Raw genomic sequence first — 461373 nt, forward strand, 5'->3', positions numbered from 1 at the left:
AATTAGAGGTGCATTGGGATGTATAGCGGCTTTTTGAAAAAAGGTCTCAAATGTTGCATTTTCTTCTATTAGTTCTTGTAGTTTGGGCGCATCGAAGCCAGTTAACCACTCTATGACTTGGTTGAGTTCTTCTATTGTTCTACCTTTTTTCTCTACTTTCACTATATACAAGGGGTAAACGGAGGCAAAGGTCATTTTAGCGATGCGTTGGTCGTGTGTGTTGGACTTATTCATATCTTGTGTTCGATGAGGGTTAAAAGCTTCCTTTTTACAGTTCCATATTCTATTGATAAACCAAAATTACAAATTAATTTCCCTTCTATGTATCCAGAAAGAGCAAAGTGAGGTTGGGATAATTATGGAAATGGGTTGTCCGTGAGGTAGATGGAGATTCAAAAAAAGTATAAAAACAAAAAACCCGAATATTTCTATTCGGGTTTTAACGGTGGTGCCTCCAGGGATCGAACCAGGGACACATGGATTTTCAGTCCATTGCTCTACCATCTGAGCTAAGGCACCGTGCTGGTTGCGGGTGCAAAGATAGAATCATTTTTCGTTTATCCAAAACATTTTTTAAAAAAAATCAATTCGTATCTTTGCCTTGGTAAATAAATAAATATGATTTTAACTATTGATGTTGGTAATAGTCGTATTAAAGCGGCTGTATTTGAGGGTTATAGTGTTTTGGAGTGTTTCGTTTTTGATAAAGATGAGGTGGAAGAAAAAATTGAAAATATTCTAAAAAAATTTCAAAACTGCACTGATTTGGTTGTTGCATCAGTAGGGAATGTAGAAAAACAATCTTTTTTGACTTTCGAGAATCAGCTTAATGTTCATTTTTTAACACATGAAGATGTTTTTCCCTTCATTAATAAATATGCAACGCCAAAAACTTTAGGGATCGATAGAATGGTTTTGGCAGCGGGAGCTACTTTGCAATTTCCTAAACAAAATAGATTAGTGATCGATGCCGGAACTTGCATTACGTATGATTTTATTGATGAGCATGATCACTACCTAGGAGGAGCGATATCTCCTGGCCTGCGATTGCGCTACGAAGCCTTACATAATTTTACTGCGAAATTGCCTTTATTGGTTTTAGAAGCGCCAGAGCATTATGTAGGAAATTCAACTGCACAGGCTATTCATTCTGGGGTGGTAAATGGATTCGTATATGAAATTGACGGTTTTATCGATGAATATAGAAGAAACTTTTCAAATTTTATAATAATTTTAACGGGAGGTGATGCAGATTTTTTGGCTAAACGATTAAAAAATACCATATTTGCCAATTCAAATTTCCTTTTGGAGAGTTTGAATCAAACATTTCAATATAAAATCAACAATGATTAAAAAAATTATATTAAGCGCTTGCCTGCTTATCTCGTTCGTTTCATTTGCTCAACAAGGTACTGCGTCGCCATATTCGTTTTACGGAATTGGGGATACGAGGTTTAAAGGGACTCTTGAAAATAGATCTATGGGTGGTGTTGCTGTCGAGCAAGATAGTATCCACATGAATATTGAAAATCCTTCTAGTTATGCTAGTTTAAGACAAACTACTTTTACAATCGGAGGGACCTTTGGAACTTCTAAGTTGAAAACTAACGAAGAATCTGCAAAAGCACAAAGAACTACTTTTGATTATTTAGCAGTTGGAATTCCAATGGGGAAATTCGGTGCAGCATTTGGTTTGGTCCCGATGACTTCAGTTGGATATAAAATTTTAAACGACAATTCTACAACTGAAGGAGCGGTGAGTAGTCAGTTTGAAGGAAATGGTGGGGTGAATAAAGTGTTTGCCGGTTTAGGGTATAAATTAAAACCGAACTGGAACATTGGAGCTGATTTGCAATATAATTTTGGTAAAATAACAACGACAAGTTTAGAGGGAATTACGGGTGTTCAAAACACCACTACGGAAACCAATAGTTCTGAATTGTCTGGGGTTAATTTTAATATTGGTACCATGTACCAAACAAAAATTGCTAAAAAATTAAGTTTGTTTACGAGCTTGAATTATACATTCGCAAGTACTTTGAAATCCAATAGTACTAGAGTTATCTCAGTGAGTTCGGATCCAGATCCAGTGATTTCTGATCCAAACGAAACGAATCTAAAATTGCCTAATAAGTTGACTTTTGGAGCGGGTATTGGTGAAGCTAGAAAATGGTTAGTGGGAACTACTATGGCTTTTCAAGGAGATGGTCGATTTGCAAATTATTACAATACTAATGAGAATGTGCATTACGAGAAATACGCAAAATATGCGGTCGGTGGGTATTTTGTGCCAAACTATAGTTCGTTTTCTAACTATTTCAATAGAGTAACCTATAGAGCGGGATTGAAATATGAAAAATTAGGTTTAGTGATTGATAATGAGTCAATAAACGATGTTGGAATGACTTTAGGGGCTGGGTTTCCAATTCCAGGATCTTATTCAAATGTAAATTTCGGAATTGAATTTGGTAAAAGAGGTACAATGAATTCAGGCTTAGTGAAGGAGAATTATATGAACTTTAGTATTAGTTTCTCTTTTAATGATAGATGGTTTGTTAAAACTAAATTCAATTAGATCGAGTTTTTTTTAAGCTTTTTTAAGCACATACAATTTACTACATTTGGCAAATGAATTTACCAAAGAGATATAGGATAACCGTTGTCACAGTTTTTGCTGTGACACTGTTTTTTGGGTGCGAAAGTAATTTTAAAGAGGTTCAGAAAATTAACTTCTCTGAATTTGTGCCTGCAAGTGATGCTGACACAGTCAATATTAGGTATACGGATTCTGGACGGATAACAGGAATGTTGATCAGTTCGAAAATGCTAGATTACTCCAATCTTGAATTTCCTTTTACAGAATTTCCAAAAGGAATTGATGTTACGCTATATGACAAAAAACAAAAGCGTACTTTTATAACTTCAAATTACGCTATTTCATACAAGACTACTGGAATTATTGATTTACAAGGAAAAGTAAAGATTAGATCAGAAGCTGGACAAATGTTGGAGACAGAACAGTTGTACTTCGATCAGAAGAATGAATGGTTTTATACCGAAAGAAAATTTAAACTTACAGATGCTAAAGGGGAGACCTATGGGCAGGGAATAGATTTTAGTAAAGATTTTAAAGTGATTAATTCACAAAGAATAAGCGGCGAATTAGAAGCCGATGAATAAAAAATATATTATGGGTTATTTAAAATATACACATTACGTTTACTTGTTAATTGCAGTTTGTTTTGGTTACGACGGAATAACAAAATTGAATGCTGGGAATGATACTCCTTATTTAAGCTTTTTCATAGCGGGTATGGCAGTCTTTATGTTCTTCTTTAGAAGAAGATTTGTTAAGAAATTTAATGATCGTAACGAAAAACAGTAAAAAATGGAGATAGGTATTATAATACTATGTTTAATACTGTCCGCTTTTTTTTCAGGAATGGAAATTGCTTTTATTTCCTCCAATAAGATTTATCTGGAGATCGAAAAAAAACAAGATAATTTTCCTTCGAAAATACTTACTAAACTTACAGAGAATCCTTCAAAATTTATCGCTGCAATGCTCGTTGGTAACAATGTTGCCTTAGTAGTGTATGGTTTTTTCATGGGAGATCTTATTCTCAAAGGCATTATAGAGCTGGGTTTTCATTTTTCGGAAGTGACCAGTTTGTTTATTCAAACGATACTTTCAACTTTTATAGTTTTAATGACCGCTGAGTTTTTACCGAAAGTTTTCTTTCAGATTTATGCCAACTCACTGATTAAATTTTTCGCAATTCCTGCCTATGTTTTCTATAGGTTGTTTTATTACATTTCCACTTTTTTTATTTGGATTTCGGACTTTATTCTCAGAAGGTTTTTAAGGACCGAAGGGGATCAGGTGCAGCTGTATTTTAGCAAAATTGAATTGGGGAACTACATTACAGAGCAAATGAGTTCTGTTGAAGATAATGAGGAAGTGGATTCGGAAATTCAGATTTTTCAAAATGCATTAGAGTTTTCAGGAGTGAAAGCACGTGATATTATGACTCCGCGTACTGAAATTGTCGATATTGACTTGTTTGAGAGTATTGTTGATCTTAAGGAATTGTTTATAGAAACGGGTTATTCTAAGATTGTGGTGAGTCAAAACTCGTTAGATGATATTGTGGGTTATGTGCATTCGTTTGATTTGTTTAAAAAGCCTAAAACGATTAAATCGGTATTGATGACTGTGGAATTTGTTCCAGAAACTATTTTGATCAAAGATGCACTTAATTTGCTGATCAAAAAGAGAAAAAATGTTGCGGTTGTTTTGGACGAATATGGAGGGACGGCTGGAATTATAACCATAGAAGATATTGTAGAAGAACTTTTTGGAGAGATTGAAGATGAGCACGATTTGGATGAGGAATTAATCGAACAAGAAATAGGCGAGGGTAAGTATTTGTTCTCTACTCGGTTAGATGTTGAGTATTTAAATGAGACCTATAAATTAGGGATTCCTGAAGAGGATTCTTATGGTACTTTAGGTGGATTTATTGTTAATTTCACCAAAGAAATCCCGCAAAAGGGTGACGAAATAGTGATCGATAATTATTATTTTGTGATCGAAGAAGCTACCAATAAGAAGATTGAATTAGTGAAAATGACTATAAAAGAGTGATCTTTTTTTATTAATTGAAAAAATTGTGCAAAATAAAACGCTAGTTGTATTGTTATTAACTAGATAATTGTATTTTCGCAAACTGAATATAAAATTAACGATAATAAAAATGGCAGTTTTAGCAAAAATTAGACAGCGTTCCGCTTTGTTGATAGGAGTTATTGCACTTGCATTATTTGCATTTATAATACAAGACCTATTTTCTAGCGGAAGTTTTGGACAAAGTTCTAAAGATGTGGGAAGCATCGATGGAAAAGATATTTCATTTGAAGACTTTAGAGTTAAAGTTAGTAATGTTGAAAAAAGTGGTCAAGGGATTACTTCGACCGAAGCTGCCAACAGAGTTTGGGATCAAGAAGTCTCAATTGCATTATTGTCATCTCAATTTGACAAATTAGGATTGAGAGTAGGTGAAAAACACCTTTTAGAAGTATTAAAAGCAGATCCTAACATCGGGAAAAACCCAATGTTCTTAAATGCGGTTGGTGCTTTTGATGTTGTAAAATTCAAAGAGTATTTTAAAGCGAATCCAGAAGCAGCACAATACATTGCTGAAAAAGAAAAGGATGCTGAATTAAACGCAAAATTTCAAATCTATAATACATTAGTAAAAGCAGGTCTTTACACTACAACTAGTGAAGGGAAGTTGAAATACGAAATGGAAGCTAACAAAGTGAACTTTGCTTATGTTGGTGCATTGTATTCTTCAATTAAAGATAGTGATGTTAAAATTACAGATTCAGAAATTGTAGATTATATGAAGAAAAATGAGAAGAAATTCAAAGCGGATGAAACTCGTGAAATTCAATATGTTTTAGTTGAAGACAAAGCTTCAAAAGAAGACGAAGCTGAGATTAGAGCAAAAATTACTGGATTGTTATCAGGAAGTGTAGTGTACAATACAAAAACAGGTAAGAATGATACTTTACCAGGTTTTAGAAATGCAACTAATGTTGCAGAATTTGTAAACGCAAACTCTGATGTTCCTTATGATTCAACTTATGTGGCTAAAAATGATTTACCTGCAGTTGATGCTGATAAATTATTTAGTTTAGCTCCTGGTGCAATTTATGGACCTTATGTTTTTGGAAAATACTTATGCATCTCAAAATCTTTAGGTTTTAAAGCAGGAGTTAACGCAAAAGCAAGTCATATTTTAATTGGTTATGAAGGATCTCAAACACCAAACCAAAAAGAAAAAAGATCTAAAGAAGAGGCTAAGGCTAAAGCGGAAGAAATTTTAGCTCAAGTTCAAGCGAATCCAGATAGTTTCATGATGTTGGCTTTTACAAGCTCTGATGATTCATCTGCACAACAAGGTGGTGACCTAGGTTATTTTGGACCAAACCAAATGGTAAAACCATTCAATGATTTTGTATTCAGTAATGGAATTGGAAAAGTTGGTTTAGTAGAAACTCCTTTTGGTTTTCATATTATTAAAATCACAGACAAACAAGACGGAATTCGTTTGGCTACAATTGCTCAAAAAATTGAGCCATCTGAAACTACTTCTGATAAAGTATTTACATTAGCGACTAAATTTGAAATGGACGCTGCTGATAAAGATTTTAACGCTACAGCAAAAGAATTAGGTTTGAAAGTAGCTGCTCCAGTTACTGCTAAGGCTATGGATGAAGCATTTGGACCTTTAGGAAATCAACGTGCTATCGTAAGATGGGCATTTGATAAAGAAACAAATACTGGTGATGTTAAACGTTTTGAACTAGCGAATATTGGACACGTAATTGCACAATATAAAAGTCAAAACAAATCAGGTTTAGTATCAGTTTCAGTGGCGAGACCTTATGTTGAGTCTATCTTGAAAAACAAGAAAAAAGCTGAAATGTTAAAAGCTAAAATGAGTGGTTCAAGCCTTGAAGCTATTGCTAAAAGTGCTGGTGTAGCAGTGAAACAAGCTGATAATGTTACTATGGATAGTCCAGTTTTACCTGGTGGAGTTGGACAAGAGCCAAAAGTTGTTGGAAATGCATTTGCTTTAGCAGCTAATAAAATTTCTGCTCCAATTGAAGGTAACACGGGAGTTTATGTAGTGAAAAATATCAGTACTATAAAAGCACCTGCTATTGCTAATCATGCTGAATATGTAGCTAAGATAAAAGCGCAAAGTGCAGGGGATGGAAATAGAATTTTACCAGCCTTGAAAAACAATGCTAAAATCGAAGACAATAGATTACAATTTAATTACTAGTTTTAGTAAATAAAATAAATAGAGAAACCCAAAACGTTCATTTGAATGTTTTGGGTTTTTTTTATGGGATTTAATGAAGTGTGAAAGTTTGTCTGGGAACAAAAAAAAACACTTCGAACTGAAGTGTTTTTAAATCGAACAAGGTTCTTATAATAAGTTAAGTCAAGATCATTTCGTCGTAGGAGAGGATAGTGTTGTATCCTTTTGCTGTGAAATAAGCAGCGGGGTTTTCTTTTGAAATGGCCATGACAAAATCGCCACCCCAAGCACCAAGACTTTTAATGCTACCGTTAAAATCTGGGAAAGCGATTTCTTTAATGGTTCGCACTTCTAAGATATTGCTTAAATGAATTTCGTGTTGGTCTACCGCGTGAGCAAATTCCTTTGCCGTTTTGGCATTGAGAACCATATCGGTGATTTTGTTATTGTCCCGTATGTTTTGCGCTAGATTCTGATTTTTATTGTTGTAATAGGCGTTTATCGCTGCTTTGCTGTTTTGTTTTTTGTTGAGATAAACGAAGTAGATGTTTTTAGTGAAATCAGGATTGAAATCTGCGGTTTCTACGATCGGTTGATCCAGTTCTAAACGATATAGAATTGGTGTATTGTTTTGGGCGCAAGCAATGTCATAACCACTACCTCCAAAACTGTTTTTAAGTAGTGTAAAGGCATCGACCTGGGTCCATTGGGCAATATTGTTTAATAGGGTTGACGAAGTGCCTAATCCCCAATTTCTCGGGAAACTAAGTTCTGTCGTAATTTTATAACCTTGCCCTTGAGTGATGAACGCTGGATTTAAAAGATAAGCTTGGTGTAATATTTGAATCAGAGTGGTTTTTATCGTTTCGATTTTTGGCTCAACTGTACTAATTATTTCAGAAAATAAAATAGTGTCTTGGTACCAAAGTTGTTTGTCGAAATCGAAACTTTTCCATTGAATTTCTTGGTTGGAACCATTTTCTACTATTAAATTTTGTCCAAATTTTGTGGGTAGTGCAAAAGCTCTGGCACCATCTAAGACTAAATATTCGCCGGTTATTAAAAGTTTTCCGTTACTATAAAAGCGTGTCTTCATTCTTTGTTTTTTAATTCCAATGAACCATAGTTCAGTTGGGAAAGGATACAACAGTAAAAATAGAAGCAACCCTAGGATTAGTTTCTTATTTTGAGCTGCTGAGATATGTTATTTTCTTAGGTTCTCGATAAAGTCCACGACCGCACTGTGTGAAACGGCATTTTTCTTGAAATGAGACTTAATTAGATGACGTTCCTGTTCATTGGCTTCAAATTGGTTGATAATGTTGTTCAGGTGCATTTTCATATGACCTTCCTGGATTCCTGTAGTAGTTAAGGAGCGCAGTGCAGCAAAGTTTTGTGCTAAACCAGCTACGGCAACTATTTGCATAAGCTCTTTTGCTGAAGGTTTTTCTAGCATTTCCAAACATAACTTAACTAATGGATGTAAAGAGGTTAATCCTCCTACTGTTCCTAGTGCTAAAGGAATTTCAAGCCAGAAGGTGAAAATTCCGTTTTCAACCTTCGCATGTGATAAACTAGAATAGTGTCCATTTCTAGAAGCATAGGCATGAACGCCTGCTTCTACGGCTCTAAAATCGTTCCCAGTAGCTAAGATGACAGCATCAACGCCGTTCATGATTCCTTTGTTGTGGGTTACGGCTCTAAAAGGTTCTACTTCGGCAATTTGAACTGCTTGTACAAAACGTGCGGCAAATTCTTCTGGATTGGGGATGTGTTTTTCTGTTAAATCGGCTACTGGACAGGAAACTTCAGCTCTTACTACGCAATTGGGAACGTAATTGGATAAAATACTCATGATGACCTGTAGGGTGTCGCTATCTGAAAAAGCATCGTAATGCTGGGCTTCTTCTTTTAGGGTAGTGGCAAATTGTTCTAAGCAAGAATTGATAAAATTGGCCCCCATACTGTCTTTGGTTTCGAAAGTGGCATGAAGCTGAAAGTAATTGTCGAGCAATTCTCGTTTGTCTTTTAGCTGAATGTCCAGAATTCCGCCCCCACGTTGTTGCATGTTTTTGGTTATGCTTTGGGTATCGGTGAAAAATTTTGGTTTGATTGTATTAAAGAATGTCTTTAATTTTTCAGCGTCTCCACTGAAAGTAAAATGGACTTGACCAATTTTTTCGGTATCCACTACAGTAGCGGTAAAGCCACCGCGTGTCGCCCAATATTTTGCTGATTTTGAAGCCGCAGCAACCACCGAACTTTCTTCGATTGCCATCGGAATCGTTTTATATTTTCCGTTTATTAGGAAATTAGGAGCAACTCCTAGGGGAATATAGAAATTGGTTATAGTGTTCTCTATGAATTCGTCATGGAGTAATTGGAGCTTTTCGTTTGAATTCCAGTAATTTCTTATAACATTTAAGGCTTCTTCTGGGGTTGAAAAATATTCATTGGCAATCCAGTTTATTTTTTCTTTTTTGGATAATTTAGAAAATCCAGCAACAGCGTTGTTCATTCTCAGTATATTAAATAATATTGGTGCGGTAAAGATAGTATTTTATGAGTTTTGTTTATAATGTATTTGAAATTTGAAAAGTACGCAATCGTTATTTTTTTTAACATTTAACACATGGAATGTGTATTATGTTCATTTTTTTTACTAAAATTGGGCTCTTTTTTATATTTAAAATAATTTTGATGAATACAAGTAAAATTACTGTAATGCTTTTGTTTTTAGTTGCTACTGTTTTCGGTCAACAGAAAATTACGATTGAGGACATTTATGGCGGAGCTTTTCGTGCCAAAGGAATGGATGAATTGCAATCGTTAAAAAATACAGATCAATATACTGTTTTAAATGTTGATCAAGCCAGTAGAAGTCTACAAATCGATTTGTACGATTTTGCTACGCTAAAAAAAGTGTCTAATTTAATTGATACTAAAAATCATGGGGCTTTGGCTGACGGAATCGATAGCTATACTTTTGATGCTTCAGAAAAAAAGATTTTAATTGCTTGTAATTCCAAGCAGATTTTTCGTCACTCATTCACAGCTGATTATTACTTATATGATATTGCCGCTAAATCGTTAACCAAACTTTTTGATTTTCAGGTACAAGAACCAACCTTCTCTCCAGACGGAACTAAAATTGCGTATGCTAGAGAAAACAATTTGTATGTCTACGATGTGGCTTCAAAAAAGTCAACTGCAGTGACTACAGATGGAAAGAAAAATGCAATAATTAACGGTATTACGGACTGGGTTTATGAAGAAGAATTTGCCTTTGTTAGGGCTTTTGACTGGAGTAAAGACAGTAAGAAACTTGCCTATATTCGTTTTGACGAAAGCGCGGTTCCTGAATTCTCGATGTCCATCTTTGAGAAAAATTTATATCCTACCGTTGAAACATTTAAATATCCTAAAGCAGGAGAGAAAAATTCTGAGGTCTCTTTACATATTTACGATGCTGCTAGTAACGCCACTAAAAAAGTGGATTTAGGGCATTATAATGATTTCTATATTGCAAGATTACAATGGACTAATGATAACAATACCTTGTCGGCTCAGGTGTTAAATCGCCACCAAAGTAATCTCGATTTGTTATTCGTAGACGGAACTACAGCGCAGTCAAGAGTGGTGTTGAATGAACAAGATAAGGCTTATGTAGATGTTACAGACAATTTGACTTTTTTAAAAGACAATAGTTTTATCTGGACAAGTGAAAAAGACGGTTTTAATCATATTTATGTATATGATAAAAGTGGTAAGTTAAAAAATCAAGTGACAAAAGGAAACTGGGAAGTAACTTCATACTACGGTTTCGATGAAAAGACAAAGACTGTTTTCTATCAATCTACAGAAAATGGTTCTATCAACAGGGATATTTATCGCATCGCTTTGGATGGAAAAAACAAAGTGCGTTTGTCTAAAAATACCGGGACTAATACAGCAACCTTTAGTCCTAATTTCCAATACTTTATCAATACCTTTTCAAGTGCTACTCAGCCGACCACTTATAGCCTAAACGAAGCGAAAGCAGGGAAAGAGATTAAAGTGATCGAAAACAATGAGGCTCTTGCCGCTAAATTGAAAGCATACAATTTGCCAACTAAAGAATTCTTTGTTTTAAAAACGGCTAAAGGAAATGAGTTGAATGCTTGGATTTTGAAGCCTAAAGATTTTGATCCTTCGAAAAAATATCCTGTTTTTATGTACCAATATTCTGGTCCAGGATCGCAACAAGTAAATAATGATTGGAACGGTTCAGATGATTATTGGTTTGTTTCACTTACACAACAAGGTTATATTGTAGCTTGTGTGGACGGAAGAGGAACTGGTTTTAAAGGGGCTGATTTTAAAAAAGTAACACAAAAAGAATTAGGGAAATACGAAGTGGAAGATCAAATTGATGCAGCAAAAGTAATTGGAAATTATCCTTATGTTGACGCTTCAAGAATCGGAATTTTCGGATGGAGTTATGGTGGCTTTATGGCTTCGAATTGTATTTTTCAAGGGAATGATGTTTTTAAAATGGCCATTGCCGTTGCTCCGGTAACCAACTGGAGATTTTATGATAGCGTTTATACGGAAAGATATATGCAGACTCCTCAGGAAAATGCTAGTGGTTACGATCAGAACTCTCCAATCAACCATGTGAGCAAATTAAAAGGGAAGTTTTTATTGATTCACGGTTCAGCTGACGATAATGTTCACGTTCAAAACTCCATGCAAATGATGGAGGCTTTGATTCAGGCCAATAAGCAATTTGACTCTCAAATTTATCCAGATAAAAACCACGGTATTTATGGTGGAAAAACGAGAATTCAGCTTTATAATAAAATGACTAACTTTATCAAAGAAAATTTATAATTTAATACTAATTAACCTTAAATAAATAATGAATAATATGGGAGAAACTCAAGTAAAAACTGCGCATCCAAAAGGACTGTGGGTATTGTTTGGAACGGAGATGTGGGAGCGCTTCAATTTTTACGGAATGCGAGCTTTATTAACTTTATTTCTTGTGAATTCATTAATGATGAAGGAAGAAGAAGCTTCTTTAATTTATGGAGGTTTTCTTGGACTTTGTTACCTAACACCAATGTTGGGAGGTTTTGTAGCTGATCGATTTTTAGGGAACCGAAATTGTATTTTATTAGGTGGTTTGTTAATGGCCATTGGACAGTTGTTGTTGTTTACCAGTGGAAGTATTTTTGAGTCTAACTTAGGTTTGGCAACAACAATTATGTATTCTGCATTAGGAGTGATCGTTTTTGGTAATGGATTCTTTAAACCAAACATCTCTAGTATGGTGGGGAGTTTGTATCCTAAACAGGAAAAAACAAAATTAGATAGTGCTTTTACTATTTTCTATATGGGGATCAATATAGGGGCTTTTTTAGGTCAGTCTATTTGTCCTTTATTGGGAGATGTAAAAGAGGTCGGAGGACTTAGAGACATTCATGCTTTTAGATGGGGATTCATGGCGGCATCTGTTGCTATGCTTTTGGGAACTGTCCTTTTCTACTTCTTAAAAAATAAATACGTGGTTTCTCCTGAAGGAAGACCCTTAGGAGGTTTGCCTTCTAAAAACGAAGCTTCTGATTTTGAAGAAGGAGAAGCACAAAAAGCTAATTTTTCTAATAAGGCTTTGGTAATTGCTGGAGTTGCATTTATAGCTTTAGGCTTCTTTTTTCACTATGTTGTAGGTCAGAATTTGATTTATACTTTGATCTATTCTAGTGGATTGTCATTGGCAGGATTGATTATTTCAGATACCTCTTTAACTAAAATAGAAAGAGATAGAATTATTGTAATTTATATCGTTTCGTTTTTTATTATTTTCTTTTGGGCAGCTTTTGAACAAGCGGGGTCTTCATTGACTTTTATCGCCGATAACCAAACGGATAGAAATTTCTTTGGATGGCAAATGCCTCCCTCTATGGTTCAGATTTTCAATGGACTATTTGTAGTGATCTTGGCAGTGCCATTTAGTGTATTATGGGATACTTTGAGAGCTAATGGTAAAGAACCAATTTCTCCTGTAAAATTAGCAGTAGGATTGGTAGTGATTTCTATTAGTTTCTTTATGATTGCTACTCAGGTTTCTTATATTGGAACTTCGGGATTGTTGTTGGTAAAATGGCTTATTTTATTGTATTTCTTAAATACTTGTGCTGAGTTGTGTTTGTCTCCAATTGGTTTATCATTGGTAGGTAAATTATCGCCAAAACGTTTTGCTTCTTTGTTATATGGAGTATTCTTTTTGTCAAACGCATCAGGATATGCTTTAGGGGGAACTTTAGGTTCTATCTTACCGGCTACTGGTGAAAAGTTTGCAAAAGCAAAAGAGTTGGGTATCGATCTTCAAGCGGTTTTAGATAAAACAATAACACCAACGGCAGAGCAAATTGCACTTTTAGAAAAACATCAAATTAGCGCTGCAAACCACTTTTTTGCTGGATTTGAAATTCATAATTTGTATGAGTTTTTCATGGTATTTGTGGTGTTGACTGGTATCGCGGCAATCTTATTATTTGCCTTAACGCCTTTCTTGAAAAAGATGATGCACGGTGTTAGATAGATAAGAATAAAGAGATATAAAAATTACCTATAGGTTTAGACTTATAGGTAATTTTAATTTTTAAAGAGTTTAGAATTATGTGGAAAAAACATCCAAAAGCGTTGCCTTATTTGTTTTTGTCTGAAATGTGGGAACGTTTTGGTTATTATTTGATGATTGGGATTTTTACTTTGTATCTTAAGGATGTAAAGTCTGGTTTTGCGATGACCGAGAAAGAAGCTTCTGATTTATATGGGACTTTTATTGCATTGGTTTTTCTTACGCCATTTATCGGTGGACTTGTTGCGGATCGCTATTTAGGCTACAGAAAGTCTATCGTTATTGGTGGGATTTTAATGGGTATTGGTTATCTCTTAATGGGGGTACACGATATGACAACCCTGTATGTTGCCATGACTTTTGTGATCGTAGGTAATGGTTTTTTTAAGCCCAATATATCTACGCTATTAGGAAGTTTTTATGCTAAAGAAGAGTATAAGGATAAAAAAGACGAAGGCTATAATATTTTCTATATGGGAATCAATGTTGGAGCTTTTATCTGTAATTTCTTCGGGGCGGCCTTGCAAATCCTTTTAGGGTGGCATTGGGCATTTATGGCTGCTGGTGTAGGAATGTTTATTGGTGTGATTGTATTTTTATTGGGTACAAAACATTATGTAGGCTATGATCAGAAAAAAGGAGTGCAGGAGGGAGATATGCCGTTTTATAAAATTGTCTTGTTTATTTTGTTGCCTTCTTTTGTTTTTGGTGCCATTGGATGGTTGTTAAAAGGAGTAGCCTCGGAAACGAATTTAGATAGTTATATTTTTGGCTCTGATAGTACAGATGCTTTTATTTTTGCCTGTATTCCTATCATTTTCTTTTATGGATCACTTTATTTCAAGGCAAAGGTAGAAGATAAAAGACCCATTGGGGCTTTACTAGCTATCTTTGGTGTTGTGATTTTATTTTGGGCAGTATTCAAACTAAATGGTTCTGCGTTAACTACTTGGGCTGATCGTTATACGGATAGAGAAGTAGTGGGGAACGCTGGTGAGGTAGTGGGCAAACTAAAATTAGCCAAAGAAGTAAGCTATAAAAAGGAATCTACTGAGCTTTATGATGATCAGTTTCGTTTGCAAAAAGTAAATGGAGAGGTGGTAAAAGAAGTAAACTATCCGTTGTATTTTAGAAATGTTGCTCCTGAAAAGTTACCTGCTGAAGGTGCAAAAGTGCATCTATGGGCGACCAATTTGAGTCAGTCTATTAATCCAGCTTGGGTCATAATATTGACTCCTTTGATTGTGGCTTTTTTCTCTTTTTTACGAGCCAGAAAGAAAGAACCGTCAACACCTACTAAAATTGCCTTTGGATTATTGATATCGGCCTTGTCTGTTTTAGTGATGGTAGCGGCTGTTCAAATAGGGAATGATGGAACTGAGAAAGTAAGTGCTTGGTGGTTGGTAGCTAACTATGGTATCATCACTATTGGGGAATTGTTTTTAAGTCCTATGGGACTATCAGTGGTCTCTAAATTGAGCCCTGTGAATATTACCTCGTTAATGATGGGTGGTTGGTTTTTGGCGATTTCAATTGGAAATAAACTAAGTGGGGTTTTAGCCAGTATGTGGGATACCTATGACAATAAAACCAACTTTTTTTGGGTTAATTTTGGCTTGTTAATGTTTGCAACGGTACTGATGTTTGGTCTGGTAAAGCAACTTAATAAAGTAATGAAAGAAAAAGGAATCAATTAATTATTTATAAATAAATGGAACAGAAGATCACTTTAGAGGAGATTCAAAATTTTAAAGGCAAGTACCCAAAGCAATTGTGGTATCTGTTTTTTGTGGAGATGTGGGAGCGTTTTTGTTTTTACGGAATGCGTGGTGTGTTGGTTATCTTTATGGTGGATCAGCTTTTATTGAAAGATGAACATGCTAATTTGCAATATGGAGCTATTCAGGCTTTTGTGTATGCTTTTACTTTTATTGGAGGTATTTTTGCCGATAAAGTATTGGGATTTAAAAAGTCGTTATTTTTTGGTGGTATTGTCATGATTCTTGGAAACCTTCTGATTGCGGTTTCTCCTCATGATTTCTTTTATTATGGAATTGCTTTTTCCATCATAGGAACGGGTTTTTTTAAACCAAATGTTTCATCAATGGTAGGGGAATTGTATCATGAAAATGACGGTCGTAGAGATGCTGGATATGGAATGTTTTATGCAGGAATAAACGTTGGAGGACTTTTTGGAGGTGCCTTATGTGTTTATTTAGGTAAATATTATTCTTGGCAACTTTGCTTTTTGTCGGCAGCGGTGGTGATGTTCTTAGGTTTGATTACTTTTTTGTTTACTAAGAAATATTTAGGTCCAATTGGAGATTCACCTTTGCTGAATTTGGCGCCTGCTAAAAGAAGAATTCGAGAGATAGCCGTATATACTGCATCAATATTGAGCTTGCCATTCATCTTTATAATGGTAAAAAATACGGATTATACAGACTATTTCATGTATACTATTGGTGTATTGGCGGTTTTGTATTTTACGTATGAATTGGTTAAATTAGGAGATGTGAAAATGCAGAAAAAGCTTTTTGCGGCCTTTTTGTTTATCTTTTTCTATCTTTTGTTCAACGCTATTTATGAGCAAAGTGGAGGGTCATTGTCATTGTTTGCCAAAGATAATTTAAATGATAAATTACTGTTTTTTACCATTGACCCCAATATAGTGAACAATAGTTCGAATACCTTTTTTGTGGTGGTCTTAAGTCCATTAATTGGTTTGTTGTGGTTATGGCTGGCTAAACGAAAGTTAGAGCCTAATACCTTGATTAAATTTGGAATTGGCTTTTTGTTTTTAGGAGCGTCTTTTTATATTTTCTATTTGACTAAGTTTTTTGCTAATGTGGATGGTATTGCTTCTTTAAACGTGTTTACTTTGGCTTACTTAGTAACCACTATTGGTGAGCTTTGTTTAGGGCCTATTGGAATGTCTATCATTACCAAATTATCTCCCAAAAGGTTGTTTGGAATGATGATGGGACTGTGGTTCTTAGCGAGTGCATTTGGACAATTGGCTGCGGGAAAATTAGGTGCTGAAATTTCGAAATCCAATACAGGAGATACCCTGGTTTCTAAATTACAGTCCTATACAGAAGGATATTATCAATTGGCTATTTATTCTATCATTGCAGGTGTGGTGCTAATTGTAATTTCGCCATTCATTAAAAAATTAATGCAAGAAGTAAAATAGGCGATATTGATCGATTCTTTTTTTTGCTTAAATTTGTAAAAAATATAAAAAAAACATATAAAACATGAAGAAAATATTTTTGATCACCTTATTTTTAGTGGGTGCGTTTGCTGTGAAAGCACAAGAGTTAAAATGGTATACGGATGTTAAAGAAGCCATTACAGTAAGTAATAAAGTAAACAAACCAATGTTGATGTTTTTTACTGGTAGTGATTGGTGTGGCTGGTGTATTCGTTTGCAAAACGAAGTTTTGAAAACGCCAGAGTTTAAAAAATGGGCAACAGATAATGTTGTTTTGGTAGAATTAGATTATCCAAGAAGAGCACCGCAAACACCTGAATTAAAAAATCAGAATAACGAGTTACAACAGGCTTTTGGGATCCAAGGATTTCCTACGGTTTATTTTACTAGTGCAGAATCAATAGATGGTAAAGTGAATTTTAAAGGGCTAGGGCAAACAGGTTATGTTGCTGGAGGTCCATCAGCTTGGTTAACAGTAGCCAATGAAATTGTTAATCCTAAAAAATCTTAAAAATAAGGTATAGGCACTATTGTCAAATGAAAAACTCTTTACGATTTGTAAGGAGTTTTTTTTGTTTTGTAAGAAAGCAAAAAGGAGTTTTTGTCTGAATTGTTATTTTGATACTTTATTGTAAGAATCAAAGGATATAATGCGTTTTTTGTATTAATAAAAGTTGGAAAATTAAAATATTATGTTAATTTCGTTCCGTTAATCTAACCAAAACCAGTATAAAATGATTAAAAAACTACTTATCGGATTATTCTTATTAGGTTCCTTTTTTTTGCATTCACAAAATTTAATTTGGCGAACTAGTATGGCGTCGGCTATTGAAAAAAGTAACGAATTAAGAAAGCCAATGTTGATTTTGTTTACGGCCACAGGAGTAGCACCTAATCTTCAAAATGAAATATTGAAGAGCCCGGATTTTGCTGCTTGGTCCCGTGATAATGTTATTCTTGTAAAGTTGGACTTATCAGATGCAACTGCTTCAGATAGCGATAAAGAACAAATAGTTAAACTCAAAAATGCTTTTGGGGTTCAAGAGTTGCCAGAGGTGTGTTTTGCTAGTGCTTTTATTAGAAAAAGTAAAACTACTTTTAATGCTCTGGGAAAAATAGCGTATAAACCAGGTGGTGTAAAGGCATGGATTGCTGAATCAGAAGCTATTTTGCATGCCAATGATTAATAAGGTTAAATTAAGTTTTTAGTTTAATTTGTAGAATCCCTTTTCGCTCGTTTTGCGAAAAGGGATATTTTTTTGAGATAAGGTGTTTTGCTGTTGCAGGTGGTTTGTTTTACTGCAAGCGAAACTATTCGATTATTCGATTGATTTGGGCAAAAGATTTTTGATAATAAGCCTCTTTAGTGGAGGAGATGATAACGCCTTTCGAAGTGGAAGAGTGTATGAATTTAATTTCAGTTGAATTGGCTTCAACGATAAGTCCAACATGATTAATTTGCCTACTTCTGTTGGTTCTAAAGAAAATTAAGTCTCCTTTTTGAGCCTCATCAAATTTAATTACAATCCCTCTTTTTGATTGTTCAAAAGAGGTTCTGGGTAAATTTATGTTTTCAGATTCGAAAGCAGTGAAGACTAGGCCCGAACAATCGTAACCATTTTTGGTTGTTCCTCCTGATTTATAACGCACACCAAGGTTATCCGTTGCGTTCTCAATTAAATGAGTGACCACATATTTATTCTCGCGTTTGTTTTCTTTATGGTTTACTGCAGCAGAGCCTGATTTACAAGAAGTAAAAATCACGGTAAAAAGCAGTAGAAGGATTATTTTTTTCAAAACAGTAATTTTTAAACTTGTTTGAGATCAGCGACGATAAGTTTTGCTGTTTTTTTGCTGGCACCAACTCCGCCTAATTTCTGTTCTAGGATGTCGTAATTCTTTAATAGTTTGTCGCGATAATCGGGGGTTAATAATTTTTGCAATTCTTCTTTGATGCGCTTGGTATTGCAGTCGCTCTGGATTAATTCAGTAACGACCTCTTGATCCATAATTAAATTGACAAGCGAAATGTATTTTAAGGTAATAATGCGTTTGGCAATTTGATAGGAAATAGTGCTTCCTTTGTAGCACACAACCTCGGGAACTTTAAAGAGAGCAGTTTCTAAAGTTGCTGTTCCTGAAGTGACTAAAGCAGCAGTTGAAGAACGAAGTAAGTCATAGGTTTTATTAGAGATAAATTTGATGTTTTTATTGCTAATAAACTGCTGGTAAAATTCATAATCCTGACTTGGCGCCCCAGCAATTACAAATTCATAATCTTGAAAATCATTCACAACGCTTAACATTACACTTAGCATTTTAGTGATTTCTTGCTTACGACTTCCGGGTAAAATGGCAATAATGGGTTTGTCTCCTAATTGGTTTTCTTTCCTAAAGATCGTTTCGTTAAAAGGAGGTTGATTTTGGATGGCATCAATTAGGGGATGACCAACAAAATCTACAGGGAAATGATGCTTGTCTTCATAGAAGCTTTTTTCAAAGGGTAAAATGACAAACATTTTATCGATATCGTGTTTGATAGCAGTGATGCGACTTTCTTTCCATGCCCATATTTGTGGTGAAATATAATAATGTGTTTTGTAGTGTAAGGCTTTAGCCCATTTTGCAATACGCATATTAAAACCTGGGTAGTCAATAAAAATTAACACATCAGGCTGAAATGCGCTGATGTCTTTTTTGCAAATTTTGATATTGTTTAAGATGGTTTTTAGATTGAAAAGAACTTCGACAAAACCCATAAAAGCTAGTTCGCGGTAGTGTTTTACCAATGTTCCGCCTGTTTTCTGCATCAGATCACCTCCCCAAAATCTTATGTCCGCTTGAGGGTCTTCCTCGTATAATGCTTTCATTAAGTTTGAACCATGTAGATCGCCAGAAGCTTCGCCAGCTATTATGTAATATTTCATAGGAATGTCTTTAAGGGTGTGTTTTAATTGGTAAACACTGTATTTTTTTGCTAAGCAAAGATAAGATTTAAATAAAGAAAGTGAAAAGGGCAATAACAATCACTGCTAAAACTACTCCTCTAGCCATGAGCTCTTTATTCCTTTTTAGAAGAATAGTGAAGACTACTAAGTCTAAAATGGAGCCTAAAGTGATCACTTTTCCTAAGTACCCATGTTGTTTAATGATTTGAATTCCAGAGGAGAGATCAAATTGGGTAAAGAAAGTTAGAAACAAATAACTTCCGAGTATGGAGGTGAATATCCCTATAAGGAAACCAATAACAAGGTCTTTCTTATTCATTTAAGTTCCAAGTATTAAGTTGCTGTATGCTGTGGTGTGCAGTTAGGTCAAATTGTACGGGTACTATAGATATGTATCCGTTTTCTAAAGCCCATTCATCTGTATCTTCCCCTTTGTCTTCGTTGGTGAATTTACCAGTAAGCCAATAATAATCCTTGCCAAAAGGGGTCTGGCGTTTGTCAAATTTTTGAGCATAATAGGCTTTGGCTTGACGACATATTTTCATCCCTTTTATTTCGTTTTCCTTTAGTTTTGGAAAATTGACATTCAAAACAACTCCTGTAGGTAGTTTGTTGGCAAGCGTTTCTAAAGTGATTTTTTTAATAAAAGATTTAGCAGGCTCAAAATCCGCATTCCAATCAAAATCCAATAAGGAGAATCCAATGGCTGGAATTCCTTCAATTCCTGCTTCAACAGCCGCACTCATCGTTCCGGAGTAAATTACATTTATAGAGGAATTCGAGCCGTGATTGATTCCAGAAACGCAGAGGTCTGGTTTTCTTTTTAAAATTTCGTTGACTGCTAGTTTTACACAATCAACAGGAGTGCCCGAGCAGCTGTATTCAACTACCGTATCCTCTTCTTTTGATATTTTGTCTAAAAACAAGGTATTGTTAATGGTGATGGCATGTCCCATTGCGCTTTGAGGCTTGTCGGGAGCCACTACGATTACTTCGCCTATGGTTTCCATAACGCTTATTAAAGCTCTGATTCCAGGAGCTAAAATGCCGTCGTCATTGGTAACTAATATAAGTGGTTTTTCGTTTTTCATGCTGAGTTTGTTGTTTTTGTAAAGGCCTGTTTTGGACCTTTAAAGCAAATGTAGTGACAGATTTTGGTAGAATACTAACAAATAAAAAAAAAATTGTCAACTAAATTCAGGAAGACTTTAGTACATGAAACATTTTTATATCTTTAACAAAAAATTATAGTGAACTTAGCTTTAGTGGCATAGTTTTTACCGTAACTTAGATTAAAAAATTGATGAATGCTATTATAAAATTTATGAAAAGAAATTATAAAATACTTGTAGCTGTATTGTGCTTATCGCTAACGTTGTTTGCATTTAAGATGAATGCGGATAGGACAATAGATCCAGACCCTAATAGAGATAAAACCCTATTGGAATTACTGGCGTTCGTTATAGAAAAAGGGCATTATAGTCCAGCTGAGATAAATGATGAGTTTTCTAAAGGGATTTTCAAGGATTATATCGATGCACTGGATCCTTCGAAAAGGTTCTTTTTACAGTCAGATATAGAAGAGTTTAAGCAATATGAATTGCAGTTAGACGATCAATTTTTGAATAAAGATTTAACGTTTTTCAATCTTACTTATACCCGATTGATGAAACGTATGGAAGAAAGTAAAAAAAGATATAAAACCATCTTAGCACAGCCGTTTAATTATGAGGTAGATGAGACTTTTAATGCGGATTATGAGCATTTACCTTATGCTAAAAATGCTACTGAGATTAATGAAAGATGGAGAAAGCAAATCAAATTATCGACACTCTCTTCTCTGGTAACCAAACAGAAGATAGAAGAGGATAAAAAGAAAGCGGATGCTGGGTATAAGGAAAAGTCTTTTGATGCTTTAGAAAAAGAAACACGCGATAGTTCATTGAAATCTTTAGATGATAATTTTAGTCTGATTAAAGATCTTAATAAAGAGGATTGGTTTTCTGTATATGTGAACTCAATTATGACGCGTTTTGACCCACATACAAGTTATTTTGCTCCTGAAGATAAAGATCGTTTCGATGTTAATATCAGTGGGAAGTTAGAAGGTATTGGAGCGAAATTGACAAAGAAAAATGATTTCACTCAAATTGATGAGTTGATTTCTGGAGGACCAGCTTGGAAAGGAAAACAGTTGGAGTCTGGAGATATGATTTTGAAAGTAGCACAAGGAAACGACGAACCTGTAGATGTTGTAGGAATGCGTTTGGATGATGTGGTGAAAAAAATTAAAGGACATAAAGGTACTGAGGTAAAACTTACCGTAAAAAAAGTAGACGGAACTATCAAGGTTATTTCTATTATTAGAGATGTGGTTGAAATTGAAGAGACTTATGCTAAATCTAGTGTTGTAGAGAAAAACGGCGTGAAATATGGGGTAATTTATTTGCCGAAATTTTATATCGATTTTGAAAACAAAGATGGTCGCGATGCTGGAAAAGATATTGCTCTTGAAGTGGAGCGATTGAAAAAAGAAGAGGTGAGTGGTATCGTGTTGGATGTGCGTGATGATGGAGGAGGATCTTTATCTACTGTTGTTGATATTGCGGGCTTATTTATTGAAGAAGGACCAATTGTACAAGTTAAATCGGCAGGAAAAAAGAAAGAAGTACTGTATGATAAAGATAAAAAGATCGAATGGGATGGACCTTTAGTAATCATGGTTAATAGTTTTTCAGCTTCAGCATCAGAGATTTTAGCTGCTGCCATTCAGGATTACAAACGAGGGGTTATTATTGGAAGTAAACAAACTTACGGTAAAGGAACTGTTCAAAATGTATTGGATTTAAATCAATTTGTACGTAATGCTAACTATGGTGATTTGGGTGCTTTGAAAATCACGGGACAAAAATTTTATAGAATTAATGGTGGTTCTACTCAGTTAGAGGGAGTTCATAGTGATGTGGTGATGCCGGATCGTTATGCTTATTTGAAAATGGGAGAACGTGATATTGATAATGCTATGCCGTGGGATAAAATCGATCCAGCAAATTATAGTACTTGGAAATCAAATGAAGATTTCACTAAAGCGATTAGCAGTAGTAAAAACAGAATAGCCTCAAATCCTCAGTTTAAATTGATCGAGGACAATGCGAAATGGATTGACGTTAAAAACAAAGAGAATACCTATAGTTTGAATATTGCTAGTTTTAAAGCAACTCAAGCTCAGGTTGAAAACGAAGGAAAGAAATACAAACCGATTTCGGATTACAAAAACAATTTGGTTTTTAAATCATTGCCTTATGAGGAGTTAGAAATGAAGAGTGATGCTACTTTGAAAGAGAAAAGAGACATATGGCATCAGGCATTATCTAAAGATGTTTATGTGGAAGAAGCATTAAATGTGTTGGATGATTTACAAGGAAAAGGTTTCGTTAAAAATGCAGTGGCACCTAAAATGAAAAAGGATAAATTAGTAAAATCATAGTTTTATAGAAATTAATTTCTTAGTAAAACGCTTCAGAAAAATAACTTTTTTGGAGCGTTTTTTTTTGTAAGTTTAACTAACATTAATGAAAAATTAGGGTAGATGAAGGATTATATTGTTTTAGTTTTGATGGGTTTGGTGTTGTTGTCGTGTAAAAAAGAGGTAGGTGTTATTAGTGAAGAACAAGATCGGCAATCGACTTTTGTTTTGGATCAAGACAATACCGGTTTTGGTTACTCAGTGGCCTATTTGCCTACTTCGACAACCAAGCAAATTGTGAAGCATAAATATTATACACTTTCATATGTTGAAAAATTTGAGCAGGCGGAATGGGTAGCCTATGAATTGAAGAAAGAATACTTGAAAAACAGTGATTATAAAAGGCCTTATTTCATTGAAGATCCAAAAGTGACAACGGGCTCTGCTGATTGGAGAAATTATAAAAAATCAGGTTATGATAAAGGACATCTTTGTCCGGCTGGTGATATGGAATTTGATGAGAATGCCTATAGCGACACTTTTTATACGTCTAATATTTCACCTCAAGATCACGGTTTTAATAGTGGAATTTGGAATAGATTAGAGCAAAAAACACGTTATTGGGCAGGTAAATATCATAATATTTATGTGGTCACTGGAGGGATTTTGAAAGATTCGGATAAAAAAATAGGAACAGAAAAAGTTGCTGTTCCTAATTATTTTTATAAAATTATCCTTGCTAAATCAGGAAACGAGCATAAAGCAATTGCTTTTTTGGTTCCTAATGAAGACAGTAATAAGTCACTTTATGATTTTGTAGTTCCTATTGAAACTTTAGAAAAAATGACGGGTATTGATTTCTTTCCGAATTTGAAAAATTTAAAGAGTAGTCAAAACTTTTAAGTCGGCAATAGTTTGTGTTGGGTTTTCTGCTTTAAAAACAAAGCTTCCAGCAACTAAAACATCTGCACCGGCCTCTACTAATTGTTTGGCATTTTTGTTGGTTACACCACCATCAATTTCGATGAGGGTTGAGGCATTTTTGCGCGTAATTAAATCTTTTAGTTTTTTCACTTTGTCGTAAGTGTTTTCAATAAAAGATTGTCCTCCAAAACCTGGATTTACGCTCATGATACAAACTAAGTCAATATCATTAATTACGTCTTCTAGCAAGTCAATATTGGTATGAGGGTTGATTGCTACTCCTGCTTTCATTCCTTCTGCTTTAATAGCTTGTAAGGTTCTGTGAAGATGAGTGCAAGCTTCGTAATGAACGCTCAGGATATTTGCGCCTAAATCAGCAAAAGTTTTGATGTATCGGTCTGGATCAATAATCATTAAATGTACATCAATTGTTTTTTTAGCATGTCTTGAAATGGCTTCTAAAACAGGCATTCCAAATGAGATATTGGGAACAAAAACCCCGTCCATAATATCAATATGAAACCAATCAGCTTGACTGTTGTTGATCATTTCAATATCGCGTTGCAAGTTGGCAAAATCAGCTGCAAGAACAGATGGAGCAATAAGTGTATTCTTCATGGTGTAGTAGTGTTTGTGTAAAGAGCTACGCTTGTATTTCTTTACAGTAGTGTTGTTTTTTTGCAAAGGTAGATTTTAACTGCAAAGTTCGCAAGGGTTTGGTTAAAGTTCTCAAAGAATGTTAGTTCTTGATTGTTGAAATGAATTTTATCCGAAGGACCGTTTATTATTGGGATGCAATAAGGGGTAAATGGATCAGGAAATACGTGTTGAAATAGTCTGTCTAAAAGAGTTTGCATTTAATTTTTGATGAGGGATGAAAATAAAAAACTCCGGTAATCAGCCGGAGTTTCAATCATCAATCAAAAAACGAACAGTCAATCAAACTGTTGTTTGCTTTAAAAGTTCAAGTTTAAAAATTCTAATTCCAAGTTTTGTTTGGAATTGCGGATTAGAAAAAATGAATTTATACGAGTATTAACCTAAATAGGTTTTTAGGATTTTACTTCTAGAAGTGTGTTTTAATCTACGAATTGCTTTTTCTTTAATCTGACGTACACGCTCACGAGTTAAGTCAAAAGTTTCTCCAATTTCTTCTAATGTCATTGGGTGTTGATCTCCTAGTCCAAAATACAAACGAACAACATCAGCTTCTCTTGGAGTCAATGTTTCTAAAGAACGTTCAATTTCAGTACGCAAAGATTCGTGAATTAATTCTCTATCAGGGTTTGGAGATTCTCCAGAACGTAAAACGTCATAAAGATTAGAATCTTCTCCTTCTACAAGAGGTGCATCCATTGATAAGTGACGACCAGAGTTTTTCATAGACTCTTTTACGTCATTTACGGTCATGTCAAGTTCTTTTGCAATTTCTTCAGCAGATGGTGGGCGCTCATTAGATTGCTCTAATAAGGCGTACATTTTGTTGATTTTATTGATAGAACCAATTTTGTTTAAAGGTAAACGAACGATACGTGATTGTTCTGCTAATGCTTGAAGAATGGATTGACGAATCCACCAAACAGCGTAAGAGATAAATTTGAAACCACGAGTTTCATCAAAACGTTGAGCCGCTTTAATTAAACCTAAGTTTCCTTCGTTAATTAAATCTGGAAGAGTTAATCCTTGATTTTGATATTGTTTAGCAACCGATACAACGAAACGTAGGTTGGCTTTTGTTAATTTTTCTAAAGCTCTTTGATCACCAGCCTTTATTTTTTGTGCTAATTCTACCTCTTCGTCAGCGGTAATTAGGTCAACTTTTCCAATTTCTTGTAAATATTTGTCTAATGAAGCAGTTTCACGATTGGTTACCTGCTTGGTGATTTTAAGTTGTCTCATGTTTTTGTCTCCTCAATTTTTAAGTGTACAAATAGTTATACGTGAGGAGTTGCGAAAAAGTTACAAAAAAAGTTTTTTATTTTAAATAAAAACATGTTTTTGTTGTAATGTTTTGAATGGTAGTGTTTTGATTAAAACGAAAAACCCCAATTCAAATGAATGAATTGGGGTTTTCTATGAATAAACCTTTAGTAAACTAAGATCTGATTACTCTTTTTTCTCCTCACGTGGAGGTCTAGCTAAAAGTGCTTTTCTTGACACTTTTTCTTTTCTTGTTTTAGGATCAAGACCAAGGTATTTTACTTGGAATACATCGCCCATATTTACTACGTCAGTAACGTTTTCAGTACGCTCCCAAGCAAGTTCAGATACGTGAAGTAAAACTTCATTTCCTGGTGCAGCTGTATATTCTACTACTGCTCCAAAATCAAGCATTTTGATTACTTTAACTTCGTAAGCTTCTCCCATTTGAGGTTTGAAAGTAATAGATTGAATTTTAGCTAATACTGCTTCAATTCCAGCAGGATCAGTACCTAAGATTTCAATAACACCTTCTTCGTTTACTTCGTTGATTACGATAGTAGTTCCTGTAGCTTTTTGTAATTCTTGGATTACTTTTCCTCCAGGTCCAATTAACGCTCCAATAAAGTTTCCAGGAATAGTTCTGGTAATAATTTTTGGAGAATGTGCTTTAACATCTACATTTGGTTTTGCAAGAGTTTCAAGTAATTTACCTAAAATATGCAAACGTCCATCACGAGCTTGAGCTAAAGCTTGCTCCATGATTTCGTATTTCAATCCGTCAATTTTGATGTCCATTTGACAAGCTGTAATACCTTCTGAAGTTCCTGTTACTTTGAAATCCATATCTCCTAAATGATCTTCATCACCTAAAATATCAGATAGAACTGCAAAACGGTCACCATCAGTAATTAGTCCCATTGCAATTCCAGAAACTGGACGGATCATTTGAATACCAGCATCCATTAACGCTAATGTTCCAGCACAAACTGTAGCCATAGAAGATGAACCGTTTGATTCCAATACTTCAGAAACGATTCTGATAGTGTATGGATTTTCAGCAGGAATCATGTTTTTCAATGCTCTTTGTGCTAAGTTTCCGTGTCCAACTTCTCTTCTTGAAGTTCCTCTTAACGGACGAGCTTCTCCTGTAGAAAATGGAGGGAAATTATAATGTAAGTAGAATTTTTCTTCTCCTTGTTCAGATGGTGAGTCAATTTGATTTGCTTCTCTAGATGTTCCTAAAGTCGCTGTTGCCAAAGCTTGAGTCTCTCCACGCGTAAACAATGCAGAACCGTGAACAGATGGTAAATAATCTACTTCACACCAGATTGGTCTGATTTCTGTAGTTTTTCTTCCGTCAAGACGAGTTCCTAAATCTAAAGTTACATTACGAACAGCTTCTTTGTTGGTTTTGTAGAAGTATTTAGAGACTAAATCTCCATTTTCTGCCAATTCTTCTTCTGTAAATAATGCTTTTACTTCTTCTTTTACAGCATCAAATGCAGCAGTACGTTCGTGTTTAGCTGAACCAACTTTAGCGATGTTGTAAATTTTATCATAAGCTGCTGCTTTTACTTTTGCGTAAATAGCATCATCTGTTTTTTCAGTTTCGTAAGTACGTACTTCTTTTTTTCCAAAAGCAAGTGCTAGTCTTTCTTGAGCAGCAATTTGTACTTTAATATGTTCGTGAGCAAATTTAATTGCTTCTAACATTTCAGCTTCTGAGATTTCTTTCATTTCTCCTTCTACCATTGCGATAGAATCAGTCGAAGCTCCAATCATCATATCGATGTCAGATAATTCCAACTGTGCACGAGATGGATTGATGATGAATTTACCGTCAATTCTTCCAACTCTCGCTTCAGAAATTAAAGTTTCAAAAGGAATGTCAGATAGTGCAAGTGCTGCTGAAGCAGCTAATCCTGCTAGTGCATCAGGCATAACTTCTTCGTCATGAGACATTAATTGAATCATAACTTGAACTTCTGCGTGATAATCACTTGGGAAAAGTGGACGTAAAACACGGTCAACTAATCTCATCGTTAATACTTCGTTATCACTAGGACGAGCTTCTCTTTTGAAGAAACCACCAGGGAAACGACCTGCAGCTGCAAATTTTTCACGATAATCTACCGTTAATGGTAAAAAGTCGATACCAGGACTTGCTTTTCTTGATGATACAACTGTTCCTAAAATAACAGTTTTACCAATTCTTACTACTACAGAACCGTCAGCTTGTTTAGCTAAACGTCCTGTCTCGATTGTGATGCTTCTGCCATCACCTAAATCGATTTTTTCTACAAATAATTGTGGAATCATAAATTTTTGCCTTATTGGTTATACAATGGGTTTTAGTTGTGTTGTTGTAGTTGTTGTGTGTAGTTGTTGTTAATCTAAAACCCAATGAAAAACCAAACTTTTTTTCTTGTAAAAATGCTTGTAATAGTTATAATCTGTAAAAACAAAAAGAGGCACTTTCGCACCTCTTTTCTATATTGATTATTTTCTGATATTCAATACTTTGATAATCTCACGATATCTGTTGATCTCTTTCTTTTTCAAGTAATCTAACAACGATCTTCTTTTACCTACTAAAAGTACTAATGAACGCTCAGTATTATAATCATGACGATTTTTTTTCAAGTGTTCAGTTAAGTGACTAATTCTGAAAGTAAACAATGCGATTTGAGCTTCAGCTTTTCCAGTGTTTGTTGCATCACCGTGTTGTGCGAAAATCTCTTCTTTTTTTTCTTTAGTTAAATACATTCCAATATTATTTAATGATTTTTATGTATGTCATACATCTTTTGTAAGACGGTGCAAATTTACATTTTATTTCTGGAAAAACGAATTTTATTGTCTATTTTTTGCAATTGTAATAGGTATGGAATAAATAGTTCTTACCGGGATACCTCTTTCTTGTCCAGGGATCCATTTGCCAGCGGCTGCTAGTGCAGTTACAGCGTTTAAATCAAGACCGTGGCCAATACCTCTTAAAATTTTAGGTTCGACCAGATTTCCTTCTAAGTCTACCACAAAAGAGATGTAAATTTTTCCAAAGACTTTATTGCGGGCTTCCACTGGAATAATCATATTTTGGGAAACAGATCTATAAAAAGAATTGATGCCATTTTTCGGTACTGGTTTCTCAAATACTACCTTATAAGAGTGCTGTACGTTTAAGGAGTCAATACTTGTTCCAGATTTAAGGAGGCCTTTTTCGTACTGTTCCGTGAAGGAGTATTTATTGGTTAAGTTTTTTCCAGTCCAAATACCTTCTGGCAGCCCGTCTTTTATTTGTCCGCTTCGTTCGAGCTTATCGTTTTTGTCTTCAATGCTGCCGTTGCCATTAGTTACTGTTTGTTGCTTTTGGGGACTCCAATAGTTAAGGACTTTAAACTCGACTGCTCCTTTTTTATTTTGAAAGTATTCCAATTCGGATTTTAGTGATCCGTTTTCGTACCAATTGTATTCTTTGCCTGTTTTGTTTTTATTGATATAGGTCACAGTAAGTTTTTTGTTGCCGTTTTCGTAATAGGTAACAAATGGTCCTTCTTGCTTAATGATATCTCTGTCTGATGATGAACCAATCAACTTGATATTTTTGGATTTGTAGTATTCCTTTATGGTATAGGTTTTTTTATTAGCGGCGTAATATTCTTTGATTACTCTGATGTATTTATAGTTATCAGTTGTGGTTTCTGCCCAAGTGGAATCGAGGTAGATCACTTTGTCTGCAGCAGTTGTGGTTTGTGCGAATAATTTTGAGGAAAGGACAAAGAAAAAGAAAACGCGTAAAATTAGTTTCATGGTATAGAATAAAAGTAAAGTTACGCGAATGTATTATTTTTAGTACAATTTAGCAATTTCTTGATTGACAAACTCTAAAAAACGTTCGTCGGCTTCTGTAAAAGGATCAATAACATGGCTGTCGATATCAATTTGACCAATATTTTGTCCGTTTACAAATAAAGGGACAACGATTTCAGATTTTACCGTGAAGCTACAAGCAATATAATTGTCTTGTGCCGCTACGTCGGGTACTACAAAATTGGCGTTGCTTTCGGCTACTTGTCCGCAGATTCCTTTTCCAAAAGGGATTACTGTATGGTCTGTTTCAGCACCTACATAAGGCCCCAAGTGTAAAGTTTTGTTTTCGTGATTGGCAAAATAAAAACCAACCCAGTTATAGTAGTCTATGTTTTCGTTCAATAATTGGCAAATGGCTAATAGTTTTTCGTCTCTAACTAGTTTTGTGTCTGCTACTATAGTAGTTACTATTGGTTTTAATTGTTCAAATGTCATAAGGCATAATTTTTATACAAAAGTATTTAAAGCAGGATTCAAAAACACGATAATGTTCAAAAAAATATCCTTGGAAAGTAAAGTTAAAGGGCTTTGGTATCTTGCTAGTTTTGGCAGCTGTTTTTTTGTGGACTTTTTATATTTATGAAAATGGTTTTAAAGCGTAATTGTTTTTTAAGACTGGGGGTTTTGTTTATGAACTTTTTGTTGATCGTTGTTTTTTCATTTGGTCTTTAATGATCAGTAATTAAGTTTTAAAATTTTGCCTAGAAGTTGAGAATGTTATGAAGTTTTTGGATAATTTTGCAATTATGAAATTAAAAAAATGTACAGGCTTATTTTTAGCGTTGCTATTGTTGGTTTCCAACATTGGTTTTGCTATCGATGTACATTATTGTGGAGGTAAAATTGCTTCTGTTTCATTAAATAAAACCACTACTGCAACAACTGAAAAGAACTGTTGTGGTGTGTCTGATAAAAAATCTTCTTGTTGTCATAACAAAGTAGTTCATGTTGAGAAAAAGTCAGACAATGCCATTTTTAAGATATTCTTTTTCCAGCTTGGTCTTCCTGCTGTAATTCAAGAATATAGTTCGATTGTCTTTTTGTCAATTCCAGAGGTCAACAGCAATCAAGTCATTTTGTATTATTTTGATGCGAATGCGCCTCCCTTATTTAAATTGTATAGTCAATATATTTTTTACGCCTGATTTTAATGTTTGGAATCAAGTCGATTTTCGACTTATGTGATGTTGTAGTCTAGTTTCTTATTGGATAAGAATGGACTAACGACAGCTTTTCTAATTATTATTAAAATCATTTTATGCAAAAGAATATCATGCTTTTGGTTATGGTTTTGCTTTCTGTATCTGCTTTTTCACAAGAAGATTTACAAGAAGTAAAAGTCACAAAAAAGCAAAAAGGAATTAAAAAATCCTATACGGTTACAGCCAACACCTCTGTTATTACCAGTAAAGAATTATTGAAAGCCGCTTGTTGTAATTTGGCGGAGAGCTTTGAGACAAATCCATCAATCGATGTGAATTTTTCCGATGCCTTGACAGGAACAAAACAAATTAAGATGTTGGGCCTTACAAGTCCGTATCTGATGATTACCGAGGAGAATATCCCATCGGTGCGTGGTGCTTCTCAGGCCTACGGATTATCCTTTACTCCTGGTACCTGGATCGAAAGTGTTCAGATAACCAAAGGAGCTGGAAGTGTAGTAAACGGTTATGAAAGTATTTCAGGACAAATCAATACTGAGCTTTTAAAACCCTTGGATGATGTGCCCTTTTTTTTAAATGTATACGGTTCTACTGATGCGCGTTTTGAATTGAATGCGCATTTCAATAAAAAACTATCCGATAAGTGGGCGACGAGTTTATTTGTACATGGAAATACCCGTGTGTCAAAGAATGATATGAATAAAGACGGATTTTTGGATAATCCGTTAGGCAAACAAATCAATGTTTTGAATCGCTATCAATATTACAATGCTGAGAGTGGTTTGGTTAGTTTTATCAATTTCAGGTATATGAATGATAAGAAACAGATTGGTGAAGTGGCCTTTGATAAAGATAGAGATCGCGGAACAAAGAATCATTGGGGTTCTGAAATCAATACCGAGCGTTTTGATGTTTCAACCAAAGTGGGCTATGTTTTTCCGGATATGCCTTATCAAAGTATCGGATTTCAGAATGCTTTCAATAGTCATAATCAAGAGTCTTATTTTGGATTGAATGGGTACGACATCAAGCAGAATAGTTTTTATTCGAATTTAATTTTTAATTCGATTATCAATAACACCAAGAATAAATTCACGGCAGGTTTGAACTTTTCATACGATCAGTATCAGGAATTTATCAATGTGAATGATTACAGTAGAATCGATAATTCGGTTGGGGCCTTCTTTGAATACACTTATGATAATACAGAGAATTTTAGTTTAATCTTGGGAGGGAGAGTGGATAATCATAATAGGTTAGGTCTTTTTGTAACGCCTCGCTTACACCTACGCTATAATCCTTGGGAATATGGAGTACTTCGTTTTTCTGCTGGTAGGGGAAAACGTACGGCTAATATTTTTGCTGAAAACCAGCAGCTCTTTGCTAGTTCAAGAACTTTTTCAATTTTGGATACTGGCGGAAAAACATATGGTTTGAACCCTGAAATAGCTTGGAATTATGGGCTGAGTTTTTCTCAGAAATTCCGAATTTTCAATAAGAATGCTGAAGTAGGTTTTGACTTCTATCGTACCGATTTCCAAAATCAGGCTGTTGTTGATGTCATGCAAAGTCCACAGGAAGTATTGTTTTACGATTTGAAGGGAAGTTCGTTTGCCAATAGTTTTCAACTGGAGTTTAACTATGAATTGATTCATCAGTTGAATTTAAGAACAGCCTATAAATACTACGACATTCAGGTGGATTATTTGTCTGGTAGTTTTCAGCGTCCCTTGCAGGCTAAACATCGTTTTTTAGGGAATTTGGAATATGAAACGCCTTTGAATGATGAGAAACAGTGGAAGTTTGATTATACCTTTAATTGGTCAGGGAAGCAGCAATTGCCTTATACGGCATCAAACCCTGTAGCGGATCAATTTCCGGAATTTTCACCAGCATATGCGGTTATGAATGTCCAAGTAACTAAAGTTCTTTCGTCTGTTTTTGAAGTGTATATAGGAGGAGAGAATATTGGAAACTATAGACAGGATAGAGCGATTTTGGGTGCTGAAGACCCGTTTGGACCCAATTTTGATGCTTCTGTTGCGTATGCGCCAATCTTTGGACAAATGTACTATGCTGGTTTACGGTTTAAGATAAAGTAAAGAGGAGCAGACCATACTGAGGTCAGGGATAAAAATCAATTTTAAGAATTAACAATAAATAATACTAAACAAAATGAGAAATTTAATTTTAATTGCAGTGTTCGCTATTTTTGGATTTTCAGCTCAGGCTCAAACTCAAACAAAAAAAAATAAGAATTTAAAATATACCACAGAGGTAAAGGGTAATTGCGAACAATGTAAAAAGCGTATTGAGAAAGCTGCTTTTGGTGTACCTGGTGTAAAGACTGCAAATTGGGATATAGCTTCACATCAGCTTACTGTGATTTTAAACGAGGAAAAAGCGACGCCAACTGATTTAAATGCAGCCATTGCAAAGGTAGGTCATGATACCAAAGAGGTGAAAGCAACTCAAGCAGATTATGATAATTTGCACTCTTGTTGCAAGTACGAAAGAGAATAGTGTTTTTCGCGCAAGTCCGCCTTTTACTGGGCTTTTTTTAATAGTTAATTTATCTTTAAAATATCGCATTTAATTGTGGTTAAGCTAAATTATTATTACTTTCACCGATTGATAAATGTAACAACCATTTTATGAATAATTTTGATTGGAGTCAATTAATAAACCCTGAATTTTATATTACACTTAGTATCGGTGGTTTTCAAATTGGTTTGTATATTGTGCTGTTTATAGTTTTTGCTGAAACAGGTCTTTTTGCAGGTTTTTTTCTTCCAGGTGATAGTTTGCTTTTTTTGGCGGGTATTTATAGCCGCGATTTAATGGAGAATGTAATTCATATTCCGAGTGATTTTGTAAATGTATTTTTGCTTTCTACTTTGGTAGCCATAATGGGGGTTCTGGGTAACATGACCGGATATTGGTTTGGCGCTAAAAGTGGCTATTATCTATTTAAAAAAGAGGATACTTTTTGGTTTAAAAAGAAGTATTTGCTGCAATCGCAGGACTTTTTTGAAAAGTATGGAGGTAAAGCAATTATATATGCACGTTTCTTACCAATCTTTAGAACCTTTGCTCCAATTATTGCAGGTATCGTTTCGATGGATAAAAAGAAGTTTGTATTTTATAACGTTTTAAGTTCTTTTTTATGGTCGTTTATATTGATTTTCGCGGGACACTATTTATATGGAGTGTTTTTGAAGCAGGGGATTGATTTAAAGCAACATATTGAATATATTATCATCATCATCGTGATCATTTCTACTTTTCCAGTGTTGGTAAAGCTTCTAAGAAAAAGACCTAGTGAGCATGTATAAAGAATAAGGTCGTATTTACGACAGCATAAAAAAGTCCGAAGTTCTAAACTTCGGACTTTTTTATGCTTAATACTCAGAGAAATAGTATAGCTGATGTAGAAGTAAGCCAGTTGTTAGTGTTGTAAAACGGTTTACTGGACTGTGTGGTTACTTCTTTTTGTTCTTGTTTAGGGCTATCCTTTTCTTGTGCTTTAACTTAATCCCTAATACGCTTGTGTTTTCCATTTTGAGGAAGATGAAAAAAAAGTCCGAAGTTCTGAACGTCGGACTTTTTTTTACTTAATTCTGGAAAAAAATTATATAACTGCTGTGGAAATAAGCCCAACTTTTTGTGTTGTAAAACCAGTTACTGGGCTGTATCGTTAGGTATGTTCTTATTTTATGAAGGCTGCAGGGATCTTTTTCTTGAGTTTTAGCCTACCACTCATTAACCTTGTTTGCATCCATTTTGAGGAAGATAAACAATAAAATTGTAAATCCCCAAAGTCCAGAACCTCCATAGGAGAAGAACGGCAATGGAACTCCAATTGTTGGGAAAATCCCAATAACCATGGCGATGTTTACAAAAAAGTGAGTGAATAGAATTCCGGCAACACAATAGCCATATACGCGACTGAATTTGGTTTTTTGTCTTTCTGCTAAATAGATGACGCGCAAAAATAATCCAGCAAAGAGTCCAATAACCAGTAAAGAACCCGCAAAACCCCATTCTTCACCAACCGTAGTGAAGATGTAATCGGTATGCTGTTCTGGAACAAAGCCTCCTTTGGTTTGTGTTCCTTCTAAGAATCCTTTTCCAATCCAGCCTCCAGATCCGATAGCGATTTCAGATTGATTGGTATTGTATCCGATACCTTTCATGTCGACAGTTTTTCCTAATAAGATATTGAAACGGTCACGATGGTGCTGTTTGAAAATATTATCAAAAACATAATCTACCGATAGAACGAAAGCTGAAATAATGACTAATAAGATACTGCTAAGGATTATGTTTCGGTCAACCGCCCTGCCCTTGAAATGGATAATGATAAGTACTCCCAGTGCAATTAAAATAACGGCATACGGTTCTAGAACCAGTGTTAGTACGAATAATAGGATGGTGATGGCGCCAGTCCAAACATACCAGGATGGCAAGCCCTCTCTATACAATACAATGATGAATATACTATAAATTAAAGCACTTCCGGGATCGGGTTGTGGTAAAATTAATAAGACAGGTAAGAATACGATGGCTAGTGCTTGAATTTGCCTGTTTACATCTTTAAGGTTTACTTGGGTGTCGCTTAGGTATTTAGCTAAAGCCAGCGAAGTGGCGGCTTTGGCAAATTCTGAAGGTTGTAAAGTAAAACTTCCGATGGCATACCAGCATCTTTGTCCAGCAATGGTTTTTCCAAAAACAAATAAACCCAATAGTGATAAAAGAGAAACGCCAAAGATAATACTGGCGTATTTTTCATAAAATTTACCGTCAACAAAAAGCACTATAAAAATCAATGGAATGGTACATCCAATGAAAACAAGTTGCTTTTGGTAGGTTCCATCAGTAGATAATAATGAAGAAGAGTAAATATTAAGCCACCCTAATATTACCAACGAACTGTAGATAAAAACACTTATCCAGTCAATGTTATTTTTTACACTTTGATTTTTCATTTGAAATAATCTTTCTTAGTTCTTTTTGGTGGTGTCTGATATTGCTTTTTTAACTTCTGTTTTAGGAGTTATGGCTTTCGGGGTAACGATTTTAGCTTTTAAAAGAGAATCCTTTGGTGTGCTTTCGATTGCTCTTGCAGCATCCATTCCCCCTAATTTAGAATATTCGCCTACAAGGCTCTTGTTTAAAACTTTAATTTCTAAATCGTTTCGGGTGATTTTCCTTTTTAAGTATTTCTCAATCATTAAACTGGCAATTGGTCCTGCGATCGAAGCTCCAAAACCTCCATTTTCAATCATAATGGCAATAGCGATTTTAGGGTTGTCTTTCGGGGCAAAAGCAACAAAAATGGAGTGATCTTCAAGTTTCACTCTTTTTCCTCCAATTTTAGCATAGTTTTCAGCCGTTCCTGTTTTTCCGCAAATATCTATACCTTCGACTCTAAGTCTGCTCGCAGTTCCTAGGTTGTAAACGTCGAACAAACCACTGATGACAGGAGGGAAGTATTTCTTATCTATGGTTGTTTCGTGTTTGGTAGTGAATTTCGGATCTATTTTTTCACCTTCAATTTTTTTGATAATATGAGGCGTAAAATAATAACCTTGATTGGCTACTGTGGCCATCATATTGGCTAATTGAATTGGTGTCATTAAAACTTCTCCCTGACCAATTGAATTGGAGACAATGGTTGTGCTTCTCCATCCACCATTTGGGTATATTTTTTTGTACGTTTTTGATGTTGGAACGTTTCCTCTTTTACCCGTTGGTAAATCATAACCCATAAACTGACCTAATCCAAAACTTTTTATGTGATCACTCCATACGTCAACTGCTTTTGCTGGATTATTGTATTTGTTGATCGTGAGCATATAGGCTTGTGCAAAATAGGTATTACAAGAATTGTAAATTCCGTTGTGTAATTGATGTGGGCCAGAACCGTGGCATTTCATAAATCGGCCTCTACCATAGCTAAAACCATGGTGACACATAAAAGTCGTTTGTTCATTGATTACACCTTCTTGAAGGGCAACCAATCCCGTTAATATTTTAAATGGAGAACCCGGAGGGTACTCTGCTAAGAGTGCTCTGTCATAAAGGGGGTTTGCAATAGAATCGTGGTATAAAAGTGTGTAGTTTTTAGAGCGTTGTCGACCTACTAGAATCCCAGGATCATAGGAAGGGGCAGTAACTAGAGCTAGAATTTCACCTGTTTTAGGTTCCAAAGCAACAATTCCCCCTCTTTTGTTGATCATTAATTCTTCGCCATATTTTTGAAGTTCAGCATCAATAGTTAAATTAATGTCTTCTCCAGCTACGGCAATAGTGTCGTATTTTCCTTCTTTGTAGGAACCTATTTCTCTGTTGTATTTGTCTTTTTGGATGTATTTCACCCCTTTAATTCCACGTAATATATCTTCGTAGCTTTCCTCTACACCTTGTTTTCCAATTAAATCCCCACTGTTGTAGTAGGGGTTTTTAGCAATCAGCTTTTCGTTGACTTGTGTGATGAATCCAAAGATATTGGCTCCATAATCTACTTCGTAATCACGAAGTGATCTTTTTTGGAAATAAAAACCTTCAAATTTTCTGATTTTTTCTTGAAAAGCGGCAAATTCACTTTTGTTAAGTTGCGGCAAGAATACTGAGGGTAATCTAGGGCTGTATATTTTAGCCTTAGCAATTCTCTTTTCGTAGTCTTCTCTGGTGATGTTTAGTAAGCTACAAAACTCTGTTACATTCAGGTCCTCTCTGATGTCTCTTGGGATCACCATGATATCATAAGAAGCTTGATTGGCTACTAATAATTTACCATTACGATCATAAATATAACCCCTTTCAGGATAATCATATTTCTTTTTTATTGCATTATTTTCTGATTTTAGCTTAAAGCTATCGTCTACAATTTGCAAATAAAATATCCTGATCACTAGCAAAGATGCTGCAATAATAATTAAAGAGGGCAGCAGAACTTTTCTCATCGTTTATTGGGCTTAATAAGATATATTATTATGATTGAAATGATTAGCGTAAATAGGGTACTGAACAAAGATCGAAGCAAAATATCCCAAATAAATTTAAACTGAAAGGCCTCGAGTATGAACAAAACAATATGATGCAATAAAACGGAAACTAAAATGAACGAAAAACGTTCAGGTGTTAACGACTCATTGAGTTTTATGGTTTGATATTCGTAACTCAATCCAAAAGAAAACTTAAAAATATATGGTCTATAGTAGGCGAGTACAAGACAGGCCATGGCGTGTATTCCTCCAGAATTGCAAAACATATCCATTGTCAATCCTAATAAAAAACTAGAGGCGATCAAACTCGTCCTGTTGCTGTTTACGGGGTACAAAATAATGTATAGGATATATGGGAAGGGACTTATGTACCCTAAAAAATTCATATTATTGAAAATAACAATTTGAATTGTTAGTAACATAATAAATCGAAAAATATTGACTAACAAAGCGCTATTCATCTTTTTCCTTTTTTTCTAAATTAATAAGTTCTTCTCTGTCTTTGCTCTTGATAATGTAAACATGTCCTAAGTTTGTCATGTCGTTAAATAGTTTAACGTTTATAACATAGTAACTTGTTTTGGCTTCGGTGTATATTTTGTCAACGGTACCGATGTTAATTCCTTCTGGGAAAATGACAGATTGTCCACCGGTTACGATGGTGTCGCCTTTTCGAACAGAAGCTAATCTAGGAACGTCTCTTAATTGCGCAAAGCCCGTACTTTTCCCATTCCAAGTTAAAGAACCAAAGTGATTGGATTTCTTTAGTTTGGCATTGATTTGTGATTTGATATTTAGGATACTCGCAACAGTTGAATATCTAGGTGAGGTGTCATCGATGATACCGATGATTCCTAAACTGTTTATGACTCCCATGTCTGGTTTTACACCATCATTTGATCCTGAATTTAATGTAATAAAATTTTCATGCGTATTGTATGAGTTGTGAATTACTTTTGAAACAATGATATCTGCAGGTTTTGTCCCTTTTACATGATCCGCCAAAGGAATTTTTGTAGTGTCCTCTTTGTTGAATAAAAGACTTTTTAACCTTGCGTTTTCAAGTACAAGCTCGTCATTTTCAGTTCTTAAATTCAAATATTCGTTGATATGACTGATTCTTTCATAAACACCTCCGCTTAAAAAGTTAGCCGAGCTGATCATTTTGCTTCTGTGATAGGAATGAGATTGAATTGTGAGAGCCAACGAAATACCTAAAAGCAGCAAAAACAGCAATCGATTACTGTTTCTTATGAGGAAATTAAAAATTTGCTGCATTTCTTGTTCTGTTATTTTGTTTCAGGATATGCTTATAGGTTCAAATTTTATTAGAGTTGAATATGAGAATTCAACTCTAATAGAATATATTGGTATTAATAAGTGTCTTATTTAATTAAGATACTTTTGAATTTTGCAATGTTTTTTAAGGCCATTCCAGTTCCACGTACTACAGCTCTTAAAGGATCTTCTGCAATATAAACAGGCAAATCTGTTTTAAGTGAAATACGTTTGTCAAGACCTCTTAGCATAGATCCACCACCGGCTAAATAAATACCAGTATTGTAGATGTCTGCTGCTAATTCAGGTGGAGTTTGTGATAAAGTTTCCATTACCGCATCTTCAATACGCTGAATTGATTTGTCTAATGCTTTAGCAATTTCGCGGTATGATACATCTACCTGTTTTGGTTTCCCAGTAAGTAAATCTCTACCTTGAACTGACATGTCTTCTGGAGGAGTCTCTAAATCTTCGATAGCCGCTCCAATTTGAATTTTTATTTTTTCGGCAGTACTTTCTCCAACAAAAAGATTGTGTTGTGTACGCATATAATATACAATGTCGTTTGTGAAAACATCACCTGCAATTTTTACAGATTTGTCACATACAATTCCACCTAATGCGATAACGGCAATCTCAGTTGTTCCACCACCAATATCTACAATCATGTTTCCTTTTGGTTGCATGATATCGATACCAATACCGATAGCTGCTGCCATTGGTTCATGGATCAAATAAACTTCTTTTCCGTTTACTCTTTCACATGATTCTTTTACTGCTCGCATCTCAACTTCTGTAATACCAGACGGAATACATACTACCATTCTTAAAGCGGGAGTAAACATTCTTTTTTTCAATGCAGGAATACTTTTGATAAACATGTTGATCATTTTCTCAGAAGCATCGAAATCGGCAATTACACCATCCTTCAAAGGCCTTATGGTCTTGATGTTTTCATGCGTTTTACCTTGCATCATATTGGCTTCCTTACCAACAGCAATGATTTTGCCTGATATTCTATCACGTGCAACGATAGATGGACTATCAATAACAACTTTATCATTGTGAATGATTAAAGTGTTCGCGGTACCAAGGTCTATCGCAATATCCTCGGTCATGAAATCAAAGAATCCCATAAGTTTTTTAGGGGTTTAAAATGTTATAAATAATTATTGAACAAAGTTAAACAAATTAATGTTTAAAATGACGTGTTCCAGTAAATACCATTGCAAGATTATTTTCATTGCAGTAATTTATACTTAATTCGTCTTTTATCGAGCCTCCTGGTTGAATTACGGCTGTTATTCCTGCTTTTTTAGCTAATTCTACACAATCCGGAAAAGGGAAAAATGCATCACTTGCCATTGAGGCACCAGTTAAATCAAATCCAAAAGCTTTTGCTTTATCGATAGCTTGCATTAAGGCATCGACTCTTGATGTTTGACCAGTTCCTGAGGAGATTAACGTTCCGTTTTTAGCAAATACAATGGTATTCGATTTGGTGTTTTTGCATATTTTTGAAGCAAAGATTAAATCTTCTACCTCTTCTGCAGTAGGCGCTGTAGTAGTAACGGTTTTTAAATGCTCTTTAGTATCTGTAATATTGTTTCTATCTTGAATTAACAAACCATTAAGACATGTTCTTACTTGTCTTGAAGGTAATGCTACTTCATTTTGAATTAATATGATTCTGTTTTTCTTTTCTTGTAAAACGGCAATTGCTTGGTCATCATAACTTGGTGCAATTACTACTTCACAGAATAATTTGTTGATTTCTTGAGCTGTAGCTAAATCAATTTTAGTATTGGCAATTAAAACACCACCAAAAGCGGATGTAGGATCACAAGCCAAAGCTGCTAGATAAGCTTCGCTGATGGTTTTTCTTGAAGCTAAACCACAAGCATTATTGTGTTTTAAAATGGCAAATGTTGGTCCGTCCGTTTTAAACTCATTTATTAAATTTACTGCTGCGTCAACATCTAGTAAATTATTATAGGATAATTCTTTTCCGTGTACTTTATTGAACATCGCTTCGAAATCTCCAAAGAAGAATCCTTTTTGATGAGGGTTTTCTCCGTATCTTAGAATTTGTCCATTTTCGATACTTTCTTTGTAGATGGTTTCATCGGTGTTGAAATAATTGAAAATAGCACCATCGTAGTGAGAAGAAACATGGAATGCTTTTGTAGCCAATAATCTTCTGTTCTCAAGAGTTGTCGCTCCATTTTGTGTAGTGATCAAATCCAATAGCAAACTGTACTGGTTTACCGAAGCTACAATTACAGTGTCTTTAAAGTTTTTAGCACCTGCACGAATTAATGAAATTCCACCGATATCAATTTTTTCAATAATATCTGCTTCACTTGCACCTGAGGCAACTGTTTTCTCAAACGGGTACAAATCAACAATTACTAAATCAATTTGAGGAATATCAAACTGTTTCATTTGTTGTACGTCACTTTCATTGTCTTGACGGTTCAAAATTCCACCAAAAATTTTCGGGTGTAATGTTTTTACTCTTCCTCCAAGGATTTCAGGAAATGAGGTTATGTCTTCTACTGGAACTACAGGAATTCCAAGATTCTTGATAAAATCTTCAGTTCCTCCAGTGGAGTAAAGTGTTACATTTTGTTCGTGTAATTTTCTAACGATTGGCTCTAGTCCATCTTTTGAAAAAACAGATATTAATGCCGATTGTATTGTTTTAGTTGTACTCATTGTGTAGTTATGATTTTCAGACTGCAAAAGTAGTTTTTTTATATATTATTTTAAAGAAAATTAATGTAACATTATGCTAAAAAAATCTACTGATGAGTAAGTTAAGTTTTGTTAGGTTATTGTTTTTAATTTATTGAATTTTACTTTGATCAAAAAAAAGGTTATATGTTAGTTTATCTCAGGTTACTGAAAGAAAGTTTGAGTTTTGCCATTAACGCATTACGAAATAATAAATTGCGTACACTACTGTCTTTGTTAGGTGTGACTATTGGTATTTTTTCTATTATTGCGGTATTGGCTGCTGTAGATTCTTTAGATCGAAAGATTTCAAAAGATTTGAGTAGTTTGGATAAGAACACCATTTATTTGATGAAGTACTGCTTTGGGCCTTCTGAAATTCCGCAATGGAAAAGAGAGCAGTTTCCAAATGTGAAGTACGATGAGTATATAAGTTTAAAGAATTCGCTCAATAATACCGAGCAGGTCGCTTATCAGCTTTTTGTCAAAAGTGAAAGTTTAAAGTACGATTCCAAAACGGTTAGTGACGTGCATATTGTTCCTTCCTCAAATGAAATGGCGGAAATTAATGGATTGAGTTTTGATAAAGGAAGATTTTATACCGAGTCGGAATCGAATTCAGGGACCGCCGTTGTGGTTTTAGGATACGACATTGCCGATGGGCTGTTTGGTACGAGTGATCCCATTGGAAAGAATATTAGGTTATATGGACAGCGTTTTACTGTTATTGGAGTAATAGCCAAACAAGGAGCTGGTTTTTTTGGAGATAGTAATGATACTAGGGTGTATTTACCCTCTAATTTTTTGCGTCGAATGTATGGAGACAATGATTCGATGACGCCGGTAATTGTTCTGAAACCAGCGAAAGGAATTGATATGGATGCTTATAAAGCGGAAGTAGCTCAGAAATTGCGAGGAATTAGGGGGATGAAAGCGGGTGAGATGGATAACTTTTTTGTTAATGTTCTTTCTGGTTTTACTGATTTTATAGATGGAATTTTAGGACAGATGAATGTAGTGGGTTGGATCATTAGTGGATTCTCTCTTTTGGTTGGTGGTTTTGGAATTGCCAATATTATGTTCGTTTCCGTAAAGGAACGTACTAATTTGATTGGAATTCAAAAATCATTGGGCGCTAAAAATCGATTTATATTGTTTCAATTTTTGTTTGAGGCTGTTATTTTATCGGTGATTGGAGGAATAATAGGCTTGTTAATGGTTTGGGGAATTTCGATGATTTTAACCAAGCTGTTAGACTTCGAATTTGTTTTAAGTTTAGGCAATATCCTGTTGGGAACTGGTTTGGCAGCGCTCATTGGATTGATCTCGGGAATCTTACCTGCAATTTCAGCAGCAAATTTAGATCCTGTAGAAGCTATTAGAACAGGGATGTAGTAGAAGCTTGAAAAAATGATCTTTTTGCAACTTAGAATTTTACTTTGTTGGAAAATTTTGTTGTAATTTTAGTACCCTAAATTAAAAGGAGACAAATATGATACCAGTAAAAGCTTATGCGGCATACGATGCTACAAATCCGTTAAAACCTTATACGTTTGAAAGAAAAGAAGTTGGTGCTAACCAGGTTCAAATAGATATTTTATACAGTGGTGTTTGTCATTCAGATATCCATACTGCGAAAGGAGATTGGGGGCCTGTAAGCTACCCTTTAGTACCAGGACATGAAATTGTAGGTAGAATTATTGCTGTTGGAAGTGAGGTTTCTAAATTTAAAGTAGGTGAACTGGCAGGTGTTGGTTGTTTTGTGGATTCATGTAGGGTTTGCCCAAGTTGTCAGTCAGGCGAGGAGCAATTCTGTGAAGAAGGAATGACAGGGACTTACAATAGTGTGGAAAGAGGAACGGATATTCCAACACGAGGTGGATACTCTACTAGTATTATTGTTGATGAAAGTTATACCCTTCACGTTTCTGAAAAATTAGATATAAAAGGAGTTGCGCCATTGTTATGCGCCGGTATTACTACTTATTCACCATTGCGCTATTTGAAAGTAGGTAAAGGGCATAAAGTTGGTGTTTTAGGACTTGGAGGTTTAGGACACATGGCCGTGAAATTTGCGGTTTCTTTTGGTGCTGAAGTGACTATGTTGAGTCATTCGCCATCCAAAGAAGCGGATGCTAAAAAATTAGGGGCGCATCATTTTGCTTTGACTTCAAATCCAGAAACAATGGAGTCTTTGGCTAATAGTTTCGATTTTATATTGAATACTGTTTCTGCCAAACACGATCATAATGCTTATTTGAATTTGTTAACCACTAACGGAACCATGATTGTAGTTGGTGCTCCGCCTGCGCCTGCTGAAATTCCTGTTTTTACTTTAATCATGAAAAGAAGAAGTATTATGGGAAGTTTAATAGGTGGTATTAAAGAGACACAAGAGATGTTAGATTATTGTGCCGAACATAATATTACTTCAGATGTTGAAATAATTGATATGTCTTACATTAATGAAGCCTACGATCGTATGAACAAAAGTGATGTTAAGTATCGTTTTGTAATTGATATGGCTTCTATGAAGTAGGTTAAGAGGCTTATTTGCACTTTTTGATTGGTTGTATGGCCTTTGAGAAAAAATAAAAATCCCATTTGCAAATCAAAAAGCAAATGGGATTTTTTATGTATTTAAGTAGTTTGAAAACTATCTAATTTCATTATTCTGAATTAAATCAATGTATAAGTTGATCTTATCTTTTAATTCTTTTCGAGGGGTAATAAAGTCTAAGAAACCGTGCTCTAAAAGAAACTCAGCTGTTTGAAAACCTTCTGGTAAATCTTTTCCAGTAGTATCACGAACAACACGAGGTCCTGCGAAACCAATCAAAGCACCTGGCTCAGAAATATTAATATCTCCTAACATGGCGTAAGATGCAGTTGTTCCTCCAGTAGTTGGATCTGTACACAAAGAGATGTATGGTAATCCTGCTTCAGCAAGTTGAGCCAATTTTACAGATGTTTTAGCTAATTGCATTAAAGAATAGGCTGCTTCCATCATACGTGCTCCACCTGATTTAGAAATCATAACGAAAGGTAGTTTGTTTTTGATTGCGTGATTAATTCCTCTCGCAATTTTCTCTCCAACTACAGCTCCCATCGATCCTCCAATGAAGGCAAAATCCATACAGCAAATCACAAGTTCTTTTCCTTTAGATTTTCCCACTCCAGTACGCACAGCGTCTTTTAAGTGAGTTTTCTCCATTACATCTTTCAATCGGTCTGCATATTTTTTTGTATCCACAAAATGCAAAGGATCTTTTGATGTCATGTTTTTATCTAATTCGATAAACTCATTATTGTCAAATAAAATTTCAAAATAGATTGCGCTTCCAATTCGAACATGAAAATCATCTTCAGGACTAACAAATAAGTTTCGGGCTAATTCATCAGCATCAATAATTTTTCCAGTAGGAGATTTGTACCACAATCCTTTCGGAACGTCCATTTTATCTTCGGTAGCGGTTGTAATCCCTTTTTCGTGTCTTTTAAACCAAGCCATTTGTTATAATTTAGAATGTAGATTTTAAAGTTTAGATTTTTCAATCTGAATTAAAATTTAGATTCCAGTCTTTTAGAAGTCCGGAATCTAAATTCAGTAATCTAAAATTTAAAGTGTATTTACGTTATTCAAGTCAGCAAAAGCTTGTTCAAGTCTTGTGTTGAATGTTACTTCGCTTTCACGTACCCATCTTCTTGGGTCGTAATATTTTTTGTTAGGAACATCAGATCCTTCTGGGTTACCAATTTGAGTTTTTAAATAATCAATATTTTTAACCATATAATCGCGGATACCTTCAGTATAAGCAAATTGTAAGTCAGTGTCGATGTTCATTTTGATCACTCCGTATCCAATTGCTTCTCTGATTTCTTCAAGTGTAGAACCTGAACCTCCGTGGAAAACGAAATCTACTGGGTTAGCACCAGTTTTGAATTTGTCTTGTACGAAATCTTGAGAGTTTTTTAAGATTTTTGGAGTCAATTTCACGTTTCCTGGTTTGTAAACACCATGAACGTTTCCAAATGCAGCAGCAATAGTAAATTTAGGGCTTATTTTAGATAATTCTTCGTAAGCGTAAGCTACTTCTTCTGGTTGAGTGTATAATTTTGAGCTATCTACATCAGAGTTGTCAACACCATCTTCTTCACCACCTGTAATTCCAAGTTCGATTTCCAATGTCATTCCCATTTTGCTCATTCTAGCTAAATACTCTTTACAGATTTCGATGTTCTCTTCGATTGGCTCCTCAGACAAATCGATCATATGAGAACTGAATAAAGGTTTTCCTGTTTCTGCGAAATGTTTTTCAGAAGCATCTAATAAACCGTCGATCCAAGGTAATAATTTTTTAGCACAGTGGTCAGTATGTAAAATTACAGTTGCACCGTAAGCTTCTGCTAAAGTATGAATATGTTTTGCTCCAGCGATTCCACCAGCGATTGCTGATTTTTCATTCGCATTAGATAATCCTTTTCCAGCATTAAATTGTGCTCCACCGTTTGAAAATTGAATGATAACTGGCGCGTTCAGTTTTGCTGCAGTTTCAAGAACTCCATTGATTGTGCTTGACCCAGTAACGTTTACTGCTGGTAAAGCAAATCCTTTTTCTTTAGCATAATTAAAAATCTCTTGAACTTGATCTCCTGTCGCTACTCCTGGTTTAATATTGTGTGCCATTGTTTTTTTTTTATAGTTGTTTTTAGTTTTTAGGATGCAAAAATAAGAATTAATTAGCATTAGAAAGGATAATTTATTCCAAAATTTAAAACGGAGTGTCCAAAATTGTATTCTTTGAACCAACGATTTCCGGGTTCATGTGCTGGGTTATAGGTCTTAAAGCCTAAATCTAGACGGATAACAAAGAAACTTAAATCGTATCGTAAACCAAATCCAGAACCTAATGCAATTTCTTTTAAATCGTTTATGCCAGAAAATTTGGCCTTTTCATCGGTGACATTGTCCAGAACATTCCAGATATTTCCAGCGTCTGCAAAAATAGCTCCTTTTACGTCACCAAAAATTTTGAATCGAAATTCAGCACTCATGGCAATTTTCATGTTCGCCTCATTAAAGTCATTGACGGCATCGGTACTTCCTGGTCCCAATGCATAAGGCTGCCACGCACGGTTGTCGTTAGAACCTCCAGAGTAATAACTTCTTGAAAAGGGGATATAATCGGAATTACCAAAAGGAATTGCAATTCCGAAAAAGCTTCTTACGGCTAATACTTTTTCTTTTCCAAAATCCCAGTGTTTAATATAATCAAATTCTGTTTTAATATATTCGGAATATTCTAAGTTGAATATTTCATGATTTCCAGCTGCGTTTTTGGGTAAGTTCGCGACAGAGGAAACTGCTGATAATAAGGTTCCTGCGGATTCTATTTTAGTTTTGAATTGATAAAAAGTGTTGTCCGCTAGATCTTTTTTAGTGGTTTTAGTAAAGGTATAACTTGTCGCTAAGATAAAGTCGTTTTCTGTTAAACGGATTCTTCTTTCTTCAATACCTTCTACGTCCTTATATTGAGGATCAGAGGGGTTTAGTAGGGTGTTTCCGCTTAAAACGTCTTGGGTGAATCCAGTAGTTCCTTCTGTGATTTTAAGGTTTCGGTCTTCTGGACTATTGAAATAGTCTGGATTAGTATTGTACACATTGGCAATATTGTTCAATTCTTTGTAGGAAGAAGTATATACCTTAAAGTAATTATCAGGATTTAAGTTGCGGACAAACTGAGCGTTCAATAGGTCAAATCGTACGCTATTATGTCGTTTAGGAGTCCAATTGTAAGCGATACCTCCAGTAAAATTTTCTTTATCCAGACCAATGTTTCTTTGTTTGGAGAAACCCGCTGCAATTGAAGTGGAAGGGATCATACTTTTTGGAATAATCTTTTCGGTTCCAAACGGCAGTAATATTCTTGGGAAATTAAGCTTTAGATCCACACCGTATTCCGAAACGTTAAAGAAATTGTTGTTCGGATTGGCCATGTCTTTGGAGGAGCCTAAGTTTAAACGTGTAGAGATTTCTAAGGTTTCGGCTCTGTTAAAAACGTTTCTAATGGTTTCTGAGATGCTGGCTCCTATTCCGAAATCCTGAATATTAGAGTGCGTTACGTCAAAATTAGCACCAAAACTATATTTTTTCCTTGGGGTCAAATACACATTGGCAATCAGAGATTGGGCTGTTGGATCGCGTTTATCTACTTCGTATTGAATGGAAGGATAATTGAAAATTTTAAGATTGTTTAAATAACGCGAAGAAAGCGTTGTTCTGAAATCGGCAAAAGTACTTCCTTTAGTAATGAAAATAGCATCTGTAATAGCACGAGGCTTGTATTTTAATTCTTTGTAGCTGTAGAGATTAAAATTATTATAGGTAACGCTATCGTTGATTTTACCTTTGGCATTTGCAGCCGAATAATCGGTATAGATATTAACATCACTTATTTTGTATAATTTGAAAGGTTCTGTTCGAGAAGAATCTTTTTCCTGAATACTATTGTTGTTGATGATTAGATTCACATCGGCTTTGTTTTTTTTGCCAATGGTATCGATGTCAAAAGTGACATAAGTAGGTTGGAAATAATATGCGCCATGATTTCTAAAATACGTCGTAACGCGATTTTTCTCTTGCTCGAAATCATTGATTTTGTATTGATTTCCTGATTTTAAGAAGCTAGGTTCATTGATTTCTTTGTATAATGAGTCTAAGGCTGGTGTTAAAATGGTAGTTTTAATGGTATCTAAAGTGTAAGCGGTACCGGTGGTGATGTTGTAGTTTATTTTGGCTTTCTTTTTGGCTATACTGTCAATAGTATAGTCGGTCATTACGTTAAAATAACCATTGTTGAAATAGTAAAATTTCAAACGCAACAGTGATTTTTTTGTTTTTGTCGTATCAATAATGACAGGCGCTTCTCCTGTATTTTTTAAAAATTCATGAATGCCTTTGTATAGAAAAGATTGTCCTAAGCGGTCTACTTGTTTGGCGGATAATATTTTGGATTGGCGCTCGTATTTACCTGGATGGTTTTTGAATTTTGCCTGATAAGTAGAGTCTGGATTCAGATTGGCTAAATTGTATAAATTCAGACGTAATTTGTAGCCTAATAAAGTACCATTGGGTTTTTGGTACATTTGATTGAATGCCGTTTCATCATTAGTGGGCTTGCCATTTACAAGAATATTGTTTTTTATAAGAAGTTTTTTTCCGTCCGGAACTCTTTTTACAGCATTACAAGCGCAAATAAATATTGCTATTAGAATAAATGCTGCTATTTTTGTGGAATTCTTTTTCAAGTGTTCTTAAATATTTAATTCAAAAGTACATTATTTTATGGTTAGTAAAAACCAAATAAAACTAATATCAAGTTTACATCAAAAAAAGCAACGTTTTGCAAATCAATTATTTTTTGCCGAAGGCGTAAAAGTAATTCAAGAATTGTTGCAATCTAATTTTGAGTTGGAACATTTGTATACAACTCTAAATGATTTTGAACTGGTTCCGTCTTCAAAACGAACCCTAATTGATGAGCAAGAACTTAAAAAAATAAGTGCTTTATCCACTCCAAATTCATGTTTAGCGGTATTCAAAATTCCTGCCGAAAATAAAATAATCGACTCGGGTTTGATCGTAGCATTAGACGATATTCGTGATCCTGGAAATCTAGGAACGATTTTACGTCTTTGTGATTGGTTTGGTATCAAACAAATTATTTGTTCTAAAGAAACCGTTGATATTTATAATCCAAAGGTAGTGCAAGCTACAATGGGGTCTATTGCTAGAGTAAACGTAAATTATGTTGATTTGAAAACGTTTATTGCGCAAACAAAACTAGCTGTTTTTGGAACTTTTATGGACGGCGAAAACATTTATCAATCGACTTTACCCGAAAGCGGAATCATTATTATGGGTAACGAAGCCAATGGTATTTCGGCAGAGATTGAAAAAACAGTTACAAGCCGACTCAGTATTCCTAGATTTGGAGACCTACAAAAAACAGAAAGTTTAAATGTAGCTACCGCAACAGCAATTATCCTTAGTGAGTTTAAACGTAATAGTTAGTTTTTTGTTTTAATGAAACGTGAAATTAATTAAAAGTGCTCTTGATTTCATAGAATCAATGTTGTCTGTCCAAGCACTCGCTCCCTTTTCTGGATTGTCACGAATTAATTCATCACTGATACCAAACATTCCTCGAATAGAAGGAGAGAAGATGAAGTATTCGGTGAAAATATCAATTCCAAAGCCTAATTCATAAGCTGCGGTCCATGGTTTTACTCTAAATTTCCCTTCAAAGTTGTCATCCAGAGATTTTGAGTTGCTGGATAGATTTAGGGTGGTGGATACTCCGCCTACTAAATAGGGACGAACATTTCCGGTACGCAAAGAAGAGAATTTTAATAATAAAGGGAAGTGAATATAGGTGCTGTTTACTTCTCTTAAGTAATCTTTAGGTGTGTTGCCTATTCCTGGAAAGTATAAATCACGTTTGGTGTAATACAAGCCAGGTTCAAAGCGTAAATTAATATATTCTTGTAGACGTAAATCCGCTACAACACCAACATTAAAACCCGTTGTCTTTTTTACTTGAATGTCTTGAGGGGTAACCTCTTTGTAATCAAATTTAAAGTCAAAACTGTTGAATCCTAAGTAGTACCCGAAGTAAAGACGTTGTTGTTGCCAGTTTTCAAGGTTGATAATAGGATCTTTGCTAAACATACTTTTAGCAAATTGCGAATATCCGTTGGTCGTTAAGACTAATAAAAGTAAGACTACAATTTTTTTCATACTATTTTTTAGATGCAGAATAAATGGTTGCTACTCCAAAAGTTTGAGGCATAGCCACAACATCTATAAACCCCGTTTTTCTTAAAATATTGTTGAGCGCTTCTCCATATGGGAAAACGGCAGCAGATTCAGATAAGTAACCATAAGCAGAATTGTCTTTAGAAAACAATTTACCTATAATAGGGAGGATGTTCTTGCTGTAGAATTTATAACCTTGTTTGTAAGGTGTTTTGTCTGGCACTGAAGTTTCTAAAATGACAAATACACCATTTGGTTTTAAAACTCGTAAGATTTCGGCAAAACCTTTTTCCAAATGTTCAAAATTTCGTACGCCAAAACCGACTGTTATAGCATCGAAATAATTGTCCTGGAAAGGCATTTTTTCAGAATCTGCTAAAACTAGTTCAATGATATTTGATAATTTCTTTTCTTCGATTTTCTTTTTTCCAACCTCAAGCATTCCTGCTGAAATGTCTAGGCCAATGATTTTTTCCGCATTGGTTTGGGCCATTAAGATGGCTAAGTCACCAGTTCCAGTTGCAATATCAAGAATGATTTTAGGTTTGGCATCCGAAACTATTTTTAATACTTTTTTTCGCCATTTGGTGTCAATACCAAATGAAATGACACGATTTAAATTGTCATAGTTCCCCGAAATATTATCAAACATTTGGGCAACTTGCTCTTTTTTACCTAAAGAAGAGTTTTTATATGGGGTGATTTTTTCAGACATTATTTTTATTTACGCAAATATAAACAATCTAGCTTAACTGTAATTGCGTTTTTTAAATGTTAAAGTAAATGTGTTGTCAGAGAGTATTAAATGAAGGCTATTGTACCGTATTACAGAGATAGAATAAGTGTTTTTTTGGTTTGTAAACGACCTAAAATAGGGAGTAGTTCATATTAATTTTTCACGAAAACAAGGGGAGTAAAAATAAAAGCTATAAAAACGATTGTTTTTATAGCTTGATATACGTTTCATAGGTATAGTCGTAAAGATGTTTTTCATCTTTAAAATTTTCTTCAGACTCTACAAGCTTCCATTCGCTTTTGCTGATTCTTGGAAAGAAAGCATCTGCGTCAAAAGTATGGTGAACTTTGGTGAGTTCTATAATGTCGGTATAGGGTAAGGCCAAAGTATAAATTTCACCTCCTCCAATGATATAAGAATCTTCGTCTTTTGGGCATAACGCAATGGCTTCCTCGATACTGTTGACCACAATACAGCCTTCTGGTTTATAATCGGTCTGACGGGTAATCACAATGTGTACTCTATTGGGTAGTGGTTTAGGAAAACTCTCAAAAGTTTTTCTACCCATAATAATATGGTGGTTTGTAGTAAGTGATTTGAATCTCTTGAAATCATTTGGTAAGTGCCAAACTAGTTCATTGTTTTTTCCTAGAGCATTGTTTTCGGCAACAGCCGCTATCATTATAATCATGGTCTGTGAAGCTAAATTTTATTTTGGGTCTCCTCCTCAGTTATTTTGGATTCCAATTGATTGATTCTTTTTTGTTGCAAAGCAACAAGTCTATCAATTTGTTCTCTTTCCCATTTTTTATTCATGAATCTATCGGTAATATAGACTTTTATAAAGTGTAGGATAAAGAGGAAGAACCAGATGGTTATGCCCCAAAGGCACCAATTTTGTGCTGTGTTGGCGCCAAAATCAAAAAATCTATCGGCAATAAATAAAAATAAACTTCCTAATAGAAAAAGTACAAAATGAAAATATAGGACCTTCTTTTGTCTAATCCTTCTTCTGGCATATTCGTATTGTTCGTGTACTTCTTTTTCCATAAGATATAAATGAGGTTATAAAGTTAGAATTTATTTTGAAAAGACCCTATTTTGAAGCTACAATATTTAAGTCATAAGGTGGTGTAGATTTGAAATGTAGAAAATTTACTGCTTTAAAATAGTGATGTAATTAAAAAAGAGACGTCTTTTTGATATTATGATAAATCGGATAGTAGTGTGTTGACGGTTTGAATGATTTTGAGTAATTTGGTCTATGAATCTAAAAACGAAATAGTTATGTCTTTAAAGAAGCAATTTATCAAAACCAAACCAGTGTGTAAGGTTACTTTTTCTGTCGATGCAAAAAATGCTAATTCAGCCGCAGTAGTCGGGGATTTTAATAATTGGAATGTGGAAGAAGGGACTTTGAGTAAGTTAAAAAATGGAACTTTTAAAGTTACTTATGACTTGGTTAAAGATAGCATTTATGAGTTTAAGTATATAATCGATGGTTTGTATGTGAATGATCCTGAGGCGGATTCTTATCGATGGAATGATTTTGCTGGAAGTGAAAATAGTGTTTTAGTTGTATGAAAAAATCCGCTTAGCGGATTTTTTTTATTTATTATACAGCAACGCTGCCTTTGATACCAGCATGTGGCTCGTAATCTAAAAGGGTAAAGTCATTGTAGTCAAAATCGAATATGTTTTTAATTTCGGGATTCAAAATCATTTTTGGCAATGGTTTTGGTTCACGTGTTAATTGCAATTCTAATTGCTCAAAATGATTGTTATAGATATGTGCATCGCCAAAAGTATGAATGAATTCGCCTACTTCTAGATCACATACTTGAGCAATCATCATGGTTAACAAAGCATAGGAAGCAATGTTAAAGGGAACTCCTAAAAATATATCAGCACTTCGTTGGTATAATTGACAGGATAATTTTCCTTTTGTTTCTCCTTTTTCAAGGTCAGGACTTGCTACATAAAACTGAAAAAAAGCATGACAAGGCGGTAGTGCTGCTTTGTTATTGGCTACATTCTCTTCAAATGATTTAGTCGTGTCTGGTAAAACAGAAGGGTTCCATGCTGAAACCAGCATTCTACGGCTATTTGGATTTGTCTTTAGTTCGGTAATTAATTCAGTAATTTGATCAATTTCTTCACTATTCCAATTGCGCCATTGGTGGCCGTAAACAGGTCCTAGATTCCCTTGAGGATCTGCCCATGCATCCCAAATTTTAACTCCGTTTTCTTGAAGATATTTGATGTTGGTGTCTCCTTTTAAAAACCAAAGCAATTCGTAAATGATAGATTTTAAGTGTAGTTTTTTGGTGGTTACCATTGGGAAACCTTCACTTAAATCAAAACGCATTTGGTAGCCAAAAACACTTTTTGTTCCTGTCCCAGTACGGTCTCCTTTTTGACAGCCGTTTTCTAAAACATGCTGTACTAAATCTAAGTATTGTTTCATTTATAATGTATTCTTTTACTCGTTTATGGTTTGTTTGATTAAGCAGTTAAACAAAACGACGAGTAAACAATTAAGATTCTCTTTTTGAGATTTCGTCTCTAATTTTTGCTGCCTTTTCATAGTCTTCCTGAGAAACGGCTAGATCTAAAAGCTCGTTTAATTCTTGAAGGCTATGTTTAGCGTATATGTCGCCAGATTGATTGCTCTCTTCTTCATGTCCAAAAGTTTCTGGATTCGAAAGTACATCGTCGATCTCCTGAGACCCTGGGTCTGTTTCGGCTGTATTTGATTTTAAATAAATACCGGCTTTATCTAAAATGTTTTTATAAGTAAAAATCGGAGCATTAAAGCGTAGGGCCAATGCAATAGCATCTGATGTTCTAGCATCAATGATTTCTTCAATTTTATCTCTCTCACAAATTAAACTCGAATAAAAAACGCCATCTACCAATTTGTGAATGATCACTTGTTTTACTACGATGTCAAATCTTTCTGCGAAGTTTTTGAATAAATCGTGTGTTAAAGGGCGAGGAGGTTTGATCTCTTTTTCTAAGGCAATAGCAATGGACTGGGCTTCAAAAGCGCCAATTACTATAGGTAATTTTCGTTCACCATCAACTTCATTCAAAATCAAGGCATAAGCGCCATTTTGAGTTTGGCTGTATGATATTCCTTTTATGGATAATTTTACTAGACTCATATATGTGGGTAAAAAGGGCAATTAATGCCTCATTTTAATACTTTTTTTGATTGAAAAATAAAGGTGCAATTTTAATCAAAAAATATGGAACAAAAAAGCTACCTAAAGCAAAGATACGATTATCTTATTTTTAGGTAGCTATATTTTTAAAGAGAATTTTTAAATTAAGAATGTTGAGCTTTAAAGGCTTTTAATTTCTCAATTAGTTGGGGTACAATTTCAAAGGCATCTCCAACTACTCCGTAGTCCGCTACTTTAAAGAAGGGTGCTTCAGGGTCGTTATTGATTACTAATTTTACTTTTGAAGAGTTGATACCCGCAATGTGTTGAATGGCTCCTGAGATTCCAATGGCAATATATAAATTTGTGGCAACAGGTTTTCCTGTTTGTCCAACGTGTTCGCTATGAGGTCTCCAGCCTAAGTCAGAAACGGGTTTAGAACAAGCAGTAGCTGCTCCTAAAACTGCAGCTAGATCTTCAATCAATCCCCAGTTTTCTGGACCTTTCAATCCACGACCACCAGAAACGACAACATCAGCGTCTGCAATGGAAACTTTTCCAGTTACTTTTTCTACTGATTCTACTTTTACGCCAAAGTCATTATCTCCAATGCTAGGGTTAAAATCTTCTTCAGTTGCTGATCCAGCATTTTCAAAAATTCCATAAGAGTTTTTAGCTAAACCAAGAACTTTTACGTCCGTATTGATTTCAGTAATATTAAACGCCTTGTTAGAGAAAGCATTTCTTTTTACTTGAAAAGGAGAGGTGCTTAGAGGTAAGCCCACCACGTTTGAAGCAAAACCAGCCTCTAGTGCTACTGCAACTAATGAGGAAAGGTAAATACTGTCTGTACTTGAAGATAGTAATACTACTTTTGTGCTTTCTTTTTGTGCTGCTTGTTTGATGACATCGGCATATGCCTTAGCGGTAAAACCAGCTAATTTGTCGTTGGTTACTTTAAGGACTTTGTCAACTCCGTATTTCGACAGTTCGCTAACATCACTTGTATTGATTGTTAATGCGGTAACGGTTGTTCCTAATGATTCGGCAAGTTTTTTAGCGTATGATGCCAATTCAAAAGCTACCTTTTTAAATTTTCCTTCTGCAGATTCTGCGTATATTAATATTGACATGATTTTTTGGTTTAAAAGTTTGAAGTTTGCTTCGCCTGTTTGAGCAAAGCTCTCGGGGCAGGTTTGCAGTTTGGGAACTGAAAACAGCTATTCAATACGGATTATTAGATCACTTTTGCTTCGTTGTGTAATAAATTGATTAACTCATCTAAATTATCGGCAGCGACTAATTTTACTGCTGATTTTGGAGCTGGTTTTTCAAATTTTACTGCTTTAGTATTTACTGGAGCGTCAATTGGCTCCAAAATAGTAAGTACTTTTGTTCTTGCTGTCATAATCCCTCTCATGTTGGGAATACGTAAATCTTTTTCTTCAACAAGTCCTTTTTGCCCCCCAATAATTAAAGGTAAGGTAGTGCTTACTGTTTCTTTTCCACCGTCAATTTCACGAACTGCTTTCACGTTGTTACCGTCAACTGTTATGTTTGTACAAGAGTTTAAAAAGTTAGCACCTAAAATTCCAGAAATCATTCCAGGAACCATTCCTCCATTATAATCTAAAGATTCTTTTCCAGCGATCACTAAGTCATAACCACCGTTTTTAATTACTTCAGCCAATTGTTTGGCAACAAAAAAACCATCTGTTGGGTTAGCATTGATACGAATTGCTTCGTTAGCACCAATAGCCAATGCTTTACGTAAAGTTGGTTCAGTGTCAGGTCCTCCAACGTTTACCACTGTTACTGTAGCGCCTTGTTGCTCTTGAAACCAAATTGCGCGTGTTAGACCAAACTCATCATTAGGATTAATTACATATTGTACACCATTGGTATCAAATTCTGAATCACCATTGGAAAAGTTAATTTTTGAAGTAGTATCAGGTACATGACTGATGCAAACTAATATTTTCATAAGTGGGTTTTTTATGTTGGTTATATACTTTTACAAATTTAGAATTTAATTTGGAATAATTATACTATGCACGCATAATATTTTAAAAGCTATTACGATTTCGCAAAATGTCAAATTTTAGAAATTATTTGTTATATGCGAAAGGGGATTAAGAAAAATCAATGATAATCTTTTACTCAATCATTGGTAATGGTAGTGTTGGTTGGTCCTATTTAAGGGATGTTCATTTAATAAATAATAGATAAAGATATGAAATTGTTTCTTATAGAGGCTTACAGAAAGGGGGAGTAAATGGGGCTTATTTGATACTTGTCTCACTGCTCAGGGTAATTACAAAGCAATTGCACAATATTCTGAAAGATAATTCCTTTAGGTAATATGAAACTGCTCTTCAGCTCAAATCTGATTCGGATTTAGGATGATAATTCACATAGTAAAGGGCCTATATCAATGCAAAAAATCCCCAAGTACAAACCAAAGAAATCGATTTTTTTAACTTTCTATTTGGTACCAAAATTCAGTAGCTTCTTAAAAAAATTTCTGTTATCTTTTTCTGCTGAAAATACAAAATCCACTCAATTCATGGCAGAACCATCTTCATTATATCGATTTCGCCAGCCAAGGGATGTGTTTTGGAAAAGTTAAAACCTTAGTAGGGGGGTAAGTTCTTGTGATTTTAAACCTAATTTATGCATTTAAGTTATTTAAAATATTTATTTTTGCTTTTCAGAAAATTCAACATACAATATAAATATGAGAACAATACAATTTAGAGAGGCCATTTGCGAAGCGATGAGCGAAGAGATGCGTCACGATGAATCCATATATTTAATGGGCGAAGAAGTAGCAGAATATAATGGAGCATATAAAGCTTCAAAAGGAATGCTTGCTGAGTTTGGTGAAAAAAGAGTAATTGATACTCCTATTGCTGAGCTTGGTTTTACAGGAATTGCAGTAGGATCAGCTATGAATGGTTGTCGTCCTATTGTTGAGTATATGACGTTCAACTTCTGTTTAGTAGGTATTGATCAAATTATAAATAATGCTGCTAAAATGCGTCAAATGACAGGTGGACAATTTAATGTGCCTATCGTTTTTCGTGGACCAACTGCTTCTGCAGGTCAATTAGGAGCAACACACTCTCAAGCTTTAGAAAACTGGTTTGCAAATACTCCAGGTCTTAAAGTGGTTGTGCCTTCAACTCCTTATGATGCAAAAGGACTTTTAAAAGCTGCCATTCGTGATAATGATCCTGTAATTTTTATGGAATCTGAGCAAATGTATGGTGATAAAGGTGAAGTGCCAGACGGAGAATACACTATTCCACTAGGAGTTGCTGATATCAAACGTGAAGGAACAGATGTAACTATCGTATCTTTTGGTAAAATTATCAAAGAAGCTTTTATTGCTGCAGATGAATTGGCTAAAGAGGGGATTTCATGTGAAATCATCGATTTAAGAACAGTTCGTCCAATGGATAATGAGGCAATCTTAAAGTCTGTTAAGAAAACAAACCGTTTAGTAATTTTGGAAGAAGCTTGGCCATTCGCTAGTATTTCTTCTGAAATCACCTATATCGTACAAGAACAGGCGTTCGATTTCCTTGATGCGCCAATTCAACGTATTACGACTGCAGATACTCCTGCTCCTTACTCTCCTGTATTGCTTAAAGACTGGTTGCCAAACGCTGGCGATGTAGTAAAAGCAGTTAAGAAAGTAATGTACAAATAGTCAATTTAACCATACTTATAAAACTTCATCAGTCATATTTATTGATGAAGTTTTTTTTTGCTAGATTATGAAAAAGATAATTTTACTCAGCTTGTTTTTTGTATTTGCTCTCGCAAATATGGTTACTGCACAAACTAAAGTGAGCGGAATTGTTTTGGATAAATCGAATCAACCTGTTCCCTTTGCTAATATTGTTTTTAAAGGATCCAATACAGGAATAGTTTCTAATGAAGACGGACGTTTTTATTTAGAATCGCCAATCACCTACACCACTTTACTGGTGAGTTCGGCTGGATTTTCAGACAGAGAAGTGACCTTAGACAAATCCGTTAATTACGATTTTAAAATTGTTTTGAGTGAAGCTGAAGCACTCAATGAAGTGGTAATCTTTACAGGGAAAACATCTAAAAAGAATAATCCTGCACTTGATATATTGAGGAAAATATGGGAGAGGAAACGTAAAAACGGTCTGTACCAATTCAATCAATATCAAATGCAAAAGTACGAGAAAGTTGAGTTTGATATGAACACAATTGACAGTGCTTTTATGAAAAACAAACTCTTCAAAGGAATGGAGTTTGTGTTTCAACATGTGGATACATCAGAGGTTACTGGGAAGACGTATTTGCCTATTTTTATCAGTGAATCATTGTATGATGTTTACGGTGATAATAAATTAAAGAAAACAAAAGAAAATATTACGGGAAATAAAACCTCTGGTTTTAATGGGAATCAACAAATTCTATCATTTGTAAAAGACCTGTATTCAGACTACAATATTTATGATAACCATCTTAAATTTTTTGATAAAAGCTTTACGAGTCCATTATCAAAAACAGGGATTGATGTGTATAATTATGTCCTAAAAGACAGTGCTTATATTGATAAAAAATGGTGTTATAACATTGTTTTTTATCCAAGACGTAAAAACGAATTGACTTTTAAAGGAGATTTTTGGGTAAATGATACCACTTTTGCTATTAAGAAAATAAACATGGCAGTGACCAAAAGTGCCAATATTAACTGGGTAAAAGACATTTATATTGAACAAGAATTCGCGGTAGAAAATGATTCTGTCTTCCTATTGACACGTGATTATATGATGTCCGATTTTGCGTTGAATAAAAAAGAAAGTTCTAAAGGCGTTTATGGAAAACGAACGACCTTATATAGGGATCATAAATTCAATATCAGTAAACCCGAAAGTTTTTACAAAGATGAAGTCAATTATATTGACAACGAAGTGTACAATAAAAGCAATGAATTTTGGGAAGAGAATCGATTTGAGAAACTCAATAAAGACGAACAAGGTGTTTATAAAATGTTGGATACCTTGCAAACGGTTAAAAGATTTAAGCAGCTTTATAGTTTAGTATCGATCTTGGGAAGTGGTTATGTGGAATTCAAGAATTTTGATTTCGGACCCATTTTCTCGACCTTTGGTTATAATGAGGTAGAAGGTTTAAGGCTTAGGGCAGGAGGGCGAACTTATTTTGGACCGAATGATCCATGGCGTATTCAAGCCTATACCGCTTACGGTTTTGATGATAATAAGTTTAAGTACGGTTTCTCTGGAAAATGGATGGTCGATAAGAAAAATCGAGTTATTGTATCAGGAGGAAACAGGCGTGATATAGAACAAATAGGAGCTAGTTTAACCACTACAAATGATATTTTAGGTCGAAGTTTCGCGTCTTCTGCCTTGTTTACTACGGGCAGTAATGGGAAGTTGACCAATATTAATTTGACTAGTGTCTCTGTTGAAATGGAGCCTGTGAAAAACTTTGTGGTTCAAACGGGGATTTCTTATCGAACATTAGAATCAGCCTCAAAGACCTTCAGCTTGGATTATTATACGACTTTGCCAACGACAACTAATTCTACTGGAGTAGTAGCAAGTGCGGTAAAACAATTTGAAGCGAATGTTCAATTCGAATACATGCCCAACCGTAAAACCATTGGATTTGGGGTAGAGCGTAATCTGGTAGACAGTCCTTTTAGTCATTTCTTTGTTAATTTTAGTTATGGTCTTAAAGGTGTTTTAGATAGTGATTTTGCGTATGAAAAGGTACAATTGTTCTACAAGCAACCAATTATAATTGGTGCTCTGGGTAGGTCGAATATCATTTTGGAGACTGGAAAAACTTTTGGTACAATACCTTTAGGGTTAATGAGTGTGATTCCAGGAAATCAGACTTATTTTACCATTGAAAATACCTTTAGTAATCTGAATTTCTACGAGTTTATCACGGATCAGTATACCACCCTGCAATGGAATCATGATTTTGGAGGAAGATTGTTTTCCAGAATCCCCTTTATGAGGAAATTAAATTGGAGAGAGTTTGTGGGAGTAAAAGGGGTTTATGGAACTATTTCAGACGCTAACAGAGCTTTAAATGCTTCAGATCAGGTCTATGTTGCTCCAGAGAATGTGTATTGGGAATACAATGCTGGGATCGGAAATATCTTCAAAGTGTTCCGTATTGATTTTTCTTGGAGAGGAAGTTATTTGAATACGCCTGATGCCAATAAATTTGCTGTAAAAGGATCTTTCGGATTCTATTTCTAAAAGCAACATCATCAGTTTAAGGAAGGTCAAAATTTTTCGATCGTTTCGAATAAACGCCAAGTCATTAAGTTATGTAGCTTAATGAGTTGGTGTTTTTTTTATGCGTAAACTATTTTTTTTGCGTACTTTTAATTATGCTCAAAGGGCTGTCCTGTACAGATGGCTTTTTGAAACTGAAATCAACACCATGCAAGAAGCTATCGATTTTCTGTCTACCCAAAATCCAATATTTCAAGAAATTATCTCGAAATATGGATTGCCTCCAATCCCAAAACGCCCTCAGGGTTTTGAAACGTTGGTGTTGTTAATTCTCGAACAGCAGGTGTCTATAGATTCGGCCAAAGCCACATTTTTGAAAATTAAATCCCATACTGCTTGTAGTCCCGAATGTATGGTGGTTTTGTCAGAGCAGGAGTTTAGACTTCTTGGCGTAAGTCGGCAGAAAGCTACTTATATTAAAATTTTAGCCCAGACAGTCTTAAGTAAAGAATTGGATATTGAAAGTCTAGGTACTAAATCGGCACAGCAAGTTAGGGAAGAACTGCTAAGATTAAAGGGAATCGGAAATTGGACTATCGATATTTATTTGATGTTCTGCCTGCAAGAACCCGATTTAATCCCCCTGGGTGATATTGCCATTGTGAATACAATCAAGGAATTGCTTGATATTCACAGTAAAGAAGAGATGGAACGGTATACCTCTACATGGAGTCCGTATCGATCTTATGCAACATATTTGCTCTGGCATTATTATTTAAACAAACGAAATAGAAAAATCAGCTATTAATTGCCTGTTTTTTAAAAGTTAATGCTCAGATTCATCCGTTTTTTTATTGTAAAAAAGGATTCTTTAGTTACTTTTGCAATCGAAATTATAGAAATAATAAAAAACGAAAATGACGGCAGACAAACTAACGACTTTCGATGTATTGATCGAAATACCAAGAGGAAGCAGAAATAAATATGAGTACGATTTTGAAATCAAAAGAATGCGTTTTGATAGAATGTTGTTCTCTTCAATGATGTATCCAGCTGATTACGGATTTATTCCTGAAACTTTAGCTCTTGATGGTGATCCTCTTGATGTATTGGTTTTAGTAAATGAACCAACTTTTCCTGGATGTGTAATGGAAGTGAAGCCTATTGGAGTTTTCCATATGGCAGATGATAAAGGACCAGACGAAAAAATTATTTGTGTTCCTGTTTCGGATCCAATCTGGAATTCATTAGAAAACCTTTCAGATATTAATCCACACTTATTGAAAGAAATCGAGCATTTCTTCCAAGTGTACAAAGATCTTGAGAACAAACAAGTAGATGTTGAAGGTTGGGGAGATGTAAACGAAGCATTTGCAATCATTGCTGAGTGTACAAAACGCTTTAATGATATCGAAAACAAACCAGAAGGATTATTTAGTATTAAATAATTTTTAGTCCTTATTCTATTATAAAAAAAGCAATACTCCGTCAGGAGTATTGCTTTTTTGTTTAAATTCGTTTTAGTTAGTTTATTGACTATTAACCAAAACCACTAGGATATTATGAATTTATTTATGATTTATTTGCCAATTGTTATGGCAATTATAGGATTACTTTTCATGGGAATAAAAAGGACTTGGGTATTAAAACAAGATGCTGGTGATGGCAAAATGAAAGAGATTTCAGATCACATTTACGAAGGGGCACTTGCCTTTTTAAAAGCAGAATATCGCCTGTTAACTTTTTTTGTAATTGGTGCCAGTTTGGTCTTAGCTGGAGTTTCATTTATTGTCCCTACTACACATATTTTAATCGTTGTAGCCTTTGTTTTTGGGGCTTTTTTCTCTGCTTTAGCGGGGAATATGGGGATGAAGATTGCTACTAAAACAAATGTTAGAACAACTCAAGCAGCAAGAACGAGTTTGCCACAAGCCTTAAAGGTTTCTTTTGGCGGTGGAACGGTAATGGGCTTAGGGGTTGCCGGTTTAGCTGTTTTAGGTCTAACAGGATTCTTTATTGTTTTCTTTCAGGTATTTATGAATGGAGTGTGGACTTCATCTGAAGATATGACCAAAGTGTTGGAAACTTTAGCGGGTTTCTCTCTTGGTGCGGAATCTATTGCTTTGTTTGCCAGAGTGGGTGGGGGTATTTATACAAAAGCCGCCGATGTTGGTGCCGATCTAGTGGGTAAAATAGAAGCTGGGATTCCGGAAGATGATCCTCGTAATCCAGCTACAATTGCGGATAATGTAGGAGATAACGTTGGGGACGTTGCAGGTATGGGAGCTGACTTATTCGGTTCTTATGTAGCGACTGTTTTGGCAGCCATGGTGTTAGGAAACTACGTGATTAAGGATATGGGTGGAAATATTCAAGATGCTTTTGGAGGAATTGGGCCTATTTTATTGCCTATGTCCATTGCTGGTTTTGGAATTCTATTTTCTATTATAGGAACTACTTTGGTGAAAATAACCGATGATAATGCCAGAGAGGCGCAAGTTCAAAAAGCATTGAATATTGGAAACTGGGTTTCGATTGTTTTAACGGCAATCGCTTGTTTCTTTTTAGTACAATATATGTTGCCAGAAACCATGCAAATGAGCTTCTTTGGTGAAGGATCTAAAGCGATTTCCTCCATGCGTGTGTTTTATGCGACTTTGGTAGGATTAGTAGTGGGTGGTGCTATTTCATCTGTTACCGAATATTATACGGGCCTAGGTACAAAACCGGTTATGGCTATCGTACAAAAATCATCAACAGGTGCAGGAACAAATGTCATTGCAGGTTTGGCAACGGGAATGATTTCTACATTTCCAACGGTGTTGCTGTTTGCGGCCGCCATTTGGATTTCGTATGCGCTAGCTGGTTTTTATGGAGTTGCTTTAGCAGCATCAGCGATGATGGCTACAACGGCCATGCAATTGGCTATTGATGCTTTTGGTCCTATATCGGACAATGCCGGTGGAATTGCAGAAATGAGTGAATTGCCAAAAGAGGTTCGTACCAGAACCGATATTTTAGATTCTGTTGGAAATACGACAGCGGCAACAGGAAAAGGTTTTGCCATTGCTTCTGCAGCATTGACCTCATTAGCTTTGTTTGCGGCCTATGTAACTTTTACAGGTATCGATGGAATTAATATTTTTAAAGCTCCGGTTTTAGCGATGTTGTTTGTTGGTGGAATGATTCCGGTGGTGTTTTCCGCTTTAGCGATGAATTCGGTGGGAAAAGCAGCCATGGATATGGTGTATGAAGTACGACGTCAGTTTAAAGAAATTCCAGGTATTATGGAAGGAACTGGAAAACCGGAGTACGGAAAATGTGTAGAAATTTCTACTAAAGCCGCCTTGAGAGAAATGATGCTTCCGGGTATTTTAACCATTGGTTTTCCTATTGCTATAGTGTTGTTAGGGAAATTGGTTTACGGAGATAATAATCAATTAATCGCAGAAATGTTAGGAGGTTATATGGCTGGAGTTACCGTTTCTGGTGTGCTTTGGGCTGTTTTCCAAAACAATGCTGGAGGGGCTTGGGATAATGCCAAGAAATCTTTTGAAGCAGGAGTGATGATTAATGGAGAAATGACCTATAAAGGTTCCGATGCGCACAAGGCAGCAGTGACTGGAGATACGGTAGGAGATCCATTTAAAGATACCTCTGGTCCATCGATGAATATTTTAATTAAATTAACTTGTTTGATTGGTTTGGTGATGGCCCCTATTTTAGGAGATGGGCATTCGGCTTCCGCTATGGCTGGGAAAGAGGCCTGTTGTGCACAAAGTACTATGCATGCCGGAGGATATTCATCTAAAATGGATGTGGCAAAATTGGCTACTATGACCAGAGAAGAATGCGCTCAAATGTGCCTCGAAAAAGGATGTTCAGCTGAGGAGACGGCAAAATGTTTGGCTCATTATGATGCAAAGGATAAATATCTTTATACCAAAACGGATTGTTTTGATACGAGTAAATATAAAATGCAATCGGGTTCTGAACGCGTTGAAATGGTAGAACAGAATGGTAAAGTTGTGGCAAAAGTTACTAAAACCGTAGGTGGAAAAACGACCACAGCGACTTTTAAAGGAACTAAGGCTGAAGTAGAGGCTAAAATTAAAGCTTTTAAGTAAAAGGGTCTGTTATTGATAAATGAAAAATGCCTCTAAATTTAGAGGCATTTTTTATGAATTAGTTTTTAGAATAATCCGTTTAATTCGGCATCTATTCTATTGATGATATTTCCTAAATCTTCTGGGTTGTCTACGAAATTGATGTTGTCAACATCAATAATCATGAGTTTTCCTTTGGTATACGTTTGTACCCAGGCTTCGTATCTTTCGTTCAAGCGACTCAAATAATCGATCGAAATGGAGTTTTCGTAATCACGTCCACGTTTGTGAATTTGACCTACTAAATTGGGGATTGAGCTTCTTAAGTAAATTAATAAGTCAGGTGCTTTTACTAATGATTCCATCAATTCAAATAATGAAGTGTAATTTTCAAAATCACGACTAGTCATGAGTCCCATTGAATATAGGTTGGGAGCGAAAATATAAGCATCTTCATATATGGTCCTGTCCTGAATGATTTTTTTACCACTTTCGCGAATTTGCTGCACTTGACGAAATCTGCTGTTTAAGAAATAAATCTGCAAATTAAAGGACCAGCGCTCCATTTGGTGGTAGAAATCATCTAAATAGGGGTTATCAACAACGTCTTCATAATGGGGTTCCCATTTAAAATGTTTGGCTAATAATTTGGTTAGAGTTGTTTTACCTGCTCCTATATTTCCTGCTATTGCTATGTGCATTACGGTCTTACGATTTTATTATTTGTGATTTCTTTGCTTGTAAAAATAGCTAAAATTTAGTGTTTGTAGTAGAATTTGTCAAACGTTTTTTTTTGAAACTTTAAATTCGGAAAGTATGGCAGAACTTGTATGGGGAAGATCGTTAAAAGACAACAAATTAGCGTGATGAAAAAGAAGTTGTTGATTGGCGAGCTTAATCACAATGGGTTCGAAATCAGGAATCTTTTCATAAGCCGTTGTTTCTGATGGTAAATTTGTAAATTTGAAATACTAAGTTGAAACCTATGAAAAATATAATGATCGTCGTTTTGATCGCTTGGAGTACTGTTGTTTTTTCGCAAGCTGTTAAGAAACCGTTAGTGTCTGCTATTACGGACAAAGATCTTAGAACAGATATGTACGAGATGGCAGGAGATCATTTTAATGGTCGAGAGGCTGGAACTTTAGATGAATTAAAAGTGTCAATGTGGCTGGCCAACAAAGCCAAAGAAGCGGGCATGTCTCCAGCTGGTGATGATGGAACCTTTTTTCAGTTTTTTGATTTGTACAGGCATCAGGTGACTCCAAATACAAAATTTAAAATTGGATCCAAAGAATATAAATTGTGGAAGGATGTTTTGGTAGCGGAAACCACCAATATTAAAGTGGATGCTCCATTGGTGTATCTAGGGGCAGCTACAAAAGAAACGATTGAGAAAGCGGATGTGAAAGGTAAAGCAGTGGTGTTGTTAGCTTCTAAAGAAGGGATTGCAGACGACATTTCTCTTTTTGACAGACGTTATCCTGGTCTTGTTAGAAATAAATATTACGATCTGGTCGTTAAAAAGGGAGCGGTGGCGCTGATCATGGTGGCTGATGCATTAGCGGAAGAAAGCTGGTCTCAAGTAGAGCCTCAAATGACTAGAGGGATATACGGAATTGAGGGTTTACGTGATAAAATTGGAGCTACTATGCCTATTTTTTGGGTGCACAGTGATCAATTAGAATATTTAAGAAACACTACAGATCGTTTGTCTACTGAAGTTATTTCGGAGACCTATAAATATCCCTCTGTTAATGTGGTAGGTAAAATTGAAGGAACGGATCCTCAACTAAAAAAAGAATTTGTTCTTTTTAGTGGGCATCAGGATCATGATGGTGTGAGGCAGAAATACGGTCAGGATTCTATTTATAATGGAGCTGATGATAATGCAAGTACTTGCGTGGCGATGTTGGCCATTGCTAGGGCTTACAAAAAACAACCTGGAAAAAGAACTTCTTTGTTTGTGTTCCATGGTTCAGAAGAAAGAGGTTTGTTGGGATCGAGATGGTATGCGGCGCATCCGACAGTTCCTGAGCAAGCCATAGTAGCGGTTTTAAACGGAGATATGATTGGAAGGAATGATGTTAATCAGGCTGCTTTATTGGGTTCGTCTTCTCCTCATGAAAATTCTTCTGATTTAGTGGCTATTGCCAAAAGGGCAAATCAAGAGGGACCAAAATTTGATTTAGATAAACTTTGGGACAGACCTGAGCATCCAGAATATTTTTATTTTCGTTCGGATCACTTGCCGTATGCGAAAAAAGGAATTCCTTCGGTTTTTTATACCAGCGTTTTGCACAGTCAGTATCACACACCGATGGATGAGTCCGAAAATATTAACTTCGTAAAATTGCATAAAATGACCGAGTGGATCTATCGTACAGGGTGGATTTTGTCCAATGATGCCAGTCGTCCTAAAACATTGCCTGATGTTAAATTGGAAAGATAAAACTACGGTTTTCTGAAATAAAAGAGAGGCTATCTAAAATGTAGATAGCCTCTCTTTGTATATAAATGTTTTTGGATTGTATTACAATCCAAAAGCCGTTTTTACTTGGTCAACAAAATCAAGTTTTTCCCAAGTGAATAATTCTACTGTAACTGTTTTTACATGTCCACCTGGGGCAGAGAAAGTTTTAGTTACCGTTTCTGGCGTACGTCCCATATGTCCGTAAGCAGCAGTTTCACTATAAATTGGATTTCTTAATTTTAAACGTTGTTCGATAAAGTAAGGACGCATATCAAAGATAGCTTCTACTTTTTTAGCGATTTCACCATTAGTTAAATTCACTTTTGAAGTTCCGTAAGTATCAATAAAAATACCCATTGGCTGAGCAACTCCAATTGCGTAAGATACTTGTACTAAAATTTCGTCAGCTACACCAGCTGCAACTAAATTTTTAGCGATATGACGTGTAGCGTAAGCAGCACTTCTATCTACTTTACTTGGATCTTTTCCAGAGAATGCACCACCACCGTGAGCACCTTTTCCACCGTAAGTATCTACGATGATTTTTCTTCCTGTTAAACCAGTATCTCCGTGAGGTCCTCCAATAACAAATTTTCCTGTTGGGTTGATATGGTAATTGATCTTATCATTGAATAAATGAGCGTGAGCTGGATTTTTAGCAATGATTCTTGGAATCAAAATTTCGATAATATCTTTTTTGATTTTAGCCAACATAGTAGCTTCTTCATCAAAATCATCGTGTTGAGTCGAAATTACAATCGCATCAATACGAGTTGGTTTGTTATCGTCACTATATTCTAAAGTTACTTGAGATTTAGCATCTGGACGTAAATAAGTGATTTCCTTATTTTCACGTCTTAAAATGGCTAATTCCTGTAGTAATTTATGAGATAGATCCAGTGCCAATGGCATGTAGTTTTCAGTTTCGTTAGTTGCATAACCAAACATCATTCCTTGGTCACCTGCACCTTGCTCTTCTGGCTTAGCTCTGTCAACACCTTGATTGATATCTGCTGATTGCTCATGAATAGCTGAAAGTATTCCACAAGAATTTGCTTCAAACATATATTCGCTTTTCGTATATCCGATTTTACGGATTACTTCACGCGCAATTTGCTGAACATCTAGATAGGTATTCGATTTTACTTCACCTGCCAAAATTACCTGACCCGTTGTAACAAGAGTTTCACAAGCTACTTTTGAGTCAGCATCAAATGCCAAAAAGTTATCAATTAATGCATCCGAAATTTGATCTGCAACTTTGTCTGGATGCCCTTCACTAACAGATTCTGACGTAAATAAATAAGCCATAATAATTTATTAAATTAAAATTAAGTGAGAAAAAATAATTGCTAAAAAGGGCTAAAGGAGAGTTTCTGCTTTAGCATTTTTTACTACCGAAATCTAATTTTCAGTATTCATAACGAACCATTTCATTATGAAGAGGTTGCAATCAGTTCAAATTTTTCCTCTGTATTCGGCTGCAAAGGTATAAAACCATTTTGATTTGCAAATTAAAGTTCTGTTTTTTTTAATTTTATAAGGATAAATTTAACATATCATACTAATTCGATAGGGTAATGGAAATAATTTTTGTTTTTGTTTGGTAGTTTGGAAAAAAGTTCTCAAATTTGCCAAACAAAACAATAAGAGAAATGAACTTAGTTATTAAAAATATGTGTTGCATGATGCCGGAGTCTTCCGCAGAGCGCACTATTGTTTAGTATCTAAAACTAAAATAGAACAATAAGGCCTCTGCAATTAGCAGGGGCTTTTTTTTTGAGAGAAATCTAACTTATGCTGTTTAAGACTTTTAAGGGGGTTGAGACAATTGAAAGTCTCGTCTTTTGCAGTACTAAATAGGGTAGGGAAATAAGAGAAATAAATAAGATGAATAATTCAATAGTAAATAAAATGATGATGTGTTGTAAGATGATGTGTATGTGCATCCCAATTTGCTATTGCCAAAAGTGAAAGATTTAATCTTTGTTATAGTTAGTTCTATAAGCCCTTTTGGTAGCCATCCGAAAGGGCTTTTTTTATTTCACTACTTAAACTATAATCATGAAAACATCAAATAAAATTTCAACAGCGATTCGAGCACTGTCTAAAACTGATTTAAAAAAAATATTTAGCACTATCCAAAGAAACAAAAAGGGAAGGAAGCTAAAAGGAGAGTTGCATTCCAGTGAATTAAATTCATTATTGTTTCAGATGTACCTACACGAAGAGGAAGATCTTTTTGTTTAAATAAAAAAAATAAAGTCATATCAACACACCATTATATTAATTAATTAAAAAATAAAACCATGAGCACACAAAAATTCGCAACAAACGCACTACACGCAGGACATGATGTAACAAAAAATGGTAGCACTAGAGCTGTACCTATTTATCAAACCTCTTCTTATGTTTTTAATGATTCGGATCATGCCGCCAATTTGTTTGGTCTTGCTGAAGCCGGATTTATTTACACCCGATTAAACAATCCGACCAATGATGTTTTGGAACAACGACTGGCGGCACTTGAAGGTGGAATTGGAGCAGTGGTTACAGCATCTGGAGCAGCGGCAATTAGTACCACTTTGTTAACCTTGTTAAAAGCAGGGGATCATATTGTGGCTTCGAACAGTTTGTATGGAGGGACCTATAACCTGTTAAAAGTAACGCTGCCACGTTTGGGGATTACGACCACTTTTGTTGATCCTTCCCAGCCAGAGAATTTCAAGAAAGCAGCCAAGGAAAATACAAAGGCTATTTTTATTGAGTCTTTGGGGAATCCAAAATTAGATGTGTTGGATCTGAAAGGGATTTCGGTAGTAGCCAAAAGTCTTCAAGTACCCTTTATTGTAGACAATACTGTAGCTACTTCGTATTTATTAAAACCCATAGAGCATGGAGCGAATATTGTGATTCACTCCTTAACCAAATACATCTCAGGAAACGGAACTTCATTAGGAGGGGTGATCGTGGATGCTGGGACCTTTGATTGGGCGAACGGAAAATTTCCTGAATTTACAGAGCCCTCGGCAGGATATCATGGATTGATCTACCATCAAGCTTTAGGAAATGCTGCTTTTATTGCAAAAGCAAGAATTGAGGGATTGCGTGATTTTGGTTCGGCATTAAGTCCATTTAATGCCTTTCAAATCATTCAAGGTTTAGAAACATTGCCTATCCGAATTAGAAAACACAGTGAAAATGCGTTGGCTTTAGCGCAGTGGCTGGAGCAACAAGATGAGGTGGTATGGGTGAATTATCCAGGATTGAAATCTAGTCCATATTATGATTTAGCTCAGGCGTATCTGCCAGAGGGACAAAGTGGTATTGTTACTTTTGGATTAAGAGGAGGTTTTCAAGCGGCTAAAAAAGTGGCCGATGAAACCCAATTATTCTCCTTATTGGCAAACATTGGGGATACAAAATCACTGATTATTCATCCTGCTAGTACAACACATCAGCAATTAACGGATGAAGAGCAAGTTGCTACAGGGGTTTCTAAAGACTTAATCCGACTTTCGGTTGGAATCGAGGATATTAGCGATTTAATTGCCGATTTGAAAGCTGTTTTTATAAGCGTTGCACAATCTCAATACAGTATTAAAAATTAAGTTTTTGTTTGTTTTTTGTTTAAAAATTGCCTTTAGCAATGTGAGTTTGCTAGAGGTGATTTTTTATAAAGAGATTCAGTATAGGAATGGAGGTCATTAAGTATTTTAAGTCCTATAGGTGATAAAAGCGCATGATAAAGCGAAGCTACTTTAGTGGTTTAGGTACTGTTGTGACTTATAGACTTCAATTAATCTAGATGGGATTTTAAAAATTAAATTTATGTCAAAGCTCAAAATAAATATTGTCCTTTTTGGAATCGGAAATATTGGAAGCACTTTAATTAATCAAATCATCGAAAGCCAGGACTTTTTTCTGAAAAGTAACAATGTTGATTTTCATTTTCCGGTGATTACGAATTCGACCGTAGCTTTTTTTGAGAAAGAAGGGTTAGGTTATGCTTGGGAAACCAATTTTAGGCGATTAGCAGTTCCTTTTAAAGTAGAAGATATTGTTGCCTTTGCTAAAGAAAATGAATTTGAGAACTTAATTGCTGTGGATGCTACGGCCAGCGATGAGCTGATTCACCATTATAATACGTTAATTCAAAATGGGTTTAATATAGTGGCGGTGAATAAAAAAGCCAATACACTACCTATAGCGTTGTACAAAGAGATCAGAGAAAATCTAAAGAAGTATGACAAAGAGTTTTTATATGAAACATCAATAGATACAGGATTTCCGGTTTTGCAAACGCTCAGAGATTTGTATTCTTCAGGGGAAAAGATCACCAAGATAAGAGGGGTTTTCTCTGATAATTTGAGTTATGTATTTAATCGATTTTCAGCTGAGGAAACTGCTTTTTCGTCCATTTTAAAAGATGCCAGTCTACTGGGATTAATGCGGTCTACTTTTACGGAAGATTTGTCTGGAAACGATACGGCGAAAAAACTATTGATTTTAACCCGAGAAATTGGGAAGGATTTCGAGCTCTCTGATGTAAAAATTAGTCCCCTTATTAAAGAGGAGCATCTGAAGAAGAACGGCATCCTTAATAAAGAGTCGGTCGATACGTCTTTTAAAATTACTAAAATAACCCAAGCGGATCATCGTGTTTTGCGATTTGTAGGGGAATTCGATCTGGAGGAAAATACTTTAGCGGTTAGATTGGTTTCGGAACCAGTTACTTCAGCTCTCGGACAATTAAAAGGTTCGGATACTATTTTAGAAATTTATACACAATCCTATGGGGATGTTCCTATTGTTATTCAGGGTGCGTCAGCAGGTAAGCAAGCTATTTCGAGAGGAGTAATAGCGGATATTTTGAAAGTAGCGGAGAAAATTAAAATGAAAGAGGCAGTTTGGTTGGTGTAAAAAGCAATAGGTTTAAGTAGTTCTTTGGTATATTGAAAAAAGAAAGTTTTAGACGAGTTATGTAGGTTTTTACTGCAAAACGTTAAATTGTGGTTTTTGTAAGATGTTTTTTAACGTTTAAATGCTGTTTTTTAACGTTTTTTTAAATTAATTTGCTGATTCTCACTTGTGTTATCAAGAAAATATTCGCATATTTGTAAAACCTAAAACTATCGAAAAGATAAGATTTAATAATAACCAATAGTTGAGGTACATCGGATAAGACCGTTGAATGAATTGGTTTCTTGTGAATTGTAAAAGAAGAATAAGAAAAAGGTATTCAATAGTTTCGAGAAGCTTATAAAATTAAACAAATGCAAGAATTTTTTAAAATAGCAAGTAAATCAAAGATGAATAAATCCCTACAGATGAACAAAATGTTTAATGTCGCACATATTTGCGTACACGTCTGTTGATTCCAAAAGTATTTATAAGTTCAAAAAAACTTAAACCCTTTTGGTATCAAAACCCAAAAGGGTTTTTTTATTTCATTTGGTTGCCTTAACAAAATAATAAACAAACAATAATAAAGATTTAAAAACGAGAACTAACTAAAACTTAAATATCATGAGCATAGCAAACTACTTAACGAAAAGATTTTCTACATTGAAAAATTTGAGAGCGAAAAGAAACAATCCGCCACCAACAAATGAATTGATAGATCCTAGATTCGGTATTACCGATATGGGTTTGAAAGCTGAAAAAAAAGCGCCAAATTCATTAACTTTTTTGATGTATTCTAAAGAGAATGAGACCCTTTTTATTTAATTCAAAAAGGATCATAAAATAGGGGAGACCTGCTTAAATTTACTGGGCAATTTGTTCGGTAACTTTTTGCGTATAATAGTTTTAGTTTGAATTATGTTTAAGGAATTGCGGAATCAGTTTCGATAAAATTTGTTTGTTTAAGAAATTAGTAGTTAATTTGCACCTTTAAGTTCAAAAACGTATTGAAATGTTATAAAGAAAGGACGAGGGATTAGACCCGATGAATCCTTAGCAACCCTTCGTTAAATCGAAGAAGGTGCTGCATTCTACCACGCCCAAACGTGGAAAGATAACAATAAGAATTTTTCTAGTTTCTCTCTAGACTTTCTTTCTAATATTTCCACATACAAATCAAGTAATACAAAAGATTTGAAAATTGGAAAATATACCCAACCCTATTAGCATACAAGATTTCACCACCGAAAATGGTGCATTTTATTCTTCCTTACCTTTAAGTTTAGGACTTTTTGGTCTGCCTTTACATAGCGCTCCAATTGTTTTGGTTAATCATGCCTTGACAGGGAATGCTCAAGTAACAGGTGAAAACGGTTGGTGGAATGATTTAATTGGCGAGGGAAAAACAATCGATACTCAGCTGTATACGGTACTGGCATTCAATGTTCCGGGTAACGGAAATGATTCGTTTAGTATCGAAAACCACCAGGATTTTACCACCAGGGATATTGCCCGAATTTTCATTAAAGGATTAGAAACTTTAAAGATAGATGACCTCTATGCTATTATTGGGGGATCTGTAGGTGGCGGAATTGCCTGGGAGATGTTGGCCTTAGCTCCTGAGATAACTCAAAATTTGATTCCAATTGCTACGGATTGGAAAGCAACAGATTGGATGATTGCCAATTGTTTTTTGCAAGAGCAAATCTTAAAAAATTCATCACGACCAATTGAAGATGCCCGAATTCATGCCATGTTGTGCTATCGTTCACCTGAATCATTTAAAGAAAAATTTCAGCGTACCGCTAATGAAAACCTTGCTGTTTTTAATATAGAAAGTTGGTTGGCGCATCATGGTGAAAAGTTACAGAAACGCTACCAATTGTCTTCCTATAAATTGATGAATCAATTGCTTAAAACCATTGATATTACCAGGAATAGAGAAGATTTCGAAAGTATAATGTCCAAAACAACTGCTGCGATTCATATTATTGGAATTAATTCGGATTTGTTTTTCACAGCAAAAGAAAATAAGGAAACCTATCAGGAATTAAAGAAGTTTAAAGACAATGTTTATTATAGCGAAATTGATTCGGTACATGGACATGATGCTTTTTTAATCGAGTACAAACAATTAGATCATTTACTTGCCGATATTTTTAAGGCAGAAACAATAAAAAAATAAGATGAAAATATTAAAATTTGGTGGTAAATCCCTGTCAAACGGAGAAGGACTTAATAAAGTGGTTTCGATTATTACAGAGAAAGTTAATCAAGGTGAAAACATAACTGTTGTTGTTTCAGCGCGTGGAAATGCGACAGACGAATTAGAGGATATTTTAAGAATTGCATCTAAAAATGGAGATTATAAAACCTTACTAGAAGGTTTTAAAACGTATCAAATATCAGATTATCCTCAAGTCGATTTATCTGAAGAGTTCGCTGTTTTAGATAAACTTTTTGAAGGGGTGAGCTTAATTGGAGATTATAGTAATAAGATTAAAGATCAGATTTTATCCAAAGGTGAATTGCTTTCGGCTAAATTGTTGACGGCTATTTTATTGGAAAAAGGAATTCCTGCTAATTTTGTTGACTCAAGAGCTTTGCTAAAAACGGACTCTAAATTTGGTGACGCTCAACCTTTAGAGCAACTTTCTAAGAAAAACGTCATCAATTATTTTAAACAGCATAATGGATCAACGGTTAATATAGTAACGGGATTTATTGGTTCAAACAATAATAATGATACTACTACCTTAGGAAGAAATGGTAGTAATTATACGGCCTCCTTAATTGCTAATTATTTAGATGCCGAAGAACTTCAGAACTTTACGCACGTTGATGGAATTTATACGGCTAATCCAGATTTAGTGGCCGATGCCAAGAAAATCGAATATTTATCGTTTACGGAGGCCAATGAGTTGGCTAATTTTGGCGCGACTATTTTGCATGCGAAAACAATTATTCCACTATTAGAAAAAAACATTCCGCTTCGTATTTTGAATACGTTCAATCATGAAAACAGAGGGACTTTAATCACTTCTGATTCGGCGAAAGAAGGAATCAAAACACTTTCAGTTTTAGAGAACTTATCTTTAGTAAATTTGGAAGGACGAGGATTGCTTGGAAAAGCAGGAGTGGATGCTCGAATTTTTAAAGTTATGGGTGACCATAATATTAGTGTGAGTATTATTTCTCAAGGTTCTTCTGAAAGAGGAATAGGACTTGTTGTGGCAACTGATAAGGCAACAACAGCGATGATCGAATTAGAAAAAGAGTTTGAAAATGATTTTTATTCGAAAGATGTCAATCAGATCACGGTAACGGATAATGTTTCGGTTATTTCGATTATTGGTCAAGATTTAAGTACTTTCCATAAGCCTTATACCGCTTTGATTAAAAATAAGATTGTTCCGATTTTGTTTAACAATACGGTTACGGGTAAAAATGTGAGTTTGGTGGTCAAAAAATCAGAATTGCATAAAGCGTTAAATGTAATCCACGGAGAGATTTTTGGGGTTTCTAAAAAAATCAACATAGCCGTTTTTGGACATGGATTAGTAGGGGGGACGCTGATAAATCAGATATTAGAATCGGCTGCTGCAATTGAAAAACGCAAAGATGTCAAGCTGAATGTTTTTGCTATAGCGAATTCTAAAAAAGTGCTTTTGAATAAAAATGGTGTAAGTGCAGACTGGAAAAATGATATTCAAGACAAAGGGGTTGCCTATACAATAGCGGATATTATTGCGTATGCTAATGATCATCATTTGGAAAATTTAATTGCGATTGATAACACAGCAAGTGCCACTTTTGTAGAGAATTATGTTCCTCTAGTGGAAAGTAGTTTTGATTTAATTTCTTCCAATAAAGTAGCCAATACATTGAGTTATGGTTTTTATAAAGAATTGAGAAAAGCATTGGCAGATAACCAAAAGAATTATTTATACGAAACCAATGTTGGTGCTGGTTTGCCATTAATTGATACGATAAAATTATTGCACCTTTCAGGTGAAAATATTACTAAAATAAAAGGTGTTTTCTCGGGAACATTGAGTTATTTATTCAATAATTTCTCAGCAAAAGAGGCTCCATTTAGCGAAATTTTACAAGAAGCAATCGACAATGGTTATACAGAACCAGATCCTCGTGAGGATTTATGTGGGAATGATGTTGGAAGAAAGTTATTAATCTTGGCTAGAGAGCTGGATCTGCAAAATGAGTTTGAGGAAATTTCCATTCAGAATTTAATTCCGGAACATTTACGCGAAGGGAATGTTACTGAATTCTTGACTAAGCTAAAAGAGTTTGATCCTATTTATGACAAAATAAAAGCCGATCAAAAACCGAATCATGTCTTGAGATACATAGGGGAATTGTCTGGAGATTTACAAAATGACAAAGGCGTTTTGGAAGTGAAATTGGTTTCTGTAGCTTCAGATACAGCTTTGGGTGGATTGAAGGGATCGGATTCTTTCTTTGAAATTTATACGGAATCCTATGGAGATCGTCCAATTGTAATACAAGGAGCTGGAGCAGGTTCTGCCGTAACGGCAAGAGGGGTTTTTGGGGATATTTTAAGATTGTCAGATAAAGGATAATGATTTAAGATTGTAAATTTGCTGCACCGTTTTTTCGCAAGGCGGCTAAGAGTGCTAGTGAAACAACCAAACATATTATGGTTGTATGTCTTAATTGAAAATTTTAAAGGATAAAAATGATTCCATTTAGTGAGCTTATAGGCTTTATTTTAGCGGCATTTCTTTTGGTAATTAGTCCAGGACCAAATATGATTTATTTGATTTCCAGGTCAATTACTCAAGGAAAAAAGGCAGGGGTAATTTCTCTAGCAGGAATAGTTGTGGGGATTTTATTTCATGTGGTTTTAGTGTCATTTGGAATAACGGCACTTTTGTTTGCAGTCCCTTTTGCCTACTCCGTTCTTAAAACACTAGGAGTTGTCTATCTTTTGTATTTGGCTTTTCAAGCAATTAAACCAAATGGGGGAAATATGTTTGAAGTAAATGATCATTTAAGTATTGATAGGCCTCGTAAGCTGTTTGGAATTGGGGTTCTAACCAGTATTTTGAATCCTAAAATCGCTGTGTTTTATTTGTCGTTTTTTCCTCAATTTATAAAACCAGAATACGGTTCAATTATGACACAAAGTTTGCAATTAGGTCTTACCCAGGTAACAATTAGTTTTACTGTCAACTTTATAATTGTATTGGCAGCATCAAAAATTGCACTATTTTTTGCAACAAAACCAACATGGTTAAAAGTTCAGAAATGGTTTATGGCTGGAGTTTTGACTTCAATGGCAATAAAAATGGCTTTTTCGAAAGCAAAATAAAACAAAAAACAAAAAAACATGAAAGTAACCTTAAACAGAGTAAACGACGCGTTTCATTTTAAATTAAAGAATGAACGTGGTCATGTAGTTGATGTTGATAGTAGAGCTGAATTTGGCGGAAGCGATTTAGGTGCAAGTCCAATGGAATTGGTATTGATGGGAGTTGCCGGTTGCAGCGCAATTGATATGATTTCGATTTTGAAAAAACAACGTCAAGAAATAAAGGCATTTAATGCTGAGGTTGAAGGAGAGCGTGTACAAGTTGGCGAGGCAAAACCTTTTAAAGAAATCAATGTGGTTTTTTATTTAGAAGGGGATATTGATCCTGAGAAAGCCAAACGTGCTGCGCAGCTTTCTTTTGAGAAATACTGCTCAGTTAGTAAAACGATAGAGCCAACAGCCACTGTAAATTATAAAGTTGTTTTGAACAACGAATCACTTTAGTTTAATGATAAAGTTTTGGTTTTCTCTGATGAGGTGAACTTGGAACAAGAAAAACATAAAAGAATGAACGAACAAGAATTTGGCTTTGAAACTCAAGCCATTAGAACGCAATTAGAAAGAACGCAGTATTTAGAGCATTCGGTGCCATTATACTTATCATCAAGTTTTGTATTTGAAGATGCAGAAGACATGAGAGCTTCTTTTACAGAAGAAAAAGAAAGAAATATTTATAGTCGTTTTAGCAATCCGAACACTACTGAATTTGTAGATAAAATTTGTAAAATGGAAGGTGCTGAGGCAGGTTATGCTTTTGCAACTGGAATGGCAGCGGTTTATTCTACTTTTGCGGCCTTATTAAATTCGGGTGATCACATTGTATCGGCTAGTAGTGTTTTTGGCTCGACTCACGCCTTATTCAAGACTTATTTTCCTAAGTGGAATATCGAAACTTCTTATTTTGATATCAACAAGCCTGAAACCATTGAGAGTTTCATTCAGCCGAATACAAAAATATTATATGCAGAGTCACCTACAAATCCTGGTTGTGATATAATTGATTTGCAATTGTTGGGAGATATTGCGAAAAAACACAATCTGATTTTAATTATTGACAACTGTTTTGCAACACCATATATTCAGCAGCCTATTAAATTTGGAGCACATTTGGTAGTGCATTCCGCTACTAAATTAATAGATGGTCAAGGTCGTGTTTTAGGAGGAGTTACTGTTGGAAGTGAAGATTTAATCAGACAGATTTATTTATTTTCAAGAAATACAGGACCAGCTTTGTCGCCATTTAATGCTTGGGTGTTATCCAAAAGTTTAGAAACGCTAGCTATTCGTGTGGAGAAACACTGTGAGAACGCCTTAAAAGTGGCTGAGTTTCTAGAAGCGCATCCTAATGTAAATAGCGTGAAGTATCCGTTTTTGAAATCGCATCCACAATATGAAATTGCCAAAAAACAAATGAAACTAGGTGGAAACATCATTGCATTTGAAATAAAAGGCGGAATCGAAGCAGGAAGAAAATTTTTGAATGCCATTAAACTTTGCTCGTTGTCTGCCAATATCGGAGATACCAGATCAATTGTAACGCATCCAGCTTCAACTACACACAGTAAATTATCAGAAGAAGATCAATTGGCAGTGGGTATTACACAAGGTTTAGTGCGTGTTTCTGTTGGTTTAGAAACCATAGAAGATATCATTGCTGATTTAAAGCAAGCACTTTCTTAGGGATTCTTCAAAAGAATAGGTTTTGAATAACGATTTTTGACTGTAGAATTAATACTGTTAAAAATCGTTATTCTGTTTTAGATTTGTTTGGTTAAAAAGTATATTTTTGTTTAAAGCATTACAAATCAAAGTACTTTAACATGAGCAACACTACTTATATTCTGGATCATCAATTATTAGTGTCAAGCGGAAGACGATTTTTAAATTCTATTTTAGATCTTATTTTTTTTGTACTTTTCTTAGTGGGAGCCAGAATGGTAATCGAATTTATTACCTCTGTTTTGGGTCTAGATGCAGTCCGTAGTTGGATGAGTGGTTTGGGTGAGTTGTGGTGGAATTGTATTGGTTTTATAGCATCATTGCTGTATTATATTTTACTAGAAGGTTTTTTCGGACGAACTTTAGGAAAATTTGTTACCGGTACCATAGTGGTTGATGTCAATGGAAAGCAGCCCAGTTTTGGAACCATTTGTAAAAGGACTTTGAGTCGTTTAATTCCTTTTGATAGTTATTCTTTTTTAGGAAATGCAAGAGGCTGGCATGATTCCAATTCAGACACCTATGTGGTGGATAAAAAATCGCTGGAGGAAAGTGTTCAATTGTTTCATGAATTCAATAGTATAGGGCACAAGGAAACGGATGTTTAAATTGATGGATCGGGGATCCTTTTTATTCTTTTGTAATTCTTCATCCAAAAAGCATATTTTTGTTGAAGAATTATACGATGCCATTTCCATAGGTTAGAAATCTAAAATCAACAATTAAAAAATAACGAACGTGCTTTCAAAGAAAACAAAATACGGAATTAAGGCTTTAACCTATTTGGCCAGACGCGAGAATAACGAGCCTGTACAAATTGCTGAAATTGCGAAAAGTGAGCATATTTCCATTAAGTTTCTGGAGAGTATTTTGTTGCTGCTTCGAAATTCTGGTTTTCTAGGGGCTAAAAAAGGAAAAGGTGGTGGTTACTATCTGATTAAAGATCCAAAAGAGATCAGTATGGCCAAAGTATATCGCATCTTGGAAGGGCCTATTGCGTTACTGCCATGTGCGAGTCATAACTTTTATGAAAAATGCGATGATTGTGATGATGAAACCTCTTGTGCTGCTCGACGTTTAATGACCCAAGTGCGTGATAATACACTTAAAATATTGGAGAGTAATTCTCTAGCAGATATTGCATTTTAGATATTGCTACTTTAATACATAAAAAAAATGACCATTTCGATATTTTGAAATGGTCATTTTTTTTATGTGTTGATCTGTATGTTTTAAATAGCGTCAGTCTAAAAAAGTAATTTATAGCCCGCTAGGAATAGCATCACCGCAATAGCATTTCTGAGGAATAAATCGGGTACTCTACCGCTTAATATGCTGCCTAAGAAAATACCAGGAAGTGATCCCAGTAACAACTGAGCCAATAGGGTTAAATCTAGGTTCCCCATGGAGGCATGTCCAATACCAGCCACAAGAGTTAAAGGAACGGCGTGAGCAATTTCGGTTCCTACCAAACGTGGTGTCACTAAAAGGGGGTAAAGAAAAAATAAGGTAACCGTTCCTAAGGCACCAGCACCGATGGAAGTCAGTGTAACGGTCGCTCCTAGTAAAACGCCAATGGCAATGGTTAACATGTTTTGTGTGCGGCTTTCACGGTGAAATCGATCACCAGCATGTTTTTGAGAGAATACCAGTAGTCGCTTTTTGAATAAAATGGCCACTGATGTGAAAAGCAGTGCCCAACCCAAACTATGTTTGATTACGGCATTTATAGTAGTGATATCTGTTTTGATGCTATTGAGAATCCATAAAGTTAATAGGGATGCTGGAACACTTCCCAAAGTAAGCCATCCTGTAATAGACCAATTGATGTTGCCTTTTTTATGGTGTACAAATACACCTCCCATTTTGGTAAAGGCAGCATATAGTAAATCAGTCCCAACGGCTGTTGTTGGAGGAATTCCAAACCATAATAAAATAGGTGTCATTAACGAACCACCACCTACACCAGTTAAGCCGACGATAAAGCCAACAACTAAACCTGCAATTACAAGACCTATTTGGAAATCCATAAAAATTTTTTGGTAAAAATAACAACTATTTTATAATTATCCTATAGATATGGTAGACTTTAGAATTTTATTATCACAAGTAAAGAAAAGTGATCACTTATATACTTGAAATGCAGTTAAATACGTTTTTTAACTTAACGATACAATTTGTTAAATCCTAAAAAGAACCATTTGACGTAACTAGAAGAAAATTAGCGATGTAAAAAATTGAAATATTGTTTTGATATTTAGAAATAAGTAGTACTTTTGCGAAGTAATCTATTAAGCCGATAGGGTAATAGTTTTTAGATTTTAAATTAAGAATAGCATGAGTGTATCGATAGTAGAGTCAATAGTAGATAAAACGAAAGATTTTTCGCTTGAAGAAACATTGGTTTTTTTAGCAGAGGCGTATCCAGGGAAGGTGATCTTCTCCACTTCTTTTGGTCAGGAAGATCAGGTTATTACCGATTTTATTGCGAAAAGTAAAGCAGATATAACGATTTTCACTTTAGATACGGGAAGGTTGTTTCAAGAGACTTATGATGTTTTTCATAAAACATTAAAAAAGTATAAAAAACAAATTGAGGTTTATTTTCCTGAAGCAGCTGCTGTGGAAAGCTTGTTAAAACAAAAAGGACCTAATAGTTTTTATGAGTCGGTGGAGAATAGAAAAGAGTGTTGTTTTATTCGTAAAGTGGTTCCTCTTAGAAAAGCATTGTCTGGAAATGCAGTATGGATAACGGGTTTAAGAGCAGAGCAATCAGAGAATAGAAACGATTTACAATTGTTTGAATATGACGTAAATTTCGAGATAGTTAAATTTAATCCATTGTTAAAATGGTCGTTAGCGGAAGTTGAAAAGTATCTATCAGAAAATAATGTCCCACAAAATGCTTTGCACAAACAAGGGTTCGTCAGTATAGGCTGTGCACCGTGTACAAGAGCAATTTCCCCAGATGAAGATATAAGAGCTGGAAGATGGTGGTGGGAATCTAGTCATAAAGAATGTGGTTTGCATAGTGCAAAAAAAGAACAATAAAAAAGTACAGAGGGTATAAAAACAATAGTGGATAGTTTTAGATGAGGTTGTCAAACCGATGAGACAAAACTTGAAGCTCTTAAATAAGATAACAATGAGTTCAGTATTAAAAACAAACGCTCTTGAGAGCGAAGCAATATACATTTTCAGAGAAGTAATATCACAATTTGATAAACCTGTTTTGCTTTTCTCTGGAGGAAAAGATTCTATAACATTAGTGCGTTTGGCGCAAAAAGCATTTTTCCCAGCAAAAATTCCTTTTCCACTTTTACACGTTGATACAGGACATAATTTTCCTGAAACCATTGCTTTCAGAGATAAATTAGTTGAGGAATTAGGCTTAGAATTGATCGTTCGTAATGTTCAAGATGCGATTGATGAAGGAAAGGTTGTGGAGGAAACTGGAAAATACTCTAGTAGAAACTCTTTACAAACCATTACGCTTTTAGATGCTATTGAAGAATTTAAGTTCGATGCTTGTATTGGTGGTGCACGTCGTGATGAAGAAAAAGCAAGAGCTAAAGAACGTATTTTTTCAGTTCGTGACGATTTTGGTCAATGGGATGAAAAAAATCAGCGTCCTGAGTTATTTGATATTTTGAATGGAAAAATAGAAAATGGACAAAACGTTCGTGTTTTTCCAATTTCAAACTGGACAGAATTAGATGTTTGGAGTTATATCGAAAAAGAACATATCGAGATTCCATCTATCTATTTTTCACATAAAAGAAAAGTTTTTTTGAGAGACGGTTTAATTTGGTCACATTCTCCTTTTGTGTACCAAGAAAAAGACGAACAAATCGAAGAAAGAATTGTTCGTTTTAGAACCGTTGGAGATATGACTTGTACTGCTGCGGTTGATTCGTATGCTGCAACAATTCAGGAAGTAGTAGGTGAAATTAGAACATCAACTATTTCTGAAAGAGGGGCCAGAATTGATGACAAACGTTCTGAGGCAGCAATGGAAAAAAGAAAACAACAAGGATACTTTTAAATCGCAGAAAAGGACATTGTAAAAAGTAAAATTCAAAAAAACATAAGATTTAAACTTTAGAAGAAAGCATTAACGGCTTACTCAGAAATTTTAGATCTGAACAAAATAGACAAGAATGGAAGTTTTAAAAATAGCAACAGCAGGAAGTGTAGATGACGGAAAAAGTACTTTGATTGGAAGATTATTGTACGATACAAAATCATTGACTACAGATAAAATTGAAGCCATAGAAAAAAGCAGTAAGGCAAAAGGATATGATTACTTGGATTTTTCCCTTGCAACAGATGGATTGGTGGCAGAAAGAGAGCAAGGAATTACCATTGACGTAGCACATATTTATTTTTCGACTGCTAAGAAAAGTTACATTATTGCCGATACTCCTGGACACGTAGAATACACGCGTAACATGGTTACAGGAGCTTCGACTTCACAAGTTTCCATCATTTTGATTGATGCTCGAAAAGGGGTAATCGAACAGACCTACCGTCACTTTTTTATCAATAATTTATTGAGAGTAAAAGAGGTGATCGTGGCGATCAACAAAATGGACTTAGTCGATTATTCAGAAGAAGTTTATAATAAAATCAAAGCAGATTTCCAGGCATTAAACGCGAAAAGTACTTTTAAAGAACAAAACGTAAGTTATATTCCTTTAAGTGCAATCAATGGTGGAAATGTTGTGGATAAATCAGAGAACATGACATGGTATGAAGGTCAAACCGTTTTAGAGCATTTAGAAGGACTACATTCTTCAGATGTTTTTGAAACAGGAAAAGCCCGTTTCCCAGTTCAAACAGTGATTCGTCCAAAAACAGAAGAGTACCATGATTTTAGAGGTTATGCTGGAAAATTATATGGGAACTCGATTAAAGTTGGAGATGCCGTAACAGTTTTACCTTCTTTAACGGAATCAAAAGTGGCGAAGATTCATTTCTTTGATAAAACCTATGAGGAAGCTGTTGCCGGTTCTTCTATTACTATTGAATTAGAAAATGATATCAATGTAACCAGAGGAGATATGATTGTAAAATCAGCGGAACTTCCAAAAATAGAAAAAGACATCACGACAACTGTTTGTTGGATGGATGCTAAGAAATTAGTTCCAGGAACTAAATATATTGTACAGCACAATACCAATAGAGTTTTGGCTAAAATTGAAAGTATCAAAAATACCATCGCAACGGATTACTCAGGTACTACTCCAGCAAGCGAATTAGCGATCAATGAAATAGGAGAAGTAAGTATCAAATTAAGTAAAGCATTATATTTTGATGCCTATAACGATAATAAATCAAACGGAGCTTTTATCTTAATTGATACCGCTACCAATACAACCGCAGGAGTAGGATTTATTCGATAAGAGCAATGGGCTTTAAGCAATAAGCCTTAGGTAGAAAAGAACAAAGTTTAAAGGAAGCTTATAGCGTATAGCTTAAAGCCTAAAGCAAAAAAGAAAATGGAAAGTTTTAGAACAGAAATAGAAAATCCGATCGTTCAGAAAGAAATCATCGATTTGGAGAAAAAGATTCATTTATTCCGTGGAGGAAAAATTGATGATGAACGTTTTCGTAGCCTTCGTTTAGCACGTGGGATTTATGGACAACGTCAAGAAGGTGTTCAAATGATTCGTATTAAATTGCCATATGGTAAAGTGACCAGTGAGCAATTGGTGCGTATTACTAAGGTTTCTGATGAATATTCTACAGGACGCTTGCATATCACTACACGTCAAGACATTCAGATTCACTATGTGAGTTTGGATAGAACTCCAGAACTTTGGGCCAATTTAGCCAAAGATGATGTTACTTTACGTGAAGCTTGTGGAAACACCGTTCGTAATATTACCGCTAGCGAATTGGCTGGTGTAGATGTAAATGAGCCATTTGATGTTTCGCCATATGCACATGCGATGTTTCAATATTTATTGAGAAATCCTATTTGTCAAGAAATGGGGCGTAAATTCAAAATTTCGTTTTCCTCTTCTGATGAAGATACCGCTTTGAGTTATTTACACGATTTAGGATTTATTCCTAAAATTGTAGATGGCGTTCGTGGATTTAAAATATTATTAGGTGGGGGATTAGGTTCGCAGCCAGCGCATGCTGAATTGCTTTCAGAATTTGTACCTGCTAACCAAATCATTCCAACGGCTGAAGGCGTAATTCGTATTTTTGACAGATACGGAGAACGTGCTAAAAGAATGAAAGCACGTATGAAATTTTTAATCAAAGAAATCGGAAAAGATGTCTTTTTGGATTTGGTTGAAAAAGAGAAAAAGGCGATCGCCTTTGAAACCTACGAAATTGATACTACTGCTTTTGATGCACCAATTCCAGAGCCGTTATTAACGGTTCCGATGGTAACTATTGAAGATACTAAGGCGTATGAAGCTTGGAAGAAATCCAATGTAATTGCGCAAAAACAAAGCGGGTATTATACCATTGGAATAAAAGTTTTATTAGGAGATTTTTATACTGATAAAGCCAGACTATTAGCTGATTTAATTAAAAATTATGCAGCAAATGAATTGCGTTTTTCATTGCGTCAAAATATTGTCATTCGACACGTCAAAGAAGCTAATTTACCGTTCTTTTATCAAGAATTAAGTAAACTTGGATTTGTGGATCTTGGTTATAATTCTACTGCAGATATTACAGCTTGTCCAGGTACAGATACTTGTAATTTAGGAATTGCAAGCAGTACGGGTATTGCAGACGAATTAGAGAAAGTCTTAAAAGCTGAATATCCTCAGTATTTAAACAATCAGGAAATTGAAATAAAAATTAGTGGTTGTATGAATGCTTGTGGACAACACAATATGTCTGCAATTGGTTTTCAAGGAATGTCGATTAATTCAGGGAAATTAGTGGCTCCAGCTTTACAAGTTTTGTTAGGTGGAGGAAGATTAGGAAATGGAGTTGGTCGTTTTGCTGATAAAGTGATCAAAATCCCTAGTCGTAGAGGGCCAGATGCTTTGCGTACCATCTTAAATGATTTTGATGCCAATGCCAACGGACAAAAATTCCTAAATTATTATGATGCAAAAGGAGAGAAATATTTCTATGAAATTTTAAAACCTTTCGCTGATGTAACCAATTTAACTGAAGCTGATTTTATTGACTGGGGTAATGCCGATAATTATGTAAAAGCAGTTGGAGTTGGAGAATGTGCTGGTGTTGTAATTGATTTAGTAGCTACTTTATTATTAGAGGCAAAAGATAAATTGACTTTTGCACAAGAATCATTCGATGAAAATAAATGGTCAGATGCTATTTATCACGCTTACGCTGGATTTGTAAATGGTGCCAAAGCCTTGTTGCTTTCTGAAAACGAAAAAACAAATAACCACGCAGGAATTGTTGATTTATTTGATACCGTTTTTACAGCAACATCTAAGATTGAATTGGCAACAACATTCAGGGAATTAGTATATCAAATCAATCAAACTGAACCTTCTGAAGCGTTTGCGAAAAAATATATTCAAGAAGGAATTGCATTTTTTGATACCATAGAAAAATATAGAGCTCAAGAATTAGCAAATGCTTAATACCATAAAACCCAAAGTAACTTTAGTTGGAGCAGGTCCTGGAGATCCGGATTTGATTACACTGAAAGCCGTAAAAGCACTAGCTGAAGCGAATGTGGTTTTGTACGATGCATTGGCCAATGATGAAATATTAGCGCACGCTCCTAAAAATGCCATTAAGATTTTCGTTGGAAAAAAAATAGGAGATCACGCTTATACGCAAGATCAAATCAATCAATTGATTGTGGATAATGCATTAACCTATGGAAATGTGGTGCGTTTAAAAGGGGGAGATCCTTTTATTTTTGGACGTGGAAGCGAGGAAATAGAATTTAGTGAAAGTTTCGGCATTCCGACATTTGTTGTTCCAGGGATATCTTCGGCAGTTGCCGTTCCGGCGAGCCAGGGGATTTCGATCACCAAAAGAGGAGTTTCTGAAAGTTTCTGGGTGATTACCGGGACAACTTCCGATAGAAAGATGTCTGCAGATGTAGCCTTGGCTGCGCAGTCATCAGCAACAGTTGTGATTTTGATGGGCATGCATAAGTTGCCTCAAATCATCGAATTGTTTCAAAAACAAGACAAAGGAAACTTACCTGTAGCGATTATTCAAAACGGAACAACAGCAAATGAAAAAGTAGGAATTGGAACAGTAGACTCCATTTTAAATATCGTAGAAGAACAACGATTAAGTTCACCAGCGATTATTGTTCTTGGAGAAGTGGTTCGCCAAAGCAATAAATTAAAAGGATGTTACGAAGAGTTTCTTTCAAAGGAAAGTGTTCGATAAAAAATAAATCATCTAATTTTGGTGGGATGAAAATAGATTAAAATGGAACAAAACGAATTATATCCAATATTTTTAAAACTGCACAATCTAAATGTACTGATTGTTGGTGCAGGAAATGTTGGTTTAGAGAAACTGTCTTTTTTGTTAAAGTCGAGTCCCAATGCTAATGTTGAGGTTGTTGCGCCAAATTTTCATTTAGAAATTAAGGTCTTAGCGGAGCAACATCCTTCGATTACATTAACCGAGTCGAAGTTTAAGAAGAAAATGCTCAAAAGACGCCATATGGTAATTGCTTGTACCGATGATTTAAAAGTGAATGAAAGAGTATATGAGTTATCAAGAAAGCGTTATTTGATTTGTAATATTGCCGATACACCAGATTTATGTGATTATTATTTGGGGGGGATTGTGACCAAAGGAAATGTGAAAATTGCCATTTCCACTAACGGGAAGTCGCCCACAACAGCCAAAAGATTGCGTGAGTTTTTTGAGGACGTCATTCCTGAAGATATCAATAAAATGGTAGAGAATTTAAACCAGTACAGAAAAACACTCAAGGGAGACTTTGAAGAGAAGGTTAAAAAGATGAACGAAATTACCGCTTCATTAAAAAAATAGAGAGTAAAAAAAACTCAAAGAAATGAATGATAAAAATCATTGAAATTCGAAGAAATTATTCGTTCCTTTGTATTATTAAGAATGATTATAAACAACAACATGATGATTAAAACAGATATATTAATAATAGGCGCAGGTCCAACAGGTTTATTTGCTGTATTCGAAGCAGGTTTGTTAAAATTAAAATGCCATATATTAGATGCTTTACCGCAAGCAGGAGGTCAACTCTCGGAGTTATATCCAAAGAAACCTATTTATGATATTCCTGGATTTCCAGAAGTATTAGCAGGTGATTTAGTTGACAACCTACAGGAACAAATTAAGCAATTTGAACCAGGTTATACATTAGGAGAGCGTGCTGAAACGATCGAGAAACAAGAAGACGGAAGTTTTATTGTAACCTCAAACAAAGGGACTAAATTTCATGCACCAGTTATCGCTATTGCTGGAGGTTTAGGGAGTTTTGAACCACGTAAGCCACTTATTGAAGATATCGAGTTTTATGAAGATAAAGGAGTGAAGTACTTCATCAAGAATCCAGAAAAATTCAGAGATAAAAGAGTCGTTATTGCTGGAGGTGGAGATTCTGCTTTAGACTGGAGCATTTTCCTTTCTAATGTGGCTTCAGAGGTCACTTTAATTCACCGTAGAAATGAATTCAGAGGGGCTTTAGATTCTGTAGAAAAAGTACAAGAATTAAAAACGTCTGGAAAAATTAAATTAATCACCCCTGCAGAGGTAATCGGAATCAACGGTGCTGAACATATTGAATCGTTAGATATCGAAGAAAATGGTGCACACCGTAAAATCGAAACGGATTACTTTATTCCACTTTTCGGATTAACGCCGAAATTAGGTCCAATTGGAGACTGGGGATTGGATATTGAAAAAAATGCGATTAAAGTAAATAATGCTTTAGATTATCAAACGAATATTCCAGGGATTTTTGCCATTGGAGACGTAAATACTTATCCTGGGAAATTGAAATTGATTCTTTGTGGTTTTCACGAAGCCACTTTGATGTGTCAAGCAGCATATCAAATTATCAATCCTGGTAAAAAATACGTTTTAAAATACACAACTGTTTCTGGTATCGATGGTTTCGACGGAACTCGTAAAGAAGCGCCAAAAGCGGTTGTTAAAGCAATTATCTAGCTTTTTAAAAGCGAAGAAAGTAGCTTTTTAAGTTAAATAAGACGTTCGAATTTGCTTTTTTTGAGCTAGAACCTTAGTAACTTAACAAGTCTGCACCTTTATAAAAAAATCTAGCGCTAATACTTGCAAGTATTGGCGCTATGTGTTTACTTTGCACTGTTCCTATATTTATTGAAAGTTATCACGAAAGGCGGAGGGAAAGACCCGATGAAACCTTAGCAACCCTTTATCATAAAGAAGGTGCTACATTCTACTTAATACGCATTCTGCAGTATATAAGATAGATAACAAAAATACACAAAGTATTTCTCAAAACTTTTCTTGACAACCTTACAATATAAATTTACTGATTCAGTAGCACTAGCGAATCATTGGCGCTGTTATGCCGTCAATAGTTCTCCTAGCAGACTATACTCTTTTATTCTCAAGGGCAGAACTAAAGGATTCTTGCTTGTGCGGAAGTGTACAGTTACGACTAGTGAATTTTTGGAATTAATATGAATCAAAATATCGTGTTGGATGGCTTGGGGCTTTAAAGTCCGCTGGCCGTTTTAAGTTCGAAATTATAATTAAAAAAAGCAAAGTGCCTTAGCGTTTTGCAAGAAAAGGGAAAACATGTCGATAACAATTCAAGAAGCAATTAAAAAAAATATCCTAATCCTTGACGGAGCAATGGGAACGATGTTGCAACGCTATAATTTCTCAGAAGAAGACTTCAGAGGAGAGCGTTTCAAAGATTTTCCACATCCCCTAAAAGGAAATAACGATTTACTATCCATAACACAACCACATGCTATTCGCGATGTCCACGCCGCTTATTATGAAGCGGGTGCAGACATCGTAGAAACCAACACATTTTCAGGGACTACCATTGGAATGGCGGATTATTTTCTAGAAGATTTGGTTTATGAATTAAACTACGAATCGGCTAAAATTGCCCGACAAGTAGCGGATGAATTTACAGCCAAAAATCCTGAAAAACCACGTTTTGTTGCAGGTTCAATAGGACCAACAAATCGTACAGCAAGCATGTCGCCTGATGTAAATGATCCTGGCTACAGAGCAGTAACCTTCGATGATTTGCGCATCGCTTACAAACAACAAGTTGAAGCTTTAATGGATGGGGGCTGTGATTTACTATTGGTTGAAACCATCTTTGATACCTTAAATGCAAAAGCAGCACTTTTTGCTATCGAAGAAGTTAAAGAGGAACGCAATATGGATATCCCAATCATGGTTTCAGGAACTATTACCGATGCTTCAGGGAGAACACTTTCTGGGCAAACCGTGGAAGCATTCTTGATTTCAGTTTCACATATTCCTTTGTTAAGTGTTGGATTCAATTGTGCTTTAGGAGCTGATTTATTGAAGCCTTATTTAAAAACATTATCACAGCATACACAGTTTAATATATCGGCGCACCCAAATGCAGGTTTGCCAAATGCTTTCGGACAATATGATGAGACACCTGAGGAAATGCAAGCGCTGATCAAAGAATATTTAGAGGATAACTTAATTAATATCATTGGAGGTTGTTGTGGAACAACTCCTGATCATATTCGATTAATTGCTGATATAGCAAAAGACTATAAGCCACGTTTGGCTCCAGTATTGGAATAATGATGTTGTGCAAGGAGGTAAAAGCGTTGCAGGATAAAAGTATAGAATAAAAACTCGGACCCTTAAGATTCTAGGGACTAAGTAACTCAAAAAAAGAAATGGCAGAAAATAGAAGAGACCTTGTATTAGCAGGATTAGAACCGTTAATCATTACGCCTAACAGTGTTTTTGTAAACATTGGAGAGCGTACAAATGTTACTGGTTCAAGAAAATTCCTTCGTCTGATCAAGGAAGAGAAATATGACGAGGCACTTGATATTGCAAGACAACAAGTAGAAGGTGGGGCACAAATCATCGATATCAATATGGATGAAGGTATGCTTGATGGTGTGCACGCCATGACCAAATTCCTAAATTTGATTGCATCGGAACCCGATATTTCGAGAGTGCCCATTATGATCGACAGTTCGAAATGGGAAATTATTGAAGCGGGTCTTAAAGTAGTACAAGGAAAAAGCGTTGTAAACTCGATTTCATTAAAAGAAGGTGAAGAAGCCTTTATTCATCATGCCAAATTAATCAAACGTTATGGAGCAGCAGCTATTATCATGGCTTTTGACGAAGTGGGTCAAGCTGATAATTTTGACCGTAGAGTTGAAATCTGTCAACGTTCGTATGATATTTTAGTACATAAAGTGGGTTTCCCACCTCAGGATATTATTTTCGATTTGAATATTTTCCCTGTTGCAACCGGAATGGATGAGCACCGCTTAAATGCGTTGGACTTCTTTAGAGGTACAAAATGGGTTCGTGAAAATCTACCTCATGCCCATATTAGTGGTGGTGTAAGTAACGTTTCGTTCTCTTTTAGAGGAAACGATACGGTACGTGAAGCGATGCACTCTGTGTTTTTGTATCATGCTATTCAGCATGGAATGACAATGGGAATTGTAAATCCGGAAATGCTTTCGATTTATGATGATATTCCAAAAGATTTATTAGAGCACGTTGAAGATGTAATTCTCAACAGACGTGATGATGCGACTGAACGTTTATTAGATTTTGCTGAGAATGTAAAAGGAGAGGTGAAAAGCGATGAGAAAGCGATTCAGGAATGGCGTTTAGGAACTGTTCAGGAACGTATCACGCATTCACTTGTGAAAGGAGTTGATGCCTTTATCGAGTTAGATGTTGAAGAAGCTCGCTTGGCTGCTACAAAACCAATTGAGGTAATTGAAATCAACTTAATGACCGGAATGAACGTTGTAGGAGATTTATTCGGAAGCGGAAAAATGTTCTTGCCACAAGTAGTGAAATCGGCTCGTGTAATGAAAAAAGCCGTGGCGTATTTGTTGCCTTATATCGAAGCAAGTAAACAAGCTGGTGACAAACAAGGAAACGGAAAAATCCTGATGGCGACTGTAAAAGGTGACGTTCACGATATTGGAAAAAACATTGTTTCAGTCGTTTTGGCTTGTAACAATTACGAGATTGTTGATTTAGGTGTAATGGTGCCTCCAGAAAAAATTATTGCCGCTGCGATTGAACATAATGTTGACATTATTGGATTAAGCGGATTAATTACGCCTTCGCTTGACGAAATGGTGTATTTGGCCAAAGAATTAGACAAACAAGGAATAAAAATTCCGATTATGATTGGTGGAGCAACAACTTCGCGCGCGCATACTGCCGTGAAAATTGCACCACAATATAGAGAAACGGTAATTCACGTAAACGATGCTTCTAGAGCCGTTACGGTTGCTGGAAATTTATTAGATCATAACCGTAAAGTATATGCAAGTGATATTCGCGCAGAATATGATGCTTTTAGAGAAACATTTTTAAATCGTTCAAGAGATAAAAACTTCTTAACCATTGAGCAAGCACGTAAAAACAAATTACAATTGGATTGGAACGAATATACACCAACCAAACCAAAGGTAATTGGAAAGCAGATCGTCGAAGTAGAACTGGATGTTTTGGTTCCGTATATCGACTGGACGCCCTTTTTTAGAACATGGGAATTGTTTGGAAAATATCCGGCAATTTTAACCGATGAAGTAGTGGGAGAACAAGCCACTTCTGTATTTGCGGATGCTCAGGAAATGTTGAAAGTTATACTGGCAGAGAAAAAATTGACGGCAAAAGGTATTTATGGAATTTTCCCAGCGAATCAAATTGATGATGACGATATTGAATTGCGTGATGAAAACGGAAAAGTTTTGGAGAAATTCTTAACGCTTCGTCAACAATCGCAAAAAACCAAAGGGGCACCAAATATCGCTCTGTCTGATTTTATCTTGCCAAAAGATTCAGGAATTACAGATTATATTGGCGCTTTTTGCGTAACAACGGGCTTTGGTGTAGACGAATGGGCTGCTGAATTCGAAAAAGATCTAGACGATTACAATTCGATTATGGTTAAAGCACTTGCAGATCGTTTTGCTGAGGCATTCGCTGAATATTTACATGAAAAAGTACGTCAAGATTTCTGGGGTTATGATCCTGAAGAAGCCTTGTCAACGGAAGATTTGATTGAAGAAAATTACAAAGGAATTCGCCCTGCGCCAGGTTATCCAGCATGCCCGGATCACTTGGAGAAACCAACCATTTGGAAACTCTTAAATGTAGATAAAGAAATTGGAGTGACCCTGACCGAAAGTATGGCCATGTGGCCAGCATCATCCGTTTCTGGATATTATTTCGGAAATCCAAAAAGTAAATATTTTGGACTCGGAAAAATAAAAGAAGATCAGGTAGTGGATTACGCCAAACGACGTAATGTTCCGACTGATTACGCAGCAAAGTGGTTAAATCCGAATATAGCAGACTAAAAAAGTTTCGAATTTCAGGTTTCAGTTTACAACTAAGTTGAAACCTGATGGTGGAAACAACCAAATATTTGATTTACGTTTTTTGATTCAGATTTTTTACACAAACCCATTCAAAACACGAAACTCATAACTCATACATTAAAAAATGAAAGTAACACAGCATATAGAAAACGCCAAAGAAAAGACCTTATTCTCATTTGAAATTATTCCACCTCAAAAGGGAAAAAGCATTCAAGAATTATACGACAATATAGATCCATTGATGGAGTTTGAACCACCTTTTATTGATGTGACGACTTCTCGCGAAGAGTATATTTACATTGATAAGGGTAATGGTCTTTTAGATAAGAAACTAACTCGTATGCGTCCAGGAACGCTAGGAATTTGCGCTTCTATAAAACATAAATACAATGTAGATACAGTTCCGCATTTACTATGTGGTGGATTCACTCAAGAAGAAACGGAGTATATGTTGGTAGATTGTCACTATCTAGGAATTAACAATGTAATGGCACTTCGTGGAGATGCGATGAAAGATGAACAATCTTTTGTAGCTAAAGCGGGTGGAAACAATTTTGCGATCGATTTAGTTCGACAAATTAATCAATTGAATTGCGGTAAGTATTTACATGAGGTTATGGATATCGATAACAAGGCTGATTTTTGTATTGGTGTTGCGGGGTATCCAGAGAAACATTTAGAATCGCCATCGTTACAATCAGACTTGAAAAGATTGAAAGAAAAAGTAGATGCGGGAGCTGATTATGTGGTAACACAGATGTTCTTCGACAATGCAAAATATTTCGAATTTGTAAAAAAAGCAAGAGAAATAGGTATTACAATACCTATTATTCCTGGAATTAAGCCAATTGCTGTACAAAAACACTTGCAGATTTTGCCACAGATTTTCCGTATTGATTTACCTGAAGATCTGATCCATGAAGTCGATAAGTGCAAAAACAATGCTGATATCCGACAAGTGGGTATTGAATGGGCAATTCAGCAATCCTTAGAATTAAAAGCTGCAGGAGTTCCTGTTTTACATTATTATTCAATGGGGAAATCTGAAAACATTCGCCAAATAGCGAGTAAAGTTTTTTAAATTTACTTCTTGAAAGAGTAGCATTTCTCTCAATATTGTCATTTCTCATGACAATATTGAGAAGATGAATAAAACAAGAAGCTATTTCTAGTGGTTGAGGTTGTCTGTTGGTCATTCATGATGTTAGAAAATAGGTATTATTTTCAGTACATCAGCAATCATCATTTCATTTGTCATCAAGGTACGGATTATGAAACAAGAAGAATTGCAAGAAATAGCGGCTCAGTTAAAAATGCCCACAGGAGAGAAAGGAATAGAAATAGCTCATATGATGGAGGAAACAAACCTCAATATGACCCTAAGTTCTTTCCGAAATCTAAATCATTCCCAAGGAGCTGTATTACTAGAACTCGGTCACGGAAATGCAGCGCATTTGGACTATTTAATGCGTGAAAGTACCAACTTAAGGTATTACGGACTTGAAATGTCGGAGCTGATGTTTATAGAAGCTCAAAAAAGAAATCAACAATTCATAGCGAACAAGACAGCTGAATTTGCGTTATACGATGGAAATCAAATCCCGTTTATGACTGCATTTTTTGATAGTATTTTTACCGTAAATACGATTTATTTTTGGCAAGATCCGGTAAAACTACTTTCAGAAATATATAGGATTTTAAAGCCAAATGGAATTTTCTGTCTCACTTTTGCTGAAGAAAGTTTCATGAAACAACTTCCCTTTACCCAATTTGAATTTGAGCTCTACAGCGCTGAAAAAGCAGAGAAATTGATTCGAAAAACAGCCTTCCAAATTAGTAATATAGAGACTTTAACCGAAAAAGTAAAAACCAAAACGGGGGAACTAATGGACAGAGCTTTTACAACTTTAGTTTTAAAAAAATAACAAAAAAATAGCGTATCGATTTTAGAACGCTTTTTTTGAGTAATTTAATTGCTTTTATTTCAAGTTTTTGTTTTCTAATACTTTAAGGGATATGGGTGTCGAAAAAATCAATTTTATTAAAAGTTACAGTAGTGTACTTTTGCTTTTGGGCGGGATCGTTGCAGGAAGTATTCTAGGGGTAGTGTTTGGTGATAATATTAAAATCATAAAACCTCTAGGGGATATTTTCTTGAACTTGCTTTTTACGGCCATTATCCCGTTAATCTTTTTTACGATCACTTCTTCCATTGCCAATTTAGAAAAAACAGAAAAGCTTGGAAGATTATTTGTGGTCATGATTGCCGTTTTTTTAGGAACACTGCTGATTTCGGCTATAGTCATGATTATGGCTGTTTACCTGTTTCCAATTAATGAGCATATTGTAATTTCAAAAGTTCCACTGGAAAATATCGCAGCCACTAATGTTGGAGATCAAATTACACAATTGCTTACCACGAATGACTTTTACGAATTACTATCGCGGAAAAGTATGTTGGCGCTTATCATCTTTTCCTTTTTGATTGGATTCGCAAGTTTGCAATCGGGAGAAAAAGGAAAAAGCTTTAGGAGTTTTCTTGATTCAGGAAACGAAGTAATGAAACAGCTTTTAAATATGATTATGAAATTGGCTCCCATAGGTTTAGGGGCTTATTTTGCTTATCAGGTTAGCTATTATGGACCGCAGCTGTTTGGGACTTATGCCAAACCGTTAGGGATTTATTACGCAGCCTGTGTATTTTATTTTTTTGTTTTTTTCAGTCTGTATGCTTTTGTAGCGGGTGGGAAAAGAGCCTTTATAGTGTTTTGGAGTAACAATGTTGCACCTGCACTCACAGCCATTGGTACCTGCAGTAGTATCGCGACCATACCAGCAAATCTTAAAGCAGCTGAAAAAATGAGAATTCCAGCTCATGTCCGCAATGTGGTTATACCTCTTGGTGCGCCCTTACATAAAGACGGTTCAAGTATGTCCTCTATTTTGAAGATTACCGTATTGTTTGCTATGTTTGGGAAAGATTTTACCCAGCCAAGCACTATACTCTTAGCCTTAGGGATCACCATAATCGTGTCAATTGTCGAAGGAGGGATTCCAAATGGAGGATATATTGGAGAAGTTTTGGCTATAACGGTATATGGTTTGCCCATGGCAGAAGCTTTACCAGTGGCCATGATTTTAGGTACACTTGTGGATCCAATTGCGACTCTACTTAATGCCAATGGTGATGTAATTTCTTCGATGATGATTTCTCGATTTTCTGAAAAAACAAAATGGTAAAACAAGTTTCTCCAGTAGTTTGCCCATAAAATCCTGCTAACAACTGTGATAAATAATAGACTAGATTTAGGTATTCCATTTTTTATCAAAAACAAAGTGTCTGAAAAAAATGCACTTCAGTCAGTCAAGTAACAGGGGATAGCGCACTGGTATAAACGCGATACTATTCCACCTTCAATAGCTCGTTTGCTTCGCAAACGGGCTTTTTTTATGTCTTTTCCTTTGTGTTTTTGTTAATCTAAAGTCTGAAAATTAACTTTTGTTGTGCTTTTCTCAGAGTAATTGTTAAGGTTTACTTAATTATTTGATAAGGAAAGCTATGATTTTTTATCAATTTACAGGTTTAAAAGTTAATAACTATTCTTATTTAGAATAATTAAAAATAGTTTGGAAATAGCCTTTTTTGAAGTTAATTTTGCTTCCAATTTAATTCTTAAACTAAATTAATCAATGCAATTAAATAGGATATTAATCTTGATTACGTTTCTTATAACGTCAATTCAAGGTTTCACGCAAAATAGCAAAGTAAGCATAACGGGGACTGTTTTAACAATTTATGGGAAACCTGCTGAAGGAGTTTCTGTGGCGTTAAAAGGAACCAATTATTCAGCGCTTACCAATGAAAAAGGACTATATGAAATGAATGCCGAGCCTGGTAATTATGTTTTGGCCATAAGTTATGTTGGATTTAAATCAAAGCAAACGAAATTCAATTTAGGTCAATTAAAGAAAATGATGCCAGATATCACAATCGAAGAAGATATGGCTGCTTTGGATGAAGTTCAGGTGAAAGGAAAATCAAAAGTACAGCGTGTTAGAGAACAGGCTTTTAATATCACAACTGTTGATCTAAAGCAATTATACAATACTTCGGCAGATCTGAATCAAGTTTTGAATAAAACAACCGGTGTACGGGTACGTGAATCTGGAGGAATGGGGTCCGCTTTTAATTTTTCTTTAAATGGTTTTTCAGGAGATCAAGTCAAGTTTTTTCTAGATGGAATTCCAATAGATAATTACGGTTCATCTTTTACCTTGAATAATATTCCAGTTAACATGGCCGAACGTATCGATGTTTATAAAGGTGTTGTGCCCATTGAGCTTGGTGGAGATGCATTGGGTGGGGCAGTGAATATAGTCACGAACAAAAATGTAGATCATTATTTAGATGCCTCCTATAGTGCGGGATCATTTAATACACATAAGGCAGCTATTAATACAAGATTTACCAGTAAAAGGGGAGTAGTAGCTAATGTGAATGCTTTTGCTAACTATTCGGATAATAGTTATAAAGTGGATGCTAGTGTTCCCGATGCCTTTTCAGGGGTTTATGGGCCAGTTCAAAAGCTTAAACATTTTCATGACGGCTACAAACAAGGCACAATCATGGCAGAAGTTGGAGTGAAAGATAAAAAGTATGCAGATTATTTGTTGTTTGGTGTTGCTGCAAGTGCTAATAAAAAGGAAATACAACAAGGAACTACGATGTTGAGAGTTGTGGGTGATGCGTTTACAGATAGTCAGAATTTTGTTCCCTCTTTGAAATATAAAAAGTCAAATTTATTTACTAAAAATTTGACAGCAACTTTAGCAGCATCTTATAACATTGCGCAAGAACGTGTAGTGGACACTTCCTCCGCAAGATATGATTGGTCTGGTAACTATGAAATTAAAAGTTATGAAAGTGGTGGTGAAATCAATAGCGTTAAAACGTTGATGGTATTTGATGTAAAATCGCTTCAGAGTAATGCTAATTTTAAATACGATTTAAATGAGAATAATTCATTTGGACTTAATTATACATATTTAGGGTATAAACGTAAGCAGGATAATGAATATACAACTACAGATGTGCCGAGCGAACCTTTTATTAATAAAAATATACTAGGTCTTTCTTATAACTTATCGGCACTTGAAAAAAGATTGTCTTATACCGCTTTTGCTAAAATGTTGGATTTGCATGGTGAAATAATGACTCAGGAAAATGGCGTTATAAAACCTTCATTTAATGACTTAGGTTATGGTACTGCGGCAGCTTATTTTGTAGTTCCTGAAGAGTTTCAGGTCAAGGCATCTTATGAACATGCTTTCCGACTTCCGTCAGCTGTTGAATTATTAGGAGATGGCGGTGTTCGAATAAATCCAAATCCAACACTTCAGCCTGAAGTAAGTGACAATATTAACTTAGGTTTTGCTTATAAAAAAGGTTTTGCGGTACACTCCTTTGGAGTTGAAGGAAATTTGCTTTACCGGAAAGCAAATAACTTTATACAACCTCGTTTGGATGGTAATAAAAGTATAAATGTCAATTTCAAAAACATTCAGGTTACGGGTGTTGATGGAGTACTTCATTACGGATATAAACAATGGTTCACTTTTGACTTAAACGCTACTTATCAAAAGACATTGAATATGGATAATGCGCTTCAACCAGGAACTAGTCAAGTTAATTATTTATATAAGACTCAGGTGCCGAATGTTCCTATTTTTTATGGAAATGCCAACTTGGGATTTTATTTCAAAAATCTACACTATACCGACGATTTATTTACCGTTAATCTATCTACGAATTACTCAGGTAGTTATTATTTAAATCCGCCAACTTTAGGAAAGCAGAACAAAAAGGAAATTCCTGAGCAACTTTACTATTCAGCATCTTTAGCGTATTCACTTAAAAATGGTCGCTATAATGTTGCATTGGAATGCTTCGATATTACCAATGTAAAACTATACGATTACTATAATGTGCAAAAACCAGGAAGAGCATTTACGTTGAAGTTAAGGTATTTCTTTATGTAGTCTGGCCATTAAAATTAGAACACTCTCCATATCAAAAACTGCTATGTATAACAGTTTGTAATTAATTAAAAATCAAATAATATAATATGAAAACAATTAAAAGTCTATTAGCTGTAACGCTATTTTCAGCTGCCCTATTTTCATGCAGCAGTGATGATTCCTCATCAGATGATACTATACCAGGAAGTAAATATGTTTTAGGTTATCAAACCGATACTTGGAATACCAATTATATGTGGAGTTTTAATTCATTAGATGAATTAATGACAGGCACAATTGATATGACGGGAAAAGGAATTGAACAAGGAGGTTCTTATATTCCAATTGCCAATACCATGTTTGCATGTGATAATGAAGTAGAAGGGGCTGCACCATTTTATTTAAATTCGGCAAGCGAACTAGTGGCAGGAAGTCGTGTTTTTATTGAGTCTACTTTTGCTTATGGAGTTACAGATGATCATAAATTATTAATTGTTGGAGCTTCTTGGGGAGGTACATCAACGGATAATGAATTGATTGTCTATGATCCAGTAAAACAAGCTATAACCAGTCGTAAATTTAATGATTTTGGGACGGGTACAGGGCGTTTTGACTTTCCTACAGGAGTAACAGTAAGTGGCGATAAAGTGTTTGTATCTGTTTTTAATAGAGATGCCAGTGATGATTGGGCTATAGAACAAACCAAAGCTTACATTAGAGTTTATGATTATCCATCATTAAATTTTGTAAAAAGAATTGAAGATTCGCGCACTACTTCAGTTGGTATGTATTATACCAATACGGGTATTATTCGTACTGATTCAGGTAATGTGTACACTTTTTCGTCTAATGCTATGGCTGGAGGATATGATACACCATCTACAACAAAAGGTTCCGGAATTCTACGTATCAACAAAGGTACAAGTGAATTTGATTCTTCTTATTTCTTGGATCTTCAAGCCAGTTCAATTAACGGTAAAGTATTAGCAGCCTATCCTTTGGGAGGTGAAAAAGCCTATATAGTTTATTTGCCTACAGCAGATGATACCGTGCTTTGGGGATTTTTAAATCATAGTTCATATAAATTTAAATCAGCCATAATAGATTTGCCTTCTAAAAAAATAACCCAGGTTACAGGATTGCCTCTTCATGCAGGTGATAGTTATTTCGGGGTTGGAAGTTTATTTTATGAAGATGGTTTTGCTTACAAAGCTTTTGTAACGAACGATGAAGTTCGTGTCTACAAAATTAATCTGGAAACTGGTGCAGCGACAGCTGGTGCGAAAGTAACAGGAGGAGGAACTGATATTTCCGCAATTACGAAACTATCACCAAAACAATAATTACATTTTTTACTTTATTAAATAACCATATAATCAATGCTTTTGCAGTATTGATTATGTGGTTTTTTAACTACTGATGTTTTTCATTTTACGATATATAAAAACAGTTTTAATAATGGCAATGATCAAAAGACAAAGTGCTAAAGCAGCCAATAAAGGAAAATCACGTTTTAGTAAAATTAATGCTTGGCTTCATCTATGGTTGGGGCTGGCATCAGGAATAATTGTATTTATTATGGCAATTACGGGTTGTCTCTTGGTTTTTGAACAGGAGATCAAAGCACTAACATCACCCTGGTTAAATGTTGAGGTACAAAGTACGGATCAATTATTACCACCTTCTGAAATTTATGCCGCTGTCCACAAAGTATTGCCTAAAAAAGAAATCCATGGAGTTTGGTATAATGGTTTAAATCAGTCTGTTAAGGTTGATATAGAATCGGATTCATTGATTTATGTAAATCCATATACCGGTAAAATTACAGGAATGGTAGATCATGAAGATTTTTTTCATATTATGGATGAAGGGCATCGTAATCTTTGGCTCGAGCGCGAAATTGGATCGCAAATAACGGCCTGGGCAACTTTTATATTCTTTTTTTTACTTATTAGTGGACTTATAATGTGGTTTCCGAAAAAATGGAATAAGACAACAAAAAACACTAGTTTCAAAATAAAATGGAATGCAAAATTCAAACGCTTAAATTATGATTTGCATAATGTAATGGGGTTTTATGTAATTATTTTGGCTGTCCTTATTTCCTTTACAGGATTATTAATGAGTTTTCATTGGTTGCGTGAAAGTACGTATTGGATAAGCGGTGGTTGGGCAGATGAAAAGGATAAAAAAGAACAAGTGGTTAACGTAAAAAAAGATACTTTATCCCGGAAACAATTGGATAGGTTAGCTGCTGCTGATTTTATCTGGAAGAAAGTAAGAACGGAAATAGCTAAAGAAAATAAAGAAGCAGTAATTATTCATTTTCCAGATGAGCCTGAAGAAGATTTTTACGCTTGCACAGATATGAATCAAGGGGTATGGAGGGATTTATATTTCGATGCCAAAACATTAGAATTACTTCCAAAATCACAAAAATACATTAGCAATGAACGTTTCTCAGATTGGTTAATGCGCGCTAATTATAGTCTTCATATTGGTGCTATAGGAGGATTACCAACTAAGATTATCTATTTCACGGCCAGTTTAATTTGTGCCAGTTTGCCTATCACTGGATTTTATATTTGGTGGGGGAGAAAGAAAAAACAAAAGACCAGAGTCTAGCTTAGGTAAAGTATAGCTGTTTTTTAGTTCGTTTTATTTAAGTTTTTGATGAGAATTACTGTTCGTAAATTTTTTTTTGTTTAAAAACGGCGAAATATACGTGTTGAAAATCCATGAAACAGAAATAGCCTGCTTAGATAAGCAGGCTATTTTCCATCAAAAAAACAAAAACAAAAACAAGGAATCTAAAGATTCGAAACACTAAATTCTGTAGGTAAAGGCTATGGTAGCAATGCGGTTATCAAGATCGTATCTTTTGTCAATAGCAGTTTGACCAATAACCGAATTGATGTGGAAATTATTAGTGTTGAAAATATCAGTAATATTAAACTTGATATTTCCTTTGTTAGAAAGGACTTGTTTCGAAATTCCTATACTGAAATCAAAAAAAGCATCCCTTTGATAAATACCAAGATTTGATTTTGATTGATATTGTGCGTTTGCTTCTGCTTTCCAACTTTCTGTGATGGTAAATGAGTTTTGTATGCTTAGATTCAAAGTGATAATGGGATCAATTTTTTCTGTATTAACAACATTGCCCATGAATTTATTTTCGAAAATATTAAAAAGTGTATTAACTGACCACCATTTGCAGAGATCACTTGTATTGGTGATGTTTGCACCATAATTATAGGACTTGTCTACGTTAATTTGGGTGGTTACCGTTGTGTTGTCTTCCGGATTGTAAACATATACTTCTGTAAAAACATCTTTTGTTCTGTTGAAATATAAAGAGGCCATGAAAGCACTTTTCCAAGCATAACCAATTTCGGTTGAATGCGTGATTTCAGGAACTAAATTCGGATTTCCTTGTGAATAGTTGAATGAATCATCGTAAAAGCGAAAAGGATTCAAATCGAACTGGCTCGGTCTGTTGATTCTTTTACTGTATGAAGCGTGTAGCGAATGATTGCTGTTTACTTCATACTTCATAGAGAAACTCGGAAACCATTTTAAATAATCATCTTTATGTGCTTCGTTGAAAGTTTTTTGTAAAATGTTTACTGCGGTATATTCTGTTCGTAAACCACCTTGAATATTGAGTTTTTCCAATTGATACTTGTAGTTGACATAAGCGGCATAAATTTGTTCCTTATACTCAAAATGATTGGTAGAATTTACATCTACAATCCATTGATCATTTTGATTGTATTGGTATACCGATGGATTATCATTGTTTTTTAGACTGCCTTTAAATCCCCATTCTATCGATTGTTTTTCCTTTAAGGGATTGGTAAAATCAACTTTTCCGATAAAGACCCTTAATTGTGACGGAATAAAACCTTTTCTGTCATTAATGCTGTTTGTACTCGAAGGATCTATATTTTTAGAACTCTGAAACTGATTTGACCTGAATTTTGAAGTTTCATATTCAAAATCAAAAGCCATGTTTTTTCCTTCAGTGTTAAATTTATGAACTCCGGAAAAAGCATAGGTATAATCGTTCCATTTCTCTTTACTGTCATTGTATGTTGAAGCATTGAATTGTACTTGTTGCGTCGCATTAACTAATGTATTATTACCATGAGCAATGTTTTCGTAGCTACCTAATTTTGCATCTACATATACTTCTAAGTTGGTTTTAGGAGAAAGTTCGTAAGTGGTACCTATTTTAAAATTATTTGAGGTCAATGGTTCGTCCGTAATGGAAGATTGATGGTTTTTTGTAGAAATTTCTTGACGAGTGGCATCAGTATACTGATTTTGATTAAATTCTTTTCGCTCTTCTTCTCCTCTAAAAGTGTAGCTATAGTTTCCATAAACGCCAAATTTGTCTTGATTGTAGCTTAAGTTCACACCAGAATTCGTTCTGTTTTTGCGGCCCAAACCATAATTCGTAAAAGCAGTTCCTTTTAATCCTGAGCTGCTAGGTTTTTTTAATATAATATTAATAATTCCTGCCTTTCCAGTAGCGTCATATTTTGATGAGGGATTGGTAATCACTTCTATTTGCTTAATGTTGGATGAGGTTGTCGATTTTAAATAATTGGCAAGTTCCTTTTGCGACAGCTGTGTTAATTTGCCATTAATCATAACAGCAACGCCTTGTTGTCCACGAATAGATAGTGCGCCATCTTGAGACACAACGACCCCCGGAGCGCGACTTAAAACATCTAAGGCAGTTCCGCCTTCAGAAACGATACTGTTTTCCACATTAAAAACCAATCGATCTGATTTTTGAGTATAAAGAACTTTCTTTTTTTTGATGACTAATTCATCCAAAACAGTGATCGATGTTTCAATAATACTATCGCTTTCTGTTTTAGATTGGGCATAGCCAGATATCGAAAACGCAAGCATTATCGATGTTATCATATTTTTCATAGGAGTATAAGATGTATTTTTAAAACGTCAAATATACAACTATTCATATTCAGTCTAAATAAAAATAATATATAATTTATGAGAAAACAATAACCCATTGGTAATTAGTGAATAGCTATTGGAATAAAGGAGGAGGAATCGTCAATAACATTATAATTTGGAGAGAGAAACAAGTGAAAAAGAGCTTATTATTGCCTTAAAGAAGGGAAATCCCTAGACTATATTTCAAAAAAAAACCAATTCATTCGAGAATAGAATGAATTGGTTTTATCTGTTAACTGCGGCTAAAAATTACTTGGTAATTTCTCTGAAGACCGCTTCTAGATTTTTATTTTTTTGATTCAATTGTAATGTCTTTAATCCATTTTCATTGGCAAAATCAAATACGGCTGGACGCATATCTTTATCGGATAAGAATTTTAACTCCCAGGTCATGTCGTGGATGTTTTTGTAAGAGGTAATGTTTGGAAGTTTTGCTAAGAGTTGTTCTTCCACTCGAAAGTCAAATTCTACCTCTATAACTTGCTCAGCATCGGCAGAGATTAATTTATCTAATTTTTTGTCGGCAACGATTTGTCCTTTGTCAATGATAATGACACGATCGCAAATAGCTTCAACTTCTTGCATGATATGAGTCGATAAAAAAACAGTCTTGTCTTTTCCTACGTTTTTTATGACATTTCTGATTTCCATTAACTGATTGGGATCCAGTCCAGTGGTGGGTTCATCTAAAATTAAAACATCTGGATTGTGCAATAAAGCGTTGGCAAGTCCTACACGTTGGCGATATCCTTTCGATAACTGACTTATTTTTTTATGACTTTCAGGGGATAAGCCTGTCAGCTGAATCACTTCTTCAATTCGTGATTTTGGCACCTGGTAAACATCGGCATTAAAAGCCAAGTATTCACGAATATACAAATCCAAATACAATGGATTGTGTTCTGGTAAATACCCGATAGAACGTTGTACTGCTTTGGTATTAGTCATGACATCATGGCTATTGACAAGGGCTGTTCCGCTATCGGCTAGTAAATAGGTAGTCAATATTTTCATTAAAGTTGATTTTCCAGCTCCATTTGGACCTAGGAATCCAACGATTTCTCCTTTTTCAATAGAAAATGAAATAGCGTTCAACGCTTTTTGAGTTCCGTAACTTTTTGATATGTTGTTTACTTCTATCGACATGACTTTTAATTTGCTACAAAAGTAAACAGAAATAGTTTTGATTACTACATTTTGTCTTTCTAAGAGTTTATAAAAATTTCAAATTTTAGTAAGGTTTGCGTCATTGTTATTGTTAATGGAGTATTAAATTATTAAATAGTACAAAATGAAAAAAATGATGGTTATGGCTGCATTAGCTATGTTTAGCTTTGCAAATGCTCAAAAAGGGTCTGTTTTGGTGATGGGAAGTATCTCTTATGATTCTCAAAAAATTTCAAATTCTGGTGTAGAAATGAAAAGTAGCGAATTTGGTTTTGCACCTAAGGTAGGTTATCAGTTTCACCAAAATTGGACTGCTGGTCTTGAGGCTGGAGTTTCAACTTCTAAGGCTGATGTTACTAGCAATACTGAGCGTAAATTCAATGATTTCTCACTAGGAGGTTTTTTGAGATATTCTAAGCCATTAAATCAAACTTTTTCTGCCTACGCTGATTTAGGAGTTGGTTTCCAAAATAGAAAGGACACTTTCACTGACAATAATGGGAATTCAATGACTACAGATAAGGGAGACGGATTTTATGTTGGGGTTACACCAGCAATTTTTATCAATGTTAATAAAGGATTTGGTTTAAACTTCAACATTGGAGGTTTAGGGTACAACACTTTAAATTTTGATGGAAACAACGGTAACGGAGATACTGTTAAGAATTTTAATTTTTCTTTCGGTAAAGCATTTTCTGTTGGAGTTTCAAAGAATTTCTAATTTAGAAGGTATTTTGATTTCAATGAAGCACTCCATTTTGGGGTGCTTTTTTTTGTTCAACATTGTAATAGCTACACCAATGTTAATGTAATTGGGCCAACATAAGTGAAGTCGGAATGGGATCATAACTACAAATTTCCGACTCCACTAGTTGACTTAAAAACAAAAAAATAGTAATAAAAAATAAAATTATACGCTTACCGTCTCTTGGACTGCTATTCTCATTTCCTGAGCCGCAGCGACCATTTCTATTAAGGCTTTTTTAGTTTCATCCCAATGACGAGTTTTTAAACCACAATCTGGATTTACCCATAACTGTTCTACAGGAATAACGGCTGAAGCTTTTTTTAGTAAATGAACCATCTCGGTGCGTGAAGGCACGCGTGGGGAATGAATATCGTAAACTCCAGGACCAATTTCATTGGGGTATTTAAATTCCGCAAAGGCATCTAGTAGTTCCATTTGAGAACGTGAACATTCAATAGTGATAACATCGGCATCCATATCTGCAATATGCTGAATGATGTCGTTGAATTCACTGTAACACATATGGGTGTGAATTTGAGTTTCGTCATGAACACCGCTAGCTGAGATGCGGAAAGCTTTGATTGCCCAATCCAAATAGTTGGCCCATTCCTCTTTTCTTAGTGGTAAGCCCTCGCGAATGGCTGGCTCGTCGATCTGAATAATTTTGATTCCAGCTTTTTCTAAATCGACTACTTCGTCGCGAATGGCCAAAGCAATTTGTGTACAAGTTTCAGAGCGAGGCTGATCGTTGCGAACAAAGGACCATTGTAAAATAGTAACGGGTCCGGTTAACATCCCTTTTACCCATTTTGAAGTTAAAGATTGAGCATATTTGGACCATCTTACGGTCATAGGATTAGGTCTGGACACATCCCCATAAATAACTGGAGGTTTTACACAACGGCTTCCGTAACTTTGAACCCAACCATTTTTTGTAAAGGTAAAACCGGCCAATTGTTCCCCAAAATATTCCACCATATCATTACGCTCAAATTCTCCATGAACCAAAACGTCAATGCCAGTTTCTTGTTGAAAATCGATGGTAGCCTTGGTTTCCTTTTCGATCAAATCATCGTACTGAGCAGCCGTTAACTCTCCTTTTTTGAATTTCGCTCTCCAACTTCTAACTTCTGCCGTTTGAGGGAATGAACCTATGGTTGTAGTGGGGAACAAAGGAAGATTCAATGTTTTATTTTGACTTTCTCTTCTAGTAGTAAAAGTGCTTTTACGTTTGTCATCAGTAGAGCTAATATTGATTACTCGCGATTTTACGTCCTTATTGTGAATTAATTTCGAGGTTTTACGATGTTCGTTTGCTTGAGTGTTTTCTTCAAAGGCATGGCTATTCTGGCTATCAAGTTGTTGGGTAGCAAACTGTTTTAGTAAAACAACCTCATTGATCTTTTGTTTGGCAAAAGCCAACCATTGTTTGATTTCAGGTGTTAATATGGTATCGTTGGTTTCTAAGTCTAAGTCGCAGGGGGAGTGAATTAAAGAGCATGATGGGGCTACTAAAATTCTGCTTTCGCCTAGGGCAGCTGTTGCTTTGTTGATTAAGTCTAAAGAGTTTTTGAAATCATTTTTCCAAATATTTCGTCCGTCTACAATTCCCAAAGAAAGATTTACGTTTGAAGCCAAGAGTTTGGAGTCTAAAATGTCATCTAGTTGAGAAGGGCAACGTACTAGGTCTAAATGCAAAGTGTCAACTGGTAATGCTAAAGCGGTGGCTAAGTTTTCTCCAAAACAATCAAAGTAGTTGGCTAAAATGATTTTGATATTGGGAAAACGTTTGTTGATTTCGTTGTAAACATCTGTATAAGTATTTCTTTCTTTGTCTGTTAAATTCAAGGCTAGAAAAGGTTCGTCTAACTGTATATAGGTTGCTCCTTCAGCCTGTAATTTTTCAAAAATTTCAAAATATACAGGAAGCAATGTATCGATAAGATCAATTCGGTGAAAACCCTCCTCTTTTTCTTTTCCTAAAAGGAGGTAGGTAATAGGGCCGATTAGGACTGGTTTTGTTTTGATTTTTAAGGCACTGGCCTCTTTGAATTCGTTAATTATTTTTTCAGAAAACAAATTGAATTTTTGATTCTTAGTGAATTCAGGAACAATATAATGGTAGTTGGTATCAAACCATTTGGTCATTTCCATTGCCACTACATCTTGTCCGTTTTTTTGCGCACCTCTGGCCATTGCAAAATACAAATCCAGTGATGAGTTTGTTTTGGATAATTCGCTATAACGTGCTGGAATTGCGCCAACAGTCAGTGTTAAGTCAAGTACTTGATCATAAAATGAAAAATCATTGGATGGAATTAGGTTTATCCCAGCTTCTGCCTGTAAAGTCCAATTGCTGCGACGGATGTCTTTTCCTGTTTCAATTAACTCAGCTGCCGAAATTTTTCCAGCCCAATACAATTCACTGGCTTTTTTCAGTTCTCTGTTACTACCAATTCTTGGGTAGCCTAGGTTATTTGTTTTCATGTTTGTTCAGTGTTTTTTACTGAACAAATTTATTGTATTGGATTTAAATACTTATATTTGGTTGTTATTTAAGTAAATAGTCTTTTTTATGTTTGATTTAGAAGATTATTTTACTGTTCGATCATTAAAAATGACACTTAAACCGTAAAAAGTACTATGGAAAATTTAGACAAGACTGATTTATTGATCTTAAAAGAGCTGCAGCAGAACTCAAACATCAACACAAAAGATTTAGCCAGTAAGTTATGCTTAACTGTGACGCCAGTTTATGAGCGTATAAAAAGACTCGAGCGTGACGGATATATTACCAAATATGTAGCCTTATTGGATAAGAAAAAAATGAATCGGAGTATGATTGTTTTTTGCAATGTCCGTTTAAAAGAACATGCAAAAAACGTGGGAAGTAATTTTGTGAAGGATATAGTGGCGCTTCCTGAAATTATCGAGTGTTATAATATCGCTGGCGATTATGATTTTATGCTTAAAATTATGGTTCAGGATATGGCTAGTTATCAGGATTTTGTAATGAATAAATTGTCTACGATCGAAAACATTGGAAATACCAATAGTATTTTTGTAATGGGAGAAATTAAACACAGTACAGCTTTAGCGTTTTAAACACTAATAATAATAGGTAATGAAGTGAGTTTTGTTTGAAGGAAGTCTTAAAATAAAACGTATTTTTGATCCTCTTTAAATCAAAAATTAGAATGAACTGGGAACAACTTTTATCACTCAAGCGCCAAGGCGATACTAGCAAAAGATTACGTGTAGAACAAGATGATACTCGACTAGGTTTTGAGGTTGATTACGACCGAATTATCTTTTCGGCCGCCTTTAGATCTTTACAAGATAAGACACAAGTGATTCCGCTTTCTAAAACAGATTTCGTTCATACACGATTGACACATAGTCTAGAGGTTTCGGTTGTAGGACGGTCTTTGGGGCGTTTGGTAGGAAAAAAAATCATCGAAAAATATCCACATCTAAAAGAAGTTCATGGCTATCATATGAATGATTTTGGTGCTATAGTGGCAGCAGCATCTTTAGCACACGATATTGGGAATCCACCTTTTGGTCACTCGGGTGAAAAGGCCATAGGGGAATATTTTTCTAGAGGAAATGGACAACAATATAAGAATCAATTGACAGCTAAACAATGGCAAGATTTGATTGATTTTGAGGGGAATGCGAATGGGTTTTCTGTGCTTACCGCAAGTCGTCCAGGTATAGAAGGAGGGCTTCGAATCTCTTACGCTACTCTAGGTGCTTTTATGAAGTACCCTAAAGAAAGCTTGCCTAAGAAGCCTACGAAAAATATTGCCGATAAAAAGTATGGTTTCTTTCAAACCGATAAGTCCTTTTTTGAAGAAGTAGCGCATGATATGGGTATGATTGCCAATAAATCAGGTGACGATATTGGTTTTGAAAGGCATCCTTTAGCTTATTTGGTGGAAGCTGCTGATGATATTTGTTATACCATAATCGATTTTGAAGACGGAATTAATTTAGGATTAGTTTCTGAAGATTATGCGTTGGAATATTTGATTAAATTGGTAAAAGATAATATCGGTGTTGCCAAATACAAAACTTTAACGACGAAAGAAGATCGTATTAGTTATTTGAGAGCCCTAGCAATTGGGACCTTAATTAATGATGCGGTGGATGTTTTTATTGAAAATGAAGAAGCTATTCTAGCAGGGAATTTCCCTTTTGCTTTAACCGACAAGAGTAAATACAAAGCACAAATGAATGATATTATCAATTTAAGTGTGGAGAAAATTTACCAAAGCCGTGAAGTAATCGAAAAGGAAATTGTGGGTTACCAAATTATCCAAACTTTACTGGATAAATTTATAACCGCATTTAATAATAAATATGAGGGGACAGCTTCGAATTACGACAAATTGCTCTTGAAAATGTTGCCAGAAAAACACCATTTAGAGAAAACCAATGTGTACGAGCGCCTCTTGCATATTTGCCATTATGTTTCTTTATTAACAGATGGGAATGCATTAGAATTATTCGAAACGATTAACGGTAGAAAGAATAATTAAGTTAAGAGATTATTGAAAAGCATAGACTAAGCCCACGCCTAAGACTTGTCTTAGCTGGGTTCTTGGTCCATCATTGACCTGAGATTTTGCTCCAGTAGTAGGATCAATAACGTCTTTTTTAGTCTTAATGTCGTTATCATAAACCAAGTGAACACCAATGTTTGCTTTTACATAAGCATTCACCACAAGGTCCAAACGGGTATCATAATCCACATCGACATTTCCAAATCGGTTAAGATAATCGGTATATAAATTTAATCTGTTTTCGTAAAAAACATTTTTATAGATTTCGGTTTTCATGTATCCAGTAAAAAGGATACCAAATTCTGCCTTAATTTTTTCTCCTTCTTCAATTAAAATTTTATTATCAGGATCTAAAGGATCTGTGGCATAAACGGCTTTTTTAACACCAAAGGCTCCTTGGTTGGCTAGATATTGGTCAAGAACCAAAGTGGTTTTTAGTGTAATAGGAGAGAAGTAAAATGTTCTATTCTTTTTCTTGTTTGAGTTTTCAGCTCCAGCTCCCAAAAACACATAGGCTGGCGCGAATGGCTTGGAAATAGCAATGTCTCTATTGGGATAATTGTATCCGTTGGTAAATTGAGTACTGAAATTATATTTGGCTGAATAGAACCAATTTGATGTGGTGTCTTTCCTGAATCCGTAAGTTGAATTCAGTATAAGGGCGTCGTCCGTTTTGCGGAGTTCTGTACCATCTTGTTTGTTTAAACCATATTTTACAATAAGTTCGTTGAACCATTTATGGTTTCCTTTGGCATAAGTCCTTGCAAATTCTCCCTTAAATAAACCCGAAATCGAGCTGGTTCCCCCTGCACTCCAATTGACAAATGCCACTTCGGAAATGTCAAATCCTAACTGGTTCTTTTTGCTCCAGTTAGAGGGTGTTTTAGGCAATTGATGCGGGTCTAAAGTAGTTTGTATAATCTGAGCAAAGTTATTTGAAGTATACAAAAGCAATAGAAGCAAAATAGTAGAACGCAATAATTTCATTAGGTTAATTTTAGTATTTTGATGGCGCAAAATAATTATTTTGTGCCGTTAGAAAAAAGATTTGCTAAACTTTTAACGTCAATTTTACATATATATTGTAATTGATCAGTAGTTCCGTGCTCTATGAACAGATCAGGAACTCCTAAGAGAGTGACGTTGTTCTTAAAGTTATTTGCAGCGGCAAATTCCAAAATGGCACTGCCAAAACCACCGTTTATAGTCCCTTCTTCTAGGGTGATAATCGTGCTGAATTCCTTGAAAATAGATTGTAACAGGTTGGTATCTAGTGGTTTGATAAAAGGGAAATCATAATGAGCAATTGCGCTAGGATTGTCGCATAGTTTTAACGCCTCAATAACATTATTTCCGATCGTTCCAGTGGATAAAACAGCTATTGCCGTTCCAGGTTTTAGGCAATTTCCTGCTCCGATGCTAATTTTTTTATAATGTCCGAAATTTTCTACATACCAATTAGGCAAAACACCTCTTCCTCTTGGATATCGGATGGCAATAGGGTGTTCTAGTCCCAATTGAGCGGTGTATAAAATGTCTTGTAAGGCAATTTCATTGATTGGGGCGTAAACAATCATGTTGGGAACCGTTCGTAAATAAGCAATGTCAAAAACACCATGATGTGTTGCGCCATCTTCACCCACCAAACCAGCTCTGTCTAAGCAAAAAATAACGGGTAAATTTTGTAGTGCGACATCATGAATGACTTGATCGTAGGCACGTTGTAAAAAGGTGGAATAAATGTTACAATATACGACCATACCCTGGGTGGCCATGCCGGCGGCAAGGGTTACAGCATGTTGTTCTGCGATTCCAACATCAAATGCGCGTTCTGGAATTTCATCCATCATGAATTTTAAGGAACTGCCAGAAGGCATAGCTGGAGTGATTCCGATTATTTTGGTGTTTTTGCGAGCTAAATCCAAAAGGGTTAAGCCAAAAACATCTTGATATTTTGGTGCTAAATTTTCTTCTGATTTTAAATGGATTTCTCCCGTGGTCGCATCAAATTTCCCTGGAGCGTGATATTTGACTTGGTTTTCTTCAGCTTGCTGCAATCCTTTTCCTTTTGTGGTCACGATGTGCAAGAATTTAGGGCCTTTTATCTTTTTTAAGCGCTTTAATTCGTTAATTAGGGTTGGGAGATCATGACCGTCAATTGGCCCTGAATAATCAAAATTCAAGGACTTAATCATGTTGTTCTTCTTTGGGTTCTTCCCTTCTTTAACAGCGGTAAGGTATTTTTTAAGAGCGCCAACACTCGGGTCGATTCCGATGGCATTGTCATTTAAAATGACCAATAAATTAGCATCGGTGACTCCCGCATGATTTAAGCCTTCAAAGGCCATCCCAGAAGCAATAGAAGCGTCACCAATTACGGCTATGTGCTGTTTTGTGAAATCGCTTTTTAAATGGGATGCAATAGCCATTCCTAGGGCTGCGGAAATAGAAGTGGAGGAATGACCAACACCAAAGGTGTCGTAAATGCTTTCACTTCTTTTAGGGAATCCAGATAAGCCTCCGAGTTGTCGGTTCGTATGAAATGTTTGTCTTCTTTCGGTTAGGATTTTGTGTCCGTAAGCTTGATGACCAACATCCCAAACCAATAAATCGTCAGGGGTATTAAAAACATAATGTAAGGCAATAGTTAATTCAACTACTCCTAAACTAGCACCCAAATGTCCTTCTTTCACCGAAACAATATCAATGATGAATTGGCGTAATTCCTGGGCAACTTGTGGAAGTTGCGCTTGAGAAAGTAAGCGTAAATCAGTTGGATTGTTTATAGTGGAAAGTAAATGTGCTGACATAAAGCAAAGGTACGAATTGAATTCTTATTTTTGCACTTATGGAAAATCCTTTCACCGACGAATATTTTATGAAAAAAGCTTTTCAGGAAGCTGAAATGGCTTTTGATAAAGGCGAAATTCCTGTTGGAGCTGTAATTGTTGTAGCCGATAAAATTATTGCAAGAAGTCATAATTTAACGGAATTGTTAAATGATGTTACAGCTCATGCTGAAATGCAGGCTATTACAGCAGCGGCCAATTATTTGGGAGGTAAATATTTAAAAGATTGTACCTTGTATGTGACATTGGAACCTTGTCAGATGTGTGCTGGAGCCTTGTATTGGAGTCAGATTTCTAAGATCGTCTTTGGAGCAAGAGATGAACAACGTGGTTTTATGACTTTGGGAACAAAATTGCATCCTAAAACAACCGTACTGTCAGGGATTATGGCCGATGAATCTGCTGAATTAATGAAGCGTTTTTTTATAGAAAGACGTAAATGATCTTGTGAAAAAGTCTCATCAGCGCAGTAGAACGAGTATTTTTTTGGGGCTCTGTTGCAGGACGGGACAATAAGGCATAAAAAAACCGCCAATCTTGCGAGAGGCGGTTTTTGTTTTATTCTGAAATAACATTTCCTTTTTTATCGTAGAAATGATATTCTAAGTACGTGTAAGCGTCACGAGGTATGATTTTCACCCATTTCTTATGTTCAAAAAACCATTTTGAACGTAATGATGGAAAACCTTTACTGAGGTATGCAGCCACAAACGGATGTGTGTTTAGTACAACTTTATTGTGGGTTTTTAGTATTCTTTCTAAATCAGAGGTGATTTTATCAATGATTAAAATTGGCGCTTCAATTTCGCCATTTTCATTGTTCGGATCTTCTTCTCTAGTTTTAATGTTAACTTCTGGTCTTACACGTTGTCTGGTAATTTGTACTAAGCCAAATTTACTAGGAGGTAAGATTTTATGCTTTGCTTTATCGTCGCTCATTTCTTCTCGCAAGAAGTCGAACAAAACCTTCCTGTTTTCGGGATTTGACATATCGATAAAATCTACTACGATGATTCCGCCCATATCACGCAAACGCAGTTGTCTGGCAATTTCAGCGGCAGCAATCATATTTACTTCCATGGCTGTGTCTTCCTGATTAGTCGCCTTATTCGAACGGTTTCCACTGTTTACGTCGATGACGTGTAGAGCTTCAGTATGTTCGATAATAAGATAAGCGCCTTTGCTCATGGAAACGGTTCTTCCAAATGAAGTTTTGATTTGTCTCTCTATATTATATTTCTCGAAAATTGGAGTGTCGTTTGATTGATAAAACTTAACAATCGATTGTTTTGAAGGTGCAATCTCTTGCAAATATTCCTTCGTTTGATGGTACAACTCTTCGTCATCTATTTGGATACCACTAAAGGTATCGTTGAATACATCTCTTAGTATTGAAGATGCTCTGTTGAGTTCTCCTAATACTTTTGATGGATGATGAGCAGTTGGTAATTTTTTACACATTGCAGTCCATCTGCCAAGCAGGTTCTGCAAATCTTTTTCTAATTCGGCTACGTTTTTGCCTTCGGCTACTGTGCGAACAATAACACCAAATCCTTTAGGTTTGATAGATAGTACAAGTTTTTTTAGACGATCCTTTTCTTTTTTGTCTTCTATTTTTTGAGAAATAGAAACACGGTCAGAAAAAGGAACGAGAACAATAAATCTTCCTGCCAATGAAAGCTCAGCGCTTATTCTTGGACCTTTGGTCGATATAGGTTCTTTAACAACTTGAACTAAAACAGATTGATTGGCACTTAAAATATCAGTAATGATGCCATCTTTGTCAATCTCTTTTTCAAACTGAAAGGTTTTTAGGGAGAAATCTTTTATTTTACCTGCGCTTACAAGTTTTATGAATTTCAGTTGGGAAGCTAAGTTAGGTCCTAAATCGTGATAGTGTAAAAAGGCGTCTTTTTCGAAGCCTACGTTTACAAAAGCAGCATTAAGTCCAGCAACGGGTTTTCGTATTTTGGCAATAAAAATGTCGCCAACTTGAAAATTGCTTTTCTCTTCTTCTTTGTGTAATTCAATTAGTTTTCCATCTTTTAATAAGGCAAAATCTACGGCTTCAGAACTAGATCTAATGATTAATTCTTTATTCACACTGTAAATTTTTATCCGTACTTTTTAGTTTTCAGTTCACAGTTTACAGTTTACAGTTTTGCAACTCTTAACTCATAACATATTAACTCTTAACTGAATTGTAAGGATGGATTAAACAATATTTTTTAACAGGTATTGAACCCGGGAGGGAAAATTTAAATCTCAATTTAAAAAACCCAAATTCCAATTCTTAAGTTAATATTGATTTCTTAATTGTTGGATTTTGGATTTTCTTTTTTGGAATTTTTGAAATTTCCCAAATTTCAATGAACTTTTACTTTTAAAAAGAAAAAAGTAGTTTAAAACTACTTTTTCTTCTTGTGACGGTTAGCTCTCGCTCTTTTCTTTCTTTTGTGAGTAGCTACCTTATGTCTCTTTCTTTTTTTACCACTTGGCATATCGTGTCGATTTTATGATTAATTAATAGTATTATTTCGCTTCGTTATTCGTTTTTACTCCTTCTACAAAAACTTTTGCAGGTTTAAAGGCAGGAATGTTATGTGCAGGAATTTTGATAGTGGTGTTCTTAGAAATGTTTCTACCTGTTTTTTCAGCTCTAGTTTTTACAATAAAACTACCAAAACCTCTTAAGTAAACATTGTCTCCGGTCTCCAAAGAAGTTTTAACCTCTTCCATAAAAGTTTCTACTGTTGCTTGAACATCTCCTTTTTCAAGACCAAGTTTCTCTGAAATTTTCGCTACGATATCTGCTTTCGTCATTTTCTTTCCTATTTTATTTTATAAATGGTGTACTATTTTTTTGAGTTTGCAAATATAGGAATTAAAAAAATAATTAATCAAGCTAATTCGTTAAATTTTAATTACATAAACATTTACTTTTGTATTCTAAGTATTTTACAATGAATTTTTCTAACGTATTGATAAAATGGTATTTACAAAACAAACGTGATTTGCCATGGCGAAAAACGACCAATCCGTACCTAATTTGGCTCTCAGAAATAATGCTCCAACAGACTCGAGTTGCGCAAGGAACACCTTACTTTTTGTGTTTTACGGAGAAATTTCCTACTGTATTTGATTTGGCAAACGCGAGTGAAGAGCAGGTTTTGAAACTTTGGCAAGGATTAGGGTATTATTCTCGTGCTCGAAATCTTCATAAAACGGCACAATATGTAGCCAATGAATTAAATGGTATTTTTCCAACTAGCTATATTGACTTGTTAAAATTAAAAGGGGTTGGTGAATATACTGCTGCAGCTGTTGCTTCTTTTTCTTATAATGAAGTTGTACCTGTTGTGGATGGAAATGTATTTCGAGTGCTTTCTCGTTACTTTGATCTCGAATCAGATATTGCTTTACCGGCAACTAAGAAGGAGTTTACAGCCCTAGCGCTGGAAGTAATGCCAAAAGATAATCCCGCTATTTTTAATCAAGCTATAATGGAGTTTGGTGCTTTGCAATGTGTGCCTAGAAGTCCAAATTGTGCTATTTGCGTTTTTGAAGCTAGTTGTGCGGCTTTGCAAAAAAAGAAAGTGGATGTGTTGCCTGTGAAGTCAAAGAAGTTAAAGGTGACCAATCGTTTCTTTAATTATTTGATTTTAGAAGATGTTTTGGGGAATACCTTGATTCAAAAAAGAACGGCTAAAGGAATCTGGCATAATTTATATGAATTTCCTCTTTTGGAGATGCCTGAGATTGTTGGACTGGATGTTGTTGTGGCAGCGATTCAAAACGAGGTGCTTGGGGATTATACTATAATAGGAATAGAAGAGTGTAGTGAGGCTACTGTGGTGCATAAACTATCGCATCAGCATTTACATATTCAATTCTGGAAAATAAGAGTGGGAGAGGTGATTCAGAACGGATTAAATCAGGTCGATTTAAAAACGTTTCCTTTTCCTATAGTGATTTATAATTTTATTGAACAGCAAGAAGTAAATTGCTAAAAAGATGTATCTTTGATATAAATACCACCCTTATATTATGAACGGAACATTAAATAAAGTGATGCTGATTGGCCATTTAGGCGATGATGTAAAAATGCATTATTTTGATGGAGGAAACTGCATTGGTCGTTTTCAGTTGGCTACCAACGAAGTGTATATCAACAAAACCACAAATGAAAAAATAACTTCAACAGAGTGGCATAATTTGGTTGTTCGCAATAAAGCGGCTGAAATTTGTGAGAAGTATTTGTCTAAAGGGGATAAGATTTATGTTGAAGGACGTATAAAATCTCGTCAATGGCAGGCGGAAGATGGTGCGACTAAGTATACTACAGAAATTCAAGTTACCGAGTTTACCTTCTTGACTACCAAAAAAGAAACCGGAAACAACAAGCAAAATCCAGATTCAGAGTCCGTAAAAAATACTAACTTTGATGCCAGTAATGAAGGGTTACCTATAAATGACTTGCCTTTCTAAGTGTTTAACTAATTTTTTTTAATTTGGACCCAGAGCCCAGTTTGTTTTTTGCTACAACTTTAGACATCAATTTAATTGTTGTTTTTGTTGGAATCTTTGTTTTGCTGTTTCTATCGGCAATTGTTTCAGGTGCCGAGGTGGCACTTTTTTCTTTGTCTCAAAAGGATATTGACGATGCTTTACAGGAAAATAGTTCAAAAGGAAAAGTGATTTCTGATCTTTTAGATAAACCCAAAAAACTATTAGCTACGTTATTAGTGGCTAATAATTTCTTTAACATTGGGGTTGTTATTTTATTCTCCTTTATAGGGGAGGGTGTTTTTGCTACTATTGGATCGCCTGTATTTAGGTTTATATTAGAAGTAATTTTAGTTGCTTTTTTAATTTTGCTCTTTGCAGAAGTTTTGCCCAAAGTATATGCAAGCCGAAATAATGTGAAATTTGCCAAACGTATAGCGTATCCAATTGCTTTTCTGGATAAATTATTGACTCCAATAAGTTTGCCTATGCGTGAGGTTACCTTGTATTTGCAGAACAAATTAGGGAAACAAAAGAATAGTTTTTCAATAAATCAGCTCTCACAAGCCTTGGAGCTTACCGATTCCGAGGGGACTTCAAGTGAAGAACAGAAAATATTGGAAGGAATTGTTTCTTTTGGGAATACGGATACCAAACAAGTAATGAGTCCTAGAATTGATATTTTTGCCTTAGAAATATCAGAGCCCTTTGCGGCCATTTATCCAAAAATAATTGAAAAAGGTTTTTCCAGAATTCCGGTCTATAGTGATAATATTGATCAGATTGAAGGAGTGTTGTTTGTGAAAGATTTGTTACCTCATATTGATAAAGAAGAATTTAATTGGGCCTCTTTGATTAGAGAAGCCTTTTTTGTTCCGGAGAATAAAAAATTAGATAATCTTTTAAAAGATTTTCAAAGTCTTAAAAGCCATTTGGCGATAGTGGTTGATGAATATGGCGGAACATCAGGACTGGTTTCTTTAGAGGATGTGATCGAGGAAATCGTTGGGGATATCAGTGATGAGTTTGATGATGAGAATTTGAATTTTTCTCAGATAGATGATAAAAACTTTCTTTTTGAGGGGAAGATTAATTTGAAGGATTTTTACAGAATCATTGATGTTGATGAAGATGTTTTTGAATCGCGTAAAGGTGAGGCTGAAACATTGGCGGGTTTTATTTTGGAAATCCTGGGTAATTTCCCGAAAAAGGATCAAAAAATACATTTTGAAAATTGTGTTTTTACCATTGAAACAGTGGATAAAAAACGTGTGAAACAAATTAAAGTAACAATAGAATAAAATGCTAAATAGAATAGTATCCTTAGCAATGGTTTTGCTAGCATTGACAGTTTGGAGTTGTAAAGATGATGTGGTACCTAAACCAGCGAGTTTTTTGCGTTTGGATTATCCTGTTGCCAAATATGTGCAGTTTGAAAATAATTGTCCATTTGCTTTTGAAATGAATGAAGCGGCTGTAATTAAAGGAGAAAAAGATTGCGGATTTGCCATTAGTTATCCCAAGATGAAAGCAACGATTTATTTGACATATAAACCTGTAAATAATGATATTGATCAATTGCTTAGAGATGCTCAAAAGTTAACCTATGAGCATGTTATTAAGGCGGATGATATTGTAGAGCAGCCATATTTGAATCCTCAAAAAAAGGTATTCGGAATGTTTTATCAAGTAGATGGAAATGCCGCTACAAATTCTCAGTTTTATGTAACCGATAGTACAAAGCATTTCTTAACAGGGTCTGTGTATTTTTATGCTAAACCTAATTTTGATTCGGTTATGCCGGCTGCAAGTTATATTAAGAACGACATGCAGCGACTGATGGAAACCTTAAAGTGGAAATAAAAAAAAACAGAAAAGTGTATAAAAAAAGCATCCATTTGGATGCTTTTTTTATATAAAGGAGTTTCGATTATGATTTTATATTCGAAACTTTATATGTTTTTCCATCTCCAGTTTCCTGAACTGTTTTAGTTAGGTTTTCTGGGTTTTGTATTGTTTTGTCGAAAGAGATAGTAGCTGTTTTTTTATCAAAATCAACTGTAGCTTTTTCTACCCCTTCAAGGTTCGATAATTCTTGCTCAATTGTTTTGGCACATCCTACAGCGCAAGTCATTCCTTCAATGGTGAAGCTAGCTGTCTGAAGGTTTTCAGGGGCAATTACTTTGATTGTTTTAATCGCACTAGTCTCTGTTGTTTTTTCTGCTGAAGTTTCTGAACTGTTCTTTTTGCAGCTTACCACTACTAGACTCATGATGGCTAAGGAAGCTATGATTTTTGTGAATTTCATTATGTGTGATTTTAATTGACTATTGATATTTGTTGCAAAATTAGTAAAAAACGGGAGGTCGATTCATAAAAATAATACAAATTTGCAGTAAAATAGACTTTATGGAGGCAAAACAATTAAAATGGTTTTATTTATTCGGGCTTTCGCTTATATGGGGAAGTTCATTTATTTTAATAAAAAGAGGATTGGTTGGTTTGACGGCTATTCAGGTTGGGTCCTTCAGGATTATTTTCGCTGCTTTGTTTTTACTTATGATCGGATTTTCAAGTTTAAAGAAAATCTCGCGTGGTCAATGGAAGTTTATCGTGGTCACTTCTTTTTTTGGCACGTTTGTTCCGGCCTATCTTTTTGCCATAGCCGAAACTCAGGTGGATAGTTCTATTGTGGCTATTTTGAATTCGCTTACGCCTTTGAATACTTTGATCTTGGGGATGCTAGTCTTTGGAGTTCAGTTTCAGAAACGACAAATTTTAGGTGTCTTTATTGGTTTTTTAGGGTGTTTATTGTTGGTTTTTAGTGGAACATCATCCCAAGGAGGTCAAAATTATTATTATGTCATTTTAGTGGTCATTGCTACCATTTGTTATGCAATAAATGTGAATTTGATCAAGAAATATTTGTCTGATTTGAATTCATTAAGTATTACGACAGGAAACTTTACGGTATTGCTTTTGCCAGCGGTATTGATCTTGAGTACAACGGATATGGTGCAGAGGGTCGGTTTTGAGGCTGCACAACATTCTATGTTGTTTGTGATGGTATTAGGAGTTTTAGGGACTGGAATAGCGAATGTTTTGTTCTTTAAATTGATTCAAATGTCTTCACCTGTATTTGCTACTTCGGTTACCTATTTGATTCCGATAGTGGCTTTCTTTTGGGGTTTGTTGGATCATGAAATGCTAACGCCTATTCAGTTTTTAGGTGCCGCCATCGTTTTAATTGGGGTGTACTTATCTGCTAAAAAATAAAAGCTTTGCCAGGGTACTTCCTGGGCAAAGCTTTTAAGAAATTATAAGGTATTCGTTTAAATAAACTATTGAAAATCTGCGTCTGAGACGCCTTCGTTTATTTTGATGTCGGTCATTTTAATGTCCAATTCAAATCCAACATTTTGCACTAAATTGAAGGGGACTTTTACGCCTTTTACATCTCTGTAGTCGTTAAAGTTGGTTATCTGGGTAGTGGATTGTCCACCTTGTTCTCTCGTTTTAGATTCAGCTACTTTTAAACCTGATTTTACATCATAGAAATAAGTGGTTTTGCCGTCTTTGATGGCATAAGCGTCGCTGTTGTTAATAGGTTCTACTCGGTCTACTTTTAAGTCGGTTCTTTTGCTTAATTGTAATTCTTCAAAAGGAGTGGCTTCGGCTTTCATATCGGCAAGATCATTGCCTTCTAGATTTTTACGTTGGCCTTGTTGTTCGATATAAGCGCCTTTTTCGTTTACTACTTGTTTCATTAAGCTAACACTTCCCATTGCCAAAGAAACCATCATTTTCCCTTTTGAATCTAATTTTGAAGTAAAGGTCAGAGGTGAGGGTGCTTGTGGAACGGTGGTCGTTCCGTTCATGGCTAGAGTTTTTACTGCGGAAACTGCTTTTTCTCCTCCAATGGCTTTGATGTAATTTTCCAGAACAGTTTTGGCGTTTAACCCAACAGGAGTTTGTTTTTTAGTGACAGGTTTGTCTATTGGGTTGCCGTACTTATCGAAATAGAAAATCGGAATTTGTAGTTTTTCCAAACCAGTAATCACATCGGAACCTTTTCCAGCGATTACAATTCGCATGTTATCTAATAAGAAATATTTGTTGGCTACACGATAGATATCATCAGCGGTAACATCATTGATGGTTTGAATGTATTTTTCGTAGAAATCCGCTGGTAGATTTTCTGTTTCAATGTTCAAGGCATAACGGGCTACTGCTTGTGGTTTTTCAACTTGCATTACAAATCTTCCTATGTATCCTGCTTTCACATTTTTCAATAAGTCTTCAGAGACTTTTTCGGTTCTGATTCGTTTGATTTCTTTTATGAATTCCACTACGGCACTATCTGTAACGGTATTTCGGACCGCAGATGAGGCTTTAAATTTGGTAGTGTATTTTCCGCTTCCTATGTTGGAGCTTGCTCCGTAGGTCCAGGCGTGTTTTTCACGTAAGTTCATATTTAGGTAACTGTTGAAATCACCGCCTAGTATTTGATTGGCAATTACTGCAGGGAAAAAATCAGGATCGCTCATTTTTAAATTTACGATATTCACCAGGGATATTTCCGATTGAACGGCATTGGGAACGTCTACAAAATCAATTTGAAGTGTCGCAGCATTTTCTGGATTTGGGTAAGTGTTTTTTGGAGCTGTTTGTTTTTTCCAGCCTCCAAAAAGTTTTTCTACTGCTTCCTTTGTCTCTTTGAACTTAATGTCTCCTATGACTACTAAATAGGCGTTTTCAGGAACGAAATAAGCTTCGTAGTTGGTTTGAACATCAGCAAGGCTAACATTTTTCACGGTTTCTTCAGAAAGGTATTCTCCTGAGGGATGATTTCTTCCAAAGGCCAAGACGTCCACGACACGATTGGCGATGGCAGGAACACTTTTTTCTTCGGCTTTAAGGCCTTCGATTAGTTTTGCTTTTTCCTTCTCAAATTCTACCTGAGTAAAATTAGGTTGTAAAGATCCTTCGGCTAAAAGTTCTAAGACACGTCCGGAATATTTGGATAGTGAACTTGCATATGCTCCTTGTGATGAGAAGTTTATGCTTGCTCCGTAAAAATCAATTTCTTCGTTAAAAGCTTCTTTGGGTGTTTTCTTTGTGCCATTTCCAATTAGACTACTAGTGAGTTCGTCAACGCCTTTTTTGTTTCCTTCGGTAAAAGGAGCGTTGTCTAAAGTTAGATTAAAACTTACTCTTGGTAGTTTGTGGTTCTCAACAATTAAAACTTTCATGCCATTTGCCAAAACAAAAGTTTGTGGCTTTTTGATGTTGACTACGGGTGGTTTTCCAGGTTTTGGTTGAGGGCGATTTTGTGCTTGCATAATTCCAGTTAGCAATAAAAGGATTAAAATGGTGTGTATTTTTTTCATGATTCGAGGCTTAGTTTTGAACTTTTGTTGACGGAACGTAATCTAAAATTAAACGCTGATTAGGATTTAGGTACTTTTTAGCAACTGCTCTAATCTCTTCTCTTGTGATGGAGTGGTAGAGATCGATTTCAGTGTTAATAAGGTCCACGTCTCCATAAAGTAAATAGTAAGAAGCTAAGTTCTCTGCTATTCCTTCTACGCTTGCATTAGCGTTTATGAAGTTGTTGTCAAATTTATTTTGTAATTTCTCGTAATCTTTTTCTGAAATTAAATCTGTTTGAATTTTTACAATTTCTTCATCCATTTCTTTTAGGATGTCTGTTGTGGTATTGGGTGCCATTGGTAAGCCATATAGGATGTACATTCCGTAATCTTCTTGACTAAAACCTACAGCGCCAATTTGGAGTGCCATCTTTTTGTCGTCGACTATTTTCTTGTACAGTTTGGAGCTTTTTCCGTCACTTAAATACGATGAAATTAAATCTAAGACTCTCGCATCTCTTGTTTTCATGGAAGGGGTTCTGTAAGAGGCCACAACCATCGGAATTTGGATATTTGGATCTTCGTAAGTTGCTTTTATAGTTTGGGTAATCGGGGTTTCGGTAAAGGTTTGTTTTTTTAGTTCTTCTCCTTTAGGGATTGGGCCAAAATATTGTTGGATCCATGCTTTAGTTTTGGCTTTGTCAAAATCACCAGCCACGACTAAAACGGCATTGTTAGGGGTGTAGAACTTTTTATTAAAAGCTTGGAATTCTTCAAGAGTTGCCGCATCTAGATCTTTCATAGAGCCAATAGTGGTCCAACGATATGGATGTACTTTAAACATGTTCTCTTTTACAACAGGTAAAATATTTCCGTAAGGCTGGTTGTCGTAACGCATTCTTTTCTCTTCTTTTACGACTTCGTTTTGCGTATCTACACCTATTTTGTTAATAACAGGGTGCATTAATCTTTCCGATTCCATCCATAGGCCTAGTTCTAGACTATTGGACGGGAAAACTTCATAATAATAGGTTCTGTCGTCTGTGGTATTGGCGTTGTTTACTCCTCCATTTGCTGTAACGATTTTCATCCACTCACCACGCTTTATGTTTTGTGTTCCTTCAAATAATAAGTGTTCGAAGAAATGAGCAAAACCAGTTCGGTCAGGGCGTTCGTCTTTCGAGCCCACATGGTACATTACAGACGTAATCACTACAGGAGCAGATGGGTCGTTGTGTAGGATAACATGCATGCCATTGTCAAGATTGTATTCTTCAAAAGCTACCTTTTGAGCATGAGCTACTCCTCCGAGCATTAGTGCAGCACTTAACATCATTATTGAATTTTTCATAAAGATTAATAATTTTAATTTACCTAGTATGTAGGTAGCTTAGTGTTGAATATAGTTACATCAAAAATAACTTTTTTTAATTATGATTTAAAGAATAGCTGCTCTTTTGATATTATTTAACAGTCTTTTACTTCTAAATTATTGCTAGGTAGTTGTAAAACAGCTTGAAGAACAGTGTTTAAAGGGAATTGTTTTTTTTTAGAAGAAGAGATTGCGTAGTAAATTATTAATTGTATATTTGCAACCTTAAAAATCAATAAATCAATTTGGTATGTATGCAATCGTAGAGATAGCAGGGCAACAATTTAAAGTAAGCAAAGACTTAAAGGTTTACGTTAACCGTTTGACAAATGAAGAAGGTTCAAAAGTTTCTTTTGACAAAGTTCTTTTATTAGACGATAACGGAAATGTAACTTTAGGCGCCCCAGCTATAGAAGGTGCTTCAGTAGAAGCTAAAGTGTTACAACACTTAAAAGGAGATAAAGTAATCGTTTTCAAAAAGAAAAGAAGAAAAGGTTACAAAAAGAGAAATGGTCACAGACAATATCTTACTCAAATTGTAATTGAAGGTATTACTGCAGCTGGAGGAACTAAAAAAGCAGCAGCTAAAAAAGCAGTTGTAGCAGAAGAAGTAGCTACTGAAGAAGTAGAAGCTCCTAAAGCTAAAAAAGCAGCTCCAAAAGCAAAAAAAGAAGCTACTAAAGAATAATAACAATATTTAAACTCATACGTCATGGCTCACAAGAAAGGTGTCGGTAGTTCGAAGAATGGTAGAGAATCAGAATCAAAACGTTTAGGCGTTAAGATTTTTGGAGGTCAAGCTGCTATTGCTGGGAACATCATCGTTAGACAAAGAGGTTCAAAACATAATCCAGGTGAAAACGTTTACATCAGTAAAGATCACACTCTACACGCAAGAGTAGATGGAGTTGTTAAGTTCCAAAAGAAAAGAGATAACAAATCTTATGTATCTATCCTTCCATTCGAAGCATAATCATTAGATTACTTATTTACAAAACCCGTTTCGAAAGAAGCGGGTTTTTTGCGTTAAGTAAAATACGCAAAGGAAGTGGTACTGTTTGGCGTGTAGGCTCGTTGGTCAAAGGAAAAGGTAACACCGATCCGCTTTTGTCCAATACGCGACTTGCTGTGTGTTAAAATGACTCTAAAGGTTTGGGTAAGCGTTGTGGTTTTGTTTTTGGAGAAGGTGTTTTTTGGATGCTTAGGATTTGTTAGAAATAGGGCGTAAAAAAACCTGTTCGATTAAAAACAGGTTTTGTATTGGTATTTATTCATTGTCTTTCGTTTCTTCAAGATCGTCGGATTTTCTTCCCAGTTTTATTTTTGGATTGTCTTGTGTTCCGCTTACCATTAAAGGGATTCCAAAAATACCTAGAGGAGGTAATCCTAATCTCATTTTTAAATTGAGTTTACCATCTAAACTGGTTGTTCCTTCTATTCTTGGTCTGAATCCGGCAAATTTAAATTTAAAACGTTCCACAGTCATGATGTTATTTTTGATAGTGGTTTTGATGTCTACTTTAGAAAGGTCTGGGTTTTTGATTGCCTCAGTGTTTGTCTCTTTGCTTACAGCGTTAAACATTTTTAAACCTCGAACTTTTACATCTCTGATGGAAAGTACACCTCCGCCTACTAAGGAAGGGTAAACGGGTTCCATTTTGTTGTTTAAACGACCTTTTAATTGGTAATCTAAGGAAACAATACCTTGTGCCTTTTCGGCAGCGCTGGCCATTTTTCGGAATACTTCAATTTCGTTATAAGCTCTTTTGATATCAAAATCAGAAGCTTTAATCGCGTAGTCAAAGTTGGCTTTTTGAGTGGTGACTGCTTGGTAGTTCGCATTCATGGAAACAGTACAACCGATTAGATCGAAGCCTGTGTTTTGCATATTTAGTTTCCCCTTGTTCATGTTTAGGTTACCAGTGGCATTTTGAAGGATCAATTTGTCAAAGTTTACTTTTTGTGCATTGGCTACTAATCGTAAATTTAAGTTAGTCGGAATTACAATGACTCCAGTAGCGACTTGAGACGGAGTGGTTTTGCTTTCAGTAGATGTCGTGGAAGTATTAGGGGTTGTACTGGACATGAACTCATCTAAATTGATGTACTTCGCTGTAACTTTGAAAGCGCCTTTTAAGACGCCGTTATTCGTGGTGACGTAATTGAAGACATTTTGTAGGTACCCATTCATTTTGAAATCAGACTGTCCATAAGAGGCTAAAAAATTATTGAAGGACATTTTGTCTTGGTTGATTTTGAAAAGACCTTCTTTTATGATAAATCGCTTAGGTAAATATTCAGATGTTATCCCGATATTTCTAATTTCAAGTGTTCCTTTGTTGTGTAGTTTTTTGTAATTGCCTTTTTCAGCATCACTTTGTTTGCCTTTTAAAACGAGATCCGCTTTTATGAAGCCATCTAGATCTAGTCCTTTTTGAGAGAAAACGTGGTATATCTTATTAACATCAAGCTCACCTTTTGCTTTAATGTCATACGTTAAATCATCAAAATTGCTTAAATCAGCTTCTACAAAAAAGGGCTTGCCTTCAAAGGTAAACTGCGTCGGTTTTAAGCTAACTTTTAAGTTGTTAAAAGTACCTTTCTGATTGTCTATAGTTGATTTTATAACAATATTGGTAATGGGATTTGGGTAGTATTTTGTTTTTAAATAACCGTTTTCTAAATCAACAAAACCTTTGGTAACGGGAAGTGTTTTGTTTTTAGGGTCAAATGTCCCATCCATTTTTACATCTCCAGTTAAAAAACCTTTCAAGTCTAAATCTGGAATACCAAGCGCTTGATCAAGTTTTTCAAGATCGATTTTAGCTTTAAAATCTGCTTTAATATTGGGGATGTTCATGCCCTTGATATAAAATTTCGATTTAAGGTAATCGGCATTAATGTTTAAAGATAGATTTTGTGCATCAACGATTAAGAGGTCTGGATTTAAAGAGGGAACTTTTGTTTTGATATTTAAATTCAAGTTTGAAACTGGAAAAGCGCTTTTGTTGTAATTGATAAAACCGTTGTCAATTTTTAGATCTAAGTTTAGATCCGGAGCTATTTTTTGTGAAGCGATATATTTTCCTTTTAAGGTTAAAAGTAAATTGGTGTTTCCTTTTAAGTTGGTTTTAGAAAGCCAAGCAATATATTTTGGTGGAAAAGCGGTGAAAACATCATTCAAATGGCTGTTGTCTGATTTGATCACAAAATCCATATTGTAACCGTCTTTCAAAAAGTCGAATTTTCCTTTAAAATCGACTAGAAGTTGGTTGATTTTAAGGTTGTTTTGTTGAAAAAAGAAAGATAATGAGTTGACGTTTACTTTAGTAATCAAGTCTGCATCAATCTTCTTGTTCATTAAATAGGGTTCATTGTCATAAACAATATTTAATTTTTCGATTTTAGCTTTCGAGTATAGATCAAAAACGGCCTTGTTTAAATCTCCTTTTCCTAAATAGTTAAAGCCAAAAGCGTCAAAATGAACTTTGGTAGATTGATCGTCATAAATTATTTTACTATTTAAAATTTCGATTCGTTCTAGTTTTAAGGCTGTTTCGGTGCTGTCCTTTGGGCTTGATTCTCCGGAGGATTTATATACGTTATAATTGGCTTGTCCTTGTTGGTTGACTTTTACGTTAATAAAGGAATTGGATAGGTAGATTTGATCAATTTTTACGGTATTGGTAAAAACTAAACTGGCTATATTAATTCCAAAGGAAACCTCTTTTGCTGTGATAAACTTTTCGGCTTTGTATGGAGCTGATCCATTAAGGCTTAGGTCGTTCAACGTTAGTGTTAGGGATGGGAAATGACGAAAAAAGGAAACGGAAACATCAGAGTAGTTAAGTTCGGCACTTAATTTTTCGTTGGCCGTTTTCTTAATCTGCTCTTTAATCTGATCTTGAAAAACAATTGGCGTTAAAACCAGCAAGGCTAAAATCACTGAAAAAGTAATGGTGAGATATTTGGCTATTTTTAGAAGAACAGATTTGGTTTTATTTGCAGACATAACAAAATGTGGTATATAAGAAGTTTTGAATTGAATTTTGAGGACGGTTTATCCGTGTATAGTTTCGTTTTTCCCGTAATTCGTAATAATGGAACCTTCAAATTCAATCCATTCTTTCCAACGTTTATCAATATCTATATTGTCAGTGTATTTTCTAGCAAAACCTAAAAAAGTGGTGTAATGTCCAGCTTCAGAAATCATCAAATCGCGATAGAATGTAGCCAATTCTTCGTCTTTTATGTTTTCTGAAAGCACTTTAAAACGCTCGCAACTTCTAGCTTCAATCATGGCGGAAAACAACAAACGATCACAAAGGGCATCTTTTCTGCTTCCGTCTTTTTTCATGAATTTGAAAAGTTCATTGACGTAATGATCTTTTCTTTCGCGGCCTAAAGTCAGACCTCTTTTTTTGATCATATCGTGAACCATCTGTAAGTGTTCTAGTTCTTCTCTAGCAATAACAAGCATTTCGGTTACTAATTCCTCTAATTCAGAATTATAAGTAACTAAGCTAATGGCATTCGATGCTGCTTTTTGCTCGCACCACGCATGATCTGTCAAAATTTCTTCTATATTCGACTCGACTATATTTACCCAACGTGGGTCTGTGGCTAATTTTAATCCTAACATAATTTTAAGTGCAAAAGTGTTTGCTGCAAAATTAGTGTTTTATAACCGAAAATCGGTAAATATGGTGTTAATGCGCCTAAAAAAGCATTATTTTGTAGCTTGAAAAAAGGATAATGAATCAGATGAAAAAACTTTTAATTATTGGCTTTGTTTGGCCAGAACCCAATTCGTCTGCGGCTGGTGGTAGAATGATGCAATTGATTTCTATTTTTAAACAGGAAGGGTATGAAATCACTTTTGCAAGTCCTGCACTAGACAGTGATTTTATGGTTGATTTAGAGAAGTTTGGTGTGCAGAAAAAGGCTATTGAGCTGAATAGTTCAAGTTTTGATGATTTTATTATCGAACTCGATCCTGCGGTTGTTTTGTTTGATCGCTTTATGATTGAAGAGCAATTTGGATGGCGTGTTGCCGAGTATTGTCCAAAGGCTATTCGCTTATTAGACACGGAGGATTTACACTGTTTAAGAACGGCACGTCAAAAGGCCTTTAAAGAGAATAGAGTTTTTGAGTTGACAGATTTGTGGTCAGAAGAAGTTGCTAAAAGGGAGATCGCGAGTATATTAAGATGTGATCTGTCTTTTATTATTTCTGAATTTGAGATGAAGATTTTAAACGATGTTTTTAAGATAGATACTCGTCTCTTGCATTATTTGCCTTTCATGGTGGAGGAAATGCATGACAGTGAGCTTGAGGTGTTGTTGTCTTTTAAAGAAAGACAGCATTTTGTTTTTATAGGGAATTTTCTGCATGAACCCAATTGGAATACGGTTCAGTACTTAAAGGAGACCATTTGGCCACTCATAAAAAAACAGTTTCCAGAAGCAGTTTTAGAGGTTTATGGCGCATATCCTTCCCAGAAAGTATTGCAATTACATCAGCCTAAAAATGGTTTTTTTATCATGGGACGTGCTGCATTGGCTAATGAAGTTGTTAAAAAGGCGAGAATTGTTTTGGCACCAATTCGTTTTGGGGCTGGTTTGAAAGGGAAGTTATTGGAGGCTATGCAATGTGGGACACCAAGTATTACCACTACAATTGGTGCGGAAGCGATGCATGGTGATCTGGCCTGGAATGGTTATATAACCGATGATGTGCAGCAATTCGCGGAGCAAGCTATACAGTTGTATCAAGACGAAACGCTTTGGATGAAGGCACAAAGAAATGGAGTAGCAATAATTAATAAGTGTTATCAAAGAGATGCTTATGCAAGAGGGGTAATCGAGGTGATTGATTCTCTATTAAGTGATTATGAAAATCATCGTTTGCATAATTTTATGGGCAGTTTGTTGCAGCATCATACCTTGAAAAGCACAAAATACATGGCCAAATGGATTGAGGCTAAGAATAAAAAGTAAGTATTTTTACTCTAGTGATATAAAAGTAAAATCCCTGATTATAGTTGTTAATCAGGGATTTTGTGTTTTGTTTATAGGTGTACTATTTCAATAAGCCTTCGGTGTCTTGAATAGTGGTTTGGTGGTATCCTGATTTTGCTTTATCAAAGATTTTCTTAGCCCAAGCTTTTCCTTCAGGAGTTTTGATCATTTCTTTATAAAGTGTTAGTAGGGATCCGGTTCTGCTGGTGGCGATCATAAATTGTTCGACAGCTGGATAGGCTGCTTGGTATTGATGGCGAATGGCTTGTACAAACCATTGGCGTTTGATGACAAAATTACCCGCTTTAGTGAAGTTAAATTCCGCGTCAATTTCTGCCATTTCTGTAGTGGTCATGTCTTTTGGGAGGTAGTCTATAAAGTGTTGCTTTTCTGTAGTTGATTTTATTTTTGCACTAAGTCCTTTCACGCCCGTTTTTCTCCAGTTTTTTTGAATACTGTCTATGGCAGTAAAATCATCAGATTTTACACTAGTGATGTTGGTCGGTATTCCTGGTTTGTAAATCCAATCTTCTGCTTTTATTTTATTGGCAAGCGCTTGGTCTCCTTTTATTAGGTTTTCATTAAAATAAGCAATGAAATCTTCGGTAGTGATCGATTGAAAAGCATGAGCGTCAAAGTAATTTTTAATGAAGATGTCGAATTTTTCACGTCCCACTGCCTGTTCAATAACTTTTAAAAACTCATATCCCTTTACATATGGGATTTCGGATAGTCCATCATCAGGATTTCTTCCAGTTGTGTTTACTTTTAAACGGGTATCAGGGTTGGTGTTTCCAAATTCAGCAACGTTGTCATGGAGGTCTTTTCGGCTTAAAACATCTTGCATTTCCGCTTCTTTTTTGCCGAAAATAGCTTCACCAATTCGGTGTTCTACATAGGTGGTGAAACCTTCGTTTAACCAGATGTCGTCCCAAGTTGCATTGGTGACTAAATTGCCGCTCCAGCTATGTCCTAGTTCATGTGCTAATAAACTAGTTAAAGAACGATCACCTGCAATAACGCCAGGAGTTAGGAAGGTTAAGTTTGGATTTTCCATGCCGCCATAAGGGAAACTAGGAGGTAAGACTAAAACATCATAGCATCCCCAACGATAAGGTCCGTATAGTTTTTCTGCTGCTTCCACCATTTTTCCTAATTCAGCAAATTCCCAAGCTGCTTTTTTAATTAGAGAAGGTTCTGCATAAACTCCGGTTCTTTTGTCTATGGCTTTAAATTCGATATCCCCAACGGCAATGGCCATTAAGTACGATGGAATGGCTTTGTCTTGTTTGAAGGTATAGATTCCAGTCATATTTTTTTGTTGCGGATTCACAGCGCTCATTACCGCCATTAAATCTTTTGGAACCGTAACTTTTGCATTGTACGTAAAGCGAATGCTTGGGGAATCCTGACAGGGAATCCAAGTGCGTGACCAAATGCTTTCGCCTTGTGAAAAAAGAAATGGTTTCTTTTTATCTGCTGTTTGTGCTGGGTTTAGCCATTGTAGGGCTATGGCATCTTTGGTAGTGTTGTAATAAATATTGACCTTAGTGGTGTTGGGTTCGATGGTGATACGAAGAGCTTTTCCGTGGAATTCAACTGCTGGACCTAGTTCAAAGCGTGTTTCTTTTTCATCATCGCCTAAGGTTACTTTGGTGATGTTTAGTGTATTTTGGTCAAAGATGATTTCTTTCCCTTTGCTAATATTATCAATCTGCCAAGAAGCTTTTCCTGAAATCGTTTGACTGTCAAAATCAACTTTGATGTCAAGATCTAAATGTTTGACTACAGCTAGCTCGGGTTGCGAAAAAGTATGCTGATCTTTGACAACTGTTGGTTTTTCCGTTTGATCTTTTTTCTGACAGGCAATTACTGAGAAGAATAAAGTGACAAGGATTAGTTTTTTCATATTGTGAAGTATTGAAATTTGAGGATGAAAATTAAACAAAAAATCCCGTTTTGATAAACAAAACGGGATTTAAATATAAAATTAACCTTCGATTGCACTCAGGTTGACAAAATTATGCCAACATAGTAACAGGGCTTTCGATGTATTGTTTTAATGTTTGTAAAAATTGAGCGCCAGTTGCACCGTCGATTGTTCTGTGGTCACAAGCCAATGATAACATCATGGTGTTTCCTACTACAATTTGACCATTTTTAACTACTGGTTTTTCAACAATTGCACCTACTGAAAGGATAGCAGAGTTTGGTTGGTTGATAATAGAATTGAATTCCGTAATACCAAACATTCCAAGGTTAGAAACAGTAAACGTACTTCCTTCCATTTCTGCAGGTCCTAGTTTTTTGTTTTTCGCTCTTCCAGCAAGATCTCTTACGCTAGCACCGATTTGAGATAAACTCATAGCGTCTGTAAATTTCAATACAGGAACTACTAATCCATCTTCAACTGCTACAGCAACACCGATGTTAACATGGTGGTTGATGATGATAACATCTTCTTTCCACTGAGAGTTGATTTTTGGGTGTTTTTTCAATGCTAAAGCACAAGCTTTAATCACCATATCGTTGAAAGATACTTTCGTATCTGGCACTGAATTGATGGTTGCTCTTGATTGCATAGCATCATCCATGCTTACTTCAATCACTAAGTTGTAGTGAGGGGCAGTAAACAATGATTCAGCCAAACGTTTTGCGATAATTTTACGCATTTGAGAATTTTTGATCTCTTCTGTGAAAACTTCACCGGCAGGAACAAATACTTTTGGTGCAGCAGTAGCAGCAGCTTCTTGTGGTTTAGCAGTAGAAGTTGCAGGAGCTTGTGCAGTTGGAGTGAAGTTTTCAATATCGCTTTTTACGATACGTCCGTTTTCTCCAGAACCTTTAACCTGAGTTAATTGGATTCCTTTGTCAGAAGCAATTTTCTTAGCTAATGGCGAAGCTAAAATTCTTCCTCCGTTTGAAGTTTCAGTAACAGCAGCTGTTGCTTGTTCAGCAGCAGGGGCCGTTTTTGTCTCTTCAGTTGCAGGAGCACTTGCAGTTGCAGTTCCTCCAGCAGTATAATTTTCCGCAATTCCAGAAATGTCAGTTCCAGCAGGTCCGATGATGGCTAATAAGCTGTCAACAGGAGCGGTGTTTCCTTCTTGGATTCCGATGTATAATAAAGTTCCTTCGTTGAAAGACTCAAACTCCATAGTAGCTTTGTCTGTTTCGATTTCAGCTAAGATATCGCCTTCAGCAACAGCATCACCTACTTTTTTCAACCAGGTAGCAACTGTTCCTTCTGTCATTGTATCACTTAAACGAGGCATTGTTACAACAATAACTCCTTTAGGTAATGCTGCTGCAGTTTTAGCAGGAGCTGCAGTTTCAGTCTTTGCTTCAGCAGCAGGAGCCGCTTCCGCTTTTGGAGCTTCAGGTGCAGTACCACCAGCTAAAAGAGCTGAGATGTCTTCACCTTCATTTCCGATAATAGCTAATAAGCTATCAACTGGAGCAGTTTCTCCTTCTGGAATTCCAATATATAAAAGAGTCCCTTCGTTGAAAGATTCGAACTCCATTGTTGCTTTGTCTGTTTCAATTTCAGCTAAGATATCTCCTTCGCTAATTTTGTCGCCTACTTTTTTTAACCAAGTCGCTACCGTTCCTTCCGTCATAGTATCGCTCAAACGAGGCATTGTTACTTTTATCGCCATAATATATTATAGTTTATGAGGTGTGAATGGATAGTCTTCTTGTGCGTATACTACGTCGTATAATTGTTGTAAGTCTGGATATGGAGATTCTTCAGCGAATTTCACACATTCTTCTACTAAGTCTTTAACTCTTTGGTCAATAACTTCAATTTCTTCTTCTGTAGCATATTTTTGATCCATAATTACATCTAAAACTTGAGTAATAGGGTCAATTTTTTTATACTCTTCCACCTCTTCTTTTGAACGGTATAGTTGTGCATCTGACATAGAGTGTCCTCTGTAACGATACGTTTTCATTTCAAGGAAAGTAGGTCCGTCTCCACGACGAGCTCTATCGATAGCTTCAGTCATTGCCTCAGCCACTTTTACAGGATTCATTCCGTCAACTGGTCCACAAGGCATTTCATATCCTAAACCAAGTTTCCAGATATCAGTATGATTTGCTGTTCTTTCCACTGAAGTTCCCATAGCATAACCGTTGTTTTCAACGATAAATACTACTGGAAGTTTCCATAGCATTGCCATGTTGAATGCTTCGTGTAATGAACCTTGTCTAGCAGCCCCGTCACCAAAGTAAGTCATGGTAACTCCGCCAGTTTCAAAATATTTATCTGCAAAAGCTAAACCAGCTCCAACAGGAATTTGTCCACCAACAATTCCGTGACCTCCGTAAAAACGGTGTTCTTTAGAGAAAATGTGCATAGAACCTCCCATACCTTTAGAAGTTCCTGTTGCTTTTCCTAAAAGTTCAGCCATTACACGTCTAGGGTCAACCCCCATACCAATTGGTTGAACGTGATTTCTGTAAGCAGTAATCATTTTGTCTTTGGTCAAATCCATAGCGTGCAAAGCACCAGCTAAAACGGCCTCTTGACCATTATATAAGTGTAGAAAACCTCTAACTTTTTGTTGAATGTATAATGCTGCAAGTTTGTCTTCAAACTTTCTCCAAAGTAGCATGTCTTCGTACCACTTTAAATATACTTCTTTTGTAACTTCTTTCATCTCTATTCTTTCTTTTGCTAAAGTTGTTTGTGTTATCAATTGTTGCCTATAACGCAAAATAGTTTCCTCCCACAAATTTGCGCCCGAAAGGTCGGGATGCAAAAATAAGACATTCCGTTTAAGAAGTAAAATTTAAAAGCCACTTTTTGGTTTTTTTTATAAGAACTTTTTATCGAACATAAAAGGAAGTAGATTTTTTAGGGATGCTGACTGATAAATCTCACCAATTTCACCCATAAAATAGATTTCTATAGGGGTGTCTTGTTTGATCTCGTATTCTGCAATGGATTGGCGGCAAGAACCACAAGGTGGAATTGGGGCTTTGGTTTGGTTGTTGTCTGAAGCAGCGGTAATGGCCATTTTTAAAATTTTAGCTTCAGGGTATACACTTCCGGCATGGAAAATAGCCACGCGTTCGGCGCATAATCCTGATGGATAGGCTGCATTTTCTTGATTTGATCCTAAAACTACTTTGCCATTATCTAAAAGTAAGGCAGCGCCAACTCTAAATTGAGAGTAAGGTGCGTAGGCATTTTTTCTAATTTCAACGGCTTGGTGCATTAAGTTTTCGATCTCTTTTGGTAATTGTTGTAGGTTTTCGAAAACTAAAAAGGAGGTAGTGTGATTGATTTCTTTCATTGTTATGAGGGGAAAAAAAATCCAAATTTCTAAAAAAGAGAAATTTGGATTGTTATTATTTTTTTATTGTTTGCTGTTTAATTTTGAGTGTATTTTTCACCAAAGTTAAAGGTTAATGAAAAACGGAGGGTGTTTTCTAAGGGATTTTTAACTTTTGATGCTGAAAATAAATAGGAAACGTCAACTTTTACGACATTGTATTTGAATCCAGCTCCGAAAGAAAAGAATCTTCGAGCTCCTTTTTCAGGACTTTCGTGAAAATAACCTAAGCGCAGGGCAAATGCATCTTGATACATATATTCTGCTCCAATACTATAGGTGATTTCTTTTAATTCTTCGCTAAAGCCATCTGGGGCATCGTTAAAAGATTTAAAAATCCCTGGAACCCAACCAATATTCTTATAGCGGTTATAGTTAGCAGCGTCAGCTTGTTCTTGTGATACGTCTCCTGGGTCAGTAAAGTCGCCATTTCCGTTAGCATCAAAAGCGGTGCCAGGTCCTGGGGGTGTAGGTACTAAGAGTTTGGTGAACTCCAGACTAAGTGCTACTTTATTTTGATCGTCTAGGATGAAATCAAATCCGCCTCCTAATCTTAGGTTTGCTGGTAAGAAGTTAGAACTGATATCATCATTGTCATAGCTTATTTTGGGGCCTAAATTTTGAAGGTTAAAACCTGCTCTCCATCTTCCGTTAAACCTAGAGTAGGCAATTTCTTCTGATTGATAAAATCCTGCCACATCTACAGCAAAGGATCCTGAGGCTGTAGCATCGATGTCCTCAGAAGCTACTTTTAAGTTAGAACGTATATAGCGTCCTGCGATCGCCATTGAGAATTTGTCGCTTAATTTTAAGGAATAAGATCCGTCTAAAGTGAATTCGTTTGGTGATACAATTCTAACGGCTTCGTTGGGGTCTCCTGTTGTGCGTAGTTCAATATCTCCAAAACCAAAATAACGAAGACTTCCTGCGAAGGCGCTTCGCTCATTGATTTTGCTATAATAAGTCAATTGACCAAGAGAGATGTCATTGGCTAAGTCAGTTAAATAGGGGGTGTAGCTTATTGAAAAACCTTGTTTGTCTACCGAGAAGGCATACTTAGCAGGATTCCATTGCTGTGAAAAGACATCAGAAGATGTGGCGACACCCTGGTCTGCTAATCCTGCTGCTCTAGCATCTGCCGCAACTAATAAAAAAGATACCCCTGTGTTAATTGGGCGAACAAGATCTTGAGCTTTTGCGTGTGAAATAATTAAAAAACAAATTGATAAAAGTGATAATTTTTTCATTTATGAGATTAATGTATTTGTAATGCAAATATATGTATTATTGTAGAGTGACAAGCTTTTGTGTTTTCTGCTTTTTTTATGTGATCAATTCGTTGGGGTCTTTCGATTGGAAATGAGGTCTTTTTGGTAATTAAATTTTGCAAAGAACTGACTATTAAGGCTATTTTCGACTGTGGTTTTTATAGCGTACATTCTTGTTGGTTCTTTTTTTATGGGGGTATATCGTTTTTGGTCTGTGTAATCTTTGTGTTTTATGGGATAATAGTGATTTAAAACATAAGAATTGAGGATGTGTTTGACTAGAACTGTTTTAATGTCCTGCTTGCTGAGTTACTGTTGTTTTGTCTTCAAAAGGGGCCTAGAAGTACTAGTTGTTTGTTTTTGTTAAAGCAAAAGTTTTGCCGTACCTATAATAACTTGATTTTCGCATTAATATTGTGTTAAGAGGTGTTTTTCGTGACCCGGCAACTTGTAAATTGGTTCTTGTGTTAAAGGTTGTTTTTTTGTGCTATATATATAGGTCTGTATTCTTGTGAATTTGTGGGTGGATAGTCGTGTTGTTTATGAGGTTATTTTGGGGATTACTGTCGGCTTAATTTGGTTGTAGTTGGGTTTGAATTAAAATTCTGAATGGTTTTGTAAGTGATTTTTTTAGGTGGTTTATCTGTGGTGATAGTTATCAAACGTGCTTACTTTTGCTTTTACTTTTTTGTTGGCCGGGTCTGTCTTGAGATGTAATTGCTTTTTGTGGCTAAATGGGTAAGCAGGAGTAGGGAATTTATTTTTTTGCTCTTGAATGACGCAGTTTTAACTTGCTGTTTGGTCTTTTAGAGCTGTTTTTTTTTAAATAGGATTTCGTAATTTGGGCGTTCCAATTGATTCGTGAATTAGGGTTGTGATCTGAACCATGGTAATTTGGAGGTGTCAAATTGATTTAATGGGTATTAGAGTAGTGTTTTTTTTGTAAGATCAAGCTGATAGTATTTTCTAAAGAGCAAGGATTGTTCGTTTTAAATCCGGTAAAATATTACTCTTTTTTATGTTTTAAGTGATCAATTTTTTGTTTCTTTCTGTTTGATAGTAAGGGGTGTAGGTTTGAGAAAGGCTGTGCCCTTGTCACAGGTAACCTAAGTAGGGGAAATAAAAAAAGTTCTCAAGTGTTTAGGGACATAAAAATATAGTCTTTCGTGTTACAGTAAATAATAAAAAGTATATTTTTGCGTTCGTAACTATAGGTTATTTTCTGGTAAAAACAGCTAAACAAAATTATTAGAACAGATGTTGCTAATTAAATGTTAATTATTATATTGCAGCACCTAAATTTATCACCTAAGAATGAGTATGAAAGTAAACAAAATTGTAGTCTTGCAATTAATAATGTCAATGATATTGATGTTAGGCACGGCTAGTTGTAGCAAAAAATCGAGTTCCAGTCACGCTTCCAGAGCTACGGGTTGGGATGTAGATAGTCAGAATGGAACGGCTGCTAGAAATGCAGGAAAAAAACAGCAGGCAGGTCCTGGTTTGGTTTTTGTTGAAGGAGGTACTTTTACTATGGGTATGGTACAGGATGATGTTATGCACGATTGGAATAACACACCGACTCAGCAACACGTTCAGTCATTTTATATGGATGAAACGGAAGTTACCAATGGTATGTACTTAGAATACCTAGAATGGTTAAAGAAAGTTTTTCCTCCAACAGAAGAAAATTACAAAAATATTTACGAAGGTGCATCACCAGATACTTTAGTATGGAGAAATCGTTTGGGATACAATGAAACGATGACCAATAACTACTTGAGACATCCTGCCTATGCAGATTATCCTGTTGTAGGTGTTAACTGGATTCAAGCAGTTGAATTTAGTAAGTGGAGAACTAACCGTGTTAATGAGGCGGTTTTAGAGAAAAGCGGATACCTTAAAAAAGGAGCAAAAACACAAGATGTTAGTGCAGAAAGTTTATTCAACACTGAAGCTTATCTTGCTTCTCCATCCACTACTTATGGTGGTAATGAAGAATTAGTTTTGAAGAAAAATCCTAATGGTAAAAGAACTAAAGCAGGAAAAGATGGTGTAGTTCCAGAAGAGAAAAATGTTTACGCACAACGTTCTTCGGGAGTTATTTTACCAGAATACAGACTTCCTACGGAAGCAGAATGGGAATATGCTGCAGCTGCAGATGTTGGACAAAGAGAATACAATATCTATAAAGGACAAAAGAAATACCCTTGGTCTGGAGATTACACACGTTCTTCTAAACGTAAAAATAGAGGAGATCAATTGGCTAACTTTAAACAAGGAAACGGTGATTACGGTGGAATTGCAGGTTGGTCTGATGATGGAGCTGATATTACCAATAAAGTAAAAAGCTACCCAGCTAATGATTTTGGTTTGTACGATATGGCAGGTAACGTTGCAGAATGGGTTGCCGATGTTTACAGACCTATTATAGACAATGAAGCAAACGATTTCAACTACTTTAGAGGAAATCAATATGCTAAGAATAAAATTGGTAAGGACGGTAAGTTAGAAATTGTTACTAAAGACAATATTCAATACAAAACCTTAAGTAATGGTAAAAAAGTGGCAGTTAATTTGCCAGGAGAAATTGCTCAGGTTCCAGTGGATGAAAATGAAACTTACTTGAGACAAAATTTCACCACCAGTGACAATATCAATTATAGAGATGGAGATAAACAATCTTCAAGATATTTTGACTTTGGAGATTCTGAAGGAGGAACTAAAGCGGATCAAGAAATGTACAACTCTCCTAAACATAATGTAACGACAGATAGTTTGGGTCAGATGGTTAGAAAATATGACAACTCAAGTAAACGTACTACATTGATCGATGATAATGTAAGAGTTTACAAAGGAGGTTCTTGGAGAGATAGAGCGTATTGGTTGGATCCAGCGCAAAGAAGATATTTTCCACAAGATATGGCAACTGATTACATCGGATTTAGATGTGCGATGTCTAGAGTAGGTGCTAAATCTGAAAAAAGAAAATCACCAAGGAATTAAGTTTTAGAGATTCCAATAAAAAATTCCAAATTCCATTCTGAACTATTCAGTTTTGGAGTTTGGAATTTTTTTATTGTTTTTTTTCTATTTTTACGATCTAAAAAAAAATTAAATGAATATTCAAGACATTCATAACTTGTTTTTACAATGTAAATCTGTCTCAATTGATACTAGAAAAATTGAGAAAGATTCTATGTTTTTTGCTATTAAAGGCGAAAATTTTGATGCGAATACTTTTGCTGTAACAGCATTGGAATTTGGTGCTTTATTTGTGATTATTGACAATGCATCCTATTATATCAATGAAAAGACTATTCTAGTAGAGGATAGCTTGGTGGCCTTGCAAGAGTTAGCGAAGTTTCATCGTGCCTATTTAAAGCTTCCTATAGTGGCTTTAACGGGGAGCAATGGGAAAACAACTACGAAAGAGCTCATCAATGTAGTGTTGTCTAAAAAATACAAAACAAAAGCTACTGTTGGGAATTTAAACAACCATATAGGGGTTCCGTTAACTTTGTTGTCTTTCACCAAGGAGACAGAGATTGGTATCGTGGAAATGGGGGCTAATCATAAAAAAGAAATTGAGTTTTTATGCGAAATAGCCCAACCAGACTACGGCTATATTACCAATTTTGGAAAAGCGCATTTAGAAGGTTTTGGAGGTGTGCAAGGTGTGATTGAAGGTAAAAGTGAAATGTATCAGTACTTAGCTAAAAGTGATAAAATGACTTTTGTGAATTTAGAGGATCCAATTCAGTTTGAGAAATCTAGAGCATTAAAAACGTTCAGTTTTGGACTTAATAATGAAAAAGCCGATATAGAGATCAACCGTATTGAGGCGAATCCTTTTGTGGTCATTGATTATAAAAATTTTACTGTGCAATCGCATTTAATAGGGCTTTATAATGCCAATAATATCAATGCGGCAGTTGCTATGGGGTATTATTTTAAAGTTCCGGAAAAGGACATTAAAGAGGCTATTGAAAACTATATACCGGAGAATAATAGATCTCAATTGTTGAAAAAAGGATCTAACGAAATTATTTTGGATGCTTACAATGCTAATCCGAGTAGTATGGCCGTTGCGATTACGAATTTCTTGCAATTGAAAAGCAAAAATAAGGTAATGATTTTGGGTGATATGTTTGAACTGGGAGACGAAGGTGTGCAAGAGCATAAGATCATTGTTGATTCCTTGGCGATTCAAAGCCAATCGGTTTGTTATTTGATTGGAAAGTCATTTTATGAGCATAAAATGGTCAATGATCATCTTCTGTTTTTTGAAACCTTTGAAGATTTTGTGAAAAAACTCAAAACTAGTCAATTTAGTGACGCAATGATTTTGATAAAGGGGTCTAGAGGAATGGCTTTAGAGCGATCTTTAATGTATATTTTATAAACAAAAGCCATCTTTTTAGATGGCTTTTGTTGTTTAAAGCGTTTTTAAAAGGATGATTAGAAAGGGAAGGAAGTACAGTGACTTCTCTGGTTTTGTATTTGTGGGATGGCGTTTAAGATTAGGTGTTTGATGTTTATTTTGTAATGGTTCTAAAAGTCAAATTAACGCGCGGCTTTGAAGTGGTTTTAGTGGGTGGCAAGCGATGTAACCAGTGTGTTTGTGTAGTGTCTTTCATGATGAGTAAACTACCATGCTCTAATACTAAAGAAACAGTTTCTTTGGTGTTTTTGTGTTTGAAAGCGAATTTACGTTCTGCTCCAAAACTAAGTGAGGCAATGGCGCCATTTTTCTTTAAATCTTTTTCAGCATCACTGTGCCAAGCCATTCCTTCATCGCCGGAATGGTATAAATTGAGTAAGCAGGAATTAAAGGTTTCTCCTGTTCTGTCTTCTATAAAACTTTTTAATTCGAGTAATTCTGTGGACCAAGGAAGTGCTTTTTTTGTGGTATTGGAGTAGGTGTATTCAAAAGGGGAGTCACCGTACCAAGCCACTTTTCTTTTGGTCAGGATGAGTTTGCCAAAGATGATGGCCTGATCATTTTTCCATTCAATGCTACGAAGTAAAACCTCTAGGTAATGGTTGGCTTTTTCTCGGCTAAACAATTTTCCATAGTAATGTACAGTCCCATCTTGGGGTAGTAAATTAGTTGTTTCGTTTGTGTCGGGATTAAATAAGTCCATGTTTATGTTTTAGACCCAGTAGATTGGGCTGTGAGGTTTGAGTTTTGCAACGCAACAAATTTAGAAATTTTTGAACAGCTTTAACCTGAGATGTCTACGGTTGTATGCGATCTATTTTCCATTGGAGCCAGGCTCAGTATTGATTTTTGCACCTTCCCATCCAATTATAGCCGTTTTACGGGTATTGCCCCACATATAGCCACCAAATACTCCAGATGATTGAATCACGCGATGACAGGGGATTAAGAAGGCAACAGGGTTGCTGCCAATTGCGGAGCCTACCGCTCTTGCTGCCTTTGGATTTTCAATTTGTTGCGCGATAGTACCATAAGTAGACAGTTGTCCCATAGGGATTTTAAGTAGCGTTTCCCAAACTTTTAATTGAAAAGCGGTACCTTTTAAGTGCAGTTTTATTTGAGCGAGCTTGCTCCAGTCATTTTGGAAAATGAATAAAGCATTTTGCTGAATGAGGTCGAGTTTACGGGCGTATGTTGCTAGGGGGAATTTGGTTGTTAAATCCTCTAATCCTGAGGGTTCACTTTCAGCAAAAGCCATATGGCAAACTCCTTTTGGAGTGGAGGCGACAATAATGTTGCCAAAGGGACTTTCGGCGAAGCTGTAATTAATACTTAGGTTTTGACCACCATTTTTAAATTCGGCAGGAGTCATCCCTTCGATCTTTGTAAAAAGATCGTGTAAACGGCTCGTCCCAGAGAGTCCTGTGGAGAAAGCGGCATCAAATAGGGTGGCCTGTTGGTTTTCTTTTAAAATTTTCTTGGCATGTTCGATACTGATGTATTGTAAAAACTTCTTCGGGCTTGTTCCTGCCCAATTAGTAAACAAACGTTGAAAGTGGAAGGGGCTTAGATGTGCTTTTTCGGCCAGCTCATCTAAGGAAGGTTGCTCCTTGAAGTTCGCTTTGATATAGGCTATTGTATCAGCAATACGATGGTAGTCTAGGTTTTCTTGTGTCTCCATTTCATTTGTATTTTATAGAACAAATATCGCACAGTTTTGACGATCCTAAAATCCGAAACTTGCGGTGTTTTTTACTGCTGATTTTTCTTAAGGCGGTCGGTATGGTCTTCGGTTTGTTTTAGATTTTTTTCCATTTTGTAATTGATTAGTTCAACTCCCAAGCGAAGGTTGCGCTGTTCGGTTTTTACTAAGAATCCTCTTTTTTCGAAAAAAGGCTTAGCCGTTATGCTGACGTCGGCCGTTAGGGTAATGGTCTGTCGTTTTTGCGCTTCAAGTTCTAGGACTGTTAGAATTTTGTGGGCAATACCTTGTCGTTGCAGGTCTTTATGAATGTACAGTAAGTCAATATAATGGGCTTCTTTGAGGGTGCCAAAACCTGCTATTTTTTCTTGTTGGATGGCTAATAAGACAATTTGGGTATGGATGATTTCTATCCAACGTTCGGTATTGTTCGCACCTGAGATCCAAGCCTTGATAGCAGCAGGGGCATAATCGTTTTGACAAACCGCTTGAATGGTTTCGGTATATAATTCTTGCATTTCTTTTAGGTCTGCAATAGTGGCTTTTCTGAGGCTTATTTTCATGCTGTTTTAATTAGTGTGCGGTAGTGGTAGAAAAAACATTAATGACCACAACTCCAATGAGGATAAAAGCCAATCCAATAATAGCAGGTAAATCGGGTATTTGTTTAAAAAAAACAGCTCCAATGATGGTAATTAATACGATTCCAACTCCAGACCAAATGGCGTAGGCAATTCCAACGGGGATGGTTCTAATAGCAAAACTTAAAAAGTAAAAGGCAGCGAAATAACCTGCTATGGTAATAATACTAGGGATAAGTTGCGTGAACTGTTCTGATTTTTTTAAGGCTGAAGTGGCAATGATTTCGAAGAGGATGGCAATGCCTAAAAAGATAAAATTTTTCATATACACGTTTTTTACAAAGTTAAGCTTTGTTCGGACTGTATAGTAGAATTTGTGGGTTTTGTCTTTAGAAAACAAAACCCGATAGCTTTTTGAAAGGCTATCGGGTTTGTGTATAATAGAAGTCTAAAAAGGACTAGTATCTGTAGTATTCTGGTTTGAATGGACCTTCAACTGGAACACCAATATAAGCAGCTTGATCGTCACGTAAAGTTTCCAATTCAACTCCTAATTTAGCTAAGTGTAAAGCAGCAACTTTTTCATCTAAATGTTTTGGTAACATATAAACGTCATTGTTGTAAGCAGCACTGTTTTTCCATAATTCGATTTGAGCCAAAGTTTGGTTTGTAAATGAGTTACTCATTACAAAACTTGGGTGACCTGTAGCACATCCAAGGTTTACCAAACGACCTTCAGCTAAAATGATGATGTCTTTTCCAGCAATAGTGTATTTGTCAACTTGTGGTTTGATTTCGATTTTAGATGCACCGTGGTTTTTGTTCAACCAAGCCATATCAATTTCGTTATCAAAGTGTCCGATGTTACAAACAACAGTTTTGTCTTTCATTTGCTCGAAGTGCTCTCCAAGTACGATATCTTTATTTCCTGTAGTGGTAATGATGATATCAGCATTAGCAATTACAGTGTTTAATTTTTTAACTTCATAACCGTCCATTGCCGCTTGTAAAGCACAAATTGGGTCAATTTCAGTAACTGTTACAATAGATCCAGCACCTCTGAAAGAAGCAGCAGTTCCTTTTCCAACATCACCGTATCCACAAACGATAACTCTTTTTCCAGCTAACATTAAATCAGTTGCACGACGAACAGCATCAACAGCTGATTCTTTACAACCATATTTGTTATCGAATTTAGATTTAGTTACCGAGTCATTAATATTAATAGCAGGCATTGGTAAAGTTCCAGCTTTTACTCTTTCGTAAAGTCTGTGAACACCAGTTGTTGTTTCTTCAGATAAACCTTTAATTCCAGGAACTAATTCTGGGAAACGGTCAATAACCATGTTAGTTAAATCACCACCATCATCAAGAATCATGTTCAATGGTTTTCTGTCTTCACCAAAGAATAAAGTTTGCTCAATACACCAGTCAAATGATTGCTCATCTAAACCTTTCCAAGCATAAACTTGAATTCCAGCAGCAGCAATAGCAGCAGCAGCTTGATCTTGAGTAGAGAAAATGTTACAAGAACTCCAAGTAACTTCAGCACCAAGAGCAATTAAAGTTTCGATTAAAACAGCTGTTTGAATCGTCATGTGTAAACATCCTGCAATACGAGCACCTTTAAGAGGTTGCTCATCTTTATATTCAGCACGAAGCGCCATTAAACCTGGCATTTCAGCTTCAGCTAGTTCAATTTCTTTTCTTCCCCAAGCCGCTAGAGAAATGTCTTTTACTTTGAAAGCCACAAAAGGCGTAGTTGTAGTACTCATTTATAGTATATTTGTAATTGTAAATTTTTTGCAAATTTACGTAATAACTTTATAATTTAACTATTTTCTAAAAGATTTGTGAAATGTTTAATTGCTTAATCTTTTGATCATTAGCTAAATAATTTTATTCGAAGCTATTTCCTGCTGTCTACGATCTATTTTGACCGAGCTCATGCTAAATCGATGCTGTTGCCAATCATAAGAGAAAGAGCGGCGTCGTAATAAAATGAGCCTTATCCTAAATATAAGTTGATCTAATGGCTCAAGGGGAGTTTGGTTCAAAGAAATTATATTTTTTATTGTGTTTTTAGAAAGTATATACTAACTTTTGGTGTTCGTAGTACATTGCTTGATTTTAATGAATAACACCTAATTTACAAATTAAAAAAGATGCCTTTACATCAAATCATATCCTTTAGCCCAACAACGCGAATTTTAGTGTGGAAGATCACGGAGTCTTTTGAAGCGTTATTTGATAAAGTAGTTTTAAAAGAAAAAACACAGCTTCGGTTAAATGGAATGAAATCCGATTTGCATAAACGTGGTTTTCTAAGTGTACGTATGCTTTTGCAGGAAGCGGGTTTTAGCGATCTTGATTTGCATTACGACGAGTTCGGAAAACCGTATTTAAGCTGTCATCATTACATCTCCATTACCCATTCACATCATTTCGCCGCTATCATTATAAGCGAAGAAACGGTTGGAATTGATATCGAACTTCAACGAGAAAAAATCCTCAGAATCGCCGATAAGTTTGTCGATAAAGAGTTTGCTTATTTAGACCCAGCAGCATCCGAAGATTATATAAAAAAGCTCACGGTGATTTGGGGAGCCAAAGAAGCTATTTTTAAAATTCGCAACGAAAAGGGAATCAGTTTTAAAGATCACATTCGTGTAAATTCATTCTCCTTGGAAGCAAGCCAAACCCTAGCCAGCTTGCATTTTGATGATTTGGTAAAAGACTTTGTCGTGTATTATCAAGAAATCGAAAACTTTACTTTAGTTTACGCACTTGAAAAATAGAGGTTGATTTTTTAATCAAACAAAGCCAATAGTTAGTGTGAAAAAGGAAAGAACTTATTTTAGGGACGACTTTCCTAAGCTTTTGAGCGGTTTTCAAACATATTCAAATAAAGAAACGTGCTCATTTTTCGCGCTCTTCGTTTAAGGATACTGACCTGTTCCCCTTCAAAAAGTTCGTCCAGAGTTTCAAACCACAGATTCAGCCAAATTCCAAATTCATGAGAGGTAATTTGATGGTTGGAATGCGTATCCACTTTATTGTGTGCGGCAATGGGATCGCCCTTGTACTTCTTGCCACCAAACAAATTTGTCTCCCAAAAATCAGTTAGTTTTTCTAGGTGTTCTGCCCAATCTGTAATCATGTTATTGAAATAAAAGCCAATTTCAGTATCGGCTCTTATCTTGGTATAAAAGGTGTTTACCAAAAGGGATAGATCTTCTCTATTTTCGATTTGTTTTTTCATAACTAAAGGTTGTTGATAATGATAAACAAGATACTAAAAAAGACCGTTGTTAGGATAAGGTTGAAAACTGTTTTGTGACGCAATTGAGCCAAAATCGAAGTATTGGCTAAAATGTTCGTTAACACGATTATGGCAAGCTGAATCATTTGTGTTGGTGAGGTTCCGTTAGCGAGGATAAACATGGCGGCTATAGCACCAAGGCAGCTTTGTCCAATTATAGCCATCGTGGCCATACCAATGTAACTGTTGTTGAAATTTTCGAATGTGGAGTGGTAAAGTGTCATGATATATTGTTTTAGAGCAACAAAGTTAATGCCCACAACGACTTTGACTTTATGACTCAAATCATAAAGGAATGATTAACGATATACTTTTCTGTTGATGATTTTTAAGGCTCCTTTTTTTTCCAATGATTTTATGGCTCGTATAACTGTTTCAACCCGAAGCCCCGATAAATCACCAATTTGTTGTCTGGTGAAATTGATGAGATAGCCGTTGGCGTCTTTCTTAAAGTTGAAATTGGAAATGGCATAATCGATTAGTCTCAAAACACGATGTTCCGGTTCCTGTGTCGATATCTCGGCGGCCATTACGGATTTGTAATACAATCGTTGTGCTAGATTTTCTATGATTTGGAGGCTTACGGATGGATTTTCGTTTAACAACTTTAGGAAGTTTTCTTTGGAAACACAAAGTATTTCTGCGTCTTCCACAGCAACCGCGCTTGCGGGATATTTTTGATTTAGGAATAAGGGAGGCTCGCCAAAGGATTGGTTTTGGTAAAAGATACCTTGAATAAATTCTCTGCCATCGTCATTGTAATTATTCATCTTTACTTCACCCGAAACAATTTGATAATAGTGGGTAGGCCATTTGCCTTCTTTGAAAATTGAGCTTGTTTTAGGGAATGACTTTTGTACAGCTTGGTATTTTTCAAGTAATTCTATCGCAATCATAATTTTGTTTCTTTCGTTGTTCCAAGTGAATACACAAATATAATTGATTCAAAATAGTTCGCTTGCATGAAAAAACTTTTACTTTTACGCTCGTTATGGAATAAAAGACAAAAGCAGGGGCCGATATATACCGTCATTGATCAATTGGTTATTTGACATGAGCTAAACCCGATACTATATAATGAAAATAAACAAACGATATGATTGATTTTTTTCTTGACGCCTATAAGAATGTTCCGCTTTGGCATATCGGTTTAGAGTTTCTTGTTTTTGTTTTCGGGATTTTAAGCGTCTGGTTTGCAAAAAAAGAAAACATTTGGGTATACCCTACGGGACTAATTGCCACGGTAATCTCGGTTTATTTACTCTATGTCGCAGGGTATTTGGGAGATATGATGATCAATGGCTATTTTTCGATCATGAGTGTTTATGGATGGTATAATTGGGCAAAAGGAACAAGTCAAGAAGATAATTTACCCATTACACGTACTGATAATAAAGAAAAAGTAATAGGTATTGGTTTGTTCTTTATTACGATTTTTGTAGTTTTCGGTATTTATAAGTTTTTTGATTACGAAATACATCACGATAATTATATAGATATCCTTGCCTCAGGCATATTCTTTACCGGTATGTGGTATATGGCAAAGAAAAAAATAGAGAATTGGACCCTTTGGATTATTGGCGACATTATTGTAGTGCCTTTATATGCTTATCGAGGATTAGGAATGTTGGCGTTCCAATATTTAATTTTTACAATTTTAGCTATTTCAGCTTATTTAGAATGGAAGAGAATCTTAAACAAGAAGATACAAGAATATTAAAATTTGCTTTGTTCGGTCCTGAGAGTACGGGGAAAACAACTTTAGCTAAGCAACTTGCTTCGTATTATCAAACGGAGTGGGTGCCTGAATTTGCGCGCGATTATTTGCAGGAGAAATGGGAAGAGAATGGACATATCTGTGTAGAGGGAGATATGATGCCTATTGCGTACGGACAAACCAATTTAGAAAATGAAAAATTAGCTTTAGCCAATACGTACTTGTTTTGCGATACGAATCTAATGGTGACCAAGGTGTTTTCAGAAATGTATTATGGTTTTTGTGACCCCTTATTAGATCATGCAGCACAAGAGCACCAATATGATTTGTTTTTCCTTACGGATATAGATGTGCCTTGGGAGAAAGATGATATTCGCGATAGTCCAAATGAAAGAGAATCGGTCTTTTCTGTTTTCAAAGAGGCGTTAATTGGGGCTGGAAAGCCGTATATAACTTTGTCAGGAAATAAAGAGCTACGCTTGGCCAAAGCGGTAGAAATAATCAATAAGCTCAGTCTAGCTAAAACTTTAGGTTTTTCTTCGGCAGATTTTGTTCAAATTTATGAGCATGGAATTCCTTTTGAAAATATCCAACAGCAGTTATCGATTCTGAAAAAGGGCATCAATAAAAGTCATTTAATAAGTCCAGCCACAGTTTCAAACGGAATTTTGAGTTTGTCTGCAGCCGATTTTCAGGCAAAAGCAACTTTGTTTGAAGATCATAAATCGGAGTTGAAATTGAAAAAGTTTGTTCCAGCTTCGGGTGCGGCTAGTAGGATGTTCAAGTTCTTGAATGAATTCCTGAATGAATTTGATATTGAGAAGGAGAGCATTAATGCTTATATCAATAGAAAAAAAGAAAACCAATTGTCTCTCTTTATTATTGGGATGGATAAGTTTCCTTTTTTTAAAGCTGTGGACCAGAAACTAAAGCAGCTGTATTCTGATTTTGATTCTTTGAATAGCGATTATAAAAATTACTATTTCATAAAAATGATATTGGCTTCAGATTATTTTGACTTTGCCAATAAACCCAAAGCGGTTTTGCCTTTTCATCAGTATAAGGCACATATTGCAAATCCTATTGAGGAACATTTGCATGAATGTGCTTATTATGCTAGCTCCAATTCAGTATCGAATTTGCATTTTACCGTAACAGAAAACCATCAGAGTCAATTTGAACAGTGTGTTGCAGCGGTGAAGGAGAAATTCGAGCAAGAGTCGGGAACAAAAATTAATATTAGTTACTCTTATCAAAGTAAAAGTACCGATTCAATTAGTCTTGATCTAGAGAATAAACCCGTTCGAACAGCAGCTGGAAAATTGGTTTTTAGGCCTGGAGGACATGGTGCTTTGATTGAAAATCTAGGGAATCTGGATGCGGATGTGTTATTTATCAAGAATATAGATAATGTTATTCAGAATCATATCGAAGAAATTGCGTTGTATAAAAAAGCATTAGCGGGTATTTTAATCGAAATACAAAATACTGTTTTTGCTTATCTTAACGATATTGAACAGCAACGGTTAACATCAGAGAAGATGGTGGAGGCTGTTTTGTTTGTGAAAGAAAGTTTAAATGTCCCTATAGAAAGTGATTTGGAGGGATTGACTTTTGAAGATAAAATGAATCGATTAAAAGAAGTACTCGATAGGCCAATTCGGGTTTGTGGAATGGTGAAAAATGAAGGAGAACCAGGGGGAGGACCATTTTGGGTACAGGATGAAAATGGAACTATTTCACTTCAGATTGTCGAAAGCTCTCAAGTAGATTCAGGGGATAAGATTCAGGCAACTATTCTGGCCAATGCCACGCATTTTAATCCAGTTGATTTAGTTTGTGGGATTAAAAATTATAAAAATGAAAAGTTTGATTTGGCAAAATTTGTCAATCATAAGAGTGGTTTTATTGTAGAGAAGAGTGCCAATGGTCAGGTTGTGAAGAGTTATGAATTGCCAGGCTTATGGAATGGTGCTATGGCCAATTGGTTAACTGTTTTTGTAGAGGTGCCCATTATTACTTTCAATCCTGTAAAAACCGTAAACGATTTATTAAAACCAGCACATCAACCACAGTAATGGATATAGAGAAAATAATCACAGAACTTAACTATAAAGCCGTTCGCAGCAGTGGTGCTGGAGGACAGAATGTAAACAAAGTATCTTCGAAGGTAGTTTTGAGTTTTGATTTGCGAAATTCACAAGCTTTATCAGAAGAGGAAAAGCTGCTTTTGGAAACAAAATTGGCGACAAGATTAACGGCAGACGCTATTCTGATTCTGAATTGTGATGAAGATAGAAGTCAGTTGAAAAATAAAAGTATCGTAACCAAACGGTTTTTGGAAATGATTAAAAATGGTTTAATCATCCAGAAGCCCCGAAAGGCGACAAAGGTTCCCAAGTCAGTGATTAAAAAGAGAATCAAGGACAAAAAGAATATATCAGAACTCAAGCAGTCTCGAAAGCGACCTAATTTCGAGTAAATTAGCCTTGTTTTTTTTAGCATTTGGAATTTCGCTTTTTAAGAGTACATTTGCACTGTCTCAAAGGGGTGCTCTAAATAACGAGCTGAGATCATACCCAAAGAACCTGAGCGAGTAATGTCGCTAAGGGAAAAAACGACAATTTTAGCGTGTACGCTCTATTTTGTTGTGAAACATTTATTAATTTAACAAAAGAATAATTCCCCCTTTTATTTGTAATTTTTTTACAGATGGAAACTATTTTTACTGGTACTGAGGTACTAAACAGCAACAGATCTAAGTTGCAAAAGAAGGTCACTTATAAGCCTTTTTTCTTTACGTTATTGTCTTTTTTCTTTACCCTTTTTTCTTTTTCTCAAGTCAAAGACACTACCAAAGTCAATCAACTTGACAATGTATTGGTTTCGGCTGTTCGTGTAACTACAAAAACGCCAGTTTCATTTAGTAATTTAGATAAAAAAGATATTAAATTCAGAAACCTAGGTCAGGATATTCCGATTCTAATGAATTATTTGCCATCGGTGGTGACTACTTCAGATGCGGGGAATGGTTTGGGGTATACGGGTATACGCGTACGTGGTAGCGATGCAACCAGAGTGAATGTGACCATCAACGGAATTCCATATAATGATGCGGAGAGTCAAGGTACTTTCTGGGTCAATATGCCTGATTTTGCTTCTTCAGTAGAGAGTTTACAATTGCAACGTGGTGTTGGAACTTCTACCAATGGATCGGGCGCTTTTGGAGCCAGTTTGAATATGCTCACCGATAGTTATGCTTCGAAAGCCAATGGAGAAATCTCAAGTTCTTACGGGAGTTTTAATTCTCGAAAAAATACAGTGAAGTTTAGTACAGGTTTGTTAAACGACCATTTTGAATTAGCAGGACGTTTATCGACCATTAAATCGGATGGTTACGTGGATAGAGCGAGTTCAGATTTGAAATCGTATTTTTTACAAGGAACCTATGTAGGTAAAACGACTTTAATCAAAGCCTTGGTTTTTGGTGGAACCGAAAAGACCTACCAATCCTGGAATGGAATTGATGCAGAAACTTTAAATGCAAATCGAACCTTCAACTCAGCAGGTATGTATACCGATGAAGCAGGAAATATTCGTTTTTACGATAATGAGACGGATAATTACAAACAAGACCATTATCAATTGCATTGGAGTGAATCTTTGTCCGACAAATGGAGTTCTAGTCTAGCACTTCACTATACCAAAGGAAAAGGGTACTACGAAAATTATAAAGAGGATGCTGATATGGCCAGTTATGGTTTGTTACCAGTGGGTGGGGTAACCACAACTGATTTAGTGCGTCAGAAATGGTTGGATAATGATTTTTACGGGACAACTTTCTCTATGAAGTATAAAGATGAAAAACTAGACGTTATTTTTGGTGGAGGCTGGAATAAATACGAAGGCGATCATTTCGGAAAAGTAATCTGGGCGAGATATGCTTCTCAAGCAGAGCCTGGAGATCATTATTATGATGACTTCTCAGCGAAAACCGATGGGAATATCTTCGCAAAAGCGAACTATCAATTTACAGAAAAGTTAAGCTTTTATGGTGATTTGCAGTATAGAAATGTAACCTATAAGGCTAATAGTAAAGAAACAGGATTGGTTGATGATGATTTCAATTTCTTCAATCCCAAAGCAGGATTAAACTATGAGATGAATCAAAAGAATACGTTTTATTTTTCTTATGCTAGAGCCAATCGTGAGCCGAACAGAACCGATTATGAAGGGGGAAATGTGAAGCCTGAAAAATTAAATGATTTTGAACTAGGTTGGAGATTTAACTCAGATCGCGTCCAATTGACTTCAAATCTGTATTATATGGGGTATAGAGATCAATTGATCTTAACCGGGAGATTAGATGATGTAGGGAGTCCAATTCGTTCCAATAGCGAAAAAAGTTATCGTTTAGGATGGGAAGTGGATGCGACTATAAAACTTTCAGAACAGTTTCTTCTTAGACCCAATTTTACTTTAAGTAGTAATAAAAATATTGATTTAGCGGTTGAAGGTCAAAAATACGGAACAACAAATATCGCTTATTCACCATCAGTTATAGCTGGAAACATTATCGTGTATAGTCCAATGGAACGTTTGCATATTTCCTTATTGCAAAAATTTGTTGGGGAGCAATACATGAATAATATTGAATTGCCTGCGGCAAAACTAGCGGATTACTTTGTGAACGATTTGAATGTTTCTTACGAGATAAAACCAAGATCAATTTTTAAATCAATATTGATTACTGGTTTGGTAAATAATATTTTGGATAAAACATATGTGTCAAATGGTGCGATGTGGGATATCTATCCCTACTACTATCCTCAGGCAGGAATTAATTTCCTAGCGGGATTGACTTTGAAGTTCTAAAGAAGTAAAAGAGATGTTATATAATAAAGCCTGAAAATTAAAAACTTTCAGGCTTTATTGTTTTAATTGTATACGTGAATGGCGGTGCCGATCACTTCAACTCGATATTGTTTTAAGGGGTATTGTTTGCCTCCAAGTCCAGTAAATAAACTGTAAGATGTTTTGTCGCAAGAACAAACGGCATTGATGCCCTCAATGGTCATCGCAGTACAGGAAGTTATGGCTTGATTAGGACAGGCTGCATCGAAAGCATTATAACCGCTTCCGGCATTAAAAATGATAATTCCTTTGGCTCCAAAATTAGGGACAATAACACCATTACTTACGAATTTAAGATTGGAATAGGCCGGTAGATTCATATCTACAGACAAATTCACGGAATAATTAGGGATATAAGGGTTTTTGTTAGTGGTTTTATTATCACTACAAGAGAACAGTAAAGTTACAAAAACCGTAAAGAGCCAGAATTTTTTCATTATTTGAATAGGAATTAGTGAAACAAAAATAAATTATTTAGATTTGAATTTTATATGATTAACATATAATTATGTACTATTAAAAATAATAGTATATTTGTAATAAGAAATCCCGTCCTGATGGGATTTTTTGTATTTATATAAACGATGAAGTTATGAGTAAAGTATCTTATTATACAGCAGAAGGATTAAAAAAATTAAAAGATGAGTTGGAGCATTTAAAAAGTGTAATGCGTCCAAAAGCATCTCAAGATATAGCAGAAGCAAGAGATAAAGGTGATTTGTCTGAAAACGCCGAATATGATGCAGCAAAAGAAGCGCAAGGTTTATTAGAAATGAGAATTTCTAAAATGGAAGAGGTGTATTCAAATGCCAGATTAATAGATGAATCTCAACTTGACGTTTCAAAAGCATTGGTGCTTTCTAATGTAAAAATTAAGAACCAAAGCAATGGGATGGAAATGAAGTATACTTTAGTTGCTGAGAGTGAAGCTGATTTGAAAACTGGAAAAATTTCTGTGACCTCTCCTATCGGAAAAGGTTTGTTAGGGAAGTCAGTTGGAGAAGTAGCAGAAATTACAGTGCCAAATGGCGTTTTAAAATTTGAAATTCTTGAAATTTCTAGAGATTAATTGTAACAGTCTAAAGAGATGAGCACCATATTTACAAAAATAGTACAAGGAGAAATACCAGCCTATAAAATTGCTGAAGACGAAAACTATCTGGCTTTTTTAGATGTCAACCCAAATGCAAAAGGGCACACGCTCTGTATTCCGAAGCAAGAAATCGATAAGATTTTTGATATGGATGACGAGTTGTATTTAGGTCTAATGAAATTTGCTAAGAAAATCGCAATCGCTTTAGAAAAAACGGTTCCTTGCAAAAGAGTAGGGATGGCAGTTGTGGGGTTAGAAGTTCCTCATGCGCACGTTCATTTAATTCCGTTAAACGAAATGGATGAAATGCGTTTTCAGAATAAAGTATCGCTTTCTAAAGAGGAGTTTGAAGCATTAGCTAAAAGCATCCAGGAGAATTTATAATATTCGAAAAGGGGGCATTTTAAAAAAAAAAATTAATGTCAATAGGAGTGAAGGCGAAAGTCTTGTGTTGAAAATCGCTCGACTTGATGGGAAATAAAAATGAACTAAAGTGTAGTAAAGTAATTTTTCTACACTTTTTTATTTAAGGAAATCTGGAAGGTAGTTCCTTTTCCTATTTCAGAATGCAACACTTTGATCATGCCATTATGGTATTCCTCAACGATTCTTTTCGTTAAAGAAAGACCTAATCCCCAGCCACGTTTTTTTGTGGTAAAACCAGGCTCAAAAATGGTTTTGTACTGTTTTTTTAAAATTCCGGTTCCCGAATCTTTTATGTTTATTTTTACATGCTGCGCGTCCTGCTCAATTTGAAGATCTAAAGTACCTTTGCCTTTCATGGCGTCAATGGCGTTTTTTACCAGGTTTTCAATTGTCCAGCTATGAAGAGTCGGATTGATTAGGGCAAATATGGGTTCCTTTGGTGCCTGATATAAAAAGGTAACTTGTTTTGAAAAACGAGATTGTAAATAGGTATAAGTCTGTAGAGTCTCCGCAACAATATCTTGTTTCTCTAAAACAGGAACCGATCCGATTTTTGAAAAACGATCGGTTATGGTTTGTAAGCGCTCCACATCTTTTTCGATTTCTACTGTGATCGATTGATCGATTTCTTCTGTTTTTAATATTTCGACCCAACCAATTAAGGAGGATAAAGGTGTTCCGATTTGATGTGCGGTTTCTTTTGCCATTCCTGCCCAGAGCTTATTTTGAGTCGCCATCTTAGTGCTTCTGTAGAAATTGTAAATAAGGGCGCCAAACAAGAAAATAATTAGCACTAAAGCAATGGGATAATATTTGAGTTTGTTCAGTAAGGCAGAATTTCCATAATAGACTTTCTGAAATTTCCCAGGGGCATATTCAATGATGATAGGTTCGTTTTCGTTTTTTAAATTTTTAAGATAGGCATTTGATTTTTTAGGGTCCGCCAGAATTTCTTCGGGTACATTTAGCGAGCTAATGACTTTGTCATACATCGTTAACATAACCGGGACTGAAGTATTGTTGTTTAAAATGTTAAGGGGTAGGTCTAAGTCTGTGTTCTCATCGGCATTGACCAGCGTCTTTTGTGCATTGGCCCAGAGATTCATTTTTAGTCTTTCTTCATTCTTGAAAATTTGAAAAAAAGTATAGGTATTCCATAGAATCAGAGAGATGATTAAAAAGGAGATGCTTATAATTATCCAACGGGTTGTATTTTTTCTTTCCGAAAAAGACATAACTTTAGTTTTGGGTATAAATATAACGAAATATACACATTTAATATTTTCTGAGCCGCTAAAGATTTTTTGTTTTTATCTCGAAAACTATTTCTTGAACTTAAACCATTTCTATACTTTTGTAGTTGCCGAAACGAGATTCGGTTAAAAAGAAAAAAATATGATTAGCATCGATCCAAAAGAGATTCCAACGGCTAAATTACAAGGGTATTTGCAAAGCGCTATAGGACCAAGGCCCATTGCTTTTGCGAGTACAATAAGTGCAAAGGGAATTCCTAATTTGTCGCCTTTTAGTTTCTTTAATTTGTTTAGTGCTAATCCGCCAATCTTAGTTTTTTCGCCATCGCGACGTGTGAGGGACAATACGATTAAACATACTTTAATCAATGCAGAAGCGACCCGAGAAGTCGTGATTAATGTGGTAAATTATGATCTAGTGCAGCAAACCTCTTTAGCTAGTACGGAATATGCAGAGGGTGTAAACGAATTTATAAAGGCAGGATTAACTCAAATCCCTTCCGATTTAGTAAAACCGTTCCGGGTAAAAGAGTCCCCAGTGCAGTTTGAGTGTAAAGTAACGCAGATAATTCCGTTGGGCGAAGAAGGAGGAGCGGGGAATTTGATTCTTTGTGAAGTAGTCAAGATGCATATTCACGAATCGATTTTGGATGAAAATGGGGCTATCGATCAACATAAAATTGATTTGGTCTCAAGGTTAGGAAGTAATTGGTATTCAAGATCAAATCAAGGACTTTTTGAAGTGCAAAAGCCGCTGACAACCTTAGGGGTCGGAGTAGATGCCATTCCCTATACGGTCAAAGAAAGTGGTGTTTTTAATGGAAATGATCTTGGAAAATTAGGGAATATTGAGGCCTTGCCTACAACGGAAGAAGTTAGTATATTTGTGAAAGAAAATTTTTCTGTAAAAGGAGTTTTAAGCTCAGATGATCAGGAAAAAATACATTTAGAAGCAAAAAAATATCTTGATAAAGAGGATGTTTTATCAGCTTGGAAAGTGCTTTTAGCGAGGAAATAAGAAAAGAAACAATAATTAATATAGAAGAAGATGGAAGTTACAGGAAAAGTAAAAGTGGTGAACCCAGAGCAACAAGTTAGTGCTGCATTCAAAAAAAGAGAGTTGGTTGTTACCACAGATGAGCAGTATCCACAGCATATTTTGATCGAATTTACACAAGATAAATGCGATTTATTAAGTAGCTACAAACAAGGTGAGGCAGTAAAAGTTTCTATCAATTTAAGAGGAAGAGAATGGGTTAATCCACAAGGAGAAACTAGATATTTCAATAGTATTCAAGGTTGGAGAATTGAGAGAGTTGCTCCAGAAGGTCCTGGACAAACTGCTCCAATGCCAGCTGCAGAAGCTTTCGCTCCAGCAACTAATTTAAATGAAGATGAACCAGACGATTTACCTTTCTAAGAAGTAAATTGTAAGGGATAAAACTCAAAAATAAGATTCCAAATTCCAAATCGTTAGCGTATTTGGAATTTGGAATTTTTTGTAACTATGTATTACGTATCTAAAGAATTGTATTTTCCTCCAGTTTCAGAGGCTGATGAAGAAGGAATCTTGGCCATAGGCGGTGATTTAAATCCACAGCGATTGCAACTGGCGTATCAGTCAGGAATTTTTCCATGGTTTAATGAAGGAGAACCTATATTATGGTGGTCACCTGATCCAAGAATGGTTTTGTTTTTGGACGAATTGGTGGTGTCCAAAAGTATGCGAAACGTGCTGAATCGCAATCATTTTAAGGTCACTTTCAACCAGGATTTTAGAGCTGTAATTTCGAATTGTCAAGAAATAAAACGCGATGGACAAAATGGAACCTGGATTTCGGATGAAATGATCGAAGCGTACTGTCAATTGAATGAGCAAGGAATTGCAAAGTCGGTTGAAGTTTGGCGAGATGAGGTTTTAGTTGGGGGTCTGTATGGTATTGATTTGGGTCATGTTTTTTGTGGAGAAAGTATGTTTTCCAAAGAATCCAATGCCTCCAAAGTGGCTTTTATTGCTTTAGTGAATAAATTAGTAAAAGAGAATTATAAACTCTTGGATTGTCAAGTTTATAATCCTCATCTAGAAAGTTTAGGTTGCAGGGAAATTCAGCGTGAGCTTTTTATGCAAATAATAAAGGGTAGTGAATTTTAGAAAGTCAATTTGGTAAATTGCCAATTTATCGTATCAAACAGCACTAATTCGTTCTTTAAGGTGGGTAAGTCTAGAATTAGTTTTAAAGTTTCATGCGCCATCATCGTGCCGATGATCCCCGGTAATGTTCCCAAAACACCATTTAGATTGCAATTAGGAACCTCTTTTGGATCGGGCATTTCAGGGAATAAATCACGCAAGTTTTTACTATTGTTTTTGTTAAAAACAGCCACTTGGCCTTCAAATTTTAGAATGCTGCCATAGACTAAGGGTTTGTTTAAAAGTACGCAAGTGTCGTTCACTAAATAACGCGTTGTAAAATTATCAGAACCGTCCACTACTATATCAAATTGCGTTATAATTGAAGAGGCATTTTCTGAGCTTAGTTTTTCTTCAAAAGCCATAACCGTAATTAATGGATTTAGCTTTTCTACGACGATTTTTGCTGCTGAGGTTTTGGCCTGACCGATCATATCCTCGGTATAAAGAATTTGGCGGTGAAGATTATGAATTTCTATGGTGTCAAAATCTACTATACCTATAGTACCCACCCCTGCGGTAGCTATATATTGTAAAATAGGGCAACCCAAACCACCTGCACCAATGACTAATACTTTAGCTTGTTTTATTTTTTCCTGTCCAATATCACCAATTTCAGGTAACATTACTTGACGGTTATAGCGTAAAAATTCTTGTATGATACTCATTTGAATAGAATTGAATTTTAAAGTTGAAAAAGGGGAATAGAAAAGTGTTTTTAGTAGAATACATTTAATTGTAGGTACTATCCCAATCTTTCCAAACGGGTTCATATCCGCGATCGCTAATGACTTTTGCTATTTCTTGAGCTGTACGCTCATCACTAATTTCGAATTGTTCCAAGGATTGTGGATCTACCACATAACCACCAGGATTCGTTTTCGAGCCGGCACTCATGCTGGTAGTCCCTATTGGGATAATGTGATTGCGAAATTTTTCATTCTCACGAGTCGATACCGAAATTTCTAGATCTTCATTCCATAAGCGGTATGCACAAATAAGTTGTGTCAAATCCTTGTCATCCATTATGAAATTGGGCTCTATAATGCCTTCTGCTGGACGTAATCTAGGGAAGGAGACCGAATACTTTGTTTGCCAATAGGTTCTTTGGAGATAGTCAATATGAAGGGCATTAAAAAAACTATCGGTACGCCAATCTTCCAACCCTAAAAGAACACCTAATCCAATTTTGTGAATACCTGCGGTCCCAATTCGGTCAGGAGTTTCTAATCTAAAATCAAAATTTGATTTTTTACCTTTGGTGTGGTATTTTTGATACACTTCCTGGTGGTAGGTTTCTTGATATACGAGAACCGCATATACACCCGCCTCATGTAAACGCTCGTATTCTTCCGTGGAAAGCGGTTGAACTTCAACAGAAATAATCGAAAAATGTTTTTTTATTTGACTAATTGCTTTTAGAAAATAACCAATGTTTACCGTATAATTGGCTTCTCCTGTAACGAGTAAAACATGGTCAAATCCTGCCTCTTTTAACGCTAGAACTTCTTGTCTGATTTCTGAATCCGAAAGTGTTTTTCGTTTGATTTTATTATCTAAACTAAATCCACAGTAGGTGCAGATGTTTTGACACTCATTGCTGAGATAGAGCGGTGCATACATTTGAATTGTTTTTCCAAAACGCTTCTTGGTCAATTCATGACATTCTTGGGCCATCTGCTCTAAATAAGGTAAGGCTGCAGGAGAAATTAAGGCTAGAAAATCATCAAGATTTCGTTTGTTTTTACGCAATGCAAGGGCTACCTCCATATCGGTAGTTTGGTATATTTTGGATTGAATAGTGTTCCAATCGTATTGATCAAAAACAGATTTGAATGTGTTCATTGTTCTTTTTTTTCAGCAAGGTTCACGGAGTCTTAGGCAAGATTACTTTAGCTTCATGAAGTTTCTTAGTGTGTTGCGGTTAAACAGGAAAAGTTATTCATATAAAAAGGAAGTCAAAGGACTCGAAGCGATGGCTTGATGGTGTTGTTTCCCTAGTTTTGCCTCGTAGGCTTTTCTACCGGCAAATACGGCTTCTTTAAAAGCCTCAGCCATTAGTACTGGATTTCTGGCGACGGCAATGGCCGTATTGACTAAGACAGCATCGGCACCGAGTTCCATGGCTTTTGCTGCATCTGAGGGTGCTCCAATTCCGGCATCGATAATCACAGGGACTTTACTTTGCTCAATGATAATCTCTAAAAAATCTATTGTTTTTAATCCTTTATTACTACCAATAGGAGAGCCTAAAGGCATTACAGCTGCAGTTCCAGCCTCTTCTAGGCGTTTACATAAAACGGGATCAGCATGAATGTAAGGAAGAATAATAAAACCCAGTTTGGCTAATGCTTCGGTGGCTTTTAGAGTTTCTATGGCATCGGGCATTAAATATTTGGGATCTGGATGGATCTCGAGTTTTAACCAATTTGTTTCAAGCGCTTCACGGGCTAGTTGGGCAGCGAATATGGCTTCTTTAGCATTTCTAGCACCTGAAGTGTTGGGTAATAGATTGATTCTGGGATGTTTTAAATGGGATAAAATAGCATCTGTTTCGGTTTCTAAATCAATGCGTTTTAAAGCGACGGTAATGAGCTCACTTCCTGATGCTAAAATGGCTTTTTCCATTTCTAGGTTGGAGCCAAATTTCCCTGTTCCCATAAACAAACGAGATTCGAATGACTTATCGGCTATTTTAAATAGAGACCTTTCCATGTAGTTTTTTTTTAAGTTGTTTGATGAGTTGTCCTTTTTCTGAACTATTGGTTATGATTCCAGAGACCGCAATGCCGTAAATTCCAGTTTCCATTAATGGATCTACATTGTCTAGGGTGATGCCACCGATAGCATAAATAGGGATCTGGATTTGGTTGGTTTTGATTTGGTGCATAATATCGCGATAGCCTTCCAAACCTAAAATTGGACTTAATTTTTCTTTTGTTGTGGTAAACTGATAAGGACCAAGGCCAATATAATCACAACCATTTTTAATATGATTTAGAATGTCTTCCATGGTATTGGCAGTGGCTCCTATTATTTTGGTAGGACCTAATAGGTTTCGAGCTTCCTCTATTTTGGTATCGGAAAGGCCTAAATGCACACCATCGGCGGCAATTTGTTGGCACAGATAAACATTGTCATTTATAATGAAGTTGGCGAGATATTCTTCGCATAATATTTTCACAGCTTCCCCTAAAGTAAAAGCATCTTTTATCGATTGGTTTTTGAAACGCAGCTGAACCCATTTACAACCATTATCCAAAGCTTGATGGATATTGTGTAATTGTGATTCAATGGTGTTTCCCTGAGAGATATATTGTAGTTTTTTATACATGATGATGACCCATTAAGGTTAAAGATGAACTCAAATATTTTTCGATATAAATTTTGGCATTAGTACAAGCTGATTGTAGATCTTGACCCAAAGCCAACTGGGCGGCAATAGCGGCTGATAATACACAACCTGAACCATGTTTAGGGCTGCAGTTAGAGCGGGTTGGGTAAAGCTTAAAAATGTCATTTTGATGGTATAAATAATCCGTCCCCAGGTTTTGGGTATTGTGCCCCCCTTTTAGTAAAATAGCTGTAGGGATAGCTTTATTGGGCTGTTTTTGATCTAAATTAAAATCAGGAAATAGTCTTTTTATTTCGGTGTAATTTGGTGTAATCAAGTCTATATGTGAAAGTATTTCCTGTAAGGCAGATTTGTTTTCGACATTCATAAAATCAAATTCAGTAGTGGATTTTAAAACCGTATCCCAAATGATCCGACAAGTAGGAGCCTGCTCTTTGATACAAAGAACGATTTCTTGTAAGTAGGCAAGTGAGGGAACAATTCCGATTTTTACGACCTTTATGTCATAGTGATCAAAAAGCACCTTTATCGACCTCAATACAAAATCAAGTGAGGTCCATTCTATAGCAAAGAATTCGTTTTCTGTTTGAATGGTGTTGGCAGTATGGATCGCAAGACCGCGCACTTTGTGCTGCTCGAAAGTTTTGCAATCGGCCAAAATACCAGCCGAACCAGAAGGATCTAAGCCTGCTATTGTTAAAACGAAAGGACGATTTTCTGACATGATTTAAAGTTTTTAATTGGGTTTTCAGCCTTCCAAATTCCACCTAATAAGGCTACAGTATCAAAGCCTTTTTCCAATGTATTGAGTATGTTTTCTGTGCTTATTCCTCCCAAAGCAACGAGTTTAGTGTTTGTATTGTTTCTATGTTTTATACTTGCAAAAAGGTCTATTTGTGGAGCATAATGTGGTTTGGAAATGCTCGGGTATAGCGGACTCAAAAAAGCATATTCAAATACTGGATCTAAGTCATTAAAATCAGCGATTGAATGTGTTGATGTTGATAAGTGCATGTCCTTGTGTCCGTAGTCCTGTACAGTAATGTCATTTCTCTTTTGCTCTGGAAAATGAATTCGGTTGATCTGAAATTTTTCGGTCAATTGATGATGGCTGTGCAGGACCAATTGAGGATGAAATTCAGCATCTATCTGGGTGAGTAACAAAGTCATTTCCTGCAGAGAATAAGCCGGTTTACGAACATGAAACAAGGTTAATCCCTCCTCAAAAAGAGAATGGATTAACTTAATTTCATTGGATATTGCGGTGGGGTTTGAGATTACAAGCATCTATTTATTTCGTTTTTTCCTCTTTCGTCGGAATTGTACTCTTAGATATAAATTTCTTTCCCTTGTTCGATAAACTCTTCTGATTTTTCTTGCATTCCTTTTTCTGCCGCAGCAACATCACGTATTTCTTGTGAAATTTTCATGGAGCAGAATTTAGGTCCGCACATCGAACAGAAATGAGCCACTTTCGCTCCCTCGGCAGGTAGTGTTTCGTCGTGGAATTCTCTGGCGGTATCTGGATCTAAGGATAAATTGAATTGATCTTCCCAACGAAATTCAAAACGTGCTTTACTCAAGGCATTGTCGCGGTATTGTGCTCCTGGATGTCCTTTGGCTAAATCGGCAGCATGTGCAGCTATTTTATAAGTGATGACGCCATCTTTTACATCTTTTTTATTGGGTAGTCCCAGATGCTCTTTGGGTGTGACATAACATAGCATGGCACAACCGTACCATCCAATCATGGCGGCTCCAATAGCCGAAGTGATATGATCATAACCAGGTGCAATATCTGTAGTTAAGGGTCCAAGCGTGTAAAAAGGTGCTTCGTTGCAATGTTCTAGTTGTTTGTCCATGTTTTCTTTAATCATATGCATCGGTACGTGCCCTGGGCCTTCTATGAATACTTGAACATCATGTTTCCAGGCAATTTTAGCGAGTTCACCCAATGTTTCCAATTCTGCAAATTGGGCAGCATCATTGGCGTCGGCTATAGAACCTGGTCGTAAACCATCTCCTAGGGAAAAGGCAACATCATATTGTTTCATGATTTCGCAAATTTCCTCGAAATGAGTGTACAAGAAGTTTTCTTTGTGATGAAATAAACACCATTTGGCCATTATAGAACCACCACGAGATACGATACCTGTAACGCGCTCAGCGGTCAGATGGATGTAGCGCAACAAAACACCGGCATGGATAGTAAAATAAGAAACTCCCTGTTCGGCTTGCTCAATAAGAGTATCACGGAAAACTTCCCAAGTTAAATCTTCAGCAATTCCTTTTACTTTCTCTAAAGCTTGATAAATAGGTACGGTTCCAATAGGTACTGGTGAATTACGAATGATCCATTCTCGGGTTTCATGAATGTTTTTTCCTGTGGATAAATCCATGATGGTGTCGGCTCCCCAACGACAAGCCCAAACGGCTTTTTCGACTTCCTCTTCGATGGTGGAAGTCACAGCACTATTACCAATATTGGCATTGATTTTTACTAAGAAATTACGACCTACGATCATAGGTTCGCTTTCGGGATGGTTGATATTGTTCGGGATAATGGCACGGCCAATGGCCACTTCGCTGCGTACAAATTCTGGAGTGATCTTGGTCTTCGGGGTATTGGCACCGAAACTATGTCCCGCATGTTGGCATTGCATCGCTTTGGTTTGCTGTTCTAAAAGCTCTATGCGTTGGTTTTCACGAATGGCAATATATTCCATTTCAGGGGTAATGATTCCTTGTTTTGCATAATAAAGCTGGGTTACGTTAGCTCCTTTTTTGGCGCGTTTTGGCTGGTGTAAGTATTCGAAGCGCAAGTGATTTAGGTTGGAATCGTTTAATCTCATCTGGCCGTAATCCGAACTAATTTTGTCCAGTATTTCTACATCGTTGCGTTTTAAGATCCACTCTTCTCTTAAGCGAGGTAATCCTTTTCGGATGTCGATTTCGAAATGAGGGTCAGTGTAAGGTCCTGAGGTGTCGTAAATGGTGACCGGACTATTTTTTTCTATACCACCATTGGAGAGTTTGGTGTCGGATAATGTTACCTCACGCATGGCTACTTTTATAGGGTGTAGTACTCCGTCTACATATATTTTATGGGAGTTAGGGAATGGTGTTCTAGAGATTTTTTCTTCGTTAGTCATAGGATTGATATAAAGTTTTTTGGATTTCAAGGTTGCTCTTGAGGTTGGATTGAAATAGTAATAGGGTAAAAAGGACGTGTACAAGGGCTCGGTGAGGAGCGTGGCAATGTGTCTTTTTGTATAGATCTATAAATAGTATTTGGATTTAATCCAAAAGGAGAAGATTATCCGCCTTGAGTTGCTGAGATAATGAGAATTTCGTCAGTTTTTGACAAAAGATGTTGGTTCCAATTTATTTTTGGAACAACAGTATTGTTGACGGCAACGGCAATGCCATTGTGTTTGTTGGGAATTTCGAGGTCGAGCAATGCCTGAAGCGTCAGCGTTTCAGCATTGAATTTTTTGATTTGTTGGTTGATTTTTAGTTCCATTCCTATAAAATTTTAGTTTATCATAGAGATTCATGGTGTTGAATCTTTACCTTAGGAATGGCTACAATTACGCATAAAAATGCGCACGGAAGTCATCTTACTTTTCCCTACGCTAGTATGAACTAGATCAGGTTCAGAGGGTAAAATCTCAGCCTACTTAATTGTAGACACCCCTAAAGTGTGCAGCAAATGTAATAAAAAAAAGATCTAAAAGTTTCCCCTTTAAAATTTAAAGTTGATTTTTAAGAAACTTCAACGAAAAAAAACAGGGGATTATTGGGCTCTTGTCCAGCAATCTTCGATGTGATCATTAACCATTCCGGTGGCTTGCATATGGGCGTAGATCACAGTTGATCCCACAAATTTAAATCCTCTTTTTTTTAAATCGGCACTAATTTTATCAGAAAGGGGAGTGGTTGCCGGAACATCTTTTAGTGTTTTTGGTTTGTTATTGATGGGTTTTCCATCTATAAATTCCCAAATATAGTCGGAGAAACTTCCAAATTCGTTTTGAATTTTTATAAAGGCCTGTGCGTTGGTGACAGCCGAACGGACTTTAAGTTTATTGCGAATTATTCCCGTATCGAGCAATAGGGATTCTATTTTGTCTTCAGTGTATAGTGCTATTTTAGTATAGTCGAACTGATCAAAAGCCTTTCTAAAATTCTCTCTTTTGTTTAAGATGGTGATCCAGCTTAAGCCCGCTTGAAAGGTTTCTAGAATTAAAAACTCAAATAATGTAGCATCGTCATAAACAGGAACTCCCCATTCTTGGTCATGGTATTTTTTGTAGAGATCACTTGCTGAGCACCAGCCACATCTTATAGGTTCCATGTTTTTTGTTTCAAATGTATAAAAAAAGCTCAAATCTTGTGAATTTGAGGTTTGTAAAATTGAGTAAGTAGGTTATTTTCTTTTGTACACGGCAACGAATTGACCTATAATTTCACCATCTGTATTAGTTTCGGTAAATTTGATTTTAAGAGTTGAGTTGCTTAATTCTACGATTTCGGCAATTTCTGATGAATCTTCAAAGTTATATTGGATCGTTAATTGATTAGCTTTTTTTGTCCAAACTCCAGGTGCCGAATAGGTATGACATTTGGATTCGGAATATTCAGTATAAAAATGAGAAAAAATGCCCCCTTTAGAAAAAGTAATAGTAGAGGTAGCACAATTTCCTTCATTGCTTACAGGAATTAAAGTTTCTTTCGCAGTAGTAAGATCAATCTCTCCTTCGTGAGTGATTTCCCATGTTGCTTCAATGGACTCATTATCGTTATTATCACTGCTACAAGAAGAAACAGCTAACCCTAGAACAACCACAAATAAGAATAAAATGTAAGTTTTTTTCATTTTAGTAGGTTTTATCGGTTAAAAAATAATTAACAAAAATAACCTTTTAATTAAGAAATCAAAGTAAACAGGTGTATTTTGTCTGTTATTTCTTGATAAAAGACAAAATAAACTAATTATTGATATCTACTGATTTGTTTTGTAGTGCTGGATTTTAAAGGTTAGCTATCCCTTTTTTGTGCGGACTCAATAGATGTAAAGTGGGCGATTTATAGTTTAAAATGGCTTTAATTTTCGTTAGGTGAATGATCTCCTTTTAAGTACTTTTTGATCCAATGATGTCCTGCATAAATCATGGGAGTTAGTAAAACGGCAACGGATAGTTTAAAAACATAACCAGTTAAAGCGGAAGAAATAAAAGTTTCAAAATTAATTTTTCCCGGTAGCCAAAAGGCAATTCCCAGTACAATAAAGGAGTCAAATAGCTGTGAAATTACAGTTGATCCTGTGGTTCTGAGCCATATTTTTCTTTCTCCTGTTCGTCTTTTGAAGAACCAAAAGATCCAAACGTCAATTAACTGAGAGGTTATGAAAGCAATTAAGCTACCTACAATGATCCACATACTTTGTCCAAACACGGCTTGAAATTGTTCGTCGTTTACCGGGCTAATGCCTTTGGCTGCTGGTATGACAATGGCCATGAATAGAATTAAAAAGGCATAGGCAATTAAACATGCTGTGATAAAAGAAAGTTTTTTCACTCCTTTTTCACCAAAGTATTCGTTGATTAGATCAGTGGTTAAAAACACCACTGGCCAAGGCAAAATCCCAATACTCATGACAAAGGGGCCGATTTCAATTAATTTTCCGCCAATAAGCTCAGCTACAACAGCATTTGTTATAAAAATACCTGCTAGGATTACAAAAACAATTTCTTTTCTGGTTTTAAACATTATAGTTTGGTAAAATGATGGTTCAAATTTAGGTTATTTCTCTATAACTTATAGCGGGTAATTTTAAATTAAAAGAGCATAGTGATGCGGATTCGAAAGTTAAATTTTTATTCCAATTAGTGAATTTTGGTTACATTTGAAACAATAATACGTTTTGTTTATTTTAAATCAAATTAATGATAATGAAAAAATTAATTACAATTTTTCTCATGGGAACAACTTTTCTTGCGGCTGATGCCCAAACCAAATCGGATAATCCTTTGCTTCAAAAATGGAGCGGTCCTTACGGAGGAGTCCCTGCTTTTAACCAATACAAGGTCTCCAATTTTGAACCAGCAATTCAATTTGCTATTCAAGAGAAGCTTAGTGAAATCGATGCTATTGTAAACAACCCAAAAGCACCGACTTTTGACAATACCATTGCGGCTTTAGAACGATCAGGTAAAGCGATGGCTAGAATTTATACCGCCTACGGTATTTATGGGTCTAACCTAAGTACTCCTGAATTTGATGAAGTGGAAACAAAAATGTCTCCTAAGTTATCAGAGCTAAATGATAAGGTATTTCAGAATAAGAAATTATTTAGTAGAATTGAAACCTTGTATAATGCAAAAGAAAGTAAAAAACTCAACAGTGAGCAGCAACGTTTAATTTGGCTTTATTATACTGATTTTGTACGTGAAGGTGCTCGATTGGATAATGTGAAGAAAGAAAAAGTAGCTAAAATAAACCAAGAATTAGCTACGCTTTTTACGCGTTTTAGCCAAAATCTATTAGCAGAAGAGAACAATCAATACGTTGCTTTGAAAACAGAAGCAGACTTTGATGGTTTGCCGCCTGAAGTTAAAAATGCGGCTATGGCCGAGGCAAAAGACAGGAAGTTAGATGTGATGGGTTGTGTAGCCAATACACGTTCGTCTATTGAGCCGTTTTTAACCTTTTCAAACCGTAGAGAGTTAAGAGAAAAAGCCTTTGATATTTTTGTCAAACGAGGTGATAATGGCAATGCAAACGACAATAATACAACACTGGTATCTATTTTGCAATTGCGTACAGAGAAAGCCAAATTGTTAGGTTTTCCTTCTTTCGCTCATTGGAGTCTGTCTAATAAGATGGCCAAAGATCCTAATAAAACTTTAGTATTAATGGAGTCCGTTTGGAAGCCTGCTGTAGAGAAGGTACATCAAGATGTGGCTGAAATGCAAAAAATAGTAGATGCTGAGGGTGGTAACTTTAAGATTCAACCTTGGGATTATCGCTATTATGCTGAAAAAGTAAGAAAGGCTAAATATGACTTAGATCAAAATGAGGTGAAGCCTTATTTGCAATTGGAAAACTTACGCGAAGGTATGTTTTGGGTAGCCGGTGAGTTGTTTGATTTAAGCTTCAAGCAAGTGACCAATGTTCCTGTGTACCATGCCGATGTGCGTGTTTGGGAAGTAAGTAATAAAAGTACTGGAAAGGTAGTGGGATTATGGTATTTTGATCCGTATGCACGTGCTGGAAAACGTTCAGGTGCTTGGATGAATGCGTATCGTGATCAGCAAAAACTAGATGGAAATGTTTTGACTATAGTGTCGAATAACTGCAACTTTATTAAAGGAACGGCAAATGAGCCTGTTTTGATTTCATGGGAAGATGCTACTACTTTGTTTCATGAATTTGGTCATGCCTTACACGGTTTGTGTTCAAATGTAACCTATCCGAGTTTGTCAGGAACAAATGTCGCTAGAGATTATGTAGAGTTTCCATCTCAATTGTTAGAGCATTGGTTAGCGACTCCAGAGGTATTGAATAAATTTGCTTTGCACTATAAGACCAATCAACCATTGCCACAATCCTTAGTGGAGCGAATTGAGAAAGCAGCTAATTTTGGCGAAGGTTTTGCTACGGTTGAGACTATTTCTAGTTCTTTGATAGATATGAAGCTTCATTTGGCTACAGAGACTATTGATCCTCATCAATTTGAAAAACAAACCTTAGATGCACTTCATATGCCGTCTGAAATTGTAATGCGTCACCGTATTCCGCAATTTGGACATATATTCTCCAGTGATGGATATGCAGCTGGATATTATAGTTATTTGTGGGCAGATGTGATCAATGCGGACGCTTACGAAGCCTTTTTAGAAGGAAAAGGACCTTATGACAAAAAAGTAGCCAAACGTCTTTACGATACTATTTTTAGTGTAGGAAATACTGTAGATCAGGAAAAAGCCTATGAGAATTTTAGAGGGAGAGCGCCTCAATCGGATGCTTTAATGCGTGCTAGGAATTTTCCAATAGAAAAGAAAAACTAAGCAATAGTATAAAATGAAAAAAGCCCGAATTTTTAAATTCGGGCTTTTTTATATTGAAAAAATAATATATTAACCTAAAGTAACTCTTTTGAAACCTGTAATTTCAACGTTGAATCCTTTAACATAATCACCAACTTTTTTACTGTCATCTTTGATGAAGTTTTGGTCTAGTAATGCTTTTTCTTGATCTAAAGTAGTATTGTCAGAGATGAAACGTTGAACTTTTCCTGGAATAATTTTGTCCCAAATTTGTTCTGGTTTACCTTCCGCTTTTAATTCAGCTTTAGCATCTTCTTCAGCTTGTTTTATAACTTCTTCAGTTAATTGAGAGAAAGAAATATATTTAGGAACATTTTTTAAAGTTTTTCCTAAACGTTTTGCTTCTTCATTATCTTTTTCGATTACAGCAATACGAGCAGCAAGTTCAGATTCAACGAAAGCAGGATCAAAATCTTTGTAAGATAATGTATCAGCTCCCATAGAAGCAACTTGCATAGAAACATCTTTAGTTAAAACGTCAGCATTAGGAATTGCAGCAGAAATTGCAGTTAATGCAGCAATTTTGTTAACGTGAACATAAGATCCAACGAAAGCGCCTTCTAAGATTTCAAAACCACCGATTTCGATTTTTTCACCGATAACACCAGTTTGCTCGATTAATTTTTCAGCAACAGTCATTCCGTTGAAATCTGAAGCTAAAAATTCTTCTTTAGAAGAGAAGTTAATAGCTCTTTCTACTAATTCTTTAGCTAAAGTTACGAAAGCTTCATTTTTACCTACGAAATCTGTTTCGCAGTTTAAAGTGATGATAGCTCCTTTAGTTTTGTCAGCATTAATAAAAGAAACAGCAGCTCCTTCAGAAGACTCACGGTCAGAACGGTTAGCAGCAACTTTTTGTCCTTTTTCTCTAAGGTTTTGTATAGCTTTATCGAAATCTCCTTCAGCTTCAACTAAAGCTTTTTTACAGTCCATCATTCCGGCACCTGTAGTTTGTCTTAATTTATTTACGTCTGCAGCAGTAATTGTTGCCATAATATTTTGAATTTTAATGTTAAAAGTAAAAATTCCAAGCCTTAAATTCCAAATTCCAAGTTTATTAAATTAACAACATAATGTTTTTAATTATTTTTTGGATTTTGGAATTTAAACTTGGAATTTAAATGTTTATTTATTCTTCAGTTGCAGGTGCAGCAGGTGCAGCAGCTTCTACAGCAGGTGCAGCAGCTTCAACAGCAGGAGCAGCTTCTACAGCAGTAGCTTCAGTTTCCTTTTCAGAACCTCTGTCAGAAAGACCTTCGATTACAGCAGCAGTTACTAAAGATAAAATTTTGTCAATTGATTTAGAAGCATCATCATTTGCAGGAATAACGTAATCAACCTCTCTTGGGTCAGAATTCGTATCAACCATTGCGAAAACTGGAATGTTTAATTTTTGTGCTTCTTTTATTGCGATGTGTTCAGCTTTGATATCTACTACGAACAATGCTGCAGGTAGTCTAGACATATCCGCAATTGAACCTAAGTTTTTCTCTAATTTCGCACGTAGACGATCAACTTGCAAACGCTCTTTTTTAGATAACGTCATGAAAGTACCATCTTTCTTCATTTTATCAATAGAAGACATTTTTTTAACTGCCTTTCTGATAGTAACAAAGTTAGTTAGCATTCCACCAGGCCATCTTTCAGTGATGTAAGGCATGTTTGCAGCTTTTGCTTTTTCAGCAACGATGTCTTTTGCTTGTTTTTTGGTAGCTACGAATAAAATTTTTCTACCTGATGCTGCAATTTTTTTCATGGCTTCACTAGCCTCTTCAATTTTTGCTGCAGTTTTATATAGATTGATAATGTGAATACCATTACGCTCCATATAAATGTAAGGAGCCATGTTTGGGTCCCATTTTCTAGTCATGTGTCCAAAGTGAACACCTGCTTCTAGTAAGTCTTTTACTTCTATTTTGTTTGCCATTTTTGTACTAGTTTACGTTCTGTTGATTAGCAATGTATAAATGGCGGTTTCCCTGGCTTTATACATTTAGATGCTAAACTATTTCCTACCTCGGTAGGAGAGCAACAACAACTGTGTTTTTTAATTTCAATAAATAATTGAGTATGCCTTGTCCAAATTGAACAAGACAGGTAATATTAACGTTTAGAGAATTGGAATCTCTTACGAGCTTTCTTCTGACCGAATTTCTTACGTTCAACCATTCTTGGATCTCTTGTTAATAAACCTTCTGGTTTCAAGATAGCTCTGTTTTCAGCATTTACTTCACACATAACACGTGCTAATGCCATTCTTACAGCTTCTGCTTGACCAGTTGAACCACCTCCGTAAACGTTTACTTTAACATCAAAGTTAGTTACATTTTCTGTCATAGACATTGGTTGTAAAACTTTGTATTGTAAAGTTGCAGTTGGAAAGTAAGTTGCGAATTCTTTTTTGTTTACAGTGATTTTACCTGTTCCTTCAGAAACATATACACGTGCAACAGCGGTTTTTCTTCTACCGATTTTGTGAATAACTCCCATTACTTAAGATCGTTTAGGTTAACAGTTCTAGGTTTTTGAGCTCCTTGTTTGTGCTCAGATCCTACAACAACATTTAGATTTCTAAAAAGTTCAGCTCCTAATTTGTTTTTAGGTAACATTCCTTTTACAGCTTTTTCTACTAATAATGCAGGGTTTTTAGATTGCAATACTTTAGCAGTTAAAGTTCTTTGTCCTCCTGGGTAACCTGTATGACGCATGTAAATTTTGTCATTCATTTTTGTACCTGTAAGGTTAATTTTTTCTGAGTTGATAACAATTACGTTATCTCCACAGTCAACGTGCGGTGTGTAACTTGGTTTGTACTTACCTCTTAAGATCATAGCAACCTTTGAAGCAAGACGACCTAAGTTATGACCTTCAGCGTCTACTACAATCCACTCTTTAGTAATAGTGGTTTTGTTAGCTGAAACTGTTTTGTAGCTTAATGCGTCCATAATATTATTTTAATTAAACATTCCATCCCCAATAAAGGGGATGCAAAAGTACAATTAATTATTTTAAAACCAAATACCTGAAAAGATTATTTTATATGCTGAAAATCAGGGGGTCCCTTTTTTATTTAAAAGAATAAAAAAAATCCCCATCACAATAACGCGAAGGGGACTCTCTTTTGGCTGTTGTTTTGTTAAACAATAAACAAATTAGCGATGTCTACAACTTGTTGTGTGTTTAATGGTTCGTCATAAGCTTCTGATCCAGCGGCAGCTCCAAATAAGCTGGAAGTGTTGTATCCGGCTTGCATGGTGACACCCTCACCATCGTAGACGGCTTGTGTTGCGGCGGGCATTCCGGCACCTCTTTCGTTATTAGAAATCCATCCTTTTAGTCCGCGAAGTCTTCTTACCTCAGAAGCATGACGTGCTTCTACAGAATGAATTTGTAGCGCAGCGGTCAATAAGTCGGGTGTGCTCATTAAGTTTGCTGCCTGACCCTTGTAAGCTCTAACACCTGTATCTTCGAAGGCTTGTGCTAGTGCTAAAAAGGTGGGATAGTCGTTAAAAGGATCAAATGCACCTCCCACAGTAAAGTCAAAAGTGGGTTTGGGAACAAAGTTAGCGCTCATGGTACCGCCTAAGCCTGCTATTAAAAAAGTAACGTGATCGGCTTCGTGTGCTGCTATTTGTTGAAAAACTTTTAAATCACGGCCGCCATTCTCTAAGGCCGGAATGACCCCAGAATCTAAAGCCATGGCGTAAAATTCTTTTTCAAGGTATTCTAAGGTCAAGGCAAATTGCAAAGCGCCTATAGGTGTGGCTGGTGTAGCGGTGATGTCTTTGGCTAATGCTTTGTTGGCAAAGGTGGATAGTCCAAAAGGAATGGAGGCTAGGGCTAAATTTTTCCCAATGTTTCCAAACTGATTAAAACTTTCTCTTCGAGAACCGGTGCTTCTCATTAGGCTATCATCGGTAAAGGTTTCTATAAATTTTAAAATATTCATAATTTCTAAGTTTTAACTGGTTAGGATTAAGGTAAGTATTGGGCAGTGAATTTGGTGGTGATAAAGCCTCCAGCGACAGCTAGAATTTTTGAGGGGTCTTTGGCGACATCTAATCCGGTGGATGCGCTTACAATATCATCGCCCGCAAAGTCACTTGAATTGGGGTTAATTAAGCTCCTAATAGCGGAAGCGTGTCTGGCTTCTACGGACACAATTTTCCCAGCTAATAATAAGTAGTCTGGGCTTTTAAGTAATTTTCCAGCGCCATTATATGCCGCCACTCCGGTGTCCTCTAATGCTTTTGAAGTAGCCAAAACTTCGTTGCGGCTATTGAAATTCATAGCGCCATAGTTAAAAGCTAAGGAGGGTAGTAGTTGTGAGTTGGGGTCAGGAAGTGCTCCGGTTAAGGCCGCTTTGAAAAAATCTCTGTGAATGACTTCGTGATGATATAAGTCAGTTAAAACCTGACGTTCGATATCGTTAAAAATAGCATTAAAGTTGGATGCATTAACCACTTTAGTGTAAAAGTCTGCTTCTAATTGTTCCAGGGCGTATGCATAGGTGAGTACGCCAAAATCTCCAGATCCTAAGTCGAATACACCATTTCGGATTCCAGGTAAGCTATTGTCTGGCATATCATCGTCATTATCATTATCACTGCAACCAGCCATAACCAAACCAGCTGTTACCAATGTTAAACCGCTGAGCTTAAGAAAGCTCCTTCTGTTATTCAATGAAGGATCAACTTCATGAATTTTAACTTCGTTTTTCATAATCTAGTTCTTTATAAAGGTTAATAACATGTATTAAGGTATTAACGAAATTTTAGGACTTACGGTTTTAAAAAATGGTGTCTTTTATTTGTATTTTAAAAATTGGGTTGTAATTTGAAATAGGATTGCGTGTTTTTTGTTTTAATTTCAGTAATTCTAGTATATTTGTATTAATTACATAAATTATTTTTAAATGAAAGCTAAAGCAACTCTAAAACAAATTGCGAAAGAACTAGGTGTTTCTGTATCGACAGTTTCGAAGGCATTGAATGATAGCCCTGAAATTAGTGAGCAAACGAAGGTGAAGATTAAGGAGTATGCCAAACTCAAAAATTATAAACCAAACGTTATTGGTCTGAATCTGAAGAATCGTAAAACCAAAACAATTGGAGTAATTATACCGAATATATTAAATTCCTTTTTTGCTAAGGTTTTTAGTGGTATCGAAAAAGTAGCCGATAAAAAAGGATATAATGTAATTACGTGTATTTCTAATGAATCTTTAGAGAAAGAAATTCATACCCTTGAAATGTTGAGCAATGGAACCATTGACGGATTTATTCTTTCGGTTTCTGAAGAAGCGCAGCAATTACAAGATTATAGCCATTTTTCTGCTATTATTAATGACGGAACGCCAATTGTCATGTTTGATCGTATTGCGGATGAAGTGGAATGTGATAAAGTAGTAGTAGATGATTTTGATTCGGCTTTAAACTCCACACAGCATTTGATCAATTTAGGATGCAAGCACATAGCTTTGATTTCTTCAGTAGATAATTTAAGTGTTGGGAAATTAAGAGCGGATGGTTATTTAAAAGCGTTGGCAGATAATAATATTGTTGTAAATGAGAATATTATTCTTCGTACGAATTCTGAAGCGGAAATGAAGAAAAAAATCGAAGGAATTTTTGATCATAAGATTGATGCTATTTTTGCCTTGGATGAAAATGATTCAGTAGCCGCTTTACGAGCTAGTTTGAAAAATGGATATAAAGTACCAGAAGATATTTCGATTATTGGTTTTGCCGATGGAATTTTAGCCTCTAGACGTTTGTCACCAAGTTTGACCACAGTGAGTCAACACGGAATAGAAATTGGAGAAGTGGCAGCAAAACGTTTGATCAAACGATTAGAAGAAAAAGAGGGAGAAACCTCCGATTATGAAACCATCGTTATCAAAACAAAATTGAAAGAACGAGAGTCTACCAGAAAATCTAAATAACAAAAAAAGTCTATTCATGCGAATAGACTTTTTTTTTACTTCTTTTTTTGTAAGACACCCTTGCGGGTGTTCTTTGTATTCTTTAAGAAAATGGTGGTTAGTATTAATGCGCTTCCAACCAATTTTGACCCATACCTAATTCTACATCCAAAGGAACAGCCATTATAAAGGCATTCTCCATTTCGTGTTTGATCATCGGTTGAATTTTCTCTAGCTCATCGTTGTGTACATCAAACACAAGCTCATCATGAACTTGAAGCAGCATTTTTGATTTCCAGTTTTCTTCTTTTAATTTTTTATGGATGTTGATCATGGCAATTTTAATCACATCGGCAGCACTTCCTTGAATAGGGGCGTTTACAGCATTTCGCTCGGCCGCACTACGTACCACAGCATTGGCGGAGTTGATGTCTTTTAAATAACGACGACGACCTAAAATCGTTTGCACATAACCTTTTTCGCGTGCGAATTCTATTTGTTCTTGTATAAATGATTTAAGTCTTGGATACGTTTTGTAATAGGCTTCAATCAAAGCAGCACTTTCGCTACGAGATAAAGAGGTTTGATTACTTAATCCAAAAGCGGATACACCGTATATAATTCCAAAGTTTACTGTTTTGGCGTTACTTCTCTGTTCGCGTGTGACTTCTTCTAAAGGAACATCAAAAACTTTAGCGGCTGTTGCTTTGTGAATGTCTTCTTTGTTTTGGAAAGCTTTAATCATATTTTCTTCCCCACTTAAAGCGGCAATTATTCTCAATTCAATTTGAGAGTAATCCGCAGAAATCAGGGTGTGATTTTCATCGCGAGCTACAAATGCTTTACGAATCTGGCGACCTCTTTCGGTACGAATGGGAATGTTCTGTAAATTGGGATTGTTCGAGCTCAAACGACCAGTGGCAGCAACAGTTTGCATATAATCGGTATGAACACGCAGGGTCTTTTTGTCTACTTGTTCTGGTAAGGCTAGAATATAAGTACTTTGAAGCTTAACCATTTGACGCCAATCCAGGATTTCTTTTACGATGGGATTATCATTGGCCAAATAGGTCAGTACTTCTTCTCCAGTAGCGTATTGTCCTGTTTTGGTTTTCTTTTGTTTGGCTCCGCCAATTTTCATTTTGTCAAATAAGATGTCACCTAGTTGTTTTGGAGAGGCTAAATTGAACTTCTCTCCAGCAGTCTCGTATATTTTTTGTTCTAAGGCTTTAATCTCAATATCCATTTCTTTAGACATGGTATTTAGAAAGTCCACATCTAAACGGATTCCTTCTGTTTCCATGGCTGCTAAAACGCTCACAAGCGGGATTTCGATTTCATCAAACAACTTTTTCGTTTCGGTTTTGTCTAATTCCGTGGTGAAAATTTCTTTTAATTGTAAAGTTACATCAGCATCTTCGACGGCGTATTCTTTGATTTCCTCAAGGGCTACATCACGCATCGTGATTTGATTCTTTCCTTTTTTACCAATCAAATCTTCAATAGGTTTTGGCGCATATTTTAAATAGGTTTCCGATAAGATATCCATATTGTGACGCATATCTGGATTGATCAAATAATGCGCAATCATGGTATCGAAAAGTTTTCCTTTTACAGTAACGCCATAGTTGGCAAGAATCTTCAAATCGTATTTTAAATTCTGACCGACTTTTTCAATGTTTTCATTCTCAAAAAAGGGAATGAATTTAGTCATTAGCAATTGCGCTTCTTCTTGATTTTCTGGGAAGGGTACAAAGAAACCTTTTCCTTTTTCATAAGAAAAGGCAATACCTACTAATTCAGCATGCAAAGCATCTAAACCGGTGGTTTCCGTGTCAAAACAAACAGAAGTTTGCTTTTGTAAATTTCCCAAAAGCAGTTTTATTCCTAAGTCACCTTGAATGGCTTGGTAGGAGTGAGGCGTGTTTTCAAGTGCACTATAGAAAGACGTTTTGGTTGCTTCTGGATTTTCATCGCTGCTTCCACCTCCAAAAAGATCAAATTGATCATCGTTTTTGGGTTGCGGTTTTTTGTACAATTTGGCATCCGATGCTGTTGAAGCAGCTGGAGTGCTATCGGTTTTAAATAAATTATCAAACTGTTCTGCCATTCTTCTGAATTCTAATTCATTAAAAATAGCATCGGTTTTTTCGATATCAGGACGAGTTAATTCATAATCCGTTTCGTTAAAGGTTACTGGGCAGTCCAAAAGAATGGTTGCTAAGGTTTTAGAGAGTAATCCTTTTTCTTTATTGGCTTCGATATTCTCTTTCATTTTTCCTTTTAGCTTATCGGTATTGGCTAAAAGATTTTCCATGCTGCCATATTCTTTTAAAAGTTTTTTGGCGGTTACTTCTCCAACTCCAGGAAGTCCAGGGATATTATCGGCTGCATCCCCCATCATACCCAGAAAATCAATTACTTGTTCTGGGCGTTCAATTTCAAATTTAGCCAATACCTCAGGAACTCCCCAAATTTCGATTCCGTTACCCATACGAGCAGGTTTGTACATGAAGATGTTTTCTGAGACCAATTGGGCAAAATCCTTATCAGGAGTGACCATGAAAACCTGGTAGTTTTCTTTCTCAGCTTGTTTGGCAATGGTACCTATTAAATCATCGGCTTCAAAGCCCGAGACTTCTATAATAGGAATGTGCATGGCCTTTAATAATTCTTGTATATAAGGTACAGCTATTTTGATGGCTTCTGGTGTTACATCGCGATTGGCTTTGTATTCAGGAAATATGTCGTTGCGCAGTTGGCTGCCGCCTTTATCAAAAGCAACGGCTAAATGATCTGGTTTTTCACGTTTAATAACATCTAATAGCGAATTCATAAAACCCATGATGGCTGATGTATCCATTCCTTTAGAGTTGATTCTAGGGTTTTTTATGAAGGCATAATAACCACGAAAAATTAAGGCATATGCATCGAGAAGAAAAAGACGTTTTTGAGTTGACATAAAAAAAATATTAGTCTGTAAAAATAATCAATTGGGTTTTAAAAATGATTCGGTTCTCAAAAATAAACGCAAATTTAAAGTGAGCTGTTTTTTTAGTAGGGAAGTAAAATAAGTTCATTGAAGTAGAGTAGTGAGAGTGTGCCTCTTTGTTGGGCCTTGAGATAAGATGAGCTATAATGATGGGAGGGTTTAGTGTTTTTTATGTAAGTCGTAAAGAGCCTTTTAGGGGGTTATTGTTAAGGAGGAGTTAAATTTTTGGAACAGGGGAGTATCTTCATCTTGTCTTCATATTACAGGGGTACATTTGATCTATAAAATAAGAGGTATTAATTAAAATAGTAGAAATCATGAGAAATTTGTTAATGTTATTAGTAGCAGTTTTGGGAACTACAGCAATGGTAAATGCCCAAACCACTCCAACTTCAGCCACTGCGGTAAAAGAAGTAAAAGCAACCAAACACCCGAAACACAAAATGGTTAAAAAAATGAAAGCAGAAAAAAATGTAGCTCCGAAAGCGGAAGCTGCTCCAATGAAATAGTTAGAAAATAGGATATAAATAAAAGGTTATTAATTTAAATTATCAAGTCATGAAAAATGTAGTAATGTTACTAGTAGCAGTTTTAGGGACAAGTGTAATGGTAAGTGCAGCTCCAGTTCCCGTAAAAGCAACCCCTGCAAAAGAACTTAGAGTAAAACATCCGAGACACAAAGCGGTTAAAAAAGCCAAAGAAGAAAAAAGTGCCACTTCTAAAACAGAGGCAGCTAATGTGAAAAAATAAAAATTATTTTTGTTTTGTTTTTTGACGTAATGGAAAACAAGAATGGTTATTATGCAAATGTTGACAAAGGAAAGCTGGTAAAGAAATTTATCAGCTTTTTTTGATTTGTTAATTTTTTTAGTAATCGCTAACGTGACTTTTTATAATTGCTTAAATTTAGGAGCACTAAAATCCTGAGGTATGAACATTTTGATTGTGGAAGATAATAAAGAACTCGCTGTAGAAGTTTTTGATTTTTTGTGTAATGCGGGGTATGTATGTAAAATAGCGCATAATTGCAACGATGCTCTTGAAGAAGTCAGTAGTAATGATTATGATGCAATGTTGTTGGATCTTGGCTTGCCGGACGGAGATGGTTTTGAAGTATTGAAAGCGGTTCGTAAAACAAAATCGAAAATGGCTGTGATCATCATTACAGCTCGTGGGGAATTAGACGATAGAATAAATGGTTTGGATTTAGGAGCGGATGATTATTTGACAAAACCTTTTGCTTTAACAGAACTTAGTGCGCGATTGTTTGCTGTCATTCGAAGAATGCACGGATTTACAGTAAATGATTTAGTGGTTCATGGGTTTATATTACAATTGCAAGACTACAAAGTGCATTATAATGAGATTCCGATTAATTTAACCAAGAAAGAGTTTGATATTTTTCAGTATTTGGTACTGAATAAAAACCGAGTCATTACCCGATTGCAATTGACCGAGCATATTTGGGGAGATATTCTTGAGGTGAATTCAGATTCGAATTTTATTGATGTGCACGTTCGCAATCTTCGAAAAAAACTAGATAAACATACTGATATTAGTTGGTTTGAAACGGTTCGGAATGTGGGTTATCGTATTAATGAATAAATAAAAGCAGCGTGAAGATAAAGCATCAATTGGCTATTTTTAATGCACTGACACGATTGTTGGTGATTTTAATTTTGTGGTTGATGTTGCCTATTTTGGTTCAAAATGTGGTGTACAGGCACATTAATAATGGACTGCTGGAAAAAAAGAAAAAATTCATCGATCACTTGGATCGAAAGGAAATCAATGAATTTATTGAAAATTCAGCTGATTCTACGGAGACCTATTCACAATTTTCCTCATTGCACAGTGAGTTTTTAGTGCTTTCAAGAGCGGCCATTAGACCCCAACAAAAAAAAGCAGTATTTAGTAATGAGTTGCGTAATATCGAGGGGGAAGAAAATGAGTATCGGATTTTGGAGTATTATTTTACTTTTGAAAATCAAGGTTATCAACTAGAAATAGGCAGTAGTCTGAGCGAGGTAAATGATCTGACCTTTATTATTCGATTTTTTATTATCATCGTTTTTGTGGTCATACTGTTGATCACTTTTTTAGCCGATACGGTGTATATAGAATATTTACTCAAACCTTTTTATAAAATTATCGATACTAAAATTCGGCGTGTCAATGAGCCAGAGGCTTTTGATCACACACCGATTAAGGCTTGGTCACAGGATTTTAGAGAGCTTGATTTTGTATTGAATCAGATGATGGATCGAATTGCGGAGCTTTTTAAAAAAGAAAAGCAGTTCATATCGAACGTTTCACACGAACTACTGACCCCCATTGCCCTACTGAAAAATAAATTTGAAAATTTACTACAGAACGATTCTTTGAACGATAGTGCAGTGGATAAAATTGCCAGTTCGCTTAAGACTTTAGATATGCTCAAGAAAATCATCAATAACCTATTGTTGATTTCTAGAATTGAAAACAATCAGTATCAGGCTAATGAGGATGTCGATTTTCGAGAAATCGTGACGGATCTGCAAGTGGATCTCCAAGATCGAATCGACGACAAAGAAATTCAGTTGATCAATCAAATGCAGCATGATTTGATTTTCAAAGGGAATAAAACACTGCTTCATATATTGATTTATAATTTGGTGATCAACGCCATAAAATACAACAAGCAAAAAGGGGAGATTATGGTTGCGGATGGGTTTATGGAGGAACATTATTTTATCTCCATAACCGATTCGGGTATCGGTATGGACGCCTGGCAACTAGAACGTATATTTAGTAGATTCGCTAGAATTAGTTCGGATCAGGATGGTCAAGGCCTGGGGCTTGCTATAGCCAAGAGCATTGCTTCTTTTCATCATATTGAAATCAGTGTGACTTCGCAGATCCATCAAGGGACTAGCTTTACACTTTTGTTGCCTGGGTTTGTAAAAAACAATTAATTGTTAATTTCATTTCAGTGGTTCGTTCTTCATTTGATCTTCATTTAGCCCCTATATCTTTGAGGTGAAATAAAGAAAATAGTAACAATCATAAAAAGAACAATCATGAAAAAATTAGTTATGTTGGCAGTAGCCGTTTTAGGAACTACAGCTATGGTAAATGCACAAAACACTCCAGCTCAGTCTACTCCAGTTAAAGAAGCCAAAGTGGCAAAAAAAGACAAAAAAACAGATAAAGCAGCTAAGAAAGTAGCCATGGTGAAACCAGAGGTTGCCAAGGTTAAAAAATAAGACAACAGCAGTTTTTTTATAAACTATATAGTTGGTTATAAAGGATTTTGAAAAATTGGATAGTGAAAAAAGCTGAGAGAGAAATCGATCAGCTTTTTGTGCTTATTTGAGTTAAATTTTTGATAATAAAAAGCTTTAGAATTTTCATTCTTTGTTACTTTGCCTAAAACTATACGTAATGATCATCCGTTTTGTAATTCTTTGTGCTCTTTTTTTATTTATTGAGTTCTATTCCTATCAAGCCATTCGTGCCTTAATTAAAATGAGATGGGCTTTGATCAGTTATCAACTCATTAGCTTATTGCTTCTGGTTTTTATTGTATACTCTTTTACGCTTTTTGATCGTTCAGTGGGACAGACCAAGCAAACCATGTTTACGATGGGCTTGATGTTGCTGGTGTATGTGCCAAAAATTGTGATTACTCTTGTTTTACTCGGGGAAGATGTATTTAGGTTAGGAGCTGGGGCGGTGAATTATTTTATAGATAATGCCAATACTACCTCTGTGATTCCTTCCAGAAGAAAATTTGTTAGCCAGCTCGGTTTAGGTTTGGCGGCTGTACCTTTTTTATCTTTGATTTATGGTATTTTTGAAGGAAAATATAACTTTAAAGTGATCAAGCAAACGGTGTTTTTTCCTGATTTGCCAGAGGCCTTTGACGGCTTTAAAATTACGCAAATCTCCGATGTTCACAGTGGGAGTTTTGATAATCATGAAAAGATAAACTATGCCATTGATCTGATTAATGAACAAGAGTCCGATATGATTTTGTTTACAGGGGATATTGTCAATACGCACGCTAAAGAGATGCATCCTTGGTTGGAAACATTCAATAGAATGAAAGACTACAAATACGGGAAATTTTCAGTGCTAGGAAATCACGATTATGGGGAGTATGTTACTTGGCCATCGGAACAAGAAAAAGAGGAAAATTTCCAAGGGATCAAAAATCTTTACGGTCAAATAGGGTTTAAATTGCTATTAAATGAGCATATTTACATTCAAAAGGGAGAAGATAAGATTGCCTTAATTGGAGTTGAAAATTGGGGTAATAACTTTAAAAAAGCGGGAGACTTAAATAAGGCATCACAACACGTCGATCAGAAGGACTTTAAAGTTTTAATGAGTCATGATCCTAGTCATTGGGAGTATGAAATAAAAAACCATCCTAAAAACTTTCACTTAACCTTATGTGGACATACGCATGGTATGCAGTTCGGAATTGAAATTCCGGGTTATTTTAAGTGGAGTTTGGCACAATATGTGTACAAACAATGGGCTGGATTGTATGAAAATGTGGGCCGCTATGTTTATGTTAACCGTGGCTTTGGTTTTCATGCTTATCCTGGGAGAGTAGGTATTATGCCTGAAATAACAGTCATTGAACTAAAAAAAGGTAAGCATGTGGCTTAATTCGTTAAAAATGCTACATTTGTAGAATATTTATCTCTTTTTAGTAGATTTAAAAATTTAATTTTTTGGTTTTATGTCAAAATTTGGAGAACTAATAAATGCTCAAGTTCCTGTGTTAATTGATTTTTACACAGATTGGAACGAATCGTCAATTTCTATGCATCCTGTTATTAAGGATGTTGCTGCTGCGCTTGGTGATAAAGCCAAAGTCATCAAAATTGATGTGGATAAAAATCAAGAACTAGCAGAAGCCTTACGTATAAAAGGACTTCCTACGTTGATGATTTATAAAGAGGGACAAATGATTTGGAGACAATCAGGTGAACTGGACGCCAATACCATTATTGGAATCGTTCAGGAGCAATTTGGTCTTTAATATATAACAATGCTCCTGTTTTTTGATGTTATTTCGTGATGATATCAAAAGTAAATCCATTTTCTTTTAAAAAGCGAAGGGTCTTAGGTAACGCAAACTTTAAGTTTTGCGATGCTTTCACGCTGTCATGAAATACAATTACACTTCCTGATTTTACATTTTTAGTGACGTTTTCAAGACATTTCTCAGGCGTAATATTCTGATCAAAGTCTGCGCTTAAAACATCCCACATTATTATTTTATAACCTAAATTTCTCAGAATTTTGGATTGCTCCTTTTTAATTTTTCCGTAAGGAGGACGAAATAATAAGATGTCCGATATTTTTTCTTCTGCTAGTATAGCAGCACAGCTTTTTACATTTTCAATATAATCCGTGGTTTGGCTTTTCCATCCATTGACATGGTTCATGGTATGATTTCCTATGGAGTGTCCTTCGGTTATGAGCTTTTCGAATAATGATAAATTGGCCTTAATGTTTTTTCCAATGCAAAAAAAGGTTGCTTTGGCATCAAATTTTTTCAATTCAGTTAAAACCCAATCCGTAATTTCTGGAGTAGGGCCATCATCAAACGTGAGGTATATTTTCTTTTCGTTGTTGGGGATGTCCCAGCAATATTTAGAAAACACCGTTTTAATGAAGGAATTCGTTTTTACCCAATAAAAGCTCATCTGGATGATTCTTTAGTGATAGGTAAAATTAAAAAATGCAGCGCTATTTATCAAATAGGGCTGCATTTTTTTAATAACTATATTTTTCGTATATTATTCTTTCTCTCTTCCGAAACGCTCGAAAACATTAACGTAAGTGTTGAAGGTCACTTTGTGATTGTTGTAAAAGCTTTGATCGTGCATTTGCATCACTTTTAATAGACTTCTGTAGCGTTCGATATCGGTAATAATATCCATAGCCAAGTCTGTTTGATCTGCCGGGGTTAAAGTAGCGTAATAGTTAAGTTCTTCTTTGTATTTTTGAACCAACTTATTGAGTAATTCACGCGCTTTTGCTGGCTCTCCAACTTTATAATAGCCATCGGTAAAAGGTTCTACTAGTGAATAGTAACCATACTTGTCCAATGGCATTTTGGTGATCGCTAAATTGATGACATTTTTAGCTTTGGCTATTTTGCCTTCAGCGATTAGCTGATTCATCAAACGAGATAGGTTAGTACGGTATGTAATACTGTTTCTTCTGGTTTCAGGATCGTGATAAATATTTCCGTTACTATTACCCCAATCCCAGGCCATCACGATGCTGTACATTTTGTCTGCATCAATTTGTCCCATATCCATTGGTCCGCCATCTTTCGAAGGAGTGTTTCTAATGGGTACTAATTTGTAAACCATTCCATCTAATTGCAAGTAATCTTTTAACCACAAATAGTCTTCGTCATCAAAAGCACCTCCGCTAAAGTACATAGGTCTTTTCCAATTGTTGTTGGCTAAGATGTCCAGCATCATCAAACGATTTTTGTAAATGGCGTTTCCTTTAATGTCAATGTCCATATAAGGTACTATAGAGTCATTGTATTTTGGATTGACTACTTTGTTTTGGATAATGGTGTTTTTGTCAATAGGAATCCTGATTTTGTTAGTTGGATAAAAATGAATGGTTTGTCCATTGTTCATTTCCACTGTTGATTTTGGATTTTTGATAAAACTAAGAAGATCTTTAATGTCCCAGCGTGTTTTTATTTTTGGGATGTATGCTACATAGTCGAGTTTATCCCCCACATATTCGTCGTGTGTAAAAGAAATGGGTAGCGGATCAGATTCATAAGCCTTAGACTTCATTTGGTCAATATACCAATCGGTCATGAACAAGCTAGTGTTGACGATTTTAACGTCAGTTCTGATGTTTTCAATCTCTTGTGCATACCATAATGGGAAGGTATCGTTGTCCCCAATGGTAAATAAAATAGCATTTTTGTCACAAGAATTCAAATAAGCTTTAGCCATTGCTACGGCTGTGTATTTGTCAGATCGGTCGTGGTCGTCCCAGTTTTGAGAAGCCATTAATACAGGAGCAGCCAATAGAGATGCCGCTATGACAATAGGTCCGGCAAGTTTAGGGGTAATGTATTTTTGGATGCTTTCGTATATAGAGTACACTCCAAAGCCGATCCAAATGGCAAAGACATAGAAGGATCCTACAAGGGCGTAATCTCTTTCACGAGGTTCAAAAGGTCTTTCGTTTAGGTATATTTTCAGGGCTATTCCTGTAAAAAGGAACAGTGCTAAAAGGACATAAAAGCTTTTAAGGTCTTTGTTGGCATGGTACATTATTCCAATAAGTCCTAAGATGAAAGGTAAGAAATAATAAGCATTTCTACCTTTGTTGTTTAGAACATCTGAAGGTAAGTTGTCTTGAGAACCTAGGTGTAAAGAGTCAAGGGCTTTGATTCCGCTGATCCAGTTTCCGTCTAAATTGTCATATTTTCCTTGAACATCATTTTGGCGACCCACAAAATTCCACATCAAATATCTCCAATACATATAACCGAATTGGAATTGGAACATATAGCTGAAATTGTCAACAGTGCTTGGTTTTTCGATGATTAAATAATCACCATAACTCTTTAGGAATTTTACGTAACCTTCGTTGTCGATTTGTTTTTGAGCGTAGGCTTTTTTGAATTCAGAAATGGTTTTTTCCACCTCGTTGCGCAATTGTGCAGTGGCTCTATTGTATTCGTCTTCGCTTAATTGACTAGGGTCAATGCCGTATTTTCCTAAGTCTTGCTCGTAATCGTAATTTGGGTTTATTCTGAAATGTGGAGGGTTTGTAAAACTAATGTAGTTTTGAATGTGTCCAGTTTCGGTACTCCACATTCTAGGTAAAAACGCTTTTTGATTGTCGTCTGAGTTTTGACTAGCGTTTTTATAGTTGTTGGTAATGATGTATTTACCTGTTTTATAATCTCTTTCGTAGTTTGGTTTTTTGTCTAAATAGGGTGTTTTTGAATCCAATCCTGCGAAAACTTCAGTGTATTGAGGACCGTAAAACAATGGGTTTACACCATACTGTTCACGATTATAATAAGCGAGAACTTCAATAGCATCGGAAGGTTTGTTTTCGTTGATTACTGTATTAGCGTTAGCACGAACAGGTAGCATCATCCAAGTTGAGAAACCAATGAAGATAAATAAGATACAAAGAATAATTGTGTTGTAGAAAATTAATCCTTTTTGTTTGGTGTATTTTAATCCAAAATAAAAGAAAGCAATCAGTACTAAAGCCACAAATATGGTTCCTGAATTAAAAGGAAGTCCCATGCTGTTTACCATAAATATTTCCGTTTTACCAAAGAAAGCCATGGTTAATGGTAATAGTAAGATGAAAATAAATAACAAAACTCCAATTACGACCAAATTGGCGATAATAAAGTTTTTGATGGTAACGGTTTGGTAGTGTTTAAAGTAATATAGAAAGCCTATAGAGGGGATGGTCAATAGTGCCATGAAGTGAACTCCAAAAGAAAGTCCTACTACTAGGGAGATGATTAATAACCATTTGTTTCCTTTTGGTTGGTCCATGTCTTGTTCCCAACGTAGTCCAAGCCAGAAAAGCAAGGCGATCAAAAGGGAGGCCATGGCGTAAACTTCTGCTTCAACAGCATTAAACCAAAAACTATCAGAGAAGGTATAAGCGAGAGCTCCTACAAAAGAACTTCCTAGAATAGCCACTGAATTGTTTTGATCAATTGGAGCAAAACGTGCTACTATTTTTTTTAAGATCATCGAAGAAGACCAAAACATAAATAAAATAGTAAAGGCGCTTGAGAAAACAGACATCATATTAACCATTAAAGCTACATGCTGGTTGTCTGTGGCAAACATGGCAAAGAAGGCGCCCATCATTTGGTATAAAGGTGCTCCTGGTGGGTGTCCGACTTCTAGTTTAGCCGCTGTAGCGATATACTCGCCACAATCCCAAAAGCTCATAGTAGGTTCGACGGTTAAGGTGTAGGTGATTAAAGCGATTGCAAATGCAAACCAACCAATAATTGTATTCCATTTATTGAAATTGAATTGTGCCATATTTAGGTGTTAAAATTTTGATTGTTTTCTATCCTACAAAGAAAATGTTTTTTTGTTTAAAGAAACGAGCATTAACAAAAAATTCTGCAAAAGTATTAGTACAAACTAACGCATTGTTTTTTAGGATCTTGCGGTTTTATTGGCGGTACAGAAGAAAAAAAATGAAAAAAAATCGATTTTTTTCTGGGAAAAAGTTTGCGTAAACTAAAAAAAGCTTTAAATTTGCACTCGCTTAACCGCTGTATTGGTCTATGGTGTAATGGTAACACAACTGTTTTTGGTGCAGTCTTTCAAGGTTCGAGTCCTTGTAGACCAACGGAAAAGCCTCTCAATTGAGAGGCTTTTTTTATGAAATTAGTTTATGAAAAAAAATAAGCTATTGATTGAAATAAAAAAAAACCAAGAGTTTGCATAAACTAAAAAAAAGTTTTAAGTTTGCACTCGCTTAGCGGCATTTAGTGGTCTATGGTGTAATGGTAACACAACTGTTTTTGGTGCAGTCTTTCAAGGTTCGAGTCCTTGTAGACCAACGGAAAAAGCCTCTCAATTGAGAGGCTTTTTTTATGGGATAAATTGAGCAAAATAAGAGGTGTTGCTTAGATTTTGAAAGTCATCAAAGGTCTAACGGTGTGGTTGGCTAGGTCTTCGCTAATGCTTCCGTTGAAGAAATGCGCAAAACCAGTTCTTCCGTGTGTGCACAGTGCGATAATGTCGGCATTGACGCTATTGGAGAAGTTAATGATTCCTTTTTCAATATTGGTATCGTTATAAATTTGTGTAGTGTAATTGGTGAGGTTGAATTCAGAGATGAAATTCTTCATTGTTTTTTCGGCTGCATAGGTTGTTTTGAAACTGTTGAGGGTGCAAATCATTACTAAATGCAGTTTCGAGTCAAATAATTGAGCAAATTGTATAAGTTTTTGAAAGGGTTTTTTGGTTTCTTCAGAGAAATCTGAGGCGAAAGCAATACTAGAAGTGTTGAAGTCAATGATGTTTTTTTTGATGACTAAAACGGGGATTTCTGAATTGCGAACTACTTTTTCGGTATTGGATCCAATGAGTAATTCTTGCATTCCGGAAGAGCCATGTGAGCCCATGATTATTAAATCGATGTTGTTCTCTTTGCTTACTTCTGAAATGCCCTGAACAGTATGGTCTATTTTGGCGATTTCGGTAACGGGAATTCCTTTTAAATAGTCTCTTTCTGCGATTTCATCCAACATTTGGTTGGCTTTTTTTATGAAAAGCATGGTTTCAGGAATGCTTACGCCACCCAATATGGCATCGTTCATTTGGCTCGGCAATTCGAGGATATGGAGGATGATAATTTCTGAATTATTTTTGCGGGCAATCTGTGCGGCGACTTTCAAGGCGGCTTCAGCGTGCTGAGAGAAGTCGGTTGGAACGAGAATTCTTTTCATAATTTAAGTTTAAATAATATGAATAATCCGTTATTTTAAGGCTATTATAAAGATAAGAAATATTTTTAGAGCAATCTATTTATTTTGGTTTATAAAAAAAACACTATATTTGCACCGTTATTTATTAAAATCTAAATAATGAGGGGACTAAGTGTCCCCTCTTTTTATAAAATTATGACATTTAAAGAAAAAGTAAACACATTAATTGCAGAGGCTCTAATTGATAAGCCGTCAATCTTTTTGATTGATTTGGCTATATCGGACTCTTTCAAAATTAGCGTAGGTTTAGATGGAGATAGTGGTGTGGCACTTCAGGATTGTATTGACGTTAGTCGTGCAGTCGAGAATAATCTGGATCGTGAAGAGCAGGATTTTTCGCTTGAAGTAGCATCTGTTGGAGTAGGATCGCCTTTGAAATTGACAAGACAATACATAAAAAACGTTGGTAGAACGTTGATTGTGACGACTAATAATGAAAAAATTGAAGCAGAATTGGTGGAAGCTAACGATGTTTTTATAATTTTGTCTTGGAAAGCCAGAGAACCGAAAAAAGTAGGAAAAGGAAAAGAAACAGTTCAAAAAGAGCAACAAATACCTTATACAGAAATTAAAGAGGCAATTGTTACAGTAACATTTTAATTAAAGAATTCGCATGGAAAATTTAGCATTAATCGATTCATTCTCAGAGTTTAAAGATAATAAACTTATTGATCGTGTAACGCTTATGGCAATTTTAGAGGACGTGTTTAGAAATGCATTGAAGAAAAAATACGGCTCTGATGATAACTTCGACATCATTATAAATCCTGATAAAGGAGATATGGAGATTTGGAGAAGAAGAGTTATTGTTGCTGATGAAGATCTAGATTTCGAAAACGAAGAAATTACCTTGACCGAAGCTAGAATGATCGAAGCGGATTTTGAAATTGGTGAAGAAGTTTCTGAGGAAGTTAAATTGATTGATTTAGGAAGAAGAGCTATTTTGGCTTTACGTCAAAACTTAATATCTAAAATTCACGAGCACGATAATACCAATCTTTACAAGCAATTTAAAGATATTATCGGTGATATTTATACTGCTGAAGTGCACCACGTTCGTCCTAGAGTAGTGATCTTAGTAGATGACGAAGGAAACGAAATTGTACTTCCGAAAGAAAAACAAATTCCATCTGACTTTTTCCGTAAAGGAGATAACGTTCGTGGAATTATAGAAAGCGTTGAATTAAAAGGAAATAAACCTCAAATTATCATGTCTAGAACTTCTGAGAAGTTCTTAGAGAAATTATTTGAACAAGAAATTCCTGAAGTATTCGACGGTTTAATTACGGTTAAAAATGTAGTGCGTATTCCTGGTGAAAAAGCGAAAGTAGCTGTTGATTCATACGATGATCGAATTGATCCAGTTGGAGCTTGTGTGGGTATGAAAGGATCTCGTATTCACGGAATTGTTCGTGAGTTAGGAAACGAAAATATCGATGTAATCAATTATACAAGTAACATTCAATTGTTTATTACAAGAGCATTAAGCCCTGCAAAAGTTTCTTCTATCAAAATTGATGAAGAAAACAAAAGAGCTGAAGTTTTCTTGAAATTGGAAGAAGTTTCAAAAGCAATTGGTAGAGGAGGTCATAATATAAAATTAGCAGGTCAGTTAACAGGATACGAATTAGATGTTATCAGAGAAGGTGATGTTGCTAGTGGCGAAGATGATGACGTTGAATTAACAGAGTTTTCAGATGAAATTGAAGGCTGGGTTATCGAAGAGTTTGCAAAGATTGGTTTAGATACGGCTAGAAGTATCTTAAAGCAAGAGGTAGAAGATTTAGTAAGAAGAACTGATTTAGAAGAGGAAACGATTCTTGATGTTATGAAAATACTAAAAGAAGAGTTTGATAGCTAGTTATCTGCTCTAACAACACAACGAAAAAGGTAATAATAAAAAGGTTATATGTCTGAAGAGAGAGTAATAAGAATAAACAAGGTTTTAAGGGAATTAAATATTTCGTTAGAAAGAGCTGTTGATTATCTAAAAGATAAGGGAATTGCTATTGATGCAAACCCAAATGCGAAAATTTCTGACAGCGAATTTAATATCCTACAAAGCCAATTTGCGGGCGACAAGGGGAATAAGGAAGCTTCTAAGGAGGTAGGAGAAGAGAAAAGAAAAGAGAAAGAAGCATTACGTGTTGAACGTGAGAAAGAAATCGAAGACAAACGCAGACAAGACGAAGAGCGCCAAAAGCAGCAGGAAATTATTAAAGCGAAAGCTGTAGTAACAGCACCTGTGCAAGTAGGTAAAATTGATTTGAATCCAACTAAGAAACCTGCAGTTGTTTCTACTCCTGCTGAGGAACCAGTTAAAGCTGAAGAGCCTAAAGTAGTTGTTGCTCCATCTCAACCAGAAAAGCCTGCTCAAAAAGAAATTGTACAGCCTGAGCCAGTAGTGGTTCCTGTAGTTTCTGAAGAGAAAAAGGTAGAAAAGCCTATTATTACAGAGAAAAAAGAAGTAAAAGTGGAAGCTCCAAAAGTTTCGCAAGAGCCAGTTGTTTCAACTGACCCTGCTACTGCTGAGGAGACGATCACTACACAATATCAAAAATTATCTGGAACTACTCTTACAGGTCAAACAATTGATTTATCTCAATTTAATAAACCTAAGAAAAAGAAAGAAGATCCAAAGATAACACCTAATAAGCCAGGTGCTCCAGGAGCTGCAAACAACGCTAACAAAAATAAGCGTAAAAGAATAGCTCCTAAGCCAGGTGCTCCAGGTGCGCCAAAACCTGCAACTCATGCTCCAGGGACGCCAAATCCTAATAAAATCACGCCTAACACAGGTGGTGGTGGATTTAATGCGAACAGAAGTGCAAGACCAGGATTTGTAAAAGGAAACCGTCCAGCCATTGTAGCTAAAGTTGAGCCTACTGAAGAGGAAGTAAAAAACCAAATTAGAGAGACTCTTGAGAAGCTTCAAGGTAAAGGTGGTAAATCTAAAGCTGCAAAATACAGAAGAGATAAAAGAGATACGCACCGTCAGAAATCGGATGAAGAGCAAAGAGCAATTGATGAAGGAAGTAAAACCATTAAGGTTACGGAATTCGTTACAGTTGGTGAAATTGCCATCATGATGGATGTGCCGATTACTAAGGTAATTGGAACGTGTATGTCTTTGGGTATCATGGTAACCATGAACCAACGTTTAGATGCTGAAACGTTAACTATTGTAGCCGATGAGTTTGGTTATGAAGTTGAGTTTATTACAGTAGATATCGAAGAAGCAATTGAAGTAGTTGCCGATAGAGAAGAAGATTTAGTGGTAAGAGCACCGATTGTTACGGTAATGGGTCACGTCGATCACGGTAAAACATCTTTACTGGATTATATCCGTAAAGAGAATGTTATCGCTGGTGAGTCTGGAGGTATTACACAGCATATTGGAGCTTACGGAGTAACTTTAGATAATGGTCAAAAAATCGCATTCTTAGATACACCAGGTCACGAGGCGTTTACTGCCATGCGTGCACGTGGAGCTCAAGTTACGGATATCGCTATTATTGTAGTAGCTGCGGATGATGATATCATGCCACAAACAAAAGAAGCAATTTCTCACGCACAAGCTGCGGGAGTGCCAATTATATTTGCAATCAATAAAATTGATAAACCAAATGCTAATGTTGAGAAAATCAAGGAGCGTTTGGCTAGTATGAATTTACTTGTTGAAGATTGGGGTGGAAAAATTCAATCACATGATATTTCTGCTAAAGTTGGAACAGGTGTAAAAGAATTATTAGAAAAAGTTTTATTAGAAGCGGAAATTTTAGATTTAAAATCTAATCCAAACAAAGCAGCTCAAGGAACTGTGGTTGAGGCATTCTTGGATAAAGGAAAAGGATATGTGTCAACAATTTTAGTTCAACACGGAACTTTAAAAGTTGGAGATTATATGTTGGCTGGTAAACACCACGGAAAAATCAAAGCGATGCATGATGAAAGAGGACATATTGTTTTAGAAGCAGGTCCTTCAACTCCAGTATCAGTTTTAGGTTTAGACGGTGCTGCAACGGCAGGTGATAAGTTCAATGTATTTGAAGATGAAAAAGAAGCAAAACAAATTGCCTCTAAACGTTCTCAATTAATGCGTGAGCAATCTGTACGTACACAAAGACATATTACCCTTGATGAGATTGGTCGTCGTATTGCTCTTGGTCAGTTTAAAGAATTGAACGTAATTCTTAAAGGAGACGTTGATGGATCTGTTGAAGCATTATCAGATTCGTTCTCTAAACTTTCTACAGAAGAAATTCAGATTAATATTATACATAAAGGTGTTGGAGCAATTACTGAAACTGACGTTATGTTGGCTTCTGCTTCTGACGCGATCATTATTGGATTTAATGTTCGTCCTGCTGGAAATGCGAGACAACTTGCTGATAAAGAAGAAATCGATATCCGTTACTATTCTATTATCTATGCAGCTATCGATGACTTGAAAGATGCAATGGAAGGAATGTTAGCTCCTGAGATGAAAGAAGAAATTTTAGGAACTGCTGAAATCCGTGAGATTTTCAAAATTTCTAAAGTAGGTTCTATTGCAGGATGTATGGTTATGGATGGTAAGATCATGAGAACTTCTAAAATTAGAGTTATTAGAGATGGAGTAGTAGTGCATACAGGTGAGCTTGTGGCCTTGAAACGTTTCAAAGACGATGTTAGAGAAGTTTCTAAAGGTTACGATTGTGGTATTCAAATTAAAGGATACAATGACATTGAAGAAAGAGATGTTATTGAAGCATACCATGAAGTAGCGATCAAGAAAAAATTGAAATAGAATTGAACTATTTTATATATAAAGAAAATCCCGAGCAATCGGGATTTTTTTTTGCTCTTATTTTAAGGAAATGAAGTTGCTTTTTATGGCCGGTTTGGTTTCGGCCTGCTTTACTGAAGTTTAAGTGGAGGGTATTTTTGTTGGTTTTTGTATAAAAAATATAGAAAGCTTGGTGTGGATTAAAGTAGTTTTTGAGGGGAGTTTTTTTTGCTAAACTTTAAAGCCTAATTGTTTTTATCGGAATTCAGGAGTCTAAGGATGTATTTTGGACTAGGTCGGTTTTGGTTCGTTTTGGATTATGGATGGAACGTGATGGGTTTACTGTGTATTGTTGGTAGAAGCACTGGAGTTTTATGGGATAGGAGATAAAAGGGTTTGGGGGGTTAGGTAAGTTTTTGAGAAGTGGAAGGAAGCAGTGGTAGATTGGTGGACTTGGAAAAAGGGTGTCGGATCTTGCTGAGAATAGTGGCTTGTTTTTGATGTCTTGGGTTTTGGAGTGGTATAGTTTAAAAAAAAACAGGACTGGAGGAATGAAAAAGGAGATGGACACGTTGTTTTTATGGAGGGTGATAGGGGGTGTAAAGTAGGATCGAGATGCAATGCGACGGGTAAGGTAGTGCTGACCCAGGTAAGTTGTAAATTGGATCTAGAATCTCGGAGAGTTGTGACGGCTTAGATTATTTTGGAGTTGAGCAAATGGTGAGTCAAAGATCTGGTACTTGTTCTAAGTGCAGGTTTTTATCGGTTTGGTTTTGCTGAGGCAGTGGTTTGAGTTGGGGGCATGCTGTAAAGAGGGTGTAAGAGTGAATTTGTAGAACTTGTTCTTTGAGTTATCCAGAAGAAGTGGAGGGCGTGTTAAGGTAACTAGGACTTGGTGTGTGTAGGTAGTTCACAAGTTAAGACAAAGTAGTTGTTTTGTGGTTTTTCAATTGTGAGGGAAGAAAAATTTTGAGTTTTGAGATGGATAAGAGGTAGGTGTTTTGAGGTGTTTAGAGGTGTTTGTAGAGGGTAAGAGTAGAAGGTTGTTGTTTGGTATGGAGATTGATTTTGGCATTGATTTGACCTTCTTGTTGGGTTTGTTTGTGAGGTAGTTCTTTTAGGGAAGGAAGGTTAATGTTGATTTTATGGAGATGAAGCAAGAGGGTACTGTTGTTTTTTTTTACGAGAGGATGTGGGGGAGTGGTAGATTAGGATTTTGCTATTGTTTTAAGATATAGGAGATGGGGTGTATAAGTAGGGTGAGCGAGGGTGATGTGCATAAAAAAAGCAACTCAAAGAGAGTTGCTTTTTTTATGCTATCCATTTAGGCAGGGCTTATCTACCTGGTTTTATTAAGAAAACACTTTTGTATTTTTTCTTGATTTCAGCTAGGTTTCGTTCCGCTTCTATTCTGGTTTTGAAATTCCCTACCATTACTTTGTAGTTAGGGGTGTTGAAAATTATTGTACCGTCAACAGTGCTGAATTCTCTTTTAAAATCGGCTAAAATTTTCTTGGCTTCTTCACTTTTTCCACTAAAGATTTGAATTCGATAAGTGTCGTTTGTTGTTAGTGATGAGTTGATTTTACGTTTTTCGTTCAGTAATTGGTCGAATTTAGGGTCTTGATTTAGTGTTAAATTTTGGTCTTGAGCATTAATATTATAAGCTAAAGAGATCATTGTTAGTGTTAAGAAAACTCGTTTCGATGGGGTTAAAATTCTCATAATGTGATGGTTTTTATGCAAAAATAGTATTTAAAGTTTGTATCAAAAATTTTAATATTATTTAGAATTGATATAAATTGATATTTAAGAGTATTTTAAGGTTTTGAGAATAGTACATAAGTCGTATTTTTGTGCAAGTTTTAAAAGAAGGTATTCGGTTTTTACTGATGTTATACAGAAAAAATCATACCAAAAATTAGTAGATAATTTTATACTATATGAAAAAGGTGGGTAACCATAATTCGATCTCAAGAAAATTATTACTTAGCTTATCGCTAACGTTGATTTTCTCCCTAACTTCATTTGCTCAAGATGCTGCTGCTTCTGCAGCGCCTGAAGCTGCTGCTCCGGCTGCTGCTGCAGGTGGTGATCCAGTAAAAGGGAAAGAACTATTTAATGCAAATTGTGCTGCGTGTCACAAACTAGATGCTAAATCGACCGGGCCTGCTCTTAGAGGCGTGGCGGAAAAACATGAAAAAGCTTGGCTTTACAAGTGGATTCATAATAGCTCTGAAATGATCAAATCAGGTGATGCTGCTGCAGTTAAGCTTTTTGAAGAAAATAATAAGTCTGTAATGACTTCTTTTCCACAATTAGCAGTAGCAGATATCGATAATATTATTGCATATACTTCTGAAGTTAAAAAAGAGGTTCCTGCTGTTGCTGGAGCTTTACCAACAGGTGACGTTAAAGAAGGAACTGGAATTTCTAATAATATTATATTAGGTGCTCTTGCTCTTGTAATGGCTATTTTGGTAGTGATGTTATTTATGGTGAACAAAGTGTTGACTAAAGTAGCAAATGCTAACGGAATAACGGTTGCTCCGAAAGAAGCTAGAACTCCAATTTGGAAAGCTTTTGCGAGAAATCAATTTTTAGTATTGGTTACATCTATCTTCTTGCTTTTGGCTAGTGGGTTCTTTGTATACGGATATTTGATGCAGGTAGGTGTTGATCAAAATTATGCGCCAATTCAGCCAATTCACTATTCTCACAAGATTCACGCTGGTGATAATGAAATCAATTGTAAATATTGTCACTCTGCTGCTCGTGTAAGTAAAACAGCTGGTATTCCATCTTTGAATGTTTGTATGAACTGTCATAAGAATATTTCTGAAGTTGCTGAAACTACTGCTACTCCTGAGTACAGCAAAGCGTTTTACGATGGTGAAATTCAAAAATTATACGACGCTGTTGGTTGGGATAAAGCGACACAAGCTTATACTGGAAAAACCAAACCTGTGAAATGGGTTCGTATTCATAATTTACCTGATTTTGTATACTTCAACCACTCTCAGCACGTAAATGTTGCTGGTGTTGAATGTCAAACTTGTCACGGTCCAGTGCAAGAATTTGAAATCATGAAGCAATATTCTAAATTAACAATGGGATGGTGTATTGATTGCCATAGAAAAACTGATGTTAAGATGGAAGGAAATGCATATTATGATAAAATTCATGCTGAACTTTCTAAAAAATACGGTGTAGAGAAATTGACTGCAGCGCAAATGGGAGGTTTAGAATGCGGTAAATGCCACTATTAATCGAATTATTAAGATTTTAATATTTATATACAATGTCATCAAACAAAAAATACTGGAAAAGTGTTGAAGAACTAGAAAACAGTTCTATTGTTGAGGCGCTTAGAAATAACGAATTTGTTGAAGAAATTCCTACTGATGAATTTTTAGGAAATGCAGATGCTTTAGCGACATCTGGAACTTCACGTCGTGACTTTTTAAAGTACGTAGGATTTAGTACTGCAGCGGTTACTCTTGCTGCTTGCGAAGGTCCTGTTCACAAGTCTATCCCTTATGTGTTACAACCAGAACAAATCATTCCTGGTGTTGCTGATTATTATGCAACTACTGTTTTTGATGGTTTTGATTTTGCTAATCTATTGGTGAAAACTCGTGAGGGTCGTCCAATTAAAATTGATAACAATACTATTTCTGGAGCTAAATTTTCGGCGAATGCTAGAATTCACGCGTCAATCTTATCATTATATGATAGTATGCGTTTGAAAGAGCCTAAGTCGAATGGAAAAACTAGCAGCTGGTCTGCGGTTGATTTAGAAATCAAATCTAGTCTAGCTGACGCGAAAGCAAAAGGTGGACAGGTAGTGTTGTTGACAAATACTCTAGCGAGTCCTTCTACAGAAAGATTAATTAGTGAATTTATCGCTAAGAATCCAAATGCGAAACATGTTGTTTATGATGCGGTTTCGTCTTCAAGTGCACTTGATGCATTTGAAACAGTTTACGGAGAAAGAGCTTTAGTGGATTATGATTTTTCAAAAGCCGCTGTAATTGTTTCTGTTGGAGCTGATTTATTAGGAGACTGGCAAGGTGGAGGATATGATGCAGGATATGCAAAAGGTAGAATTCCAGCAGGAGCTACTGGAGCTAAAAAAATGTCTCGTCATTTCCAATTCGAATCAAACATGACATTGTCTGGAGCTGCTGCAGATAAGCGTATCGCAATGACGGTAGCGGATCAAAAGCAAGCTTTAGTTCAAATATATAATATCGTTACAGGATCTTCTGTTGGGGTTACTTTAGATAGTAAGTTTAAAGCAGAAGTTACTAAAGCTGCGCAACAACTTAAAATGGTTGGTGCACAAGGAGTTTTAGTGTCTGGAATCGAAGACAAAAATGCTCAATTATTAGTTTTGGCTATTAATCAAGCATTAGCTAGTGAAGCTTTTAGTACAGTAGGTACAAGACAAATGAGAAAAGGTTCTGATGCTATTGTAGCTCAGTTGATTAAAGACATGAATGCAGGTAGCGTTCATACCTTAATCATGAGTGGTGTTAATCCAGTGTATACCTTAGCGGATTCAGCTGCTTTTGTTGCTGGATTGAAAAAAGTAAAAAAATCAGTTGCTTTCTCTTTGAAAGAAGATGAAACTGCTGCTATTACTACAATTGCTGCTCCAGTTCCTCATTACTTAGAGGCTTGGGGAGATGTTATGATTACAAAAGGAACGTATAGTTTGACTCAACCAACTATTCGTCCTATCTTCAATACAAAACAATTTCAAGACGTTTTATTATCATTAAACGGTATTGCAGGAACATATTACGATTATATCAAAGCTGCTTCAGCTGGTATTGCTGTAGGATCTTCTTGGAATAAAGTTTTACATGATGGTGTTTTTGTATCAGGTTCTACTGCTTTGTCTGCAGGATCTGTTGATTACAACACTGCAGCTGCTCAAGTGGCAAAAGCGAAAACAGCTGGGGAATTTGAATTAGTATTGTATACTAAGACTGGTTTAGGGGATGGACAACAAGCAAACAATCCTTGGTTGCAAGAGTTACCTGATCCAATTACTAGAGTTTCTTGGGATAACTACGTTACTGTTTCTAATGCAGATGCAAAGAAATTAGGTTTAACGAATCAAATCGTTGCTAACGGTGGTTTGAACGGAAGTTATGCTACTATTACTACTGCAGATGGTGCTAAAATGGAGAATGTTCCTGTAATTGTTCAGCCAGGTCAAGCGGTTGGAACAGTTGGTTTAGCTCTTGGTTACGGTCGTAAAGCAGCATTGAAAGAAGAAATGGTTGTAGGTTTAAACGCTTACGCTTTATATAAAAATTTCAATAATGTTCAATCTGTTTCTATTGCTAAAGCAAATGGAGAGCACGAGTTTGCTTGTGTTCAAGGACAGAAAACATTAATGGGTAGAGGGGATATCATTAAAGAAACTACTTTAGAGATCTTCAATACTAAAGATGCAGAGCATTGGAATGAACAACCGAAGGTATCATTGGATCACCAAGAGGTTGAGGCTACAACAGTTGATTTATGGGAGTCATTTGATCGTTCAACAGGACATCACTTTAACTTGTCAATTGACTTAAACGCTTGTACTGGATGTGGAGCATGTGTTATTGCTTGTCACGCTGAGAACAACGTTCCTGTTGTAGGTAAGGCAGAGGTAAGAAGAAGTCGTGATATGCACTGGTTGCGTATCGATAGATATTATTCTTCTGAAAGCACTTTTGCTGGTGATAACGAAAGAAAAGAGAATATTGCAGGTTTATCTAGTTCATTATCTACATTTAATGAAATGGAAAAAGCAGGTGATAACCCACAAGTTTCTTTCCAACCAGTAATGTGTCAACACTGTAATCACGCACCATGTGAGACAGTTTGTCCAGTTGCTGCTACTTCTCACGGTCGTGAAGGTCAAAACCATATGGCGTATAACAGATGTGTTGGTACTCGTTATTGTGCGAACAACTGTCCGTATAAAGTACGTCGTTTTAACTGGTTCTTGTACAACAAAAACAGTGAGTTTGACTATCACATGAATGATGATTTAGGTCGTATGGTATTGAATCCAGACGTAAACGTTCGTTCTCGTGGAGTTATGGAAAAATGTTCTATGTGTATTCAAATGACACAAGCAACTAAATTGAAAGCTAAAAATGAAGGTCGTGCAGTAGTGGATGGAGAATTCCAAACCGCTTGTTCAAATGCTTGTTCTTCTGGAGCTATGATGTTTGGTGATGTTAATGATAAAGAAAGTAAAATTGCTAAATTAGCAGCTGATGAAAGATCTTATCATTTATTAGAGCATGTTGGAACAAAACCTAATGTGGTTTACCATGTTAAAGTTAGAAATACGTAGTACAAAAAATTATTAATTAAGAAACAATATAAAGGATTATGTCGTCTCATTACGAAGCACCCATTAGAAAACCTTTAGTTATAGGTGATAAATCTTATCACGATGTAACAGTAGATGTAGCTGCACCTGTTGAAGGTAAAGCAAACAAACATTGGTGGATTGTATTTTCAATCGCATTAACAGCCTTCATTTGGGGGTTGGGTTGTATAACTTACACCATATCTACCGGTATCGGAACATGGGGATTAAATAAAACAGTTGGTTGGGCTTGGGATATCACGAACTTTGTTTGGTGGGTTGGTATTGGTCACGCAGGAACGTTAATTTCTGCGGTATTATTACTTTTCCGTCAGCGTTGGAGAATGGCGATTAACCGTTCTGCTGAAGCCATGACTATTTTCTCAGTAGTTCAAGCAGGTTTATTTCCAATTATTCACATGGGTCGTCCATGGTTAGCGTATTGGGTTTTACCTATTCCAAATCAATTTGGATCTTTATGGGTAAACTTTAACTCGCCTCTACTTTGGGACGTATTTGCAATTTCAACATACCTTTCGGTATCATTGGTTTTCTGGTGGACTGGATTGTTACCTGATTTTGCGATGCTACGTGATAGAGCGGTAACGCCTTTTACAAAAAGAGTATATTCTATCCTAAGTTTTGGATGGAGTGGTAGAGCAAAAGACTGGCAACGTTTCGAAGAAGTATCTTTGGTACTAGCAGGTTTGGCAACTCCACTTGTACTTTCTGTGCATACGATTGTATCTATGGACTTTGCTACTTCGGTAATTCCAGGATGGCATACTACAATTTTCCCTCCATACTTCGTTGCTGGAGCGGTTTTCTCTGGATTCGCAATGGTAAATACCTTGTTGATCATTATGAGAAAAGTTTCTAATCTTGAAGCTTATATCACAGTACAACATATTGAGTTGATGAATATCGTAATCATGATTACGGGATCTATTGTAGGTGTAGCTTATATTACTGAGTTATTTGTAGCTTGGTATTCAGGAGTAGAATACGAACAATATGCATTCTTAAACAGAGCTACTGGACCTTACTGGTGGGCATATTGGTCAATGATGACTTGTAACGTTTTCTCTCCACAATTCATGTGGTTCAAGAAATTAAGAACAAGTATCATGTTTTCATTTATTATTTCGATAGTGGTAAATATCGGTATGTGGTTTGAAAGATTCGTAATTATCGTTACTTCTTTACATAGAGATTACCTTCCATCTTCTTGGACAATGTTTTCACCAACATTTGTTGATATTGGAATTTTCATCGGAACGATTGGTTTCTTCTTCGTGTTGTTTTTATTATACTCTAGAACATTCCCAGTTATTGCTCAGGCAGAGGTAAAAACAATTTTGAAAGGAACAGGAGATAATTACATTAGAGAAAGAGCAAATAAAGATTCACATCATGAGTAATAAAGTAATATACGCCATTTATAATGACGATGATATTTTGATGGATGCAGTTAAGAAAACTAGAGCAGCTCATCATCATATTGAAGAAGTTTTTACTCCATTCCCTGTTCACGGGTTGGATAAAGCTATGGGTTTAGCACCTACAAGATTAGCAATTTGTTCTTTCTTATACGGATGTGTTGGTATTTCTTTTGCTACCTTCATGATGAGTTATATTATGATTCATGACTGGCCACAGGATATCGGTGGAAAACCAAGTTTTAGTTTCATTCAAAACATGCCTGCATTCGTGCCAATTATGTTTGAAATGACTGTATTTTTTGCTGCCCACTTAATGGTTATTACTTTTTATATGAGAAGTAGATTATGGCCATTTAAAGAAGCTGAAAATCCAGATGTAAGAACAACAGATGACCATTTTTTAATGGAAGTTGCTGTAAACGATAATGAAGCTGAATTAGTTTCATTCTTCGAAGGTACAGGAGCTGTTGAAGTTAAAGTAATTGAAAAGAATTAATTGTAGCTATGAAAAGGATATATAAAATAACACTTTTAGTTGGTATAACTATTTTAGTTTCATCATGCCACAATACTTCGGCACCAAACTATCAGTATTTCCCTAATATGTATGAGGCGGTAAGTTATGAAACTTACGGAGAGTCTAAAGTATTTAAAGGAGGAAAAGAAGGACAACTTCCAGTGGAAGGAACGATCAATAGAGGTTTTGAGCCTTATGAATATGAAAACTCAACGGCTGGTTATGACTTGGCGAAAGCAAATTTAAAATCACCTTTGGATTCTATCGCAAGAAATTCTGGAAAAGGAAAAGAACTTTATGATATTTACTGTATTAGTTGCCATGGTGCATCTGGTAATGGTAAAGGTAAATTGGTTGAAAGAGAAAAATTTCTTGGAGTACCTAGTTATAAAGACAGAGAAATTACTGAAGGAAGTATCTTTCACGTAGAGACTTATGGTTTAAATGCAATGGGTTCACATGCCAATCAATTAAGTGCCCACGAACGTTGGTTAGTTGCTGACTATGTTCTAAAACTAAAAAGCCAATTATAATTGTTGAACAAACTGATCGTAATAGATATGTATACATTTTCAAGTAAATTAAAAACTTTTTCTATCATCCTAATGGCCGTTGGTATATTAGGTATTGGGTATGGTTTTTTAAGTGCGCCTAAAGATATTCAAGAAGTTGAAAAAATACTAGCTGCAGATGCTCATGGTTCTCATGGTGCTGCGCATGAAGAAGCTGCAGAGCCTTCTCATGAAGAAGCTGGACATCACGAAGCTGCTGAAGCTTCGCATGAAGCGCCGAAAGGTGGCGAGCATGCAAAAGTTAATGCTGCAGATGAGCATGAAAAACATTTAGAGCATGTGTTGCACCAGTTGCAAAACAAACCATGGTCAGCATTATATGTTGCCTGTATTTTCTTCTTACTACTTTCAATGGGAGTTTTAGCATTTTATGCTATTCAACAAGTGGCTCAAGCTGGTTGGTCTCCTGTATTGTTTAGAGTAATGCAAGGGATTAGTTCTTACTTACCTGTAGGATCTTTAATTTTCTTTATCATTTTGATTCTTTGTGGTTTGCATTTTAATCATATGTTTGTTTGGTTAGGAGAAGGCGTTACGGATCCTAATAGTGCTAATTATGATAAAATTATTGCTAATAAAGCAGGATACTTAAACTTTCCTTTCTGGATTGTTAGAGCGGCTATCTTTTTAATAGGATGGAATGTGTATCATTACTTTTCTAGAAAAAACTGTTTGGCACAAGATGAGGCTAATGATGATTTAAACTACAAAAAGAATTTTAAAATATCTGCTGGATTTTTAGTGTTCTTCATTGTATCTGAGTCTATCATGTCTTGGGATTGGATTATGTCAATTGACCCACACTGGTTCAGTACATTGTTCGGATGGTATGTATTTGCTTCTTTCTTCGTAAGTGGTATTACTACAATTGCATTGGTTACAATATACTTAAAATCTAAAGGATATTTAGAGTTCGTAAATACAAGTCATATTCATGATTTAGCTAAATTCATGTTTGGTATTAGTATTTTCTGGACGTACTTATGGTTCTCTCAATTCATGTTAATTTGGTACGCCAATATTCCTGAGGAGGTAACTTATTTTATCACAAGAATTCAATTGTATAACTTACCTTTCTTCGGAGCTGTTGTTATGAACTTTGTTTTCCCATTGTTGATATTAATCGGTACAGATTTCAAACGTATTAATTGGGTTATTGTAATGGCTGGTGTTGTTATTTTATTAGGTCACTATATTGATTTCTTTAATATGATTATGCCTGGTACAGTAGGAGACAAATGGTTCATTGGAGTTTCTGAAATTGCATCTATACTTTTCTTCTTAGGTTTATTTATTTTTGTTGTATTCACAGCATTAACTAAAGCTCCTTTGTTAGCTAAAAGAAATCCTTTCATAGAAGAAAGTAAACATTTTCATTATTAATATTTAAAGAAGTAAACAGATGACAAGTTTGTTGGTAATTATAGTTGTAGTTTTATTAGCAGTTGCATTATGGCAATTGACCAAGATATTTGATCTTACTCAAGTAGGATCTTCTTCGGACGATTCACAAGTTGCATCAGATAATGATAATAATATTCAAGGATATCTTATGTTTGGCTTTTTAGCTTTCATTTATATCTTTACGATTTACGGTTTACTAAAATGGGGGCATTTAGCACTTCATACTCCTGCTTCTGAGCACGGATTGTTAGTAGACAGTTTAATGAATATTACTTGGGTTTTGATCTTTACAGTTCAACTAATCACACAAGGTTTATTGTATTGGTTTTCTTTTAAATATAAAGGAAATAAAGATAAAAAAGCAAAGTTCTTTGCTGATAGTAACAAATTAGAGGCGCTTTGGAGTATTATTCCATCTGTAGTTTTGGCTTGTTTGATTCTTTACGGATTGTACGCTTGGAACAACATTATGTTTGTTGATAAAGACGAAGATGTAATTGAAATTGAATTATACGCACAACAGTTTAAATGGACTGCTAGATATGCTGGTGCAGATAATACTTTAGGAAAAGCGAACGTAAGATTGATTGAAGGGATTAACACTTTAGGTGTTGATATGTCTGATAAAAATTCTCAAGACGATATCGTAGTTTCTGAATTACACATACCAAAAGGTAAAAAAGTGCATTTCAAAATGCGTTCTCAAGATGTTTTGCACTCTGCTTATATGCCTCACTTTAGAGCACAAATGAACTGTGTTCCAGGTATGGTTACTGAGTTTGCATTTATTCCAACTTACACAACTGCTGAATACAGAGAGTTGCCATTTATGGTGGAGAAAGTATCAAATATCAACAAACTTAGAGCTCAAAAGAGTGTGGAGTTAGTTGCTAAAGGAGGTACTGCTTTAGATCCTTATACTTTTGATTATTTATTATTATGTAATAAAATTTGTGGAGCTTCTCACTACAACATGCAAATGAAAATTGTTGTGGATACTCCAGAAGAATATAAAAAATGGTTAAGCGAAAAAACGACTTTAGCTCAGGATATTAAGGCAGCGGAAGCGGCTAAGAAACCAGCAGAAGGAGTAGAGGCTACAGATAGTACTGCTACGGATACTGTTAAAGCGGTTATCGACACTGTTAAGGCAGTTGTAGCTAAAGTTACTATGAAATAATATTATTAAGAAAATTTAAAGTACACATATATGTCAGCAGAAGCACACGATCACGGACACGATCACGAGCATGAACATCATCATAAAGACACTTTCATTACTAAATATATCTTTAGTATTGATCACAAAATGATTGCCAAGCAATACTTGATTACAGGTATTATTATGGGAGTTATTGGTATTGCAATGTCGTTGCTTTTTAGAATGCAATTAGCATGGCCGGAAGAATCTTTTAAGATCTTTAATGTTTTATTAGGAGATAAATTTGCACCTGATGGTGTAATGGCTAATGATATTTATCTAGCTTTAGTTACGATTCACGGTACCATCATGGTATTCTTTGTACTAACGGCTGGTTTGAGTGGAACCTTTAGTAATTTATTGATTCCGCTTCAAATTGGAGCAAGAGATATGGCTTCTGGATTTATGAATATGATATCCTACTGGTTGTTTTTCTTATCTGCTGTAGTGATGTTAAGTTCTTTGTTTGTTGAGGCTGGACCAGCTTCTGCTGGATGGACAATTTATCCTCCATTGAGTGCTTTACCACAAGCGATTCCAGGTTCTGGAACAGGTATGACTTTATGGTTAGTATCTATGGCGATCTTTATTGCATCTTCTTTAATGGGATCTTTAAATTATATCGTAACGGTAATTAACTTAAGAACTAAAGGAATGTCTATGACTAGACTTCCGCTTACGATCTGGACTTTTTTCGTAACGGCTATCATTGGTGTTGTTTCGTTCCCAGTTTTGTTATCTGCTGCTTTATTGTTGATCTTCGATAGAAGTTTTGGTACATCATTCTTCTTATCTGATATTTATATTGCTGGAGAAGTTTTACATTACCAAGGTGGATCTCCAGTATTGTTCGAACACTTATTCTGGTTCTTAGGACACCCTGAAGTATATATTGTAATTTTACCTGCAATGGGACTTGTTTCTGAAATTATGGCTACGAACTCTCGTAAACCAATTTTCGGATACAGAGCGATGATTATGTCAGTTTTAGCAATTGCATTCTTATCTACTATTGTTTGGGGGCACCATATGTTTATCTCAGGAATGAATCCTTTCTTAGGATCTGTATTTACTTTTACTACTTTATTGATTGCAATTCCATCTGCTGTAAAAGCGTTCAACTGGATTACAACTTTATGGAAAGGTAACTTGCAATTCAACCCTGCAATGTTATTCTCAATCGGAATGGTTTCTACTTTCATCACTGGAGGTTTAACTGGAATTATCTTAGGAGACAGTACATTAGATATTAACGTTCACGATACATACTTCGTAATTGCTCACTTTCACTTAGTAATGGGTATCTCTGCACTTTACGGAATGTTTGCTGGTATTTACCACTGGTTCCCAAAAATGTACGGAAGAATGTTGAATAAAAACTTAGGTTATATTCACTTTTGGGTAACTGCAGTTTGTGCTTATGGAGTATTTTTCCCAATGCACTTTATCGGATTAGCAGGTTTACCAAGACGTTATTATACGAATACTAGTTTCCCATTGTTTGATGATTTACAAAACGTGAATGTTTTAATCACGATGTTTGCCTTAATCGGAGGAGCTTTCCAATTGGTTTTCTTATACAACTTCTTTGCTAGTATTTTCTACGGTAAGAAAGCAGTTCAAAATCCATGGAAATCTACAACTTTAGAGTGGACTACTCCTGTTGAACATATCCACGGTAACTGGCCAGGTGAAATTCCTCACGTATACCGTTGGCCTTATGACTACAGTAACCCAAATCACGACGTAGATTTTGTTCCTCAAAATGTGCCGATGAAAGAAGGTGAAGAGATTTTACATCACTAAAAATATTTATAGAAAGACCGTCCTAACCGACGGTCTTTTTTTTGCTTTAGTACAGAATCAACCGCTATTTTTCTGTTTTACAAACTGATTAGTTTGTCTATCTTTGTAACATGAATGAAAACCTAGATCCTACCACAAAAGGATACAACCCAGAAGAGTTAGATCTTGAAAAAAGATTGCGTCCCCTATCCTTTGATGATTTTGCGGGACAAGATCAAGTTTTGGAGAATTTAAAAGTTTTTGTGGCTGCCGCGAATCAACGTGGAGAAGCGCTTGATCATACCTTGTTTCATGGACCTCCTGGATTAGGAAAAACAACTTTGGCTAATATTTTGGCCAATGAACTTCAAGTAGGAATTAAAATTACCTCAGGTCCTGTTTTGGATAAACCTGGTGATTTGGCTGGATTGTTAACCAATCTGGACGAAAGAGATGTGTTATTTATAGATGAGATTCATCGTTTGAGTCCTATAGTGGAAGAATATTTGTATTCGGCCATGGAGGATTTTAAGATCGACATTATGATTGAATCAGGTCCTAATGCCAGAACGGTACAAATTAATTTAAATCCTTTCACCTTAATAGGGGCGACGACTAGATCGGGATTATTAACCGCACCGATGCGTGCTCGTTTTGGAATATCTTCCCGTTTACAATATTATACTACAGAACTTTTAACCACCATTGTGGAACGAAGTGCTTCGATATTGAAAATGCCTATTTCTTTAGAGGCGGCTATTGAAATTGCTGGTAGAAGCCGAGGCACTCCTCGTATTGCTAATGCTTTGTTGCGTAGAGTACGTGATTTTGCACAGATAAAAGGAAATGGTACTATCGATATTGAGATTGCGCGTTATGCTTTAAAAGCACTTCATGTGGATGCGCATGGATTAGATGAAATGGATAATAAAATTTTGCTCACGATCATCAATAAATTTAAAGGAGGTCCAGTTGGACTTTCGACTTTGGCTACGGCTGTTTCAGAAAGTAGCGAGACGGTGGAAGAAGTGTATGAGCCTTTTTTAATTCAAGAAGGTTTTATTATGCGTACACCTCGTGGTCGTGAAGTGACTGATAAAGCGTACAAACATTTAGGTAAAATAAACACCAATATTCAAGGCGGATTGTTTTAGCATATAGCTGTTATGGATACAGCAGTTGTAATTCAATTTTTATTAGTCTAAACAAACGTGACGAAAGAAGCTAACTTTGGCTATAAAACGTTTCGTGTTATATTATAGTTGCCGTGATCAATTCAAAGGAGACCTATTCACAATTTATTAAATCCGAGGCTAAGCGCCTTGGTTTTTTATCTTGTGGTATATCGAAGGCTGGTTTTTTAGAGCAAGAAGCGCCACGACTGGAGCAATGGTTGAAAAACCAGCATAACGGTAAAATGGCCTATATGGAAAACCATTTTGATAAACGTTTAGATCCTACTTTATTGGTTGATGATGCTAAAAGTGTGGTCTCACTTTTACTCAATTATTACCCGCAAGAAACACAAAATCCAGAAAGTTTCAAAATTTCAAAATATGCTTATGGACAAGATTATCATTTTGTCATCAAAGAAAAGCTTAAGGAATTACTAGAATCCATACAAACCGAAATTGGAGCTGTTTCCGGTCGTGCTTTTGTAGATTCTGCACCCGTTTTAGATAAAGCTTGGGCTGCCAAAAGTGGTTTGGGCTGGATCGGTAAAAACAGCAACCTACTCACTCAAAAAGTAGGCTCTTTTTATTTTATAGCGGAACTTATTCTAGATCTAGATTTAGAGTATGATAGTCGTACGACGGATCATTGTGGTTCCTGTACGGCTTGTTTGGATGCTTGTCCAACACAAGCCATTGTTGCACCTTATGTAGTCGATGGCAGTAAATGTATTTCTTATTTCACAATCGAACTCAAAGAGAACATACCCCAAGAAATGAGGGGTAAGTTTGATGATTGGGCCTTTGGTTGTGATACCTGCCAGGACGTATGTCCTTGGAACCGCTTCTCTAAAGCGCATGCAGAGCCCTTGTTCAATCCCAACCCAGAAATGCTGGCTATGTCTAAAAAAGACTGGCTTGAAATCACCGAAGAAACCTTTCGTGTAGTATTCAAAAACTCCCCCCTAAAAAGAGCAAAATTTGACGGACTGAAAAGAAACGTTAATTTTTTGAAGTAGCTTTTTTACGTCAGTTTTTGCATATGTAAGTTAATTTTCTTATGGAGTAGATGATCTGTTCTATTTTGAGAGGATTTGGAATTAAATTACCTGAATTTGTTAGTAAAAGGAATTAAGGCTAATTTCAAATTATATCCTATTTATGCATTATTATCTATGAATTCAATAGTTTAGGAATTTTACTATAAAATATACCTTAATAAACATACTTCTGTTGTTGAATTACAAACGTTTTTATTACAAGTTGTTAATTATTTTGGCGAAATATGCTAGGTTTTTTCCTATCAAGGATGTAGTTCAGCGTTTAAGTAGGTAGTTCATCGGTTCGTGTAGTTGTTTTTTTAACTCTTTATATACTTTCGCACCGCCAAACTACCTATTTATAAATTTAATAACGACTTGTAGTCGTCACTGATTTGATTATGAAGCCTAATTTATTACACTCGTGAGAAATTTCATTCGATCTTTTTCTAAGTCTAGTGTCAACTATCCAAATTATACTTATTCCTATTTTCTGAATTGCTTTTGTGGCGATTCGGACTTTTCTAATATACCCCAAACCCAAACTGTCTATGCATAACTTTACTCTTAAAAGTCTTAAGTTCTTTAAGCAAATTTCTTTTAACGTAGTTTTTCTTTTGTTGTCAATTCATTCATTTTTTCAACAAATGTGTGAAAGGGTGGGTGTGGATGGTCCAAGTGTTATATCTACTTCTGTAAATATTTATCGCTAACTGAATCACAGAAACATTTTTTTGAATTGGTTTTCACAAATAAAAACTCCGGTTTTTTTTCAAGTATTTTTATTAATATAGTTATGAATAAAAGAATATTATCTACTTCAAAGTTACTTAAGTATTTACTTGCATTATTATTTTTAGTAATAGGGACGTTACAGTCACATGCTCAAGCAGGAAAGGCTACTACAGGTACAGGCTTGTATAAGGATAGAATTTTTTGGCTTAATTGGGATTTGAATAGTAATGGATCGGGGGGGGATGCCATTGTAAATGGAACAACTAGATCCTTTACTTCACCTTCTGGGGTTATTTATACAGCCACAGTATCTGGTGTGTCCGGATCTCCCCAATCTAGTAGTAGTTACAGTTGGTCAGGAAATAATTTTCCATATGGCTATGGTAATATTGGAGGCGACAATGGCGCAGGCAATATCATAGGTATAAATAATGGAACAGACGGTCGTACAGCGAGTCTTAAATTAACAATTGTTGCGAACTATCCTGGCGGCGGAACAGGAAATGTTGTGGCCTTTGTAATTGCGGGTACAGAATCATTAAATGGTAATGGCGAATATTACCAAATAACCACTCCTACTGGAGTTGTTAAGTATATGGATAAATATATCTATAATGATAATTGGGGAAATACAAAGACACAACTTCAGGTTTCTAATAATGGAAAAATAGTGAAGGTTACGAATTCGGTTTCAGGGGATTCTAAAGGAGATGCGTTGTTGGTAGCGGAAAATGTACCTTCTATTGATGTGGAAGTAAAAGGTGGTGGGGGACAACATTTTGCTATTGGGTTTATCGAAAATGTTGATTATTCTGATGCTCCAGATACCTACGGTAAAGCAGTACATATAGTTACTAGTTCAATTACAGGAGGGACATTAGCAACAGGTGCCAATAAAAATCTATCGTCAAGTACGAATGTAGCTGATATGGATAAGGGTACTTTTGCAGATCCACTAATATTGCTAGGTACTATTGTGGACACTGATACCGGTTACTCTCCAGTTACACCGGGATTTAATCCTGATGGAGACGATCGAACAGATCGGGATGATGAGGATGCTATTGTAGGTGCTATCTCTTGGTCAGATTGTGAGGCTACCATAAAAGTAAAAAACTTGACAGGAAACCTAGCTTATCTAAGTTTATGGATAGATGCTAATAGGAACGGTATTTTTGAAACAAATGAAAAAGCAAGTCGTACAGTGGTGACGGGTACTAATGGAGAGGTGAAATTACCGCTTTCAGCTATTGTAGGTTTAAAGTCAGGTAGCGATTATTATACACGAATACGATTCTCTACAGTAAACAATTTGCTTCCTACAGGATATGCTTCTGACGGTGAAGTAGAAGATCATTGGGTGAATATAAACGCTACAGTTGTAACATCAACACCAACACCTTTAATTATTTGTCAAGGACAAACGGCTTCCTTTGTTGGAGCTAGTGGAGTTGGAAATTCGTGGAGTTGGAAGGGGCCGAATAATTTCTCATCCACTTCACAAAGTCCGTTGATTACTAATGCACAGCCTAGCCATAATGGGATATATACATTAACGGTTACTTATAATACGGGTTGTATTATTTCTACAGATGTGACTCTAACAGTAACACCAACTGTTGCAATTGCTGCATTTAGCCCAACAACTTCTGTTCGTTGTCAAGGAGCAGGAACAGTTACGACAACTACTACGGCTACAAATTCAACAGGAATTACTTATAGTTTGGATGCAACTACTGCTGCCTTTGCAGGTAACAGTATCGATGCAACAACAGGAGCGGTAACTTATTCGGCAGGATGGTCAGGGACTACAACCATCACGGCAAGTGCCGCAGGATGTAATGGACCAAAGACAACTACTCATGTTGTAACAGTAACACCAACTGTTGCAATTGCTGCATTTAGCCCAACAACTTCTGTTCGTTGTCAAGGAGCAGGAACAGTTACGACAACTACTACGGCTACAAATTCAACAGGAATTACTTATAGTTTGGATGCAACTACTGCTGCCTTTGCAGGTAACAGTATCGATGCAACAACAGGAGCGGTAACTTATTCGGCAGGATGGTCAGGGACTACAACCATCACGGCAAGTGCCGCAGGATGTAATGGACCAAAGACAACTACTCATGTTGTAACAGTAACACCAACTGTTGCAATTGCTGCATTTAGCCCAACAACTTCTGTTCGTTGTCAAGGAGCAGGAACAGTTACGATAACTACTACGGCTACAAATTCAACAGCAATTACTTATAGTTTGGATGCAACTACAGCTGCCTTTGCAGGTAACAGTATCGATGCAACAACAGGAGCGGTAACTTATTCGGCAGGATGGTCAGGGACTACAACCATCACGGCAAGTGCCGCAGGATGTAATGGACCAAAGACAACTACTCATGTTGTAACAGTAACACCAACTGTTGCAATTGCTGCATTTAGCCCAACAACTTCTGTTCGTTGTCAAGGAGCAGGAACAGTTACGACAACTACTACGGCTACAAATTCAACAGGAATTACTTATAGTTTGGATGCAACTACTGCTGCCTTTGCTGGTAACAGTATCGAAGCAACAACAGGAGCGGTAACTTATTCGGCAGGATGGTCAGGGACAACAACCATCACGGCAAGTGCTGCAGGATGTAATGGACCAAAGACAACTACTCATGTTGTAACAGTAACACCAACTGTTGCAATTGCTGCATTTAGCCCAACAACTTCTGTTCGTTGTCAAGGAGCAGGAACAGTTACGACAACTACTACGGCTACAAATTCAACAGGAATTACTTATAGTTTGGATGCAACTACTGCTGCCTTTGCAGGTAACAGTATCGATGCAACAACAGGAGCGGTAACTTATTCGGCAGGATGGTCAGGGACAACAACCATCACGGCAAGTGCCGCAGGATGTAATGGACCAAAGACGACTACTCACGTAGTTATGATAAATGCATTTGCAGGAGTGGCTAACAATACAACCACTACTACAGCAATTTGTGAGACAGCGACCAAGACCTTATCGGCTACACCAGCAGGAGGAACTTGGAGTGTTATCACAGGAGGCGGAAACATCGCAGCAGGAGTTTACACCCCAGCTGATGTAACAGCAGATACGGCTGTAACAATTCAATATACAGTTGCTGCTAATGGTAGTTGTGCTGCTACAACTTCAGATGTTACTTTCACAGTAAATGCATTTGCAGGAGTGGCTAACAATACAACCACTACTACAGCAATTTGTGAGACAGCAACCAAGACCTTATCGGCTACACCAGCAGGAGGAACTTGGAGTATTATCACAGGAGGCGGAAACATCGCAGCAGGAGTTTACACCCCAGCTGATGTAACAGCAGATACGGCTGTAACAATTCAATATACAGTTGCTGCTAATGGTAGTTGTGTTGCTACAACTTCAGATGTTACTTTCACAGTAAATGCATTTGCAGGAGTGGCTAACAATACAACCACTACTACAGCAATTTGTGAGACAGCGACCAAGACCTTATCGGCTACACCAGCAGGAGGAACTTGGAGTATTATCACAGGAGGCGGAAACATCGCAGCAGGAGTTTACACCCCAGCTGATGTAACAGCAGATACGGCTGTAACAATTCAATATACAGTTGCTGCTAATGGTAGTTGTGCTGCTACAACTTCAGATGTTACTTTCACAGTAAATGCATTTGCAGGAGTGGCTAACAATACAACCACTACTACAGCAATTTGTGAGACAGCGACCAAGACCTTATCGGCTACACCAGCAGGAGGAACTTGGAGTGTTATCACAGGAGGCGGAAACATCGCAGCAGGAGTTTACACCCCAGCTGATGTAACAGCAGATACGGCTGTAACAATTCAATATACAGTTGCTGCTAATGGTAGTTGTGCTGCTACAACTTCAGATGTTACTTTCACAGTAAATGCATTTGCAGGAGTGGCTAACAATACAACCACTACTACAGCAATTTGTGAGACAGCAACCAAGACCTTATCGGCTACACCAGCAGGAGGAACTTGGAGTATTATCACAGGAGGCGGAAACATCGCAGCAGGAGTTTACACCCCAGCTGATGTAACAGCAGACACGGCTGTAACAATTCAATATACAGTTGCTGCTAATGGTAGTTGTGCTGCTACAACTTCAGATGTTACTTTCACAGTAAATGCATTTGCAGGAGTGGCTAACAATACAACCACTACTACAGCAATTTGTGAGACAGCAACCAAGACCTTATCGGCTACACCAGCAGGAGGAACTTGGAGTATTATCACAGGAGGTGGAAACATCGCAGCAGGAGTTTACACCCCAGCTGATGTAACAGCAGACACGGCTGTAACAATTCAATATACAGTTGCTGCTAATGGTAGTTGTGTTGCTACAACTTCAGATGTTACTTTCACAGTAAATGCATTTGCAGGAGTGGCTAACAATACAACCACTACTACAGCAATTTGTGAGACAGCAACCAAGACCTTATCGGCTACACCAGCAGGAGGAACTTGGAGTATTATCACAGGAGGTGGAAACATCGCAGCAGGAGTTTACACCCCAGCTGATGTAACAGCAGATACGGCTGTAACAATTCAATATACAGTTGCTGCTAATGGTAGTTGTGCTGCTACAACTTCAGATGTTACTTTCACAGTAAATGCATTTGCAGGAGTGGCTAACAATACAACCACTACTACAGCAATTTGTGAGACAGCGACCAAGACCTTATCGGCTACACCAGCAGGAGGAACTTGGAGTGTTATCACAGGAGGCGGAAACATCGCAGCAGGAGTTTACACCCCAGCTGATGTAACAGCAGATACGGCTGTAACAATTCAATATACAGTTGCTGCTAATGGTAGTTGTGCTGCTACAACTTCAGATGTTACTTTCACAGTAAATGCATTTGCAGGAGTGGCTAACAATACAACCACTACTACAGCAATTTGTGAGACAGCGACCAAGACCTTATCGGCTACACCAGCAGGAGGAACTTGGAGTGTTATCACAGGAGGCGGAAACATCGCAGCAGGAGTTTACACCCCAGCTGATGTAACAGCAGATACGGCTGTAACAATTCAATATACAGTTGCTGCTAATGGTAGTTGTGCTGCTACAACTTCAGATGTTACTTTCACAGTAAATGCATTTGCAGGAGTGGCTAACAATACAACCACTACTACAGCAATTTGTGAGACAGCAACCAAGACCTTATCGGCTACACCAGCAGGAGGAACTTGGAGTATTATCACAGGAGGCGGAAACATCGCAGCAGGAGTTTACACCCCAGCTGATGTAACAGCAGACACGGCTGTAACAATTCAATATACAGTTGCTGCTAATGGTAGTTGTGCTGCTACAACTTCAGATGTTACTTTCACAGTAAATGCATTTGCAGGAGTGGCTAACAATACAACCACTACTACAGCAATTTGTGAGACAGCAACCAAGACCTTATCGGCTACACCAGCAGGAGGAACTTGGAGTATTATCACAGGAGGTGGAAACATCGCAGCAGGAGTTTACACCCCAGCTGATGTAACAGCAGACACGGCTGTAACAATTCAATATACAGTTGCTGCTAATGGTAGTTGTGTTGCTACAACTTCAGATGTTACTTTCACAGTAAATGCATTTGCAGGAGTGGCTAACAATACAACCACTACTACAGCAATTTGTGAGACAGCAACCAAGACCTTATCGGCTACACCAGCAGGAGGAACTTGGAGTATTATCACAGGAGGTGGAAACATCGCAGCAGGAGTTTACACCCCAGCTGATGTAACAGCAGATACGGCTGTAACAATTCAATATACAGTTGCTGCTAATGGTAGTTGTGCTGCTACAACTTCAGATGTTACTTTCACAGTAAATGCATTTGCAGGAGTGGCTAACAATACAACCACTACTACAGCAATTTGTGAGACAGCAACCAAGACCTTATCGGCTACACCAGCAGGAGGAACTTGGAGTATTATCACAGGAGGCGGAAACATCGCAGCAGGAGTTTACACCCCAGCTGATGTAACAGCAGATACGGCTGTAACAATTCAATATACAGTTGCTGCTAATGGTAGTTGTGCTGCTACAACTTCAGATGTTACTTTCACAGTAAATGCATTTGCAGGAGTGGCTAACAATACAACCACTACTACAGCAATTTGTGAGACAGCGACCAAGACCTTATCGGCTACACCAGCAGGAGGAACTTGGAGTATTATCACAGGAGGCGGAAACATCGCAGCAGGAGTTTACACCCCAGCTGATGTAACAGCAGACACGGCTGTAACAATTCAATATACAGTTGCTGCTAATGGTAGTTGTGCTGCTACAACTTCAGATGTTACTTTCACAGTAAATGCATTTGCAGGAGTGGCTAACAATACAACCACTACTACAGCAATTTGTGAGACAGCAACCAAGACCTTATCGGCTACACCAGCAGGAGGAACTTGGAGTATTATCACAGGAGGTGGAAACATCGCAGCAGGAGTTTACACCCCAGCTGATGTAACAGCAGACACGGCTGTAACAATTCAATATACAGTTGCTGCTAATGGTAGTTGTGTTGCTACAACTTCAGATGTTACTTTCACAGTAAATGCATTTGCAGGAGTGGCTAACAATACAACCACTACTACAGCAATTTGTGAGACAGCAACCAAGACCTTATCGGCTACACCAGCAGGAGGAACTTGGAGTATTATCACAGGAGGCGGAAACATCGCAGCAGGAGTTTACACCCCAGCTGATGTAACAGCAGATACGGCTGTAACAATTCAATATACAGTTGCTGCTAATGGTAGTTGTGCTGCTACAACTTCAGATGTTACTTTCACAGTAAATGCATTTGCAGGAGTGGCTAACAATACAACCACTACTACAGCAATTTGTGAGACAGCAACCAAGACCTTATCGGCTACACCAGCAGGAGGAACTTGGAGTATTATCACAGGAGGTGGAAACATCGCAGCAGGAGTTTACACCCCAGCTGATGTAACAGCAGACACGGCTGTAACAATTCAATATACAGTTGCTGCTAATGGTAGTTGTGCTGCTACAACTTCAGATGTTACTTTCACAGTAAATGCATTTGCAGGAGTGGCTAACAATACAACCACTACTACAGCAATTTGTGAGACAGCAACCAAGACCTTATCGGCTACACCAGCAGGAGGAACTTGGAGTGTTATCACAGGAGGCGGAAACATCGCAGCAGGAGTTTACACCCCAGCTGATGTAACAGCAGATACGGCTGTAACAATTCAATATACAGTTGCTGCTAATGGTAGTTGTGCTGCTACAACTTCAGATGTTACTTTCACAGTAAATGCATTTGCAGGAGTGGCTAACAATACAACCACTACTACAGCAATTTGTGAGACAGCGACCAAGACCTTATCGGCTACACCAGCAGGAGGAACTTGGAGTGTTATCACAGGAGGCGGAAACATCGCAGCAGGAGTTTACACCCCAGCTGATGTAACAGCAGATACGGCTGTAACAATTCAATATACAGTTGCTGCTAATGGTAGTTGTGCTGCTACAACTTCAGATGTTACTTTCACAGTAAATGCATTTGCAGGAGTGGCTAACAATACAACCACTACTACAGCAATTTGTGAGACAGCAACCAAGACCTTATCGGCTACACCAGCAGGAGGAACTTGGAGTATTATCACAGGAGGCGGAAACATCGCAGCAGGAGTTTACACCCCAGCTGATGTAACAGCAGATACGGCTGTAACAATTCAATATACAGTTGCTGCTAATGGTAGTTGTGCTGCTACAACTTCAGATGTTACTTTCACAGTAAATGCATTTGCAGGAGTGGCTAACAATACAACCACTACTACAGCAATTTGTGAGACAGCGACCAAGACCTTATCGGCTACACCAGCAGGAGGAACTTGGAGTATTATCACAGGAGGCGGAAACATCGCAGCAGGAGTTTACACCCCAGCTGATGTAACAGCAGATACGGCTGTAACAATTCAATATACAGTTGCTGCTAATGGTAGTTGTGCTGCTACAACTTCAGATGTTACTTTCACAGTAAATGCATTTGCAGGAGTGGCTAACAATACAACCACTACTACAGCAATTTGTGAGACAGCGACCAAGACCTTATCGGCTACACCAGCAGGAGGAACTTGGAGTGTTATCACAGGAGGCGGAAACATCGCAGCAGGAGTTTACACCCCAGCTGATGTAACAGCAGATACGGCTGTAACAATTCAATATACAGTTGCTGCTAATGGTAGTTGTGCTGCTACAACTTCAGATGTTACTTTCACAGTAAATGCATTTGCAGGAGTGGCTAACAATACAACCACTACTACAGCAATTTGTGAGACAGCGACCAAGACCTTATCGGCTACACCAGCAGGAGGAACTTGGAGTGTTATCACAGGAGGCGGAAACATCGCAGCAGGAGTTTACACCCCAGCTGATGTAACAGCAGATACGGCTGTAACAATTCAATATACAGTTGCTGCTAATGGTAGTTGTGCTGCTACAACTTCAGATGTTACTTTCACAGTAAATGCATTTGCAGGAGTGGCTAACAATACAACCACTACTACAGCAATTTGTGAGACAGCAACCAAGACCTTATCGGCTACACCAGCAGGAGGAACTTGGAGTATTATCACAGGAGGCGGAAACATCGCAGCAGGAGTTTACACCCCAGCTGATGTAACAGCAGACACGGCTGTAACAATTCAATATACAGTTGCTGCTAATGGTAGTTGTGCTGCTACAACTTCAGATGTTACTTTCACAGTAAATGCATTTGCAGGAGTGGCTAACAATACAACCACTACTACAGCAATTTGTGAGACAGCAACCAAGACCTTATCGGCTACACCAGCAGGAGGAACTTGGAGTATTATCACAGGAGGTGGAAACATCGCAGCAGGAGTTTACACCCCAGCTGATGTAACAGCAGACACGGCTGTAACAATTCAATATACAGTTGCTGCTAATGGTAGTTGTGTTGCTACAACTTCAGATGTTACTTTCACAGTAAATGCATTTGCAGGAGTGGCTAACAATACAACCACTACTACAGCAATTTGTGAGACAGCAACCAAGACCTTATCGGCTACACCAGCAGGAGGAACTTGGAGTATTATCACAGGAGGTGGAAACATCGCAGCAGGAGTTTACACCCCAGCTGATGTAACAGCAGATACGGCTGTAACAATTCAATATACAGTTGCTGCTAATGGTAGTTGTGCTGCTACAACTTCAGATGTTACTTTCACAGTAAATGCATTTGCAGGAGTGGCTAACAATACAACCACTACTACAGCAATTTGTGAGACAGCGACCAAGACCTTATCGGCTACACCAGCAGGAGGAACTTGGAGTGTTATCACAGGAGGCGGAAACATCGCAGCAGGAGTTTACACCCCAGCTGATGTAACAGCAGATACGGCTGTAACAATTCAATATACAGTTGCTGCTAATGGTAGTTGTGCTGCTACAACTTCAGATGTTACTTTCACAGTAAATGCATTTGCAGGAGTGGCTAACAATACAACCACTACTACAGCAATTTGTGAGACAGCGACCAAGACCTTATCGGCTACACCAGCAGGAGGAACTTGGAGTGTTATCACAGGAGGCGGAAACATCGCAGCAGGAGTTTACACCCCAGCTGATGTAACAGCAGATACGGCTGTAACAATTCAATATACAGTTGCTGCTAATGGTAGTTGTGCTGCTACAACTTCAGATGTTACTTTCACAGTAAATGCATTTGCAGGAGTGGCTAACAATACAACCACTACTACAGCAATTTGTGAGACAGCAACCAAGACCTTATCGGCTACACCAGCAGGAGGAACTTGGAGTATTATCACAGGAGGCGGAAACATCGCAGCAGGAGTTTACACCCCAGCTGATGTAACAGCAGACACGGCTGTAACAATTCAATATACAGTTGCTGCTAATGGTAGTTGTGCTGCTACAACTTCAGATGTTACTTTCACAGTAAATGCATTTGCAGGAGTGGCTAACAATACAACCACTACTACAGCAATTTGTGAGACAGCAACCAAGACCTTATCGGCTACACCAGCAGGAGGAACTTGGAGTATTATCACAGGAGGTGGAAACATCGCAGCAGGAGTTTACACCCCAGCTGATGTAACAGCAGACACGGCTGTAACAATTCAATATACAGTTGCTGCTAATGGTAGTTGTGTTGCTACAACTTCAGATGTTACTTTCACAGTAAATGCATTTGCAGGAGTGGCTAACAATACAACCACTACTACAGCAATTTGTGAGACAGCAACCAAGACCTTATCGGCTACACCAGCAGGAGGAACTTGGAGTATTATCACAGGAGGTGGAAACATCGCAGCAGGAGTTTACACCCCAGCTGATGTAACAGCAGATACGGCTGTAACAATTCAATATACAGTTGCTGCTAATGGTAGTTGTGCTGCTACAACTTCAGATGTTACTTTCACAGTAAATGCATTTGCAGGAGTGGCTAACAATACAACCACTACTACAGCAATTTGTGAGACAGCAACCAAGACCTTATCGGCTACACCAGCAGGAGGAACTTGGAGTATTATCACAGGAGGCGGAAACATCGCAGCAGGAGTTTACACCCCAGCTGATGTAACAGCAGATACGGCTGTAACAATTCAATATACAGTTGCTGCTAATGGTAGTTGTGCTGCTACAACTTCAGATGTTACTTTCACAGTAAATGCATTTGCAGGAGTGGCTAACAATACAACCACTACTACAGCAATTTGTGAGACAGCGACCAAGACCTTATCGGCTACACCAGCAGGAGGAACTTGGAGTGTTATCACAGGAGGCGGAAACATCGCAGCAGGAGTTTACACCCCAGCTGATGTAACAGCAGATACGGCTGTAACAATTCAATATACAGTTGCTGCTAATGGTAGTTGTGCTGCTACAACTTCAGATGTTACTTTCACAGTAAATGCATTTGCAGGAGTGGCTAACAATACAACCACTACTACAGCAATTTGTGAGACAGCGACCAAGACCTTATCGGCTACACCAGCAGGAGGAACTTGGAGTGTTATCACAGGAGGCGGAAACATCGCAGCAGGAGTTTACACCCCAGCTGATGTAACAGCAGATACGGCTGTAACAATTCAATATACAGTTGCTGCTAATGGTAGTTGTGCTGCTACAACTTCAGATGTTACTTTCACAGTAAATGCATTTGCAGGAGTGGCTAACAATACAACCACTACTACAGCAATTTGTGAGACAGCGACCAAGACCTTATCGGCTACACCAGCAGGAGGAACTTGGAGTATTATCACAGGAGGCGGAAACATCGCAGCAGGAGTTTACACCCCAGCTGATGTAACAGCAGACACGGCTGTAACAATTCAATATACAGTTGCTGCTAATGGTAGTTGTGCTGCTACAACTTCAGATGTTACTTTCACAGTAAATGCATTTGCAGGAGTGGCTAACAATACAACCACTACTACAGCAATTTGTGAGACAGCAACCAAGACCTTATCGGCTACACCAGCAGGAGGAACTTGGAGTATTATCACAGGAGGTGGAAACATCGCAGCAGGAGTTTACACCCCAGCTGATGTAACAGCAGACACGGCTGTAACAATTCAATATACAGTTGCTGCTAATGGTAGTTGTGCTGCTACAACTTCAGATGTTACTTTCACAGTAAATGCATTTGCAGGAGTGGCTAACAATACAACCACTACTACAGCAATTTGTGAGACAGCAACCAAGACCTTATCGGCTACACCAGCAGGAGGAACTTGGAGTATTATCACAGGAGGTGGAAACATCGCAGCAGGAGTTTACACCCCAGCTGATGTAACAGCAGATACGGCTGTAACAATTCAATATACAGTTGCTGCTAATGGTAGTTGTGCTGCTACAACTTCAGATGTTACTTTCACAGTAAATGCATTTGCAGGAGTGGCTAACAATACAACCACTACTACAGCAATTTGTGAGACAGCAACCAAGACCTTATCGGCTACACCAGCAGGAGGAACTTGGAGTATTATCACAGGAGGTGGAAACATCGCAGCAGGAGTTTACACCCCAGCTGATGTAACAGCAGACACGGCTGTAACAATTCAATATACAGTTGCTGCTAATGGTAGTTGTGCTGCTACAACTTCAGATGTTACTTTCACAGTAAATGCATTTGCAGGAGTGGCTAACAATACAACCACTACTACAGCAATTTGTGAGACAGCAACCAAGACCTTATCGGCTACACCAGCAGGAGGAACTTGGAGTGTTATCACAGGAGGCGGAAACATCGCAGCAGGAGTTTACACCCCAGCTGATGTAACAGCAGATACGGCTGTAACAATTCAATATACAGTTGCTGCTAATGGTAGTTGTGCTGCTACAACTTCAGATGTTACTTTCACAGTAAATGCATTTGCAGGAGTGGCTAACAATACAACCACTACTACAGCAATTTGTGAGACAGCGACCAAGACCTTATCGGCTACACCAGCAGGAGGAACTTGGAGTGTTATCACAGGAGGCGGAAACATCGCAGCAGGAGTTTACACCCCAGCTGATGTAACAGCAGATACGGCTGTAACAATTCAATATACAGTTGCTGCTAATGGTAGTTGTGCTGCTACAACTTCAGATGTTACTTTCACAGTAAATGCATTTGCAGGAGTGGCTAACAATACAACCACTACTACAGCAATTTGTGAGACAGCGACCAAGACCTTATCGGCTACACCAGCAGGAGGAACTTGGAGTGTTATCACAGGAGGCGGAAACATCGCAGCAGGAGTTTACACCCCAGCTGATGTAACAGCAGATACGGCTGTAACAATTCAATATACAGTTGCTGCTAATGGTAGTTGTGCTGCTACAACTTCAGATGTTACTTTCACAGTAAATGCATTTGCAGGAGTGGCTAACAATACAACCACTACTACAGCAATTTGTGAGACAGCGACCAAGACCTTATCGGCTACACCAGCAGGAGGAACTTGGAGTGTTATCACAGGAGGCGGAAACATCGCAGCAGGAGTTTACACCCCAGCTGATGTAACAGCAGATACGGCTGTAACAATTCAATATACAGTTGCTGCTAATGGTAGTTGTGCTGCTACAACTTCAGATGTTACTTTCACAGTAAATGCATTTGCAGGAGTGGCTAACAATACAACCACTACTACAGCAATTTGTGAGACAGCAACCAAGACCTTATCGGCTACACCAGCAGGAGGAACTTGGAGTATTATCACAGGAGGCGGAAACATCGCAGCAGGAGTTTACACCCCAGCTGATGTAACAGCAGACACGGCTGTAACAATTCAATATACAGTTGCTGCTAATGGTAGTTGTGCTGCTACAACTTCAGATGTTACTTTCACAGTAAATGCATTTGCAGGAGTGGCTAACAATACAACCACTACTACAGCAATTTGTGAGACAGCAACCAAGACCTTATCGGCTACACCAGCAGGAGGAACTTGGAGTATTATCACAGGAGGTGGAAACATCGCAGCAGGAGTTTACACCCCAGCTGATGTAACAGCAGACACGGCTGTAACAATTCAATATACAGTTGCTGCTAATGGTAGTTGTGTTGCTACAACTTCAGATGTTACTTTCACAGTAAATGCATTTGCAGGAGTGGCTAACAATACAACCACTACTACAGCAATTTGTGAGACAGCAACCAAGACCTTATCGGCTACACCAGCAGGAGGAACTTGGAGTATTATCACAGGAGGTGGAAACATCGCAGCAGGAGTTTACACCCCAGCTGATGTAACAGCAGATACGGCTGTAACAATTCAATATACAGTTGCTGCTAATGGTAGTTGTGCTGCTACAACTTCAGATGTTACTTTCACAGTAAATGCATTTGCAGGAGTGGCTAACAATACAACCACTACTACAGCAATTTGTGAGACAGCAACCAAGACCTTATCGGCTACACCAGCAGGAGGAACTTGGAGTATTATCACAGGAGGCGGAAACATCGCAGCAGGAGTTTACACCCCAGCTGATGTAACAGCAGATACGGCTGTAACAATTCAATATACAGTTGCTGCTAATGGTAGTTGTGCTGCTACAACTTCAGATGTTACTTTCACAGTAAATGCATTTGCAGGAGTGGCTAACAATACAACCACTACTACAGCAATTTGTGAGACAGCGACCAAGACCTTATCGGCTACACCAGCAGGAGGAACTTGGAGTGTTATCACAGGAGGCGGAAACATCGCAGCAGGAGTTTACACCCCAGCTGATGTAACAGCAGATACGGCTGTAACAATTCAATATACAGTTGCTGCTAATGGTAGTTGTGCTGCTACAACTTCAGATGTTACTTTCACAGTAAATGCATTTGCAGGAGTGGCTAACAATACAACCACTACTACAGCAATTTGTGAGACAGCGACCAAGACCTTATCGGCTACACCAGCAGGAGGAACTTGGAGTGTTATCACAGGAGGCGGAAACATCGCAGCAGGAGTTTACACCCCAGCTGATGTAACAGCAGATACGGCTGTAACAATTCAATATACAGTTGCTGCTAATGGTAGTTGTGCTGCTACAACTTCAGATGTTACTTTCACAGTAAATGCATTTGCAGGAGTGGCTAACAATACAACCACTACTACAGCAATTTGTGAGACAGCGACCAAGACCTTATCGGCTACACCAGCAGGAGGAACTTGGAGTATTATCACAGGAGGCGGAAACATCGCAGCAGGAGTTTACACCCCAGCTGATGTAACAGCAGACACGGCTGTAACAATTCAATATACAGTTGCTGCTAATGGTAGTTGTGCTGCTACAACTTCAGATGTTACTTTCACAGTAAATGCATTTGCAGGAGTGGCTAACAATACAACCACTACTACAGCAATTTGTGAGACAGCAACCAAGACCTTATCGGCTACACCAGCAGGAGGAACTTGGAGTATTATCACAGGAGGTGGAAACATCGCAGCAGGAGTTTACACCCCAGCTGATGTAACAGCAGACACGGCTGTAACAATTCAATATACAGTTGCTGCTAATGGTAGTTGTGTTGCTACAACTTCAGATGTTACTTTCACAGTAAATGCATTTGCAGGAGTGGCTAACAATACAACCACTACTACAGCAATTTGTGAGACAGCAACCAAGACCTTATCGGCTACACCAGCAGGAGGAACTTGGAGTATTATCACAGGAGGTGGAAACATCGCAGCAGGAGTTTACACCCCAGCTGATGTAACAGCAGATACGGCTGTAACAATTCAATATACAGTTGCTGCTAATGGTAGTTGTGCTGCTACAACTTCAGATGTTACTTTCACAGTAAATGCATTTGCAGGAGTGGCTAACAATACAACCACTACTACAGCAATTTGTGAGACAGCAACCAAGACCTTATCGGCTACACCAGCAGGAGGAACTTGGAGTATTATCACAGGAGGTGGAAACATCGCAGCAGGAGTTTACACCCCAGCTGATGTAACAGCAGACACGGCTGTAACAATTCAATATACAGTTGCTGCTAATGGTAGTTGTGCTGCTACAACTTCAGATGTTACTTTCACAGTAAATGCATTTGCAGGAGTGGCTAACAATACAACCACTACTACAGCAATTTGTGAGACAGCAACCAAGACCTTATCGGCTACACCAGCAGGAGGAACTTGGAGTGTTATCACAGGAGGCGGAAACATCGCAGCAGGAGTTTACACCCCAGCTGATGTAACAGCAGATACGGCTGTAACAATTCAATATACAGTTGCTGCTAATGGTAGTTGTGCTGCTACAACTTCAGATGTTACTTTCACAGTAAATGCATTTGCAGGAGTGGCTAACAATACAACCACTACTACAGCAATTTGTGAGACAGCGACCAAGACCTTATCGGCTACACCAGCAGGAGGAACTTGGAGTGTTATCACAGGAGGCGGAAACATCGCAGCAGGAGTTTACACCCCAGCTGATGTAACAGCAGATACGGCTGTAACAATTCAATATACAGTTGCTGCTAATGGTAGTTGTGCTGCTACAACTTCAGATGTTACTTTCACAGTAAATGCATTTGCAGGAGTGGCTAACAATACAACCACTACTACAGCAATTTGTGAGACAGCGACCAAGACCTTATCGGCTACACCAGCAGGAGGAACTTGGAGTGTTATCACAGGAGGCGGAAACATCGCAGCAGGAGTTTACACCCCAGCTGATGTAACAGCAGATACGGCTGTAACAATTCAATATACAGTTGCTGCTAATGGTAGTTGTGCTGCTACAACTTCAGATGTTACTTTCACAGTAAATGCATTTGCAGGAGTGGCTAACAATACAACCACTACTACAGCAATTTGTGAGACAGCGACCAAGACCTTATCGGCTACACCAGCAGGAGGAACTTGGAGTATTATCACAGGAGGCGGAAACATCGCAGCAGGAGTTTACACCCCAGCTGATGTAACAGCAGATACGGCTGTAACAATTCAATATACAGTTGCTGCTAATGGTAGTTGTGCTGCTACAACTTCAGATGTTACTTTCACAGTAAATGCATTTGCAGGAGTGGCTAACAATACAACCACTACTACAGCAATTTGTGAGACAGCGACCAAGACCTTATCGGCTACACCAGCAGGAGGAACTTGGAGTGTTATCACAGGAGGCGGAAACATCGCAGCAGGAGTTTACACCCCAGCTGATGTAACAGCAGATACGGCTGTAACAATTCAATATACAGTTGCTGCTAATGGTAGTTGTGCTGCTACAACTTCAGATGTTACTTTCACAGTAAATGCATTTGCAGGAGTGGCTAACAATACAACCACTACTACAGCAATTTGTGAGACAGCGACCAAGACCTTATCGGCTACACCAGCAGGAGGAACTTGGAGTGTTATCACAGGAGGCGGAAACATCGCAGCAGGAGTTTACACCCCAGCTGATGTAACAGCAGATACGGCTGTAACAATTCAATATACAGTTGCTGCTAATGGTAGTTGTGCTGCTACAACTTCAGATGTTACTTTCACAGTAAATGCATTTGCAGGAGTGGCTAACAATACAACCACTACTACAGCAATTTGTGAGACAGCAACCAAGACCTTATCGGCTACACCAGCAGGAGGAACTTGGAGTATTATCACAGGAGGCGGAAACATCGCAGCAGGAGTTTACACCCCAGCTGATGTAACAGCAGACACGGCTGTAACAATTCAATATACAGTTGCTGCTAATGGTAGTTGTGCTGCTACAACTTCAGATGTTACTTTCACAGTAAATGCATTTGCAGGAGTGGCTAACAATACAACCACTACTACAGCAATTTGTGAGACAGCAACCAAGACCTTATCGGCTACACCAGCAGGAGGAACTTGGAGTATTATCACAGGAGGTGGAAACATCGCAGCAGGAGTTTACACCCCAGCTGATGTAACAGCAGATACGGCTGTAACAATTCAATATACAGTTGCTGCTAATGGTAGTTGTGCTGCTACAACTTCAGATGTTACTTTCACAGTAAATGCATTTGCAGGAGTGGCTAACAATACAACCACTACTACAGCAATTTGTGAGACAGCGACCAAGACCTTATCGGCTACACCAGCAGGAGGAACTTGGAGTGTTATCACAGGAGGCGGAAACATCGCAGCAGGAGTTTACACCCCAGCTGATGTAACAGCAGATACGGCTGTAACAATTCAATATACAGTTGCTGCTAATGGTAGTTGTGCTGCTACAACTTCAGATGTTACTTTCACAGTAAATGCTACACAAGTAGCACCAATTGTAGCATCACTAGCACAACCAATATGTTCAATTCCGACAGGAAGCGTAGTGTTGAGTGGCTTACCATCAGGTAACTGGATAATTAATCCAGGTAATATTACAGGAAATACCCCTAGCAAAACAATCACAGGATTGTTGCCAGGTACAACTTATAATTTTACGGTAACTACTGCGACAGGTTGTACTTCAGCTTCAGTAGTTGTTACAATATCGAATGTTTTATGTGCTGTAGCGGAAACTACTCCATCAATCAATGGAAATACTGGAGGTAAAACGCAATCATTACTATCGAATGATACCTTAAACGGAAATTCAGTGGTTATTGGAACAAATTCAGGTCAGGTGAAATTGACAGGGATAACAGTGCCAACAGGATTGACATTAAATACTGACGGGACAATAACAGTAGCGCCAAATACACCAGAAGGAAATCATAGTGTAACCTACCGTATTTGTGAGGTAAGCAATCCATCAAATTGTAGTGAAGTTACTTCAATTATTGTGGTTGGAAAATCTTCATTGAATCTTGTAGAAGATGATTTTGCTATGGTAGCAATTAACGGTATTACCGGAGGTACCACAGAAACAGTTTTGGGGAATGATACACTAAATGGAATTCCTGTCAAAAGCTCAGATGTTGATCTACAAGTACTAGGTGTAACGGCAAAAGGGTTTACTCTAAATGCAAATGGAACCATAACAGTGGCACCAAAAACTAAAGGTGGAAAGTATACTTTGATCTATCAAATTTGCGAGAGATTAAATGGATCGAATTGTAGTACAGCTAAGGTTACTGTTTTTGTTGAAACACCGTCTATTGCAATTATTAAGACTGCAGTAGCTAATGATGAAAACGGAAACGGTAATGCTAATGCCGGTGAAACGATCAGTTATAAATTCAAAGTGAGCAATACTGGAAATGTGCCTTTGTATAATGTTACGATTACGGATCCATTGACAGGTATTGTGATGTCCGGAAGTCCAATTAATCTAAATGTATATGAGTTCGACGAAGTTAGTTTTACCGCAGAATATGTTATTACACAAGGCGATATTAATAATGGAAGCGTGAGTAATCAAGCTACCGCTTATGGAACGACACAGAGTGGAATAACTGTATCGGATAAGTCAGATGACTTAAGTAATACAGGTGATAATCCAACAGTCTTAGCATTGGAAGGTTGTAAAATAACAATATTCAATGCAGTCTCTCCAAATGGAGATCGTAAGAACGAGCGATTCTATATACAAGGATTAGAATGTTATCCAAACAATACCGTTGAGATATTCAATCGTTGGGGAGTTCTGGTTTTCGAGCGCGAGCATTACAACAACGAAGACCGTGCTTTTAGAGGAATGTCAGAAGGTCGCGCAACAGTAAAATCAGGGGATAAGTTGCCAGTAGGAACGTATTATTATGTTGTGAAATACAAAGACAGCGCATCCCAGCCACACCAGGAAGCAGGATATTTATATATCAATTAAAATAGTAGTTAAAACAAATTGAAACGGCTTAGTCCTAGAAAGCTAAGCCATTCTAAAAAGAAAAATAGATGAGAAGATTAGTTTTAGTTTTTATGTTTTTTTCCGCTGTAGGATTTGCGCAACAGGATACGCAGTTCACACAGTATATGTACAATACCGTTAACATCAACCCCGCTTATGCCGGTTCGAGAGGTGTTATGAGTATTTTTGGACTTTATCGTACCCAATGGGTTGGATTAGATGGAGCTCCAGAGACCAGTAGTTTTTCGGTACATACACCGATAGATTTTACCGACTTGGGAGTAGGAGTTTCACTGGTCAATGATAAAATTGGACCCACAAATGAAAATACTTTATCAGGGGATTTGTCTTATACCATTCCAACCTCAGAGGAATTTAGTCTTTCGTTTGGTTTGAAAGTGACGGCCAATTTGTTTAATCTGGATATTACTAAATTGAGACAAGAGGACCAAGGGGATCCACAGTTTCAAGACCTAAATAATAAATTTTCACCTAATGTTGGAGCCGGTGTCTACTGGCATTCGGATAGGGCTTATTTAGGGTTTTCGGTACCTAGTTTCATTCAGACCGATCGTTATAGCGATGAGGATGTATCTATTTATAAGGATAAAATTACCTATTATTTTATGGGAGGTTACGTATTTGATGTAGATCCGTATATCAAATTCAAACCTGCAATACTGACTAAAGTGGTCAATGGATCACCTTTGCAAGTAGATCTTTCTGCGAACTTTATGTTCGATGATAAGTTTATGGCGGGTGTAGCTTATAGGTGGAGTGCAGCGGTGAGTGCAATGGTCGGATTTCAAGTGACAGAAGGGATGTATATTGGATATGCCTATGATAAGGAAACTACTAAATTGAGCAACTATAACTCAGGCTCGCATGAGATATTCTTGCGATATGAATTGTTCAACAGGTACAGTCGCGTGGTTTCACCAAGATTTTTCTAATTATTCAATGATGAAGATAAAAGATATCCTTTATATTGTTTTTTTAGTGCTGATAACACTAAAAGGGAATGGGCAAACGGCAAGTCAGATCAAGGCTGAAAAAGAGTATGCCCAATACGCTTACGTTGATGTTATTGCGATCTATGAAAGAGTGGCTGAAAAGGGATACAAAGACGAGAAAATGTTTCAGAGGCTAGGGAATGCTTATTATTTTAATGGTGAACTAACCCAAGCAGCAAAATGGTACACCGCTCTTTTCGAAATGAATACAGAGCAAGAACCAGAATACTATTATCGTTACGCACAAACCCTAAAAGCAAAGGAGGATTACGTAAAAGCGGATAAAACTCTGGAAAACTTCAATAAAAAGATAAAAACGGATAAAAGGGGAGTTTTGTTTGAAAACAATAGGAATTACCTTGAACAGATTAAAGCCAATTCAGGGCGATTTGAAATTACCAATCTGTTGATTAATTCAAAGTACACCGATTATGGAAGTGCTTTTTTAGTGAATAAACTGGTATTTGCCTCCGCTAGAGATACAGGAGGTATTGCTAAAAAAACATTTAGATGGACCAATAAAGCCTTTACTAATTTATATACGGCTGAATTGAAAGCAGATGGAACATTAGGGGAACCGGAGCGATTTGAAAATAAAATCAATTCCAAGTTTAATGAATCTACACCTGTTTTTACAAAAGATGGTAAGACCATGTACTTTACACGTAATAACTATCTCAATGGTAAAAGAGGGCAAGATGATCAGGAAATTACCTTACTGAAATTATACAAAGCGGATTTTATCAATGGTAAGTGGAGCAATGTGACAGAATTACCTTTTAATAGCAACCAATACAGTACAGCACATCCTGCACTAAGCCATGATGAGACGAAACTGTTTTTTGCATCCGATAGGCCAGGGACGTTGGGACAATCTGATTTGTATAGTGTAACGATTAAACCAGATGGAAGTTTCGGTATACCTGAGAATTTAGGAGAAACTATCAATACAGAAGGAAGAGAAACTTTTCCTTTTATATCGGACAAGAATGAATTGTATTTTGCCAGTGATGGACAACCAGGATTGGGTGGACTCGATGTGTTTGTTTCTAGGATAAATTCCGATGGAACATTTACAGCGGTGCAAAACGTAGGGGCGCCCATAAATAGTAATCAAGACGATTTTGCCTTTGTTGTTAAAGGTAAAAACGGTACTGGATTTTTCTCCTCTAATAGAGCTGGTGGAAATGGTAACGATGATATTTATCGTTTTACTGAAATCAGAAAACTATTTTGTGAGCAGCAATTAAAAGGAACTGTTGCCGATTTAGATAACAGCCAAAGACTAGAGCATGTCAAGGTTATTTTACTAGACGAGCAATTTAAGAGTATAACTGAAATGGAAACAGGAGTAGATGGCGCTTACAGTTTTGACATTGCTTGTGGTAAAAGTTATCATATAAGGGCTGTGAAGAATGAGTACGAGACCAAAGAAATTCCAATTCAAATTCCCCAAGTATCGGGTGAGACAAATCTAGAAGTTCAACTAGAAAAAAGAATCAAACCAATCGCTATCGGAACTGATTTAGCTAAAACATTATCGATTCCGATTGTGTACTTTGATTTGGATAAGTCATTCATTAGTAAAGAGGCTTCCTTTGAGTTAGCGAAAATCTTAGCGGTATTGCAAGAATATCCAAAGATGAAGATTGATGTTCGCTCCCATACCGATAGTCGACAAACAGCAAAATACAACGTCGCGCTATCCAATAAAAGAGCCAAGTCCACTATGGAGTGGTTGGTGAAAAACGGTATCGCTCGAAAGAGACTAACCGGAAAAGGATACGGTGAAGGACAGTTAGTTAATAAATGTTCAGATGACGTTTCTTGTACCGAAGCAGAGCATCAACTCAATAGACGAAGTGAATTCATTATTATTTCGATGGAATAATAGTTTTACATAAGTGGTAAACAAAACCGCTCTATACAACGCCCTTTCTTGATTTAGAAAGGGCGTTGTCTGTTTGATCACAATCGGTCTTTTAGGGTTTGTAAATCTTTATGAATAATAGGGTTTGTTGGCCTACCTCGTTAATTGACTGTTTTATGAGTTAAAAAGAAAAATTAATGTGATTTGTACCTTGTTTTTTTTTAAATTTATAGTTCTAAAAATATCTGATATGACTGTTAATCAAATGCTAAGCACGAAAGGGAAAGAAGTTTTTTCTGTACTTTCATCGACCACCGTTTATGAAGCTTTAAAAGTGATGGGTGATAAAAATATTGGTGCCATCTTAATTATAGATGGGACAGAGCTAAAAGGGATACTTTCGGAAAGAGATTATGCACGCAAAATTGTTTTGAAAGACAAATCCTCTAAAGAGACTTTTGTCCATGAAATCATGGAAAGTAATGTCATTACGATCAGCTTATCTGATAATTTAGATTCCTGTATGGAATTGATGAACAGCAAAAGAGTCAGACATCTTCCTGTAGTGGATAATGGTATAGTGGTAGGAATTGTTTCTATAAGTGACGTTGTGAAATCCATAATAGATGTTCAAAAAGACACCATTAATCACCTGAATTCATATATATCACAGTAAAAAAACACAGTAAAATCATAAACAAAAGTAGCCTGATTCATTTCGGGTTATTTTTTTGGAATCAATAGTCGGGATCATTTTTTAATAAAAGAGGAGTAAAAGCTTCCTTTTTAAGCCAAGTCTTATATCTTTGTAAGCTAGAATAAAAGCTAAAAATAATGAACAAAGAGAGTAAAAGAAGAGAAGCGTTACTGTATCATTCAGAACCAACTCCAGGAAAAATTCAGGTAGTTCCAACAAAAAAATACGCAACCCAAAGAGACTTATCTTTGGCTTATTCGCCAGGTGTTGCTGAGCCTTGCTTAGAAATTGCAGCAAATATAGATGACGTTTATAAATATACAGCAAAAGGAAATTTAGTTGCCGTTATTTCAAATGGTACAGCTGTTTTAGGACTTGGAGACATTGGTCCGGAAGCTTCTAAACCCGTAATGGAAGGTAAAGGTTTGTTGTTTAAAATATTCTCTGATATTGATGTTTTTGACATTGAAATCGGAACGAAAGATATAGAAGAGTTTATTCAAACCGTAAAAAATATTGCACCTACTTTTGGAGGTATCAATTTAGAAGATATCAAAGCGCCAGAATCTTTTGAAATCGAAAGAAGATTGGTGGAAGAGTTGGATATTCCCGTAATGCACGATGATCAGCATGGTACAGCCATTATCTCTTCAGCAGCTTTGATTAATGCCCTTGAATTGGCAGGAAAAAAAGCAGGAGATGTAAAGATGGTCGTTTCTGGAGCAGGATCTGCTGCCATAGCATGTACTGATTTATATGTATTATTAGGGGTGAAAGTAGATAACATCAAGATGTTCAATAGTAAAGGACTTTTAACCAAAGACAATCCTTCGCTATCCGAATTACAATTGAAATATGCTGTAGACGGTCCTAAAATTGAATTAGCAGAAGCCGTAAAAGGAGCCGATGTTTTCATAGGATTATCTTCAGGGGATATTTTGAAACCTGAGATGTTGTTGAGTATGAACAATGATCCGATCGTTTTTGCTATGGCAAATCCAAATCCGGAGATTGATTATAATTTAGCTGTAGAAACACGAAAAGACGTGATTATGGCTACAGGACGTTCGGATTTTCCTAATCAGGTAAATAATGTTTTAGGTTTTCCTTATATTTTTAGAGGTGCCCTAGACGTTAGAGCGACTAAAATTAATGAAGCGATGAAAATGGCAGCTGTAAAAGCGTTGGCTATTTTAGCAAAAGAACCCGTTCCAGAAGCGGTTAATGTAGCTTACGGAGCGACTAAATTAGGTTTTGGTCAAGAATATATTATTCCTAAACCATTTGATCCTCGTTTGATTACGATTGTAGCACCTGCTGTTGCAAAAGCAGCAATGGATTCTGGAGTAGCTAAAAATCCTATTACGGATTGGGCAGCTTATGAAGATGTGCTTCGTGAACGTATGGGGAATGATAACAAAATGGTGCGTTTGATGACCAATCGTGCTAAATTAGATCCTAAACGAGTTGTTTTTGCTGAAGCAGATCAATTAAATGTGTTAAAAGCCGCTCAAATTGTTCATGAGGATGGAATTGGAGTGCCTATTTTATTAGGGAATAAAGAAGTGATTTTGGAGTTAAAAGCCGAACTTGGTTTTGATGCTGATCTTGAAATCATTGATCCTAAAACTGCTGAAGAAGAGGCCAGACGTAATCGATTTGCTAATTCTTATTGGGAAACAAGAGAGCGTAGAGGAGTTTCTTTATTGGATGCTCAGAAATACATGCGTGAGAGAAACTATTTCGCTGCTATGATGGTCAATGAAGGAGAAGCAGATGCTTTGGTAACAGGGCATACAAGAAGTTATCCAACAGTTGTAAAACCAATGTTGCAGTTGATTGAAAAAGCACCTGGTGCATCACTTGTAGCTACGGCAAACATGATGTTGACTTCTCGTGGACCCATGTTTTTGTCTGATACAGCAATTAACATCAACCCATCAGCTGAAGATTTGATTAATATTGCGATCATGACGGCAAAAACAGCAAAAATGTTTGGTATTGAACCTGTTATTGCGATGGTGTCTTATTCTAATTTTGGATCTTCAACAAGTCAAAGCGCTTCAAAAGTAAGAGAGGCAGTAGCTTATTTGCATAAAAATCATCCTGAAATGATTGTGGATGGAGAAATTCAAGCCGATTTTGCTTTGAATTCAGAATTGCTTAAAGAGAAATTTCCTTTCTCTAAATTAGCGGGTAAAAAGGTAAATACATTGATTTTTCCTAACTTGGAGTCAGCCAATATTACCTATAAATTATTGAAAGAATTGTATAAGGTGAACTCTATTGGTCCGATTATGATGGGTATGGGTAAGCCAGTGCACATTTTCCAATTAGGAGCTAGTGTTGAAGAGATGGTCAATATGGCGGCAATCGCTGTCATTGATGCTCAAGAGAAAGAAAGTAAAAAGAATAAATTGGCCAAATAGGTTGAGCTCAAGATCAAAGAAAATTGTGGTAAATTACTGCTTTTTTGTTATATTTGATTTATAAAGAACTATTATGATAGCACATTTGCAAGGGAAATTAGTCGAAAAAAATCCAACTGAAGTAGTGATTGATTGCGGAGGGGTTGGGTATCAGGTAAACATATCTTTGCATACCTTTTCGTTGATTCCTAATGCTGATTTTATAAAATTGTATACGCATCTTCAAATTAAAGAAGATGCGCATACATTATTTGGTTTTGTTGAAAAATCAGAACGTGAAATATTTAGAATGTTATTGTCTGTTTCGGGTATTGGTGCTAATATCGCCAGAACCATGTTGTCTTCCATTGAACCTAGACAGATTATCAATGCCATTGCCTCTGGTGATGTAGGGGTTATTCAGTCCATAAAAGGGATTGGTAACAAAACAGCACAACGGGTTATCCTTGATTTAAAAGAAAAAGTGTTAAAATTGTACGATTTAGACGAGGTTTCTGTAGTTCAAAACAATACAAATCGCGATGAAGCGTTATCTGCTTTAGAAGTTTTAGGTTTTGTTCGAAAAACTTCTGAAAAAGTTGTCGAAAAGATTGTAAAAGAAGATCCAGAAGCTACGGTAGAAACCATTATCAAAAAGGCTTTAAAAAGCTTGTAACTCAATTTATACAGCAAATTGTATGCGTAAAATTTGTATTTTTTTACTGGTTTTATTTTGCAGTAATGTTTTGCGTGCGCAAGTAAATCAAGCAATTCAAGATACAACTAAAACTCAATTTTCGGTCGGGAAAGTACAGTTACAAGATCCACCCAGTATACTTTCGGCTTATAAATATGATCCCTTCACGGATCGGTATATATACACCAACTCAGTTGATGGTTTCTCCATCAATTATCCTATTATTTTAACACCTAAAGAATACGAAGATTTAGTTTTAAAAGAATCCAGAAGGAATTACTTTAAAAAGAAATCCGATGCCATTGATGGTAAAAAAAGGGGAAGCGAGGATGCTAAAAAGGATTTGTTGCCAAGGTATTATGTCAACTCTAGTCTTTTTGAAAGTGTTTTTGGAAGTAATACCATTGATGTGAAACCTACGGGTTCTGTGGAGATGGATATGGGGATGCGTTATACCAAACAAGACAACCCTTCTTTTTCTCCAAGAAATAGATCAAGTCTAACTTTTGATTTTGATCAGCGTATTAGTATGAGTTTAATGGGGAAAGTGGGTACCCGATTAGAGGTCAACGCGAATTACGATACCCAATCTACATTTGCCTTTCAGAATTTATTTAAGTTAGCCTATACCCCTTCAGAAGATGATATTATTCAAAAGGTAGAGGTAGGTAATGTGAGTATGCCCTTAAATAGTACGTTAATTCGTGGGGCGCAAAGTTTGTTTGGAGTAAAAACCCAATTGCAATTTGGTAAGACGACTGTTACGGGTGTTTTTTCCGAACAAAAGTCCAAAACAAAAAGTCTGGTAGCCGAAGGAGGTGGTACTGTTCAGAACTTTGATCTCTATGCCTTAGACTATGATAGTGACCGGCACTTTTTCTTATCACAATACTTTAGAAATAAATACGATGCCTCATTGAAGAATTATCCTTTTATTGATAGCCGTGTTCAGATTACCAGATTGGAAGTTTGGGTGACCAATAAGAATAATAGAGTCAATACCACCAATAACAATTTACGAAATATTATTGCGCTTCAGGATTTAGGAGAGGGGCAAGTAACAGGAGTGCCTGATAATGAAGTAGTGGTGATTAGCTCTACAACAGGTTTTTTTAATAAAACGCCTGACTCACCAACTGACAACAATAATAATAAATACGATCCCAAGCTTATTGGACAGCCCGGCTATTTCTTAAATCAAAACATTAGAGAAATTGTTACGGCAAAGACCGGATTTAACAATACCAATGTGAGCGAAGGTACCGATTATTCAGTACTGGAAAACGCTCGAAAATTAACGGCAAACGAATATACCTTTAATTCACAATTAGGATACATCTCTTTGCAGCAACGTTTGGCCAATGATGAGATTCTAGCCGTTGCCTTTGAGTATACGGTTGGGGATAAAGTATATCAAGTCGGAGAATTTGGAAGTGATGGAGTGGATGCCACCATTGTAACGGGTAATAATAATTCCAATCAGGCCATTATCACCCAAAGTTTGATTTTGAAAATGTTGAAAAGTAATTTGACCAACGTTAAAAATCCAGTTTGGAATCTGATGATGAAAAACGTGTATCAAATTCCACAAGCTTATCAGATTAAACAAGATGATTTTAGGTTGAATATACTGTATACCGATCCTTCACCAATCAATTATATTAGTCCAGTTTTAGGAACCAGTTTTCCTGCCAATCCAACGCCAGGCAATAAGGTGGATCAAACACCTTTGTTGAATGTCTTTAACTTGGATCGATTGAACTACAATAATGATCCACAAGTCGGGGGAGATGGTTTCTTTGATTACGTCCCAGGAGTAACGGTTGATGTGCAAAACGGACGAATTATCTTTACCACTAAAGAGCCTTTTGGAGAGCTTATCTTTAAAAAGTTGAGCGATAATACTGCTGCTCAGCGTTATGATGATCCCACTACCTACAATGATAATCAGAAAAAGTATGTTTTCAGAAACATGTATCGCAATACCCAATCGGGAGCCTTACAAGATAGTGATAAGAATAAGTTTTTATTAAGAGGAAAATATAAATCTTCAGCAAGTAATGGTATTCCTATTGGTGCCTTCAATGTTCCGCAAGGTTCCGTTGTGGTAACAGCAGCAGGAAGAGTCTTGGTAGAAGGGGTTGATTATAGTGTCGATTATCAATTGGGAAGGGTGCAAATTTTAGATCCATCACTTCAAGCTTCTAATACGCCGATAGAGGTATCGTTGGAAAACAATTCCATCTTCGGGCAGCAAACCAGAAGATTTATGGGCTTCAATATCGAACATAAAATTTCAGATAATTTTGTGGTCGGAGGAACCTATTTAAAAATGACCGAGAGACCGTTTACTCAAAAATCGAGTTATGGACAAGAATCGGTAAACAATACTATTTTTGGTTTTAATGGAAACTATTCCACAGAGGTTCCTTTCTTTACCAGGCTGGTGAACAAATTGCCAAATATTGATACCGATGTTCCTTCTAATCTTTCGATTCGAGGTGAAGTGGCTTTTTTAAGACCAGATGCGCCTAAGGCCAGTGATTTTGAGGGAGAAGCAACCATCTATGTGGATGATTTTGAGGGCTCACAGTCTACTATTGATATGCGATCCGCTTATGCTTGGAGTTTGGCTTCTACCCCCTTTGTAAATTCCATAAATGACAATACGTTTAATGCCAATTCTAGTACCTTAGAATATGGATATAAAAGATCCAAACTAGCGTGGTATACGATCGATCCTATTTTTTATTCTTCAAAACCCTCAGGTATTTCCAATGATGATTTATCCTTGAACACTACCAGAAGAATTTATAGTAAAGAGTTGTATCCGAATACGGATATTGCTCAAGGACAAATACAAGTGATCAATACACTTGACTTATCGTATTTCCCTTCTGAACGAGGACCGTATAATAACAATCCAAATTTTAATGTAGATGCTGCTACTTCCAATTTTGGGGGGATTATGCGCTCTTTGAATTCCACCAATTTTGAACAAGGAAATGTGGAGTATATTCAGTTTTGGGTATTGGATCCTTATGTTGGAAATGCAGAAGCGCCATCGAATAATACGGGAAAAATTTATTTCAACTTAGGGGAGATTTCGGAAGATGTCTTAAAAGATGGAAGAAAACAATATGAAAACGGCCTAGGTCCAGATCAGGTATTGGTGAATCCACAGCCACTTTGGGGAGATGTGCCAGCTTCGCAGTCCTTAATTTATGCCTTTGATAACAACGCAGACAACCGCAAGAATCAAGATGTTGGTTTGGACGGTTTGTCTAATGCAAAAGAAGCGGCTGTCTATGGAAATTATGCTGGTGAAAGTGATCCAGCAGCGGATGATTATACCTATTATTTAAATACCGATGGGGGTGTTTTAAATCGCTATAAAAAATACAATGGTGTGGAAGGAAACTCGGCGGTCAGTATCGATGATCCGAATCGTGGTGCCACCACTTTACCCGATGTGGAAGATATTAATCGGGACAATACGATGAATACCATTAATGCCTATTACCAATACAGTATTGATGTGAAACCGGGCATGCAAGTGGGACAGAACTATATTACCGATATACGTGAAGTAACCAATGTGGAATTGCCAAACGGCGGCACAACTACGGCGCGTTGGATTCAGTTTAAAATACCAGTTTCTCAACCACAAAATACGATAGGAAATATTTCTGATTTTAGATCTATTCGATTCATGCGTATGTTTATGACAGGCTTTAACGATCAAATGACCGTTCGTTTTGGTGCTTTAGATTTGGTAAGAGGAGAATGGAGAAGGTATACCGGTACACTGGATGCAAACGATACAAATCCAGCAGATGATAATACAGATTTTGATGTATTGGCGGTTAATATTCAGGAAAATGGAACTAAATGCCCAGTGAATTATGTGATTCCACCTGGAGTGCAAAGAGAGCAATTGTATAATAACAATACGATTATTAATCAAAATGAGCAATCATTAGCCCTACGTGTTTCTGGAGGTGGTTTGCAATACCAAGATTCAAGAGCGGTATTTAAAAATGTTAGTGTGGATATGCGTCAGTATAAAAAACTAAAAATGTTTTTGCACGCTGAATCGTTACCTAACGAAAATCCGTTGTTGGATGATGAAATGTATGGGTTCATTCGTTTTGGAAATGATTTTACACAAAACTTCTATCAAGTAGAGGTTCCTTTGAAAGTAACCAGAACAGGAGGATCGTGTACGATAAGTCCTGACGAAGTGTGGCTGGAGCAAAACAATATTGATTTGGCACTAGAGTTATTGACCAGAATGAAGATCAAGGCGATGAGTATCGATATTAACTCTGATAAACGCGATATTAATGGAGTCTACTATCCGGATGATGATTTGAGTTTAAATGGAGGAGATGGCGATAATAAATTAAGAATTGGTATCAAAGGAAATCCTAATTTTGGATTGGTTCGAAATTTAATGGTCGGGGTAAAAAGTAAAGCAGACCATAAGGATATCAAAGGAGAAGTTTGGTTTAACGAACTTCGTATGGCTGATTTAGATAATAAAGGTGGTATGGCTGCGGTATTGAATATAGATACCAATATGGCAGATTTTGCCACTGTATCTGCTACAGGAAGAAAAAGCACTATTGGTTTTGGATCCTTAGAGCAAGGGGCCAATGAAAGAGACCGAGAGGATATTCAGCAATTTAATATCGTGACCAATTTGAATTTAGGGAAGTTACTGCCTGCGAAATGGGGAATCAACTTACCTTTTAATTATGCGATCGGTGAGGAGATTATTACACCAGAATACGACCCATTTAATCAGGATATAAAATTGAATCAATTGTTGAAAGAAACTGCTGATTCAGCAGAAAAAGATAATATTAGAACACGTGCCATTGATTATACCAAGCGAAGAAGTATCAATTTTATTGGGGTAAGAAAAGACAGAGCGCCAGAACAAAAACCGCATGTTTATGATGTGGAAAATTTAACTTTTTCCCAATCTTACAATGAGGTAGAGCGACATGACTATGAGGTGGAAGCATATGAAGATCAGCAATCCAATACGGCCGTAAATTACGCTTATACTTTTCAACCAAAAGAAGTAGTGCCTTTTAAAGGGACTAAATTCATGAGCAAAAGTGATTACTGGAAGCTGCTGCGTGATTTTAACTTCAATTATTTGCCGTCTAATATTTCTTTTAATACCAATGTTTTAAGACAAAGTAATCGTCAGCAATTTAGACAAGTCGAAGTGGAAGGAATTGGCTTGGATCCGCTTTATAGACGTAATTTTGCCTTTAATTATCAGTATGGATTTGGGTTTAATCTGACCAAATCACTAAAACTAAATTATACAGCGGCATCGAATAATATTGTAAAGAATTATTTGAACGAAGACAATTCGCCTAAGGAAGATTTTAATATTTGGGACAATTATTTTGATATAGGAACGCCAAATCAGCACGTACAACAGTTGGTACTGAATTACGAGATTCCGATCAATAAAATACCACTTTTTAGTTTCGTAAAAGCCAATTATTCCTATACGGCTGATTATAGCTGGCAACGCTCTTCTTCTGCTTTTGCAGATATCGTGATTGAAGATACGGCGTACAATTTGGGGAATACGATTCAAAATGCCAATTCCAATACATTGACAACAGCTTTTAATATGAATATGTTGTATAAGTATTTAGGGTTAACTCCTGGAGGAAAAGCACCAAAGGCTAAAGCAATGGCGCCACCAAAACCTGGAGAGAAAATTGTTAACACGCCCAAACAAGCCAATAGCACTAGACCGTTTTATGATGGACTAATTGGAGTATTAACGAGCGTGAAAAACATACAAGTTAATTATACGAAAAACAGTGGTACAGTTTTACCTGGTTATACGCCAAGTGTCGGTTTCTTAGGAACCTCAAGACCTACGCTTGGGTTTGTTTTTGGTAGTCAAGATGATGTGCGTTATGAGGCAGCTAAAAATGGATGGCTAACCAATTATCAGGATTTTAATCAAAACTTTACACAGGTCACCAATAAGCTTTTGAAAATTACAGCTAACCTTGATCTATTGCCTGATTTAAAGGTGGATTTAGCGATGGATAGAGCCTATTCGGAGAATAACTCAGAACAGTATAGTGTGGATGATTCCGGTTTGTATATACCAGCTTCTCCATATAGTTATGGTATGTTTTCTATTTCAACAGTATTGATCAAGACTTCTTTTTCGAGAAGTGACGAAACGCAATCAGCAGCATTTGAAGATTTTAGAAACAATCGTTTGATCGTGGCTAATCGTTTGGCCGAGGAACATTATGGATCTGGGGCTGAGATTCCTAGATATGGCGATGCTGCGAATCCGATTCCAGCTGAAACCGATGCTAATTATGCCTTGTATGTTTCCAATCAAGGTTATCCGATAGGGTATGGAAAAGGGAATCAGGCGGTTTTGTTGCCTTCTTTCCTAGCAGCTTATTCAGGGGGAAATGCCTCAAGTGCTTCAACGGATATTTTTAGAAGTTTCCCGATTCCAAACTGGAGTGTGAAGTATAATGGTTTGATGCGTTACAAAATGTTTAAAGATAGATTCAAACGTTTTTCATTGCAGCACAACTACAGAGCTTCTTATACGATCAATCAGTTTAGGTCAAACTTTGATTATAATGAAAATCCAAATGGGCAAGATGTGAATACCAATTTCTTTAATAAAACCATCATGTCCAATGTCAATTTGGTGGAGCAATTTAATCCGCTTATTCGAATGGATTTTGAATTAAAAAGCTCACTTCGTGTGTTGACTGAGATCAAAAAAGACAGAGCTTTGTCGATGAGTTTTGATAATAATTTATTAACGGAAGTCAAAGGTATCGAGTATGTAGTCGGTTTAGGGTACCGTTTTAAAGATGTTATTTTTTCATCCAGACTTGCGGATAATCCAACCGGAATCATCAAAAGTGATATCAATATAAAGTGTGATTTCTCTTACCGAAACAACGAGACATTGGTTCGTTATTTGGATTATGATAACAATCAATTAGCAGCAGGTCAAAATATTTGGTCGTTGAAGCTTACGGCGGATTATGCCTTTAGTAAAAATCTTACGGCTATATTCTATTACGATCATTCGTTTTCGAAAGCGGTTATTTCAACTTCATTTCCGCTGACAAATATTCGATCTGGATTTACACTTCGTTATAATTTTGGAAATTAAATTTTAGTTTCTAAACGAGATTTCATTAGAAGATTATTACATTTGTCGCACAAAATAAAATAAATATCAATTTTCAAATATAGTATTATGAGCGTACCAGCAAATTTAAAGTATACAAAAGATCACGAATGGGTTAGTATCGAAGGAGATGTAGCAACTGTAGGAATTACTCACTTTGCTCAAAAAGAGTTAGGGGATATCGTGTATGTTGAAGTAGAAACTTTAGATCAAACACTTGAAAAAGACGAGGTTTTTGGAACAGTTGAAGCTGTGAAAACAGTTTCTGATTTGTTTTTGCCTTTAGCAGGAGAGATCATTGCTTTTAACGACAGTTTAGAAAGCGCACCAGAAACAGTTAATTCTGATCCTTATGGAGCTGGATGGATGATCAAAATAAAAATTGCTAACGTTTCAGAAGTAGATTCTTTATTGTCTGACGCAGCTTATAAAGAACTTATCGGTGCCTAAACAACTGCTCTTAATCTGGGCAATTCTATGTTCAGGGGTCATTACTTATTTTTGTTTGACAAATTCAAGTAATATTCCTGCCATAAATATTCCAAGTATTGATAAAATTGTACATTTTTGCTTTCATTTTGGTTTTACAGTGTCTTGGATACTGTTTTTCAAAAAAGAACTTAAAGGGAAAGAGGCGAACGATTATAAGGCTTATTTGATTTCGTTTATTTTTTCTGTTTTTTTTGGGATTACCATAGAAATCTTGCAAGGTGTTTTAACCAATACGAGAACTCCAGATGTGACGGATATTTTAGCCAATACCATTGGAGCAACAGTAGGAGTTTTTTCGGCCATTGCTTTCAGAAAGCAAATCGATAAAATATAAGAATTCAAAAACCCACTTCGGTGGGTTTTTTTTTGCCTAAAAACTAAGGGTTGTAAAAGGTCATTTTTTTTGAATTTAGCTGTACTTTTGTTAGGGTACCTTGTAATTTGAAAATCATGAATATAAAACAATATTTAGATTCTACTTATTTGAAAACGGCAGCTCAAGCCGGACTTACTGAGGCGCAAAATAAAGTGGTGGTGAAAAACAGCATTGCTGAAGCCATTAAAGAAGGTTTTAAGTTGATCATGATTCGGCCTGAAGAGGTGTCCTTGGCTAGGGAAATGATTTCGAAAGCAAATTCCCCTTTACTAGTGGGTACTGTTATCGATTTTCCTGAAGGTAAAGCACATTTAGAAATTAAAATTAGGGAAGCAAACCAGGCGATTAAAGATGGAGCGGATGATTTGGATTTTGTCTGCAATTATGAAGCTTTTAAAAATGGAGAGCTTTCTTTGGTTAAAGAGGAAATTTTAATCTGTACCCAAATTGGCCTGGCTAATAATAAAACAGTAAAGTGGATCATCGAGGTGGCTGCTTTGAATGAAAAAGAAATTATGCAACTTTCAGCTTTGATTAAAAATGTGGTGTTATCCCATTTTAAAGAAGAGCACTACGCTTGTGTTTTTGTGAAATCCTCTACAGGATTTTTTAAAACTCAAAACGAGCTGCCTAATGGGGCGACTATTCCTGCTATTATCATGATGTTAGAGAATGCTTCGCCTTTGCCTGTAAAAGCAGCAGGCGGTGTTCGGTCTTATGAGGAGGCTCTAGAGATGATTCGTTTGGGTGTCAAACGTATCGGGACATCTGCAGCCAAAGCTATTGTAAGGGGTGAAAACACAGCAAATGAATATTGAGTAAAGGAGAGGGTTTGTGTGAGAGAAAGAGGCTTGAATGGATTTTGTAGTCTTTTGTTTTAACCAATCTGTCTTTGTTTGCGGTTGGGGTGAGGATGGTTTTTAATAAGATTTTTCGAAATAATACTGTTAAAGGTATGCAAGTCCTTATTCTGTAGTGGCTTTATTGAAAAAAATCTAATTTTATAGGTCTAGATTCTACAATCTAATTTGTACATTTGCACCACTTAAGAAAAACATACAAACAAGAACTGTATTGAACGCTACTAAAAATCCCATTTCATTAAAATCAATATTTATAGATTTCAAACAGATCACTAAGGCTGGTTTGGCTATTAGTGTGTTGTTTTCCTCAATTGCGGGATATTTGTTAGGTTTTAATAAGGAACAACCATTTCAATGGAGTGTTTTGCTTGTTTTGATTATTGGGGGTTACTGTATGGTTGGAGCTTCAAATGCTTTTAATCAAGTAATCGAAAAGGATATCGATGCCTTAATGGATCGAACTAAAAATCGTCCAGTTCCTTCAGGACGTATGTCCGTAAATATGGCTTTGTTTATTGCTATTTTATTGACCATTATCGGTATTGGATTGTTGTATACCATCAATGCGCAATCCGCTATGTTTGCTGCCATCTCTATTTTTTTGTATACCAGTGTATATACGCCTTTAAAAACAGTAACTTCGTTATCGGTTTTTGTAGGGGCATTTCCAGGAGCTATTCCGTTTATGTTAGGTTGGGTAGCCGCTACTGGGCACTTTGGTATAGAGGCAGGTACTTTGTTTTTGATTCAATTTTTCTGGCAATTCCCTCATTTTTGGGCAATTGGATGGTTTTTGTATGATGATTATGCTAAAGCGGGAATTTTTATGTTACCTACCGGTAAAAAAGATAAAGGCACAGCTTTACAGATTATCTTGTATACCGTTTGGTTGATTATAGCGTCATTATTGCCTGTTTTAGGTTTTACGGGGCAATTGTTTATGTCACCTATTGCGGCCATTTTAGTGTTTTTATTAGGTTTATGGATGTTGTTTTTTGCAGTACGTTTGTACAAGAGACAAACAGCAAAAGCCGCCAGAACATTAATGTTGGTGAGTGTGGTGTATATTTCGTTGCTACAGATTGTGTTTATAGTAGATAAATTTTTAAGATAGTTATGGAAATGACAATGACAAGAGGCGAGGAACAACTAAGGAAGGCGAAATCAGCAAAACTGATTTTGTTATTCGCAATGGTCAGTATGACCATGATGTTTGCTGGGCTTACAAGTGCTTTTGTGGTAAGTAAATCACGAGCAGACTGGTTGAAGAATTTTGAATTACCCTCTGCGTTTTATTACAGCACGGCGGTAATTATCGGTTGTAGTATCGCTTTTCATTTAGCGAAGAAAGCAATCCAAAAAGACAATAGAAGTGCAACGACGGGTTTCCTTTTAGGTACTTTGGCGTTGGGTATTTTATTTGTTGTTTTGCAATTTGTAGGTTTTGGACAAATTGTAAAAAGTGGTTATTATTTTACTGGAGAAGGTAGTTCAATTACTACAACTTTTCTATACGTAGTGACCGTTACTCACTTATTACACCTAGCTGGAGGGCTGATTTCACTTTTAATTGTTATTTATAATCATTTTAAACAAAAATACAATGCGACTCAAACTCTTGGTATAGAACTAGGTGCGATGTATTGGCACTTTTTGGATTTATTATGGGTGTATTTATTTTTATTTTTATATTTCTTTAAATAAGAAAAAAACGTAAATTTGGGAACTTTTTAACGAATATCTTTTATGGAAGCGACAGTTACTACTGCAAATAACGACGAAAAAACTTGGGGAGGTGGCAATGAGCCATTAAGAGCAAGTTATGGTAAAATGATGATGTGGTTTTTCATCGTATCGGATGCCTTAACGTTCTCTGGATTTCTAGCGGCTTATGGTTTTTCTAGGTTTAAATTTATTGAAACTTGGCCTTTGGCTGATGAAGTGTTTACTCACTTCCCATTTATGCATGGTGTTACGGCTCCAATGTATTATGTGGCTTTAATGACCTTTATTTTAATTTTCTCATCTGTAACAATGGTTTTGGCTGTTGATGCAGGACATCAAATGAAAAAAAGTAAGGTGGCAATCTACATGTTTTTAACTATTATTGGAGGTTTAATTTTCGTTGGTTCTCAAGCTTGGGAATGGAAAAACTTCATTAAAGGGGAATACGGTGCAGTGGAAACTGTAGGTGGAAGTTTGTTGCAATTTGTAGATAAAGACGGTAAGAGAGTAGCTCTTGCAGACTTCGCGGTAAAATTACCAGAACAAAGAGAGGCTTTGACAAGAAGCAAAACGACTTGGTTCATGGAAGATGCTGAGACTTTACCTACTTACTCAGTTGCTGAAGTTCAGGCTGGATTTAAAGCACATCCTGAATTGTTAGTGAGAACGGAGCAATTGACTGAGAAAAAGAAAAAAACAATCTTAACTAGAGCGGAATCTGAAGCTCATTTAAGTAGTGCAAAATATGTTGTTGAAGGAGCGAACTTAACTAGAAACGAGTACGGAAGTAAATTGTTTGCTGATTTCTTTTTCTTCATCACTGGATTCCACGGATTCCACGTATTGTCAGGAGTAATCATTAACATCATTATTTTCTTTAATGTGTTGTTAGGTACTTACGAGAAAAGAAAAAGCTATGAAATGGTAGAGAAAGTTGGTTTATACTGGCACTTTGTCGATTTAGTTTGGGTATTTGTATTTACAGTTTTCTACTTAGTTTAATTTTAGATTTTAATTATTATGTCACACGAACACGTATCAAATACAAAAAGAATCTGGTTTGTTTTTGCGCTATTATCAGTAGTAACTACAGTAGAAGTTATACTAGGTATTTATAAGCCTGGAGTTTTAGAATTTAATCATTTTGTAGGTTTGAATTTATTGAACTGGATATTTTATATCCTAACAGTATTCAAAGCATATTATATAGTATGGGCATTTATGCACATGGAAGGTGAAACGAGCAGCCTTAGATGGTCTGTTGTGTCACCAGTTATTTTCCTAGTTTTATATTTATTGTTTATTCTACTTACAGAAGGACATTATATTTATGGGGTTTTTAAAGATTCTACTATTAAATGGAATTTTTAACATGATATTAATTCGAAAAGAGGCTCCGTTTAACGGAGCTTTTTTTATTTTTGTACATTAATAACTTTTGCACTTACAATGAAAAAAAATATAGTTCTTTTTGTACTTTTTGTTTTGCCAATTGTAGCCTATTTGTTCTTTGCTTCTGGCGTCAATGGTTTTACTACTCTTCCGACGATCACACCGAAGATCGCTGATTTAGGCAATTGGAAATCCCTTAAAGGAGAAAAGGTAAGCTTAGATAATAAGATTACCATACTAGGGTTCTCAGGTTCAGAAATGGTCAAGAATAGAGGGAACTTTTTTAATCTAAACGAAAAAATTTACCAGCGTTATAACGGTTTTAAAGATTTGCAATTTGTGGTGATCTGTCCAATAGGCACAGAAAAGGATGCAGAGAAAGTCGTAGAGGCCTTAGGGGCTTTTACAGATGTTTCGGGTTGGCATTTTGTTTTTGCGTCTCCTGAAGAGATTAAGGCTTATTACGATCAACTGCATTTGAAACAGAAACTGGATGATAAGGTGGGTACTCCTAATGTATATATCGTAGACAAGGAAAGAAATTTACGTGGACGAAAGGACAAAGAGGATTACAAAGAAGGTTACAATACTTTTCATCCTTCAGAGTTGAGCAATGAAATGTTAGATGATTTTAAAATCATCCTTTATGAATATCGTGCCGCTCGTAAAAAGAATCATAACGCAACCAAGCAACTTTAATTTTTTAGACATGTTTAAAAATAAATCATATATCGGAATTTCGTTCATTATTTTGATCTTCGGAATTTATGCGGTGCCTAAAATTGTGGATCGAATCAAAAATGGGGATATAGTAAAAGGGAACCGTTTAGATAACGTAGGTCTCAAGACTTCGAAATCGGATGAGAAGTTGATTAAAATTGGTCCAGCTCCTAAATTTGAATTAACAAATCAGGATAATGTAAAAGTATCCAATGAGACTTACAAAGGGAAAGTTTATATATTGGAGTTCTTCTTCACTACTTGTCCTTCTATTTGCCCGAAGATGAATTTAAGTATGTTGGAAATTGAGAAGACCTTTTTTGGAAATCCTAATTTTGGGATCGTTTCGATTACCATCGATCCTGCTCACGATACACCTCAAGTTCTAAAAGATCATGCTAAGTTGTTAGGGGTAAAATCGTCTAACTGGAATTTTCTAACTGGAGATAAAGCCGCTATTATGGATTTGTCTAACAAAGGATTCAATTTGTATGCAGGGGAAAATGCCAAAGTAAGTGGTGGTTTTGAACACTCTGGCTTATTTGCTTTAATCGACAAAGATGGAAATATTCGTTGTCGTAAAGATGATTTTGGAAATCCGATCTTGTATTATGATGGATTGGACAAAAAAGGGGTTAGAGATATTCAACAAGACATTAAAATATTATTAGAAGAGTAGAGATGGAAGATAATTCATTAGAAAAAAGATTTAGTAAGTTCATAGTGGCCGTTTCCATTATTATACCGGTGGTGGTGGCTGTTCTATTTAGTGTTAAATTGAAAGATTTCGGAATCGCAGTAGAGCCGCTTTCGTTTTTGCCACCAATTTATGCGACAATAAATGGTATTACAGCTATAGTCTTAGTTTTGGCGGTAGTGGCCATTAAAAAAGGAAACCGCAAGCTTCATGAGTGTTTAATGACGGGTGCTATTTGTCTTTCTGTCGCCTTTTTAGTGATGTATGTGGCTTATCATATGACCGCTGATTCTACTAAATTTGGTGGAGAAGGTGTTATTCGTTATGTGTACTTCTTTATTTTACTAACCCATATTTTATTGTCTATAGTTATTATTCCATTGGTTTTAATTACTTATGTCAGAGCGCTTGCAAAGCGATTTGATAGACATAAAAAAATAGCTAAAATTACTTTTCCGCTTTGGTTGTATGTGGCCATAACAGGTGTTGTAGTTTACTTAATGATTGCTCCTTATTATGCACACTAAAAATAAAATACAAATAGCAAGATCTAAATTTCAAAAAATAGTTTTTGGGATTTTGTTTTTCTTCATGGGCGTTGCAATGAATGCCCAATGTGCCATGTGCCGAGCGGCTCTTGGTGGAGAATCTAATATTAAAAAAGCGGAGGCAGTAAATAATGGGATTGTCTATTTGATGGTCATTCCGTATCTGCTTGTTCTGGTAATCGGTGTACTCATTTATAGAATGTATCGATCCAAAAAGAAAAAAGCTGCATAAGCTGACATTAATAAAAATGCCCTCAAAAAGTTTAGACTATTTGGGGGTATTTTGGTTTAAAGCAAGAAACTATAAGTAAGGTATTCTGTTAGGATGAAGAAAAAGGAGGAGCCGAATTAACAATATGCATTTTTTGCATATTGATTTTTTTCTTCAGCTCAGCTTTGCCAAAAGCATATCTTGGATCTTCTTTTCCAACTACCGAGGAAAACTCGGCAGTTGCCATTCGAGCCAGTTCATTTGTGGATAAAGCGGTTTTAAATGGTATATTAATTAGCACATTGCATAGTGTATATATTTCTACTTCTGTAGAAATATATTAATATGTGTGACTATGGCTGATTTCAACATCACTCCGAAGTAAGGTAGCAATACCTTTCTCATCAAAAACGTAAGGTAAATTGGTCCTTCCCCGATAGTTTAAACTTGAGGTCACAATTTGTGACCTCAAGTTTAAAGTTTCAAATTTCTCTTATCTTAATTGAAAGCGAAAATTTTCGAGGAAGTGATCGGGATTCCGATTTACTGGCTTGATTGAAGGCCTTGCTTTCTACGTGATAAATCTTTACCAGGGGGATGTCGAGCATCACTTGCTTACTTTATTGTTGATCAAATTTATTATAACTTTTACCATCATATCTTTGTCGTTTGATTTGGACTCGGCGACCATTAGTGTTAATGCCACCAAAGCATTATCGTCTATTACTTTTTTTCCGTCATGATATAGCAATGCATTTCGTTCTAAAAACCAGACAAATAGAAAGGCGGCAATTCTTTTATTACCATCTGAAAAAGAATGGTTTTTCGTGACAAAATATAATAAATGCCCTGCTTTTTCCTGTACAGAGGGATATAAATCGATACTGTCAAAGGTTTGGTAAATTGTTTCGAGCGAACCTTTAAAAGAATCATCTTTTTCATTGCCAAACCATTGGGAGCCGCCAAATTTAGTTTTCAATCCTTCAATTGCTTGCTTTGCTTCAGTATAAGAAATTTTGAATACTTCCTCAGTATCCGTTTTTTCTATTTTTAAAGTTTGGTGGTCATACTGGTCTAAAATATCTAAAGCAAAAGCATAATCACTCAGTACTTTAAGTAAGCCTTGTGCTTCATCACCAGTTACTTCTTTCGTTTTTACAATATTATCCAATAAACTGACCGCCTGTTTTAGTTCCTGAAATTTGGTTTCAGTTTCTTTTAATCGTTGTTCGTTAATGGCGTAGCCTTTGATTAAATAGTCTTTTAAGCGTTGGGTTGCCCATTTGCGGAATTGGGTGCCGCGCTTTGAATTAACACGATAACCTACAGAAATTATCACATCTAAATTATAATAGTCGATATTTCTTATCACCTCTCTTCCTGCTTCATTTTGAACTGTTGCATTTTTTGCAACAGTTGCGTCAAGTGTTAATTCGTTCTCATTGTAGATGTTTTTTAAATGTTTTGATATTACGGATTTATCTCTGCCAAAAAGTTCAGAAATTTGATTTAGAGATAGCCGTACCGTTTCGTTTTCAAATGGAACTTTGATTTGTGTTTGATTACCATTGGAAGTAAATATTATAAGATCTTATATTGTGAAATGGATCTAATAGTCCGATCGTTGATTTTAAAGGTTGTGTCGGATTATACTTTGATGAAATGGGAGTCTCGTTTTGATTTCAGACGTGACCAAAAGAAATGTTTACACTGATGTTAGTAGTTTAGCTGACTGGTTTAAAAAGCAATATGCATTTTTTTACATTGCTTTTTTTGGTCTGATTAACCTCATAAAAAAAACATTGATCTCGGATTGGATGTAACTGTAGAAATTGCTGCTGATAATTCATAGTTTGGTTTTTTGATTGTTATATGTGTGAAAATTTGTATTTTTGATAAACATGCAGCAAGTACGTAACAGATTGCACCGTACCGAACCAATTGCGCCTGTATCTTACCAATGCGCACTTGTATTTTACCAAACTGAAAATTTTTCAAGAATTTTAAATACCTTTGAATTATGAGCACAGTAACAAAACCAAAACATATTGGAAGAAATATTAGCAGAATCAGAGAGCTAAAGGGAATGAAACAAGAAGCGTTAGCTATTGCTATTGGTGTTAGCCAACAGTCTGTTTCTCATATTGAAGCAAGTGAAGCGATAGAGGAAGAGAAATTAATTGAGGTGGCGAAAGCGCTAGGCGTAACTGCAGAAGCAATAAAAAACTTTTCGGAAGAGGCAGTTTTAAATATTATTGGTAATACTTATCATGATAATGGTATCGTTAATGCCGGAACTAATAATAATTGTACTTTCAATCCATTAGATAAAATGATGGAGGTTATTGACGAAAACAGAAAGCTTTATGAAAGACTACTTCAAGCCGAAAAAGATAAAGTGGAGTATTTGGAGAAACTACTAAAAGCGAAATAGCCTTATTTTAAATAGATATTAATTTCAAAAAGTATATTAAACTGCTATTTTGACGTCAGTGTTTTAATTGCGTAGAAGGAAAAGGGCAGGCTAGATTTTGAGATATAAAAGACAAGCGATTGTAAATAGAGGTGATTCTATTCGCAATCGCTTTTTTTTGTAAAAAGAAGTGTGATTCTAGATATTCTTTATTTTAATCCATTTACTGAAACATTGACAGTTCCATTAATTTTGATAAAGGCTATAATGGCTTGATTGGTTAATTGGATTTTGTCAAACTGTATATCATCCATTTTTCCATTCACAAATACACCAGGCATAGGGGAATAATTTTTAAGGTAGCCAGCCATATTTTTTTTGCCTTCTTCTAAATTGGGTTGGATAGAGTAGCGACAGCTTTGTTCCATCTTTCTTACTATAAATCCTTGTGCAAGCCAACTAGCCGTACGTGTTAATTTACTTTTCGTATCTAAAACGTAATCTAGTTTATCGAAGTAAATCTCCTTGGTCTGTGGGTTGTATTGTGGAAATCCATTAAGATATAAGGTGCCGTTTACGGTTCCTAGTACATCAAGAGCAATCACCATTTTACCGTTTTTATGCCAAATGTTCACATTCTTCACGGTCACTTTTTTACTTCCAGATCCAAATTCTTGTCCGGCAAAATTTCTGGTCATGATTTTTGATGCATCAGCATAGCTTGAAATAGCAGCAATGTTGGCTGAAATTTGGTTCGGGATTTTGGCTACTGGTTTTAAAACAATTTTATTGACACTGAATTTAGATTCAGGTTGTTTGCCTACAATGGTTTCCATATTACACTTCATTCCCATATCAAGTAGAAAGGAATCGTTTTTTAGTTTTGCTGTGGTCGAATAAATTTCAATCGGAACGATGCGCAACCAACTTTCATAAGTGTCACTCATTTGAAAAGGGGTACAGATTTTTTCTACTGCCGATAGCACATTAGGTTTAAAGTCCATTGACTTTTCAATGGCATCGTCTATTTTCTTTTCAAGCTTCGATTTGAAAAGGCTAATGGCAGGATTGATTAAATAGGTGATGGGTACACTTTTTCCAAACAACATCATGGTCGGGCTTTCATTCCATTGCAAGGATTTAAACTCAGTTTTAGTGTTTAATTTCCAGTTGGATAAGGCTACTTCACTCGATAAGGTAATGACGCCATTGAGGTTAAATTCACGTATATCATAAAGGGCTATACCTAATTTTTTGGTACCCACTCGATATTTAATCGTGGCTTTTAAAGGCAAGATGGTTTTGATTTTTTTGTTGGGATTTTGAGGGTCATTTTGAATTTGGATGGGTGCTTGTTTCCAGATTTTCATTTCGATATCGTCATCCTCGATAGTGTTGTCTTCGTAAATTAATCCATTTAAAAGAGAATTGGTTTGATTTTCAATATCGCTCAGTTTGACTGTGATGGGTAAATTGATAAAGGATGGAGCTGCATCATAAAGCAGTGGACTTGCATCGTCTGGTTCAGGTTTTAGGGTAGCTAATTTCCCGGTGGTCGTACAGCTGCTAAATACGGTAAGTACTGTAAATAAAGAGAGAATTGAAAAAAACTTCATCGTTGCGATTTTTTTAAGTGTTACAAAATTAAGAAAACAATTATATTATCTTTAAAAAGTGTAACATTTGCTAAAGAATGTAGTCTTATTCAAATAAGTTAGCGAAATTATTAACGTTTTCTTACCATAAATTACGTAATAAAAATATTACTATTGTTTTAAAATTTAACAATATCATGATCGAAATCAAAGATTTGCATAAATCCTATAAAATGGGGAATTCGGAGTTACATGTGTTAAAAGGGATCAACTTTAATATTGAAGAGGGAGAACTAGTGGCCATTATGGGATCGTCTGGTTCTGGGAAATCCACATTGCTGAATATTCTTGGGATTCTGGACGAGGCAGATTCAGGTAGTTATGTTTTAGATAAAACACCCATTAAGAATTTAAACGAAACTATCGCTTCGCGATATAGAAATAAATTTTTAGGATTTGTATTTCAATCCTTTAATCTGATTAATTATAAAACGGCACTTGATAATGTGGCTATGCCTTTGTATTATCAAGGAATAAAAAGAAAAGAGCGTTACGACATCGCGCTTAAATACCTTGAAAAAGTAGGTTTAAGTTCACATTCTCATCATTTACCCAATGAGTTGTCAGGAGGTCAAAAACAACGTGTGGCCATCGCAAGAGCCTTAGCCTCAAATCCAAAAGTTTTATTGGCAGATGAGCCTACAGGAGCGCTTGATACTAAAACTTCTTATGAAGTGATGGAACTTATTCAAGGAATTAATGACGAGGGTAAAACCATTTTGATTGTGACGCACGAACCGGATATTGCCGCTATGTGCAAAAGGAATGTACTGCTAAAAGATGGAGTAATTATAGACGATAAAAAGGTAGAACAAGTTAGAGCTTCATCCTATGTTTAATATTGAACGATGGCAAGAAATATTTGAGGCGATTGCTAAAAATAAATTAAGGACTTTCCTTACTGGGGTTTCTGTGGCCTCAGGTATTTTTATTTTAGTGATTTTACTAGGTGCTGGAAAAGGACTTCAGAACGGTATTGAGAAACAATTCGAAAATGATGCCAAGGGGATCATTGAAGTGTGGTCCAATGTGACCACTAAACAATACAAAGGATTGAATCCAGGAAGGGTAATTCAATTGCGAAATAGCGATTATGAGTTGCCTGTCAAAAAATATGACCATCAAATTAGTAAGAAGACGGCTTTGGTAGTATCCTGGGGAGGAACGGTAACTTATGGTAGGGAATCCGGAGTTTATCAGTTTAAAGGCTGTACACCAGATTATTTGGCTATTGAGAATGCGACTATCATAGAAGGGCGTTTTTTAAATAGTAATGATTTAAAGCATAATGAAAAAGTTGCGGCAATTGGTTTGAAAGTCAAACAAGATTTGTTTAAAGAAGGGGAGGCATTAGGTAAGATGATTTTAGTTAATGGTATTAATTTTAAAGTTGTAGGTATTTTTACTGATCCTTCCGGCGAAAGAGAAGAGTCAAGGGTGTATATGCCTATGACCACCTATCAACGTGCTTATGGAGTTGGTGATAAAATTGAAGGCATGAGCTTTGTTTTAAATAGTAAAGATAATTATGATGAGGCCTTGGCTCAATCGCAAAACTTTACCAATGGAATAAAAGAACTCTTGAAAAGTAAAAATATTATTGCTCCAGATGACGAAAGCGCTATAGGGGTGTATAATTCGGTGGAACAAGTGAAAAAGTTTTATGATTTAAATCTTTACATTCGATTGTTCTTTTGGTGGGTAGGTATTTGTACCATTATCGCTGGTGTAGTTGGGGTGAGTAATATCATGCTGATCATTGTAAAAGAAAGAACCAAAGAAATTGGTATTCGAAAAGCATTAGGAGCATCGCCCTTTTCGATCATTTCCATGATTCTTCATGAATCCATTTTCATTACCACTATTGCCGGTTTTGTTGGTTTATTGGGTAGTTTGTTATTGTTGGAATTTGTGGGGCCTATGGTCCAAAGCGAATATTTTAGAAATCCCGAAGTAGATCTTGATGTGGCCATATCTACACTTATTTTACTTGTAGTAGCAGGGGCAATTGCGGGCTTTTTTCCAGCCTACAGAGCAGCAAAAATTAGACCTATTGTAGCACTTAGAGACGAATAACTATGTTTAAGAAAGATAATTGGGATGAGATTTTACAGGCCTTAACAGCCAATGTTTTCAGAACCGTCTTAACGGCTTTTGGGGTATTTTGGGGGATCTTTATTTTGGTGATATTATTGGCCGCTGGAAAAGGTTTAGAAAACGGTGTAAAAAAAGGTTTTGACGGAATTGCAACCAATACCATGTTCATGTGGACTCAATCCACGTCCAAAGCCTATAAGGGATTACCAAAAGTACGTCGTTTTGAATTTAAGAACAGTGATGTAATGGCTTTAAAAGAAGCTTTCCCCGATTTGTTATATGTTTCACCAAGAAATCAATTAGGGAATTACAGTGGTACTAATAACGTAGTTCGAGGAACAAAAACAGGAGCTTTTAGTATTTATGGTGATTACCCGGAGTTAATCAAGCAGCAACCAATGGATATCATTAAAGGGAGATTTGTCAATCATCAAGATATTTTGGAAAGAAGAAAGGTCGCTGTTATTGGAAAGGGAGTCATGACACAACTGTATCCGAATGGAGAAAATCCAGTGGGGACTTATATTAAAGCAAGTGGGGTAAATTTTTTGGTCATTGGCGTTTACAATTCCAAGCGTACGGGAGGAAACGCTGAGGAAGATCAGAAAAATATATTTGTGCCTTTTACTACTTTTCAACAAGCTTATAATTATGGAGATAGAGTGGGGTGGATGGCTCTAACGGCCAAAGATGAAGTGTCTATTACTGATTTGAAACCTTTGATTTTGGACCAAATTAAAGTATTACATTCCATCAATCCAGAGGACGACCGCGCGGTGGGTAACTTTGACTTGTATGAAGAGTTTAATAAAATACAGAGTCTGTTTAATATCTTAAAAGTTATTGCTTATTTTGTAGGAAGTCTAGTTTTGATTTCAGGGGTCATTGGTATCTCGAATATCATGCTAATCGTTGTGAAAGAGCGTACTAAAGAAATTGGAATTCGCAGAGCGTTAGGGGCGACACCAGGAGCCATTAGAGGACAAATTTTATCTGAGGCCATTTTTTTAACTATCATCTCAGGGATGTTTGGGATTGCTGTAGCCACGGGACTAATTGCAGTTCTCAATATGGTCCTAGATTCGATGCCGCCAGAAAGTAACACGATGTTTGCCAATCCAAGTGTCGATCTAGGAGTAGTATTTGTGGCCTTATTGATCTTAATAGGATCAGGTTTGTTGGCAGGATTTATTCCGGCCCAAACCGCCATCAATGTTAAACCTGTTGATGCTTTACGAACAGAATAAATGATCAATCAAAATATAATCGATTAAACCAAAAACAAAAATGAAAAAAGGAGTAACTGTAACTGTTTTAATTTTTATCGCTCTAGTTTTTTTTGGCGCACTATATTACTTGTATGCTAAAAATCAAGAAGCGCCAATTGTTTTTCAAACGGAGAAGGCAGAGATTAAAACGATTGTAAAAAACACGATTGCCACAGGAAATATTCAACCCAATGAAGAGGTCTTAATCAAACCTAATATTTCAGGGATTATCGAAGAAGTGTATATTAAAGCAGGCGAGAAAATTAAGGCTGGAGATAAGATAGCCAAAATTAGAGTGGTGGCTAATGTATCGAGTGTGAGTAGTACTCAAAATCAGGTGCAAAGCGCAAAAATTGCTTTAGATAACCAAGAGAAAATTTATCAAAGACAAAAAACCTTGTTTAGTAAAGAGGTGATCTCTGCCAACGATTTTGATGCTGCACAATTGGCTTACAAACAAGCCAAGCAAAATTATTTAGCGGCCAAACAAAGTTTAGATATCGTGAAAACGGGAACCACAACTTCGTTGGGAAGTTATGCCAATACCTTAATTCGTTCTACAGTAAACGGAATGGTTTTAGCCGTCCCAGTAAAAGTAGGTAATCAGGTGATTGAAAGTAATAACTTTAATGAAGGAACGACTATTGCCAGTGTTGCTGATGTGGGAAGAATGATTTTCATTGGAAAAATAGATGAATCTGAAGTAGGGAAAATTAAAGAAAAGATGCCAATTGAAATCACCATTGGGGCGATTGAAAATAAAAAGTTTGATGCTGCTTTAACGGATATTGCACCAAAAGGGGTAGTTGAAAATGGAGCTATCCAATTCGAGATTAAGGCAACTTTAGAAAATAAGGATGCTACTTTTATTAGAGCAGGTTTAAGTGCTAATGCTTCTATTATTTTAGAGAAAGCAGACAAGGTAATGGCTATCAAAGAATCATTAGTACAGTTTGATAAAAAAACACTAAAACCATACGTTGAAGTGGAAACTGCACCTCAGAAATTTCAAAGAAAAGATGTAGTCTTAGGGGTTAGTGATGGGATCTATGTTCAGGTGAAAAGCGGAATCAAGAATACAGATAAAATTAAGATCTGGAATCAGGGTTTGATAGGTGAAGCAGAGAAGAAATAAGCTATAAGTAGAAAGTTTTTAGGGGTTTAAAAAATGTTAAATTAGCGTAGTAGGAGTATTGCGCTTTCATTCGAAATATATGAAAATAAATAAATATAACAGTCTTGTTTTCGCTTTGCTCTTTGGGTTTGGATGGTCCGCTCAGGCACAAACTAAAAAATGGACATTAGAGGAGTGCGTGCGTTATGCCATGGATAATAATATTACCATTAAGCTAACGGAGTTGGATATTAAAAATGCTGCTATTGATAAAAAAAGTGCAGTGGGTAATTTTTTGCCATCGGTTAATGCCAATGCCTCACATTCTTGGAATATAGGTTTGAATCAGAATATTACAACAGGTTTACTGGAGAATCAAACCACACAATATTCATCTGTTGGCGCAGGTGTTGGGGTGGATATTTATAAAGGATTACAAAATCAAAATACCCTTAGAAAGGCTAATCTTTCCATGGTAGCATCCAAATATCAATTGCTGAAAATGCAAGAGGATATTGGACTCAATGTAGCCAATGCTTTTTTGCAAATTCTTTTTAATAAGGAAAATTTAAAAGTAAGGACAGAACAATTGGCTATAGATGAAAAGCGTTTGACTCGTTCAGAAGAAATGGTCAATGCTGGGACTATTCCACGTGGGGATTTATATGATTTAAAAGCCACTGTTGCTACCGATAAACAAGCCATTATTGTGGCTGAAAATAGTTTGTTAATCTCTAAATTGAGTTTGGCTCAGCTTTTACAGTTAAAAGAATTTGCGGACTTTGATGTGGTTGATGATACTAGTGTCAAAGATGAAAACAATATCATGGCCCAAACTCCAGCTGATATTTATAATAAAGCAAAAGAAACCAGAACGGAATTAAAAATAGCCCAAACGAATTTAGAGATTGCAGAAAAAAATGTGGCTATTGCAAAAGGGGCCTATCAGCCTACTTTGAGCGCTTTTTATAATTTCAACACCAGAGCGAGTTACTCGGATGTAGTGAAGGGATCTGTTTTAAATACAGACAATCCTAGTTCTCAAATTGGTTATGTTCAAGGAACCAATCAGGCAGTTTTGCGTGATAATTTTTCACCTGTTTTAGGAAGTGCAGCGCCTATACTAGATCAGTTTAAAGATAATAAAGGACAATCGTTTGGACTTCAGGTTTCGGTGCCTATTTTTAATGGGTTCTCTGTACGCAACAATGTAGAGCGCAACAAGGTAAATTTGGAGAAATCTAAAATAGATTTAGAGCAAAAAAGTTTAGATTTGCAACGTAATGTTTTTACGGCCTTTACAGATGCTAAAGGGGCTCTGAATACCTATGAGTCTGCTACAGTAACCTTAGAGGCGAGACAACAAGCGTATAACTATGCAAAAGAAAAGTATGATGTTGGTTTAATGAATTCATTTGATTTTACACAGGCACAAACCTTGTTGACCAATGCACAATCAGATGTTATCAGAACAAAATACGATTATATGTTTAAAATAAAAATACTGGAATTCTACTTCGGTATTCCAATTATTCCAATGATTACAAAATAATTTATTATGTCAAAAAAAACAATTTATTTCTTAGTTGGTGGCGCATTGGTGATTATTGCTGCTTTGGTGGGTCTTTCGAAATCGGGAGTAATAGGAAATAAGGATGAAGGAAAAGAAGTAGAGGTTACCAAAGTAATGGCTTCTACCATAGTAGAAACGGTTTCGGCTACGGGTAAAATTCAGCCTGAAATTGAAGTGAAGCTTTCCTCTATGGTTTCTGGTGAAATCATAGCATTAAATGTAAAAGAAGGTCAGGTTGTAAAAAAAGGAGATCTTTTAGTGAAGATTAACCCAGATTTGTATACTTCGGGCTTGGATCGATCTGTGGCTAATTTATCTGGTGTTAAAGCCAGTTTAACGCAGTCAGAGGCGAATTATAAGGAAGCTAAGGCTAGTTATGAGCGTAATAAAATATTGTATGATAAAGGCGTTATTTCAAAATCGGACTGGGATAAATCCATTGCGGCTTTTGAAGTGGCCAAAGCGACCAAACAAAGTTCATACTATAATGTACAGAGTGCCTCTGCTTCAGTAACCGAAGCAAAAGACAATTTAGGACGTACTCTAATTTATGCACCTGCAGACGGAACCATTTCTGTTTTAAATGTGGAATTAGGAGAGCGTGTTTTAGGAACCCAACAAATGGCGGGAACCGAACTGATGAGAGTAGCCAACCTAAACAATATGGAAGTCGAAGTCGACGTGAATGAAAATGATATTGTAAAGGTGAAAATTGGGGATGAGGCTAATGTAGAGGTGGATGCTTATTTGAAAAAGAAATTTAAAGGAGTGGTCACTAGTATTTCAAACTCGGCAAGCAGTACTTTGACTTCTGATCAAGTGACTAACTTTAAGGTGAAAATTAGAATTTTAAAAGAGTCTTATCAAGATTTATTGGAAGGTAAGCCTGATACCTATTCTCCTTTCAGACCAGGGATGACCGCTACAGTGGATATTATTACAAAAACCAAAGCGAATGTTTTGGCGGTGCCTATTAGTTCGGTTGTGGTAAAATCAGACACGACAGCGGTGAAGGAATTTAAAGTAGAGGATCCTAATGAAGACAAAAAAGAAGCACCAAAAAGCGATAAAAAATTTGAATGTGTTTTTGTCAAATCAGGAGATAAAGCAAAAATTAAAGTCATCAAAACGGGAATTCAAGACGATACCAATATAGAAGTGATCACGGGCTTGAAAGCTGGAGATGTTGTCATTACAGGGCCTTATACGACCGTTTCCAAAGATTTAAATTCTGGCGATAAAGTAAAACTAAAAAATGCCGAGGGAGCTAAGAAATAGTTTCCTTCGAAACAGTAAAGGACTGTTTCTTCGAAAAGGTATTTTGGTTTGGATTTTATTTTTACTGTTTAGGGTACTTTTTTAGGATTCTTGTAATACTTTTGTACCCCTTGTCTATAAGCTTAAAATGTCAAGCGTTTGTTGGTTGTGCTCTTGGAAGCATAATCGAAGTCTGAAGATTTTGGATTTTCGAGCATTAGCAAACAGTGCTTTTTTTGTTATATTTCGGATTGGAGTAGGTTCAAATGCACCTATTTTTTAAATAATTACTTAACTTTTAAACTTAAATACTTTGTCTTTTATTCTCAATATCGAAACAGCCACAAAGAATTGTTCAGTATCCATTGCTAAAAATGGAGAAACAATCGTATGTAAAGAAATTGCTGAAGAAGGCTATTCACATGCGGAGAAACTACATGTTTTTATTGAAGAGGTATTAGCTGAAGCTGATGTTAATGTGCAGGATTTGGTTGCTATTGCCGTGAGTCAAGGGCCAGGTTCTTATACGGGTTTGCGAATCGGAGTTTCTGCTGCAAAAGGATTGTGTTTTGCCTTAGGGATTCCCTTAATTGCCGTAGATACTTTAGAAAGTTTAGCTTCTCAAGCTAAGGTAACTCAAGGGAAAATCGTTCCGATGTTAGATGCCAGAAGAATGGAAGTATATAGTGCTATTTTTGATGCGGAATTAGGTCTTGAACGACCAATTCAAGCGGAAATTCTAGACGAAAAATCGTTTGAAGATCTTCAAGGGACTGTTTACTTTGTTGGGGACTGCGCTGATAAAGCCAAGACTGTTTTAACCAAAGAAAATTTTGTGTTTTTAGAAGAAGTAAAATATCCGTCTGCAGCTACCATGAGTAAAATTAGTTACGATAAATACCAAAAAAGCGACACTGTAGATGTCGCTTATTTTGAGCCTTATTACTTAAAGGATTTTATGGTAACTGCTCCCAAAAAGAAGGAGTAAGATTATTTTATTTTTGAAGGGTATACGGTTGAATTGCAATTCCGCCCTCATCTAAAGCTGTTTTGCAATTCTCTAAAGTCTCAGAAAAAACAGCGCCATAATTAACATTTTTAGCCCATGGTCTTACTGAAAACTCAACAGCGCTAGCGGTTAGGTTTTTCACAAAAACCTCAGGAGCTGGCTTTTTAAGTACTTTAGGGTTTTTAATTAAAACATCTAAAAGAATCTCTTTGGTCTTTTTGATATCAGAATCGTAAGAAACCGCAAAGGTTAAATCGGCTCTTCTTTCTCCCTGCATTGAATAATTGATGATGGTTCCGTTGGATAAAGCCCCATTGGGTACAAAAACGGTTTGGTTGTTGGCTGTGTGTAATTTGGTAACAAAAATCTGAATTTCACTTACTGTTGCTATTACACCTTGCGCTTCAATGGTATCGCCTACTTTGAATGGCTTGAAAACGATAATTAACATCCCGCCCGCAAAATTAGAAAGCGAACCTTGCAATGACAAACCTACCGCAAGTCCCATGGCACCTAGGATAGCTACAAATGAGGAAGTTTCAACACCAAGTTTTCCGATGAAGGCTACAAACAATAAAATTCGTAACGCCCACAATAAGATATCAGATAGAAAATTACTCAGGGTGGGGTCTAGATTTCTTTGGACCATGACTTTGGTAATGATTCTTTTGATAATTCTAATGGCGTATATTCCAACAAATAGAATTAGGAAGGCCGAGATTAGTTTTGGGGTATAATCAACTAAGGCGTCAATAAATCTAGTGGCGTAATGACTAAATTGTTCTGGATCTAATTTCATGATTTTTAAAATAAAAAAACCTTCTCAATAGAGAAGGTGTGTTAATGTTGCAAAGATAAAAATATTTATTTTTGAACCTATGAAGCAGCGCTTATTCTTTAGGTGGCGTTTCGTCCGTAATTTCGTCAGTGGCCGTTTTTACTTTTTCGCTCACATCAGCTACTGTCTCTTGTGCAATTGTTTTGGTGTCGTTGGTTAAATCGCTTGCTTTTTCTTTTACCGTCTCCACTACTTCGTGGATAGAATCCGTTGCTTTTTCGACATATTCACCCATGATGTCTTTGGCTTGGTGCGCATAGTCAGCAGCAGTGTCTAGTAATGGCTCTGAAGCTTCTTTGGCTTTTGCAATGGTTTCTTCCGCAAAATTTTCTGCTTTATCAAGATAAGGAGCAGCGGCTTCTTTAGCCTGTTCAAAAGTGCTTTCGGCTTGATTGGCCAAATCTGTCGCAGAATCTTTGGCTGCGCCAAATAGATTCTTAAAAAATGAAGATAATCCCATAGTTTTGATATTGATTAGTTAAGAATACAATATTAACGATTTTTGAGGAATTATGAGGCTATTACTGTAATAATTTACTGATAGCGAATAGGATAGGTGAGTGCTAAAAAAAAGCGTCTCAAAGGAGACGCTCTATATTCTTTTCTGAACAAGGTATTATCCATTTACAGCTTCCACTTTAATCGCTTCATCGTTCAACATACTTTTTAGCATATTTTCAATTCCACTTTTTAGTGTAAAGGTAGAAGATGGACAACCACTACAAGCTCCTTGTAGAATTACTTTTACCGTTTTGTCTTCTTCATTATAAGATTCAAAAGCAATATTTCCTCCATCGGCAGCAACCGCAGGTTTAACATATTCCTCTAAGATATTAATGATTTGCTGTGAGGTTACATCTAATTTATCAAAAGCTTCATCTTTAGTGATGTCATTTTTAGTAGCCACTTCAACTAGAGTTTCATCTAAAACAGTTCCACCATTTTCAATATATTGTTTGATGAAAGTTCTAAGTTCCAACGTGATTTCATCCCACTCGTTGATCTCATATTTGGTTACCGAAATGTAATTCTCATCAATGAAAATTTCTTTTACATAAGGAAATTTGAACAATTCTTTGGCTAATGGTGAAGAAGCCGTTTGATCAATGTTTTTATATTCAATAGCATTTTTAGTCAACATTCTGCTCACTACAAATTTTAAGGCTGCTGGATTTGGAGTGGTTTCACCATACACCGTAATAGGTTGTTTTTTTGTTTTGCTTTCGTCTATGTTGATAATAACACCACCTTTGGCTACATAATCTTCAATTTGTTCTGCTACAGCATCTTTTACATCGTCCCATTCTACTATACTGTATCTTTCAATAGCGATAAAGTTTCCGGAGATATAAACTGTTTTTACAAAGGGAAGGTAAAACAACTGCTGTGCTAATGGTGAGGCTTGTGCTTCGTCAATGTTTTTAAATTCGAAATTTTGATTTTGGGTAATGAAATCCTCAAATTCGAACTTTAAGATAGTAGGATTTTGAGTTTCTCTTATGGTGATCTTTGTCATGATGTGTAATTTTTTACAAATTTAGTAAAGTTATTTTCTACTAATAGCTATATTTGATTTTTTAATAAAATAATTAAGACTCTTTTTAGTTTAATCTCTTTAAATAAGTAAAAGAGCCAATATATTTAAATAAAAATGCCTTTATGAAATTTAGAATCAAGGTTTTATTTATTTTTTTAATCACATCGTTGTATTCCTATTCACAAGAAGGAATACCGGTTTATTCCGATTATTTATCTGATAATTATTATCTAATTCACCCCTCAATGGCCGGTGCTGCAAATTGCGCGAAGATAAGATTAACCGCGAGAAAACAGTGGTTTGGGCAAGATGATGCACCTTCACTTCAAACCTTGAGTTTTAATGGCAGAGTAGGGGAAAGATCAGGAGCCGGAATTATTGTTTTTAATGATAAGAATGGCTATCATTCGCAAAAGGGAGTCAAACTTACTTATGCACATCATATATTGTTTTCTAGAGACGAGATTGATTTGAATCAACTTTCTTTTGGTATTAGCGGAGGCATAATTCAAAGTCAATTAGACGAGACTCAATTTGGAGGAAGTTTTGATCCCATTGTTTTTGGTTCCATTCAAAAAGATTCGTACTTCAATATGGATGTGGGAGCTTCTTATAATTTCTTAAATTTTTATGCCCACCTTACTGTTCAAGGTCTTTTGGAAACGAGAAGGGAATTGTATACAGAATACGAAAGCAATAATTTAAGAAAGTTTTTATTTAGCACGGGATATGTATTTGGTAAACGAGACAATATTAGTTGGGAGCCCTCTGTGCTGTTTCAATTATTTGATAAAACCAAAGAAAAGTCAATTGATTTGAACTTAAAAGCCTATAAAAACATGGACTTTGGAAGTCTATGGGCTGCCTTGTCGTATAGAAGAAGCTTTGATGGCGCACAATACAATTCTGGAAATGGCGTGGCCGCTCAGAAATTGCAATATTTTACACCTATCGTAGGAGTAAATTTTAAAAACTTTATGTTTGCTTATACCTATTCCAATGTGGTAGGCGATGTGAAATTTGATACTGGTGGTTATCACCAGATCACCCTTGGTATTAATTTATTTTGTAAAAAGGAGCGTTACGATTGTAGTTGCCCCGCTATTAATTAAACAGTTATGGCCTTAATTAAATCGGTTAATGGAAAATCCCCTGTAATTCCAGAAGATTGTTATGTTGCTGAAAATGCTACCATCGTTGGCGATGTGTCTTTTGGCGCTTCTTGTAGTGTGTGGTTTAATACAGTAATTCGTGGTGATGTAAATTTCATTACTATTGGAAATAAAGTAAATATTCAAGACGGTGCCATTATCCATTGCACTTATCAAAAACACCCCACTATTATAGGGAATAATGTTTCAATTGGTCACAATGCTATTGTACACGGTTGTACGATTCATGACAATGTGTTGATTGGAATGGGATCCATCGTCATGGACAATTGTGTGGTGGAAAGCAATTCAATTATCGCTGCTGGTGCTGTGGTTACACAAAACACCGTGGTGACTTCAGGTAGTATTTATGCTGGTGTTCCGGCAAAAAAGGTAAAAGATATTGATCAGTCTGACTTCGCGGGAGAAATTGAACGTATCTCAAACAATTATGTGATGTATTCGGGTTGGTTTAAGAACGAACCTTAGTGAAGTATTTTGTTCTTTTGGGTAAAGAATATGCCAGTTTTTGGTTCATATAATTTTTTGTTTACTTCGAGGGTTCTTTTTTAGAGCTCTTTGCTAGACTCTAAAGGGATCTATATAATTGAAATAGTATCGGTTTTACGTGCTAAAAGTCCTTTTCGATCACAGTGTACTGATGATTCAAAATCTCTTCTAGAACGGCTGGATTTGAATTGACATAAAAAGTAGGTTCGTTTGTGGCTGTATTCGCCAAACCTACCGTTTCACGTAATATGTTTAGTGTTTGTCTTGCTACAGCTTCACCAGAATCTATGATTTGGATATGTTCTGGTAGTATTTTCTTAATTTGAGGAATCAGGTACGGATAATGACTACAACCTAGTACAAGATAATCGATATTGGCTTCGATCATAGGGCGTAAATAGGATTCTAGTAATTGCGTCATTTCAGGAGAATTTAAATTTCCCTCTTCGATGAGTTGCACCAATCCATAACCTACTTGCTCGACTATTTTAGTATGCTGAAACATTTCGGCTGTTTTGTTGAACAATTCACTGTTCAGTGTGCCTTTAGTGGCTAAAATACCAATGACTTGTGTTTTGGAATTAGTAGCAGCTGGTTTAATAGCAGGCTCAATACCAATAATGGGAATGTCGTAATCTGCACGCAGTTCTCGAATGGCATTAGTAGTGGCGGTGTTACAAGCAACAACAATCAATTTACAATTCATCTCCAGTAAAAGATCGACATTTTTTTTGCTCAAAGCCACAATTTCCTCTTTGGTTTTTTGACCATAAGGAGCATTTTTGCTATCGGCTAAATAAATGGTTTTTTCGTTAGGAAGTAGATCGTGAATGGCGTTCCAAATGGAGGTTCCTCCAATACCGGAATCAAATACGCCTATAGGATTGTTATTCGTCATAGTACAAATTTACTAATTTTTGAAATAATTTGATATTCCTCTTGAAGTGAAATTGGGGAATATTATTATTTTTTAATCTTTATTTAATGTAAAAAAAAACTGCTCCAACTTTTAAAAAGAATAGAGCAGTTTATATGGGTAAGAAATTCGTTTCTTAGAATCCTAAATCTTTTTTTACGTCAACAGTGATGTTTGGACCGTCAGCTAACAATAAAGTAGAACCGTCTAATACATATTGGTAACCTTTTGCTTTTCCAACTTTTTGGATAGCAGCTCTTACTTTTTCCATTAATGGTTTAACGATATCCGTTTCTTTTTGTTGTAGTTCTTTTTGTGCATTGTCTCTGTAATCAACAATTCTTTTTTGCATGTCTTGAACTTCTTTAGAACGCTCTCCGTTGATCACTTCAGTTACAGTTGCAGCTTCAGCCTCATACTTTTTGATTTTTGTTTGGTATTCGTCAACCATTTTTTTGTATTCTGCATCATATGTACCACTTAATTTTTGTAGTTGATTTTGAGCATCTAGCATTGCAGGCATTTTCGACATGATCTCGCTAACATCAACATGAGCTACCTTAGCTTGTGCGTTCATTGTGTTATTTGCTCCTAAAATTAATAAGGCAGCAATTAGTAAAGTTTTGATTTGTTTCATCATTTTTAAAATATTAATTAATTATTGGTCGTATTCGTTTTCTGTGTTTCAGCTTCTTTTGCTTTTTTAGCTGCTGCTCGTTCTTCTAAAATTTTCTTTTTTCTTTCTTCTAATTCTTTCTTGCGTTGCTCGTAAAGTTTTAGTCTTTCTTCTTCTTTATTAACAGCAGGCGTAGTGCTTGTTGTTTTTTCAGTTGTTGCAGCTTCCCCTGTTTGAGGTGTGGCTGTTTTGGCTGTTTCAGAAACCGTGCCATTTTTTTTAGCTTCTCGTTCCGCTTGTATCGCTTTTCTTCTGTCTTCGTATTCTTTTTTCTTGGCTTCGTATTCTAATCTTCGATCTTCAATTAGTTTTTCTCTAGCCGCTTTTCTATCGTCTTGTAATTTTTTCCTGTCTTGTAAAGCTGGATTTTCATCAAGAGCATTTTCTATGCTTTCTTTAGCTTCCTGCTCTTTGAGTTGTTTTTTTGACAACTGCTCTCGTTTATCTGTGCGGTTTAAAACACGTAAAACCTGATCGCTAATATCAAATCTTTTGTTGCTAAAAAGCATGGTAAGATCGGATGATTTATCAAAAACAAAATCATAATTTTTGGCCTCAGCTATATCCTGAACAGCGGTAAAAACTTGGTCTTGAATAGGCTTTGCTAAGCCTGCCTTTTGTCGGATTAAATTCCCGTCAGCTCCAAATTGCTTTTGCTGATAGTCGAGCATTTCATCTTCTAAAAATTTAATTTCAGCTTCTCTTTCGTCAATAAGCTCTTTTGTAAGTAAAGCTTTTTCAGCTTTAAGACTTTCTTTGAGTGTATTGATGGCTAATTTCTTAGCTTCGATCTCTTGCTTCCACTTTTGCGCTTTCAATTCTAATTGGGCTTTTGCTTCTTTATAATCAGCAACGTTCTCCAATATGTACTCCATGTCAATATAGCCTATTCGGGTCGTTTTACCCTGTGCCTGACTTGTATGTGCTACAATCAAGGCTAAAAATATAAATAATAATGGTCTTCTCATAGCATTAATTTATTGAAAATTTTTAACCAAATAGTATTACTCTAGAATTGTTGCCCAATAAGGAAGTGGGTTTCAAAACCATTCGCTTTCGTTTGACCTGGTAAAGCATCGAAACCATAACCGTAATCGATTCCTAACAATCCAAATGCAGGCATAAATACACGTAAACCTACACCAGCTGAACGATATAAATCAAATGGGTTATATGATTTGAACGTTGGGTATGATGAACCCGCTTCTATGAATGTCAAAGCATAAATAGAGGCAGACGATTTTAAGGTAATTGGGTAACGTAGCTCCATAGAGAATTTGTTATAAATAGTCGCTCCAATTTGATCTCCTACCGCATTTACAGGTGTTAGAGAGTTGTTAGGGTATCCTCTTAATGCAATGGTTTCTCTTCCATCCATAGAGTAATTTGCCATTCCGTCTCCTCCTAAGTAAAAACGCTCAAAAGGTACAACACCTCTTGATTGATCGTAAGCGCCTAAGAAACCAAACTCTGTTAATGTTCTTAAAACTAATTTACCATATACTTTAGTATACCAGTCTGCTTTAAATTTAACTTTATAGTATTCTAACCAATTGTATTTCTTTTGATCGACTTTACCGATATCAGTATCTGCATTGCCAAAATTAGATCCAACACTTACATAACCAGTTTGTCCGTTAACCGTTTCTGTTTTAACAAAATCACCATTGTTAAGTGGTTGACCGTCTACACCTGAAGTCGATGCTCCTGTATATTTTGTTTTGTATTCTTTTTGGTTTTGTAGATCTCCATAATCTACTCCATTCATCATGGAATAAGGAGGTGTAACTTTTGCTGTAATACTAAATTCTGAACCATAGGTTGGGAATATTGGGTTAACCCCTTTATTACTTCTTGATAGTCCGATTGTATACGCTAAGTTTCTAGAAGCTCCATTACCAAAGGTAAACAAACCTGTGTTATAATTGTTCAAATCATAATGTTGGTAACTTACCGATTGAGATAGTACAAAATAATCATCTGGCACAGTAAGACGTTTTGCTAATCCAACTTGTAAGGTTAAGATATTAAAACTTTTGCTTTTATCCACATCTCTAGTCACATAATTGTTCAAGAATTGTTTACTGTAGGATATAGAAGAACTAAACTGTACTGGTTTTTTTCCTCCAAACCAAGGCTCTGAGAACGATAAACTGTAGGTTTGGAAATAAGTACTTCCTTGTAAACGCAAAGATACTTTTTGACCATCTCCCATTGGTAGGGGTTTGTAAGCCTCTTTTTTGAATATATTTCGAGCAGAGAAGTTATTGAAAGATAATCCTAAAGTTCCAATGAAACCACCTCCACCGTAACCTCCTTGAAGTTCGACCTGGCTAGATCCTTTTTCAACAAGATTGTATTCGATATCTACCGTTCCTGCACCAGCATCAACGTTTTTAAATTTTGGGTCAATCGCTTCTGGATCAAAAAATCCTAATTGTCCAATTTCACGAATGGTTCTAACCAACTCTTGTTTACTGTACATATTACCTGGCTTGGTTCTTAGTTCACGGTAAATAACGTGGTCGTTTGTTTTGTCGTTTCCTACTACTGAGATTTTGTTGAAATAGGCAATAGGTCCTTCGGTTACTCTGATTTCGAAATCAATCGTATCGTTGGCAGTTTTTACCTCTACAGCGTTGATATTAGAGAACAAATATCCGTTATTTTGGTACAAGTTGGTGATGTCTTCAGCATCAGGTTTTGTTTTGTCTGCAATCCTTTTTTCCAGTAAAACACCATTATACGTTTCTCCTTTTTTGATACCTAAATATTGCGCCAGTACGCGATCTGGATAAACCGTATTTCCTAAAAATTTAATATCTCCGAAGTAGTATTTGTTTCCTTCTTCCATGTTAATTTTAATGGCTAACATGTTTTTCTTTTTGTCGAATACCACAGAATCAGAAATAATACGGGCATCACGATATCCTTTTTCTTTATAGAGAGAAACTACCTTTTCTAAGTCACTTTTGTATTTTTCAGGAACAAATTTAGAGGCTTTTAAAACACGTAAAAAGTTTTTCTGTTTAGTGTCTTTCATGGCTCCTTTCAACTGTTTGTCTGTGAGTTGTTTGTTGCCTGTGAAATCAATACTGCTGATTTTTAATTTATCGCCTTTGTCTACACGTACCAACATGTTTACCTGATGACCGTTAATGGTGTCAGGTGTATTGGTAATGGTAACTTTGGTGTTGTAAAAACCGTCTTTTTTGTATTTGTTTTCGATGTAGTTTTTAGTAGTGGTAATTAAATTTTCGTTGACAATTTTGTTTTTAGTTAAACTGTTGTCTTTAATTAATCCTTCGACTTTACTTTTCTTAATACCTACGAATTTTACTTCGTTTAGTTTAGGAAGTTCTACAATATTCAAGTCTAGATAAATACTGTCGTTTTCGACTTTATTGACATAAAATGAAATTTCGTCAAAGAGACCTAGCTTGCCTAATTTTTTAATAGCGCCGCTAATTTCTTCTCCTGGTACGGTTATTTCTTGACCTTTTTGAAGGCCAGAAAACGTCACAACAGTTTGCTCATTGAAGCTTATTTTACCAACAACAGAAACTTTAGCAAGAATGTATTTTTTTCCTTGGTCAAAAGGAACTCTTTCTTGTGCTTTTATTTGTGAAAAACTACCCAAAAGAAGTAGGGTAAGGACTAGTTGTATTCTTTTTTGTAACACTAAAAAATTATTTAATTTGTTCACTGGTTTTTCCAAATCTACGTTCTCTTTTTTGATAACTAATAATAGCCCCATATAAATCTTGATCTTTAAAGTCTGGCCACAAGACGTCAGTAAAATATAATTCAGCATAGGCAATTTGCCATAACAAAAAGTTACTTATTCTATGTTCTCCACTTGTTCGTATTAACAAATCTACATCGGGTAAATTTTGCGTGTAAAGATGCTCATTTATAATTGAATCGTCAATAGAGTCTATTGAAATTATATTATTTTTAACTTTATTACTGATGATTTTGATGGTATTTACCAATTCTTCTCTTGATCCGTAACTTAAAGCAAGAGTAAGGGTTAGACGGGTATTGTCTTTTGTTTTGTCAATAACATCTAGCAGTTCTTTCTGTGCCGATTTAGGTAGTTTGTCAAGGTTTCCAATAGCATTCAATTTGATATTGTTTTCTTGTAAAGTGCCTAGTTCTTTTTTTAAGGAATTGATTAAAATTCGCATCAAAGCTTCCACTTCTAATTTCGGGCGATTCCAGTTTTCGGTAGAAAAAGCATAAAGGGTTAAATACTCTATGCCCAATTTAGCACAGGTAGTAATGGTTTTTTTTACAGATTTTGTTCCATTTTCGTGGCCAAAAGCTCTTAAAAAACCTTGTTGTTTAGCCCAACGACCATTTCCATCCATGATAATGGCTAGGTGTTTAGGCAAGTTTGTTTGATCTATAGAGTCTAGTAAATTCATTTTATTATTCTGCGCAATAGCAAGGTTTTTGTCCAAAGGTATACGTTAATGTGATTCCTGAAAAGACATACCAGTCATTATTATTTAAATTTCCAAAATGGTATTGGTCTTTGTCGCTTGGGTAGCTTCCGTCTATATTGTCCACAAAGGTATAGCGGGCACCAACTTCTGCGGCTAACACAAAGCGTCTACTTATATTTGATTTTATTCCTAATATAATAGGTATGGCAATGGAGCTATCGTAAACTCCTTCTCTTAATTGTCTCGTTGTGGGATCGCGATAAAATTCATGGTAACTAAAATAAGATAAACCGGAGAATAAATAAGGCGTGATTTTGGTTACATTTTTATGCAAATTAAAATCAAAGAAATTGTATTCAAGTCCCGCTGAAAATTCTTTTAGGCTATTCTCAAAGGCATAACCTCTGTTGTGGCGTGAACTTTCTTTGGAATTGATGTCATTGGCAGAAACAGTGGATTGCATATAGGAAAAGCGATACGAATGACGTGGGCTTTTATTCCATTTATACAAAACACCAAAAGCTAATTTTTCGGGGGCTATGTACGTGGTGCTTCCAACATCACCTACAAAGTTGCTTCCACCAAGAAAAACCCCAATCTCATTGATTTGAGCCTGGAGAGTTACGAAAGGTAAAAAGCATAACAAAAAATTAAAAATGTTCTTCATTTAATTCAAAATTGCGTGCAAATATAATAATTATCACTACGTTTCAACGTTCCTTTACTAAAATGTGCTTTTTTTTCAATTTACGACATGGTTTTGCCGTATTCAGTGAGGATTCGTTACATGCAGAACGGAAAAAAATGTTGTTATCGTATAGTCGGGTGTCAGAAAATAGCCTAATTTCTTTTGTCTTCTCCCCAGAGTAGTTTTTTTCTTAAGGTTTTTAAGAAAGTTTCGCCTGGAATTTCGACCATTTTTATTTTGAAATTGGTTTTTTTAATGGTTAAAACAGATTCGTTTTTGATGGAAGAAATTCTAGAATCTAAAGAAACTAAATATTGATCTTCACGACCAGAAACACGAAGTTTGATCTCAGTGTCGTCCGGGATCACTAGCGGCCTGGCGTTTAAATTATGAGGGGCTATGGGTGTGATGACCAAGCTTTCTACACTAGGAGTCAGTATGGGGCCACCACAGCTTAAGGAATAGCCTGTGGAACCTGTTGGTGTGGCAATGATTAATCCATCTGCCCAATACGAGTTTAAGTATTCATTATTTAAATAGGTGTCTACAGTAATCATCGAGGTTGTGTCTTTCCTGCTCACGGTAACCTCATTCATGGCGAAATTCAAATCTCCTTCAATAGCTTCATTGGCAGGTTCACAAGTTAAACTCAGTAGTGTTCTTTCTGAGATCGTGTAGTTTTTGTCGATGACAAACTGTAAGAAGCTATCAATATTCTCCTTTTGTACGGTAGCTAAGAAACCCAGTCTTCCTGCATTGATCCCTAAAATGGGAACGCCAGAGTTGCGAACTAATGTAGCAGCTCTCAAAATGGTTCCGTCTCCACCAATACTAATTAACATTTCAAAGCTATGATCTAAGGAAGTAGAGGCAGAAAAGGTTTTGTATTCCCTTTTAACGAGCTGTTTTTCGTAGAGCATTTTTAAGAAATTCTCTTCAATTACCATTTCGACATTATTGGTATTGAAAAAAATAAAAATGTCTTTGATGATGGGTTCGGTACTATTTTGATAATACTGTCCGTAGATGGCTACTTTCATTCTTTTGAATTAGATAATGAGAAAAATTAGATAAGGTGCCAATTAAAGCATTAAGAATTTACTTTGTGACTAGTGCCCTTAAAGGCATATTAGCTCAGACTTTAATTTAGATATTAAGGTATTTGTCTAGGTAATCAGAACGTTCTTTTAAACTATTGATATAGGTGTCTTCTTGGTGTTCAGAAATAATTTCATAATTGTACCTTCTAAAGGTCTGAATGATTTCATTCATCGCTCCTAAGTTTATTTTGACGGTAATCTGAACATCTTCTAAACTAGCTTCAGAGACAAAACAGCCCAGTATTTTTCCATTATTGCTTTCTACAATTTGTGTTACTTCACTCATGGAATAATCCAAAATTCCTTTTTGAACGATAATAATGCCGCCTTGCTCTTTTAAAAAAGGAGTTTCCTGAAAAATTTTCATGATATCCACCATTTCATAATATCCTATATACCCATTGTTGTCATCTAGGACAGGAATAATGGTAGTGTGGTTTTTGGTAAAAACTTCCAATAGATCCAACCAAATCATGGACTTTCTAGCAAAAAAGCGTTCAAAAGTATATTTGTAGTCGATGGCTTTTTTGTCTGTGTCAAATGTTTCAATGTCTTCAGTGGCAATACTTCCAATAAAGACGCCGTCCTCCAGCACTGGGAAGTGCGAAAAATCGGAATCAGCAAAAAAATCTTGAATCGATGCTATCGTTTCTTGACTATCAATCGCTTTGAAATCATTGGTAATATAGTTCGTAATTTCTGTCATAAATCAGTTGAAGATATTTGATGCAAAATAATCAAAAAATACCAAAAAACGCTACGTTTTACTTTGTATTTTTGTCGTAACAAATATAGTGTTACTAGAATTAATTATCTATTTATATGACAAAGTTAAGTGTAAATATCAATAAAATTGCAACCCTGCGAAATGCACGTGGTGGAAATGTTCCTGATTTATTAAAAGTGGCTACTGATATTCAGAATTTCGGTGGGCAAGGGATTACTATTCATCCTAGGCCAGATGAGCGTCATATTCGCTATCAAGACGCTCGCGACTTAAAAGCGATAGTGCATACGGAATATAATATTGAAGGAAATCCTCAACATAATTTCATCGATTTGGTACTAGAGTGTAAGCCTACACAAGTGACCTTAGTTCCAGATGCTATTGGAGCGATTACATCCTCTGCGGGCTGGGATACGATTGCCAATCAATCGTATTTGACTGAAGTGATTCAAGAATTTCAACGCAATGGGATCAGAACTTCCATTTTTGTTGATCCAGTATTGGAAGTGATTGAGGGAGCGAAAAAAACAGGAACGGACCGAATTGAGTTGTATACGGAGGCTTTTGCTCATCAGTACAGCTTAGGGAACCAAAGTGGAATTGATCCTTATATAGCAGCAGCAAAATTAGCCAATGAATTGGAATTGGGTATTAATGCAGGTCACGACTTGAGTTTGGATAATATAGCATTTTTTAAACAACATATTCCTGGCTTACTTGAAGTTTCTATTGGACATGCTTTGATTTCAGAAGCTTTGTATTTAGGATTGGAAAATGTCGTAAATATGTATTTAAATAAATTGAAATAATTTTTAAGGATTCAAAATTGTAATTATGCTTTACTCAAAAATAGAAGGAGAAGGAAAACCATTTGTCATCATGCACGGATTTTTAGGGATGTCGGATAACTGGAAAACTCTTGCTTTGCAATACGTCGATGCTGGATTTCAGGTTCATATTTTAGATTTGCGTAATCACGGGCGTAGTTTTCATTCCGATCAGTGGTCTTACGAAGTGATGGTGCAAGATGTGTTTGAATATTGTCAAGCCAATCAGTTGAATAAAATTGACATTTTAGGACATTCCATGGGTGGAAAGGTAGCGATGCTTTTTGCAACCACTTATCCTGAAATGGTGGATAAATTAATTGTAGCCGATATTGGTCCTAAATTTTATAAACAGCATCATCAAGATATTTTAGCGGGCTTAAATGCAGTTGATTTTACGGTGAAGCCAAGTCGAAATGAGGTGGAGGCCGTTTTGGCTCAATATGTCACTGATTTTGGAACACGTCAGTTCTTGATGAAAAATTTATATTGGCAGGAACCAGGGCAATTAGCATTTCGATTTAATCTATCCGTTTTTAATAAAGATATGGATGTGATCGGTAAAGCTTTAGCTGATGATTTAGTTTTCGAAAAACCTACTTTATTTATTAGAGGAGGGGAATCGGGTTATATTTTAGATCGAGATTTTGAAGACATTCGCCAACATTTTCCCAAGGCATCATTTGAAACGATCCCTGGTGCGGGACATTGGCTTCACGCTGAAAACCCTAAATTGTTTTTTGAACTAACCACTGCCTTTCTAAAAGACTAACTGTTTTAATGAAAATTTTATTACTTTTATTAAAATTTAAAATCAAAAAAATATGAAACTATTACTTAGACTCCTTGTGACTGCAGGCTTGGTATTATTAATTGCTAATTTTCTGTCGGGTGTGCATGTGGCTAGTTTTACCACTGCGATCATTGTTGCTTTTGTTTTAGGATTGTTGAATCTTTTTATAAAACCAATATTAGTGATCTTAACATTGCCGGTAACCATTATTACTTTAGGATTGTTTTTGTTAGTGATTAATGCGATCATTATTTTATTGTGTACAAATATAGTAGGCGGCTTTGCAGTGGATTCCTTCTGGACTGCTTTATTGTTCAGTATTATATTGTCTATTCTTCAGTCTATTACTTATAAAGTAGTCGGTGACGATAAATAAATCAAAATAGTAAGGGTGTTAAAATACTCTTGAAATACAATAGATTAAAAACTTGGTTGGGTTGCAAAAATTTTATAATTTTGCAACCCAATTTTATTATGTAAATTAAAGAAGAAGATGGATATTAAAAGAGTAGCAATAGATGCTGTGAACGAAACGATTGTAATGACAGTTGTTCACATGGATTATAAAGGTCAAGTAGCAAAAAGAATTAACGAAAAAATGCCATTGGCTACCGTTAAAGGTTTTAGAAAAGGACAAGTACCTAAAGACCTAGTTGAAAAACAATACGGAAAATCAATTAAACAAGAAGAAGTTCAAAAAGTAGTTGATTTGGCTTTAGAGCGTTTCGTGCAATCTGAAAGATTAAATCTTTTAGGAACTCCTTTGGCTAAAGAAAACGAAAGCTTTGATTGGGATGCTGAAGAACTAACTTTCGAATATGAAATTGGTTTAGTACCTAACTTTGAAATTAATTTAGAAGCTAAAAATGATATCGTAAAATACATCGTTACGGCTGATGATAAATTAATCGATGGTCAAGTAGAGCGTATCCAAAAACAATTTGGAAAAGCAATTCCACAAGAAGTGGTAACTGCTGATTCTGATTTAACTGGAACTTTCTCAAACGAAGAAAAAGGAATCAACAATACAACTACTATTTCTGTTTCTACATTCGCTAAAGCTGCTGCTGATCAATTCATCGGTAAAAAAGTTGGTGATGTTGTTACAGTAAGCACTAAAGGTTTATTCGAAGATGATCACCAATTAATGGACTACCTTAAAGTAGGTCATGATGATGTTCACGGTTTAGATGTTGAAGTAAACTTCACTATCGAAGCTAGTAACGGAGCTGAATTAGCTGAATTGAACCAAGATTTGTTCGACAAACTTTTCGGAGAAGGTAAAGTAGCTTCACTAGAAGATTTGAAAGCTAAAATTAAAGAAGATGCTGAAGCTCAATTCGCACAGCAAGCAGATCAAAAATTATTGTTAGATGTTCAAGATTTCTTGATCGAAAACACAAAATTTGATTTACCAGCTGAATTCCTTAAAAAATGGTTGCAAACTGTTGGAGAGAAAAAACTTTCTGCAGAAGAGGCTGAAGTGGAATATGCAAGATCTGAAAAAGGATTGCGTTTCCAATTAATTGAAGGAAAAGCAATGGCTCAAAGTAATATCCAAATTACATTCGAAGATTTGAAAGCTTTTACAACAAATGCAATCAAACAACAAATGGCTCAATTTGGACAAACAAATCCAACTGACGAAGAAGTTCAAGGAATCGTGGCTAGAGTTTTATCTAACCAAGACGAAGTGAAAAAACTTTCTGAGCAAGTGGTAGCTGAGAAATTGTTACAGGTGTTTAAAGAAAAAGCAAACCCTACAACAAAAGAAGTAACTTATGACGAATTTATCGCTGCTTCATACGGAGAATAATTTCTAAAAAAATAAGTATATTTGAGCGTCAATAGATTTTTTTCTTTGACGCTCTTTTTTTGTTTTCGGTTTGGAATCCGGAGAATTGGAAGCTTAAAACTTGTGTGGCGCCAAAAGAAGACATATTGACATCATTTGTAAAGAGGTACGACCTTTGATAATAGGAATGTACAGATAATAACGTAAAACTTAGAACACTTAAAATATGAACTACGGTAAAGAATTTAAAAAATTTGCGACAAAGCACCAAGGAGTAAATGCTATGTACTACGACAAAATCGTAGCCGCAATGAATCCAACTAATATGACTCCATATATTATTGAAGAGCGTCAGTTGAATATTTCTCAATTAGATGTGTTTTCAAGATTAATGATGGATAGAATTATCTTTTTAGGAACGGGTATCGACGATCAAATCGCCAATATCGTTCAGGCTCAGTTATTATTTTTAGAAAGTGCTGATGCTTCAAAAGACATTCAAATTTATCTAAATTCTCCTGGAGGAAGTGTTTATGCAGGATTAGGAATTTACGATACTATGCAATATATCAAACCGGACGTAGCTACGATATGTACAGGAATGGCAGCCTCTATGGGAGCTGTTTTATTATGTGCAGGAGCAGCAGGAAAACGTTCTGCTTTACCACATTCAAGAGTAATGATTCACCAACCATCAGGAGGAGCACAAGGTGTTGCGACTGATATGGAGATCAACTTACGTGAAATGTTGAAGCTGAAAGATGAATTGTATAATATCATCTCTCAACATTCAGGACAGACTTTTGATAAAGTACACAAGGATAGTGAGCGTGATTATTGGATGATCGCTGACGAGGCTAAGGAGTACGGAATGATTGACGAAGTATTAAGAAGAGGTTAATTTTTAGCATTCAAAGTTGCAAATACACTAAGGTTCAGGGTGTTTTAACTTGCGGTTTTGAGGTTTTAAAATGAAAAGATATAAAATTTAAAAAGTTAATAGGTTGCTAAGTTTTTGAGGTTTTAGCAAAAAATCTTTAAAACTTAGTAACTTTGCAGCTTAGTAACTAAGAAAGAATGGCTAAAGTAGTATTAGAATGTTCGTTTTGTGGAAGGAAAAAGCCAGAAACCAATTTATTAATTGCAGGTATTAATGCACATATTTGCGACAAGTGTATTGAACAAGCACACGGAATTGTATTAGAAGAATTAAAATCAAGCGGAAGTGCCAAACTAGTTGGTGATTTAATTTTAAAGAAACCAAAAGAAATTAGAGCGTTCTTAGATCAATATGTTATTGGTCAAGATCAAACTAAAAAAGTAATGTCGGTTGCGGTTTACAATCACTACAAACGTTTAATGCAGCAACAGCTGGATGACGAAGTAGAGATCGAAAAAAGTAATATCATTATGGTAGGGCAAACCGGAACAGGAAAAACATTAGTGGCTAAAACCATTGCTAAAATGTTAGATGTTCCTTTGGCTATCGTGGATGCGACAGTACTTACAGAAGCAGGTTATGTAGGAGAAGATGTGGAAAGTATTTTGACACGTTTGCTACAAGCGGCTGATTATGATGTAGCCAAAGCCGAAAGAGGAATCGTATTTATTGATGAAATTGATAAAATCGCCCGTAAGAGTGATAATCCATCTATAACTCGTGATGTTTCTGGTGAAGGTGTTCAACAGGCCTTATTGAAATTGTTAGAAGGAACGGTTGTAAACGTACCACCAAAAGGAGGTCGTAAACACCCGGATCAAAAATTTGTTGAGGTGAATACTCAAAACATCTTGTTTATCGCAGGAGGGGCTTTTGATGGAGTAGAGCGTATTATTTCTAAACGTTTGAACCGTCAAGCAGTAGGGTACTCTACTTCTAAAAATGTAGACAATATTGATAAAGACAATTTGTTGCAATACATTATCCCAAAAGACATTAAAGATTTTGGATTGATCCCAGAGATTATTGGTCGTTTGCCAGTTTTAACTCATATGGATCCTTTGGATAGAGAAACGTTGCGTGCTATTTTGACACAGCCTAAAAATGCCTTAATCAAACAATATCAAAAGTTGTTCTTGATGGATGATGTTGAATTCAATATTACCGATGAAGCATTAGATTTTATTGTGGATAAAGCTTTAGAATACAAATTAGGAGCACGTGGATTGCGTTCTTTATGCGAGGCTATCTTAACAGATGCGATGTATGAATTGCCAAGTTCAGATGATAAGGTTTTGACTATCGATCAAGATTATGCAAAACATACCTTAAATAAGAATTTATTGAAAAGAATGGAAATTGCTTCTTAAGTAGCAATTGATTTTTATAAAGCAAACCTGTTCATTTAGTTGGACAGGTTTTTTTATGTCTTTTAGAGACTGATGCTACTGTACTTTGAATTTTTCTCGATATTCAATTGGTTTCATACCCACCATTTTGTAGAATACTTTTCTAAAGGCCTTGGGATCATTGTAACCTGTTTTTTCGATGATTTCTGAAATGGAAAGTTGGGTCTGCACTAAGTATTTCTTAGAGCTTTCTACGCGTATGTTTTGCAAATACTCTATGGGTGGAATACCGACCACTTGTTTAAATCGACGGGTCATATTACGGGTGCTTGTCGGAATATCTTTGGTGACTTCTTCTAGTTTTTCGATGGTACTGTATTGGTTTTCTATTTTGTGCTGTAATTGTGCAACCAAAGAATCATTATGAAGGTGGTTGGGTCGAAAAGTGCTAAAATAACTTTGTTTGTGTCGGTTCAAATCAATGGCGAAAATTTTGGCAATTTGAACGGCTATCTCATTTCCGCAGTATTTTTGGATCAAAAGAATCAGTAAGTGAAAAGAGGAGGTGGATCCGCCACTGGTGTACAGTGTTCCGTCCGCAGTTAAGGTTTCTTCTGGTTTTAAATTTACTAGGGGAAAGGATTGGTTAAAAGCACTACAAGCATCCACATGGGTGGTGGCTAGTTTTTCGTCTAATAACCCTGAGGCCCCAAGTAAAAAAGCGCCTGTACAGAAACTGGCAATTTCTGCTCCAAATTCATGTTGTTTTTTCAGCCAAGGAATGAAAGAACTGTTTTTTAAAAGCATACCTCTCATGTCGTCTGTTGTAAAGGCCGGCACTAAAACGAGTTCCAGTTTCTGATCGGAGGTTTGTATGGCGTTAACGGTATAATTAAAAAGCTTTTCCTGTTCTATTTGTTCAGTGGATTGAAATAGAAAGATCTCAAAAGGTTTTTCACCCTCAACATGCAGTTTGTTTGCGGTTTCGAAAACTTCAAGAATAGCGGCTATACTTAGTAATTTGTAATCGTGCGGAACGATTAATCCAACTTTTTTGCTCATGACTTGTTCTTTTTTTAAGGATCGGTGCCGATACAAAAGTACACGTTTTGTCTTAAATGACCCCAAATTTGACTTCTAAAGTAGTCAAGGACAGCTGTTAATGCTTTATATTTGTTTGTAGTAATTTGTAATTTTATATCAAAATGGAAGCAAAAATTTTCTTAAATCTTGCTGTAAAAGATTTAAATCGGTCAAAGGCATTTTTTACCCACTTAGGTTTTTCATTCAATCCTCAATTTACAAATGATAAGGGAGCTTGCTTGATTATAGCTAAGAACATTAGTGTTATGTTATTATTGGAGGAGTTTTATAAAACTTTTACCTCTAAAGAATTATGCAATGCTGCCACTACGAATGAAGTAATCGTTTCAGTTCAAATCGAAAGTCGAGAAAAAGTAAATGAAATTATTGAAAAGGCCATACAAAATGGAGCAACTCAATACGGAGAGGCCAAAGATTATGGTTGGATGTATTACCGCTCTTTTTTTGATTTAGAGGGGCATCACTGGGAGTTTTCTTTTATAGACGAAACCCAAATACCCAAACAACTTTAATTTTAATATAGCACTAATAGGATATGATAACAGTACAAAATACAATTAAGGCATCGCTGGATAAAGTGTGGGACTTTTGGACATTACCTGAACATATTACAAAATGGAGCTTTGCTTCTCCAGATTGGCATACGCCTTACGCTGATAATGATCTAAGAGAAGGTGGTAAATTCAAATCGACTATGGCGGCCAAAGATGGCAGCATGAGTTTTGATTTTGAAGGGGAATATACTTTGGTAAAAAAAAACAAAGCCATTGAATATGTCATGGGAGATGGTAGAAAGGTTGAAATTAGTTTTGCTCAAACACCAAATGGAATTGAAATAATTGAAAAGTTTGATCCTGAAACACAAAATCCAGAAGAGATGCAACGTGGAGGTTGGCAGGCCATTATGGATAATTTTAAAAACTACGTAGAGCAAAATTAGAATAGCATAAGGAGCAACGGTTTTGTGCTTTTTTTCTTTAAAGAAGGAATATAGTTTAGGTTAACGAGGATCGCCGCTAGGCTTTAATAATAGTAAAAACATCAAAAAAATGACCAAACAAATATGGCTGAATTTGCCGGTAAAAGAGGTGGCAAAATCAAAAGCTTTTTTCTCAAAAATAGGATTCTCTTTTAATGATGAACACGACACACCAAGCTCGACTTGTATGGTGGTGGGCGAAGGAAATTTTGTGGTAATGCTTTTTGAGGAATCGCTTTTTGCAAGTTTCTCTCAGAACCCACTAACCGATACGCAAACAAGCTCAGAGGTTTTGATTTCCATTGATGCGGAAAGCGCTGCAGAGGTTGACCAGTTAGCCATGAAGGTAAAAGAAGCGGGCGGAACTATTTTCGCTCCACCTGCTGAAAGCCAAGGCTGGATGTACGGCTGTGGTTTTGCTGATTTAGATGGGCATCGTTGGAATGTATTGTTTATGGATTTCAGTAAATTATCGTAAGGAAAATAGGTATGGAAACATTAGATTTTAAAATAAAGATTAAAGCACCACGTGAAAAAGTTTGGGATGTTTTATGGGAAGACGAAACCTATAGAAAATGGACAGCTGCTTTTTGCGAAGGGACTTATGTGGAGACCAATTGGGAGGAAGGAGGTAAAATTCATTTTCTGAATCCAAACGGGGAAGGAATGAATAGTATTATTGAAACCAAAATACCCAACGAGTATATGGCATTCAAACATATTAGTGGATTGAAAGATTTTAAAGAAATGCCCATTGATGCTGAGACTGCGCAGTGGACAGGTTCAATGGAGACTTATCGATTGACCCAAGAGGATGGTTTTACTGTGCTCGAGGCGAAAGTGGATACGCTTGAAAAATATAGTGATTATTTTAAAACCACTTTTCCTAGCGGATTAGAAGTGGTAAAACAGCTTTCGGAGGTAAAGTAATCCCAAAATATAGTTCTAACAACAAACAATTAAAAATTAGTATCATGACAGCAGTAAACCCTTATTTAATTTTTAATGGAAATTGCGAAGAAGCATTTCTATTTTATCAATCAGTTTTTGGAGGAGAATTTCCGTATATCGGAAAGTTTAAAGATATGCCAGCAGACGAAAATGGAGGCTGCGGCGAGATAGCAGAGGAAGATGCCAATAGAATCATGCATGTTTCATTGCCAATAGGGAATACCATTTTAATGGGTAGTGATAGTAACAAGCAATCAGGTGATGTGGCTTTTGGCGGTAATTTTTCAATCTCAATCAATGTAGAAAGTACAGCTGAAGCAGATAGAATTTTCAACGGGCTCTCCGCTGGAGGAAATGCTTTTATGCCAATGAGTAAAACCTTTTGGGGTGCTTATTTTGGGATGTTTACCGATAAATTTGGCATTGGCTGGATGGTCAACTTTGATGAGAACATACCGGGTACTTAATTGAAATAAGTACTATCGAATTATTTTAGAGGAGATTATGTAGATCATTTAAGGACAAGGCTTGCTTGTTTTGTTAATGGTTCAGCATAATCTCTTTTTCTTTTGCAGTAGCATTTGATGCTGTATTTTACTGGCAAAAGCCAAAGCTTGGGATATTTAAATAAATCCTGCGGATTTGTGTTTTTTCTATAGAAGAAAACAAAGTATATTCTTTTTTATCAACAATAGATTGCCGATTTTTGTGGCTTCCAAAACAACACAGATAAAATGGCAGCAGAAGATAAAGAGATTATTTTATTAAAAGTTTCAGGGCATGATAAGCCTGGAGTAACAGCGGGTTTAACAGCAGTATTGGCTACGTACGATGCGGTTATTTTAGATATAGGACAGGCCGATATTCACGATACGCTTTCTTTAGGGATTTTGTTTGAGGTTGAAGCAGGTTCTAGTTCTGGGCCAGTTTTAAAAGATTTGTTGTTTAAAGCCTATGAATTAGAAGTGAAGGTGAAGTTTATACCCATTTCTATAGAGGACTATGAAAAGTGGGTAAAAACGCAATCTAAGCAACGTTATATTGTTAATATTTTAGGGGAGAAATTAGCCGCTTCACAATTGGCAGCCGTGGCTAAGCTATTGTCTGATCAGAATTTAAATATTGTCTCTATTATACGATTGACTGGTAGAACTTCTGTTGTTGAAACAGAGGAATATCCTCGTTCTTGTATACAGTTATCGTTAACGGGAGATGTGGTCAATAAGATCGCGATGACGGCTAGTTTCATGGAGATTTCAAGAACTTTAGATGTTGATATTTCATTTCAAGAGGATAATATTTACAGAAGAAACAGACGTTTGGTGTGCTTCGATATGGATTCTACTTTAATTCAAACGGAAGTAATCGATGAATTAGCAGAACTCAATGGAGTAGGGGAGCAAGTAAGAGCCATTACGGAATCTGCTATGAACGGTGAAATCGACTTTAACGAAAGTTTTAAGCAGCGTATGGCCTTGTTAGAAGGTTTAAGTGAAGATGTTTTACAATCTGTTGCTGAAAAACTACCGATTACAAAAGGGGCACATCGTTTGATGAAAGCTTTAAAATATTATGGTTATAAAACCGCTATTTTATCAGGTGGGTTCACCTATTTTGGAGAATATCTGCAAAAAGAATTGGGGATCGATTATGTTCATGCCAATCAATTGGAGATCAAAGATGGTAAATTAACCGGTAAATATTTAGGGGATATAGTAGACGGACAAAAGAAAGCCGAATACCTTACCGCTATTGCAGAGAAAGAAGGAATCCACATCAATCAGACTATTGCAGTTGGAGACGGAGCCAACGATTTGCCAATGCTTAATTTAGCAGGTTTAGGAATCGCCTTTCACGCAAAACCTAAAGTAAAAGAAAATGCCTCTACCTCAATTTCTAGTTTGGGTCTTGATGGTGTTTTATATCTTTTAGGATATCACGATAGGTATATTGATATGATGTAGTAGTCGATACATTAGAAATGATAAATCTCCATAAAGCAGTCCTTAATAAGGTGTTTTATGGAGATTTATTTTATGGTTAATGTTGAGGTGAAGGTGCAGATAAAAACTACATCTCCTTCAACTGCTCTAAATAATCGCGTTGATTCGAAAGTCTAGGGATTTTGTGTTGTCCCCCTAACTTATCTCTTTCTTTAAGCCAGTCGTAAAACAAGTTTTCGCGGGCAACATTGATTACCAAAGGGTTTAAGGTCATGTTGTTGTGGCGTTTGGCCTCGTAATCAGAGTTTAAAGATTGTAATGTTTCATCCAAAACTTTTTGAAAAAGTCCAACATCAGCAGGTTTTTTCTTGAATTCAATCATCCACTCATGTGCACCTTTTTCTTTGCCTTCCATAAAAATAGGAGCCACTGTGTAATCGATCACTTCGGTTTGGGTAAGTTGGCAGGCTTTGGCAATCGCTTGATCGGTATTCTCGACCATAAGCTCTTCTCCAAAAACATTAATATGATGTTTGGTTCTTCCTGTAATTCGAATTCTATACGGATTTAGGGAAGTAAAACGAACTGTATCACCAATCAAATAGCGCCATAATCCAGAATTGGTCGTAATGACAATGGCATAGTTTTTATTTAATTCAACATCAGCTAAACGAACCACTTTTTGGTTGGGAGTTCCAAAGCTGTCCATTGAAATAAATTCATAGAAAATGCCATAATCCAACATTAACAATAAGTCGCTGGAATTGTTTAAATCCTGAATGGCAAAAAAGCCTTCAGAAGCGTTGTATATTTCGTAATATTTGAAATCTTTACTAGGTAGGATTTTCTTGTATTGTTCTTTGTATGGAGAGAAGCTGACCCCTCCGTGAAAGTAAACTTCTAGATTAGGCCAGATGTCTAGTAAACTTTCTTTACCAGTATTTTCTAAAACCTTATTCATCAAAACCAACATCCAAGAAGGAACTCCAGCAAAACTGGTTACGTTTTCATTTTTGGTTTCGTTTATAATAGCGGCAATTTTTGTTTCCCATTCGCTCATAAGCGAAGTTTTACTGCTTGGTGTGCTACTGAATTCCGCCCATATTGGCATGTTTTCAATTAATATAGCCGATAAATCACCGAAGAAAGTATTGTTGTTTTCATAGATCTGTGAGCTTCCGCCTAAGCGGAGACTTTTGCCTAAAAACAATTCAGAATCTTCATTATTGTTCAGATACAAACAAAGTAAATCTTTACTGCCCTTGTAATGACAATCTTCAAGAGCTTCATTACTTACGGGGATAAACTTACTTTTGGCATTCGTAGTGCCACTTGATTTAGCAAACCACTTTATAGGAGTTTCCCAAAACACACCTTGCTCTCCTTGACGAGTGCGTTCAATTAAAGGCTGCAATTCTTCGTAAGTGGCAATAGGCACTCTTTCGATAAAAGTGGAGTAGGATTTTATCGATGCAAATTCATATTGTCTCCCAATCACCGTGTTTTCTGCAGACTGCAGTAAATTTAACAACAGTTCTTCTTGAACTTCATTTGGATATTTTAGAAAAAGTTCTATTTGATGTATCCTTTGTTTGAGGACCCAAGAGGCAAACGAGTTGATGATAGATAAGGGCATGTATGATTTTAGATTTTAGATTTCGGAATTTTGCCATTAGCGCAAAACTCATAAATATAAGATTTGAATATCGATCGACAAATACTAACTTTGTCGTTGTATCAAAAATAGTGTTTTTTTATAAAAAACAATTTTATTTCCGGTAAAGATTCCAATTCTGAAAACGAATTTTAAAGCTTAAAATTCTGAATTTTAAGAAGAAAATCTAGAACCTAATCACTTAAATAAGCAATCTAAAAGACAATGACATATCAAGGCGTACTTACAAAAATGCAAACTGAAATTGGGGATCCTATTCAATACTATTTGGTTTTTGAAGATAGTTTTATCCATGTAAACCAGCTGTTAAATAAAGAAATTGAAATTAATTTTGTGGGGTATCAATGTTTGAATTGTGGTAAAAAGAAAAAAATATACCGACAAGGTTTTTGTTATGAGTGTTTTTATTCTAGTGCAGCTGTTGGGGATTGGATTATGAAACCGGAGTTGAGTACAGCACATTTAGGAATCGAAGATCGAGATTTGGCCTACGAGCAGCAAGCGCAATTACAACCTCATATCGTGTATTTGGCTTTGTCTAGTGAAGTTAAAGTAGGGGTGACGCGTAAAACACAGGTGCCAACTCGTTGGATTGATCAAGGAGCGACACAAGCGATCGCTATTGTTGAGGTGCCTAATCGCTATTTGGCGGGTATTACCGAAGTAGCACTAAAAGACCATTATGCGGATAAAACTAATTGGAGAAAAATGCTTCAAAATACGGCAGAATCATTCGATTTAATTGCTGAAAAAGCAAAGGTTGAAAGTTTGATTCCGGCAGAAGTGCAAGAGTATTTTTATGCCCAGAAGAATGATTTGTATGAGTTGCACTATCCCGTTTTAAGTTATCCAGCTAAGGTTAATAGTTTGAATTTAGATAAATCACCTTCTTTTAAAGGTAAATTGACAGGGATTAAAGGGCAATATTTACTATTCGAAAATGGTACCGTTTTTAATGTTCGTGGCTCTGAAGGTTATGTGGTCGACATCGTAGTGTAGTTCATAGAAAGAATTGGCGAATTATTAAGGCTTTGATTTACAATAAAATAGTATATTTGTGCAGTTGTTTTTGAACTAATTGTACTTTGAATTGTGAAACATTTGATTACAATTTTATAATGATTATTTATTAGAAGATTTTAATTTTAGATAAGAGGAGAACTTAGTTTTGTTGAAAAATAAAAACTTAGTTTTTTTTGAATTTAAAAAGGAGAACACCAATCAATAAATTATTTATAAAATGGGAATTTTAAAAAGCATAAATGGTTTTCGCCGTCGCTTTATGCGCAGTATCACTAAGAATATTGGAAAGGCAAAGTCAGGGCAAAATATTGTTTTGGTGGATAAAACCGAGATCAAAAGGGTATTAATTTGCAGACCTAATGCAAGGTTAGGAAACTTATTATTAATCACACCTCTTGTTCAGGAAGTCAGTGAAATGTTTCCCAATTGTAAGATAGACTTATTTGTTAAGGGGACTTTAGCTCCTATTGTTTTCCAGCAGTACGATACCATCGAGAACATTATTTATTTGCCCAGAAAACCATTCAAAAGTATAGTGCAATACGCTAAAGTGTGGATCTCTATAAAAAGGCGAAAATATGATATGGTGATCAATGTTGATCAAAATTCTTCATCAGGACGTTTGGCTGTTCAATTTTCTAATGCTAAGTACAAGTTTTTTGGAGATTTAGTACAGGGAGTTCAAACGGTAAAAGAGGATGCGGAGCATATCGCAAAGTATCCAGTTTACAACCTACGGTATTATTTGAGTCAACTAGGGTTTGCTCAAAGTAATAAAGTAATTAAACCTTTAGATCTTAGGTTAACTACATCCGAAATTGCCAAGGGAAAGAAAATTTTAAACGACTTGGTTCCTAATGACCAAAGGACGATCTGTTTGTTTACGTATGCCACGGGAGCAAAATGTTTGTCGGAAACTTGGTGGGAAGATTTTTATACCCAGCTCAAAACGGAATATAAAAATTGTAATATTATTGAAATACTACCGATAGAAAATGTCTCTCAAATTGGATTTTTAGCCCCTACATTTTATAGTAAAGATATTCGCGAAATGGGTTCGGTTATGGCGAATGTCGATTTGTTTATTGGAGCTGATAGTGGCATTATGCATTTGGCAAGTGCGGTTCAGACGCCAACAATTGGATTGTTTTCAGTTTCAAACTTAAAGAAATATGAGCCCTATGACAATTGCAGTATAGGGGTTGATGTTCATTCCTATACTAAAGACGATTATTTTAAAGCCATAAACGCCATCTTGAATAGTGCAAAAGGCACCGTCTTTTCAAAGGCGATATAAAAAAGGCAATTTATAAATGAAATGCCCCCAAAATGTTAGACACAATTTGGGGGCATTTTTATGTAGATTATTTTTTCTTTTTAAATAAGCCATTCAATAAATCACTTGCTTTTTTGGTGACTTCTTGAGTGTTTTTTTCTTTTTCTGTAGCAGCTGCCTTGGTAGTGTCCTTTGCTTTAGTGTTTTTATTAATGAGATCCGTTAGTGCTGAAGTTCCTTTTTGGGTCAGTTTTTCTTTTTGCTGATTAGCCACTTGCGAGGCTAGATTAGAAATAGCGCTTTTCATATCAGTGGATACTTTTGGATTTGAAAAGTTACCTGAAATTATAGCATTTATCGGAATATTTTGAAGTTTTGCTGCATCAGCTGGAGACATTTTAGCTAGAAAAGCATTGGCTTCCGTTCCTAAATACTTCGCTGGAACATCTAGTTTAAGGGTATAATTCATCGTTTGGTCAAAACCGTGAGTTCCGCCAACTGTAACTTTAATGTCTTGGTATTTGATATCAAATGGCTTAACATTTACTTTTCCGTTCTCAAAACTCAAAGCCATTTTTAAGTCGTTTAAATTCAATTTATTGACGTCGATGAATTTAAGGTTAGCACCTAATGCATTTAGTAAAGTTGAATTTTTTGCATTTAGTGTCGAGGAGAGTAATTGGCCTAATAAGTCTCCTGAAATGGATTTTAGGTCAGGGGTTAGTTCGGTGGCATTTAAATTACCGTTCAATTTTACGTTAGAATTCAATTTACCGTTGATGATTCCCGCTAATGGAGCAATCTTTTTCATCATGTCCAATTGGGTAAAAGTTTGGGCAATATCTACTTGAGTAAAGCCTAGATTCATGTCAAAGGTAGGGACTTTTGTTTTTGTAGAAACTGCACCATTTAGGGCGATCGTTCCACCAAAAATAGCTGTTTTGAAATTCTCTAGAGTAGCCTTTTCATCTTTTACAATCAATTTACCAGATACGTCTTTTAGTTTTAAATTGTCATATAAAACAGTAGTGGCTTTGGCGTTTAGCGTGCAATTTAGAAAAGCGGGTATTTTCATGGCTTCCGTTGGTTTCGCTTTGGCGCTTGTCGTTGCTCCTGCGCCAGCGGTCATGAAATCATCTACAGCTAATTGATTGGAACTCATGTTGAAGTTTCCTCTCAGTTCTTGTTTTTTAAACATAAATCCGTAGAAATTCTCCAGAACCCCGTTAATGCTTAAATCACTTTTTCCTGTGGTCGCATTAAATTGTTTTAAGTTAATGGTACTTGGATTGAACTCTACCAAAGCAGTGCTGATATTCATTGATTTGTTGTTTTCATCTGTATACTTAAATCCAGATAAACTCATTGTTCCAGCATTTTTGATGTTTTGATATTGGCTTTTTTCAACTGAAGCCATATCAAACTGTGTACTAACATCCGCTTTTAAAATTCCGGTTAAAGGTTTGTCTATCTTAATTGGATACGCTTTCGAAAGATTAGCTAAATTGATTGTTCCTTTTAGGGCAGCATTCACAAACGGATTTTCGGTAATGTTTTTAATGTTTGCTTTGGCAGTGAAAACATCCTGGTCGATTCTAAAAGATAATTTGTCTAAATTCACATAAGTGTCATTTAAAATCCCAGTTTCGTTGATGATTTTGGTGTCGATGACAATATTCTGAACGGATTTCGGTAAGTTAGGGTATTGAAAAGAAGCATTATTTGATGCAATCTCAATATTGAATTTTGGCACGGTAGTGTCTGTCAGTTGTCCTTTTGCAAAACCCACTACAGTAAAATCACCAGTTGTTTTTACGTCCTTTAAACTAGCGGCATATACAGATGGAATTAAGCCTAAGAAATTGGTAAAGGATGAGGTTGGCGTTTTGAATTTCAAATCGTAATTCTGTCCTGCGTCAACCATCTGAATAAAACCATCAAATTCTAATGGCAATTGATTAATTAAGGCCTTGTTTTCTTTAAAGGTATATTTGCTCTGTTCTAAATCGATTCCCAATACGGCATCTAAAGTCAGTTTTACATTTTTCATGTAATTGATTTTATCGATATCGAAAGAAACATTGGCAGTTGATTTTGTAGCTAAGTCTAATTTTGAATTGGTAAAATCACCAGTTCCTTCATGATTTAAACTATCCACAACCATTTTGATTTTTGAGCGTTGATCTAGGTATCGGAAAGTAAAATTTTCGACTTTGTAATTTTGAATTTTCAAAGAAAGAGGCTTGCTCTTATCGTCTTTGGCGGTTTTGTCTTGGTCTTTTAAGGCGATGTCGAAGTTTCCAACACCATCTTCATTAAATATAATATTGATTAAACCATTTTGAGAACTAATTCCTTGAATGTTTAGAGGTTCTTCTTTTCCTTTGAAAAGTTCTTTGATGCTCATTTTTAAATTGAGTTCGCCAAGCGATACTAAAGTGTCTCCTTCAAAGGGCGCTTTGTTTATAATGACCAATTTCTCGATGGCAACAGTAGCATTGGGGAAGTTTTTAAACAGGCTTAAGTCGGCCTCGGTAAAACTTACTTTAGCATCGACACTTTTATTGATGGCTTCTGCTATTTTTGCTTTGATTTGATCTTTGAAAAAATAGGGGATAGCAAAAAGGCTAGCAACAAGGACCACAAGAACAATTGCTGATATTTTTAAAATTTTCTTCAACATAACGAATGCAGATTTGAGAGGTTAAAACGAAGGTTTAGATGTACTATTCTTGCAAAAATAGACTTTTATCGTGTAGTTTTTGCGTAAAGTTTTCATAAAAAATAGCCTGCCGTTAATCGGATTTCGATTGTGGGCAAGCTATTCCAAAAAAAAAATAAATAATTCGTGTGGCGTGAAACCATTGTTTTATAGCGTAGTGGAGCTTGTTATGGGGCTCCAGAAAGTGTTTTTCTTTCTTAATGTTACAGAGCGTTTCCGTATCCTGGTAAGGATCGTTTCCAACTCCTAAAGACTGTTTCTTTTTCAGTTAGAACCATCATTTTACAGTTCGACTACAACAGCAGAGCATGGAGCGGCTATTTTAAAGCTTCATTTGCGACAGCTGATGTTTGTAATGAAAGGTATCTTCACTTGTTTGCTGCCGGCAAAAAGTACCGCGGCAAGAACAGAGAAGAAGAGGATATTTGAGGGCTCAATTTTGTGTTTATTTTTTTGCTAAAATAAATACGATAGCCTGTAAAAAGTGTTATTTAAAAATTAAGCTTGAGTTAATTTTAAGTCGATTCTTTAATGTAAAAAGAGTGTTATGCTAAGAAAAGGGTTTCTTAAATAAAAAATCCGCTTGAGTGATAATTCAAGCGGACTCCTATTCGATGATTTTATTTTTTTTGAATAAAGGAAACAATTTTTGAGGTCATTGTTTCAGAGAGGGGTAAGGTCTCATTGTTGTAACTCTCCATATTGGCCTGCTGATCGCCCTCAATAATTTTCATAATATGATTCATTTTGTCCACGATCAATAATTCAGCGTTTGAATTGGACTGGGATAAATTTTTAGCATCCTTTACGCTTACTTGTACATCCTTGTTTCCTTGTACGACAAGAATAGGGATGTTTAATTTTTTAATTTCTGTTTGGGGATTGTATTTAAACCATGAAATCAAATAAGGTTGAATGCTAGGTCTGAAAAGAGCGTTTAGCATGGGATCTACTTTTTTAACTGTGTTCCCACTTTTTAGACTATCAATGATGGGGAAAGTTAAGTCCTCAATTTGTTTGTTAGACTTCGATGCTATTTGTGCTTTTAGAATTTGATCTGCCGAGTCACCTGCTCCTGCAATAGATATGAATTTATCTGCTTTTGCTCCAGCCATCATGCCAATTAGTGATCCTTCACTATGTCCGATAATGATTAATTGCGAAAAGCGCTTGTCTTGTTTGAGTAGGTTGACCCAACTTTTGGCATCCTCAGTATAGTTTTCAAATACTAAACTGTGCTCAGTAGTGGCAGCGGCTTTACTCTCGCCAATCCCTCGTTTGTCATATCGCAATGACGCAATTCCGTTTTTAGCCAACACTTCTGCCAGCATTTTTAAGGAATTGTTTTTCATCATCGGATTATTTCCGTTGCGATCAGTAGGGCCTGAACCCGAAATTAGTAGGGCAACTGGACACTTTTTTTGACTATCTGGAAGTGTAAGCGTACCAAAGAGCTGGTCGATATTGATTTTTAAGATCACGTTAGATTCCTCAAAACCAATTTGTTTTTTAGCTTGTGCCTGGCTGACTGTTGCAAAGAACAGGCTGATCAAGATCAATACGTTTTTCATTTTGCTAAATTGAATTATTTGATATTGATCCCGAAAGGCATTATGGCTTGAACTCCTTGTTGTTTTTGCAATTTTTTTACTTGTTCAATTAAAAGATAGTTTTCTTCGCCAATTTCTTCTTTTATAAAGGCTTCTTTGGATTGTGCAAAAGGTAATTTATGTAAAATATCATTGAATGTTTTGTCGTATTCTGGATAATTTTGTGTGCTATAGGTTTTTACTTTGGCTATTTTGGCTGCTTCAGCAATGGCATCATTTAGGCCTCCAATTTTATCGACTAAGCCAATTTGTAAGGCTTGAGTTCCAGACCAAACTCTTCCTTGTGCGATGGCGTCTACTTGTGCAAAAGTCATTTTTCTTCCTTGGGCAACATGGGTTACAAAAGTGTTGTAAATCTGTTCAACTCCTTCTAATGTAAAGGCTTTAAATTTTTCGTCTATCGGTATGAAAGGGCTGTAATTGGCTGCATTTTCATGTGTTTTTACTCGCTCAGTATTAATTCCTAATTTAGTAGCTAATGGACTAAAGTTAGGTAGGATTCCAAAAACGCCAATTGATCCTGTAATGGTGTTGCTTTCAGCAAAAATTTTGTTAGCGTTGCACGCAATATAATACCCACCAGAAGCAGCATAGTTCCCCATAGAGACCACAATAGGTTTTGTTTTTTTAGTAATTTCGATTTCTCTCCAAATTAAATCCGAAGTTAAAGCGTTTCCACCTGGGCTGTCAATTCTAAGTACAATAGCTTTTACATCTTCATTTTTTCTAGCCTCTTGTAAAGAGCGACGGATAGAACCTTCCCCAATGACCGTTACATCTCCTTCACCACTTTCAATTTCACCTTGGGCATATATAATGGCAATTTGATCGGCAGCAGTTTCTGTTAAGGCGGTAGTGATATTATTTTGTGTATAATCTGAAATCGAAATTTTATTGTAATCCTCGTCGTCTGTTACTTTCAATGCTTTTTTAATGGCATTGTGGTAAACATCTTCGTAGGCTACTATATCAACTAAATGTTCTGTTTTAGCCATTTCTGGAGTTCTGGCTAAGAGTCCGTTTGCGATTTGGTTTAATCTAGCAACGGGAATATTTCTGCTTTTTGAAATGTCGGTAGAAACGGTGGTCCAAATAGAGTTTAAAAGAGCCGTCATTTGTTCTCTATTGGCATCGCTCATTTTGTTTTCTAAAAAGGGTTCAACGGCACTTTTGTATTTTCCATGGCGAATTACTTCCATATGAATACCTGATTTATCTTGGAAATCTTTATAAAACATAATTTCAGAGGAAAGTCCCTTGAAATCTAAGTCTCCAGCAGGATTTAAATAAATGGTATTGGCTACAGAGTTTAAGTAGTATTCCTTTTGAGAGTAGGTATTGGCATAGGCCAGAACAAATTTACCTGACTTTTTAAAGCTTTCCAGCGCATTTCTTAGGTCTTTATATTGCGCTAAGCCCAGTGAAGATTGATCATTTAATATGGAGATTCCTTTGATGTTGTCATCTTTTTTTGCTGCTTCAATAGCATTGAGGACATCCACTAAGCCAATTCCTTTTTGCTCTGAAAAAATAGTCACCCAAGGATCTTTGTATTTCCCAGCATAATCATTTTTAATTTCTTTCAGATTTAATTCGATAACCGAATCCGATTTTACGGAAACCGTTTCGTCGCCGCCAAAAATAGCTCCGATGAGTATGGCTCCAAAAAAGAATACCATAATAAATACAAAAATACCGATGACAGTGGATAGAATGTTTCCTAGAAATTTCATAAATACATTTTTTTAATAAGTAGCGAAAATGGCTGGTTTGTTACAAATATAATCTAAAAAGAAATGAATATCGATGCGCGATTTGATCAATAGATATAATTTTTGCCTTTTATAACGTTCAGAATAAAGATAGGATATTTTGTAAGATAAGTATTGTTTTAGAGCTTAATATTTTATATTTGACCCATATAACGGCTGATAAGATGCAAGTAAAAAATGTTTTTTTAATGATGGTTTGCCTTTTGCCATTTATTGCTGGAGCGCAAAATAGGTTGGTCAAAAAAGTGGTCGCTGATCAAGTAACCAAACAGGTCTTGGACAAAGTTAACGTCTACAATGAAAAAGATAATTCGTTAACCAATCAAGAAGGCGTGTTTTCTTTTATTTCAAATGAAGATGAAATAAATTTTAGCTTAATTGGGTATCAGGATAAAAAAATCAGTTTTGAAAGTGTGAAAAATGTGGATACTATTTTTCTGCAAAGCAACAGTATAACACTAGATGAAGTGGTCATTGGACAGGAAGTGGCTATTCTAAAGAAAGCCTATTCGAAAATGAAGGATAACTATGCTTTAGAGCCCTATAGTGAGCGCTTTTTTTTGAGGTGTACTTTAAAACGAAACGATGAAATTTCTAGACTTCAGGATATCTATGGGAAGGTTTCTCGAAAAGCTATTTTTAAAACCAAGAGCCAGCCGGATAATAAGTGCACGGTCGAAGTTTTGAATATGAGAAAAGTAGGGATTACAGAGAAAACGGACTTTGTTTATTTTCAATTTCAAAGTTTCGAAAAGTTATTTGACTTGAATGCGTTGATTCATCTAAATCTTGAAGAATTTGAATTTACTCAAGAGAAAAATGTAACAGGGGACTATTTTAAAATCAACTTTGTTAAAAAAGAGCCCAATGTGATGAAGCAAAAAACAAGTGGATATTTTATAATCAATAAAGCGGATTATGCGATTGTAGAAACCTATTTTGATTTTTATGATGATGCAGATCAAGTACCCTTTCAAAAAGAGGGCAAGGTGGAGTATAGGACAATCAGTTTTAAAAGAACATCAAATTACAAAAAAAGTACGGGTGGGAACAAATACTATTTGAGTCACGCCAACTCCAATGTAAAAGTGGAATTGCTTGGAAAGGAAAATGGACTAAAAGCGTCGTATGATTATGCGACCAATTTCTTTGTAACTAACAGTTTTGTGACTGAAAAAGCAGATTCAAATTTGTCCATGGACAGGGATATTTTTAAAGTGAAATTTCCTTACGCAGCCCAATTTTGGGCCAGTCAAAATCAGCTGCCACTCACTAGCGAATTAACGTTTTTTTTAAACCGTGTCGCCCAGAACAAAGATAAAAAAGAGACCTTTGAGGTAATTGGAAACTTCTAAGTCTTCGTGTAAATAATGTAGGTATTTCTGAAATAGTTTTAGTTAATTTGCATTTATTATGAAATCACAGCATCAAGTCGTTTTATCTATAGGCAGTAACCAAGGAGATCGGTTAGCCAACATCGAAAGTTGTATCGAGAGAATACATCAGGAAGTGGGGACCGTAATTAAGGTTTCAAAACTATATGAGACTCCTGCTTGGGGGTTTGAAAGCGATGCGTTTTATAATTGTGCCTTGTTGCTGCACAGTAATTTATCTGCTCAAAAAATACTGACTCAGGTTTTAAAAATAGAAAAACTTTTAGGACGAATTCGATCGAATCAAGAAGGGTATCAATCTCGGATTATCGATATTGATGTGATTCTTTTTGATGAGGAAATTATTGATTCGGATAAGCTTAAAGTGCCGCACCCTTTAATGCAAAATCGAAATTTTGTATTACTTCCGATTCAAGATCTAAAGTTGGATTGGAAACATCCGCTGTTTCAAAAATCGATAGGGGAATTAATTGCCACTAGTGAGGATGATAGCGTTTGTACTGTAGTACAGGATTTAAAGCAGCCACTAGGGGAGATTCCATTAGAGCAATTCAATTATATTGCTTTTGAAGGAAATATTGGTGCCGGAAAAACGACTTTAGTACATAAAATTGCGGAAGATTTTAATGCTAAAACGGTTTTGGAGCGGTTTGCAGACAATCCGTTTTTACCCAAGTTTTATAAAGATCAGAATCGCTATGCTTTTCCTTTAGAGATGTCTTTTCTAGCGGATCGTTATCAGCAGTTATCGGATGATTTGGCACAATTTGATTTGTTTAAAGATTTCATTGTGGCAGATTATCATATTTTCAAATCACTTATTTTTGCTAAGATTACACTTGCAGAAGACGAATATCGCTTGTATCGAAACTTGTTTGATATTATTTACAAAGAAATGCCAAAGCCTGATTTGTATGTCTATTTGTATCAAAATACGGCACGACTGTTACAGAATATAAAAAAGCGCGGAAGAAATTACGAGCAGAACATCTCGGCTGATTATCTGGATAAAATCAATAATGGTTATTTAGAATATATAAAATCGCAAACTGATTTGAATGTTTTGATTATTGATGTCTCAGATCGTGATTTTGTAAAGAAGCATGAAGATTATCTTTTTATTCTGAGTGAAATTCAGAAAAAAATAAGGTAAGAGCAGCTTTAAAAATTAGCGTATTCCGAGCTGCTTTCTTAGTTTAATAGTGAGTTTTTCCTGAACTAGTTGATAGGATTGTTGAAGGTGTTTTTCCCATGTTGTTTTTTTTAGTCTCGAAATATCGTCGATCAAAACCCAGTGGTATCTAGCTGTATAGGGGGCGGGTTTAAAACCAACTTGGTTGCTAATTTCTTCAAATTGCTCCTCTGGAACTTTAAATGAGACTGAAGTTGGTGTCTGGTCAAGTCCAACAACACAAAACATTTTAGTACCTACTGAAAATACCAGATCATGCTCCCATTTGATATCCTCTGTTGTAGCAGTCAGTTGATGACAAATTTCCCGAATCGTTTCGATGTTCATTTGCTGTTGTCTTTTAATGAAAAAGAACCTTTTTAAAGGTTTTTTGGCCAGTTTAATTTTTGAAACAAATCCCAAACAACAATTCCAGCGCTTACTGCAATGTTTAAGGAGTGTTTGGTGCCTAATTGAGGAATTTCAATGCAGCCATCACAAATCGCTACCGCCTCTTGAGCAACACCATAAACTTCATTTCCAAAAACTAAGGCGTATTTTTGATTTTCTGTTACTTTGAAATCTTGAAGGAAAATGGAACTCTCCACTTGTTCAATGGCAAGTGTTAGTACGTTTTCGTTTTTAAGATTCTCAATAACTTCCAATACATTTTCGTGGTGTTCCCAAGTCACAGTTTCGGTTGCGCCAAGCGCTGTTTTGTGAATTTCTTTATTGGGAGGTGTGGCCGTGATACCGCATAGAATTATTTTTTCAATCAAAAAAGCATCGGCAGTTCTGAAGACAGAACCAATATTGTGCAAGCTGCGAATGTCGTCTAATACTAAAATTAGAGGTGTTTTGTCTGATTTTTTAAAATCTTCAATTGATTTTCGGTCTAGCTCGCTATTTTCAAGTTTTCTCATTTGTGTTGCATTCAAGTCATAAAAAAAGCTTCCAAAGATAAGGAAGCTTTTTCATTTATTTCATTTTGTTTTCAGATTAGCTTTTAGCAGCATCTGGTAAAACGGTACCTTTAATAGTAAGTACTTTTGTTGGTTGTCCTGCAGCATTTGAAGTAACAGTTACCGTTTTTGTAAATGCACCTACTCTGTCAGTAGCATATTTTACACCAATAATACCTTTTGCACCTGGAGCAATTGGCTCTCTTGGAGTTGTTGGTACAGTACATCCGCAAGATCCTTGTGCATTAGTAATGATTAATGGTTTGTTTCCGTTGTTTACAAATACAAATTCACGTTTTCCGTCTGCATTGTGTGCGATAGTTCCGTAATCGATAGTTTCTGTTTCGAAAGCCATTCCAGCTCCTTCAACTTTTGCAATTTTTGCAGCTTTAGTAGCAGCTTTTTTAGTAGTTTGAGCATTTGAAGCTGTAATCCCTACTATCGCTAACATAGCGAATAAAATTATTTTTTTCATCGTTTTAGAATCTTTGTGTTTTATGATAACAAATCTATGTAAAAATCTTAAATCTTAACTTAAAAATAGCTTAAAATATTTTAATTTTTGAGGCCTTCGTTATTCCTTTAAAATATTCTAAATTCGCTGTCATAATTTTTCATTTAAAAACATTGTAATTTGGCAACGAAAGAGAAAGTGGTGAAGGAAACACCTTTAATGAAACAGTACAACGAAATCAAGAGAAAATATCCTGATGCATGTCTGCTTTTCAGAGTAGGAGATTTTTATGAAACCTTTGGTGAAGATGCTATTAGAGCTTCAAAAATTCTAGGTATAACATTAACCAAAAGAGGTGCGGGTTCTGAGACGGAGACTGCCCTGGCAGGTTTTCCTCATCATTCTGTTAATACGTATTTGCCAAAATTGGTTAAAGCTGGGCTTCGTGTCGCTATTTGCGATCAGCTTGAAGATCCAAAAATGACCAAAACAATCGTAAAACGAGGTGTTACTGAACTGGTAACTCCTGGGGTTTCTTTAAACGATGAAGTGCTACAGTCTAAAACGAATAACTTTTTGGCAGCGGTTTCTTTTGCTAATAAAAATATAGGGATTTCCTTTTTGGATGTATCTACTGGTGAGTTTTTAACGGCTCAGGGAAATGCAGAGTACGTGGATAAATTATTGCAGAATTTTAGTCCAAGTGAAGTATTGGTGCCTAAGAATAATAAAGGCGATTTTAAAGCAGCTTTTGGAGAAAGATTCCATACTTTTTATTTAGAAGATTGGATTTATAAGGAGGATTATGCTGTAGAGACCTTGACCAAACATTTCCAAACGGTTTCCTTAAAAGGTTTTGGTATTGAAGAGTTGAAAGAGGGAATTATTGCTTCTGGAGCTATTTTGTATTATTTATCAGAAACACAACATAATAAAGTACAACATATAACAACCATTCAGCGTATTGCAGAAGATGCTTATGTTTGGATGGATCGTTTTACCATTAGGAATCTAGAGTTGTATCATAGTTATAATCCAAATGCTGTAACGCTTTTGGATGTTATTGATAGAACGCTATCGCCAATGGGAGGGCGTTTGCTGAAACGTTGGTTGGCTTTGCCATTAAAGAATAGTGATAAAATTAAAAGCCGACATGATGTTGTCTCTTATTTAAAAGCAAACACGGAAGTTTTACAGAGTATTCAATATCAAATCAAGCAAATTTCTGATTTAGAGCGCTTGATATCTAAAATTGCTACTGGAAAGGTTTCGCCTCGTGAAATAGTGTATTTAAAGGAGTCTTTGGATGCTATTATTCCAATTAAAACCTTGGCACTTGAAAGTCCGCAGGTAGCTGTAAAAGTGATTGGGGATAGTTTGCACAGTTGTGATTTGTTGAGAGAAAAGATAAAGGTAACCTTGAATCAAGATGCGCCTGTAGCTATTGCTAAAGGGAATGCTATCGCCAAGGGGATTAGTGAAGAGTTGGATGATTTGCGTGCTATTTCTACCTCTGGAAAAGAATATCTAGAAGGAATTGAAAAAAGAGAGTCTGAGCGAACGGGTATTTCTTCTTTGAAGATCTCCTTCAATAATGTCTTTGGTTATTTTATTGAAGTTCGAAATACTCATAAAGACAAGGTGCCTGCGGAGTGGATTCGTAAGCAGACTTTAGTCAATGCAGAACGTTATATTACCGAAGAGTTAAAAGAGTATGAAACGAAGATTTTAGGAGCTGAAGAGAAAATTCATAAAATTGAATCGGAACTTTTTGAGCAATTGATTATGTGGATTGCGACCTATATTAAGCCGGTTCAAATGAATGCTAATTTGGTGGCTCAGTTGGATTGTTTGTGTTCCTTTACACAGTTGGCTATCGAGAATCAATATGTTTGCCCAGAAATAGATGAGACTTTTGAGTTAGAGATTAAAAACGGAAGGCATCCTGTAATTGAAAAGCAATTGCCAGTGGGGACTCCTTATATTGCTAATGATGTTTTCTTAGATAGGGAAACACAGCAAATCATTATGATTACAGGACCCAATATGTCGGGTAAGTCAGCTATTTTGAGACAAACGGCTTTAATTGTGCTATTGGCTCAAATGGGAAGCTTTGTTCCGGCGGATAGTGTTAGAATGGGAATCGTAGATAAGATATTTACCCGAGTAGGGGCTTCCGATAATATTTCGATGGGAGAGTCTACTTTTATGGTGGAAATGAATGAGACGGCTTCGATTTTGAATAATATATCAGACAGAAGCTTGGTGTTGCTAGATGAAATCGGAAGAGGGACCAGTACATATGATGGAATTTCTATTGCTTGGGCTATAGCAGAATTTTTGCATGAACACCCATCAAAGCCAAAAACCTTATTTGCGACGCATTATCACGAATTGAATGAAATGACGGATTCGTTGCCGAGGATACAGAATTATAATGTAGCGGTAAAAGAATTAAAGGATACTGTTCTTTTTATTCGTAAGCTGGTAAAGGGGGGGAGTGCACATAGTTTTGGAATTCATGTGGCGAAAATGGCTGGAATGCCACAGACCGTAATTTTGAAAGCACAGAAGTTGTTGAAGAAACTGGAGAAGAATCATTCCAGTGATGCTCTCAATGGAGTAAAGGCTGCTAGTGATGAAATGCAAATGAGTTTCTTTAATTTGGATGATCCTTTGTTAGAGGAGATAAAAGAAGAGATTTTGAGTCTTGATATCAATGCGATTACTCCTGTTGAAGCACTGATGAAGCTCAATGAGATTAAAAGGATGTTAGTGAGAAAATAATTTTTATATTTAACAATTAGGTTATCAGAAGATTAGAAAATAAACGGAAAAAAATTTCAAAAAACACTTGTATAACTGGATAAATGTCTTAAATTTGCACTCGCAATACAGAACAAGTCAAGTATTGTAGTTCTTACAAGAAATTGAAACGCGAAAATAGCTCAGTTGGTAGAGCGCGACCTTGCCAAGGTCGAGGTCGCGGGTTCGAGCCCCGTTTTTCGCTCACTGTCATATAACGCTCGGATGGTGAAATTGGTAGACACGCTGGACTTAAAATCCAGTGAACAGCAATGTTCGTGCGGGTTCAAGTCCCGCTCTGAGTACTAAAGCCTCTTCTTTTGAAGAGGCTTTTTTTATGGAGTAAACTCATGGTTTGCTGCGCTGCGCTGAGGTGTGTGGTTTAAGTGGGGCAGCTTTGGTCTGGAATTAACAATCTAAAAAAAATCTAAAAATTTAAATGGGGGCTTTTGTAATTAGTAAAAGGTTTAATGATGAGTATAAATTTGTATTTACATCTAGAAAGGGTAAGGTGATATTTACTAGTTTGAGTTATGAATTGAAGTTTGAATGCGAAGAGGATATAGAGCAGTTTAAGCAGAAGATTGACTTAGCTAGGTTTTTGAAATTTAAAGGCTCTGGAGGTAAGTATTTTTTTAAATTGATGTTGGGAGAGCTTCATTTTGCAACGAGTCGTAAGTACACTACTGAGTTGCTTTTGCAGAAAGGGATTAAAGAGATAGTGACCTATGGTGTGAAATCGGAAACATTAGACTTCTCGTCAAGTGAATCGATTTTTGAAGATGAGGAAGAGGAAGTGATGGAAGAGGAGGCTGTGGAATTATAGTACAGGAAAAAAAAGAGGTGATAATAAAAAAAAGCGTTTTGAATTTCAAAACGCTTTTTTTGTTTGTTCTCATTTATGCTTTAGTTTAATTTTAAGCATAAAAAAAACCATCACAATGGATGGTTTTAAAATCTTTAGAATTGAGTTCTAATTATTTTTTTACTTCTTTAGCAGCTTCTTCTACTTTAGCAGCAGCAGAGTCAATTTTAGTTGCAGCAGAGTCGATAGTTGCAGCAGCAGAATCAACAGCAGTAGCAGCAGAATCAACAGCAACAGCAGTAGAATCTACAGCTTCAGTAGCTGCAGCGTCAGCTTTTTTACAAGATACAACAGTTAAAACAGCAACAACAGCTAAACTTAAAAATACTTTTTTCATCTTACTTTATTATAAAAGGTTAATTATTAATTCGTGGCAAAGATATAAATTTTTTAATATGTAAAATATTTTTTTATTTTTTTTTTAAAATATTTTCATCGCTCACGATTATCTTAATTATCAAAGAATATGCCAGAATGATAAAAGTTTGTTATATTGTTGTATTTTGAGTGAAAATTATTTTTTGTTGCATATTTTATAAGAGAATTGGCTGTTTTGTTTCTCTTGTTTGCGGTTTGTTTTGTTTTTGAATGATTATTGTTTAGCCAGCAATAGGTAAAATGAGTGGCTTGAAGGTTTTTTTTAATCAAGAAAGTTCTTGAAATAAGGTATTATGATTTTATGATGCTTTAGAAACGATTTTCATGATGCTAGTTGTGGCTCCTTTGTTGTTTTGGATGTATGACTTGCAGATTTGGCTTTTTTCCTTTAGAATGTTTTCATTGGTTAATAAGCGATCGAAATTTTGTTTGAGTTCATCGCTATTCGAAATGACGATACAACCGCCTAATTCTACTAAAAGAACGGCTTCGGCAAAATTAGTGTAATTAGGGCCAATTAGAATAGGGATTCCAAAGGTGGCTGGTTCTAGGATATTGTGGATGCCTGGGTTTCCAAAACCACCTCCCACGTAGGCAATAGTTCCGTAGCTGTAAATTTTAGTAAGCAAGCCTACGGTGTCAATTATAAAGACCTTATAATGGGATAGATCGACCGTGTCTTTTTGAGAGTATAGTATGGTTGGTTTTGTTAGTTGTGCTTGTAGGCTTGAAATTTGATCTGCCTTTATGTTGTGGGGAGCAATAATAAATTTTACATTTTCTGCTGCCTGATTTATATAGTCGGCTAATAAGGCCTCGTCTTTTGGCCAAGAGCTACCTATTACTATGGTAGGCGTATCGTTTTTGAATTTTTCAATAAAATCAAGGCTGTTGTCTCTTTCTAAAATAGCGGCTACACGATCAAAGCGAGTGTCTCCGGAGACGATAACATTGGTAAAACCTATGGCATTGATTTTTTCTTTTGATTTTTCATTTTGAACAAAAAAATAAGTGAAAGCCTTTAGAGCGTTTCGGTAAAAGCCACCATACCATTTAAAGAACATTTGATTGTCTCTAAAGATTCCTGAAATTAGATAGGTGGGTGTTTTAGTTGTTTCTAGTTCTTTTAAGTAATTCAGCCAAAATTCATACTTGATGAAAAAGGCCAATTCAGGATGGGCTAATTTTAAAAATTGCTTGGCATTGCTCTTTGTGTCAAGTGGTAAGTATAAGGTAACATCAGCAACGGTATTGTTTTTGCGAACTTCATAACCTGAAGGTGAGAAAAAAGTAACGATGATTTTATGTGAAGGGTATTTTTCTTTAATTTTTTCAATTACAGGAAGTCCTTGTTCGTATTCTCCTAAGGAGGCTGAGTGAAACCAGATGGTTTTGTCTGTTGGTTTTATTTTTTCTTGTAAAAGGGTAAAAACATTTTTTCGTCCTTCAACAAAAAGCTTAATTTTTGGACTAAAAATGGCGACAATTTTTAGAATAAAACCGGCAATAGATAGGACTAAATTGTATAGAAAAAGCATGTGTTTGATTTTGTGGCTAAAATACGTTTCTTTCGATTATTTTCATTGGTTTGAAGGTATTAAATAACTATTTTTGTTCTTCGTTTTAAAGATTGGGTTTAAAAATCAAATCTTTAGTTTTAAATAAATAATGCAAATGAAAAAAATTCAAATGGTTGACTTAAAGAGTCAATACGAGAAAATAAAAGCGACTGTTGATGCTTCGATTCAAGAGGTTTTAGATACAAATACTTATATAAATGGGCCATTGGTTCATCAGTTTCAGAAAGGTCTTGAAGATTATTTAGGAGCCAAACATGTGATTCCATGTGCAAATGGAACAGATGCGTTGCAGATTGCGATGATGGGTTTAGGTTTAAAGCCAGGAGATGAGGTTATTACTGCTGATTTTACTTTTGCTGCTACAGTAGAAGTGATTGCGTTGTTGCAACTAACGCCTGTTTTGGTTGATGTTGATATGGTTAATATGAACATTGACATTGAAGCCATTAAAAAAGCCATTACACCAAAAACAAAAGCTATTGTTCCGGTTCATTTATTTGGTCGTGCGGCCAATATGGATGCGATTATGGAAATAGCAGCTGAGCATAATTTATATGTTATCGAAGATAATGCTCAAGCAATAGGAGCGGATTATATTTCTAAATCTGGAACAAAAAGTAAAGTAGGGGTAATTGGTCATGTTGCGGCAACTTCATTTTTCCCGTCTAAAAACTTAGGTTGTTACGGTGATGGTGGAGCGATTTTTACTAACGATGATCAATTGGCGCATATCATACGCGGAGTTGTAAATCATGGAATGTACGAACGTTATCATCATGATGTAGTAGGAGTGAATTCTCGTTTGGATAGTATTCAAGCTGGGGTTTTAAATGCAAAATTACCTTTATTAGATACTTATAATGCGGCGCGTCGTTCAGCAGCTACTAAATACAATGCAGCTTTTGAAGGAAATGCACATATTATTACGCCAAATTTTGATGCAAGTCAAAATGATCACGTTTTTCATCAGTATGTACTGAGAATTATAAATGCGGACAGAGATGCTTTAATGCAGCATTTGTTGAATAAAGCAATTCCTTGTGCTATTTATTATCCAATTCCATTGCATTTACAAAAAGCATATGTAGATTCTCGCTATAAAGAAGAGCAATTTCCAGTTACAAATCAATTAGTAAAAGAAGTAATTGCTTTGCCAATGCATACCGAATTAGATGACGAGCAAATTAAATTTATTACAGATTCAGTTCTTGAATTTTTAAATAAATAGTGATAAATTAACCAAATAAACAACACAAAACAACCACAGAATGAAAGTATTAGTAACAGGAGGATTAGGATTTATTGGTTCACACACTGTAGTCGAATTGCAAAATGAAGGCTTTGAAGTCGTGATAATTGATAATCTTTCGAATTCTACAGAAGACGTTTTAAAAGGGATTACAGCCATTACAGGAAAAACACCTTTGTTTGAAAAATTAGATTTAAGAGAGAAAGCTGCAGTTCAGAATTTCTTTAATAAACATAATGATGTATCGGGCGTAATTCATTTTGCAGCTTCTAAAGCGGTTGGTGAAAGTGTAGAGAATCCATTGTTGTATTATGAAAACAATATTGGTAGCTTAGTTTATCTTTTACAGGAATTACAGCAAAAGCCTGAGGCAAGTTTTATTTTTAGTTCGTCTTGTACCGTTTACGGTCAAGCTGAAAAAATGCCAATTACAGAAGATGCTCCTGTACAACAGCCGATGTCTCCATACGGAAATACTAAGAAAATCGGAGAAGAAATCATTATTGACACTGCAAAAGTGACTAATATTAGTGCAATTTTATTGCGTTATTTTAATCCAGTTGGAGCGCATTCGACAAATGAAATTGGAGAATTACCAATAGGGGTTCCTCAGAACTTGGTGCCATTTATTACGCAAACAGGAGTAGGATTACGCAAAGAATTGTCGGTTTTTGGAGATGATTATCCAACTCCTGATGGAACGGCCGTTCGTGATTATATCCATGTGGTTGATTTGGCTAAAGCCCACGTGATTGCCTTACAACGTCTTTTAAATAAAAAGAATCTACAAAAAGTAGAAACATTTAATTTAGGAACTGGAAAAGGAAGCTCAGTTTTAGAGGTAATTAATAGTTTTGAAAAAGTAAGTGATAAAAAATTACCGTATAAAATTATGCCTCGTCGTGAAGGTGATATTACAGAGGCTTATGCTAATACAGATAAGGCAAACAATGTTTTAGGTTGGAAAGCGGAGTTGAGCTTAGACGAAGCAATGGCTAGTGCTTGGAAATGGGAACAAAAAATTCGTTCTTAATTTTCTAGTTGTAGTCGAAGTCTTGAGTAGAGAAGGCCAATAGCGTCTTGTGTAATAAGAATGATAATCCCAGATGATCTTTATGATTATTTGGGATTTTTTATTTGAATTGGTAATCTTGAAAATTGAGAAATTGTGGATTCAAAGAGGAGAAATAGCAAATGGAACAAAGCTGAAAAGCAACTAACGGAGTATGACGTTTAAAAATCAAAATTTAAAAGGGGGTAGATCGCGATACTTTTGATTTTAATGTTGAATTTGCAAAAGGATTGACTCCTGAGAAATTTAAACTGAGAGGTCTAAAAGAATAACAAGATATTCATTAAGTTAATTAGTGGCGATCAAAAGTAGGTGGGATTTTTTGTGAATGACTCTCTTTGTCAAATGTCCAGGATATAATCCACCATCTTTTTTCATCAAAATAGAGTTGGATACTGTTGATTCCTCTTCGGACAACGGGACCATTCTTTAGCAATCTAGTTTCGTAGGTACTCCATACATGAGCAATGTTTCCAAATATTTGCACTTCTCTATTGATTTCATTCTCGTAAAAAGCGGTTTCTAATACCATGTCGTCCGTTAGTTTATGGAAATCATTAATGGACATAATGGTCTGTTTTATTTTGCCTTCTGAATCTGCAGTTGGAAAACAATAAATTGCATTTGAATTGTGAAGTGAAAGATCTCTTTTCCATTGCCTTTTTTCTCCCATATTTCCAGAAACAACTTCGTACGAAGCTTTTATGATGCCATCAATTGATATGATGTCTTTTTTGAAGGGATATTGACTGTCCTGTGCGCTCGATAGGTTTGTATTTATACTCATAATTAATGTGATTTTTAAAATTGATCTAAGCATTGTGGATTTTTTAAGTTCACACAAATAGAATCATCTTAAAGAGCACATGAAACTTTTTTATACAGAGTTGAGTAAATAATATACGCAGGCATTCTTTTTTTATGTTGACAACTATAGGGTGAATTTAAAGATTGCCTTTGTTAGGCAATCTTTGTAAGTTTTGCCAATTGTTATTTTATTTTGCCCTATTATAATATGATTGTTTTCAATGCTGTCAATATTAGTAAGATTGACAATAAAAGAGTTGTGGACTCTCATGAATTCATCAGGGAGATTATCAATTAGCTCTTTTAATGATTTGTAATAGGTGTGTTTTATGTTTTCAGTTGTTATAATCTGAACATAATTGCCTAAGCCTTTAATTACTGCTATAGAATCAAAAGGAAGTTTTATGATTTTTTTGTCCGTTTTTATGAATGTAAATTTTTCATCTTTCATAACTGTTACTCTTATTTTTTTTAGGAGAATTGAGATTCTTAAGTAAATTTAAGTAGTTGTAATGAAAAATCCTCATAAACGATATAATCTGTTCATGAGGATTTTTGTTTGAGAAGATTCTCAGTCGAAAAAAAACGAGTTCGACTGAAGACTAAAAATTATGCATTCGCTGTAACAGCTTCTTTGTTGATTTTATTGATTAAACCAGCTAATACTTTTCCTGGTCCCACTTCAGTAAACAAAGTAGCACCGTCAGTGATCATTTGTTGTACAGATTGAGTCCATTTTACTGGAGCAGTCAATTGAATAATTAAGTTCTTTTTGATTTCGTTTGCATCAGAAACGGCAGTTGCGGTTACATTTTGATAAACTGGGCAGATAGGAGTAGAGAAAGTAGTTGCTTCAATAGCTGCTGCTAACTCTTCTCTAGCAGGCTCCATCATTGGTGAGTGAAAAGCGCCACCAACTGGTAAAATTAGCGCACGTTTTGCTCCTGCGGCCTTCATCGCTTCACAAGCTTTTTCAACTGCAGTCGTTTCTCCTGAGATTACTAATTGTCCTGGGCAGTTGTAGTTTGCAGCTACAACAACTCCGTCAATTGAAGCACAAACTTCTTCCACTATATTGTCTGCTAGACCTAAAACGGCAGCCATTGTTGAAGGTGTGATTTCGCATGCTTTTTGCATAGCTAAAGCACGTTGGGAAACTAATTTTAATCCGTCTTCAAAAGATAAAGATCCGTTAGCAACTAATGCTGAAAATTCGCCTAAAGAGTGTCCTGCAACCATTTCTGGCTTAAAGTCTTCGCCTAAAGTTTTGGCTAAGATAACGGAATGTAAAAAAACAGCTGGTTGTGTTACTTTAGTTTCTTTTAGTTCCTCAGCAGTGCCTTCAAACATAATATCGGTAATTCTGAAACCTAAAATTTCATTAGCTTTTTCGAATAATTCTTTGGCTAAAGCCGAACTTTCATATAAGTCTTTGCCCATTCCTGTGAACTGTGCACCTTGACCTGGAAATACGTATGCTTTCATTTGTCTAATTTAAAGATTGAATTTTTTTGAATTGAAAATTAGTTTCAATTGAAAGGCAAAAATAGTACTTTTTTAGCTCGAATAATTCTTAAACATATAAATCCATAATAATCTTGAAAATCTTAGATTGAAAAAAGACAAGGAAATTATGACAACAGCTATAATGGGAATGATTCTTAAATCAAATGTTTGTTCAAAGAAAAATTGTGCAATACAATAGGTGGCAATACCTTGAGCTACAGTTAGTCCATAATTTACATACATGGCGCCAAAGAAATAACCAGGTTCTTTTTCAAATTTATTATGGCAATGACTGCAATACTGATTCATTTTTGGGAAACCGAAATTCAGGAATATGTTTTTATCTTTAAACACTTTTCCTTTATGACAATTAGGACATTCGTTTTTCAAAATATGGACTAGTGTATTGGACATGATGTTGTTGTTTTTTATTTATACAAAGGTATTTTAGATTCAATTAAATCTATTTTTATATCTTCGCTAGTTGTAGCACAATAAAGACATTTGTTATGAAAAAGTATCCTGTTTATAGTGTTCAGAGTTTTAGTTGTAATGATATTCATCGGGATTTTTATGTCAATACGTTTAAAGAACATTTAAAAAGCCACAGTTTTGTTGAAGAACCACATCGTCATGATTCGTATTTAATGGTTTTTTTTACAAATGGTTCTGGAATTCATGAAGTTGATTTTGATCGATTCGAGATCAAGAGAGGGAGTTTGTTTGTTTTGCAACCCGGACAGATGCATCATTGGAGTTTGTCTGAAGATGTAGAGGGTTATGTGATTATTTTTTCTCAAGAGCTTTACAATTTATATTTTGGGCAAAAGAAAATTAACGATTATAACTTTTATCATTCTATTCATAATCGGCCTGAAATAGTTTTTGAAACTGAAGAACTGCCTATGATTTTGCCTTATTTTAAATTGCTTATTCAAGAGAATGGATTTCCTAATAAAATGCAATTGGATAAAATGCTAAATTTATTAGATTGTCTTCATATCGAGATTGCGCGAAAATATAGTCTGACCTATTCCCATCAGACGCATTCTTATAATGTGAAGATTAGTGCTTTTGAGATGCTGTTAGAGAAATTTTTTAAAAAAGAGAAAGCACCCTCGTTTTATGCTCAAGAGTTACATATTACGTTAAAGCATTTGAATCGAATTTGCAAAGAGATTTTAGAAAAAACGGCTACAGAAGTGATTATGGATCGTGTAATCCTGGAAATTAAGCGAATGTTGATGGACAAGCAACTGGCGGTAAGTGAAATAGCTTTCGCTGTTGGCTATGACGATTACTCTTATTTTTCTAGGGTTTTTAAAAGGCAAACTGGATTTTCACCAACAGAGTTTCGAACGAGTAGTGTTCATTAATGGATTTGTTTTTTATTTTCTTGATTAAGAGCTTGTTTAGCGCTAAAAAAAGAAAACCCTATACTTTGTTTACAAAGTACAGGGTTTGTCCTCAACCAAATTAAATAAGGAAGGATGAGATTAAGCTTGTTTTGAAAACTGTAATTCAATGTTCAAACGAACTTCCTCTCCAACTAAAACACCGCCAGTTTCTAGAGCTGAGTTCCAGTTTAATCCCCAATCTTTACGATTGATTTTACCTTCTATGCTTAAGCCTACTTTTGTGTTTCCCCAAGGATCAGTCATGATTCCGCTAAATTCTACTGGAAATTTTACTGCTTTTGAAACGCCTTTAATGTTTAAATCTCCAGCTAATTCGTAACCACTATCATCAATTTTTTGAAAAGAAGACGCCTTAAAAGTTAATTTCGGATTGTTGTCAGCATCAAAAAAATCAGCACTTTTTAAGTGATTATCTCGATCTGCATTTGCGGTATCAATAGAAGCAATATCTCCTGAAAATTCGATAGCTGCATTTTCGAAATCATTTCCTTCTGTAGTGATGCTAGCATCGTAAGCTCCAAATTTTCCTGAAACATTTGTAAACATCATGTGTTTAACTTTGAAACCAATTTCTGAGTGTGTTGGGTCGATAGACCATTTTGTAGTTGCCATAATTTTATTTTTTTTTATAATAATAATTTCATTTTGATAGGACAAAGTTACGTTGGTACCAGTGGAAACACACTTAACCTAGATTAAGAAAAAAGTGGATAAGGTATTGGTATTCATGTTTGTATTATTTTTTGGTTGTTGTCTAGTAGGGAGTTAATTAAATTATTTCTCATTGTCCCTATAGTAAGTCAAGGCTCCTGAGGGGCAATTTTTTACTGCTTCAATGATTTTATCTGTTGTTGAGGCTTCGGGTACAATCCAAGGTTTCTCCTTTGGCTGAAATACATCGGGATTGCTCCTTACGCAGTTGGCCGAATGAATACATTTTCCAGATTGCCATACAATGGTTACTTCACCATTTGTATATTCTTTGGTAAGATCGTTTGGATCCATGGCTGAGAATTTTAGCTATTTTATTTGAAAGGCGAATCGTTTTTCTGATATAAATTTAATGTTTCTTTTTAAGTTTTGTGTAGGTTAAAAAACAAACAAAATGAGCGATAAGAATCTGATAATCAGTATTTTCATCGCTCATTTGAGAAGGGGGTATTGTTGGATTAATAATTCATCGGAATTTCCATTAAAAGAAATTCTGAATCAGTATTAGCCTTGATGTTCAAGGTTTCAAAATCTGAGATTCCCATCGCATCACGTGTATTTAATTCCTGTCCGTTAATGGTTAGGTTTCCTTTTAAAACAAAAGCATAAACTCCGTTACCTTCTTTCTTTAATGGGTAGGTTGTGGCAGTTCCAGCGTCAAAATTCCCCATATGAAACCAAGCGTCTTGATGAATCCAAACTCCTTCATCGTCTGCATTTGGAGATAAAACTTGTGCGAGTTTATTGTGTCTGTCTGCAACGTCTAAAGTAATTTGTTGGTAACGAGGTGTTACGTTTCTTTTGTTTGGGAATAACCAGATTTGCAATAATTTAGTTTGTTGATCTGCATTTGGATTGAATTCACTGTGTTGAATACCGGTTCCAGCACTCATGACTTGGATATCACCATTTTTAATGATTTCCGTATTTCCCATGCTGTCTTTGTGCGCTAAATCGCCTTCTAAGGGGATGGTGATGATTTCCATATTATCATGAGGGTGGGTACCAAATCCCATTCCACCTGCTACAGTATCATCGTTTAAAACACGAAGTGCTCCAAACTGAATTCTGTCTGGATTATACCAGCTCGCAAAACTAAAACTATGATAAGCGTTAAGCCATCCGTGATTTGCATTTCCTCTTGTTTCTGCTTTGTGTACTATTATATTTTCCATAATGATTGCTGTGTTATTATTTTTATAGTACAAATTTACAACGATCATCAAGCATATGTGCTTAATGTAGATTAAGAAAAAGGGAATGCTTCATTTCTAGTCGAATTTTTGTAAAGGTTAACTATATTGTGTGATGAATTGCTGAACAACGGCATCGGTATGCTCGTGATTTTTTTTCTTTTCTAAGGTTATAGGAGGTGAAGCTCTCTCTAAACAATCTTTTACGGCGCAGGTTTCGCAGGTGACTCCAACAATTCTTTTTACAAGAGGTTTTCCTTCAATGAATTTGAATTTCTTTTTCATGGTGGGTGTAATCAAAATTCCCACTGATATACTTCTGACGCAATTTTGTACAAAAGGATCTTTAGTGGCGGATGAAAAAACCAAATATTCATTCCCACTGTTGGCATAATTCGAAATCTGAGCATCAAAAAAATGAGATTTCTTTTGCTTGATAGCTTCGTCAATGGTTTTAATGGAGACCCATCTTCTGCAATAATGTTCGTTGGTTTCGTTTGCGTGCGGTTCTTGCTGATTGGTAATGTGCAATTCTTTTTTAATCTGATAAACATCTGAGCCAATTTGATGAGATAATCGCAAAAAGAATAAATTCTTTAGATGAAAATCTTTGGGTAGTAAATTGGTTAGCCTTTGATAAAAGGATTCTGGAGAAACGTCAAAACTTTCGATTAAGGCTACAAATTCTTCAGGATTTGGTTTGTCATTGTTCAGGAAGAGGTTGATTTTATCTACGACCAATTGTCTTGGTAGTAATAAGGCTCCTGCAAAATAGGAGGCATAAAAATTATGTAAAACCTGATCAAAATTGTCAAATTTAATCCAGCTAAAGGTGAGTAGTCTGTCTGATAAATCTAGATAGTTATAGGCTATTTCCTTGGCTAAAATAAAGGCGCGTTGTGGTTGATCAATTTCTGTTGAAAGTAGTAACGTTTTACTCTTTGGAACGTATATTGAACGTAAATCACCTAAAGCTTCTTGATCTGTAAAAGCGATTTCTTTGATGGTATAGTCGTATTCTTCTTTTAAAATGGCTTCCAATTCTTCAATACTGATCTTAGCATCTAAATTGATTTGAAAGGACTTTGAAAAAGCAATGACTTTATCTTCTAAGTCTTCAAAGTAGTTGCTGTGAGCTTCCTGATAAGAACGCAATGCCGCTAAGAAAAAGCTTTCTCTGCTTAAGTTGTAGTGCTGTGCTATTTCGATAATGGTACTGATGAAAGCATTGACTTTGGCTGGCGCATTGGCGATAATGTCAATTAGATCGGCTTCTTGGATACCAAATAGCTCTAGTGGAATCTCTTTTAAAATCCCTGATTTTAAAATTTCACCAATAGGAGCAAGGTTGTTATCGAGTTTTAAAGAGACCATTTGGTCATAACTGGTTTCCAAATGTTCGCATAAAAGCAATATTTTATCTGTTTTAGGATATTTTTTTCCTTTTTCAATTTCGTTTAAATACGATTTTGAAAGATTGGTCAATTTGGCTAGACCAAAAAGAGAAAGGTTTTTTTGTGTTCTAACTTGTTTGAGTTTTAGCCCAAATATCAGCTTTATATAGTCTTTTTCGATATCCATGATTCAAATGTAATCATTATAAAAATAATCGCCAAAAAATTATTTTTAATATTTAGCGAACGTTCGCTTGTTTTGTAAAAAACTTTTTTATAACATTGTACTGTCGTAACAGGTTAGTTATCAAGTCGCTATTGATTAAGTGTCTTATAGAGACAGTAATGATAAAAAAGCGATTGCGTATCTGGCCAATTAAAAATAAAATCTGCAGCTATGAAAAATCAATTAGAGATTACCGAGACGGCCATGGAATTTTTAGCCGAAAAGAAGCTTTCTTATCCCACTATTTGGACTGATGAAGCAAGTGCTTTTATAAGTGAATTGCATAGAAAATTCGAATCGCAACGAAAATTATTGCTATTGCAACGTGAGCAAAAGCAAGTCATGTTTGATCAAGGTGTCATGCCAACATTTCCTTTAGAAACGAAAACGATTAGAGAACGTAATTGGGTAGCAGGTGAAATTCCAGAGGATTTACTTGATCGTAGAGTGGAGATTACTGGGCCAGTTGATCGTAAAATGATTATCAATGCTTTGAATTCAGGAGCCAAAACATTTATGGCAGATTTTGAAGACAGTACCTCTCCAACCTGGCAAAATTTGATGGAAGGACAGGTCAATTTAATTGATGCTGTAAATAAAAGTATTTCATTTATAGATGTCGTTAAAAATAAAAGTTATCATTTAAATGAACAAATTGCTACACTGATTGTTCGTCCAAGAGGTTTGCATTTAGTTGAAAAGCATCTTTTAGTAGAAAGTAGTCCAGTTTCAGGTTCTTTAGTAGATTTTGGATTGTATGTTTTTCACAATCATCTAAAGTTGACGCAAAATAATTCTGGGCCTTATTTCTATATTCCAAAATTAGAGCATTATCTCGAAGCGCGTTGGTGGAACAATGTAATTGATTTTACCGAAGACTATTTGAAATTAGAGCCAGGAACGATTAAGGTTACTGTTTTGATAGAAACGATAACAGCGAGTTTTCAGTTGGATGAAATTATATACGAATTGAGGGATCATATTGTAGGCTTGAATTGTGGTCGATGGGATTATATTTTTTCCTACATCAAGAAGTTTCGTAAAAATGCAAAGTTTATCGTTCCTGATCGCGATCAAGTAAATATGACTTCACCTTTTATGGATGCTTACTCTAATTTGGTTATTCAAAGGTGTCATAAAAGAGGTATTCATGCCATTGGTGGAATGGCTGCTCAAATTCCGATTAAAAATAATGAGGAAGCTAATGCTGCTGCTTTTGCTAAGGTAAAAGCGGACAAAGAACGAGAAGTACGCAATGGACATGACGGAACCTGGGTGGCACATCCCGATTTGGTGGCTTTGGCGAAATCTGTTTTTGATATGGGAATGCCTGCTCCAAATCAAATTCATGTAGAAAGAGAACAGCGTAAAATAACGGAAGAAGATTTGATACAACCACCAGTAGGAAGTATAACAGAAAATGGTGTTAGGAAAAACATCAACGTGGGCGTGTTGTATTTGGCTTCATGGTTGAACGGTCAAGGCGCTGCGGCTTTGCATAATTTGATGGAAGATGCTGCAACAGCTGAGATTTCAAGATCACAATTATGGCAATGGCTACAAAATAAAGTGGTTTTGGATAACGGACGAAAACTAGATTTGGCGTATTATCACGAATTGGCTTTGGATGAATTTCGAAAAATTAAAGACGAACTAGGAGAGGGAAATTACGAAAAAAGACAATTTCCTTTGGCTGAAAAAGTGATGGAAAGATTGGTTGTAAATCCTGATTTCGTTGACTTTTTGACCATCCCCTGTTACAAATATTTATAAATGCTTTACTAACCAAACTAACTATATTGCTTATGAAAACTAGAGAAGACAGAATTCAGGAATTGATTAACGATTGGATCACTAACCCAAGATGGAAAGGTGTTGAACGCCCTTATACTGCTACTGAAGTGGTAACACTTCAGGGATCCTATCAAATTGAGCATTCTATTGCTAAAATGGGAGCGCAAAAATTATGGAGAAAGTTAAAAAGTCAGGACTATGTAGCAGGCTTAGGGGCTTTAACAGGAAACCAAGCAATTCAAGAAGTTGATGCAGGTCTAGAGGCGATTTATTTAAGTGGATGGCAAGTGGCTGCTGATGCGAATTTGGCGGGTGAAATGTATCCGGATCAGTCTCTTTATCCTGTGAATAGTGTGCCAATGGTAGTAAAGAAGATTAATAGTGCCTTGTTAAGAGCGGATCAGATTCAGGTTGTTAATGAGGTTGAAGATAAAAAGGATTATTTGGTTCCGATTGTGGCAGATGCCGAAGCCGGCTTTGGAGGGAATTTAAATGCCTTCGAATTGATGAAATCAATGATTGAAGCTGGAGCTTCTGGAGTTCATTTTGAGGATCAATTGAGTTCTGCTAAAAAGTGTGGACATTTAGGAGGTAAAGTTTTGGTACCCACGCAGGAGGCTATTAATAAACTAATTGCTGCTCGATTGGCTGCTGATGTTATGGGAGTGTCAACCCTTATTGTAGCAAGAACGGATGCCGATGCAGCAAATTTGTTAACGAGTGATGCTGATCCTAGAGATGCAAAATTTATTACGGGAGAAAAAACAAATGAGGGATTTTTCTATGTAAATAGCGGTATTGAGCAAGGGATAGCAAGAGGGTTAAGTTATGCACCCTATGCCGATTTGATTTGGATGGAAACTAGCAATCCTGATTTGGTGTATGCTAAAAAGTTTGCTGATGCGATGAAAAAGGAATTTCCAGATAAAATGTTAGCGTATAACTGTTCGCCTTCTTTTAACTGGGCCGCCAAATTATCAATTGCAGAAATGGAAACCTTTAGAGAGGATCTCGCTGCGATGGGGTATAAGTTTCAGTTTATTACTTTGGCAGGATTCCATGCTTTAAACACGAGTATGTTTGAATTGTCTAAGGCGTATAAAGAACGTGGTATGGCTGGTTATTCTGAATTACAAGAAAGAGAATTTGCTTTGCAGAAAAGCGGATTCAGAGCGGTAAAACATCAAGCTTTTGTAGGGACTTCTTATTTTGATGCGGTTCAAAATACCGTAACTATTGGAAGATCGTCAACCACTGCAATGAAACATTCTACCGAGGTTGAGCAGTTTTAATTCAATTTTAAAAAAAAACACGGTTCTTGATTGAACCGTGTTTTTTGCTTTTTTTACTTTTCAAAGCGCTTTATGACTGGTTAGACAGTATTATTTCTTCAGAAGTCTAGCTTTCATTTTACTAAAAAATTCAGGTGTAACGCCAATAAAAGAAGCAATTTGCTTTTGAGGTACTTTATACACTAATGTCGGGTATTTGGCACAGAACTTTTCAAAACGTTCTTCAGCTGATAAGCTCAAATTATCCATCAATCTTTCCTGATTGGCCACTAAAGAATTCTCCGTTAAAATTCTGAAAAAACGTTCTAGTTTTGGAATTTCATGATACAATTGTTCCTGGTTTTCTTTCGACAGCAAAACAACTTCGGCATCCTCTAATACTTCTATAAAAAGCTGTCCTGGTTTTTGCGTTAATAAACTATACAAATCACTTATCCACCAACCTTGACAAGAGAAACTCAGTACATGTTCGACTATATTGTCATTGATATTAAAGTTTCGTAAGATTCCAGAGTTTACAAAATACGAATGTTGGCAAACATCACCAGCATTTAATAAAATGGTTTTGGCTTTATAGGAGCGTGTTTCTGTTTTGGAGAGAAAAAGTTCTTGTTCTTCCGGGCTTAGAGCAACGTGTTTGGCGATATTGTCAAGAATTAAGGGCATTATTTCTCTTTTATTAACTTGTAAGAAGTCACTTTGAAACGGTTGTTTTCAATTTTTCCAATTACAGAAGCTTTACGAATTTTGTTGCAAAAGCCATCTTTAGCATGTGCGTCTCCATGTTCATCGATAGTAGTGCCATCAACAAAATAAGATTTTCCATCAATACGAACGGCTAAATCGCAGCTTTTGCCTTCCATTCCAAATTGACATTCGCCACAAGCTGTTTCGACAATCTGAGGTTTTTCGGTTGTTTTTTTATCTTGAGCATGGATAGTGATGCTTAGAAATAGAAAGGCTAAAAAGGCTAGTTTTTTCATTTTTTTATGAATTTACGGTTATAAATTGGGCAGTTGTTTTTGCCCTTTGGGTGACTTCTTCAATCGGTGTGTCTAAGGTATCATTTGTTAAAACAACACCCATACGACGATAGGGTCTAGAAGTGGGTTTTCCAAAAATACGGAAATCGGTTTTCGCTAAGGCGGCCACTTTTTCTATTCCCGTAAAAGTGGGGTTGTTGGAGTCTTCAGATGCTAGAATTACGGCGCTTGCTCCAGCTTTTTCGAGCGTAATTTCGAAAATAGGTAAACTTAGAATGGTACGCAGGTGCAATTCAAATTGATTAAAATTCTGAGTTCCTGCCAAAGTAACCATTCCAGTATCGTGCGGTCTTGGTGAAAGTTCTGAGAAATACACCCCTTCATTGGTCAAGAAAAACTCTACGCCAAAGAGACCTGCTCCTCCTAGGGCTTCTGTAATTTTTTCAGCCATGTCTTGGGCTTGGTATAAATCGGCTTCAGAGACTTTTGCTGGTTGCCAGCTTTCCTGATAATCACCACGTTCTTGACGGTGGCCAATCGGGGAGCAAAAAAGAGTTGGGTTGTTATTTTGAGTAATGGTCAATAAGGTAATTTCCGAATGGAAATCTACAAAAGCCTCTACAATTACTTCGATAACATCACCGCGAGAACCTGCCACAGCATATTCCCATGCTTTCTCGATATCCGTTTGCGTTTTTATGGTCGATTGTCCTTTTCCAGAAGAAGACATCAATGGTTTTACCACGCAGGGCATTCCGACTTCTTGTACTGCTTTTTGTAATTCGACCGCTGAAGTGGCGTATTGGTATTTGGCTGTTTTAAGTCCAAGTTCTTTGGCGGCTAAATCACGAATAGCTTTACGATTCATGGTAAAGTTGGCTGCTTTTGCCGAAGGGACAACCGTTATGCCTTGTTTTTCATAATCATAAAAGCGTTCGGTACGAATTGCTTCAATTTCAGGGACGATAAAGTCAGGTTTATGTTTGTCAACAATACGATCCAATGCTTCTCCATCGAGCATGTTGATTACTTCAAAATCATGGGCGACTTGCATCGCCGGTGCATTGGGATAACTATCAACAGCAATTATAGTCTGGCCAATTCGTTGTGCGGCAATGGTAAATTCTTTGCCTAATTCGCCAGAGCCTAGAAGTAATATTTTCATGTAAGAAATTTTGAGATTTTTAGCATCAAATGCGGTTAGTAAAAGTAAAGAAAATTGTTTTTTATTTGGAGGTTGTTTTTTGATATTTTGCTATTTTTTTTGACTGTTGGCAACGAAGTATAATTCAAGTAAAATAGGCTGTTTGTAGGGAGGAACGATGATTTTGTGGTCTCCTAGTAGAAGACGTTTCTATCAAGCGTTACTTTTTAGGCTGCTTGGTGTGGGAGCATAAAAAAACCGATACTTTATATAGTACCGGTTTGTTGTTTTTAGTGGAAGTGATCTTCTTCAATTTCAAATTCTGCATCTTTTTCCCAGATTTCCATTTCACACGGTTTACAGTTGAATTTTAGTTTGTATTCCAGCTCACCTTGTTTTAAAACCAATGGCTCTTTTACTTTAACACCCATTATATCTTTTTGATGTATTGGACATTTTTTTAATTCGTATTTGATGCAATATTTAGTTGTCATCACGCGTGATTTTCCTGGATCCCATTGCAATTCAAAAGCTTTTTCAATTTCGGTAACACCGTGTCGCTCGTAGAATTTACGAGCGGTTTTATTGGAAACATTGTACATGAAATCCAATTTAGTTTCAGGATACGGATGTGATGTTTTAACCAATTGATGCTCTTCACGTTTGTAGTTGGCCAAACGAATCTCTGATAATTGATCGTAAACTGTTCTTCTCATTTCATTGATTTTTGAAATAGGAAGGAACCAGTTGTCGGTGAACATTACATTAATTTCATCGGCAGTATAGGGTGTGAAACCTGTTTTGGCCAATTGGATTTTAATGTTTTCCTCGATTGATTCTCCAGTTTTAGTTTGCTCTTTCGAATGTTCTAAAGTAACCGTACTTACGTTTGCGTCTTCATCGGTTGCGATTAATTCAAAACCGTTTGCATTTTCAGTAAGTAATAAAGTGGTGCTGATTTTTCGAACTGCGCTATCTTCTCTTTCTACAATTTTGATAAAAGCAGCATCATTATTACGGTAAATAAAGGTGCCCTCTTTTATTTCTTTTAAAACGTTTGGATATATTTTGCCATTTTCAGCTTTGTTTACATAAATTCCGTCCGCTTCATTGTTTTCGTTAATGAAACAAAGTCCGTCGCCATTGTTTAGTAATTCACCGTTTTCGATTTCGTAGGCACTTCCAACAGTTCGGATTAATTTACCGATATATTGTCCTTTTGATTTTGGGCTTTCCCAAGAACCAATACTATTATTTCTATCGTTTACAAAATAATCAGTATACCCACGGTTGAAAGTTCTGTTTAAAGAAGAATCAAAAGTGAAGGTACATTTTCCAGAAGAAGCTTTTTTGTATTTATCGCTTCCTTCTCCTTCTAAGTAACTGTCTAATTTTTGACGTAAATAAGAGACGTTGTTTTTGACGTAAACAATATCTTTCAATCGTCCCTCGATTTTAAAAGAAACGATACCTGCTTCGATTAGATTGGGGATTTGATCTGAAATGTCTAAATCTTTAATGGAAAGTAAGTGGCTGTTTTTGATTAAAGTGTCTCCGTTTCCGTCAATTAGGTTATAAGGCAAACGACAGTTTTGCGCGCAAGAACCACGATTGGCACTACGTTCTCCGTTGGCTACACTCATATAACAGTTTCCGCTGAAGGATACACACAAAGCGCCTGTTACGAAGAACTCTAATTCTACATCTGCATAGTCGTAGATTTCTTTAATTTGATGCAAGTTTAATTCACGCGCTAAAACCACACGTTTAATTCCGGCATCTTTTAGGAATTTAATTTTATCAGCATCACGATTGTTGGCTTGCGTGCTTGCATGAAGCACAATAGGAGGAAGGTCCATTTCCATAATGGCCATGTCCTGAATAATCAAGGCATCAACACCGATCTGGTATAAATCCCAAATCATTTGACGACAGGTCTCGAGTTCGTTATCGTATAGAATAGTATTCATTACCACAAAAACTTGAGCATTGAATAAGTGTGCGTATTTTACAAGTGCAGCAACATCTTCAATGGAATTGGTGGCGTTTGAACGTGCACCAAATTGGGGTGCTCCAATATAAAGGGCGTCTGCTCCACTGTTTATGGCTGCCATTCCCTGAATTAAATCTTTAGCAGGAGCTAGTATCTCTATTTTTTTCTTCATCGAGTTGATGATAAATTATTTATTTCTAAAACTGTACTTTTTTGGGCTTTCGGCCAAAAAAGTTTACAAAGTTCTTATAAATAATTCGAGTTTACTAATGCTGGAGGGACTTTTTTTTTTGAAGTAAAAAAAAACAGCTCAAAGTATAAAGTGATGAAACTTTACAACTTGAGCCATTTTAGTAAAATAGATTTATATTTTTATAGAGTCAAAGCTTCTTTGATTCTGCGTAAAGCTTCTTTTAAAATATCGTCGCTCGTAGCGTAAGAGAAACGAATACAATTTGGATTTCCAAAAGCATCACCTGTTACAGTAGCTACATTAGCTTCACCTAAAAGGTACATGGAAACATCGTTCGCATCTTTGATCTCAGTTCCTTTTAATGTTTTTCCAAAGAAAGAAGAAACGTCTGGGAATACATAGAAAGCTCCTTCTGGAACGTTGATTTTTACTCCTGGGATTTCTTTTAACAATCCAACAACTAAATCTCTACGAGTATGGAAAGCCTGAACCATATGATTCAATACGCTTGGATCAGCATCTACAGCAGTAATTGTAGCGCGTTGTGCCACAGAGTTTGCACCTGAAGTTACTTGTCCTTGAATTTTTGTACACGCTTTTGCAATGAATTCTGGAGCTCCAATGTAACCAATTCTGTATCCTGTCATAGCAAATGCTTTTGCTACTCCATTTACAGTAATGGTTCTTTCTAGCATTCCTGGGATGGATGCAATACTGCAGAAAGTTCCAGAGAAATTGATGTGCTCGTAGATTTCATCTGCCACTACATAAATGTTTGGGTGTTTCTCTAAAACTTTGGCTAGAGCTGTTAGTTCTTCTCTGCTATAAACAGATCCAGAAGGATTACAAGGAGAACTGAACCATATCATTTTTGTTTTTGGTGTGATAGCTGCTTCTAGTTGTTCCGGTGTCATTTTGAAATCCGTATCTACAGAAGTAGGAACTTCTACAGGAATTCCTCCAGAAAGTTTTACAATTTCGAAATAAGAAACCCAGTAAGGTGCAGGTAAAATTACTTCGTCACCATCGTTCAACATTACTTGTGCAATGTTGTATAAAGATTGTTTTGCTCCTGTTGAAACTACAATTTGTGATGGTTTATATTCTAGATTATTGTCTCTTTTGAATTTTCTGCAAATAGCTTCTCTCAGTTCTAAATAACCTTCTACTGGAGAATAAGTACTGTAATTTTCATCTACTGCTTGTTTAACAGCTTCTTTAATGAAGTCAGGTGTATTAAAGTCAGGTTCACCTAAACTTAGACTGATAATATCTTTTCCTTGTGCTTTTAATTCGCGTGCTAAAGCAGCCATTGCTAAAGTTTGTGATGTCGATAAATTGTTGATTCTGTCTGAAAGAATGTGATTCATTATAAAAATTTTGAATATCCTTAATTTCAACTTAATTAAGAACGGTTAATTATTAATAGATTTTTGTTTTATGCTAATTCAGGTTTCATTCCAAGATCTTTTAAATGCTTGTAATGAGCAATAACAGCACCTCTCATGGTTTTGAATTCATGGTAAGGTAAGTTGCACTCGCTTGCTGTTTGTTTGACAATTTCAGCAATTTTCCCATAATGAACGTGACTAATATTGGGGAAAATATGGTGTTCAATTTGATGATTTAATCCTCCGGTAAACCAATTGACTATCTTGTTTTTTGGCGCAAAATTAGCCGTGGTGTACAATTGATGAATAGCCCAAGTGTTTTCGATTTCTCCCTCCTCATTTGGAACGGGATTTGACGTTTCTTCCACAACGTGTGCCAATTGGAATACGATACTTAAAATTAATCCAGCAGTGTAATGCATGACGAAAAATCCAATGACTACTTTCCACCAGGTAACACCTAATATCATAGGTAAAGCCATCCAGATTAAGACATAAATTATTTTTGTGATCACCAAAACCGTCCATAATTTTGCTGGACTTTGTGGCGCTCCGTATGATAATTTTCTTTTTAAGTAATTTTTCATTTGCTTAAAATCGGTCGTTAATGCCCAGTTAAAAGTCAATAAACCATATAAGAAAAAAGAATAATAATGTTGGAATTTATGAAAACGGTGCCATTCAGCGTTTTGTGTAAAACGAATAATTCTTCCTGCATCTAGATCTTCATCATGACCGTGAATATTCGTGTAGGTATGGTGTAAAACGTTATGTTGCACTTGCCAGTTATGTACATTTCCTGCTAAAACATAAATGCTTCCGCCCATAACTTTGTTGATCCATGATTTGGAAGAGTAGGATCCATGATTTCCATCGTGCATCACATTCATTCCAATTCCAGCCATTCCTACTCCCATAAGAATGTTGAGTAACAATTGTGCCCAAAATGGCATATTGAGTGTTAGTATCAAAAAATAAGGCGTAAGGAAAATTGCAAACAGAATAACGGCTTTTAAATGCAGCTTCCAGTTTCCAGTTTTCTGAATGTTATTCTCCTTGAAGTAATTGTTTACTCGAGAGTTAAGTGTTCTGAAGAACTTCAGATTGTCTTGCTTAGCAAATGTAGGCGCAATGTTATTCATAATTAATTTAAATAGTTTTCAAAGGTAATTATTATAAATTTTCAATTTGCAAATTTGAGTTAAATATTTCAACTCTAAAGTAGTACTTTTGTTAAAAAATTAAAGCAATGGATGAGATATTGAAATATTTTCCTGATTTGACCGATCTTCAAATCGAACAGTTTCAAAAATTAGATTTTTTATACCACGATTGGAATGAAAAAATAAATGTTATTTCGCGCAAAGACATTGATGCATTATATACTAAACACATTTTGCATTCATTAGGAATTGCAAAAATTATGAAGTTCGAACCAGGTGCAACAGTATTGGATGTTGGAACTGGTGGTGGATTCCCTGGGATTCCACTAGCGATTCTTTTTCCTGAAACGCGTTTTTATTTAATTGATGTTATCGCAAAGAAGATTAAAGTAGTGCAAGGTGTTGTTGATGCGTTAGAATTGAAGAATGTAAAAGCAGAGCAGAAGCGAGCAGAATTGGTTAAAGGTGATTTTGACTTTATTGTGAGTCGTGCGGTGACCAACATGCCGGATTTCGTGAGTTGGGTAAAAGACAAAATCAAGAAACAGCATAAACATACCTTAAGAAACGGGATACTGTATCTTAAAGGGGGGGATTTAACCGAAGAATTGAAAGATTTTCCAAAAGCAACCTTGTATGATTTGACTACTATTTTTGAAGATGAATTCTTTGAAACTAAAAAAGTGGTGCATTTACCCTTGAAGTTTCAAGCTTAGTGAAGTTTGATTCAGCTTCGTTTAAAAGAGGAATAATAAAGAAAACGCCGTAAATTTCAATTGAAATTTACGGCGTTTTTATATCCACTAAATCAGATTAGATTATCCTAAAAAAGGGTATCTGTAATCTTCAGGAGTAACAAAAGTTTCTTTGATTGTTCTAGGAGAAGCCCAACGCAATAAGTTTAAAGCAGAACCTGCTTTGTCGTTAGTTCCGGAAGCTCTTGCTCCACCAAAAGGTTGCATTCCTACAACAGCTCCTGTTGGTTTGTCATTGATGTAGAAGTTACCTGCAGCATTTTGCAATTTCGTTGTAGCTACTTCAATAGCGTAACGATCTTGGCTAAATACAGCTCCAGTTAAAGCGTACTCAGAAGTAGTATCTACTAATTCTAAAGTTTCTTCCCACTTCGCATCTTCATAAACATAGATAGTAATGACTGGTCCGAATAATTCGGTTTCCATCGTTGTGTATTTTGGGTTAGTCGTTACAATAACGGTTGGCTCAATAAAGTATCCAACTGATTTATCGTAATTTCCACCGATGATAATTTCAGCATCTGCATCTTTTTTAGCTTGGTCAATAAAACCAGCTAATTTGTCAAAAGATCCTTCGTGAATTACTGCTGTAATAAAGTTTCCGAAATCTTCTGGTGAACCCATTTTCATAGATTTAACATCTGTGATTAATTGTTCTTTGACAGCTGGCCATAAACTTTGCGGGATATAAGCTCTTGAAGCAGCAGAACATTTTTGTCCTTGAAATTCAAAAGCACCACGCATAATTCCCGTTGCCACTTGTTTAGTGTTAGCGCTTGGGTGAGCAATGATAAAATCTTTACCACCAGTTTCTCCAACGATTCTTGGGTAAGTTTTATAGTTATGAATGTTGGCACCAATTTTAGCCCAAATATCTTTAAATACATGAGTTGATCCTGTAAAGTGAACTCCAGCAAAATCGCGACTTGCTAAAACGGTATCGGTGATCATTAAGGCGTCTCCGAAAACTACGTTGATGACACCATCAGGAACTCCAGCTTCTTTGAAAACATCAATGATGATTTTTGCAGAAAATACTTGGCTGTCACTTGGTTTCCAAATAACAACATTACCCATCATAGCAGCACTTGCAGGAAGATTTGCAGCAATAGCCGTAAAGTTAAAAGGAGTAATAGCATATACGAAACCTTCAAGAGGTCTGTATTCTAAACGGTTCCAGGTAGTAGAATCTGATTTTGGTTGGTCTCCGTAAATTTGAGTCATGAATTCTACGTTATAACGTAAGAAGTCAATTAATTCACAAGACGCATCAATTTCAGCTTGGTGAATGTTTTTTGATTGACCAATCATTGTAGCGGCGTTAATACGAGCTCTGTATGGTCCTGCGATAAGTTCAGCAGCTTTTAAAAATATAGCAGCACGTTGTTCCCATGCCATATTTGCCCATGCTTTTCTTGATTCAAGAGCATTAGCAATTGCTTTTTCAATATGTTGTTTTTCTGCTAAATGATAGGTTCCTACGATATGTTTGTGGTCGTGTGGAGCAGACATTGTTTTAGTGTTCCCAGTTCTGATTTCTTCGCTTCCGATGTATAACGGAACGTCAATCTTAGAATTCCACATAGTGGTATAAGCTGCTTGAACTGCTGCTTTTTCTGGTGAGTTAGGTGCGTAACCTTTTACTGGCTCGTTTACCGCTTTTGGTACATGAAAGAATCCTTTAAGCATATTATTTAAAATTAGATAATTAGACAATTTAAGGCTAGATGATTTGATTGCTACGAATAATCTAACATTGTACAAAAGTACAAAGGATAAATTAATAATTTGATAAAATTGTTATTAAGATGATCATAAAAAAGTTAGATTTAAAGACTCTTTGTCTTAGATGGTGTAGCGGTTTTTATTCTGGAAATCTGTGTGATATATGTTAAAGCTGCTCTATGGTGTTTTTAAAAGAAATAGGAACTATTTAAAGATTAATTTAAGCTTTTGTTTTTAGAGTATATTTTGGATTACACTTTTATATATGTTTTGTTTATGTGCATGTACCAAAGTATGAAATAAAGCAGTCCGAAGCCTGCTAGATCGCAAAAGGCATCATAATACGCTCCGGTAAATTGTTCAAGACCAAAGAAAATCTGTTTGGCGATTGAAGAGAAATTCAGCACATGTGATCCTACATAAGCGGCTATGGCATTAAGTCCTATGACCTGTAACGGATAAGTCCATTTGTGATAACCTTTTACATCTATAAGCCAATAGAATAAGGCCAATAAAACAAAACTAATTCCTGATGATAACAGCACAAAGGAACTGGTCCATATTCTTTTAATAATAGGATGCCATATTCCAATAACGATTGCAAGGACGATCCCGATTACGCCAATAAAAAAAAGCGACTGAGCTATTTTTTGCCTAGGTAAAGAGGACAAAAGCAATTCACCAGCAAATAGTCCTGACATTGTTGTGGCGGTAAATCCTAAGCCGCTTATTAACCAAGCATATTGAGTTTGATCATAAAAACGACCTAAAAGGTGTTGGTCTATATAGATGGCCAGATTTTTATTAGGGAGTAACTCAAAATCCTGACCAAAGAAACTTGGAACAGATAACAATAGGGCGTAGAGTGTAAGGCAGGTTGCAAAGAATAGATATCTTCCTTTTTGGCTAAGATTAAGATAGGCTATGCAGGAAAATAAATAACCTACAGCAATGGCTTGAAGGGTATTGCTAAAGATTTGAAATTGCGAAATATCCAGAGACAGTAGATTCCCCTGAACAATCCATCCTAAAACAAACAGGATTACAAAGCGTTTTACAATATGAAGATACAGTTTACGGTCTGATCTTGAGGCTGTGCTTCTTTTGCCTAGTGAAAAAGGAATAACCACTCCTACAACAAATAAGAACAAAGGCATGATAATATCATAGAAACGAAAACCAATCCACTCTGCATGTTCAAATTGGTTGACCAGAGTTTTGGTTAAATTGGTTTTGGCCGCTGTATTTAAGTTGTAAACAAAACGATCTGCAACAATGATCATTAGTAAATCAAATCCACGCAGTACATCCACAGACATTAAACGGTTATTGGCTATTGTTTTATTCATTTAGCTAGTGGTTTTTTTATGCAGTGAAAGACTATTTGCTATGGTTGGAATAGTGAGACAACTCGATAGGAATGTCTTTAGATTTAAAAAACGGAATGATTTCATCTCTGTGTATTTGATTTTGCAATTTCCCCAGATTATGTCTGGTTTGTGTTTGTTTTTTTACCACTATACTATGACTGTTGTTTTTTTTGCCAGGAAGTAACCTGAGTATTTGGATCTATTATTTCATTCGGTGTTAGTTGTTTGATTATATAGTGTTTAAAACTTGTTTTGATTTTGTTTCTAGCGAAACTAAAAAATATTTAGTAATAATCAATGCCAAAATTGAAAAAATGTGCTCGAGCACATAAAAATAAATTTTTGCATCCATTTGTCTCGGAAGTAAGACTGTAGAGGTTGTAATGATTTTCGAAATAAAAGTAGGCAATAGAGGGATGATGCAAAATAAAGGAAGAGATCCTTTAAATTAAGGAGGGAGCAGCTGCTTGCTTGACTTTACAATGTGGATAAAATTACATTGTTTTTGCATAAGTGCAGCGGAATAAGTCATCGTTAGGTTGGTTTTCTCAAACGGCTTCCTAGGAGTTTTAATGACTAATTTTTTCAAGGGTATTCTTCTGTGAAGAAAAACAATAATAAAAGAATTTAAAAAGAGATTGAGCTGAAAGGAACGTAGGATTTTATCACCTATATTAGGTAGTGTTTAAGGATATTGGGATACTGCTTTGATTACACTGTTGGGCTGTTTTGCCCTAAGATTTAGTTTAAAGCAAAAGGGGCACACATTCTAAAAGTAGGAACAATTACTTTGAATGTTTTGGTCGTGGTGAAATTGATCATATTGAAATGACCTTTCATGGCACCATATGGTGATGACAATAAACAGCCTGAACTGTAGGTGTGGTTTTCACCTGGCTTTAAAACTGGTTTTTTTCCTATAACGCCTTCTCCGTCAACTGTTTCTAAGTCGTTTAGAGAGTCAAAAATTTCCCAATGACGTGAGGTTAATTGTACAGAATCTTTGCTGTGGTTTTCGATTGTTACTACATAACTAAAGGCAAAGTGAATCTTGTAGTTCTTGAAGTAGGTACCTTCAAAACTAGTTAAAACAGATATTTTTATGCCTCTTGTTATCTGAGAAACCATACTAAAGTAGTATATATGTGTGCGTTATAGTGGCGAATTTACAAAAAAAAATGATTCGATTGAAATCCTTTAACAATGTTTTAATTTGTGATGTTGATGGAGTTTGCATTTCCCTTACCAATTACTCTTTGGTAACGATCTGTGCTCTCTTTATAGTATACTAAAATAGTATACTCATTTTCTGTTTGATAAAAGTTTCCGTCAATAGCATTTTCGTAATCAATAATCCCTTTTTTATCGGCAATTTTGTACTGAAAATTAGTGAAGCCTTGTTTAATCATTACGGCTTTTTCATAGAGGCCTTTGGTCTCGTTATAGTCCATTTTGTAGGCAGTTGATAGGCTGTAATTGTTGAACATTCCTGTAATATAGATGTCTTTGTTTAATCTAAAGGTGGGAGCTGAAAGGCTAAAGTATACCCAAGCATAGTCGGCTTCTATGTCATTGTTAGAAGCATTTATGTTTTTGACCACAAAATTTCCGTTTACATCTTGGTTCAAGGTATAAATCTGGTTGGCTCTTGCTTGATTGGTATATAAGTAAGAACTGTAAATATCATTGTTGGACCCAACTCTTCCTACATTGTTACTGGCTGTACGGATGTCTTTATTCTCAAAATACAAAAACTCATTTCCAGCCCAAAATTGGGTTTCTTTATCGTATTTGTATACCATTTGATTGCCAATGGTATACTGAGGAGCTACGTCTTTAATGCCTGTACTAAAGTCACCATTTTGCAATAGTAGCACTTTTATACTTTGTAGTGGGGTTTGAAAAACAATATCGTTTGAGGCAATTGTAAAATCTAGATTTTGCTTATGGTCTATATTGCTTAGGTTTCGGCTGCGCTTTACTTGGGCAGCAACTGTAGCGCTGTTTTCATATAAAATAAATTTTCTTGATAGAACCACTTCTTTGTCTTCATTGAGAATTTTCAGTATATAGTTTCCTGATATTCTTAATTGGGAAGTAAATTGATTGGGAAAGCTCAGTTTGTAATGCGAATACACTTGAAGCGTATTAAAAGAGTTCTGATAATCCGTAATTCTTTGATTATCCATACCGCTTATATAGTCGGTTTTGGGAATATCAGTTGGTTTCCAATTGTAATCACAATGGGTAATATCAAAATAGTAATTGGCTTCATTGCCAAATAAATCATCAAATTCAAATTGAAAGGAAGAGCCTAATTCGAGTATAGGGACTACATTATTTCCATTTTGAACAAAGGAAACGGTCTTGATGTTGTAGGGAGGGTCTATTTCAGTTTGTGCCTCCTGGGCTGTCGCCGAAACAAAAAAGAAAAGCAGCAGCAGATTTTGAAACAAAAATTTTGACATTGTATTGGATTGTAAGATGGTAAATATAACAATTTATATAACGTAACAGAGTGTCATTTATTGGTTTAAAAACAATTTGCTAGGATTCCAATAGGTAGGCTAAATTGGCTTCAATTTCGTTACTGATATAACTTTCTTCTAGAAGGGAATCGGATAAAAGTTTTTTGTTCTCCTGCAGTTTGATTATTTTTTCTTCTACTGTGTTTTTCGAAATGAACCGAATAACATTTACTTTATTCAATTGCCCTATTCGGTGTGCTCTACCGACTCCTTGTTTTTCTGCAAAAGGATTCCACCAGGGATCTAGGAACAAAACATAAGAAGCTTTGGTGATATTCAAGCCAACTCCTCCTGCTTTGAGTGAAATAAAAAACAATAAAGGATTTTCATTTTCCTGAAAGCGCTGTACTTGATGTTCTCTATTCTTGGCAGGAGTTTCACCTGTAATTTCACAATAGGCTATTTTGTTTTCCTTACACCAAGCTGTGTAAAAACTCAAATTAGTCACAAAGGAGCTGAAAATGATCGTTTTCTGTTTTCCTTTTACTAAATTTTCGAGATATTGGGTTACCGCTATGTATTTTCCTGAATCAATTTCCAGATCCTGATCGATCATTTTGGGATGGTTACTAAGCTGTCTTAACTTCATCAACGTATTGATAATGCTAATTTTGTCAGGGCTGGATCCATCTGTTTTTAATAAAAAATTACGCGCTTTTGATTTTTCTTTTTCATATAACTTTTCCTGTTCAGGATCCATATTGCAGTAATAAATCTGTTCGGATAATTCGGGTAAGTCTTTTAGTACTTGTCCTTTGGTTCTTCTTAAAATATAGGGTTGAATGAGGTTTTTTAATTCAGACAAAGTATTCTCGTCTTGTTTTTTCTCAATTGGGATTTTAAAATTTTCTGCAAAAAAAGCATAAGTGCCCAAAATGTCCGGATTTATAAATTGCATTTGCGACCATAGATCGTCCAATGAGTTTTCTATAGGTGTACCGCTTAGAGCAATTTTATGAGCCGTATTTATTTTATTGATGGCTTTGAAGATTTTGGAGTTTTTATTTTTAATGTATTGACTTTCGTCTAAAATTAAATAGCGGAAATTGTATTTCTCTAAAATTGAAATATCGCGATGAACGATGTTGTAGCTTGTAAAAATCAGATCAGCAGTGGCTAAGCGATGGACCAACTGTTTTCTATCGTTACCAACATACTGCATTTTTGAAAAGTGAGGCGTGAATTTCGCGGCTTCATTATACCAATTGAAAATCAATGAAGAGGGTAAAACAATCAAGGTTTTTAAAGGTTCTCTTTCAATGACCGTTTCGTTTTGAAACAAATCAAAATTCGTGGTTTTGGTTTGGTATCCTAATTGTTCTTGTACTGCAACCAAGACCGCTAGGGTTTGTAATGTTTTTCCAAGTCCCATATCGTCCGCCAAACAAGCCCCTAAATTGGCGTTAAAGTGACCTAAAAGCCATTTTACCCCATCAATTTGATAAGGTCTCAAAGTAGCTTTTAACGAATCCGAAGCGGTATACTCGGCTTTGTAAATTGGTTCTGCATCGTTTTTGATTTCGGCAATAGCATCTAAAGCCGTAAAATTACTCTTGCGTAAGAGTACTGTACCATTTTCGGTTTTAGCCAATTTGGCCAAGGCACCGTATTTGCTAAGCCATTCTAAAGGAATCAGAAAATAGTTTCCGTCAGGGAGTAAAAACAACCTTTCTTTGCTTTTTATGTTGGGGATAATTTCGCTAAAATTGATCGTAAAGTCTCCAATACTAATGATCATTTTGATATCGAACCAGTCTTCTTTTGTTTCCTCTTTTGCTGCTAAAATGTTATGACTCGCTGTGATAATTTCTTTGCTTTCCAATTTTAAATTTTGGATGGAAAAGCCAAAATTTTCTAGTTCTTCTTTATGATCAATAACGAATTGAATGTGAACATAAGGATCCTGAATGTCCCCTTGCGATTCGCAACCAAATAATTCGTTTTTGATTTTGACTAAACCTATTTCCAATAATCTGTTTGTATATGAAATTTCAGTGGGGCTTCGTTTGAACTGGATTATTTTGGGTTCATTGGCAATACTGAAATCAACAAACGAATGTGTTTTTTTAGTTTTACTAGCGTCGAATGAGTAGCCATTGTAATCAAAATACAGATTGAGATAATAACAGTTTTTGAAAAAATCATAAACAGGTTGAATCGTAGTGGAAATAAGGGTATCGCGATGCTCAATTTCAAATCCAGTTGCCTCAATATCTATTTTTTTGGCGATTTGAGGAATGAAATTTTTAAAGTAATCATCTACTAATTTAGAGGGTACCTCGATCGATTTCTTTTTTATAAAAGGTAGTAGTTTTTTAGCGTTAAGGTCCTTTAGTTGAGCTAATTTTCTATCGATAATTAACCAGCTTGGCTCGTCCAAAAGAATTTCCACACTACGATCCATAGGCGAAAATGTAGTTTCGTCTTCTTTTAAAGAAAGGGTATAGGTGATGCCTTCTGGGTGTTTGTTAAATTGAATTTGAGGTTCATAATGGAGCGGATTGGTATTTAATCTGGAACGATAAAAATCCTTTTCAATTCCCATATTGTGAGATAAGGGAAATTGTTCTTGTACAACTAGGCTGTAAAAGGAAGTTAAATTGATTTTTAAATGCTGGCGAATGGCAAATTCAATTTTGGAGTCTTTTTGTAAATCCGCAATGGTTTTTGCAGATTTTATTTTGGTGCCAAATTTTTTGAAAATGAAGTCGGTCTTTAAAGATTCACAGATCGTTAGTATTTTTTGGGTATTGGAATGTAAATGTTCAAACACAATGCCATAGCTTTCCAGTACATCTGTGCTTGCTTTTTTGTTTAAATATTTAATTTCATCGGTGTTCTCAATGATGTAAGCAGTGGGTATATGACTCTTTAGGTTTTTTTCAAAACTGAGGTCAAAACAAAACTGAAATGATTGTGAAAGATCCAAAATTTGGGGTTTGTTATTGGTGGAAATGGTAAAGTTAGTGAACTTCTAAAAAAGCGAAAATAAAAAAAAACAGCTGAATACAGCTGTTTTTCTAGAAATGAATGTTTTTTAAACAGTTTGTAAACGAATTTACATCCCGTAGAGGTGATGAAAAAAAAGCTAGAGGCTTAGTTTTCTGTTTTGAAACAAAGCGGAATAATTTCGCCTGGTGCTAAACAATATTTTTCTACCAATGCTGGCGAGATTTTATGGGTATAATCTTCTTCAATTACGATAAAACCAATGCTTCTTAATTTGTCAAAATAATCACGACCGTAAATGCGTACATGATCGTATTGTCCAAATATTTTAGCGCGTTCTTTTTGATCGGTTATGCTGTCATCAGCAAAAGTAACCTCTCGAGATAAATCTTGTGGAATTTGAAGAATCGCCATTCCTCCTGGTTTTAACACGCGAAATAATTCCTGCATAGCTTTAGTATCATCTGGAATGTGTTCTAAAACATGGTTGCATAAAATGACATCGTATTGGTTGTCTTTAAAAGGCAGATTACAAATGTCTGCTTTTACATCCGCCAAAGGCGAAAACAAATCTGTCGTGGTGTAGTCAAGGTTCTTTTGCTTGCGAAATAATTTATAAAAAGCTTGTTCCGGAGCAAAGTGCAGTACTTTTTTTGGTGCTGTAAAAAAATCGGTTTGATCGTTCAAATACAACCAGAGTAAACGGTGTCTTTCTAAGGAAAGGGTACTTGGTGAAAGAACGTTGTTACGTTGTTTTCCATATCCATAAGGTAAAAACATTCTAAAACTTTTCCCGTCAATTGGATCAGTAAATTTGTTTCCTTTTAGAGAAAATGCTAAAATAGGTCGAGCTACATAGCTCAAACGAATTAGTAAGGGTCTTGGAATGGTATTGAGTACGAGTTTGAAAAGTTTTTTCACAGGATTTTATTTGGGCTGTATTTAAAATTTATAGTACTAAAGGCACTTTTCTAAATTCATCTTCTTCATTGCTTTCGATTCCTAAGGCTTTATAGATGTAAGCGAAAGTCGATAGGATTTCTGGTTTTCCATCAATCAAAGCAACATCATGCTCAAAATGAGCACTAGCTTTTCCATCAGCTGTGGTAATTGTCCAGCCGTCTTTATGTTGTTTGATGTTTCTTGTTCCAAGGTTAATCATCGGTTCGATGGCCACAACCATTCCTTCAACGAATAGTTTTCCTCTACCTTTTTTTCCGTAGTTTGGCATTTCTGGGTCTTCGTGCATTTTTTGACCTAAACCATGGCCAACTAATTCACGAACCACTCCATAACCATGAGATTCGGTATATTTTTGAATAGCACTTCCAACATCTTCAACGCGGTTTCCAGCTTTGAATTCTCTGATTCCCACGTAAAGCGATTCTTTAGTGACTTGCAAAAGTTTTTTTACTTCAGGGGCTACTTCTCCAATTTCAAAACTATAAGCGTGATCACCGTGATAGCCGTTTTTGTATGCACCGCAATCTACGGAGATAACATCACCGCTTTTTAGAGGTGTGTTATTAGGTATTCCGTGTACAACTTGTGAATTTGGGCTCATGCATAGTGAATTTGGAAAGTCGTATAAACCAAGAAAACTTGGTACTGCGCCATGATCACGAATGAATTCTTCGGCTAATTTGTCCAAATATAATGTGGTAACTCCTTCTTTAATTTCAGAAGCAATCATTCCTAATGTTTTAGATACAATTAAGGCACTTTCGCGCATTAATTCAATTTCTTCACGTGATTTTACAATAATCATAATTTCGGATTTTCAGTTGGCAAAAGTACGATTTTAATATTATTTTTTTTAGCTTGATTTTGAATTTAATTCGAAACAATAATTTTAAATGCCATTGAATATCAAGGCTTCTGTGAAAACTCTCTTGGTCTTTCAAATTTATATGTGATAAAAAAGAGGTAAATTAGCTTATTAAACAATTCATTTTAATTATGGAATCTGCTATAAACCAAGAGTATAGTTCGAAAGTAGAAGCGTTAAAAAAGATGAAAAGGAGTGCGTTAGCGCTTTTAGGAGCGGCTGTAATTCTTTTTGGAGTGGCTATTTATTTTAAGATTCCGATACTTCAAGCCTTTAGTGAGGCTGCGATGGTTGGAGGAATTGCGGATTGGTTTGCGGTTGTGGCCCTGTTTAAGCATCCTTTAGGGATTCCAATTCCGCACACCGCATTGATTCCTAGTAATAAAGATGCCATTGGTGAGAATCTTGGCAATTTTGTTTCTGAGGAATTCTTAAACCGTGAAAAGTTGGAATTGAAGTTAGATGAATTTAATTTGGCGACAAAAGCTTCGGATTGGTTGTCGCAGGAGGAACATGCAGCTAATGTGGCCAATTTAATTGTGGTGAATGTGATTCCAGGTGTTTTAAAAACAATTAATGATGAAGATATAAGACGGTTTATCCTGGTACAATTTAAAGCCAAATTGGAGGCTGTAAATTTTGGAGACTGGATAGCAATGGGATTGGAGCCTTTACAAAGAGGCCCTTTAAAAGACCAACTGTTGAACGATGTGCTGGATGTTTTACTGGAGGAATTGGTGAGTAATAAAGATCTGATTCGTAAAAAAGTTAAAGAGGCGACACCTCTTTTGAGTTTTGGATTAGCGGACAAAAGTATATCCGATGGGGTTTTTAATGGACTTTATGAGTTCTTGCATGACGCTAAGGATCCTGAAAGTATGATTAGAGTAAAGATTGATGATTATATCTATGATTTTCTCGACAAAGTAAAAAACGGGGAGGAGATGCGAATTAAAATCAATAAGTTGATTTTGGATTTTGCCGGAAAAAAAGAAGTTCAAGATTATATTAATGGGATTTGGGCTGAAATAAAATTATCCATCACGGGGGATTTAGATAAAGGAGAAGATTCTAAGATAAAAAACAGCATAGCTAATTTGATTCAAACCTTTGGAAAAGGGATACAAGAAGATCCAGTTATGATTGATAAGATTAATAGTTTTATCAAGAATGATTTGTTAGCGGTAGTTTTGAACAATAAAAAAATGATTGGAGATCTGATCGCTTCAACAGTGAAAAGTTGGGATAAAAACGAGGTGGCCGAAAAGTTAGAATTAGAAATAGGAAAAGATCTTCAATACATCAGAATCAACGGAACTTTAGTGGGCGGATTAATTGGGTTATTGATTTATGCGATAGAGTGGGCTTGTCAGTCTGTATTGTAAAGCAGTGCAGTGGTTAATGGATACAGTGGGCTTCATATGTTGTAATATAAGGCGGACTGATTTTTAGAGTCTAATGTAGGGTTTTATATAGATTGATTGGTCACAAAAAAAGCCGCTCTACATTAGAGCGACTTTTTGAAGGGTACCAAGAATGGTTTCTTTTACAATAAAGAATGACAGCTCATTGCCTCAGGTTGGGCAACTCCCATCAGTTCTAATATAGTAGGGGCGATGTCACCTAAAACACCGTCTTTGATTGTTTTTAATTCTTTGTCAACCAAAATGATCGGCACTGGGTTTGTTGTGTGTGCTGTATTTGGGCTTCCGTCAGGATTGATCATTGTCTCGCAATTTCCGTGATCGGCAATTACAATAGTAGTGTAATTATTAGCAAGAGCCGCTTCAATTACTTCTTTTACGCAAGCATCAACTGCTTCACAGGCTTGAATGGCAGCGCTCATGATTCCAGTGTGACCTACCATGTCTCCATTGGCAAAATTCAGACAAACAAAATCTACTTCGCCTTTGTTTAACTCCGGAACAAGAGCGTCCTTTAATTCGAAAGCGCTCATTTCAGGTTGTAGATCGTACGTAGCTACTTTTGGAGAATTTCTTAAAATACGAGATTCGCCTTCAAAAGGAGTTTCTCTTCCTCCTGAAAAGAAGAAGGTAACGTGCGGGTATTTTTCTGTTTCAGCAATACGAATTTGTTTTTTGCCTGCTTTTTCTAAAACCTCACCAAGGGTTTCGGTAATATTATCTTTGTTGTAAACTACTTTTACGTTTTGGTAGGTTTCGTCGTAGTTGGTAAGCGTTACATAGTACAAGTTTAACTTGTGCATGTTTTGCTCGTGAAAGTCTTGTTGCGAAAGCGCTTCTGTAAGTTCACGTCCTCTGTCTGTTCTGAAATTAAAGAAGATAACGACATCGTCTTCCGTAATCGTAGCCAAAGGTTTCTCGTCTGCGTCCACCATTACAATAGGTGCAATAAATTCATCGGTTACCTCTTTTGCATAGCTGTCAAGGATACTTGTAACGGCATTTTTTGATGGAGTTCCAGTTCCATTTACGATCAAATCATAGGCTAGTTTTACACGTTCCCAACGTTTATCACGGTCCATTGCATAATATCGACCAATAATAGAAGCGATTTTTACAGGCGTGTTTTGAATGTGATTTTCTAAGTCCGCAATGTATTTGGCTCCTGATTTAGGGTCAACATCACGTCCGTCTGTAAAAGCGTGAATATAAACATTTTCTAAACCATATTCTTGTGAAGCGTCGATTAAGCCACGTAGATGTGAAGTATGTGAGTGTACTCCTCCATCAGAGACTAATCCTAAAAAGTGAACTTTTTTATTATTTTCTTTAGCATAAGTAAAAGCATCAATAAGTACTTGTTCTTTTGCTAGTGTTTTGTGGGCTACAGCTAAATTGATTTTGGCTAAATCTTGGTATACAATTCTTCCTGCTCCAAGGTTCATGTGGCCTACTTCACTGTTACCCATTTGACCTTCTGGTAGGCCTACATTTAGTCCATCAGTACGAAGTTGAGCGCTTGGGTAATTTTTATAGAGGCTGTTTATAAAAGGAACATTTGCATTGTCTATTGCAGATACTTTAGGGTCGGGAGATTTTCCCCAACCGTCTAAAATCATAAGGATTACTTTCTTGTTCATTACTTTTTATTTTTTACAAAGATAAACCATTTATAAAATGTGCAAGAAAGCATAGGTACAATTATGGTTTATAAAACGAAGCGTAACAAAAAATAGTAATTTGGTTAAAGAATACGGTGTTTTTTATAATTAATTCACGCTTGAGGCTGTTTCTAATATTGTTTTTAGAGGTATTAATAGGGGGTAAGCTATTTTGTGTTTATTTTAAAAACAGGTTTTGAGTAGTCATTATGTATAAAAGAAAGGTGTTTTTGTTTTAAGATGGAAGTGTTTTTCAATAGAAAACATAAAACGCATTTCCTTGTGTTTCAAACCCATGCAACGAATTGCTGTTTTGGGCTTGTAAAAAATATTGTAAATATCCTACAAAGGGGTGTTTTTGTGGTTTAAATGCTAATTTTTTACTTGCATTTTGTTAAAGTTTAAATAAAAAGGCCTTGATTTTCAGGCTTTTATTTTGACAACTATAAATTTTTTATATTTTTGCCAAACCCAAATTTTAATGTACAACCTAAAGTAATTCAATGATTTATAAAATTTATCCACTGCTAGTGTTTTTGTTATTGTCTTTTGGAAAAGAGACTAAAAGCACTCCCGAACTTAAAAAAGTAACGACAAAGAGTATCGCTAAGGTTGAGAAAGTTAGCCTCGATAGTCGAATTGAAAACGTTTACCATACTTTAAATGCTAACCATTTTTCCTTACCGGAACTTAAGACTTTTTCAGAAGCATTAAAAGGTTTTTATTTGTTGAAAGAAAAGGGGGCTATTCAAAAAGATATTTTAACGCTAATTGATTTTAGTTTGTCATCAAATACCAAACGTCTTTGGGTAATTGATTTGGCAACCAATACCGTTTTATTCAATTCTTTAGTAGCTCACGGAAAAAATACTGGAGATGAATTTGCAACGACATTTTCAAATAACAATTCGTCTTTCAAAAGTAGCTTAGGATTTTATGCTACAGGTGAAATTTACAGAGGGAAGCATGGCGCTTCACTGCGTTTAGATGGATTGGAAAAGGGCGTAAATGATCAAGCTCGTAGTAGAGCGGTTGTGATGCATGGGGCTGATTACGTCTCTGACTCTTTTATTAGAAATAACAAACGATTAGGTAGAAGCTTAGGTTGTCCTGCAATTCCGGTTGAGTTGACAAATGAAATAATTGAGACTATAAAAAATAAATCGTGTTTGTATATTTACCATCCTTCAAGAAGTTTTACGATGGAAGAAAAGCTAATCTCTTAATTTAGCATACAAATCCGAATCTAAATTATAAATATCAGCTCTGAAAATGAGCTGATTTTTTTCGCTCCAAGCGGTCCAATACCACTGATATAAAGCGTATTTTTTTGTTATTCTGGTATTGATGGTTTTTTTGGTCGCAATAACAGAGTCAATTTTTTCTTTTGACCAATTATCCGAGTCATCTAGTATATGCTGGGCCAATTCCAAAGGGTTTTCAACACGAACACAGCCTGAACTTAATGAACGGTTGTTTCTTCCAAAATAATTGCGATGATTGGTGTCGTGTAAATATACACTATGGTTGTTGGGGAACAAGATTTTCATTAATCCTAATGAGTTGTCCTCGCCTGGACTTTGTACATAGCGATAATTATGAGGTTTGTTTGGGTTCCATGCATAAGGATTGACCACATTTCCTGCGGTATCATATATCGTAATGCTTTTATTGGCTAAATAGTTTCGATTGCGTCTCATTGCGGGCACGATATCTTCTTTTAAAATGGTAGGAGGGACGGTCCAAGTAGGATTAAAAACAACTGTTTTTAATGTTGAGGTAATGATTGGTGTTTTTCTTTTACTGGTTCCCACGACTATATTTCGAACCAAAGTGGTGTCTTGGTTCTCGACCACATTTAAGCTGTAATTAGGTATGTTGATCATAAAGTAATTTTCAGCTAAGTCGTTATTGTACCATCTCCAACGCTCTAGGTTGGCAATGATTTGTTGTTTTCTTCGGTTTTTCGAATAGTTTAGAGCACTGAGGGTTCCTGGTCCAATAACGCCATCAGGGGCTAAGCCATGTCTAGTTTGAAATTTTTTGATAGATTCAAAGGTTTTGTTGTCGTAAATTATAGTTAAGCTATCTTTTGCAGGCATATCTTTCCAAAACATAAGTCTTTTTTTTATGTTGAGTAGGGCAGCATTGGTATCGTTTAATGTTATTTTTTCCAAAGATTCTATTGTTTTAATATCGTCATCTGGGAAAGTGTTGATGATTTTAAGTGCTTTTAATAGTTGCTTGTAAGTATGTGATTTTGATTGATTGTTTTCTACTATACTGTCTAAATTGTTATTGTTAAAGGCTTTTATTAAAGCGTTGTTTACATCAAAAGTTTTTTCATCTAAGTCCCAATCGTTATATAGTTTTTTAGGATTTAATTTTCCTTTATATAAATGGATTAAGTATTGTTCAAAATTATAAGTCAATAGGATGTCGTAGACAGCTAGCTCGGTATCGTTTAATTTGTTTAGTTTGCTTTCTAGGTTTTTGAGTTTTGATGCTTTGTAATCTTCAGGATTCAAGCCTAATTCCGCTGCATTTTTTAATTGCGATAAAACGTAGGTTCTTTTTTTGAGATCACCCCAAACGGTTTTGTTTTCTGAGGAATGGTAAAATTGCTTAAGTGTTTCGCTTTTAAAAGTGTTGATTAAGCTAGTGTCAATGGTTACTTTTCTTTCGTCAGTCAATATGATTGTGGGAGCCACGACCGTTTTTTTTGCCGCTAGAGGAGTTACGATTTTAGCACTGTCCTTTTTACAGCTGATAAGGAGGCATAGTATTATGAGAAGGTATAATTGCTTCATATTATATTTTTTTAACAGTACTGAATACTCGGAGCTGCTTTGAAAGATAAAGGTTCCTCGCAGTTTGATTGTTCTCTTTTAGCAGTTTACTATTGTTGCTCTGGGCAGGCCAAATCAAATTCACTTCTGTTATTTTGTTGTGGTTTTCCGGTATTTTGCTAGTAGAACTCTAAATCCTTATCTTCTGATGTATTTTTAAAACAGCCATCCTTGAGTCGCTACCAGTTTTCCCCGTAAAGATAATGTTGATTTTTGAATACAGGAATATAATTCTTGTTAAATTAGTTTTATTATTCAGTCGAAGGGCTGCTGGTTAACGAAATCATCTCTTTCAAAGATACAATTTTCTGCTGATTTTTTTATGTTAAGAATTACTTGATTTGTAGCTTAAATTTATTTTTGTAGTATTTGTTTTACTGTATTTAAGATTTTAGAAAAACAGTCGGATTGATAACTTTTTAATTTTAAATCATTTAGGAATAATTGCTGTTTTTAATTGAAATTTTTGAAGAAAAAGCTTGTTTTGCACTTTATTTATTCTCTAAATTTGCACCACGGTAATGCGAAAGTAGCTCAGTTGGTAGAGCTCCAGCCTTCCAAGCTGGTTGTCGCGAGTTCGAGCCTCGTCTTTCGCTCTAAAAAACCGAAACTTAATGGTTTCGGTTTTTTTATCAAAATTGAATAATTATTGAATTTTGTTTTTTAAAATGATATAATTGTTTATATTTGCAGCCTAATTAATGCGAAAGTAGCTCAGTTGGTAGAGCTCCAGCCTTCCAAGCTGGTTGTCGCGAGTTCGAGCCTCGTCTTTCGCTCTAGAAACCGAAACATAATTGTTTTGGTTTTTTTTAGCAGAATTGGATAATTATTGAATTTGATTTTAAGAAGATTTAATTGTCCGTATTGCAACCTTATTAATGCGAAAGTAGCTCAGTTGGTAGAGCTCCAGCCTTCCAAGCTGGTTGTCGCGAGTTCGAGCCTCGTCTTTCGCTCTTAAAAAAAGCCTCAAACATTTAGTTTGAGGCTTTTTTCGTTGGCGTTTATTTTAAATAACTTAGGTCAGATTCTGTTGCTAATTCTTCTGGGGATTGATTTTGTAAAAACAAACGAGCGCTAAGGTTTCCTTTTAAGGTGATTTGGTCTCCTTTTACTTCCAGCCAACTACCTTCTCTTAACCCTAAAACGGGAATTGTATTGAAGGCATGAAATTCTTTAATTCTTGTTTCGCGAGTTTCTCCCATGTGTTTGGATGATAAATCAGGGTCTAAATAATGGGGGTTTAGATTAAAAGGAATCAGTCCTAAGGTTTGAAAACTAGGAGGATATATGATAGGCATGTCGTTGCTGGTTTGCATGGATAAGCCGCAGATGTTGCTTCCTGCACTTGTTCCTAAGTAAGGCGTTCCGTTTTTTACTGTCTGAGCAAGGGTTTGCATAATGTTTTGCTGGTATAATTGTGTAACCAATAAAAAAGTATTTCCTCCTCCAGTAAAGATACCTTCGGCTTCTTTGATTGCTTTTTCGGCATTGTCAAATTCGTGAATTCCTTTTACGTTAATATTTATGGAAGAAAAGGCTTGTGCTACTTTCGAGGTGTATTCGTCGTGAGTGATCCCGCTAGGCCGTGCAAAAGGAATGAATACAATGCTTTTACAGTTTTTAAAATGGGATTGTAAGGTAGGTAGTAGGTATTCTAGATAACTGCCTTCGTGTAGTGTTGAAGTACTGGCTATGATGATGCTTTTCATGAAATTTAAAATCAAATTGTTTAGGTTAAAGGTATTAAATCTCTTTTTTTAGAGGTGGTCAATCGGGTTTAATTAACATATTTTTACCAAGCCATTAGTATTAAATTTGGAATACATTGAGATATTTTTACATCTTTAAGAGTAATTTTAAATTTTTCTCATTTTGATTGGTAAAGTAGTAGTTTTTTTAGTTATCGTTTTGACTCCAAGGGTTTGGTCTCAAAGCCAAGACCAATCGATGTTTAATGGTAAGGTGACTTCAACTGTAGATAATTTGGAAGGCGTTTATGTGATTAATGCCCAAACGGAAGCTACGGTAACTACAGCTGCAGATGGTTCTTTTTCAATTGCAGCTAAGACAGGTGAAACACTTGTTTTTTCTTCTATACAATTTAAAGAAAATAGAGTGCTACTTAGGGAGCAGGATTTCTCAAACTTGAATTTTTCCGTCCCCTTAAAAATGATTATGTACCAGTTGCAGGAGGTAATAGTGAAAAGGTACGATAATATTAACTCAGTAGCGCTAGGGATTGTTCCAAGTGGACAAAAGCACTATACGGAAGCGGAAAGAAAGTTGCGTACAGCAACGGCATTAAATGCAGCGGCGGGCGGCGGAGGCATGGCAGGAGGTGCTGTTTCAGCAGATCCTTTGCTGAATTTTTTTTCAGGGCGCACTGCAATGCTTAAAAAAGAAGTTGCGGTGGAGAAAAAAGAGATGTTCATGAAACTTTTAGAGCGCATGTTTGATTTAGATTATTTTGTTAATCGTTTGAAAGTACCGCTAGAGTATGTGAAAGGATTTGAGTATTATGCGGTTGAAAACGAAAAGTTTACGGTTATTCTGAGTTCTAAAAATAAAACTTCTACGGAGTTTTTATTGGGCGAATTAGCCGTAAAATACAAGGAAATGATAGCCGGTGAAAAGTAATAATCGTTTATGGGTACTGCTTTTCTTGATTTTTCAAATTACTTTTGGATCAAATGATCGTCAAGGAAAAGGAGTGATGTAGGTGATCTGGCGTGTGAAAAGGTTAATAGTGTTATTAAAAATTGGAATAACACAATGAAATTATAGTAAGTGAAAAACAAGTATACTTTTTTGGTTTTGGTTTTGTTTCTTTTTCAATTTTGTATGGGACAGACCAATACAGCGAAAGAGATTTTAGGGCAAATTGTAGCGCAATCTACTTCTGTAGTTGGGGTTAATGTTATTAATAATACTACTCAGGTTTCGACTGTTTCAGATGAAAGTGGTCGATTTGCTATTGTAGTGAAGCAAGGAGATGTTTTGGTTTTTTCGGCAGTGAATTTAGAAGGACTTCGCTATCGAATTACGGCGGAGGACATGGATTTAAAATCAATTCATATCAAGCTGGCTGCTAAAGAAGTGGAGTTGAAGGAGGTGATTGTCAATGAAAATTCGGGGATTAATGCTGAAAGTATGGGGATCATTCCCTATGGACAAAAAAAATACACTGCGGCTGAAAGAAAGGTCTATGGGGCAACTTCTGGTCCGGTAGACATATTATTGAATACGATCTCAGGTAGAACCCAAATGCTGAAAAAAGAGGTAGATGTAGAAAAAAAAGAGGTTTTATTTCGAAAAATGGAATATCTTTTTAATGAAGATTATTATACAGAACGTCTGAAAATTCCTCTAGAAGATATCAAAGGATTTCAGCTTTATTGTGTAGAAGATACTGAATTTGCCGTATCTTTGAATACTAAGAACAAGACAATGAGTATGTTTTTAATTACTGACTTAGCCCGAAAATATTTAATAATTCTTCAAAATGAAAAATAAATTAGGAATACTGCTTGCGTGTTTACTTTGTCAAATAGCCATTGGACAAAACGATTCAAGGAAATCATTACATGGACAAGTTTTTAATAGCGCCCTAGCTATAGAAGGTGGTTATGTGATGAATATAAATGCGAAAACCAGAACTTTTATAGGTGCAGAAGGATTGTTCGATATTATGGCTAGACCTAAGGATACTTTATTGTTTTCGGGTTTAACATTTCAATCTAGAAAGGTTGTTTTGAGTGAGAAAGATTGTGCAGAAGTGCTTTTTATAGTGCGATTGGATTTGGTGAATAATCAGTTGAAAGAAGTTTTGATTCCTAAAGAGTTAAAAGTAAAGGCATTGCAAGGTGGTTCGCAAGGGATTGTTGATCTGCAATTTGAAGACGACAAACAATCTACAGCAAAAAATAATGCGATGTACTCGGATCAAACCATTAAGTATGGAACTGATTTTGTTCGAATTTTCAAAGATGTCAAAAAACTGCTAAGGAAAAAAGAAGACGTTAAGCCAGAGGTTATTGATGATATTGCTTTTGTGCAGTATTCTAAAGCAAACTTCACGGCTGATTTCTATACCAAAACACTTGGTTTGAAATCAGACGAAATAGATTTGTTTTTAATGTATTGTTCTAACGATCCAGAGTCAAAAAGGCATCTAAAGCCAGAGGCAAAGTTCGAATTGATGGATTTTATGGTTACTAAAAATGAGGAATTTAAGAAAGCGAATGTTACGCAGAAATAAACTGATTTTTCCTTTAATAGGAGTACTGTTTGTGTTATTTTCTGGTTTTTCTTTTCATAAGTTCTATATGGGTGTTTTTCAGGTGAATTACGCGGCTGAAAAAAAAATGATTCAGATAACGTCCCGAATTTTTATCGACGATTTAAATAAAGGGATGGAAAAGAAATACCATCGGAAAACTTATGTAGGCACCGATAAAGAAACGCCAGCGGATGTTGATTTATTGAAAAAATACCTTGCAGAAAATTTCGTCATCAAAATCAATGGGCAGTCAAAGGCAATTACTTTTTTATCTAAGGAGGTAGAGGCTGATGATGTTTTGGTTTGTTATTCCCGGATTAAAGATGTTGATAAATTCAAGACCATTGAGATTTTAAACACTATTTTATTGGATTGGAATAATGAGCAACAAAACATTACACATATTGTGGCCTTTGGTGTAAAAAAGAGTGTACTTTTTACCGAATCTTCAAGGAAAGAAGTGTTAAAATATTGAGAGAAGTGTAAAATTATCATTTTAATTGGTATTTTCACAGCCTGACAAAATTCTCGAAAAGTATTTATGAAAAAACTTTCATTATTATTAATTTTTCCTGCTATGTTAATAGCTCAGGAGAAAGCAACCAATGCTGTTGCGCCAAAACAACAAGGTAAGTACGATACTAATAAATTCAGCCAAATGTATGATTTGTTAGCGACGCCTAATATGTTTCGTACAGCTTCTGGAGCACCTGGTCCCGCCTATTACCAACAACAAGCAGATTATAAGATTGATATTGAGTTAGATGATAAGAACTCAAAATTAAGTGGTGCTGAGACCATTACCTATTCTAATAATTCACCAGATAGCTTAGAATATTTATGGTTGCAACTGGATCAAAATCAAGCCAAGCCCAATACGCAATCTTCTTTGGCAGAAGGGGAAAAAATCAATCAGGTTTTTGCGCTTGATGGATTTTCAAATAAATACTTAAAAGAAGAATTGGCGCGTGGTTTTAATATTGAATTTGTTAAAGATTCAAAAGGAAGTCCGATGTCCTATACTGTCAACGAAACGATGATGCGTATTAATCTAGCTACTCCATTAAAACCAGGTGAGAAAATTTCGTTCTCACTTAAATGGTGGTACAATATCAATAATTATAGAAAAGATGGTGGACGTTCGGGTTACGAATTGTTCGAGAAAGATGGAAATAAGATCTATGTAATCGCCCAGTTTTACCCAAGAATGGCTGTTTATAACGATGTGGAAGGATGGCAAAACATGCAATTTTGGGGAGGTGGAGAGTTTGCTTTGCCTTTTGGGAATTTTGATGTAAATATTACAGTTCCTGCGGATCACGTTATTGATGCGACAGGAGAATTGATCAATAGAAGCGAAGTTTTTACGGCAGAACAAGTAAAACGTTACGAACAAGCTCAGAAATCATTTGACAAACCGGTGGTGATTGTAACACAGGCCGAGGCTGAAGTTACTGAAAAAGGGTTTTCGGAAAAGAAAAAAACATGGAAATTCAGTGCTAAGAATGTTCGTGATTTTGGAATAGCCTCATCAAGAAAGTTTATTTATGATGCAATGGCTGTAAAATTGAATAATAAAATTGTGATGGCCGAATCGGTTTATCCTAAAGAAGCAAATCCACTTTGGGGAGAAACGTCAACAATGACCGTTGCGCATACCTTAAAAAGCTACTCTTCTCATACATTTGACTATCCTTATCCAAAAGCGGTTTCTGTTTCGGCGGAAGATCAAGGAATGGAGTATCCGATGATTTGTTGGAATTATGGACGTCCTGATGAAAATGGGGTGACCAGTAAAGAAGTTAAAAACGGAATGGTTGGTGTGGTGATCCATGAAGTGGGGCATAACTTTTTCCCTATGATTGTCAATTCAGATGAGCGTCAATGGACTTGGATGGATGAAGGGTTAAATTCCTTTATGCAATATATGGCGGAGCAAGAATTAGATCCAAATTTCCCTTCAAGACGAGGACCGGCTAAAAACATAGTTCCCTATATGAGTGGAGATCAAAAGTTTTTAGAGCCTATAATGTCGAATTCTGAAACGATTGTTCAGTTTGGAAATAATGCGTACGGAAAACCAGCTACTGGTCTTAATATTTTAAGAGAAGTGGTAATGGGGAGAGAATTATTTGATTATGCTTTTAAAACATATGCCAACAGATGGAAGTTCAAACACCCAACACCAGAAGACTTTTTCAGGACGATGGAAGATGCTTCAGCAGTAGATTTGGATTGGTTCTTTAGAGGTTGGTTTTATTCGACTGATTTTGTTGATATCGGAATTAAGGAAGTAAAACAATATTATGTATCGGAAAACCCAACTGCAGATCTTAAAAATGTAAAAGTGAAGAAAGGACGTTTTGGATTCGAGAAAGGACCATTTGTCTATTTGGTGGCTGGTGATAATGCTGAAGTAAGTGCGGCCAATAAAAAAGCATTAAAACTTGAGGATGTTAAAACACTGTCGGCTTATGTAGATGAAACTTTTACAGCAGAGGAAAAAGCCAAAATTAAGGCTCCTAAGTATTTCTATGAAGTGGAGTTTAACAAGCCAGGAGGAATGATTATGCCAATTGTTGTAGAGCTTACTTTTGAAGATGGTTCAAAACAAAACTTCCAATATCCAGCACAAATCTGGAGAAAGAACAATGATACCGCTAAGAAAGTTTATGCGACAGAAAAAGCAATTAAAAGTATTCAGATCGATCCGAAATTACTCACGGCGGATATTGATGTAACCAATAACGCTTGGCCAAAAGTTGAAGAAAAATCAAAATTTGATTAAAAAATAGAAAAAAAAGACTCTGAGATATGAGTCTTTTTTTTTTAAGTAAATTTTAAAACTGTCAGCTACAAAATTTAATATCTTTGTAGCACATAAAAATAATAGATATGTTTGGTATAGGAGGAGGAGAATTAGTTTTCATACTGTTTATAGTACTTATGCTTTTTGGTTCAGATAAGGTGCCAGAAATCGCACGTACAATGGGAAAAGCTATGGCGCAATTAAAAAATGCTACCAATGATATTAAAAGTGAAATTCAAAAAGGAGCTGAGGCCAATGGTCTTGACGCTAAATCTTTGACGGATATCACCGGGAATATTAATGCCGAGATTAGCAATGCCAAAACCAATTTATTAGGGGATACTGCAGCGCAAATTGATCAAGTAAAAGAAGGTATAGATTCGATTTCAGGACCTGTAAAGCGCCAAATATAATGCTTGAAAAAATACAAGAATTAGATACCAATTTATTTGTATATCTTAACGGTTTAGGCTCTGAAACTTTTGATAAGCTTTGGCTTGTTATTACCGATCAATTGAATTGGACACCTTTTTTCTTATTGCTTTTTTATCTTATATATAAAAAAATAGGAGGGAAGCAAACCTTGTATTTATTGCTTTTTATTGCTGTTTTAATTGCTTTTACAGATCAAACAACCAATTTGTTCAAGTATACTTTTCAGCGACTACGACCGTGTAACAATCCCGAAATCAATTCGTTTATTCGTATTGTTCAAGTTCGTAAATCATACAGTTTTTTCTCAGGACATGCTGCCAATACGATGGCTGTTGCTACTTTCTTGTACCTGGTTCTAAAACGTCACTTTAAGTATTTAGGCCTGCTTTTTTTATGGCCGTTAATTTTTGCCTATAGCCGCATTTATTTGGGTCTGCACTATCCAGGTGATATTTTAACTGGCTATTTTTTCGGAGCGCTCTTCGGATCTTTGATTTATTTGGTTTATAGAAAGCTGAAAAAGCTCTATTTTCCAGAATAAAAGGGAAGCGCTATATGTTGCTTGCTTAAAGTATTCTACTTACGGTCAAACCATCGCGGATCGGAAGCAAAACGGTTTCTACGCGAGGATCATTTTTCAGTAGTAAATTATACTCTAAAAGAACTTTGGTGCTTACATCGTTTGGATGTACAGGTTCTAGAATTTTTCCACTCCACAACACATTATCGGATAGGATAATACCGCCTTTATTCATTTTTGGGACAATCATTTCCCAATAATTTAGGTAATTTTCTTTGTCGGCATCAATAAAAACCAAGTCAAATTTCACATCCAAAGTTGGGATGATATTTACCGCTTCACCTAGATGCTGATAAATTTGTTGTCCCCAAGGGGATGCGTCAAAATACTTTCTCTGAAAGTCAACTAATTCTTCTTTAATATCGATGGTGTGTAGTTGTCCGTTTTCTTGCATTCCTTCACATAGGCATAAGGCGGCATAGCCAGTATAGGTACCAATTTCTAGAATGTTTACTGGACGAATCAATTTGGATAACATGCTCAAGACACGACCTTGGAAGTGACCGCTTAACATACGAGGTAGTAGTATTTTTTGGTAAGTTTCCTTGTTTAAACGAGCCAAAAGTTCTGGTTCGTTCTGGGAATGTTGTTCAATATAGTCTTCTAAGTCTTGTGAAATAAAATGCATGTTGTGGTATGTTCTAAATTGGAATGCAAAAATACAAAAAATAAAGACTAGTTTTTTGTATAAAAAAAACCATTCGTCGTAACGAATGGTTGTCCTTTTGTATTGAAAATAAAATTATTTTTTTAAGGCAGCATCAACTTCTTTGGCAGTTTTTACAGTTCCATCTTTAACAGCTTTAGCAGCATTTTCTACTTTTTTAGCTCCTTTTTCAGTAGCAGCTTTCACATCTTCTGCCGCTTTTTTAGTCGCTTCTTTTGCGTCTTTAGCAGCATCTTCTGTTTTGGCGACAACGCTGTCTTTTGCTTGTTCAACGTCTGTGGCTAATGAATCTACTTTGTTTCCAATAGTTAATTCTTCTCCAGTTTGTTTTGCATCTTTATTTCCGCAAGATTGTACAGCGAATGCTAGTACAGCAACAACAGCTAAGCTTAAAATTTGTTTTCTCATAATTAATTGGTTTTTAGGTTGATGAAAAATTAAAGGTTATAAAGTTGAAAAAATAAATATACAAATTTTAATAGTATAAAGCCCTTTGTAGGATTATTTTTCTTTTAGTAGAAATGCAATACTTGTGCCAAGTTTTATGATTTTAAAATGATAAAGTATTTTTTTTTGAAATTAGGTCATTTGAGTTTATAGCTCCTTTAAAAAGCCTAAAGCGCTTAGTTCGTTTTCTCTGTAAAGGATAAGTTGAGTTGCATTGGAAACAAATATTGCAGACATATGAAACGGTTTCCATAAATACTTAGTAACTTTGCGCCATGCAAATGGAGAAAAAAGACATAAGAGCCTTATCAAAAGATCAGTTACGAGAATTTTTTGTTGAAAATAATGACAAAGCTTTTCGTGGAAATCAAGTTTATGAATGGTTATGGAGTAAAGGAGCGCATAGTTTTGACCATATGACTAATGTGGCCAAAGGGACGCGCTTGATGCTGGAGGAAAATTTTGTGATCAATCATATTAAAGTGGACACCATGCAGCGAAGCAGTGACGGAACGGTAAAAAATGCTGTTCGGTTACATGATGGTTTGGTAGTAGAGTCTGTTTTGATTCCAACTGATACCAGAACAACTGCTTGTGTATCTAGTCAGGTAGGTTGTAGTTTGGATTGTAATTTTTGTGCGACTTCGCGTTTAAAGCGTATGAGGAATCTAGAGCCTGGTGAGATTTATGATCAGGTTATTGCCATAGATAAAGAAAGTCGTTTGTATCACAATCACCCCCTTTCTAATATAGTGTTTATGGGAATGGGAGAGCCTTTGATGAATTACAATAATGTAATCAAGGCAATTGATATGATTACCTCTCCAGAAGGATTAGGGATGTCACCAAAACGTATTATGGTTTCGACTTCGGGAATTCCAAAGATGATTAAAAAAATGGCCGATGACGATGTCAAGTTCAAACTTGCCGTTTCCTTACATTCGGCGATTGATGAAATCCGTGCCCGAATCATGCCTTTTAGTAAAAATTTCCCTTTAGCGGATTTGCGAGAATCCTTAGAATACTGGTACCGAAAAACCAAAAACAAAATCTCTTACGAATATGTTGTTTGGAAAGGGATTAATGATGACAAGGCTTCCATTGATGCTTTGGTTAAGTTTTGTAAATATGTGCCTTGTAAGGTGAATTTAATCGAATATAATCCAATTGATGATGGTGAGTTTCAACAAGCTTCAGAAGAGTCTATTTTAGCTTATATAAAGGCATTAGAAAATATTGGCATTGTTGTAAAAGTACGACGTAGTCGTGGGAAAGATATTGATGCTGCCTGTGGACAATTAGCCAATAAAGAGAGCTAATCAACCAGGCTATACTAGTGAGCTGATTTACAGTGGAAAAGCATTGTTGGTCAAAAAAACGCTATAGGAACGAACACTACTACTGTTGTAAAAAAACAAGAAGATAAGTAAAAACAAAAAGCATTAGAAACAAGAGTTATTCTTATTTCTAATGCTTTTTTTGGGCAAAAGGGTTTATTTTTTCAAATCGATTTCTTCAGTAACGCCGTCTTTTGTTACTGTTGCTAATGAGTCACATGTTCCATTTCCATAATCGATAATAGCAGTAGCGCCATTTTTCGTAATCGACATGACTCCTTTAACAGGGAATGGACTGTGGCAAGACATATGAAATTCTAGCGGAGTGGTAATTTCGGTACTTAAAGTATCGCCATTTGGGAAGGTCGTAGTACCGTTTCCAGTAACTACAAAAACATTATCGTCCCAATCAAACCAAGTGTCAAATCCTGCTATCATTTCCTTGGTAAAAGTACCTTTTCGAGAGTAGATTGTACCATCTTCGAAAGTGACGGTCATGTCAACTGTAGAGGTGGAAACGGGATGAGCTGTAGCAAGTAATTCGGTGCTTTTTTTGGATAGCGTTATCGTTCTGTTTCCTTGTAATTTTTTACCATTGTGATAAAATCCGTCAAAAGTATAACTAATGGTGGTGGTAGCTGCCGTGAAATCATTAGAAAATGAAATAATGATTTTTCCTTTTAGCATATTTCCGTTGCCTAATGTGCAACCTTCAGCGCCAAAATCGACAGTTCTTGTCCAGGTGTTATCGGTTAATACTGTTGTAATAGTAGCGCAACTAGGTAAAAAGTTTTTTACCGTACCACTAGGTTTACTGGTGGTATTTTGTTGTGCGGTGAATTGATCTTCAGCAATATTGGTAACGTCTTCAATTGAGGCATCAATTTTAGAAGTTGTTTTGATTTGATCGGTTGTAATTGCTGCAGTTGTGTTGTCGTTTGGTTTGTCATCGGAATTACAACTAATGGCAAACGTTAAAGCGGCTAATGTTCCAATTAATAAAAGTTTTGTTTTCATAATAAATAGTTTACATGGTTTAACTTTTTAGTTAATGAATTACAATTAGGCTTTAAATAGTAACTGTTTTGGTCGTTTTTTAGCATGCAGATAAAATATTCATATACTAACCTAAATACACAACGTTTTTTTATTAAAAATAGTATATTTGGAATCGAAATGAATATTACTTCTCAAATAAAACAACCCATCTTTAACGAGATGGAACTTTTTGAAAAAAAGTTCCATGAATCGATGACCTCAAAGGTGGCATTGTTGAACCGTATCACGTATTATATTGTCAATAGAAAAGGAAAACAAATGCGTCCGATGTTTGTTTTTTTAACAGCTAAAATGGTTTCAGGAGGTCTTGTAAATGAGAGGACTTATCGAGGGGCTTCTGTAATTGAGTTGATTCATACGGCAACTTTGGTACATGATGATGTGGTAGATGATAGTAATCGCCGCCGTGGATTTTTCTCTATAAATGCACTTTGGAAAAATAAAATTGCCGTTTTAGTAGGGGATTATCTGCTATCAAAAGGATTGTTGTTATCCATAGATAACGGTGATTTTGATCTGCTTCGAATTATTTCGGTGGCCGTTCGAGAAATGAGTGAAGGTGAACTACTTCAGATAGAAAAAGCACGAAGACTTGATATTACAGAAGAGGTTTATTATGAAATCATTCGAAAAAAAACAGCTACACTTATTGCTGCTTGTTGTGCTCTTGGTGCTAAATCGGTGATAGAAGATGATGTTCAGGTTGAAAACATGCGTAAGTTTGGTGAACTAATTGGAATGGCTTTTCAAATTAAAGATGATTTATTCGATTATAGTGAAGAAGCGATTGGCAAACCAACTGGAATTGATATAAAAGAGCAAAAAATGACATTGCCTTTAATTCATGTGTTGAATAACTGTACGTCAAAAGATAAAAAGTGGTTGATAAACTCCATCAAAAACCACAACAAAGACAAAACACGGGTTAAAGAAGTGATTGCTTTTGTGAAAGACCATAATGGTTTGACTTATGCAGAAAATAAAATGGTTCAATTTCAGCAAGAGGCACTTTCTTTATTAGAAAACTATCCAGATTCTGAATTTAAAGCGGCACTTACCTTGATGGTGAACTACGTTATTGAAAGAAAAAAATAATTTACGATACGTAATACTTGTTGCTTATTTAGTTCTTTATCCTAAATTCGATACTATTCTTCTCTTTACTGAATTAGAGCTTCAGAACATAGCTTAAATGGCCTTATTTGACCTAGGTACTGATTGTGCTTATGGTGATATGCTTTTTATGAAGTTGTTTGTGTTTTTTCTTGGATGGGTAAAGATAAATCTAAAAAAAAACAATAAAATTTAAATACACTTAAAGCCTTGTTTTTGTGAGGTTTTGTTCGTTTTTTAATATTTATAATTGGATATTTTTATTCCTCGTGCAACCATTTTAAGACTTAAGTCGTCTATGCTAATAGAAGACTGTTGCTAAACCAAAAACCGAAAGCGTATTAATGAAAATTATTCATTTACATCAAGAAGAAACTGAAATCATAAAGTTGGCCGTCGAAAATAATCGACAGGCTCAGCAACAAATTTACGGTCGGTTTTCTTCAAAAATGTTGAGTGTTTGTCGACAATATATAAAAGACATTCAATTGGCAGAAGATGTAATGATAACCGCTTTTATGAAAGTTTTTACCAACTTAAACAAATTTGAGCATAAAGGAAGTTTTGAAGGTTGGATTCGCCGGATCATGGTGAACGAATGTATTTCCTATTTAAGAGTTCAAAAGAAAATCAGATTTGCTGAAGATGAAATTTATGTTGAAGAAAGTTTTAATGCCATGGATAGTCAATTTTCAACAGCTCAGATTCAGTTTTTAATAGATGCTTTACCGGACGGCTATAAAATGGTTTTTAATTTATATGCTATAGAGGGATACAAGCACAATGAGATCGCTCAGATGTTGGGGATTCAGGAAGGGACTTCAAAATCGCAATTATCGCATGCTCGAAAAATGTTGCAAACACAAATTAATGCACTTAAAAAACAAGATAATGGAACCGAATAAGTTTGAGGAGGATTTCCGTAAAAAACTAAATCAGCGTGAGATTAAACCAAGCGATAGAGCCTGGGATCGATTGGATGCTATGTTGAGTGTTGCGGAAAAGAAACAACCTAAGAAGAAAAATAAAATATGGTATATCGCGGCCAGTCTTGTTGGTTTTCTCTTAGTAGGTACTTTCTTTTTGAATCAGAAGCAAAGTGATGCGGGAGTGCCTAAAGGACTTCCTGTTGTGGAAGGAGATGCAAAGCAGGAATCCGTTGTGCATCCTGATGTAAAAGAGGTTGGGCCTGTAAAGGAGCCAATGATTATTTCTGAAAAAGAAAGAGATCATGAAATAGTTAAGTCACAAAATGGCGTAAATCAGCATGTAGAGAAAAAAATCAAAAATAAATCAAATCAAGTCGCGGAGTCTTCAATCATCAAGAAAAACAATCAAGAAAAACAATCCAGCAACAATCAAACAGAAAATGGTCCAATTTCAAAAAATGAAAATGTAGATCAGTTGCTGGAATCGGCTGAAAAATCGGTTGTTGCTGAGAACTCTCCCAAAGCGAAATCAAAAATTAAGATCAATGCCAGCGATTTATTGAATCAGGTCGATGGAGAATTAGAGCTTTCGTTTAGAGAAAGAGTAATTACTAAAGTAAATAAAAATTACCAAACGGTTAAAGTGGCTTTGGCCAATCGAAATCAACAAGAATAAGAAGAAAAGAAGTTTTAGTCAATTAATCAATCAATCATCAATCAATCATCAATCAATTTAAAAATCAATCATGAAAAATTTAACCATTTATCTCGTTATCCTAGTTTTTTTATTTGTGAGCAAAGTGCTAGGTCAAGAAACTTTTGAGTCCAGGGCAAAAAAAATAGCCAATAAAATTGAGAAAATTACCAAGGAAGAAAAAGGAGCTTTGAAGGAAGAAGTTGAAGCTGTAAACGTTCAGTTAACGGAAGGTAAAATGACGCAGGAACAGGCTGATAAACGCAAAAAAGAGCTCGCTGAAGCTAGAGCTGTTCGTATTGAAGAAAGAGTGACCGAGGCGCAAAATGAATTGAATGATTTGGTTCAGCAAAAAGTAGATGGCAAAATCAAAGCGCAAGATTCTACACATACTTATGTGATCCGTTGGGATCCTAAAAAAGACAAGGATTCGATTCATGGAGAAAAAAGAACCACCTCGCAATTTGTGTTTGCTGCAGGTTTAAACAATATGATGGTCGATGGTAAATTGCAAGATTCTAAGTATGGTTTTATAGGTTCGCATTTTTATGAATGGGGTTTTACCTATAATACAAGGTTAATGAAAAATGCTAATTTATTGCATGCTAAATACGGACTTTCAGTAATGTATAACAATATTCGACCAACAGACAATCGCAGTTTTGTGGTAAATGGAGATCAAACCGTGTTGCAAACCAATGCGATAAATCTGGACGAGTCTCGTTTTAGAAACGTGTATATAGTGGCGCCAGTACATTTGGAATTTGATTTTTCTAGATCTAAAATGAAGGATGGAAAAACTTATTTTAAAACGCATCAGAGTTTTCGTTTTGGAATTGGAGGTTACGCTGGAATTAATGTAAAATCAAAACAAATTATAAAATACGATCAGGACGATTTGGATTATAAAACGACCATTAAAGGCGACTATAATGTGAATAATTTTATATACGGACTGAGTTCTTATATCGGTTACAAAGAATTGAGTTTGTATATGAAGTATGATTTGAATCCTTTATTTCAAAACAATTTAGTGAAAGAAAATAATATTTCCTTAGGATTACGTTTCGATTTTAATTAGAAATACAATGGGTTAGTTAGTGAAAGCGCTTCGAGAGAAGCGTTTTTTTTTAGGTAAAATCGACGAATTTGAAGATGGATTTATGTACTTTTACTGACTTCAAATTTTTTAAATATTTTACGTTTTGATTTCACAAAATACGATTAATACTGTTTTTGAAACCGCTCGAGTAGAGGAGGTTATTGGTGATTTTGTTAATTTAAAACGAGCAGGAAGTAACTTTAAAGGCTTGAGTCCGTTCTCAGATGAGCGCTCTCCGTCGTTTATGGTATCCCCTGCAAAAGGAATCTGGAAAGATTTTAGTACAGGAAAGGGAGGGAATTCGGTTAAATTCCTAATGGAGCACTCGCAATTCACCTATCCAGAGGCCATTCGATATTTAGCTAATAAATACAATATAGAAATTGAGGAAACCGAACAGACCGATGCTGAAAAAGCCATAACGGATGTCCGTGAAAGCATGTATTTAGTTTCTGAATTTGCAAAAGAATATTTTCATAAAACACTTTTAAATTCTGAAGAGGGGAAAGCCATTGGGCTTTCGTATTTTAAGGAAAGAGGTTTTACGCCCGATACAATCAAAAAGTTTAGTTTAGGTTATTCGCCTGAAACTTGGGATGCGTTAACCAAAGAGGCTTTGGGGAAAGGTTACAAGCTGGAGTTTCTGGAAAGTACCGGTTTAACCATTGCTAGGGAGGATCGTCCTTTTGACCGTTTTAAGTCGCGAGTAATGTTTCCTATACAAAGTATGTCGGGACGTGTATTGGGATTTGGAGGTCGTATTTTAACAAACGATAAAAAAGCAGCTAAATACCTAAACTCGCCAGAGAGTGATATCTATCATAAAAGTAAAGTACTGTACGGTATTTTTCAAGCCAAGCAATCGATTGCCAAGTTAAACAATTGTTATTTGGTGGAGGGGTATACCGATGTGATTCAATTCAATCAAGCTGGAATAGAGAATGTAGTAGCTTCTTCAGGTACGGCTTTAACACCAGATCAAATTCGATTGGTGAATCGTCTGACTAAAAATATTACTGTGCTTTTCGATGGTGATGCCGCGGGATTGCGAGCTTCTTTGCGCGGAATCGATTTGATTCTTGAAGAAGGGATGAATGTGAGAGTGTGTACTTTTCCTGATGGTGAAGATCCAGATAGTTTTGCACGCAAAAATTCTCATGCTGATTTAGTGGCTTATTTAGAAGGGAATAGTAAAGATTTTATACAGTTTAAGGCATCGCTCTTAATGAAAGATGCTCATAATGATCCTATCAAGAAAGCGGATTTAATTCGAGATATGGTCAATAGTATTTCCAAAATTCCGGATCGTATTCAACGTGAAATTTATACGCAGGAATGTGCCAGAATTATGGATATTTCTGAACAGGTATTGGTAAGTACTTTGGCTCAGTTGATTCAAAAAGATATTAATGAAGTAGCTAAAAAGCAAAAGCAGGAACAAAAACCTTTTGAAGTTTTTAGAAACCAAGGTCCAAAACCTACTGGGTTTTCAGGAGGAGATCCAGAGGATCCAAGATTTGGGCCACCAGAGGATTATCCAGGAGAGCCAGGCTATCCGGTAGAGCAACAAGCGGAAAAGGTTGATATCTTGTATCGTTTAGAACGAAAAGTAATTGAGATTTTATTGCTTTACGGGGATAAAACTGAGGAGTTTGAGGATGTGAATTTAAAGACCAATGAAGAAGGTGAGGTCGTAATGGTTTCGGAGAAGCGAGAATATAAGGTTTATCAAAGAATCTATTTGAGTTTGCAGGAAGATGAGGTTGAGCTTACCAATAATTTATTCCGCGATATTTTTACCGATATAATGGAATTCTATCATCAAAACGAAAAATTTAGTCTTGAGCAGTATTTAATGCGTTTGCAGCCTGATTTTGCTCAGGAGGTAACCGATATTTTAATGGAAGATGAAAAAGTATCGTTGCATGATTGGGAAGGACAGAATATTTTTGCAAAAGAAAAAAACGAGACTATTGCACAATATGTTACGGAAACGATAATGTCTATGCGTTGGTTTTTGGTGGATGCTATTATCCAAGAATTAAAAAGCTCTATAAAACCTGATAATTCAGATAATACAGAGCTTTTGTCTATGGTTGTTGATTATTCAAAACTAGTTAATGCGTTTTCGAAAAAACTAGGAAGAGTAATGTCCCGATACCATTAATTAGATAATTTCTAAAGTCTTCGCTTTGTTTACTAAGTCAACTAAATTGGTAACGTTTAGTTTAGTTAATAGTCTTAGTTTGTAAGTACTGATCGTTTTTTCGTTCAGATTCAAGATTTTAGAGATTTCATTGTTTTTCTTACCATCACTTAAATAACGTAAAACTTCAATCTCACGATTAGAAAGTTTTCTGTATAAACGTTCGCTTTTGCTTTGTTTAGCAATAAGAGCCATGTTTTTACGTACCGTTTCGTTAATGATGATTTTACCTTCGTGTACTTTAATAATAGAAAGACCTAAAGTTTCAAGTTTTTCTGTTTTATGTACATAACCTGATACTCCTGCTTTGATAGCATTTGGAGCATACATCTGTTCAGCGAGGTCACTGAAAATTACAATTTTTGTTTTTGGGAAGTTTTTCAAGATAGATTTAACTTCAAAAATACTAGAAAGTCCTTCTAATTCTAAATCTAAAATTAGAATGTCGATCTCCTTTGTTTGAAGAATATCTCTAACCATTGAAAAATTGCCTACATTGGCAACAATTGAAATTTGATCGTGGTCTTTAAAATAAGACTTAACGCCAAAGTGAGTCACAGGATGATTGTCTGCAAGACATACTTTAATCATAATTTTTACCTTTTTTAGAATTGTTCATGTTTTTGGAACGGTAAAATTAATAAATAAATTCTGTAATTAATTGCAGATCATGTTAAAAAGTTTTATTTTAACGTTTTTGGGATCAAGCAAACGGGTATGGCATCCATTTTGTGCTTGTTGCTGGTGTTTAAACGTTTATAGATTTCAAAGACAGTTTTTTCTCTCTCATTAAAGTCAGCTACCGTGTTTCCTGCTTCCACAGCAAGCATTGCCCATTCGAGCTCATCATAACTAGCGCCTAATTGATCTTCATCGGTACGATTGTCTCCAAATAAGCCATCAGTTGGTGCTGCGGTCAAAATTGAGGTCGGAATGTTTAAAAATTCTCCGAGTGCATATACATCGGATTTCATCAAGTCGGCAATAGGGCTCAAATCAACTCCGCCGTCTCCGTATTTGGTATAAAAGCCCACACCAAAATCTTCTACTTTGTTGCCTGTACCAGCCACTAAGAGGCCATGTATTCCTGCTAAATAATATAAAGAGGTCATTCGTAGGCGTGCTCGTGTATTGGCTAGTGCTAAGCTTAGTTTGGCTTGGTCATTGGTTTGGGGTACTGCATTTTTAAAAGCTTCAAAAGTCGCTGTCAAATCGGTTTGGGTATTGGAAACGTTTGGGAAGCGTTTTTTTAATTGCTCAATATGTTCTCTTCCTCTTGAGACTTGACTTTCAGCTTGATAAATGGGCATTTCTACACATAAAACCTGCAAGCCAGTTTGTGCACAGAGTGTAGATGTTACAGCTGAGTCGACTCCTCCAGAAATTCCAATTACAAAACCATTTACTTTTGCGTTGATCGCGTAATTTTTTAGCCACTCTACGATGTAGGTATTTACTTTTTCTGTCTGAATCGTGCTTTTTTTAGCCATAATAGGTCTGGTTTTAAGATACAGGGATGTATATTTGCAGAATTGTTTTTAAGTATTGTTTACTAAAATTATAATAACACAAATCTAATTAAAATAAAATGAAAATTTATCGCTTTGTAGTGGTTCTGTGCTTGTTTTTTTTGTCCTGTGATAAAAAGAGTAAAGTAGAAAAAGCTGTCGAAGAAATTCCAGTTGATATTAAGGTGGAGCGTTTTGACAAGGTGTTTTTTGAAACCAAACCTGAAGATTTAGCTAAGGTAAAGAAGCAGTATCCTTTCTTTTTTCCTATTGGGAATGATGATAATATTTGGTTGAGAAAAATGCAAGATCCTCTTTGGAGAGAGGTGTATAGTGAGGTTCAGAAGAAATATGCGGATATAGAACCAATACGCCAAGAGTTTAATTCGCTTTTTCAGCATATAAAGTATTACTTTCCTCAAACAAAGATTCCTAAAGTAATTACGATAATTTCAGAAATGGATTATAATGCTAAGGCTATTTATGCAGATAGTTTAGTAGTGGTTTCTTTAGAATTGTATTTGGGAAAGGAGCATAAGTTTTATGAGTTTCCTAATTATCTAAAAGAAAATTTTGAAGAAAGACAAATCATGCCCGATGTGGTTTCTAGTTTTGCTTTTAGAAAAATCCCTGCATCACCCGATAGCGCTTTGCTTTCGCAAATGATTTTCCAAGGGAAAGAATTGTATGCTAAAGATTTGCTTTTGCCGGCATTTAGTGATGCGGAAAAAATGGGTTACACACCAGAGCAAATAAAATGGTGTCAAGAGAATGAAGGCTATATGTGGCGCTATTTCATAGAGAATGAAATGCTATATAGCGAAGATTCAAAATTGGTTACTCGATTTATGGTACCCGCTCCATTTTCTAAGTTTTACTTGGAGATAGATAATGATTCTCCTGGCCGAGTAGGCGCTTGGATTGGTTGGCAAATCGTTCGTTCTTATATGAAGAATAATGATGTCAGCTTGGCTGAATTATTAAAAAAAGATACAAAAGAAATTTTCGAAAAGTCTAAATATAAACCTAAGAAATAATGTCAGATACACTAAACTCAGAAATTAAATTTAATATAGAATTGGATCACAATCGTGTTCCGGAAAAATTATCTTGGAGCGCTAAAGATGGTGGTGTAGAAGCAGAAGAAGCAAAAGCTATTATGTTGTCTATTTGGGATAGTAAAGCTAAAGAAACCATGCGAATTGATTTATGGACAAAAGACATGCCGGTTGATGAAATGAAAATTTTCTTTCACCAGACTTTGGTAGCTATGTCGGATACTTTTAAGCGCGCGACAGACGATGAAAAGATGGCTGATACCATGAAGGATTTTTGTGATTACTTTGCAGAAAAACTAGAGCTTACCAAGTAATTGGTTTCTATATAAGGAAAATCCCAAACTCGATCTTAATTGATGAGTTTGGGATTTTTTTATGTTGTGATCCAAGTGAAGTTGAAAGGACAATAGGTTGTTTAGAATTCGCTATTGTTTTTGAAAACTTCTTGGTTTACCTCGTCAATATAAGACAAAACTTCTTCTTTGCCGGTTGATTCTGTAGCGGAAGTCACGAAATAATGTGGCATTTCTTCCCAGTTATTGGCGAACATTTGTTTTCTGTATGCGGCAATATGAGAGTCAATTTTTGTCTTGCTGATTTTGTCTGCTTTGGTGAAAACGATACAAAACGGGATTTCACTTTCTCCCATGTATGACATAAATTCAATGTCTATGTTTTGGGCTTCGTGACGAATATCAATCAGTACAAAAGCGCAAACCAACTGTTCTCTAGTTTCAAAATAATCGGTAATGAATTGCTGAAAAACCGATTTGGTTTTTTTAGATACTTTAGCATAGCCGTAACCTGGTAAATCGACTAAAAACCAGTTATTGTTGATTTTAAAGTGATTGATTAATTGTGTTTTCCCTGGTCGTCCAGAGGTTTTTGCTAAATTTTTATGGTTGGTAAGCATGTTTATTAACGATGACTTACCGACATTTGAGCGTCCTATAAAAGCATATTCTGGCAAGAAGTCTTTTGGACATTTTGCTACTTCTGAATTACTAATTATAAATTCGGCGGTATTAATTTTCATGTTTTTTGGGTTTAAGACCTCCTTAAAGTCGAAAGTTAGGTGCTATAAATTCGTTTTGGTGAGCCATTCTTCAAGAATTGCATTGAATTCTTGAGGATGTTCCATCATAGCAGCGTGTCCACATTTGTCTATCCAATATAAAGTTGAATTAGGCAATAATTTATCAAATTCTTCTGCCACATTTGGCGGAGTTACAGCATCGTTTTTACCCCAAATGATACAGGTTTCTACTGTCATTTTTGGTAAATCTTTTGCCATATTGTGACGAATGGCACTTTTGGCAATTGTTAGGGTTTTGATTAGTTTGATGCGATCGTTAACCGTTGCATATACTTCATCTATTAATTCTGGAGTTGCTATTTTAGGGTCGTAAAATACATCTTCCGCTTTCTTTCTAATGTATTCGTAATCGCCTCTTTTTGGGTAACTGTCACCCATGGCGCTTTCGTAAAGTCCTGAGCTTCCTGTAATTACAAGTCCTGCCACTTTTTCAGGGTATAGTTTGGTATGGTAAAGTGCAATATGTCCTCCTAGTGAGTTACCTAGCAATATTACTTTATCAAAGCCTTTAAAAGTGATGAAGTCTTTTACGTATTTAGCAAAACTTTTTACATTAGTTTTTAAGATGCTTTGAGTGTATATCGGCAAATCTGGGATTACAATTTTGTATCCTTTCGTTGGAAAATATTCAGCTACAGCATCAAAGTTACTAAGGCCTCCCATTAAGCCATGTAAGATAACGATAGGAGTTCCTTCTCCAGCTTCATAATAGCTGTATTTGCCTTCTTTTTTGTAGTTTTTGTCCATCTAATTTAATGCCAATTTCAATTTGGACAAATATAGGGTTTAATAAATAAAAATGGTTTTTTGCTACCCTTTTTTAACGACATAATTTTGGATGATTTACTAAGTGTTTAAAAATCAGTTCTTAGAGTATAAAACGCTTGAATGGCTAATTGTTAAAAAAGCAGTATAATGTTTAATTTTTTAAGAAAAATAGCGCGCTTTTTTTTTGATCTAGAATCATTATTATCAATTAACTAATTAATGGTTAAAATGTTGATTGTCTATAAATTAAGGCTTTGAGGTGGAAAGTGGTTAAACTTATTAACAAAGTGGTATATAGTGGTAAAATGTGGTAATATTTTTTATATTTTTGCTGTATAACATATTAATGATTTTTCCTTGAACACAATAGTAGGGACATACGAGTGTAAAGTCGATGCTAAAGGGAGGCTTTTGATGCCTGCTCCCTTGAAAAAGCAACTGGCTTCTTCTCTTCAAAACGGTTTTGTTTTGAAGCGCTCTGTTTTTCAACCCTGTTTAGAATTGTATCCGATGGAGGAATGGGACTTGATGATGCAGAAAATCAATAAGCTGAATCGTTTTGTAAAAAAGAACAATGATTTCATCAGAAGATTTACAGCTGGTGTTAAAGTGGTAGAGATTGATGCATTGGGGAGATTGTTGGTGCCAAAGGATTTGGTGGCTTTTTCAAGTATTTCTAAAGATGTTGTTTTTTCATCTGCGGTTAATATTGTGGAAATATGGGATAAGGATTTATATGAAAAATCAATAAGTGGCGAAGATATGGATTTTGCAGATTTAGCCGAAGAAGTAATGGGAAATATTAATGACGACGACAATGGAATATCATAATCCGGTTTTGCTTCATCCTACAGTTGATGGTTTAAATATTAAACCTGATGGCGTTTATGTAGATGTTACGTTTGGGGGCGGTGGTCACTCAAAAGAAATTTTGAGACGACTAGGTCCAAATGGAAGGTTATTTGCTTTTGATCAGGATGAGGATGCATTAGCAAATGCATTACCAGATGAGAGGTTTACCTTAATTAATGAGAACTTTAGATTTATAAAAAGGTTTTTGCGTTTTCATGGTGTTAAAGGAGTAGATGGGATTTTGGCTGATTTAGGGGTTTCCTCTCATCAGTTTGATGTTCCTGAAAGAGGCTTCTCTACACGTTTTGACGCGGAGTTAGATATGCGAATGAGTCAGAAAAATGATTTAAATGCTTATCGAGTAGTCAACGAATATGAAGAGCAGGATTTACGTCGTGTTTTTTATGATTATGGTGAATTGAAAAATGCACCCGCTTTGGCAAGAACAATTGTAGAGGCTAGAGAGTTTCAGCCGATCAAAACTACGGATGAATTGAAGGATGTTTTGGCGAAATATTTGCCCGAGAGAGTCCGAAACAAAATACTAGCTCAGATTTACCAAGCGATTCGTATTGAGGTAAATCAGGAAATGGATGTTTTGAAAGAGTTTATCGAGCAATCGTTGGAGATTTTAAATCCGGGTGGAAGATTTTCCGTTATCTCTTATCATTCTCTAGAAGATAGGTTGGTGAAGAGATTTATTAAAAATGGAATGTTTGAAGGGGAACCAGAACGCGATTTTTTCGGAAATTTTTCGGTTCCATTTAAAACTATTGGAAAATTGATTGTTCCAGATGATGCGGAGATCAAAATCAACAATAGAGCAAGAAGTGCAAAATTGAGGATTGCGGAGAAGATATAATATATAAGGTAGAGAAAATGAAAAGCGGAGGAGTGTTTGGAATATTAAAAGCGAGATTTCTTTTAAATGACGATGCAGTAAAGAACTGGCGGTTTATTGTTTTTATCATTCTATTGGCTATTCTCATGATTGCAAATACGCAGCGATACGAGCAAAAGGTTTTTGAGATTGCAAAAATAGGAAACGAAGTAAAAGAATTGCGATCAGAATTTGTGGATCGACGTTCGGAATTAATGAAGTTGAAAATGGAGTCCACGATATCGGATAAAATGCTAGAAAAGCAAATTTTCCCATCAACGGTCCCTCCAGTGAAAATAGAAGTACAAAAAGAAGAAGAAAAAAGTTTCTTTAAAAGAATATGGCAGTAGACGATAAAAATATATCCTACAGAATTTACCTCGTAGCAGTTTTCATCTTTTTGATGGCAATTGCTATTGTTGTTAAATTGACTAATATTCAATGGGTTGAAGGAGATTATTATAGAAAGCTGGCAAAACAGCGAACAGTTAGGAATTTTGTAATTCCAGCTAATAAAGGAAATATTTATTCAGCCGATGGAAGTTTGTTGGCAACATCAATACCTAATTATGAAATTAGATTTGATGCTAAAACACCAAAAACGGAAACTTTTGAAAAACATGTTAAGGGATTAGCGGATTCTTTGGCCACTGTTTTAGGGAAATCGGGTAGTTATTTTGAGAAAGAATTACGAAAAGCTAGAGCTAATAAAAACCGTTATTATTTGATAGGTCGTAAATTGAGTTATACCGATCATGCTAAAATTAAAAGCTTTCCCCTGTTTAACCTTGGACCTTTCAAAGGAGGAATCATCGTTGAACAAGAAACCGTTAGGAAACACCCCATAGGGGCCATTGCAGAAAGAACCATTGGGTACGATAAAATTGATCCTGCCACAGGTATAGAAGTAGGTAAAGGAATTGAATGGGCGTTTAAAAACTATTTAAATGGTAAAGACGGTAAAATCTTGAAGCAGAAAATTGCCAAAGGGCAATGGAAACCTATTCGAGATGTTAACGAAGTGGATCCTCAAGATGGCTATGATGTTATTTCGACTATAGATGTTTTTATTCAAGATATAGCGCATCATGCTTTGTTAAAACAGTTGGAAGATTATCAAGCAGATCACGGTTGTGTGGTGGTGATGGAAACCGAAACAGGTCATGTAAAGGCGATTTCGAATTTGGGAAGAGGTGCAGATGGATCTTATTATGAAACCACTAATTATGCTGTTGCAGAATCTCATGAGCCGGGTTCCACTTTTAAATTGGTCGATTTAGTGGCTATTTTAGAGGATAAGGTGGCTGACACCAGTACGGTCTTTGATAGTAAGGGTGGTGAAGTGAGGTATTATGGACGTGCGGTTCGTGACTCCCATAGAGGTGGTTATGGTAAGATTTCGTTGGCTCGAGGATTCGAGCTTTCTTCCAATACCGTAATGGTTCAGGCAGTATACGAGAACTATAAAAATAATCCCTCAAAGTTTGTAAATCATATCAAGAATTTTGGATTTGACAAAACATTGGGATTGCATTTTAAAGGGGAAGGTAAAGCTATCGTTCCTAAGCCGGGTGATAAAAATTGGTCAGGGGTTACCTTACCATGGATGGCATTTGGATATAGCGTTTCGGTAACGCCGATGCAAACACTCGCCTTTTATAATTCAATAGCGAATAATGGTGTATTGGTCAAACCACAGTTTGTTTCTGAAATTAAGGAATGGAACAAGACCATAAAAAAGTTTGATGTAGAAGTGATTAATCCAAAGGTATGTTCGCAAGCAACCGTTAATAAGGTAAAAGCAGTACTGGAAAATGTGGTGAAAAGAGGAACTGGTTCTAAATTGTATTCGAAAGATTTTTCGATGGCAGGTAAAACAGGAACAGCTCAAGTAAATTATGGAAATATTGGAAAAGAAGGGATGTATTACGCTTCTTCTTTTGTGGGGTATTTTCCAGCGGATCATCCTAAATATTCTTGTATCGTGGTAGTGCATAAGCCGAATACGTCTAAAAACAATTATTATGGTGCTGATGTTGCGGGACCTGTTTTTAAAAGAATTGCGCAAAAGATCTTTACCGATGTACCTTCTACTAATAAAATAAAAAAGTTAGATTCTCGTGTTCCAAAACAAGAAAACAGCTATAATGATTATTACGTAAAAGCAGAAAAAAAATCAAAATTAATTCCTGATTTAAAAGGGATGCCAGGGATGGATGCCATTGCTTTGCTGGAGAATTTAGGATTGAAAGTAAAAGTAAGTGGAGTAGGAAAAGTGAAGAAACAGTCTTTACAGGCTGGAGGAAATATTAGTAAAAACGCAACAATAGTATTAGAATTATCGTGAAAATACTCAAAGACATATTATATAAAGTAGCTATTGAATCGGTAACAGGTTCGACAGAAGTTGCTATAGAGAAAATCGATTTTGATTCAAGAAAAATGGAGCAAAATGACGTTTTTGTGGCGATTCGTGGATCGCTTTCTGATGGTCATGATTATATTGAAAAAGCGATTCAATTAGGAGCAATTGCGATTATTTGCGATGCTTTGCCTGAAAAGCTTGAAAAGGGAATTACCTACGTAAAGGTAAAAGATACCAATACGGCATTGGCTTTTATGGCGGCTAATTATTTTGGTGATCCTTCGGAGAAATTAAAATTGGTTGGCGTTACCGGTACTAACGGAAAAACGACTATCGCATCATTATTGTTCCAATTGTTTCAAAAGGCTGGTTTTAAAGTGGGTTTATTATCTACCGTAAAAATCATGGTCGATCAAACAGAATATAATGCAACGCATACCACTCCGGATTCCATTACGATCAATCATTATTTAAACGAAATGATTGAAGCGGGTGTGACACATTGTTTTATGGAGGTAAGCTCCCATGGGATTCATCAAAAGCGCACGGAAGCTTTGCATTTTGTAGGGGGAGTTTTTACGAATTTATCGCACGATCATTTAGATTACCATCCAACTTTTGCAGAATATAGAGATGTGAAAAAATCATTTTTTGATTCCTTGCCTAAAACCGCTTTCGCTTTATCCAATATTGATGATAAAAACGGGCCGGTGATGTTGCAAAACACTGTGGCTAGAAAACTGACCTATGCTTTAAAAACCTATGCAGACTTTAAAGCCGTGATTTTAGAAAATCAATTATCAGGATTGTTATTAAAAGTGAATGATAATGAAGTTTGGGTAAAGTTGATAGGGACTTTTAATGCGTATAACGTTTTGGCTATCTACGGAACAGCTTTGGAATTAGGAATGGATAGTCTAGAAGCGTTGCGTTTACTCTCTGATTTAGAGAGTGTTTCGGGTCGTTTTCAGTATATAGTATCGGAAGGTAATATTACAGCAATCGTGGATTATGCGCACACGCCAGACGCTTTAGAGAATGTGTTAAAAACAATAGGGGATATCCGTACTCAAAATGAGCAATTGATTACCGTTGTAGGCTGTGGAGGAAATAGAGATAAAACAAAACGACCAATGATGGCTAAAATCGCTGCAGATCTTAGCGATAAAATCATTTTGACATCCGACAATCCAAGGAACGAAGATCCAGAGGTGATTTTAGATGAAATGGAAAAGGGAGTTGAAGCACACAATTATAAAAAAATGTTGAGAATTACCGATAGAAAACAGGCTATAAAAACGGCTTGTCAATTGGCTCAACCTAACGATATTATTTTAATTGCGGGTAAAGGTCATGAAACGTATCAAGAAATAAACGGTGTTCGTCATCACTTTGATGATATGGAAACGGTAAAAGAAATTTTAGGTCAATTAAATAAATAATAATAATCCAGTTTTGAGTTCTTAGAACCACAAGGAACTAGAGCTTGAAAATAAAAATTGCAATTTAAAATAAAGAGATATGTTATACTATTTATTTGAATACTTGAGAAAAACATTAGATATGCCAGGGGCTGGGGTTTTCCAGTACATCACTTTTAGATCAGCTTTAGCCTTTATGCTTTCGTTGCTTCTTTCTACGATTTACGGGAAACGAATAATCAACTTTTTGCGCAATCAACAAGTAGGTGAGACGGTTCGTGAACTTGGTCTTGCTGGTCAGAATGAAAAGGCAGGTACACCAACGATGGGAGGCTTGATTATTATTTTCGCTACTCTTGTACCTGTACTACTGTTTGCTCGTTTACATAATATTTATATCGTATTGCTTATTGTAACCACTCTTTGGATGGGGGCAATCGGTTTTGTTGATGATTATATCAAAATATTCAAAAAGGATAAACAAGGACTTAAGGGAATTTTCAAAGTGATTGGTCAGGTAGGTTTAGGACTTATCGTAGGACTAGTACTTTATTTTAGTCCAGCCGTTACAGTAAGGACTGATACTGGTTATGTGGGTGGGGTTAAAAATGCCAACACATCCCTTGTAGCATCAGTGCCTCTCGAGGAGAAGTCTACCGCAACAACAATTCCTTTTGTGAAAAATAATGAATTTGATTATGCTGAATTACTAGCTTGGACTGGTGAGGATTATGAGAAATGGGCTTGGTTAATTTTTATTCCAGTGGTTATTTTTATTATCACAGCAGTCTCTAATGGAGCTAACTTAACAGATGGAATTGATGGGCTTGCTGCAGGTACCTCTGCAATATCGGTACTGGCACTGGGTATTTTTACCTTTGTTTCGGGTAATATTATTTTCTCGAATTATCTGAATATTATGTACATCCCCAATTCGGGTGAAATGACTGTTTTTATATCCGCTTTTGTGGGGGCTTTAATTGGATTTCTTTGGTACAACTCATACCCTGCTTCTGTCTTTATGGGGGATACAGGAAGTTTAACCATTGGAGGAATTATTGCTGTTTTAGCTATTGCGGTACGTAAAGAGATATTGATCGTTTTGTTTTGTGGGATTTTCTTAGCGGAAAGTGCTTCGGTTATTATTCAAGTGGCTTATTTTAAATATACAAAAAAACGTTTTGGTGAAGGTCGTCGAATTTTTCTGATGTCACCATTGCATCATCACTATCAAAAGAAGGGGTATCATGAAAGTAAGATTGTAACCCGATTTTGGATTGTGGCCATCATGTTAGCTATATTATCAATCGTTACTTTAAAATTAAGATAGATGAGATTGGTAGTTTTAGGAGGTGGAGAAAGTGGTGTAGGTACTGCTATTCTAGGTAAGAAAAAAGGATATGAAGTTTTTGTATCTGATTTTGGAAAGATCAAAGAGAGTTATAAAGAAGTTCTTATCATTAACGGAATTGCTTGGGAAGAAGAGCGGCATACCGAAGAGTTGATTTTGAATGCCGATGTGGTGATGAAAAGCCCTGGTATTCCTGAGAAGTCTCCCATAGTGCAAAAGCTATTGGCAGCGGGAATCAAAGTGATCTCAGAAATAGAATTTGCAACGCCTTTTACAGAGGCGCTGACTGTTGGAATTACTGGTAGCAACGGAAAGACCACCACTACAATGTTAACCTATCATTTATTAAAATCGGCAGGTCTCAATGTAGGCTTAGGTGGAAACATTGGAAAAAGCTTTGCCTGGCAGGTTGCTGAGAATAAATTTGATGCCTATGTGTTGGAGTTAAGTAGTTTTCAGCTCGACGGGATTGTCGATTACAGGCCGGATATCGCCATTATTACCAATATTAGTCCAGATCATTTAGATCGATACGAATATAAATATCAAAAATATATTGATTCAAAGTTCAGGATAACCATGAATCAGACCCCAAGTGATTATCTCATTTACGATGCAGACGATGAGGCGATAACAGAATGGCTAAAGAACAATACAACAAAAGCAAAATTAATTCCTTTCTCATTGTCTAAAGAATTCAGTGAAGGGGCTTCTATAAAAAACAACAAAATGGAAATAAAGATTAACCAAGAAGAGTTTACAATGGAAACAGAACACATTGCGTTAGAAGGAAAACATAATATGAAAAACGCAATGGCAGCAAGCTCTGTAGCAAAGTTGATGCAAATTAGAAATGCAACAATTCGCGAAAGTTTATCTAATTTTCAAGGTGTGGAGCACCGTTTGGAGAAAGTATTAAAAATTCAGAATGTTCAATATATCAACGATTCAAAAGCAACAAATGTAAATGCTACTTTTTTTGCTTTAGATAGTATGAATGTTCCAACCGTGTGGATTGTAGGTGGTGTGGATAAAGGAAATGATTATAACGAATTGATGTCATTGGTTCGTGAGAAAGTAAAAGCCATTATCTGTTTAGGAGTTGACAATCGCAAAATAATAGAGGCCTTTGGTAATGTTGTGGATGTGATGGTTGAAGTGAATAATATGAGTGATGCTGTGAAGACAGCGCAACGCATGACAGAAAAAGGAGATGCTGTTTTATTATCTCCAGCTTGTGCGAGTTTCGATTTATTTGAAAACTACGAAGATAGAGGAAGGCAATTTAAACAAGCCGTACACAATCTTTAAACGTTTTCCATTTCAGGTTTCAGGCACGTTAACGTAAAACCTGAAACTGGATATAGAAGAAATAAAGAAAAGATAAAACAGGAAATAAAAATTGAGATTATGAAAGAGCTGGTGAACAAATTAAAAGGAGATAGAGTAATATGGTCGTTTGTGGCCTTATTGGCGCTATTTTCATTTATGCCTGTTTTTAGTGCGAGTAGTAATTTGGCTTATATCGGTCATGGAACGGGAAATACCTTGGGTTATTTGGTGAAACATTTGGCGCATATTTGTATTGGTTTCTTGATTATTTATTGGGTGCATAAAGTGCCATATCATTATTTTAGAGCCATCTCAAAAGTGGCTTTACCTGTAGTTTGGATTTTGTTGGCGTATACGCTATTAAAGGGAACTGTAATTGCAGGGGCGAATGCAAGTCGTTGGATTCAGGTGCCTTTTATCGGGATCACTTTTCAAACATCAACTTTGGCTGCTATAGTGTTGTTTATATTTGTAGCACGCTATTTGTCCAAAACCAAAGAGGAAAATGAGCCTTTTCAGACTTCGTTAATACAGCTTTGGTTGCCCGTTTTTATTACGTTAGCGCTTATTCTACCGGCTAACTTTTCGACAACGGCTTTGATTTTTGCAATGGTAATTATGCTGACTTTTATTGGTAAATATCCTTTAAAGTATATTGGTTTTATTATAGGTTCGGGTATTGCAATGTTGGCTTTCTTTCTTTTAGTAGCTAAAGCTTTTCCGGATTCAAGATTCTTTAGTAGGGTTGGAACTTGGGGAAGTCGTATTGAAAACTTTACCACAGATAAACCTGATGAAGATGATTATCAGATTGAAAAGGCAAAAATCGCCATTGCATCTGGTAAATTAGGAGGTTTAGGACCAGGGAAAAGTGTTCAGAAGAATTTTTTACCACAGTCTTCTTCCGATTTTATTTATGCCATTATTGTTGAAGAGTATGGACTTGTAGGAGGAGTAGCTATATTGGTTTTGTACTTATTGCTGTTATTTCGATTTGTGATAGCTTCTCATAAAGCCAATACGATATTTGGAAAGCTTCTCGTCGTCGGACTCGGATTTCCCATGATTTTTCAGGCAATGATTAATATGGCTGTAGCGGTTGAATTGTTGCCAGTAACCGGACAAACCCTGCCGCTGATTAGTAGTGGAGGTAGTTCAATCTGGATGACGTGTTTCTCTCTTGGAATCATCATCAGTGTGACCAAAAAAGAAGAAGAGATTGCAGAGGAAAAAGAGGAGGCAGAAAGAAGAAAAGAAGCGCTTCAGCGATTAATTGATAAAGAAATGGCTGAAGAAGAAGGAACTCATGATCAGCTTGAACAGGATAAAGGGTATTCAATTGAGGATAATTCTCGAAATCCAATGGATGCAGTATTAAATAAATAAAGGGGTAAAAAAATATTATTTAAAGCGGTATAACTTTTATAAGTATGGCAAAGTATAAATTCATATTAAGTGGTGGTGGGACTGGAGGACATATTTATCCTGCAATTGCTATTGCTAATGAGTTAAAAATGCAATTTCCCGATGCTGAATTTCTTTTTGTTGGAGCTAAGGATAAAATGGAGATGCAAAAAGTCCCTCAGGCAGGCTACCCAATAAAAGGACTTTGGATTGCTGGTTTACAGCGAAAGTTGACCTTACAGAATATGATGTTTCCCTTGAAATTGGTTTCAAGTTTATGGGAATCTAGAAAAATAATAAAAGATTTTAAGCCTAATGTTGTGATAGGAACAGGTGGTTTTGCCAGTGGTCCTTTATTGCAGGCGGCTGGATCAGCTGGAATTCCAACGGTTATTCAGGAGCAAAATTCTTTTCCTGGGATTACCAATAAGTTGCTCAGTAAAAAAGCCAACGCTATTTGTGTAGCTTATCAAAATTTGGAGCGTTTTTTTCCAAAAGAAAAAATTGTTTTAACGGGGAATCCAGTGCGTCAAGATTTAATCGATATTGACAGTAAGCGTGAGGAAGCTATTGCTTTTTATGGTTTGGATTCGACTAAAAAAACGCTTTTAGTTTTAGGTGGAAGTTTAGGAGCTAGAAGGATTAATCAGTTAATCGAAAAAGAATTATCCAGTATACTTTCGCAGAATGTTCAGATCATCTGGCAATGTGGGAAGTTGTATTTGGAAGATTATAAAAAATACAATCAACCGAACGTAAGAGTAGTCGATTTTATTGAGAGAATGGATTTTGTTTATGCTGCGGCAGATATTGTTATATCTCGTGCAGGAGCCTCTTCTGTTTCGGAATTATGCATAGTGGGAAAACCGGTTGTTTTTATTCCGTCTCCTAACGTAGCAGAAGATCATCAGACCAAAAATGCACAAGCAATTGTGGATGCTAAAGGAGCTATTTTATTGAAAGAGGCAGTGTTGGAAAATGAATTTAGTATTGTTTTTGAAGCTTTGTTAAAAGATCAAGGAAAACAAAAACAGTTAAGTGATAATATAAAGCGATTGGCTATGCCAAAAGCAACCCAAGCGATAGTGGCAGAGATCGTTAAATTAATCAAATAGAAAAGCAGTTTTATTTTAAAAGAAAAAAATGAATTTAAATCAAATACAAAACGTTTACTTTATTGGCATTGGAGGCATCGGAATGAGTGCCCTGGCTCGCTATTTTAAAAATATCGGGAAACAGGTTTCGGGTTACGATAAAACGCCATCAATGTTGACAAATGAGTTGATTGAAGGTGGTATTGATATTCATTTTGAGGATAATATTAATTTGATTCCATCGGACTTTTTTGTGGAAAACACCTTGGTGATTATTACGCCAGCCGTGCCTAAAACACATTCAGAATGGAATTATTTTGTTGAGAGAGATTATGTTGTTAAAAAACGTGCAGAAGTTTTAGGAATCATTACTAAAGATACTTTTTGTTTTGCCGTTGCAGGGACTCATGGAAAAACGACAACTTCAAGTATTTTAGGACATATTTTGCACGAAAGTGGAGCAGATGTGACAGCTTTTGTAGGTGGAATTGTGGAGAATTACAATTCTAATTTAATTGGTAACGGTAAAACGGTTACCGTTGTAGAGGCAGATGAGTTTGATCGCTCATTTTTGCACTTACACCCGAATATTGCTTGTATCACATCAATGGATGCGGATCACTTGGATATTTACGGAACTAGTGAAGCTATTGAGGCTTCGTTTGTGGAGTTTGCATCAAAAGTAGAGGATAAAAATAATTTATTTATAACCAAAGAATTACCTCTTGAAGGAGTACAATGTGCTGTGAACGAGGATGCTGTATATAAGGCGTTTAATGTGCGTATTGAAGATGCGAGTTATGTTTTTGATGTGCAGACGCCGTCCGAAATCATGAAAGATTTACATTTTGGATTACCAGGTAAACACAATTTAATGAATGGGTTAATGGCTATTGCGATGGCGAAGACTTTCGGCACCCCGACCGACTTGATCGCAAAAGCCATTGCTTCATTCAGGGGAATAAGAAGGCGTTTTTCTTATCAGATTAAAACAGAAAAGTTGGTGTATATAGATGATTATGCACATCATCCTACGGAAATAAACGCGGTACATCAAGCTGTTAGAGAGCTGTATCCTAATCGTAAAGTGTTGGCCATTTTTCAGCCACATTTGTTTAGCAGAACAAGAGATTTTGCTGAGGGATTTGCTGCAAGTTTGTCTGCATTTGACGAAGTGTTGTTAATGGATATTTATCCTGCTCGGGAATTACCGATGGAAGGAATAACATCAGAATGGTTATTAGGAAAAATGACAAATTCTAACAAAAAAATTGTTGCAAAAAGTGATTTATTAGCGCAAATCAAATCCAGTGATGCGCCGATAATTGTAACAATAGGAGCTGGTGATCTTGGAGAAATGGTTCCATCGATTAAAAAAATGCTAAATGAAAATATTTAATTTGACAAATATTCGATTAATACTCATTTTAGGAGTCGTACTTTTTTTATATTCTTTCGCTCAGCATCGAAATGGAGATAGAAAATTGAAGAAATCTATGGTAGTTTTTGTAGGAGAAAACACTCTTTTTGTTAGACCGGAAACGGTTAATAAATTGTTGATAGAAAATAAAAAAGACGCTTCCAGTATCCGAAAAGTTGAGTTAGATTTGAATAAGATAGAAAAAACCCTTGATACGCAAGAGATGATTGAAAAATCGGATGTGTTTGTGAGTATTGATGGCGTTTTAAAAGCGAGGGTAAAACAGAAGACACCAATAGCAAGGGTTTATGATGGTGGTAGGTCATTTTACATTGACTATGAGGGTAATAAAATGCCTTTATCGGATAATTTTACAGCTCGAGTTCCTCTTGTTTCGGGGGCAATAAAGGATAAAAATAACGAAGATTTAGCTGCTTTATTTCGCACAATTTATGACGATGCGTTTTTGAGAAAAAACATCATTGCAATAGAGATTATGCCTAATGGTAGCTTAAAAATGTTTAATCGAAATTATAATTACTTCATCGATTTTGGCAGAACGATGAATGTTGATAAGAAATTTAGAAACTATAAAGCTTTTTTTCAAAAAGCAGTTTTAGATAGTTCGTTATATAAATACAATAAAATTGACCTTAGGTTTACGGAACAAGTAGTTTGCACAAAATAATAGAAAATGGAAAAAGATAACATTGCAGTAGGTCTAGATATTGGAACAACCAAAATAGTTGCCATGATAGGCAAGAAAAATGAGTATGGTAAGTTAGAAATTTTGGGTATTGGTAAATCCAAAAGTTTGGGAGTGGCGAGAGGTGTTGTAAACAATATTACGCAAACTATTCAATCGATTCAACAAGCCATCTTAGAAGCAGAGAATAATTCAGGTTATAAAATTAAAGATGTGGTTGTTGGTATAGCAGGACAACACATCAGAAGTATACAGCATACAGATTACATTAGTCGTCATAATCCAGAGGAGGTCATTGGAGAAAATGATATTCAACTTTTGATTGATCAGGTCAATAAATTGGCCATGTTACCAGGAGAAGAAATTATTCACGTATTGCCACAAGAGTTTAAAATTGACGGTCAATCGGAAATTAAGGAACCGATCGGAATGTACGGTGGAAGATTAGAATCAAGTTTTCACGTTGTAGTGGGACAGGCTTCCTCTATTAGAAACGTAGGGAGATGTATTCAAAGTTCAGGAATTGAATTATCAGGATTAACTTTAGAGCCTTTAGCTTCTGCAGATGCAGTTTTAAGTCAGGAAGAAAAAGAAGCGGGAGTAGCCATTATCGATATTGGTGGTGGAACAACAGATTTGGCCATCTTTAAGGATGGTATTATTCGTCATACAGCAGTGATTCCTTTTGGAGGAAATGTAATTACAGATGATATTAAAGAAGGTTGTTCAATTATCGAAAAACAAGCGGAACTTTTAAAAATTAAGTTCGGATCGGCTTGGCCAGGAGAAAACAAAGACAATGAAATTGTTTCAATCCCAGGTTTAAGAGGAAGAGAACCAAAAGAAATTTCGCTTAAAAACTTGTCTAAAATTATTCATGCTCGTGTAGTAGAAATAGTGGAACAAGTTTTTGCTGAAATTAAAGCATATGGACATGAAGATCCTCGTAAGAAATTAATTGCTGGAATTGTTTTAACAGGAGGCGGAGCTCAACTAAAACATATTAAACAGTTAGTGGAGTACATTACGGGTATGGATACTAGAATTGGATACCCAAATGAGCACTTAGCAGGAAACTCTAGTGAAGAAATATCGAGCCCATTATACGCAACTGCGGTTGGTTTAGTAATGAATAGTATCGAAAATAGTTCGCAAAGTGCTGTTAGAATGGAATTGGTTAACGAACAAGCCAAAGTGGTTTATAGAAATGGACCTCCTCCAGTACAGCAACGATACGAAGTTGAGGAAAACTACGTTGAAAGAGAAACAGTAGAAGAGTTTAGAGAAGCTAGAAATAACATGGTTAAAGAGGAGTCTACTGAAACTAAGATTAGAAGATCATTTTTTGATCGATATGTCGATAAAATCAAAGATTTTTTAGACAACGCAGAATAGAGTAAGAAAAGAATTTACTTATGGCCCCAAGTCAAGAAGTAAAAAATGTATTAAATAAGAATTTCAAAAACCAAAAAGATGATGAGCAACTCAGAATTTGGAAGTATTTCATTTGATTTACCAAAAAACCAATCAAATGTTATCAAAGTAATAGGTGTAGGTGGAGGTGGTAGTAATGCAATCAACCACATGTTTAAACAAGGTATTAAAGGCGTAGATTTTATCGTCTGTAATACCGATTCACAAGCACTACAAAGTAGTTCGGTACCTTGCAAAATCCAATTAGGTGTAAACCTAACAGAGGGTCTTGGAGCAGGAGCAAATCCTGACGTAGGACAACAATCTGCTATTGAAAGTATTGCGGATATCGAGAAAGTATTAGACCGTGGTACAAAGATGGTATTTATTACCGCTGGTATGGGTGGTGGAACCGGTACAGGTGCTGCTCCCGTAATTGCACAATTGGCCAAAGAAAGAGAAATCTTGACTGTTGGTATCGTGACGATTCCTTTTCAATTTGAAGGAAAGGTGCGTCAAGAACAAGCACTTTTAGGAATCGAAAAATTGCGTAAGCAAGTCGATTCATTAATTGTGATCAATAATAATAAGTTAAGAGAAGTATACGGAAATCTTGGTTTTAAAGCTGGATTCTCGAAAGCGGATGAAGTTTTAGCAACTGCCTCAAGAGGTATTGCTGAAGTTATTACACATCACTATACTCAAAATATCGATTTACGTGATGCTAAAACCGTACTGTCAAACAGTGGAACAGCGATCATGGGATCTTCTGTTGCTGAAGGGGAAAACCGTGCGAAAGATGCGATTATTTCAGCATTAGACTCTCCATTATTAAATGACAATAAAATTACAGGAGCCAAAAACGTATTGTTGCTTATCGTTTCTGGAGCTAACGAAATTACATTGGATGAGATTGGAGAAATCAATGATCATATTCAGGTAGAAGCAGGTCATAATGCTAATATTATCATGGGAGTTGGTGAAGACGAAACTCTTGGTGATGCTATTGCTGTTACTATTATTGCGACAGGTTTCGATGTTGAACAACAAAACGAAATTGTAAATACTGAGCCTAAAAAAATTATTCATACGTTAGAGGATGAGCAAAGAAGTGTTCATAATTTAACAAACAAACCACTTACTTCATTTGATGTAAATGCAGAAACACCTACTGCAAAAACAGAAGAAAAGATTGTTTTTGATTTGATGGAAGATACGGTTGCTCCCGTAATGCCTACTCCAGTTGCCCCAGTAGCGGTTGCTCCAGTGATGCCAGCTCCAATTGCTCCAGTAGCAGTTGCGCCAGTGATGCCTGCTCCGGTAGCGGTAGCTCCTGTGATGCCTACTCCAGTTGCTCCAGTAGCAGTTGCTCCAGTAGCGGTTGCTCCAGTGATGGCTGCTCCAGTTGCTCCAGTGGCTGTAGCTCCGGCTATTAATCAGGATGAGTTAGTAGTAATGTCAGAGTTTATTAAAAACCTTGATGTGACTTTTGAAATCGTTTCGCCAATTACGGACATCGATTTTACTATTTCAGCTCCTGAAGTACAAGCTTTTCAAGAAGTGAAGCCTGTTCAACAAAGAACTTTCGAAAGAGAAGAACAAACGACTTTCTCTTTTGACTTACCTCTTTTTAGATCAGAACCAGAAGTAAAAAGAGAGCCAGTTGTTGAGCAAGAGAGTAAAATTTTATTCGAATTGTCAAACGAAACTCGTAACATAAAAGTTAATGATCCTGTTCAATTTGTTCCTGTAACGGAACTTTCTGATAACGGAATCATTAAGTATTCTTTAGAGGAGTACATGGAGGTTGAGAATGATTTGATGGCTTCAAAACCTGTTGAGAAAGTAGTAGAAGAAGTAATTCCTGCAGAATTAAATATTACCATGAAACCAAAAGTTGACTTTGCTATGGAGGCAGCTTTTACTACTACGGATAATATTTCTCCGATGGAGTTAACAATCGAAGAAACTTTACGCTTAAGAGCAGAAGAGAGAAGAAAGAAATTGAAGGAATTCAATTATAAATTCCATAATAATGTTGCTAGAATTGACGAATTAGAAAAGGAGCCTGCTTATAAAAGATTAGGTATCGATCTTTCGAATTCACAATCAAACAACACCAATTCTAGAATATCAGTTGGTACAGATAGTAATAATGATTTACAATTGCGTTCTAACAATTCATTTTTGCACGATAATGTAGATTAATTATTTCATCACAATTATAGATAGCCCGAAAATTGGATTTAATTTTCGGGTTATTTTTTTTATCTTCGCACAGAATTTAAAAACTTGACTTCTTTATTTAGCTTTTTAAGTTAATCTTTAGGGTAAGTTCAGAATAAAATTTAAATATTTTATAAATCGATAAGCCTGGCTTATTTAAATAAAACAAAGATGAGTTTACAAACAATAATCATGGACGAAATTAAAACCGCCATGAGAGCAAAAGATACAGTTGCATTAGAAGCATTGAGAGCTATTAAATCAGAAATGTTATTAGCAGCTACTTCAACAGGGTCTAAAGAAGAATTAACTGAAGATGATGAGATTAAATTACTTCAGAGATTGGTTAAAACTCGTAAAGAAAGTGCTAGAATTTTCACCGAACAAAATCGTCCTGACTTAGCAGAACCAGAATTGGCTCAGGTTGCAGTAATAGAGAAGTTTTTACCTGCTCAATTAAGCGAAGAGGAAGTAGAAGCTGTAATTGCTAAAATTATCGCTGAAACTGGAGCTTCAGGAATTGCTTCGATGGGTAAAGTTATGGGATTAGCTTCTACACAATTAGGCGGAACTGCTGAAGGTAAAACGATCTCAGCGATCGTAAAAAAATTACTTGCATAATAAATTAGATTGCAGTTTTAAAATTCTAAGTGGAAATTTGGAGTTTTAAAACTGGAGTTTTAAAAGCATATTGACCACGTAGTTCAACTGGATAGAATATCAGATTTCGGCTCTGAGGGTTGGGGGTTCGAACCCCTCCGTGGTCACAAGAAAAAAGCAAAAGCCTGTAAAGTACTTATTTTACGGGCTTTTTTCGTTTGAATAAGTATGTCAGTCTTAGCTGTCGATTTTAGAGCACAATATTAGTTTGGACATTCAGTCAAGATTAATGATTATATGTAGGTTATGGACAACAGAAAGTTTATTTTAAGTTTAAAAAAAGGCAATGAAGATTCTTTCAAGGAAGCTTACCTTAATTACTATGATAAACTTATAAACATAGCCAAACGATTCAATTTTACAGTTCTTAACCCTGAAGACTTTGTTCAGGAAACTTTCCTAAGGCTTTACAATAAAAAAGAATTACTTAACGAAGAGGTTTTATTTGATAAACAATTGTTTACGATATGCAAAAATATCATTATCAATCATCTTAATAGAGAAAATAAAATAATTCAACTGGATCCTCTACAGTCCGAAGCTGTGCAAGAGGAAACTGATACAGGAATATTTGAAGAAAGAAGAGAAAAACTACATGCTGTCATAAATCAGCTTCCTGAACAGCAGCAAAAAATATTTACGTTACATAAACTGGAAAACCTTAGCTATAAGGAGATTGCGGAAATAACAAATCTTTCTGAAAAGACCATTGCCAATCATATTTACCTTGCCAGTAAATTTATTCGTAAAAAAATAGAAAACGATTAGGAAGTTTTATGTTCTCGTTTGTTATAGATATAAACGAGAACATAAAGATGAATATTGAAGTTTATAAAACAGATGTTACAGCTAAAGAAGACGCAAGATTTATTGTTACGCTTCTTCAATTTGTTATTTCTGATTGTATAATGAATTTTGATTTAGAAGATTCTAATCACGTCCTAAGAATTGAAACCAACCGAGACATTAAAGAAATGGTTTATGGTGTTTTTACTAAACAAGGATTTTATTGTCAAAAACTTTAATACTCAAAAGACATGGATGAAAATAAATTAGATGAAAAACTGAAAAAGATATGGAGTGAAAGCCCTATCGCACATTCTGATAGTGAAAAAGAAGCTTCATGGGAAGTATTCCAATCTAAAGTGTTTCCTTCAAAAAAGAAGAGATTTAAAATTTGGAGTTATGCTGCAGCGGCCGCAGTTATACTTTTTATAGGTATTGGAACTGGAATTTATTTCATGAGTGGTTCCGCAGAACAAACTTCAATATTGGCTTCTAACGTAATTGAAAATACGACTGCAAAAATAAAAACTATATTCTTACCGGATAGTTCGAAGGTTGAATTAGGTCTGAATTCTAAACTTAAATACGCTAATAATTTTGAAACCAATAGAAGGATTGAAATTGAGGGTGAAGGATATTTTAAAGTAAAAAAAGATAAAAAACATCCTTTTCAGGTTGTTTGTAATCAGACGACAACAACAGTATTAGGAACTTCTTTTAGTGTAATGGGCCAAGATGAAGATGGAGTAATAGTTAAGCTTTTTGAAGGAAGTGTTGAGATGAGTATAAAAGATCAGGAGAAAAAATGGATACTGGTACCAGGCGAAACCTTTAGTTATGGCAATAATATAGCTTCAGTTACTGAATTTAATAGGTTTACTGATTTTGACAATGAGAAGTTGACAACTGTAAGTGTATACATTGAGGAAACTTATGGTTACAAAGTGATAATTCCGGAGGACTATTTGAACCAGAGAATTACCGTACGGATCAATAAAAAAGAAGATTTAAAAACGATTATCCAACTAATATCAGAAATGTATAACCTAAACTTTGAAGTGAATGAAGAATTAAAACAGATTACTTTTCAATAGAAAAGAAAAGGATGCCCTAGCCGCGAAACTAAACATCCTTCCCATTGTCAGGATAGAAAAACTATCCCATTTAATAATATTCAAAAATACAAAATTTCATGAAGCATATAATTTCAGCATGCTTTTTTTTGTTCAGTTTGTCTGTGTTTTCCCAAAAAGTGAGGGTAACGGTAGATAAAACGATAACGCTAAAAGAATTGTTTAAACAAATTGAAAATCAAACAGACTTTAAATTTGCCTTTACAGATCAGATAGATACATCTCAAAAGTATTTTACTCAAAAGAATACGTATAATAATGTCGAAATTAAACAACTTATTAGTGAATTGAATAAGAGTAAGTTAATTCAGTTTTCGATTGTTGGAGATAATATTTTTGTAAAGCAAAAAGTTTCTAAAACACCTAAAAGAAAAAGCAAGCTAACGGGTCAGGTTCTTGACGATAGTAATGAGCCTATAATTGGCGCCAATGTTTATGTCAAAGAAGTTAAAACAGCTGTTGCAACGGATATAAATGGAATGTTTTCGTTAGATCTAGACAAAGGAACTTATACAGTTGCAATTAATTATATTGGGCTAAAGAATAAAGAAAGAGAGGTAGAAATTACCGATGATGTAAGGATCAATTTTATCATGGATTCTGACAGTCAGGTACTAGAGCAGGTAATTATCACCACAAGTAAGGCAGTTGATGTCAGGAATACTCAAATGAGCGTTAATAGGCTTTCAATGGCCGAGATTAAAAGATTGCCGACTGCAATGGGTGAGCCCGATCCTTTAAAATCATTATTGACTTTGCCGGGTGTTACTAATGCTGGAGAAGCCTCAGCTGGTTTTAATGTTCGTGGAGGTGCTGCAGATCAGAATTTGATTTTATTAGATGGCGCTCCAGTATATGGTGACTCGCATATGTTTGGGTTTTTCTCGATTTTTAATGCTGATGTCGTTAGCGGATTAGATTTATACAAAGGAGGAATTCCGTCTAAATTTGGAGGACGTATTTCTTCAGTTCTTGACGTAAGTCAGCAAACGGGGGATCTTACAGATTATAAAGTAAGTGGAGGTATTGGTCTTATATCGAGCCGACTTTTAGTACAGGGTCCTCTAAAAAAAGATGTTGGTTCGTTTATTATTGCTGGACGTGCTTCTTATGCACATTTATTTTTAAAGCTTACTGATATTAAGAGTACTGCAATGTTTTATGATATCAATTCTAAGTTTAATTATCGTTTGGGAGCAAATAATACAATTGCTTTTTCTGGATACATGGGAAATGATGTATTTGATATTAATAATCTTTTTGCCAGTACATTCGGAAATACTATGGCAACGCTAAGTTGGAAACATAAATTTTCAGATAATTTAAATACGAATCTTTCTGTTTTTTACAGTGATTATAAATTCAATCTGCAAATTCAATTTCAAAACTTTCAATGGGATAGTAAAATTACTAACTATGGGATTAAATATAACTGGAATCACATTATAACTGAAAAGTTTAAACTTAACTATGGTATTGATGGGTTATATTATGATTTTAATCCGGGAACGATACAGCCAAAGGGTCTTAATTCTCAATATAATTATAATCAATTAGATAAAAAATACGCTTTAGAAACTGCTGCATATCTTGATTTCGAACATCAAATTACAGAAAAGCTGAATCTTCGCTATGGACTTCGTTATAGTACGTTTTATCGTTTAGGCGACGAAAATATCAATACTTACCAAAACGGAGAAGCTGTAGTATACAATCCGTTATTTCATATTTATGAAAAAGGGACCCCAACAGGAAGTATTTCTTATGGAAAAGGAAAAACCATTAGTAATTATAATAATCCAGAGCCAAGATTAGCTTTATCATATGCTCTTAATGATGATAATTCTGTAAAGGCAAGTTACAACCGTATGGCACAATACATTCATATGTTGTCTAATACAAGGGCTCCGCTGCCAATGACAATCTGGACACCAAGTGGCCCTTTTACAAAACCACAACTGCTGGATCAATATGCGGTAGGGTATTTCAAAAATTTTAAAGAACGTGAGTATTCTTTTGAGGGAGAATTGTTTTATAAAAACATAAAAAATCGTATCGATTATATAGATGGCGCAGATCTATTAGGGAACAACAATATTGAACAGGTTATTCTGAATGGAAAAGCTAGATCATATGGTATGGAATTGTTGTTTAGAAAAAATACCGGTCGTTTTACCGGATGGGTATCTTATACTTTGTCAAAAGCAGAACAAAAAACGCCAGGTAGAACAGCCGAAGAACCGGGTATTGCAAATGGAGAATGGTATTTATCTGGATATGATAAATTACATAATTTGAATATTACTGGAAACTATGAACTCAATCCTAAATGGTCTTTTAATGCTAATTTTTCCTTACAGTCAGGACAGCCTGTAACATACCCAAATGGTTATTATGAATTTGGAGGAAAAAATGTGCCTAATTATACGTTGCGAAATGCAAATAGACTTCCAGCATATCATCATTTGGATATTGGTGCAACCTATACACCCAAACCGGACAAAAAGAAAGGATGGCAGAGCTATTGGGTATTTAGTATTTATAATATTTATAATAGGCAAAATGCAGCATCAATGATGTTTTCAACAAATGATAATACAGGAGTGAATGAATCTAGGCAGCTGTCTATTTACGGATTAGTACCAGGTGTTTCTTATAATTTTAAATTTTAATAATATGCGTAGATTAAGAACATATAATTTTAAACGGAAAAAAAATACTTTATTGAGTCTTCTTTTTGTTTTACTTTTTATATCCTGTGACAAGGTTGTTGATCTTGACTTAGAAACAGCAGATCCTAAAATAGTAATCGATGCTGAAATAATTTGGGAAAAAGGAACTAGTGGTAGCGAACAATCGATAAAAATTAGCAGAATAGCTCCCTATTACAGTGGTGATACACCAAAAGTTTCAGGGGCAAAAGTAAGAATTGAGAATGGTTCGGGAGCTATTTTTACATTCAATGAATCTGCACCGGGTTTATATGTCTGTAGTAATTTTGTTCCTGTAGTAAATATGGAATACAAATTATTTGTACAAGTTGACGGGCAAAGTTTAACGGCTAGTGAAAAATTAATTGCTGTGCCGCCAATTGACAGAGTAGAACAAGAACGTATGCCTGATATAACTGGACCGGATCTAAATGTTGTCGCTTTTTATTACAAAGACCCAATTAACGAGGCAAATTATTATCTGACAGATTATAGAAGTGATTTTCTGCTTTTTCCAGAATACGTATCAACTAATGATGAATTTATTAATGGGAATGAAATAAATGAAAAATTCGCAGATCCAGATTTGCAGCCTGGAAAAATTCTTGCTATAACACATCGGGGTATTTCTAAGAACTTTTTTCATTATATGAATTTAATTTTAGAAGTATCAAGTTCAAACCCTTTTGGAGCAACACCAGGTAATATCAGAGGTAATATTGTAAATACGACGGATGCTAATAATTTTGCTTTGGGCTATTTCAGGCTCTGCGAAGCAAATCGTATTTCGTATACAGTAAAGTAAGCGTTTAAATTGAGAGGCAGATTTGTAAGTGGATACAATATTTGTAATAGCAAAACAATAGGTTGTATATTCATAGCGCGTATCATGATATGTGATATGAACATACTAATGTAAATGGAATTGTGATTAGACCGGTTTTGTTGACTTTCGTGATATTATCACAAGTAATAATGAATCCCGACAAATTGAAGAGTTTTTTGTCGGGATACTTTTACTGTGACAAAAAAAGTCTAAGAACAAATTTCAAAATAGTAGATCCATCGTAGCTATTTATAAAATAGGTCTTTTGGAAAATCAGCCCAACCAATCATTCCGAATTAACGGCTTCTTGATGGGGCTGATTTTGCTCTCTGTTTCTTAATTATTCTTTGACAAGAATAATGACTCAATGATCGGGCCTTTTGTTTTAGGTGTGTTTTTACAAACCTGAAAAAGCCTTTGTACCTAAATATATTTTAAAATCTTTAATACGTCCATTGACATTGTCCTGGCGAGGTAAATATTTGATACCGCTGCAGTTTACAGATTCACCTAAATCAATCACCAGTTGATGAGGGTGTTTTGGTGATTTGTCTTTCCACTGCGTATGCCATATAGAGGTACTTTGTAGATCAAAAACATTATCTGCTTTTCCATCATCGCCATCGAGTTCTTCACTGTCAGCATATAGTACTTTCCATTTACTGCGAGGTAGTTCTTTACCGTTTTCGTCTATAAGATACAATTCGGCTATAGTGGCGTAAGGATCGTCTGCTTTTTGTGAACTTAAGCTTTCGATACAGAAATAGCGACCTTTAGTACTGTTGAATTTAACTGTTTGCCATTCAATTCCATTTGCGAAAGTACCGTTAGCTACAGGAACATTGTCTTTTAATTGAAGCGTTTGGTTTTCTTTTCTATGTTTTGCCGTGACGTGCTGTTTTGCTAATTCATCTAATTTAGGTAATGCCAATCCTGCTAAACTATTTTTTGTTGGGCCAATATAGTCTAGAATAATGATCTCATTGGCGCCTTTTTTCAACCAAGGAGCAGGAACGTACATGGTTTGAGTAGGACCAATATTCCAAAATCTGCCTATACAATGTCCGTTGATCCAAACAAGACCCTTACCCCAAGTGCTAACGTCTAAGAAAGTGTCTCCAACTTCTTTTACCATAAAGCTGCCTTTGTGATAAGCAGGCATCGTCGTTTTGCCAGACCTAAATTTCAAATATTTGGGTGCGCCATCATTGCTTAACGCAATAGGGGAGATTTTCCAATTTAGTAATTCAGTTGTTTTTCCACTTGCATCGCTAGTAAAGACACCTTCGGTTATTCCTTTTCGATCGTGCATCGCTTCTCCGTAATTCACACGCCCCATAGCTTCTACCAAAATATCTAAAACATCACCTTCTTTTGTGGCAGGTAATGCGCAACTATTTTCATTTTTTCTTCTATCAAGTGTGGCAATTTTTTGTCCATTTAAATAGACCAAAGCAAAGTCATGTACTTGTTTGATGTTTAAAGTTCTGGCCGTCGCTGCTGATAATTTTGTACGGTACAATATACTTCCGTATCCATAATCGTACTCTTCCATATTCCTCGGTTTTTCATCAGAAATAAAAGCGGGTAAGTTGGAGAATAGAGGAGCAATTGCAGTGGTGGAAAAAGCTGGGATTTTTATAACTGTTTTTCTGGCTGGTACCTCTGGTAAGGTTTCACCTTCTTGTAAGTACCCAGAGAAAAGTGTGCGTAAGGCATGGAATTTTGCAGTATCCCATCCTGCTTCGCTAATAGGTGCATCATAATCATAACTAGAAGTTTGTGGTAAATAAGGCGGACTATTGGCACCTGTCCACTGTCCAAAGGTGGTTCCCCCGTGAGCCATATAGATACTAAAGGATGCTTTATGATCTAGCATATAGCCAATTTCTTTTACAACATGATCAACAGTACCAGTATGATGCTTGGTTCCCCAAGAGTCAAACCAACCAGGATAATATTCTCCACACATTAAAGGTCCTTTAGGACGAATTTCACGTAGGGCTTTAAAACCAGCTTCAGGGTTACCTCCGAAATTGACCACACTAAAGATATCATCGCGTACGTCATTTTTTAATTGAGATGGTCCGTCACACGTAAAAAGAGGAACGTTGAAACCGGCCTCAACCAAATAATCTCTAACCTTACCGATATATTCTTTATCATTTCCATAAGAGCCATATTCATTCTCTACTTGGGTCATAATAATTGGTCCTCCATTGGTAACTTGTAGAGGGGCTAATACTCTTCCAACCTCCTTTAAGTAGATACGACAACGCTCTAAGTAGTACGCATCTTGAGTACGCAATTTGATATCTTTCTTTTTAAGTAACCACCACGGAAATCCTCCAAATTCCCATTCAGCACAGGCGTAAGGTCCAGGGCGTAAGATTACGAATAGACCTTCTTTTTGAGCCAATTTGCAAAATTCTGCTGCGTCGGCCATTCCTGACCAATTGAATTGTCCAGGTGTAGGTTCATGTAGGTTCCAAAATAAATAAGCACATACGGTATTTAACCCCATTGCTTTGGCCATTTTCAGGCGATGTACCCAATATTCTTTTGGGATACGTGCAAAATGCATTTCACCACATCTGATCACATAGGGTTTTCCGTTAACAAGAAAATCTTGCTCTCCAATTTTGAAATTTGTCGAAGGTATTATAGAGGAATTGGTAGCGACTGAGTTCTGTGCTAGTGCCTTTCCGACGACGAAAAGCAAGAGGAAAAGGGTAATGGTTTTTTTCATGGTTTTTATTTAAGTCTTGTTTAGTTTAATAGTAAAAGTGTTTACGAATAGCTTTATTTTCTTTAGAAGAAAATAAAAACCGAAAATTAGAGTATTTTAGTCAAAGTACATAACAGTACCTACCAGTTTGTTGTAGAGTCAAACTTGTTTAAAACTGTAAAAGTGAAAGTGATTACAAGAAAGGATAATTGAGTGTTTAATAGGATGATGGCATTGATCAAGTGTACTTACCGTGAGGGTTAAGAAAGGTAAAAAAGAAGAAGAAAGGAGGATTTTATTCTTCGTGAATTTTTTCGGTATCAATAGGATTGTTTTCGTGATACAATTTTTGTCCAATTATACCTTGGTCTCCCAAAGCACGACCTTTAATGAGCCAGGCAATGCCGAAAGCAAAAAGAGATAATGCCTCAAATAACAAAGTCGAGTAAGGGAATAATTTCAGTTGTCCCGCAATGGGAACCATAATAATAAAAAGTAAAATAGAATAGCCACAAAGCCTGTAGATGTTATTTTCGTTTAGTATACTGATAGGAGTTTTGGTTTGGGTTTGCTGACCAATTGTAAAAACATTTATGGCTAATAAAGCCAAGATCAAAAAGAATAGAGTAGCAAAACCATAGTGAAACCAACCCAGCCATTTTTCGGGATAGGGAATAAGGGTATAGATTTTAGCTGAAAAAGAATTGGGATTGGTCGGAATCAAGGCTGTACCCAAAGCCGTAATTCCGGCGATATTAGTCAGTAAATTGTCGTTTTTCCATATAGAGGTATTGCCGTAGCCTTTGTATCGGATTAGAAATAAGCCCACAGCACAAAGTGTTCCGGTAAAAATTTCTCTTAGATTAGTGTAGTAGTAATGACTTATAGAGGCTTGTACTTGAGTTTTGAAAAAGGCAATCAATGATAAACCTACTAAGAGAATCGGCAGGCTTATTCCTAAGTAGCCAATAGTGCGTCTGATTCTTCGATAAGTAAAAATATCATAGGGCACTGGTTTATTCTCTTTGCTGTCTCTTTTCGTAGCCATTTGGCATTATTTTTTAGAAAACAAATTTTCCACAACCCAAGCAGGGCCAATCATTAAAAACTGTAGATCTTTCAGAAAAGAAGGTTTTTTGCCCTCGATATTGTGTCCGTAGAATTGCCCAATCCAGGCCAGTATAAAAACACCGATGGAGAAAATCCATAAAGGCAGCACTTGTCCGATATAATAGTTGATCACCAAACAAAGGACCGAAAAAACAGCAATCTTAAAGGCCATAGTGACTGAAAGGCGGATGTAGAAAAAGAGTACAAAAAGTAATACAATAGCAGCCCAATTTTCGATAATTGGCATATTAAGATTTAGCATGTTGCTTATGAAAGTACTGGGAATACTCATTAATAATCCCACTATTGAAAAATAGATCGCTGGGACGCATACATAATGTATGGCTTTGTTTTTTGGGTTCTGATGACTTACTGCATATTCTTCAAACCACTGCTCTAAGGTTCTCATTTTTTTGGATTTAGGTTAACGTAAATCTAATGAAAATTCCTTTAGCTTGATCGATATCGAAAAAGATTAAATGTGTTAAGTGTCAAGTCTATAGTAGTTTATGTAATTGTGGCTTTGTCCGATTTTAAATTCAATAGACCATGGATTTCAAAATACTATTTTTGATTATAAGCAAAGACATTGTCCCATTGCTCGTCAATTTGGATTAGGGCCTTTTCTAATGAAATGACTTCCCATTTTTCATTAGTTTCTATACCAAGGCCAATGTTTTGTAATTTCAGTAAGGCATCTTTCACATCAAAATCAAGATTCGTATTGAGGTTTGTTGCAAACCAAGATTCAATTTGAGTGTCAAGTTCTTCGGCAGTTAATGGATTTTTACTTTTGTGTAAAAAGCTATACACTAGTATGGTTTCTTTTAAGATTTCTTCTTCAGAAGAGTTCAATAAGGAATAAAAGGCACCACTGTTATTTCCTAGATTTTTAAAGTATAGACTATCGGCTAGTATTTTAGCGTATTTAATTTTCTTGTTGATAAAGTTGCTGTATTGACGAAACAAGTAAAGCGATAAAATACCAAGGGCAATCAAACCTTGATTGAGAGAGGTTTTACTGTTTAACAAATCAATAGTTTCACCTGTTTGATAGGCATTATACATGCTGATTAATGCGGGAATCACCTTTGTACTAAGCAAGGAAACTCCACCAAAGATACCAGGCACCCAAAAGAATAGTTTGTCTGTAGAGGACATCCTGGGAATGGCATTTGGGAAGATGGTTTCGATATCATTTTTAGGGACACGCTTAAAGATTTTTAAAACTACAGTTCCGGGTTCAACAGGCATGGTCCCCAACTTTACTTTCTTTTCTTTTAGGAAATTAGTGTCGTTATAGTGCAGGTAGATTAGTACGCGATCGTAGTATTCTATTTCAACTTCTTTTTTCCAAAAGAAAAATTTAGTTACTTTTTCCTTGGCCTTTTGATGTCCACGAACGTAGAGTTCATAGTCTTTAAAAGCATTAAAGTCAATGGAGAGTTTTAAACCAATTAAATCAGAATCCTCAAAGGCTTTATGCAAGGTTTCGGGATCAATACGGCTGTAGTTACCTTGTCCTAAAACTTTAAGTAACGTTTTTTTGAAGACAGAGAAATCACTTTTGCCCATAAAACCCTCTCGCTCTTTCGAACTTAAATCAGGATCGAATAGGGCGTAATTTTGTTTTAGATTTCGGTTGAGATTAAAAGCTTCGTAGTGGAAATAATGTTCGATAATATCGAATAACTTTTTAAAGTCATCAACCTTTTTTTGGTCTTCAGAGAAAGTAGCTATTTGTTGTTCGAGTAAGAATTCCTTATTAAAGGGAATATAATGTTCTCGTGTCATTGAGTTTGGGGATTTTTTTCAAAGGTTTACAGCAGCAAAGTTACAACGGTTTTTGCTAAGGTTCAAGGATCTTTTGGAGGTGTTGGTATTTAGTAAGGAAGGGTTTTTGTTTTTCATGTCTTGAGCGATGTACGGTTCGAATCTGAAAACTGAAATTTGATATACCCAAAGTATTCACAATAAAAGTGAAGTTGTAGCATGAACCATTTCTGTTCACCTACCTTACCAAAAAAAGGATGACAATAGAACACAAAGTTCAGCAGGTGGAAGCATTATTTGATCGTCTTGAAATTGAAATTGCTACTTTTCAATCCCAGACAGCCCTATCTTGTAAGGCTGGTTGTGGTAAATGCTGTTCTACTCCAAGTATAGAAGCATCTCCTTTAGAGTTTTTGCCTTGGGCATTTCACTTATTTTTGAATGGCAAAGCCGAAGAAACCTTAGAGGAGCTAAGTAAAGTGACAACGACGAATTGTTTATTGTATCGACCGATCTCTGTTGTAGAACATTTTAGAGGGAGTTGTAGCAATTATCGTTACCGAGGACTAATCTGCCGCCTTTTTGGTTATGCTGCCAATACGGATAAATTGGGTAAACTGCGATTGGCCACTTGTAAAATTATAAAAGAGGAACAAGCGGAAAAGTTTCATGCCGCAGAAGTAGTAATCAATAAAGGTAACTATGTTCCTGTTTTTACGGATTACTATATGCAATTAGCGCAAATTGACCTTAGAATGGGCGTTATTTTGGTCCCCATCAATGAAGCGTTAAAAGTGGCTATCGAAGAAGTGTTGCATTATTATGCGTATCGACCATTTCCGGGTGGATTGGAGGATATTGCTTAAATTAATTCAGTTCCGCTTTTTTTAACTCAATTACTTTTTCATTGTACTGAATGAGATTGGCTCTTTCTAACGAAAACAAAGCGTTTTCCTCTTCGGTACTTAGATATAGGTCGGCTATACTCACAGCATCCATTTTGTTATGTACATAGTGATGTTCGGCATATTGCATTAAGTTGTCTAAAAAAACATCGCGATTTCTTCCTTTTTCAAGTGTTTCTTCATGACCTTCTTTTATTTTTTCCATTTCAGATTCTGGTAAATCGATAGTAAGGTAGGTATAGTCTACAGGAACCTTTGAAAGCATTTCTTTTGTAACTCTCCCAGAGCCGAAGCAATAGGCACAGGGTGCAGGTACCCATTTTAAAAGTTTGTTTAAACGTCGTATATCCTCTATATCAACAAAGGTTTTTCCTTGACATCTCGGACATTCTATGGTTAATTTTTTAAAGAGTGATTTAAAAATGGTCATTTTTCTAACAATTTATTTTGGCGATTAGTGGCTTGCTAATATAATTATTTATGTAAGAAAAATTGGTTTGTCAGGTGCTTTTTTTAAAGAAAAGTAATTGGACACTAGAAGGGTGGAGTTTAAGAAAGAAGTAAATTGTAGTTGGTAGTTTTTTTACTTTAGTATTTGTTTTTAGTTGTCTCCTTAGTAGGATGGCGAACGCATAATGAAGAAAGGTTTAATTCCGTTTACTAGCAATTATTTTTTAAATTTGTGACCTTATGAAAAAAGTGTACGCTCTCTTTGACTTTTCACAAAAGGTGAATTATAAAAATGAAATTTTAGCGGGTTTAACCGTAGCCATGACGATGATTCCAGAATCATTGTCTTTTGCTATTTTGGCTGGATTCCCTCCTCTGGTAGGTTTATATGCAGCCTTTATAGCAGGTTTAATTACCGCTATTTTTGGTGGTAGACCTGGAATGATTTCTGGTGGAGCAGGAGCAACCGTTATTGTTTTGATTGCCTTAATGAAATCGCATGGTATCGAATATGTTTTTGCTGCAGTAGCTCTCGGAGGTGTAGTACAAATAGCTATAGGGCTTTTTAAACTCGGGAAATTCATCAGATTGGTTCCCCAGCCCGTTATGTTTGGTTTTGTAAACGGATTAGCAGTTGTTATTTTCATGTCCCAGTTAGAACAGTTTAAAACGGTGGTGAATGGAGAAAGTGCATGGCTGCAAGGGAATCCATTATATATTATGTTGGGCTTAGTTTTACTGACCATCAGTATTGTTTTATTTTTTCCTAAAATTACAAAAGCAGTTCCAGCTTCTTTAGTTGCGATAATAGTGGTATTTGCCATTGTTTTGTTGTTCAATATTGAAACTAAAACAGTTCAGGACATTGCCTCGGTACAGGGTGGATTTCCTCCTTTTCATATTCCCAATATTCCTATTTCTTTTGAGACTTTAAAAGTGATTTTTCCGTATTCGATTATTGTTGCGGCTGTTGGTTTGACAGAAGGGTTGCTGACGCTAAATCTGGTCGATGAAATAACAGGAACAAGAGGGAATAGTAATAGAGAATGTATCGCTCAAGGAAGTTCCAATATTGTCAACGGTTTCTTTTTTGGAATGGGAGGTTGCCCAATGATCGCCCAAACTTTAGTGAATCTTTCAGCGGGTTCCAGAGCTCGACTGTCTGGAATAATTGCCTCGTTGACCATTTTATTGATCATACTTTTTGGAGCGCCTATTATTGGTCAATTACCTATGGCGGCCTTGGTGGGTGTGATGATGATGGTGGCTATAACTACTTTTGAATGGACTAGTTTTAAGATCATCAACAAGATGCCTAAGCATGATATTTTCGTCGGAATTTTGGTCGCTCTTATTACGATAGTATTACACAATTTAGCTTTAGCAGTACTCATTGGGGTGATTATTTCCGCTCTTGTTTTTGCGTGGGAAAGTGCCAAACGAATCCGCGCTAGGCATTTTATCGATGAAGCAGGTATCAAGCATTATGAGATTTATGGGCCATTATTTTTTGGTGCCATCAGTACTTTTATGGAGAAGTTTGATTGGCAAAATGACCCCGCTCATGTGATTATAGATTTTAAAGAAAGCCGTATAGCCGATATGTCAGCTATTGAAGCGCTACATAATTTGACTAAAAAATACAGTCAATTAAATAAAAGAATAGAGCTGCAGCATTTAAGTCCAGATTGCCGTTTACTACTTAAAAATGCGGATGCCGTGATTACAGTAAACATACTTGAAGATCCTACCTACAAAGTAGTACATTAATTTGAAGGTAGGTCAAGCATATAGATGGATAGCGTAGGTATCAGGATGCGCTAATGGATGGAGTAGTAAATGGGTTGGATTAATTAAGCATGTTTTTTACTTCACTTAGTTTTCCGTCCACGGGCTCAATTTGTAAACCTAATATATGAGCAATTAGTGGGTAAACCGAAACATTTTGAAAGGATCTCACTTCTTTGTCTACTTTAAAGGCTGGGCCTTTAGCATAAAAGATAGCTTGCATGTCTTTTCGTCTATTGTCATAACCGTGAGTGCCACCTTTTATAGTTTGAGATTTTTTGCTCACCAAACTGTAGCCTTTTTTAGCTTCAATAACGAAATCATGGACTCTGGGATTGCTACCATAATGCAATCGTTTAGGAACTTGGTTGGACTTCCAGAATTTAATATGCGGTACTTTTTTTAAAGCAAGGGCTATGGAATCGTGGTAACCTGCTTTGGCTTGTAGACTCATAATGGGGTTGATAACGGCTTTATAATCCAACCATTCCGGTTTAAGATAATCCAGAATGGCTACTTTTTTATCATTGCTAATGGCTGCCATTCCGTGATCCGAAACTATAATTAAATTGATTTTTTTTCCAATGGCTAATTGATCTAGTTTGGTAGCTAATTGGCCCATAATGGTATCCATTTTTTGGATTATTTTTTTGTTTTCATCAGAAAGTGGACCAAAACCATGACCAGTATGATCTGGTTCATCAAAATATAAAGTGATCAAATGTGGGCGTTCTTTTTCAGGAAGTTGCAGCCATTTTAGCACCGTGTCAATTCGGGTTTCGTAGGGGATTTTAGCATCGTAATTTTTGTAATAGCTAGGCCTTCTTTTATCAAGATCAGATCCTGGCCAGTAAAAAGAGGCTGTTTTTATTCCTTGTTGTTCGGCCACATTCCAAATAGGATTTCCCCCATAGAAGCGGGAATCATTTTTCGCAGTTGTAGACAATGAAAAAGATTCGTTTAAAGTAGCATCATAAAAAACATTGTTGATTATACCATGATGATCCGGATAGAGACCAGTGACGATCGAGTAATGATTTGGAAAAGTTTTAGTAGGGTAGGAAGGGCGCATTGCTTTGGCGTGAACTCCTTCTTTGGCAATTTGATTGAGATTTTTCAATTTAAAATGTTTGGCGTAATCCCAACGAAATCCATCCATGGAAACTAATACAACATAGGTGTCTTTGCCAGATTGAGCATATAAAATGGAGCTAAGGAGATAGCAACTTACCGCTATTAATTGAATAAAATGTTTTCTCATTTTGTAGTTTTAATATAGGGTAAAGGTATTGATAAGCGGGCTTAATAGGAAAAAGAGAATGTTAAACTACGGTCTTTTTTAGGTAAAAAGAGCAATGGGATAACAAAAAAAACGCCAGATAGAATGTTCTATCTGGCGCTATAATGTAAGAAGGTAAGAACGATTACATCATTCCTGGCATACCGCCACCCATTGGCATACCGCCGCCGTTATCTTCTTTAATATCAATTAAGGCACACTCAGTAGTTAAGATCATTCCAGCTACAGAAGCTGCATTTTCTAAGGCTACACGAGTTACTTTTTTAGGATCAATAATACCAGCTTTAAGCATGTCTACATATTCATCTGTTTTGGCATTGTATCCAAAATCACCTGAACCTTCAGCTACTTTAGCGACTACTACAGAACCTTCAAGACCTGCATTCTCAACAATTGTTCTCAATGGAGATTCAATAGCACGAGATACAATCTGAATTCCAGTTGCTTCATCTGCATTGTCTGCTTTAATACCTGCTAGAGCTGCTTTTGCTCTAAGCAAAGCAACACCACCACCAGCAACAATTCCTTCTTCAACAGCAGCACGCGTAGCATGTAATGCATCGTCAACTCTGTCTTTTTTCTCTTTCATTTCAACTTCAGAGGCTGCACCAACGTAAAGAACAGCAACACCACCAGCTAATTTAGCCAAACGTTCTTGCAATTTTTCTTTATCGTAATCAGAAGTTGTCGTTTCCATCTGACCTTTAATTTGGTTTACACGATTTTTGATCATGTCAGCATCACCAGCTCCACTTACAAGAGTTGTATTGTCTTTATCGATAGAAACTCTTTTTGCAGTTCCTAACATTTCAATTGTAGTGTTTTCTAACGTATATCCTCTTTCTTCTGAGATAACAGTTCCACCAGTTAAAATAGCGATATCTTCCAACATTGCTTTTCTTCTGTCACCAAAACCAGGTGCTTTTACAGCAGCGATTTTCAAGGCTCCACGTAATTTGTTTACCACTAAAGTAGATAAAGCTTCACCATCAACATCTTCAGCAATAATCAATAATGGTTTTCCTGATTGAGCTACAGGCTCTAAAACAGGTAACAATTCTTTTAAAGAAGATACTTTTTTGTCGTACAATAAGATATATGGACTGTCTAATTCAACTTCCATTTTCTCTGGATTGGTTACAAAGTAAGGAGAAAGATATCCTCTGTCAAATTGCATACCTTCAACAACATCTACGAAAGTATCTGTTCCTTTAGCTTCTTCAACAGTAATTACTCCTTCTTTTCCAACTTTAGCAAAAGCCGTAGCGATTAGTTCTCCAATCACTTCGTCGTTATTGGCAGAGATAGAGGCAATTTGTTTGATTTTATCAGAATCGCTTCCTACTACTTTGGCTTGTTTAGCTAAGTCAGCAACGATCGCTTCAACAGCTTTATCGATACCACGTTTCAAATCCATTGGGTTGGCTCCAGCAGCTACGTTTTTCAAACCTTCTTTTACGATTGCTTGAGCTAAAACGGTAGCAGTTGTAGTTCCATCACCAGCTAAATCGTTAGTTTTTGAAGCTACTTCTTTAACCATTTGAGCACCCATGTTTTCTAATGGGTCTTTTAATTCGATTTCTTTTGCAACAGAAACTCCATCTTTAGTAACAGTTGGTCCACCAAATGATTTTCCAATAATTACATTACGACCTTTAGGTCCTAGAGTTACTTTTACAGCATTTGCTAATGCATCAACACCACGTTTTAATCCGTCACGTGCTTCAATATCAAATTTTATATCTTTTGCCATTTCTTTTAATTTTGTTTAAAGTTTTATTTGTTTCAAGTTACCGCAGTTAGAACACGCAGCACTTAAGACTTATTATTTTTAGATGATTGCTAAGATGTCATCTTCGCGCATAATCAAATAATCAGTTCCTTCAAGTTTCAATTCTGTTCCAGCATATTTACCATAAAGGACAGTATCACCTACTTTTACGGTCATTGTGTGATCTTTAGATCCATTTCCTACTGCTACAACAGTTCCTTTTTGTGGTTTCTCTTTGGCAGTATCTGGAATAAAAATCCCTGACGCAGTTTTAGTCTCAGCTGCAACAGGCTCAATAAGTACGCGGTCTGAAAGCGGTTTAATGTTTAAAGTCATGATTTTATATTATTATAGGTTATACTTTTTAATGTGCAAAGTAACTTTCAGAAATTATGCCATGCTCTTAAAACTGACATTATTTCTTAAAAAAAATGCCAGCTTTGACAGGCTGGCATCTTAATCTTATATCAAAAATTATTATTTTGCTGCAGGAGCAGGTGTTTGTTGTACAGGAGCTGCTGGCGTAGTAGCAGGAGCTGTTGTTTTTTCAATAATTTTAGAGTCAGTATCACTTAATGATCCTGTAAAACTTAAACTAGAAAGCAACACTAAAGCAATCAAAATAGTAGCTAACGTCCAAGTACTTTTGTCAAGGAAGTCTGTTGTTTTTTGTACTCCACCTAACATTTGAGTTCCGCTAATTGTAGAAGATAATCCTCCTCCTTTAGGGTTTTGTACCATGATTACTACGATCAATAGAAAGCAAACTATTGTGATTAAAACTAAGAAAATTGAAAATGTGCTCATTGTTTAATTATTATTGTTATTTTGTTGTAAAATCTTTATATCCGATATGCGGTCTGCAAAGAAACTAATTTTTTCTGGATATTTCAAAATTAATATCTCATATGCTTGTATTGCTTTTGTATATTTTTTTTGTTCTAAATATACTCTTGCCAAAGTCTCGGTCATTAAGTAAGAATTCTCTTCTTTGTTTGATTCAAATTGCACTGCAGGAGTACTTGAGACTTGTTTTACCGGAGAAATTTTAGGGTTTGTTTCAATGAATTTATCAATTAATTCTGCCTTTTTCTTTTTCTCAGGGTCCACTATTTCTTTTTCAATTGTAGTGGTAGCGACCGTTTTTATGCTGATTTCAGGAGTTCTTTCTACCGCTGTTGTCTCGTCTGTATCTTCTTCAGTTCGGTCAATTGGCTCGGTTCTCGCGAGCTGTAACCATTCTTGAAACGAATGTTTTTCATTAACGGAAAAGTCAAGCGGTTTTCCAATTTCTAGGTTTTCTTCCGCAATTTTTACCGGTTCCTCAGGAGCTTTTATAGGCTCTTCGAAACGTACTGTTGCAGCTTCTTTGATCGAATTAAGTATGGATTGTTCGATAGGATCAACGCGAACCTCGGGAACTTCATCTACTATTTCTTCAAAAAAGGTTCGAGTGGCTTCTTTTGGTGGACTGGTAACCAATGTCTCGATGATTGGGTCCGTTTGAGTCGGCTCAATTTTTGCAGGCTCTTCAAAAGAAACGGTTGATGTTTCTTTGATAGAAGTTAAAAGGGATTGCTCAATAATAGGATCAATTGGTTGCTCTTCTATTTTCGCAGGCTTCTCAAATGTAACCGTTGTGGCTTCTTTGATAGAAGTTAAAAGGGATTGCTCAATAATAGGATCAATTGGTCGCTCTTCTATTTTCGCAGGCTTCTCAAATGTAACCGTTGTGGCTTCTTTAATAGAGTCCAAAATAGATTGCTCAATTGGATCAATGCGGACCTCAGTTGCTTTTTTGATCTCCTCAAACGAAACAATCTCACTGTCGAAGACTTTAATCTCTAAAAGGTCCCTAAGTTTTCGATCGTAAAAATCATTTTGTATAGAAGTAAAAGTTTCAGAGGTAATAAAATCAAATAAAACAGTACGATCCGTTGTATGTGCAGCTGTAACTTTTAAGGCATAATTATACTTAAAACTGTTTTGATTGTAAAGCCCTTTTAATCGCAATGCTCGTGCACTTTGAAAATACGGAAATTCATTCAAAACACTTCCTAAAGCGTCCACTTGCTTTTCTGTGATAGCATCGGGTTTGTTTATTAGGTAGGTATAATCAGTTACATTCATTTTTTATTCTTGTTTAATCATTTTGTTTTAATTGTTTAACCATTTGTAAAATCGACTAAACGATTACATAAAACAATATTTTTACCATTTCGCTAATGACTCATTGAAGATGTCTTGGGTAATCCTGTCGTAAATTTCTTTAATTGCAGCATTTAATGCTGAACCTACAAGTTGATCTCGCGCTGGATAGTCTTTGTAGAATTCAAATGTTCTTTCGAAGTCGTCAGATTCTTTCTTTTTATTGGTAAATCTCACATTGATACGAATAGTCAGGCGGTTTTGTGCGGCTTGTTGATCAGCTGTTGCAGTCATTGGTGTGGTTCTGTAATCAACGATCTCTCCTTCATACACTAAATCACCACCAGTAGTTACTAAGTTTAGGTTGGTTTGATTCTGGATCAAATCTTGTAAAGCTAAGGTGAAATCTCTGTCGATCCCTGGCTCGATCAAATCAGCATTGTTTTGAAAAAAGTTGACTTGAAAAGTTTTGGCATCGATCTTTCCTGTTCCTGTAAAGTTATAAACAGAACAACCGCTTAACATAAAGAGGCTTAAGAGTGTTAGTATTGAATATATTTTTTTCATAAAGGGCTGTAGTATGCTTGTTGTTTTAAATTGTAATTTCAACTGCTTAAAATGTGATCTTCAAAAGTGAAAGCCTATTTTTTTTCAAATATAGTAATTCGTATTTTTTTTTGGTCAATTAAGAGTTAGCTTGAAATTTGTAATCTGTTTTTTTAAAGGTCAAATTGCTTGATTTTTCGGTATAACGTTCGTTCTGAAATACCTAGTTCGTCTGCGGCTGCTTTTCTTTTTCCTTTGTTTTTCTCTAATGATTTTTTGATCATTTCGATTTCTTTTTGTTCTAAACGTAAGACCTCTTCTTCTTCAATTGTTTCAGCGAACAAATAATTATCGTCTTGTATTTGATAATTATCCTCACGAGCTGCAGGAGTCATTACGGCTGTTCTAGGTTCTTCTTCAAAATCAATTTCACTATCGTTTTCCGGAGAGCCGTATATTTTTTTGATTAAATGTTTATTGGCTTCCTGAACATTAGCACTGCCATTTTGAATGAGCTCTAGTGTTAGTTTTTTAAGATCGTGCAAATCACTTTTCATATCGAAAAGTACTTTATATAAGATCTCTCTTTCGGTATTAAAGTCGCTGTCGTTCTTCTTGTCTTTAATTACCGATGGTAAATTTGTTCCTTCAGTAGGCAAGTAGGACTGTAAGGTCGCCAGCGTAATATCGCGATTGGTCTCTAAGACCGAAATTTGCTCGGCTACATTTCGCAATTGACGAATGTTTCCGTTCCATCTAAACTTTTGTAACAGCTGAACAGCGTCATCATCTAGTTTAAGTGGGGGCATTTTGTATTTATGTGCAAAATCCGATACAAATTTTCTAAACAATAAATGGATATCCTCTTTTCTTTCGCGTAATGGAGGTAAAGTGATCTCAACAGTGCTCAAACGATAATACAAATCTTCACGAAACTTCCCTTTCTCGATAGCATTGAATAAGTTGACATTGGTTGCCGCTACAATTCGTACGTTTGTTTTTTGAACCTGTGAAGAACCCACTTTTATAAATTCACCATTTTCAAGCACACGAAGTAAACGTACCTGTGTGGTTAAAGGCAGTTCGCCCACTTCATCTAGGAAAATAGTTCCGCCATCGGCTACTTCAAAATAGCCTTCACGCGTACTGGTTGCACCTGTAAAAGCCCCTTTTTCGTGGCCAAAAAGTTCACTGTCAATAGTTCCTTCTGGGATAGCACCACAGTTTACGGCAATATATTTACCATGCTTTCTGTGGGAAAGCGAATGTATGATTTTTGGAATGCTTTCTTTACCAACACCACTCTCACCAGTAACCATTACCGAAATATCAGTAGGAGCAACCTGAATCGCTTTTTCTATGGCGCGATTTAGTTTTGGATCATTTCCAATAATTTCAAATCGTTGTTTTATTGCTTGAACTGTTTCCATGTATAATTTTGTTTCAAGTTTTTAGTAGTTTTAAGTTTTAGATTAAAACTTAAAGCGTAGCCTTTTTAAACTCAGTGCATGTATTTTTTTGTTTCCCGTTTTTTGTTTCAAGTTACCAATAGCACTTGACATAACAAAATGGGAAAACCGAAACAAATTTTCTTAATTCATTTCCGAATATCCTACCGCTTCACCTTTTAGTGTTCCACTGGTACAGCTCACAATTTTTACGTTTACGAAATCTCCAATTTTATAATTTTCTTTTGGAAAAACTACCGTGATACTTTGTGAGTTTCTTCCGGAGAATTCCTCAGTTGATTTTTTAGAAACTTTCTCCACTAAAACCTCTACGGTTTGACCGATGAATTCTTCGCTTCTCAGCCAAGCGTGTTTCTGTTGTAAATCGACTATTTCCTGAAGTCTTCTGGCTTTGGTTTCATCGGTAACGTCATCTTCCATTTTTCTTCCAGCGAGAGTTCCTGGGCGTTCTGAATAGGAATACATATAGCCAAAATTGTATTTTACATACTCCATTAGACTCATGGTGTCTTGGTGATCTTCTTCTGTTTCTGTAGGGAAACCAGCGATCATATCTTGCGAAATAGAAGCATTTGGAATGATGGCTCTAATTTTATCAATTAGGGTCATATATTCCTCGCGACTATGCAAGCGATTCATTTCTTTTAAGATTCTATTACTTCCCGATTGAACCGGTAAGTGAATGTGTTTACATATATTCGGATGTTTCGCGATAACATGTAGTACACTTTCATGCATATCCTGAGGATTAGAAGTCGAAAATCGAATACGCATTTTAGGAAAGCCTATGGCTACCATCTCGAGCAATTGATCAAAATCTACAGCCGTGGCTTTTTGCATTTCAGAGGCGTTCTCAAAATCCTTTTTCAATCCGCCACCGTACCAAAGGTAACTGTCGACGTTTTGTCCCAATAGGGTTATTTCTTTAAAACCTTTGTCCCATAGATCTTGGATTTCTCCCATGATACTTTGTGGTTCACGACTGCGCTCACGTCCACGAGTAAAAGGGACAACACAAAACGTACACATATTGTCGCAACCACGAGTGATGGAAACGAGCGCCGTAATTCCGTTGCTCATTAAACGAACAGGTGAAATATCTCCGTAGGTTTCTTCTTTGGATAAAATTACATTAATGGCGTCACGACCTTCTTCCACCTCTGCCAATAAATTAGGCAAATCTTTATAAGCATCAGGACCGACCACGAGGTCGACTATTTTCTCTTCTTCCAAAAACTGACTTTTCAAACGTTCGGCCATACAACCTAAAACGCCCACTTTCATTTTTGGATTGATGCGTTTCACGGCATTGTATTTCTCTAGACGCTTGCGAATAGTTTGTTCCGCCTTATCTCGAATCGAGCAAGTGTTAACCAAAACTAAGTCCGCATCTTCTAGGTTTTGAGTTGTATTGTATCCGTTTCCAGATAAAATGGAAGCTACGATTTCACTGTCCGAGAAATTCATTGCGCAACCATAACTCTCTATAAAAAGTTTTTTAGTATTCTCAGGTTTGTTTTCTAAAACAAGACTTTCGCCTTGTTTGCTTTCTTCAATAATCTTTTCCATAGGTCACTTTCAAAAGTGTGTTTTAATAAGATGGCAAAGATACAATTATTTGAATGATTATGACAAGATGTCAGATTAAGAATTAACATTGTTTTTGGTATTTTAAATACGCTATAAAAAAAAAGCTATTTTGAATTTTTGGTACGAAAGGGTATCATTTACAGGGTTGTTTTTTTTAATATAACCTTTAGTGGTATACTAGGCATCGTAGTAAATAACAGTAGGTTGATCTTTACCATGCTCTTAGCGTAAAGCCAGATGCAAGAATGCTGCCAGAGAGGCTCCTATTATCGGGCCTAAAATAGGTATCCATGCATAATGCCAATCGCTGCTTCCTTTTAAAAGAAAGCTATGGATAATACGAGGCCCTAAGTCTCTTGCAGGATTAATAGCATAACCGGTAGTACCTCCCAAAGATAGTCCTATCACCCAAACTAAAATGGTAACCGGTAGTGCGCCGATGGAACCAAGCCCAATTTTTGCGTCGACGGTTGTACTGATGTTAAGTTCTGGTCCTGCGATGTAAAAAATAACAAAAAGTAGTACGAAAGTCCCGATAATTTCACTGATCAAATTCGAAGAGGTATTTCGTATGGCGGGCATGGTGCTAAAACAGGCCAGTTTCGCGGTTTCGTCTTCGGTAAGGGCGAAATGATCTTTATGGAACAGCCAAACGAGAAAGGCACCCAACATGGCTCCAATGAGCTGAGCCACGACATAGGAAGCGACTTGACTCCAAGCAAATTTGCCTATAAGTGCTAGCCCAATGGTAACGGCAGGATTAAGGTGTGCACCACTAATAGGTCCTGCAACGGTTACAGCTACAAAGACGGCAAATGCCCAGGCTGTAGTGATGACAATCCATCCTGAATTATTCCCTTTTGTTCCTTTAAGAACTACGTTGGCAACCACGCCATTGCCTAACAAGATAAGGAGGGTTGTGCCGATAATTTCTGCTATAAATGGTGACATCTTTTTCGTTTTAAAGGTTGCTGTTTTAATCTTCAATCCAGTTGGTCGTGCGGCCCACTGCTTTATCCCAGTTTTTTACTAATTTGTCTACTTTTGCTTTTGGCATTTCAGGTGAAAATACTTTGTCGATAGACCATTGTTGTTGTAAATCAGCTATGCTTTTCCAGTAACCTACGGCTAGACCTGCTAAATAGGCTGCTCCCAAGGCGGTTGTTTCTAGTGTTTTGGGTCTAATGACATTAAAACCAAAGAGATCGGATTGAAATTGCATCAATAAATTATTGATAGCCGCTCCGCCATCTACTCTTAATTCTTTTCCTTTTCTTCCAAAATCAGCCTCCATTGATTTTGCTAAGTCTAATACTTGATAAGCGATCCCTTCTAAGGTAGCACGAGCTATATGCGCATTTGTAGTGCCTCGAGTAATTCCTAAAATGGCTCCTCTGGCATATTGATCCCAATGTGGTGCACCTAAACCAGTTAAGGCAGGGACAAAATAAACACCGCCATTGTCTGGGACACTGGCGGCTAAAGCTTCAATATCATTGGAGGAACGGATCATTTTAGCTCCGTCTCTTAACCATTGCACAGCTGCTCCGCCTACAAAAACACTGCCCTCTAATGCATAGGTTGTTTTACCATTGATTTTCCAGGCCACAGTAGTGAGTAAATTATTCTTAGAATAAACAGGTCTGTTACCGGTATTCATTAACATAAAGCAACCCGTTCCATAAGTATTTTTGACCATTCCAGGGGATGTGCATAATTGTCCAAAAAGAGCAGCTTGCTGATCACCAGCTACCCCGGCAATCGGGATTTTTGTAGAAAATAGGGTAGTGCAGGTTTCACCGTAAATTTCGCTGCTTTGTTTTACTTCGGGTAACATGGCGCGTGGGATAGTGAATAATTCTAGTAATTCAGGATCCCATTCTAAGGTATGGATGTTTAATAATAAAGTTCTGCTGGCGTTAGATACATCGGTCATAAACATTTTGCCTCGAGTAAGTTTCCAGATAAGCCAAGTGTCTATAGTTCCGAAACATAATTTGCCTTGTTCTGCTTTTTCGCGTGCCCCTTCGACATTGTCCAAAATCCATTTGATTTTAGTTCCTGAGAAATAAGCATCTAAAATTAGGCCTGTCTTTTTTTGAATCATATCCGCATGGCCTTTTGCTTTTAATTCATCACAATATTTAGCGGTCCGACGATCTTGCCAAACAATAGCATTGTATAAAGGTTCGCTTGTCTCTCTGTCCCAGACAATGGTAGTTTCGCGCTGATTGGTAATGCCAATTGCGGCTATTTCCTTTCCAGAGATGCCTACTTTTGCAATGACTTCGGCAGCGACGCTAATTTGTGAAGACCAAATTTCGTTAGGGTTGTGTTCAACCCATCCTGGTTTTGGAAAGATTTGCTTAAAAGGTTTTTGGGAAATGCTGACAATTTCTCCGTCGTGGTTAAAGAGGATCGCTCTAGAGGAGGTGGTGCCTTGATCAAGTGTTAGGATTATTTTTTTTTGCATAAGTCCGGATCTTGGTTAGTGATGTTTTCTTTGAAATTCGGATAGAAGGAATCCATTGGCAATGGTGTTAAAATGCGATATTTGGGTTTGGGCCCAAGTGGAATCATGCCCAAGTTCTTTAGCTAGAAATCTCCCCACTTTTTCACAACAAGCGATGGCGGCACGAGCATCTAGAAATAAAAGTCTGACTCTTCTGGCCAGGATATCATCTATGGTTCTGGCCATTTCATAACGAATTGCCCAAGCGACTTCTGCCATAGTATAGTCGTAATCGGGATGTAGTTTTTCTTTTAACTCAGGTTCTTGATCTTGTAATGCTAGTATTTTTGGGATATCAGTTCCATAGATATAAAGGTGGTTTTCTCGAGCTTCAGCATTTGTGGCTATGCTACCGTGAATAGCAATATGTTCGGTTTGGCATTTCTTTTTAGGGAGATGATGTACCACGATGGCTTTGTCAATGATATCTTCGGCAATTTTTCTATACGTGGTCCATTTTCCTCCAGTTATGGTGATGAGTCCGGTTTGGGAAACAATTATTTTATGACTCCTAGAAACTTCTTTGGTGCTTTTTCCTTCTTTTTCTGGTGCCGCCAAGGGTCTTAATCCGGCAAATACAGAGAGAACGTCAGCGCGTGTTGGTTTTTTGGCTAAGTAGCGTTGTGCTGTTTCTAAGACAAAGGCAATTTCGGTTTCTAATGCTATGGGCTCCAAACTGTGTTTTCGGATTAAAGTGTCAGTAGTACCTATTACTACTTTGCCATGCCAGGGTACGGCAAATAAAACTCTTCCGTCACTTGTTTTGGGAATCATCAAGGCATGATCGCTTGGTAAGAAAGATTTGTCAAAGACCAAATGAATGCCTTGACTTGGTACGATGTATTTTTTGTATACGGTATCGTTAAGTTTCATTATGGCATTGGTAAAAACGCCTGTGGCATTAATGACTGCTTTGCCTCTTACGTCATATCTCTGGCCGGATTCATGATCTACGACTTGAACACCGATAACTTGATCTTTATCGTTTTTTAATAGATTCAAAACCTTGGTGTAGTTGAGAATGCACGCGCCATTTTCTACTGCGGTTTGTGCAATGTTTATAGCTAAGCGAGAGTCGTCAAATTGGCCATCTTGGTAGATCACACCACTTACTAAGCCTTTGGGTTCGACAGTAGGGAGTAACTCGGTGGTTGTTTTCTTTGAAATATATTTAGATCGGCCTAAACTTAGTCTGCCCGATAAAAGGTCGTATAGTTTAAGACCTATAGTGTAGAAGTAGCCTCCCCACCAGTTGTAGTTGGGTATGATGAAAGATTGATTTTTGACTAAATGAGCTGCGTTTTGGGACATTAGGCCTCTTTCTTTTAAGGCTTCTGTTACTAAGGCAATATTGCCTTGTTCTAAGTATCGAACGCCACCATGAACTAATTTTGTGCTTCTGCTAGAGGTGCCTTTTGCAAAATCTATAGCTTCAAACAAAACAGTCTTGTACCCTCTGCTTGCAGCATCGAGAGCTGTACCGAGTCCACTAGCACCACCACCAATAACGATTACATCCCACTGGGGAGTTTGTTTTAATTTTGCTAATTGTTCTATTCGATTCATGCTGCGTTTTGTTTGGGGTGTTTTGGAACTGCGGGTTTTCACTTAATAAATATAACAAAATAAAACGAAGCGAAATAAAATGGGATTAAAACTAGACACCCAATGATATTTTTTTATCTCGCTTGTCTCTTTAATCAGGGTTATTTGGGATGTTTGGCAGATAAGATGATGGTCATTAACAGGGGGCATCAAGATGGTGTAGATCTTATTGGTAAAGGGAAATCTTTCTTTTGTGTAGGCGTTTTTTAAATCATTATAATGGATGCTGATTATAGGGTATATTTCGATGTTTATATTCAGGTAAAACAGTGAAGGTTTTGTCTGGATGGGGATACATATTAAGTATGAAAAATATTTTTAAAATTTACTAAAGCACAATATTTAAAAAAAATAGATACTTTTGTTGCAGAAAAATAGAGCAATGGCAAAGAATTTAGTAATAGTTGAGTCACCTGCAAAGGCGAAAACAATAGAGAAATTTCTAGGGAGTGATTTTCAAGTTGAGTCAAGTTATGGACACATAGCAGACTTACCATCAAAGGAAATAGGAGTAGATGTTGAGAATGGTTTTAAACCAAAATATGAAGTTTCTTCTGAGAAAAAAGCTTTAGTAAGTAAGCTGAAAACACTAGCTAAGAATGCCGAAATGGTTTGGCTAGCAAGTGATGAGGACCGCGAAGGAGAAGCTATTTCTTGGCATCTTGCGGAAGAACTAAAACTAGATGTAAAAAAAACAAAGCGAATTGTTTTTCATGAAATTACCAAATCTGCGATTCTTAAAGCAATTGAGAATCCTAGAGAGATCGATTACAATTTGGTTAATGCGCAGCAAGCCCGTCGTGTATTAGATCGATTGGTAGGTTATGAATTATCTCCGGTTTTATGGAGAAAAATCAAAGGAGGTTTGTCTGCAGGAAGGGTACAGTCCGTTTCAGTGCGTTTGATTGTAGAAAGAGAACGTGAAATTCAGAACTTTAATGCGGTGGCCACTTATTCTGTTGTTGCTGAATTTGTTAATGAAGCAGGGAAAGTATTCAAAGCCAAATTGCCTAAAAATTTTAATACTAAAAAAGAAGCCGAGGATTTTTTAAATAAAAATATCGGATCACAATATAAGGTAGCAGATTTAGAAACTAAACCTACCAAAAAATCTCCAACAGCCCCTTTTACAACCTCTACACTTCAACAAGAAGCTGCTAGAAAATTGTATTTACCAGTGGGAATCACCATGCAGCTAGCGCAACGTTTATATGAAGCGGGACTTATTACTTATATGAGAACCGATAGTGTAAATCTTTCGAAAGATGCGATGAATGCTGCTGAAGCTGAAATTATAAAATCATACGGGAAAGAGTTTTCTAAACCGCGCACTTTTGCCAATAAAAGCAAAGGAGCACAGGAGGCGCACGAAGCTATTCGTCCAACAGACATGTCACGTCACACAGTGAATATTGATCGTGATCAAGCTCGTTTGTATGATTTGATCTGGAAAAGAACATTGGCTTCTCAAATGAGTGATGCCCAGTTAGAAAGAACAAACGTGAAAATTGAAGCCCATAACCACAGTGAAATTTTCACTGCTTCAGGTGAAGTATTGCTTTTTGAAGGTTTTCTAAAAGTGTATTTGGAAGGGCATGATGATGATGAGGAAGAGCAAGAAGGGATGTTGCCAGCGATGAAAGTCAATGAAAAACTGGGGAATAATTACATTACAGCTACGGAACGTTATTCAAGACCTCCTGCACGTTATACAGAGGCTTCTTTGGTGAAGAAATTAGAAGAATTAGGTATTGGTCGTCCTTCTACCTATGCGCCAACTATTTCTACCATTATCAACAGAAACTATGTTGAAAAAGGAACACTAGAAGGTCAGGAACGTAATTACACTCAACTTACTTTACAAGGTGCTAAAGTAGGAGAGAAGTTATTGAAAGAAAATACAGGTTCAGATAAAGGAAAATTAGTTCCCACTGATATTGGAACCATTGTTACCGATTTCTTAGTGAAAAATTTCGGAAACATTTTAGATTATAATTTCACGGCAAAAGTAGAGCAAGATTTTGATGAAATAGCCGAAGGAAATATTGATTGGGCTGTTATGATGAAGGAATTCTACAGTAAGTTTCATCCAAATGTAAAAGAGGTTGAAGCCAATGCTGAACGTGAAAGCGGAGAAAGAATTCTAGGTAAAGATGCTGATGGAAGACAGGTCTCTGTTCGTTTAGGAAAGTTTGGACCTATGGCTCAAATTGGAGAAGCGGATGATGAAGATAAAAAATTTGCTAGTTTAATGGCAGATCAAAATATTGGAAATATTACTTTGGAAGATGCCTTGAATTTATTTTTGTTGCCTAAAAATTTGGGGGAATACAAAGGAGAGGAAGTTGAGGTAAGTAATGGTCGTTATGGTCCCTATGTAAGACACGGAAGTGTTTTTATTTCCTTGCCAAGAGGGGAAGATCCTTTAGGAGTTTCTAAGGAAAGAGCGCAGGAATTAATTGATGAAAAGGCAATTGCTGATGCACCAATCGCTATCTATAAAGGAGAGGGTGTTCAGAAAGGTGTTGGACGTTTTGGACCGTTTATCAAATGGAATGGAATATTTATTAATGTAAGTAAAAAATACAATTTTGATAATTTATCACAGCAAGAGGTTGAAGAATTGATTGAAGATAAATTGCAGAAAAACATTGATAAAGTACTTCACAATTGGGAAGAGGAAGGTATTTTGGTTGAGAAAGCCCGTTGGGGACGTTCCGTAATTACAAAAGGTAAAATCAAAATTGAATTAAGTAAAGATGTTGATGCTACCAAGTTGACCCTTGCTGAGGTTCAGGAGATGATTGCTAAAAAGACTCCGGCTAAAAAAACACCAGCAAAAAAAGCCACAACCGCTAAAAAAACTCCAGCTAAAAAACCAGCTGCTAAAAAGAAATAAAAAATGGAATTTGATTTTCTAGAACCAGTAAACGAAGGGATTTTAAAATTCATTAGTTCAGTGTCTTCACAAGAATTGGGTAGTAAAGTTGTTTTACATACCCAAGATCAGTTTCCAGATATTACTAAAATAAACATTGCCATAATTGGTGTTTTGGAAGATCGCCGAAACATCGATATGGTCAATGAGGTGAATCTAAATGCCGTTCGTAAAAAGTTATATAGTATGTTTCCAGGGAACTGGGATGCCTCTATAGCTGATTTAGGAGATATATTGGCAGGGGACGCAGTAGAGGATACTTATTTTGCCCTTAAAAAGGTAACTTCTACTTTAATTAAGAATAAAGTGATTCCTATAGTCCTAGGAGGTTCTCAGGATTTGACCTATGCTTTATATCGCGCTTATGATGATTTAGAGCAAATGGTGAACTTGGTTTCGGTGGATAATCGATTTGATTTTGGTAAGGAAGATGAGACTGTTTCGGCTAATTCATATTTGACAAAAATCATTATTGATGAACCGAATAATCTTTTTAACTACTGTAATATAGGGTATCAGACCTATTATAACTCGCAGGAAGAGATCGATTTGATTGAAAAGTTGTTTTTTGATGCGTACCGATTAGGGGAAATTTCAAATAAGATTGCTTTGGCAGAGCCCGTATTTAGAGATGCGGATTTGGTGAGTATCGATTTAAACTCCGTGAAATCATCCGCTTCGGGAAATACGATTTCATATGAGCCTAATGGCTTTAATGGAAAAGAAATTTGTTCGTTGGCTCGATATGCAGGTATCAGTGATAAGGTTACTTCTTTCGGAATATTTAATCACAATAGTACTGTTCAAGAAGCGGGTATTATTGCTCAGATGGTTTGGTATTTTATTGAAGGTTACCATTATCGCTCGAAAGAATATCCTTTTGGAAGTAGGGCTAGTTATTTGAAATATATTGTACCCTTGGAGGACGAGGAGCTCGTTTTTTATAAAAGCGATAAAACAGATCGCTGGTGGATTGAAATTCCTTTTGTGTCTAATGGGAACAATAAATTAAAGAGGAATACGTTATTACCTTGTTCTTATGATGAATACTTATGTGCTTGTAACCAGGAATTACCCGAACGCTGGTGGAAAGCGCAGCGCAAAAACGCCCTGTAAAGGGAAAATTGCGTTACTATATTACTTTTAGTAGCATTGAAAATTTATCAAGCTAAATTAGTAAGTCAAAACCTACAACGGTTAAAAATTAACGGTTTACGTCGATTTTTTGATGCAGTTTATCGATAAAATATTTTTTTTTTATTTTATTTAACATTATTTTTGAACGATAAAATAAATTTCGCAAACTAGTATTGTTTTTTAGATAAATAATAAATAGGTTTACGAACTATAATAATGAATAGATAATCCAAATTTATATGAAGAAGTTTATTGCATTTGCGGCAATGTTAACACTAGTGATTGGCTGTGGTAAGTCAAGCGACAAAGGTGAGTTAGTTGGTGTTACAGGAGGGAAATGGCATCCTGAAAAGCCATATGGAATGACTTTGGTTCCTGGAGGATCTTTCATTATGGGTAAGTCTGACGATGATCAGGCAAACGTAGAAGATGCGCCTACCAAAACCGTAACGGTTCGTTCATTTTATATGGATGAAACGGAAATCACCAATAGTGAATATCGTCAGTTTGTAGAGTGGGTAAAAGACTCTACGATGCGAGTTCGTTTGGCTATTTTGGCGGATGAAATGGGTCAAAAAAGTACAGGAGAGAAAGGTAAAAAAGGCGGCAGCATTGGAGATTATGCATTTAACGATTCTGAGCCAGATAAAATGACGGCTTATGATAAATACATGTATGATAACTATTATAGTATCGGTACAGCAGACGATCAATACGCTGGAAGAAAATTAAATAAAAAAGTAAAATTAATCAAGGATACTAAGGCTTATCCAGATGAGTATTACACCGAAGTAATGGACTCTATGTATTTGCCAATAGACGAATCCTATAATGGATTGAGAACAATTGATGTGAATAAGTTGAAGTTCCGTTATTCTTGGATGGATATTCAAGCTGCAGCTAAAGCAAAAGTTGGAAAAAGAAAAGATTTTGTAAAGACCGAACAAGTTAGTGTTTATCCAGATACGACAGTTTGGATCAAAGATTTTGCTTACTCGTACAATGAGCCAATGCACAATGATTATTTCTGGCATAAAGCCTATGGAGATTATCCAGTTGTGGGGGTTACTTGGAAGCAAGCTAAAGCATTCTGTGCTTGGAGAACTTTGAATAAAAATAGCTACATAAAATCTAAGAAAAAAGGACGTGATCTTGTAAACTCTTTCAGATTGCCAACAGAAGCAGAATGGGAGTATGCTGCGAGAGGTGGTTTAGAATCGGCTACTTATCCTTGGGGAGGTCCTTATACGAAAAGTGATAGAGGATGTTTCTTAGCGAACTTTAAGCCAAATAGAGGAGATTATGCAGCGGATGAGGCATTGTACACTGTAGAGGCTAAATCATACGATCCTAATGGATATGGTTTATACAATATGGCAGGAAATGTTTCAGAGTGGACAGATTCAGCTTATAATCCAAATGCATACGAATATGTATCAACGATGAATCCAAACGTAATTGATGGAAACAATCAAAGAAAAGTAGTTCGTGGAGGTTCTTGGAAAGATGTTTCTTATTTCTTGCAAGTAAGTACTCGTGATCATGAATACGCAGATTCTGCAAGAAGTTATATTGGTTTTAGAACTGTTCAAGATTATATGGGAACTCAAGTAACAGGAGGCCAAAAGAAGAAGTAAATTTAAGTAAATTCAATAAATCCAAATCAAATCTAATCTAAATTTAAACCTAAAAAAAAAGTATTATGGCATTATTAAGTAAAAAAGCAATGAATTTCGCTTATGGTATGGGAGCGGCAATAGTAATTATTGGAGCGTTATTCAAAATTGCTCACTTCGAGTTCGGACCAATAACGGGAACATTAATGCTTACAATTGGACTTGTAACTGAGGCGTTGATTTTTGCGCTTTCAGCTTTCGAACCAGTTGAAGAGGACTTGGATTGGACTCTTGTTTACCCAGAATTAGCAAACGGACAAGCTAGAAAAAAAGCTGATAAAGTTGAAACACCATCTGATGCCCAAGGATTGTTGTCTCAAAAATTAGATGCTATGTTGAAAGAAGCTAAAATTGATGGTGAATTAATGTCAAGTTTAGGAAATTCTATCAAAAATTTCGAAGGCGCTGCAAAAGCGATTTCTCCAACTGTAGACTCTATGGCAGGACAAAAGAAATATGCTGAAGAAATGTCTATGGCTGCTGCACAAATGGAATCATTAAACAGTTTATATAAAGTACAATTAGAGAGTGCTACAAGAAACGCACAAGCAAATAGCGAAATCGCTGATAATGCTTCTAAATTAAAAGAACAAATGCAATCAATGACTGCAAACATTGCGTCTTTAAACAATGTTTATGGTGGTATGCTTTCTGCAATGAGTAACAAAGGATAATTAGTTTTTAACTATTTGTATTAAAATTATTAATAAGAACTAATTAGAAAAAAATGGCAGGAGGAAAATTAACCCCTAGACAGAAGATGATTAACCTAATGTATCTGGTTTTCATCGCAATGTTAGCAATGAATATGTCCAAAGAAGTATTATCTGCTTTTGGATTAATGAATGAAAAATTTGAAAGTGCAAATACTTCTTCAGTACAGACCAACGAAGGTTTGTTGATGTCTTTAGATCAAAAGGCGGCTGAAGCAAAAGGAGAATTCGCAGCTGCTGCAGTTACAGCACATAAAGTAGAGACGGCTTCTAAGGAGTTTTACGCCTACATCGGTTCTTTAAAAGGAGATGTTTTAAAAGGTTTTGAAACAGATAAAGAAACTGGGAAGTTGCCTTATGAGAATATGGACAAGGGGGATAATATCGACAACTGGTTTACAGGAGAAGGATATACCACAAAAGGAAATGAAATTATTGCTCAAATTGAAAAATACAAAGCAACTATGAAAGCTGCCTTGTCTGATAAAAAATATGCAGCAATTTTAGCAGAGGTAGAGAAGAAATTCGACGTTTCTGATGTAAAAAATAAAGACGGAGCAAAAGATAAATACTTAGCTTACCACTTCAAAGGATTTCCAGCGGTTGCTTCATTAGCTAAGCTTTCAGCTTGGCAAAATGACGTTCAAAAAGCGGAAGCTGATGTGTACAGTGCTGCATTAGGAAAAGCGGCTGTTGCTGCTGCTTCGTACAGTAATTATCAAGCTATTGTTGTTTTAGATAAAAATGCTTATTTCCAAGGAGAAAAAGTAACAGGTAAAGTAGTTTTAGGTCGTTATGACGAAAACACTAAACCACAAAGTGTTACTGGAGCTGTTTTAGATCCTGCTACTGGACAAGCAAAAATTAATTTAACTGCAGGTAGTGTTGGAGAACAAAATATCGGTGGTCAATTTAATTTTATTGAAGATGGTAAAACAATTAAATTGCCATTTAAAGGAACTTATGTGGTAGTACCAAGACCAAATTCAGCAACTATTTCTGCTGATAAGATGAATGTAGTATATAGAGGTGTGGTGAACCCGATCTCTGTATCATTCGCTGGTGTAGATGCTAATAAAATTTCGGCTAGTGCTCCGGGATTAGCTTCAGCTGGTAAACCAGGTAAGTATAATATGAGTCCAGGTCAAGGTACAGAGGCTACGATTTCTGTAACAGGAACATTGCCAAATGGTGATAAAGTGACGGATAAGAAAACATTCAGAATTAAAGGTATTCCTGGTCCGACAGGTACAATTAGAGGAGAAATGGGTATCGTAAAAGGACCTAAATCGAACTTAGAAATTGCCACTATTGGAGCTAAGTTACTTGATTTTGATTTTGAAGTTGGTTTAGATGTTGTTGGGTTTAATTTAAAGATTTCAGGACAACCTACTGTAGTAGTTTCAGGAAATAGATTAAATGCACAATGTAAATCTGTTCTTGCAAGAGCAGGTAAAGGTGACCAGGTTACTATTTCTGAAATTAAAACTAGACTTGTTGGAGCTGGTAGTTATTTATTGCCAAGAACTGCTCCGGTAATTTTCGAAATTCAATAATAAAAGTAGGTAAACCTACGTTCAATATCTTATAATGATATCATGATGAAAGTAAGAATTTTTTTAATAGCTATTGTTTCTATCGCTGGAGGTTTCGCCTCTAATGCGCAATCGAATTTGCTTAACGCAAAAACACCTGCACAGATAGGGCTTAAGACTCCTGCGCAACTTATCTCGGATAATGATAAGCCTTTGGCTTATGGTTATGTGGATGATAGAGATATCTTAATGGGAAAAACTACTTGGGAGATCATTGATTTGAATGAAAAAATCAATTTTCCATTGTACTTTCCAGTAGATACAGCTAATATTGGTTCGGATAGACGTTCACTTTATGATGTCTTGACGAAAGCGGTTAAAAACGGCAAAATAACTGAAGTGTATACTGATAGTTATTTCAATACAAAAAAATCGATGAAAGACATCGGAGGATCATTGTCTCGTATTGATACAACGGATGCTGGTAGAGAGCTTATCAATCAATATCCTGATGATTACAAAACACGTGTTGTAAAGAAAAAAGTAGTTACAGGGACTGGTAAAAAGAAAGTGGTGACTTATGTTGATGAGACAGTAGGGCCTACGAGATCAATTCCTGCTGAATATATCTTGAAACAAGATCTTACAGCTGCAGATGTTACACAGTACAAAATAAAGGGATACTGGTATTTTGATAAACGTCAAAGTGAATTGAAGTATCGTTTACTTGGAATTTGTCCTGTAACACCTGATGTGTATACCATGAACAGTGACGAGAAGGATTATATTGAATTGTTTTGGGTTTTCTTCCCTAATGCGAGAGAAGCTTTACATGAAGCCAAAGCGTTTAACGACAACAATTCAGCACTTCCGATTTCGTTTGATCAGATTTTAAATTCTAGACGTTTTAATGCAGTAATCTATAAAGAAGAAAACCTTTACGGGGATCGTGAGATTAAAGATTATATGAAAGACAATGCACAAAATCAGTTGTTAGAATCTGAAAGAGTGAAAGAGAAGATTCGTAATTTCGAACAAGACATGTGGAACTACTAAGTAGTTAAAATTACTATATAACTAAAAACTCTTACTACATTTGTAGTAAGAGTTTTTTTTATTTTATTTACAAATGATAGATTATTTAATTATTGGATCCGGTTTGGCTGGAATTTCGTATGCTGAAGTTGCCCTTAAAAACAAAAAATCTATTGTTGTAATAGATAATAAATCTCAAAATTCTTCTCGGATTGCTGGCGGTTTGTATAACCCCGTTATTTTGAAGCGGTTCAGTGAAGTCTGGAAGGCTGAAGAGCAGTTGGCTCTAATGGAAGGTTTTTACAGGGATCTAGAAGCGAAATTGAATGTAAAGTTTAATTTTAAGCTTCCTATTTTAAGAAAGTTTTTTTCCATCGAAGAGCAGAACAATTGGTTTGCTGCCTCGGATAAACCCTTGTTGGCTCCGTTTCTTTCCACTAAACTAATCTATACAAAGTACCATGGAATTGATTCTCCTTATGATTATGGAGAAGTGCTTCATACGGGATATGTGGATACTGCACTATTATTAGATCAGTACCAAGAGTATTTAAAGCAGAATGGATTATTGCTTCAGGAGTCGTTTGATTATGCGCAAGTAATTTTTAATGAAGATTTCGTGCAATACAAAGGGTATCAGGCACGTCATATCATTTTCGCAGAAGGTTTTGGAATGCATGCCAACCCATTCTTTGGGGATTTACCACTGGATGGTACAAAAGGAGAGTTGTTTATCATAAAAGCTCCAGATCTTAATTTAGATGTTATTGTCAATACGAGCGTCTTTATATTGCCATTGGGTAATAGTTTATTCAAAGTGGGGGCTACCTACAATTGGAAAGACAAAACGGATTTGCCTACCGAAGAAGGAAAAGCAGAATTGTTAGAGCGTATAGAAGAAATTATCAATTGTGATTTCGAAATTGTTTCACACTTTGGAGGGGTGAGACCTACAGTTAGGGACAGAAGGCCAATGATAGGAACTCATGATGTTTATAAATCACTGCATTTGCTTAATGGTTTAGGGACACGAGGGGTTATGCTTGGTCCCGCAATGGCCAAGGAATTATTTGATTTTATCGAAAATGAAATTCCGCTAGATCCTACTATAGATATTAACAGATTCTATAAGAAAAGGAGATAGTTTGTTTATTGTTTAGCGGCTTCTGGATCATAAGAAACAAACATATTGATGTAAATGTTTCTTGACCATCTTAAAACAAATGGAAACAGTACAACTAAAGTGATGACAATGGTCAAAAAGGAAGTTTCAATACTGGTTTCAAAAAAAACAAATGATACAATAAAAGCGGCGATACCGACGGCTACATTTAGGCCATAACTGACGTACATGGCGCCATAAAAAAACGAGGGTTCAAGTAAATATTTTAATCCACAATGACTGCATTTTTCGTTCATTTTGAGAACTTTAGTCAAATGAAGTGGGTTTTTATCAAAATACATGCTTTCATTTTGGCATTTTGGACAACTTCCTGTTAAAATACTATTTAGTTTGGATCCTTTTTTTAACATTTTCTTGAAATATAATATCTTTAATTGTTGGTAAATCGGTAAAGTGTGTTTTGGTTTGTGAATTGAGGTTGAGTTTACTATTGAATTAGTTCTCTTTTTATGCAGTGGGATATTTGTCTATTCCCAGAGATGTAAATGTACTGATTTTTAACATGAGAAGAAAATCTAAAATTCTCAGTTCGAGTAGGTGCATTTATTTGTATTATAAAATAGGACGACAAGGTGAATTGCAATAAAAAATCCTTGTTGAAATATTTAGCAAAGTCAACTCGCCTAATCTTTTGATTTGTGCTAACTACTTTGGTTATTGAGTTTTGTGAAATGGGAACCAATGCGATACCGCAAATTTCATTATCAATTTCTTTCCTAAATCGGTCAAATCTTAAATTAATAGTCATACTTTTGCACTTTGAAAATTAGAAGGAAAAAAGTAGATAAATTACTACCGAATTTACTGTTGGATCTACATTAAATCAATAAAAAATCAGGGCTTACAGTTCAGTTGCTGTTTATTTTTTTTTGATTTGTAACTAGTTATTTATTAGTTAATTATGTTTTTTGATAGCGATATTATTCCAACATTTGCAAAAATAAAAATTAAAATACCCATTGATTTGGGAGTGTAACTTTACACAATCACTTAGTTATAAAATAACATTACATGCTTAATATACATAATTTATCGGTTTCTTTTGGTGGTTCATATTTATTCGAAGAAGTAACTTTTCGTTTAGGTGCAGGAGACCGAGTTGGACTTGTTGGGAAAAATGGTGCAGGAAAATCAACTATGCTTAAAATCCTCGCAGGGGATTTTAAACCAGATTCAGGACAAATCGCTACCGAAAAAGAAGTGAGAATGGGTTTTTTGCGTCAGGATATTGATTTTGAAGCAGGAAGGACCGTTTTGGAAGAAGCGTATGAAGCGTTTACAGATATTAAAGTTGTTGAGAAAAAGCTAGAACATATCAATCATCAATTGGTGACTAGAACCGATTATGAAAGTGAGGAATATAGCAAAATTATTGAAGACTTATCCGATTATACGCATCGTTTTGATCTTCTAGGAGGATACAATTATGTTGGAGATACGGAGAAAATTCTTTTGGGACTTGGTTTTAAAAGAGACGTTTTTAATAATCAAACCGAAACCTTTTCAGGAGGTTGGAGAATGCGTATCGAGTTAGCGAAATTATTATTGCAGTCTAATGATATTTTGCTGTTGGATGAGCCTACCAATCACTTGGATATTGAGAGTATCATTTGGTTGGAAAGTTTCTTGCGTAACTATCCTGGTGTGGTAGTGATTGTATCGCACGATAAGATGTTCTTGGATAATGTGACCAATCGTACGATCGAGATTTCATTAGGTAAGGCTTATGATTTCAATAAACCGTATTCTGAATATTTAGAATTGCGTCATGAAATTCGTGAGAAGCAGTTGGCTACGCAAAAGAATCAAGCTAAAAAAATTGAAGAGACTGAAAAATTAATTGAGAAATTCCGTGCAAAAGCTTCTAAAGCTTCTATGGCGCAATCGTTGATTAAAAAATTAGATAAGGTTGAAAGAATTGAAGTGGATGAAGACGATAATTCGGTCATGAATATCTCTTTTCCAGTTTCAAAAGAACCAGGAAGAGTGGTGGTTGAAGCGGAGAATGTAACGAAAAGTTATGGTGATAAAACGATTTTGAAAGAAATCAATTTATTGGTAGAACGTGGAAGTAAAATTGCGTTTGTTGGTCAGAATGGTCAAGGGAAATCTACTTTTATCAAAGCTATTGTAGATGAATTTGAGTATAAAGGAAGTATCAAATTAGGACACAATGTGCAATTGGGATACTTTGCTCAAAATCAAGCAGAATATCTAGATGGTGAAATTACCTTATTACAAACCATGGAAGATGCTGCAATGGATACCAATCGTTCTAAGGTTCGTGATATGTTGGGGTCGTTTTTGTTTCGTGGAGATGATGTGGAGAAAAAGGTAAAAGTACTTTCAGGAGGAGAGCGTAATCGTTTGGCACTTTGTAAGTTATTGTTGCAGCCGATCAACGTTTTACTGATGGATGAGCCTACGAATCACTTGGATATCAAATCGAAGAACGTTTTAAAAGCTGCACTTCAAAAATTTGGCGGAACCCTATTATTGGTTTCTCACGATAGGGATTTCTTGCAGGGGATGTCTAATATCGTATACGAATTCAAGGATCAAAAAATAAAAGAATATTTAGGTGATATCAATTATTTCTTAGAGCAACGCAATCTAGAAAATATGCGTGAAGTTGAGAAAAAAGATGTTGAAAAGGCAGCTGCTCCAAAAGAAAGTAATAAAACTTCATACGAAGATCAGAAAAAAGGAAAAGCCTTGCAAAACCGATTAAGCAAGATAGAAAGTCAGATCAAACAATTAGAAAAAGACATTCAACATGATGATAAATTGTTGCTTTCTAATTATGACAAACATATTGAAGATGCTTCGTTTTTTACAGCCTACAATAAAAAGAAAAAGGATTTAGACCAGTTGCTTTTAGACTGGGAAGTTGTTCAAGAAGAGATTGATAATTTTACTGCATAAAATAAGAATCACAACTTATTAGTTGTTTTGTTTCTGTCCTTATAAAAAAAGCATTTCTATTGTTGGAAAAGACCTCTTTTGGTTTTTCATTCGACAAGAAGTGCTTTTTTTTTGTCCTGTTTTTTTCTGATCAGACAGCTCTATGAAGAATCAGGAAACCTCTTGTTGGTTGTTTTTCCTTTTCTTTTAGAAGCGAATCACTTTATAATCCCAATATGCTTGGAGTGTATAATAGCTTCACTACTATCTTTAAAATAACAAACCGAAACATCTAAATTTTCTAAGTTTTTTAAAATGGCTTTGGTAGAATTTTTGGGGTATTTTCCAGTTTGTCTAATGTAAACTGCTTTTACAGTAACGGGAAATATTTTGCAAATACGCTCATATAAATAAGGGTCATGTTGCGAGTCATCACCTAGTAATACATATTTCAGGTTAGGGTAAAATTCTAAAACATGTTTTATTTTTTCAAATTTATGATCGTGATTGCCTCTTCCGCTAAGGAAAAAGTCCGTAATCCCTCTTTTGATATCCCTTAGGAGGATAACGGCTCTTGGTAGGTGATGTATTTTAGTAAATTTGGCAATGAACCGATACAGATTCCATTCACTGCTGGAGATATAAAAAAAAGCATTTTGCTCCTCTTTGTTATGTCGCAGGGCTGAACTTAAGGCCTGGTAATGAGGAACCACATCTTTGAAAACTTTGCGATCGTTCACGTTTTTAAACAAAAGAATGTATATTTTTCTAAAGAAATTGTGGGTGTGAGAAATCAAAAAAGTATCATCAATATCAGAAATGATGCCTAAGTTTCCTTCATGTGGTCTGATAAAACTGCCGTGTTCGATGATAAGCTCCCCTTTATATTTAATGCTTACTTGGTAGGGCATCCAACCAAAATTAGGTTCATTAATAAGTGGAATACAAAATTTAAAATAACCATCGTCCAAGGTTTTGGAGTGGATCTCTTGGTCGCCATATTTAAGATACACATCAAAATTTGAAAGTGTTTTTATCCTAAATAAATTAACAATTTTAGTGGCGTTTTTAAAGTTTGTCTTTTGAAAATCATAATCATACAATGTTTTAAATACATGTCCCATTACAATTAATTCTTGTTCGTTGGCATAACCTCTATATAATTGTAAAATTGGTTTCATTAATTATGTACTTTTATAGATGCTGTAAATTAATTATTTAAATTGATTTAAAAACTAAAATGGTGAAAAAGAATATCGTATTTGTTGTGAATCCAATATCTGGTGATCTAGATAAGTCTGATTTAATTGAAGCTGTACAGGAGTTTGCGGTTATGCACCATTTTAATCTGACGGTATACCAAACCACAGGAAAAGAAGATACTAAAGCGATTCAACTGATTTACAATGATTTTTCACCAGAGCGAATTGTCGTAGCTGGTGGAGATGGCACCATAAAGATGGTGGCAGAAGCGATGGAGCATTATGATGTTATATTGGGAATCTTACCAGCAGGTTCTGCAAATGGTTTGTCAGTCGACTTGAATTTACCTACGCCGCTGGAAGAAAATTTAAAGATTGCTTTTTTGAACAATTTCATGGAAATGGATATGATTTGTATCAATGGCAAAAAAAGTATTCACTTAAGCGATATTGGTTTGAATGCTAGCTTGATCAAAAATTATGAGGAAAGTAATTTACGTGGTTTCTGGGGATATGCGTTGCAAGCTTTTTCAGTATTAAAAGATGAAGATGAGCCTTTTGTAGCGACTATTTCTGCGAATAATGATGTAGTGGAACATAGCGCTAGGATGATTGTTATTGCTAATTCTCAAAAATACGGTACGGGTGTTGTGATCAATCCAAGTGGTACTATGAATGATGGAAAATTTGAGTTGGTGGTTCTTAAAAATTTGGATTTATTAATATTGGGAAAAATCATCACGGGAAATATGCCTATTGACTCCGATGATATCGTGATTATTTCAACAGATAAAGCCACAATAGAAACAGATTTTCCAGTAAACTTTCAAATAGATGGTGAGTACTGTGGCGCTCAAAGCTGCTTAGAAATTCATATTTTACATAAGCAAATGAAAATTGCTATTCCTTAAAGTGGAAAAGCAGGTGTTGGGCGTTTTAAATTTTGGGCTTGCTATTATTTAAAAGGATTCCGCTGTTGCCAATGGGTTTTAGGTTCGAGATAATTAAATAATGTAGCCATATTTTGATTGATTAGAGTATTGCTATGGGTAATCAATCCATACATTTGTTTGGGTTTGGCGCCAACAGAACTTTTTATCTCAAGTGCGGTTCGTGCAAAAACGATTTCCGTAAAACCTTGATTGATGGAGTAGGCTATCATGTCATACAGCATGTTCAAATAGAGCATTTTCTCGCGCTGAATGGTGTCATCATAACCTAAAAAGTACGTATCCATTACCGCCCCATTTTTGATTAAAGTATTGAATCCAACGAGTTTATTGTCTATAAAGTAACCATAAAACAAGAAATTGTCTTTCATGATTTCTTTGAAGCAGCGAAAGTGATTTTTGGCTAGAAAAAAAGTATTAAAAGGGGCATTTTCGGCCACATGATAATAGAGACTGTAAATAGTGTCCTCGTGTTTAATGATTTCTGCTAAAGACATTTTTCGTTTTTCAATACCCTCGGCTTTTTTTCGTGCCCGTTTGTATTGATCGCGATATTTTTTTGATAATGCCTCAATATAGTCTTGCTCAGTTTTCCAATCTTTATTGATTTCAAAAACCATATTTGGTTGGGTTGAAAACGTATAATTGTTTTTAAACTCAACTTTCAAAGGATCAATTTCACTTTCGGTGAAATCTTTTATACTAGTAATGTGAACTTTTTTGCCTTTTGATTTGAAATCTTTTTTAAGCGCTGTTATGGCTTTATGGAGTGCTTTTAGTGCTTTGCTTTGGTTGGCGGTTGGTGCTAAGGCGTAAGCATTCTGCCCTGTAAGCATATTGTTGCCTATGAATAATACATGAGAGGCAAATTTCTTAAAAGCGAAATTGCGTACGGAAGTTTTTAAGCATTGGTCACGTTCTCCGAAAGAGGCTAGCTTTTCTGAGAATAAAAATTGAGTAAGCGCAATTCCCACGAGTGTTTCGTCTTGGAAAATTCCAATAAAATGACAGATCATGTTTACTGGAGAAGATTTTTCAAGCACTTCAAGGTATTCGCGTCTCAAAAAAATATTTTCAGTAGTTAGCGAATTCCATTCTAAAGGTAGTACGGAAGCGCAATTGTATATTTGGAAAGAATAGGTTGTATTCAAAAGTGTAAACTAATTTTGTCAAAATTAGGTAATAATTGTAATAACTAACTTGGTTTTGGTTATTATTAAGAGAAACCCGTTTGAGTGCTTATTTCAAACGGGTTTTATGATGATAAGTTTAGGCAAACGCACAAACAATTCCGCCCATAAGTGTTAGGCATACCGCCCAAAATCCGACGTGAACGAATATATATTTCCAGGATTTCCTTTCAAATAAACCATTTATTCCAATGATAGGTAGAGCGAAAAACAAGGCTGACATAAAGCCATGAAGAGCTCCGTGCTTAAAAGTACGGTAAGCCGTTCCGTAATCATCCATAAAGGCTTTGAAAGAAGGTTTAGCACTTTCTAGTAAAGGGGGACCTCCAACCATGCCAAAGGCTCCCGTTTGATGAATGGTGAGTGACATTAGTATTACGGTGATCATTAGGGAGAAAAGATAGGTAAGTCCAAAGATTTTGAGCATGTTTCCCTTTTGGAGTTCTTCTTGGGTTAAATTGTTTTCTTTCATCCAGATGGTTCCAAAAACAGAGGGATGGTACCAGATAAAACCGACTACAAGTGTTACAGCTGCTGCTAGAAGTAATGCAATAAAGTTAATTTCCATAATATGAGGTTTTTAGGATTAGTTGTTCAAATTTAGTAAAAAAAGTACAACTCTTTATCTCGTATTAATAAGTAGGCTAAGTCGTGTTAAATTTATTTTAATTGACACTTTATCGATATTTTATGCTTTATATCTATTAAATGCGTAATTTAGTGCAGTAAACTAAAGGCAAATAAAGTTATGAAAAATTTAATTCCTCTTTTTTTAGCGCTTGTTTTTTCAGTTAATGTTTTTGCCGATACGGTATCAGATAAAGAGAAAGATGCTCTTATAAAGTTGTATGAGGCTACCAACGGATCGCAATGGAAAATAAAATGGGATTTATCATTGTCTGTAGCGACCTGGTATGGAGTGCAAACTGAAAATGGGAAAGTCGTTGGGCTTTCTTTGGCAGATAACAATTTACAAGGCCAATTGCCAGATGTTCTTTATGATTTAGTGTATTTAACGGAGTTGGATTTGCATAAAAATAAGCTTGAGGGGCAATTATTGCCGGCGATTCTTAATTTTAAAGAATTGGAATCTTTAGATGTTTCTGCGAATCAACTGGTAGGAAGTATTCCGGAAGCGATTTGTGAATTGAAAAAGTTGAAAACCTTGTCGCTTTTTAGAAATAAAATTTCAGGGGTATTGCCTGCTGATATTGGAAAGTTAAATCAATTGGAAGTTTTAAGTCTATTTGAAAATGAAATTCAAGGACAGTTGCCAAGTTCGCTATACAAGATTGTGAACTTAAAAGTATTGCTTTTGAATAATAACAAATTGTCGGGTAATTTGAGTGCGGAAGTTGAAAATTTGAGTGCTTTAGAGAATCTGAGTTTGTTTGATAACAGTTTTGGTGGTGAGATTCCTAGAGAGGTTGAAAAATTGAGCCATTTGTCGGAGATGAATCTTTCGTATAATAAATTTATAGGCAGCGTATCTAAAAATTTAGCCATACAAGATTCTCTGAATATGACCATGTTGGATGAAAGTGGAAACCCGTTTTTGTTGGAAATTAATATAGAAAAAGAATTACAATAGTTGCCCAAATTAATCGTGCTTAGGAATGGATCTTACAATCTTTGAAAAAAGTAGATTAAATATATTTAGTTAATTGTAGAAACCGTAATTCGTTACGGTTTTTTTTATGTCTGAAAATGAAATGGTCTTTTGGTGTTCACTAAAAAAATAACATTTAATTTAGAATGTATTTTTTTTGTAGAACTGCTTTTTTTCATAACTTTAATTTTTCAAATTAAACGAATAAGTAATTTTAAAAAAATATAGAACCTTTTTAATAAAAAATTATGGTAGTACAATATCAAGGTGAACAACACGGAAAAGAAACGACATTTACGATAAGAATCATTGGGAACAACCTTTCTAAAAGCAGTTCAAATTATCAAATAGACCTGTTAGAGGGGGATAAGCAGTTGCCAATTTTTACAACGACAATTCATCAAAGTTTGTCTAATTGTCTAAAAGAGATTTATTTATTCAGGAAGCATAACGGTATTCATTTTAATCCTTCCTCGGAAAAAATCGGAGAAAAATTAGTGCCATATGATTTGGTACTGTATAATTATAATAAACATGCTTTATTTGCAGCTTAAGGCTGTTTAAAGGCTTAAAATATAAAAAGATTGTCTAGAGATAGGTGATCTTTTTTTATGGACAAAAATCAAAGTTTTCACAGAAAAGCTTTTTTATCAAAAGAACTATACTTATTTTAGCAGAACAGAACGGAACAGAACAGTATGATGAACGAGAATAGAGAAGAGTTTGTGTTTGTGATTAATCACGATAGTGATATACCAAAATACCAACAATTAGTAAACGGAATAAATAATGCTATCGCGGAGAATATTTTACAGAGAGGTGATTTACTTCCATCTGTAAATAGTATTTGTAAAAAAAATCAGTTGTCAAGAGATACTGTTTTTAAAGCCTATACTATTTTGAAAGACCAAAATGTGATTGATTCAGTGCCAAACAAAGGCTATTACGTTTCTGGGGAAACCAGGAAAGTACTTTTGGTATTGGATACTTTTAAAGCCTATAAAGAGGTTTTGTATGATTCGTTTGTGAATAATTTGCCAGATAATATCATTACTGATGTTCAATTTCATCATTATAATATAGATGTTTTTAAAGCGATAATTAATAATAGTGTTGGGAAATATTACAAATATGTGGTTATGAATTTTGACCATAGTGATATAGTGCCCACCTTATCGGCATTATCCCGTGATAAATTACTACTGATCGACTGGAATATTCATGCAGAAAAAAAGAATAACTACGTTTTTCAAGATTTTGGAAAAGCGTTTTATGATGCTTTGACCGGAGCGGTAGAATCGTTTCGTAGATATAAAAGCCTACAGTTTATTTATCCAAATTACACCCAGCATCCTAAAGAAGTTTTAGACTTTTTTAAGAAATTTTGTGCAGATTTTAATTTTGAATTTCAAATTATCACCGATCCTAAAAGGTTTGATATTGAAGAAGGAATTGCTTATATAAGTGTGAGTGATCGGATTTTAGGTCGTTTTTTAGATCAGTGCAAGGTAAAGAAATTGGAGCCTGGGAATCAGGTTGGTTTTTTGTCTTATAACGAAACGCCAATGAAGAAATTTATTTACAAAGGAATCTCAGTTGTCTCGACTGATTTTGAAGAATTAGGTACAAAAGCGGCTGCATTTATCACCCATGATGAAGTGATGCAGTGTTATATAACAACAAGTTTAATTTTAAGAGAATCGTTATAAGTTATGTATTATATAGGATATGATATTGGGAGTTCTTCGGTCAAGGTTGCCTTGGTAGAAGCGGCAACAGGTAAAAAAGTAATTGTTTTGCATGAACCACAAAACGAAATGGAAATCGTGTCATTGCATGCTGATTGGGCTGAACAAGATCCTGATATGTGGTGGGCCTATATCTGCATGGCGACCAAAAGAGCTCTGCGAGAGGCAAATATTGATGCTTCAAAAATCCAAGGTATTGGAATTTCGTATCAAATGCATGGATTGGTTATCGTTGATCAAAAGGGGATTCCTTTGCGCAACGCTATTATTTGGTGTGATAGTAGGGCAGTTCAAATTGGAGATAAAGCTTTTGAAGAGCTGGGGAAGGATAAATGCGCGAGTCAGCTGTTGAATTCACCAGGTAATTTTACCGCATCTAAACTGAAGTGGGTAAAAGAAAACGAGCCTGAGATATATCAGAACATTTATAAGTATATGTTGCCAGGGGATTACATCGCTTACAGACTTACGGGTGTTTTTACCACCACTAAAAACGGTCTGTCAGAGGGAATGTTTTGGGATTATAAAGAGAATAAAGTAGCAGATTGGTTGCTGGATTATTACGGAATCGATCAGGCTCTGACTCCTACTATAGTGGAGAATTTCACCAATCAAGGACTGTTGAGTGAGCAAGGCTCTAAAGAATCTGGACTTCCTCTTGGAATTCCGGTAGTTTATAGAGCAGGAGATCAACCTAATAATGCATTGGCTTTAAATGTGTTAAATCCAGGAGAAGTTGCCGCTACAGGAGGTACATCTGGAGTATTTTATGCCGTTAGTGATATTTCAGAGGGAAACAACAGTACCAGAGTAAATAACTTTGTTCATGTGAACTACGATCAAAAAAAACCAAGAATAGGAAAGTTACTTAATATAAACGGAGCGGGAATTCAGTACCGTTGGCTGAAAAACAATATGGGGGATGAATCCTATGAAACGATGAATGAAAAGGCTTCGAAGATCGCCATAGGATCTGAAGGTGTTGTAGTCATTCCGTTTGGTAATGGAGCAGAGCGTATGTTTAACAATAAAAATATTGGAACACACTTTTTGAATCTGAATTTAAACATACATAACAGTGCCCATTTGTTTAGAGCTTCTTTAGAAGGTATTGCTTTTTCTTTTGTCTATGGGATGGAATGTTTAAAAGATGATAATGCAACTATAAACGTGATTAGAGCGGGTAATGATAATCTATTTCGTTCTGAGATTTTTTCGAACACAGTGGCTACGCTTATAGGTCATGAAATAGAAATTTATAATACTACAGGAGCAGTTGGAGCCGCAAGAGCGGTAGGTTTGATAGATGGTGATTTTGAAAAATTTGGTTCGAGTATTACAACTAATGATCATGTGATGACTTTTTTTCCTTTAAAAGACAGAGAGTTATATAATAAGGCATATCAAAAATGGAAGCAGGAATTAGAATTTATATTAACGTTAAAAAATAAATAAATGGTAGTTTTAGGAAATAAAGAATACTACAAAGGAATTGGTCAAATTAAATTTGAAGGAAAAGAATCGGATAATCCCTTAGCATTTAAATACTATAATCCAGAGCAGGTTGTAGCTGGTAAAACAATGCGTGAGCATTTCAAATTTGCCATTGCCTACTGGCATACGTTCTGCGGACAAGGAAGCGATCCATTTGGACCGGGAACACAAAGTTTTGCTTGGGATCAATCATCAGATCCATTACAAGCAGCCAAAGATAAAGCGGATGCTGCTTTTGAGTTTATCAGCAAAATGGGTTTTGATTATTTCTGTTTCCATGACTATGATTTGATTGCTGAGGGACCAACTTTTGCAGAATCTGAAAGACGTTTGGCTGCTATTACCGAATATTTAAAGCAGAAAAAAGCGGAATCTGGAATTAAGTTGCTTTGGGGGACTTCAAATTGTTTCTCTAATCCAAGATTCATGAATGGAGCAGCTACAAATCCTGATTTTAATGTAGTAGCAAGAGCTGGGGGACAAGTAAAATTAGCCTTAGATGCTACCATTGCCTTAGACGGGGAAAACTACGTATTCTGGGGAGGACGTGAAGGTTATATGTCTCTACTGAATACAGATATGGGAAGGGAATTGGATCATATGGCTCAGTTTTTAACGATGTCTAGAGATTACGCGAGGGCGCAAGGCTTTAAAGGAACTTTCTTTATTGAGCCAAAACCAATGGAGCCTTCAAAACATCAATATGATTTTGACTCGGCTACAGCAATTGGATTTTTGAAAGAATATGGATTGGATAAAGATTTTAAAATCAATATAGAAGTAAACCACGCAACATTGGCGCAACATACTTTTCAACATGAGTTAGCTGTGGCAGCAAAAGCTGGAATGTTGGGTAGTATTGACGCAAATAGAGGAGATTACCAAAACGGTTGGGATACAGATCAATTTCCCAATAATATTCAAGAAACTACAGAGGCAATGCTTGTGTTTTTAAAAGCAGGGGGATTGCAAGGTGGAGGTGTGAATTTTGATGCTAAAGTCAGACGAAATTCTACCGATTTAGAAGATGTATTTCATGCTCATATTGGAGGTGCAGATACTTTTGCAAGAGCATTGTTAATTGCGGACAAAATTATTACTTCATCCCCTTATGAAAGATTACGAACTGAAAGATATGGTTCATTTGATTCTGGAAAAGGAAAAGATTTTGCTGATGGAAAATTAAATCTGAAAGATTTGTATGCAATAGCAAATGAAAATGGAGAATTAAAATTACAAAGTGGTAAGCAAGAGTTGTTTGAGAATATTATAAATCAATATATATAATTTTTTTTTTGTTTTTGTTATAGAGGTTGCCTTTGGTAACCTCTATTTTTTAGCTTTTACTATAGCATAAAGAGGAGTCTTAATTGTTGATGTTATTTACTGTGAATTTTCTTCTTCTTCCAATAGTGCGATAGCTCTTTTAGCAGCTGCAAGTCTCATTTTCTTGTTTTTGGCTATCATTTTCTCTTGCATCCAATGCTCAATTTTGTGATGCAATGGAATTAGGATCGAGGCGATCAGTACCATAATCAGCAAGGTATACATGGGAGAATGATGGGTTACTTTGGAGATATAAGGGTGAAAAAAAAGGTTAAGGAATTCAAAGAAAAGCAATAGTCCTAACACGCCCAAAAAGCGAATCCATTTTTCAGAAACGATTACCGTGTGGCTAAGTAGTAAAAAAAGAGCAATAAAACTCACGATAGAAAGGGCAATGATACCAAATTGTATGTTATCGCTCCGATGTTTTTCTTCCGTAATTTTGGCCAATGCAATTTCTTGTTGACGTATGGTCTCTTCAAAAGTTAGATTTTGGATCTCTCGTTGCTTTTCTTGGCTGAACAAATTGTCTTTAGCCATAATAGTGGCGCTTTGATACACGAAGGCACTATCGATATTGTGTATTGAAATATAATAATCCGTAAGGAACTTACTGGCGTTCATTACTCTTCCTGTAAAACCAGCTTTTTTTCCGTAGGCCAAAGAGCGTTTTGCATAGAACAATGAAGAGTCTGCTTTGCCTGCTCTTCGTGAGAGTGTTGCCATTCCAAGGTATAGTTCACATAAGGCATCGAAATTGTCTGTCTGTAATAAATAGGGTATAGCTAAATTATAGTTGGCTTCAGCAATGGCATTCTGTCTCATTTTTGAATAGATATTGCCTAGATTATTTAAAGCAATTCCTGTTGCAGATGGATCCTTTTGCTGCAGAGCTAAGTCATAAGCCTGGTTGGTGTAGATTCTAGCGGAATCCAATATATTTAATTTTTCATAACTATCCCCAAGATCAGAAAGACTATTGGTAATAGCCCTTTTGTCATTGAGCTTTTTGGCTATGCTTAGGGCTTTGAATGTGTAGGGAATAGAGTGGAAGTAATTACCTAGGTAAGCGTAGTCTGTTGCTATGTTTGCATTGGCAATTCGTATTATGTTTAGGTCTTTTACAGCTTCTGCCATTTTCAAAGAGGCTAAATGCAGTTCTAAGGCTTTGGGATAATTCCCTGTGTAAGTAAAGGTGTTGGCAATTCCGTTCAAGCTCATTGCTTCACCTTTTGCATATTCAATTTTCTTTGCTAGAGCAAAGCCCTTTTGGCTTAGTGCTAAAGCAGTATCAGGCATATTGAATAGATAAAGTCTGGAGAGCTGACTCATCAACAGTACACGGCTCGAATCTTGCTTTTCCTTTTTCAGTAGTTGTTTCAGGCTATCGATAGGTGCTGTTTGGGCAAATACCGCTGTAATTTGCATGAAGAATACCAAAGAGAGGAGGGGAATATTTTTTCTCATAAATACTTATGTATAGAATAACTCATTAGACGTAGTCATTTGAAATTAAAAACAATGGTTTTGTGTTTTTAATTTATTGAAATTTAGTCTTTTAGATAAGGGGGAGAAACGTTATATCAAATGTAATAAAAAAACAGAGAAGTCTTATTTAAGTAGAAAGATGGAAAAAACGAACCAAAAAGATTAAAACTTGGTGCTGTTCAAACCGTAATCAGCGTTCTTATTTTTAGCAATTATTAGTAGCAGGCTTTTACTAGAGACTTCAGATTAGCTTAGGATGATACTAAAATAGTAAGTAAATCTTTAGTACGAATTTTTCGCAAAGTAGGTCCGTTGTTTTGTTTGTAATCCGTTAATAGCTTTTAAGTCCTTGCTTGGGAAAGTGTTTTCATGAAAAGCAGGATCAAATGTCACTTGACTTCGTACCAGTAATTCAAGTTAGATGAATGAAATATCAGTAAAAAAATATTTAACTTTAATGAATTTTAAGCGAATCATTTATATTTCAACGTTCTAACGTAAACAAATATGGAAACAAAATTTGAAGGAGGAATTAATATTGCCATTAAGATTCCCAAGATTAAGTATGAGAAGACCGTTGCTTTTTACAGGGATATTCTCAAACTTGAAGTAGAAGAAAAGCCCATTACAAATCCAACTGTTTCAAAAACTCATAAGGTAAAATTTGGTGCAACTATTATTTGGTTGGATTGTGTTGATAATTATACCCATTCAGAAACTTGGTTGGAATTAAATGTTGCAGATGTTGACCAAGCAACAAAATATTTGAATTCAAACGGTGTAGAAACATGTGATGAAATTGAGGAAATACCAAAAAATATGCATTGGATTACAGATCCTGCAGGAAATGTTTTTATTGTGAAGAAGAAGTAAGGGGGCACACGTGTTGATTTGAAAAAAATTGAAGCCCAGTTTTCATAGTTTTCTTATGGAAAGCGGGGAATGTCTCAGACTATTTGCATTTTTTTTAGTTTAATAAATTCAATATTTTGTATATTTAGGTTTTATTTATTTGATTTTTAGCGGTTTATTATTTTTTTTAAAAGAGTATGAAAAAAAGTAAAAATACCTTACCAAATGAATCCGACGATGTGTTCTTAACGGATGGCGGACTCGAAACAACATTAATTTTCCTTGAAGGATTTGAGCTTCCTCATTTCGCGGCTTTTGATTTATTGCGACATCAGGAGGGGTACATGGCTGTTAAAAATTATTATACTCGATATTTAAAAATTGCAAAAAAATATAAGACAAATTTTATTTTAGAAAGTCCCACTTGGCGGGCAAATCCAGATTGGATTGAGAAAATAGGGTATTCCAGAAATAAACTATCCGAGTTAAATGAAAAAGCTGTCACTCTTTTGACAGATTTAAAAAAAGAATTTGAAAATGATTTAGATTCTATTCTCATAAGTGGTTGTATAGGGCCACGTGGTGACGGATATACACCAAATAACTGTATGACTATAGAAGAAGCAAAACGATATCATTCAGAGCAAATTGGGGTGTTAAGTCGAACTTCAGTTGATTTTATTTCTGGTTTAACGATGAATTACGTAGAAGAAGCAATTGGCATCGTAAAAGCAGCCGAAGCTTTTAAGATACCGGTGATTATTTCTTATACTGTAGAGACCGATGGGAAGTTACCAACGGGTATGAGTTTAAAAGAGGCAATTGAAAAAGTAGATGAAAGCGCGGCCGTTCCGCCATTATATTTTATGATAAATTGTGCACATCCAACTCATTTTCTAAACGAACTAAAGGAAAAGGAAAATGAAAAAGAAAAATGGATAAAAAGAATAAAAGGCATCAGAGCAAATGCATCTTGTAAAAGTCATACGGAATTGGACGAGGCTACCGTATTAGACAGAGGGAATCCTAAGGAATTAGGTAAAAAGTATAAAGAATTAAACGTTTTTTTTCCTCACCTAAATGTATTTGGTGGTTGCTGCGGAACAGATGAAGAGCATATAGAAGAAATTATGATTCAAATAATGAGATGACAAAAAAGTTTCAGATTTCTCTAAAGTCTTGTCTTAGTGGGATAGAATAATCTCGAAAAGCCCTATCAGTTTTTGGAAGAATATTATAAAATAATATGTCACTTAAGGTAATTTCTTACTTCAATTTGTCACTTGAAGAATTTGAAGTTTGTATTTTCGAAACACGATCCTAATAAAAAGGGAATGCCACTTTTTGTAGTAGTAGATTGTGTTTCTGTATTTAAATTTTCTGAACTATTTTGTACCGTTTCAATTGAGCAATTGCCATTTTCTCTATACTTTAAAAGATTCATCATTCTTTTTTCGATAGAGAATCATAAGAAATAAGTACCAATTGAGGAACGCTTTTGGTTCCTGTTTAGTAGTATATTCTCCAACAGGAAATCTTAAAAATAATTAATAACATGCAATCTTATATTAATAAATTTTAAAATAGACGTGTCCAAATTGTAAAATTTGATTTCTTTTATATAGATTTGAAAACAAATAACCAACCATAAACCACTTTGTATTAGATGACTATAAAAGAATATAAAAACCTTTTTGATGAGTTTTATGTGTCTCTGTGTTTGCTTTCAAATAAATACTTAGAAGATTTAGATGTTGCAAAAGATGTAGTTCAGGACGTTTTTCTCAAAATATGGGAAGATAAAATTGAATTCCAAAACATTAACAATACAAAGGCATATCTCTACACCTCAGTAAAAAACAAATCGTTAGATTACTTACGAAGCAAACGATATAAATCAACAGATTTTTTATCAGCTAAGAAGTTAGAAAAGATGGAAACGGAATCATTTTTTTTTCGTGAAGTGGTTGTTCTTGAAGCGTCATGTATTATTGAAAAAGCAATAAATGAGCTTCCAGATAAATGCGCATACATTATCAGGTTAAGTATGAAAGAATTTACAGTTTCAGAAATAGCTGATGAGTTAGGTTTGTCTGTCAATACAGTTAAAACTCAAAAAAAAATAGCGTATAAAAGGTTAAGGCCTTTGCTGGAAGAATATTACTTTTTATTGTTTTTCTTACTTAAGTTTTTTAAGTAGCTTTCTTTACCGTTTTGTAATGCTAAAATTTTCTTAAAATTTTAGCATTTTTTTTTCACCCTATTCAATCATTCTATCGTCTTAATAATATAATCAGATCTCCTATGTCCAATTTTGAACAAATAATTAACTTATCGAAGAGCTTAGCCGCTTCATTTTTAAACAAAAAAAAGAAGACTGAGATGTCAGAATCTCAGTTGTTTAATAGTGAAGATACGAATTACATCATTAAAAATATTAATGATGATTCTCTAATGAAAAAGCGACAAAATTTAGTGAATCAAATAAATAAGGAAGCCGATTGGAAAAAATTGGTACAAAGAATCGAAGTGACTAATCAGAAGTTCTACTGGAGATTATCAGCAGCGGCAATTATATCGGGGCTGTTAATTACGAGTTATTTCTTCAGGGATACGTTTTTTAGTTCACCTATAGAAAAATTGCCTATTGTATTAACCGTTGAGCCTGGAAAAGAAAAGGCAATACTTACGTTAGAAGATGGATCCAATATTACGCTAGGGAAAGGTAAAAGTTATGTGTCCAATAGTGTGAAAAGTAACGGGGAAAAACTGGTTTATAGTTCCGGCGTAAATTCAAACTCGAGAAAAGGCTTTAATTGTTTGACTATTCCTAGAGGAGGGCAATATTTTGTCAAATTATCTGATGGAACGAAGGTTTGGTTGAATTCAGGATCAAAATTAAAATATCCTGTTGCATTTGCGGAAGGTGAAATGCGACAAGTAGAGTTGGTTTATGGAGAAGCTTATTTTGATGTGTCTCCAAGCACTAACCACAAAGGGGCTAAATTTAAAGTATTGAATAAGAATCAAGAAGTTGAAGTGTTGGGTACGGAATTCAATATAAAAGCCTATGGAGATGAGTATAATGTATATACGACCCTAGTGGAAGGTAAGGTTACAGTAAATCTTGACGGGAAAAAACAATTTTTGAAACCTAGTCAACGATCCGTTTTAGATACCAATAATAAAATGATGACAGTGTCAACTATTGATGTTTATAGTGAAATATCATGGAAAGAAGGAGTTTTCAGTTTTGAAGACTTAACCCTAATAGAAATGACGAAGGTATTATCGAGATGGTATGATGTTGATTTTGTTTTTTTGAACAAATCGCTTGAAAATCAGAAGTTTGTTGGTGTTTTAGATAAAAATCAAAACTTACAAGATATATTATCAACGATCAAAAGCTTTGGGATTATTCGAGAATATAGAATAAATGGAAAAACGATTGTATTGAGATAGACATAAAAAAAAATAAAAAAGGGAACGAAGTTTATCAACATTTGGCGGTGTTTGAACTTCGTCCCTCCTAATTGAGTATTAATCATTGTATAACTAACACCAAGCAAATTTATGAAAATTAAATTAACCACTGCTCTTTCTTATTTTAAAGAGCGGCTATTTTTAACCATTATGAAAACTTTCATCTTTTTATTTTGTACCACCGTTTTTAGTTTTACCACTAGAAATGCGATAGCACAAGAAAAGATAAAGATAGACCATGACCAATTGGTTACGGTAGATCAGGTCTTTAAAATTATTAAAAAGCAAACCGATTATCGTTTCATTTACCCTAAAGAGCTATTTAACGAAGCTCCTAAGGTGTATTTAAAAAAGGGCGAGATCTTTGTAACTAAACTATTAGAGCAAAGTTTAACAAATAATAAATTTTATTTTGAGGTTTCTAATGGCAGTACCATAGTGATCAAGGAAAATTTAAAACATGCAATGGTCCGCAAAGAAATGCAAGGTATTGAGATTTCTGGAAAAGTGGTTGATGGATCAGGACAGCCATTGACAGGAGCCAACGTTTTGGAAAAAGGGACAACAAATGGGACTCAGGCTGATTTTGATGGTAACTTTAAATTAACCGTGAAAGATAGAAATGCTGTACTTGTTATTTCTTATACTGGTTTTTTAATAAAAGAAGTTTCTTTAAAACAAGCCTCGACTACTCTTACCATTGTGTTACAAGATGATGCTACTTCATTAGATGATGTTGTTGTAGTTGGATTTGGAAAGCAAAAAAAGGAAAGCGTAGTGAGCTCAATTAGCACTATAAAAGGAGAAGAGCTAAAATTGCCAAGTAGGAGTTTAAGTAATAATTTGGCAGGTCGAATCGCTGGTGTTATAGCTGTTCAACGTTCGGGAGAACCGGGTTATGATAATTCTGAATTTTGGATCAGAGGTATTAGTTCCTTTAAGGGAGGTACAACACCACTGGTTTTAGTGGATGGAATACCTAGGAGCATGAACGATATAGAACCAGATGAGATAGAGACTTTTTCCGTATTAAAAGATGCTGCATCCACCGCCATATACGGAGCTGAGGGAGCCAATGGAGTAGTGTTAATTACTTCGAAAAGAGGTAAAGTACAGAAAACATTGATTAGCTACCGTGGAGAGTATAGCTTTTTACAACCTACTCGTTTACCAGAGTTTTTAGGTGCGGTTGATTTTATGAAACTCTACAATGAGGGTTTGAGTAACGAAGGACTACAACCTAAATATTCCCCAGAAGCAATAGCAAGAACTCAATCAGGTTTAGATCCTGATTTATATCCAGATGTAAATTGGCTCAGTTTATTGAAAAATACCACAAATAATCAAAGACATACATTGAATTTTAGAGGAGGAGGAGACAAAGCACGTTTCTTTATTTCTGGAGCTTATTTTGGAGAAACGGGTATTTTTAAATCGAACCCGAATGTAAATTACGAAAATAATATTGGATTAAAGCGTTATAATCTACGCTCAAATGTGGACTTTGATGTGACTAATAGTACTTTACTAAGAGTTGATTTAAGTGGTCAGTATTTGGAAACAAATTATCCAGGCGTAGGAACTGCAGCATTGTTTAGAAATATGACTATAGCACCTCCGAACTTATATCCAATGCTTTTTTCTGATGGAAAATTTGCCTCACATCCATCTCCTAGTGCCAACCGTTCCAATCCCTATAATTCACTTATGGAATCTGGTTATGCAAAAGAATGGAGAAGTAGCTTACAATCAAAAGTGGCGATAGAGCAAAAACTAGATATAGTTACGGATGGATTGATGATAAAAGGGGTGGTTAGTTATGATTCCGACTCGAAATATATTTCTACAAGGACCAAAACACCTGCGCAGTTTATTGCAAATGGAAGAGATATTAATGGAAATTTAATTTATAGTCAAACGGTTAATGAATTGCCTTTTGGAGAACCTTCTGAAACAAATAGTGGAAATAAAAACATATATCTTGAGACTTCTCTGAATTATGATAAAACCTTTAACAATAAGCATGTTGTAGGGGGAATGATCTTGTTTTATCAAAAGGAAACTCAATATAGTAACGAAGCACTTGCCTTTCGAAAACAAGCCTATATAGGTAGAGCTACCTATATGTTTGATCGTAGATATTCTATTGAAGCAAATTTTGGAGTTACAGGAAGTGAAGCTTTTTCTAAGGGCAATCGATATGGATTTTTCCCTGCAATAGGTATCGCATGGAATGCAAGTAATGAGAATTTCTTTAAAGGCGTAAAAGATGTAATTAACGATTTAAAAATTAGAGCCTCTATTGGAAGAACTGGAAATGATAACACTGGAGGTGATAGGTTTTTATATAGAGGAACTTTTGTTGATGCAACGGGTTACCCAATTGGTATTGGAGGAAGTGGTTCATTAAATGGTATTGGTGGTTATGCAGAGGGAAGGTTTGCGGCGCCAACTTTGTCTTGGGAGATTGAAGATAAACGAAATATAGGAATTGATCTAGGTCTTTTTAATAATAATGTAACGTTGCAAATTGATTATTTTAACAATTCCAGGTATAATATCTTGTTGCAAAGAAATACTGTTTCGGCATCAACAGGATTTAGACAAGCACCATGGCAGAATTTTGGGAGGGTAACCAATAAAGGGCTTGATTTTAGTTTTAATGCAAAAAAACGTTTTGGAGAAGTTTTGGTAAGTGTTAGGGAAACTTTCACTTTTGCCAGAAATAAAATAGCGGAATATGATGAGGTTAAGCAGCCTTATTCATGGATGAACATTACAGGCACCAGCTTGAACTCTCCTAATTTATATATTGCAGAACGTCTTTATACTGAAGACGATTTTAATGTATCGCAAGTAAATGGAACGAAAGTTTATGCTTTAAAAAATGGGTTGGCTGTTTCCACACTAAACTCTAATAATTTGCCGGGTGATATTAAATACTCGGATCTGAATGGAGATGGGAAAATTGATCAATTTGATCAAACTAGAGCCACTATAGCGAAGCCTACCGTACCGGAAATAGTTTACGGTCTTGGTTTTAATGTTGAGTACAAGAATTTTTATTTGAACGGATTTTTCCAAGGTGCAGGTAATGTATCTACTGTACTTGGAGAAAAAAATCCTGAAGGCTTCTTTCCTTTTACCTATGGAGTTGAAGAAAGTTCTGTAAGAAAAGAAGGGTTAGACAGGTGGACTGTAGAGAACCCCTCTCAAAATGTATTGTACCCACGTCTAAGATCGACAACTTATTTTCATAATAGGGTAGCTAGTACTTGGTGGTTAAGAGATGCTAGCTATATACGTCTAAAAAATGTTGAGATAGGGTATAATTTAGATAAAAGTTTATTAGGCAAATTAGGATTGACTACCGGAAGAATATACGTAATGGGAAACAATCTTTATGTATGGGATAAGATTAAAATGTGGGATCCGGAAATAGGAAATGAAAATGCGGGTATGAATTATCCGATACCTAGGACAATAACTTTCGGGCTTGAACTAACACTTTAAAAAAATTACAGATGAAATTAAAAAATAAAATACATATAGCCATTTTATTCTTGTTTGTTGCTATATCTATAAGTTGCAGTAAAGATTATTTAGATGTATCAGACGAATTGGCTGGTGAAATGACTATGGAGAAGGTATTTAGTATGCCTTCTAATACGAGGATGTTTCATAGAAATATTTTTACGGGAATTCCCAATAGTTCTTGTATGATATTTGGAACAGATTATGTGCTGGATGGTTTAGATAATCCATGGACTGGCGCAACAGATGAACTGAAAATGGCTCAAGGGACCCTAAGGAATCTAACATCTAACGGGTATAATGCAGGGAATGCACCATTTCATAGATGGAATATGTTATACCGCCAAATTAGACAGGCAAATTTATTTTTGGAAAATGCAAAAGTAATTCCGCAAAGTGGTTCAGCAGATTATATTGATGAGGCTGAGCTTGCTAAAATGAAAGCGCAAGCTAGATTTTTAAGAGCATATTATCATTATTTGTTGTTCGAATTGTATGGGCCAATTCCTATAATGAAAACTTCAGCCGACCCTAATTCACCAGATTTAGATTTTTCTAGAAATTCGGTAGATGAAGTAGTAAGTTTTATAGATACTGAACTAACTGAAGTGGCAGGTCAACTTAATGATAAAGAAACAGCTGATGCATTTTTAGCACTTCCAACAAAAGGGGTGGCACTGGCTGTAAAAGCTAAGCTATGGATCTATGCGGCCAGTCCGCTTTTAAATGGAGGTTATGCAGAAGCTCTAGCGATAAAGAATCCTGAAGATGGTAAAAAGATTTTTCCAGAATTTGATAAAACGAAATGGCAAAAAGCATTGAATGCACTACAAGACTTTATAACTTTTGCAGAATCGGGAAATTACCAACTGTATAAAGTGAATAATGCCCAGGGAGTTTATGATCCAAATAAATCTCTGTACGAACTATTTGACAAGTATAATAGTGAAATCATTTGGGCTAATCCTAATAATGATTGGGGATCTGTAGGGGAGGATGGTACGTATAGAAGATTGACTCCAAGATCTGAACGAGCAGGATTTGCTTCTATAGCAGTGACTCAAGAGTTAGTAGATGACTTTTTTATGTTAGATGGTTTGTCAATCAAAGAATCGACTAAATATAGTGAAAATGGATTTTCTGCAACTGGAGAGGATCTAAGTGGACAAACCAATGTAGGAACTTACAAAATGTGGATTAATAGAGAACCTCGATTTTATCAAACAGTGATGTTTCATGGACGTAAGTGGCATACTGGAACTAATATAATTAAATTTAATAAAGGGAGCGGAAATGATAATTCATCTGAAAATTATCCTTGGTCTGGTTATCTATTATATAAACAATTAGATAGAACCGTTAGAGACGAAGGTTCTTTTCCAAGAACGAAGTACCGACCTTCTATCATATTTAGACTTGCCGAATTTTACTTATTATATGCTGAAGCTTTAAATGAAGTTAATCCGAATGATGCTAGAATATTGCAATATGTAGATAAGGTAAGAGAACGTGCAGGAATACCGTTACTGACTGTTATTAAGCCACAAATAATGGGGAATCAGCAAGCACAAAGGTTAGCGATAAGAAAAGAAATGCGAGTTGAATTAGCTACTGAAGGCCAACGTTATTTTGATGTTAGAAGATGGATGATTGGTGATCAACCGGAGGGACATCAAGGAGGAGCTTTTTATGGAATGAATATGAATGGGGCAACTGAAGCTTCATTTTTCCAACGTACTCCTTATGAGACTAGAGTTTGGGATAAGAAAATGTATTTATATCCAATTCCATTAGTTGAAATGCAGAAGAGCAATAAATTAGTTCAGAACCCATTATGGTAATCATTGGGTATTATAGAATGTAACTTTAATGAGTTTAGAAAATAAAAAAAATGAAAAAAATGAAAAAAATAATTTATTTTACATCTCTCTTTTGTGTTATTGCATTGTTTAAATTTTTGACAGGATGCAGTAATAATGAAGATACAAATAAAGAAGGTAGTAATGCTATTTTTATAGTCCCATCGGGTAAAGTAGCTACAGAAAGTAAAGTTTTACTGTCGTTTGTTACCACTCCATATAAATTTCCAGTGGCAGTGGCTGTCATAGCCCCCTTAGCGGCAAATGCGGATGTAACAATTGCTTTAGATAATAGCCTAGTTGCTACATATAACAGCGCAAATAATACCAAATACGCTATAATGCCAGAGGGGAGTTACGCATTGGAAGCCACCAGCTTAACAATCCCCACGGATGGTGTTGCCTCTCAGCAAACAAACCTAGTAGTAAAAGCAGGTATGCTTAATCTGGATACAGATTATTTATTACCGGTAAAAGTTACATCAGTTTCTACAAGTGATATTACTTTAAATTCTGCAATGGCTACCAAGTATTATATTTTCAGGGCGCCGACTCCGAATAAAGGTGTTTTGTCAGTGGGCAAGCCATCTTCTTGGAGAAATCCTTCTGCGTCATTTAATGCGCCAAGGGGAAATGATGGTAATACCAATGGAGATTGGGGTGGTGGTTCTGTATGTGAATCTGGTGCGGCAGCTGAACAATATTGGCAGGTAGATTTACAAGCTATTTCTCCATTAATTGAAACAGTGGATATTTATAATAGAACTGACTGCTGTGATGATCGTACGATAAATTTTTATGTATTTATTTCCGATGTGCCTTTCACAGGAACCAGCGTAGCGGAGTCATTAGCACAACCAGGTGTTAAGAGTTTTTACACCCCTGGTAAAGCTGGCAGGCCTACAAAAATAGCAACCAATGTATCAGGACGTTACATAAGGCTTCAAAATACTGGTGGGCAAAGCCTTACTTTGGCTGAATTAACAGCAACAGGAATCAAGCCTTAAGAACTTAATTTTTTATTGAAAAAATAGTGGCTAAAGCAGTCAAATAGGATACGGCAGTAACAATGCTGCCGTATGTTTATTTTTTTTTCAATGTCGAAAAAATCTTGCTTTATCAATTAGTAAGAGTAATCTATGTGGTCAAATTCAAATAAAAATCATGAAAAAAAATAAATTATTTAAAGCAGTCTTTTTTGTGTTTGCAGTTATGTTTTCGATAACTGCAATGTTGAGCTGTTCTAGTTCAGAAGCTCCATTGTCTAATGACCCACCTGTTGTAGTCACTCCTCCAGTTGTGGCTCCCCAAGCTGCAATTAAACGGGACAGTAATTTTGTAGTGCTAAATTCAAGCCGAGTTGTGGAAGGATATTTAACCTTGTCTAAATGGTATGGTTATTCTTATAATGATATTGACTATTCAAATGTAACGCATATTGATTTTGGGTTTATAGTGCCCAAGTCAGCAACTGATCCAACGCTAGTCTATGAAAATTTAGCTGATGAAGCTACTATTATGTCTTATTATTCAGATCTAACGGATAAAACGTTTTTAGGTTATGGCGACAAACTAATAACCAAGGCGCATGCCGCAAATGTAAAAGTTTTACTTGCATTATCAGGTGCTCCAAATCTCAAATCATTGTTGGCTGATAACATTCTTCGCGAACGGTATGTGTTAAATATTGTACAACTATTGGAGCAAAAGGGATATGATGGTGTAGCCTTAGATTATGAATACCCTTCCAGTAGTAGTGAGGGGGCAAATATACTTTTGTTGATGCAAGACTTAAGGATTGCTTGTATTAAATCAAGTGTTTTGGCTTCTAAAAAAATGATTTTTACTATGGCGTTGCCAGTAGGTGATTGGGCAGGTAAATATTACGATATGGCCGCTTTGTCTAAATGCGTGGATTGGTTTTCACCAATGACTTATGAGTACAGTTCTAGTACCATTGCCAATATCAATTCTCCTTTGTATAAAAATACAGCAGCCGGAAATTCAGCTGGTATTGATGATGCCGTTAATTATTATGTAAATACAAGAAAAGTAAATCCCTTACAATTGACCATCGGCGTTCCTTTTTACGGTACTCAATATACTCTTTATTCGGCATTGGGAGCCTCAGCAACAGGGGCCGACAGAGCAACCAAGGACATGTACAAAGATTTTATAAGTAAAGGAGGATTCACTGAAATGTGGGATAGTGTCACCCAACATTCATATTATGTAAACAGCAGTACTAATATGATGATCGTTTATGATAATGAAAAAGATATGAATACAAAAGGTGCATACCTGAGGTCGAAAGGGCTAAAAGGTGCTATGATTTGGGAATTGTCAAGAGGTTTTTATGATACGGGTTCAACTAAAAATCCGTGGTTACAGGCCTTGGGTAATGCGGTATTACGATAGAATGGTTTGGTAGTTATTTTATTCGTTTTTTAGGTTTGGTTTTAGGTTTGGTTTTATTTTATTTCAACGGAAAAAGCTTCAGAGAAATCTGAAGCTTTTCTTATTAGCCTAACGGGATAATTCTCGAACCGTTTTGTGGATGATTTAAAAATATTGGACTGTCAAAATGATTAATTCAAAATTTTTAGATTTTCCAAGAAAGGATGTGTTAATACACTCATGATACAGCTTGCAAAACGTTTTTATAGAATTATTAAGTTTAAAAAAAAGAAATAATCAACAGATAATTGAAATACTCCGTTTTTATTCTTAGCAGAAGAGTTCTCTAAATTATTAATATCAGTTAGTACCAGATTATATCTTGCTCCGTTTTTGTTTTTTAAAAGAAATATAAACGAAAAAAGCTCCAGATTTCTCTGAAGCTTTGTCTTAGTAGCGGGAACAGGACTCGAACCTGTGACCTTCGGGTTATGAGCCCGACGAGCTGCCTACTGCTCTATCCCGCGTTGTTTCGGGTGCAAAGATACGTAGTATATACGGTTATGCAAAGGATTAGCGGAACTATTTTCTTAAAAGAATGGTAAATTTCAATATAAATTGACTTTTTGAATGTAATCATCTGTTTTGTAGTTGATTAATTATGTGTTGAAATTTGATGAAAACAGATGAAAAACTTCAATATAAATCATGGATTTAGTCTTTGTTTACTTGATGTAGTCTTTTTCTTCGATAATCTCGTTTTTTATTCTTTTTCTAATATCGGTTTTAGCACCCGTGAATACAAAAATGGTTGTTTTAAATTCGCGAGCATATTTATTTGTTATTTGTCCCGCTATAAAAGAATGTTGAAAATAAGGACTTGTCTTTTCAAATTCAGTATTGTTTTCTTCGTATTCTTTAATTCTGATTAGATTGTTGTAGGGTATGTCAAGATTGAACCAATTCACATAGTCAGCACTAAAAGAAACGGCAGTAATCCCTTTTTTAGAATAGTAATTGATGGCTCCGGCTTGCCCGTAATTGTCGCAAAGGATAAGTGTTTTTTCGGGTGCTGGAATTGTAGCATAAATGGAATCCGTTTTTCTAGCAAGTTCTTTCCAGCCGAGCATGTCGGCGAAATCTTGAGGTAAATCATGGTCTTTTCCATCTTCCCAGCGTAGCATGCCCAGTTTTTTATATTTTTCGGGATGGTTCACAATGTACTGTGGTGTTTTATTGGGGAAAGACAGGTTGTACATTGGGATAAAAAATAATAGTGGGAGCGCAATGAAAACTGGTCGTAAATAACGTTTTTTGCCTGTATTTAAAAGCTTAGAAAGGTAAACGGCTCCAAAGGCAATATAAATGGGGTATAAGCCAATGGCGTAATAGGCTTTTGCTTTGAAGTACAAGAAGATAAGAAGTGTAAAAATAATAGAGGCAAAAAAGAATTTATATTTTTTGAAAGGCTTGTGAAATAGTAGCGCATATAAGGCCGAAATGATCACAAAAAAAGAGCCTATAAAAAATAAAACTTGCTCTTTTAAAAAGTGTAAGCGATCTACATTGGCTAATTGAGTTTTAGACAATTCTTTCATGTGATGTACAATAGGGAATTGGTTGTTGTATTGCCATAGTAAATTAGGTAGTATCAAAAGTAGTCCTAAGATCAAGGCTAAATAGAGGTATTTGTCTAGTAATATTTGTCTTTGTTTCGTTAGTACAAGGGCAGGTAAGAGACCAAGAAGCAGAAAAAGGATATTGTATTTGTTTAAAAAGCCAAAAGAAAATACGATGGCTCCAATATACAGCCATTTTGTTTTTTCAGTTGTAATGTACTGAATAAGGATGTAGTAGAATAGGGTCCAACTTAATATGTCAAAAGAGTTGGGTTGGTATAATATATTGATACGTAATAAGGTAGAAAACACTATGCAGGTCGCGCCTAAAATTAAGGCATAAAGATCTCCTTTTAGGAATTCAATCGTTTTCCAGATAACGACAAGGGTTAAAGCGCCGAAAAAGGCAGGAAAAAATTTGATCCAGAAAACAGAATTTCCAAGTAACCATATAAGATAAGAAATCCAGGAAGTAAGAGGGGGAACTGACAGATATCCCCAAGCCAAATGATGTGCCTGGTCAAGATGAAGATATTCGTCTCGTTGTAAATCGTATTCAGGGTTTATCAAGGTGTATTGTAAAACAAATTTCAGTATGATAAAGCCGATTAAAATTAGGGTCTTTTTACTCATATAGATTGGCAGTTTCTTATGGTTTTTGGTTGGTTGTTGATTGTAAGCTGTTTTTATTCAGTGGTTAAAGTCAAAGCTAATGTAATATTTATTTTTGAATTTAGGTTTGGGTAAGTTGTTTGCCAAACACTATAAAAAACAAAAAAAGCCTCAGATTTCTCTGAAGCTTTTAGTGTTGTATTCGTATGTGATCAAGTGTTTATTCCTCTAATGCGGTTTCAAATTCCATATGATCAACTGTTTCTGCCTGTATTTGAGCAGGTTTAGAAGCTTTAAGTGCGTTGAATCTTTCTAATTGTTCGCTTTCGCCTTCTTCTCCACTAAAATAAGGGAAAACATCCATTATTGGGGATTCTGAAACGGCTGGAATTGAATATTCACCCATTGTATTTTTCATTACATGGATGGTATTGTCATAAGCTTCTTTTACGTCATTTGCTTGTACCAACATATACATATTGGTCTTTCTTTCTTTACCACTTTCTTCGTCATAAGCCAATAAAGAAACTTTTGATTTGAACCAGCGGTCTGTGTTCTCGAAAGGATGTATTTCTGCGTAATTAGCGACTTTTATATTCGTGATTTTAAATTCTTCACTGATGTACTGGGCCATCTCTTCATTGATTCTTTTTTCTGCTTCTGTATAAGACAAAGCATCGACCAAATAGGGTTCTGTCAAAACCTTTTGACCTCCAGTTTCATCTGTTTTTCTATATTTTACCTTGCATTCGTACCAAATTGCGCTCATCTTCTTTTTATTTTAAGGATGTCAAAGATAGATTTTACAGGAAATTAAATCCTAGAATTTTTAAATAGATATTCACAATTTATAATCGATTGAGGTAAGGTATTGGAATTGTGTGTGTTGCTTTTTTTTGTTTGAGAGAAAATTAAAAAAAGCTTGGGTTGGAGGAGCAGGGGTAGAAAATGATAAGCAAAAAAAATGTCTTGAGGTTGTTTGTTTTTTGATTGACGTTTTCTTTAGGATAGTAAGAGAAATGAGTTGATAAAAAAGATGAAAATAAATGGGATACTGCTATAACGAACAAAATCCCTCGATGAGGGATTTTGTTTGATGTATTGATTAGAATTCTAAATATAGAGTAGCTAAAGTTATTTAGTTACTTTTTTAAATCTCATCATTGGGATGTCTTTTATCAATAGGTTTAGCTTGCCTTCTTTGTCGATTGAGTAACTATCAATTTTTTGAATCGTTTGTAAAAAAGTTTGTTCTCCTCCACCTTCGCAGTACATCATGGTAGTTGGGCCTTGGTCTCCAAAATCAATTGATTTTCCTTTTAAAGTATAAGGAGCCATAAAACCGTTACAACCAGCGTTTCCAGCTACTTCGTTTGTTTCTTTATTGAATTTTATAAAAGGCTTTTTATCAGGAAACAATCCTTCAAAAGCAATACGTGGGCCAGAAATGTATTCAAGTTCCCAAGTAGTGTCGTAAAGATCGGCAGTTTTTGTAGTGTCTTTCATTGTTGTGCAAGAGTTAAAAGATAGCGCTAGGACAGAAACGAATAATAGTACGTAGTTTTTCATAAAAATAAGATTTTAGGGTATAAAATTAAATATTTTCAGCTTAAATAAGCAGATTTTTTTTATAAAATAGACAAAAACTACTTAGAGTAACTTTGAAGATTTCTTGTCGGAGTGCAATAATGGTGCCAATGGTACGAAGGATAGTTCTTGTATTTGGTGTATGTTGTTTTTACTACGGTACAGGTTTAATTTTTATAGGCCTAATAAATAAAGCTTCAGATTTCTCTGAAGCTTTATTTTAAAAGTTCTGATGGGGGTAATTTTTGAATCATTTTAGAGAAGATTTGTTGATCTTGATTATTGAGGTAATGCAGTTCAAATCTCAAAATGATTTTCATTATGACCTAGTTCTGTGATTTAAAAAACGAATAGGATTTATAAGTAATGTAAAGTGAATACTTAAAAATTAGTATTCACTTTTTTAGAGCGATCTGCAATGTATGAGATAAGCCAGGTTGTTTGTCCCTCTTTTGCAAAGTATATTTTTTTTGTTTTTAAATTTGGAAAGCCTTCAAGGCAGGCCACTAGTATGTTATTTGCTGAAATAAGGTATTTTTGGTCATAGGTGCTCAAAACTCTAGCAGCTTCCTTATTGGTTTTGGAGAGGTTATTAAACTTGTTGAAATTATTCTTCAGGATTGCATCGTAATTGATAACGTCTTCTAGGTTTAAAGGAACATAGTGTTCTTTAATGTTTTCATTGTAATATAGCGTTGCAAAGGCCCAGACTGCTCCTCCTGATAAGTAGATTTTTTCTTTTTTCAATAAAAGAGGATTGGTGTCAAACATTTCTTTTATCTTCTTTCGTAGAACGGGGTTATAGTCAAAAGATTTTTCCTGATATACAGACATATTATTAGCTTGGTTTTGATTCGCAACCGTTTTTTTTATGGCATCGGTAAGGGTCATGGTGCCAAAATCAAGCTCCAGAGGGATGAATTCTAATTTGTTATCGGCAAGTTCGTCGATGTATCCACCTTTGGTATTTAAGGCTCCAATATCGAGCAGAAAAGCGTCAGAATAATCAACAGGTGGTATAGCGCCCTTAACTAGCATTTTTGCTTCTTCCTCAATATTAATTATGTCAAAACTCTTGTCGGTTAGGGCTGTAATTTTGTTTCTTAAAGTTCCAATGTTGTGCGTAGATGCAAAAACGGGAGCGGCAACTATAAAGATATTTTCTTCTTGAATTTTAAATTCCTCTCTTATTTTCTTTAATTGGTCATAAATTATGATACCAGTTTTGTTGATGTCATCTTGAGGAAGCTCGTTGCAAGTAGTAATATGCTGGGCAAGATTAAGTCTTTCGGTCCAGAAGTAGACAATCTTATAGTCTGCTTTTTTGATATTATTGACTTCTAGGACTGAAACTTTTATTGCTCTTCGTCCGATTTCAATTCCAGCGTAAAGATTTTTTTGAGAAAAAGAATCGATGGAAAAAAATAAATTTAAAAGAATAAAAAATAGAATTTGGGATTTGTTTTTTTTAAACATTTGATTTAATTATGGTTATGTGAAATTTGAGGTACTAGTGAAGACTCTTACTTAAATGAAAGATGAAATTAAAGTCAGGAGTGAATTTTGGATACAAAAAAAGCCTCAGATTTCTCTGAAGCTTTGTCTTAGTAGCGGGAACAGGACTCGAACCTGTGACCTTCGGGTTATGAGCCCGACGAGCTGCCTACTGCTCTATCCCGCGTTGTTTCGGGTGCAAAGATACACACATTTTCTAGAAATCCAACGAAAACTTTAAAAAATGTTTTATTTTCTGTATTGAGTTGATATGACTACCTTTGCACAATAAATAGAACACAAATGTCACATAAAGCAGGTTTTGTAAACATCATCGGGAATCCAAACGTTGGAAAATCAACATTGATGAACGCCTTTGTTGGAGAAAGGTTATCGATCATTACATCAAAAGCACAAACAACTCGTCATCGTATTCTTGGAATCGTGAATGGCGAAGATTTTCAACTTATATTATCGGATACACCCGGAATCATCAAACCCGCTTATGAAATGCAGGAGTCGATGATGAACTTTGTAAAATCGGCTTTTGAAGATGCTGATATTTTGGTGTATATGGTAGAAATTGGGGAGCAAGACTTAAAAGACGAAGCTTTCTTCAATAAAATCGTTCATGCTAAGATTCCAGTTTTGTTATTATTGAATAAAATTGATAATTCAAATCAGGAGCAATTAGAAGAGCAAGTGGCGTTTTGGACTGCTAAAGTGCCGAACGCTGAGATTTTCCCTATTTCAGCTTTACAGAATTTTAATGTACCAGAAGTTTTTGGAAGGATTATTGAATTGCTTCCAGAATCACCAGCCTATTATCCAAAAGATCAATTAACAGATAAACCAGAACGCTTTTTTGTAAACGAGACCATTCGTGAAAAAATCTTGCTGAATTATAGCAAAGAGATTCCGTATGCTGTTGAAATTGTTACAGAAGAGTTTTTTGAGGATGAAAATATTATTAGAATCCGTTCGGTTATTATGGTGGAACGCGAAACTCAAAAAGGAATTATCATTGGACATAAAGGTGCCGCCTTGAAAAAGGTTGGTATGGATTCTCGTGCTGACTTAGAGAAATTCTTCGGGAAACAAATTCATATTGAACTATATGTGAAGGTGAATAAAAACTGGAGAAGTAATGCCAATATGTTGAAACGATTTGGTTATAATCAATAAACATTGCGTTGGTTTCGAATAGATGCTGAGGTGGTTTTTTCCGTTGTTTACCGTTTGAATCAATTATCAATACTGACGTAAAGTTTTGGTTCAGAAGAGGGAATGCTTTTTTAAAGACTTTTTTAGGAAAAAGACAAAGAAAGCAAGGCTGAAAAATAGTGCTTTATGATTCTTTTGAAATAACAAGAAAAATAATAAAAAACTTAGGTATTTAGAAACATGGTGACTTAGCCACTTTTTTAACTACCTTTGCAAAAAATTAAAATACTGTATTTTGGATTTATAAGTGATAGAATTTTAGGAAACTAAAGTCTAAAATCTAAAGTCTAAAATCTAAAATTTACAAAAATGAATAACATTGTTGCGATAGTAGGAAGACCTAATGTAGGGAAATCAACCCTTTTTAATAGGCTGATACAAAGAAGAGAAGCTATTGTAGATTCAGTGTCTGGAGTTACCAGAGATAGAAACTACGGTAAAAGCGAGTGGAACGGAAAAGAGTTTTCGGTAATTGATACGGGTGGATACATTCGTGGTTCTGATGACGTTTTTGAAGGGGAAATTCGTAAACAAGTAGAATTAGCTATCGACGAGGCTGATGTTATTATTTTTGTGGTGGATGTTGAAGAAGGTATCACACCAATGGATGATGTTGTTGCACGTTTGTTGCGTAAAGTGACAAAACCAGTTTTATTGGCTGTGAACAAGGTAGACAACGCTATGCGTGAAAAAGATGCTATTGAGTTTTACAACCTAGGTTTAGGGGAGTATTATACGTTTGCCAGTATTTCTGGAAGTGGAACTGGAGATTTATTAGATGCTTTAATTGAATCTTTTCCAGTGAAGCCAGAACCTGTTAAAGAAGAAGTAGTATTACCTCGTTTTGCTGTTGTAGGACGTCCTAATGCAGGTAAATCTAGTTTTATTAACGCGCTTATTGGTAAAGAACGTTTTATGGTTACTGATATTGCGGGAACAACTCGTGATGCTATTGATACAAAATTTGACCGTTTTGGTTTTGAATTTAACTTAGTGGATACTGCGGGAATCCGTCGTAAAGCCAAAGTGAAGGAAGATCTAGAATTTTACTCCGTAATGCGTTCAGTTCGTGCTATTGAGTATGCAGATATTTGTATTTTGGTTATTGACGCTACTCGTGGATTTGAAGGCCAGGATCAAAGTATTTTTTGGTTGGCAGAGAAGAACCGTAAAGGTGTTGTGATCTTAGTTAACAAATGGGATTTAGTAGAAAAAGATACCATGTCGACTCGTGACTACGAAGAGAAAATCAAAAAAGAATTGATGCCATTTACAGATGTGCCGATCTTATTTGTTTCTGCTTTAACAAAACAGCGTTTACTTAAGGCTTTGGAAGCTACAGTTCAAGTTTATGAAAATAGACAACAAAGAATTCCAACTTCTAAGTTCAATGAATTTATGTTGAAGGTAATCGAAGCGTATCCGCCACCTGCTACAAAAGGTAAATATGTAAAAATTAAATATTGTATGCAGTTGCCAACTCAAACGCCTCAGTTTGTATTTTTTGCCAACATGCCACAATACGTTAAAGAACCATATAAAAGATATCTGGAAAATAAAATTAGAGAAAATTGGGACTTTTCAGGAGTGCCAATCGATATTTATATCAGAGAAAAATAACATACAAAAACAAGCGAATATTAAATATATAGAAACCCCTGTAAACAATAGATTTACAGGGGTTTTTTGTTGTTTTGTGTTATTGTTGTTTTGGTTTGTTATATATTTGTTTTGATAATATTTGTACCGTATTTGTACCGCGATAAAACCTCGTCAATGGCAATAAAAGTAACACTTCGAAAAAGAACTATTTCAGGAAAACGACAAAGTTTATACTTAGACTTCTATCCAGCAATCAAAAGTTCCGATAATGGAAAGGAAACCCGTAGAGAATCATTAGGAATGTACGTGTATGATAATACAAGGAATCCTCTTGATAAAATACACAATACGAACACCCTACAACTAGCCGAACAGATTAGACAAAGAAGAGAAAGCGACTTGAATAAGCCTGAGATATATAATGCATTAGAACAGGAGCAAATTAGGAAGAATAAAAAACAGGATGGGGATTTTATCGCATATTTCAAAAAACTTGCAGAAAAGAAAAATCATTCTAATCGTTTTATATGGTTGGGAAGTTGTGATTTTTTAAAATTACATAGAGGAAGCACTTTGAAATTTTCAGATATTGACCTCGAGTTATGCATTGGATTTATAGAGTTTTTACAAACGACCAAAAGTAAAAAGAGTGATAAAGTTCAATTGTCTGAAAATTCGATTAAAACATACTATGACAAATTTCGTTCAGCTTTAAAGCAAGCATATAAAGATGGTTATTTGTCTGAAAATATAGCGGACAAAACGGATGCCGTTAAAAAAGCCGAAACGCAAAGAAACTACTTAACACTTGAAGAACTTAATACACTCGTTAAAATGGACTGTAGAAGTGTTGAAATTAAAACACAGGCTTTATTTTCAGCTCTTACAGGTTTAAGGCGTTCTGATATTCAAAAACTAATTTGGGGAGAGGTACATCACGAAGAAGGTAGTGGTTATCTAATTAGATTTATGCAAAAGAAAACAGGAGGTTCAGAAACTTTGCCAATAACGGAACAAGCTTTTAATTTATTAGGAAAAAGGAAACAAGCCACGGATAATGTATTTACTTTAATACAAGAAACTAACCAAAGGGAAAACAGATATTTAGCCAAATGGGTTTTGGATGCTGGAATAACCAAAAAAATAACATTTCATTGTTTCAGACATACATTTGCAACTTTGCAATTATCAATGGGAACGGATATTTATACAGTCTCAAAAATGTTAGGGCATAAAGATTTGAATACTACTCAGATTTATGCAAAAATAGTTGACGAAACCAAAAGGGCTGCTTCTAATAGAATTAAACTTGAAATGTAAAAATTATGAAACCAGATTTATCACATTTGACAGGTTCGCAGCTGTTTGACTTTTACACCTCTCAAAATAGCGAGTATAAACAAGTGTTATTTACCGCTCACTTACAAATAGGAGGCGAATTGTTTTCGATGCTTGAAAGAGCTGAAAAAGAGGGTAAAAAGATTGTGCTGCATGATAGTTTAGAAGACGTAGACGATCCACCAATTACTATTTATATTGAATAGCAAGGTTGGTCAATAAAGTCAGCTGAAATGAAATTAAGTAAAAGATACGGTGAATTAAAATAACTTTCAAAAGTTCAATTTAAAAAGATAGTGATCTACTCAAGTATATGACTTTTTGACCATATTCAAGGAAGTTTTACTAAGATCAAAGATGATCAAATAGATGAAGAAAATCTAAATAACAATTAAGAAGAAGTTGTTAATGAGGATGAATCTGCAGAAATAGAAAACCCATCTGAAATGATTAGATAGTTTTAAATTATGTAATAATATGAGAAATATTTAATTTATGCCTTATTGTAATCTGTTAAGCATTAGGTATACAAGGAGTTATCATCGTATCGTATCTGTTGTAAATGTGTTGTGTTATCATGTTTAAATGAATTTAAATTTAAGTCATTTTGATTATTTACTCTAAAGACATCCTAAATAATCTTAATTATGGCATAATTTTCAATGCTTTGATACAAAATGCTAAGCAATTATTGTTTTTACAAATGTAATTGTATTACATTTGTAAAAACATTTAGCCCTTATACATGTATAATTATATGTAGAAAGGGCTCTTTATATGCATATCTTAAAGATATAAAGATTGTTAAATAATTTTATATTAGAAAAAATCCAAAATAAAAAATATTTAAATTTAATAAATTTTAAATCAAAACAAGATGAGTCAAGAAGCAAACATAGACATAGTAAGAAAAGATGGTAGATTATCGTCAGTTTCTGTTGTTATGCCTATTTGGGACAAACAAGGAGAAGATGATATTTTTACAATTGAAATTCCTTTATTAGGAATGAAAACTTTTGCTAAAGATGAATTTGATGCCGAAATAGCAATACAAGAATCTCTTGAGTTATTTTGTCTTAATGCAGAAAAATTCGGTAAAGGTTTAGAGGTAGAACTAAAAGTTTTAGGTTGGGGTTTTAACAATAAAAATGGAGATTCCACATCAATGTCATTCAGTACTAATAATTTTGTATATGACCAAGTAATGAAAACAGGCGAACAAGTTGCTCACAAATTAGAATTAGAGTCATTATAGTTTATGTCAAAAAATAATTACCCTACAGTAGATACAAAATTTATTATTGACAAAATTTTAGACAGCGGAAAAGTTAACACTGATAGTCAATTAAATGTTGGAAGTTCAACCACTTTTACACTAAAAGGCACAAAAGCACTACACAAAAGACTAATCAAATTGAGAGAAATTGACGGTACAATTAATTTTTTGCAAGCAACAAGTTTTGCAATAGTTTGTGGTTTTATGGGAGATTTACTTTCTTGGTATGAGTTGAATAGAAATTGGAAAGAGGGAGGATATTTTGTTCCTCAACCTGTAGCTGTCGAAATAGAAGAAAATGAAGAAGAATAAAACAGAAGTTATATAATATATATTATAAGATTAAATAGAAAATCCTGCTCAATGAGCAGGATTTTCTATTTAATCTTGAATTTAAAAAGATTTAGGAATTATTTAGAATGTTTTAAACGGTTTTCAATGATCAATTACTGGAATTTTTTAAATATATCTAAAAACTAGGTGGTATAGTGAGTATACCATTATTTTATAAAAAACACAGGAAAATCAATGGATTTAACAGAGAGAACACAAAGCATTAGTAAAATACCAAAAATTCCAATGTCGCTCCATGAGTTTAAAGAGCGTTACAGCGAACTATTAGATTCTCATTTAAACGATTATTTCGAACATGACGAAATATCTTTTATTAAAAAGTGGTTAACTATATATTCAAATGGATGTAATTTGTTAGCAAAAAGAACTGACAGTAACTTAACTTTAATAGAAAAAAGGGGGTTAGATGCACTCGGAACAAAGCAGTGTTATACAAACTTAGAGTTTAGTTTTGGTAGAATATGTGACTTTTTAAAACAAAAGGAGCAGGAATTTAATACAGCGCTTCAAGAACCTAAGACAAGTAAACTCGTTGAGGTTATCACGCCTGAATCGAAAATTCATTTTTCTGCAATGAATAAGGCAATGTTAAGTGTACAATTGGCATTAGTAGATGATAAGAGAGCAATTCAACAACTCGAAGCAAATCCTATTGATTTATCCAGCTCCATAGATCAGAAACCAGTATACGAGTCTAAACCTTGTTTTAAACCTGAATCAATAGACGGTATTATTATAACCTTAAAAGATTTTTTTGATATCACTGAGCACGGTGAATTAAGACGAATAATTGAGACAGGAAGTAATGCCAATGCCAAATTATTATTCAGGGATAATGGAAACAGATTTACCGACTATCTTAAACGATTATTTGAAGAGGATATAATAATAAGTTGCGATAAAGCAGATTTGATAAATTGGATCGTTAAGAATTTCAAAAATATTAATGGGGATTACATTTATAAAACAGTTGAAAAAACTATTTCAGGAAACTTACAGCCCTGCAAAAATCCAATAACATAAAAAAAAATGGATAAAAACGTTAAAGTTTAATGTGGTTTTAATGTGGTTATAATCTACCACATTGATACCCACCAAACAAACTTTTTACACTTGCACTATCATTTAAACAAATAGTGCCTTATGGAAAATTCACAACAGATTACACTTGAAACGTTACCCAAAGCGTTTATGTACCTCCTTGATGAGGTAAAAGAACTTAAAACACTTTTAATTCAAAAAAACCAACAACCACAACCAACGACTGAACAGTGGTTTGATTTGGTAGAACTTTGCAATTATCACCCTGATAAACCAAAGCCCGCTACTGTTTATGGATGGGTATTTGCTGGCAAAATTCCAGTTAATAAAGGAGGTAAGAAGTTGAGATTTTTAAAGTCTGAAATAGACGAATGGTTGAAACAAGGGAGAAAGGCTACTGTTTTAGAATCCTCTCTACAAGCCGAACAATATCTTAAAAACAAATAGGAGAATTCCCAAGACCTAAAAAGATATCCAAATGCTGGACTGGCTCAAATTAGAAACTTATAATATTCCACAAATTGATTACTTCAAAAATCATATTTTGCTGGACTGGGTAAGTGATTTCGACAAAATAAACAATTATGACAAGGAGGTTATAACATCCAAAAAAGTAAAACAGTACAAAGGGGTTTTGTTTTGTTTTTATGCAAATAAATTAGAGATACATTTTAAACCACATTACTATTTTAATAATGGTTTACACAACGCAAACGACTTTAGGGTAATAGATTGCATTAATGTTTTAATTGAGGTTAGAAACGTATTAAAAATAGATCTAAAGGCTTTTAAAGTTGTAAATATAGAATACGGATTAAACGGCATATCACCTATTGATGTAGAAGACCTTATTACATATTTAGCCTATCATGAACGAAATGAGTTTAAAAACGACATAGGGCTGGCCTACAGTAAAAAAAGTTATTCTGTACATGCAAACGGTACGGAAAACCAATACAAAATTATTAAAGCTTATGCCAAAGGATTGCAGTTTCCTAACTATGCCGATATAAACACATTCAGATTTGAAGTAAAAAGTAAAAAGAGTAGATTCATTAACAAATTAGGAGTTTATACCGCAGATGATCTATTAAACCCATACGTTTATTTAGCAATGGAAGAAAGTTTAATAAATGAGTTTGAAAAGGTTTTGATCTTGGATTGGGCAACCAATTTTAAAACCTTATCACAGAAAGAACAAACCAAAATAGTAAAGTATAACAATACCATGGAATGGTACAAGATAATGAGGGCATCAAACCGCAATAGTTTTAGTAAGAATAAAACCGCCTATTACAACTTAATAAACAAAGTACCTTCCAATTTAAAAAATCAATTAAGACAAGTCATTTATGATAAACTCAAATTCTTAAAAAAGGGTGCAGATTCACCACCTAATGAAACAATTAAAAAGGGTGCAGATTCACAGTTATATAATAGGGGAATATGCACCCTACAAGAAATAGAAAGACAAAATGAATGTCGCAAGCAAAACCATTCAGTTTGTAAAGTAACTGGAATAGATATTTCCATGCAAAAAGAAAACAGTATTTTATTAAGTCATACAGGATTAAAATATTACTACCAAACAGATAGAAAAGTCTTTGAACAACTCAGAAGGAAGTACCTTTCTAAAAAGTGGCATAAGTCAGATTTTGAAACTCAGATAAAAGAAATTGCGCACAATATTCGAAGCGCTGATAGCAACCAAAGAAGTAAACAAAACAGATTGTACCAACCTCAACAGATAAATTTATTTTCTCAATTAGGAATAACTTAATAAATAACCTCCAACTCAAAAAAAACTGTAGTTATTCAACAATTTAAGAATATGAAATCGGAGTTTTCGGAGTTCTTATAAAAAGAAAATCAGAGTTTATATTGTTATAAAAAAAGAATAAAAATAGAGCTTTCAGAGTGTATATAAAAGGTATTGGGACGTTTCGGACTCTATAATAAAAGTGAAAAACTGACTTTTCTGACTCAATAGGAAAGGAATCATTCAGAGTTTTTGGAGTATTATAAAAGAAAAGAAACCGACATTTCCGACTCTATTAAAAGAAACTTCATAAAATGCAGACCCACTAAAGGGAGATTAAATGCTAATCAATAAAATAAATCGTGCCGATAATTTTCCCGCTGACATAATGCAAAGATTATTAATGATGTAATAATGTTTGATTACGGAAAACCATAATAATTTAGAATCTTAATAGTCTACATTTGAACCTTATTAATTTAATTTACAAATATGAAAAAAATATTACTATGTGTTTTCTTAGTATGTAATTCATTTGTGTTCGCTCAAAGCAAAAAAGAAATGTTAGCGGAAATGGATGGAAAATATAATGTCGATGACAATAATAATGTTACCATAACAAAGATAATTGAAATCGATGGTTTAAAAAAAGAAGAAATTTACCCAAGAGTTTTAGCGTATTTTACTTATAATTATGGAAATGGAGAATCTGTAATTCAAGTTCAAGAAAAAGAAAACGGCTTGATTATAGGTAAAGGAATTTATGATAATGTACAT

382 protein-coding genes, 11 tRNA genes and 3 riboswitches (2 of these 396 running past the window's edge) are annotated in these 461373 nt (G+C 35.8%); of the genes, 229 read left to right on the forward strand and 164 right to left on the reverse strand.

Going from position 1 to position 461373, the window contains the following annotated elements; all coding sequences use genetic code 11:
* Both AC51AA_RS14690 and AC51AA_RS14695 read right to left on the reverse strand, forming a co-directional pair.
* Positions 1-234, reverse strand: the 5' portion of a protein-coding gene (locus tag AC51AA_RS14690) for a DUF2200 domain-containing protein (protein ID WP_500702976.1). It extends 132 nt beyond the left edge of the window; 234 of the gene's 366 nt are visible here — the first part of the coding sequence; its start codon is at positions 232-234; the stop codon falls past the left edge of the window.
* A 212-nt stretch (positions 235-446) separates the two neighbouring features.
* A tRNA-Phe gene (locus AC51AA_RS14695) sits at positions 447-519 on the reverse strand.
* Between the two features lie 99 nt (positions 520-618).
* Between AC51AA_RS14695 and AC51AA_RS14700 the strand changes: the two genes are divergently transcribed.
* The 5 genes from AC51AA_RS14700 to AC51AA_RS14720 all read left to right on the forward strand — a co-directional run bounded on the left by AC51AA_RS14700 (position 619) and on the right by AC51AA_RS14720 (position 6857).
* The gene (locus AC51AA_RS14700; protein WP_500702977.1) at positions 619-1353 is read left to right on the forward strand and encodes a type III pantothenate kinase; all 735 of its coding nucleotides are present in this window, start codon (positions 619-621) and stop codon (positions 1351-1353) included.
* On the forward strand, positions 1346-2575 hold the full coding sequence (gene bamG / locus AC51AA_RS14705) for a BamG family beta-barrel-assembly machinery protein (RefSeq protein WP_500702978.1): 1230 nt from the start codon (positions 1346-1348) through the stop codon (positions 2573-2575). Before AC51AA_RS14700 ends, bamG begins: the two co-directional genes overlap by 8 nt.
* Before the next feature lie 53 nt (positions 2576-2628).
* A complete protein-coding gene (lptC, locus tag AC51AA_RS14710; protein WP_500702979.1) occupies positions 2629-3180 on the forward strand; it encodes an LPS export ABC transporter periplasmic protein LptC in 552 nt (183 codons plus the stop codon).
* A gap of 208 nt (positions 3181-3388) precedes the next feature.
* The gene (locus tag AC51AA_RS14715; protein ID WP_500702980.1) at positions 3389-4648 is read left to right on the forward strand and encodes a hemolysin family protein; all 1260 of its coding nucleotides are present in this window, start codon (positions 3389-3391) and stop codon (positions 4646-4648) included.
* A 109-nt stretch (positions 4649-4757) separates the two neighbouring features.
* Complete coding sequence (locus tag AC51AA_RS14720; protein WP_500702981.1) at positions 4758-6857, forward strand: peptidylprolyl isomerase; 2100 nt, start codon at positions 4758-4760, stop codon at positions 6855-6857.
* Positions 6858-7014: 157 nt separating this feature from the next.
* Here the strand turns inward: AC51AA_RS14720 and AC51AA_RS14725 are convergent, their stop codons facing one another.
* Both AC51AA_RS14725 and AC51AA_RS14730 read right to left on the reverse strand, forming a co-directional pair.
* A complete protein-coding gene (locus AC51AA_RS14725) occupies positions 7015-7932 on the reverse strand; it encodes a GYDIA family GHMP kinase (RefSeq protein ID WP_500702982.1) in 918 nt (305 codons plus the stop codon).
* Positions 7933-8040: 108 nt separating this feature from the next.
* Positions 8041-9354, reverse strand: coding sequence for a hydroxymethylglutaryl-CoA reductase, degradative (locus AC51AA_RS14730; protein ID WP_500702983.1), 1314 nt, complete (start codon positions 9352-9354; stop codon positions 8041-8043).
* Between the two features lie 182 nt (positions 9355-9536).
* On the opposite strand from AC51AA_RS14730, the gene AC51AA_RS14735 reads away from it, so the two are divergent.
* The 6 genes from AC51AA_RS14735 to AC51AA_RS14760 all read left to right on the forward strand — a co-directional run bounded on the left by AC51AA_RS14735 (position 9537) and on the right by AC51AA_RS14760 (position 17865).
* Complete coding sequence (locus AC51AA_RS14735; RefSeq protein WP_500702984.1) at positions 9537-11708, forward strand: S9 family peptidase; 2172 nt, start codon at positions 9537-9539, stop codon at positions 11706-11708.
* Positions 11709-11745: 37 nt separating this feature from the next.
* The gene (locus AC51AA_RS14740; protein WP_500705644.1) at positions 11746-13422 is read left to right on the forward strand and encodes a peptide MFS transporter; all 1677 of its coding nucleotides are present in this window, start codon (positions 11746-11748) and stop codon (positions 13420-13422) included.
* Between the two features lie 77 nt (positions 13423-13499).
* On the forward strand, positions 13500-15158 hold the full coding sequence (locus AC51AA_RS14745; protein ID WP_500702985.1) for a peptide MFS transporter: 1659 nt from the start codon (positions 13500-13502) through the stop codon (positions 15156-15158).
* A gap of 14 nt (positions 15159-15172) precedes the next feature.
* A complete protein-coding gene (locus tag AC51AA_RS14750) occupies positions 15173-16657 on the forward strand; it encodes a peptide MFS transporter (RefSeq protein ID WP_500702986.1) in 1485 nt (494 codons plus the stop codon).
* Positions 16658-16721: 64 nt separating this feature from the next.
* Positions 16722-17189 (forward strand): thioredoxin family protein, encoded by a 468-nt coding sequence (locus tag AC51AA_RS14755; protein WP_500702987.1) that lies wholly within the window; start codon positions 16722-16724, stop codon positions 17187-17189.
* A 223-nt stretch (positions 17190-17412) separates the two neighbouring features.
* Positions 17413-17865 carry a thioredoxin family protein gene (locus AC51AA_RS14760; protein ID WP_500702988.1) on the forward strand — a complete coding sequence of 151 codons (453 nt, stop codon included), beginning with the start codon at positions 17413-17415 and terminating at the stop codon, positions 17863-17865.
* Positions 17866-17989: 124 nt separating this feature from the next.
* On the opposite strand, the gene AC51AA_RS14765 is transcribed toward AC51AA_RS14760, so the two are convergent.
* The 4 genes from AC51AA_RS14765 to surE all read right to left on the reverse strand — a co-directional run bounded on the left by AC51AA_RS14765 (position 17990) and on the right by surE (position 20717).
* Positions 17990-18475 (reverse strand): C40 family peptidase, encoded by a 486-nt coding sequence (locus tag AC51AA_RS14765; protein WP_500702989.1) that lies wholly within the window; start codon positions 18473-18475, stop codon positions 17990-17992.
* A gap of 11 nt (positions 18476-18486) precedes the next feature.
* Positions 18487-19605, reverse strand: coding sequence for a lipid-A-disaccharide synthase (gene lpxB / locus AC51AA_RS14770; RefSeq protein ID WP_500702990.1), 1119 nt, complete (start codon positions 19603-19605; stop codon positions 18487-18489).
* Positions 19606-19672: 67 nt separating this feature from the next.
* Complete coding sequence (locus AC51AA_RS14775; protein ID WP_500702991.1) at positions 19673-19945, reverse strand: hypothetical protein; 273 nt, start codon at positions 19943-19945, stop codon at positions 19673-19675.
* A complete protein-coding gene (gene surE / locus AC51AA_RS14780) occupies positions 19938-20717 on the reverse strand; it encodes a 5'/3'-nucleotidase SurE (protein ID WP_500702992.1) in 780 nt (259 codons plus the stop codon). Before surE ends, AC51AA_RS14775 begins: the two co-directional genes overlap by 8 nt.
* A 212-nt stretch (positions 20718-20929) precedes the next feature.
* On the opposite strand from surE, the gene AC51AA_RS14785 reads away from it, so the two are divergent.
* Both AC51AA_RS14785 and AC51AA_RS14790 read left to right on the forward strand, forming a co-directional pair.
* Complete coding sequence (locus AC51AA_RS14785) at positions 20930-23113, forward strand: carboxy terminal-processing peptidase (protein ID WP_500702993.1); 2184 nt, start codon at positions 20930-20932, stop codon at positions 23111-23113.
* 102 nt (positions 23114-23215) lie between these two features.
* Entirely contained in the window at positions 23216-23995 is a 780-nt protein-coding gene (locus AC51AA_RS14790) for a DNA/RNA non-specific endonuclease (RefSeq protein ID WP_500702994.1), read from the forward strand.
* Here the strand turns inward: AC51AA_RS14790 and rpe are convergent.
* From rpe to AC51AA_RS14820, 6 genes are all read right to left on the reverse strand, one after another.
* Positions 23972-24634 (reverse strand): ribulose-phosphate 3-epimerase, encoded by a 663-nt coding sequence (gene rpe / locus AC51AA_RS14795; RefSeq protein WP_500702995.1) that lies wholly within the window; start codon positions 24632-24634, stop codon positions 23972-23974. The genes AC51AA_RS14790 and rpe overlap by 24 nt on opposite strands.
* Before the next feature lie 417 nt (positions 24635-25051).
* Positions 25052-25915, reverse strand: a complete 864-nt coding sequence (locus AC51AA_RS14800) for a sigma-70 family RNA polymerase sigma factor (protein ID WP_026707723.1) — start codon at positions 25913-25915, stop codon at positions 25052-25054.
* 207 nt (positions 25916-26122) lie between these two features.
* A complete protein-coding gene (locus AC51AA_RS14805) occupies positions 26123-28258 on the reverse strand; it encodes a polyribonucleotide nucleotidyltransferase (protein ID WP_500702996.1) in 2136 nt (711 codons plus the stop codon).
* Positions 28259-28438: 180 nt separating this feature from the next.
* On the reverse strand, positions 28439-28705 hold the full coding sequence (gene rpsO, locus AC51AA_RS14810; RefSeq protein ID WP_500702998.1) for a 30S ribosomal protein S15: 267 nt from the start codon (positions 28703-28705) through the stop codon (positions 28439-28441).
* An 87-nt stretch (positions 28706-28792) separates the two neighbouring features.
* Positions 28793-29749 (reverse strand): energy transducer TonB, encoded by a 957-nt coding sequence (locus AC51AA_RS14815; RefSeq protein ID WP_500702999.1) that lies wholly within the window; start codon positions 29747-29749, stop codon positions 28793-28795.
* Between the two features lie 39 nt (positions 29750-29788).
* Positions 29789-30244, reverse strand: a complete 456-nt coding sequence (locus AC51AA_RS14820; protein WP_500703000.1) for an XrtF-associated fRMsr-like GAF protein — start codon at positions 30242-30244, stop codon at positions 29789-29791.
* A 311-nt stretch (positions 30245-30555) separates the two neighbouring features.
* Here AC51AA_RS14820 and AC51AA_RS14825 point away from each other — a divergent pair, with 311 nt between their 5' ends.
* From AC51AA_RS14825 to AC51AA_RS14840, 4 genes are all read left to right on the forward strand, one after another.
* Positions 30556-30954, forward strand: coding sequence for an HYC_CC_PP family protein (locus AC51AA_RS14825; protein ID WP_500703001.1), 399 nt, complete (start codon positions 30556-30558; stop codon positions 30952-30954).
* Between the two features lie 113 nt (positions 30955-31067).
* Positions 31068-33074 (forward strand): TonB-dependent receptor plug domain-containing protein, encoded by a 2007-nt coding sequence (locus tag AC51AA_RS14830; protein WP_500703002.1) that lies wholly within the window; start codon positions 31068-31070, stop codon positions 33072-33074.
* A 73-nt stretch (positions 33075-33147) separates the two neighbouring features.
* Positions 33148-33495, forward strand: a complete 348-nt coding sequence (locus tag AC51AA_RS14835; protein WP_500703003.1) for a heavy-metal-associated domain-containing protein — start codon at positions 33148-33150, stop codon at positions 33493-33495.
* Between the two features lie 131 nt (positions 33496-33626).
* Entirely contained in the window at positions 33627-34307 is a 681-nt protein-coding gene (locus tag AC51AA_RS14840; protein ID WP_500703004.1) for a DedA family protein, read from the forward strand.
* A 417-nt stretch (positions 34308-34724) separates the two neighbouring features.
* Here AC51AA_RS14840 and rodA read toward each other — a convergent pair whose 3' ends face one another.
* The 6 genes from rodA to purH all read right to left on the reverse strand — a co-directional run bounded on the left by rodA (position 34725) and on the right by purH (position 41978).
* Positions 34725-35960 carry a rod shape-determining protein RodA gene (gene rodA / locus AC51AA_RS14845; RefSeq protein ID WP_500703005.1) on the reverse strand — a complete coding sequence of 412 codons (1236 nt, stop codon included), beginning with the start codon at positions 35958-35960 and terminating at the stop codon, positions 34725-34727.
* Between the two features lie 15 nt (positions 35961-35975).
* Positions 35976-37940, reverse strand: a complete 1965-nt coding sequence (gene mrdA, locus AC51AA_RS14850; protein WP_500703006.1) for a penicillin-binding protein 2 — start codon at positions 37938-37940, stop codon at positions 35976-35978.
* Positions 37937-38443, reverse strand: a complete 507-nt coding sequence (locus AC51AA_RS14855) for a rod shape-determining protein MreD (RefSeq protein ID WP_500703007.1) — start codon at positions 38441-38443, stop codon at positions 37937-37939. The genes mrdA and AC51AA_RS14855 overlap by 4 nt, the downstream gene beginning before the upstream one ends.
* Entirely contained in the window at positions 38436-39260 is an 825-nt protein-coding gene (gene mreC, locus AC51AA_RS14860) for a rod shape-determining protein MreC (protein ID WP_500703008.1), read from the reverse strand. The genes AC51AA_RS14855 and mreC overlap by 8 nt, the downstream gene beginning before the upstream one ends.
* 107 nt (positions 39261-39367) lie before the next feature.
* Positions 39368-40396, reverse strand: a complete 1029-nt coding sequence (locus AC51AA_RS14865) for a rod shape-determining protein (RefSeq protein WP_500703009.1) — start codon at positions 40394-40396, stop codon at positions 39368-39370.
* Between the two features lie 55 nt (positions 40397-40451).
* A complete protein-coding gene (gene purH, locus AC51AA_RS14870) occupies positions 40452-41978 on the reverse strand; it encodes a bifunctional phosphoribosylaminoimidazolecarboxamide formyltransferase/IMP cyclohydrolase (RefSeq protein ID WP_500703010.1) in 1527 nt (508 codons plus the stop codon).
* 165 nt (positions 41979-42143) lie between these two features.
* On the opposite strand from purH, the gene AC51AA_RS14875 reads away from it, so the two are divergent.
* On the forward strand, positions 42144-43391 hold the full coding sequence (locus AC51AA_RS14875; RefSeq protein WP_500703011.1) for an ABC transporter permease: 1248 nt from the start codon (positions 42144-42146) through the stop codon (positions 43389-43391).
* Positions 43392-43488: 97 nt separating this feature from the next.
* Positions 43489-44535 carry an NAD(P)-dependent alcohol dehydrogenase gene (locus AC51AA_RS14880; RefSeq protein WP_500703012.1) on the forward strand — a complete coding sequence of 349 codons (1047 nt, stop codon included), beginning with the start codon at positions 43489-43491 and terminating at the stop codon, positions 44533-44535.
* Between the two features lie 117 nt (positions 44536-44652).
* Here the strand turns inward: AC51AA_RS14880 and accD are convergent, their stop codons facing one another.
* From accD to tamL, 3 genes are all read right to left on the reverse strand, one after another.
* Entirely contained in the window at positions 44653-45507 is an 855-nt protein-coding gene (gene accD / locus AC51AA_RS14885; protein ID WP_500703013.1) for an acetyl-CoA carboxylase, carboxyltransferase subunit beta, read from the reverse strand.
* Positions 45508-45615: 108 nt separating this feature from the next.
* Complete coding sequence (fbaA, locus tag AC51AA_RS14890) at positions 45616-46683, reverse strand: class II fructose-bisphosphate aldolase (protein ID WP_500703014.1); 1068 nt, start codon at positions 46681-46683, stop codon at positions 45616-45618.
* A 59-nt stretch (positions 46684-46742) separates the two neighbouring features.
* Entirely contained in the window at positions 46743-49304 is a 2562-nt protein-coding gene (gene tamL / locus AC51AA_RS14895; protein ID WP_500703015.1) for a translocation and assembly module lipoprotein TamL, read from the reverse strand.
* A gap of 37 nt (positions 49305-49341) precedes the next feature.
* On the opposite strand from tamL, the gene AC51AA_RS14900 reads away from it, so the two are divergent.
* Complete coding sequence (locus AC51AA_RS14900) at positions 49342-50070, forward strand: TrmH family RNA methyltransferase (RefSeq protein ID WP_500703016.1); 729 nt, start codon at positions 49342-49344, stop codon at positions 50068-50070.
* A gap of 9 nt (positions 50071-50079) precedes the next feature.
* Here the strand turns inward: AC51AA_RS14900 and porT are convergent, their stop codons facing one another.
* The 4 genes from porT to AC51AA_RS14920 form a co-directional block, all read right to left on the reverse strand.
* Positions 50080-50796 (reverse strand): type IX secretion/gliding motility protein PorT/SprT, encoded by a 717-nt coding sequence (gene porT / locus AC51AA_RS14905; protein ID WP_500703017.1) that lies wholly within the window; start codon positions 50794-50796, stop codon positions 50080-50082.
* A gap of 1 nt (position 50797) precedes the next feature.
* Positions 50798-51529 carry a bifunctional demethylmenaquinone methyltransferase/2-methoxy-6-polyprenyl-1,4-benzoquinol methylase UbiE gene (ubiE, locus tag AC51AA_RS14910; RefSeq protein WP_500703018.1) on the reverse strand — a complete coding sequence of 244 codons (732 nt, stop codon included), beginning with the start codon at positions 51527-51529 and terminating at the stop codon, positions 50798-50800.
* Positions 51530-51758: 229 nt separating this feature from the next.
* Entirely contained in the window at positions 51759-52241 is a 483-nt protein-coding gene (locus AC51AA_RS14915; RefSeq protein WP_500703019.1) for a dihydrofolate reductase, read from the reverse strand.
* An 11-nt stretch (positions 52242-52252) separates the two neighbouring features.
* Complete coding sequence (locus tag AC51AA_RS14920) at positions 52253-52600, reverse strand: 2TM domain-containing protein (protein ID WP_500703020.1); 348 nt, start codon at positions 52598-52600, stop codon at positions 52253-52255.
* A gap of 237 nt (positions 52601-52837) precedes the next feature.
* Here AC51AA_RS14920 and AC51AA_RS14925 point away from each other — a divergent pair, with 237 nt between their 5' ends.
* Entirely contained in the window at positions 52838-53134 is a 297-nt protein-coding gene (locus tag AC51AA_RS14925) for an isoamylase early set domain-containing protein (protein WP_500703021.1), read from the forward strand.
* 31 nt (positions 53135-53165) lie between these two features.
* Here the strand turns inward: AC51AA_RS14925 and AC51AA_RS14930 are convergent, their stop codons facing one another.
* The 4 genes from AC51AA_RS14930 to AC51AA_RS14945 form a co-directional block, all read right to left on the reverse strand.
* Positions 53166-54017: a thymidylate synthase gene (locus AC51AA_RS14930; RefSeq protein WP_500703022.1), complete on the reverse strand. Its 852-nt coding sequence runs from the start codon at positions 54015-54017 to the stop codon at positions 53166-53168.
* 70 nt (positions 54018-54087) lie between these two features.
* Positions 54088-54717 carry a bifunctional nuclease family protein gene (locus AC51AA_RS14935; RefSeq protein WP_500703023.1) on the reverse strand — a complete coding sequence of 210 codons (630 nt, stop codon included), beginning with the start codon at positions 54715-54717 and terminating at the stop codon, positions 54088-54090.
* 164 nt (positions 54718-54881) lie between these two features.
* Positions 54882-55850: an electron transfer flavoprotein subunit alpha/FixB family protein gene (locus AC51AA_RS14940; protein ID WP_500703024.1), complete on the reverse strand. Its 969-nt coding sequence runs from the start codon at positions 55848-55850 to the stop codon at positions 54882-54884.
* Positions 55851-55954: 104 nt separating this feature from the next.
* On the reverse strand, positions 55955-56701 hold the full coding sequence (locus AC51AA_RS14945) for an electron transfer flavoprotein subunit beta/FixA family protein (protein WP_500703025.1): 747 nt from the start codon (positions 56699-56701) through the stop codon (positions 55955-55957).
* A 753-nt stretch (positions 56702-57454) separates the two neighbouring features.
* Here AC51AA_RS14945 and AC51AA_RS14950 point away from each other — a divergent pair.
* From AC51AA_RS14950 to AC51AA_RS14970, 5 genes are all read left to right on the forward strand, one after another.
* The gene (locus tag AC51AA_RS14950) at positions 57455-58432 is read left to right on the forward strand and encodes a pyruvate dehydrogenase complex E1 component subunit beta (protein ID WP_500703026.1); all 978 of its coding nucleotides are present in this window, start codon (positions 57455-57457) and stop codon (positions 58430-58432) included.
* A 67-nt stretch (positions 58433-58499) separates the two neighbouring features.
* On the forward strand, positions 58500-61001 hold the full coding sequence (locus AC51AA_RS14955) for a DUF5686 and carboxypeptidase-like regulatory domain-containing protein (protein WP_500703027.1): 2502 nt from the start codon (positions 58500-58502) through the stop codon (positions 60999-61001).
* 187 nt (positions 61002-61188) lie between these two features.
* Positions 61189-61788, forward strand: a complete 600-nt coding sequence (locus tag AC51AA_RS14960) for a DNA-3-methyladenine glycosylase family protein (RefSeq protein WP_500705645.1) — start codon at positions 61189-61191, stop codon at positions 61786-61788.
* 109 nt (positions 61789-61897) lie between these two features.
* Positions 61898-62428, forward strand: a complete 531-nt coding sequence (locus AC51AA_RS14965; protein WP_500703028.1) for an inorganic diphosphatase — start codon at positions 61898-61900, stop codon at positions 62426-62428.
* Between the two features lie 114 nt (positions 62429-62542).
* Positions 62543-65107 carry a sodium-translocating pyrophosphatase gene (locus AC51AA_RS14970; RefSeq protein ID WP_500703029.1) on the forward strand — a complete coding sequence of 855 codons (2565 nt, stop codon included), beginning with the start codon at positions 62543-62545 and terminating at the stop codon, positions 65105-65107.
* 65 nt (positions 65108-65172) lie between these two features.
* On the opposite strand, the gene AC51AA_RS14975 is transcribed toward AC51AA_RS14970, so the two are convergent.
* Positions 65173-65787: a deoxynucleoside kinase gene (locus AC51AA_RS14975; protein WP_500703030.1), complete on the reverse strand. Its 615-nt coding sequence runs from the start codon at positions 65785-65787 to the stop codon at positions 65173-65175.
* Positions 65788-66071: 284 nt separating this feature from the next.
* Between AC51AA_RS14975 and AC51AA_RS14980 the strand changes: the two genes are divergently transcribed.
* Complete coding sequence (locus AC51AA_RS14980) at positions 66072-67538, forward strand: M28 family metallopeptidase (RefSeq protein WP_500703031.1); 1467 nt, start codon at positions 66072-66074, stop codon at positions 67536-67538.
* A gap of 81 nt (positions 67539-67619) precedes the next feature.
* On the opposite strand, the gene metK is transcribed toward AC51AA_RS14980, so the two are convergent.
* Entirely contained in the window at positions 67620-68870 is a 1251-nt protein-coding gene (gene metK / locus AC51AA_RS14985) for a methionine adenosyltransferase (protein WP_500703032.1), read from the reverse strand.
* A 753-nt stretch (positions 68871-69623) separates the two neighbouring features.
* Here metK and AC51AA_RS14990 point away from each other — a divergent pair.
* From AC51AA_RS14990 to AC51AA_RS15040, 11 genes are all read left to right on the forward strand, one after another.
* Complete coding sequence (locus tag AC51AA_RS14990) at positions 69624-69809, forward strand: hypothetical protein (protein ID WP_500703033.1); 186 nt, start codon at positions 69624-69626, stop codon at positions 69807-69809.
* A gap of 59 nt (positions 69810-69868) precedes the next feature.
* On the forward strand, positions 69869-71170 hold the full coding sequence (locus tag AC51AA_RS14995; protein ID WP_500703034.1) for an O-acetylhomoserine aminocarboxypropyltransferase/cysteine synthase family protein: 1302 nt from the start codon (positions 69869-69871) through the stop codon (positions 71168-71170).
* A gap of 220 nt (positions 71171-71390) precedes the next feature.
* The gene (locus tag AC51AA_RS15000; RefSeq protein WP_500703035.1) at positions 71391-72482 is read left to right on the forward strand and encodes a homoserine dehydrogenase family protein; all 1092 of its coding nucleotides are present in this window, start codon (positions 71391-71393) and stop codon (positions 72480-72482) included.
* A gap of 606 nt (positions 72483-73088) precedes the next feature.
* A complete protein-coding gene (locus AC51AA_RS15005) occupies positions 73089-73289 on the forward strand; it encodes a hypothetical protein (RefSeq protein WP_500703036.1) in 201 nt (66 codons plus the stop codon).
* Positions 73290-73476: 187 nt separating this feature from the next.
* A riboswitch (SAM riboswitch) is annotated at positions 73477-73585 on the forward strand.
* A gap of 80 nt (positions 73586-73665) precedes the next feature.
* Positions 73666-74649 (forward strand): alpha/beta fold hydrolase, encoded by a 984-nt coding sequence (locus AC51AA_RS15010; RefSeq protein WP_500703037.1) that lies wholly within the window; start codon positions 73666-73668, stop codon positions 74647-74649.
* 1 nt (position 74650) lies between these two features.
* Entirely contained in the window at positions 74651-77065 is a 2415-nt protein-coding gene (gene thrA / locus AC51AA_RS15015) for a bifunctional aspartate kinase/homoserine dehydrogenase I (RefSeq protein WP_500703038.1), read from the forward strand.
* Positions 77066-77181: 116 nt separating this feature from the next.
* On the forward strand, positions 77182-77817 hold the full coding sequence (locus AC51AA_RS15020) for a LysE family translocator (RefSeq protein WP_500703039.1): 636 nt from the start codon (positions 77182-77184) through the stop codon (positions 77815-77817).
* Between the two features lie 18 nt (positions 77818-77835).
* On the forward strand, positions 77836-78261 hold the full coding sequence (locus tag AC51AA_RS15025) for an OsmC family protein (protein WP_500703040.1): 426 nt from the start codon (positions 77836-77838) through the stop codon (positions 78259-78261).
* A 63-nt stretch (positions 78262-78324) separates the two neighbouring features.
* On the forward strand, positions 78325-79497 hold the full coding sequence (locus AC51AA_RS15030) for a trans-sulfuration enzyme family protein (RefSeq protein WP_500703041.1): 1173 nt from the start codon (positions 78325-78327) through the stop codon (positions 79495-79497).
* Positions 79498-79637: 140 nt separating this feature from the next.
* Entirely contained in the window at positions 79638-80144 is a 507-nt protein-coding gene (locus AC51AA_RS15035; RefSeq protein ID WP_500703042.1) for an RDD family protein, read from the forward strand.
* A 130-nt stretch (positions 80145-80274) separates the two neighbouring features.
* A complete protein-coding gene (locus tag AC51AA_RS15040) occupies positions 80275-80685 on the forward strand; it encodes an RrF2 family transcriptional regulator (protein WP_500703043.1) in 411 nt (136 codons plus the stop codon).
* A gap of 98 nt (positions 80686-80783) precedes the next feature.
* Here the strand turns inward: AC51AA_RS15040 and AC51AA_RS15045 are convergent, their stop codons facing one another.
* A complete protein-coding gene (locus tag AC51AA_RS15045; protein WP_500703044.1) occupies positions 80784-81566 on the reverse strand; it encodes a sulfite exporter TauE/SafE family protein in 783 nt (260 codons plus the stop codon).
* A 307-nt stretch (positions 81567-81873) separates the two neighbouring features.
* On the opposite strand from AC51AA_RS15045, the gene AC51AA_RS15050 reads away from it, so the two are divergent.
* From AC51AA_RS15050 to AC51AA_RS15120, 15 genes are all read left to right on the forward strand, one after another.
* On the forward strand, positions 81874-82587 hold the full coding sequence (locus AC51AA_RS15050) for a phosphoadenylyl-sulfate reductase (RefSeq protein ID WP_500703045.1): 714 nt from the start codon (positions 81874-81876) through the stop codon (positions 82585-82587).
* A 94-nt stretch (positions 82588-82681) separates the two neighbouring features.
* A complete protein-coding gene (gene cysD, locus AC51AA_RS15055) occupies positions 82682-83581 on the forward strand; it encodes a sulfate adenylyltransferase subunit CysD (RefSeq protein WP_500703046.1) in 900 nt (299 codons plus the stop codon).
* A 115-nt stretch (positions 83582-83696) separates the two neighbouring features.
* A complete protein-coding gene (locus AC51AA_RS15060) occupies positions 83697-84941 on the forward strand; it encodes a sulfate adenylyltransferase subunit 1 (protein WP_500703047.1) in 1245 nt (414 codons plus the stop codon).
* Between the two features lie 96 nt (positions 84942-85037).
* Positions 85038-87128, forward strand: coding sequence for a ferredoxin-like domain-containing protein (locus AC51AA_RS15065; RefSeq protein ID WP_500703048.1), 2091 nt, complete (start codon positions 85038-85040; stop codon positions 87126-87128).
* Positions 87121-87897 (forward strand): uroporphyrinogen-III C-methyltransferase, encoded by a 777-nt coding sequence (gene cobA / locus AC51AA_RS15070; RefSeq protein WP_500703049.1) that lies wholly within the window; start codon positions 87121-87123, stop codon positions 87895-87897. Before AC51AA_RS15065 ends, cobA begins: the two co-directional genes overlap by 8 nt.
* Positions 87898-87939: 42 nt before the next feature.
* Positions 87940-88515: a precorrin-2 dehydrogenase/sirohydrochlorin ferrochelatase family protein gene (locus AC51AA_RS15075; protein WP_500703050.1), complete on the forward strand. Its 576-nt coding sequence runs from the start codon at positions 87940-87942 to the stop codon at positions 88513-88515.
* 102 nt (positions 88516-88617) lie between these two features.
* Positions 88618-89670: an NAD(P)/FAD-dependent oxidoreductase gene (locus tag AC51AA_RS15080; protein ID WP_500705646.1), complete on the forward strand. Its 1053-nt coding sequence runs from the start codon at positions 88618-88620 to the stop codon at positions 89668-89670.
* A 175-nt stretch (positions 89671-89845) separates the two neighbouring features.
* Positions 89846-89961: riboswitch (SAM riboswitch) on the forward strand.
* A gap of 324 nt (positions 89962-90285) precedes the next feature.
* The gene (locus tag AC51AA_RS15085; protein WP_500703051.1) at positions 90286-91290 is read left to right on the forward strand and encodes a homocysteine S-methyltransferase family protein; all 1005 of its coding nucleotides are present in this window, start codon (positions 90286-90288) and stop codon (positions 91288-91290) included.
* A 98-nt stretch (positions 91291-91388) separates the two neighbouring features.
* On the forward strand, positions 91389-94064 hold the full coding sequence (gene metH, locus AC51AA_RS15090; RefSeq protein WP_500703052.1) for a methionine synthase: 2676 nt from the start codon (positions 91389-91391) through the stop codon (positions 94062-94064).
* A gap of 145 nt (positions 94065-94209) precedes the next feature.
* The gene (gene metF / locus AC51AA_RS15095) at positions 94210-95166 is read left to right on the forward strand and encodes a methylenetetrahydrofolate reductase [NAD(P)H] (protein WP_500703053.1); all 957 of its coding nucleotides are present in this window, start codon (positions 94210-94212) and stop codon (positions 95164-95166) included.
* 190 nt (positions 95167-95356) lie between these two features.
* The gene (locus AC51AA_RS15100; RefSeq protein ID WP_500703054.1) at positions 95357-96010 is read left to right on the forward strand and encodes a class I SAM-dependent methyltransferase; all 654 of its coding nucleotides are present in this window, start codon (positions 95357-95359) and stop codon (positions 96008-96010) included.
* 91 nt (positions 96011-96101) lie between these two features.
* Positions 96102-97325 carry a dicarboxylate/amino acid:cation symporter gene (locus AC51AA_RS15105; RefSeq protein WP_500703055.1) on the forward strand — a complete coding sequence of 408 codons (1224 nt, stop codon included), beginning with the start codon at positions 96102-96104 and terminating at the stop codon, positions 97323-97325.
* Positions 97326-97775: 450 nt separating this feature from the next.
* Positions 97776-100124, forward strand: a complete 2349-nt coding sequence (locus tag AC51AA_RS15110) for a TonB-dependent receptor (protein ID WP_500703056.1) — start codon at positions 97776-97778, stop codon at positions 100122-100124.
* 86 nt (positions 100125-100210) lie between these two features.
* Positions 100211-101446: a DUF4374 domain-containing protein gene (locus tag AC51AA_RS15115; RefSeq protein ID WP_500703057.1), complete on the forward strand. Its 1236-nt coding sequence runs from the start codon at positions 100211-100213 to the stop codon at positions 101444-101446.
* A gap of 115 nt (positions 101447-101561) precedes the next feature.
* Complete coding sequence (locus AC51AA_RS15120; RefSeq protein WP_500703058.1) at positions 101562-102728, forward strand: PepSY-associated TM helix domain-containing protein; 1167 nt, start codon at positions 101562-101564, stop codon at positions 102726-102728.
* A gap of 201 nt (positions 102729-102929) precedes the next feature.
* Here the strand turns inward: AC51AA_RS15120 and AC51AA_RS15125 are convergent, their stop codons facing one another.
* Positions 102930-105044 carry a TonB-dependent receptor domain-containing protein gene (locus AC51AA_RS15125; RefSeq protein ID WP_500703059.1) on the reverse strand — a complete coding sequence of 705 codons (2115 nt, stop codon included), beginning with the start codon at positions 105042-105044 and terminating at the stop codon, positions 102930-102932.
* Between the two features lie 300 nt (positions 105045-105344).
* Entirely contained in the window at positions 105345-106241 is an 897-nt protein-coding gene (gene gldA, locus AC51AA_RS15130) for a gliding motility-associated ABC transporter ATP-binding subunit GldA (protein WP_500703060.1), read from the reverse strand.
* A gap of 145 nt (positions 106242-106386) precedes the next feature.
* Here gldA and AC51AA_RS15135 point away from each other — a divergent pair, with 145 nt between their 5' ends.
* Positions 106387-106983, forward strand: a complete 597-nt coding sequence (locus AC51AA_RS15135) for an outer membrane beta-barrel protein (RefSeq protein WP_500703061.1) — start codon at positions 106387-106389, stop codon at positions 106981-106983.
* A gap of 189 nt (positions 106984-107172) precedes the next feature.
* On the opposite strand, the gene metE is transcribed toward AC51AA_RS15135, so the two are convergent.
* Positions 107173-109497 carry a 5-methyltetrahydropteroyltriglutamate--homocysteine S-methyltransferase gene (gene metE, locus AC51AA_RS15140; protein ID WP_500703062.1) on the reverse strand — a complete coding sequence of 775 codons (2325 nt, stop codon included), beginning with the start codon at positions 109495-109497 and terminating at the stop codon, positions 107173-107175.
* Positions 109498-109653: 156 nt separating this feature from the next.
* Here metE and AC51AA_RS15145 point away from each other — a divergent pair, with 156 nt between their 5' ends.
* A complete protein-coding gene (locus AC51AA_RS15145) occupies positions 109654-110115 on the forward strand; it encodes an Lrp/AsnC family transcriptional regulator (RefSeq protein ID WP_500703063.1) in 462 nt (153 codons plus the stop codon).
* Between the two features lie 92 nt (positions 110116-110207).
* A complete protein-coding gene (locus AC51AA_RS15150) occupies positions 110208-111554 on the forward strand; it encodes a deoxyguanosinetriphosphate triphosphohydrolase (RefSeq protein WP_500703064.1) in 1347 nt (448 codons plus the stop codon).
* A 9-nt stretch (positions 111555-111563) separates the two neighbouring features.
* On the opposite strand, the gene AC51AA_RS15155 is transcribed toward AC51AA_RS15150, so the two are convergent.
* Positions 111564-112565: a DUF3078 domain-containing protein gene (locus AC51AA_RS15155; RefSeq protein ID WP_500703065.1), complete on the reverse strand. Its 1002-nt coding sequence runs from the start codon at positions 112563-112565 to the stop codon at positions 111564-111566.
* 35 nt (positions 112566-112600) lie between these two features.
* A complete protein-coding gene (locus tag AC51AA_RS15160; protein ID WP_500703066.1) occupies positions 112601-114388 on the reverse strand; it encodes a 1-deoxy-D-xylulose-5-phosphate synthase in 1788 nt (595 codons plus the stop codon).
* Positions 114389-114426: 38 nt separating this feature from the next.
* Here AC51AA_RS15160 and AC51AA_RS15165 point away from each other — a divergent pair, with 38 nt between their 5' ends.
* A complete protein-coding gene (locus AC51AA_RS15165; RefSeq protein WP_500703067.1) occupies positions 114427-114870 on the forward strand; it encodes a nucleoside deaminase in 444 nt (147 codons plus the stop codon).
* 115 nt (positions 114871-114985) lie between these two features.
* On the opposite strand, the gene AC51AA_RS15170 is transcribed toward AC51AA_RS15165, so the two are convergent.
* Positions 114986-116530, reverse strand: coding sequence for an Rne/Rng family ribonuclease (locus tag AC51AA_RS15170; RefSeq protein ID WP_500703068.1), 1545 nt, complete (start codon positions 116528-116530; stop codon positions 114986-114988).
* Positions 116531-116959: 429 nt separating this feature from the next.
* Complete coding sequence (locus tag AC51AA_RS15175; protein WP_007805026.1) at positions 116960-117250, reverse strand: HU family DNA-binding protein; 291 nt, start codon at positions 117248-117250, stop codon at positions 116960-116962.
* A 140-nt stretch (positions 117251-117390) separates the two neighbouring features.
* Between AC51AA_RS15175 and mutY the strand changes: the two genes are divergently transcribed.
* From mutY to gldD, 4 genes are read left to right on the forward strand one after another with little or no spacing between them, the layout of a single operon-like run.
* A complete protein-coding gene (mutY, locus tag AC51AA_RS15180) occupies positions 117391-118437 on the forward strand; it encodes an A/G-specific adenine glycosylase (RefSeq protein ID WP_500703069.1) in 1047 nt (348 codons plus the stop codon).
* Positions 118438-118474: 37 nt separating this feature from the next.
* A complete protein-coding gene (locus tag AC51AA_RS15185; protein ID WP_500703070.1) occupies positions 118475-118915 on the forward strand; it encodes a single-stranded DNA-binding protein in 441 nt (146 codons plus the stop codon).
* Positions 118916-118938: 23 nt separating this feature from the next.
* Positions 118939-120234: a gliding motility-associated protein GldE gene (locus tag AC51AA_RS15190; RefSeq protein ID WP_500703071.1), complete on the forward strand. Its 1296-nt coding sequence runs from the start codon at positions 118939-118941 to the stop codon at positions 120232-120234.
* Between the two features lies 1 nt (position 120235).
* Positions 120236-120796, forward strand: a complete 561-nt coding sequence (gldD, locus tag AC51AA_RS15195; protein WP_500703072.1) for a gliding motility lipoprotein GldD — start codon at positions 120236-120238, stop codon at positions 120794-120796.
* 67 nt (positions 120797-120863) lie between these two features.
* Here gldD and AC51AA_RS15200 read toward each other — a convergent pair whose 3' ends face one another.
* Complete coding sequence (locus AC51AA_RS15200; protein WP_500703073.1) at positions 120864-121241, reverse strand: heavy-metal-associated domain-containing protein; 378 nt, start codon at positions 121239-121241, stop codon at positions 120864-120866.
* 101 nt (positions 121242-121342) lie between these two features.
* On the opposite strand from AC51AA_RS15200, the gene AC51AA_RS15205 reads away from it, so the two are divergent.
* Positions 121343-122209, forward strand: a complete 867-nt coding sequence (locus tag AC51AA_RS15205; RefSeq protein ID WP_500703074.1) for a DMT family transporter — start codon at positions 121343-121345, stop codon at positions 122207-122209.
* Between the two features lie 65 nt (positions 122210-122274).
* On the opposite strand, the gene AC51AA_RS15210 is transcribed toward AC51AA_RS15205, so the two are convergent.
* Both AC51AA_RS15210 and AC51AA_RS15215 read right to left on the reverse strand, forming a co-directional pair.
* Positions 122275-124323: a M16 family metallopeptidase gene (locus AC51AA_RS15210; RefSeq protein WP_500703075.1), complete on the reverse strand. Its 2049-nt coding sequence runs from the start codon at positions 124321-124323 to the stop codon at positions 122275-122277.
* 10 nt (positions 124324-124333) lie between these two features.
* The gene (locus AC51AA_RS15215; RefSeq protein ID WP_500703076.1) at positions 124334-125656 is read right to left on the reverse strand and encodes a M16 family metallopeptidase; all 1323 of its coding nucleotides are present in this window, start codon (positions 125654-125656) and stop codon (positions 124334-124336) included.
* A 271-nt stretch (positions 125657-125927) separates the two neighbouring features.
* On the opposite strand from AC51AA_RS15215, the gene rplU reads away from it, so the two are divergent.
* Positions 125928-126365: a 50S ribosomal protein L21 gene (rplU, locus tag AC51AA_RS15220; RefSeq protein ID WP_194658520.1), complete on the forward strand. Its 438-nt coding sequence runs from the start codon at positions 125928-125930 to the stop codon at positions 126363-126365.
* Positions 126366-126389: 24 nt separating this feature from the next.
* The gene (gene rpmA, locus AC51AA_RS15225; RefSeq protein ID WP_007805051.1) at positions 126390-126650 is read left to right on the forward strand and encodes a 50S ribosomal protein L27; all 261 of its coding nucleotides are present in this window, start codon (positions 126390-126392) and stop codon (positions 126648-126650) included.
* Between the two features lie 294 nt (positions 126651-126944).
* On the opposite strand, the gene AC51AA_RS15230 is transcribed toward rpmA, so the two are convergent.
* Together AC51AA_RS15230 and AC51AA_RS15235 are read right to left on the reverse strand one after the other, a co-directional pair.
* A complete protein-coding gene (locus tag AC51AA_RS15230) occupies positions 126945-129689 on the reverse strand; it encodes an AsmA family protein (RefSeq protein ID WP_500703077.1) in 2745 nt (914 codons plus the stop codon).
* A gap of 48 nt (positions 129690-129737) precedes the next feature.
* Positions 129738-130319, reverse strand: a complete 582-nt coding sequence (locus AC51AA_RS15235; RefSeq protein WP_500703078.1) for a MiaE family protein — start codon at positions 130317-130319, stop codon at positions 129738-129740.
* 113 nt (positions 130320-130432) lie between these two features.
* On the opposite strand from AC51AA_RS15235, the gene AC51AA_RS15240 reads away from it, so the two are divergent.
* Entirely contained in the window at positions 130433-131677 is a 1245-nt protein-coding gene (locus AC51AA_RS15240; protein WP_500703079.1) for a glycosyltransferase, read from the forward strand.
* A gap of 82 nt (positions 131678-131759) precedes the next feature.
* Here the strand turns inward: AC51AA_RS15240 and AC51AA_RS15245 are convergent, their stop codons facing one another.
* The 5 genes from AC51AA_RS15245 to porV all read right to left on the reverse strand — a co-directional run bounded on the left by AC51AA_RS15245 (position 131760) and on the right by porV (position 138284).
* Positions 131760-133607 (reverse strand): hydrolase/aminopeptidase, encoded by a 1848-nt coding sequence (locus AC51AA_RS15245; protein ID WP_500703080.1) that lies wholly within the window; start codon positions 133605-133607, stop codon positions 131760-131762.
* 112 nt (positions 133608-133719) lie between these two features.
* Positions 133720-135354: a dihydrolipoyl dehydrogenase family protein gene (locus AC51AA_RS15250; protein ID WP_500703081.1), complete on the reverse strand. Its 1635-nt coding sequence runs from the start codon at positions 135352-135354 to the stop codon at positions 133720-133722.
* A gap of 6 nt (positions 135355-135360) precedes the next feature.
* Complete coding sequence (gene pdhA, locus AC51AA_RS15255; protein WP_489237817.1) at positions 135361-136359, reverse strand: pyruvate dehydrogenase (acetyl-transferring) E1 component subunit alpha; 999 nt, start codon at positions 136357-136359, stop codon at positions 135361-135363.
* A gap of 156 nt (positions 136360-136515) precedes the next feature.
* Positions 136516-136998, reverse strand: a complete 483-nt coding sequence (gene cdd / locus AC51AA_RS15260; RefSeq protein ID WP_500703082.1) for a cytidine deaminase — start codon at positions 136996-136998, stop codon at positions 136516-136518.
* Positions 136999-137075: 77 nt separating this feature from the next.
* A complete protein-coding gene (gene porV, locus AC51AA_RS15265) occupies positions 137076-138284 on the reverse strand; it encodes a type IX secretion system outer membrane channel protein PorV (RefSeq protein ID WP_500703083.1) in 1209 nt (402 codons plus the stop codon).
* Positions 138285-139625: 1341 nt separating this feature from the next.
* Here porV and gldJ point away from each other — a divergent pair.
* Positions 139626-141311 (forward strand): gliding motility lipoprotein GldJ, encoded by a 1686-nt coding sequence (gene gldJ / locus AC51AA_RS15270; RefSeq protein ID WP_500705647.1) that lies wholly within the window; start codon positions 139626-139628, stop codon positions 141309-141311.
* 112 nt (positions 141312-141423) lie between these two features.
* Positions 141424-142710, forward strand: a complete 1287-nt coding sequence (locus tag AC51AA_RS15275) for a UDP-N-acetylmuramoyl-tripeptide--D-alanyl-D-alanine ligase (RefSeq protein ID WP_500703084.1) — start codon at positions 141424-141426, stop codon at positions 142708-142710.
* 133 nt (positions 142711-142843) lie between these two features.
* Here the strand turns inward: AC51AA_RS15275 and AC51AA_RS15280 are convergent, their stop codons facing one another.
* From AC51AA_RS15280 to ahcY, 5 genes are all read right to left on the reverse strand, one after another.
* A complete protein-coding gene (locus AC51AA_RS15280; RefSeq protein WP_500703085.1) occupies positions 142844-143452 on the reverse strand; it encodes an alpha-ketoglutarate-dependent dioxygenase AlkB family protein in 609 nt (202 codons plus the stop codon).
* Between the two features lie 111 nt (positions 143453-143563).
* The gene (locus tag AC51AA_RS15285) at positions 143564-144430 is read right to left on the reverse strand and encodes a methylated-DNA--[protein]-cysteine S-methyltransferase (RefSeq protein ID WP_500703086.1); all 867 of its coding nucleotides are present in this window, start codon (positions 144428-144430) and stop codon (positions 143564-143566) included.
* 71 nt (positions 144431-144501) lie between these two features.
* Positions 144502-145014: a GNAT family N-acetyltransferase gene (locus tag AC51AA_RS15290; RefSeq protein WP_500703087.1), complete on the reverse strand. Its 513-nt coding sequence runs from the start codon at positions 145012-145014 to the stop codon at positions 144502-144504.
* A 10-nt stretch (positions 145015-145024) separates the two neighbouring features.
* On the reverse strand, positions 145025-145357 hold the full coding sequence (locus AC51AA_RS15295) for a DMT family transporter (RefSeq protein WP_500703088.1): 333 nt from the start codon (positions 145355-145357) through the stop codon (positions 145025-145027).
* Between the two features lie 133 nt (positions 145358-145490).
* Positions 145491-146807 (reverse strand): adenosylhomocysteinase, encoded by a 1317-nt coding sequence (gene ahcY, locus AC51AA_RS15300; RefSeq protein ID WP_229989859.1) that lies wholly within the window; start codon positions 146805-146807, stop codon positions 145491-145493.
* A 390-nt stretch (positions 146808-147197) separates the two neighbouring features.
* Here ahcY and AC51AA_RS15305 point away from each other — a divergent pair, with 390 nt between their 5' ends.
* On the forward strand, positions 147198-147830 hold the full coding sequence (locus AC51AA_RS15305) for a 4'-phosphopantetheinyl transferase family protein (protein WP_500703089.1): 633 nt from the start codon (positions 147198-147200) through the stop codon (positions 147828-147830).
* Between the two features lie 74 nt (positions 147831-147904).
* Here the strand turns inward: AC51AA_RS15305 and AC51AA_RS15310 are convergent, their stop codons facing one another.
* The 3 genes from AC51AA_RS15310 to AC51AA_RS15320 all read right to left on the reverse strand — a co-directional run bounded on the left by AC51AA_RS15310 (position 147905) and on the right by AC51AA_RS15320 (position 149250).
* Positions 147905-148294: a group III truncated hemoglobin gene (locus tag AC51AA_RS15310; protein ID WP_500703090.1), complete on the reverse strand. Its 390-nt coding sequence runs from the start codon at positions 148292-148294 to the stop codon at positions 147905-147907.
* A 2-nt stretch (positions 148295-148296) separates the two neighbouring features.
* Positions 148297-148578: a hypothetical protein gene (locus AC51AA_RS15315; protein WP_500703091.1), complete on the reverse strand. Its 282-nt coding sequence runs from the start codon at positions 148576-148578 to the stop codon at positions 148297-148299.
* Positions 148579-148653: 75 nt separating this feature from the next.
* Positions 148654-149250, reverse strand: coding sequence for a Crp/Fnr family transcriptional regulator (locus AC51AA_RS15320; RefSeq protein WP_500703092.1), 597 nt, complete (start codon positions 149248-149250; stop codon positions 148654-148656).
* A gap of 200 nt (positions 149251-149450) precedes the next feature.
* On the opposite strand from AC51AA_RS15320, the gene pnuC reads away from it, so the two are divergent.
* The 4 genes from pnuC to AC51AA_RS15340 all read left to right on the forward strand — a co-directional run bounded on the left by pnuC (position 149451) and on the right by AC51AA_RS15340 (position 154946).
* The gene (gene pnuC, locus AC51AA_RS15325; RefSeq protein ID WP_500703093.1) at positions 149451-150074 is read left to right on the forward strand and encodes a nicotinamide riboside transporter PnuC; all 624 of its coding nucleotides are present in this window, start codon (positions 149451-149453) and stop codon (positions 150072-150074) included.
* A complete protein-coding gene (locus AC51AA_RS15330) occupies positions 150035-152149 on the forward strand; it encodes a DUF4301 family protein (RefSeq protein ID WP_500703094.1) in 2115 nt (704 codons plus the stop codon). The genes pnuC and AC51AA_RS15330 overlap by 40 nt, the downstream gene beginning before the upstream one ends.
* Positions 152149-152553 (forward strand): alternative ribosome rescue aminoacyl-tRNA hydrolase ArfB, encoded by a 405-nt coding sequence (gene arfB / locus AC51AA_RS15335; protein ID WP_500703095.1) that lies wholly within the window; start codon positions 152149-152151, stop codon positions 152551-152553. Before AC51AA_RS15330 ends, arfB begins: the two co-directional genes overlap by 1 nt.
* A gap of 230 nt (positions 152554-152783) precedes the next feature.
* A complete protein-coding gene (locus AC51AA_RS15340) occupies positions 152784-154946 on the forward strand; it encodes a TonB-dependent receptor (RefSeq protein WP_500703096.1) in 2163 nt (720 codons plus the stop codon).
* Between the two features lie 62 nt (positions 154947-155008).
* Here the strand turns inward: AC51AA_RS15340 and AC51AA_RS15345 are convergent, their stop codons facing one another.
* Positions 155009-155422, reverse strand: a complete 414-nt coding sequence (locus tag AC51AA_RS15345) for a Rieske (2Fe-2S) protein (protein WP_500703097.1) — start codon at positions 155420-155422, stop codon at positions 155009-155011.
* Between the two features lie 155 nt (positions 155423-155577).
* Between AC51AA_RS15345 and greA the strand changes: the two genes are divergently transcribed.
* On the forward strand, positions 155578-156054 hold the full coding sequence (gene greA, locus AC51AA_RS15350; RefSeq protein WP_059117808.1) for a transcription elongation factor GreA: 477 nt from the start codon (positions 155578-155580) through the stop codon (positions 156052-156054).
* An 18-nt stretch (positions 156055-156072) separates the two neighbouring features.
* Positions 156073-156462 carry an HIT family protein gene (locus AC51AA_RS15355; RefSeq protein ID WP_500703098.1) on the forward strand — a complete coding sequence of 130 codons (390 nt, stop codon included), beginning with the start codon at positions 156073-156075 and terminating at the stop codon, positions 156460-156462.
* 128 nt (positions 156463-156590) lie between these two features.
* Here the strand turns inward: AC51AA_RS15355 and AC51AA_RS15360 are convergent, their stop codons facing one another.
* On the reverse strand, positions 156591-157739 hold the full coding sequence (locus AC51AA_RS15360; RefSeq protein WP_500703099.1) for a sensor histidine kinase: 1149 nt from the start codon (positions 157737-157739) through the stop codon (positions 156591-156593).
* Positions 157740-157899: 160 nt separating this feature from the next.
* Between AC51AA_RS15360 and AC51AA_RS15365 the strand changes: the two genes are divergently transcribed.
* The 3 genes from AC51AA_RS15365 to aat all read left to right on the forward strand — a co-directional run bounded on the left by AC51AA_RS15365 (position 157900) and on the right by aat (position 159909).
* Positions 157900-158775 (forward strand): flavin reductase family protein, encoded by an 876-nt coding sequence (locus AC51AA_RS15365; protein WP_500703100.1) that lies wholly within the window; start codon positions 157900-157902, stop codon positions 158773-158775.
* Positions 158776-158805: 30 nt separating this feature from the next.
* Entirely contained in the window at positions 158806-159177 is a 372-nt protein-coding gene (locus tag AC51AA_RS15370) for a DUF3127 domain-containing protein (protein ID WP_500703101.1), read from the forward strand.
* A gap of 87 nt (positions 159178-159264) precedes the next feature.
* Positions 159265-159909: a leucyl/phenylalanyl-tRNA--protein transferase gene (gene aat, locus AC51AA_RS15375; RefSeq protein WP_500703102.1), complete on the forward strand. Its 645-nt coding sequence runs from the start codon at positions 159265-159267 to the stop codon at positions 159907-159909.
* Here the strand turns inward: aat and AC51AA_RS15380 are convergent.
* The 11 genes from AC51AA_RS15380 to AC51AA_RS15430 all read right to left on the reverse strand — a co-directional run bounded on the left by AC51AA_RS15380 (position 159906) and on the right by AC51AA_RS15430 (position 169075).
* A complete protein-coding gene (locus AC51AA_RS15380) occupies positions 159906-160616 on the reverse strand; it encodes a HesA/MoeB/ThiF family protein (RefSeq protein ID WP_500703103.1) in 711 nt (236 codons plus the stop codon). The genes aat and AC51AA_RS15380 overlap by 4 nt on opposite strands.
* Before the next feature lie 64 nt (positions 160617-160680).
* Complete coding sequence (gene thiH, locus AC51AA_RS15385; protein ID WP_500703104.1) at positions 160681-161793, reverse strand: 2-iminoacetate synthase ThiH; 1113 nt, start codon at positions 161791-161793, stop codon at positions 160681-160683.
* A 93-nt stretch (positions 161794-161886) separates the two neighbouring features.
* Positions 161887-162663 carry a thiazole synthase gene (locus AC51AA_RS15390; protein WP_500703105.1) on the reverse strand — a complete coding sequence of 259 codons (777 nt, stop codon included), beginning with the start codon at positions 162661-162663 and terminating at the stop codon, positions 161887-161889.
* Positions 162644-163282, reverse strand: coding sequence for a thiamine phosphate synthase (locus tag AC51AA_RS15395; protein WP_500703106.1), 639 nt, complete (start codon positions 163280-163282; stop codon positions 162644-162646). Before AC51AA_RS15395 ends, AC51AA_RS15390 begins: the two co-directional genes overlap by 20 nt.
* The gene (locus AC51AA_RS15400) at positions 163275-164027 is read right to left on the reverse strand and encodes a hydroxymethylpyrimidine/phosphomethylpyrimidine kinase (protein ID WP_500703107.1); all 753 of its coding nucleotides are present in this window, start codon (positions 164025-164027) and stop codon (positions 163275-163277) included. Before AC51AA_RS15400 ends, AC51AA_RS15395 begins: the two co-directional genes overlap by 8 nt.
* Positions 164000-164590: a thiamine phosphate synthase gene (locus AC51AA_RS15405; RefSeq protein ID WP_500703108.1), complete on the reverse strand. Its 591-nt coding sequence runs from the start codon at positions 164588-164590 to the stop codon at positions 164000-164002. The genes AC51AA_RS15400 and AC51AA_RS15405 overlap by 28 nt, the downstream gene beginning before the upstream one ends.
* A 41-nt stretch (positions 164591-164631) precedes the next feature.
* A complete protein-coding gene (gene thiC / locus AC51AA_RS15410) occupies positions 164632-166455 on the reverse strand; it encodes a phosphomethylpyrimidine synthase ThiC (RefSeq protein ID WP_500703109.1) in 1824 nt (607 codons plus the stop codon).
* A gap of 164 nt (positions 166456-166619) precedes the next feature.
* Positions 166620-166826 carry a sulfur carrier protein ThiS gene (thiS, locus tag AC51AA_RS15415; RefSeq protein ID WP_500703110.1) on the reverse strand — a complete coding sequence of 69 codons (207 nt, stop codon included), beginning with the start codon at positions 166824-166826 and terminating at the stop codon, positions 166620-166622.
* A gap of 87 nt (positions 166827-166913) precedes the next feature.
* A riboswitch (TPP riboswitch) is annotated at positions 166914-167011 on the reverse strand.
* An 88-nt stretch (positions 167012-167099) separates the two neighbouring features.
* On the reverse strand, positions 167100-167660 hold the full coding sequence (locus AC51AA_RS15420; RefSeq protein WP_500703111.1) for a DNA-3-methyladenine glycosylase I: 561 nt from the start codon (positions 167658-167660) through the stop codon (positions 167100-167102).
* 72 nt (positions 167661-167732) lie between these two features.
* A complete protein-coding gene (locus tag AC51AA_RS15425; protein WP_500703112.1) occupies positions 167733-168182 on the reverse strand; it encodes a lipocalin-like domain-containing protein in 450 nt (149 codons plus the stop codon).
* Positions 168183-168409: 227 nt separating this feature from the next.
* Positions 168410-169075: a queuosine precursor transporter gene (locus AC51AA_RS15430; protein ID WP_500703113.1), complete on the reverse strand. Its 666-nt coding sequence runs from the start codon at positions 169073-169075 to the stop codon at positions 168410-168412.
* Between the two features lie 182 nt (positions 169076-169257).
* On the opposite strand from AC51AA_RS15430, the gene AC51AA_RS15435 reads away from it, so the two are divergent.
* Entirely contained in the window at positions 169258-171375 is a 2118-nt protein-coding gene (locus AC51AA_RS15435) for a M3 family metallopeptidase (protein WP_500703114.1), read from the forward strand.
* A 69-nt stretch (positions 171376-171444) separates the two neighbouring features.
* Here the strand turns inward: AC51AA_RS15435 and tsf are convergent, their stop codons facing one another.
* From tsf to AC51AA_RS15465, 6 genes are all read right to left on the reverse strand, one after another.
* Positions 171445-172407, reverse strand: coding sequence for a translation elongation factor Ts (tsf, locus tag AC51AA_RS15440; protein WP_500703115.1), 963 nt, complete (start codon positions 172405-172407; stop codon positions 171445-171447).
* 136 nt (positions 172408-172543) lie between these two features.
* Entirely contained in the window at positions 172544-173341 is a 798-nt protein-coding gene (gene rpsB / locus AC51AA_RS15445) for a 30S ribosomal protein S2 (RefSeq protein WP_500703116.1), read from the reverse strand.
* Between the two features lie 176 nt (positions 173342-173517).
* Entirely contained in the window at positions 173518-173904 is a 387-nt protein-coding gene (gene rpsI, locus AC51AA_RS15450; RefSeq protein WP_428230164.1) for a 30S ribosomal protein S9, read from the reverse strand.
* Positions 173904-174359 carry a 50S ribosomal protein L13 gene (gene rplM / locus AC51AA_RS15455; RefSeq protein WP_500703117.1) on the reverse strand — a complete coding sequence of 152 codons (456 nt, stop codon included), beginning with the start codon at positions 174357-174359 and terminating at the stop codon, positions 173904-173906. The genes rpsI and rplM overlap by 1 nt, the downstream gene beginning before the upstream one ends.
* Before the next feature lie 191 nt (positions 174360-174550).
* Positions 174551-175363: a ferritin-like domain-containing protein gene (locus AC51AA_RS15460; protein WP_500703118.1), complete on the reverse strand. Its 813-nt coding sequence runs from the start codon at positions 175361-175363 to the stop codon at positions 174551-174553.
* A 26-nt stretch (positions 175364-175389) separates the two neighbouring features.
* Positions 175390-176136 (reverse strand): ferritin-like domain-containing protein, encoded by a 747-nt coding sequence (locus tag AC51AA_RS15465; RefSeq protein ID WP_500703119.1) that lies wholly within the window; start codon positions 176134-176136, stop codon positions 175390-175392.
* A gap of 193 nt (positions 176137-176329) precedes the next feature.
* On the opposite strand from AC51AA_RS15465, the gene AC51AA_RS15470 reads away from it, so the two are divergent.
* A complete protein-coding gene (locus AC51AA_RS15470) occupies positions 176330-177358 on the forward strand; it encodes a LacI family DNA-binding transcriptional regulator (RefSeq protein ID WP_500703120.1) in 1029 nt (342 codons plus the stop codon).
* A gap of 103 nt (positions 177359-177461) precedes the next feature.
* Here the strand turns inward: AC51AA_RS15470 and polA are convergent, their stop codons facing one another.
* Positions 177462-180299: a DNA polymerase I gene (gene polA / locus AC51AA_RS15475; RefSeq protein WP_500703121.1), complete on the reverse strand. Its 2838-nt coding sequence runs from the start codon at positions 180297-180299 to the stop codon at positions 177462-177464.
* A gap of 347 nt (positions 180300-180646) precedes the next feature.
* On the opposite strand from polA, the gene AC51AA_RS15480 reads away from it, so the two are divergent.
* The 7 genes from AC51AA_RS15480 (at position 180647) to AC51AA_RS15510 (ending at position 185364) form a co-directional block, all read left to right on the forward strand.
* A complete protein-coding gene (locus AC51AA_RS15480; RefSeq protein ID WP_500703122.1) occupies positions 180647-180838 on the forward strand; it encodes a hypothetical protein in 192 nt (63 codons plus the stop codon).
* A gap of 49 nt (positions 180839-180887) precedes the next feature.
* Positions 180888-181079, forward strand: a complete 192-nt coding sequence (locus AC51AA_RS15485; RefSeq protein WP_500703123.1) for a hypothetical protein — start codon at positions 180888-180890, stop codon at positions 181077-181079.
* A 180-nt stretch (positions 181080-181259) separates the two neighbouring features.
* A complete protein-coding gene (locus tag AC51AA_RS15490; protein WP_500703124.1) occupies positions 181260-181934 on the forward strand; it encodes a response regulator transcription factor in 675 nt (224 codons plus the stop codon).
* A gap of 11 nt (positions 181935-181945) precedes the next feature.
* Positions 181946-183283, forward strand: coding sequence for a sensor histidine kinase (locus AC51AA_RS15495; protein WP_500703125.1), 1338 nt, complete (start codon positions 181946-181948; stop codon positions 183281-183283).
* Between the two features lie 105 nt (positions 183284-183388).
* The gene (locus tag AC51AA_RS15500; RefSeq protein WP_500703126.1) at positions 183389-183574 is read left to right on the forward strand and encodes a hypothetical protein; all 186 of its coding nucleotides are present in this window, start codon (positions 183389-183391) and stop codon (positions 183572-183574) included.
* 178 nt (positions 183575-183752) lie between these two features.
* Entirely contained in the window at positions 183753-184988 is a 1236-nt protein-coding gene (locus tag AC51AA_RS15505) for a metallophosphoesterase (RefSeq protein WP_500703127.1), read from the forward strand.
* Between the two features lie 73 nt (positions 184989-185061).
* The gene (locus tag AC51AA_RS15510) at positions 185062-185364 is read left to right on the forward strand and encodes a thioredoxin family protein (protein ID WP_500703128.1); all 303 of its coding nucleotides are present in this window, start codon (positions 185062-185064) and stop codon (positions 185362-185364) included.
* A 28-nt stretch (positions 185365-185392) separates the two neighbouring features.
* Here the strand turns inward: AC51AA_RS15510 and AC51AA_RS15515 are convergent, their stop codons facing one another.
* Positions 185393-186034, reverse strand: coding sequence for a polysaccharide deacetylase family protein (locus AC51AA_RS15515; protein ID WP_500703129.1), 642 nt, complete (start codon positions 186032-186034; stop codon positions 185393-185395).
* A gap of 93 nt (positions 186035-186127) precedes the next feature.
* Positions 186128-189403, reverse strand: a complete 3276-nt coding sequence (locus AC51AA_RS15520; protein ID WP_500703130.1) for a glycosyltransferase family 117 protein — start codon at positions 189401-189403, stop codon at positions 186128-186130.
* A gap of 245 nt (positions 189404-189648) precedes the next feature.
* Here AC51AA_RS15520 and AC51AA_RS15525 point away from each other — a divergent pair.
* Positions 189649-189719: transfer RNA gene (locus AC51AA_RS15525), tRNA-Gln, on the forward strand.
* Between the two features lie 143 nt (positions 189720-189862).
* Positions 189863-189933 (forward strand) — tRNA-Gln (locus tag AC51AA_RS15530).
* A 66-nt stretch (positions 189934-189999) separates the two neighbouring features.
* Here AC51AA_RS15530 and AC51AA_RS15535 read toward each other — a convergent pair.
* Positions 190000-190824 carry a universal stress protein gene (locus AC51AA_RS15535; RefSeq protein ID WP_500703131.1) on the reverse strand — a complete coding sequence of 275 codons (825 nt, stop codon included), beginning with the start codon at positions 190822-190824 and terminating at the stop codon, positions 190000-190002.
* Between the two features lie 174 nt (positions 190825-190998).
* Between AC51AA_RS15535 and rimP the strand changes: the two genes are divergently transcribed.
* From rimP to infB, 3 genes are read left to right on the forward strand one after another with little or no spacing between them, the layout of a single operon-like run.
* Positions 190999-191463: a ribosome assembly cofactor RimP gene (rimP, locus tag AC51AA_RS15540; RefSeq protein WP_500703132.1), complete on the forward strand. Its 465-nt coding sequence runs from the start codon at positions 190999-191001 to the stop codon at positions 191461-191463.
* A 13-nt stretch (positions 191464-191476) separates the two neighbouring features.
* Positions 191477-192724, forward strand: a complete 1248-nt coding sequence (gene nusA / locus AC51AA_RS15545; RefSeq protein ID WP_041516381.1) for a transcription termination factor NusA — start codon at positions 191477-191479, stop codon at positions 192722-192724.
* A gap of 48 nt (positions 192725-192772) precedes the next feature.
* Positions 192773-195652, forward strand: coding sequence for a translation initiation factor IF-2 (gene infB, locus AC51AA_RS15550; RefSeq protein WP_500703133.1), 2880 nt, complete (start codon positions 192773-192775; stop codon positions 195650-195652).
* 1314 nt (positions 195653-196966) lie between these two features.
* Here the strand turns inward: infB and AC51AA_RS15555 are convergent.
* Positions 196967-197356, reverse strand: coding sequence for an SPOR domain-containing protein (locus AC51AA_RS15555; protein ID WP_500703134.1), 390 nt, complete (start codon positions 197354-197356; stop codon positions 196967-196969).
* A gap of 218 nt (positions 197357-197574) precedes the next feature.
* Here AC51AA_RS15555 and AC51AA_RS15560 point away from each other — a divergent pair, with 218 nt between their 5' ends.
* The 28 genes from AC51AA_RS15560 (at position 197575) to AC51AA_RS15695 (ending at position 252130) form a co-directional block, all read left to right on the forward strand.
* Positions 197575-198900 (forward strand): c-type cytochrome, encoded by a 1326-nt coding sequence (locus tag AC51AA_RS15560; RefSeq protein ID WP_500703135.1) that lies wholly within the window; start codon positions 197575-197577, stop codon positions 198898-198900.
* Positions 198901-198932: 32 nt separating this feature from the next.
* Positions 198933-201998, forward strand: a complete 3066-nt coding sequence (locus AC51AA_RS15565; RefSeq protein ID WP_500703136.1) for a TAT-variant-translocated molybdopterin oxidoreductase — start codon at positions 198933-198935, stop codon at positions 201996-201998.
* A 38-nt stretch (positions 201999-202036) separates the two neighbouring features.
* Entirely contained in the window at positions 202037-203437 is a 1401-nt protein-coding gene (gene nrfD, locus AC51AA_RS15570; RefSeq protein WP_500703137.1) for an NrfD/PsrC family molybdoenzyme membrane anchor subunit, read from the forward strand.
* Positions 203430-203954, forward strand: a complete 525-nt coding sequence (locus AC51AA_RS15575; RefSeq protein ID WP_500703138.1) for a DUF3341 domain-containing protein — start codon at positions 203430-203432, stop codon at positions 203952-203954. The genes nrfD and AC51AA_RS15575 overlap by 8 nt, the downstream gene beginning before the upstream one ends.
* An 8-nt stretch (positions 203955-203962) precedes the next feature.
* Complete coding sequence (locus AC51AA_RS15580) at positions 203963-204508, forward strand: c-type cytochrome (protein WP_500703139.1); 546 nt, start codon at positions 203963-203965, stop codon at positions 204506-204508.
* A gap of 27 nt (positions 204509-204535) precedes the next feature.
* On the forward strand, positions 204536-205930 hold the full coding sequence (locus tag AC51AA_RS15585) for a quinol:cytochrome C oxidoreductase (protein WP_500703140.1): 1395 nt from the start codon (positions 204536-204538) through the stop codon (positions 205928-205930).
* Between the two features lie 19 nt (positions 205931-205949).
* Entirely contained in the window at positions 205950-207131 is a 1182-nt protein-coding gene (locus AC51AA_RS15590) for a cytochrome c oxidase subunit II (protein WP_500703141.1), read from the forward strand.
* Between the two features lie 30 nt (positions 207132-207161).
* Positions 207162-208958 carry a cytochrome c oxidase subunit I gene (locus AC51AA_RS15595; RefSeq protein WP_500703142.1) on the forward strand — a complete coding sequence of 599 codons (1797 nt, stop codon included), beginning with the start codon at positions 207162-207164 and terminating at the stop codon, positions 208956-208958.
* Positions 208959-209068: 110 nt separating this feature from the next.
* Entirely contained in the window at positions 209069-210091 is a 1023-nt protein-coding gene (gene ruvB, locus AC51AA_RS15600) for a Holliday junction branch migration DNA helicase RuvB (RefSeq protein ID WP_500703143.1), read from the forward strand.
* Positions 210092-210204: 113 nt separating this feature from the next.
* Complete coding sequence (queG, locus tag AC51AA_RS15605) at positions 210205-211128, forward strand: tRNA epoxyqueuosine(34) reductase QueG (RefSeq protein ID WP_500703144.1); 924 nt, start codon at positions 210205-210207, stop codon at positions 211126-211128.
* Between the two features lie 817 nt (positions 211129-211945).
* A complete protein-coding gene (locus AC51AA_RS15610) occupies positions 211946-231160 on the forward strand; it encodes a T9SS type B sorting domain-containing protein (protein WP_500703145.1) in 19215 nt (6404 codons plus the stop codon).
* Between the two features lie 68 nt (positions 231161-231228).
* Positions 231229-232134 (forward strand): PorP/SprF family type IX secretion system membrane protein, encoded by a 906-nt coding sequence (locus AC51AA_RS15615; protein WP_500703146.1) that lies wholly within the window; start codon positions 231229-231231, stop codon positions 232132-232134.
* A 10-nt stretch (positions 232135-232144) separates the two neighbouring features.
* The gene (locus AC51AA_RS15620) at positions 232145-234085 is read left to right on the forward strand and encodes an OmpA family protein (RefSeq protein ID WP_500705648.1); all 1941 of its coding nucleotides are present in this window, start codon (positions 232145-232147) and stop codon (positions 234083-234085) included.
* 229 nt (positions 234086-234314) lie between these two features.
* Complete coding sequence (locus AC51AA_RS15625; RefSeq protein ID WP_500703147.1) at positions 234315-234740, forward strand: CBS domain-containing protein; 426 nt, start codon at positions 234315-234317, stop codon at positions 234738-234740.
* A 158-nt stretch (positions 234741-234898) separates the two neighbouring features.
* Entirely contained in the window at positions 234899-237190 is a 2292-nt protein-coding gene (locus tag AC51AA_RS15630; RefSeq protein ID WP_500703148.1) for an NADP-dependent malic enzyme, read from the forward strand.
* 73 nt (positions 237191-237263) lie between these two features.
* A complete protein-coding gene (ruvA, locus tag AC51AA_RS15635) occupies positions 237264-237845 on the forward strand; it encodes a Holliday junction branch migration protein RuvA (protein ID WP_500703149.1) in 582 nt (193 codons plus the stop codon).
* A 22-nt stretch (positions 237846-237867) separates the two neighbouring features.
* On the forward strand, positions 237868-245067 hold the full coding sequence (sov, locus tag AC51AA_RS15640; RefSeq protein ID WP_500703150.1) for a T9SS outer membrane translocon Sov/SprA: 7200 nt from the start codon (positions 237868-237870) through the stop codon (positions 245065-245067).
* A gap of 87 nt (positions 245068-245154) precedes the next feature.
* Positions 245155-245535: a glycine cleavage system protein GcvH gene (gene gcvH, locus AC51AA_RS15645; RefSeq protein WP_500703151.1), complete on the forward strand. Its 381-nt coding sequence runs from the start codon at positions 245155-245157 to the stop codon at positions 245533-245535.
* A gap of 55 nt (positions 245536-245590) precedes the next feature.
* Entirely contained in the window at positions 245591-245911 is a 321-nt protein-coding gene (locus AC51AA_RS15650; RefSeq protein ID WP_500703152.1) for a VanZ family protein, read from the forward strand.
* Between the two features lie 116 nt (positions 245912-246027).
* The gene (gene deoC, locus AC51AA_RS15655; protein ID WP_500703153.1) at positions 246028-246771 is read left to right on the forward strand and encodes a deoxyribose-phosphate aldolase; all 744 of its coding nucleotides are present in this window, start codon (positions 246028-246030) and stop codon (positions 246769-246771) included.
* 256 nt (positions 246772-247027) lie between these two features.
* On the forward strand, positions 247028-247930 hold the full coding sequence (gene cyoE, locus AC51AA_RS15660) for a heme o synthase (RefSeq protein ID WP_500703154.1): 903 nt from the start codon (positions 247028-247030) through the stop codon (positions 247928-247930).
* A 2-nt stretch (positions 247931-247932) separates the two neighbouring features.
* Entirely contained in the window at positions 247933-248520 is a 588-nt protein-coding gene (locus AC51AA_RS15665) for a cytochrome c oxidase subunit 3 (protein ID WP_500703155.1), read from the forward strand.
* Positions 248521-248562: 42 nt separating this feature from the next.
* Entirely contained in the window at positions 248563-249543 is a 981-nt protein-coding gene (locus tag AC51AA_RS15670) for a cytochrome c oxidase subunit 3 (protein WP_500703156.1), read from the forward strand.
* A gap of 18 nt (positions 249544-249561) precedes the next feature.
* Positions 249562-249912 (forward strand): cytochrome C oxidase subunit IV family protein, encoded by a 351-nt coding sequence (locus tag AC51AA_RS15675; protein ID WP_500703157.1) that lies wholly within the window; start codon positions 249562-249564, stop codon positions 249910-249912.
* 78 nt (positions 249913-249990) lie between these two features.
* Complete coding sequence (locus AC51AA_RS15680; RefSeq protein WP_500703158.1) at positions 249991-250632, forward strand: hypothetical protein; 642 nt, start codon at positions 249991-249993, stop codon at positions 250630-250632.
* Between the two features lie 10 nt (positions 250633-250642).
* A complete protein-coding gene (locus AC51AA_RS15685) occupies positions 250643-251332 on the forward strand; it encodes an SCO family protein (RefSeq protein WP_500703159.1) in 690 nt (229 codons plus the stop codon).
* 2 nt (positions 251333-251334) lie between these two features.
* Entirely contained in the window at positions 251335-251877 is a 543-nt protein-coding gene (locus AC51AA_RS15690; protein ID WP_500703160.1) for a DUF420 domain-containing protein, read from the forward strand.
* Positions 251867-252130, forward strand: a complete 264-nt coding sequence (locus tag AC51AA_RS15695) for a hypothetical protein (RefSeq protein WP_500703161.1) — start codon at positions 251867-251869, stop codon at positions 252128-252130. Before AC51AA_RS15690 ends, AC51AA_RS15695 begins: the two co-directional genes overlap by 11 nt.
* A gap of 586 nt (positions 252131-252716) precedes the next feature.
* Here the strand turns inward: AC51AA_RS15695 and AC51AA_RS15700 are convergent.
* On the reverse strand, positions 252717-253481 hold the full coding sequence (locus tag AC51AA_RS15700) for a type II toxin-antitoxin system death-on-curing family toxin (protein WP_500703162.1): 765 nt from the start codon (positions 253479-253481) through the stop codon (positions 252717-252719).
* Positions 253482-254129: 648 nt separating this feature from the next.
* Here AC51AA_RS15700 and AC51AA_RS15705 point away from each other — a divergent pair.
* The gene (locus AC51AA_RS15705; RefSeq protein WP_500703163.1) at positions 254130-254543 is read left to right on the forward strand and encodes a helix-turn-helix domain-containing protein; all 414 of its coding nucleotides are present in this window, start codon (positions 254130-254132) and stop codon (positions 254541-254543) included.
* Positions 254544-254731: 188 nt separating this feature from the next.
* On the opposite strand, the gene AC51AA_RS15710 is transcribed toward AC51AA_RS15705, so the two are convergent.
* The gene (locus AC51AA_RS15710; protein ID WP_500703164.1) at positions 254732-256138 is read right to left on the reverse strand and encodes a DUF4403 family protein; all 1407 of its coding nucleotides are present in this window, start codon (positions 256136-256138) and stop codon (positions 254732-254734) included.
* 176 nt (positions 256139-256314) lie between these two features.
* On the opposite strand from AC51AA_RS15710, the gene AC51AA_RS15715 reads away from it, so the two are divergent.
* From AC51AA_RS15715 to tsaB, 7 genes are all read left to right on the forward strand, one after another.
* A complete protein-coding gene (locus tag AC51AA_RS15715) occupies positions 256315-257016 on the forward strand; it encodes an ABC transporter ATP-binding protein (protein ID WP_500703165.1) in 702 nt (233 codons plus the stop codon).
* Positions 257009-258253 carry an ABC transporter permease gene (locus AC51AA_RS15720; RefSeq protein WP_500703166.1) on the forward strand — a complete coding sequence of 415 codons (1245 nt, stop codon included), beginning with the start codon at positions 257009-257011 and terminating at the stop codon, positions 258251-258253. Before AC51AA_RS15715 ends, AC51AA_RS15720 begins: the two co-directional genes overlap by 8 nt.
* 2 nt (positions 258254-258255) lie before the next feature.
* On the forward strand, positions 258256-259521 hold the full coding sequence (locus tag AC51AA_RS15725; RefSeq protein WP_500703167.1) for an ABC transporter permease: 1266 nt from the start codon (positions 258256-258258) through the stop codon (positions 259519-259521).
* A 40-nt stretch (positions 259522-259561) separates the two neighbouring features.
* Entirely contained in the window at positions 259562-260677 is a 1116-nt protein-coding gene (locus AC51AA_RS15730) for an efflux RND transporter periplasmic adaptor subunit (protein ID WP_500703168.1), read from the forward strand.
* 79 nt (positions 260678-260756) lie between these two features.
* Positions 260757-262208, forward strand: coding sequence for a TolC family protein (locus tag AC51AA_RS15735; protein WP_500703169.1), 1452 nt, complete (start codon positions 260757-260759; stop codon positions 262206-262208).
* A gap of 6 nt (positions 262209-262214) precedes the next feature.
* A complete protein-coding gene (locus AC51AA_RS15740; RefSeq protein ID WP_500703170.1) occupies positions 262215-263507 on the forward strand; it encodes an efflux RND transporter periplasmic adaptor subunit in 1293 nt (430 codons plus the stop codon).
* Positions 263508-263799: 292 nt separating this feature from the next.
* On the forward strand, positions 263800-264474 hold the full coding sequence (gene tsaB / locus AC51AA_RS15745; RefSeq protein WP_500703171.1) for a tRNA (adenosine(37)-N6)-threonylcarbamoyltransferase complex dimerization subunit type 1 TsaB: 675 nt from the start codon (positions 263800-263802) through the stop codon (positions 264472-264474).
* 7 nt (positions 264475-264481) lie between these two features.
* Here tsaB and AC51AA_RS15750 read toward each other — a convergent pair whose 3' ends face one another.
* From AC51AA_RS15750 to AC51AA_RS15760, 3 genes are all read right to left on the reverse strand, one after another.
* Complete coding sequence (locus AC51AA_RS15750) at positions 264482-265294, reverse strand: mechanosensitive ion channel family protein (RefSeq protein WP_500703172.1); 813 nt, start codon at positions 265292-265294, stop codon at positions 264482-264484.
* 91 nt (positions 265295-265385) lie between these two features.
* Positions 265386-265793 carry a YtxH domain-containing protein gene (locus tag AC51AA_RS15755; RefSeq protein ID WP_500703173.1) on the reverse strand — a complete coding sequence of 136 codons (408 nt, stop codon included), beginning with the start codon at positions 265791-265793 and terminating at the stop codon, positions 265386-265388.
* Between the two features lie 156 nt (positions 265794-265949).
* Positions 265950-266849 (reverse strand): NifU family protein, encoded by a 900-nt coding sequence (locus tag AC51AA_RS15760; protein WP_500703174.1) that lies wholly within the window; start codon positions 266847-266849, stop codon positions 265950-265952.
* A gap of 143 nt (positions 266850-266992) precedes the next feature.
* Here AC51AA_RS15760 and AC51AA_RS15765 point away from each other — a divergent pair, with 143 nt between their 5' ends.
* Together AC51AA_RS15765 and AC51AA_RS15770 are read left to right on the forward strand one after the other, a co-directional pair.
* Positions 266993-267982: a PorP/SprF family type IX secretion system membrane protein gene (locus AC51AA_RS15765; protein ID WP_500703175.1), complete on the forward strand. Its 990-nt coding sequence runs from the start codon at positions 266993-266995 to the stop codon at positions 267980-267982.
* 6 nt (positions 267983-267988) lie between these two features.
* The gene (locus AC51AA_RS15770) at positions 267989-268510 is read left to right on the forward strand and encodes a gamma carbonic anhydrase family protein (RefSeq protein WP_500703176.1); all 522 of its coding nucleotides are present in this window, start codon (positions 267989-267991) and stop codon (positions 268508-268510) included.
* A 142-nt stretch (positions 268511-268652) separates the two neighbouring features.
* Here the strand turns inward: AC51AA_RS15770 and murI are convergent, their stop codons facing one another.
* The 8 genes from murI to AC51AA_RS15810 all read right to left on the reverse strand — a co-directional run bounded on the left by murI (position 268653) and on the right by AC51AA_RS15810 (position 277068).
* Positions 268653-269429, reverse strand: coding sequence for a glutamate racemase (gene murI / locus AC51AA_RS15775; protein ID WP_500703177.1), 777 nt, complete (start codon positions 269427-269429; stop codon positions 268653-268655).
* Between the two features lie 154 nt (positions 269430-269583).
* The gene (locus tag AC51AA_RS15780) at positions 269584-270087 is read right to left on the reverse strand and encodes an OmpH/Skp family outer membrane protein (protein WP_500703178.1); all 504 of its coding nucleotides are present in this window, start codon (positions 270085-270087) and stop codon (positions 269584-269586) included.
* Positions 270088-270101: 14 nt separating this feature from the next.
* Positions 270102-271091, reverse strand: coding sequence for an OmpH/Skp family outer membrane protein (locus AC51AA_RS15785; protein ID WP_500703179.1), 990 nt, complete (start codon positions 271089-271091; stop codon positions 270102-270104).
* A 41-nt stretch (positions 271092-271132) separates the two neighbouring features.
* Positions 271133-273880: a BamA/OMP85 family outer membrane protein gene (locus AC51AA_RS15790; protein WP_500703180.1), complete on the reverse strand. Its 2748-nt coding sequence runs from the start codon at positions 273878-273880 to the stop codon at positions 271133-271135.
* Positions 273813-274553 (reverse strand): undecaprenyl pyrophosphate synthase, encoded by a 741-nt coding sequence (gene uppS, locus AC51AA_RS15795; protein WP_500705649.1) that lies wholly within the window; start codon positions 274551-274553, stop codon positions 273813-273815. Before uppS ends, AC51AA_RS15790 begins: the two co-directional genes overlap by 68 nt.
* A 4-nt stretch (positions 274554-274557) precedes the next feature.
* A complete protein-coding gene (gene porG, locus AC51AA_RS15800; protein ID WP_500703181.1) occupies positions 274558-275241 on the reverse strand; it encodes a type IX secretion system protein PorG in 684 nt (227 codons plus the stop codon).
* A 173-nt stretch (positions 275242-275414) separates the two neighbouring features.
* A complete protein-coding gene (locus AC51AA_RS15805; protein WP_500703182.1) occupies positions 275415-276302 on the reverse strand; it encodes an NAD kinase in 888 nt (295 codons plus the stop codon).
* Positions 276303-276408: 106 nt separating this feature from the next.
* On the reverse strand, positions 276409-277068 hold the full coding sequence (locus tag AC51AA_RS15810; RefSeq protein WP_500703183.1) for a CBS domain-containing protein: 660 nt from the start codon (positions 277066-277068) through the stop codon (positions 276409-276411).
* 116 nt (positions 277069-277184) lie between these two features.
* On the opposite strand from AC51AA_RS15810, the gene AC51AA_RS15815 reads away from it, so the two are divergent.
* From AC51AA_RS15815 to clpX, 6 genes are all read left to right on the forward strand, one after another.
* A complete protein-coding gene (locus AC51AA_RS15815) occupies positions 277185-277898 on the forward strand; it encodes a pyridoxine 5'-phosphate synthase (RefSeq protein WP_500703184.1) in 714 nt (237 codons plus the stop codon).
* A gap of 25 nt (positions 277899-277923) precedes the next feature.
* Entirely contained in the window at positions 277924-278688 is a 765-nt protein-coding gene (locus AC51AA_RS15820) for an alpha/beta fold hydrolase (protein ID WP_500703185.1), read from the forward strand.
* A 52-nt stretch (positions 278689-278740) separates the two neighbouring features.
* Positions 278741-279085, forward strand: a complete 345-nt coding sequence (locus AC51AA_RS15825) for a phage holin family protein (RefSeq protein WP_500703186.1) — start codon at positions 278741-278743, stop codon at positions 279083-279085.
* Between the two features lie 117 nt (positions 279086-279202).
* On the forward strand, positions 279203-280525 hold the full coding sequence (locus AC51AA_RS15830) for a trigger factor (RefSeq protein ID WP_500703187.1): 1323 nt from the start codon (positions 279203-279205) through the stop codon (positions 280523-280525).
* 205 nt (positions 280526-280730) lie between these two features.
* Positions 280731-281405 (forward strand): ATP-dependent Clp endopeptidase proteolytic subunit ClpP, encoded by a 675-nt coding sequence (gene clpP, locus AC51AA_RS15835; protein ID WP_047773182.1) that lies wholly within the window; start codon positions 280731-280733, stop codon positions 281403-281405.
* 176 nt (positions 281406-281581) lie between these two features.
* Positions 281582-282814: an ATP-dependent Clp protease ATP-binding subunit ClpX gene (gene clpX, locus AC51AA_RS15840; protein WP_500703188.1), complete on the forward strand. Its 1233-nt coding sequence runs from the start codon at positions 281582-281584 to the stop codon at positions 282812-282814.
* Between the two features lie 75 nt (positions 282815-282889).
* On the opposite strand, the gene AC51AA_RS15845 is transcribed toward clpX, so the two are convergent.
* Positions 282890-283855 carry a GlxA family transcriptional regulator gene (locus AC51AA_RS15845; RefSeq protein ID WP_500703189.1) on the reverse strand — a complete coding sequence of 322 codons (966 nt, stop codon included), beginning with the start codon at positions 283853-283855 and terminating at the stop codon, positions 282890-282892.
* A 143-nt stretch (positions 283856-283998) separates the two neighbouring features.
* Here AC51AA_RS15845 and AC51AA_RS15850 point away from each other — a divergent pair, with 143 nt between their 5' ends.
* The 6 genes from AC51AA_RS15850 to serB all read left to right on the forward strand — a co-directional run bounded on the left by AC51AA_RS15850 (position 283999) and on the right by serB (position 287791).
* Complete coding sequence (locus AC51AA_RS15850; protein ID WP_500703190.1) at positions 283999-284409, forward strand: VOC family protein; 411 nt, start codon at positions 283999-284001, stop codon at positions 284407-284409.
* Positions 284410-284432: 23 nt separating this feature from the next.
* Entirely contained in the window at positions 284433-284837 is a 405-nt protein-coding gene (locus AC51AA_RS15855; RefSeq protein WP_500703191.1) for an SRPBCC family protein, read from the forward strand.
* Between the two features lie 109 nt (positions 284838-284946).
* Positions 284947-285354 (forward strand): VOC family protein, encoded by a 408-nt coding sequence (locus AC51AA_RS15860; protein ID WP_500703192.1) that lies wholly within the window; start codon positions 284947-284949, stop codon positions 285352-285354.
* An 11-nt stretch (positions 285355-285365) separates the two neighbouring features.
* On the forward strand, positions 285366-285806 hold the full coding sequence (locus AC51AA_RS15865) for an SRPBCC family protein (protein ID WP_500703193.1): 441 nt from the start codon (positions 285366-285368) through the stop codon (positions 285804-285806).
* Between the two features lie 44 nt (positions 285807-285850).
* A complete protein-coding gene (locus AC51AA_RS15870) occupies positions 285851-286294 on the forward strand; it encodes a VOC family protein (RefSeq protein ID WP_500703194.1) in 444 nt (147 codons plus the stop codon).
* Between the two features lie 267 nt (positions 286295-286561).
* Positions 286562-287791: a phosphoserine phosphatase SerB gene (serB, locus tag AC51AA_RS15875; RefSeq protein ID WP_500703195.1), complete on the forward strand. Its 1230-nt coding sequence runs from the start codon at positions 286562-286564 to the stop codon at positions 287789-287791.
* Positions 287792-287897: 106 nt separating this feature from the next.
* Here the strand turns inward: serB and AC51AA_RS15880 are convergent, their stop codons facing one another.
* Positions 287898-289406, reverse strand: a complete 1509-nt coding sequence (locus AC51AA_RS15880) for a GH3 auxin-responsive promoter family protein (protein ID WP_500703196.1) — start codon at positions 289404-289406, stop codon at positions 287898-287900.
* 243 nt (positions 289407-289649) lie between these two features.
* Here AC51AA_RS15880 and AC51AA_RS15885 point away from each other — a divergent pair, with 243 nt between their 5' ends.
* Together AC51AA_RS15885 and AC51AA_RS15890 are read left to right on the forward strand one after the other, a co-directional pair.
* Positions 289650-290444 (forward strand): DUF2797 domain-containing protein, encoded by a 795-nt coding sequence (locus tag AC51AA_RS15885; RefSeq protein WP_500703197.1) that lies wholly within the window; start codon positions 289650-289652, stop codon positions 290442-290444.
* 241 nt (positions 290445-290685) lie between these two features.
* Positions 290686-291765, forward strand: coding sequence for a glycosyltransferase family 9 protein (locus AC51AA_RS15890; RefSeq protein WP_500703198.1), 1080 nt, complete (start codon positions 290686-290688; stop codon positions 291763-291765).
* A 67-nt stretch (positions 291766-291832) separates the two neighbouring features.
* On the opposite strand, the gene AC51AA_RS15895 is transcribed toward AC51AA_RS15890, so the two are convergent.
* The 3 genes from AC51AA_RS15895 to sppA all read right to left on the reverse strand — a co-directional run bounded on the left by AC51AA_RS15895 (position 291833) and on the right by sppA (position 297809).
* The gene (locus AC51AA_RS15895) at positions 291833-294427 is read right to left on the reverse strand and encodes an AsmA family protein (protein WP_500703199.1); all 2595 of its coding nucleotides are present in this window, start codon (positions 294425-294427) and stop codon (positions 291833-291835) included.
* 659 nt (positions 294428-295086) lie between these two features.
* Complete coding sequence (locus tag AC51AA_RS15900; RefSeq protein WP_500703200.1) at positions 295087-296037, reverse strand: alpha/beta hydrolase; 951 nt, start codon at positions 296035-296037, stop codon at positions 295087-295089.
* 14 nt (positions 296038-296051) lie between these two features.
* The gene (gene sppA, locus AC51AA_RS15905) at positions 296052-297809 is read right to left on the reverse strand and encodes a signal peptide peptidase SppA (protein WP_500703201.1); all 1758 of its coding nucleotides are present in this window, start codon (positions 297807-297809) and stop codon (positions 296052-296054) included.
* A 203-nt stretch (positions 297810-298012) separates the two neighbouring features.
* Between sppA and AC51AA_RS15910 the strand changes: the two genes are divergently transcribed.
* Positions 298013-299203 carry a peptidase associated/transthyretin-like domain-containing protein gene (locus AC51AA_RS15910; RefSeq protein ID WP_500703202.1) on the forward strand — a complete coding sequence of 397 codons (1191 nt, stop codon included), beginning with the start codon at positions 298013-298015 and terminating at the stop codon, positions 299201-299203.
* Positions 299204-299261: 58 nt separating this feature from the next.
* Complete coding sequence (folK, locus tag AC51AA_RS15915; RefSeq protein ID WP_500703203.1) at positions 299262-300395, forward strand: 2-amino-4-hydroxy-6-hydroxymethyldihydropteridine diphosphokinase; 1134 nt, start codon at positions 299262-299264, stop codon at positions 300393-300395.
* Positions 300396-300410: 15 nt separating this feature from the next.
* Here folK and AC51AA_RS15920 read toward each other — a convergent pair whose 3' ends face one another.
* The 3 genes from AC51AA_RS15920 to AC51AA_RS15930 all read right to left on the reverse strand — a co-directional run bounded on the left by AC51AA_RS15920 (position 300411) and on the right by AC51AA_RS15930 (position 301850).
* The gene (locus AC51AA_RS15920; RefSeq protein WP_500703204.1) at positions 300411-300761 is read right to left on the reverse strand and encodes an MmcQ/YjbR family DNA-binding protein; all 351 of its coding nucleotides are present in this window, start codon (positions 300759-300761) and stop codon (positions 300411-300413) included.
* Positions 300762-300793: 32 nt separating this feature from the next.
* On the reverse strand, positions 300794-301336 hold the full coding sequence (locus tag AC51AA_RS15925) for an RNA methyltransferase (protein WP_500703205.1): 543 nt from the start codon (positions 301334-301336) through the stop codon (positions 300794-300796).
* A gap of 76 nt (positions 301337-301412) precedes the next feature.
* A complete protein-coding gene (locus AC51AA_RS15930; RefSeq protein ID WP_500703206.1) occupies positions 301413-301850 on the reverse strand; it encodes a DUF1573 domain-containing protein in 438 nt (145 codons plus the stop codon).
* Between the two features lie 159 nt (positions 301851-302009).
* Here AC51AA_RS15930 and mutS point away from each other — a divergent pair, with 159 nt between their 5' ends.
* The 4 genes from mutS to AC51AA_RS15950 all read left to right on the forward strand — a co-directional run bounded on the left by mutS (position 302010) and on the right by AC51AA_RS15950 (position 305460).
* On the forward strand, positions 302010-304616 hold the full coding sequence (gene mutS / locus AC51AA_RS15935) for a DNA mismatch repair protein MutS (RefSeq protein ID WP_500703207.1): 2607 nt from the start codon (positions 302010-302012) through the stop codon (positions 304614-304616).
* Positions 304617-304766: 150 nt separating this feature from the next.
* Positions 304767-304839 (forward strand) — tRNA-Gly (locus AC51AA_RS15940).
* Positions 304840-304853: 14 nt separating this feature from the next.
* Positions 304854-304939: transfer RNA gene (locus tag AC51AA_RS15945), tRNA-Leu, on the forward strand.
* Positions 304940-305073: 134 nt separating this feature from the next.
* Positions 305074-305460 (forward strand): DUF1508 domain-containing protein, encoded by a 387-nt coding sequence (locus AC51AA_RS15950; protein WP_500703208.1) that lies wholly within the window; start codon positions 305074-305076, stop codon positions 305458-305460.
* Positions 305461-305611: 151 nt separating this feature from the next.
* Here AC51AA_RS15950 and AC51AA_RS15955 read toward each other — a convergent pair whose 3' ends face one another.
* Positions 305612-305836 carry a PG1828 family lipoprotein gene (locus AC51AA_RS15955; protein WP_500703209.1) on the reverse strand — a complete coding sequence of 75 codons (225 nt, stop codon included), beginning with the start codon at positions 305834-305836 and terminating at the stop codon, positions 305612-305614.
* Positions 305837-306176: 340 nt separating this feature from the next.
* Positions 306177-307415 carry a 3-deoxy-D-manno-octulosonic acid transferase gene (locus AC51AA_RS15960; protein WP_500703210.1) on the reverse strand — a complete coding sequence of 413 codons (1239 nt, stop codon included), beginning with the start codon at positions 307413-307415 and terminating at the stop codon, positions 306177-306179.
* A gap of 136 nt (positions 307416-307551) precedes the next feature.
* Here AC51AA_RS15960 and AC51AA_RS15965 point away from each other — a divergent pair, with 136 nt between their 5' ends.
* Positions 307552-308685, forward strand: coding sequence for a DegT/DnrJ/EryC1/StrS family aminotransferase (locus AC51AA_RS15965; protein WP_500703211.1), 1134 nt, complete (start codon positions 307552-307554; stop codon positions 308683-308685).
* Between the two features lie 40 nt (positions 308686-308725).
* Complete coding sequence (gene galE / locus AC51AA_RS15970) at positions 308726-309739, forward strand: UDP-glucose 4-epimerase GalE (RefSeq protein ID WP_500703212.1); 1014 nt, start codon at positions 308726-308728, stop codon at positions 309737-309739.
* Positions 309740-310070: 331 nt separating this feature from the next.
* Here galE and AC51AA_RS15975 read toward each other — a convergent pair whose 3' ends face one another.
* The 4 genes from AC51AA_RS15975 to AC51AA_RS15990 form a co-directional block, all read right to left on the reverse strand.
* Positions 310071-310565: a hypothetical protein gene (locus AC51AA_RS15975; RefSeq protein WP_500703213.1), complete on the reverse strand. Its 495-nt coding sequence runs from the start codon at positions 310563-310565 to the stop codon at positions 310071-310073.
* 144 nt (positions 310566-310709) lie between these two features.
* Positions 310710-311036 (reverse strand): LytR/AlgR family response regulator transcription factor, encoded by a 327-nt coding sequence (locus AC51AA_RS15980; RefSeq protein ID WP_500703214.1) that lies wholly within the window; start codon positions 311034-311036, stop codon positions 310710-310712.
* A gap of 158 nt (positions 311037-311194) precedes the next feature.
* Entirely contained in the window at positions 311195-312070 is an 876-nt protein-coding gene (gene fabD, locus AC51AA_RS15985) for an ACP S-malonyltransferase (protein ID WP_500703215.1), read from the reverse strand.
* Between the two features lie 72 nt (positions 312071-312142).
* Positions 312143-312505: a DUF983 domain-containing protein gene (locus tag AC51AA_RS15990; protein ID WP_500703216.1), complete on the reverse strand. Its 363-nt coding sequence runs from the start codon at positions 312503-312505 to the stop codon at positions 312143-312145.
* Between the two features lie 95 nt (positions 312506-312600).
* On the opposite strand from AC51AA_RS15990, the gene AC51AA_RS15995 reads away from it, so the two are divergent.
* Positions 312601-313467: a helix-turn-helix domain-containing protein gene (locus AC51AA_RS15995; RefSeq protein ID WP_500703217.1), complete on the forward strand. Its 867-nt coding sequence runs from the start codon at positions 312601-312603 to the stop codon at positions 313465-313467.
* 120 nt (positions 313468-313587) lie between these two features.
* On the opposite strand, the gene AC51AA_RS16000 is transcribed toward AC51AA_RS15995, so the two are convergent.
* The 4 genes from AC51AA_RS16000 to AC51AA_RS16015 all read right to left on the reverse strand — a co-directional run bounded on the left by AC51AA_RS16000 (position 313588) and on the right by AC51AA_RS16015 (position 316994).
* Positions 313588-314121 (reverse strand): YceI family protein, encoded by a 534-nt coding sequence (locus AC51AA_RS16000; RefSeq protein ID WP_500703218.1) that lies wholly within the window; start codon positions 314119-314121, stop codon positions 313588-313590.
* Between the two features lie 162 nt (positions 314122-314283).
* Positions 314284-314514, reverse strand: a complete 231-nt coding sequence (locus AC51AA_RS16005) for a (4Fe-4S)-binding protein (protein WP_500703219.1) — start codon at positions 314512-314514, stop codon at positions 314284-314286.
* A gap of 164 nt (positions 314515-314678) precedes the next feature.
* A complete protein-coding gene (locus AC51AA_RS16010; RefSeq protein ID WP_500703220.1) occupies positions 314679-315395 on the reverse strand; it encodes a pirin family protein in 717 nt (238 codons plus the stop codon).
* 117 nt (positions 315396-315512) lie between these two features.
* Positions 315513-316994, reverse strand: a complete 1482-nt coding sequence (locus AC51AA_RS16015) for a helix-turn-helix domain-containing protein (protein WP_500703221.1) — start codon at positions 316992-316994, stop codon at positions 315513-315515.
* A gap of 210 nt (positions 316995-317204) precedes the next feature.
* On the opposite strand from AC51AA_RS16015, the gene aceB reads away from it, so the two are divergent.
* Positions 317205-318806, forward strand: coding sequence for a malate synthase A (aceB, locus tag AC51AA_RS16020; RefSeq protein WP_500703222.1), 1602 nt, complete (start codon positions 317205-317207; stop codon positions 318804-318806).
* A gap of 32 nt (positions 318807-318838) precedes the next feature.
* Positions 318839-320119, forward strand: coding sequence for an isocitrate lyase (gene aceA, locus AC51AA_RS16025; RefSeq protein WP_500703223.1), 1281 nt, complete (start codon positions 318839-318841; stop codon positions 320117-320119).
* A 90-nt stretch (positions 320120-320209) separates the two neighbouring features.
* On the opposite strand, the gene AC51AA_RS16030 is transcribed toward aceA, so the two are convergent.
* From AC51AA_RS16030 to AC51AA_RS16055, 6 genes are all read right to left on the reverse strand, one after another.
* Positions 320210-320785 carry a Crp/Fnr family transcriptional regulator gene (locus tag AC51AA_RS16030; RefSeq protein ID WP_500703224.1) on the reverse strand — a complete coding sequence of 192 codons (576 nt, stop codon included), beginning with the start codon at positions 320783-320785 and terminating at the stop codon, positions 320210-320212.
* The gene (locus AC51AA_RS16035; protein ID WP_500703225.1) at positions 320785-321102 is read right to left on the reverse strand and encodes a DUF6370 family protein; all 318 of its coding nucleotides are present in this window, start codon (positions 321100-321102) and stop codon (positions 320785-320787) included. The genes AC51AA_RS16030 and AC51AA_RS16035 overlap by 1 nt, the downstream gene beginning before the upstream one ends.
* A 4-nt stretch (positions 321103-321106) precedes the next feature.
* A complete protein-coding gene (gene purT, locus AC51AA_RS16040) occupies positions 321107-322267 on the reverse strand; it encodes a formate-dependent phosphoribosylglycinamide formyltransferase (RefSeq protein WP_500703226.1) in 1161 nt (386 codons plus the stop codon).
* 269 nt (positions 322268-322536) lie between these two features.
* Positions 322537-324411 carry a peptidase U32 family protein gene (locus AC51AA_RS16045; RefSeq protein ID WP_500703227.1) on the reverse strand — a complete coding sequence of 625 codons (1875 nt, stop codon included), beginning with the start codon at positions 324409-324411 and terminating at the stop codon, positions 322537-322539.
* A gap of 200 nt (positions 324412-324611) precedes the next feature.
* Positions 324612-325802, reverse strand: coding sequence for a pyridoxal phosphate-dependent aminotransferase (locus AC51AA_RS16050; protein ID WP_500703228.1), 1191 nt, complete (start codon positions 325800-325802; stop codon positions 324612-324614).
* A 68-nt stretch (positions 325803-325870) separates the two neighbouring features.
* Positions 325871-326965: a fatty acid desaturase family protein gene (locus AC51AA_RS16055; protein WP_500703229.1), complete on the reverse strand. Its 1095-nt coding sequence runs from the start codon at positions 326963-326965 to the stop codon at positions 325871-325873.
* Positions 326966-327072: 107 nt separating this feature from the next.
* Here AC51AA_RS16055 and rsmG point away from each other — a divergent pair, with 107 nt between their 5' ends.
* Positions 327073-327702, forward strand: coding sequence for a 16S rRNA (guanine(527)-N(7))-methyltransferase RsmG (gene rsmG, locus AC51AA_RS16060; RefSeq protein ID WP_500703230.1), 630 nt, complete (start codon positions 327073-327075; stop codon positions 327700-327702).
* Positions 327703-327804: 102 nt separating this feature from the next.
* On the opposite strand, the gene pruA is transcribed toward rsmG, so the two are convergent.
* From pruA to map, 7 genes are all read right to left on the reverse strand, one after another.
* Complete coding sequence (gene pruA / locus AC51AA_RS16065) at positions 327805-329430, reverse strand: L-glutamate gamma-semialdehyde dehydrogenase (protein WP_500703231.1); 1626 nt, start codon at positions 329428-329430, stop codon at positions 327805-327807.
* 287 nt (positions 329431-329717) lie between these two features.
* Positions 329718-330815, reverse strand: a complete 1098-nt coding sequence (locus tag AC51AA_RS16070) for an acyltransferase family protein (RefSeq protein ID WP_500703232.1) — start codon at positions 330813-330815, stop codon at positions 329718-329720.
* Between the two features lie 762 nt (positions 330816-331577).
* Entirely contained in the window at positions 331578-331964 is a 387-nt protein-coding gene (apaG, locus tag AC51AA_RS16075; protein WP_500703233.1) for a Co2+/Mg2+ efflux facilitator ApaG/CorD, read from the reverse strand.
* A gap of 80 nt (positions 331965-332044) precedes the next feature.
* The gene (locus AC51AA_RS16080; protein ID WP_500703234.1) at positions 332045-333304 is read right to left on the reverse strand and encodes a type IX secretion system plug protein; all 1260 of its coding nucleotides are present in this window, start codon (positions 333302-333304) and stop codon (positions 332045-332047) included.
* Positions 333305-333383: 79 nt separating this feature from the next.
* Positions 333384-336293 carry a DEAD/DEAH box helicase gene (locus tag AC51AA_RS16085; RefSeq protein ID WP_500703235.1) on the reverse strand — a complete coding sequence of 970 codons (2910 nt, stop codon included), beginning with the start codon at positions 336291-336293 and terminating at the stop codon, positions 333384-333386.
* A 167-nt stretch (positions 336294-336460) separates the two neighbouring features.
* Entirely contained in the window at positions 336461-337234 is a 774-nt protein-coding gene (locus AC51AA_RS16090) for a class I SAM-dependent methyltransferase (protein ID WP_500703236.1), read from the reverse strand.
* A gap of 28 nt (positions 337235-337262) precedes the next feature.
* The gene (map, locus tag AC51AA_RS16095) at positions 337263-338081 is read right to left on the reverse strand and encodes a type I methionyl aminopeptidase (protein WP_500703237.1); all 819 of its coding nucleotides are present in this window, start codon (positions 338079-338081) and stop codon (positions 337263-337265) included.
* 245 nt (positions 338082-338326) lie between these two features.
* Here map and AC51AA_RS16100 point away from each other — a divergent pair, with 245 nt between their 5' ends.
* Positions 338327-339526, forward strand: a complete 1200-nt coding sequence (locus AC51AA_RS16100; RefSeq protein WP_500703238.1) for a DUF445 domain-containing protein — start codon at positions 338327-338329, stop codon at positions 339524-339526.
* A 161-nt stretch (positions 339527-339687) separates the two neighbouring features.
* Here AC51AA_RS16100 and gpmI read toward each other — a convergent pair whose 3' ends face one another.
* Positions 339688-341205, reverse strand: a complete 1518-nt coding sequence (gene gpmI / locus AC51AA_RS16105; protein WP_500703239.1) for a 2,3-bisphosphoglycerate-independent phosphoglycerate mutase — start codon at positions 341203-341205, stop codon at positions 339688-339690.
* Positions 341206-341729: 524 nt separating this feature from the next.
* On the opposite strand from gpmI, the gene AC51AA_RS16110 reads away from it, so the two are divergent.
* Positions 341730-342452: a murein L,D-transpeptidase catalytic domain family protein gene (locus AC51AA_RS16110; protein ID WP_500703240.1), complete on the forward strand. Its 723-nt coding sequence runs from the start codon at positions 341730-341732 to the stop codon at positions 342450-342452.
* On the opposite strand, the gene AC51AA_RS16115 is transcribed toward AC51AA_RS16110, so the two are convergent.
* Positions 342441-344036, reverse strand: a complete 1596-nt coding sequence (locus tag AC51AA_RS16115) for a L,D-transpeptidase family protein (RefSeq protein ID WP_500703241.1) — start codon at positions 344034-344036, stop codon at positions 342441-342443. The genes AC51AA_RS16110 and AC51AA_RS16115 overlap by 12 nt on opposite strands.
* 562 nt (positions 344037-344598) lie before the next feature.
* Between AC51AA_RS16115 and AC51AA_RS16120 the strand changes: the two genes are divergently transcribed.
* The 3 genes from AC51AA_RS16120 (at position 344599) to AC51AA_RS16130 (ending at position 345028) form a co-directional block, all read left to right on the forward strand.
* Positions 344599-344671, forward strand: a tRNA-Gly gene (locus AC51AA_RS16120).
* A gap of 107 nt (positions 344672-344778) precedes the next feature.
* Positions 344779-344851, forward strand: a tRNA-Gly gene (locus AC51AA_RS16125).
* A 104-nt stretch (positions 344852-344955) separates the two neighbouring features.
* Positions 344956-345028: transfer RNA gene (locus AC51AA_RS16130), tRNA-Gly, on the forward strand.
* 48 nt (positions 345029-345076) lie between these two features.
* Here AC51AA_RS16130 and pepE read toward each other — a convergent pair.
* Positions 345077-345784, reverse strand: coding sequence for a dipeptidase PepE (pepE, locus tag AC51AA_RS16135; protein WP_500703242.1), 708 nt, complete (start codon positions 345782-345784; stop codon positions 345077-345079).
* 163 nt (positions 345785-345947) lie between these two features.
* On the opposite strand from pepE, the gene AC51AA_RS16140 reads away from it, so the two are divergent.
* The 7 genes from AC51AA_RS16140 to AC51AA_RS16170 all read left to right on the forward strand — a co-directional run bounded on the left by AC51AA_RS16140 (position 345948) and on the right by AC51AA_RS16170 (position 352139).
* Positions 345948-346712 (forward strand): hypothetical protein, encoded by a 765-nt coding sequence (locus AC51AA_RS16140; protein WP_500703243.1) that lies wholly within the window; start codon positions 345948-345950, stop codon positions 346710-346712.
* A 150-nt stretch (positions 346713-346862) separates the two neighbouring features.
* Positions 346863-347588, forward strand: coding sequence for a carboxypeptidase-like regulatory domain-containing protein (locus AC51AA_RS16145; RefSeq protein ID WP_500703244.1), 726 nt, complete (start codon positions 346863-346865; stop codon positions 347586-347588).
* Positions 347578-348333, forward strand: coding sequence for a BamP family beta-barrel-assembly machinery protein (bamP, locus tag AC51AA_RS16150; RefSeq protein WP_500703245.1), 756 nt, complete (start codon positions 347578-347580; stop codon positions 348331-348333). Before AC51AA_RS16145 ends, bamP begins: the two co-directional genes overlap by 11 nt.
* On the forward strand, positions 348296-348829 hold the full coding sequence (locus AC51AA_RS16155; RefSeq protein WP_500703246.1) for a DUF6702 family protein: 534 nt from the start codon (positions 348296-348298) through the stop codon (positions 348827-348829). The genes bamP and AC51AA_RS16155 overlap by 38 nt, the downstream gene beginning before the upstream one ends.
* 66 nt (positions 348830-348895) lie before the next feature.
* Positions 348896-351142: a M1 family metallopeptidase gene (locus AC51AA_RS16160; protein WP_500703247.1), complete on the forward strand. Its 2247-nt coding sequence runs from the start codon at positions 348896-348898 to the stop codon at positions 351140-351142.
* Positions 351143-351249: 107 nt separating this feature from the next.
* A complete protein-coding gene (locus AC51AA_RS16165; RefSeq protein WP_500703248.1) occupies positions 351250-351576 on the forward strand; it encodes a Sec-independent protein translocase subunit TatA/TatB in 327 nt (108 codons plus the stop codon).
* Positions 351576-352139: a phosphatase PAP2 family protein gene (locus AC51AA_RS16170; RefSeq protein ID WP_500703249.1), complete on the forward strand. Its 564-nt coding sequence runs from the start codon at positions 351576-351578 to the stop codon at positions 352137-352139. The genes AC51AA_RS16165 and AC51AA_RS16170 overlap by 1 nt, the downstream gene beginning before the upstream one ends.
* A gap of 25 nt (positions 352140-352164) precedes the next feature.
* Here AC51AA_RS16170 and AC51AA_RS16175 read toward each other — a convergent pair whose 3' ends face one another.
* Both AC51AA_RS16175 and AC51AA_RS16180 read right to left on the reverse strand, forming a co-directional pair.
* Entirely contained in the window at positions 352165-352806 is a 642-nt protein-coding gene (locus AC51AA_RS16175; RefSeq protein ID WP_500703250.1) for an O-methyltransferase, read from the reverse strand.
* A gap of 114 nt (positions 352807-352920) precedes the next feature.
* Complete coding sequence (locus AC51AA_RS16180) at positions 352921-353253, reverse strand: hypothetical protein (protein WP_500703251.1); 333 nt, start codon at positions 353251-353253, stop codon at positions 352921-352923.
* 314 nt (positions 353254-353567) lie between these two features.
* Between AC51AA_RS16180 and rlmN the strand changes: the two genes are divergently transcribed.
* Positions 353568-354611, forward strand: coding sequence for a dual-specificity RNA methyltransferase RlmN (gene rlmN, locus AC51AA_RS16185; RefSeq protein ID WP_500703252.1), 1044 nt, complete (start codon positions 353568-353570; stop codon positions 354609-354611).
* 174 nt (positions 354612-354785) lie between these two features.
* Here the strand turns inward: rlmN and AC51AA_RS16190 are convergent, their stop codons facing one another.
* Positions 354786-355646 carry a hypothetical protein gene (locus tag AC51AA_RS16190; protein WP_500703253.1) on the reverse strand — a complete coding sequence of 287 codons (861 nt, stop codon included), beginning with the start codon at positions 355644-355646 and terminating at the stop codon, positions 354786-354788.
* Positions 355647-355805: 159 nt separating this feature from the next.
* On the opposite strand from AC51AA_RS16190, the gene AC51AA_RS16195 reads away from it, so the two are divergent.
* The 5 genes from AC51AA_RS16195 (at position 355806) to dnaG (ending at position 361693) form a co-directional block, all read left to right on the forward strand.
* On the forward strand, positions 355806-356783 hold the full coding sequence (locus AC51AA_RS16195) for a polyprenyl synthetase family protein (protein ID WP_500703254.1): 978 nt from the start codon (positions 355806-355808) through the stop codon (positions 356781-356783).
* 362 nt (positions 356784-357145) lie between these two features.
* A complete protein-coding gene (locus tag AC51AA_RS16200; protein WP_500703255.1) occupies positions 357146-357706 on the forward strand; it encodes an RNA polymerase sigma factor in 561 nt (186 codons plus the stop codon).
* Positions 357693-358406: a hypothetical protein gene (locus AC51AA_RS16205; protein ID WP_500703256.1), complete on the forward strand. Its 714-nt coding sequence runs from the start codon at positions 357693-357695 to the stop codon at positions 358404-358406. Before AC51AA_RS16200 ends, AC51AA_RS16205 begins: the two co-directional genes overlap by 14 nt.
* Positions 358407-358476: 70 nt before the next feature.
* On the forward strand, positions 358477-359505 hold the full coding sequence (locus tag AC51AA_RS16210) for a F0F1 ATP synthase subunit B family protein (RefSeq protein WP_500703257.1): 1029 nt from the start codon (positions 358477-358479) through the stop codon (positions 359503-359505).
* Positions 359506-359629: 124 nt separating this feature from the next.
* Complete coding sequence (gene dnaG / locus AC51AA_RS16215) at positions 359630-361693, forward strand: DNA primase (protein WP_500703258.1); 2064 nt, start codon at positions 359630-359632, stop codon at positions 361691-361693.
* Here the strand turns inward: dnaG and AC51AA_RS16220 are convergent, their stop codons facing one another.
* Together AC51AA_RS16220 and nadE are read right to left on the reverse strand one after the other, a co-directional pair.
* The gene (locus AC51AA_RS16220; protein ID WP_026730588.1) at positions 361694-362323 is read right to left on the reverse strand and encodes a response regulator transcription factor; all 630 of its coding nucleotides are present in this window, start codon (positions 362321-362323) and stop codon (positions 361694-361696) included. It abuts the gene before it with no gap.
* Positions 362324-362415: 92 nt separating this feature from the next.
* On the reverse strand, positions 362416-363222 hold the full coding sequence (nadE, locus tag AC51AA_RS16225) for an NAD(+) synthase (RefSeq protein ID WP_500703259.1): 807 nt from the start codon (positions 363220-363222) through the stop codon (positions 362416-362418).
* Between the two features lie 98 nt (positions 363223-363320).
* Between nadE and gldB the strand changes: the two genes are divergently transcribed.
* Positions 363321-364277: a gliding motility lipoprotein GldB gene (gene gldB / locus AC51AA_RS16230; RefSeq protein ID WP_500703260.1), complete on the forward strand. Its 957-nt coding sequence runs from the start codon at positions 363321-363323 to the stop codon at positions 364275-364277.
* Positions 364277-364612 (forward strand): gliding motility protein GldC, encoded by a 336-nt coding sequence (gene gldC / locus AC51AA_RS16235; RefSeq protein ID WP_500703261.1) that lies wholly within the window; start codon positions 364277-364279, stop codon positions 364610-364612. The genes gldB and gldC overlap by 1 nt, the downstream gene beginning before the upstream one ends.
* 101 nt (positions 364613-364713) lie before the next feature.
* Here gldC and yihA read toward each other — a convergent pair whose 3' ends face one another.
* Both yihA and AC51AA_RS16245 read right to left on the reverse strand, forming a co-directional pair.
* Positions 364714-365334 (reverse strand): ribosome biogenesis GTP-binding protein YihA/YsxC, encoded by a 621-nt coding sequence (gene yihA / locus AC51AA_RS16240; protein ID WP_500703262.1) that lies wholly within the window; start codon positions 365332-365334, stop codon positions 364714-364716.
* A gap of 42 nt (positions 365335-365376) precedes the next feature.
* The gene (locus AC51AA_RS16245) at positions 365377-366141 is read right to left on the reverse strand and encodes an alpha/beta fold hydrolase (RefSeq protein WP_500703263.1); all 765 of its coding nucleotides are present in this window, start codon (positions 366139-366141) and stop codon (positions 365377-365379) included.
* Between the two features lie 378 nt (positions 366142-366519).
* Here AC51AA_RS16245 and AC51AA_RS16250 point away from each other — a divergent pair, with 378 nt between their 5' ends.
* The 20 genes from AC51AA_RS16250 to AC51AA_RS16345 all read left to right on the forward strand — a co-directional run bounded on the left by AC51AA_RS16250 (position 366520) and on the right by AC51AA_RS16345 (position 388721).
* On the forward strand, positions 366520-366993 hold the full coding sequence (locus tag AC51AA_RS16250) for a division/cell wall cluster transcriptional repressor MraZ (protein WP_500703264.1): 474 nt from the start codon (positions 366520-366522) through the stop codon (positions 366991-366993).
* Positions 366968-367876, forward strand: a complete 909-nt coding sequence (gene rsmH / locus AC51AA_RS16255; RefSeq protein ID WP_500703265.1) for a 16S rRNA (cytosine(1402)-N(4))-methyltransferase RsmH — start codon at positions 366968-366970, stop codon at positions 367874-367876. Before AC51AA_RS16250 ends, rsmH begins: the two co-directional genes overlap by 26 nt.
* 17 nt (positions 367877-367893) lie before the next feature.
* The gene (locus AC51AA_RS16260; RefSeq protein ID WP_500703266.1) at positions 367894-368244 is read left to right on the forward strand and encodes an FtsL-like putative cell division protein; all 351 of its coding nucleotides are present in this window, start codon (positions 367894-367896) and stop codon (positions 368242-368244) included.
* Complete coding sequence (locus tag AC51AA_RS16265) at positions 368235-370241, forward strand: penicillin-binding protein (RefSeq protein WP_500703267.1); 2007 nt, start codon at positions 368235-368237, stop codon at positions 370239-370241. The genes AC51AA_RS16260 and AC51AA_RS16265 overlap by 10 nt, the downstream gene beginning before the upstream one ends.
* Positions 370238-371701: a UDP-N-acetylmuramoyl-L-alanyl-D-glutamate--2,6-diaminopimelate ligase gene (locus tag AC51AA_RS16270; protein WP_500703268.1), complete on the forward strand. Its 1464-nt coding sequence runs from the start codon at positions 370238-370240 to the stop codon at positions 371699-371701. Before AC51AA_RS16265 ends, AC51AA_RS16270 begins: the two co-directional genes overlap by 4 nt.
* 79 nt (positions 371702-371780) lie before the next feature.
* Positions 371781-373010 (forward strand): phospho-N-acetylmuramoyl-pentapeptide-transferase, encoded by a 1230-nt coding sequence (mraY, locus tag AC51AA_RS16275; protein ID WP_500703269.1) that lies wholly within the window; start codon positions 371781-371783, stop codon positions 373008-373010.
* Positions 373011-374342, forward strand: coding sequence for a UDP-N-acetylmuramoyl-L-alanine--D-glutamate ligase (gene murD / locus AC51AA_RS16280; protein WP_500703270.1), 1332 nt, complete (start codon positions 373011-373013; stop codon positions 374340-374342).
* A 99-nt stretch (positions 374343-374441) separates the two neighbouring features.
* Entirely contained in the window at positions 374442-375749 is a 1308-nt protein-coding gene (locus AC51AA_RS16285) for an FtsW/RodA/SpoVE family cell cycle protein (RefSeq protein ID WP_500703271.1), read from the forward strand.
* Between the two features lie 44 nt (positions 375750-375793).
* Positions 375794-376882 carry an undecaprenyldiphospho-muramoylpentapeptide beta-N-acetylglucosaminyltransferase gene (gene murG, locus AC51AA_RS16290; protein ID WP_500703272.1) on the forward strand — a complete coding sequence of 363 codons (1089 nt, stop codon included), beginning with the start codon at positions 375794-375796 and terminating at the stop codon, positions 376880-376882.
* A gap of 28 nt (positions 376883-376910) precedes the next feature.
* Positions 376911-378260 carry a UDP-N-acetylmuramate--L-alanine ligase gene (gene murC, locus AC51AA_RS16295; RefSeq protein WP_500703273.1) on the forward strand — a complete coding sequence of 450 codons (1350 nt, stop codon included), beginning with the start codon at positions 376911-376913 and terminating at the stop codon, positions 378258-378260.
* Positions 378247-378969 (forward strand): cell division protein FtsQ/DivIB, encoded by a 723-nt coding sequence (locus AC51AA_RS16300; RefSeq protein WP_500703274.1) that lies wholly within the window; start codon positions 378247-378249, stop codon positions 378967-378969. Before murC ends, AC51AA_RS16300 begins: the two co-directional genes overlap by 14 nt.
* 6 nt (positions 378970-378975) lie before the next feature.
* Entirely contained in the window at positions 378976-380382 is a 1407-nt protein-coding gene (ftsA, locus tag AC51AA_RS16305; protein ID WP_500703275.1) for a cell division protein FtsA, read from the forward strand.
* Positions 380383-380460: 78 nt separating this feature from the next.
* Positions 380461-382608: a cell division protein FtsZ gene (gene ftsZ / locus AC51AA_RS16310; RefSeq protein WP_500703276.1), complete on the forward strand. Its 2148-nt coding sequence runs from the start codon at positions 380461-380463 to the stop codon at positions 382606-382608.
* A gap of 189 nt (positions 382609-382797) precedes the next feature.
* Positions 382798-383247 (forward strand): GatB/YqeY domain-containing protein, encoded by a 450-nt coding sequence (locus AC51AA_RS16315; RefSeq protein WP_500703277.1) that lies wholly within the window; start codon positions 382798-382800, stop codon positions 383245-383247.
* 72 nt (positions 383248-383319) lie between these two features.
* Positions 383320-383393: transfer RNA gene (locus AC51AA_RS16320), tRNA-Arg, on the forward strand.
* A gap of 139 nt (positions 383394-383532) precedes the next feature.
* Positions 383533-384054 (forward strand): RNA polymerase sigma factor, encoded by a 522-nt coding sequence (locus AC51AA_RS16325; protein ID WP_500703278.1) that lies wholly within the window; start codon positions 383533-383535, stop codon positions 384052-384054.
* A 47-nt stretch (positions 384055-384101) separates the two neighbouring features.
* Positions 384102-384311, forward strand: a complete 210-nt coding sequence (locus AC51AA_RS16330) for a hypothetical protein (protein WP_500703279.1) — start codon at positions 384102-384104, stop codon at positions 384309-384311.
* 12 nt (positions 384312-384323) lie between these two features.
* Positions 384324-385166 (forward strand): FecR family protein, encoded by an 843-nt coding sequence (locus AC51AA_RS16335; protein ID WP_500703280.1) that lies wholly within the window; start codon positions 384324-384326, stop codon positions 385164-385166.
* Positions 385167-385264: 98 nt separating this feature from the next.
* The gene (locus tag AC51AA_RS16340; RefSeq protein ID WP_500703281.1) at positions 385265-387877 is read left to right on the forward strand and encodes a TonB-dependent receptor; all 2613 of its coding nucleotides are present in this window, start codon (positions 385265-385267) and stop codon (positions 387875-387877) included.
* Between the two features lie 4 nt (positions 387878-387881).
* Positions 387882-388721 carry a DUF4249 domain-containing protein gene (locus tag AC51AA_RS16345; RefSeq protein ID WP_500703282.1) on the forward strand — a complete coding sequence of 280 codons (840 nt, stop codon included), beginning with the start codon at positions 387882-387884 and terminating at the stop codon, positions 388719-388721.
* A gap of 418 nt (positions 388722-389139) precedes the next feature.
* Here AC51AA_RS16345 and AC51AA_RS16350 read toward each other — a convergent pair whose 3' ends face one another.
* From AC51AA_RS16350 to AC51AA_RS16365, 4 genes are all read right to left on the reverse strand, one after another.
* On the reverse strand, positions 389140-391491 hold the full coding sequence (locus AC51AA_RS16350; RefSeq protein ID WP_500703283.1) for a beta-galactosidase: 2352 nt from the start codon (positions 391489-391491) through the stop codon (positions 389140-389142).
* 274 nt (positions 391492-391765) lie between these two features.
* Complete coding sequence (locus AC51AA_RS16355) at positions 391766-392518, reverse strand: hypothetical protein (protein WP_500703284.1); 753 nt, start codon at positions 392516-392518, stop codon at positions 391766-391768.
* 6 nt (positions 392519-392524) lie between these two features.
* The gene (locus AC51AA_RS16360) at positions 392525-392989 is read right to left on the reverse strand and encodes an Mpo1 family 2-hydroxy fatty acid dioxygenase (RefSeq protein WP_500703285.1); all 465 of its coding nucleotides are present in this window, start codon (positions 392987-392989) and stop codon (positions 392525-392527) included.
* 155 nt (positions 392990-393144) lie between these two features.
* Positions 393145-394374: a TMEM143 family protein gene (locus tag AC51AA_RS16365; protein ID WP_500703286.1), complete on the reverse strand. Its 1230-nt coding sequence runs from the start codon at positions 394372-394374 to the stop codon at positions 393145-393147.
* 236 nt (positions 394375-394610) lie between these two features.
* Between AC51AA_RS16365 and AC51AA_RS16370 the strand changes: the two genes are divergently transcribed.
* Complete coding sequence (locus AC51AA_RS16370; RefSeq protein WP_500703287.1) at positions 394611-395219, forward strand: YkgJ family cysteine cluster protein; 609 nt, start codon at positions 394611-394613, stop codon at positions 395217-395219.
* 1 nt (position 395220) lies between these two features.
* Here the strand turns inward: AC51AA_RS16370 and AC51AA_RS16375 are convergent, their stop codons facing one another.
* Positions 395221-395688, reverse strand: coding sequence for a hypothetical protein (locus AC51AA_RS16375; protein WP_500703288.1), 468 nt, complete (start codon positions 395686-395688; stop codon positions 395221-395223).
* 260 nt (positions 395689-395948) lie between these two features.
* On the opposite strand from AC51AA_RS16375, the gene AC51AA_RS16380 reads away from it, so the two are divergent.
* A complete protein-coding gene (locus AC51AA_RS16380) occupies positions 395949-397478 on the forward strand; it encodes a SulP family inorganic anion transporter (protein ID WP_500703289.1) in 1530 nt (509 codons plus the stop codon).
* A 79-nt stretch (positions 397479-397557) separates the two neighbouring features.
* Here the strand turns inward: AC51AA_RS16380 and AC51AA_RS16385 are convergent, their stop codons facing one another.
* The 11 genes from AC51AA_RS16385 to AC51AA_RS16435 all read right to left on the reverse strand — a co-directional run bounded on the left by AC51AA_RS16385 (position 397558) and on the right by AC51AA_RS16435 (position 410398).
* The gene (locus AC51AA_RS16385; RefSeq protein WP_500703290.1) at positions 397558-398757 is read right to left on the reverse strand and encodes an alkaline phosphatase family protein; all 1200 of its coding nucleotides are present in this window, start codon (positions 398755-398757) and stop codon (positions 397558-397560) included.
* Between the two features lie 163 nt (positions 398758-398920).
* Positions 398921-400549: a chaperonin GroEL gene (gene groL / locus AC51AA_RS16390; RefSeq protein WP_500703291.1), complete on the reverse strand. Its 1629-nt coding sequence runs from the start codon at positions 400547-400549 to the stop codon at positions 398921-398923.
* Positions 400550-400627: 78 nt separating this feature from the next.
* Positions 400628-400903 carry a co-chaperone GroES gene (locus AC51AA_RS16395; RefSeq protein WP_007806577.1) on the reverse strand — a complete coding sequence of 92 codons (276 nt, stop codon included), beginning with the start codon at positions 400901-400903 and terminating at the stop codon, positions 400628-400630.
* A gap of 141 nt (positions 400904-401044) precedes the next feature.
* Entirely contained in the window at positions 401045-401374 is a 330-nt protein-coding gene (gene secG / locus AC51AA_RS16400) for a preprotein translocase subunit SecG (RefSeq protein ID WP_500703292.1), read from the reverse strand.
* A gap of 3 nt (positions 401375-401377) precedes the next feature.
* Complete coding sequence (locus AC51AA_RS16405) at positions 401378-402697, reverse strand: tetratricopeptide repeat protein (protein ID WP_500703293.1); 1320 nt, start codon at positions 402695-402697, stop codon at positions 401378-401380.
* 81 nt (positions 402698-402778) lie between these two features.
* Positions 402779-403282 carry an LptE family protein gene (locus AC51AA_RS16410; protein WP_500703294.1) on the reverse strand — a complete coding sequence of 168 codons (504 nt, stop codon included), beginning with the start codon at positions 403280-403282 and terminating at the stop codon, positions 402779-402781.
* A 152-nt stretch (positions 403283-403434) separates the two neighbouring features.
* Positions 403435-404691, reverse strand: coding sequence for a sigma-54 interaction domain-containing protein (locus AC51AA_RS16415; RefSeq protein ID WP_500703295.1), 1257 nt, complete (start codon positions 404689-404691; stop codon positions 403435-403437).
* A 162-nt stretch (positions 404692-404853) separates the two neighbouring features.
* Complete coding sequence (gene miaB / locus AC51AA_RS16420; protein WP_500703296.1) at positions 404854-406299, reverse strand: tRNA (N6-isopentenyl adenosine(37)-C2)-methylthiotransferase MiaB; 1446 nt, start codon at positions 406297-406299, stop codon at positions 404854-404856.
* Between the two features lie 243 nt (positions 406300-406542).
* Positions 406543-407271: an MIP/aquaporin family protein gene (locus AC51AA_RS16425; RefSeq protein WP_500703297.1), complete on the reverse strand. Its 729-nt coding sequence runs from the start codon at positions 407269-407271 to the stop codon at positions 406543-406545.
* A gap of 25 nt (positions 407272-407296) precedes the next feature.
* Positions 407297-408793, reverse strand: coding sequence for a glycerol kinase GlpK (gene glpK, locus AC51AA_RS16430; protein ID WP_500703298.1), 1497 nt, complete (start codon positions 408791-408793; stop codon positions 407297-407299).
* A 15-nt stretch (positions 408794-408808) separates the two neighbouring features.
* Positions 408809-410398 carry a glycerol-3-phosphate dehydrogenase/oxidase gene (locus AC51AA_RS16435; protein WP_500703299.1) on the reverse strand — a complete coding sequence of 530 codons (1590 nt, stop codon included), beginning with the start codon at positions 410396-410398 and terminating at the stop codon, positions 408809-408811.
* Between the two features lie 421 nt (positions 410399-410819).
* On the opposite strand from AC51AA_RS16435, the gene topA reads away from it, so the two are divergent.
* The 7 genes from topA (at position 410820) to AC51AA_RS16470 (ending at position 420615) form a co-directional block, all read left to right on the forward strand.
* Positions 410820-413336 carry a type I DNA topoisomerase gene (gene topA / locus AC51AA_RS16440; RefSeq protein WP_500703300.1) on the forward strand — a complete coding sequence of 839 codons (2517 nt, stop codon included), beginning with the start codon at positions 410820-410822 and terminating at the stop codon, positions 413334-413336.
* Between the two features lie 3 nt (positions 413337-413339).
* Complete coding sequence (locus AC51AA_RS16445) at positions 413340-414491, forward strand: formimidoylglutamase (protein ID WP_500703301.1); 1152 nt, start codon at positions 413340-413342, stop codon at positions 414489-414491.
* A gap of 260 nt (positions 414492-414751) precedes the next feature.
* On the forward strand, positions 414752-416149 hold the full coding sequence (porK, locus tag AC51AA_RS16450; protein WP_500703302.1) for a T9SS ring complex lipoprotein PorK/GldK: 1398 nt from the start codon (positions 414752-414754) through the stop codon (positions 416147-416149).
* A gap of 65 nt (positions 416150-416214) precedes the next feature.
* Positions 416215-416862 carry a type IX secretion system motor protein PorL/GldL gene (porL, locus tag AC51AA_RS16455; protein ID WP_500703303.1) on the forward strand — a complete coding sequence of 216 codons (648 nt, stop codon included), beginning with the start codon at positions 416215-416217 and terminating at the stop codon, positions 416860-416862.
* 53 nt (positions 416863-416915) lie between these two features.
* Positions 416916-418457: a type IX secretion system motor protein PorM/GldM gene (gene porM / locus AC51AA_RS16460; RefSeq protein ID WP_500703304.1), complete on the forward strand. Its 1542-nt coding sequence runs from the start codon at positions 416916-416918 to the stop codon at positions 418455-418457.
* A gap of 45 nt (positions 418458-418502) precedes the next feature.
* Positions 418503-419492 carry a type IX secretion system ring subunit PorN/GldN gene (porN, locus tag AC51AA_RS16465; RefSeq protein WP_500705650.1) on the forward strand — a complete coding sequence of 330 codons (990 nt, stop codon included), beginning with the start codon at positions 418503-418505 and terminating at the stop codon, positions 419490-419492.
* 73 nt (positions 419493-419565) lie between these two features.
* Positions 419566-420615, forward strand: a complete 1050-nt coding sequence (locus AC51AA_RS16470) for an NAD(P)/FAD-dependent oxidoreductase (protein WP_500703305.1) — start codon at positions 419566-419568, stop codon at positions 420613-420615.
* Between the two features lie 5 nt (positions 420616-420620).
* On the opposite strand, the gene AC51AA_RS16475 is transcribed toward AC51AA_RS16470, so the two are convergent.
* The gene (locus AC51AA_RS16475; protein WP_500703306.1) at positions 420621-421004 is read right to left on the reverse strand and encodes a DUF983 domain-containing protein; all 384 of its coding nucleotides are present in this window, start codon (positions 421002-421004) and stop codon (positions 420621-420623) included.
* 661 nt (positions 421005-421665) lie between these two features.
* Here AC51AA_RS16475 and AC51AA_RS16480 point away from each other — a divergent pair.
* On the forward strand, positions 421666-423579 hold the full coding sequence (locus AC51AA_RS16480; RefSeq protein WP_500703307.1) for an ABC-F family ATP-binding cassette domain-containing protein: 1914 nt from the start codon (positions 421666-421668) through the stop codon (positions 423577-423579).
* A gap of 197 nt (positions 423580-423776) precedes the next feature.
* Here AC51AA_RS16480 and AC51AA_RS16485 read toward each other — a convergent pair whose 3' ends face one another.
* Positions 423777-424739 carry an App1 family protein phosphatidate phosphatase gene (locus tag AC51AA_RS16485; protein ID WP_500703308.1) on the reverse strand — a complete coding sequence of 321 codons (963 nt, stop codon included), beginning with the start codon at positions 424737-424739 and terminating at the stop codon, positions 423777-423779.
* Positions 424740-424801: 62 nt separating this feature from the next.
* Between AC51AA_RS16485 and AC51AA_RS16490 the strand changes: the two genes are divergently transcribed.
* Positions 424802-425671, forward strand: a complete 870-nt coding sequence (locus AC51AA_RS16490; RefSeq protein ID WP_500705651.1) for a diacylglycerol/lipid kinase family protein — start codon at positions 424802-424804, stop codon at positions 425669-425671.
* 44 nt (positions 425672-425715) lie between these two features.
* Here the strand turns inward: AC51AA_RS16490 and AC51AA_RS16495 are convergent, their stop codons facing one another.
* A complete protein-coding gene (locus tag AC51AA_RS16495; RefSeq protein ID WP_500703309.1) occupies positions 425716-426861 on the reverse strand; it encodes a peptidogalycan biosysnthesis protein in 1146 nt (381 codons plus the stop codon).
* 118 nt (positions 426862-426979) lie between these two features.
* Positions 426980-427468, reverse strand: coding sequence for a DUF1761 domain-containing protein (locus tag AC51AA_RS16500; protein ID WP_500703310.1), 489 nt, complete (start codon positions 427466-427468; stop codon positions 426980-426982).
* Between the two features lie 180 nt (positions 427469-427648).
* On the opposite strand from AC51AA_RS16500, the gene AC51AA_RS16505 reads away from it, so the two are divergent.
* The 5 genes from AC51AA_RS16505 to xylA all read left to right on the forward strand — a co-directional run bounded on the left by AC51AA_RS16505 (position 427649) and on the right by xylA (position 433038).
* Positions 427649-428491: a leucine-rich repeat domain-containing protein gene (locus AC51AA_RS16505; protein ID WP_500703311.1), complete on the forward strand. Its 843-nt coding sequence runs from the start codon at positions 427649-427651 to the stop codon at positions 428489-428491.
* Between the two features lie 266 nt (positions 428492-428757).
* Entirely contained in the window at positions 428758-429063 is a 306-nt protein-coding gene (locus AC51AA_RS16510; protein WP_500703313.1) for a hypothetical protein, read from the forward strand.
* Between the two features lie 144 nt (positions 429064-429207).
* On the forward strand, positions 429208-430218 hold the full coding sequence (locus tag AC51AA_RS16515; protein WP_500703314.1) for a GntR family transcriptional regulator: 1011 nt from the start codon (positions 429208-429210) through the stop codon (positions 430216-430218).
* A gap of 3 nt (positions 430219-430221) precedes the next feature.
* Complete coding sequence (locus tag AC51AA_RS16520; protein WP_500703315.1) at positions 430222-431712, forward strand: xylulokinase; 1491 nt, start codon at positions 430222-430224, stop codon at positions 431710-431712.
* Entirely contained in the window at positions 431713-433038 is a 1326-nt protein-coding gene (gene xylA / locus AC51AA_RS16525) for a xylose isomerase (protein ID WP_500703316.1), read from the forward strand.
* Between the two features lie 96 nt (positions 433039-433134).
* Here xylA and AC51AA_RS16530 read toward each other — a convergent pair whose 3' ends face one another.
* On the reverse strand, positions 433135-434544 hold the full coding sequence (locus AC51AA_RS16530) for a tetratricopeptide repeat protein (protein ID WP_500703317.1): 1410 nt from the start codon (positions 434542-434544) through the stop codon (positions 433135-433137).
* A gap of 528 nt (positions 434545-435072) precedes the next feature.
* On the opposite strand from AC51AA_RS16530, the gene AC51AA_RS16535 reads away from it, so the two are divergent.
* The 8 genes from AC51AA_RS16535 (at position 435073) to AC51AA_RS16570 (ending at position 446711) form a co-directional block, all read left to right on the forward strand.
* A complete protein-coding gene (locus AC51AA_RS16535) occupies positions 435073-435438 on the forward strand; it encodes a VOC family protein (RefSeq protein WP_500703318.1) in 366 nt (121 codons plus the stop codon).
* A gap of 176 nt (positions 435439-435614) precedes the next feature.
* The gene (locus AC51AA_RS16540) at positions 435615-436568 is read left to right on the forward strand and encodes a homocysteine S-methyltransferase family protein (protein ID WP_500703319.1); all 954 of its coding nucleotides are present in this window, start codon (positions 435615-435617) and stop codon (positions 436566-436568) included.
* 515 nt (positions 436569-437083) lie between these two features.
* Positions 437084-437617: an RNA polymerase sigma-70 factor gene (locus tag AC51AA_RS16545; RefSeq protein ID WP_500703320.1), complete on the forward strand. Its 534-nt coding sequence runs from the start codon at positions 437084-437086 to the stop codon at positions 437615-437617.
* Positions 437618-437799: 182 nt separating this feature from the next.
* On the forward strand, positions 437800-438879 hold the full coding sequence (locus AC51AA_RS16550; RefSeq protein WP_500703321.1) for a FecR family protein: 1080 nt from the start codon (positions 437800-437802) through the stop codon (positions 438877-438879).
* 111 nt (positions 438880-438990) lie between these two features.
* Complete coding sequence (locus tag AC51AA_RS16555) at positions 438991-442413, forward strand: SusC/RagA family TonB-linked outer membrane protein (RefSeq protein WP_500703322.1); 3423 nt, start codon at positions 438991-438993, stop codon at positions 442411-442413.
* Between the two features lie 11 nt (positions 442414-442424).
* A complete protein-coding gene (locus tag AC51AA_RS16560) occupies positions 442425-444275 on the forward strand; it encodes a RagB/SusD family nutrient uptake outer membrane protein (protein WP_500703323.1) in 1851 nt (616 codons plus the stop codon).
* A 59-nt stretch (positions 444276-444334) separates the two neighbouring features.
* Positions 444335-445300 carry a BT_3987 domain-containing protein gene (locus AC51AA_RS16565; RefSeq protein WP_500703324.1) on the forward strand — a complete coding sequence of 322 codons (966 nt, stop codon included), beginning with the start codon at positions 444335-444337 and terminating at the stop codon, positions 445298-445300.
* A gap of 157 nt (positions 445301-445457) precedes the next feature.
* On the forward strand, positions 445458-446711 hold the full coding sequence (locus AC51AA_RS16570) for a glycoside hydrolase family 18 protein (RefSeq protein ID WP_500703325.1): 1254 nt from the start codon (positions 445458-445460) through the stop codon (positions 446709-446711).
* A 433-nt stretch (positions 446712-447144) separates the two neighbouring features.
* Here AC51AA_RS16570 and AC51AA_RS16575 read toward each other — a convergent pair.
* The 6 genes from AC51AA_RS16575 to AC51AA_RS16600 all read right to left on the reverse strand — a co-directional run bounded on the left by AC51AA_RS16575 (position 447145) and on the right by AC51AA_RS16600 (position 452189).
* Positions 447145-447217, reverse strand: a tRNA-Met gene (locus AC51AA_RS16575).
* Between the two features lie 198 nt (positions 447218-447415).
* A complete protein-coding gene (locus tag AC51AA_RS16580) occupies positions 447416-448942 on the reverse strand; it encodes an ArnT family glycosyltransferase (RefSeq protein WP_500703326.1) in 1527 nt (508 codons plus the stop codon).
* Between the two features lie 199 nt (positions 448943-449141).
* Positions 449142-449690, reverse strand: coding sequence for a DUF4494 domain-containing protein (locus tag AC51AA_RS16585; RefSeq protein WP_500703327.1), 549 nt, complete (start codon positions 449688-449690; stop codon positions 449142-449144).
* A gap of 365 nt (positions 449691-450055) precedes the next feature.
* Positions 450056-450490, reverse strand: coding sequence for an META domain-containing protein (locus AC51AA_RS16590; RefSeq protein WP_500703328.1), 435 nt, complete (start codon positions 450488-450490; stop codon positions 450056-450058).
* Positions 450491-450889: 399 nt separating this feature from the next.
* On the reverse strand, positions 450890-451984 hold the full coding sequence (locus tag AC51AA_RS16595) for an exopolyphosphatase (RefSeq protein WP_500703329.1): 1095 nt from the start codon (positions 451982-451984) through the stop codon (positions 450890-450892).
* A gap of 132 nt (positions 451985-452116) precedes the next feature.
* Positions 452117-452189, reverse strand: a tRNA-Met gene (locus AC51AA_RS16600).
* A 116-nt stretch (positions 452190-452305) separates the two neighbouring features.
* On the opposite strand from AC51AA_RS16600, the gene era reads away from it, so the two are divergent.
* The 10 genes from era to AC51AA_RS16650 all read left to right on the forward strand — a co-directional run.
* On the forward strand, positions 452306-453187 hold the full coding sequence (gene era, locus AC51AA_RS16605) for a GTPase Era (RefSeq protein ID WP_500703330.1): 882 nt from the start codon (positions 452306-452308) through the stop codon (positions 453185-453187).
* 348 nt (positions 453188-453535) lie between these two features.
* Positions 453536-454846: a ribosome biogenesis GTPase Der gene (gene der, locus AC51AA_RS16610; RefSeq protein ID WP_500703331.1), complete on the forward strand. Its 1311-nt coding sequence runs from the start codon at positions 453536-453538 to the stop codon at positions 454844-454846.
* 156 nt (positions 454847-455002) lie between these two features.
* Complete coding sequence (locus tag AC51AA_RS16615) at positions 455003-456148, forward strand: tyrosine-type recombinase/integrase (protein ID WP_500703332.1); 1146 nt, start codon at positions 455003-455005, stop codon at positions 456146-456148.
* Between the two features lie 5 nt (positions 456149-456153).
* Positions 456154-456372, forward strand: coding sequence for a hypothetical protein (locus AC51AA_RS16620; protein WP_500703333.1), 219 nt, complete (start codon positions 456154-456156; stop codon positions 456370-456372).
* Positions 456373-457043: 671 nt separating this feature from the next.
* Complete coding sequence (locus tag AC51AA_RS16625; protein WP_500703334.1) at positions 457044-457421, forward strand: hypothetical protein; 378 nt, start codon at positions 457044-457046, stop codon at positions 457419-457421.
* 3 nt (positions 457422-457424) lie between these two features.
* On the forward strand, positions 457425-457754 hold the full coding sequence (locus AC51AA_RS16630; protein WP_500703335.1) for a hypothetical protein: 330 nt from the start codon (positions 457425-457427) through the stop codon (positions 457752-457754).
* 216 nt (positions 457755-457970) lie between these two features.
* Positions 457971-458819, forward strand: coding sequence for a hypothetical protein (locus AC51AA_RS16635; RefSeq protein ID WP_500703336.1), 849 nt, complete (start codon positions 457971-457973; stop codon positions 458817-458819).
* 120 nt (positions 458820-458939) lie between these two features.
* Positions 458940-459284, forward strand: a complete 345-nt coding sequence (locus AC51AA_RS16640; RefSeq protein ID WP_500703337.1) for a helix-turn-helix domain-containing protein — start codon at positions 458940-458942, stop codon at positions 459282-459284.
* Between the two features lie 31 nt (positions 459285-459315).
* Entirely contained in the window at positions 459316-460617 is a 1302-nt protein-coding gene (locus AC51AA_RS16645) for a hypothetical protein (protein ID WP_500703338.1), read from the forward strand.
* Positions 460618-461088: 471 nt separating this feature from the next.
* Positions 461089-461373 carry the 5' end (the start) of a DUF4468 domain-containing protein gene (locus AC51AA_RS16650; protein ID WP_500703339.1) on the forward strand. Its footprint extends 312 nt past the window's final position, so the window shows 285 of its 597 coding nt (coding positions 1-285); the start codon lies at positions 461089-461091; its stop codon lies off the right edge, out of view.

This window comes from Flavobacterium sp. OHVDL-2026-0007 (genome assembly GCF_059882335.1).

What these genes read in the sequence shown, in the direction of transcription:
- AC51AA_RS14700 (WP_500702977.1), top strand. Translation starts at nt 619, where the DNA reads ATGATTTTAACTATTGATGTTGGTAATAGTCGTATTAAAGCGGCTGTA.
- bamG (WP_500702978.1), top strand. Translation starts at nt 1,346, where the DNA reads ATGATTAAAAAAATTATATTAAGCGCTTGCCTGCTTATCTCGTTCGTT.
- lptC (WP_500702979.1), top strand. Translation starts at nt 2,629, where the DNA reads ATGAATTTACCAAAGAGATATAGGATAACCGTTGTCACAGTTTTTGCT.
- AC51AA_RS14715 (WP_500702980.1), top strand. Translation starts at nt 3,389, where the DNA reads ATGGAGATAGGTATTATAATACTATGTTTAATACTGTCCGCTTTTTTT.
- AC51AA_RS14720 (WP_500702981.1), top strand. Translation starts at nt 4,758, where the DNA reads ATGGCAGTTTTAGCAAAAATTAGACAGCGTTCCGCTTTGTTGATAGGA.
- AC51AA_RS14725 (WP_500702982.1), bottom strand. Translation starts at nt 7,932, where the DNA reads ATGAAGACACGCTTTTATAGTAACGGAAAACTTTTAATAACCGGCGAA.
- AC51AA_RS14730 (WP_500702983.1), bottom strand. Translation starts at nt 9,354, where the DNA reads ATGAACAACGCTGTTGCTGGATTTTCTAAATTATCCAAAAAAGAAAAA.
- AC51AA_RS14735 (WP_500702984.1), top strand. Translation starts at nt 9,537, where the DNA reads ATGAATACAAGTAAAATTACTGTAATGCTTTTGTTTTTAGTTGCTACT.
- AC51AA_RS14740 (WP_500705644.1), top strand. Translation starts at nt 11,746, where the DNA reads ATGGGAGAAACTCAAGTAAAAACTGCGCATCCAAAAGGACTGTGGGTA.
- AC51AA_RS14745 (WP_500702985.1), top strand. Translation starts at nt 13,500, where the DNA reads ATGTGGAAAAAACATCCAAAAGCGTTGCCTTATTTGTTTTTGTCTGAA.
- AC51AA_RS14750 (WP_500702986.1), top strand. Translation starts at nt 15,173, where the DNA reads ATGGAACAGAAGATCACTTTAGAGGAGATTCAAAATTTTAAAGGCAAG.
- AC51AA_RS14755 (WP_500702987.1), top strand. Translation starts at nt 16,722, where the DNA reads ATGAAGAAAATATTTTTGATCACCTTATTTTTAGTGGGTGCGTTTGCT.
- AC51AA_RS14760 (WP_500702988.1), top strand. Translation starts at nt 17,413, where the DNA reads ATGATTAAAAAACTACTTATCGGATTATTCTTATTAGGTTCCTTTTTT.
- lpxB (WP_500702990.1), bottom strand. Translation starts at nt 19,605, where the DNA reads ATGAAATATTACATAATAGCTGGCGAAGCTTCTGGCGATCTACATGGT.
- AC51AA_RS14775 (WP_500702991.1), bottom strand. Translation starts at nt 19,945, where the DNA reads ATGAATAAGAAAGACCTTGTTATTGGTTTCCTTATAGGGATATTCACC.
- surE (WP_500702992.1), bottom strand. Translation starts at nt 20,717, where the DNA reads ATGAAAAACGAAAAACCACTTATATTAGTTACCAATGACGACGGCATT.
- AC51AA_RS14785 (WP_500702993.1), top strand. Translation starts at nt 20,930, where the DNA reads ATGAATGCTATTATAAAATTTATGAAAAGAAATTATAAAATACTTGTA.
- AC51AA_RS14790 (WP_500702994.1), top strand. Translation starts at nt 23,216, where the DNA reads ATGAAGGATTATATTGTTTTAGTTTTGATGGGTTTGGTGTTGTTGTCG.
- rpe (WP_500702995.1), bottom strand. Translation starts at nt 24,634, where the DNA reads ATGAAGAATACACTTATTGCTCCATCTGTTCTTGCAGCTGATTTTGCC.
- AC51AA_RS14800 (WP_026707723.1), bottom strand. Translation starts at nt 25,915, where the DNA reads ATGAGACAACTTAAAATCACCAAGCAGGTAACCAATCGTGAAACTGCT.
- AC51AA_RS14805 (WP_500702996.1), bottom strand. Translation starts at nt 28,258, where the DNA reads ATGATTCCACAATTATTTGTAGAAAAAATCGATTTAGGTGATGGCAGA.
- rpsO (WP_500702998.1), bottom strand. Translation starts at nt 28,705, where the DNA reads ATGTATTTAACTAAAGAAAAAAAAGAAGAGATTTTCGCACAACACGGT.
- AC51AA_RS14815 (WP_500702999.1), bottom strand. Translation starts at nt 29,749, where the DNA reads ATGAAACTAATTTTACGCGTTTTCTTTTTCTTTGTCCTTTCCTCAAAA.
- AC51AA_RS14820 (WP_500703000.1), bottom strand. Translation starts at nt 30,244, where the DNA reads ATGACATTTGAACAATTAAAACCAATAGTAACTACTATAGTAGCAGAC.
- AC51AA_RS14825 (WP_500703001.1), top strand. Translation starts at nt 30,556, where the DNA reads ATGAAATTAAAAAAATGTACAGGCTTATTTTTAGCGTTGCTATTGTTG.
- AC51AA_RS14830 (WP_500703002.1), top strand. Translation starts at nt 31,068, where the DNA reads ATGCAAAAGAATATCATGCTTTTGGTTATGGTTTTGCTTTCTGTATCT.
- AC51AA_RS14835 (WP_500703003.1), top strand. Translation starts at nt 33,148, where the DNA reads ATGAGAAATTTAATTTTAATTGCAGTGTTCGCTATTTTTGGATTTTCA.
- AC51AA_RS14840 (WP_500703004.1), top strand. Translation starts at nt 33,627, where the DNA reads ATGAATAATTTTGATTGGAGTCAATTAATAAACCCTGAATTTTATATT.
- rodA (WP_500703005.1), bottom strand. Translation starts at nt 35,960, where the DNA reads ATGAAAAATCAAAGTGTAAAAAATAACATTGACTGGATAAGTGTTTTT.
- mrdA (WP_500703006.1), bottom strand. Translation starts at nt 37,940, where the DNA reads ATGAGAAAAGTTCTGCTGCCCTCTTTAATTATTATTGCAGCATCTTTG.
- AC51AA_RS14855 (WP_500703007.1), bottom strand. Translation starts at nt 38,443, where the DNA reads ATGAATAGCGCTTTGTTAGTCAATATTTTTCGATTTATTATGTTACTA.
- mreC (WP_500703008.1), bottom strand. Translation starts at nt 39,260, where the DNA reads ATGCAGCAAATTTTTAATTTCCTCATAAGAAACAGTAATCGATTGCTG.
- AC51AA_RS14865 (WP_500703009.1), bottom strand. Translation starts at nt 40,396, where the DNA reads ATGGGATTCTTTGATTTCATGACCGAGGATATTGCGATAGACCTTGGT.
- purH (WP_500703010.1), bottom strand. Translation starts at nt 41,978, where the DNA reads ATGAGTACAACTAAAACAATACAATCGGCATTAATATCTGTTTTTTCA.
- AC51AA_RS14875 (WP_500703011.1), top strand. Translation starts at nt 42,144, where the DNA reads ATGTTAGTTTATCTCAGGTTACTGAAAGAAAGTTTGAGTTTTGCCATT.
- AC51AA_RS14880 (WP_500703012.1), top strand. Translation starts at nt 43,489, where the DNA reads ATGATACCAGTAAAAGCTTATGCGGCATACGATGCTACAAATCCGTTA.
- accD (WP_500703013.1), bottom strand. Translation starts at nt 45,507, where the DNA reads ATGGCTTGGTTTAAAAGACACGAAAAAGGGATTACAACCGCTACCGAA.
- fbaA (WP_500703014.1), bottom strand. Translation starts at nt 46,683, where the DNA reads ATGGCACACAATATTAAACCAGGAGTAGCGACAGGAGATCAAGTTCAA.
- AC51AA_RS14900 (WP_500703016.1), top strand. Translation starts at nt 49,342, where the DNA reads ATGGTTAGTAAAAACCAAATAAAACTAATATCAAGTTTACATCAAAAA.
- porT (WP_500703017.1), bottom strand. Translation starts at nt 50,796, where the DNA reads ATGAAAAAAATTGTAGTCTTACTTTTATTAGTCTTAACGACCAACGGA.
- ubiE (WP_500703018.1), bottom strand. Translation starts at nt 51,529, where the DNA reads ATGTCTGAAAAAATCACCCCATATAAAAACTCTTCTTTAGGTAAAAAA.
- AC51AA_RS14915 (WP_500703019.1), bottom strand. Translation starts at nt 52,241, where the DNA reads ATGATTATAATGATAGCGGCTGTTGCCGAAAACAATGCTCTAGGAAAA.
- AC51AA_RS14920 (WP_500703020.1), bottom strand. Translation starts at nt 52,600, where the DNA reads ATGGAAAAAGAAGTACACGAACAATACGAATATGCCAGAAGAAGGATT.
- AC51AA_RS14925 (WP_500703021.1), top strand. Translation starts at nt 52,838, where the DNA reads ATGTCTTTAAAGAAGCAATTTATCAAAACCAAACCAGTGTGTAAGGTT.
- AC51AA_RS14930 (WP_500703022.1), bottom strand. Translation starts at nt 54,017, where the DNA reads ATGAAACAATACTTAGATTTAGTACAGCATGTTTTAGAAAACGGCTGT.
- AC51AA_RS14935 (WP_500703023.1), bottom strand. Translation starts at nt 54,717, where the DNA reads ATGAGTCTAGTAAAATTATCCATAAAAGGAATATCATACAGCCAAACT.
- AC51AA_RS14940 (WP_500703024.1), bottom strand. Translation starts at nt 55,850, where the DNA reads ATGTCAATATTAATATACGCAGAATCTGCAGAAGGAAAATTTAAAAAG.
- AC51AA_RS14945 (WP_500703025.1), bottom strand. Translation starts at nt 56,701, where the DNA reads ATGAAAATATTAGTTTGCATCAGTCATGTACCTGATACTACTTCAAAA.
- AC51AA_RS14950 (WP_500703026.1), top strand. Translation starts at nt 57,455, where the DNA reads ATGAGAACAATACAATTTAGAGAGGCCATTTGCGAAGCGATGAGCGAA.
- AC51AA_RS14955 (WP_500703027.1), top strand. Translation starts at nt 58,500, where the DNA reads ATGAAAAAGATAATTTTACTCAGCTTGTTTTTTGTATTTGCTCTCGCA.
- AC51AA_RS14960 (WP_500705645.1), top strand. Translation starts at nt 61,189, where the DNA reads ATGCAAGAAGCTATCGATTTTCTGTCTACCCAAAATCCAATATTTCAA.
- AC51AA_RS14965 (WP_500703028.1), top strand. Translation starts at nt 61,898, where the DNA reads ATGACGGCAGACAAACTAACGACTTTCGATGTATTGATCGAAATACCA.
- AC51AA_RS14970 (WP_500703029.1), top strand. Translation starts at nt 62,543, where the DNA reads ATGAATTTATTTATGATTTATTTGCCAATTGTTATGGCAATTATAGGA.
- AC51AA_RS14975 (WP_500703030.1), bottom strand. Translation starts at nt 65,787, where the DNA reads ATGCACATAGCAATAGCAGGAAATATAGGAGCAGGTAAAACAACTCTA.
- AC51AA_RS14980 (WP_500703031.1), top strand. Translation starts at nt 66,072, where the DNA reads ATGAAAAATATAATGATCGTCGTTTTGATCGCTTGGAGTACTGTTGTT.
- metK (WP_500703032.1), bottom strand. Translation starts at nt 68,870, where the DNA reads ATGGCTTATTTATTTACGTCAGAATCTGTTAGTGAAGGGCATCCAGAC.
- AC51AA_RS14990 (WP_500703033.1), top strand. Translation starts at nt 69,624, where the DNA reads ATGAAAACATCAAATAAAATTTCAACAGCGATTCGAGCACTGTCTAAA.
- AC51AA_RS14995 (WP_500703034.1), top strand. Translation starts at nt 69,869, where the DNA reads ATGAGCACACAAAAATTCGCAACAAACGCACTACACGCAGGACATGAT.
- AC51AA_RS15000 (WP_500703035.1), top strand. Translation starts at nt 71,391, where the DNA reads ATGTCAAAGCTCAAAATAAATATTGTCCTTTTTGGAATCGGAAATATT.
- AC51AA_RS15005 (WP_500703036.1), top strand. Translation starts at nt 73,089, where the DNA reads ATGAGCATAGCAAACTACTTAACGAAAAGATTTTCTACATTGAAAAAT.
- thrA (WP_500703038.1), top strand. Translation starts at nt 74,651, where the DNA reads ATGAAAATATTAAAATTTGGTGGTAAATCCCTGTCAAACGGAGAAGGA.
- AC51AA_RS15020 (WP_500703039.1), top strand. Translation starts at nt 77,182, where the DNA reads ATGATTCCATTTAGTGAGCTTATAGGCTTTATTTTAGCGGCATTTCTT.
- AC51AA_RS15025 (WP_500703040.1), top strand. Translation starts at nt 77,836, where the DNA reads ATGAAAGTAACCTTAAACAGAGTAAACGACGCGTTTCATTTTAAATTA.
- AC51AA_RS15030 (WP_500703041.1), top strand. Translation starts at nt 78,325, where the DNA reads ATGAACGAACAAGAATTTGGCTTTGAAACTCAAGCCATTAGAACGCAA.
- AC51AA_RS15035 (WP_500703042.1), top strand. Translation starts at nt 79,638, where the DNA reads ATGAGCAACACTACTTATATTCTGGATCATCAATTATTAGTGTCAAGC.
- AC51AA_RS15045 (WP_500703044.1), bottom strand. Translation starts at nt 81,566, where the DNA reads ATGGATTTCCAAATAGGTCTTGTAATTGCAGGTTTAGTTGTTGGCTTT.
- AC51AA_RS15050 (WP_500703045.1), top strand. Translation starts at nt 81,874, where the DNA reads ATGAGTGTATCGATAGTAGAGTCAATAGTAGATAAAACGAAAGATTTT.
- cysD (WP_500703046.1), top strand. Translation starts at nt 82,682, where the DNA reads ATGAGTTCAGTATTAAAAACAAACGCTCTTGAGAGCGAAGCAATATAC.
- AC51AA_RS15060 (WP_500703047.1), top strand. Translation starts at nt 83,697, where the DNA reads ATGGAAGTTTTAAAAATAGCAACAGCAGGAAGTGTAGATGACGGAAAA.
- AC51AA_RS15065 (WP_500703048.1), top strand. Translation starts at nt 85,038, where the DNA reads ATGGAAAGTTTTAGAACAGAAATAGAAAATCCGATCGTTCAGAAAGAA.
- cobA (WP_500703049.1), top strand. Translation starts at nt 87,121, where the DNA reads ATGCTTAATACCATAAAACCCAAAGTAACTTTAGTTGGAGCAGGTCCT.
- AC51AA_RS15075 (WP_500703050.1), top strand. Translation starts at nt 87,940, where the DNA reads ATGGAACAAAACGAATTATATCCAATATTTTTAAAACTGCACAATCTA.
- AC51AA_RS15080 (WP_500705646.1), top strand. Translation starts at nt 88,618, where the DNA reads ATGATTAAAACAGATATATTAATAATAGGCGCAGGTCCAACAGGTTTA.
- AC51AA_RS15085 (WP_500703051.1), top strand. Translation starts at nt 90,286, where the DNA reads ATGTCGATAACAATTCAAGAAGCAATTAAAAAAAATATCCTAATCCTT.
- metH (WP_500703052.1), top strand. Translation starts at nt 91,389, where the DNA reads ATGGCAGAAAATAGAAGAGACCTTGTATTAGCAGGATTAGAACCGTTA.
- metF (WP_500703053.1), top strand. Translation starts at nt 94,210, where the DNA reads ATGAAAGTAACACAGCATATAGAAAACGCCAAAGAAAAGACCTTATTC.
- AC51AA_RS15100 (WP_500703054.1), top strand. Translation starts at nt 95,357, where the DNA reads ATGAAACAAGAAGAATTGCAAGAAATAGCGGCTCAGTTAAAAATGCCC.
- AC51AA_RS15105 (WP_500703055.1), top strand. Translation starts at nt 96,102, where the DNA reads ATGGGTGTCGAAAAAATCAATTTTATTAAAAGTTACAGTAGTGTACTT.
- AC51AA_RS15110 (WP_500703056.1), top strand. Translation starts at nt 97,776, where the DNA reads ATGCAATTAAATAGGATATTAATCTTGATTACGTTTCTTATAACGTCA.
- AC51AA_RS15115 (WP_500703057.1), top strand. Translation starts at nt 100,211, where the DNA reads ATGAAAACAATTAAAAGTCTATTAGCTGTAACGCTATTTTCAGCTGCC.
- AC51AA_RS15120 (WP_500703058.1), top strand. Translation starts at nt 101,562, where the DNA reads ATGGCAATGATCAAAAGACAAAGTGCTAAAGCAGCCAATAAAGGAAAA.
- AC51AA_RS15125 (WP_500703059.1), bottom strand. Translation starts at nt 105,044, where the DNA reads ATGATAACATCGATAATGCTTGCGTTTTCGATATCTGGCTATGCCCAA.
- gldA (WP_500703060.1), bottom strand. Translation starts at nt 106,241, where the DNA reads ATGTCGATAGAAGTAAACAACATATCAAAAAGTTACGGAACTCAAAAA.
- AC51AA_RS15135 (WP_500703061.1), top strand. Translation starts at nt 106,387, where the DNA reads ATGAAAAAAATGATGGTTATGGCTGCATTAGCTATGTTTAGCTTTGCA.
- metE (WP_500703062.1), bottom strand. Translation starts at nt 109,497, where the DNA reads ATGAAAACAAATAACCTAGGCTACCCAAGAATTGGTAGTAACAGAGAA.
- AC51AA_RS15145 (WP_500703063.1), top strand. Translation starts at nt 109,654, where the DNA reads ATGGAAAATTTAGACAAGACTGATTTATTGATCTTAAAAGAGCTGCAG.
- AC51AA_RS15150 (WP_500703064.1), top strand. Translation starts at nt 110,208, where the DNA reads ATGAACTGGGAACAACTTTTATCACTCAAGCGCCAAGGCGATACTAGC.
- AC51AA_RS15155 (WP_500703065.1), bottom strand. Translation starts at nt 112,565, where the DNA reads ATGAAATTATTGCGTTCTACTATTTTGCTTCTATTGCTTTTGTATACT.
- AC51AA_RS15160 (WP_500703066.1), bottom strand. Translation starts at nt 114,388, where the DNA reads ATGTCAGCACATTTACTTTCCACTATAAACAATCCAACTGATTTACGC.
- AC51AA_RS15165 (WP_500703067.1), top strand. Translation starts at nt 114,427, where the DNA reads ATGGAAAATCCTTTCACCGACGAATATTTTATGAAAAAAGCTTTTCAG.
- AC51AA_RS15175 (WP_007805026.1), bottom strand. Translation starts at nt 117,250, where the DNA reads ATGACGAAAGCAGATATCGTAGCGAAAATTTCAGAGAAACTTGGTCTT.
- mutY (WP_500703069.1), top strand. Translation starts at nt 117,391, where the DNA reads ATGAATTTTTCTAACGTATTGATAAAATGGTATTTACAAAACAAACGT.
- AC51AA_RS15185 (WP_500703070.1), top strand. Translation starts at nt 118,475, where the DNA reads ATGAACGGAACATTAAATAAAGTGATGCTGATTGGCCATTTAGGCGAT.
- gldD (WP_500703072.1), top strand. Translation starts at nt 120,236, where the DNA reads ATGCTAAATAGAATAGTATCCTTAGCAATGGTTTTGCTAGCATTGACA.
- AC51AA_RS15200 (WP_500703073.1), bottom strand. Translation starts at nt 121,241, where the DNA reads ATGAAATTCACAAAAATCATAGCTTCCTTAGCCATCATGAGTCTAGTA.
- AC51AA_RS15205 (WP_500703074.1), top strand. Translation starts at nt 121,343, where the DNA reads ATGGAGGCAAAACAATTAAAATGGTTTTATTTATTCGGGCTTTCGCTT.
- AC51AA_RS15210 (WP_500703075.1), bottom strand. Translation starts at nt 124,323, where the DNA reads ATGAAAAAAATACACACCATTTTAATCCTTTTATTGCTAACTGGAATT.
- AC51AA_RS15215 (WP_500703076.1), bottom strand. Translation starts at nt 125,656, where the DNA reads ATGAAAAATTCAATAATGATGTTAAGTGCTGCACTAATGCTCGGAGGA.
- rplU (WP_194658520.1), top strand. Translation starts at nt 125,928, where the DNA reads ATGTATGCAATCGTAGAGATAGCAGGGCAACAATTTAAAGTAAGCAAA.
- rpmA (WP_007805051.1), top strand. Translation starts at nt 126,390, where the DNA reads ATGGCTCACAAGAAAGGTGTCGGTAGTTCGAAGAATGGTAGAGAATCA.
- AC51AA_RS15230 (WP_500703077.1), bottom strand. Translation starts at nt 129,689, where the DNA reads ATGTCTGCAAATAAAACCAAATCTGTTCTTCTAAAAATAGCCAAATAT.
- AC51AA_RS15235 (WP_500703078.1), bottom strand. Translation starts at nt 130,319, where the DNA reads ATGTTAGGATTAAAATTAGCCACAGACCCACGTTGGGTAAATATAGTC.
- AC51AA_RS15240 (WP_500703079.1), top strand. Translation starts at nt 130,433, where the DNA reads ATGAATCAGATGAAAAAACTTTTAATTATTGGCTTTGTTTGGCCAGAA.
- AC51AA_RS15245 (WP_500703080.1), bottom strand. Translation starts at nt 133,607, where the DNA reads ATGAAAAAACTAATCCTTGTCACTTTATTCTTCTCAGTAATTGCCTGT.
- AC51AA_RS15250 (WP_500703081.1), bottom strand. Translation starts at nt 135,354, where the DNA reads ATGGCGATAAAAGTAACAATGCCTCGTTTGAGCGATACTATGACGGAA.
- pdhA (WP_489237817.1), bottom strand. Translation starts at nt 136,359, where the DNA reads ATGAAAGAAGTTACAAAAGAAGTATATTTAAAGTGGTACGAAGACATG.
- cdd (WP_500703082.1), bottom strand. Translation starts at nt 136,998, where the DNA reads ATGAAAGAAATCAATCACACTACCTCCTTTTTAGTTTTCGAAAACCTA.
- porV (WP_500703083.1), bottom strand. Translation starts at nt 138,284, where the DNA reads ATGAAAAAATTATCACTTTTATCAATTTGTTTTTTAATTATTTCACAC.
- gldJ (WP_500705647.1), top strand. Translation starts at nt 139,626, where the DNA reads ATGAAAGTAAACAAAATTGTAGTCTTGCAATTAATAATGTCAATGATA.
- AC51AA_RS15275 (WP_500703084.1), top strand. Translation starts at nt 141,424, where the DNA reads ATGAATATTCAAGACATTCATAACTTGTTTTTACAATGTAAATCTGTC.
- AC51AA_RS15280 (WP_500703085.1), bottom strand. Translation starts at nt 143,452, where the DNA reads ATGGACTTATTTAATCCCGACACAAACGAAACAACTAATTTACTACCC.
- AC51AA_RS15285 (WP_500703086.1), bottom strand. Translation starts at nt 144,430, where the DNA reads ATGGAGACACAAGAAAACCTAGACTACCATCGTATTGCTGATACAATA.
- AC51AA_RS15290 (WP_500703087.1), bottom strand. Translation starts at nt 145,014, where the DNA reads ATGAAAATAAGCCTCAGAAAAGCCACTATTGCAGACCTAAAAGAAATG.
- AC51AA_RS15295 (WP_500703088.1), bottom strand. Translation starts at nt 145,357, where the DNA reads ATGAAAAATTTTATCTTTTTAGGCATTGCCATCCTCTTCGAAATCATT.
- ahcY (WP_229989859.1), bottom strand. Translation starts at nt 146,807, where the DNA reads ATGAGTACTACAACTACGCCTTTTGTGGCTTTCAAAGTAAAAGACATT.
- AC51AA_RS15305 (WP_500703089.1), top strand. Translation starts at nt 147,198, where the DNA reads ATGCCTTTACATCAAATCATATCCTTTAGCCCAACAACGCGAATTTTA.
- AC51AA_RS15310 (WP_500703090.1), bottom strand. Translation starts at nt 148,294, where the DNA reads ATGAAAAAACAAATCGAAAATAGAGAAGATCTATCCCTTTTGGTAAAC.
- AC51AA_RS15315 (WP_500703091.1), bottom strand. Translation starts at nt 148,578, where the DNA reads ATGACACTTTACCACTCCACATTCGAAAATTTCAACAACAGTTACATT.
- AC51AA_RS15320 (WP_500703092.1), bottom strand. Translation starts at nt 149,250, where the DNA reads ATGATTGCGATAGAATTACTTGAAAAATACCAAGCTGTACAAAAGTCA.
- pnuC (WP_500703093.1), top strand. Translation starts at nt 149,451, where the DNA reads ATGATTGATTTTTTTCTTGACGCCTATAAGAATGTTCCGCTTTGGCAT.
- AC51AA_RS15330 (WP_500703094.1), top strand. Translation starts at nt 150,035, where the DNA reads ATGGAAGAGAATCTTAAACAAGAAGATACAAGAATATTAAAATTTGCT.
- arfB (WP_500703095.1), top strand. Translation starts at nt 152,149, where the DNA reads ATGGATATAGAGAAAATAATCACAGAACTTAACTATAAAGCCGTTCGC.
- AC51AA_RS15340 (WP_500703096.1), top strand. Translation starts at nt 152,784, where the DNA reads ATGGAAACTATTTTTACTGGTACTGAGGTACTAAACAGCAACAGATCT.
- AC51AA_RS15345 (WP_500703097.1), bottom strand. Translation starts at nt 155,422, where the DNA reads ATGAAAAAATTCTGGCTCTTTACGGTTTTTGTAACTTTACTGTTCTCT.
- greA (WP_059117808.1), top strand. Translation starts at nt 155,578, where the DNA reads ATGAGTAAAGTATCTTATTATACAGCAGAAGGATTAAAAAAATTAAAA.
- AC51AA_RS15355 (WP_500703098.1), top strand. Translation starts at nt 156,073, where the DNA reads ATGAGCACCATATTTACAAAAATAGTACAAGGAGAAATACCAGCCTAT.
- AC51AA_RS15360 (WP_500703099.1), bottom strand. Translation starts at nt 157,739, where the DNA reads ATGTCTTTTTCGGAAAGAAAAAATACAACCCGTTGGATAATTATAAGC.
- AC51AA_RS15365 (WP_500703100.1), top strand. Translation starts at nt 157,900, where the DNA reads ATGATTAGCATCGATCCAAAAGAGATTCCAACGGCTAAATTACAAGGG.
- AC51AA_RS15370 (WP_500703101.1), top strand. Translation starts at nt 158,806, where the DNA reads ATGGAAGTTACAGGAAAAGTAAAAGTGGTGAACCCAGAGCAACAAGTT.
- aat (WP_500703102.1), top strand. Translation starts at nt 159,265, where the DNA reads ATGTATTACGTATCTAAAGAATTGTATTTTCCTCCAGTTTCAGAGGCT.
- AC51AA_RS15380 (WP_500703103.1), bottom strand. Translation starts at nt 160,616, where the DNA reads ATGAGTATCATACAAGAATTTTTACGCTATAACCGTCAAGTAATGTTA.
- thiH (WP_500703104.1), bottom strand. Translation starts at nt 161,793, where the DNA reads ATGAACACATTCAAATCTGTTTTTGATCAATACGATTGGAACACTATT.
- AC51AA_RS15390 (WP_500703105.1), bottom strand. Translation starts at nt 162,663, where the DNA reads ATGGAAAGGTCTCTATTTAAAATAGCCGATAAGTCATTCGAATCTCGT.
- AC51AA_RS15395 (WP_500703106.1), bottom strand. Translation starts at nt 163,282, where the DNA reads ATGTATAAAAAACTACAATATATCTCTCAGGGAAACACCATTGAATCA.
- AC51AA_RS15400 (WP_500703107.1), bottom strand. Translation starts at nt 164,027, where the DNA reads ATGTCAGAAAATCGTCCTTTCGTTTTAACAATAGCAGGCTTAGATCCT.
- AC51AA_RS15405 (WP_500703108.1), bottom strand. Translation starts at nt 164,590, where the DNA reads ATGCTTGTAATCTCAAACCCCACCGCAATATCCAATGAAATTAAGTTA.
- thiC (WP_500703109.1), bottom strand. Translation starts at nt 166,455, where the DNA reads ATGACTAACGAAGAAAAAATCTCTAGAACACCATTCCCTAACTCCCAT.
- thiS (WP_500703110.1), bottom strand. Translation starts at nt 166,826, where the DNA reads ATGGAACTAAAAATCAACCAACAAATCAAAAAATTCAATGCTGAAACG.
- AC51AA_RS15420 (WP_500703111.1), bottom strand. Translation starts at nt 167,660, where the DNA reads ATGGAACCTATAAGATGTGGCTGGTGCTCAGCAAGTGATCTCTACAAA.
- AC51AA_RS15425 (WP_500703112.1), bottom strand. Translation starts at nt 168,182, where the DNA reads ATGAAAAAAACTTACATTTTATTCTTATTTGTGGTTGTTCTAGGGTTA.
- AC51AA_RS15430 (WP_500703113.1), bottom strand. Translation starts at nt 169,075, where the DNA reads ATGTTTAAAACCAGAAAAGAAATTGTTTTTGTAATCCTAGCAGGTATT.
- AC51AA_RS15435 (WP_500703114.1), top strand. Translation starts at nt 169,258, where the DNA reads ATGAAAAAATTAATTACAATTTTTCTCATGGGAACAACTTTTCTTGCG.
- tsf (WP_500703115.1), bottom strand. Translation starts at nt 172,407, where the DNA reads ATGGCAACAATTACTGCTGCAGACGTAAATAAATTAAGACAAACTACA.
- rpsB (WP_500703116.1), bottom strand. Translation starts at nt 173,341, where the DNA reads ATGGCAAACAAAATAGAAGTAAAAGACTTACTAGAAGCAGGTGTTCAC.
- rpsI (WP_428230164.1), bottom strand. Translation starts at nt 173,904, where the DNA reads ATGGGAGTTATTCACAAAATCGGTAGAAGAAAAACCGCTGTTGCACGT.
- rplM (WP_500703117.1), bottom strand. Translation starts at nt 174,359, where the DNA reads ATGGACGCATTAAGCTACAAAACAGTTTCAGCTAACAAAACCACTATT.
- AC51AA_RS15460 (WP_500703118.1), bottom strand. Translation starts at nt 175,363, where the DNA reads ATGAATATTTTAAAATTTATAGAAACCTTTACCGATGATAGCCTAATG.
- AC51AA_RS15465 (WP_500703119.1), bottom strand. Translation starts at nt 176,136, where the DNA reads ATGAAAAACGAAGTTAAAATTCATGAAGTTGATCCTTCATTGAATAAC.
- AC51AA_RS15470 (WP_500703120.1), top strand. Translation starts at nt 176,330, where the DNA reads ATGAAAGCTAAAGCAACTCTAAAACAAATTGCGAAAGAACTAGGTGTT.
- polA (WP_500703121.1), bottom strand. Translation starts at nt 180,299, where the DNA reads ATGTCAACTCAAAAACGTCTTTTTCTTCTCGATGCATATGCCTTAATT.
- AC51AA_RS15480 (WP_500703122.1), top strand. Translation starts at nt 180,647, where the DNA reads ATGAGAAATTTGTTAATGTTATTAGTAGCAGTTTTGGGAACTACAGCA.
- AC51AA_RS15485 (WP_500703123.1), top strand. Translation starts at nt 180,888, where the DNA reads ATGAAAAATGTAGTAATGTTACTAGTAGCAGTTTTAGGGACAAGTGTA.
- AC51AA_RS15490 (WP_500703124.1), top strand. Translation starts at nt 181,260, where the DNA reads ATGAACATTTTGATTGTGGAAGATAATAAAGAACTCGCTGTAGAAGTT.
- AC51AA_RS15500 (WP_500703126.1), top strand. Translation starts at nt 183,389, where the DNA reads ATGAAAAAATTAGTTATGTTGGCAGTAGCCGTTTTAGGAACTACAGCT.
- AC51AA_RS15505 (WP_500703127.1), top strand. Translation starts at nt 183,753, where the DNA reads ATGATCATCCGTTTTGTAATTCTTTGTGCTCTTTTTTTATTTATTGAG.
- AC51AA_RS15510 (WP_500703128.1), top strand. Translation starts at nt 185,062, where the DNA reads ATGTCAAAATTTGGAGAACTAATAAATGCTCAAGTTCCTGTGTTAATT.
- AC51AA_RS15515 (WP_500703129.1), bottom strand. Translation starts at nt 186,034, where the DNA reads ATGAGCTTTTATTGGGTAAAAACGAATTCCTTCATTAAAACGGTGTTT.
- AC51AA_RS15520 (WP_500703130.1), bottom strand. Translation starts at nt 189,403, where the DNA reads ATGGCACAATTCAATTTCAATAAATGGAATACAATTATTGGTTGGTTT.
- AC51AA_RS15535 (WP_500703131.1), bottom strand. Translation starts at nt 190,824, where the DNA reads ATGAAAAGAATTCTCGTTCCAACCGACTTCTCTCAGCACGCTGAAGCC.
- rimP (WP_500703132.1), top strand. Translation starts at nt 190,999, where the DNA reads ATGACATTTAAAGAAAAAGTAAACACATTAATTGCAGAGGCTCTAATT.
- nusA (WP_041516381.1), top strand. Translation starts at nt 191,477, where the DNA reads ATGGAAAATTTAGCATTAATCGATTCATTCTCAGAGTTTAAAGATAAT.
- infB (WP_500703133.1), top strand. Translation starts at nt 192,773, where the DNA reads ATGTCTGAAGAGAGAGTAATAAGAATAAACAAGGTTTTAAGGGAATTA.
- AC51AA_RS15555 (WP_500703134.1), bottom strand. Translation starts at nt 197,356, where the DNA reads ATGAGAATTTTAACCCCATCGAAACGAGTTTTCTTAACACTAACAATG.
- AC51AA_RS15560 (WP_500703135.1), top strand. Translation starts at nt 197,575, where the DNA reads ATGAAAAAGGTGGGTAACCATAATTCGATCTCAAGAAAATTATTACTT.
- AC51AA_RS15565 (WP_500703136.1), top strand. Translation starts at nt 198,933, where the DNA reads ATGTCATCAAACAAAAAATACTGGAAAAGTGTTGAAGAACTAGAAAAC.
- nrfD (WP_500703137.1), top strand. Translation starts at nt 202,037, where the DNA reads ATGTCGTCTCATTACGAAGCACCCATTAGAAAACCTTTAGTTATAGGT.
- AC51AA_RS15575 (WP_500703138.1), top strand. Translation starts at nt 203,430, where the DNA reads ATGAGTAATAAAGTAATATACGCCATTTATAATGACGATGATATTTTG.
- AC51AA_RS15580 (WP_500703139.1), top strand. Translation starts at nt 203,963, where the DNA reads ATGAAAAGGATATATAAAATAACACTTTTAGTTGGTATAACTATTTTA.
- AC51AA_RS15585 (WP_500703140.1), top strand. Translation starts at nt 204,536, where the DNA reads ATGTATACATTTTCAAGTAAATTAAAAACTTTTTCTATCATCCTAATG.
- AC51AA_RS15590 (WP_500703141.1), top strand. Translation starts at nt 205,950, where the DNA reads ATGACAAGTTTGTTGGTAATTATAGTTGTAGTTTTATTAGCAGTTGCA.
- AC51AA_RS15595 (WP_500703142.1), top strand. Translation starts at nt 207,162, where the DNA reads ATGTCAGCAGAAGCACACGATCACGGACACGATCACGAGCATGAACAT.
- ruvB (WP_500703143.1), top strand. Translation starts at nt 209,069, where the DNA reads ATGAATGAAAACCTAGATCCTACCACAAAAGGATACAACCCAGAAGAG.
- AC51AA_RS15610 (WP_500703145.1), top strand. Translation starts at nt 211,946, where the DNA reads ATGAATAAAAGAATATTATCTACTTCAAAGTTACTTAAGTATTTACTT.
- AC51AA_RS15615 (WP_500703146.1), top strand. Translation starts at nt 231,229, where the DNA reads ATGAGAAGATTAGTTTTAGTTTTTATGTTTTTTTCCGCTGTAGGATTT.
- AC51AA_RS15620 (WP_500705648.1), top strand. Translation starts at nt 232,145, where the DNA reads ATGAAGATAAAAGATATCCTTTATATTGTTTTTTTAGTGCTGATAACA.
- AC51AA_RS15625 (WP_500703147.1), top strand. Translation starts at nt 234,315, where the DNA reads ATGACTGTTAATCAAATGCTAAGCACGAAAGGGAAAGAAGTTTTTTCT.
- AC51AA_RS15630 (WP_500703148.1), top strand. Translation starts at nt 234,899, where the DNA reads ATGAACAAAGAGAGTAAAAGAAGAGAAGCGTTACTGTATCATTCAGAA.
- ruvA (WP_500703149.1), top strand. Translation starts at nt 237,264, where the DNA reads ATGATAGCACATTTGCAAGGGAAATTAGTCGAAAAAAATCCAACTGAA.
- sov (WP_500703150.1), top strand. Translation starts at nt 237,868, where the DNA reads ATGCGTAAAATTTGTATTTTTTTACTGGTTTTATTTTGCAGTAATGTT.
- gcvH (WP_500703151.1), top strand. Translation starts at nt 245,155, where the DNA reads ATGAGCGTACCAGCAAATTTAAAGTATACAAAAGATCACGAATGGGTT.
- deoC (WP_500703153.1), top strand. Translation starts at nt 246,028, where the DNA reads ATGAATATAAAACAATATTTAGATTCTACTTATTTGAAAACGGCAGCT.
- AC51AA_RS15665 (WP_500703155.1), top strand. Translation starts at nt 247,933, where the DNA reads ATGGAAATGACAATGACAAGAGGCGAGGAACAACTAAGGAAGGCGAAA.
- AC51AA_RS15670 (WP_500703156.1), top strand. Translation starts at nt 248,563, where the DNA reads ATGGAAGCGACAGTTACTACTGCAAATAACGACGAAAAAACTTGGGGA.
- AC51AA_RS15675 (WP_500703157.1), top strand. Translation starts at nt 249,562, where the DNA reads ATGTCACACGAACACGTATCAAATACAAAAAGAATCTGGTTTGTTTTT.
- AC51AA_RS15680 (WP_500703158.1), top strand. Translation starts at nt 249,991, where the DNA reads ATGAAAAAAAATATAGTTCTTTTTGTACTTTTTGTTTTGCCAATTGTA.
- AC51AA_RS15685 (WP_500703159.1), top strand. Translation starts at nt 250,643, where the DNA reads ATGTTTAAAAATAAATCATATATCGGAATTTCGTTCATTATTTTGATC.
- AC51AA_RS15690 (WP_500703160.1), top strand. Translation starts at nt 251,335, where the DNA reads ATGGAAGATAATTCATTAGAAAAAAGATTTAGTAAGTTCATAGTGGCC.
- AC51AA_RS15695 (WP_500703161.1), top strand. Translation starts at nt 251,867, where the DNA reads ATGCACACTAAAAATAAAATACAAATAGCAAGATCTAAATTTCAAAAA.
- AC51AA_RS15705 (WP_500703163.1), top strand. Translation starts at nt 254,130, where the DNA reads ATGAGCACAGTAACAAAACCAAAACATATTGGAAGAAATATTAGCAGA.
- AC51AA_RS15710 (WP_500703164.1), bottom strand. Translation starts at nt 256,138, where the DNA reads ATGAAGTTTTTTTCAATTCTCTCTTTATTTACAGTACTTACCGTATTT.
- AC51AA_RS15715 (WP_500703165.1), top strand. Translation starts at nt 256,315, where the DNA reads ATGATCGAAATCAAAGATTTGCATAAATCCTATAAAATGGGGAATTCG.
- AC51AA_RS15720 (WP_500703166.1), top strand. Translation starts at nt 257,009, where the DNA reads ATGTTTAATATTGAACGATGGCAAGAAATATTTGAGGCGATTGCTAAA.
- AC51AA_RS15725 (WP_500703167.1), top strand. Translation starts at nt 258,256, where the DNA reads ATGTTTAAGAAAGATAATTGGGATGAGATTTTACAGGCCTTAACAGCC.
- AC51AA_RS15730 (WP_500703168.1), top strand. Translation starts at nt 259,562, where the DNA reads ATGAAAAAAGGAGTAACTGTAACTGTTTTAATTTTTATCGCTCTAGTT.
- AC51AA_RS15735 (WP_500703169.1), top strand. Translation starts at nt 260,757, where the DNA reads ATGAAAATAAATAAATATAACAGTCTTGTTTTCGCTTTGCTCTTTGGG.
- AC51AA_RS15740 (WP_500703170.1), top strand. Translation starts at nt 262,215, where the DNA reads ATGTCAAAAAAAACAATTTATTTCTTAGTTGGTGGCGCATTGGTGATT.
- AC51AA_RS15750 (WP_500703172.1), bottom strand. Translation starts at nt 265,294, where the DNA reads ATGAAATTAGATCCAGAACAATTTAGTCATTACGCCACTAGATTTATT.
- AC51AA_RS15755 (WP_500703173.1), bottom strand. Translation starts at nt 265,793, where the DNA reads ATGGGATTATCTTCATTTTTTAAGAATCTATTTGGCGCAGCCAAAGAT.
- AC51AA_RS15760 (WP_500703174.1), bottom strand. Translation starts at nt 266,849, where the DNA reads ATGACAAAGATCACCATAAGAGAAACTCAAAATCCTACTATCTTAAAG.
- AC51AA_RS15765 (WP_500703175.1), top strand. Translation starts at nt 266,993, where the DNA reads ATGAAATTTAGAATCAAGGTTTTATTTATTTTTTTAATCACATCGTTG.
- AC51AA_RS15770 (WP_500703176.1), top strand. Translation starts at nt 267,989, where the DNA reads ATGGCCTTAATTAAATCGGTTAATGGAAAATCCCCTGTAATTCCAGAA.
- murI (WP_500703177.1), bottom strand. Translation starts at nt 269,429, where the DNA reads ATGACGAATAACAATCCTATAGGCGTATTTGATTCCGGTATTGGAGGA.
- AC51AA_RS15780 (WP_500703178.1), bottom strand. Translation starts at nt 270,087, where the DNA reads ATGATGAAACAAATCAAAACTTTACTAATTGCTGCCTTATTAATTTTA.
- AC51AA_RS15785 (WP_500703179.1), bottom strand. Translation starts at nt 271,091, where the DNA reads ATGAGAAGACCATTATTATTTATATTTTTAGCCTTGATTGTAGCACAT.
- AC51AA_RS15790 (WP_500703180.1), bottom strand. Translation starts at nt 273,880, where the DNA reads ATGGGGCTATTATTAGTTATCAAAAAAGAGAACGTAGATTTGGAAAAA.
- uppS (WP_500705649.1), bottom strand. Translation starts at nt 274,553, where the DNA reads ATGAATTTACTAGACTCTATAGATCAAACAAACTTGCCTAAACACCTA.
- porG (WP_500703181.1), bottom strand. Translation starts at nt 275,241, where the DNA reads ATGAAGAACATTTTTAATTTTTTGTTATGCTTTTTACCTTTCGTAACT.
- AC51AA_RS15805 (WP_500703182.1), bottom strand. Translation starts at nt 276,302, where the DNA reads ATGAAAGTAGCCATCTACGGACAGTATTATCAAAATAGTACCGAACCC.
- AC51AA_RS15810 (WP_500703183.1), bottom strand. Translation starts at nt 277,068, where the DNA reads ATGACAGAAATTACGAACTATATTACCAATGATTTCAAAGCGATTGAT.
- AC51AA_RS15815 (WP_500703184.1), top strand. Translation starts at nt 277,185, where the DNA reads ATGACAAAGTTAAGTGTAAATATCAATAAAATTGCAACCCTGCGAAAT.
- AC51AA_RS15820 (WP_500703185.1), top strand. Translation starts at nt 277,924, where the DNA reads ATGCTTTACTCAAAAATAGAAGGAGAAGGAAAACCATTTGTCATCATG.
- AC51AA_RS15825 (WP_500703186.1), top strand. Translation starts at nt 278,741, where the DNA reads ATGAAACTATTACTTAGACTCCTTGTGACTGCAGGCTTGGTATTATTA.
- AC51AA_RS15830 (WP_500703187.1), top strand. Translation starts at nt 279,203, where the DNA reads ATGGATATTAAAAGAGTAGCAATAGATGCTGTGAACGAAACGATTGTA.
- clpP (WP_047773182.1), top strand. Translation starts at nt 280,731, where the DNA reads ATGAACTACGGTAAAGAATTTAAAAAATTTGCGACAAAGCACCAAGGA.
- clpX (WP_500703188.1), top strand. Translation starts at nt 281,582, where the DNA reads ATGGCTAAAGTAGTATTAGAATGTTCGTTTTGTGGAAGGAAAAAGCCA.
- AC51AA_RS15845 (WP_500703189.1), bottom strand. Translation starts at nt 283,855, where the DNA reads ATGAGCAAAAAAGTTGGATTAATCGTTCCGCACGATTACAAATTACTA.
- AC51AA_RS15850 (WP_500703190.1), top strand. Translation starts at nt 283,999, where the DNA reads ATGGAAGCAAAAATTTTCTTAAATCTTGCTGTAAAAGATTTAAATCGG.
- AC51AA_RS15855 (WP_500703191.1), top strand. Translation starts at nt 284,433, where the DNA reads ATGATAACAGTACAAAATACAATTAAGGCATCGCTGGATAAAGTGTGG.
- AC51AA_RS15860 (WP_500703192.1), top strand. Translation starts at nt 284,947, where the DNA reads ATGACCAAACAAATATGGCTGAATTTGCCGGTAAAAGAGGTGGCAAAA.
- AC51AA_RS15865 (WP_500703193.1), top strand. Translation starts at nt 285,366, where the DNA reads ATGGAAACATTAGATTTTAAAATAAAGATTAAAGCACCACGTGAAAAA.
- AC51AA_RS15870 (WP_500703194.1), top strand. Translation starts at nt 285,851, where the DNA reads ATGACAGCAGTAAACCCTTATTTAATTTTTAATGGAAATTGCGAAGAA.
- serB (WP_500703195.1), top strand. Translation starts at nt 286,562, where the DNA reads ATGGCAGCAGAAGATAAAGAGATTATTTTATTAAAAGTTTCAGGGCAT.
- AC51AA_RS15880 (WP_500703196.1), bottom strand. Translation starts at nt 289,406, where the DNA reads ATGCCCTTATCTATCATCAACTCGTTTGCCTCTTGGGTCCTCAAACAA.
- AC51AA_RS15885 (WP_500703197.1), top strand. Translation starts at nt 289,650, where the DNA reads ATGACATATCAAGGCGTACTTACAAAAATGCAAACTGAAATTGGGGAT.
- AC51AA_RS15890 (WP_500703198.1), top strand. Translation starts at nt 290,686, where the DNA reads ATGGGAATTTTAAAAAGCATAAATGGTTTTCGCCGTCGCTTTATGCGC.
- AC51AA_RS15895 (WP_500703199.1), bottom strand. Translation starts at nt 294,427, where the DNA reads ATGTTGAAGAAAATTTTAAAAATATCAGCAATTGTTCTTGTGGTCCTT.
- AC51AA_RS15900 (WP_500703200.1), bottom strand. Translation starts at nt 296,037, where the DNA reads ATGAAAAACGTATTGATCTTGATCAGCCTGTTCTTTGCAACAGTCAGC.
- sppA (WP_500703201.1), bottom strand. Translation starts at nt 297,809, where the DNA reads ATGAAATTTCTAGGAAACATTCTATCCACTGTCATCGGTATTTTTGTA.
- AC51AA_RS15910 (WP_500703202.1), top strand. Translation starts at nt 298,013, where the DNA reads ATGCAAGTAAAAAATGTTTTTTTAATGATGGTTTGCCTTTTGCCATTT.
- folK (WP_500703203.1), top strand. Translation starts at nt 299,262, where the DNA reads ATGAAATCACAGCATCAAGTCGTTTTATCTATAGGCAGTAACCAAGGA.
- AC51AA_RS15920 (WP_500703204.1), bottom strand. Translation starts at nt 300,761, where the DNA reads ATGAACATCGAAACGATTCGGGAAATTTGTCATCAACTGACTGCTACA.
- AC51AA_RS15925 (WP_500703205.1), bottom strand. Translation starts at nt 301,336, where the DNA reads ATGAGAAAACTTGAAAATAGCGAGCTAGACCGAAAATCAATTGAAGAT.
- AC51AA_RS15930 (WP_500703206.1), bottom strand. Translation starts at nt 301,850, where the DNA reads ATGAAAAAAATAATTTTATTCGCTATGTTAGCGATAGTAGGGATTACA.
- AC51AA_RS15950 (WP_500703208.1), top strand. Translation starts at nt 305,074, where the DNA reads ATGGGGGCTTTTGTAATTAGTAAAAGGTTTAATGATGAGTATAAATTT.
- AC51AA_RS15955 (WP_500703209.1), bottom strand. Translation starts at nt 305,836, where the DNA reads ATGAAAAAAGTATTTTTAAGTTTAGCTGTTGTTGCTGTTTTAACTGTT.
- AC51AA_RS15960 (WP_500703210.1), bottom strand. Translation starts at nt 307,415, where the DNA reads ATGCTTTTTCTATACAATTTAGTCCTATCTATTGCCGGTTTTATTCTA.
- AC51AA_RS15965 (WP_500703211.1), top strand. Translation starts at nt 307,552, where the DNA reads ATGAAAAAAATTCAAATGGTTGACTTAAAGAGTCAATACGAGAAAATA.
- galE (WP_500703212.1), top strand. Translation starts at nt 308,726, where the DNA reads ATGAAAGTATTAGTAACAGGAGGATTAGGATTTATTGGTTCACACACT.
- AC51AA_RS15975 (WP_500703213.1), bottom strand. Translation starts at nt 310,565, where the DNA reads ATGAGTATAAATACAAACCTATCGAGCGCACAGGACAGTCAATATCCC.
- AC51AA_RS15980 (WP_500703214.1), bottom strand. Translation starts at nt 311,036, where the DNA reads ATGAAAGATGAAAAATTTACATTCATAAAAACGGACAAAAAAATCATA.
- fabD (WP_500703215.1), bottom strand. Translation starts at nt 312,070, where the DNA reads ATGAAAGCATACGTATTTCCAGGTCAAGGTGCACAGTTCACAGGAATG.
- AC51AA_RS15990 (WP_500703216.1), bottom strand. Translation starts at nt 312,505, where the DNA reads ATGTCCAATACACTAGTCCATATTTTGAAAAACGAATGTCCTAATTGT.
- AC51AA_RS15995 (WP_500703217.1), top strand. Translation starts at nt 312,601, where the DNA reads ATGAAAAAGTATCCTGTTTATAGTGTTCAGAGTTTTAGTTGTAATGAT.
- AC51AA_RS16000 (WP_500703218.1), bottom strand. Translation starts at nt 314,121, where the DNA reads ATGGCAACTACAAAATGGTCTATCGACCCAACACACTCAGAAATTGGT.
- AC51AA_RS16005 (WP_500703219.1), bottom strand. Translation starts at nt 314,514, where the DNA reads ATGGATCCAAACGATCTTACCAAAGAATATACAAATGGTGAAGTAACC.
- AC51AA_RS16010 (WP_500703220.1), bottom strand. Translation starts at nt 315,395, where the DNA reads ATGGAAAATATAATAGTACACAAAGCAGAAACAAGAGGAAATGCAAAT.
- AC51AA_RS16015 (WP_500703221.1), bottom strand. Translation starts at nt 316,994, where the DNA reads ATGGATATCGAAAAAGACTATATAAAGCTGATATTTGGGCTAAAACTC.
- aceB (WP_500703222.1), top strand. Translation starts at nt 317,205, where the DNA reads ATGAAAAATCAATTAGAGATTACCGAGACGGCCATGGAATTTTTAGCC.
- aceA (WP_500703223.1), top strand. Translation starts at nt 318,839, where the DNA reads ATGAAAACTAGAGAAGACAGAATTCAGGAATTGATTAACGATTGGATC.
- AC51AA_RS16030 (WP_500703224.1), bottom strand. Translation starts at nt 320,785, where the DNA reads ATGCCCTTAATTCTTGACAATATCGCCAAACACGTTGCTCTAAGCCCG.
- AC51AA_RS16035 (WP_500703225.1), bottom strand. Translation starts at nt 321,102, where the DNA reads ATGAAAAAACTAGCCTTTTTAGCCTTTCTATTTCTAAGCATCACTATC.
- purT (WP_500703226.1), bottom strand. Translation starts at nt 322,267, where the DNA reads ATGAAAATATTACTTCTAGGCTCTGGCGAATTAGGCAAAGAATTTACC.
- AC51AA_RS16045 (WP_500703227.1), bottom strand. Translation starts at nt 324,411, where the DNA reads ATGAAGAAAAAAATAGAGATACTAGCTCCTGCTAAAGATTTAATTCAG.
- AC51AA_RS16050 (WP_500703228.1), bottom strand. Translation starts at nt 325,802, where the DNA reads ATGAATCACATTCTTTCAGACAGAATCAACAATTTATCGACATCACAA.
- AC51AA_RS16055 (WP_500703229.1), bottom strand. Translation starts at nt 326,965, where the DNA reads ATGAATAACATTGCGCCTACATTTGCTAAGCAAGACAATCTGAAGTTC.
- rsmG (WP_500703230.1), top strand. Translation starts at nt 327,073, where the DNA reads ATGGATGAGATATTGAAATATTTTCCTGATTTGACCGATCTTCAAATC.
- pruA (WP_500703231.1), bottom strand. Translation starts at nt 329,430, where the DNA reads ATGCTTAAAGGATTCTTTCATGTACCAAAAGCGGTAAACGAGCCAGTA.
- AC51AA_RS16070 (WP_500703232.1), bottom strand. Translation starts at nt 330,815, where the DNA reads ATGAATAAAACAATAGCCAATAACCGTTTAATGTCTGTGGATGTACTG.
- apaG (WP_500703233.1), bottom strand. Translation starts at nt 331,964, where the DNA reads ATGGTTTCTCAGATAACAAGAGGCATAAAAATATCTGTTTTAACTAGT.
- AC51AA_RS16080 (WP_500703234.1), bottom strand. Translation starts at nt 333,304, where the DNA reads ATGTCAAAATTTTTGTTTCAAAATCTGCTGCTGCTTTTCTTTTTTGTT.
- map (WP_500703237.1), bottom strand. Translation starts at nt 338,081, where the DNA reads ATGATTATTGTAAAATCACGTGAAGAAATTGAATTAATGCGCGAAAGT.
- AC51AA_RS16100 (WP_500703238.1), top strand. Translation starts at nt 338,327, where the DNA reads ATGAAAAGGAGTGCGTTAGCGCTTTTAGGAGCGGCTGTAATTCTTTTT.
- gpmI (WP_500703239.1), bottom strand. Translation starts at nt 341,205, where the DNA reads ATGAACAAGAAAGTAATCCTTATGATTTTAGACGGTTGGGGAAAATCT.
- AC51AA_RS16110 (WP_500703240.1), top strand. Translation starts at nt 341,730, where the DNA reads ATGATTTATAAAATTTATCCACTGCTAGTGTTTTTGTTATTGTCTTTT.
- AC51AA_RS16115 (WP_500703241.1), bottom strand. Translation starts at nt 344,036, where the DNA reads ATGAAGCAATTATACCTTCTCATAATACTATGCCTCCTTATCAGCTGT.
- pepE (WP_500703242.1), bottom strand. Translation starts at nt 345,784, where the DNA reads ATGAAAAGCATCATCATAGCCAGTACTTCAACACTACACGAAGGCAGT.
- bamP (WP_500703245.1), top strand. Translation starts at nt 347,578, where the DNA reads ATGAAAAATAAATTAGGAATACTGCTTGCGTGTTTACTTTGTCAAATA.
- AC51AA_RS16155 (WP_500703246.1), top strand. Translation starts at nt 348,296, where the DNA reads ATGAGGAATTTAAGAAAGCGAATGTTACGCAGAAATAAACTGATTTTT.
- AC51AA_RS16160 (WP_500703247.1), top strand. Translation starts at nt 348,896, where the DNA reads ATGAAAAAACTTTCATTATTATTAATTTTTCCTGCTATGTTAATAGCT.
- AC51AA_RS16165 (WP_500703248.1), top strand. Translation starts at nt 351,250, where the DNA reads ATGTTTGGTATAGGAGGAGGAGAATTAGTTTTCATACTGTTTATAGTA.
- AC51AA_RS16170 (WP_500703249.1), top strand. Translation starts at nt 351,576, where the DNA reads ATGCTTGAAAAAATACAAGAATTAGATACCAATTTATTTGTATATCTT.
- AC51AA_RS16175 (WP_500703250.1), bottom strand. Translation starts at nt 352,806, where the DNA reads ATGCATTTTATTTCACAAGACTTAGAAGACTATATTGAACAACATTCC.
- AC51AA_RS16180 (WP_500703251.1), bottom strand. Translation starts at nt 353,253, where the DNA reads ATGAGAAAACAAATTTTAAGCTTAGCTGTTGTTGCTGTACTAGCATTC.
- rlmN (WP_500703252.1), top strand. Translation starts at nt 353,568, where the DNA reads ATGCAAATGGAGAAAAAAGACATAAGAGCCTTATCAAAAGATCAGTTA.
- AC51AA_RS16190 (WP_500703253.1), bottom strand. Translation starts at nt 355,646, where the DNA reads ATGAAAACAAAACTTTTATTAATTGGAACATTAGCCGCTTTAACGTTT.
- AC51AA_RS16195 (WP_500703254.1), top strand. Translation starts at nt 355,806, where the DNA reads ATGAATATTACTTCTCAAATAAAACAACCCATCTTTAACGAGATGGAA.
- AC51AA_RS16200 (WP_500703255.1), top strand. Translation starts at nt 357,146, where the DNA reads ATGAAAATTATTCATTTACATCAAGAAGAAACTGAAATCATAAAGTTG.
- AC51AA_RS16205 (WP_500703256.1), top strand. Translation starts at nt 357,693, where the DNA reads ATGGAACCGAATAAGTTTGAGGAGGATTTCCGTAAAAAACTAAATCAG.
- AC51AA_RS16210 (WP_500703257.1), top strand. Translation starts at nt 358,477, where the DNA reads ATGAAAAATTTAACCATTTATCTCGTTATCCTAGTTTTTTTATTTGTG.
- AC51AA_RS16220 (WP_026730588.1), bottom strand. Translation starts at nt 362,323, where the DNA reads ATGATTAAAGTATGTCTTGCAGACAATCATCCTGTGACTCACTTTGGC.
- nadE (WP_500703259.1), bottom strand. Translation starts at nt 363,222, where the DNA reads ATGGCTAAAAAAAGCACGATTCAGACAGAAAAAGTAAATACCTACATC.
- gldB (WP_500703260.1), top strand. Translation starts at nt 363,321, where the DNA reads ATGAAAATTTATCGCTTTGTAGTGGTTCTGTGCTTGTTTTTTTTGTCC.
- gldC (WP_500703261.1), top strand. Translation starts at nt 364,277, where the DNA reads ATGTCAGATACACTAAACTCAGAAATTAAATTTAATATAGAATTGGAT.
- yihA (WP_500703262.1), bottom strand. Translation starts at nt 365,334, where the DNA reads ATGAAAATTAATACCGCCGAATTTATAATTAGTAATTCAGAAGTAGCA.
- AC51AA_RS16245 (WP_500703263.1), bottom strand. Translation starts at nt 366,141, where the DNA reads ATGGACAAAAACTACAAAAAAGAAGGCAAATACAGCTATTATGAAGCT.
- rsmH (WP_500703265.1), top strand. Translation starts at nt 366,968, where the DNA reads ATGACGACGACAATGGAATATCATAATCCGGTTTTGCTTCATCCTACA.
- AC51AA_RS16260 (WP_500703266.1), top strand. Translation starts at nt 367,894, where the DNA reads ATGAAAAGCGGAGGAGTGTTTGGAATATTAAAAGCGAGATTTCTTTTA.
- AC51AA_RS16265 (WP_500703267.1), top strand. Translation starts at nt 368,235, where the DNA reads ATGGCAGTAGACGATAAAAATATATCCTACAGAATTTACCTCGTAGCA.
- mraY (WP_500703269.1), top strand. Translation starts at nt 371,781, where the DNA reads ATGTTATACTATTTATTTGAATACTTGAGAAAAACATTAGATATGCCA.
- murD (WP_500703270.1), top strand. Translation starts at nt 373,011, where the DNA reads ATGAGATTGGTAGTTTTAGGAGGTGGAGAAAGTGGTGTAGGTACTGCT.
- AC51AA_RS16285 (WP_500703271.1), top strand. Translation starts at nt 374,442, where the DNA reads ATGAAAGAGCTGGTGAACAAATTAAAAGGAGATAGAGTAATATGGTCG.
- murG (WP_500703272.1), top strand. Translation starts at nt 375,794, where the DNA reads ATGGCAAAGTATAAATTCATATTAAGTGGTGGTGGGACTGGAGGACAT.
- murC (WP_500703273.1), top strand. Translation starts at nt 376,911, where the DNA reads ATGAATTTAAATCAAATACAAAACGTTTACTTTATTGGCATTGGAGGC.
- AC51AA_RS16300 (WP_500703274.1), top strand. Translation starts at nt 378,247, where the DNA reads ATGAAAATATTTAATTTGACAAATATTCGATTAATACTCATTTTAGGA.
- ftsA (WP_500703275.1), top strand. Translation starts at nt 378,976, where the DNA reads ATGGAAAAAGATAACATTGCAGTAGGTCTAGATATTGGAACAACCAAA.
- ftsZ (WP_500703276.1), top strand. Translation starts at nt 380,461, where the DNA reads ATGATGAGCAACTCAGAATTTGGAAGTATTTCATTTGATTTACCAAAA.
- AC51AA_RS16315 (WP_500703277.1), top strand. Translation starts at nt 382,798, where the DNA reads ATGAGTTTACAAACAATAATCATGGACGAAATTAAAACCGCCATGAGA.
- AC51AA_RS16325 (WP_500703278.1), top strand. Translation starts at nt 383,533, where the DNA reads ATGGACAACAGAAAGTTTATTTTAAGTTTAAAAAAAGGCAATGAAGAT.
- AC51AA_RS16330 (WP_500703279.1), top strand. Translation starts at nt 384,102, where the DNA reads ATGAATATTGAAGTTTATAAAACAGATGTTACAGCTAAAGAAGACGCA.
- AC51AA_RS16335 (WP_500703280.1), top strand. Translation starts at nt 384,324, where the DNA reads ATGGATGAAAATAAATTAGATGAAAAACTGAAAAAGATATGGAGTGAA.
- AC51AA_RS16340 (WP_500703281.1), top strand. Translation starts at nt 385,265, where the DNA reads ATGAAGCATATAATTTCAGCATGCTTTTTTTTGTTCAGTTTGTCTGTG.
- AC51AA_RS16345 (WP_500703282.1), top strand. Translation starts at nt 387,882, where the DNA reads ATGCGTAGATTAAGAACATATAATTTTAAACGGAAAAAAAATACTTTA.
- AC51AA_RS16350 (WP_500703283.1), bottom strand. Translation starts at nt 391,491, where the DNA reads ATGAAAAAAACCATTACCCTTTTCCTCTTGCTTTTCGTCGTCGGAAAG.
- AC51AA_RS16355 (WP_500703284.1), bottom strand. Translation starts at nt 392,518, where the DNA reads ATGGCTACGAAAAGAGACAGCAAAGAGAATAAACCAGTGCCCTATGAT.
- AC51AA_RS16360 (WP_500703285.1), bottom strand. Translation starts at nt 392,989, where the DNA reads ATGAGAACCTTAGAGCAGTGGTTTGAAGAATATGCAGTAAGTCATCAG.
- AC51AA_RS16365 (WP_500703286.1), bottom strand. Translation starts at nt 394,374, where the DNA reads ATGACACGAGAACATTATATTCCCTTTAATAAGGAATTCTTACTCGAA.
- AC51AA_RS16370 (WP_500703287.1), top strand. Translation starts at nt 394,611, where the DNA reads ATGACAATAGAACACAAAGTTCAGCAGGTGGAAGCATTATTTGATCGT.
- AC51AA_RS16375 (WP_500703288.1), bottom strand. Translation starts at nt 395,688, where the DNA reads ATGACCATTTTTAAATCACTCTTTAAAAAATTAACCATAGAATGTCCG.
- AC51AA_RS16380 (WP_500703289.1), top strand. Translation starts at nt 395,949, where the DNA reads ATGAAAAAAGTGTACGCTCTCTTTGACTTTTCACAAAAGGTGAATTAT.
- AC51AA_RS16385 (WP_500703290.1), bottom strand. Translation starts at nt 398,757, where the DNA reads ATGAGAAAACATTTTATTCAATTAATAGCGGTAAGTTGCTATCTCCTT.
- groL (WP_500703291.1), bottom strand. Translation starts at nt 400,549, where the DNA reads ATGGCAAAAGATATAAAATTTGATATTGAAGCACGTGACGGATTAAAA.
- AC51AA_RS16395 (WP_007806577.1), bottom strand. Translation starts at nt 400,903, where the DNA reads ATGACTTTAAACATTAAACCGCTTTCAGACCGCGTACTTATTGAGCCT.
- secG (WP_500703292.1), bottom strand. Translation starts at nt 401,374, where the DNA reads ATGAGCACATTTTCAATTTTCTTAGTTTTAATCACAATAGTTTGCTTT.
- AC51AA_RS16405 (WP_500703293.1), bottom strand. Translation starts at nt 402,697, where the DNA reads ATGAATGTAACTGATTATACCTACCTAATAAACAAACCCGATGCTATC.
- AC51AA_RS16410 (WP_500703294.1), bottom strand. Translation starts at nt 403,282, where the DNA reads ATGAAAAAAATATATTCAATACTAACACTCTTAAGCCTCTTTATGTTA.
- AC51AA_RS16415 (WP_500703295.1), bottom strand. Translation starts at nt 404,691, where the DNA reads ATGGAAACAGTTCAAGCAATAAAACAACGATTTGAAATTATTGGAAAT.
- miaB (WP_500703296.1), bottom strand. Translation starts at nt 406,299, where the DNA reads ATGGAAAAGATTATTGAAGAAAGCAAACAAGGCGAAAGTCTTGTTTTA.
- AC51AA_RS16425 (WP_500703297.1), bottom strand. Translation starts at nt 407,271, where the DNA reads ATGTCACCATTTATAGCAGAAATTATCGGCACAACCCTCCTTATCTTG.
- glpK (WP_500703298.1), bottom strand. Translation starts at nt 408,793, where the DNA reads ATGCAAAAAAAAATAATCCTAACACTTGATCAAGGCACCACCTCCTCT.
- AC51AA_RS16435 (WP_500703299.1), bottom strand. Translation starts at nt 410,398, where the DNA reads ATGAATCGAATAGAACAATTAGCAAAATTAAAACAAACTCCCCAGTGG.
- topA (WP_500703300.1), top strand. Translation starts at nt 410,820, where the DNA reads ATGGCAAAGAATTTAGTAATAGTTGAGTCACCTGCAAAGGCGAAAACA.
- AC51AA_RS16445 (WP_500703301.1), top strand. Translation starts at nt 413,340, where the DNA reads ATGGAATTTGATTTTCTAGAACCAGTAAACGAAGGGATTTTAAAATTC.
- porK (WP_500703302.1), top strand. Translation starts at nt 414,752, where the DNA reads ATGAAGAAGTTTATTGCATTTGCGGCAATGTTAACACTAGTGATTGGC.
- porL (WP_500703303.1), top strand. Translation starts at nt 416,215, where the DNA reads ATGGCATTATTAAGTAAAAAAGCAATGAATTTCGCTTATGGTATGGGA.
- porM (WP_500703304.1), top strand. Translation starts at nt 416,916, where the DNA reads ATGGCAGGAGGAAAATTAACCCCTAGACAGAAGATGATTAACCTAATG.
- porN (WP_500705650.1), top strand. Translation starts at nt 418,503, where the DNA reads ATGAAAGTAAGAATTTTTTTAATAGCTATTGTTTCTATCGCTGGAGGT.
- AC51AA_RS16470 (WP_500703305.1), top strand. Translation starts at nt 419,566, where the DNA reads ATGATAGATTATTTAATTATTGGATCCGGTTTGGCTGGAATTTCGTAT.
- AC51AA_RS16475 (WP_500703306.1), bottom strand. Translation starts at nt 421,004, where the DNA reads ATGTTAAAAAAAGGATCCAAACTAAATAGTATTTTAACAGGAAGTTGT.
- AC51AA_RS16480 (WP_500703307.1), top strand. Translation starts at nt 421,666, where the DNA reads ATGCTTAATATACATAATTTATCGGTTTCTTTTGGTGGTTCATATTTA.
- AC51AA_RS16485 (WP_500703308.1), bottom strand. Translation starts at nt 424,739, where the DNA reads ATGAAACCAATTTTACAATTATATAGAGGTTATGCCAACGAACAAGAA.
- AC51AA_RS16500 (WP_500703310.1), bottom strand. Translation starts at nt 427,468, where the DNA reads ATGGAAATTAACTTTATTGCATTACTTCTAGCAGCAGCTGTAACACTT.
- AC51AA_RS16505 (WP_500703311.1), top strand. Translation starts at nt 427,649, where the DNA reads ATGAAAAATTTAATTCCTCTTTTTTTAGCGCTTGTTTTTTCAGTTAAT.
- AC51AA_RS16510 (WP_500703313.1), top strand. Translation starts at nt 428,758, where the DNA reads ATGGTAGTACAATATCAAGGTGAACAACACGGAAAAGAAACGACATTT.
- AC51AA_RS16515 (WP_500703314.1), top strand. Translation starts at nt 429,208, where the DNA reads ATGATGAACGAGAATAGAGAAGAGTTTGTGTTTGTGATTAATCACGAT.
- AC51AA_RS16520 (WP_500703315.1), top strand. Translation starts at nt 430,222, where the DNA reads ATGTATTATATAGGATATGATATTGGGAGTTCTTCGGTCAAGGTTGCC.
- xylA (WP_500703316.1), top strand. Translation starts at nt 431,713, where the DNA reads ATGGTAGTTTTAGGAAATAAAGAATACTACAAAGGAATTGGTCAAATT.
- AC51AA_RS16530 (WP_500703317.1), bottom strand. Translation starts at nt 434,544, where the DNA reads ATGAGAAAAAATATTCCCCTCCTCTCTTTGGTATTCTTCATGCAAATT.
- AC51AA_RS16535 (WP_500703318.1), top strand. Translation starts at nt 435,073, where the DNA reads ATGGAAACAAAATTTGAAGGAGGAATTAATATTGCCATTAAGATTCCC.
- AC51AA_RS16540 (WP_500703319.1), top strand. Translation starts at nt 435,615, where the DNA reads ATGAAAAAAAGTAAAAATACCTTACCAAATGAATCCGACGATGTGTTC.
- AC51AA_RS16545 (WP_500703320.1), top strand. Translation starts at nt 437,084, where the DNA reads ATGACTATAAAAGAATATAAAAACCTTTTTGATGAGTTTTATGTGTCT.
- AC51AA_RS16550 (WP_500703321.1), top strand. Translation starts at nt 437,800, where the DNA reads ATGTCAGAATCTCAGTTGTTTAATAGTGAAGATACGAATTACATCATT.
- AC51AA_RS16555 (WP_500703322.1), top strand. Translation starts at nt 438,991, where the DNA reads ATGAAAATTAAATTAACCACTGCTCTTTCTTATTTTAAAGAGCGGCTA.
- AC51AA_RS16560 (WP_500703323.1), top strand. Translation starts at nt 442,425, where the DNA reads ATGAAATTAAAAAATAAAATACATATAGCCATTTTATTCTTGTTTGTT.
- AC51AA_RS16565 (WP_500703324.1), top strand. Translation starts at nt 444,335, where the DNA reads ATGAAAAAAATAATTTATTTTACATCTCTCTTTTGTGTTATTGCATTG.
- AC51AA_RS16570 (WP_500703325.1), top strand. Translation starts at nt 445,458, where the DNA reads ATGAAAAAAAATAAATTATTTAAAGCAGTCTTTTTTGTGTTTGCAGTT.
- AC51AA_RS16580 (WP_500703326.1), bottom strand. Translation starts at nt 448,942, where the DNA reads ATGAGTAAAAAGACCCTAATTTTAATCGGCTTTATCATACTGAAATTT.
- AC51AA_RS16585 (WP_500703327.1), bottom strand. Translation starts at nt 449,690, where the DNA reads ATGAGCGCAATTTGGTACGAATGCAAGGTAAAATATAGAAAAACAGAT.
- AC51AA_RS16590 (WP_500703328.1), bottom strand. Translation starts at nt 450,490, where the DNA reads ATGAAAAACTACGTACTATTATTCGTTTCTGTCCTAGCGCTATCTTTT.
- AC51AA_RS16595 (WP_500703329.1), bottom strand. Translation starts at nt 451,984, where the DNA reads ATGTTTAAAAAAAACAAATCCCAAATTCTATTTTTTATTCTTTTAAAT.
- era (WP_500703330.1), top strand. Translation starts at nt 452,306, where the DNA reads ATGTCACATAAAGCAGGTTTTGTAAACATCATCGGGAATCCAAACGTT.
- der (WP_500703331.1), top strand. Translation starts at nt 453,536, where the DNA reads ATGAATAACATTGTTGCGATAGTAGGAAGACCTAATGTAGGGAAATCA.
- AC51AA_RS16615 (WP_500703332.1), top strand. Translation starts at nt 455,003, where the DNA reads ATGGCAATAAAAGTAACACTTCGAAAAAGAACTATTTCAGGAAAACGA.
- AC51AA_RS16620 (WP_500703333.1), top strand. Translation starts at nt 456,154, where the DNA reads ATGAAACCAGATTTATCACATTTGACAGGTTCGCAGCTGTTTGACTTT.
- AC51AA_RS16625 (WP_500703334.1), top strand. Translation starts at nt 457,044, where the DNA reads ATGAGTCAAGAAGCAAACATAGACATAGTAAGAAAAGATGGTAGATTA.
- AC51AA_RS16630 (WP_500703335.1), top strand. Translation starts at nt 457,425, where the DNA reads ATGTCAAAAAATAATTACCCTACAGTAGATACAAAATTTATTATTGAC.
- AC51AA_RS16635 (WP_500703336.1), top strand. Translation starts at nt 457,971, where the DNA reads ATGGATTTAACAGAGAGAACACAAAGCATTAGTAAAATACCAAAAATT.
- AC51AA_RS16640 (WP_500703337.1), top strand. Translation starts at nt 458,940, where the DNA reads ATGGAAAATTCACAACAGATTACACTTGAAACGTTACCCAAAGCGTTT.
- AC51AA_RS16645 (WP_500703338.1), top strand. Translation starts at nt 459,316, where the DNA reads ATGCTGGACTGGCTCAAATTAGAAACTTATAATATTCCACAAATTGAT.